The organism is Streptomyces sp. NPDC006365 (genome assembly GCF_042870755.1).
GTDB lineage: Bacteria > Actinomycetota > Actinomycetes > Streptomycetales > Streptomycetaceae > Streptomyces > Streptomyces xiangluensis.
Genome location: NZ_JBIAHS010000003.1, coordinates 219,928 through 674,891, shown reverse-complemented (window position 1 = coordinate 674,891; position 454,964 = coordinate 219,928). Strand labels below are relative to the sequence as shown.

Genomic DNA, 454,964 nt, shown 5'->3' with positions numbered 1-454,964 from the left:
GTAGGGGAGCAGGGTCACGCTCGTGCCCGGCTCGACGGCCTCGCGATCGATGCCCAGCAGAGTGGCGACGCGGTCCACGGCGAGCGTGCAGTTGAGGGTGCAGGCCAGCGGCAGCCAGTCGCCACGCGCGTCTGCGAAGCCCGCCACGGTCCCGCTCGGATCGGTGGGGCGGTGCGTCGAAACCGCGTACACCGTGCCGGACGTGCCGAGGCTGAGCACCGCGGTGCCCGGCCGCAGCCCGAGCCCGAGTGCGGCGGCGGCATTGTCCCCGGTGCCCGGAGCGACCAGCGTGCCCTTGGAGAAGGGCAGGTCACCGCTGTCGCGCACGGTCCCGACCACCTCGCCGGACCGGACCACCCGCGGTAGCAAAGCCGGGTCCAGGCCCACGTGGCGGAGGATCTCCTCGTCGTACGCCTCGGTCCCGGATGCCCACCAGCCCGTACCGGACGCATCGCCCCGGTCGGTCGTCCCCAGACCCGTGAGGCGCTCGGTGAGGTAGTCGTGGGGCAGCCGCACGGCCGCGGTCGCGCGGATCGCCTCGGGCTCGTTCTCGGCGAGCCACGCCCACTTCGTGATCGTGAAGGAAGCGCCCGGCACGCTGCCTGTGCGCTCGGCCCAGGTCTTCGGGCCGCCCAGTTCCTCCACCAGGCGCCGGGCCTGCGGGGCCGATCGCACGTCGTTCCACAACAGGGCCGGGCGCACCGGAACACCCTGGGCGTCCAGCGTGACGAGTCCGTGCTGCTGGCCGCCCACGGACACCGCCGCGGCCTCGTGGGCCGCGTCACCGCACTGGTGCAGCGCCTCGCACAGCGCGTCCCACCACTGCCGGGGGTCGCTCTCCCGGCCCGCCCCGGAGGAGACGGTGTGCGGCGCCTGTCCGCTCGCCACCACCTCTCCGGTGGCCGCGTCCACGACCAGAGCTTTGGTGGACTGGGTGGACGTGTCCACGCCGACGACGAGCGGACCCTGGGCTGCTGACATCGGGCTCTCTCCCTTTTTTCCGCGGCTCCGCGGGATACGGCCTGCTTCCGGGCGCCCGGACCGACACGGTCCGGCTTTCACACCTGGTCTCTTCCCAGAGATGCCTCCGCATACTAATTTGTTAAGCGCCATGACGAAATAGTCGGAGCGAGCTAGGAGCCGCGGCATGAACTACCAGCCCACCCCCGAGGACAGGTTCACCTTCGGCCTGTGGACCGTCGGCTGGCAGGGAAGGGACCCGTTCGGCGATGCCACCCGGCGTGCCCTTGACCCGGTCGAGACGGTGCAGCGCCTGTCGGAACTGGGTGCCCACGGTGTGACCTTTCACGACGACGACCTGATCCCCTTCGGGTCCTCGGACACCGAGCGCGAGTCGCACATCAAGCGCTTCCGCCAGGCGCTCGACGCGACCGGTATGACCGTGCCGATGGCCACCACGAACCTGTTCACGCACCCCGTCTTCAAGGACGGCGCGTTCACCGCCAACGACCGTGATGTGCGCCGCTACGCACTGCGCAAGACCATCCGCAACATCGACCTCGCGGTCGAGCTGGGCGCCACGACCTACGTCGCCTGGGGCGGCCGGGAAGGCGCCGAGTCCGGCGGCGCCAAGGACGTACGCCTCGCACTCGACCGCATGAAGGAGGCCTTCGATCTCCTCGGCGAGTACGTGATCTCCCAGGGATACGATCTGCGCTTCGCGATCGAGCCCAAGCCGAACGAGCCCCGCGGCGACATCCTCCTGCCGACGGTCGGCCACGCCCTGGCGTTTATCGAGCGTCTGGAGCGGCCGGAGATGTACGGCGTCAACCCCGAAGTGGGTCACGAGCAGATGGCCGGGCTGAACTTCCCGCACGGCATCGCCCAGGCCCTGTGGGCGGACAAGCTCTTCCACATCGACCTCAACGGCCAGTCCGGCATCAAGTACGACCAGGACCTCCGCTTCGGAGCAGGCGATCTGCGGGCGGCGTTCTGGCTGGTGGACCTCTTGGAGAGCGCCGGTTACGCGGGACCGAGGCACTTCGACTTCAAGCCCCCGCGCACCGAGGACCTCGACGGCGTGTGGGCATCGGCCGCGGGCTGCATGCGCAACTACCTCATCCTGAAGGAGCGTTCGGCCGCCTTCCGTGCCGACCCGGAGGTCCAGGAGGCTCTGCGCGCCTCACGTCTGGACGAACTGGCACAGCCCACCGCCGCGGACGGCCTTCAGACACTGCTCGCCGACCGCGCGGCCTTCGAGGAGTTCGACGTGGAGGCCGCTGCCGCGCGCGGGATGGCGTTCGAGCGCCTGGACCAGCTGGCCATGGACCATTTGCTGGGCGCCCGGGGCTGATGCGCCTCCGCGGGTGAGGCTCTGCGCGGAAGTTCTGCGGAATCGTGCGATCCATGCCATGAGTCCGTATCAAGTTCCGCGCAGGGCTCGCATGGTGACCGGTTCGAGGCGACTCTTGTCGGTATGGCCATGCCACCCTTGCCGCCCCAGCCGCCGGACGACACGCCGCCTCCGGGCAACGGCGGCTTCGGCCCGCTGCCCGAAGGCTTCGGTCCGCCGCCCGAGGGTTATGGCCCGCCTTCCGGGGGTTACGGCACGCCTTCCGGGGGTTATGGCCCGCCCCCCGGGGGCTACGGTCCGCCGCCCGGAGGCGGTGGCCCGCCATGGCAGGGCGGCGGGGACTGGCAGCAACCGCCGCCCCCTGGCCCACCTGGCGGTCCGAGGGGGCGCCGCAACGCGCTGTTCATCGTCCTCGCCGTGATCGTGGCGATCGGGGCCGTCGCCGCGGTGGTGCTGGTGGCCACCAGCGACGACGGCTCGTCGGGCAAGCAGTCACCTGCGGAGAGCAGCGACACCACAGGGAGTACGCCCAAGCCATCGCTGAGCATCCCGTCGGAGCTGCCCAGCGACCTGCCCTCCCTGCCCTCCGGAGTGCCCGATCTGCCGACCGACCTGCCCAGCGGCCTGCCCACCGACCTGGAGTCGCTGCTCCCGACTCCCGCGGGCAACGAAGTGCCGTACTACATGCTGAAGGCCGGTGACTGTTTCAACGTCGACAACAGCAAGCCGGGCCAGGCCGCGAAGCGGTCGTGCCGTACCGCGCATGACGCCGAAGTCGTGAAGGTGACCGAGCTGACAGGCACTTACTCGACCGATGCCGCGCTCAAGAAGGCGGCAACGGACCTGTGCGAGAAGCCCCTGCAGGCCAAGGCGGTCAAGCAGCCGGCCGGGACCGTGCGCGGCACCCTGGTGCAGTATCCGGACTCCACCGGCTTCAAGCTCGGCATCGACAACGTCGCGTGCAGTCTGGCCGCGGACCCGGGTGGGAACCGCAAACTCACCAGGCCGCTGACGTGAGCCACGCGCGCGTAGGGCATGAAAACGCGAGCCGGGCGTTCAGAGTCCGCTTCCGCGCGGCAGCCGCACATACGTCACCGTCGTCTCGACTCCGCTGTCCACCAGGCGTCCCTGGTCGTCGAACGCGCCCTCGCCGTCCGTCATCCCGAAGTCGTTGTCGTTGATCAGGGCGAGCGTGTCGTGATCCACGCGCGCGACGCCCTCGATCTTCCCGGGCAACCCCTCGACCTTGCCGAGGTCGACGACGAGGCGCTTGCGCAGCAGCGGAACACCGGAGGCGGCGGGATCGTCGAGCTGCTCCAGGGACGGGGACGTGGCGTCGTCGTCCCACGTGTCACCGAGGATGTCCGCGCCCCGGCTCAGCTCCACGACCTGCAACCTGGCGGCCTTGTCGGTGCGCTCCTCGACGAGCAGCCGGTCACGGCCGACGGCGACCAAGGAGGAGATCTTCAGCTCGGATGTGTCGTCCTCGCCCGGGTCGACCACGTTCACCGGGTCGAAGCGGTACGCGTACTCGGCGGTGACGGCCCGCTTCTTCGGTGAGAAGCGCAGCAGGCGCGTCGTGAGCGATGCCTCCCCCGAGTCCTTGTCCGGTACGGACAGCGGGCTCTGCACGGCCGCCACCAGGTCCCCGCCCGGGAGTTGGGCGAGCCCTTCGAAGCCCCGGTTGACCTTCCGGTGCAGCAGGATCGAGGGCAGTGCCTCGACGACCGGGTAGTCCGTGCCGGTCAGATTCAGCCCCTTCGGCACGTAGCGGGTGAGGACCTTCCCGCGCGCGGAGACATGGATCAGCGAGGGCCCGTACTCGTCCACGAGCCAGAAGCCGCCGTCCTTCGCGCGCACGATTCCCTCGGTGTCCACACCGTTCGGGTTGTACGAGAGCGGCGTCTTCGCGTCGTACGAGTACGGCGCCTCGTCGCGCCCCTTCTGGTTGGACAGACCTGTGACGGGCTTCCCGGAGGAAGTGGTGATCGGGATCGCGTCCAGCACCTTCACGGTGTCCCCGGACACGCGGATCTTCACGATGGCCGGGTCGAAGCCGGGCACGGGGAACGTACGGCGCTTCTTGCCGTCCACCGTGATCTGGCCGTTGGGGCCGCGATCGGTGACCGTCCAGAACTCGCCGTTGCGGCCCGTCGGGTAGATGTCGCTGCCGATGCCACCGAGGTCCACACCGCGGTCGTTGGCCACGCTGCCCGGCAGCAGAGCGTTGCTGAACGCGCCGAGCGGAATGTCGCCGAGCGTCGCGGTACGCGTGACCCGCGCGTCCCCCGAGGGGGTGCCGACAGCCGTGCCGGCCGCCACGAGGGTGGCCAGCAGGGCCAGCGGCACACCCGCAGCGACACAACGGTGGACGTGGCGCCGACCGACGGCGTGCGGGGACATCAGGCCTCCTGAGGCACAGGTGTGTGGACTGCGGCCAGATTCCGCCCCCGCATCGAACGCCGTACGGCCGACAGGTGAACGCCGAGCGTCAACCATTCATCCGCTGAGCGGTGTTGGGATCATTCGCGGCCTTCCGCCAGAGCGAGGGCCGTCGCCGGATCCTGTGCGGCCGGGCCCACGGGAGCCCACCGTCCCCGTTCCTTGCGATACGGCCACCAGCGGCCGTCGCGCCCCAGTCGCAGTTGCGCCTGCCCATCGACGACGGTCCAGCGATTGCGGGACGCCCGCAGTCGCGGCCGCTCGTCCTCCTCCCAGGCCGATGCGAGGGCGGCACGCGCTCGTGCGAGCGCTTCCGCCTCCACCGTCCACTCGGCCTCGAGCACGTCGAGCGCGGTCACACCCCCGTACTCCCAGGCGCGGACGCCGAGCTCCAGCCCCTCCCGGTCGCGGCCCGACCCTTCGCCGAGCCGAGCGGTCACCGGGAACTCCGGGGATTCCGCGGCGCCCGCGGCCAGCCGCACCGCATCCTGCGCGGTCGTCAACTCCGCCTCCACGAGATGCGCTTCGTGATCGGGCCGGAGAGCTTCGGCGAGCAGCCGGTGAGCCTCGCGAGCCGTCTGCGTCGCCAAGAACGCCAGCGCGGTCGGATCGACGCCGGCTGCGGGCCCTGCCTCCGTGTCCAGCGAAGGCGGCTGTCCGGGCTCTCCGGGGAGCACAGGCGTGGCAGGCAGCGGGGGCAGGATGTCCGCCGCTGCGTACGCCTCAGCGGCGCCCACGCCCTCGTAGGGCTCATCCCGCACGGGGGCCGCCTCGGCCCGTGGGACGCTGCGCTCCTGCAACTCGTCCAGCAGCTCACGCTCTGCCCGGCCGCGCATCAACAGCAGCACGAACGGGTCCTGGTCCAGCAGCCGCGCCATCTGGTAGCACAGCGCTGCCGTATGGCCACAGTGGTCCCAGGCACCGCAGTCGCACTCGGGCTCCAGATCGCCCAGCCCCGGCAGGAGTTCGACGCCTGCGGTCTCCGCGTCCTCGACCAGATGCGGCGGCATCTCACGGTCGAGCAGCGCCGCGATATGCCCGGCCCGCTCGACGGCCATGTCCAGGAAACGGTCCCACTGGTCCTCGGACAGTTGCTGAAGCAGGACATCGGCGCGATGCGCAGTACGGTCGCGGTCCTGGACCACCGCGGTGATGCGTCCAGGACGTACCGAAACGGCTCCCACGGCTCCCGCGCGCGCGAGCCTGCGGCCCGTCTTCACCTGCTCCGAATCCAGTGCCGTGTCCTCCAGCGCCTTCAGCCAGGCCTGCCCCCACCACGTCTGTGCGAAGCCCCGTCCGCGCGCGGGCGGCAGCGCGGCGAAGGTGCGCTCCGGGCTGTCTTCGTACGGATCGCTCATCGGGCGCCTCCTCGCAGCTCCACCAGGTCAGCCAGTTCCGTGTCGGTCAGCTCGGTGAGCGCCGACTCCCCGGAGCCGAGCACCGAGTCCGCCAGCTCCTGCTTGCGCGCCAGCATGTCCGCGATGCGGTCCTCGATCGTCCCTTCGGCGATCAGCCGGTGCACCTGTACGGGCTGGGTCTGGCCGATGCGGTACGCGCGGTCGGTGGCCTGTGCCTCGACGGCCGGGTTCCACCAGCGGTCGTAGTGCACGACATGCTCGGCCCGCGTCAGGTTCAGACCCGTGCCCGCGGCCTTCAACGACAACAAGAAGACCGGCACTTCGCCCTCCTGGAAGCGATGCACCATGGCCTCCCGCTCGGCGACGGGCGTGCCGCCGTGCAGGAACTGAGAGGACACCCCACGAGCCGCCAGGTGGCGCTCGATGAGCCGCGCCATCCGCACGTACTGGGTGAACACCAGAACGGCCGCTCCCTCGGAGAGGATGGTGTCGAGCAGTTCGTCCAGCAGTTCCAGCTTTCCGGAGCGACCCGCGATCTTCGGACTGTCCTCCTTGAGGAACTGCGCCGGGTGATTGCAGACCTGCTTCAACCCGGTCAGCAGCTTCACGATCAGGCCGCGCCGAGCCATGCTGTCGGCATCCGAAATCTCCGCCAGAGTCTCGCGGACCACCGCCTCGTACAGGCCTGCCTGCTCCTTGGTGAGCGACACAGCACGGTCGGTCTCGGTCTTCGGTGGCAGCTCGGGCGCGATACCCGGGTCCGACTTGCGACGGCGCAGCAGGAACGGCCGTACGAGCTGGGCGAGCCGATCCGCCGCGCCGGGATCCTGCCCGCCCTCGACGGCCTGCGCGTACCGGGTGCGGAACGTGCCGAGCCTGCCGAGCAGCCCCGGTGTCGTCCAGTCGAGAATCGCCCACAGCTCGGAGAGGTTGTTCTCCACCGGAGTCCCGGTGAGCGCCACGCGCGCGCGTGCGCCGATCGTCCGCAGCCGGCGTGCCGTGTCCGAGTACGGGTTCTTCACGTGCTGCGCCTCGTCCGCGACGACCATGCCCCACGACGCCCCGGCCAGCTGCTCGGCGTCGAGCCGCATCGTGCCGTACGTCGTGAGGACGAACTCACCGTCGCCCAGGTCCTCCAGGCTCCGTCGTGGCCCGTGAAAACGGCGCACAGGGGTGCCCGGAGCGAACTTCTCGATCTCGCGCTGCCAGTTGCCCATCAGGGACGTCGGGCAGACGACGAGAGTGGGACCCGCCGCCGACTCGTCGCTCTGCCGGTGCAGATGCAGGGCGATAAGAGTGATCGTCTTACCCAGGCCCATGTCGTCGGCCAGGCAGCCGCCCAGCCCCAACGAGGTCATCCGGGCCAGCCAGTTGAGGCCCCGCAGCTGGTAGTCCCGCAGGGTCGCGGCGAGCGCTGCGGGCTGACCGACCGGCTCCTGCCCCTCCGGGTCCGCGAGCCGCTCCCGCAGCGTCGCCAGCCACCCCGTGGGTTGTACGTCGACCGGGCGGCCGTCGAGCTCCGTGGAGCCCGTGAGAGCGGCGCTCAGCGCGTCGATGGGTGTGACCTTGTGGTCCTGCTGCGCACGGGCAAGGTGCACCTCCTGCGGGTCGACGAGCACCCACTGGTCGCGCAGCCGCACCATGGGACGGTTCGCCTCGGCGAGCCGGTCCAGCTCCTGTCGCGTCAACTGCTGATCACCCAGCGCGAACGACCAGTTGAAGGCCAGCAGCGCGTCGGCCGACAGGAACGACGGCACGTCCGACGACAGCCGCCCCGGGCCTTGCTCGTCATCCGGCGGTCCGATGACTGCGCGGGCCGTCAGCTTGCGCGCCAGCTCCTTGGGCCAGTGCACCTCGACCCCGGCAGCCGCTAGCGTCCGCGCACCTTCGCGGAGCAGTTCGCTGATCTCATCGTCGGCTAGTTCGATCGCGTCGGGCACGGCCGCCGACAACAGGGGCGTGAGCGGAGCCCAGGCCCGTGCGGCCCGGCGCAGGGCGAGCAGGGCGTCCAGACGCGCGCGTGGGCCGAAGGCCGGACCCGACGCGCCCGTTTGGGTCCACACCTCGGCGGCGTTCGCGATCAGAGCCGGGTCGCTCACACTGTGCAGCTGGAGCACCGCGCGGAAGGGCAGCCGTGGCTCGTCCGCCACGGCCGACTCCAGGCCTGGGACCTCGATGCGCAGCGAGATCCGTACGCCCGCGTCGTGTCCCGCGGCGACATCGGCGGCCCAGGCGCGTTGCTCGGGGATGTGCTGCGGTGCGGGCGCCGCGAAGGCCGCGCCGCCCGCTGCGAGTGGCGCCGCAGCGGACCGGGGGAGCGTGTCGGCGACCGCGTCGAGGAAGGCACGCACCAGCCGTTCCGGGTCGGGCAGACGCAGCGGTTCGGTCTCGTCGACCGGCACCGCATGCGCGTGCGGCGGCATCGCGGCGGCGAGTTCACGGATCCGTTCCACGTCCTCCGCCCGCAGCGGACCGACACGCCACGCGTCATGGTCTGCGGCGCTCAGGCCGGGCAAGAGCAGGCCGCGCGCTGCCAGTTGAAGCGCGAGCACGGCAGCCGCGCCCCAGAACGCGGCTGCCCTGTGCGCGTATGCGGCGGCACGCGCGCGCGTGAGGACCGGCAGCACGGTTCGTACCGGCAGCAGCACGGCAGGCACGGTGACCAGCTCGACGCCGTCCTCGCCGGGCAGGGCGACGGTCAGCTCCTCGACGGAGCCTGATGCGACAACAGGAGGACCGTCGCCGTCGGGGTGCCAGAAGGCGACGCTGCCGGTGCGGGCCGGTTCGGCGGGCACGAACACGGCGCAGCAGCGGGCCAGTTCGGAGATCTCGGAGGGGGTCGCCGCGGGATTCCTCTGCACAGGAATAGCTTATTCCTCAAATTTGACTACTGGAAGGCAAGGTCGCCTAGAATACAACATCGAAGGTGCTTGGTGGAAGGGTTAATTCTATGACGTGAGTCACTTTCTCGGGGGGTGTCGTCAGGTCCACCTGAAGGCGGGTGGATCCCCCAGGTCGAACACGGGTGGTGCCGTCATGGTCGCCCAAGGTCACTGATCCATACGTTTCTTCAGGTCAGCCCGTTCCCGGAGAGACCGGAGACCACCATGCCCCAGACCGCCGCAGCCGTCGCGGAACACCCTCCCGGAGCTACCGTCGGAAGCGAGTTCACGCCGCTCCTGCGCACCGTCAAGGGCCAGGGTCTCCTCGGCCGCAGGCACGGCTGGTACGCGCTGCGCATCACCGTCAACGCACTGGCCCTGGCCGCTGTCGCAGTCGGCATCGTCCTGATCGGCCACTCCTGGTGGGTGCTTCTCCTGGCCCCACTGCTCGCCCTCCTCTCCGCCCGGACGGCCTTCATAGGTCACGACGCGGGCCACTCCCAAATCACCGCCAACCGGTCCGTGAGCCGCCTGATCGGGCTCGTGCACGGCAACCTCCTGCTGGGCATGAGCTACTCGTGGTGGAACGAGAAGCACAACCGCCACCATGCCAACCCCAACCACATCGACAAGGACCCCGACGTCGCCGCCGACGTCCTCGTCTTCACCAGCGAGCAGGCGAGCAGCCGGTCCGGCTTCCGTCGCTGGCTCACCCGCAACCAGGCCTGGCTCTTCTTCCCGCTCACCCTCCTCGAAGGCATTGCCCTCAAGATCCACGGCTTCAGGGACCTGCGCCGGCAGACTTCGCGCGAGCGCAGGGTGGAGGGCTTGCTGCTGATCGTCCATGTCGCCGCCTACGCGACGCTGCTGCTCACCTCCATGCCGATCGGTCAGGCCCTCGCCTTCGCCGCACTCCATCAGGCACTCTTCGGCCTCCACCTGGGCCTGGCCTTCGCGCCGAACCACAAGGGCATGGAAATGCCCGACCCCGGAGGCGAGCGCTGGGGTCATCTCCGCCGCCAGGTGCTCACCTCCCGCAACATTCGCGGCGGTGCTCTGACCGACTGGTTCCTCGGCGGCCTCAACTACCAGATCGAGCACCACTTGTTCCCGAGCATGCCGCGCCCTCACCTGAGGGTGGCCCAGCCTCTGGTGCGCGCCCACTGCCGAGAGTTGGGTATCCCTTACGTGGAAACGGGCATCGTGGACTCCTACCGTGAGGCCCTGCGCCACATGTACGAGGTCGGGGAGCCCCTCAGGGGCGAGTAGGGGTCGCGACTCAGGGTCGTATCAGGGTCGCGTCCTGGAACCGCGAAGGGCATGGACCCGTTCTCAGGACAGAGAGCGGCAGTGGCCGCGAAGGAGGCGACACAAGATGTCGAAGAACGCGAAGATCGCCGCGGGAGGCGTGGCGGCCGGGCTCATCCTGTTGATCTGGCTGCCCTGGTGGGCCGCCTTTCTGATCATTGTGGGGGTTCCGGCGGCAGCGTATCTGACGCTGGACCCCTCACAGCGGCGCAGGCTGCGCCGCGTCACGCGCAAGGAACTCGGCCGCTGAGACTGCACCGACCGGGTCAGTTCCCTTCCAGTGGACAGGAGTTGACCACACCGCCGCTCGCGGACCTGCCGACGGCACGGTTCGCGAGCGGCGCTCCAATCCGGCTGTGAGTGCGTACGAGTCAGAGCGGGCGTACGGCCATTTTGTCCAGTGCCGCCAGCAGGCCGGGTAGCTCCGGTCCGCGACCCACGGGCAGGATCTCTCCCGGCTTCTCGTCGAGCAGTACGAACGCGATGTCGTCGGTCCTGGCCACCATCGACCAGCCCGGACCGTCGGCACGCAGTGTCCGGGCGCCACCCGGCGCGAAGGACGAACGCACGCGACCGAGGGGCGGTGGCGTGTCCACGTACGCGCGGACCTCCGCGAGGACCCGCCGGACACCGCTGCGCGGCTCGCTCCTGCTGTCGCCGCCCTCCTTGGTGCTGGCGTCGCTCTGCGTTGCCGCCTCGTCGGCAGTCTCGCCGCCCGGACGCACAAACTCCTCGTCGTCGATCTGCTCCCGCCAGGCCGCCCACTGGAGCGCTATCTCATCGGCCCCGAGGCGCCGTTGGGGCGGACCCCAGACCGAGGTATCCGGTGGGGACAGCGGTTCCTGTGCGGCGATTTCGGGCGCGGGGTCGTGCGGGGCGGGCACATGGGGTGCCGCGACGGCCACGGCCAGCGGCCAGCCGGGCAGCGCCGCGACCATCGAGCGCTCGTCGGGCGAGAGGTCGTACTCCATGCCGCAGTCCCACGACGCGATGGCGACGGCGACCAGCGACACGTCGTCCACGACGACCGTCCACCGCGCTCCGTCCCCGTCCTGCCCGAGCACCAGGCCGTATCCGTCGGCGAGGGGTGCCAGTCCGAGCGCCGCGCAGGCCTCCGGGTAGTCGTCCCCCAGCACGCTGGGGAACTGCGCGGGCGTCAAGAGCACCGCCGTCAGCACATACAGCGCGTCGTCGTCCACGGCGGCGACGGTGGTCTCATCCGTCCCGGCCATCCCAGCCTCCCCATTTGCTACGTCCGTCGGCGCACCTTAGTGCGACTGCTCAGCGGTTGTCACGGCTCCCGGGTGCGCGCGGAGCTGCAGGCGTCCGGCTGGACGGGGCGGAACGGCCGCTCGTCACGGATTGGGCCGGCCGTCCGCCACGCCCTCGCCCCTCTGGTACGAGCAGCCGGCGTCAGACGGCAGGCAGGCCGAGCAGAGTCCGCGCCACCGCCGTGGGCGACTCGTCGCGTTCCCGCGCGAGGGCGATGACCGCCCTGCACGCCAGCTCGTTCACTCCGAACGACAAAGCCTCCGGCGACACCCAGGCCGCGGCCTCGTCGATCCGGTCCTGGTCGTCGTCGGCGCACGCCGACACATAGGCCGCTGCCGCCTCGAACAGGTTGTGCGTGCGCTTCTCCGTACGCCGGTCCTCCTGAGACCCGGCCGCTTCCGGGCGCGAAAGGAACTTGCGGAGTCTGGCTGACATGCCGGACATGCGGGCCACCTTCCCCCTGTGCGAGTGCCATCGCTGATCGCTCACCTGCTGGTAATCAACGTAGAGTTGAAATCCCGGCACCAGAAGAGGCACGGTGCGGTGAACCGGCACGGCACCGCAACCCGGGGTTACCGGCGCAGCCTCGCCGGAGCGCCCTCAGGAGTCTCGTACAGCGAGCGCGAGGAACCGGGCGTCCTCGTCGACGTACAACGTCATACGCCAGCCGGAGCCGGACAGGAGCGGGCCGAGGTTGGCCTCCGCACGCAAGTCGGCCGGTGTGATCTGCCGTCCCTGGCGGGCCGCGAGGGCCGCCCGGCCGATGGGATGGAAGAGAGCCAGCTTCCCGCCGGGCCGTACGACGCGCGCCAACTCCCGCAGATTCTTCCCAGGGTCCTGCAGGTGCGCGACGAGGCCCGCCGCGAAGACGGCGTCGATCGAGGCCGTGCGCAGGGGAAGCGCGGCCACATCGGCCAGCAGAAGCCTTCCCGCACCGTCCCGTCCCGCACGTACCGCGGCCTCCAGCATCGCGGGAGTCAGGTCCGCGCCCAGAACCACTCCGGAGGGTCCCACGGCCTCCCTCAGCGGCGGCAGGGCCCGTCCTGTGCCGCAGCCCGCGTCCAGTACGTGGTCGCCCTTCCGCAGGCCCAGCTCTGCGACCGCCGCAGCGTATGCCGGACCGTCGTCGGGAAACCGGGCGTCCCACTCGGCCGCGCGGGCCGAGAAGAACTCCTGCACGTGTCCGTGGTCGTCGCTCATGCCTCGCATGATCTCGCACCGCCGTGAACCGCGAGGCGGTGTACACGTTCGAGCGTGATGCGATCGTTCAGGTACACCTTGGCGTCATATTCCAGCAGTTTTCGAAATGCGCCCTCTTCGTGCGCTCCGGAGGGGGCTAGCGTCCCGGAGCCATGGGACACCTGGACCACGCCACCTTCGGCTGGCTGACCCCCGTGCTGTCGTACGTGATGGCCTGCATAGGCGCCGCCCTGGGGCTGCGCTGCACGGTCCGCGCGCTGGGTGCCTCGGGGCGGTCGCGCCGCAACTGGCTGCTCACCGCGGCCTCCGCGATCGGTACGGGCATCTGGACCATGCACTTCGTGGCGATGCTCGGCTTCAGTGTCAGCGGCACCGAGATCCGCTACGACGTACCGCTGACCATCCTCAGTCTGATCGTCGCCATGGTCGTCGTCGGCGCGGGTGTCTTCGCCGTCGGCTACGGCCGTGACCGAGGCCGAGCACTGGTCCTCGGCGGCCTCACCACCGGCCTCGGCGTGGCGAGCATGCACTACCTGGGCATGGTCGCCCTGCGGCTGCACGGTGACGTGAACTACGACCCGGTGCTGGTGGGGATCTCCGTCGTGATCGCCGTGGTCGCGGCGACCGCGGCACTCTGGGCGGCACTGAACATCAAGTCGCCCGTCGCGGTCGCCGTCGCCTCCCTGGTCATGGGAGTGGCGGTGAGCAGCATGCACTACACCGGGATGATCGCGGTCAGCGTGCGTGTCTCCCCTTCGGGCGAGGCCCTGCCCGGGGCCACGGCGATGCAGTTCATCTTCCCCCTCGCCGTCGGCCTCGGGTCCTATCTCTTCCTGACATCGGCGTTCGTCGCGCTCTCCCCGACCGCTGGAGAACGCGAGGCCTCCGCATCGGCCCAGCGCCCCGTCGAGAGCGCTGCCCACTAGCGCAGAGGAACGCGACCTGCAGGCGCGCCCCGAACCACTCCGAGCGAGGAGGCCATGCGTACACCCCGTAGGACCCCAGCAGGCGGCTCCCAGCCGCCGCCCCCGACTCCCGCACGGGGCCGCCGCGCGCACGCCGGACCACCGGCCGACGAAGGCTCCGCCCTGGAAGAGCAGGCCGGCGCCGCGCCGGGTGAGATACCCACGCGCGCGGGACGCTGGAGTCCGCGCCCCCGCACCGTACGAGCGAAGATCGTCTGCCTGCTGATGGTGCCCGTTATCTCCTTGCTCGCGCTGTGGGCGTACGCCACCGTCACCACGGCCCAGGACGTCGCACGGCTGCGGCAGTTGCAGCGGGTGGACTCCCAGGTGCGTGCCCCGGTGGCCGCCGCCGTCGCCGCGCTCCAGGTCGAGCGCACAGCCGCCGTACGCCGTGCGACCGACCCCGCAGCCGAGACGGAGAACACCCTCAAGCAGATTGCGGCACGCACCGACCGGGCCGTGGCGAAGCTGCGGCTGGGGGAGCGCAACACCGTCGCCGACAGCCAAGAGCTGCCCTCCGGAGTGGCGCAGCGCCTCGAAACCTTCGTCACCCGGGCCGAGCAACTGCGTTCCCTGCGGACCGCGGTGCTCGAACGGCGGACGGGATGGAAAGAGACGTACGCGCAGTACACGCAGACCATTTCGACGGCCTTCTCGGTGGGCGGTGCGCTCACCGGCATCCAGGACGCCGATCTCGGCTCCGACGCGCGCGTGGTGCTCGAGTTCGCCCGCGCGGGGGAGGCCCTGGCCCAGGAGGACGCCGTGCTTGCCGGCGCCCGGCTCACCGGGACCCTCGACGGAGAGCGGCTGCGACTGTTCAACGGTGCCGTCCACACCCGCCGGTTGCTCACCGAATCCGCTGTCCCCGACCTGCGCGGGCCCGAGCAGGCCGCGTGGGGTGCCCTCGCCGAGGGCAGCGCGTACGCCGAACTGCGCGCTGCCGAGGACAAGGTTCTCGCGAGCCGACACGGCCGCAGGGCCGTCCAGGCCGCGCCCGAGGAGAACTGGAAAGCAGCGCACACGCGCGTGCAGGACGACATGCGGACGATCGAGGCGGGCGCGGGCCATGAGGTCGCGGACCGCGCCGACCCGTTCCGGCGGGGCCTGCTCTCACCGGCTGGTGCCGCGGTCCTCCTCGGCCTGATCGCTGTGGCGGCTTCCCTCGTCATCTCCGTACGTATCGGACGCGGCCTCGTTGTCGAGTTGGTGAGCCTGCGCAACAGCGCACTGGAAATCGCCCGCCGCAAACTCCCACACGCCATGCGCAGACTGCGGGCGGGGGAGGAGATCGACGTCCGTGCCGAGGCTCCTCCCGGCCCGCCCGCGGAGGACGAGGCAGGTCAGGTCGCGGAGGCCCTGGGCACCGTGCACCGCGCCGCCCTGCGCGCCGCGGTCGAACGCGCGGAACTCGCCAGCGGCATCTCCGGAGTCTTCGTCAATCTCGCCCGCCGCAGCCAGGTCCTCGTGCACCGCCAGCTGAACCTGCTGGACAGCATGGAGCGCCGGTCCGAGGACCCGGACGAACTGAGCGACCTGTTCCGGCTCGACCACCTGACCACGCGTATGCGTCGGCATGCGGAGAGCCTGATCATCCTCTCCGGAGCCGCTCCCGGCCGGGCCTGGCGGATGCCGGTGTCGCTCTCGAACGTCGTCCGTGCCGCCGTATCCGAAGTCGAGGACTACGCGCGCGTGGAGGTACGACACCTCCCGGAGACGTCGGTCGTCGGATCCGCGGTCGCCGACCTCACGCACCTCCTTGCCGAAATCGTCGAGAACGCCGCCCAGTTCTCGCCGCCCCACACCAAGGTGCGCATCACTGGCGAGCCGGTCGGCAACGGCTACGCGCTGGAGGTCGAGGACCGGGGCCTCGGCATGGGCAAGGAGGCCCTCGCCGAAGCGAACCGCCGCATCGAGCAGTCCGAGGCTCTCGACCTGTTCGACAGCGACCGGCTCGGGCTCTTCGTGGTGAGCAGGCTCGCCGCCCGGCACGGCATCAAGGTGCACCTGCGGACCTCGCCCTACGGCGGCACCACCGCGGTGGTCCTGCTGCCCACCGCACTGCTGCAGACAACCGCGGCGGAACGCTCCGGTGTTCACCGGGAGCAGACCGGACGGCCCGCGGAACGCGAGTACGCGCGCGTGCCCGCCGCCCCCCAACAGGACTCCGTAGAGCCCCTGAGCGAACGGCCCGCTCTGGTGGCCCCCACGCAGGCGGCCATGCAGGCTTCCGGGGACCGGCCGGGGGCCGACGGGAACGGCCCGCACGACGCCCCACCGCCCGGCGTCACGACCCTGCGGCTGCACCGCCCGGCCGAGGACACCCAGGAATCGGATGGGCTTCCACGGCGCGTACGACAGGCGAGCCTCGCCCCGCAACTGCGTGAGGAGCGCCCCGCCGAACCCACGGCAGGGGCGAACGCGCAGGGTGACGAGGAGCGCACCCCTGAGCTGGTACGGGACCGTATGGCGGCTTACCGCGCCGGCTGGGCCCGCGGCGGCGGTCGCTCGCCCGGCCGCGGCGCGACTCCCGACCCGGCGTCGGGCGGCGATGGCAGTGAAGGAGACCTCGCATGATCCACGATCAGGGTATGGGGACCACTCAGCGGACCGGTGAACTCGACTGGCTGCTGGACGACTTGGTGACGCGCGTCGGTGAGGTACGGCATGCCGTGGTGCTGTCCAACGACGGGCTCGCGATGGGCGCGTCCGGCGACCTCTCGCGCGAGGACGCCGAGCACCTCGCCGCGGTCGCCTCGGGCTTCAACAGCCTGGCCAAGGGCGCGGGCCGGCACTTCGGCGTCGGCGGCGTACGCCAGACCATGGTGGAGATGGACGACGGCTTCCTGTTCGTGGCCGCTGCCGGCGACGGCTCCTGCCTCGCCGTCCTCAGCGCCGTGACGGCCGACATCGGGCTGGTCGCCTACGAGATGGCGCTCCTGGTCAAGCGGGTGGGCGAGCACCTCTCCACGGCGCCGCGGGTCGCCGCGGGACCGGCCGCGTCCGGGTGAGCGAAGGGCGACGGACATGAGTGAGGACAGAGCCGGCCCCTCTGAGCAGCCGGGCAGCCAGTGGTACGACGACGAGGCCGGGCCGCTCGTCCGCCCGTACGCCATGACAGGCGGGCGCACCAAACCCGGAGTCACAGGGGTGCGCTTCGACCTGATCGCACTCGTCACGCTGGACACGGGCGCCCCGGACGTCGGCGACGACACCTCGCTCGGCCCGGAACACCTGGCTCTCATCGACCTCTGCCGGGCGGAGACCCAGTCCGTCGCCGAACTGGCCGCGGGCGCCGACCTGCCCGTCGGCGTGGTCCGGGTGCTCCTCGGAGACCTGCTGGATCTGGGCAGCGTCACCGTCAGCCGCCCGGTGCCACCCGCTCAGCTGCCCGACGAGCGCATCCTGCGCGAGGTCATCGAAGGACTGAGAGCGCTGTGATGACGGACCCGAACCCACACCGGCCGTGGCCGGCACTCCCGAGAGAAGTGATCGATGGTCTCCGAGCAGTCCGACGCCCCGAACGGCGAGACGGCCCCACTGGCCTTGAAGATCCTGGTCGCCGGCGGATTCGGCGTGGGCAAGACCACGCTCGTAGGAGCCGTCAGCGAGATCAGGCCGCTGCGCACCGAGGAACTGCTCAGTGAGGTGGGCCAGTCGGTCGACGACACCGACGGTGTGGACAAGAAGGTGACGACTACCGTCGCCATGGACTTCGGCCGCATCACCATCAGGTCCGGTCTGTCGCTCTATCTGTTCGGCACGCCGGGACAGGACCGGTTCTGGTTCCTGTGGGACGAACTGTCGCAGGGCGCCCTCGGTGCCGTCGTCCTCGCGGACACCCGGCGGCTCGGGGACTGCTTCCCCGCGGTCGACTACTTCGAGCACCGGCGCATCCCGTTCGTCGTGGCCGTCAACTGCTTCGCGGATGCGCGTACTTACGGCGCCCACGAGGTGTCCCGCGCCCTCGACCTCGACCGGGGCACACCTGTGGTGCTCTGCGACGCCCGTGACCGCGACTCGGGGAAGGAGGTGTTGATACGTCTCGTCGAGTACGCCGGGCGGATGCACACCGCCCGGCTGCTCGATTCCGTCGGCTGACGCTGCGGCTCGCTCAGTCCGAGACGGCGGCCTGGGCGAGGACCTTCTCGATGCTCACCCGCACGAGGAGTTCGCCCGGCACGCCGTTGCGGGCGGCGAACTCCTCGGCCCGGTCCTCACCCATGTAACGCGCCCCTATCCGACCGGCCCAGAGCCGGACCTCATCGAGATCCGCCGATATCCGGGCGCGCCCCCACAGGACCACGAAGGCGTACGGGGGCCGGTCGTCGTCCACGCACAGGGCGACCCGACCGTCCCGGGCAAGATTCCGCCCCTTGACGCTGCCCTTCCCGGTGTTGAAGACAAGGTCGTCTCCGTCGAGCACGAACCAGATCGGTGCCACATGCGGACTTCCGTCCGCTCGAACAGTCGACAGCTTGCCGGTGCGGGTGCCGTCCGAGACGAACGCCCGCCATTCCTCATCGGTCATGTTCTGTGCCATGCACCCATCCTGCTTGCCCGGACGGCGGCTGTGGGGAAGGCTGGCTCGTCAGATCCTCAGGCCAGAGGTGACTCACAACACGGGGAGACGGATCATGGAGCCGAACCAGGGACTCGGCTGGTTGCTGGACGACCTGACCGAGCGCGTCGAACACGTACGACATGCGCTGGTGCTGTCCAACGACGGGCTGGTCACGGCGGCCAGTACGGGACTCAGGCGGGAGGACGCCGAACACCTCGCCGCCGTCTCCTCGGGGCTGCACAGCCTGGCCAAGGGCTCGGGTCGGCACTTCGGCGCCGGCCAAGTCCGGCAGACAATGATCGAGTTCGATGACGCGGTCCTGTTCGTCACGGCGGCGGGCACCGGCAGTTGCCTGTGCGTGCTCAGCGCGGCCGAGGCGGACATCGGCCAGGTCGCCTACGAGATGACGCTGCTCGTCAACCGCGTCGGTGAACACCTCGACATCGATGCGCGACAGCCGGAAAACGCACCCGCCATAGACCTCTGACCTGCAAAGACGTTGACCTGCTCCAAGTTATCCACAGGTCAGGCAGGCGGGGCGGCAAACTGGCTACGGTTTTTCCCGAAGCGAGCGCACGCATACGGCGCAAGCGAGGCAAAGGCACGCAAGTGCACGTCGCTGCACGGGGGAGAACCACCATGTCCGGCAACACCATCACGCAGTCCGCCCTGCCCACCACCGCCTCGGCCGCCGCGGCGGTGGTCCGGCCGTCGCTCGCGCTGAGCCGCGCCGCGCGGGAACTGGGCCTCAAGCGAGGCGAGTTCGACCTCGCCGTCCGACTAGGGTGCATCAGGACCGTCCACGACGAAGGGGGCGGAGGCCGTCGCGTGGCCCGCACGGAGATCGACCGGGTGCGTTCCGACACCGGTTTTCCCGAGGCACTGCGCGAGCGCGTCAAAGCCGTGGGTACTGCGGAGGGCGCGGCCCTCATGGGGGTGTCGGCAGCCCGGTTCACGCGGTTCGCACGCCTCGGCCTGATCGCGCCCGTCAAGTGGTATTTGAACCGTTACCGGGCTGTGGTCTGGCTCTATCTGGCCGAGGAACTACGACAGTTCGCCGCGAGCGAGGACAACGCCCCGCTGCTGAGCGGCCGTACACCCGAAGGGCTGCGCGGCCAGTTGGATGCGGGTGTGGATCTGCGGGCCCGCAACTGGCGCGGACGGCACGTGGGTTTTCTGCTGCGGCAGACCGAGGATCCCTGGGCGCGCGCCGCGGCCGTGGCGTCCCTGCTGGATCCCGCGCAGGTCGCGGAGATCATCGAGGACCCGTACGAACGCGCCCATCTGAACCGCTTCCACCCCCAACAGAGGGCCCACGGTGCGCCCGATTCACCCGCCGCCCACGTCGCCGCACGGATCACAACGGCGCAGGACCCGGATGAGATCAGCTGGCTCCGCAGCGACTTGGCGAACGCGATCGAGGAGGCACGACAGGAGCGGCCCGCCCCACGTCCGACACCGAGGGGAGCCGAGACACTGCATGCGCGTCGGGAACCACCGCTGATCGAGGAGCGGCAGAGCGTCGAGCAACCGGAACGCTCCCGCGGCCTCTTCGGATGGCTGCGTCGCAGAAACCCCTGACCCGTCAGGCCTCGAGCTTGCGGAACAGCCCGGCGTTGGAGCCCGACCACTGCCGCCTGGCGTCGGCGAGCGACCGCCGTCAGCCCAGCTTCCTGAACAACCCCTCCTGCACGACGGACACGATCAGCTGTCCATCGAGGTTGTAGATCCGTCCGCGCGCCAGGCCCCGGCCACCCGTGGCGATCGGCGACTCCTGGTCGTACAGGAACCATTCGTCGGCGCGGAACGGCCGGTGGAACCACATGGCGTGGTCGAGAGAGGCCATGTCGAAGCCGCGGGGGCCCCAGAGCGGTTCCACCGGGATGCGGACGGCGTCCAGGAGGGTCATGTCGCTCGCGTACGTGAGCGCGCACGTGTGGATCAGCGGGTCGTCGCCCAGGGGGCCGACGGCGCGCATCCACACGGCGCTGCGCGGCTCGGCGTGCTCGACCTCCTCGGGGGTCCAGCGCATCCGGTCCACGTAGCGGATGTCGAACGGCTGGCGGCGGGCCATGCGCTCCAACGTCTCGGGGAGCTCGCCCAGATGCTCCTTGATCTCCTGTGTGACGGTCGGGAGCGACTCGGGATCCGGGACCTCGCGGGCCGGCGGCAACTGGTGCTCGAAGCCGCCCTCTTCAGGCTTGTGGAAGGAAGCGGTCAGATTGAAGATCGTGCGGCCCTGCTGCACGGCGGTGACGCGGCGCGTGGTGAACGACCGCCCGTCGCGGACCCGTTCGACCTGGTACACGATCGGCACACCCGGCCGGCCCGGGCGCAGGAAGTACGCGTGCAGCGAGTGCACAGGCCGTTCCCCGTCCGTGGTGCGGCCGGCGGCGACGAGGGCCTGGCCCGCGACCTGCCCGCCGAAGACCCGCTGCAGGGACTCCTGCGGGCTGCGTCCACGGAAGATGTTGACCTCGATCTGCTCCAGGTCGAGCAGGTCGACGAGTCGTTCCGCTGGGTTCGTCATGTGTCAGGTTTCTCCTGTGTTCACAGCTGGCCGACGTCGGTGACCTTGACGACGGCACGTCCCTCGGCATCAGAGGCGGCGAGGTCGATCTCCGCGCTGATGCCCCAGTCGTGATCGCCGTTCGGATCGGCGAAGGTCTGCCGGACGCGCCACAGGCCGTTCTGCGGCTCCTCCTCGATGAGCAGCAGCTTGGGGCCGCGTGCGTCGGGGCCGGTGCCGAGGTCGTCGTACTCGTCCCAGTACTTGTCCATGGCCTCGCCCCAGGCATCGGCGTCCCAGCCCGACTCGGCGTCCATCTCGCCGAGTTCCTCGACCTGGTCGAGGGCGGCGAGCTCGACACGGCGGAACATGGCGTTGCGGACGAGGACGCGGAAGGCACGCGCGTTCGCGGTGACCGGCCTGACCTGGTCGGCCTTCTCCTGGGCTTCCTCGGCCGTCATCTCCTCCGGGTTGGCGAGCTGCTCCCACTCGTCGAGGAGGCTGGAGTCGACCTGCCGCACCATCTCGCCGAGCCAGGCGATCAGGTCCTGAAGATCCTCGGACTTGAGGTCGTCCGGGACGGTGTGATCAAGCGCTTTGTAGGCACTGGCGAGATAGCGCAGCACGATGCCCTCGGTGCGGGCGAGTTCGTAGAAGGAGACGAACTCCGTGAAGGACAGGGCCCGTTCGTACATGTCGCGGATGACGGACTTCGGTGACAGCGGATGGTCGCCGACCCACGGGTGGCTCTTGCGGTAGGTGTTGTACGCGTGGAAGAGGAGTTCCTCCAGCGGCTTCGGGTACGTCACGTCCTGGAGCCGCTCCATCCGCTCCTCGTACTCGACGCCGTCCGACTTCATCGCCGCCACGGCCTCGCCACGGGCCTTGTTCTGCTGGGCGGCGAGGATCTGCCGGGGGTCGTCCAGGGTCGATTCGACGACGGAGACCATGTCCAGCGCGTAGGAAGGGGACTCCGGTTCCAGGAGCTCGAACGCGGCGAGGGCGAAGGTGGACAGCGGCTGGTTGAGCGCGAAGTCCTGCTGCAGATCGACCGTCAGGCGCACGATGCGGCCCTGGGAGTCCGGCTCGTCGAGCTTCTCGACGATGCCGCCGTCCAGGAGCGAACGGTAGATGGCGATCGCGCGCCGGATGTGCCGCAACTGCTGCTTGCGCGGCTCGTGGTTGTCCTCCAGAAGATTGCGCATCGCGTCGAAGGCGTTTCCGGGCCGGGCGATCACCGACAGGAGCATCGTGTGCGTGACCCGGAAGCGGGAGGTGAGCGGCTCCGGATCGGAGGCGATGAGCTTCTCGAAGGTGTTCTCCGTCCAGCCGACGAACCCCTCGGGAGCCTTCTTGCGGACCACCTTGCGACGCTTCTTCGGATCGTCGCCGGCCTTGGCGAGCGCCTTCTCGTTCTCGACGACGTGTTCGGGAGCCTGGGCGACGACGAAGCCCGCCGTGTCGAAGCCCGCCCGGCCGGCACGGCCCGCGATCTGGTGGAACTCACGCGCACGAAGCGTCCGCACACGGTTGCCGTCGTACTTCGCCAGCGCTGTGAACAGCACCGTGCGGATGGGGACGTTGACGCCGACACCGAGGGTGTCGGTGCCACAGATGACTTTCAGAAGACCGGCCTGCGCCAGCTTCTCCACCAGTCGCCGGTACTTGGGCAGCATGCCGGCGTGATGCACACCGATGCCATGCCGCACGTAACGGGAGAGATTGCGGCCGAACTTGGTGGTGAAGCGGAAGTTCCCGATCAGCTCGGCGATCTGGTCCTTCTCCGCACGCGTGCACATGTTGATGCTCATCAGCGCCTGGGCCCGCTCCACCGCCTGGGCCTGCGTGAAGTGCACGATGTAGACGGGGGCCTGCTTGGTCTCGAGGAGCTCGGTGAGCGTCTCCGTGAGCGGCGTGAGCCGGTACTCGTAGGACAGGGGCACGGGCCTCGTCGCCGAGCGGACGACCGCGGTGGGGCGGCCGGTCCGACGGGTGAGGTCCTTCTCGAACATCGAGACATCGCCGAGCGTGGCCGACATCAGGATGAACTGGGCCTGCGGCAGTTCGAGGATCGGGATCTGCCAGGCCCAGCCGCGGTCGCCCTCGGCGTAGAAGTGGAACTCGTCCATGACGACCTGGCCGACATCGGCCCGTTTGCCGTCGCGCAGCGCGATGGACGCCAGGACCTCGGCTGTGCAGCAGATGACGGGGGCGTCGGCGTTCACGGAGGCGTCGCCGGTCAGCATGCCGACGTTCTCGGTGCCGAAGAGCTTGCAGAGCTCGAAGAACTTCTCCGAGACGAGCGCCTTGATCGGCGCCGTGTAGAAGGTGACCTCGTCACGGGCGAGCGCCGCGAAGTGCGCACCGGCGGCGATCAGGCTCTTGCCCGATCCGGTGGGTGTCGACACGATCACGTTCGCACCCGACACCACCTCGATCAGCGCCTCCTCCTGGTGCGGGTAGAGCGCGATACCGCGTTCCCCGGTCCACGACTCGAAGGCTTCGTAGAGTGCGTCGGGATCTGCGGTCTGCGGTAGCTGATCGATAAGGGTCACGTCCCCATCTTGCCTGTGATCCCCGGCAATGAGGGAATCGGTTGCCGACCGGAAGATCACGAACGCTACGCTGTGGCGCCGACGAGGCATCAGCGCACATGGACAACTGGGCGCGAGTACATCGAGTACATGAGGAAATGGGGCGGGGCTCGGCCATGATGGGACCAGCACACTCACTTTCGGGGGCCGCGGCCTGGCTGGGCGTCGGAGCCGCGGCGGCCGCCGCCGGGCACACGATGCCCTGGCCGGTCCTCCTGGTCGGCGCACTGATCTGCGCCGGCGCCGCGCTCGCCCCGGACCTCGACCACAAGGCGGCCACCATCTCGCGGGCCTTCGGGCCCCTCTCACGGGGCCTGTGCGAGATCGTCGACAAACTCTCGTACGCCGTCTACAAGGGGACGAAGAAGCAGGGCGATCCACGTCGTTCGGGCGGGCACCGCACCCTGACGCACACCTGGCTGTGGGCGGCGTTGATCGGCGCGGGCACCTCCGTCATCGCGATCACAGGGGAGCGCTGGGCGGTCCTGGCGATCCTCTTCGTGCACATAGTGCTCGCCATCGAGGGGCTGTTGTGGCGGGCGACGCGTGGCTCCAGCGCCGACGTCCTGGTCTGGCTGCTGGCCGCGACCAGCGCCTGGATCCTCGCGGGAGTCCTGGACAAGCCGGGCAACGGCTCCGACTGGCTGTTCACGGCGCCGGGTCAGGAGTACCTGTGGCTGGGGCTGCCGGTCGTCCTCGGCGCGCTGGTGCACGACATCGGGGACGCGCTGACCGTGTCAGGCTGCCCGATCCTGTGGCCGATACCCATAGGCCGCAAGCGCTGGTACCCGGTGGGGCCGCCCAAGCCGATGCGGTTCCGAGCAGGCAGCTGGGTCGAGCTGAAGGTGCTGATGCCGGCCTTCATGCTGCTCGGCGGAGTCGGCTGCGCGGCGGCGCTCAACGTCATCTGAGCGACTCACGCCGCGTCGTCCCCGCCCGGGGCCGGGGCCCCGCCGCCGTACCGCTTCTCGAAGCGGGCGATCCGTCCCTCCGTGTCCACGGGGCGTGCCTTGCCGGTGTAGAAGGGGTGACTCTCCGAGGAGATCTCCACATCGACGACGGGGTACGTCCGGCCGTCGTCCCAGTCGATCGTCTGGTCGCTGTTCGCGGTTGACCGGGTGAGGAAGGCGTAGCCGGCGGCACGGTCGCGGAAGACGACCGGGTGGTAGTCGGGCTGCTTGTCCTGCATATGTGCTCCTCGCATGGGGAGTCGGTGCGCGGGCAGGGGCCCGGGACTTTGGATCAGCCGTACTGGGCGTCCTCGTCCACGATGTGCATGGCGGCCTCCTCCGCCGATGCGGCGGCGCCGTCGATGCCCACATCCGTGGCGATCAGCCTGCTCTCCTCGTCCTCGTGCGCACCTTCGTCCGGAGCCACGAGACGTCCGGAGCGGATAGTGCCCACCTCGTTGTCGAGGGCCTCGCCGTCCGAGTCCTGGCTGTCGCCGATACCGTCTCCGTCGAGAGGCGCCACCTCTGGCAGTTCTTCCGCGAGGCGTTCGTCCAGCGTCTCGCCGCGAAGCCGTTCGGCCGCGGTCACGTCCCTGCGCTCCACGGCCCACGGCCGCTCCGGCGGCGACCAGCCCCGGTCCAGGGGGCTGCTCACACCGTCTGATTCCAGGGTGTCCTCGGCGTCGAGGAGCCCCGAGTCGTCCTGCACCTCGGATTCGTCGGGCTGGTAGACGTCGTCTCCCCATCCGCCGGCGCTGTCCACGGGTACCTCCAGGTGATGCGGGCCGACCCGCTGCCACCGCGTTCGGCGGCAGGCGCGCGGGCCGCTGGGCTCAGGCCTCGCTCATACGGAACCGGGTGGTGCCTGTGCGCTTCCCGAGCCCGTGCCGATATCCAGACTTCCACCCCTTGTCGACACACCGCAACGCCACGGAGCCGACCACCGGCCGGGCCCGCCCGCACACGAGGGCACGAGCCCTTGCCCGGCCACCGGTACGGCTGGTGCCCGGCCCGCCCGAAGACAGGCGGACCGGGCACCGGAGAAGCGCCGCCTCACCCGTGCCAGGACCGCCACAGCGCGGCGTACGCGCCATCGGCAGCGACCAACTGGTCGTGGCTGCCGAGTTCGCTGATGCGGCCGTTCTCGACGACGGCGATGACGTCGGCGTCATGCGCGGTGTGCAGCCGGTGGGCGATGGCGACCACGGTGCGGCCGTCGAGGACGCGAGCCAGTGAACGTTCCAGGTGGCGGGCGGCGCGCGGGTCGAGGAGCGAGGTGGCCTCGTCCAGGACCAGCGTGTGCGGATCGGCGAGCACCAGCCGGGCCAGCGCGATCTGCTGGGCCTGGGCCGGGGTGAGGCCAAGCCCGCCCGAGCCGACCTCGGTGTCCAGACCGTCGTCCAGGGCCCGCGCCCAGTCATCGGCGTCGACCGCGCCGAGGGCTGCCCACAGCTCGGCGTCATCGGCATCCATGGAGGTCCCCCCGCTCGAGCGAAGCCGAGAGTGGGGGAGGGCGAGCAGCAGGTTGTCGCGCAGGGACCCCACGAAGACGTGGTGTTCCTGGTTGACCAGCGCCACATGGGAGCGGACGCGTTCGGCGGACATCCCCGACAGCTCGGTGCCGCCCAGGGTGATGTGGCCGACGCGGGGCGCATAGATGCCGGCGAGCAGCCTGCCCAGCGTGGACTTGCCCGCGCCGGACGGGCCGACCAGGGCCAGCCGGGTGCCCGGCGCGACCTCCAGGGAGACGTTGCGCAGGACGTCGACGCCTTCTCGGTAGCCGAAGTGGACGCGGTCCGCGCGCACCTCGCGCCCGTCCGGGTCCAGTGACCCGTCACCGGCGTCCGGCTCGATGTCGCGGACGCCGACCAGCCGGGCCAGCGAGACATGCGCCACCTGCAGTTCGTCGTACCAGCGCAGGATCAGGCCCACCGGGTCGACGAGCATCTGTGCGATGAGCGCGCCCGTCGTCAGCTGGCCGACGCCGATCCAGCCCTGGAGGACGAAGAACCCGCCGATCATCAGGACCGAACCGAGGACCGTGACATGCGTGATGTTGATGACCGGGAAGAGCACCGAGCGCAGCCACAGGGTGTACCGCTCCCAGGCGGTCCACTCCTTGACCCGTCGGTCCGACAGCTCGATGCGGCGCTCGCCCAGGCGATGGGCCTCGACGGTGCGCCCGGCATCCACGGTCTCGGCGAGGACGGCGGCCACGGCCGCGTACCCGGCGGCCTCCGAGCGGTAGGCCGACGGCGCGCGTTTGAAGTACCAGCGGCAGCCGGCCACAAGGAGCGGGACGGCGACCAGCACGGCGGGGGCGAGCGGCGGCGCGGTCACGGCGAGCCCGCCGAGCAGCAGCACCACCCACACCACACCGATGGCCAGTTGGGGTACGGCCTCGCGCATGGCGTTGGCGAGCCGGTCGATGTCCGTCGTGATCCGCGACAGCAGGTCGCCCGTCCCGGCCCGCTCCAGGACACCCGGCGGCAGCCCCACCGACCGTACGAGGAAGTCCTCGCGCAGGTCGGCCAGCATGCGCTCGCCGAGCATGGCGCCACGCAGCCGCACCTGGCGTACGAAGACGGCCTGGACGACCAGCGCGAGGACGAAGATCGCGGCGGTGCGTTCCAGATGCAGTTCGCGCGCCGCGTCGGCGCTGTCGGAGACGCGCTCGACGAGGGAGCCCAGCAGGTAGGGGCCCACCATCGAGGCGACGACGGCGACCGTGTTGACGGTGATGAGCAGCAGGAAGGCCCGGCGGTGCCGCTGGAACAGTTCGGTCACGTAGGCGCGTACGGTCGCGGGGGCGCCGACGGGCAGGGTGTTCGCCGTCGTCGGGGCAGCCGGGTCGTAGGCCGGTGGCGCCACGCCGATCATGCGGTCTCCTCGATTTCTTCGAGTGCTTCCAGGCGGTCCATGTCGACTACGGCGGCCTCGTCGTCCGTCTCACGGGTCACCACGGCGCGGTACCGGGATTCGCTGTGCACCAGTTCGCGGTGCAGGCCGACCGCGGCGACCTCGCCCTCATGGACGAGCAAGACCCGGTCCGCGTGATCCAGGAGCAGCGGGGACGAGGTGAAGACCACCGTCGTACGCCCCTGTCGCAGCGACCTGACGCCGTCGGCGATCCGCGCTTCGGTGTGCGAGTCGACGGCGGACGTCGGCTCGTCCAGGACGAGCACCTCCGGGTCCGTGACCAGGGACCGTGCCAGCGCGAGGCGCTGGCGCTGGCCGCCCGACAGCGAGCGCCCGCGTTCGGTGATCCGGACGTCCATCGGGTCCTCGGCGTCCAGCGATCCCTGGGCGAGCGCGTCCAGGACGTCACCGCACTGCGCGGCGGCCAGCGCGTCCTCGGCACTGACGCCGCCCGAGGCGGGCACGTCGAGCAGTTCGCGAAGGCTTCCGGACAGCAGTACCGGGTCCTTGTCCTGGACGAGGACAGCCGTGCGGGCGGAGTCGAGCGGCAGCTCGTCCAGCGGTACGCCACCGAGGAGCGCGGACGGCAGTTCCGAGGAGTCCGCGGCGTGCCCGCCGAGCCGCTCGGCCAGCACCCCCGCCGCGTCCGGGTCACCGCACACCACGGCGGTGAGCACTCCGGCCGGAGCGAGCAGTCCGGTCGCCGGGTCGTACAGATCCCCGGCGGGCGCGACCGCCTCGCGCGAGCCGTTGCTGTCCATGGCCCGCTTCAGCGCCAGCACTCGGGCCGCACGTTTCGCGGACGGCCGGGAGAAGGAGTACGCCATCGCGATCTCCACGAAGTGGTGCAGGGGATACGACATGATCATGACGGCGCTGTACACAGTGACCATCTCGCCCACGGTGATCCGGCCCTCGCGGGTCAGGTTCACGCCGTGCCAGACGACCGCGATCAGCAGCAGACCTGGCAGCAACACCTGGACCGCGGCGATCAGCGACCACATCCTGGCGCTTCGGACCGCGGCGTGGCGTACCTCCTGCGAGGCCCTGCGGTACCGGTCCAGGAACAGCTCCTCGCCGCCGATGCCGCGCAGCACGCGCAGACCCGCGACCGTGTCCGAGGCCAGCTCGGTGGCGCGGCCCGCCTTCTCACGCTGGAAGTCGGCACGTCTGGTGGCGCGTGGCAGCAGTGGCAGCACCGCGAGTGCCAGAACGGGCACGCCCACGGCGACGACGATCCCGAGCGCGGGCTCGTACACGACCAGGGCGACGCAGACGAGGACGATGGTCAGGGCGGCCGCGGTGAACCGCGACACGGCCTCCACGAACCAGCCGATCTTCTCCACGTCGCCCGTGGATACGGCGACCACCTCACCGGCCGCCACGCGCCGCGTCAGCGCGGAGCCCAACTGGGCGGTCCTGCGGGCCAGTAGCTGCTGGACGCGGGCCGCCGCGGTGATCCAGTTGGTGACCGCGGCCCGGTGCAGCATGGTGTCGCCCACCGCGATACCGAGCCCGCACAGCGCGATCAGGCCACCCGCCAGGGCCAGCCGTGCGCCGGAGCGGTCCACGACGGCCTGGATGGCGAAACCGACACAGAAGGGCAGCCCGCATACGGAGAGGAAGTGCAGCAGTCCCCAAGCCAGGGACTTCAGCTGTCCGCCGAGTTGATTCCGGCCGAGCCACACCAGGAATCGGGGACCCGAGCGGGCGTCGGGCACACCCGGGTCGGGATACGGAAGGTCTTGAATCTGCATGACGTCCCAGGGGGCTCGTAGAACGGGGTGGGGGGAGGCAACAAACCGTGCAAGGTTCGCGTCACAGCGTGTCCGCAGGCAAACGGTTTTCCGCCGCCCGGCAAAGATTCGGCCCTGACCGTCCGCATATGGCCGGGATACCCCGGTGTCGGGCGCAAGAGTCCGGAACACGGTGCGACGATGGATCGCATGCGATTCGGCGGTGCGATGCGTACGACAGTTGCGGCCGCGGCCTGTGGTGCCGTTCTCATGGCCCTGACCGCCTGCGGCGGTTCGGACGGCGAGAGCGGAGCGAAGTCGAGCGACCGGCCGCGGCAGGCGCAGGCGCGCACCGTCGACCTCAAGCGCATTCCCGACGTCGGGGACAGGCTGCGGAAGCAGATTCCGGCCAACTCCCGTCAGGTCGTGGCGGTCTACGGCGAGGGCAAGGACTCGGCGGACTCCAGGATCGCTCTCTACACCAAGTCCGGTGCCACCTGGGACCAGACGCGCAGCTGGCAGGGACACAACGGCAAGAAGGGCTGGACCACCGACCACCGCGAGGGCGACAACCGCAGCCCCGTCGGCGTGTTCACCCTCAGCGACGCGGGCGGCGTCCTCCCCGACCCGGGCGCGGGGCTCCCGTACACCCGGTCCGCGGGCTTCCAGGCCCCGCGCTACTGGGCCAAGTCGCACTGGCACGACTTCGATTACGTCATCGCCATCGATTACAACCGCGTCAAGGGCACCTCGCCCAACGACCCGACCCGCCCCCAGGGCCAGTCCAAGGGCGGCAGCATCTGGCTGCACATGGACCACGGCAGCGGTACGTCGGCCTGTGTGAGCCTGTCCAAGTCGGGCATGGAGTACCTGCTGCGCACCCTCGACCCGGCCAAGCACCCCGTCGTGGTGATGGGCGACAAGGCGAACCTCAAGGCCTGACAAGCCCTTCGTCGACTTCCCCGTCGGCACGGCCCCACCAGCTCACCAGCCACAAGTTCAAGCTTTCGTCCAAGCCCTCAGTAGTAGTGCCGGAGCGAGGGCCACAGCCCTGACCACGGCTGGGTCGTTCCCGAGCAGAGGACGATCGCCGCGTCCTGCTCCTCGTTCTCCACGCCGTGCCCGTTGTCGACCTGGGCGACCTGACGGCAGCCGGTGAAGTACCGCTCGATGTCGCGCGCGTCCTCCTGCCGGACGAGGAGCACAGGTCCGTCGGACGAGTCCGGCGGAGGACCCCAGTCGGCGTAGCTCATATGGCCGGAATAGGGCTTGGGCAGCCCGCGTGCGGCCCCGTAGCGGTCGAGGGCACCCGCCTCGCCGTAGTTCTGCGTGAAAATCACGGCGCGCGCCTGCTCACGCGCGGGTATCTCGGACCACCCTTCACTCGCCGCGTCGGCCAGCGCGGGCCAACCGACCTGTTCTCCCTGCTCCTTGTTGAGCGCCATGGGTACGGCGAGCGCGCTCTGCGGCAGCACGGGCAGCGTCACCATCGCGTTGATCGGTGCGCTCAGCACGACGGCGACCACGGGCCACGTACGGCCATGCCGACGCGTCCAGGCGAGGGCAGGCTCGCAGCCCGCCGCCAGCAGCACGATCAGCAGCGGCACGGCGTAATACCCCTTGCCGCCCAGCCCGAGGACAAGCACACACAGCAGCGGATACGCCACGGCCGTCGCCCGCGCCCAGCGCAGCGCCGGATCACGCCACAGCCGCAGCCAGCCCGCGATCCAGACGGGCACGAACAGCGGTGAGAGATAGATGAGTTGCTGGGGAACGAACAGGATCCGGTTCTCGGTCCCGTCGTCCGAGCTGATCCCCTCCGCGACGGTCCACTGCGGCCAGTCGTGGCCGGCCTGCCACCACAGGTTGGGCGCCGCCACCGCCAAGGCGACAGCGGCCCCGGCGAGCAGCCACGGACTGCGCAACACCCGCCGCGGCCCCACGGCGAACACAGCCGCGAGCAGCACCACGACCAGCAGCGCCACGAGGTACTTGTTCAGCAGACCGACCCCGACGCACAGACCGACCGGCAGCCACCACCGCCCGTCCCCGGTACGCAGCAGCCGCAGCACCAGCCAGCAGATCACCAGCCACACCAGCAGATCGAAGGTGGCAGTCGACACCATGTGCCCGACCGCCAGCGGCTGCCCGCCCAGACCCGCGAGCCCCGCGGCGAGCACTTGCGCCCCCCGGTCGGCGCCCAACTCCCTTGCAACGAGGGCGACCACGAAGACGACGGCGACGAGAGCAAGCGTCGCCGCGACCCGCAGCGCGACCGTCGAGTCCCCGAACAGCGCGGTGGCCGCCCGCGCGATGAGAGGAGTCAGCGGCGGCTGGTCGACGTACCCCCACGCCAAGTGATCGCCGGCCGCGAGGAAGTACAACTCGTCCCGGTGGTAGCCGTACCGGCCGGACAGCGCGGTCAGTACGGCGGCGAAACCGACTGCCAGAGAGGCGACCGGGATGGTGGCGAAACGAGGCAACTCGTGCGGTGCTTCATCGTCCCGTTCCCGATCCATAGCGCCCCCTCGCCAACCGGTCGCACCACCGTACTGACAGGGCAGAAACCCGTCGAGAGCACCGTCATACCCCGAGGGCTCATTGCGGGCAGCGTCAACTCCCCGTAGAACACCGGCCATGAGAAGACGGATCATCATGTCCATGCTCGTCGGAGTGACCCTCGCGGCGAGCACCCTCCTCGGCGCGCCCCCAGCCCCGGCTGCGCCATCCCCCACCTTCGCCGCCGATGCCGCCGCCCCGCCCGCCGAGTTCGGCACCGACTGGCACGACCCCCTGACTGCCGCCCCGCCCGTCCCCAGGCCCGACGCGGAGTCCTGCGAAGTGACGATCGCCGAAGCGCAGTTCCGCGACTTCACCCCGTACAAGGGCACGTACGCACCCCCGAGCGACTGTGGCGACCGATGGAGCAAGGTCGTGCTGCGGCTCGACGGCAAGGTGAAGGGACGGCAGTTCGACCGGCTCGGCCATCTGCACATCGGTGGAGTCGAGGTCTTCCGTACGTCCACCCCGCAGCCCTCGCCGGACGGCATCGAGTGGTCGGTGGAGAAGGACGTCACGCGCTACAGCGACACGTTCCGGCAGAGCCAGGACGTCGAGATGCTCATCGGGAACGTCGTCGACGACACGTACACGGGCATCATCGACGTCAAGGTGACGCTGACCTTCTACGAGGGCAGGCCCGCGGCCACCACCCCCGACCGCGTCCTCACCCTCCAGGACGGCACCCTCACCACGCCCCGCAACAGCGAACGCATCGTCGCCGAGGTCTATGCCACGGGATCGGGCGGCGGCTGCGAGGAGTACTGGTATCTGACGGTGCCCGATGCCGCGCCGTACTCCTGCAAGGCGGACGACGGCCCCTACCGCGAGGTGCAGATCAAGGTCGACGGCCAACTGGCGGGCATCGCCACGCCGTTCCCGACCGTGTGGACCGGCGGCTGGTCCAATCCCTTCCTCTGGTACGTGATCCCGGGGCCCCGCGCCTTCGACATCAAGCCCATCGAATACGACCTGACGCCCTTCGCGGGGCTGCTCAACGACGGCCGTCCGCACCGGATCGAGGTCTCCGTCGTCGGCGTTCCGGAGGGGCAGACCGGCTGGAGCAGCCCGGTGAACGTCCTCGTCCAGCAGGATGCCCACAGCAAGCAGGTGACCGGAGGGCTGACCGCACACAAGTCGGGTGATCTCGCCAACTCCTCGACGTACACACCTGGTTCGGAGCGCCGGCTGGCCACCGAGGCCGGCCACCGGCTGACCGTGTCGGGGTACGTCGACACCTCGCACGGCCGCGTCGAGACCACCGTCAAGCGATCGCTCGACCATGCCTCCGTACACCGCTGGACCGACGGTGAGAACACCGACGCCCTGAAGGCGACCTGGACCGACGACGAGACGGTCACCGTCGACGGTCGCGGACCGGCCGAGTCGACCCGCACGCAGCGCACTTACACGATGGACGGCACCACGACCCTCGGCGCCGGGGACCGGCTGCGGACCGTCATGTCGCTGGGGGACCGGGCTGCCGTCGTGGAGACCCGTGGCGGCCGACGCACCGCGTGGTCACGGCTCGACGACAGCTATGCGGGCGACGCGACGTATACGGCGAATGTGCCGCGTGACCAGCGGCACGCGGTCGGCACGACGAGCGAGCGCTACCGGCGGTGGGGGTCCCCCCGCTCGAGCGAAGCCGAGAGTGGGGGAGGGGCGGGCGGATGCTACGACCGTAGCGTGATCACCGTGCAGGGGACGCTCACCGAGGATCGCGAGCGCTGCTGAGGCGAGGCGTGTGTGACGTGTCACACAGCTCCATTGTTTACATGTACGTGACATGAGCGTTGTCGACGGTAGTAAACGCCCCCGATAGTGATCTGCGCGGAAGCGCTTTTCCGCATGCCAGAAGTCCCGTTCGGAGGAGTGCCCCCGTGCCGCCGTCTGTACCGTCCCCAACGCGACGCGTCGCACGCATATTGCGTACCTCATTGTTCGCGCAGGTCGCCGTCGCCCTTGTGCTCGGAATCGTCGTCGGAAGGTTGTGGCCGGACACGGCCACAACCTTCCAGCCGCTCGGCGACGGTTTCATCCGGCTCATCAAAACGGTGATCTCGCCGCTCGCGTTCTGCGTGGTCGTAGTCGGTATCGCCAAAGCCGGCAACCTCAAGGCCTTCGGGCGGATCGGGCTCAAGGCCCTGATCTGGTTCGAGGTCGCGTCCACGGCCGCTCTGCTCATCGGGCTGATCGCCGCCAATGTGGTCAGCCCCGGCTCCGGCATGAACGTCGACCCCTCGCAGCTCGACACCTCGGCGGTCGACGACAAGACCGCCGGCGGTTCACTGCCGTCGACCACCGAGTTCATCCTGGAAGCGCTGCCGCAGAGCGCGATCGGCGCGTTCGCCGAGAACTCGCTGCTCCAGGTGCTGGTGCTGGCCTGCCTGGTCGGCGCCGCCCTGCTCCACCTCGGCCACACCAAGGTGCCCAAGATCCTCCCGGCCATCGAGCAGGCCCAGGAGGTCATCTTCGCCATCGTCGGCTTCGTCATGAAGCTGGCACCGCTCGCCGTGTTCGGCGCGATGGTCCACCTGGTGGGGGAGTACGGCCTCGGGGTGATGAAGACCTACGGCAAACTCATCATCCTCTGCTACGCCGTTGCCGCGATCTTCCTCGTGCTGCTCGGCGTCGCGCTGAAGTTGGTCACCGGGCTCAGTCTGTGGAAGTTCGTGCGCTACACGCGCGAGGAGATGCTGCTCGCGCTCGGCACCGCCTCCAGCGAATCCGTCCTGCCGCGGATGATGCAGAAGCTGCGCCAGGCGGGCGCCCGCGACGACGCCGTGGGCCTGGTGCTGCCCACCGGCTACTCGTTCAACCTCGACGGCGCCTCCATCTACCTCTCCATCGGCACGCTGTTCATCGCGCAGGCCGTCGGCGTGGACCTCAGCCTGAGCCAGCAGATCACCGTGGTCCTGGTCCTCATGCTGACCAGCAAGGGCATGGCCGGCATCCCCGGTTCGGCCTTCCTCGCCCTTTCGGCCACCGCGTCCTCGCTCGGTGCCATCCCCGCCGGAGCCGTGGCCCTGCTGCTCGGCGTCGACCGCATCATGGACTCGATGCGCGTCGTCACCAACCTGCTCGGCAACTGCGTCGCCGTGTTCGCGGTGTCGAAGTGGGAGGGCGCACTCGACACGGATCGGGCCAAGAAGATGCTCGACGGTGAGATCGCGTTCGTGGAGGAAGACGAGGCCGACGAGGGCAAGCCGAAGACGGAGGTACCCGCTTCGGAGGGCACGTCGCAGACGGGGGAGCCCTCCTCTGAGGGCGCGGTTCCCGAGGGCGCCGCCGTGGAGAGTACCGCTCCCGAGGGCGCCGAGGTCAAGACACCGGCCAAGTAGCCAGCGGGCTACGTGAGTTGAGAGAGCGGAGCCCGGCGTTCACCGCACGCCGGGCCCCGCTCTGTTCAGTCCTCCACTGGGGGCATCCCGTCGACCAGTGTGTCCAGCAACCCGCCCAGCACCTTGCGCTGTTCGTCCGTCAGCGGGGCGAGGATGTCCTCCGCCGCGGCCCGGCGCGCGCCGCGCAGCTCGCGCAGTGCCCGGCGCCCGTCGTCCGTGAGCTCGATCCGTATCACCCGGCGATTGGTCGGGTCGGGTACCCGACGCACCTTGCCGCTGGCCTCCAGACCGTCGACCAGCGTCGTCACGGCCCGGGGCACCACCTCCAGACGCTCGGCCAGATCGGTCATGCGCGGTGGCGAAGCGTAGGGCGCGAGGGTGCGCAACAGCCGTGACTGGGCCGGAGTGATACCGAGCCCGCGCTGCTGAAGATGACGCTTCTGGATGCGGTGCACACGACGGGTCAACCGCAGCAGCTGCTCGGCGAGCACGCCGTCGGCGTCGGGGGTGTTCATGCGGGAACAATATCAGGACGTAGTGCATTGTGAGTATAGGTAACAATGAGCTATGCTCCCTCAGTCAATCTTCGTCCCACATCCCGTAGGAGCCCATGCCTCCCGACCAACTCACCTGGACACCGCCGCCCGCCGAGCCCGGACAGCCGCGGCAGGTGCGCCGCATCCTGAAGCTTTTCCATCCCTACCGCGGCCGGCTCGCCGTCGTCGGCCTGCTCGTCGGCGCCGCGTCGCTGGTCTCGGTCGCCACGCCCTTCCTGCTCAAGGAGATCCTCGACACCGCGATCCCGCAGGGCCGCACCGGTTTGCTGAGCCTGCTCGCGCTCGGGATGATCCTCAGCGCCGTACTCACCAGCGTCTTCGGCGTCCTGCAGACCCTCATCTCCACGACGGTCGGGCAGCGCGTCATGCACGACCTGCGCACCGCCGTCTACGACCGGCTGCAGCGCATGTCGCTCGCCTTCTTCACCAGAACGCGCACGGGCGAGGTCCAGTCGCGTATCGCGAACGACATCGGCGGCATGCAGGCCACGGTCACCTCGACGGCCACCTCACTGGTCTCCAATCTCACCAGCGTCATCGCCACGATCGTCGCGATGGTCGCCCTGGACTGGCGGCTGACCGTCGTCTCGCTGCTTCTGCTGCCCCTGTTCGTATGGATCAGCCGCAGAGTCGGCAACGAACGCAAGAAGATCACCACCCAGCGGCAGAAGCAGATGGCCGTGATGGCCGCCACCGTCACCGAATCGCTCTCCGTCGGCGGCATCCTGCTCGGCCGCACCATGGGCCGTTCCGACTCGCTCACCCGGTCCTTCGCGGACGAGTCCGAGGGTCTCGTCGACCTCGAAGTGCGGTCGAACATGGCGGGACGCTGGCGCATGGCCGTCATCTCGATCGTCATGGCCGCCATGCCCGCCGTCATCTACTGGACCGCGGGCCTGGCGTTCCAGTTCGGCGGACCCGCCGTCTCCATCGGCACGCTCGTCGCCTTCGTCTCGCTGCAGCAGGGCCTGTTCCGGCCGACCGTCAGCCTGCTGTCCACCGGTGTGCAGATCCAGACCTCGCTCGCCCTGTTCCAGCGCATCTTCGAGTACCTCGACCTGCCCATCGACATCACCGAGCCCGAGCGCCCGGTCCGCCTCGACCAGGTCAAGGGCGAAGTGCGCTTCGAGGACGTCGAGTTCCGTTACGACGACAAGAGCAGTCCGATACTCGACGGCATCGACATCACCGTCCCCGCGGGCGGCAGCCTCGCCGTCGTCGGCACCACCGGCGCCGGAAAGTCCACGCTCAGCTATCTCGTGCCACGGCTGTACGACGTCACCGGCGGCCGCGTCACACTCGACGGGGTCGACGTCCGGGACCTGGACTTCGACACCCTCGCGCGCGCGGTCGGCGTCGTCTCCCAGGAGACATACCTCTTCCACGCCTCCGTCGCCGACAACCTGCGCTTCGCCAAGCCGGACGCCACCGACGAGGAACTGCATGCCGCCGCGAAGGCCGCCCAGATCCACGACCACATCGCGTCCCTGCCAGAGGGGTACGACACGATGGTGGGCGAGCGGGGACACCGCTTCTCCGGTGGCGAGAAGCAGCGCCTCGCCATCGCCCGCACCATCCTGCGCGACCCGCCCGTACTGATCCTCGACGAGGCGACCAGCGCCCTGGACACCCGGACCGAGCGTGCCGTGCAGGAGGCCATCGACGCCCTCTCGGCCAACCGGACCACGCTCACCATCGCGCACCGGCTGTCCACCATTCGGGGCGCCGACCAGATCGTGGTCCTGGACGCCGGACGCGCGGTCGAGCGCGGCACGCACGAGGAGCTGCTGGAGCACGAGGGCCGTTACGCCGCACTGGTGCGGCGGGACGCCCAACTGGAGCCAACAAGATGAAGATATGCCGGGTTTATGTCCTTATGCGGGTTAGCGTGCCCGCATGCAGACCCACACTCCGCCACGGAGAACGATTCGACTGACGCGCCGAGGCCGGATCGCTCTCATCGCGACCGGAGCCGTCATGGCGGCCACCGCCGTGGCGGTGCCACTGCTGAGCACGGACGAAGCCCGGGGACCTGAGCGACTCGTTGTCCCGGAGGGCTGGCGCGCCCGCCAGGTGTACAAGGCCGTCGACACGGCTCTCGCCCTGCCCGCGGGCACGACCAAGAAGTCCCTGGACAAGGCCCGCCTCGAGCTTCCCGAGGACGCGAGCGGCAACCCCGAGGGCTACCTCTTCCCGGCCACATATCCGGTCGACGAGAAGTCGACTCCGGCTTCCCTGCTCGCGTACATGGTCCATACGGCGAACAAGAAGTTCAGCGGCGGCACGGTAACGGCCGGGGCCGAGCGGAACGCGATGAACGTCTATCAGACCGTCACCGTCGCGAGCATGGTCCAGGCCGAGGCGGACACCGAAGCGGACATGGGCAAGGTGGCGCGCGTCATCTACAACCGCCTCGCCCGCGGTATGCCGCTTCAGATGGACTCGACGATCAACTACGCGCTGAACCGCACCACGCTCCGCACCAGCGAGCGCGACACGAAGCTCAACAGCCCGTACAACACGTACCAGCGGATGGGCCTGCCGCCCACGCCGATCGCCAACCCCGGCGAGGACGCGATGCGTGCCGCGATCAGTCCGGCGCAGGGCGACTGGCTGTACTTCGTCACGGTCAAGCCGGGCGACACACGCTTCACGGCCGACTACGCGGAACACCAGAAGAACGTCGCGGAATTCAACCGGAACAGTCCGAGCGCGTCCGCGTCCCGCTGAGCCGCGGTGCAGCGGACCTCACGCGGCGACCGGCACCTGTGCCAGCAGTCGGCGGATGTCCCGTACCGCTGAGCGCCCGGCGCGGTTGGCGCCGATCGTGCTGGCCGACGGCCCGTACCCGACCAGATGGACGCGCGGATCAGCGACCGCACGTGTCCCCTCGACTCGGATGCCACCGCCCGGCTCACGCAGCCGCAGGGGTGCCAGATGGTCGATCGCCGCGCGGAAACCGGTCGCCCACAGAATGACGTCGGCGTCCACGCGACGGCCGTCGTTCCATTCCACGCCGTCCGGAGTGATCCGGTCGAACATCGGCAGACGGTCCAGGACCCTGTCGTCGATCGCCTGCCGGATTGTGCCGTTGAGCGGCAGCCCCGTGACCGAGACGACGCTCTGGGGCGGAAGCCCCCGCCGGACCCGCTCCTCCACCAGCGCGACCGCGGACCGCCCCGCGCCCTCGTCGAAGGGCCCCTCGTGGAAGACCGGCGGTCGCCGTGTCACCCACGTGGTCTCGGCCGCGTACGGCGCGATCTCCATCAGGTGCTGCGTGCCGGAGGTGCCGCCGCCCACGACGACGATCCGCTGCCCGGCGAACTCCTCGGGGCCGGGGTACTGAGCCGTGTGCAACTGCCGTCCCCGGAAGGTCTCCTGGCCTGGATAGTGAGGCCAGAACGGCCGGTCCCAGGTGCCCGTCGCGTTGATCAGCGCCCGCGTCGACCAGGTCCCCGTCGAGGTCTCCACGAGGAGGCGCCCGCCTGTGCCCTCGCGTACGGCCCGCACGTCGACGGGTCGCCGCACCCGAAGACCGAAGGCGCGCTCATAGGCGTCGAAGTACTCCGAGATGACCTCGGAGGACGGGCGGTCCGGGTCCGCGTCCGTCAGTTCCATGCCGGGCAGCGAGTGCATCCCGTGCACCTTGCCGTATGTGAGCGAGGGCCACCGGAACTGCCATGCGCCGCCCGGCTGCGGCGTATGGTCCAGAACCACGAAGTCCCGCTCCGGCTCGTGGCCGGTGCGCCTCAAGTGGTAGGCGCTGGACAGTCCGGCCTGCCCGGCGCCGATGACGACCACGTCGACTTCTCGTGCCGCTTCCTGTACCCCGGTTTCGTTCACGCTTCTACTAACTCGACGGGAGGTCCGGATCTTCCCGAGCCGGGCGACCGGCCGGGACACCGAAGCCGGCCGGTGCGCCAGGATTGACTCATGTCCGATGCCTTCAACACCCGCGTACTGAACGTCGCCACCGGCTCCTCGGAGACGGTCGTAGATCTCACCCACGAATGCGAGGCCTTCCTCGGTGAGGCGGCGGGCGACCGCGACGGCCTGCTGAACATTTTTGTGCCCCACGCCACCGCCGGAGTAGCGATCATCGAAACCGGAGCCGGCAGCGACGACGACCTCCTCGCCGCCCTCCACACCCTGCTCCCCGCCGACGACCGCTGGCAGCACCGCCACGGCAGCCCCGGTCACGGCCGTGACCACGTACTCCCCGCGCTCGTGCCTCCGCACGCCACGCTGCCGGTCCTGGGGGGCCGCCTCGAGTTGGGGACCTGGCAGTCGGTGTGCCTGGTCGATACAAATCGGGACAATTCAAACAGGATGGTTCGGTTGTCGTTCCTTGGCTGAGGGCCGGGGTGTGACGACCGTAGGTGTGAGGTCCGGCCGCTCCAAGCGTCCAGCGACATCCCGGCTTTGCGAGGGACCATCCGCGCCGGTGCGGGGATGGTCCCCTCCAGGACTGCCTCATGCGGCGCTGTTGGATGAAGGCCGTTGTCGATCGGTAGCTCTGCCGCCAGCCTCCACAGCACGTCCGTTGTCAGTGCGGTGCGCTTCACTGTCCGCCATGGAGCTCACGCAAGCGACCGTCAACGACCTGCTGGCCCAGCTCGGCCCGGGAGACGGCTACATGTACCTGCCCAGCGACCTGGACCCGCAGGACCTGACCGACCTGCTCGACAGCAGGTACGGCGCCCCGCGCACCCTTGTCCTCGACGGCTTCACCGATCCGACGGTCGACGAGTCCAGGGGCGCGGACCTCCTCGTCCCCTTCGAGGACCGGGCCGTGACGATAAGGGCGTGGGCGTACGGGGATCAGTGGGTCGGCACGGGTACGGCGCGGGACACCGAGGGGGCCGAGCGGCCGGTGTTGGTGGTCGCTCACAGGGAAGTGCCAGAACCCTTGACGGCCGCTCCGGACGAGGACGAGGACGTCGACTGGATGGAGCGGCTCAGACGGATCACCGGCTGGACACAGCCTGCCCAGCGGCCGGACGTGGACTGGACGGAGGTGGAGGCGCGCCTGGGCACCGCGCTGCCGAGCGACTACAAGCGCATGGTCGAGACGTTCGGCGAGGGCGCCTTTGACGGATATCTGGACCTGAGCCAGGAGCCGTGGACGAACCTCAGGACGGACGGTCTGCTCATCTGGGCGGGCACGGAGCACGAGGACCTGTACTGCTGGAGGGCCGACGGCCATGACCCCGACCGTTGGCCCGTCGTGGTCCGGTCCTTCGACGGCGAGTACGTCCCCTTCGACTGCCAGGCCGCGGAGTTCGTCTGCCGCATCCTCATCGACCGGCACCACCCGTTCACGATGGCCCGCTATTTCGACACCCACTGGTTCATGAACTACCGGGAAGGCGGCTGACCGAACCCCGCCGCCAACCGCATCCGCAGCCTGGTTGGCAGCGCCTGTCGTGAGTCGGCTGGAGTTCCGCTCGGGGGCGGTGGCGATGCGGTATGAGCCGAGAAGGTGGCGAACGCCCTCGTGGCACAGCAGTAGCCCGACGCCCTGAGGCCACACCGCGAGAACGAGGGGACGGTGGGCCGTCCCGGCCGACCAGCCATGCCGCCCCAACTCGTCCCTCGCGGCCGTCAATCCGGGTCTGCGCCTCGTCGGCGAGGCAGGCGCCGTCTGATCGAGTGCCGGGGTATGTCCTCCGGCCTGCTGTCCGCCCCCGCGCTTCCGGTCCTCCCCGTGAGACTGGGCCGGCCCCGCACGGCGCAGCTGGCCCTAGCGTGCGGTGCCCCGGGGGGAGAGGTATGACTGACAAGGAGCCCGGCGGAACGGGCCCAGGGATCGCGCTGCCGCCGGAAGGAGCGTCCGGTATGCCTGAGGAGCGAGAGACTCGGACCGGGAACGGCTGGCAGGACGGCGTCAGCGCTGCGCCTGGTGTGCTGCTCGATCTGCTGCGCGTGGCAGCCCTCGTCCTGGGGAGCGACGGCCGGATTGCGCTGTGGAGTCCCGAGGCCGAGTCGTTGCTCGGCTTCTCCGCCGCAGAAGCACTGGGCCGGGACGCGGGCGCGCTGCTGGTGGCCCCGGAGAACCGGTCCCGGGCTCGCGAGCTGTTCGAGCGCGTGCGCACCGGGACGCGCTGGGCGGGAGTCTTTCCGGTGCTCCACAAGGACGGCTCGTCGCGGTGGGTGGAGTTCCGCACCATGCAGCTGCGCGATGCACGCGGTGACATTCATGCCCTGGGCCTGGGCACTGACGCCGAGACCGTACGGAACGTGGAGCGGAACCTGGCCCTGTCCCACATTCTGGTCAACCAGTCGCCGGTGGGTATCGCGGTGTTCGACACCGATCTGAGGTGGGTGCGTGTCAATCCGTCACTGGAACGCATCAACGGCGTCCCCGAGGAGGCCGTGCTGGGCCGCCGCGTCGGCGAGGTGCTGCCGGCACTCGACGTTCAGGCCATCGAGTCGCGGATGCGGCAGGTCCTCGAGACCGGCGAGCCACTGCTGGATCAGCAGACGATCGGCCGGACGGTCGCGGACAGTGACGACCATGCCTACTCCGAGTCCTATCGCCGGATCGAGGACCCGAACGGGCGTGTGCTGGGCCTGGCGATGGCGGTACTCGATGTCTCCGAGCGGCAGCGGGCGGCGGCCGAGGTTGCCAAAGCGCGGGAGCGCCTGGCGGTCATAGCCGACGCCAGCGTCCGCATCGGCACCACGCTGGACCTTCGCCAGACGGCATCTGAACTCGCGGACGTGGCTGTTCCGGAGCTTGCCGACCTCGCGACCGTCGACGTACTCGACTCGGTGGTCAACCCTGGCGGCGCGGCCCCAGTGCGGGCGGACGGCTCCCTCGACTTCTGGGCGCTCGCCCTCAAGGCCGGCCATCCCACCGATGCGATCAAGGCCGCGGGTCCAGTCGGCGAGCCGGCGTCGTACAGCTCGTCACGGGTGATCACCCAGTGCGTACGAGAGGCGCGGCCGATCCTGTTGCAACACGTGAACAACACGGCGCTACGGCGTATCGCCAGGGACGACTCCGCCGCCGAGATCCTGCGGCAGGCCGGCGTCCACTCCTGTCTGGCCACTCCCCTGGTGGCCCGCGGCGAGGTACTGGGCACGCTCAGCCTGTGCCGCACAGTGAATCCCCGGCCGTTCGACGACCAGGACCTCACACTCGCCACCGAGCTGGCCACACGCGCCGCCATCTGTATCGACAACGCCCGGATGTACGAGCGCGAACGGACCACCGCGCTCACTCTTCAGCGCAGCCTGCTCTCCCAGGAGCCAGTGCACCACGGCGGCATCGAGGTCGCCTCCCGCTATCTGCCTGCGGTCAGCGAAGTGGGCGGGGACTGGTTCGACGTGCTGCCCCTCAAGGACGGCAAGGTCGGCCTGGTCGTCGGCGACGTGATGGGCAAGGGCGTGCACGCCGCAGCAATCATGGGACAGCTCCGCACGGCCACTCGCGCCCTCGCCCGACTCGACCTCCCTCCGGCCGAGCTGCTGCACCACCTGGACGACATCGCCGCCTCCCTCGGCGACTCCGACACGTTGGCCACCTGCCTCTATGTCGTCTGCGACCCGTGGCACGGCCGATGCGAGGTCTCCCGCGCGGGCCACCTGCCGCCAGTCCTGGTGGACCCGGACGGGAAAGCCGCATTCCTCGACATCGCCGGAGGAGTGCCACTCGGGGTGGGTGGAGTGCCGTTCAGCGCCGACGAGCGGGAACTCGCCGAAGGCACACTGCTCGCACTGTTCACGGACGGCCTGGTGGAAAGCCACGCAACGCCTATCGACGCAGGACTGCAGACCCTGCTACGCCTGCTGGACGACACCCGCCTCCCCCTGGAAGAGACCTGCGACATGCTGCTCGGCGCCCTGAGCCGAGAGCCGGACGACGATGTGGCGCTGCTCCTCGCCCGGCGCAGGAGTTGATGCACAGCGGCGGCGGTGGCTCTGGTCGCTGGGCCGGTGACCGGCATCGTCGCCGTGGACGGGGACGCCGAGGCGGATCCGGCAGCGATTCGAAGCGCGACGTGGGTCATGCGTCGGTAGCGCGGGCGTGTTCATCCGAATCAGGACCCCGCGGACGCGTTCGTCGAGCTCTGCGCGCGTCGCCGTAACGAGATCCCGGCAAACTGAATCCAATTCAAAACCTTGGAAGTCGTACCGTGCAGATGTGGTGACCATGTCCGGCACCTCGGTGATGCCGCCCAAGACAATGGCCTGTTCAGGCTGCATCTTTCGCGATCCCTGCTCGCGCGCATGGTCTCCACTTCGACTTTTCATCCCCGCTTCTCGGGAAAATCCGTGTACTAGGGCTAGCTGTACTGAGTTCAGTTCTGTACCGTCCCGGGCGTCGGCAGGGTACGGGACCGTGCCGTGGGAAGGAGAGTCGGAGGATGAGTGCCACGCAGCAGCCCGCCAAATCAGGGGCGGAGTCAGCGGCGTACGATCCGCCTACGGTGCGCCGCGCGATGCTCGCCGGGAGCCTGGGCACCCTGATCGAGTACTACGACTTCAGCGTCTATGGCTATCTCGCCGTAGTGATCGCTCCGCAATTCTTCCCGAGTGACGATCCGGCCGCCTCGCTCCTGGCGGCGCTCGCGGTGTTCGCCACCGGCCTCGTGGTACGGCCGGTCGGTGGCGTGTTCTTCGGGTGGCTGGGCGACCGATGGGGACGTCGCAAGGCGCTGGTCTCCTCGGTGCTGTGCATGGGAGTGGCCAGCAGCATCACGGGACTGCTGCCGACCTACAGTCAGATCGGTGTGGCCGCAGCTGTGCTGCTCCTCCTCACCCGGCTGGTGCAGGGCATCTCCACGGGTGGGGAGTCGGTCGGTGCCTACACGTACATCTACGAGTCGGCGCCGCCCCGGCGCAGGGCCTTCCTCGGTGCCGTCACGCCGATCGGGTCCAACCTCGGGTTCATGTTCGCGGCTGCCACGGCCGGCGTGATCTCCGCGCTCGCCACCAAGGATCAGATGGCCGACTGGGGCTGGCGGCTGCCCTTCCTGATGGCCGTGCCGCTCACGTTGTTCTGCCTGTGGGCCCGGCTGAGGATCGAGGACACCCCGGAATTCGAGGAGGCCGCACGGCGCGCCGACATCCCCGCGGCTCCGATCCGCGAGGTCCTGTCCACCCACCGCGCGGCGCTGCTGCAGTCCATCGGCCTGTCCATGGCACAGGGCGGCGCCATCTTCCTCGGCCTGACGTACATCGGCATCCATCTCTCGAACAACCTGGGGTACGACTCCACACAGGTGCTCTGGCTGAGTGCGGGCGTCGTCCTCGTCACCGTGCTGCTCATGGTGCCGGCCGGCTGGCTCGCCACCCGGTTCGGCTCCCGTCGCATCCTGCTGTTCGGGTTGCTGGGATTCCTGGTGACCGCCTACCCCGCGATGATGCTCATGGGTCGGCACAGCCTGGCTCTGGCCGGCCTGGCCTACCTGCTCTTCATGCTGAGCAGCGCGTTCGTGCAGGTTCCGGCGGCCAGTCTGTGGCCGCATCTGTTCGAACGCCGGGTCCGCTACACCGGGATGGCGATCGGGTACAACATCGGCACCGTCCTCGCGGGCGGTACGGCTCCGTACATCGCGACCTTCCTGGTCCAGCGGACCGGGAACCTGCTCTCCCCGGCGTTCTTCGTCATGCTGGTCTGCCTGATCGGAATCGGTGCCCTGCTCACCGTCCGCAAGGATGTATGACGCCGACCGTCCTGGGCGCCGCACCCTTGACACATACTGACGTCGACGCCGGCGACCGCGTATCGGTCCCGGCGCCGAAGTCGGCGTAGCTTGAGCTGTTCAGCGCGCGGTCCAGCCTCCGTCGACGTAGAGCTCCGAGCCGGTCATGAAGCCCGCGTCGTCCGAGGCGAGGAACGCCACGGCGCCCGCCACCTCCTCGGTCGTGCCCAGTCTCCCGAGCGGGGTGCCCTCGATCATCGCGGTGAGCCGTGGCGTGCCCTGCCACAGTTCCCGCGACAGGGGCGTCTCGATGAAACCGGGATGCAGCGAGTTGACCCGCACACCTCGCCCGCCCCAGTGCAGTGCGGCGTTCTTGGTCATCAGCCGTACGGCGCCCTTGGCCGCGTGGTACGAGAACTGGGCGCCGAAGCCGCCGACGGTACCGAAGATCGAGGCGATGTTGACGATGGAGCCGCCGCCGGAGCGCTCGATGGCCGGGCCGCCGTGCTTCATGCCGAGCCACACCCCGGTCTGCGTCACCCCGATCACCCGGTCCCAGGTCTCCCGGGTCTCGGTCTCCACCGTGCCCATCGCGGCGATCCCCGCGTTGTTGACCAGCACCGACAGGCTTCCCAGACGGTCGGTCACCCGGGCGACGACCGTTTCCCAGGCCGTCTCGTCGGTGACGTCCAGGCGCAACCCCAGGGCGCCGCCCGGCAGTTCCCCTGCGAGCTTCTCGCATTGGTCCTCGTCGAGATCGGTGACCACGACGGTCGCGCCATCGGCGGCCAGCCGCCGCGCGATCGCCTCGCCGATGCCTCCGGTGGCACCGGTCACCAGCGCCACCTTTCCCGAGAGCCGGTCTTCCCTCACCACTGCTCACACCCCTTCTCAGGTACGCGGCACATCAGTTGCCCGGTGCATCGATCGACAGACCGGAGCGCAGCAGCGCGGGCACCGCGGAGCCGACCCGGTCGAAGCCCGGGCCGACCGTCTGCCCGGCGAGATGGCGGGCGTGGATTCCCTCCGCGATGACCGCCAGCTTGAAGTACCCGAGGGCGCGGTGGAAGGGCAGCGCGGACACATCGCGGCCGGATCGCGCCGCGTACCGTTCCGCCAGCTCGGGTGCGGAGAGAAAGCCCGGATTGGCCGCCGGGACATGCCCGTCGCCGAGGACCGGCTCGCACGCCGGGTCCCAGTAGACGAGGAGCAGGCCGAGATCGGCGAGCGGATCGCCCAGGGCCGCCATCTCCCAGTCGACGATCGCGGCGATCCGACCCGGGGCGTCGGCGCTCAGGATGACGTTGTCCAGCCGGTAGTCCCCGTGCAGGACCGCCGCCGCGGCACCGTCGTCCCGCACCACGGGCAGTCCCCGTTCCAACTTTCGGTGCAGCGCGTCCAGTTCGGGCAGTTCACGGGTGGCGACCCGGTCCCACTGGCCGCGCCATCGCCGCACCTGCCGCTCCACATATCCGGCAGGGCGCCCGAATCCGCCCAGCCCGACGTCGTACGGATCGACCGCGTGCAGCGTGGCCAGTTGATCGACCAGCGCCTCGGAGCACCGCCGCGCATCTTCGGCGGACAGCCCGGCCGCCCGTTCGACGTCCCGCAGCACTTCGCCGTCGACGAAGGAGACGACGGTGAACGGCGCGCCGATCACCGACTCGTCGGCGCAGGAGAGCACGGTCCGCGGCACCGGGACCTCCGTGTCGGCGAGCGCGGCCATGACGCGGTACTCGCGGTCCATGTCGTGCGCGGTGGGCGTGAGCGTGCCCAGCGGTGGCCTGCGCAGCACCCAGCGGTGGATGCCGTCGGTCACGAGGTACGTGAGATTGGAGCGCCCACCGAGCAGCAGGCGGACGTCCAGAGGGCCGGCGCACTGCGGGACCTCGCGCTCCAAGAAGCGCTGCAGTGCGGCCAGGTCCACCCCGGCCAGAGTGGCGTCGCCGGTCGCCGTCACCGCACACCCCCTCGCTCCCGTGCGGCCCGGACCGCGCGCTTGGCGATGGCCCACCGGTGGGTCTCCGACGGCCCGTCATAGACGCGGAACGGCCGGACCTCCCGGTAGAGGGCGGCCAGCGGCGTGTCCTCCGAGATGCCGAGCGCCCCGCAGATCTGGACCGCGCGGTCCACGACCCGGCCCACGGCCTCGGACACGAAGGTCTTCGCGATGGAGGTGTGCTGGGCGCCGGGCCTGCCCTGGTCGAGTTCCCAGCAGGCACGCCAGAGCACCGCTCGGCTCGTCTCGATGTCGATCTCCGAGTCGGCCAACTGCTGCTGCACCATGCCGAGTTCGGCCAGTGGACCGCCGAAGGCCGTGCGCGTGGCGGCCCGGTCCAGGGCGATGTCCTGCGCCCGGCGGGCCACCCCGAGCCACCGCATGCAGTGCGTCAGCCGGGCCGGCCCGAGACGTACCTGTGCGTACTCGAATCCCTTGTCGGCCTCGCCGAGCACCGCGTTGTCGCTCACCTCGCAGTCGTCGAAGGCGAGTTCGCTGTGACCGGCGAACAGGCCCCGGTCCAGCGTGCCGATGTTCCTGACCACTTTCATGCCCGGGTTGTCGGCGCCGACCAGAAACATCGTCGCCCCGCCCGGATCACCGGGCTCACCGCTGGTGCGCGCCATACAGATGGCGAACGCCGCCCCGTCCGCCCCGCTGATGAACCACTTGCGGCCGTTGATCCGCCATCCGCCGGGGACGCGGACCGCCGTGGTGGCCAGCGCCCGTGGGTCGGAGCCGGCGCCGGGGGAGGGCTCGGTCATCGCGAAGCACGACCGCGCCTCACCGGCCGCCAGGGGAGCGAGAAAGCGAGCGTTCTGCTCCTCGGTGGCGACCGCTTCCAGCAGATGCATGTTGCCCTCGTCGGGCGCCGCGCAGTTCAGGGCCAGAGGGCCCAGCAGCGAATATCCCGCGGCCTCGAAGACGACCGCCTGACCACGCAGATCCAGACCGAGCCCTCCCCACCGCCGCGGGACATGGGGAGCGAACACCCCCGCTGCGCGGGCCGCCTCCTGTAGCCCGCGCCGCAGGGGTTCGGGGCCCGCGTGCACGTCCCCGTGGCAGTCCTCCTCCGCACGCAGAACGGTGTCCCGGACGAAGTCGGCGGTCCGCCGCGCGATGTCGGCGACGTCCCGGTCGATGTCGAACTCGATGGCCATACGGCCCCTCTCGATCCTGTACTTGGTGGTGTACGAGGTCACTCCCTGACCCCACGCCACGCGAGCGCCCCGCCGTCGATGACGTAAGAGGTGCCGGTGATGAACGCCGCGTCGTCGGAGGCCAGGAAGCAGGCCAGCTTCGCCACCTCCGCCGGCCGCCCGAGTCGCCGTACGAGCTGCGGCGCGGTCAACTCCCGCTCCATGGCGTCGCGGTCGTCGGCCGCCTCGAAGAAGTCCCGCGCCAGGGGCGTCTCGATGACGCCGGGGCAGAAGCAGTTGCAGCGCACCGGCGCCAGGTCGACAGCGGTGACCTTGGTGAGGTGGATGACACCCGCTTTGGTGGTGCCGTACGCAGGGGCCAGGGGGAAACCGGTGAGCCCGGACACCGAGGCCGTGTTGACGATCGCGGGTCCACGGGTGGAGCGCCGCAGGTGGGGCGCGGCGAACTTCGTCGTGAGCCAGACAGCCTTGAGGTTGACCTCGTAGACCGCGTCCCAGACCTCTTCGGGGAGCGTGTCGACCGCGCGGTCCTCCGGCCGGTCCACGAGCGTGGCCTCGACCACGCCGGCGTTGTTGACGAGGACGTCGAGCCCGCCGAACCGTTCCGCCGTGCGGGCCACCATCGCCTCGATGTGGTCGCGCTCGCGCAGGTCGCAGACGATTGCCTCCGCCTCGGCCCCGGCGGTGCGTACGAGGTCGGCCGTCTCGGCCGCGGTTGCCTCGTTCCGGTCGGCGACCGCGACCGCCGCCGCGCCCTGGTGCGCCATCTCCACGGCGATCGACTGTCCGATGCCCTGGCCCGCGCCTGTCACGAGGACTGTCTTGCCGTCGAGCGAGCCCATGCCCATGTCCCTGCCCCCTGCTCACAGCTTCTCGAAGATGTCGGAGCCCGCGACGGACATGGCGACGAAGACGCCCACAGATGTCACCAGTGTCATGACGAGCGCGATGGCCGCCACCAGCGGATAGGAACCGTTGGCCCAGTAGTCGAACAGGATGGTGCCCATGACCTGCGTCGTGGGTGCCCGTACCAGCAGCGACGCGGTGAACTCGTGGGTGAGCAGCACGAACATCAGCGCTCCGGCACCCGCGAGTGTCGGGCGCAACAGTGGCAGCACGATCTCGGTGTTGGTCCGCAGCGCGCCCGCGCCGCTGGTACGCGATGCCTCCAGGTACGTGTCGCCGAGCGCCACCATTCCGGACAGCTGCATCCTGGTGGCGAAGGGCAGCATCAGGGTCACGTAGACGAGGACGATCACCGTTCGGGTGCCGTACAGGATGAACGGCTCGCGGCTGTACGTCAGCAGGAAACCGGCGCCGAAGACCACTGCGGGGATTCCGAGGGGCATCGCCACGATGAAGTCGACCGCGGCCCGGATGATGCGGAACCGGCGCCCCTTGAGCAGCAGTGAGGCGGCGACGAAGCCGAGCGGCAGCGCGATGGCGACGGAGATGACCGAGGTGACGAGGCTGTTGACGATCGCGTCGGTGATCCCCGACTCCTGGAACACGCGCCGGAAGTTGTCGAGGGTGAACCCGCTCGGTTCGATCCTGCCGCTCCAGAAGGCGGAGAGCGATACGACGATGAGCGCGCCCAGCGGCAGCGCCAGCGCCACCAGGCCGTAGAGGAGGATGCCGGTGACCGCCACCCACGACGGCCGTCCGCCCGACCGGAACGCCTTGCCGCCGTGCGTGACGAAGCGGCTGTGGTCGCCGAGGATGACCTTCTGGAAGAGCACGACGGCGATGCCGAAGAGCAGCAGGGGTGAGCCGATCGCGGCGGCCCTGCCGTAGTCGACCGGGCTCTGCGACACGGCGACGTACATGTCCGTGGTGAGTACGTTGACGCCGTTGTTCCTGCCGAGCAGCAGTGGTCCCGTGAACTGGCCGAGTCCAAGGAGCAGAGCAACGAAACCCCCGTACACCAGGACCGGGCGCAGCAGCGGCAGTGTCACCCGGAAGAACACACCGGCCGGTGACGATCCGCTGACCTGTGCCGCCTCGATCAGCTCCGCGTTGATGTTGCCGAAGCCGGCGCTGACGAAGAGGTAGACGAAGGCGGTCAGGCCGAAGCCGGTGATGAGGACGATCCACGGCAGCGTGTAGATGTCGACGGGGCCTTCGTCGAGATGGTCCCACCAGGGCAGGTTGCGCAGCGCCGCGTTGAGGTAGCCGGGGCGCGGCGAGAACAAGAACGCCCAGCCGGTCACCGCGGCCACCGCCGGGACCACGATGGGCAGGACCGGCAGGACGCGCAGCAGCCGCAGGCGGGGTGGCAGGCGGGTCGCCGCCCAGGCAAGGAAGGTGCCGAGGACGAGTGCGATGACCAGCGAACCCAGCGCCATACCTGCCGTCGTGCGCAGCGTCTCGGCCATGTCCGGGCTGTCGAAGGCGGCGCTGTAGCCACGGGCGTCGTCCTCGAACGCCAGCCGTTGCAGGCCCACCAGTGGAGCGATCACCAGGTAGCCGATGGCAGCCAGGAAGGCGAGCGCGCCCAGCCGTGGCAGGTGGCGCCGCGCACGGGTCAGTGCCGTCTGATGCGGCGGGGCCGGGTGCGGTGGTGTCGTCGTGGGGGAGAGGGCGGGTACGGCGGGTGCGGCCACGACGTCACGCTCCCAATGCCGCGGCGGGGGCGTGCCCGGCTGTCCGTACCCCGTCGGCGTCGTAGTAGATGGCCGCGTCCTTGGCGAACCACGCGGTCACCTGCTGCCCGCGCGACAGACTTCGGGCCCATGGTTTGCCGGTCAACGGCGCCCGCGCGTGCAGGCGGCTGCCCGCGATGGTGACGACCACGTCCATGTGACGCCCGCCGAACTGCGCGTCGACGACCTCAGCCGGGAGGCCGACGCTGTGGGCCGGCGGTTTCTCCTCGGCGGGACAGAGCTGAAGCTCGTCGGGGCGCAGCCGCGCGGCGATCTCGCTGTGCGAGCGGGGCACCGGGAGCTCGTCCACCAAGGTCTGGCTTGCCGCACCCGCCTGGCCGTCGGCTCCCGATGGGGAGGCGAGGGCCCATCCCTCGCCCTGACGCCGGAGTGGAAGCCGGTTCGACATCCCGATGAAGCCGGCGACGTACTCGGTGGCCGGCTCCTCGAAGACCCGCTCCGGTGTGTCCAGTTGCTCGATCCGCCCCGCCTTCATGATCGCCAGACGGTCGCCGAGCGCCAGCGCCTCGCTCTGGTCGTGGGTGACGAACACGGCGGTGAAGCCCAGTCGTGCGTGCAACTCGTGCAGCTGGGCGCGTACCTGGTCGCGCAGCCGGGCGTCGAGGTTGCTCAGCGGCTCGTCGAAGAGCACCAGGTCAGGCTGGGCGGCCAGACCGCGGGCCAGGGCGACCCGCTGCTGCTGGCCGCCGCTGAGCTGCGCCGGATAGCGGTCGAGCAGGGCGGCACAGTCGACGAGCTCCGCCGCCTCCTCGATCCGCGTGCGCGCCTGCTCACGAGGCACCCGTCTGGTCCTCAGGGGATATCCGATGTTGCGGCGCACCGTCATGTGCGGCCACAGCGCGTACGACTGGAACACCATCCCGATCCGGCGCTTGTTCGGAGGGAGGTTGACCTTCCCTCGTACATCCAGCACTGTCTGGTCGCCCAGCGAGATACCTCCCTCGTCGGGCGTCTCCAGACCCGCCAGACAGCGCAGAGTCGTGGTTTTTCCGCAGCCGCTCGGGCCGAGCAGAACGATGAACTCGCCCGGTTCGATCTCCAGCGACAAGTCGTCCACCGCGACAGCCGGCGGCTTGCCGGCGAACCTTTTCGTCAGACCCTCGATGCGCACGTGGGACACGGGGGACTCCTCACATCCAAAGATCGAGTGAGTGGGCACCGTCGGCATGGGTGCCCACACTGCTGTGCACCGGCACCGGCCGACGCACCCACCGCCCCTACTGGAAGAGGGACTTCCACTTCTTCTGGTACGCGGCCACGGCCTCCGGCGTGAGCTTGGCCGGATCCTGCACCCGTACCTTGTCGTTGGTGATCACTGTGCCGGGAACCTTGGGCAGCACCGAGCCGGCGGACGGCGTGATCAGCTTCTGTCCCTCGGCGGTCACCATGAAGTTGGCGAACAACTGGCCGGCGTTGGGGTGCGGGGCGGTCGACAGCACCATGCCGTAGTACCGGGCACCCCACACGCCGTTCGGCGGCATGCGGTAGTCGACGGGTGCACCCTTTTTCTTGGCGGGATCGAGCGTGATAGGCGCTACGAAGCTGCCGGCGGCGATCTCGCCGGACTGCATCGCCTCACCCATGGGCAGGGCACTGGGGTAGATGCGGGGCTTCTGGGCGGCCAGCTTCTTCACGAAGTCGGCGCCGTACGTCTCCTCCAGCCACAGGTAGAAGTCGACGATCGAGGGCGCGGTCGGCTCGATGACGCCGATCTTTCCGCCGGCGAGGGACGGGTCGAGCAGGTCCGGGTAGTCGGTCAGCCCTTGGGAGTGGAGCTTGGTGTTCCAGCCGAACGTGAGCACGGCGGAGTTGGTCTCGAAGTAGTTGCCGTCGTGGACGTACTGCTTGGCGTCGTAGTCGCCCTTGCCGGTGAGTTCGGGGCCGGTCGGCGCCAGGAACCGCTTGGCCTCGGCCTGCGGCTTCACCCAGGACAGGCTCGCGCTGACGTACATGTCGGCGATGCCCTTGCCGGTGTTGAACTCCGTCTCGACCTTCACCCCGAGGTCACCGTCGACGCCCCGGACGGTCTTGACGTCGATGCCCGGGTATTTGGCCTCGAACGCCTTTGCGAGGTTGTTGAGGGCGGTCAGATCCTGGGCCGAGTAGACAGTGAGCTGTCCTTCTTTCTTCGCTGCTGCGACCAGCTCGTCGATGCCCGCCGAGGCGGGCACGACCTTGGACTCGGCATTGTTGGCGTTGCCGCCGCCGCACGCGGCGACCAGCAGTGTGGTGATCGACAGCGCGATGAGCAAAGCCCCGCGCCGTCGCGGATCTGATCTCATTCTCGGCTCCCTTAGGTGAACCGGCCCCCGGCCGAACCGGCGCACAACCGAGCGGACTTTGCGCTGAACGGTGGCCGGATGGCCAAGATTTCGTGGAAGTTACCAAACTGAACTCGGTTAGGCAATAGTATGCGCAGCCGTGCGACGGAAGGATTGGTGGAAGGTTCGGGGGAGTCGCGTGCCGTGGCTTTCGTGGCATCGGTTGCCGCAGGAGTAGGTGGGCGTTGCCCGGTCTGCGCGCGGGGTTGGGCGGGGGCGACTGGGGTGTCCGACCGGGCAACCCCATGGTGGCAGCTGTTGGGCTTACTTCAGTTCAGTTTGGCGGGCGACAGGGTGCTGGGCTCGGTATGCCGGGCGCCCCCGGGGGCAGCCCTCAGTCGACGGTGTTCTCACGATGCGTGCCGCCATCGATCCGCACAAGCGTCTTGCCGGTGTTGTCGCCTCGCAGTAGTCCCGCCAGTGCCAACGGCGCCTGCGGCAGCCCGTCGACGATCGTTTCGCGGCAGTGGAGGCGGCCTTCGCGGACCCATGCGCCCACTTGCCGGCTCATCTCGGGCAGCAAGTGGGTGTGGCCGCTGGCCCGGAAGCCGCGAATCGTCAGGCCCTTCGTCACCGCCAGCATGAGGTTTCCGGGGCCGTGCGGCGGCTCCTTGGCCGCATACTCCGAGATCATGCCGCAGATCGCGACGCGGCCCGACCTCCGCAGCGCCCCGAGGGCGGCCTGGAGATGGCCGCCGCCGACGTTGTCGAAGTACACGTCTATGCCGTCCGGGGCCGCCTCGCGCAGGAGGCCGGGGAGAGGGCCGCGCTTGTAGTTGAACGCGGCGTCCAGGCCGAGCTCCTCCAGGAGGTAGCGCACCTTCTCGTCGGAACCGGCGCTGCCGATGACGCGGTGCCCGCGGATCTTCGCCATCTGTGCGGCGAGGCTGCCTACCGCGCCGGCCGCGGCGGAGACCCAGACGACGTCGCCGTCGCGCAGGTCCGCGACGTGGAAGAGGCCGGCGTAGGCGGTGAGTCCATTGGCGCCGAGCGCGCCGAGGTGCGCCTGGGGAGGTGCAACGTCTACGTCGAGCTTCGTGAGCGTGCCGACGCCGCCGAGGGCCTGCCTCCCCGCCTCGACGACGGCGTAGTCGCGCCAGCCGGAGGCGTGCCACACCATGTCGCCGGGGGAGAACCCGTCAGCGCGGGACTCGACGACCTCCCCGACGGTCATGATCCCGTCCATCGGCTCTTCGAGGGGGAAAGCCGGAAAGTATCCCGGTGGCGCCGTCTCCCTGAGCCGCAGTCGGAGGGCGGCGTCGACGGATGTCCATGTGTTCCGGACCAGCACCTCGCCCGGCCGTGGGTGCCGCACCTCGACCTCGACGACGCGAAAGTCCGACGCGCGGACCTCGCCGCGGGGATAGGTGACCGGCCAGACCTCACGGCCGATCATTGCCGTGTCTGCACGGGGCGCTCGACCCGACTCGGCCAGGGAGTGCATCCGGTCATCCATGTCGGCCGCGACCCTCCTGCCCATGGGACGCGGCGCGAAGCGTCGCGGTGCCGGCCGCCGTGAGGCCGAACACGAGGGCTGACGCGATGCCGCCGGCGTAGGCCCGGTACCACAGGCCTCCGGTGTCCGAACCGGCCGCGAGGAGCCCTTCGATGGGCTCGCCGTCCTCTCCTCGAACCCGTGCCCGGTCGTCGATGCGTACTCCATGGAACGGGAAGGTGATGGCGGGCACCGCCTCGACGACGTAGTAGGGCGGTTCGTCGAGCGGCAGGCGGTCGAGCCGGCGGCCCGGCGCCGGATCCTCACCCGCCGCCGTCTGGGCGTTGAACCGCTCGACGGCCGCGCGGACGGCGGACCCGTCGTATCCCCACTCCTCGGGAAGGTGGACGAGTTCGTCGAGCTCCTCGGCGAAACCGACCCGACCGCCCCGTTTGCCGGCCAGCGCGAACTTGTCGACGGCGACCGCCCCTTCCACGTACGAACCCACCACCCAGTCGCGGAACACGCGGGCGTCGGCGATAAGGAGCCCGCGGTTCTCGGGCTGATCCATCAGTGCCATCGTCGTCAGGTGATCGCCCAGCGTTTCGTCGGTGAACCGCTCGCTCAGCAGGTTGAACAGTAGGGCGTGCTCGCTGTAGTACAGCGACAGGTCGACGAAGTCCGACGGGTCCGCGAACGGGATGCCGCTCGGGATCAGATGTCCGTAGAAGCCGGCCCCGGGCAGCCCGGCCGATGCCCCGGCGGCGGTCGCCAAGCGGTAGCCGGCCCCGCGGCTGTGGGGGTTGGAGCGCAGTTCCATGCGGTCGGCGTGGGGGTGGACGAGCGTGTTGCGGAGGTCCACGTCCCCCTGGAAGCCTCCCGTGGCCAGGAGTGTCGACGTGGCGCGTACCTGTCGTCGCGTGCCGTCGCTCGTGGCGAGTTCCGCTCCGGTCACGGCGCCGTTCTCCACGCGGAGACGCTCGGTATCGGTGGCGAGCAGTAGCTCACCACCCGCCTCGACGATGATGCGGCGGCAGGTGTCGACGTAGTGATTGGTATCGAACTGGTGCCCCTGGCCGAAGCTGAGGATGGGCTGAGCGTCCTTGGCCTCGACCCCCGTGCTCCGAATCCAGGCGATGCCGTCCTGGAAGCGGTCCACGAGGGCGCGCTTGAGCGAGGCGTCTCCGCCCGGGTTGTGCCGCTCCATCTCCTCGTGGCCCGGGGCGGTCCAGGCGTAACCGGCGTAGCGCGCGGACCCTCCGACGTCGTCGCCGATCTCGACGACCACGACGGACAATCCGTTGCGTACGGCTCTCGCGCCCGCGGTCAGCCCGGCCATTCCCGCCCCGATGACGAGCAGGTCGACCGTCTGGTGGTCCGGCATGCGCAATCAACCCCTTCTTGGCGTGCGCTGCGTGGTCAGTTGGGGACGAGCACGGCCCGCCCTCGCACCCGGCCCCGGCGAAGCCGGCCGATCGCCTCCGGTGCGGCGGACAGCGGGAACTGCTCCGTCTCGACGTGGATCGCCCCCGACTGGGCCAGCGCGACGACCTCGGCGAGCTCGGGGCGGGTTCCCCAGAAGGGGAGTGAGAGCCTGAAGCCCGGCGGGAGAACGCCCGGCTTGGAGACCGTCAGCCGGCCGCCTCCGCTGCCGACGACGGCGAGTTCACCCCCCGGACGCAGGATGCCGGCCGCGAGTTCCAGCGTCTGCGTGGTGCCGACGAAGTCGAGCACGGCGTCTGCCCCCGCGCCACCACTCCGTTTCCGCAGGACACCCGCGGTGTCCGCCCGCATCAGGGTGCCGAAGTCCGCGCCGGAGCGGTCCGCCAGAGCCAGCGCCTCTTCCCGGACGTCGACCGCCAGTACGCGGCCAGGGGTGGTCGCCCGAAGGATCTGCACAGCCAGGTGACCCAGCCCGCCGACACCGATGACGACGGTGGTGGTGCCCTCTGCGAGCGCGTGCCGGAGACCGGCCACGGCGTGATAGGACGTCAGGCCCGCGTCGGAGAGCGGAGCCGCCTGATCGGCCGGCAAGTCGCCGATCGGCACCAGATGGCGGGCGGACGGAACGAGTACGCACTCGGCCATTCCGCCGTCCCGGCCCAGTCCCGCGCCGTGCCAGGCGAGGGTGTCGCGCCGGTCGCAGTAGTTGTCCCGGCCCGCGGTACAACGGTCGCAGGCGCCGCAACCCCACGGTCCGTACAGCACCACGCGGTCACCGACCGCCACCCCGTCGGCGTCGGGCCCAAGGGCCAAGGTCCGCCCGGCGACCTCGTGGCCGAGAGTGAAGGGCAGCCGGTAGGGGAGTGCTCCCGCAGCCGCGTCGATGACGTGCAGGTCGGAGTGGCACAGCCCCGTGGCCTCGACGCGTACCAGCACCTCGGCGCCGTGGGGGACGGGTTGCTCGACCTCGGTCTGTGTCGGGAACTCGCCCCACGCCGTCAGCCGCAGTGCCCTCATCTTCACCGTCCCAGGTCTTGTCAGCCCCGCGACCGTCACGGTAACAGAGGTGAAGTCAGTTCAATAGAAGGTGGAAGGCAGTGAAGGAGGGATTGGCTTGACGCGCAGAGACGCCAGGACGGACAGGTTCGCGGGCAAGGTCGCGATGGTGACGGGCGCCGGCTCAGGCATGGGTGCGGCGGTCGCCCGGCAGCTGGCGGCGGAAGGGGCGCGGGCCGTCGTCCTGGCCGACGTGAACGGCGAGGGTGCCGCGGCCGTCGCCAAGGAACTGCCCGCCGCTGAGGCGGTCCCATGCGACGTTGCGGACGCGGCGGGCGTCGACGCCGCCGTCCAGGACCTACTGCGGCGGCACGGACGTCTCGACGTCCTGGTGCACGCGGCCGGAGTCGACGACCCCGAGGCCAAGCAGCGCATCGCGGACGCGCTGGTCGAGGGGCGGCCGGTCGAGCTGACCGATTCCCTCGACGAAGCGTCCTGGCGGCGCGTCATGCGGGTGAACCTGGACGGTACGTTCCATGTGCTGCGCGCGGCGGTGCGGGTCATGCGACCCTTCGGAGCCGGGGCGATCGTGGTGATCGGCTCGTCCTCGGCCTTCGACACCCCTGTCGGCTATCCCCATTACGCCGCCTCCAAAGCGGGTGTGCACGCACTGGCTCAGGCCGTGGCCAAGGAGGTCATCGCGTCCGGGATCCGTGTGAACGTGGTGGCTCCGGGGCCGACGGAGACTGGGATGGCGGCCCGCACGCCCGGGGCGCTGCGCGCCGGTTTCGCCGACCCGCGGGTGCGTCCGTACGCGACGCCCGAGGAGATCGCCGACATCGCTCTTTTCCTCGCGAGCGATGCCGCGGCGAACCTGGTCGGCGCGGTGCTGCTCGCCAACGGCGGCCGGTTCACCGCCTGAGCGGCGCCGCCCGCCTCCGCCTCGCCGTGAGCCGAAGGCGCCCCAATCAACTCGTGCACGGGTCTTGCCTGTCTCGCAGGTCTATGCCTAGGTTCTCGAATTGAGTTCAGTTTATATCTCTGTTTTTTCACGGCTCTGAGTTCTCGGCTCTCAGCTCTCCGGCACACGAGCACGAGGGAGACCCCATGCACCGTCGCCACCCCGAGATCGACCCCCAGCTGCTGTCCGAGACCGACGAACAGCGGCAACTGCGCACCGTTCTGCGGGACTTCTACACCGAGGCGAGCGGCCCCGAGGACGTCCGCAAGCATCTGGCCACTCCGCGCGGATACGACGACGCGCTCTGGACGCGGCTCGCGGGCGAGATCGGCATCCACGGGCTGGCCGTTCCCGAGGAGTACGGCGGCTCGGGTTTCACGTTCGCCGAACTGGCCGTGGCCCTGGAGGAATCAGGGCGCACTCTGTACTGCGCGCCGCTGCTGCCCACGGTGGCCCTCGCCGCCCCCGCACTGCTGCACAGCGGCGACCGCGCGGCATGCGAGCGCTATCTGCCGCGGATCGCCGACGGCACGCTCACGGCGACGGTGGCCGGGTCCGACGCCGACGGCCCCGACAGCATCAACGTCACCGCGGAGCAGGGAGGTTCGGGCTGGGTGCTGCGCGGCCGGGTGGACTTCGTACTCGACGGGGCCGGCGCTGACCTGATCCTGGTACGAGCTCGAACGCCCGCGGGGCCGCGGCTGTTCGCCTGTGAGCCCGCACCGGACTCCTGCCATCGGACTCCGCGACGCGTCCTGGACGAGACGCGCCGTCAGGCGCTGGTGGAGTTCCGAGGGGCACCGGCCATCACCGTGGGCACGGCGGAGGGCACCGAAGCCACCGTCTCGGCGACGCTCGACACCGGGCGGGCCGCGCTGGCGGCCGAACAGGTCGGCGGCAGCGCGCACGCGTTGGACGCCACGGTCGAATTCGCCGCGCAGCGCCACCAGTTCGGGCGGCCCATCGGTTCCTTCCAGGCCGTCAAGCACCGGCTGGCCGACGTGCTGGTCGCGCTGGAGGCGGCCCGCTCGGCGTCCGCGTACGCGACTGCCTGCGTCGCCGACGCCTCGCCGCAGCTGCCGGTGGCCGCCTGCGCCGCCGCCGTGGTCTGTTCCGAGACCTTTCGCCTGGCGTCGGCCGAATACGTCCAACTGCACGGCGGCATCGGCTTCACCTGGGAGCATCCGGCTCATCTGTACGTGCGCCGCGCACGCAGCGGCGAGGTCCTGTTCGGCACGACGGACCGGCACCGGGTCCGGCTCGCCGAACTCATCGGTCTCGGCACCCGTTCAGCCGCCTGACCAGGCGAAGAAGACAGACGAAGACCGGCGAAGAGCACAAACGAAGAGAGCCGCATGACGCCACGCACCCCACACACCCTCGCCGCACCATCGCTGGCCGCACCGTTCACGCTCGGCGGTCTCACCCTCCGCAACCGCCTTGTCGCCACCGCACACGCCACCGCCGCCGTCACCGACGGCGCCCCCACCGAGACCGACGCGGCCTACTGGCGGCGGCTGGCCGAGGGCGGCGCCGGCATGGTGATCACCGGAGGCACCGCCGTGGCCCTCGAGTCGACGCTGCCGCAGCGCTACCTGACCGAAGCGTGGCGCCCCGAGATCAAGGACGCGGTACGCCGCCGCGCCGAGGCCATCACCGACGGCGGCGCCGTGGCCGTCGCACAGCTCGTCCACCTCGGCCGGGAGACCCTGGGCGCCGGCACGTTCTACGCGCCGGTCTCGGCCGCGGCCGTCCGCTCGCCCCGCGAGGCGACCGCGCCGCACCCGCTGAGCACCGAAGAGGTACGTGGTGTCGCCGACGCCTTCCGTATCTCCGCGGCGAACAGTGTGCAGGCCGGTTTTCACGGCGTGGAACTGCACGCCGGCCACGGCTATCTGCTCGCCCAGTTTCTCTCCAGGGTCAACAACACCAGGGACGACGCGTATGGCGACCGCATCGCCCTGCCGGCCCAGGTGATCGACGCCATCCGGACCGAGATCGGTCAACTCCCCATCGGCTTACGGGTGTCGGTGGAGCCCGGCGAGGACTCCGGACTCGGCCTGGGCGACCTGATCGAGCTGCTGCCCCGCCTGTGCGCCGCCGCGCCCTTCACGTACGTCAACGTCACCACCGGCGTCCGCAACACCTACGTTCCCGGCATGGCCACCACCCGCCCGCCGCTGCTGGAGTCCGTGGCCCGCATACGCTCGGCAGTCGCGGTGCCGCTCCTGGTCAGCCAGGGCTTCCGGTCGGTCGCGGACATCGAGCGGGCGCTGGACTCGGGGGCCGATCTGGTCGGCATGGCCCGGCCGTTCATGGCCGACCCCGACTTCGCCCGCAAGGTGATCGCGGGCGACGAGCGATCCGTACGCCCCTGCACGGGCTGCAACGAGGGCTGTCGTACCTTCGAGCCCACCGGATCGTGCTCGGTGAACCCCGAACTGGGCCCGCCGGGAGCAGCCGCCCGCCCGGCCGTCCCGCTGTTGCTTACCCGGCGGGGCTCCCGCGGCGGCCCAGTCGCCGTGCTCGGAGCCGGCCCCGCCGGCATGGAGTGCGCGATGGCGCTCGCCCGTTCCGGCGCGGAGGTGACGCTCTTCGACGAGGCTCGGCGAGCCGGCGGCCAGGCACGCCTCGCCTCCCTCGCCCCCCACCGCTCCGGCTGGCAGAAGTTCGTCGACTACCAGCGCGATCAGCTCGCCGACCTCGGCGTGCGGGTGCGGCTGGGGACCTCCCCGGCGCCGAACGACCTGGCGGCGTACACCCAGATCGTGCTCGCCACCGGCGCGGCGGAAGAGTCCGTCCACGTGCCGGGCGAGCTTCGGACACTCACCAGTACGGACTTCCTGAGCCGGTACCCGGACGTCGTACCGGAAGCGTCCGGCGTCGCCGTCCTCGACGACGGCTTCGGGTGGTGGCAGGGCATCAGCGCCGTGGAGAGCGCGCTGGCGGCCCGCGCCCGCGAGGTCACCGTCATCACCCCCGGCACCGGTTTCGCGACGGGCCTGTCGCCGGAGAACCGCACCCAGTTGATGAACCGGTTCACCGGTGCGCCCCTGCGCGTCGTCGCGATGAGCACCGTGACCTCGACGACCACCGACGGTGTGCGCCTGCGCCATGTCCTGAACGGTCAACAGACGCACCTCGCCGCCGACGTCCTGGTCACCGTCGGCGAGCGTCGGCCCCGCCGTCCCGGCTTCGCCCCTGCCGTCCACCAGACCGTTCGCGCGATCGGCGACTGCGTCGTGCCGCGCCGTGTCGCGCACGCCGTCGCGGAAGGCCGCGCGGCGGCGGAGGCCGTCGCCGCGAGGCCGCTGTGACGATCCGCGCATGGGCGGCGATCCGGCAGTGGGCCGGGCGGCCGGTGGCGCTCCCGCCCGAGGCCTGCGCCTGCGCTGTCGGCCAGGCCGGTGTGACGCGCCTCGACGACATCGAATGCCTCGACGGCATCAACGGCCTCGACGGCCGGGGCCTCTTGGGGGCGCACCCGAGAGTGAGCCGGCGACGGAGACCGGACGGCGACCGCGGGAGGCCGGACGTCGCGCGTTGGAGTCCGGGCGTCGGCTGCCGGAGGCCGGACGTCGCGCGTTGGAGTCCGGGCGTTGGCTGCCGAAGGCTGGACGTCGCGCGTTGGAGTCCGGACGTTGGCTGCCGAAGACAGACGTCATCCATCGGAGCCGGTCGACTGATGTCCCGCACTGCTGACTGCACCGCATGAGTTCCCGGGCGATGCCTGTGCCCTCTCGTGCCGTCTGAGCCGAGCACACCTTCTTCTCCGCGATACATCCGCGCTTCCCCAGAGAGGCAGTCCCCACATGGCACACCAATACGACCGCATCCTCATCGGAGGCCGGCTCACGGCCCCCTCCACCGACCGCGTCGCGCAGGTCGTCTCACCCAGCACCGAGGAGGTCATCGGCCACGTCCCCCTGGCCTCGACGGCGGACATCGACGCCGCCGTGGCCGCGGCCCGGCAGGCGTTCGACACCGGCCCGTGGCCGAGGTGGAGCGTTCAACAGCGCGCCGCGGCCCTGCGCGACCTGGCTGACCGCCTCGACACGCGCGCGGCCGAACTCGCCGGTCTGGCCATGGCCGAGACCGGCTGCCCACGCGGCTTCGCCGAGGGGTACTTCGCCATCGCTCCCTCCAACTACCTCCGCTTCTACGCCGAGTTGGCCGAGGGATACGTCTTCGAGGAGGAGCGGGTCAACGGACCGACCCGCACCCTGGTCGTCCGCGAACCCGTCGGCGTCGTCGTGGCCATTCCCGCCTGGAACGGCCCGCTCCCGCTGACCAGCCAGAAGATCGCCGCCGCCCTCATGGCCGGCTGCACGGTCATCGTCAAGGTGCCGGTGCAGGACCCCCTCGCCTGCCATGTCTTCGCCGAGGCCGTGGCCGAATCGGCCGTTCCCGAAGGCGTCATCAGCGTGTTCGCCGCCGATGCCGTGGAGAGCGAGTACGTGGTCGCCCACCCTGGTGTGGACAAGGTCAGCTTCACGGGAAGCACCGCCGTCGGCTCCCGTATCGCCGAGGCCTGCGGCCGCGACATCCGCCGTGTGACATTGGAACTGGGCGGGAAATCGGCGGCGATCGTGCTGGACGACGCCGACATCGACGCCGTCGTCCCGGCTCTCGTGGGCTGCGGCGCCGCCTTCATGCAGGGCGAGATCTGCACCGCCCAGACCCGCATCCTGCTGCCACGCTCCCGCTACGCCGAGTTCACCGAGGCCTTGGCCCGTCACATGAGCTCCCTGCCCATCGGTGACCCGGCCGACCCCGCGACCGTGATCGGACCGATGATCACCGAAGCGCACCGGGCGCGTGTCGAGGAGTACATCGCTCTCGGCCGGAAGGAAGGCGCCACCGTCGCCTGCGGCGGCGGCCGCCCTGCGGTCCCGGCCACCGGTTGGTACCTGGAACCCACCCTGTTCACCGACGTCACCAACGACATGCGGATCGCGCAGGAGGAGATCTTCGGCCCGGTCGTCGTCGCCATCCCGCACGACGGCCCCGACCATGCCGTCGAGCTGGCCAACGACTCCCCGTACGGGCTCTCCGGAACCGTCTGGACCCAGGACGAGGAAGCCGCCCTCCGAATCGCTCGCCGCGTGCGCACCGGAACCTTCAGCATCAACAGCTACACCCTCGACATCAATGCCCCCTTCGGCGGCAGCAAGAAGTCCGGCATCGGCCGCGAGAACGGCCACGAAGGCCTGGACGACTACCTCGAGCCCAAGGCGATCGCCCTGTCGGGCGCGCCCCTGACCGACTGAGCCGCGACGCCCGCCTGTCGATTCCTCAGTCCAGGTCGCGTCCTGGATCTCGTACGTCTCCTGTGTCTCCACGTCTCACGTCTCGTACGTCCCCTTCGTTCAATCCTTCGGCTCAAAGAAGAGAAAGAGGTAAGCATGGCGCGTCGCGTAGTGGTGTGCGGCGGAGGTTCCGCCGGTGGTGTCCTGGCCGCCCGGCTCAGCGAGGACCCCGCGAACACCGTCACCTTGGTCGAGGCCGGCCCCGACTACCGCACCCCGGAGGAGACCGCCCCCGAGCTGCTCGACGCCGACCAGTTCGGGTTCACCACGCACGACTGGGGCTATGAGTCGGCCGACCACGTTGCCGATGCCGACAGCATTCCGATGTTCGGGATCGTCGAGCAGGGCATCCTGCCCGTCCTGCGCGGCAAGGTCATCGGCGGCTCCTCGTCCGTCAACGGCGCCAACGCCCTGCGGCCCACGCCCGAGGACTTCGCCCGCTGGACCGGACTGGGCAATGACCGCTGGTCCTGGGACCACGTCCTGCGGTATCTGAAGAAGCTGGAGGATGATCCGGTCGGCGGAGAACTGCACGGCACCGGTGGACCCGTGCACATCGAGCGCTTCACCGAAGGCAACGGGCTGCGCCCGGTCATGTCCGCGTTCCTGGAGGCCTGCGCGCAGGCCGGCCACCCCATCCACGAGGACATCAACGGCGTCCGCAGGCGTGGCGCGGGCCCGGTCCCCTTCAACCGCAAGAACGGCATCCGGCAGAGCTCGGCCATCGCCTACCTCGGCCCGGCCCGCCACCGCGAGAACCTGACCGTATTAGGCGAGCGGACCGTTGACCGCGTGGAGTTCACCGAGGACGGGACGGCCCGAGCGGTGATCCTCGCTGACGGCACCGCTCTCGAAGCCGACCTGGTCGTCCTGTCCGCCGGAGCCATCGGCAGCCCGGCGATCCTGATGCGCTCGGGCATCGGTCCGCGGCGGCTGCTCGACAGGCTGTCCATCCCCACGGTCCAGTGCCTGGAAGGCGTCGGCAGCAACCTCCGTGACCACCCCATGGTCTACCTGACCTACGCCGTGGACGAGGAGGCGGTCGGGGAGCTCATGCCGCCGTTGCAGACCGTCCTCGCGTTCTCCTCGGCAGGAGCGGGCAGCCCAGGCGAAGTCGACCTGCACGCGCTGCCGTTCACCATGGAGCCCGGGGTGATGCTGGTGCCTCTCGCGGTGGTCCGCCCGTACTCGTTGGGCAGCGTGGAGATCACCTCACGCACTCCTGAGGCCGACCCGAGGATCCGGTTGGGTCTGTTCGACCACCCCGACGATCTGCGGCGGATGGTGGCCGGTATCCGGCAGATCCGGGAGATCATGGGCTCGGGCCCACTGGAGAAGTACGTCCGTGCCGAGACGTGGCCGGGGCCCGAGGCGACCACGGACGCCGACCTCGCGCGAGCCGTCCTCCAGGGCAAGAACACCTACTGCCACGCGGTGGGCACCTGTGCGATGGGCGGGGAGGGCACCCCGGGCGCGGTGGTCGACCAGGCCGGCAAGGTGCACGGGGTCGACGCGCTGTACGTCGTCGACGCTTCCACCATGCCGGACATCCCGGCCGTGCCGACCAACACCACGGTCATGATGATGGCAGAGCGCTGGGCGGACCAACTGGACTGCGGCGAGTGACCGCCGACATGCCCATGCCCTACGACCGTACGGCGCGGCCACGCCCGTACGACCGCACCGTATGAGTGAGTCGGCCACCGGATGTCCGGCGGCCGACTTACCGGCATGAGAGGAAGTGGTCACATGAGAGGAGACGCGGTCAGGCGCCGTGGACGTAGAAGCCGCGCCCGCTCTTGCGGCCCAGGTGGCCCGCGGCGACCATGCGCCGCAGCAGCGGGGGAGCGGCGTACAGCGGCTCTTTGAACTCCTCGTACATCGAGTCGGCGACAGCAGGAGAGCAGGTACGGCACCAGCAGCGCGTTGACCACGAAACCCGAGCGATCGGGCGCCTGGACCACCGTTCTGCCCAGCTGCTCGCCGGCGAAGCCGCGGGCGCGGGCCAGGGTGTCGGCACCGGTGGTGAGCGCGGGGATCACCTCGACCAGCTTCTGTACCGGTACGGGCTTGAAGAAGTGGAGGCCCACCGACATTGGAGGCCCGGCCGGTAGCCACGGTGAGGTCGACGACGGGGATCGAGGAGATGCTGGTGGCGAGGACGGCCTCCGGGTCGGTGACCACCTTGTCCAGCTGACCGAAGACCTCATGTTTCACCTCCCGGTTCTCGGCGACGGCCACGACGACGAACTGCCGGTCGGCCAGTTCGTCAGCGTCGTGGGTGAAGGGGAGCCGGGCCAGGGCCCGGTCGCGGTCGGTCTCGGTGAGCTTCCCGCGCCGCAGACCGCGATCGGGGAGGCGGTGACGCGGCCGCGACCGGCGGCGGCCAGCTCGGGAGTCGATTCGGCCACGGTCACATCGAGACCGCGCAGTGCGGCGACCTCGGCGATGCCGGAGCCCATGAGGCCGCAGCCGACGCCGAGACGGGAGATGCCGGACATGAAGGTCCTTCCTGGGTGCGGTCGTTGAGGGGCGGACGGGGCACGGCGGGGTGACGAACCCTCAGCCGTAGTGAACCGAAGTAGGTATGCTCCTGGTCCGTCGGTTTGAATCAGGTTCGGTTCGATCAAGCGACAGAAGTCTTCGGGCTATGTTGCGAGCTGCCTTCACCTTCGGAACCTGTCTCGATCAAAGGGTTGACAGCGCACCTTCATCCTCGCAGACTCGTAGTGAATTCAGTTCAATTTGGAGGTTGAGATGGCAGTGGAAGACGAGATCCAGTTCGAGCGTGACGGCCACGTGGCCCGTGTGTGGCTCAACCGCCCGTGGAAGAAGAACTGCGTCACGGTGCCGATCCTGGACCGGCTCGACGAGATCATCACCGAGGTCGACGAGGACCCCGAGCTGCGGGTCCTGGTGGTCCGTGGGCGCGGCGGCACCTTCTGCTCGGGCTTCGACCTCGACAGCCTGAAGGCGGAGTACGTCGGCAAGTCGAACGCGATCGACGTGGCGGTGAAGTCCGCGAAGGTGTGCGACCGCCTCTACTCGATGAAGACCCCCTCGGTCGCGGTCCTGGAGGGCCACGTCACCGCCGGCGGCTTCGAAATCATGATCTCCTGCGACTTCGCCATCTCCGCGGACGACGCCAAGATCGGTGACTTCCACATCCGCCGCGCGCTGTTCGGAGGGGCCGGTCCGATCTACCGGGTGCCGCGCATGATCGGCATCCGCAAGACCAAGGAGCTCATGCTCACCGGCAAGCTCCTCTCCGGCGTCGAGGCCGTCGAGTTCGGGCTGATCAACAAGTCCGCCCCGGCCGACGAGCTGGACGCGACGGTCGAGGACTTCATCGGCGACCTCGTCGACAAGAGCCCCTTCACGATGTGGCTCACCAAGATGACGATCGACCGCAGCCTGGACGCCGACACCCAGTCGCTGATGGTGATGGAGCACCTCGCCGTAGGCGTGGCCCTCAACTCCGAGGACGCAAACGAAGGTGTGTCGGCGTTCCTGGAGAAGCGTGAACCCAAGTGGACGGGGCGCTGATCCGTATGACCGTGGATCCGCGGAGTCCGACCGTCGCCGTCGGGCTCCAGGGCGCGCGCTGCTCCGGCTGCGCGGTGACGGTCTACCCCGCGGAGGACGCGTGCCCGCGCTGCGGGGGACCGGCCGATCCGGCCGTCCTCCAGGGCACCGGCACGTTGTGGACCTGGACGGTGCAGCGGTACGCCCCCAAGTCGCCGCCCTATCAGGCCCCGCCCGGCGGCTTCGTGCCGTTCGCGCTCGGTTACGTCGAGCTGGTGGAAGGCGTGCGGGTGGCCGCCGTACTCGAGGTCGACGACCTCGACGACGTCCGCATCGGCATGCCCCTCACGCTGACCGCGGGCCACGGCGTCCCGCGGGCCAGGCCCACGACCCCCGGCGAGGAGGGCTCATGAGTACCGACGTACTGGTCTGCGGCGCCGGGCGCACCCCGTTCGGCCGGTCGGAGGCGAGCGGCCGGCAACTGGCCGTCGGTGCGGTGAACACCGCGCTGGCGGACGCCGGGATCGAGTGGTCGCGGGTGCGGGCCGCGTTCGGCGGCAGTGACAGCGCCGGTCTCGCCGACACACTGGTGGCCCAACTCGGCCTGACCGGCGTGCCGTTCATCAACGTCAAGAACGGCTGCGCCACCGGTGGCAGCGCGCTGATCTCCGCCGTGAACGCGATCCGCTCCGGCATGGCGGACGTCGTCCTCGCCGTCGGCTTCGACAAACACCCACGCGGCGCCTTCGACCCGCGGCCCGAGGACTGGGGGCTGGGAGCGGAGTACGGCAGCGACGGGCTGATGGTGACGACCCAGTTCTTCGGCATGAAGATCCAGCGCTATATGTACGATCACGGAATCACCCCGCGCACCCTGGCCCTGGTCGCCGAGAAGGCGTACCGCAACGGCGGTCTGACCCCTGAGGCATGGCGGCGCAAGCCGGTGTCGGCCGAGGAGATCCTCGAATCCGGCATGGTCAGCGATCCGCTGACCCGCTACATGTTCTGCTCACCAGGGGCCGGCGCGGCCGCGCTGGTGCTCTGCTCGCCCGAGGCCGCGCGCAGCCTGGACACCCTGGACGGCCCGCCGGTCGCCTTGCGCTCGGCGGTCGTACGCACCCGGCGTTTCGGCTCGTTCGAAGTCTTCAGCCCCTGGATCCCCGGCGGTCGGCTGACCAGCGTCAGCCGTGATGCCTCGGCCGCCGCCTTCGAGGAAGCCGGGATCGGCCCCGGCGACGTCGACGTCTGCCAGCTGCAGGACACCGAGAGCGGCGCCGAGGTCATGCACATGGCCGAGTGCGGGTTCTGCGAGCACGGCGAGCAGGAGCGGCTGATCACCTCCGGTTTCACCGAGATCGGCGGAACGCTGCCGGTCAACACCGACGGCGGTTGCATCGCCAACGGCGAACCCATCGGCGCCTCGGGGCTGCGCCAGGTGTACGAGATCGTCCAGCAGCTGCGCGGTCGGGCCGGCGAACGTCAGGTCCCGGGCCGGCCCAGAGTCGGCTTCACCCATGTGTACGGCGCCCCCGGCGTGAGCGCCTGCACGGTGCTGTCCCGCTGAACGTCCTATCGAACGTCCCGCCGATCGGAGGTGGAAGAAGACATGAGCGATATCCCGGAGGTCGGCGCTGTCCCGGAGCCAGAGAAGTTCCGCACCCAGGCCCGGCGGTGGCTCGCCACGGTCGCCAGGCCCCGCGCCGCCGACGAGGAATGGGGCAGCGGCTCCGACTCCGTCGCCGTGTTCGAGAACTGGACCGAGGAGCAGGAGCGCGAGCACACCGCCCGGATCCAGGAGTGGGAACGCACCCGCTACGACCAGGGGTGGGGCGCGCTCAACTGGCAGGAGGCGTACGGGGGACGTGGCCTGCCCGCGTACTACGAGCAGCTCTACCGCACCGAAGAGGCGGCCTTCGACGTGCCCCATCGCACCGAGGTCTTCCCCGTGACGCAGCAGCTCGTCGCCCCCGCGATCGGTATCTGGGGCACTGAGGAGCAGAAGGAGCGCTGGCTGCGGCCCATGCTGCGCACCGACGAGCTGGCCTGTCAGCTGTTCTCGGAGACCGAGGCGGGATCCGACCTCGCCGCGGTGCGGACCAGGGCCGTGCGCGACGGCGATAACTGGGTGCTGACCGGGCACAAGGTGTGGACCTCCGGGGCTCGCGTCGCGACCTGGGGCGTCGCGGTGTGCCGCACCGATCCGGACGTACGCAAGCACGCCGGCATCACCGTCTTCCTGGTGCGCATGGACGCGCCGGGCGTGACCGTACGGCCCATCCAGCAGATGACCGGCGGCACCAGCTTCAACGAGGTCTACCTCGACGGTGCAGTGGTGCCCGACACCGACCGGCTCGGGCCGGTCGGCGAGGGCTGGCGGGTCACGCTCAGTGTGCTGGCCGCCGAGCGGCTCGACTCCGGCAACCTCGGCCTGGACAACGCCGACCGGGCGCTGGAACTGGCCGGGAACCTGCCCCGTCCGCTCACCGGCAGCGAACAGCAGCGGGCCGCCGACCTCCACATCCGCACCCTCGTCCAGCGGCTCATGGGCCTGCGGGTGACCGCGGCCCTCGTCGCCGGACGCGAGCCCGGCGCGGAAGCCTCGGTCGGCAAGCTCTACGCCACCGAGACCATGCGGCGCACCAGCGATCTGGTCTCCGAGCTGCTGGGGCCCACCCTCGTCGCGGACACGGGGGAGTGGGGCACCTACGCCTGGACGGAGCACCTGCTCGGCGCCCCCGGCTACAGCATCGCGGGCGGCACCGACGAGATCCAGCACAACATCCTCGCCGAACGCGTGCTCGGCCTGCCCAAGGAGCCGGTCCGATGAGTAAGGAGCCCGTCCGATGAGCACGGCCACCCAGGTGCCGGAGCTGTCCGTCCGGGTCCGCGACCGGCTCGCCCGCCGCCACCCGGGCGCCCTGATCGGCGAGTTGACGGTGCTGCCGGGCGGCCACTCGGGGCTCACGTACTCCGTCACGGCCGGGGATCACAGGTATGTCGTCAAGGCAGTGCCTCCGGGGCAGCGGCCCGTCGGGCGCAACGACGTGCTGCGCCAGGCGCGCGTGCTGGGCGCGCTGGCCGGGGCCGTGGAGCAGGTTCCGGTGCCGGGGGTCGTGGCCGTCGACGAGACCCAGCCGGCGTGGTTCGCCATGGACTTCGCGGTCGGCGAGGCCGTCGAGCCCGTACTCGACGAGCCCGAGGTGCCGGCCGCCACGGCCCGTGCCCGCATGCTGGAGATCGCCTCCGTCCTGCGGCGGCTGCACGCCACCGACACCCGTACGCCCGGGCTCGACGCACCGGAACCTCTCGATGCGGCCGGTGAGTTGGAGCGGTGGAGCCGCACCCTGCATGCCGTACCACCGGAACTCCGGCCGGGCGGCGAGGAGTTGCTGGCTCGCCTCGCTGCCGACGTGCCCGGCGGCATGCCACCGGTTCTGCTGCACGGGGACTTCCGGCTCGGCAACGTGCTGTGTGACGGTGAGCGCGCGGTGGCCGTCGTCGACTGGGAAATCTGGAGCGTCGGCGACCCGCGCATCGACCTCGGCTGGTTCCTGCTCTTCGCCGACCACCGCAACTTTCCCCAGCTGGGGCACGCCGTGCCCGGTCTGCCCAGCGAGGCCGAACTGCTGGACGCCTACCTCGGCGACCGGCCCGCGCTGCCCGCGATGGACTGGTTCCGGGCGCTCGGCCGCATGAAGATGGCCGCGATCATGGGCCACAACCTGCGCCGGCACCGCGAGGGCAAGCACCACGACCCGGACCAGGAGCGACTGCCGCCGACCATCGCCGCGATGATCCGCACGGCACGCGACATCCTCGGCTGATCCGGACCGACCACACGAACCGCGGAACACCCGGACAGGAGCAATCGTGGATTTCGGATTCTCGCCACGGGCGAGTGAACTCCAGGACCGCATGCGGTCGTTCATGGAGCAGCACGTTTTCCCCGCCGAAACGGTCTACGACCGGCAGCTCGCCGAAGGGGACGATCCGCACGCGCTGCCGCCCGTGATGACCGAGCTGAAGGAGAAGGCGCGCGCCGAGGGTCTGTGGAACCTCTTCATGGCGCACGGCGACTGGGGCGCGGGGCTCACCAACCTCGAATACGCGCCGCTCGCCGAGTTGGCGGGCCGCTCCATCATCGGCCCCGAGGTGTTCAACTGCTCGGCGCCCGACACCGGCAACATGGAACTTCTCGCGCTGTACGGCACGCCCGAGCAGCAGGATCGCTGGCTGCGGCCCCTGCTGGACGCGGAGATCCGCTCGTGCTTCGCCATGACCGAGCCGGAGGTCGCCAGTTCCGACGCCCGCAACATCCGGACCCGCATCACCCGCGACGGCGACAGCTACGTCGTCAACGGCCGCAAGTGGTACACCTCCGGGATCCTCGACCCCGACTGCAAGCTGATCATCCTGATGGGCAAGACCGACCCGGACGCGCCGACCTACCGGCAGCAGAGCATGCTGCTCATCCCCCGGGACACCCCGGGCGTCACGGTCCTGCGCGACCTGCCGATGTTCGGCTACACCGACCGGCTCGGACACGGTGACGTGCTCTTCGAGAACGTCCGTGTGCCGGTGGAGAACATCCTCAGGGGCGAGGGGGAGGGCTTCGCGCTCGCCCAGGGACGGCTCGGTCCGGGGCGGATGCACTACGCGATGCGCGCCGTGGGCTTCGCCGAGCGCGCCCTGCAGCTGATGTGCGAGCGCGTCACCGAGCGCACCGCCTTCGGCGGACCGCTCGCCGACCAGGGCGTGGTGCGCGAGTGGATCGCCCGCAGCCGCATCGAGATCGAGCAACTGCGCCTCCTCGTCCTCAAGTCCGCCTGGCTGATGGACACCGTCGGCAACGCCGCCGCACGCATGGAGGTCGCCGCGATCAAGGTCGCGGCGCTGGAGGTGGCCCACAAGGTGGTCGACCGCGCGGTGCAGGCGCACGGCGCGGCGGGGGTCAGCGACGACACCGTACTGGCGCGGTTGTACGCCATCACGCGGGCGCTGCGCATCGCCGACGGCCCCGACGAGGTGCATCTGCGGACGGTGGCCCGACAGGAACTCGCCAAGTACCGCAAGACCGGCCCGAAGAGCGAGCCCCGGACGACCGACACGAAGGCAGGAGCAGCGTGAGCGCCAACACCCTCGACGGCAAGGTCGCCGTCATCACCGGTGGATCCCGCGGCATCGGCCTCGGCATCGCGACCGCCTACCGGGCGGCCGGCGCGCACGTGGTGATCGCGGCCCGCAAGGCGGCCGGACTCGCCGAGGCACGCGAGGAGTTGCTCCGCGTCAAGGGCGACGGCGACGTGCACACGGTGGTGGCCAACGCCGGCGAACCCGAGCAGGCCGAGGCCTGCGTCGACGACACCATGTCCCGCTTCGGCCGGGTCGACGTCCTCGTCAACAACGCGGCGACCAACCCGTACCACGGCGACCTGCTCGACCTGGACCTGCCGCGCGCCGAGAAGACCGTACGCGTCAACCAGTACGGCATGATCGCCTGGACCCGCTGCGCGTGGCGGGCCTGGATGGCCGAGCACGGGGGAGCGGTGGTCAACATCGCCTCCGTGGGCGGGCTGATCGTCGACCCGCACATCGGCTACTACAACGCCACCAAGGCCGCCATGCTGCACATGACCCGGCAGCTCGCCTACGAACTCGGCCCGCGTGCGCGGGTGAACGCCATCGCACCCGGGCTGATCAAGACCGAACTGGCGCGGGCGGTGTGGGAGGTGCGCGAGCCGATCCTCACCGCCAAGCTGCCGCTGCGGCGCCTCGGCACGGTGGAGGACGTGGCGAACGCGGCGCTGTTCCTGGCCTGTGACGCCTCCTCCTGGATGACCGGTCAGACTCTGGTGCTCGACGGCGGCGCGACCGCCCTGCCGATCGGGGTGGACGAGTGAGCGCGCCGCAGTCAGCCACCGAGCTGTTCTCGCTCCAGGGCAGGACGGCCCTCGTCACCGGTGCCTCCGCCGGGCTCGGCGCACGCTTCGCCGCCGTCCTGGCGCAGGCCGGCGCCACCGTGTTCGCCGCGGCCCGCCGCATCGACCGGCTGAAGGAACTCGCCGACTCCGACGCGCGTATCCACCCCGTCGCCTGCGACGTCTCGCTCGCCGCCGACCGTACGCGGCTGGTCGAGACCGCGCTGGCCGCCACCGGCCGTATCGACATCCTGGTCAACAACGCGGCCTCCTCCGGCGAGACCCGCGCGGAGGACGAATCGCCCGATGCCTTCGCCGACGTCCTCGGCGTCAACCTCACCGCGCCCTACCACCTCGCCCGCCTCACGGCCGAGGCACCCGGTGACACGGGCGCCAGGAGCATCATCAACGTCTCCTCCATCCTCGGTCTGGTGACCGCCGCCCCCCTCGGCGGCGCGAGTTACTCGGCGTCCAAGGCCGGACTGATCGGCCTGACCCGGGAGCTGGCCGGACAGTGGGGTCGTAGCGGCATACGTGTCAACGCGCTCGCCCCGGGCTGGTTCCGCACCGAGATGACCGCCGACCTCTTCGGCGACGAGCGCTCCAGCCGCTGGGTCGAGCGCAACACCCTGCTGGGACGCGGCGGCGACGGCCACGAACTCGACGGGGCACTGCTGTTCCTCGCCTCGGACGCCTCCTCGTACTGCACCGGACAGGTGCTGACCGTCGACGGCGGATGGACGGCGCGATGAGCGCCGGCGCGATGAGGGTCGGCATCGAGATCGACGACGACGGACTGGCCCGCGTCACCCTGTGCAGGGGCGAGGCGGGCAACGCCATCGATCTGGACATGGCACGCGGACTGCTGGACGCGGCACGGATCTGCGCGCGTGAAGCCGTACGGGCCGTGCTGCTGACCGGCCAAGGGAAGTCCTTCTGCGTCGGCGGTGACCTCAGGGAGTTCTCGCGCCTGTCCGGTGAGGCTCTGGAGAAGCACCTCACCGCGGTGACCGACGCGCTGCACGACGCCCTGCGTACGTTCGCCGCGGGCGATGCGCCCGTGGTGGCCGCCGTGCAGGGAGCCGTCGCGGGCGCGGGCATCGGTCTGGCCTCGGCCGCCGATATCACCCTCGCCGCCGACAACGCCTCGTTCACCGCCGCGTACACCGGTATCGGTTACTCACCGGACGCCGGAGTCAGCTGGTTCCTGCCCCGCCTGGTCGGTCACAAGCGAGCCTCGGACCTGCTGCTGACGAACCGTCGGATACCGGCGGCGGAAGCCGCGGACATCGGACTGGTGAGCCGCGTCGTCGCCCAAGACCGACTGGCCTCCGAGGCCGCCCGCACGGCAGAGGTCCTGCGCGGTGGACCCACCACCGCTTTCGGGGTCACCCGTCGCCTCGTCGCCGCCGGGCTGACCGCGGACCTCGGCCCACACCTGGACCGCGAGGCCCGTGCGCTCGCCGCCGCGGCCGCCTCCGACGAGGGCCGTGAGGGCGTAGCCGCCTTCCTCGGCAAGCGGGCGCCCGACTTCACACGCGTCCCGCCCAGCAGCTGAACTCGTACCCGAAACCCCCCTGGAGCCCACCGTGTCGGAAGCATTCATCGTCGGAGCCGTCCGCACCCCCGTCGGCCGCCGCAAGGGCACGCTCAGCGGCGTGCACCCCGCCGACCTCGGCGCCCATGTGCTGCGCGCCCTGCTGGAACGCACCGGCGCCGACCCGGGCGCCGTCGACGACGTGTACTTCGGGTGTGTCAGTCAGCTCGGCGCACAGACCGGGAACATCGCGCGCACCGCCTGGCTGTCGGCGGGGCTGCCGCAGCACGTTCCCGGCACCACCATCGACCGCCAGTGCGGTTCTTCCCAGCAGGCCGTTCACTTCGCCGCCCAGGCGGTCGCCTCCGGCGCCGCCGACCTGGTGGTCGCCGGTGGTGTGGAGGTGATGAGCCTGGTGCCCATCGCCAGCCCTATGTACGTCGGCGAACAGGCCGGCATGGGCAGCCCGTACGCGGGGAACGGCTGGCGCGAGCGCTTTGGGGACCAGGAGGTCTCGCAGTTCCGCGGCGCCGAGCTGATCGCCGAGAAGTGGGGCGTCTCCCGTACGGACATGGAGCGGTTCGCGCTCACCAGCCACCAGCGGGCCCTCGCCGCCCAGGCCGACGGCGCCTTCGACGACGAGATCACCCCGGCCTTCGGGCTCACCGCCGACGAGGGCCCGCGCACCGACACCACCCTCGAGAAAATGGCCGGCCTGAAGACCCTCACCGAGGACGGCCGGCTGACCGCCGCCGTCTCCAGCCAGATCTCCGACGGCGCAGCCGCCCTGCTGATCGCCTCCGAGGAGGCGATGCGCCGTCACGGTCTGACCCCGCTCGCGCGCGTGCACACCATGGCCGTGGTCGGCTCCGATCCGATCCACATGCTCACGGGTCCGATTCCCGCCACCGAGAAGGTCCTGGACAAGGCCGGGTTGTCGATCGGCGAGATCGACCTGGTCGAGATCAACGAGGCCTTCGCCTCCGTCGTCCTCGCCTGGCAGAAGGAGCTCGGCGCCGCCTCGGAGCGGGTCAACGCCTTCGGCGGGGCCATCGCGCTCGGGCATCCGCTCGGCGCCACCGGTGCCCGGCTCATGACCACGCTCGTCCATCAACTGCGCAGGACCGGCGGACGCCATGGTCTGCAGACGATGTGCGAGGGTGGCGGCATGGCCAACGCGACCGTGCTGGAGCGTGTGTGACCTGAAGTCGATTGGCAACTGAGTTCAGCTTGGGGCTACTCTCGGGTACGGACCAGGTGGGCGGCAGCCAGGAGACAGGCAGAACATGGCGACAAAGATCGTTGATCCGGAAGCGGGACCCAGGTCCAAGCGCGCCGCCATTCTGGCGGCCGCCGTCGACTGCTTCGGCGAGACCGGCTTCGAGGCCACCAAGTGGTCCACCGTGGCGGAGCGGGTCGGTATCGGGCAGACCGCGCTGTACCACTACTTCGAGTCCAAGACCCACTGTCTGCTCACCATCATGCGGCTCGAGTTGCAGCGTTCCCACGACAAGTTCACGGAGGCGACCGCGGACGCCACGGAGCCGGTCGAGGCGCTCCGGGCAGCCGTACGGGCGGCGTACGACGTCTCCGACCACGAAGTCCTGCAGATGCGCATCCTGCAGAACCACATGGACCTGCTCTCCGGCCCGCGCAAGTCCAAGCGGGAGGAGGCCGAGCGCGTCGCGGCCCGTCAGCTCGTCCAGCTCGTCGAGCGGGACTGGACGAACCTGCTGGTGCGGGGCATGTCCCAGGGCGCTTTCCCGCTGCGGGACGCGCAACTGCTGGGCGCGAGCGTGCTCGGCCTGATCGTGAGCGTCTGGCGGTGGTACCGGCCGTCGGGGCCGACGCCGCTGTCGGAGGTCAGCGAACTGATCGAGGGTGCCTGCGTGCGGATGGTCGCCACGTGATGCCCTGAGAGGCTGCTGTCGGCTTCCCGACAGGTTTTCCCGCCCCCTGGCGGACAATCGTCAGGGGGCTTCGTCGTGCCCGTTTCCGGTGCCGCGCTACCGCCGCGGAAGCTTCGTGGCGCACTATTGCCAGGCCTGTTTCCACGGGATTACCATCCAAACTGAATTGAACTTGGCTCAGGTTGATCTGAAGAGGGTTCCTATGGCGTTGCGTGCATACATGGCCAGCATGGACAGCCGGCATCCGGAGCGGACGCTGGACCTGCTCGAACCCGATTTCCGCTTCCTCATCGCCCTGCCGGGCAAGGAGGTCATCGGCAAGTCCAGGGAGGACTTCGCCGCGTACATCGCGGGCCGCAATCCCGTGGACCGGGCGCACGAGATCCTGCGTTACAGCCGGGACGGCGACGTCGAAACCGTCTACGGAGTGGTGACGGAGGGCGGGCGGTACTGCGGCTCCTTCCTCTCAGCCGCGGTCGTATCGCCCGACGGACTCCTGGCCCGCTACCAGTCCTTCTTCACCACTTCCTTCGAGCTCGTCGACTGGTCCGGGCAGGCCGCGAACGAAAGGAGCCGGACATGACCGACACCTCGACCGCGGCCCCCTTCCTCACCGCGTGGTTCGAGATCCTCGACGGGGACGAGCCGTCCCGGATCCTCGACCTGATCAGTGACGACTTCTCGCTGTCCATCCTGTTCTCCACCGGCGACGGCAACGCCACCGACTTCGCCGGTGACCGCGCCGCCCTCGTGGGCTACCTCGAACAGCGCGAGCGGGGCACCCGCACCCATCATCGGCTGTCGGCGACCACGCTCGGCCAGGACGAGCTCTTCCTGGGGGAGGTACGACGTGCAGGTGTCCCTGAGGCGACCTTCGTCGCCGCCGGGCGCGTGAACGGAGAGGGCCGGCTGCAGCGCCTGCTGATCGGCCGCTCGTCCGAGATCCGCTTCGACTGACCGCACATCTTCACCCGACCGCGTACGGAGGACCGTCATGTACAACCTCGTCCTGCTGGCAGCTCGGCCTCCGGAATGGACGCACGAGCAGTTCATCGAGTGGTGGCGCGGCGGCCACGCGGAGCTGACCTGCCGCCTGCCCGGACTGCGTGCCTGGCGGCACACCGAGATCGACGCCGCGCTGGAGCCGCGCTCCGAAGGCTGGGACGGGATCTCCGTGCTCAGCTTCGACTCCCCGGAGGACCTGAAGAAAGCCCTCGCGAGCCCCGAGTGGGCGGAGGCCGTCGCACAGGTCGGTGACATGAAGGGCCGCCGCATCGCGGTGATGGGGCACGAAGCGGAGATGTTCGCCGCCTGAGGCGCCTGGACCGACAGGTCCCGGTCCACCAGCAAAGCAGGCACCGCAGCGTTCAGTAGACGGAGTTCGGCACAGCGCAGCGAGGGACGAGATGCGACAGGTAGTGCGGGAGTTCCAAGAGAAGGCGGACGAGGCCGACTTCGTTGCCGTCATCGATGACACGGGCAGCCATACGGCCCGGCAGCTGCTCGACGAGGCCACACGGCTGGCCGGGGCCCTGTCCACCGGCACGGCCGGCCGAGCGGGCGGCACGGTCCTGGTCCAGGCGGACAACTCATGGCGTACGGTCGCCGCCACCCTCGCCGTGGGCCTGAGCGGCGGGGTGATCGCGGTGGTCAATCGGCACACCACCCACGCCGAGTTCACCGCGGCCTGGGAGGACATCCGCCCGGACGCCGTCGTCGCCGAGCCCTCGGCGATGGAGGAGTGGGCGGTGACCGAACGGCTGCCGGGCCCGGCACAGACGGTACTCGACGGCTGGACGTGCCTGTCCGCACCCCAGAAGCGCGAGGTGTCGCGCTGGTCCGGCGGCGCCCTGATCGGCCTCACCTCCGGGTCGACCGGGCGGCCCAAAGGCGTCGTGCAGTCCGAGCAGGCCCTGCGCTATGCCGCCACGAGCACCATGACCGTCAACGGCCTGTCGCCCGGCGACGCCGTCGCCGCGATCGTTCCGCTGTCGTCGACGGCGGCGTACTGCTTCGGCGTCTACCTCTCCCTCCTGCTGCGCGGGCCGCTCGTCATGACGGGAAAGTGGGACAGGGCCGTCGCAGTGCGGCGGATGGCCGACGCCGACGTCCGCTGGACCATGTGCGTACCGACCATGGCGCTGCAGATGGGTGCCGAGGCGGCCGGCTCCGGCATCCTCCGCGGGGTCCGGTCGATCACCGTCGGCGGCGGGCCCATGGACCGCGGCGCCCTGGCCCGTGCGGAACAGTCCTTGGGCACAAGGATCCTTCGCGTATTCGGCATGTCCGAGTGCCTCGGCCACACCTCGCCGAGCCCGGACGACCCCGAGGAGATCCGGCTCGGCCGAGACGGCCGGCCCTTCCCGGGCACGGACGTGCGCGCTCTCACCCCCGACGGGCAGGTAGCCGGACGGGGCGTGACCGGCCGGGCGCAGGTGCGCGGCCCTTCCCTCTTCCTCGGCTATGCCCGCGACGGCAAGGTCGATCCGCCGACGCTGACAGAGGACGGCTACCTGCCCACCGGCGACCTGCTGATGACCCACGAGGACGGCAGCATCAGCATCATGGGCCGCGAGAAGGACATCATCATCCGCGGCGGCCGCAACATCGACATCACGGAGATAGAGCGCGCGGTCGCCAGTTACCCGCGCGTGGCCAGGGCCTGTGTCGCGGCGGTTCCCGACGACGTCCTCGGCGAACGCGTGGCGCTGCTCGTCGTCACCGAGGACGGCGGCGGCATCGACCTGGCCGAGGTGACCGGTCACCTGGAGAGCGTCGGCCTGTCCAAGACGAAGTGGCCCGAATTCGTTTTCGGCATCGACGAACTGCCCCAGACCAAGGTCGGCAAGCTCGACCGGAGAGGGGCCCAGGACCTGGCCGAAAGACTGAATTCCCATATGGCCGACCGGACCTGACGAGGCAACACACTGCGAAATGTGCTGTCGCACGTGCCATCGGGCATGATCCACGGCAGTACATCAAAGAGGAGGAACATGACAGCGCGGTTCGACCAGGGCCCGTGGGCCGCCGCCGGGGTCCAGACCGTACAGCCCGGGGTGCACCGCGTTCCTCTGCCACTCCCCAACGACGGCCTGCACGCCGTCAATGTCTATCTGTTGGAGGACCTGGCCGACGACGGCGGCATTGTCATGATCGACGGCGGCTGGGCGATCCCCGAGGCCCGCAAGGCACTCGAGGAGGCCCTGGCCGCCATCGACCGCGACCTCGCCGACATCAGCCACATCCTGGTCACCCACATCCACCGCGACCACTACACGCATGCGGTGGAACTGCGCCGGCTGCTGGGCTCACGCGTCTACCTCGGCGCGGGCGAGCGCCCGGGCCTGGAGATGCTCGACCGACTGCGCAGCGACCAACCCGCCGGCTCACTGGAAACCCTGCGCAGGGGAGGAGCCGGCGAACTCGCCGACCGCATCGCGGCGATGGACCACGGCGGCTACGACCCGAGCGTGTGGGAGGCCCCCGACCGCTGGCTTGCCGCCGAGACACTCCGCTTCGGCGAGCGCGAACTGCATGTCGTACCAACTCCGGGACACACCAAGGGACATGTCGTCTTCCTGGACGAGCAGCGGGGGCTGCTGTTCTCCGGGGACCACGTCCTGCCGCACATCACCCCGTCCATCGGCTTCGAGCTGGCCGAGCCCGGCGGCCGTCCGCTCGCCGACTACCTGGACTCGCTGCGGCTGATGAACCGGTACGCCGACGCCCGCCTGCTGCCGGCGCACGGGCCGGTCTCCGACAGCGCGCACACCCGGGTCGCCGAACTCCTCGCCCACCACGACGACCGACTGGCCAAGAGCCTGGCGGCGCTGGGCGAGGACACGCTCGACGCCCACGCGGTGGCGCGCAAACTCGGATGGACGCGCCGGGCGGTGCCGTTCGGCGAACTCAGCGCCTTCAACCAGATGCTCGCGGTCAACGAGACGGCGGCGCACCTGGATGTCCTCGTGCTGCAGGGGTGGGCGACGGTGGCGTTCGTGGGCGGGGTGAACCAGTACACGCGCGTGCGGTGACACACGGGCCTGTGCGGTTCCGGCACCGAGGGCACCGGCGTGCCACGCCCTGGAGATCACCCAGGAAGATCACTCCTCCAGATCCGGCAGCCGCGCCCCGGCCGGGCTGATGCGGTCGCCGTGCTGGTCGAAGACGAAGAGGTGGGCGAGGTCGACGAGCAGCGGGATCTGCATGCCGAGGCGGAGTTCGATGTCGGGGGTGGTGCGGACAACCAGGTCACCGGGGAGGCGGCTCTCCTGCGTCGGTGGTGCCTGCTGGTCGGGCTGCGCGTCGTGCGGGTCGTCCAGGACCACGACCGGGCCGGCGCGCCGGGCGCCCGTGCGCTCCCGGATGCGGTCCAGGACCGTACCCTCACGGCGGCGGCGACGGATGGCCCGGGCGGGGTACGGGGCCTCGAGGTCCGGCACGAGGGCGGGCTGGGAGCCGGTGTTGAAGTGGACGAGGACCTCGTGCCCCTGGAACTCCATGTGCTCGACCAGGCCGCTGATCGGCACCTCTCCGGGACGTGCGGCGGCGGGCTTGGCGATGCGGATCGCTTCCGAGCGCAGCCCGACGATGACCTCCCGGCCCTGCTGGACGCGCAGCAACTGGTGGTCCAGGGACAGGGGTTCGGGCAGGCGTAGGCACTGGCGGCCCAGGTTGATGGACATCGCGCCGTCGATCGGGGCGCGGACCAGTCCGCGCAGCAGGTTGATGCGCGGCGTGCCGATGAAGGCGGCGACGAAGACGTTCCGGGGCAGCGCGTACACCGAGCGCGGGGAGTCCACCTGCTGGAGCACGCCGCCGCGCAGTACGGCGACCCGATCGCCGAGCGACATGGCCTCGGCCTGGTCGTGAGTGACGTACACGGTCGTGACGCCGAGCTGCCGGGTGAGCGTGGAGATCTCGGCCCGCAGGTGGTTGCGGAGCTTGGCGTCGAGGTTGGACAGCGGTTCGTCCATGAGGAAGGCGGTGGGCTGGCGCACGATGGCCCGGCCCATGGCCACGCGCTGGCGCTCGCCGCCGGAGAGCTGGCGGGGATAGCGGTCGAGGAGCTCCTCGATGCCGAGCATGCGGGCCGTCGCGTCCACGCGGGGGCCGCTGTCCTCACCGGGACTCTCGATGCGCAGCGGGAAGCCGATGTTGCCGCGGCTGGTCATGTTCGGGTAGAGGGCGAAGTTCTGGAACACCATCGCCATCTTCCGCTCCGATGGCTGCAGATCGTTGGCGTGCTCGCCGTCTAGCAGCAGATCGCCCTCGGTGATCTCTTCGAGGCCGGCGATCATCCTTAGCACGGTGGACTTGCCGCAGCCGGACGGACCGAGCAGCACGAGGAACTCGCCGGGCGCGATGTCGAGCGAGAGCCGGTCCACCACGCGGACGCCCCGCGTATAGGCCTTGCTCACGTGGTGCAGAGAGATGGCGCGTGTCATGGCAGATGCCCCCGAGGGCTTGCTGAGCGCTGTTGCTTCGCTGTCGGAGGTCCCGGGCGGGTCGCACGGGATCTTTGAGTCACGGGAATTACACGCGACTTGAGTCACGGAAATTAACGGACCGCACACGTCCGGGGGAAGACCCTGCCGGGATCGAATGGTCCCGTCCCGGCAGATGAGAAAGCGGATCGACTGCTTCAGTCGGCAGTCCGGGAGCCCGGGGGCATGGGCCGCGGCCGGGTGGGGCCGCCGGAGTCGCGGGCACGACCACGCCCGGGACGCCGGTGCCCCCGTATCCGCACCAGCACTCGTTGGATGCCTTGAACCGTCTCGCCGCCATCCCACGTCTGCTTGCACTCGCCGCGAGTTGAAGCGACCAGTCGGCTGTACGGTTCCCGAATTGGGAACGGATCCCCTGTCCCGTCTCAGTGAAAGGTTGATGATTCTCAGTGAAGTGTGGTGACCGGTAGGTTCGTCCAACTGAAGTTCTGACTGGCCGAACGTGCGGAGGCTGAGGTGGCCGAGACGATGGTGGGCGAGGTGATGACCGAGCTGGCCGAGCTCGAGGACCCGAAAATCCGCGAGGTGAATGAGCGACACGGTGACGACCATGGTGTGAACCTCAGCAAGTTGCGCGCGCTCGCGAAGCGGCTGAAGACGCAGCAGGAACTCGCGTGCCGCCTCTGGGAGACGGAGGACACCGCGGCGAGGCTGCTGGCGATCCTGATCTGCCGCCCGAAGGCGTTCGAGCGTGACGAGTTGGACGTCATGTTGCGCGAGGCGCGCACGCCCAAGGTGCACGACTGGCTTGTGAACTACGTGGTGAAGAAAAACCCGCACTCCGAAGAGCTGCGTCTGGCCTGGTCCGCCGATCCCGATCCAGTAGTCGGAAGTGCTGGCTGGGCGCTGACCACCGAACGCGTGGCGAAGAAGCCCGAGGGCCTCGACCTCGCAGGATTGCTCGACGTCATCGAGGCGGAGATGAACGAGGCCCCGGACCGCCTGCAGTGGGCGATGAACCACTGCCTGGCTCAGATCGGGATCGAGCACGCCGAGCAACGCACCCGTGCCATCGACATCGGTGAGCGCCTGGAAGTACTCAAGGACTACCCGACTCCCCCGGGCTGCACGTCCCCGTTCGCGCCTGTCTGGATCACCGAGATGGTGCGCCGACAGCACGACAAGTAGGAAAGCCGCACGCCCCGCTCAACCTTCAGTGAGACAGCTCAACCTTCCCTACGTTCGTCTCTGGGACCGGGCGAGCCCTTCGTACGGTTGGCCCACCCGGGGCGTCGGGTGTGGCTTTCAACCTTCTGCCGCTTGTGGCTTCCATCGATTGGCCGCCCGTCGCCCCACGACGGCCGCGTTGAAAGGCGTCGAGGCTGCCGTGCACCTGACGCAGTTCGGCCGCGATGGCCGAGAGCGGGAAGTGCGGATGCGCGGCCGAGCGGGCCGCGACACAGGCCAGGGTCAGGGGCAGGCCGGTGACGGTTGGGGCGGTACCTTCTGCACGCCGCCCCAACCGCCGAAGGCGCTGTCAGGCGGTGGTACGGAACGGGCCGGTCACCTCGTAGGTGATACCGCCGGAGGAGCTGCCGCTCGTACCGCGCTGGCTGGAGAAGTACAGCCGCTTTCCGTCGGGCGAGAAGGCCGGGCCGCAGATCTCCGAGCTGGACTGGCCGGTGATCCGCAGGAAGGGGGCCACGATGTCGTCGGGGGTGATGATGCAGATCTCCATGTTGCCGCCGTCCTCGGCGACGAACAGGTCGCCCGAGGAACTGCCGGTGACGTTGTCCACGCCCGTCAGCGGTGCGGTGCCGTTGGTGACCAGGCTGTCGTCGTAGGCCAGTTCGTAGGTGCTGTTGAGCAGGTTGAGCTGCCAGACGCGGTTGTCGCCCTTGGTGGTGAACCAGACGGTGTCGCTCGCGTAGTGGCAGCCTTCGCCGCCGTTGAAGATCTTGGCGCCAGAGACCTGGTCGCGGGTATAGGTGGGGGAGCCGTCCCGGTCGGGCACGTTCGTCCAGGTGAAGGAGCCGGAGCTGCCGGTGCCTGCGACCAGTACCTGAAGGGTGCCGGAGGACAGGTTGCCCCAGGTGGTGGGGGTGAACCGGTAGAAGCAGCCGTCCGACTCGTCCTCGGTCAGATAGATCACCTTGCGTACCGGGTCGGCGGCGGCAGCCTCATGCTTGAAGCGGCCCATCGCGTCGTGGCGTACGGCGGTCTTGACCCCCCACGGGTCGGTCTCATAGACGTAGCCGCGGCTCACTTCCTCACACGACAGCCAGGTGTTCCACGGGGTGGCGCCGCCCGCGCAGTTGTTCCGTGTGTTGGACAGGATGCGGTAGGCGCCTGTGATGGTGCCCGAGGAGTGGAACTTGACGGCGCTCGCGCCGCCACCGGTGGAGATCTCGGAGTTGGAGACGTAGATCCAGCCCGTGCCGTCGGCGAAGCAGGCGCCTCCATCGGGGGCGTTGTGCCAGGTGTACGAAGTGCCGGGGACGGTCTGGCTGGAGCGGGCGATGACTCTGCTGGTGAAGCCGCTTGGCAGCATGATCCCGTGGGCGTTGGCGGGCAGTAGACCGCCGTACGGGCTGGTGCCGTTCTGGGCGGGGGCCGCGTAAGCGGCGCCGCGCATGAGGGTGCCGCCGAAGACGGCGGCCGAGGTGCCGATCACGGTACCGCGCAGGAAGTTGCGACGTTCCACAGCTACTCCTTCGTCAAAGAAGAGCGAACGATGGGTCGTTGAGCGCCGTCGACTGGTCACCGGGACACTAGGGCCCCTGGCAGGGGACGGTAAGGATCCTTTGAACCAACTCTTCCTGGCCAACGGGTGGGCAGATCCCGCGCAGAAACGATCAGTCCGCCACCAAATGAACGAGCAGGGAATCCTCCCGGACCAACTGATGGAGACCTTTCCGGGGAAGAGCCCAAGGAGCCCTCGGCGGGCTCCGAAGAGGCGGACTACGATGAGCGGTTTTCGATCGACCGAAAACCGCTCGACGCGGCAGGAGAAGGGTGCCTACGATCCCTGGCGCGGTATCGCGTGTCGGTCACCGGCTGGGTGAGGCATGGAGGTGCCGCGGAGATGCCCGTGGAGGCATTGACCAGTGTCAGTCGAGTTCAACCACACCATCGTTCTTACCCGTGACCGGGAGAAGTCCGCTCAGTTCCTCGCCGAGATCCTGGGCCTTGAGGCCGGCGAGCCGGCCGGGATGTTCCTGCCGGTGACGACCGCCAACGGCGTCACGCTGGACTTCGCGACCGTCGACATCGACATCCCCATGCAGCACTACGCGTTCCTTGTCTCTGAGGAGGAGTTCGACCAGATGCTCGGGCGCCTCGTGGCGGCGGAGGTTCCGATCCAGGCCGACCCGCACGGCAAGCACCCCCGCCGGATCAACCGCAATGACGGCGGGCGGGGCGTGTACTTCCTGGATCCGGCCGGACATGGCCTGGAGGTCATCACCCGCCCGTACGGCAGTGATCCGTCCTCTGAACTGAACGGCGTCACGGAAGAGGTGCCGGGAGCCGTAGGCGGCTGACCGCCGCGCGGCTGGACGACATTGGCGGGCGCGGTCCGTGCCGGACCGCGCCCGCACGACGCGGCGCCGGCGTCCTCAGGACTGGGTGAAGGACGGGACGAAAGGCGTGCACACGGCATGGTGGCCCAGGTGGACCTTGCGGCTGGTGTTGACGAACGTGGTGTGGCCGCCCAGGAGTTCGCTGCCCTGCCCCTCTCGGGCGTAGATCGGGGTCAGGCGGATACGCGCCCTCGGCAGTAGGCACAGCTGCCTGCTCCGGGGGTGGAGGAACTCGACATCGAACCGGTCGCTTTCGACCAGGTCACTGATCACGAAACGGGAGCCGGTGGCCTCGGGGCGCCCCGGGATCTGGCCGGCGGCGGCCGCGTCCAGCGCGCTGCGCCAGCGGCCGACCGAGTGGTCGCCGAAGAAGACTCCCCGGCTTCCCCAGGTGAACTCCGAGGCTTCGGAGTCGATCACCTTCAGCACTTTCTCGCGGCCGCACGCCTTGAGCTGCTCGACAAGCGCCGGGTCGGGCCTGGCCGGCAGCACCTGCGACCGCGGGACGCATGTGCGGAGCACGGTCATGTTCTGTGCACCGAGCCGGTCGGCGATCGTGGACTCCAGGACAGGGTCCCAGATCAGCGAGAGCAGGGCCTTGGTGCCGAAGCCGTGGAACAGCGGGTTGATCAGCCGCTCCGCCGCCGCGAAGATCTCCCGGCGGATTCGCTCCCCGTACTGCCGCAGCTCCTTGACGTAGCAGAAACGCCAGCCCCTGCGCCCGTCGTCACGGAAGCGGGAGAAGAACTCCACATCCACCGGGCGGCAGAACTGCTCCCGCATGCGGCAGGCGGCGAGTTCGTTCTCAGGCCGGTACGTCGGGTACTGGTCGTCCATCCAGATTCGCTCGATCCCGCGCCGGTGGAAGGCCCGGAACAGCTCGCCGGCACCCACGCCGTACGCCCGCTCGAAGGCGTGCATCTTTCCGACGTTGCCGAAGGCCTCCTCGATCTCCGTCACCCGCGGCATGCCCTGGCTCACGACGACATCGAGCCGGAACAACTCGATGCGACGGTCCAGGTCGCGACCGCGGAGGTCCTCAGGCACACCGATGTCCAGAGCGGCCCGGACGTGTGGATCCCCCTCCGCGTACAGGTCCTGCGCCGTGTCGCACAGCGCGAAGACGGCCGCCCCGAGCCGTTCGATTCGGCGTGTCAGATCCGGCCCGAGCGGAAAAGGGTGCGCGGCAACGAGCCAGGGAGCCCGCTCCGGGTCGGATCCGCCGTACCGCACCTTCAGCGCGACGAGCGCGCCCTCGGCGTGCAGCGCCGCTCCGAGCCGGTCGGGGTCCTGCGCGGCAGGCACGTACACGACACCGGTCAGATCGCGCCGCAGCTCCGCCCGCGCGAAGGCCTTCACACAAGAACCCTAAGTCCATCGGTGTGACCGGGCCACGGCAGCAGGAGCCTCGGTCGGGCGGCAGTAAGCCGTATGGCGGCCCCGTCGGCGACGGAGGGCGCACCACGCGCAGAAGATGTGGAGGAAGCGCACTTAGCTGGATGTACTGGACCTGAGTGAAAGGCCGAGCCGATGTCGAAATACCTCTTCAAGGTCAAGTTGACCGTGGACGGACTGCAAGGACTGCTCAAGGAGGGCGGTACAGCGCGTCGCGAGGTCGTCGACCGCATGGTCCAGAGCCTTGGGGGGCGGGTCGAGTCGATGTACTGGGCCTTCGGCGACGAAGACGCCTACGTCACCGTGGACCTGCCCACCAACACCTCTGCCGCGGCCATGGGCCTGATCACGTCGGCGGCCGGTGGCGTACGCACGAGCACGGTCGTTCTGCTGTCGCCCGACGAGATCGACGAGGCGGTCCGTCAGAAAGTGGAGTACCGGGCGCCTGGTGCGTGACGCACCCTTCCTCGAAGCGATCATGGCCAATGAAGGCGGTGGCATACGGTGCCGCACGTTGTTGTGAGCGCGTTGAGCCATCCCGGGCTGATCCGCGTCCGGAACGAGGACAGCCTTGTCGTCGGCCCGTGGACGTTGCCCTGCACCGTGACCGAAAATCCGCAGACGCTGGTGTTCCCGCTCGGTACACCGCTGGTCGTCGCGGTCGCCGACGGCATGGGCGGGCATCCCGGAGGCGAGGTGGCGAGTGCTCTCGTCACCCACCGACTCGCGGTGACAGGCTCTGTCCTGAGCAGCGAGGACGCCGTCCGTGATGAGCTGCGTACGTGCAATCGTGAGATCTACGAAGCGGCAGGCGTCCACGGCGACGATCTCGCCACCATGGGCACAACCGTCGCAGGTGTGGTCGTGATGCCCGAATCGCTGCTGGCGTTCAACGTGGGCGACAGCCGGGTCTTCGCCGCCCCGCAGGACGGACTGCGACAGGTGAGCGTGGACGACAACCCGCCGCTCGAACCGGGGCAGCGCACCACCTCCCGGCTGACACAGTCGCTCGGTGGCGCCCTGAGATACCGCGAAGTCACCCCTCACCTGACGACCTCGCGCCTGGCGCCTGGCGACCGGTATCTCATCTGCACCGACGGACTGACCGACCCACTGCCGGACAACGTCCTCGACGGCCTTTTGCGGGAGTACGACGACGTCCGAGCCGTCTTCGAGCTGTGGAAGGCCGCCATCGAGGCAGGCGGCCCCGACAACATCACGCTCGCCCTCGTAGGCGTCTCGGACGATTAGCCGTTCCACGCATCACACTCGCGGAGACCCGACAGACCAACAGGGGAACCGGACCAGGCCACGCGCTGTCTTGAGATACACCATCCGATTTTCCGGTACGGGGGACTTCTGATGAGGCGTGCACGAGCATCGGTCTGGGCTGCGGCCCTGGCGCTGACCGCGGGAAGCCTTCTTGTGGGCTGTTCTCAGGAGTACGACGACAAGCGGGGCATGGGCGACGCCCCGGTGCAGGGCAGCAAGGGCGACGACAGCCCGGCCGAGGTGTACAACATGCCGGACGGCTTCGGGAATCTCGCCACCAAGTGCGTGGGGCACGGCTTCCGTGCGTATGTCACGACGAACTCCGGCGCTCCGTCGAACGTCCAGATCGTCGAGGACAAATCATGCGCGGGCTGAGCATGACGGCAGGGCCGCAGTCGGGGAAGCGCCGCCTGCGGCCTTGGCAGCGCCGCCGGCGGCCCGCGCAAGCGGGCGTCGCCACCTGCGGTGCGCTGCTGCTTGCCGTCCTGCTCACCGGCTGCTCCCAGGAGCACGACGACGAGCGGGGCATGGGCGACGCCCCGGTGAAGGGAAAGGCGGGCGAGGACACCGCGGCGGAGGTCTACAACTTCCCGGACGGCTTCGGAAACCTCGCCACGAAGTGTGTCGGAGACGGCAAGCGTGGCTACGCCACCACAAAGTCCGAGCAGGCGGAGGACAGCGAAGACGTCGTGATCATTCCGGCGAACGCGGTGATCGTCTACGACCCGGAATGCTCGGCACCGTGACCGAAACCGCTGACTCGCGGTAGCAAGCCGGACGGTTTGGATTCGCTGGTCGGCGTCGGCCCGGCCGCCGGCCGCGAAGGGCGCGTGTGACCTGTGCCGGTCCAGTGGCCTCAAGGCTTCTGAGCGCAAGCTCAGTTGGTTGCAGGGCGAGATGGCAGCCGACCTGAAACCCCTGGCCAGGGACGACGGTCAGCCGATCCCTGTCAGATGGACTCACCGGAGACTCACGTGGGCGGCCGTGCGGCCATGACGTTGATCGAGTGGTGACGCCCCCGCCACGGGCGTACCGTCGAACGGTGGAAGCAGGAGTGGACGGAACCGCTCGCTGATCCCTCGCGAGGGTTCGACCTCCGGGGGTGCGACACGCCATGACCAGCAGCCCGCAGCCGGCCCCTTCAGCGCAGGCCACCAAGGAACCGGGCGGTGGCGGAAACGCGATGGCTCTGCTGGTCATCGCCTCGTGTCAGCTGATGGTGGTCCTGGACATCACCATCGTGAACATCGCGCTGCCGCACATCCAGCGCTCTCTGGAGTTCTCCACCACCAGCCTGTCCTGGGTGGTCAACGCGTACACCCTCACCTTCGGTGGGCTGCTGCTGCTCGGCGGCCGGACCGGTGACATCCTCGGCAGGCGGCGCGTCTTCATCTTCGGCGTGCTGCTCTTCGTGCTCGCCTCGCTGCTCGGCGGGCTCGCGCAGAACGCCGGCCAACTCCTCGCCGCGCGCGCCCTCCAGGGCGTCGGCGGTGCCATCGCGTCCCCCACTGCCCTCTCCCTGGTCAGTACGACCTTCCGCGAAGGCCCCGAACGCAACCGGGCCTTCGGGGTGTTCGCCGCGGTCTCGGCGGGCGGCGGAGCCATCGGCCTGCTCGCGGGCGGAGTCCTCGTCGAGTGGCTGAACTGGCGGTGGGTGCTCTTCGTCAACGTCCCCATCGGGCTGCTCATCGCCCTCGCCACTCCCCGTTGGATCAGGGAGTCCGAACGGCACCCAGGCCACTTCGACATCGTCGGCGCGCTGACCTCCACCGCGGGCATGGTGCTGCTGGTCTACGGATTCATCAGGGCCGCGCAGGACGGCTGGCGGGACGGGCTCACGGTCGCCTCGTTCGCGGCGGCCGTCGTCATCCTGACGGTGTTCATCCTGATCGAGAGGCAGTCCAGACAGCCGATCACGCCCCTGCACATGTTCGCCGACCGTAACCGCGCGGGCACCTACGGAATGATGCTGAGCCTGGCCGCCGCGATCTTCGGCATGTTCTTCTTCCTCACGCTCTTCACGCAGAACGTGCTGGACTTCAGCCCGCTGCAGACCGGCCTCGCCTTCCTGCCGGTCAGCGTGGTCATCGCGATCGGCGCCGGGCTGGCCTCGCGGTTCCTGCCCAGATACGGCCCCAAGCCCTTCATGGTCGTGGGCGGGATCCTGGCGGCGACCGGCCTTGCGTGGCTGACCCTGACCGACGTCCACTCCACCTACGCGGGCAGCGTCCTCGGCCCGATCCTGGTCTTCAGCCTGGGGATGGGCATGGAGTTCGTCTCACTCACGCTCATGGCGCTCTCCAACGTCCCCACGCACGAGACGGGCGCCGCTTCCGGACTCCTCAACGCCACCCAGCAGGTCGGCGGCTCGCTCGGTCTGTCCATCCTGGTCACGGTGTTCGGCACGGCCAGCAGGAACGAGGCGGACGAGCAGGTTCCGCGCTTCCTGGAGCAGGCGACGCCGGCCGAGCGCGCGCGGTTCGAGCGCACCGGGGATCTCCCGCCGCCCTGGGCCGACGAGGTCCTCAGCTCCGGTGTCTCGGCCGCCTTCATCATGGCGGCGATCTTCGCCGTGCTCGCCGCACTGATCGCCGTCGTGGTCATCCAGGTCCGCCCCTCCGACCTGGAACGCCTGGGCGGGAAGGGCCTCGGCCCGGTCTGAGAGGGCGTTTTCCTCCAGTTCACCGAACCGGCGTAGGTGGGTTCGCACGTCCATGCGTCGATGAGCGCGCCGAAGGCCGCCAAATCGCAGACGGAGCACATCCCTCAAAGCGAGGTCTCTGTAACTCCCTGAACTCCAAGCTCTCGGCGCGGTCGATGACCACGAGGGGCCGAACACGGCCAGCGCGCGGGCCAGATCCACTGCGACCAGCCGTCCCACCGCGAGGGACTGGGCGGGGCCGACGCGGCGGACTCGGGCGGGGTCCGGGGCTGGGGAGGCGACGTCTCCTGCTGAGCTGACGCCTCTGGCGGTGGCTGCGTCTGTGTCATGCAGAGAATGTCGCGGTGCCGTCAGGCGGCGGACCGTCCGGCAGGCTTCGGTAACGGCCCGCAGGTCGGCGGGGCGGTACCCGCCGACCTGCGGGGTCTCGTTCTGCCCGGTCCGGCGCGACCGGGCGGCCGTCTTCTCCAGCCACTCAGCGGGGCTCGACCCGACGGTTGCCGGACGGGCGCGGGGCGGCCGGGCTTCCAGGCTGGAGGCATGACACACCGTGGGCGATGCAAGGAGCCCGACACTTCCCTCGGATCATCGACCGACGTACCGGGCCGGGACGTCATGCCTGGCAGGGCCGGCCCCGGGGACGGCGTCCCCGCCTACGATAGGGGGACCAACAGCCGCTTGTTCAAGCGACTTGCTCGTGAGACTAAGTCGGTAATATGAGCCCATGGCTCACGTCCCAGCGGCCGAGCGCCGCCCTCAACTGATCAAAGCAGCCATCGACCTCATGACGAGAGAAGGAGTCTCGGCCGGAAGCACACGTGCCATCGCCACCGAACTGGGCGTCGCTCAAGCCACCGTGCACTACACGTTCGGCACGAAGGAAGAGCTCTACCGCGCCGTCATGGAACAGCTCACGGCGGACCTGCTGGCGCAGGTCGAGCAGGCCGTTCCGGAGGATGCCGGATTCGAGGAGACGGTCGGCACATTGGCCTCAGCCCTCTGGAGGACGGTGCGCGAGAAGCCAGGCCACCACCTCCTCCTCTCGGAGCTGAGTATGTTCGCACTCCGCACGCCCGCGCTCGGCGAAGTCCTTGAGAGCCACTATCGTGGCGTGGTCGAAGTGACGGCGAGGCTCGTGACGCAGGCGGCCGAGCGCGCAGGTCAGCCCTTGGCCCAGCCCGCAGAAACAGTCTCGCGGTTCTTCCTCTCCGGTTTCGACGGGCTCGTTATGCAGCACCTGACCCACCCCGACGAAGAGGCTGAGGCAACTTGCCTGCAAGCCTTCATCGCCGCCGTTGTGGCGCTGGCACGCGGTCAGCTGAGTCCCGTGGCCGTCCCGGCGTTCTGACCGAGCTCGACGACGACCGGCGGTGGAGTCTGGTTCCGGGGCCCCTGAGCCTCATGAGTGCCGGCTCGTGCGGTACTGCCCCGGCGCCACGCCGTGCTCGCGCTTGACGCGGGCCGAATGCACGGGCGAAGTGGATCGTCAGCTCGTTGATTCGGCTGTTCCACCTTCTATGCCCCCCAACCCGCCCCCACAGGTTGACGCAACCCATAGGGGCACCCCCGAGCCCGGTGACATCGCCCCAGGCCGACCGATCGACAGGGGAGAACAGTCACACCGGGCCCGGAGGCCGGCGGCCTCTGGCGGGACCGCGAGGAACATGACGGGGGATCACGGATTCGAGTGAGTGAACTCGGGCTCCTTCTCCTGAGCGACCGAGGTCTTGATCCCTGCTCCAGCCTTGGCCGTATTCTCCGCCCCTGCTTGTGCACTACGGCCCTTGCCGGGGAGCAGGAAGGCGACGGACACCGCCCCCACTCCCAGGATCGCCGCGCCCACCAGGCTCGTGTGGGCCACCGCGTCCGCGAAGGACGAGCCGACCGCGTCCGCCATCTGGTGGGCGCCGTCGGTGAGTTGACCGGCCTGCTCCTGGAGTTGCGCGGCCTGCTGCGGGTCGGTCGCCCGCGCTGCTTGTTCGGCGACCTGCCGTGCCTGGTCGCCGATGCCCTCGGCCACCCCGTACCCGGCGGCGACCGAGTCCTGCGCCTGGCCCAGCGCGTCGGCCGGGAGCTTGCTGTCAGCGGTTGCGTCCGACAGGTTCGACGAGTACGAGGTCGACAGCAGCGAACCGAGGATGGCGATGCCGATCGCCCCGCCCAGTTCCTGCGAGGTGTCGTTGACCGCGCTGCCCACGCCCAGCTCCTCCTCAGGGAACGCACCCATGATCGCGTCCGTGCAGGGCGAGAGCGCCAGGCCGATCGCGAGCCCGAGTGCGATGAGGGGTGCCACGAAATCGGCGTACGACGACGACTTGTCGATCTGGGTGAGCAGCGCGAGTGCCAGCGTGCCGCCGGCCATGCCCGCGACGATCGTCGCTTTCATGCCGATGCGCGGGGTGAGGTAGCCGGTCAGCACGGAGCCGGCGAAGACCGCGCCGGCGAGCGGCAGCATGCGTATGCCGGTCTCCAACGCGTTGTATTGCAGGACGAACTGGAGGTGCTGGGTGAGGTAGTAGAAGGCGCCGAAGACCGCGAGGAGGAACAGTACGACGGCGATGTTGGCACCCGTGAACGCGCGGTTCGCGAATCGGCGCGGATCGAGGAGAGGGTGCGGGTGGTGCAGCTCCCAGAGGACGAACCCCACGAGTCCCACGACCGTGACGACCGTGCCCGTGAGGGCCTTGGCGTCCCAGCCGTGCGGGGCCTCGATGAGCGTGAAGACCAGCGCGGCGATCCACACCACCGACAGCAGTCCGCCAACGTAGTCGATCCGCGGCGCGTGCGTGGCCTTGGACGGCGGCACCAGGACGAAGGTGCCGGCGATGGCGAGGGCGACCACGGGAACGTTGATCAGGAAGGTGGACTGCCAGCTGAAGCTTTCCAACAGCATGCCCGCGATCAGCGGTCCGGCGGCGATGGCGAAACCGGCGGTGCCCGCCCACAAGGTGATGGCCTTGGTCCGCTCGGCGCGCGGGAAGGTCGCCGCGAGCAGAGAGAGCGTGGCCGGCATGATCAGCGCCGCACCGACACCCATCACCGCACGGGCCGCGATGGCCCCGGCCGCGCTGTCGACGAATGAACCCCATATTGCTCCGCCGCCGAACAGGACGAGCCCGAGGACGAGCGCGCCGCGTCGGCTGTACTTGTCGCCGATCGCGGCGAACAGCAGCATCAGGGCGGCGTAAGGGATGGTGTAGCCGTCAATGACCCACTGCAGGTCCGTGCTGGTCAGACCGAGGTCCTGGGTCATCGAGGGAGCCGCGACCGTGAGGGCGGTGTTGGCCATCACGATCATCAGCAGGCTCAGACAGAGCACGAGCAGCGCCCACCAGCGCCGGGCGTAGGGGCCGTTCATTCTCTCGACCGGTTCGTCCATGAACACACGCATGAGCTGGGGTCCTTTCTCAAAGGGGGTCCTCGCAATGCCACTGCGGGCAGGGGCAGGTGCACGGAACGGCAGGGAACGCCGCGAGCATCCGTTCGACAGACTTTATCATGCGACAAAGTCGGTAGACCGAATCCGGTGTCACGTAGCTCCTGTGAGATGCGGCGCCCAGCGGGGTGCTCGCTTGCTGCGCCCAGAGGTATTGCCCCGATCTGGTCGAGATCCGAAAGATCGCCGGGGACTGCACCGCCTGCAACCACGAACCGAACTGGCGCAAGGCAGACGGCATCCTCATGCCGGCCTTCTCCCTCGGTGCGATGCGCGGCTGTCAAGCGACGATGCTCCGGGTCGCCCGGGGGGCCGGCTGTCGTTGACAAGCTGCTGCGACGTCAGGGGTACCGCACTCGGCCTGGGTCGGCTTCGGCCGGATTCACCGGGCAACCGCAGAACGTGCGCCCGGGTTCGGCATGACGGTGCGTTGCACCGCACGCAGCGGCCCCGCGTGTCCCGAGCGGCTCGGACATCTCGTCGACAGGGTCCAGCACATCGAGTGGAATGAACTCGTGGGGACCAGCGACTTCGTGCCGCTCCATGTGCCCCTGACCGCGGCCACAGAGGCCGGAGTGCACTTCGAAGGAGGAGCCCCTCCGGCAACGTGCTGCCGGAGGGGCTCCTCCTGGAACGGGCGGGGCCGCGGAGTCAGGGCGTGAGTACGAGCCGGACCGGGTCGCCGATCTTCTTCTCCAGGCGTGCGACGGCGTCCGCCGCGTCGGCCAGGGGTACATGGGCGGTGATGGACGGGGCCAGGTCGATCCGTCCGGCGGAGGCCAGGCCGATGAGCTCTTCCACGTGCTTGGGCTCGGAGCCGTAGTGGCCGCGGATCTGGTTGCCCTGGAAGCAGAAGCCCACGCTGTCGCCGATGGTGAACGGCTCCGGCGTGAGCCCTGCCAGGACCAGGACCCCCTCGGCACCGAGCGCGGCGGTGGCCTGTGCGCGGGCCGCCGGGGCGCCTGCGAAATCGAACGCGACCTGGAGGCCCCGTCCGCCCGTGGCCTGGTCCACCGCCTCGGCGAAGTCCGCCGAGGCCGGGTCCAGCGCGACGTCCGCCCCGAAGGCGAGGGCGCGTTCACGGGCGGTGGGCAGCGGGTCGACGGCGATGATCGGGGCCGCGCCGACCATGCGGGCGAGCCGGATGCCGTGCGCGCCCAGGCCGCCCGCACCCCAGATGCCGACCGCCTGCGCGGGTCGGACCGCGCCCGTCCCCACGATGGCGGCGTACGGGGTGGAAACCGCGTCGGGAATGATCGCGGCCTGGTCGAAGGGCAGGCCGTCCGGGATCGGGAGCAGGGTGTCCTCGCGGGCGACGGCGTACTGGGCCCAGCCCCCGTCGTAGTCCACGCCGCGCGTCAGCGGCTGTCGGCATGACATGCGGCGCAGGCAGCCCCCGCACTCCCCGCACGCCTGCCCGGCCTGGAGTACCACCCGCTGACCTGGTTCCCACATGCCCTGCACGTCCGGGCCGAGGGTGTGGACGACGCCCGCGACCTCGTGGCCGAGGGTGACCGCCCGGCTGTTCGCGACCGCGTCGACCGGGAAGGCGGGGCTGAGACTGCCGTCGATCAGGTGGACGTCCGACAGGCACACCCCGGCGGCCCGCACCTCGACCAGGACCTCTCCCGGGCCCGGCACCGGCAGGGGAACCTCTTCGACCGCGAACGTATGTGTGTCCAGGTGAAGCCGTCCGGCGAGCATGGTGCTCATGGCGGGAACCTCTATTCGTTCGATGGTGAATGTGCGGATGTGACGGCGCACAAGCGCCCTGGTCGATCGACCACGTCGTGTAACCATGTCGATGGACGGAGTCGTGTGTCAAGTCGTCGGTCCGCCCGACGCCCAACGCCCCCCACTCGTTCTGTCGAACGACCATGTCACACAACCGATTCAGTCGACCTTGTCATCCGACAATGTCGCGTGTAGGTTGATCCCCAAGCGACTTACTGGTGCGGAACGAAAGGCAATCTCATGACTCACGAGGCCCTGCACGGAACCGAACCGATCCCCGAGCGTCCCGCCCTGCCCCTGGTCGGCCACGCGTTCGACATTCCCAGTGGCGCCGACGGCCTGCTCTACGTGATGAAGGAGGCCAGGGAGCTGGGACCGCTGTTCAAGCTCCGCGTCTTCGGCAACGAGATCAACTTCGCCTCCGGCCTCGACCTGGTCACCGAGCTGGCGGACGAGAGCCGGTTCCGCAAGAACGTGCACCCCGACCTCGTGATCCTCCGGGGGATCGGCGGCGACGGGCTGTTCACCGCGTACAACGACGAGCCCAACTGGCGCAAGGCGCACGACGTGCTGATGCCGGCGTTCTCCCTGGGCGCGATGCGCGGTTACCACGCGACGATGTTCCAGGTCGCCCGGGAGCTGATCGGCAAGTGGGACCAGGCCGCCGGTGCGGAGGCTGTGAACGTCGCCGACGACATGACGCGGCTGACGCTCGACACGATCGGCCTGTGCGGCTTCGGCTACGACTTCGAGTCCTTCAGCCGCGACGAGCCGCACCCCTTCATCACCGCCCTGTCCCGGGCGCTCGGCTTCGCCCAGGACAAGGGGGAGTCCATCCCCGGCACGGAGTTGTTCAAGTGGAAGCAGGCGGAGCAGTTCCGCGAGGACGTGGCCTTGATGGAGGGCCTGGTCGACGACGTGATCCGGCAGCGCCGGGCGTCCGGAGACCAGAGCACCGACGACCTGCTCGGGCGCATGCTGCACACCCGAGACGCGCTGACCGGCGAGCCCCTGGACGACGTCAACATCCGCTACCAGGCGATCACCTTCCTCATCGCCGGCCACGAGACCACCAGCGGCGCCCTGTCCTTCGCCCTGTACTACCTGACCAAGCACCCCGAGGTCCTGGCCCGCGCGCAGGCCGAGGTCGACGCCCTGTGGGGTGACTCGGACGCCCCCGAGCCGGACTACGGGGACATCGGCAAGCTGACGTACATCCGCCAGGTGCTCAACGAGAGTCTGCGGCTGTGGCCGACGGCTCCCGCCTTCGCGGTGGAGCCGCTTGAGGACACGGTCATCGGCGGGAAGTACGCCGTGCGCAAGGGCGAGTCGATCCAGATCCTCATCCAGCAGCTGCACCGCGACCCCGCCTGGGGCGAGAACGTCGAGCTGTTCGACCCCGACCGGTTCCTGCCCGAGCGGGAGGAGCAGCGCCCGGTCCACCTGTTCAAGCCGTTCGGCAGCGGTGAACGCGCCTGCATCGGCCGCCAGTTCGCGCTGCACGAGGCGACGCTGGTCCTCGCGCTGGTGATCCACCGCTACCGTCTGATCGACCACACCAACTACCAGCTGAAGATCAAGCAGTCCCTCACCATCAAGCCCGACGAGTTCACCCTGAACCTGGCCCGGCGCACCAGCGGCGAGCGGCGCCTGCCCACCGCCGCGGCCCTCGCGGCGGGCAACGCCCCCGCCGCCGCGGGCCGCCCCACCGCCCGGTGCGCCGCGGGGACTGCGCTGACCCTGCTGCACGGCTCCAACCTGGGGACCTGCGCGGGCATCGCCCGCGATCTGGCCGAGGACGGCGACGAGCGCGGTTTCACCCCATCCGTCGCGCCCCTCAACGACGCCGTGGGCAAGCTCTCGGGCACCGACGGGCCAGTGGTGATCGTGGCCGCCTCCTACAACGGCAGGCCCACCGACGACGCCGCGGAGCTCGTCGCCTGGCTGGAGGGACTCGAGCCCGGCGCGCTCGACGGCCTGGAGTACGCCGTACTCGGTGTCGGCGACCGCAACTGGGCCGCCACCTACCAGCGCGTCCCCGCGCTCATCGACGAGCGGCTGGCTGCGGCCGGTGCCACGTCACTGCTGGAGCGCGGCGCCGCCGACGCCTCCGGCGACTTCGCCGGCACGGTGGACCGGTGGACCGGCGACCTGTGGACCGCCCTGCTGGAGCGGTACGGGACCGCCGCAGAAGCGCAGGAGGCCGAGCCGGCCGCCGCACAGGAGACGGGCCTGTACGAGCTGGAGGACACGACCGACTCCGTCATCGGCGGCCTCGCGGCACGCCACGGCGTCCAGCCCATGGAGGTGCTCGACGCGTACGAACTGGTCGACATGAACCACGGACTGGGCCGCTCCAAGCGCTTCCTCAAACTCCGGCTGCCCGAGGGCGTCACCTACCGCACCGGCGACCACATCGCCGTGCTCCCGAGCAACCCGGCCGACCTCGTCCAGCGCGTGGCCGACCGCTTCGGCCTCGACCTGGACCGCACCGTCCGGCTCCGTGCCCGCCGCCGCAGCCGGGGCGCCCTGCCCGTCGACCGCCCGCTGACCCTGCGCCGCCTGCTCACCGACTTCGTCGAACTGCAGGATGCCGCCGCTCAGGAGCAGGTCGCCGTGCTCGCCGAGCTCACCGCCTGCCCGCCCGAGAAGCGCCCCCTGGCCGAACTCGCGACGGCGGATGCGGAGGCCTTCCGCGAGCAGGTGACCGCCTCCGGACACAGCGTCTTGGACCTGCTGGAGCGCTACCGGGCCTGCGAGCTGCCCTTCGAGGTCTTCCTGGAACTGCTGCCCGTGCTGCGCCCGCGCCACTACTCGATCTCCTCGTCCGCCGAGGCGGCACCCGGCGAGGCCGACCTGATGGTGTCGCTGCTCGACGCGCCCCACCGCTCCGGCGAGGGCACCTTCCGCGGCATCGGCTCGCACTACCTTCAGACCGTGACGGCCGGTGACACCGTCCAGGCCCGGGTGCTGCCCTGCAGCGAGGCCTTCCGCCTGCCCGGGGACGACTCCGTGCCGGTGATCCTGGTCAGCGCGGGCACCGGACTGGCGCCCTTCCGCGGGGCCGTCCTGGACCGTCACCACGTCAAGTCGACCGGCACGCTGCTGTGCTACTTCGGCTGCGACCACCCCGACGTCGACTACCTGCACCGGGCGGAGTTCGAGGCGGCCGAGGCCGCCGGAGCCGTCAGCATGCGACCCACCTTCGCCTGCGCCCCCGAAGACGGCGCCCGCTTCGTCCAGGACCGCATCGCGAAAGAGAGCGACGAGGTCTGGGCCGTGCTGGAGGCCGGCGGACGTGTCTACATCTGCGGGGACGGCCGCCGTATGGCGCCGGGAGTGCGGGAAACGTTCATGGCGATCTACCGCACGCACACCCGCGCGGGCGAGGAAGAGGCCACCGCCTGGCTGGCCGCCCTGACCGAGTCCGGTCACTACGTGGAGGACGTCTGGGCCGGCTGACCGCCCCCACGGCACGGCGGCAGCGTCCACCGCACCGGATCCCCGATCAAACCTGCCACGGACGTCCAACACGTCTGTGGCACGGGTCCCTGAGAAGCCATCTCATTTGGCGAGTCTGTGGTAGCAGATCAGGGGGCGAGGCTGGTGAAGGCCAGGAAGTGATTGGCCTTGCGTTCGTAGTGGCCGTGCAGACGTCGGCATCCGGCGAGCCAGACCATGGTGCGTTCAAGCAGCGTTCCGAGGACACCGACGATGACACCTATGAGTGCAGGCAGTTGGTACAAAAAGGCAGTCACCTTCGAAGCGTGCCCGCCTACCAGGGGCTTCACCGTCCTGTCAGCCCAACTCCCCAGCTCGCCCCTGCAGGTTGGAAGCGCCTCAGTGGGCGGACTGCACCCAGTTCCCGATGGTGCCGGCAAAGATCCGCTTCCGCGGGTCGGTCCGGGCCCGGCTTCTGTTCAAGGATCGCCCAGTCGCTTTGGGTGAGCTCGCAGCTGCCCAGGCTCATTGGTTGACGACGTCAACCAGCACCGGGTGCCTGTCATCGCGCCAGTAGGCCTTGACCGCCTTCCCGGCGTCAGCGACTGCAGAGTGACGTCGCCCCCGGGCTTGAGGTGCCCGGGGACGACCTCATGTGTCAGGCCCAGTAGACACCCTGCTGCACGATGTGGGTGCCGCTACACTTCCCGTCGTCGGAGTTGATCTTGATGTCGTCGGCTTCGTTAGCCCAGGTGGTGCCGTTGGGGTGGGCGTAGTCGCCGAGGTTGATGGCGGTGTTCCGCGGGATGCAGACACTGTGGAACCTGGACGACCCGGAGGAGCTCCTGGCCCGCCTGCTGGACCTCACCCTGCGGGTTTTCACCGAGCGGCGCTCGGGCTTCCGCGCCTTCATGGTCACCGCACGGGCCGACCCCGAGCCGTATGCCCGCGGTGCCAGGACCATGAAGGACATGGCACACCGCTTCACGTCCCACCTCAGCCGGCGCTTCCACCGCCCCCCGGAAACCGCCGACACCGCCTGCCGGATCATGTTCGCCCAGGCGGTGCTCCTCGTCCTTTTCGGCGAAGAGGAGACCGCGGCGGTCACCGTCGACTCCGAGGAACGCCGCCGCCATCTGGTCCGCGTCCTGCACGCGGTCCTGCGACGTGCCGAATGACGTGCGGCCTACGGCTTGCGGAAGTCATCGCAGCGGTCGCGGGTCCGTGCGAAGGGTGGGCTGGAGGCCGACTATCGCCTCAGCCGGAGGCGGTGTGACCCGCCCATCGCATGGCGCTGACAAGCCAGGGATCGCTCTCGGCTTGTCCCGTCGACGGACACCGTCCCCCGATCGGCTCGGCCGCTCCATTCAGGACCTCATCGTCATCGTCTCCGGCTTGCGCAAGCGCGGCATCGGCTTCACCGCACTCCAGGTCGGCCGAGCTAAGGTCTGGTCGGCGGGGCGACGACCAACTCGGTGTCCGGGTCGTGGTCGATCTGTGGAGGGCCGGCGACGATCATGGTGGCTCGGGCCCACGGCTTTTCTCGCAACATGAACGGCAGTTCCTCCAGCAGCCAGTTCGCCACGTGCTTCAGCTGCTCGGGGGAGTCGCCGTCGCGGGCGACCAACAAGCGCTCTTGCTCATCGAGGTCACCCTGCATCCACATCGAGGCGTCCAACCACGGGGCAAGCTCGTCGCGGATGACGCCGGTGCCCTCGACCCAGATGAAGTCGGCACCGCCGGGGATGGTGATCGATCCGGGCCGGTCGTGGGTGATCCAGGCACCAGGGCGGAAGTGGACCGCCTCGCCCCGATGCAGGGGTTGCAGGATGTTCTCGACGAGCACGGCACCCCAGTCGAAGTAGGCGTGGTTCCAGGCGATGTCGTCGGTGTGGACGATGGCGGAGTTGGGCACCACTTTGCGCAGCCGCTCGGCCAGGGTCGTCTTGCCGGCGCCGCCCCGGCCGTCGACCGCGATCACCCGCGGACGTCCGGTGACGTCGGGTGATGCATCGCGCAGCTGCCGAACGGCGTCGAGCAGGGTCACCACCCGCCAGCCAATCGCCTCGGTCTCGCCTGGATGCAGATGCATCGACAATCCGTCTCCGGAGGTGAGGGCACACGTCCGGCCTGCCGAACGGTCCACCGGTCGCCCGACCTTATCGAGGTCATGGCCGAGTGGCCATGTCGGAGTCGGGCGGCGACACTCGATCCGTTTCGCCGACCTCCGCGTCGGCCGCGGGAATCTTGAGACCATGAGCAGCCCATGGCAGGCTCATGCCGCATGATCGATGAATTCGCGAAAGGTAACCTGCACGAGAGACTGCGGCGGGACCGCAAGGCGCTGCTCTGGAAACTCGACGGCTTGTCCGAATACGACGCCCGCCGACCTTTGACAGCGACCGGGACCAACCTCCTCGGCCTGGTCAAACACGTGGCCACCGTCGAGGCCGGGTACTTCGGCGAGGTCTTCGACCGCCCTTCCCCGGAACCGCTGCCCCGGTGGCAGGACTCCAACGGCAGTGATCTGTGGGCGACCGAGGACGAGACCCGCGATCAGATCATCGGGTTCTACCGGCGCACGTGGGAACACTCGGACATGACGATCAACGAGCTTCCCCTCGACGCCCCCGGCCACGTGCCGTGGTGGCCGGAGCCTTATGCCGACACCAACCTGTTCGCCATCATGGTCCATGTCCTCGGCGAGTCCATCCGGCATGCCGGGCACGCCGATATCCTGCGCGAGGGTCTCGACGGCCGGACCGGGTTGCGCGCCGAACTCGAGAAGCAGATCGACGAGGAAGCCCGTGCAGCCTACTGCGCGAAGATCGAGCAGGCCGCCAGGTCGGCCGCACCAATCAAGGCTTAGAGGTGGCTTAGAGGGCGTTTGTGCCCCTTTCGGTGTGTTTGGGAATTTACTGTTCCGTGGAGCTTCGATGATGCTGGTGCAACGGAAGGGCCTGTGGGGATGGAAGAGTGACGGCCGGGCGGTCTTGGCTGCACTCCTCCTGTTTCATCCCAAGACGCGCCCCTCTGCTCCGTTCACTTCGCGCGCCCGGTGCACACGCCTGGGCCAGGCATGCGGACGCCCGGTACTCCCAGAGTCATGGTTGAGCGTCGTCGGTATCCCAGCGATCTGTCCGATGCCCGTTGGGGGTTGGCCGAGCCGATCCTGACTGCCTGGCGGGCTGAACGCCGCGGCCGGGGACTGGACATCGGTCGACCGCCGGACCATGACCTGCGCAGCCTCCTGGACGCGATCCTTTACGTGAACCGCACCGGGATCCCCTGGCGCTACCTCCCTCCCCCAACATCCCCGCGGCCGGCCCGGGCATCGACGCGGGCAAGGAGATCGTGGGCCGCAAGCGGAGCATCGTCATCGACACCGTCGGCCTGCTGCCGGCGGTGGTCACGGCCGTGAGCGTGCAAGACTCCGTTGCCGGCCAGGCCCTCATCGAGAAGGTGGCCGCCGAGCATCCCACCGTCCGCAAGACCTGGGGCGACGGCGGCTACCGCCAACACCTCGTCGAGCACGCCGCCACCCTCGGCATGGACATGCACATCGTCCGCCGCGCCCCGACCGCCATCGGCTTCACGGTCCTGCCCCGCCGCTGGACCGTCGAGCGCACGCTGGGGTGGCTGATGAACCATCGCCGCCTGGCCCGTGACTGCGAAGCCCACCCCCACCGCTCCGAAGTCATGGTCCACCTGGCAATGATCAACCTCATGACCCGCCGCCTCACAGCCGAATCCACCCCGAGCCGGCGCGGAACTCAGAACAACCTGAACCAGGACATGAAGGGACTGAACATTGGAGGAAAACGCCCTCTGAGACCGAGGCCCCTCGTCCCTCAGTCCTCCCTCAGCGGTAGGAGACGTTCAGGCCGCGAAGCCGTCCGATGTTGTCGAACGATCCGAAGCCCACCCTGCCGGAGGTGAGCGTGGTGTCGACGGCGGTCATCAGCGGACGTTTCGAGCCGTCGACGTAGACCGCGATCTCACCGCTGCTCGCGCAGCGCACCACCCGCACCTTGTGCCAGTCGGTGTCGGTGATGGCCGGTGGGGCGCCCGTCGTGCCGTTCCACTGGTCCTCGATCCGGAGCCGGTCGGCGTCGTTGACCACGAAGATGCCGTTGTGGGGATAGATGGTGTTGTCCATTGACAGATGGGCATAGGCGAACTTCGTGTCCGACTGGTAGTCGAAGACGATGATCACGTCCCGGTTGGTGATCTCGACGGGGGTGTCGATCCGCACCTCGGCATCGATCCGTACGGAGCCGAGAGCAGCGGGACCCGCGGTCAGTACGGCGTACTCGAAGGGGCGGCGCGGGCCGGGCCGCTGGACCCCGGGCTCGGCGAGGACGGCCTCGTGGCCCGGGAACCGCCACTTCGACGGGGTGACAGGAGCCCAGTTCCGTCCGGCCATGACATGGCGAAGCGTGGAGCCGCCCGTGTCGCAGGAGGCGAACATCCGGGTCCCGGTGACCTTCCAGATCTTGCCGTTGGCCTTCGAGAGCAGATACAGCTCGCCGTCCGCGTCCTGTCCGAAGCGCAGGTCCACCCGGGTGTCCCCGGCCAGGTCCTGCATGGTGACGCGCTTGCCGCTCGCGTCGTACAGCATGAGGTCGTAGAGCTGGGCCAGTTCCTTGCTGCCGCGCCGCATTTCCTTGGTGTCGGAGAAGAGCAGGCGGCCGTCGACGAGGTCTCCGAAGATGTACTTGCCGCGCAGCCCAGGCAGGTCGTGGCCACGGTAGACGAAGCCGCCGACGATGGCGCGGCCCACGTCGGAGGTGCAGTTCCAGTCGGCGGGCGGGTCGTGGTCGTAGGCGGCGACGGGGTATGTGTAGCCGTACTGCTCGTCGTCCTCTGGGAGCGGGAAGATCCGGTCGCAGGGGTTGGCGGGTGCCTTCTCGAAGACGAAGGGGCCTTCGCGTTCGCTCCAGCCGAAGTTGTCGCCCGCGCGCACCTCGTAGACGGCTTCGATGGCGTGCTCACCGATGTGGCCCAGGTACATGCGCCGGCTGCCGCCGGTGTCCCAGCTGAAGCGGTGCGGGTCGCGCATGCCGTACGCGTAGATCTCGCCCAGCGCACCGGGGGTGCCGGTGAACGGGTTGCGCGCCGGTATCCCGTACTCTCCGTTGGCGCTGTTGCTGCCGCGCGGGTCGATGCGCAGGATCTTGCCGTGTGGAAGCGAAAGGTTCTGCGGCTCGGTGTTCCTGGCGCCCTGGCCGCCGTCGCCCACGGCGACATAGAGCTTGCCGTAGTCGGGGCTGTAGGGCCGGGCGTTCGGGTTGAAGTCGATCTGCTGGATGCCGTGGATCCGGCCCGCGAAGCCGATGCGGAGGATCTCGCGGCGGGTGCCCCGGAAGGTGTCGGCCGAGGGGTCGTCGGCGGTCCATTCGGTGATGATGCCGTGGTAGTTGGTCGTCGCCTGCTGCCGATAGTCGGGTACGGCGGTGGTCGCGGAGGCCAGTTCGGTGTGGACGGTGTAGAAGCGGCCATTGCGCTTGAAGCCGGGGTCGAAGGTGACGAACCCGAAGCCCTGGCCGAGCCCTTGGCTGGCGAAGAACGCGGGAGCGAAGGTGTCGGCGATGTCGAGGTAGAGGCGCGGGGTGCCGTCCTCGACGAGATACAGCTTGCCGTTGAGGTCGGGGACGGCCATCCGGCCCGAGCCGTCGGGGAGTTCGCTCAAGTAGTTGATGCGGGCGTGCCGTACCAGCCGTGGATCGGTGACCGGTCCGGGCGGCGGCTCGGTCTTCGGGAAGGAGGCGTACTCCTCGACTGTCAGCCCGATACCGGAGGTGGCGGGCCGCTCGGGGATGGGGTCGGTGATGGGTTCGGCCGCGGCGTGCGCCGTGCCGGGTAGGAGGACGAGGGCCGACAGCAGTAGGGAGAGGACGAGGAGAGGGGCCAGTACGAGGGGTCTCGGTCTGACGCCGGGGGATGTGGTCATCGGTATCACTCCTTTTGTGCGCTCAGTTCCAGCCGTGGTTCGTCAGGCGGTACTGAGCCCTTATCCGGTCGCCGTCCACGGCCCGGTTGAGGAACATCAGGCTGTCCATGCGGCAGTCGCAGGCATTGCGTTCACCGGTGCTCTGCGGAAAGCTCCCGCCGATCTTGATGCCCCGGGGATCGGTCGGTGAGGCCCGGTGCGGCCCGGGTCCCGAGAGGCCCCAGGGGTCGCCGGGGACGGTGTAGAAACCGTCCAGCCGCTGCCCGTTGCGGTAGAGCGCCATGGCTCCGGTGTCGAAGTCGAAGGTCGCGGCGAGGAAGACCCACTCTCCGTCCGGCAGCAGGCGCCGCCAGTCCCCGGACGCGGCGAAGGTCTGGGAGCTCGCCCCGTCGATGCGGCGGCCGAGGGCGACCAGCCGCAGTTCGCCGTTCACCTCGATGATCTCCAGCAGGCCACGGACCGCGTGGCCGTCGGAGTCCCCGGACAGCACGCCTGCCAGGCCGACGGCGTTGTAGTGGTCGTCCGGGGCGGCCGTGTTGCTGTTCCGGCCCGGGTTCGGACCGGTCGTCTTGAACCAGCCCATGACGGTGATCCCCTTGGCGGCGTTGAAGGCCCGCAGACTCGGCACACCCGAGGCCCCGTACACGCCCGCCTTCCAGTCGTCGTTGCCGGCCGCCTCCGGGTTCACCTGCCGCACCTGGAGCGAGGTCCGGCTGCCCCGGTGCGCCCCGTCCCGCGTGCGCATCGCCGCACCGCCGCCCACCAGGTCGATGTCGGTGCGCGAGAAACCCTGGTCCCGCTCCCTCGACGGGTTGCCGCGCACCGGATGCTCGAAGTCGTAGTACGCCGCCAAGTGCGGGCGCAGAGAAGGGTGTACGGCATCGCGGTCCACCTGGGCTCCGGCAGGTGCCGCGGCCAGAGCGGTCAGGGCCGTCAGGAAAGCGGCGAGAGCCACCGCCGTGTTCCGCCTGCGTTGCGTGAACATCCACTCGCTCCTTTGCGAGGCGTGTCTACGAGGCGTGTCAGCGGCGTGCGGGCCGGCCTCCGAGATAGAGCTCGCCCAATTGCGGATCGGCGAGCAACTCCCGTGCAGGGCCCGAGACATGGACCCGGCCGAGGTCTAGTACGCAGCCGGTGTCGGCGGCCTCAAGGGCGCGCCGCGCATTCTGTTCCACGAGCAGGACAGCGGTGCCCGCGTCCCGCATCCGTACGATCTGCTCGAAGACCACGCCGGTCGCCTTGGGGTCGAGCCCCATCGACGGCTCGTCGAGCAGCACCACCCGGGGCTTGACCATCAGCGAACGCGCGAACTCCACCTGCTTCTGCTGGCCTCCGGAGAGCAGTCCGGCCAGACTCGTCCACCGTTCCCCGACGACGGGGAAGAGGTCCCGTACGAACCTCACCCGCTCGGCGATGAGTTGCTTGTCCCGGAGGGTGTAGCCGCCGAGCAGGACGTTCTCGGCGACCGTCATCTCCCGGAACACGCTGTGCCCTTGGAGGACATGGGCGACTCCGGCGGCCAGCATCCGCTGAGGTCCATGGCCGGTGAGGTCCTTGCCGTCGACGAGGACCCGGCCCGAGCGAGGGGCGAGGAGTCCGCTGGCGACCTTCAGAACGGTGGACTTTCCTGCTCCGTTCGGCCCGACCAGGCAGACGATCGCCCCGGCGGGGACCTGGACGGTCAGCCCGCGCAGTACGAGGGCCGCCCGGCCGTATCCGGCCTGTATGTCGTCGAGTTCGAGAAGGAAATCAGAGTCGGGGTGTGCAGATCGAGGGATTGCAGGGTCAGTGTCAGACGCCAAGGTATGCCCCGAGGACTCGTTCGTCGGACTGGATCACGGAGGGCGGGCCCTCGGCTATCGGACTGCCGCGGTCGAACACGACAACGTGGTCGCTCAGACTCATGACCAGGTCCATGTTGTGCTCGACGATCAGGAAGGTGCGTCCCTCCGCGTTGAGTTCGCGCACCAGGTCGCAGATGCGGTCGATGAGCGCCGGGTTGACCCCGCCGGCCGGCTCGTCCAGCAGGATCAGTTCGGGCTCGCTCATCAGCACACCCGCGAGTTCCAGCAACTTCTGCTGTCCCCAGGACAGTTGGCGTGCCTCGGCCTGCTCCAGATGCTCGATGCCCATCCGCGACAGCCAGCCACGAGCCCGCTCGGTCTCCTCCCTCCGGCCCGCGCGGGCGAGCTGCCCCGCGAGGGTGGACGGCTGTACGGCGGCGAGGAGGTTGTCGAGCACGGTCATCCGCGGGAAGACACGGCACAGCTGGAAGGAACGCCCGATGCCGGCGCGGGCGATCCTGTGCGGAGGCTTTCCGGTGATGTCGCGCCCGCGGTAGGTGGTACGGCCCGCGTCCGCGCGGATCATCCCGGTGACGCAGTTGAAGAAGGTCGTCTTGCCGGAGCCGTTGGGACCGATCAGGGCGTTGACCTTGCCGTGGTGGAAGGTCACGGTGGCCGAGTCGAGCGCGGTGACACCGCCGAAGGCCTTGCTGAGGCCGACGGTTGCCAGACTCGGACGAGTCCCGGGCTCAGCCGCTGCTTCCGCTTCGCTCACTGTCTCTCACCTCCGAACCGTCCGTTCCGTCGTTTCCGTCGTTTCGGTCGCGCTGTCCGTGCCGCTCCTTCAGTTCGGCGGCGGTCACCTCGCGAATGGAGGTCGCGTCGGCCTTGCGGAAGCGGCCAAGCAGCGCGGTGGCTGCCGGGATGACCCCGTCCGGCATGAACATCACGACGACGCCCAGCAGCAGCCCCGCCACGACCAGATGCAGGGGGGTGTCGCCGTACTCGACCTTGGAATACTCCAGGGCGTACCCGACGATCACGGCGCCGAGCAGCGGCCCGTACAGATGGCGTACGCCGCCCAGCAGCGCCATCAGCACCATGTACGCCCCGCTGAGGATGGAGAACTGGAACACGGGGTCGAGGTCGCCGAACCAGAGCGCGTAGAGCCCGCCGGCCAACGAGGTGAAGGCGGCGGAGACCACGAAGACCACGAGCTTGTACGCGAAGGTGGGCGTGCCCAGTGACTGGGCCTTGTCCTCGTCCTCCCGGATCGCCTTCAGGCCCATGCCGAACCGCGAGCGGTCGATGATCCACCAGGTCAGCAGGGCCACCGCGAGCAGCGCGGCGAACAGGAAGTAGAAGGTCCTGTGGTGCTCGGAGCGCAGCATGCCCGGGAACGGCCGCGGTACGACCAGTCCCCGGGAGCCGCCGGTGAAGGAGGCCCAGCTCTGGAAGACCAGCAGCAGGATGAGGACGAGGGCGATGGAGACGATGACGAAGGAGGCGCCGCGCACGCGCAGGGCGGCATAGCCGACCGGTACGGCGAGCACGGCCACCAGTGCGCCTGCTACGAAGAGCGCGGCGAACGGTGGGAGTTCGGCCTTGGTGACCAGCAGTCCCGTTCCGTAGGCGCCGAGTCCGGCGAAGGCACCGTGCCCGAGCGAGATGTAGCCGGTGAAGCCGCCGACGAAGTTCCAGGAGGTGGACAGCACCGCGTAGTTGAGGATGGCGATGCCCACGGTGATCTCGTACGGGCTCGGGGCCATCGACGGGAAGGACAGGGCGACCGCGACGGCGGCCAGCAGGGCGCCGACGTGCAGCAGTGCGCCCGTACGCAACCTGCCTGCCCGGAACGGGGTCTCAGAACCTCTGCGCAAGCCGCCCCCCGAAGAATCCCTGGGGCCGGAAGGCCAGGGTGGCGAAGAGCGCGACGTAGAAGACGGTCTGCGCCCAGGTGGTGGAGAGTTCCAGCTGAAGCAGGCTCTGCAGCAGGCCCAGCGTCATGGCGGCGATGGCGGCTCCCGGCACGCTGCCGAGTCCGCCGACGACGATGATCGCCATCAGTGGGCCGATCCAATGCCAGTGCAGTGACGGGTAGATGGTGGTGTCGAGGGCGAGCGCCGTGCCGCCGACGGCCGCTGTGGCGAGGCCGAGGCCGAAGCCGTAGCCGGCGATCCGGTCGGTGTCGATGCCGAGCAGCTGGGCGGCTTCCCGGTGCTGGATGGTGGCGCGCAGCGCCTGGCCGAACCGGCTGTGCTTCATCAGCACATAGAGCCCCAGCAGGGCGAGCGCGGCCATACCGAAGGCGATCAGCTTGACCGCCGCGATTCTCGCCCCCAGGAACTCGAAGCCGGCCGAACTGTAGCCGAGCCGGATCCGGCGCTGGGTACCGCTGAAGGCGTACCCGAGGAGTCCCTCGATGGTCAGGGCGACCGAGAAGGTGAGCAGCACCGACATCATGGTGAGGGTCGCGGGGCGGAGCCGGGTGAGCAGCAGCCGCTGCATGGCGACGCCGGCGGCGAAGAACAGCGGCACGGTGACGACCAGGGTGAGCAGCGGGTCGATGCCGGTCTCCCGGTGGGCGTACCAGGCAAGGTAGGCGGCGAGGATCAGGAAGGCGGAGTGGGCGATCATCACGACGCGCATGACGCCGAAGTAGAGGGTCAGGCCTGCCGCGAGGAGGGCGTAGAGCCCTCCCAGCAGCACGCCCAGGACGACGCTCTGGAAGACGAGGCTCGCGGAGGGCACGCCGGCCTCACCACGCCGGCTTGGGGTGGACCAGATCCGCTTCCTTCTGAGCCTCGGGGAGCACGATCTGGATCTCCCCGTCGATCCATTGCTGGATCATGTGCGCGCTCTGGGGGCGGCCCTTGTCGTCCCACTTCAGCGGTCCGACGACGGTCTCCACCTCGTTGCCGCGCAGCCAGTCGACCAACTTGCTCTGGCAGTCGGGGTCCTGGGATGCGCAGTCGGCGGCCTCGACGGCCGCCGCGACCACCTGGCCCGTGGTGTACGCGTTGGCCTCGTCCTCCTCCGGGGCCTTGCCGAACTGCTTCGTGTACTTCTCGACGAACTCCTTGTTGCTCGGATAGTCGGCCTTCTGCGTGTAGCCCGTGGGCGCGAGGATGCCCTCGGTCTTGTTGCCGATGGCCTTCGCGAACTCCGGTTCGGTGGGCGCGGTGGAGAAGGCGGCCATCTTCGGCTGGTAGTTGAGCTGTTGGAGGGCGACGATCAGATTGACGCCGTCCTGGTACTGCGAACCGCCCACCACCATGTCCGCCTTCGAATCGGCGATCTTGGCCGCGATGCTGCCGAAATCGGTGGTGTTGGGCGGATAGACCTCGTCGACGACGGTCTTGATGCCGCCCTTCTCCAGCTTCTCCTTGAGTCCGTACGCGGTTCCCTGGGCGAAGGGGTCGTCCATGGCGGCGTACGCGACGGTCTTGGGACGCTCGTTGGCCGGCTGGGTGAGGATGTATTCGGCCAGGTGGTTGTAGTGGTCGTTGGCGACGGCGGGTGCGGCGTAGAAGAGGTTCTTGAAGCCCTGGTCGAAGACCTCCGGCGCGGCTCCCGCCGGTTCGACGAAGAGCATGCCGTACTCCTCGGCCACGCGGGCGGAGGGGACGACCAGCCGGGTGGAGAAGGGGCCGAAGACCAGGTCGACTTCGTCCCGGCCGATCAGCTGCTCGTAGTCGGAGACCACGCGGTCGGCATTCGACTGGTCGTCCAGGATCTTCAACTCGACCTTGCGGCCGAGGAGTCCGCCCTTGTCGTTGACGATCTTGGCCCAGGCTTTGTAGCCGCGTTCGACGCCCTTACCGGGTTCGGAGAAGTCACCGGTGAGGGGTAAGGAGACACCGATCACGATGGAGTCATCGGGTGAATCTCCGGAACCGGAACCACCGGCACAGCCACTGGCGGCGAGCGCCAGAGTGAGCGTGCCTGCGGCGATTCTCCCTTGTAGACGGTGTGTTGGTCTCATCGCTTGACACCCCTCATCGGCTGGACACCCGCATGGGTCGGCCGGATTCCGTGGTGCGTGAAAGCGCTTTCGATGGCGCTTTCATACTATGTAAGCCGTGTCCCACCGGTCTGGACAACAGTCGTGCACGTATCAGTTGTCCTTCGTGTGGCCTGGGCGGGCGGGTCCGCGGGTGAGTCGAAGGGGGCGGCCCGGGAGAGAGATCATGCACGAGCCGTGCGTACGGCTTCAGGATCTCGATCAGCGGCCGCCCCACTGACTTCGGTGGGACGGCTGGGCCTGGGTGAGCGAGCGCGGTCCCTCCGACACGACTCCCGTGGTGGTCAGTGCCCTTGCCGCCGTGCCCCGTTCCGGTGGGTACTGGTCGGCCGGCACCACGTCGTCCTCGCCCTGCCCGCCTGCGCAGGTGCGCATCGAACGGTGACAGGACCGCGCGGGCAACAGCGTGCGGACGATCCTGTGAGCGCACGACAAGTGCGGCACTCCGATCCGAATCTCATACGCCGCGGTCTCGGCGGAGCCATCGGTCCCTTCGTGTGAGTCGGAGGCGTGGATTCGGCAGCTGTGCGTTCTCGTGCTTGCCATGGCCGCGCGCTTTTATTCTGGTGAGTGGTGTCCGGCTCGCTTTGGGCGAGGAGGGAAGCACCGTGTCCGAGGAGACCACCGGCAGCGAACAGGCGGCCCCGCAGGCGTTCTGCCACGAGATCGAGCAGGCGAGGGACGCGGTCGCCCGTGAGGCATGGGCCGAGGCGTATGCCGCCTTGCGTGACCTCGACCACGACCGGCTGACTCCTGACGACCTTGCCGCGCTCGCCGACGCCGCTTGGTGGACCAGCCGTGTTCCGGAATCGATCGAGGCACGGATGGCGGCCTACTCGGGTTATGCCGCGGCGGGAGCCGACCGCCGGGCCGGGTACTGCGCCTGGATGCTCTTCTACGAACATCAACTGGCGGGCCGTACGGCAGCGGCAGCGGGCTGGCTGCACCGGGCGCGCCGCCACCTGAGCGGTGAGCCCGAGTGTGTCGAACAGTGCTATCTCGCCTGGGTCGAGGCAGAGGAGGCGCAGCGGCGTGGCGCGTTCGGCGAGGCCATGAGCTGCGCGCGCCGGATGGCCGACATCGCGGAGCGCTGCGGCAGCGCCGATCTGCTGGCCATGAGCATCGAGGCGCAGGTGAGTGTCCTGCTGGCCCAGGGACGGATCGCCAGTGGGCTCGACCTGCTCGACGAGGTCATGTGCTCGGTGGTGGCGGGCGAGCTCAGTCCGTTCTTCACCGGGTGGATCTACTGCTTGGGCCTCCAGCAGTGCATGGCCTGCGCCGACCTGGAACGCGCCGTCGAGTGGACCGACGCCGCGATGGCCTGGTGCGCGTCGATGCCCGAGGAGAACAACTTCCGGGGACTGTGCCGCGTCCATCGGGTGGAAGTGCTCGAACTGCGCGGTGACTGGCCCGCCGCGGAGAGTGAGGCGACCGTGACCTGCCAGGAGCTGCTGCCGTACGAGGCCCGGATGGCCGCCGAGGTGTTCTATCTGGCCGGTGGCCTCCAGCGGCGGCGCGGCGACCTGGCCGCGGCCGAGGCCTCGTACGAGCGGGCCCACGAACTGGGCCGGGACCCGCAGCCGGGCCTTGCCCTGCTGCGGCTCGCCCAGGGCAAGGCCACCACCGCGTCCGCCGCCCTGCGGACCGCCCTCGCCGGGGAGGACGGCGGCGGACCCGGCCGCCTCGAGCGCTGTCGGCTGCTGGCGGCTCAGGTAGAGGTCTGTCTTGCCCTCCGTCAGATGGATGAGGCTCGTACGGCGGCGGGCGAACTGGCGTCGACCGCGCGCGAGTGGCAGCAGCGGCGTGAGTCGGGGACGACCGTGCTGCACGCGACCGCCGCGCAGGCGAGCGGGGCGGTGGCACTGGCCGAGCGCGACCTCGACCGCGCGCGGCCCCTGTTGCGGCGGGCGCTGTCCCTGTGGCAGGAACTCGGTGTCCCGTACGAGGCGGCTCAGGTCCGTATGACACTCGCCGCCGCCGCCCGAACGGCGGGGGACGACGAAGGCGAACGGCTGGAGCTCCAGGCAGCGCAGGCGGCCTTCGAGCGGCTGGGCGCGGAGCCAGATGCGCGGCGGGCGGCAGCCCTGCTCGGCGCAGTGCGGAATCAGCTCCCGGGCCGCCTCACCGAGCGGGAGGCCGAGGTGCTGCGCCTTGTCGCCGTCGGCCGGACCAACCGGTCCATCGCCTCCGAGTTGATGATCAGCGAGCACACCGTCGCGCGACACCTCAACAACATCTTCGCCAAGCTCGATGTGCCGTCGCGGGCAGCGGCCACGGCGTATGCCTACACGCACGGCCTCGCCTAGGCCAGGCCTCCGGGCCTGGCACCGCATCCGTCCGGCCGCATGGGCTGTTCTTGCCATGCCCGTCGGGGCGACATGGGCGGTTCGGGCGATGAGCGGAGACGAGCTCTGTGCCTACAACGGTGCCGTACTCCTTCCCGACCACACGGAAAGCCGGTGGCGACCAATGACCACCTACGCACCCGCCCTCGACGAGACGCTGACGCAGCGACTGAGGCAGGCCGTCCGGGGCGAGATCATCGAGCCCGGGGACCCGGACTACGACGAGGCCCGCGCCGTCTACAACGCGATGCACGACAAGCGGCCGGCGATCATCGTGCGGGCGGCCGACGCGGGCGACATCAGAGCCGCCGTGGACTTCGCCCGGGACCACGAACTGCTGCTGGCCGTGCGCGGTGGCAGCCACAGCGTCCCCGGCTACGGCACCTGCGACGAAGGTGTCGTACTCGACCTCGGCACCATGCGCGGAATCCGGGTCGATCCCGAGAAGCGCACGGCTCGGGCCGAGGGCGGCTGCACCTGGGCCGACTTCAACCACGCCACGCACGCCTTCGGCCTGGCCACCACGGGCGGAGTCGTCTCCACCACGGGAATCGGCGGGCTGACCACCGGAGGCGGCATGGGCCATCTGGCCCGGCGGTGCGGGCTGGCGTGTGACAACCTGATCTCCGTCGATCTGGTCACGGCCGATGGATCATTCGTGACCTGCACCGACGAGCACAACGCCGACCTGATGTGGGCCGTGCGCGGCGGAGGCGGCAACTTCGGGGTCGTCGCATCCTTCGAGTACCGGCTGCACCCGGTGGCCGACATTCTCGGCGGACCGACGTTCTATCCGCTCGACGGTGACGTGATACGGGCCTACCGCGAACTGGTCGCCGATTCCGCCGAGGAGTTCAACGCCCTGCTGGTCGTCGGGCTCGGTCCGCCGCTGCCGTTCCTGCCGGAGCGCTGGCACGGTCGGCCGATGTGCGGGATCGTCACGTGCTTCAGCGGCCCGGAGGACGAGGACGACCGGATCCTGGCCCGGCTCGCCGGCCTCGGCCCGGTCGTGGGACAGCACGTCGCGCGGATGCCGTACCCCGTGATCAACACGCTCTTCGACGAGCTGCTGCCCGCCGGCCTCTACCACTACTGGAAGGGCTCCTTCAGCAGAGGCCTCCCCGACGGCGCGATCGACGCCTACACCGAGTACGGCGCGACCACGCCCACCATCCAGAGCGCGACGGTCGTGTTCCCCATCGACGGTGCCTGCCATCGGGTGGGACCCGAGGAGACCGCGTTCGCCTACCGCGACGCCGACTTCTCCACCGCCCTCAGCCCCACCCTGCCGACCCGCGCCGAGTGCGAGGCGAACATCGACTGGGCGCGCGCCTTCGCTGCGGCACTGGAGCCGTACTCGGCGGGGGGCGGCTACGTGAACTTCATGGACGCCGACGACCAGGACCGGGTGCGGGCCAACTACCGCCAGAACTATGACCGCTTGGCGTCCGTCAAACGGCGCTACGACCCCGGCAACCTGTTCCGTCTGAACCACAACATCGCTCCCTGAGAGGGCGTTCGATGTCGCTCCCCAGGACGCGGTCGGGCCAGTGAGCAGGTGGACCTGTTCAGGATGACGCGCAGGAGCATGGCGGCCTCCTCGGAGGTGGCGGCGATGCCGTTCGCGCCGTTGAAGATCCGCGCCGCAGTTGAGGAAAGTGCCGGCTAGTCGCTCCCCGTCCCGACCCGGGTTTCCACCTCGGAACGCGAGTTGAGGTCGCGCAGCTGCTCGGCCGGGACCTCGGACGGATAGAACTGGGCGTACCAGCGTCGCAGCGCCCTGATGCCCTTCTCGTGGGGCAGCAGGACCGGGCGCGGCTGGTGGATCTTGTGGTCCCAGATCCGGACCTCCTCGCGCACCTCGCCCAAGGCTTCCGCCCGGAAGACGAGCTTGAGGAGGGGGACCAGCAACGGGAGCCGGTACGGCTTGCGGAGGTAGTACAGCATCCGCATCTCGCTCGTGCGGTCGTCGACGGGGGTGGTCAGGGCGACCGCGGTCACCGAGAGGACGGGGCCATGGGAGCGGACCACCATGACGCCGGGTCCGTACATGAACGCATCGAAGCTGTTGTTGATGTCCCAGCCGAGAACGCGCCGCCCGATCCGGCCGCGGACCTCGGCGAAGGGTCCGTCCGCCCGCAGGTCCTGCACGGGTGGTTCGCTCTGGCCGTGGATGAAGTGGAAGTGGGACTCGTCCACGATGTTCTCGCGCATCTCCTGGATGTGGATACGCGCCCGGCAGATGTCGTCGATCGGCTTGGCGAAGTCCCTGGACGCCGCCTCCGGGATCTCCGGCACCTCCCACGACGGCTCGCCCGGTCCTGTGAAGACGAAGACGAGCCCACTGTGCTCACGGACCGGGAAGCCGCCGATGGACACTTTCGGGGTCCGGACCGCGAACGGTGCCTCCACACACCGGCCGTCCGCACCGAATCGCCAACCGTGGAACGGGCACTCCACGGTGCCGTCCACGACCTTCCCGCCCACGCCCAGATGCGCCCCGTAGTGCGGGCAGTGCGCGTCCCGTACGGCCGGCTGTCCGTCCGCACCGCGGAAGGCGATGAGGGCACGTCCGAAGTAGTGCAGGCTGACGACCCTGCCCGGGCGCAGCTCGGCGCTGCGGAGAACGGCGTACCACCCGTAGGGCACGGGCGGCATCGGGTACTCGTCGGCGCGCGGATCGCGCGGCAGGGCGGGGTCGGGAAGGCTGTCATGGCTGCGACGAAAGAGCATGGACCGAGGCTAACTTGATCTCCTGTCCGAACCGATGGGTGGTCAGGCAAGGGCGATCTCCACGCGCAGCTTCTTGGTCCCATGCGGGGTCACCTGGTGTCTTGTGAGGGGGCCCCGGCGTTCACGCGGGGGAGGAATCGCATCCCGTGACAGCGACGCGGAGCGTCGTCGCATCGTGCTTCCCGGGTGCGGAGTGCCGCTGCGGTTGCCCGGCGGAGCCGGGCGCAGGCGAACGTGTGTTCCTGTGTTCGCTGATGGAGGTGATTGCGGTGGGAGTGGGGCGTTGGTGTGCGGATCTCGTACGTATGGTCGTCCGGCAGGGTTGGGGTGGCCGGAACTCGGGTGGCCAGATCGTGGACGGGGGCGAGGACGTGGCGGACGCGGCAGGGGTCGATGGGGCGGGGCTTACCCGGTTCACCTTCCGGCTTCGTGTGTCGTCCACCGCCCTCGCGTTGTTGATGGCGGAGTGGGACCGGTGCCGGTGGGTGTGGAACGAGTGCGTGGCCAAGTCGAAGCAGGTCCATGCCTGGAACAACAACCGTCCCGAGGGCGCCGACAAGCAAACGTGCGGCCCGGCGCAGCTCGACAAGATGCTGACCGAAGCCCGGGCGCGCACGCCGTGGCTGCGGGAGGGCTCCAGCGTTCCGCAGCAGCAGCTCATCCGGGATTTCGGCAAGTCCAAGGCCAAGGCCCAGAAAGACATCCGCGAGGGGGTTCCGCAGCACCGCCGGGCGGGGATGCCGACGTGGAAGACCAAGCGCGAGACGCTGCCCACGCTGAACTACACCCGGCGCGGCTTCCGTCTCAGGGACGGCAGGCTGCACCTGGCGGGCGGCATCGCCGTGACCGTGGTGTGGTCGCGCGGCCTTCCGGCCGACCCGTCCTCGGTGCGCATCTACCGGGACAGCATCGGCCACTGGTACGCCAGCTTCGTCGTCCCCGCCCAGGTGCAGCCGCTGCCCGCCACCGGCCGCGTGATCGGCATCGACTGGGGCGTGAAGGAAACCGCGACCACCACCAGCGACGCCCATGACCTCCCGCACGCCCAGCACGGGCGGAAGGCCAAGGAGAAGCTGACCCGGTACGACCGGATGATGGCCCGCCGCAAACCGAAGCAGGGCAAGGCCGGGTCGAAGGGCTACCGCACGGCGAAGAAACTGCGGGCGAAGGCGCACCAGAAGGTGGCCCGGCAGCGACAGGACACGGCCCGCAAGTGGGCCAAGAAGGTGGTCCGCGACCACGACGCCATCGCGGTGGAGGACTTCCGTCCGAAGTTCCTGGCCCAGACCACCATGGCCCGCAAGGCCGCGGACGCCGCCATCGGCACCACCAAGGCCGCTCTGACCGAGATGGCCCGCAAGCACGGGCGGGACATCCGCCTGGTACACCCCGCGCACACCACGATGGACTGCGCGCAGTGCGGAGCGAGAGCCAAGCACGTACTGCCGCTGGGTGAGCGCACGTACAACTGCACCGCGTGCGGAACCGTGTCCCCACGGGACAAGAACTCCGCACGCGTGATGCTCGTCCGGGCTGGTCTCAACCCGGCTGGTGCCGATGGCGGAAGACCACCTGGAGCGCTGCTCCAGGAGGCGGCCTGAGCCAGGAATCCCCTCCCTTCACGGAGGGGAGGACTCAATTCCAGCCGTACGCGTACGCGGCGACCCACGTGACCTCGAGTTGGGCGCTGCTGCCCGGAGCCGCACCCGGACCCTGCAGGGCGCTTTCGTTCTGGAGCACCCAGGACAGGGGGCGGTTCGGTACGCCTCGGGTGTCGTGTCCCGTCTGGCGGCCGTCCACGAAGAAGCGCACATGTCCCGGCGTCCACTCGGTCGAAACGGTGTGCCATTCGGTCCAGTCGTCGGCGCCCGGGAAGTAGCCCTGCTCGCCCCCGCCGCACGGATGGTGGAAGGCGGTGAGGTCGCCGGTCCACTCGCCTTCGGGGTGGTCCATTTCGCAGCCTCCGCCGTAGTGAAGCCAGGCGGACTTGTAGCCCGGAGCGAGCTTCGTCACCTTGATACGGGCGCTGTACTTGCCGTACTTCATCTGCATGACGGCACGCGGTACCACTGCCGCGGCGTGCACGGGACCTCCGTCGGCGGGCCGCCACATCCGGATGCGCATCCTGCCGTCGCCGTTCTCCGCGGGACCTACGCTCACGGTGTCCTCCGGGTGGTAGACACCCACGACGTCCCGGTTACGGTCGCGCGCGGTGTCGGGCCAACCGGTCGGATACGCCCACCAGTTGTCCCGGTACGTACCGCTCAGGCCGCCGCAGTACGCGGCTGAGGTGTCGACATGGTGATCGCAGTCGCTGAACGCGCCCAGCGGCACCCGGTCCCCGTTGAAGTCCTCCGCGAGGACCTGCCAGAACGGGCCGCAGTCGCCGCGCGGCAGTTCGGTGCCCGTGGTGCGGCAGGCGTCGGCAGGCGCGGGCGCCCCGTCGGCACGGGGCACGCCGAGGAGCACGGCCAGGAGCATGAGTCCGACGAGTGCCAACAGGGCGCGCTTACGGCGGCTCGGCGCTGCGTGTGAACCCATCGGAAGGCTCCTTTGGCTCCTCGGCCCGCATGCGGTGCGATGCGCTGCAAGGAGGAGCATCCTCGCGGTAGGGCGGGGGCAACGCCATCCCCGTAACGGGACGCGTACCGGACCGGCGGACTCCGCAGTCGACCGCGTACGGGGCCTGTCACCCCGCCCGGTAGCCTGGCGGGGTGACAGGCTCGGAAGCATCCCCTACGTTCCGCCTCGCGTACGTTCCGGGGGTGACGCCCGCCAAGTGGGTGCGGATCTGGAGCGAGCGACTGCCCGGCGTCCCGCTGACCCTCGTCGACGTGCCGGCTGCCGAGGCATCCGACGTGTTGCGGAGCGGTGGAGCCGACGTCGGGGTGGTACGGCTTCCGGTCGACCGTACGGTCTTCAGCGCCATCCCCCTCTACACCGAGTCGACGGTGGTCGTGGTCCCGAAGGATCACCTGGTGACGGCGGCGGACGAGGTCACCGTCGCGGATCTCGCCGACGACATCGTGTTCCACCCGCTTGACGACGTCCTCGACTGGGAGCGGCTGCCGGGACGCCCCGCCATCGAGCGCCCCGCCACGACGGAGGACGCCATCGAACTCGTGGCGGCGGGTGTGGGCCTCCTCGTCGTCCCCCAGTCGCTGGCCCGTCTCCACCATCGCAAGGACCTCACGTACCGACCGGTGGTCGACGCCCCTCAGTCGAGCGTCGCGCTGACGTGGCCCGAGGACGCGACCACCGACTTGGTCGAGGACTTCATCGGCATCGTCCGCGGCCGCACGGCCAACAGCACACGTGGACGCACCCCGCCTCCGGCACAGCCGAAGAGCAAGCGCCGCGAAGCGGCGGACGCCCGCCGGAAGCCCACATCGACCGGCAGGAGCTCCCGAAGCGGTGCGAAGGGCGGCAAGCGGGGGAAGCCTCGCCGCCGGTCGTAGGTCTGCGGCCACCGCCTCCATGGTCGGCTGCGGGTCCGTCGTGGCTGGTCGCGCTCCGCCGCGGGGCGCGACCAGCCACACTCGACTCGCGCCAAGAAATCGAACCGCACACCACTCACGAACCCACCCGCTCGACCGCCGGAGGCAACCCGCATGACCGCCCGTCCGCAGGCCCGAGACGGCGAGGGCCCGGCTGCCGCGGCGGCCCGGCTCACCGGACGCCCGGCGACCGGTGAGCGCCGGTTGTCCGGCGCGCTCGCCGAAGTCACCCTCGACAGCGGGCAGTTGGTGGTGGTCAAGCGCGGCGACGACCCGGGCGCGGTACGGGCCGAGGCGGCGGGGCTGAACTGGCTGGCGGACGCCGGCACGGTTCGTATCCCGGCGGTGCACGGCCATGACGAACGCTGGTTGGTGACCGACCGCGTCCCGTCCGGGCGCCCGAGTGCCCAGGCCGCGGTCCGGTTCGGCCGCGACCTGGCCGCCCTGCACACCACGGGCGCGCCCCACTTCGGGGCCTCACCACCCGGCGGCCCCGAGGACGCGTACATCGGGCTCGCCCCGATGCGCAACGTCCCCGGCACCGACTGGCCACGCTGGTACGCCGAACACCGGGTGCTGCCGTATCTGCGCCGGGCGGTCGACGACGGCACGATGCGCCAGGCCGAGGCGACCGTCGTGGAGCGCGTCTGTGAGCGCCTGCCCGAACTGGCCGGCCCCGCCGAGCCGCCCTCCCGGCTGCACGGCGACCTGTGGAACGGCAACGTGCTGTGGGGAGCCGACGGACACGCCTGGCTGATCGACCCGGCCGCGCACGGCGGCCACAGGGAAACCGACCTGGCCATGCTCCACCTGTTCGGCTGCCCGCACCTGGACCGGGTACTGGACGGCTACCAGGAAGCGGCGCCGCTCGCCGACGGCTGGACGGACCGCGTAGGCCTGCACCAGCTCTTCCCTCTGCTCGTACACGCCGTACTTTTCGGCCGCGGCTACGCCGAGCAGGCCCTGGCGGCGGCCCGGTCGGCGCCGGCCGGGTGACCCGCTGACGGGGCACCCCGCTCTCCGGGCGTGACCTGCGCGGACCGCACGTCATGGTGAATCGGTGTGGCCGAGCCGGTCAGACGGAAGGAGGCCGCCGCCGTACCGGTGCCGAGCAGCCACGGCCTGCGCACCGGCGCTCCGGGGCGCCGAGCGGGCGCCTTCGAGGGGCAATCCTCAGCCGGACGCCTGGCTGCTGTCCCGGAGGTCGCCCCAGCCGTGCCAGCGGTCGATCTCTATCCAGGCGCTGACCCGGCCGCGGTCCCGTTGCGGGTACGGGCGCCCGCCGTAGTGCCGGGACAACCGGTCGATGTCACCCAGGCCCTCGTCGTCGCGCAGCTCCACCACGCGACCGATGAGCGTGATGTGCGTGTACCAGTTGGCCTCGTCGAGCACCGTCAGCGTGATCCGGGGTTCGTTGCGCATGTGGTCGAGCCGCTTGCGGCCCTCGTCCATGTTGACCAGCACCCGCCCGTCGTCTTCCCAGAGGTACCAGGTGGCCGTGGATACCGGCTGCCCGTCGGACCGCACCGTGGCGATGACAGCCTGATTGGGCTTCTTCAGCATGGCGACGGCGGTCTCGGGGAGCGGCGGCTTCGACATAAGTCCTCCTGCTGGTCGTGATCTTCGCTTTCCTGATGGGGTGCACAGCCGCGTGGTGTTGATCCGCGGGCCACGGCTCAACGCTGCCACATTCGAGCCCGCACGCAGCCGGTTCGATCTCACCCGGATCCCCGCGCACGTTTGCCTCCCGCGCAGGGGGAACGCGTCACGGTGACGGAGCTCAGGAGAGGAGCCGATCATGAGCAGCGCAACCGGCTTGCGGGTCGTCGTCACCGGTGCCACCGGGAACGTGGGCACCAGCGTGATGCGTCTTCTGAGCGAGGATCCGCAGGTGGACTCCGTGTTCGGCATCGCGCGCAGGCTGCCCGACGAGCCGCCGGTGCCGTCGGCCGAGTGGGCCGCCGTGGATCTGACGGCCGAGTCCGAGTTGACCAAGCACTTCGAGGGAGCCGACGCCGTCGTCCATCTGGCCTGGAAGCTCCAGCCAGCCCGGGACCCGGCGGTCACCTGGCGCACCAACGTGCTCGGCAGCGTGAAGGTGTTCCACGCGGCGGCCACGGCCAAGGTGCCGGCACTGGTGTACGCCTCCTCGGTCGGCGCCTACTCGCCGGGCCCGAAGGAGCGTGCCGTGGACGAGTCCTGGCCGACGCACGGCTGGCCGGAAGCGGCGTACTGCCGTGAAAAGGCCTATGTGGAGCGCGTGTTGGACACCTTCGAGTACGAGCGGCCGGAGACGCGCGTGGTCCGTATGCGACCCGCCTTCCTCTTCAAGGAGGAGTCGGGGAGCCAGCAGCGCCGTCTGTTCGCCGGGCGCTTCAAGCCCGGTCCGCTGGCCCGGCCCGAGCTCCTTCCCGTGCTGCCCGACGTCCGTGGTCTGCGTGTACAGGCGCTGCACACGGAGGACGCGGCGGAGGCGTACCGGCTCGCCGTGACGAGCGACGTCCGTGGCGCGTTCAACCTGGCGGCCGAACCGCCTCTGGACGCCGAGGTGTTGGGCGAGCTGTTCCATTCCCGGCTGGTGCGGATGCCCCGCAAGGCGGCGCGTTCGGCCCTTGCCGCGGCCTGGGGCCTGCACCTGGTGCCCGCTTCGCCGCAGCTGTTCGACGCGGTGCTGCGACTGCCCCTCATGGACTGCACCCGGGCCCGCCACGAACTGGGCTGGCGGCCGCGGTACACGGCGATCGAGGCGGTCGAGGAAGTCCTGCAGGGCATGCGCGAGGGCGCCGGCGAGGAGACCGCCCCGCTGGCCGGTCAGAAGGTCGGCTGAGGAGCCCGCCCGCCTGCGGGTGGGTGAGGCGAACCCGGGTACTCGACGAGCGCCTCGATGACGTGCAGCTGACGGCCGAGGCAGCCGACGAGCAGCGGTGAAGGGAGCGCACGATGAGGGCCGTGACCTGGCAGGGGAAGCGCGAGGTGCGGGTGGAGACCGTACCCGCTCCGGAGATCGAGGAACCGACGGACGCGATCGTACGCGTCACTTCCAGCGGGCTCTGCGGTTCCGATCTGCATCTGTACGAAGTGCTCACCGCGTTCATGACACCGGGGGACATACTCGGGCACGAGCCCATCGGCGTCGTCGAGGAGGTGGGCTCCGAGGTGACGGGGCTGAAGCCCGGCGACCGAGTCGTCGTGCCCTTCCAGATCGCCTGTGGGCACTGCTGGATGTGCGGCGCCGGGCTGCCGACGCAGTGTGAGACCACCCAGGTGCACGACTCGGGCATGGGCGCGGCGCTGTTCGGCTACACCAGGCTGTACGGCGGCGTGCCGGGCGCCCAGGCCGAGTATCTGCGGGTCCCGCAGGCGCAGTTCGGGCCGATCAAGGTACCGGACGGACCGCCGGACGACCGCTATGTCTATCTCTCGGACGTCCTGCCGACGGCTTGGCAGGCCGTACAGTACGCCGACATCCCGCCCGGCGGATCCGTCGCCGTCCTCGGCCTCGGACCGATCGGCGACATGTGCTGCAGGATCGCCCGGCTCCAGCGGGCCGAGGTCGTCATGGGCGTCGACCTGGTGTCGGAGCGGCTGCGGCGGGCGCGCGAGCGGGGCGTGGAGACGTACGACCTGCGGCGGTACGAGGGACGCAAGGAACTCATCGAGGAGATCCGCGACCGGACCGACGGCCGCGGCCCCGACGCCGTGATCGACGCCGTGGGAACGGAAGCCCACGGCAGCCCCGTTGGCCGGACCGCCCAGCAGATGTCCTCGATGCTGCCCCGGGCCTGGGCCGCCCGGCTCGCCGAACGGGCGGGCACCGACCGGCTGGCCGCGCTCCACACCGCCATCGAGCTGGTGCGGCGTGGCGGCACGATCTCGCTGAGCGGTGTCTACGGCGGCATGGCCTCACCGCTGCCGCTGATGACGATGTTCGACAAGCAGATCCAGCTGCGAATGGGCCAGGCGAACGTACGGCGCTGGGTGGATGACATCCTGCCGCTGCTCACCGACGAGGACCCTCTCGGAGTCGACGGCTTCGCCAGCCACCGGCTCCCGTTGGAGGAGGCCCCGCACGCATACGAGATCTTCCAGCGCAAGCAGGAGGAAGCGGTGAAGATCCTCTTCCAGCCCTGAAGCACGGCGCCGGGGTCGGCAGATCAGGTCGGCAGGTCAGGACGCCGGGGCCGAGCGTACGAGCCAGTCGTACGCGGCCCGCGCCGTGAACTCGCTCTGGCCGTCGCGCAACAGCAACCCGGCCGTGGCGAACGCCGGGTCGTCGGCCTGCGCGGCCAGGTACGGGATCGCGATGCAGCGCATCCCGGCCGCGTGCGCCGCCGCCGCGCCCGGAGCGGCGTCCTCGAGGACCACGCAGTCCGCCGGTGCCGCTCCCAGCCGGCTTGCCGCCTCCAGGAAGACGTCCGGAGCGGGCTTGCCCCGGGCGACCTCCTCGGCCGAGACAACGGTGCGCAGCGAGGCGCCCAGGCCCGTGCCCGTCAGGATCGCCTCGATGGCCTCCCGCGAGGAACCCGAGGCCACGGCCATAGGTACGCCCTCGGCGGCCAGCAGCTCCACGAACTTCCGCATTTCCGGGTAGACATGCGTGGCGGTGCGGGCCAGCGCCAGATAGCGCCGGTTCTTCTCCGCGAGCAGCACGTCCCGCGGGGCTTCGATGGCGTACCGCTCCTTCCAGTGAGCGACCGTCTCCGCGGTGCTGATGCCGACGTATTGCTCGAAGTCGGTCCAGGTGAAGTCCGTGACGCCGTGCCCTGCGAGTGTCTGCCGTCCCGCCTCGTAGTAGTTGGGCTCGCTGTCCACGAGCGTGCCGTCGAGATCGAAGATGACCGCGGTGCCTCCGAGAGAGCTCATGGCCTCCAGGATGCCAAGGACCGGTTATCGGCCGTTGAACAGCTCTCGGCCGTCAGCCGGTCTTTCTGCGCCGGTCAGTTCTTGGCCGCGCGTCCGACCGCCTCCACGAGCGGCAGCAGCCGGTGCGGCACGCGTTCGCGCAGCGCCACCTCCGTACGCGTGCGGACGACGCCCGGCAGGCTGATCAGCGCCTGGATCAGGTCCTCCAGATGGGCGTTGTCGCGCGCGACGACCCGCGTGAGAAGGTCACCGCCGCCGGTGATCGAGAACACCTCGACGATCTCCGGTACGGCGGCCAGGCCATCGCCCACCTCGTCGAGATGTCCCTGCGTGACCTCGATGTGCACGAAGGCGAGCACGGGGTGGCCGAGCGCGGCGGGTGAGAGCGAGGGGCCCGTGCCCGTGATCACGCTGTCCCGTTCCATCCGGTCGAGCCGGGCCTGAAGCGTGCCGCGGGCGATACCGAGGGCGCGGGCGTATTCGCGGACGCTGGTGCGGGGTTGCTCCAGGAGCATTCGCAGGATGCGGGTGTCGAGTTCGTCCACGGCCATGGTCCGTTGGCCTCCCTGCGGTCGTGACTGATCGCTCCCGACTGTACCAATGGCCCAGCGGATCGGGAGCCTGTTGAGCCATTACCTGCCTCCTGCTTACCTTGACGGTATACATGGCGTCGCGAAGCGCCGGACGGCAAGGAAGCCGGATCCGGACCGGCGGCGCCATTGCCATGTGAACGATGCGAAGCGGGGGCGGGCTGCCGACGGTGAAGAAGATGTTCATGGCTCCGGATCCGGGCCTGGTACGGCTGCGGGTCTCGCTGCGGGCGGCGGTCGGCGTCAGCCTCGCGGTGACCACCTGCGAACTCGCCGGGCTCTCGCTGCCCGCCTCGATCACGGGCGGGCTCGCTGCGCTTCTCGCGCTGTTCACGGTCGGCGACCCGACCGTGCGCGGCCAGGCCACCACCACGGCTCTGCTGCCCGTCGTCGGCTTCCCCGTGCTCGCCCTCGCGACCGTGCTGCACTCGGTGCCGACCGTACGTGACGCGGTCTGGCTCGTCGTGGTGTTCTGCGGTGTGTACGCCCGCCGCTGGGGGCCGCGTGGGCAGGCGCTCGGCATCTTCGCGTTCATGACCTTCTTCATCACGCAGTTCCTGCACGCCGTACCCGGTCAACTGCCCCAGCTGTACGCCGCGGTGGCGCTGTCCCTGGCCGCCTCCTCGACGGTGCGCTTCGGCGTGTGGTGCATCGAGCGACAGACTCCGCCGCCTGCGGTTCCCGCCCCGCTAGGCGGTCGCGGGCTCGGCCGGCCGACCACCCGGCAGGCCTTCCAGGCCACCGCCGCCTGCGCCTTCGCGATGGCGGCGGGCCAGTTCCTGTCGCACGAGCGCTGGTATTGGGCCGTCGGCACCGCCTGGTGGATCTTCGTCAACACGGCCTCGCGCGGAGAGACGCTGGTACGCGGCTTCCGGCGCGTCGTCGGCACGGTCACCGGAATCGCGGCCGGGCTGCTGATCGCCGTACCCCTGCACGGCGCGCCGACGCCCACGGCAGTGATCGTCGCGGTGTGCGTGTGGGGCATCTTCTACACCGCGGCCCTCTCGTACAGCTGGATGATGTTCTTCGTCACCGTCATGGCGGGCCTGCTGTACGGGCTCCTCGGCGTGCTGCATCCGGGGCTGCTGGGTCTGCGTCTCGCGGAGACCGCGGCCGGTGCGCTCGGTGCCGTGCTCGCCGTCGCGCTGATCCTTCCGGTCACCACGCACGCGGTGACCGATCGCTGGGTGGCCCGGGCCGTGCACGCCGTACACGACTGCACGTCGGCGGCGGCCCGGCGCCTTGCCGGTGACCCGGGCGCCGATCCCGCGCCGCCGGCCGCGGAGCTGGAGGCGCTGCTCGCACGGGTGCGGTTCGCGCTCGCCCCGCTGGTCCACCCGCTCAACCCGATGCGGGCTCGCAAGGCCAGGGCCCGTCAGGTGCTCTCGCTCCTCGACGACTGCGCCCGCGAGCTGCGCGGTCTCGTGGCCGTCGCCGCCGACCCCGATGCCTCGCACGACGCCCGCCTCACCGCCGCCTGCGGACGCGTCGAGGCGGCCATCGAGGCGCTGAGCGCTCCGCCGGAAGGCCAGTGCGTCACCTGCGGGTCCGTCGTGGCTGGTCGCGCCCATGCGGCTGAGCCGTACGTGTCACAGCCCCGCGCCCCTTTGGGGCGCTGTCGAACCGCACCGGACTCCGCCGGACTCGGCGCGGTGTCGGAGCGTGCCGTGCCGTCGGCCGCGGGCGTGTCGGGTACGGGGGTTCCGGGCACTGGTGTGCCGGGTCATGACCCGGGAGCCGAGCAGGCCCTCGCCCACCTCCATGGCCTGGAGCGGGCGCTCGCCGCGCTGGCCGCACCACTGGGGGACTCCTCGACCGTGCGGGCGTGAAGACGAACCCCGCTGTCGCACAGGCGGCCATTTGGTCCAGACCTTTGATCGTCGGCTGCTACCGTCGCCTCGACAGCGCGGCACCGAGAGGGGACGGCAGTGGCAGACGGCGGCAGGCGGGAACGGCGGGCGTTCATCGGCTCGTTCACGGCGGCGGGAGGGCTCGGTGTGCTCACCGCGGCCCTCGACGAGGACAGCGGCGCGCTGACGGTCCTGAGCAGTGTGGACAGCGTCCCCGACCCCTCGTACCTTGCGCTTTCGCCCGCCGGGGACATGCTCTACGCGGTCAGCGAGACGGCAGAGGGCGCGGTGGCCGCGTACCGCGTCAAAGGTGACAAGCCGGAACTCGCGGGCCCGCCGGCCCCGGTCGACGGCAGCGGACCCACCCACCTCTGCGTGCACGCCGGACACGTACTGACCGCCAACTACGGCTCCGGCAGCGTCAGTGCCGTGCCCCTCCGCGCCGACGGCAGCCTGGAGGGCGCCGCGTCCGGCGTGCTCCAGCACTCCGGCTCGGGCCCGCACACCCTGCGTCAGCAAGGCCCGCACGCCCACCAGGTGCAGCCCGACCCGAGCGGTCGGTGGGCCGTGAGCGTCGACCTGGGCACGGACTCCGTACGGGTGTGCGCGCTGCGGGACGGGATGCTCGAGGTGCACCGCGAGATCGCCCTGCGTCCCGGGTCGGGGCCCCGCCACCTCGCGTTCCATCCGGACGGCGAGCACGCGTACGTGGTCAACGAACTCGCGCCCACCGTCACCGTCTGCCGCTGGGACGCCGCAGACGGCACCCTGCGGCCGGTCGGCGAGACGCCGGTGCTGCCGGTCGCCCCGGACGGCGACGCGTATCCCTCGGGCATCGTCGTGTCGCCCGACGGACGCTTCGTGTGGACCGCCACCCGGGGCCAGGACGTCCTCTCCGTGCTCGCGGCCGACGCGGACGAGCTTCGCCCCGTCATCACGGTGCCCTGCGGCGGCAATTGGCCGCGCGCACTCGCCCTCGACCCTTCGGGGCGTTTCCTGTACGTGGCGAACGAACGGTCCGGCGACGTGACCTGGTTCGCGCTCGACCCGGACACCGGCATCCCGCGCCGCGGCGGCTCGATCGAGGCGCCTGCGGCGTCGTGCGTGGTGTTCGACTAGCAGCCAGCCCATACGACGGCGGACACGACGAAGGGCCCGTTCCGGTGAGAGGAGCGGGCCCTCGTTCGTACGTGAGGATGTGTGCCGGCGTCAGCGAACCGGCGCGCCCTGCGGCTGCTGCGGGGCGATGCCCAGTGCCGTCGTGTACTTGGAGAGCGCGAGCTTGCCGATCGCCGGGTACGCACCGAGCCCCTCGGCGGCGGAGCAACCCGCCTCCTTCGCGGCCGCGTCGAGCAGCGTCGAGTCGAGCTCGGGGCCGATCAGGTACGGCGCGAGCGCCAGCTGCTGGGAGCCCGAAGAACGCAGCTGCTCGGCAGTGGACGCGATCGCGCCCTCCTCGTCGAGCGCCGCCGCCATCACCGGCACGGCGAGGCGGGCGGCCAGCAGCATGCCGGTGATCCCGGCCGCCTGCACGGCCTCCTCGCCGCCCACGGACGCCAGGATGATGCCGTCCGCAGCGGTCGCCACGGTGAACAGACGGGCGCGGTCGGCACGCGCCAGACCCGCCTCGGACAGACGTACATGCAGCGCCTCGGCGAGCAGCGGGTGCGGGCCGAGCGCATCGGTCAGCTCGGCCGCGACACGGCTCTCCATGACGGCCTGGCGGATACGGCGCAGCAGCGCGTTGTCCGGACCGGCGAGCAGCGGCACGACGACGGCGACGGGACCCTCCGGCTCCCTGACGTCGACACCGGCGGCGCGGGCCTGCTCGAAGCGGGCGGTGCGCTCCTCGGCGGCGTGCACCAGCACCGACTGAAGCGTGGGGAACTCCGAGTCGTCACCGTCGAGGTACCCGATCCGGGCGTCGAGGCCGGGCAGCTCGGAGCGTGCGATGCTCACGACTTCGTCGGCAAGGCTGCGCACGGCACCGCTGGGCGTGCCGGGCACCGCGAGGACGAGCGCGGGCGCGCCCTCGGGAGCCGCCAGCGGCTCCGGACGGCGGTGCCGCCCGGGCTGGCGGGGTCGCGGCATTCGTACTGGCAGGCCGGACGCGGGCCCAGTGGGGGAGCTCATGGCGCCGCATGTTACTGGTTTCTTGGGCTCCCCTGTTCGGGGAGGGTGCAGGTGAACGGTATACGTCCGCTTTTGTCTTATGAGTTGCGTACGGATTGATCTCTTTGCGTACGTGCGGATCAAGGTGTGGGGGTCTTGGGTGCGGTGGTCTCGAGCGCGGGGGGCTCCCCGATCACGTACAGCATGTCCTCCTCGCGCGGCAGCGTCAGCCGGTCCTCGGCCAGGTCGACGGCGATGCGGACGGCGCCGGCGAGCGGATCGCCCGCGGCCGGAACCTGCCGTGCGTACGGCAGCCGGTCCGTCAGCGCGGCGCGCAGGGGTACGAGCAGGGGGTCGCCCATCTTGAACAGTCCACCCGTAAGGGCGACTTGGACCTCGCCGGAGACCTCGCCGCTGGTGGGGCAGACCGCGCGGGCCGCGTCGGCGATGTGCCGGGCGGCCTCGGCCAGGATGTCCGCGGCCACCGGGTCCCCGTCGGCGCAGGCCGCCACCTCGGGTGCGAAGGACGCCAGCACGGCGGGGCGGTCGGTGCGTGGGTAGAGCTGCCCCGGCCAGGTGCCGGCCGGGCCGAACATCGCCTCGCCGCGCGCCAGGAGCGGGGCCGAGCCCCCGGACCGTCCGTCGTGCGCGCGCAGGGCCGCGTCGAGTCCGGCTCGCCCGATCCATGCTCCGCTGCCGTTGTCGCCCAGCAGATGGCCCCAGCCGTCCGCTCTGTGCCAGCTCGCCAGATCCGTGCCGATCGCGATCAGACCGGTGCCGGCCGCGACCACCGCACCCGGTTGCTGCCCCAGCGCGCCCACATACGCGGTGACCCCGTCGGCGGCCAACGCGAGCCTGCGCACACCGAGTTCGCGGGCCAGCGCGGACGGCAGGTCGGCGCGCAAGGAGTCACCCAGCGAGGTGTAACCCGCTGCCCCCACGGTGACGGTGCGAAGCGTGGCGATCCCCGCGTCCGCCATCAACTGCCGGGCCATCGGCACCAGTTGCGCCACCAAATGCCCGGCGTCGATGCCGCGCGGGCCCGTGCGCACAGGCTCCCCGGACTTCAGCGGAGCCGTGGCCCGGTCTTCGTCCTGGCCATCCTTGACCGCCAGTACGGCCCGCAGTCCCGAACCCCCGGAGTCCACACCCAGTACGCCCGACATCTCGCCGGGACCGGTCACGGCAGCCGCCAGTCCACGGGTTCCCCGCCCTGACGGACCAGCAGGTCGTTGGCCCGGCTGAACGGGCGCGAACCGAAGAAGCCCCGGTCCGCCGACATCGGCGAGGGATGCGCCGACTCCACCGACGGCAGGTCACCGAGCAGCGGCCGGAGGTTACGGGCATCGCGTCCCCACAGGACCGACACCAGCGGCCGGCCGCGCCCTGCCAGCGCCCGTATCGCCTGCTCCGTGACCTCCTCCCAGCCCTTGCCCCGGTGTGCGGCGGGACGGCGCGGGGCGGTGGTGAGCGCCCTGTTGAGCAGCAGCACGCCCTGCTCGGTCCAGGGCGTCAGGTCGCCGTTGGAGGGCTGCGGCAGCCCCAAGTCGCTGCTGAGCTCCCGGTAGATGTTGATGAGGCTGCCGGGCAGCGGCCGCACCTCGGGCGCTACCGAGAACGACAGCCCCACCGCATGTCCCGGTGTCGGATACGGGTCCTGGCCGACGATGAGGATCCGGACGTCGTCGAAGGGCTGCTGGAAGGCGCGGAGTACATTCGGCCCGGCCGGGAGATAGGTGCGTCCCGCGGCGATCTCCGCGCGCAGGAAGTCACCCATCTCGGCGATCCGTCCGGCCACGGGTTCCAGGGCCTTGGCCCAGCCCGCTTCGACGATTTCATGCAAGGGTCGTGGTGCCACGGCGTCACCCTACTGCCGTGCGGACGGACGAGATCAACCGGTGGCCGCGGAACGACCAAGAGTGACACGTCCGTTGACGGCGAGAGGGTGCTGCGGCTCTCCTGTGACTGCCAACTGCCAACTGCCAACTGCCAACTGCCAACTGCCAACTGCCAACTGCCAACTGCTGGGCCTCAATCGATCACCGCCGCGCGCACGCACAGCACATCCGGCAGATGCGACGCCAACTGCCGCCAGCTGTCCCCGTCGTCGGCCGATGCGAACACCTCTCCGTTGCGGTTGCCGAAGTACACGCCCGCCGGGTCTGCGCCGTCCGTGCACAACGCGTCGCGCAGCACCGTGCCGTAGTGGTCCTCCTGCGGCAGTCCCGCCGAGAGCGCCTCCCAGGTCTTGCCCGCGTCCGCCGTGCGGAAGACCCGGCATCGGCGCTCGGCCGGGACCCGGTCCGCGTCGGCGTTGATCGGGAACAGATACGCCGTGTCTCCGCGGTGCGGGTGGGTGGCCGCGGCGAAGCCGAACGTGGACGGAAGGCCCTCGCCGATGTCCGTCCAGTGGGCGCCCGCGTCGTCGCTGCGGTAGACACCCCAGTGATTCTGCAGATACAGCCGGTCAGGCGTCACCGCGTCCTGTGCGATCTTGTGCACGCACTGGCCGAACTCCGGGTTCGGATCAGGCAGGAACACCGCGGAGACACCGGAGTTGGAGGGCGCCCAGCTCTCCCCGCCGTCCTTCGTACGAAAGACACCGGCCGTGGAGACGGCGACTGTCACCGCCCTCGGGTCGCGCGCGTCCGTGAGGACCGTGTGCAGGCCCTCTCCGCCACCGCCGGGCACCCACTGCGAGCGCGTCGGGTGCTCCCACAGGGGGCGGACGAGTTCGAAGGTCTCGCCGCGGTCCTCGGAGCGGTACAACGCGGCCGGTTCCGTGCCCGCGTACACCACATCCGGCTCGGCCGCCGCCGGATGCAGCTGCCACACCCGCTCCAGCGAAGCCCCCGTGTCCTCGGGGAACTTGACCGCGGGCTTGGCCGGTTCGGTCCAGGTGCGGCCCAGGTCGTCGGAGTGGAACACGGACGGGCCCCAGTGCGCGCTGTCCCCGCCCGCGAGGAGCCGCGGCACGTCACCGCGGGTGTCGATGGCGACCGAGTACACGGCCTGCGCGTTGAAGTACGGACTGTCGTCGAACTCCCAGGCGCCGCCGCGCCGTCGCCCGATGAACAGGCCTTTCCGCGTGCCTACGGTGAGCAGGACGTCGGCCATGCCGACCACCTCCGGACGTCGTTGTCAGCAGACACGGGTCAGTCTGCACCCAGGCACTGACAATCACCTCTGGACGTGCCATCCGAGCAGGTCAGACTGCATTTCGGGGACCAACGGCGATGTGGGGAAAGTCTCCCCGTGAGCACGGGGGCGATCGCTCGCGTATGGGAGGGAGGGGGCTGGTGTGTCGGTGAGGAGATTGGGGCGTTCGATGGCGGCATTCCGTGGTCAGAGGGTGTGGCTGTGGCGATGGCGGCGCAACCCGCTGCGGCGCCGCAGCGACGAACTGGAGTCCTGGCTCCTGCTCGCCACCTGGACCCTGATGCTGGTCACCGGTCTGCTCGCCGGACTGGCGACGACACACGCGGTCGAGAGCAGTCTCGCCCAGCAGCGCGCCGAGTGGCGTCCGGTCCTCGCCCTGACCAGTGAGAAGACACCCGTCACAAGCACATCCGCGGCCAGCCACGAACGTGTCTGGGCCGAGGTGCGCTGGACCGCGGCCGACGGTTCGCCGCACACCGGCCAGGCGCGAGTCGAGCCGGGAAGCACGGCCGGTACCCCCGTCGTCGTGTGGACGGACCGCGACGGCCGCCTCGTCACCAAGCCCGCCAGCGCGTCCCAGGCCGGGCTGCGGGCCGGAATGTCCGGGGTGCTGGTGGGGGCGAGCGCCGCCGCCGTGCCCCTCGGCGGCGGACGGCTGTTGCGCAAGCGTCTGGACCGGCAGCGTATGGAGCAGTGGGACGCGGAGTGGGAGAAGTTCGGCCCTAAGCGGGGGTGGAAGACGGGCTGAACCGAGGGCCCGCGCCGAACCGGCTCGGTGCCGTACGGCCGGTGGTCGGCGACATTGCCGACCGTACGGCAGGTGGTCGGACAGGCCGGGGTGGTCAGACAGACCGGTGGTACTGATCCGGTACGTGCACCTCGCTCCCGAGTTCGCGCGCCGCGTGCCGGGCCCATGAAGGGTTGCGCAGCAGCTCCCGGCCCAGCAGCACCGCGTCCGCCTCGCCATTGGCCAGGATCTTCTCGGCCTGCTCGACATCGGTGATGAGGCCGACGGCGGCGACGGGCATGGACGTCTCGTTCTTCACTCGGGCGGCGAAGGGAACCTGGTAGCCCGGGCCGACGGGGATGCGGACACCGGAGGCGTTGCCGCCGCTGGAGACGTCGAGCAGATCGACGCCATGGGCGGTCAGTTCGGCGGCGAAGCGGACCGTGTCCTCGGCCGTCCAGCCGTTCTCCTCCAGCCAGTCGGTGGCCGAGATGCGGAAGAACAGGGGCTTGTCGTCCGGCCATACGGCCCGTACGGCGTCAACGACTTCGAGGGCCAGGCGCGTGCGGTTCTCGTACGAGCCGCCGTACGCGTCCGTCCGCCGGTTGGAGTGCGGGGACAGGAACTCACCGATCAAGTAGCCGTGCGCACCGTGGATTTCGACGATCTCGAAGTCGGCGTCGAGGGCGCGGCGTGCGGCGTCGGCGAACTGGCCGACGATCTTCTGGATCTCCTCGCCCGTGATCTCGGTCGGCACCGGGTGGTTCGCGTCGAAGGCGAGCGGGCTGGGCCCGAGCGGCTGCCAGCCGTGGGCCTCGGGACCGACCGGAGCACCGCCCTTCCAGGGGCGGTCGGTCGAGGCCTTGCGGCCGGCGTGCGCGAGTTGCACGGCCGGCACGGTGCCCTGCCCCTTGAGGAAGCGCGTGATCCGGCGGAAGGCCTCGGTCTGTGTGTCGTTCCAGATGCCGAGGTCGTACGGAGAGATCCGGCCCTCGGCGCTGACGGCCGTGGCCTCGACGACGATCAGGCCCGTGCCGCCGGTGGCGCGCGCCGCGTAGTGGGCGAAGTGCCAGTCGTTCGCGGCGCCCATGCCCGGGCCCTCGGGCGCTGCCGAGTACTGGCACATCGGGGGCATCCAGACCCGGTTCGGGATGGTCAGATCGCGCAGGGTGTAGGGCTCGAAGAGCGCGCTCACGGCGGACTCCAATCGTCGCGGGGCCGGGTTACGACTCGTACGATAGGCATCGTAGTACGGGGAATGTCAAACTACGAGAGTTCTCGTACAATGGAATCCTCCGGGGCGATGGAGCCCCCAGAAGCCTCGGAGACTGCCGGAATCTCCGGACCAGAAGGCCTGAGCACCCTGAGCGCAAGGACTGGAGCCGCCGTGACGACCGCCACCCCGAGCAGCAGCAGCCGTGAACTCCCGCACCCCACACGCGAGGAGATCCGGCTGGAACCCGTGCTGCACGCCCTCTCCGACCCGATGCGGCTCCAGGTCGTACGAGAGCTCGCCGCCGACTGCGGCGAGCTCTCCTGTTCGCATTTCGACCTGCCCGTCACCAAGTCCACGTCCACGCACCACTTCCGGGTGCTGCGCGAGAGCGGAGTGATCCGGCAGGTCTACCGGGGCACCGCGAAGATGAACGGGCTGCGCCGGGACGACCTAGACGATCTCTTCCCGGGGCTTCTCGACAGCGTCCTGACCGCCGCCGCTCGTCAGGCCGTCCGCCTCGGGGGCAGCTGAACCGCCCTTCGAGGGAAGGTGGTTGAAGAGCAGGTTCAGCACGATCGCCGTCAGGCAGCCCGCGCTGATCCCGCTGTTCATCACTGTCTGGAACCAGTCCGGGAACTTCTCGTAGACCGTCGGCACCCCGACGGGCAACATTCCCACAGCGACCGAGACGGCCACGACAGTCAGGTTGTCGTTGCCCTTGAAGTCCACTTGGGCCAGCGTCCGCAGACCGCTCGCGGCGACCGTCCCGAACATCACCAGGCCCGCGCCGCCGAGCACCGGCGCCGGGATCGCCGCGACCACCGCACCCAGCTTGGGCAGCAGGCCGAGCAGAACGAGCATGCCGCCGGCCGCCGCCACGACCCAGCGGCTACGGACCCGCGTCATGCCGACGAGGCCGACATTCTGCGCGTACGCCGTGTAGGGGAAGGTGTTGAAGACACCGCCGAGCACCGTGGACAGGCCGTCGGCGCGCAGACCGTCGGCGAGCGGGCGAGGCTCGACCTTCCGCCCGGTCATCTCGCCGACAGCGATGAAGTCACCCGTTGTCTCGGTCATGGTTACCAGAGCTACGACCAGCATCGACGCGATCGCCGACGCCTCGAAGGTGGGTGCGCCGAAGTGGAACGGCGTACTGATCCCCAGCCAGTCCGCGTCCCCGACCCCGCCGAAGTCCGTGAAACCGAAGGGCACCGCGACGGCGAGGCCCACGACGATGCCGATCAGTACCGCGATGCGGCGCAGGAACACCGGGGCGAACCGCTGCACGGTGAGCACCACCGCGAGCACGAAGGCCGCCAGCGCCACGTTCTTCGGCTCGCCGAAGTCCTCCGCGCCCACGCCGCCTGCCGCCCAGTTGCCCGCCACCGGCAGCAGTGAGAGTCCGATGATCAGGATCACTGTGCCGGTGACCAGCGGAGGGAAGAACCGCAGCAGTTTTCCGAAGACCGGTGCCAGCAGAATGATCGCGAGGCCGGCGACGATCACCGACCCGTAGATCGCGGGCAGTCCGCCGCCACCCGTGCCGATCAGCACCATCGGCGACACGGCCGCGAACGTGCAGCCCTGCATGATCGGCAGCCGCACCCCGAAGCGCCAGAAGCCGACGCACTGGATGAGCGTCGCGACACCGCACAACAGCAGGTCGGCCGTGATCAGGTATGCCATGTCCGCGGGCGACAGCTTCATCGCACTGCCCACGATCAGCGGGACGGCCACAGCGCCGGCGTACATCGCGAGCACGTGTTGCAGTCCGAAGGCGGCGAGTTGGCGGACGGGTGGGACCTCGTCCACGGGGTGCACTGGGCGTGCGGGGGTGGTGGATGGCATGGGTACTCCAGGAGCGGCGGGGAGCGGGGACTGTTCGTGACCGTAGAGGGCTTAAACAGTTTGTTGATTTCCTGCCTGTTGCCACCAGGTGTCATGCCCAGGCGAGAGTCAGTGACTCTGTTGAACCGATCGGGCCGCTTCCATCAGTGACTGCCAGTCGGGCAGCTTCACCACGCTCCGCCCGAGCGAGGCACCCAGCTCCGCCTCTGCCCGCTCGATCGCCAGCCAGCCCGACCACTCGACCGGCCGCAGGCCCTCCGCGCGGAGTACCGCCAGCGGATCGTCCGGCACCTCACGCTGTACGAGTTCGGGGGCGTCCTCCAGCAGTGAGGTCACCGTCTCCTTCGCGCAGGGACGGTTGGTGCCGATGACGCCCGTCGGGCCCCGCTTGATCCACCCGGCCACGTACTCGCCCGGCGCCACCGAGCCGTCGCGCAGGACCCGTCCCGCGAGATGCGGCACCGTGCCGTGCTCCCCGTCGAACGGCAGGCCTTCCAGCGGCACCCCGCGATAGCCGACCGAGCGCAGGACCAGCTGCGCCTCCACGTCTTCGTACTGGCCTGTGCCCACCACGCCGCCGTGCCCGTCAGGCGCCGTCCGCTCGAAGCGCACCGTGCCCACGCGTCCCCCATCGGGGAGCAGCTCGACCGGGCGCAGGAAGAAGCGCAGCCGGATCCGGCGGGAGCCGCCACGCGGTGACTGTGTGGCCCAGCCGCGCAGCACCTCCACGTTGCGGCGCTGGGCGGCGGGGAGCGCGGAGGGGTCTGCGTACGCCGGATCGAGCGCCAACTCCTCGGGGTCCACGATCACTTCGGTGTCGGGCAGCGCGCCCAGCTCCCGTAGCTCCTTGGTGGTGAAGCGGGCCTGCGACGGGCCGCGCCGCCCCACCATCTGGATGTCCTGCACCTGACTGTGGGCCAGCGCGGCGAGTGCTCCCTGCGGCATGTCGGTGGGGCTCAGCTCCGCGGCGCCGCGGGCCAGCATCCGGGTCACGTCCACCGCCACGTTCCCCACGCCGATGACGACGGCCGCACGCGCGCCGAGCACGAAGCCGTCTGCGACAGCATCCGGATGCGCGCTGTACCAGGACACGAACTCGGTCGCCGACCAGCTGCCCGGCAGCTCCTCGCCCGGCACTCCGAGGCGCCGGTCGGCGGCGGCTCCCACGCAGTACACGACCGCGTGGTACAGCTCCCGCAGCCGGGCGGCGGGCAGCCCGTGCGGGCCGACCTCGATACCGCCCAGGAATCGCACCCGTTCGTGCTCCAGGACCGTACGCAGATTGTTCTGCAGCGACTTGATCTTCTCGTGGTCGGGTGCCACGCCGTACCGCACCAGTCCGTACGGGCACGGCAGCCGGTCCAGGACGTCCACGCGGACCCCGGGCACCTGGCTCTGCTGGACGAGACTCTGCGCGGCGTAGACCCCACTCGGCCCCGAACCGACCACGGCGACGTGCAGCACGGCGGAACTCCTTCCCGGCAGGAGAACGAGGAGATCGCTGCTCCTTCCAGAATCGCACCGACCCGCTCCCCACGGGAGGCCAAGAACGCGTCACTACGCCACCGGAGTGCATCACCGCGTGGCCGGCACGACCCACTCCGAAGCCGCGCGCCACCGGCGCCCGCCACCACGCCGGGCGCCGCCCGCGCCGCGCCGAGCCGTCAGGGTCAGGGCATGTCCCTCATCTTGTTGATCTCTGTCGTCTGCTGGGCGATCACGTCATCGGCCATTTCGCCGATCTGGACGTTGTTGCCTTGCGCGAGCACATCCGTGGCCATGGTGATGGCGCCGTCGTGATGGGTGATCATCAACTTGAGGAACAGTTCGTCGAAGGCCTCGCCCTGAGCCGCGCGCAATTTTTTCAGCTGGGCCTCGGTCGCCATGCCCGGCATCACCTCATGGTCGTGCCCCTGGCTCTTCTTCTCGCCGCCGTGAGCCTGTTGCCAGCCCTTCATGACCTCGATCTCAGGCCCCTGCGCGGCCGCGATCCGCTCGGCGAGGCGCTTCACCTGGGTCGACTCGGCGCGTTTGGGGGCGAGTTCGGTCATGTCCAGGGCCTGGGTGTGATGCTCGATCATCATCCGCGCGTAGGCGAAGTCCGCCGAGTTGGGGGAGTCGTCAGGCCGCCGCTTCTCGGCGTCCTCGGCGGAGAGCGTCTCGGCCGCCTCGCCCGGTTTCCCCGGAGCGATCACCGAAGGACCCTTGCCCGACGCGGACTTGGGCTCGTCGTCCGAACCGGTGCAGCCGGCGAGCGTGAGCACGGCGACCGTCACGGAGGCGGTGACCACGTGACGGTACGTACGACGGATGAGCACAGTGGCCTCCTGTGGCACACGAAATGGCGGACACCTTGTGGGTGTTGAGAACCGTCCTACCCCGTTGCCGATCGTCAATGACGCGTTGCCGTTCGTAAATGATCAGACGAATTCGTTACGGCTGCATTGCGCCCTGTTGTTCTGAGCATGATGAAGACGATACTGCGGTGGTGCCTTAACCGTTCAACTGCGAACGGCTACAAGGGAGGACGCAGTGACCCTGTTGAACAACCACCGAACACGGCGCAGACGCCTGGGAGTTGTCGCCACCGCGGCCGGACTCCTGGCCGCGCTGCTCACGGCCGGTCCGGCGGTCGCCACCCCGGACCCGGGGGACACGCCGGCCACCCCGGACAAGGTCTCCAAGAGCACGGCGGCCGAGGTCAGGGAAGCGATCGAGAGCGGCGACATACCGGGCAAGGACGAGATCGTCCACTCGGACAACATCACCCACCTCGGCAACATCCCCAAGGACGCCCTGCCCGGCACCAACTCGGACCTGGCCTTCCAGGGCAAGTACGCGTACGCCGGCAACTACGACGGCTTCCGCGTCTTCGACATCAGCAACCCGAAGGCCCCGAAGACGGTCGCCCAGGTGCTCTGCCCCGGCTCGCAGAACGACATCTCCGTCTCCGGCAACCTGCTCTTCCTCTCCACGGACTCCTCGCGCAGCGATAACTCCTGCAACAGCACCTCGCAGCCCGCGACCGAGAAGTCCTCGTGGGAGGGCATGAAGATCTTCGACATCAGCGACAAGCGCAACCCCAAGTACGTCGCCGCCGTCGAGACCGCCTGCGGCTCGCACACGCACACGCTGGTGCCCGAGCGCCGGAACGTCTACGTGTACGTCTCCTCGTACTCTCCCAGCGCCACCTTCCCGGACTGCCAGCCGCCGCACGACGGCATCTCGGTCATCAAGGTGCCGCGCAAGGCGCCCCAGAAGGCGGCGGTCGTCGGCTTCCCGGTGATCTTCCCGGGTGAGGGTCCCGACGGCGGCGGCAACCCGGGCTCGCCCACCAACCCGGGCGTCTCCAAGACCACCGGCTGCCACGACATCACCGTGCTGCCCTCCAAGGACCTCGCCGCGGGCGCCTGCATGGGCGACGGCATCCTGTTCTCCATCAAGGACCCGGAGAACCCGAAGGTCATCGACCAGGTCCAGGACAACGTGAACTTCGCGTTCTGGCATTCGGCGACCTTCAACCAGAGGGCCAACAAGGTCGTCTTCACCGACGAGCTGGGCGGCGGCGGCGCGGCCACCTGCAACGCGGCCATCGGCCCGAACCGCGGCGCCGACGGCATCTACGACATCGTCGGCAAGGGCGACAAGCGCAAGCTCGTCTTCAAGAGCTACTACAAGATCCCGCGCCACCAGGCGGACACCGAGAACTGCGTGGCCCACAACGGCTCGCTGATCCCGGTCAAGGGCAAGGACCTCATGGTCCAGGCCTGGTACCAGGGCGGCGTCTCCGTCTGGGACTTCACCAACTCCTCGAAGCCCAGGGAAATCGCCTACTTCGAGCGCGGTCCGATCTCCACCGACACCCTCGTCGGCGGCGGCGCGTGGTCTGCGTACTACTACAACGGCTACATCTACTCGAACGACATGGTGAAGGGCTTCGACGTCCTGAAGATCAGCGACCGGCGCACGGACCCGGCGAAGTGGATCCGTATGTCCGAGCTGAACGTGCAGACGCAGCCGGACTACTTCGACTGGCGAGGCTGACCGGCCTGACCGGCCCGGCCTGCCGCGTCGGCTTCACGGCCCTGGGGCGAGAAGAACCGTGACAGGTCCTCGCCAGAAGTCCCGCCGGGCGCCTCGGCGCCCGGCGGGACACCCAGCTCCCAGTCGAGCCGGTAGCGCTTGAACAGCTCGGCCCGCAGGGCCGCCAGAGGCATCGGGACGCCCGGCACCAGAGCCGCGTACACCGAGCCCATCAGCAGTGCCCGCAGCATCGGATAGTCGGTGGCGGGATCCGGCGAACCGTACCGGCTGACGGTGTCCCTGAGCAGTTCCGCCAGGCGTTGCTGCTCCGGGCACTGTACGAATCCCTCGGCCTGCAGGATGCCCGCCATGTGCTGGCGCATCAGCACGGGATGGTCCCGGGTCAGGCCCAGGGTGGCGTCGATGGCGCGCGCCATGCGCTCCCGGCCGTCCTCGGCGCGCGGCTCGCGCTCCAGCGCCTCCTGGAGTGTGCAGGCCATCAGCCGGTGGACAGCCGACTGTACGAGCTGCCGCTTGCCCGGGAAGTAATACGAGACGAGTCCGCGTGCGGAGCCCGCGCGATCCGCGATGTCGCCAAGTGTTGTCGCCTCGTAACCATGCGCGCTGACCAGCTCAAGTGCCGCCTGCAGCAGCCTTTCCCGGGATCGCCGCCGCAACTCTTCATTGACCGAGCGGCTGCGCGGGGACATCCTGTAACTCCTGGGTTGACTGGCTGCCAGCCAACTATACTCAGCGCGTCCACGGCGGCCCCGTCCCAGGGGTCCCTTCGGACTGCCGTCCGCCTGGGCGACGCGGGGGATCGTCCAGGCGGACGGGAGATTCAGCCGACCAGCTCCAGGACCGGGCGGAGCCCGTCCGGACGCTGCGAAACCGGCAGATGGTCGACGAAGTGCACCCCGCAGCCCAGGGCCGCCGCGCCGCCGTCCGCATGGCGGTCGTCGCCCACCATCAGCGCCTCCCGTGGATCGACGCCGAGTGCGTCGCAGGCGGTCGCGAACAGGCGTGGGTCCGGCTTCTGGATGCCATGTTCGTACGACAGGATGAATGCGCCGACGTACTGGTCGAGGCCGTACTCACGGAAGACGGGCCGCAGATCCCAGCCGATGTTGCTGACCACACCGACCGCCACACCGCGCTCACGCAGCGCGCCCAGCACCTCGGCCGTGTCGGGGTACGGGCGCCAGGCGGCCGGTGTCATATGGCGGTCGTACAGCGCGTCGTGCAGGGCGGGATCAGGCAGCGGCACCTGACGTGAGAGGCCGGTGTACGCGGCCCGGTGCAGCTCGGCGCTCTTGTCGCGGATCTCCCACACGGGCGCGAGCTCGTCGGGGATCGGCCCCGACGGGAAGGATCCGCCCGGCAGCGCGCCCACCGCCTCCAGGTGCCGGGCCGCCCGGATCAACTCGGGCCCTGTAAGGGAGATTTCGGCCTCGGCCAGCACCGCGCGCAGCCAGGACTCGGTGGATTCGATACGGAAGAGTGTTCCGGAGAAGTCGAATAAGACAGTAGCCACGCGCTGGACCCTACCGGTGTTCCTGGTCCACGAGTGGCTGTGGCGCATCGGTCGAAGGCGTCCGAGACCGCTCGTACGACACCACCGTCAGCGCGACGGTCAGGGCGCCCAGCAGCCAGCCGCCGAGCACGTCCGTCGGCCAGTGCACGCCTGTCCACACGCGGGTCAGGCCCACGCCGATGACGGAGACCGCCGCGACGGTGGTGGCGATACGCCACAGGACGCGTCCGGCGCCGTACAGGTGCAGGAGCCAGAGCAGCAGGCCGCAGACCACCGCCGCCGTCATGGCATGGCCGGACGGGAAGGCGGCGTAATGGGCCGAGTCCACGGGGTCGCGCCACACGGGGCGCTCCCGGCCGACCGCGGCCTTCATGCCCTGCTGAAGCAGAGTGCCGAGCAGGGTGACAGCTCCCAGCCAGAGGGCGGGCCGCCAGGCCGAGCGCCGGATGATCAGCCAGAGCACGGTCGCGGTGGCCAGGGCACGCATGGTCCAGGGGTCCCACACCCAGTCCGTCAGGATACGGGCCGTCTGCGTGACGTCGGGTTCGTCGACCGCCCACTCGTGCGTCGTACGCGCGATATCGCCGTCCAGGTCCATGAGCGGGTCCCAGGACAGGGTGACCAGCGCGATCAGCAGCACGGAGGGAACGGCGAGGGCCACCGCGACGCGAACGGCGGCTGTGGGGGCCGCTGTGCGGGGTGGCGAGTCGAGGGTGGGGGAGTGCATGTATTGATCCTCGCTGACCGGTGGGGAGGAAGGCCAACTCCGTTGCGTACGTCCTCTTGAACGCTGGGTTACCCCAGCGCCCGCAGCCCCGGCACGAACGCCACCAGCAGTGGAATCACCGGCACCAGCGCCGCGGACGCCGTGAGCCGCAGCCGATGGACGGGCGGAAGGCGGTCCGGGGGAGTGAGCAGGCGGTTGACGCGCTGCGGGACGTGGGCCTGCGGTGTGGGGCAGGGGCCGAACACGCCCCGGTCCTCGTTCAGTTCCACCAGCGCCAGGGCGGTCGTCAGCCGGCCGAAGCGGCGGGACGCCATGTCGTCAGCAGCGAGCTCGACCAGTCGGTGCATCTCGTCGCGGAACGCCGCGAACACGGGTACCTGCGGAAACCCGTTGGCCAGCGCCGCCGAGGAGTGCAGCAGCCAGTCGTGCCGGGCCCGCGCGTGCCCCTGCTCATGGGCGAGCACGGCGTCCAGCTGGCTCCCCTTCAGACGGCGCAACGCGGCGGTGGTGATGACGAGTTGGGGCGCCGCCCCGGCCAGCCACCAGGCATCCGGACGCTCGCCCTCCAGCACGACGAGCCGGTCGCCGGCGGGCTCCTCGCCGGGCAACAGTGGGGCGCGTACGCGGAGTTCGGCCCGCTCGCGGCGGCGTCGCGCACGGGCCCGTACGATCTCGCGGACCAGCATCGCCGCGCTCCACAGGCCGCCGCAGGCGAGCGCCACGGCGGTCACCGCGGCCCAGGGGCTTGCTTCGGCGAGCGCGTAGGCGTCCACGACGTCGTGCGGGGCGGGAGCGAACACATGGCCGCGCACCGCCTGCCAGGCGGCAGCCGCGCTGAGGGTCATCGAGAGCACGCAGCACAGCAGGATCGCCACCACCACGCACTGCCACACCCACAGGGCGACCACCGGCTCGCGGTCCGCCCAGCCGGCTCGGGCGAGCAGCCGCGGAGCCAGGACGGCGGCCAGGGCGCCGAGCAGCAGCAGTGCCGCGGGGACCATCATGGGAGCAGCCTATTTGCGCGGTGCCGCGAGGGGATACGGGCTGCCGGGGCAAAGTGACACAGACCACGATCTCGTGCAGTCCCTGGCTGCCCGTCACATGGTGAGCAGCATCGCCAGCATCCCGATCCCCATCGAGAGCCGGCAGGCCTGAGCCAGTTCCGGGCGATCGGCCAGTCCGGCCGTGCGGGTGCCTCGGGTGCCCCCTTCGGGTCCGGCGACGGCGACGGGCACCAGCCGTGTCCCGGTCCACAGCACGTACCCGGTGAAGTACGCGAGGAGTGTCCCTGTCAGCGCGGGCGGCCCCGAGTGTGTCCCGCCTGCCATCACCGCCGCCATGTAGACCATCGCGGACGCTCCCACCAGGTGGTGAAGGTGATGCCGGTCGGCCCGCGCCGTCCACAGGGCCTGCAGCGCGGCCATACCGAACACGGCCGCAAAGGCGAGCCAGGCCCAGCGCGGGGGCGTCAGCACGGCGGCGGGCACGGCCATCGCGGCCATGCCGAATCCCATGAGGGCCTCACCGCCCGCCGTGCGCCGCTGCTCCTCGACGGAACTGCGCATCCGTAGCAGACAGTAGGCCCCGGTCGCCGCGCACAACGCGACGAGCAGCCAGAGCGCCGACACCGGTCCGTGCACCCCACACCTCCCCGATCAACGGTGTTTCGGACAGTCCGGTCGAAGGGATGCCCTGGCCTGCTCGCGTGCACGCGAGCGCAGGGGTGTACTCGGGGAGCGTGCGGGGGTGCACCTGCCCCGGGAGCGGCTGCTGCGCGCCGGGCAGGCCGGACGCCGTACGCTCGCAACGACGAATACGACGACAGGACTGCCAAGGACTGCGGGCACTCGGGGGCGCACAGGCATGACGACAGCGAACGGGCGGGCGATAGCGGGGGACACCGTCGCGGCGGTGGTACGGCAGTGGCGGACGGTCCGTCCCGACCTCGACACCGGACCCATAGAGATCATCGGCCGTATCAACCGTTGTGCCGCCCTACTTCAGCAGGCGGAGGACGCCCCGCTGCACCATGCCGGTCTCACCCGCCCCGAGTTCGAGCTGCTGGCCGCCCTGCGCCGCACCGGCCGTGAGCTGACCCCCAGTGAGCTGGCCCGTGAGACCTTCTCCTCGGGCGCCGCCGTCACCAAGCGGCTCAAGCAGCTGACCGGGCGCGGCCTCGTCGAGCGCCGCGGCGACAGCCGTGACCGGCGCGTCGCCCATCTGCGTCTCACGGACGCCGGACGCGAACTCGTCGACGAAGTCGTCCCCGAACAACTCGCGTACGAAACGGCCGTGCTGTCCGGGCTCGACGCCTCGACGCAAGGCGAACTCGGCACGCTTCTGGGGGAGTTGCTGGGCCGACTGGAAGAGCGACTGGGCGCGCCGCGGGTCTGAGCGCTTCCGTCGCGTCAGAAACTTTTTGGTTACCGACCGTTGACATGAGACCTATGTCACTCCTACGTTCGGCACGCCGGTTCGGAGAACCGGTTGACGTGCGAAATGTCGAACGACTCTGGGTGTGGGGGAGGTGTGTCCGCGATGTCGAACCGGTTCGACGAGATGGCCGAAAGCAGCCGCACCTCGGTGCAGGCAGGCAGCGGCACCCCCGCGCCCAAAGGCAGTCGCATTCCTGTGAACAGCGGCAGTCCCAGCCCCGTCAACATCGGCGAGATCGCCCGCCTCGCCGGTGTCTCGCGCAGCACGGTCTCGTACGCCCTGAGTGGCAAGCGGCCGATCTCGGAACGGACCCGGCTACGCATCCAGCAGGTCATCGACGAGCACGGCTTCCAGCCCAACGCCAGCGCCCGCGCCCTGGCCCACGGCCGCACGCAGACCATCGGCGTGGTGTTCCCGCCGGCCGGACGGCGCTACACCGACATGCAGCTCGACTTCCTCAGCGCGGTGATCGACGCCGCCGCCGCGCACGACCACGACGTACTGCTGTCCCGCAGCGGTGAGGGCTGGGACGAGGCCTTCGACCGGCTGGTGGGCCAACGCCGCGTGGACGGCGCGATCCTGATGGAGATACGCGTCCAGGACTCGCGGGTGGACCGGCTTCTCGGTACCGGGTTCCCCTTCGTCACCATGGGGCGGACCGCGGACCCCGACGCGCTGTCCTGGGTCGACATGGACTGGACGGAGCTCACCGCCCGCTGCGTACGGCATCTCGCCGAGCTCGGTCACCGGAGGCTCGCCCTGGTGAACCGGCCGCGGGAGTTGTTCGCCGTGGGGTACGAGGCCGCGCACCGAGCCGTCGACGGCTTCCGGACGGCCGTGGCCGAGCTCGGGCTGACCGGCGAGATCCATCACTGCGGGGACGACGCGGCCTCCGGCGAGGCGGTCGTCCGGGAACTCCTCGACCACGACCCGTTGACCACCGGGATCGTGGTCCTCAACGAGGCGGCGCTCGTGGGCCTGTACCGCGGGCTCGACCGGGCCGGACTGTCCGTGCCCGGCGATGTCTCGGTGACCGGCGTCGTCGGCGCCCGCTGGGCCGAGACGGTCACCCCGATGATGACCGGCTTCGACAACTCGTCGGACGTCATGGGCCGGCTCGCCGTGGACCTCCTGCTGGCACGACTGGAGGGCTCCTCGACGGCGAATCCCCGGCAGCACCTGCTCACCCCCGAACTCACGGTCCGCGCGAGCACCGGCCCCGCGCAGACGCGCAGTTGATCCACGCACCCTCTGGGAGACGCACATGTCGAACCGGTTCGACCGCCGCTCGTTCATGCGGATATCGGGCTCTGGAGTTCTCGCCGCGGGCCTGGCCGGCCCGCTCACCGCCTGCGGCGGCTCGGAGAGCGGCTCGTCCGGCTCGAACGAGCTCGTCTGGTGGGACTACCTCGTCGAGGAGGCCCGCCAGCCCGGGATGAAGGCTCTCATCGCCGACATCGAGAAGCAGGTCGGCGTGAAGATCACCCGACGGACCTTCCCCTTCGCCGAGCTGGAGCCCGCGATCATCAAGGGCGCCGCCTCCGGGGACCTGCCGGACATCGCGATCGTCGACAACACCTCGATGAACTCCTTCGTCCCGCAGGGACTCCTCACCGACCTCACCGACCGTGTGAAGGAGTGGGGCCAGTCGAAGGCGTACTACGAGGGCCCCTGGAACAGCGGCGTCATCGACGGCAAGACGTACTCCGTGCCCAACAACTCCAACTGCCTCTGCCTGTACTACAACACCGAGATGCTCGAGGCCGCGGGCGTCGAACCCCCGAAGACCTGGGACGAGCTCGCCGAGGCGGCGAAGAAGCTCACCAAGGGCGACACGTTCGGATTCGCCATGAGCGCGATCAAGACCGAGGAGGGCGTCTTCCAGTTCGAGCCCTTCCTGTGGTCCACCGGCGGTGACCTGGACACCTTCGGCACCGACGGCGCCAAGGCGCTCGGGTTCCTCAAGGAGTTGGTGGACGCGGGTTCGCTGTCGAAGCAGTGCGTGGGCTGGACTCAGCAGGACGCCAACAACCAGTTCGTGTCGGGCCGTGCGGCCATGCAGATCAACGGGCCCTGGCAACTGCCCGCCCTTCAGGACCAGACGAAGGTCAAGTGGGGTGTCGTCCCGATTCCCGTCGACAAGGAGCCGGCGAGCTGCCTCGGCGGTGAGAACTGGGTGATCCTCAAGACCAGCGGCAAGGCCGATCAGTGCTGGGAGGCCATCGTGCGCAGCCAGGAGAAGACGGTCCTCGCCAAGTACCTCGACGGACTCGGCCTGCTGCCCGCCCGCTCCGACATGGCCGACGCGGGCAAGTGGGCCACCGACCCCACCCTGAAGGTCTTCGTGCAGGAATTCGCCAACGCCCGCCCCCGCTCCTACGGCCCGAACTACCCGCAGCTGTCGCAGGCGATGGCCGAGGCCCTCCAGGCGTCCCTCACGGGCAGCTCCAGCCCGCAGGCCGCCGCGCGGAAGGCCGCGTCCGCCATCACGCCCAAGCTGCAGAAGTAAGGCAGGGAATGAGCCTTCAGGTGAAAGCTCGCGAGCCGCTGAAGGCGGTGGAGAAGACGGAGACCGTGCGGCGCGGCCGTTCACTGGCGGTGCGCCGCACGCGGGCCGGGTACGTCATGTCGGCGCCGGCCCTGCTGTTCCTCGGCGCGACCATGCTCTTCCCGCTGGCCTACAACTTCTGGACGTCCGTCCACGACGTCGCCATCGGCGATCTCCTCACCGGAGACTGGCAGTTCAGCGGCGCCGACAACTACGACAGCGTCGCCTCCGAAGGCGCCTTCTGGCACGCGGTGCGCATCTCGCTGGTGTTCACGGCCGGCTCGCTGTTCTTCCAGTTCACGATCGGCTTCGCGCTGGCGCTGCTGTTCGTGAAGACGTTCCCGCTCGCGGGTCTGTTCCGCTCGCTGATGCTGGTGGCCTGGCTGCTGCCGCCGATCGTCAGCGGCACCCTCTTCCGCTGGATGCTCGACGCCGACGCAGGCGCGTACAACGAACTCCTGCGCCTCGTCGGCCTCGACGCCCTCGCGCACAACTGGCTGACCGACCCCAGCACCGCCCTGCCCGGCGTCATCGCCGCCAACATCTGGGTGGGCGTGCCCTTCAACATGCTGCTGCTCCTGGTCGGCCTGCAGTCCATCGACCCGACGCTCTACGAGGCGGCCGAAATCGACGGCGCCGGACCGTGGCAGCGCCTGCGGCACATCACCGTCCCGATGATGAAGCCGGTCTCGGCGGCCGTGCTGCTGCTCGGCCTCATCTACACCTTCAAGGTCTTCGACCTGGTCTTCGTCCTCACCGGCGGCGGACCCGTCGACAGTACGAGAGTCCTGCCGCTGTACGTGTACGAGATCGCCTTCAAACTCTTCCAGCTCGGCCGGGGCGCGGCCGCGGGCACGCTCCTGCTGGTCATCCCACTGATCGTCGCCATCGTCTACGTACGGCGCCTGCGCAAGGAAGGAGCCGCCTCATGACCCGTACCAAACGGCCCTGGCTGCTCACGCTCGTCGCCGGCGTCATCACGGCCTTCTTCCTGCTGCCGCTGTACTGGATGATCGCCACCTCGCTGAAGAAGCCCGACCAAGTGCTCGTCTCGCCACCGCAGTGGATCCCCTCGCCGTTCACCGGCGACAGCTACTCGCGGGCCCTCGACAAGCCGATGCTCGGCCAGGCGCTGCTCAACAGCGTCGTCATCTCGCTGGGTGTGGTGGCGCTGACGCTGCTGCTCGCGGTGCCCCTGACGTACGCGGTCGCCCGGATCCGGATGCGGGGCTCCGGCGCGATGATCCTGTCGCTGCTGGTGGCGCAGCTGCTGCCGAGCATCGTGCTGGCCGCGCCGCTGTTCATCGTGCTGCGGCAGGTCGAGCTGACGAACACCCTCATCGGCCTGGTGATCGCCGATACGACGCTGACGTTGCCCTTCGCGGTCATCGTGCTGCGTCCACTGGTGCGGGCCATGCCCGTCGAGGTGGAGGAGGCGGCGCTGGTCGACGGCTGCGGCCTGCCGGGGGTGCTGTGGCGGGTCGTACTGCCCGTGATGCGACCGGGACTGATCGCGATCGGCGGCTTCTCGTTCCTGCTCGGCTGGGGCGAGTTCGTCTTCGGGATCACGCTGAACAGTGATCCGAAGGTGCAGCCGGTGACCGTCCTGCTCAACACCTTCGTCGGCCAGACGGGTACCGACTGGGGGCCGCTCATGGCGGTCGCCACGCTCGTCAGCATCCCCGTGGTATGCGTCTTCGCGATGCTCCAGCGCTACATCGTCGGCGGTCTGACCGCCGGCAGCGTCAAATCCTGAGACCACTCCTGAGACCCGTTCTGAGATCCACCACAACTCCCTCAGCGACTGAAATAGCACCGCCCGTACGCAAGGAGATCCATGCCCGTCTTCCGTGTGCTCGACGATGCCCTGGAGGTGCGGCACCGGCACGAGGTGCTGCGTGTCGAGGCCTGGGGTACGGACAGTGCCCGCGTCCGGGTCGCCCAGTACCGCATCCCCACCGACAGCGTCGGCGCCCTCGACACGGCGCCGGAGCGCGGCAGCACCGTGACCGTCGGCGCCGAGAAGACCACGGCCCAACTGGTCAACGGCGAGCTGACCGTCACGGTCGCCTTCCACGGCGCCGAGTCACGGCTGACCTTCACCCGCACCAGTACCGGCGAGGAACTGCTCGCCGAGCAGCCGGAGCACCCATGGGCCCCGGGCGCCCGGGAGTTCAAGGGCAACCGGTCCGGCGCCTACGAGATCCACCAGCGGTTCGCGGCGTACGAGGGCGAGCGGCTCTACGGTCTCGGCCAGCACACCCACGGCCGCCTCGACCACAAGGGCCTGCGGCTCGACCTCGTCCAGCGCAACGGCGAAGTGTCCATCCCCTTCGTGCTCTCCAGCCGGGGCTACGGCTTCCTCTGGAACCAACCGGCCCTCGGCCGGGTCGAGTTCGCCGAGAACGCCACCCGCTGGACCGCCGACCAGGCCCGCGGAATCGACTACTGGATCACGGCCGCGCCCACCCCGCGCGACATCCTCGCCCGGTACGCCGACGCCACCGGCCACGCACCCGAACTCCCCGACTGGGCCAGCGGCTTCTGGCAGTGCAAGCTCCGCTACCGCACCCAGGACGAACTCCTCACCGTGGCCCGCGAGCACAACAGACGCGGACTGCCCATGTCCGTCATCGTCACCGACTACTTCCACTGGTCGGCGATGGGCGACTACCGCTTCGACCCCGCCGAATGGCCCGACCCCCGGGCCATGGTCGACGAACTCGCCCAACTCGGCGTCGAGTTGATGGTCTCCATCTGGCCCACGGTGTCACCCCTGTCGGAGAACTTCGAGGACTTCCGGGACCTCGGTCTGCTCCTCGGCTCCGACCAGGGCGCCGAAGTGCACCACCTGGTCCAGGACAAGGGCATGGCGGCCCGGATGCAGGTCTCCGTCTACGACCCGACCAACCCCGAGACCCGCGCGTACGTCTGGGACCTGATCCGGCGCAACTACCTCGACCTGGGCATCCGCGTCTTCTGGCTGGACGCCTGCGAGCCCGAACTCGACCCGGCCCACCACGAGAACACGACGTTGTACGCGGGTCCCGGCGCCCAGACCGTCAACGTCTACCCCCGCGACAACGCCCGCCTCTTCGCCGAGGGCATGGCCGCCGCCGGACAGCCCGGTACCGTCCTGCTGTCCCGCTCGGCCTGGGCGGGCGCCCAGAAGTACGGAGCGGCCGTCTGGTCCGGCGACATTCCCGCGACCTGGGACTCGCTGCGCGCACAGGTGCAGGCGGGACTGTCCATCGCCGTCTCCGGCATCCCCTGGTGGACCACCGACATCGGCGGCTTCCACGGCGGCGACCCGGACGATCCGGCGTACCGCGAACTGATGATCCGCTGGTTCCAGTACGGCGTCTTCTGCCCCCTCTTCCGCCTGCACGGCGACCGCGAACCCCGTATGCCCTGGGGATACGCGCAGACCGGCGGCCCCAACGAGGTCTGGTCGTACGGCGAGGAGGCGTACGGGATTCTGAAGGAACAGCTCTTCCTGCGCGAGCGGCTGCGGCCCTACCTCCACGAGCAGATGCGGGTCGCGGCGGCCGACGGTGTGCCGCCCATGCGGCCGCTCTTCATCGACTTCCCACAGGACGAGGCGAGTTGGGCCGTAGAGGACCAGTTCCTCTTCGGCCCGGACATCCTCGTCGCACCGATCACGGAACCGGGCGCGCGTAGCCGCGAGGTGTACCTCCCCGCGGGCCGCACCTGGACCGACGCCTGGACGGGCGACGCGTACGACGGGGGCCGGACGCTCACCGTCGAGGCGCCGATCGAACGCATTCCTGTCTTCACGACTCGGGGAGCCGAGCTGCCCCTCAAGGAGAGCGAGTGATGCGCCGGTAGCGGCCGGGCCTATTCCTCGCCTGCGGTGTAGAGACCGAACATCGCCCCCTGCGGATCCCGTGGCACGGCGATGCGCCTGCCGTCCCCGACCGTGGTGGGTTCCATCAGGAGGGTGCCGCCGGCGTCGGTGCAGTCCTGCGCGGTCCTGTCGACATTCTCGACGGCGAAGTAGGGCAGCCAGTGGGATGGCACCTCGTGCGGGAACTTGTCGCCCATCTCCACCATGCCGCCGAAGTCGGATCCCTTGATGCCCCATTGCGTGTACGACTCCGAGGCGTGGACCGTCCAGCCGAACACCGAGGTGTAGAAGGCGGTCACCGCCACGGGGTCGCGCGTCATCAACTCGACCCAGCCGAGCGAGCCCGGCGCGTTGAACAGTCCCGCACCGGGGAAGGACCGCGCCTGCCACAGCTGCAGGGCCGCGCCGCCCGGATCGGTCACCACCGCGAAACGGCCCAGGTCGAACACGTCCATCGGCTCCAGGAGGACATCACCGCCCTCGGCCCGTACGGCCGCCGCGGCCACGTCCGCGTCGGGCACCCAGAACGACACGTTCCAGGCGACGGGCTGCGACTCCTGGTTCAGCGGGGTCAGCGCCGCGACCGGGGCGTCGTCGAGGTGCGCGATGGTGTAGCCGCCCGCCTCCTGACGCGGATCCGTCTCCGGGCGCCAGCCGAAGATGTTGGTGTAGAACCGCTTGGCCGCCTCCAGAGCACTGGTCCCCAGCTCGGTCCAGCAGGGCCCGCCGGGCACCGCCTTGTCCAACTTCATGGCTGTCCTTCCGCCGGAAGCGCTTCTCCCAGCACGCTAAACCCGGCCCCGCAGTCTCGGCCATCCGACGGAAACCCCATCGCGAGCGGGCCCCAGGCGGCGTACGCTCGGCGTCGTACCGCACCTCATGGCGGCCTCCTCACGCTCATCTCCCCGGAGGTCCCCGCATGTCCGCGCTCAAGGTGCGCCCCTTCCGCCGCGACGACCGCGATCAACTCACCGAGCTCGTAAATGCTCATGTCGCCGCCGTCGTCCCCGGTGTCTCCGTCTCCGTGAACACCGTGCTGAGCGAACTCCAGCGTCAGCCCGACGAGTTCATCACCGAACCCTGGGTTGCCGAGCGGGTCACCCTCGTCGCCGAGCAGCGCCAGTACGTGGTGGCCGGCGCGCATCTGCTGCGCTACCGCGCCGACGCCGAGGTCGGCGAGGACTACCGGGACGCCGGTGAGATCAACTGGTTCGTCTGCCATCCGACCGCCTCCTTCTGGCCGGACTCCGAGGACGCCGCCGAGCTGCTGATGGCTGCCTGCGTCGCCCAGCTCGCCCGCTGGAACGTCCGCGTGCGGTATGCCGACGGCGCCCTGCCCGCGCCCGCCGTGTACGGCGTGCCCCGGCCCTGGCCGCACATCCGCGCCGCATACGAACGGGCCGGCTTCCGGCACACGGGCGGAACGGAGGTCATCCTGATCGCAGAGGTGGCCGATCTGCCGTCACTGACGCCGCTTTCCGGTGTTTCCGTCGACCGCACCCTCGGCGAGTGCGGCACCCGCTTCACTGCACGGACAGTCCGGCACGCTGTCGGCTTCATCGAGATCGACACCGCCCTGAGCCGCCCTGAGCGCCACGCCAGAAGCGGCGGCCTCGCCGACATCGGCAACTTCCACATCGAGCAGCCGCTCGACGGCCTGGACTCCTGGCTCCTCGCCCAGGCCGCCCACTGGCTGCGCCTCTGTGGAGTGGAGCGGCTCCTCGCGTACGAGGCCTTCGAGGACACGGAGGCGATCGGACGCCTGACCGCCGCCGGGTTCCATGAGCTGACCCGCACGGATCGCGGCTGGGTGCACCGGCCGACCCGTACGGGCGACTATCCGGCCCCACCCGGGAGTTGAGCGCCCACTGTCGCGGCGTCGTCCCCGCCGACGGAGTGCAGCACCCGTGGCGGCACCGCCTCATGCTCGCGAAGGGAGGGAGCCGTGCCGTCCCACCAGTCGGCGTTGCCGTCCTCGATACAGCGGAGCAGGACGCCCTCTCGCAGCGCCCAGGGGCAGATGGTCACCTCTTCGATGCTCATCAGCTTCATGGTGGTGTGCGCGACGATCGCCCCGGCCAGGGACTGACCGGCGCGGGCGGCGGAGATGCCCGGCAGAGCGGCGCGTTCCGTGGCCGACAGCTCCGCGAGCCGGATTGTGGCCCGGCGCAGGTCGGCACGGGTCATGCCGCGCGGTGTGAAGGGCCCTGACCGGCCGGGCGGCGCCCCGCACAGCCGGCCCAGCTGCTGGAACGTACGCGAGGTGGCGACGGTCGTACGCGGCGCCTCCCAGCGTATGCGGGCCGCGACATCGCGCAGTTGGTGGCGCACATGGCGGCGCAGCGCCCTGATCCTGCGCTCCGACGGCGGATCCTGACCGCGGAAGTACTCGCGGGTGAGCCGGTTGGCGCCCAGCGGCAGCGAGATCGCGAAGTCCGGCAGCTTGCTGCGGCCGAACGCCACCTCCAGCGAGCCGCCCCCGATGTCCAGCATGGCCAGCGGACCCGCACGCCAGCCCATCCACCGCCGCGCGGCCAGGAACGTCAGCTCGGCCTCGACCTCGCCGGGCAGGACGTGCAGCGGCACCCCCGACTCCGCGGCGACCTGGCGCAGGATCTCCGCGCGGTTCGGCGCGTCCCGCACGATCGCGGTGGCGAAGGCGAAGGGCCGCCTGACACCCCACCGCCTGCCCTCGTCCCTGGCGGCCGTGACGGCATCGACGAGACGGGCCACCTGCTCGTTGGGCAGGTGGCCGCCACGCTCGACGTGTTCCGAGAGTCTCAGCCGCCGTTTCGCGGTGTGCACGGGCAGTGGAACGGCGCCGTCCGTCTCCGCGATGACCAGCCGTACCGTGTTCGAGCCGACATCAAGCACTCCCATACGCATCCCTTCCCAGTACCCGGGGCCACGTCCGCCATGCCGTGGGCCCGCGCGCGCCGGCGTGCGCGCCCCCAGAAGGGCCCTCGGGGAACCGTTTCAGCTGGTGCCCCGGGGTACACGAGGGGTATGGACACCTTCGGCAGAGGTTTGGCCATCCCTCACGAAATCTCGGCAGGGGCGATCCCCTTCGTGATGGGGGTGGTGATCGCGTCGATGCTGGTCCTCGCGGTGTGGTGGGGCATGCGCGTGCGTGACCGGGAACCCGGGCCGCCGAGTCCCGAGGACCAGCCCCATCTCCCCGAATCCGGTCCCGTCCACGAGATCCGCGAGATGCGCGAGCCCGACGAGGTGCCGCATGACGGCGGGGTGCTCCTCCCGCACGAGCTGCGGGGCTTCGGCAACATCCGCTCGCACACCGCGAAGGACCAGAGGCCGCCGCGGTGGAGCCCGAACAGCAGCGGCGGGTTCGGCAGCGGCAGCCCCGGACACCACTGAGGGTCGCCGGCCGGTCCACGAAGGGGCGGGGCTTGTGACGGAGCCCCGTCCCGTCGAGGGCTGCCCGCGCGACCCGGCCGGGTGGGGCTTTGGGCGCAGGCGTCAGCAGTAGGGAGTGGCCGTGACCGCCATGCAGTCGTTCGTCGACCGGCTCGACCACCCCGTATTCGTGGTGACCGTCGTCGCCGACGGGGAGCAAGCCGGCTGCCTGGTGACCTTCGCCTCGCCGTGCTCGATCAAGCCGGCCCGTTTCATGGTCTGGCTGTCGACACTGAACCGTACCTACCGGGTGGCACGGTCCGCCGAACAGCTCGCCGTACATCTGCTCGGGCGCGATCAGCACGCGCTCGCGGAACTGTTCGGCGGCGAGACCGGCGACCGCGTGGACAAGTTCGCCCGCACGGACTGGACGCCGGGCCCCGGCGGCCTTCCCGTACTGGACGACACACTCGCCTGGTTCGTCGGCCGGGTCGAAGGGCACGTCGACGGGGGCGATCACATCGGATTCCTCCTCAGCCCTGTCACGGGCGAGGCACAGGAGCCTGCGGAGCGGGAGCCGTTGTGCCTGAGCGATGTCGCCGACATCACCGCCGGGCACCCGGTCAGCTGAGCCCGGGTACTTCGCACACGCCGACCGCGTCCTCCAGGAGGCTGCCGAGGACCAGGCCTCCGTCGTGTGCGTACACGCTGGTCACCATCCGGTAGTCCGCCCTGAGCCGCCTGAGGTCGTGGCAGACGCCGCCGTCGGGGCCGATGCCCATGACGCGCGCGACCGGCAGCGGGCGGATACGCAGGGGGCGTGCGGCCCGCCAGACCGCCCGGCGAACCTGGACCGGCGCGTGTCGCAGCCAGTCGAGAGGTGCTTGCCGCGGACCGGCCAGGGCGACCCAGATCGTCCCGTCCGCGCCACGGGAGAGGTTGTCCGGGAAGCCCGGGAGGTTCTCGATCAGGGTGTCGCGGCGGCCGGCCCGCGGGCCGGACAGCCACAACCGGGTCAGGCGGTACGTGCCGGTCTCGGCCATCACGACACAGGACTCGTCCTGCGACAGGACGACTCCGTTGGCGAAGTCGAGGCCGTCCAGAAGGACTTCCGGCGCGCCGTCGTCGGGCCGTAGCCGGAACAGCCGGCCGGTCGCCGTGTGTTCCATCAGATCGCCGAGCCAGTCCTGAAGGCCGTATCGCGTGCTGGAGGCGGTGAAGTACACGGTGCCGTCAGCCGCCGCGGTCGCGTTGCTGCAGAACCGCAGCGGCCCTCCGGCCACGGAGTCCACGAGAACCTCGACCTTGCCCTCACCGGAGCCGCCGGGACCGCCGGAGCCGGGGGTGACGCGCAGCAGTCCGCGATCCGCGTCGCACACCAACAACCGTCCGTCCCGCAGGACTTCGAGCCCCAGAGGCCGCCCTCCGGTACGGGCGATCTGCTCCACCCGGGCGGGACCGTGGATGTGGACGCGCAGGATGCGACCGTCCTCGACGCCTGTGACCACACGGCCTTCGTGGTCGAGGACCACGTCCTCCGGGCCCGTACCACCGAGCAGGATCTGACGTGGTGACGGCAGTGGCCAAGGAGACATTCGGCGCGGTGTCATGAAGCGCGCGTTGCCCGGACGCAGCGCCTCAACTCCTCGGCGTAGGGCAGCGCGACACCGGCACCGATCACCACGCCCAGACCCAGCAGGTACGGGGCGGACAGCGGCCTCTCCTTGGGCAGCAGCTTCCAGTCGTCGCGGCCGGGCCCACCACGCAGCGTCGCGCGCACCTGGTCCGCATGCAGGCAGCCGATGAAGGCGAGCCCCGCCAGCGGCAGCACCTCCAGGAAACTGTGGATGTGCTGCTCGATGGGGCGGACTTCGCGCTTCTCGGTGGCCAGGGTCACGTCGTACAGGGCGGTGGCGCTGTGGGCCGCCGCGGCCCCGCCCATGACGGACAGGACTAGCGGGTTGATCCGGGCCAGCAGGCCCATGGCGACCGGGACCCCGGCCTCGGTCATCATGAGCGCGTGCACGACGGACTCCTTCGTGCCGGCCGTGTGCTCGATTCGGGTGCGCCGGTGCATCCACCAGTCGGCGACCGCGGGCACGACCCACAGGGGCAGCATCCCGAAGAGCAGAAACCTCCGGTTCGCATCCTCCACGTCGGTGGACGAGAGGGAAACCGGCAACCGGGCGCGTCCCCGCCGCCAGTGCCTCCAGGAGTCGGTCAGGGACTTGCCGGGCAGAGCCATGGAAACCTCCGTCGCAACACGAGGATGTGGCGTGCCCGGCTCCGGTACCCGGCAGCGGCCAGGGCACACTCGCCGTCCGGCCGATGCACCGGGCTTGCCCGGGGCTCGGTGTCAGCGGTTCCGCAGCGCCTTGATCAGCTCGTCCTTCGACATCGAGGAACGCCCCTTGATGCCGACCTTCTTGGCTTCCTCGTAGACGTCCGACTTCGACTGTTCCTCGTACTTGCCGCGCTTGCCGCCCTTGCGGGAGGAGGACGTCGGGCTGTTGGCGATCCGCGCCGCCTTCTCCTTGCCCGCACCCTCACGGCGCAGCGACTGATACGTCTTCTCGTCCTTGATCTGCGGCCTGGGCATGGAAATCCCTTCCTTCATCGAGGGCACGTTTCGGGTACCCCCGACCGGCCACCCGGAACGCATGGTGCGAATCGGATACACGATGATGACCGAGCAGGCAGGCCCTCGTGAACTCGTACGGCATGTGGTGGCCGCGGAGCAGGCCGGATTCGACTTCTCCGTCACCTCGGACCACTACTTTCCATGGCTCGAGGAACAGGGCCACGCCCCGTACGCGTGGAGCGTGCTCGGCGCCGCGGCGCATGCCACCTCCACGATTCCGCTCATGACGTACGTGACCTGCCGACGACCCGCTATCACCCGGCGGTCGTCGCGCAGAAGGCCGCCACGACGCAGCTGCTCGCCGAGGGCCGCTTCCGGCTCGGGCTGGGCTCCGGCGAGAACCTCAACGAGCATGTAATGGGCGGCGGTTGGCCCGCCGCGCACATCCGTCTGGACATGCTGGAAGAGGCCGTGGAGATCATCCGCGCACTGTTCGCCGGTGAGACCCTGAACCACCACGGCGAGCACTTCGACGTGGTGAACGCCAAGCTGTACGACCTCCCCGACGAACCGACCCCGATCGGCATCGCCGCCTCGGGCGAGCACTCCTGCGCACTCGCCGGCAGGCTGGCCGACCTGCTGATCGCCACCGAGCCCAAGTCCGAGCTGGTGGACTCCTTCGAGCGCCACGGCGGAACGGGCAAGCCCAGGGTGGGCCAACTCCCCGTCTGCTACGACCCCGACAAGGACGCCGCCGTCACCCGGGCCCACGAACAGTTCCGCTGGTCGCTCGGTGGCTGGCCGGTCAACGCCGAACTCCCCGGCCCCGCGAACTTCGACGCGGCCACCGGGAACGTACGCCCCGAGGACGTCGCCCAGACCATCCCGTGCGGCGACGACGTCGACACCTTCGTCGAGGCCGTACGCCCCTACGTCACCGCGGGCTTCACGGAAATAGCCCTCGTCCAGGTCGGCGGCGACCACCAGCAGCCGTTCCTGGACTGGGCGGAGAAAGAGCTGCTGCCGGCGCTGAAGGAGCTCTGAAGGAGACCCGCTCCGTGAGACCCCTGCGAGACCCGCGCGAAAGGATCTACCCACCATGGCCATCGCCGAGTACCGCCTCGTAGCCCTGGACTGCCCGGATCCCCCGGCCCTCGCCACCTTCTACGCGGATGTGCTCGGCGGTGACGTGAAGCAGTACGACGACGACTGGTACGACCTCTACGTGCCCGGCGGCCACCACATCTCGTTCCAGCGCGCTCCCGGCTACCGCCCGCCCGACTGGCCGCGCGCCGACGACAACTCCCAGCAGATGCATCTGGACTTCACCGTCCCGGACATCGACACCGCCGAGACCCAGGTACTGGCCCTCGGTGCCACCCCACTCGACCTGGACGACGAGAACGGCCGTCGACGCTTCCGCGTGTACGCGGATCCGGTGGGCCATCCGTTCTGCCTGTGCTGGGACTGATGAGGAAGCCTTACGGCCGATACCGCAGCGGATGGTCCGCGGGCACCTCCACCACCGCGATCTCGGTCCCGTCCGGGTCAGTGAGCCACATCTCGATCAGACCCCACGGTTCCTTGACCGGAGGCCGCACGATCTCGACGCCCCGAGCCGTCAGCTCCTCGTACGCGGCTGCCGCGTCCGCCACCTGGAGCCACAGCTTGACCGCGGGGGAGGGAGGTTCGGCGGAGCGGCCGGCGACCTCCAGAAAGCCGCCGCCGAGGAAGTAGACGGTGCCGCGTTCGGGGCCGGTGCCGAACTCGCGGTAGACGGCGAGGCCCAGTTGCTCGCCGTAGAAGGCGCGGGAGCGCTCGGGATCGGTCGGGCGGAGCAGGGTCCGGCTGCTCAGTACATGCACCATGGAGTCGCACCTTAGTGGGAGGGTTACGCTCGTCGGTGCCCGAGCCGCGCCGAGATCGGAGAATCCCTTCCATGGACACCGCCGCCTCCACCGGACTGACCTTCCGCGATGCCACGGACGCCGACGTCGACTCCCTTGTCGCGCTGATCGAGTCGGCCTACCGCGGGGACTCCAGCCGGACCGGCTGGACCACCGAGGCGGACATCCTGGAGGGGCAGCGGACGGACCCGGAGGGTGTGCGCGAGGTCATCAAGTCGCCCGACAGCCGGCTGCGCGTCGTCGAGCGCGCCGGCACCCTGATCGCCTGCTGTCAGCTCGAACACCGCGGTGATCACGCCTACTTCGGCATGTTCGCGGTCAGCCCGGCGCAGCAGGGCGGGGGCCTCGGCAAGGTGATCCTCGCCGAGGCCGAGCGGTACGCACACGAGATCTGGGACGCCTCGGAGATGCACATGACCGTGATCTCCGTACGAAACGACCTCATCGCCTGGTACGAGCGGCGCGGCTACCGCCGTACGGGACAGATGACGCCCTTCCCGTACGGCGACGAGCGGTTCGGCATCCCGCAGCGCGACGACCTGCAGTTCGAGCTGCTGGTGAAGCAGCTCGCACGAACGGCTAGGCCGTGAAGCGCCCTGTGCGCTTGATCTCCGGGTAGTCGGTGGTCGCGCCGTCCAGCTCCAGGGCGCGTACCAGCCGCAGATGGTCCTGTGTGTTCACCACCCAGCCGATGATCCGCAGATCCGCCTTGCGCGCGCACTCGACGATCTCCAGGGTGAGCCGCCGGATGTTCAGTACGACACTGGTGGCGCCGACCGCCGTGGCGCGCTCGACGACATCGGTGCCGTAGCGACTGGCGACCAGCCCGGTGCGTACGCCCGGGACGAGCCGGGCGATCTCGGCGATCGCTTCGTCGTGGAAGGACAGCACCTCGACCCGGCCGGACAGATCCCGCCGGTGCATGACCTCGGAGAGCGCCTGAGCCGCCGCGACGTCCTTGATCTCGGCCTGGAGCGGAGCCGTGACGGCGTCCAGGACCTCCTCGAAGACCGGGATGCGCTCACCGCGGCCCGCGTCCAGCGCGCGCAGCTCCGCGAGGGTCTGCTCGGCGATCGGCCCCGAACCGTCGGTCGTACGGTCCACGTCGGCGTCGTGCATGACGACCAGCGCGCCGTCCTTGCTCAGATGCAGATCGAGTTCGATCACGTCCAGGCCCGCTTGCTCGGCGGCGACGAAGGAACGAAGGGTGTTCTCGGGTTCGACACCCATGATTCCGCGGTGACCGATGGTGAGGAAGTTCAAGGCTGACTCCGCTTCCGTCGACGGCGGCTCGGCTGCCGCGCGCTGCGGTCCCGTGCTCACGCGGCCAGGCGGCAGCCTAATCGCCCGGCTCGGCGATGAACCCGGTCCGAACGCGAGGAATCACGCCTTCCAGCCGCCGGTCAGAACGCCGTGCAGTCGTCCGGACGCAGCCTGTCGCGGCACTCCGGCTCACCCCTGGGTGGGCGAGTCCCCAAGTGGGTTGACGGACCATGCGCCGATCACTCCGGCGGCTACCCAGGAAGTGGTAGAAGTAATCGCCGAAACGGTATCTGGCAGGAAAAAGAGCGGTATCAGTGGGGTGGCGCAGGACGATTTCCCGGACCTCCACTTGTGACAGGGAACCCCGCATGCATACGGTGTGGGTACGCGAGGTTCTCCCGTGGAGGATGGGGTCATGACGGAAATTCTTGTGCAGGTGGGTGCGGAGGAGCAGGTTCCTCCCGGCGGCAGGGTGGTGGAGCACCCGGCTTGGCCCGTGCTCAAGGATGCCGTGGAGCGGATCCGGCCATGGCAGTCCAAGGACGGCTCGATCGACTTCGAAGCCGAGGGCGCCCCCGATCCCGGCGATGCCCATCGCGCCGTACGTCGTGTCGTGGACGCCGTCGAGGCGCTCGCCCCGCTGCTGCCGCACGACGCCGCGTACCACAAGGCGCTGGCCGGCGACCTGCACCGCTGGGCCGACGACGGCTTCAAAGTGCCCGACTTCCTCGACTCACTGCTGGCCTTCCAGCCCGCAGCCGACCGCCGGGACGGCCTCCAGCACCTTGTCGTCTTCCCGATGTACACCCAGAACGGCAATCCGAACCGCAACCTCGAAGCCCTCGTGCTGCGCATGGTCTGGCCGGACTGGCTCGCCGAACTGGAGCGCACCCGCTACGACAACCCGCTGTTCTGCGGCATCACCTTCGAGGACTTCACCTCGGGCTACGACACCAACTCGGCCGTCCTCTTCCCGGAGACCATTGCCGTGCGCGAGGCTCCCGAGAGGTTCAGCTGGGGCGGCATCTTCTGTGACCGCGAGGCCGCCCGGTTCCGCCGGGTCACCGAGGCCGCCGTGGGCATCCTCGGGCTCGAGCTTCCCGACGACGTCCGCGACATGGTCGCCGACCAGGACCGCTGCCAGCAGGCCTTCGTCCTGTGGGACATGGTCCACGACCGTACCCACAGCCATGGCGACCTGCCCTTCGACCCATTCATGATCAAGCAGCGCCAGCCCTTCTGGATGTACGGCCTGGAGGAGCTGCGCTGCGACCTCACCGCCTTCAAGGAGGCCGTGCAGCTGGAGGCCGACGGTGTCCCGCAGGGCCGTGACGTCCAGTACGCGGTGTTGTTCGACCGGATGTTCCGCTTCCCGGTCACCGGAGAGCGCGTCCGCAACTACGACGGCCTCGGTGGCCAGCTGCTCTTCGCGTACCTGCACAAGCACGATGTCGTCCGCTGGACCGACAACAAGCTGTCCATCGACTGGCAGCGCGCCCCACAGGTCACCAACGAGCTGTGCGCCGAGATCGAGAAGCTGTACCGCGACGGCATCGACCGTCCGAAGCTGGTCCACTGGTTCGCCGGCTACGAACTGGTCTCCACCTACCTCGCCCCGCACCCGGGCTCCAAGTGGGCCAAGGGCCCGGACGCCCTCGATCTGAGTCAGCCGCCGCGAAAACTCGTCGATGACGTGCTTCCGGACGAGTTTCCGCTGAGCATGTTCTATGAAGCACTCTCCAAGAAGCTCAAGAACGTGATCGCCTCCACCAAGGGCATCACCGCGGAGAGCGCCGAGCGGGTCGCCGCGTGAGCGACGTCGCCATCAACATTGCTCAGGAGGCGAGGACCATGGGGAACGGGGCGCTCGAGGGCGCGGTGATCGCGGTGGCCGGTGCTGGTGGTCCGGCCGGCCGGGCCGCGTTGATGCGGCTCGCCGAGGCGGGAGCGGTCGTCATCGGATCCGACAACGATCCGGAGCGGCTCGCGGAGGCTGTGGACGCGGCGAGCTACGCGCATGGTGGCGCGACCGTCGTCGGGGACACGGTCGACCTGCTCGACCGGCAGTCCGCCCAGGAGTGGGCCACCCGCATCGAGAAGGACTTCGGCCGCGTCGACGGCCTGGTCCACCTCGTCGGCGGCTGGCGCGGCAGCGAGACCTTCACCAGGACGAGCCTCGACGACTGGGACTTCCTCGAGATGCTGCTCATCCGTACCGTGGCGCACACCTCCCTCGCCTTCCACGAGGCCTTGCAGCGCAGCGATCGCGGCCGGTACGTCCTGATCAGCGCCGCGGGGGCGAGCAAGCCCACCGCGGGCAACGCCGCCTACGCCGCCGCGAAGGCCGCCGCCGAGGCCTGGACACTGGCGCTGGCCGACTACTTCCGCAAGGCCGGGGGCGAGGCCGGCCCCACGTCGGCGGCTGCGATCCTGGTCGTGAAGGCGTTGGTGCACGACGCGATGCGCGCCGAGCGCCCCAACGCGAAGTTCGCGGGCTTCACGGACGTCAAGGACCTGGCCGATGCCATCGCCGACGTCTGGGAGCAGCCCGCCGCCGAAGTGAACGGACAGCGTCTGTGGCTGACAAAGAAGCCGTGAACCCTCCGAAGACCGACGCGCGACGTCATCACGACCCGGAGGTCCGTGGCTTCGCCAGCGACAACTACGCGGGGGTCCATCCCGAGGTGCTCGCTGCCCTGGCCATGGCCAACGGCGGTCACCAGGTCTCGTACGGCGAGGACGTGTACACCGAGCACCTCCAGCAGGTGATGCGCAGCCACTTCGGGGCGACGGCCGAGGCGTTCCCCGTCTTCAACGGGACGGGCGCCAACGTCGTGGCACTCCAGGCGCTCACGGACCGCTGGGGCGCGGTGATCTGCGCGGAAAGCGCGCACATCAACGTCGACGAGGGCGGCGCACCCGAGCGCATGGGCGGTCTCAAGCTGCTGACGGTGCCCACCCCCGACGGCAAGCTCACGCCGGAGCTGGTCGACCGGCAGGCGTACGGCTGGGAGGACGAGCACCGCGCGATGCCGCAGGTCGTCTCGATCACCCAGAACACCGAACTGGGCACCGTCTACACGCCCGAGGAGATCCGTGCGATCTGCGAGCACGCTCACGCCCGCGGCATGAAGGTGCACCTCGACGGGGCCCGGATCGCCAACGCCGCCGCCTCGCTGAACGTGCCGATGCGCGCGTTCACCAACGCGGTCGGCGTGGACGTCCTGTCCTTCGGCGGCACCAAGAACGGCGCGCTGTTCGGCGAGGCCGTCGTCGTCCTCAACCAGGACGCCGTCAGCCATATGAAGCACCTGCGCAAGATGTCGATGCAGCTCGCCTCCAAGATGCGCTTCGTTTCCGTGCAGTTGGAGGCGCTGCTCGCCAAGGACCTGTGGCTGCGCAACGCCCGCCACTCCAACGAGATGGCCCAGCGCCTCGCCGAGGGCGTTCGCGCGGTGCACGGCGTCGAGATCCTCCACCCCGTCCAGGCCAACGCGGTCTTCGCCCGGCTGCCCCACGACGTGAGCGAACGCCTCCAGAAGCGCTACCGCTTCTACTTCTGGGACGAGCCGGCGGGCGACGTCCGCTGGATGTGCTCCTTCGACACGACGGAGGACGACGTCGACGGATTCGTGGCGGCACTGAAGGAGGAGATGGCGCGCTAGGACGTCCGGGGGCCACCTTCACCGACGGCTGACCTCGCCCGTCCGGGCCTCCTCGGCGTCCTCCGCCTCCCAGCGCAGCAGGTCTCCCGGCTGGCACTCGAGCACCTCGCAGAGCGCCGCAAGGGTGGTGAAGCGCACCGCCTTGGCGCGGCCGTTCTTGAGTACCGCCAGGTTGGCGGGCGTGATCCCGACGCGGTCCGCGAGCTCGCCCACGGACATCTTCCGCCTGGCCAGCATCACATCGATGTCGACGGCGATCGGCATCAGATCACCTCCGCCAGCTCGGCCTGCATCCGCGTCGCCTCGACGTCGCGGGCGACGGCCTGGGCGAGCAGCATCCGCAGCACGAGCACGATGAACGCGACCCCCAGGATCGCCACGACGACTCCGCCGATCAGGAGGACGATGCCCGGCGCGACGGCTTCGCCCGGCGCCAGGAGGACCCCGAGCGCGAACACCAGGAGGGCGGCAGCCACGATCGCGCCGGTAACGACGTCCACGTACCGGAAGGCGGCGTGGGAGAACACGGTTCCGCGCTGCACCATCGTCACCAGCCGCCACACGCAGACCAGAACGACCTGGACCGTCACGATGCCCAGGACGATGATCACGAGGTACGCGGCGGGCGGGTACGCGAGGTCCGGGTCGACGCCCTCCAGATCACGGCCCAGCAGCGGCACCATCACTGCCTGAACGAACACCGAGCCGGCGAGCAGCGCCACGAGCACGGCACGCAGCGCAAGCACTGTCAGCTTTCCCATCGCTTCTCCCTCGATCGAACCACGATGGGAATCTATCGATATTCGATAGTGATGGCAAGGTGGGGTCCGGTGCAGTTCTTGCATAAATATGCGTACTTCAGAAAAACAATTGACTCCCTGCTCGTCACGTTCCTATGCTCTGCGGGCATGCAGCTGATCCAGGAAACGCCTGACCTGTCCGCCTACTTGGGCGCCGACGAGGTCATCGACCACCATCATCCGCTCGTACGGGAGACGGCCGCGCGCCTTGCGTCGACGGTTGCCGACTCGTATGCCTATGCGCGAGCGGCGTACGAGTTCATCCGGGACGCCATCCCGCACTCGGCCGACAGCGGTGACCCGCGCGTCACCTGGCGCGCCTCGGACGTCCTGGAGCAGGGAACCGGCATCTGCCACGCCAAGGCCCACGCACTTGCCGCGCTGCTGCGGGCCGAGGACATCCCTACGGCGCTGTGCTACCAGTCACTGATGCATGACGACGGCAGTGCGCTCTGCGTTCACGGTCTTGTCGCCGTGCGGTTCAACGGGGCATGGCACCGGCAGGACTGCCGCGGCAACAAGCCAGGGGTGGACGCACAGTTTTCGCTCAAGGGTGAACGCCTGGCCTGGGTGCCCGACCCCAAGTCCGGTGAGATGGACTACTCAGTTCTGTATGCCGAGCCTCACCCGGCCGTTCTGCACGCCCTCAAGGCCGCCCCCGACCGGGAGTGTCTGGGGAAGACGCTCCCCACCGCACTCTGAGGCAAGCGTCGAGACAGCCGGGAGTGCTCGAGAGCGGTGCGAACTTGTAGGAGCTCCGCGGGGTGTTCAGCCCTGGCTTGCGGAGTTAGCCCTGCATGCCCAGGTCGACGTGTGTCAGCGCGCCTCGGCGGCCTTGACCTCTTCGGGGGTGGGGGCCGTGCCGCCGAGATGGGCCGGCATCCACCAGGTGTCGTTCGGGTCCTTGGGGCGTACGGGGTAGGCGCGCTGGGCTGCTTCCAGGAGTTCCTGGACGCGCTCGCGCACTTGGCGAGTGATCGCGCCCGCGTACTTGTCACGGGAGGCTTCGATCGCCTCGCCCACCCGGATGGTGATCGGGATGTGGCTGCGTTTGAAGTTCTTCGGGTGGCCCTTCGTCCACAGCCGCTGCGTACCCCACAGGGCCATCGGGATCAGCGGGACGCCGGCCTCCTGGGCCATGCGCGCGGCACCCGACTTGAAGCTCTTCAGCGTGAACGACTGCGAGATGGTGGCCTCGGGGAAAACCCCGACGATTTCACCGGAACGCAGCGAGTCCAGCGCGTGCGCGTACGCCGCTTCACCGTTCTTGCGGTCCACCGGGATGTGCTTCATGTTGCGCATCAGCGGGCCGGAGATCTTGTGCCGGAACACCGACTCCTTCGCCATGAAGCGGACCAGACGCTTCTGCGGCAGGGCGGCGAGACCGTCGAAGATGAAGTCGAGGTAGCTGATGTGATTGCTCACCAGCACCGCACCGCCCGAGCGCGGGATGTTCTCCGAGCCCTTGCAGTCGATCTTCAGGTCCCAGGCCTTGAACAGCGTGCGGGCGAGACCGATGGCGGGACGGTAGGCAAGCTCAGCCATGAACGGAGTGGACCCTTCTCTCTGCCTGGGAAGGGGGGCTCCCGGCGGGAAGTTACGCAGCCGTAGGTTTACGGCATTGCGCAGATCGTGCCCGAAGAACGGACGAGTAGCCAGTCTTGGTTCCTTTGAACCGCGAGATTCTCGTCACTTCGGGGGACAGCCCGACTCCAGTGGGCCGGGAATCTTCAGGCTTTCATAAGTGCTGAAGGGATGTGGTGCTCGCGAGGGCGGGCGAGTGCAGATTCCCACATCGGCAGCGGAAGCAGGAGGGTGAACGTGCGCGGGCGCGACGGCGAAAGGCGGCTCGGCGCGGCCGAGTTGGGGGAGAACCTCGGTGAACGGGCCACGCTGGTCCAGTTCTCCAGCGCGTTCTGCGCGCCCTGCCGGGCGACCCGCAGGGTGCTTGCCGAAGTGGCCGGAATCGTCCCGGGCGTGACCCACGTCGAGATCGACGCCGAGGACCACCTGGATCTCGTACGCGAACTGGACATCCTCAAGACCCCGACCGTGCTGGTGCTCGACACGGCGGGGCGCATCGTCCGGCGCGCCGCCGGGCAGCCCCGTAAGGCGGACGTGATCGCAGCGCTGGGAGAGGCCGTTGGAACACCCTGACGGCAGGGGTGCCTGCCCCATGTCGATGTCGGTGATGCATCTCCCAGATGCTGGAACGCACTTGACTGCACGCACCACCCATCGTGAGCCTGACCCTGTGCCCCCGGAACTCCTTCTCTACGAGCGCATCCATGTGGACCTCGGCCGCACCGCGAGCGCGCGCTGTCCGAGCCGTTGAGCAGCAGCCCGCGCCCGGCTCGTGACGTCCCCCAGAAGGAAAACTCCATGACGGCCCTGCCCGGCCTCAGTACCCCTCAACTCGCCTCTCCCGCCCTGCTCCGCTCCATCTTCCGGCGGCACGCGGCCGGAGTGGCCGTGATCACGGCCCAGAGCGGCGGCAGCCCGGTCGGCTTCACCGCCACCTCGCTCGCCTCCGTCTCCGCCGAGCCCCCGATGATCTCCTTCGGCGTCGGCACGCGCGCCTCCAGCTGGCCGGTGATCTCCGAGACGGAGTACGTCGGTGTCCACATACTCGGCGAGCATCAGGGGGAGCTGGCCGCCACCTTCGCCCGCAGCGGCGCCGACCGTTTCGGCGCGCCCACCGGCTGGAGTGAGGGTCCCGAGGGTGTGCCCGTACTCGACGACGTGCTGGCCTGGCTCGTATGCCGGATCGTCGCGCGCGTACCCGCGGGGGACCACCGCCTGATCCTCGCCGAGGTCGTCCTCGGTGATCCCAGCGGCGCCGGGCGCCCACTGCTCTACCACCAGGGGCGCTTCAACGGTCTGCGTGAGTGAGGGGCCGGCTTGTGCGCAAGCGTCGGGTTCCGATTACGCTGCGTTGCAAAGGTCACAGTTCAGAGCGCTTGCTTAGCGGGCAAGAACTGGATGTACTGGCGAGTAATATTTGGTTCGGAGCGCAGGCCGCCCCAACAGGGACGGGCCGCTTGAGGCGCCTATGCTGCCTGAAAGAAGGCAGCTCGGAAATGACGATTGCAGTAGGAGAGCCGGCGTGAGCTTGAGGATCGTTGTCACTGTGAAGTACGTGCCCGACGCCACTGGCGACCGGCACTTCGCCGATGACCTGACCGTCGACCGCGACGACGTGGACGGTCTGCTCTCGGAGCTCGACGAGTACGCGGTCGAGCAGGCCCTGCAGATCGCCGAGGACGCCGACGACGCGGAGATCACCGTCCTGACCATCGGCCCCGAGGACGCCAAGGACGCGCTGCGCAAGGCGCTGTCCATGGGCGCCGACAAGGCCATCCACGTCGAGGACGACGACCTGCACGGCACGGACGCCATCGGCACCTCGCTGGTGCTGGCCAAGGCGATCGAGAAGGCCGGCTACGACCTGGTCATCTCCGGCATGGCCTCCACCGACGGCACCATGGGCGTCGTTCCCGCACTGCTCGCCGAGCGCCTGGGCGTCCCGCAGGTCACCCTGCTCTCCGAGGTCTCCGTCGAGGACGGCACGGTCACGGGCCGCCGCGACGGCGACTCCGCCTCCGAGAAGCTGGAGGCCTCCCTCCCGGCGGTCGTGTCGGTCACCGACCAGTCGGGCGAGGCGCGCTACCCGTCCTTCAAGGGCATCATGGCCGCCAAGAAGAAGCCGGTGACCTCCTGGGACCTGTCCGACCTCGACATCGAGGCCGAGGAGGTCGGTCTGGAGGGCGCCTACACGGTTGTCGACTCCGCCGCGGAGCGCCCGGCGCGCACGGCCGGCACGATCGTCAAGGACGAGGGCGAGGGCGGCAAGCAGCTCGCTGAGTTCCTCGCGGGCCAGAAGTTCATCTAAGGCCAACCCGCTTACCGCCCCTCATCTTTCGCAAGCAGGAGAGAAGAAGTCCCATGGCTGAAGTTCTCGTCTACGTCGACCACGTGGACGGTGCCGTCCGCAAGCCCACCCTGGAGCTGCTGACGCTTGCCCGCCGTATCGGCGAGCCGGTCGCCGTCGCCCTCGGCGCGGGTGCCGCCGACACCGCCGCCGCGCTCGCCGAGCACGGCGCGACCCGTGTCCTGACCGCCGACGCCCCAGAGTTCGCCGACTACCTGGTCGTCCCGAAGGTGGACGCGCTGCAGGCCGCGTACGAGTCCGTCTCCCCGGCCGCCGTCCTCGTTCCCTCCTCGGCCGAGGGCAAGGAGATCGCCGCTCGCCTTGCAGTCCGTATCGGCTCGGGCATCATCACCGACGCCATCGACCTGGAGGCCGGCGACGAGGGCCCGGTGGCCACGCAGTCGGTTTTCGCCGCCGCCTTCTCCACCAAGTCCCGTGTCTCCAAGGGCACTCCGGTCATCACGGTCAAGCCGAACAGCGCGGCCGTGGAGGCGGCCCCGGCCGCCGGCGCGGTCGAGGCCCTGTCCGTGAGCTTCTCCGACCAGGCGACCGGCACCAAGATCACGTCCCGTACGCCGCGTGAGTCGACGGGGCGTCCGGAGCTGACCGAGGCCGCGATCGTCGTCTCCGGCGGCCGTGGCGTCAATGGCGCCGAGAACTTCGCGATCATCGAGGCGCTGGCCGACTCCCTCGGCGCTGCTGTCGGTGCCTCGCGGGCCGCGGTGGACGCCGGTTGGTACCCGCATTCCAACCAGGTCGGCCAGACCGGCAAGTCGGTCTCGCCGCAGCTGTACATCGCCTCCGGCATCTCCGGCGCGATCCAGCACCGGGCCGGTATGCAGACCTCGAAGACCATCGTGGCGGTCAACAAGGACGCCGAGGCCCCGATCTTCGACCTCGTCGACTACGGCGTGGTCGGCGACCTCTTCGAGGTCGTCCCGCAGCTCACCGATGAGATCAAGACCCGCAAGGGCTGAGCTTCTCCGAACGTACGAGGCCCCGGTGACCGTCGGTACGGTCACCGGGGCCTCGCCTCATCCCGTGCTCATGCCCGTGCTCAGCCCAGAGTCAGCGACGCCTGGACGGGCAGGTGGTCGCTCGGGAACTGGCCTTTCACGGAGAAGGTGTTGATCGAGGCACGGTGCGCGGTCACGCCGGGAGTCGTGAGGACCCAGTCGATGCGGTCGCCGTCCGGGACCAGTGGCCGGTAACCGTGGAAGGTCGCGTAGAGCTTGCTCCGCTCGGCCGCTGTGGCCCAGGTGTCCACGAGGCCGGCGCCCAGCATCGTGTCGTAGACGGGGTTCTGATGTGCGGCGACGTTGAAGTCGCCGGTCACGATGAGCGGCAGTGACCGGTCGAGGCCCGCGATGCGCTGGGTGATCAGCTGGGCGGCACGCGCGCGTGCGTTCTGGCTCGCGTTGTCGAGATGGGTGTTGAGGAAGTAGAACTCCCGCCCCCCGTCGCGCAGATCGCGGAAGCGGACCCAGGTCACCATGCGGATGGAGCCGCCGCCCCAGGTGTTCGAGCCGATCACGTTGGGCGTGTCGGAAAGCCAGAAGTGGTCGTACTCCACGGGAGTGAGGCGGCGGGTGTCGTAGAAGACCGCCATGAACTCGTCGCGGCTGCCGCCGGCGCGGCCCGTGCCGATCCAGTCGTAGTTCGGTGCGAGGTCGGCCTCGATGTCGCGCACCTGCTGGTAGAGGCCTTCCTGAGTGCCGATGACGTGGAGGCTTTCACGGCGCAGCAGTTCGCGGGTCACGGGGCGGCGGGCGGCCCAGCTGTTGGGTTCGCTGGTGCTCGCGTACCGCAGATTGAACGACATGACCTCCAGGCGGTGGCCGGATCTGTCGGGCGCCGCGGCGGTCGCGGTGAGAGGTGTTGTACTGGTCAGAGGCAGGGCGACCGCGGCGGCGATGGCGGTCTTCAGGCCCAGACGACGCGTGACTCGACTGTGCTTGATGGGCACGGGAGGGCTCCTTCGGTGACGGATGCCGGGCGAGTCGTGCGCACCGCAGTGTCGGAGGTGGGCGTGAACATGTCGAGAGCCCGCGGTGGCCACAGAGGGAAGTCCCGGGGTGGACCTGGGCGGAAGTGGGTGTTGACCAGCGGGAAGGTCCGCGGATAACTTCGCTCTACGGATTGTTGATTCCGGCCAGCGGAAACTGGAGAGGGTGTCGGGATGGGCCAGGGCGCGCAGGAGAAGGTGGCGACGAGTCTCGCGGGCGCTGTCAGCGAGGAGATCAGCGCCTCCCTCGCCCCGGTCGACGCCGAACTGGAGCGCCGCTACCCCGGAGACCCCGCCACCCGCCAGCCCGTCCACACCGTCTACGTCCCCGGCGACGTGTTCGCCGCCGACACCATCCGCTCCTGGGGCGACCAGGCCCTCGCCGCCCTCGACGAACACGCTCCGGACGCCGCTACGTTCGCCGCCGCCCTCGGTCTCGCCGACGAGCTGGCCGAGCCCGTCCACGCCCGCGTACGCGCCAAACTGGAGCACGAGCCCATCGAAGACCTGCGCGTCGACTTCGAGGACGGCTACGGCCCGCACCCCGACGCGGAGGAGGACGAGGCCGCCGCCCGTGCGGCACGGCTGGTCTCGGAGGCGTGCGGAAAGGGCACGGCAGCCCCGTACATGGGCATCCGTATGAAGTGCATGGAGGCGCCGGTACGCGACCGGGGCATCCGGACCCTCGACATCTTCCTGACCGGGCTGATGGAGGCGGGCGGACTTCCGGACGGGCTGGTCCTGACGCTGCCGAAGGTGACGTACGCCGAGCAGGTCACCGCCATGGTGCGGCTGCTGGAGGCATTCGAGAAGGCGCATGAACTCGAGCCGGGGCGGATCGGGTTCGAGATCCAGATCGAGACCAGCCAGGCCATCCTCGCCACCGACGGCACCGCGACCGTCGCGAGGATGATCCAGGCCGCCGAGGGCCGCGCCACGGGCCTGCACTACGGAACCTTCGACTACAGCGCCTGCCTCGGCGTCAGCGCCGCCCACCAGGCGAGCGACCATCCGGCAGCCGATCACGCGAAGGCGATCATGCAGGTCGCGGCGGCGGGCACCGGCGTACGCGTCTCGGACGGTTCCACCAACGTCCTTCCCGTCGGCCCGACTTCGCAGGTCCACGACGCCTGGCGGCTGCACTACGGCCTCACCCGCCGCGCCCTTGCCCGCGCCTACTACCAGGGCTGGGACATGCACCCGCGCCACCTCCCGACCCGGTACGCCGCCGTGTTCGCCTACTATCGCGAGGGCTTCGAGCAGGCCGCCGGGCGCCTCGCCCGGTACGTCAACCGCACGGGCGGCAACGTGATGGACGAACCCGCGACCGCCAAGGCGCTCAGCGGCTACCTGCTGCGCGGCCTGGACTGCGGCGCCCTCGACATCGCGGAGGTGGCGCGTGTGACGGGCCTGACCCGCACGGACCTGGAGGGTTACGCGGCGCCGAGGCGGGGCGATCTGACGGTTTCCGCCAAGTGACCGAGAACATCCTCGTCAAGTAGCGGACCTGTCACAGGAGTTGCCACTGGCGCGTGCTGTCACCCCTGGCACCTAGGCTGTACGGGAGTTGATGGGTGTGTCACAGGAACGGGGCAGCGGTGTCTTCGGGGGAGAACGAACACACGGACGGGATCGGCCGGCTGCTCGCCGGTCGCTATCGGGTCGTGGCCCAGCTCGGACGCGGCGGTATGGGTGTCGTCTGGCGGGCCCTTGACGAGGTCCTGGGCCGTGAGGTCGCGGTCAAGGAACTGCGGACGTACACCGACGCCGCAGCGCCCGAACTGGCCGACCTGGGGCGCAGGATGCAGCGCGAGGCGCGCGCGGCAGCCCGCGTGCGCCACCCCGGAGTCGTCGCCGTGCACGACGTGGCCGAGGTCGACGGGCGTCCGTTGATCGTCATGGAGCTGGTCGACGGGCCCTCCCTGGACGACGTCCTCCGTGAGCAGGGCCCCCGCGAACCGCGCGAGGCCGCCGAGATCGGCGCAAAGGTCATGGACGCGCTGGCTGCGGCCCACCGTGCGGGAGTCCTGCACCGCGACGTGAAGCCCGGCAACATCCTGCTCGACCGCTCCGGCCGCGTGGTCCTCACCGACTTCGGTATCGCGACGATGGAGGACCCCGGCGACGGATCCACCACGCATCTCACCCGTAGCGGTGAACTGGTCGGCTCCCTGGACTACTTGGCGCCCGAGCGTGCCCAGGGCCACGACTTCGGGCCCGCCTCCGACGTGTGGGCCCTGGGCGCCACGCTGTACGCGGCCCTCGAGGGCGCCTCACCGTTCCGCCGTACGTCGACCTGGTCCACGCTCACCGCGATCGTGGCCGACCCGCTGCCGGAGCCAAGGGCCTCCGGGCCGCTGGGCCCCGTACTGCGGGAGCTAATGCAGAAGCAGCCGCAGGACCGGCCGGACGCCGACCGGGCACGCGAGCTGCTGGAAGCGGCGGCGCAGGCGGACGGCCAGGACTCCCCGACCACCAGCCTGCGCGGACCCGCACCGAAGCAACGCGAGGCCACCGGTCGGAGCGTCCCGGCGGTACCGCCCGGCTTCGGGGCTCCGGACCCGGCCGGACCTGGCTTCGGAGCGCCACAGCCGGAAGACCGGGCCACCGCCTCCGACGGCGGCCCCCGGCGTCGTAAGACCCGAGCCCTTCTCGCCGCCGCCGCCGTCACCGCCGTCCTGGCCGCGACCGGCGCCACCGTGGCCCTGCTGACCAACTCCGGCGACTCCAAGACGGCCTCCGGGCCTTCGGCCACCCGGGAAGCCGGCGACTCCCGGTCCTCGGCGGGCGCCAGTCGTGGCACGGTGGACGCGCCGGGCGCCCCCGAGTCCGACCCCACCCAGCAGGGCGATGAGCAGTCCACGCCCACGCCCGAGAAGCCGGGAGGCACGGAGGCCGCCAAGCCGACGAAGGACCCCGCCCCCTCGCCGAGCCCCACCGATGACGTCGGAGCCACAGGCGGCGGCAATTCGGGCGGCACGAGTGGAGGCGGCGCCGACCCCGCTCCCGTCTGCAATTCCATCGGCGACGGCAAGTACAACTGCGAGGTCTGGCGCACCGCCACGTCCTACACCACGGACGGAGCCGCGGTCGGCAACCTCAACGCGGGCACCAACTACTTCTACTGCCAGCAGAACCTCGGCCGCCGCGAGACACACGGCGAGTGGACGAACATCTGGTGGGCGAAGACGGACGACGACAGCGGCAACACGGACGTCTTCATCAGCGACGTCTACATCAAGGGCGGCGACAACGACGCAGCGGTGCCGGGACTACCCGTCTGCTGAGCGTACGTACTTCTCCAGGCCGGAGGCCGTCGTCCACCCCTCCTCGGCGAACAGCCGGGTGCCGCGCATGCACAGTGCCTGGTCGCCCCGCGCCCGGACGCAGAACTCCTCGGGTGTGGAGCCGAACAGCTCCCTCAACCTCGGTGAACCGGCGAGGAGTTCGGTGAGCAGCGCATGCTCGCCGGGATGCCTGCGCGGGGTACCGGAGCCGTTGTGGAGGACGCCCCGCCGGTTGACGTAGAGATGGGCGCCGTCGAGCAGCTCGCCCGACTCCAGCTCGACCGGAACGTCGGCAGCGGGCAGCAGCACACGGTCGTACGCACCCGACGTCGCGGTGACGCCCTCGCTCCGGTCGATGGCGTCGAGCTGCGCCGGGTTCAGCCAGATGAGGAACAACTCCCGGGTGAGTCCGGGAGCGCGGAAGGGCGAGGCGGACACGTAACCGAGCCCGGTGATATGCGCGGAGACACCGATCTCGATACCCGTGACCTTCGCCTTCACCAGGGGGATGGGGGCGGTGACCCCGTACTCCCGCATCTTGTGCCGGAGTTGGGCGGGGCAGGCGTTGGAGCCGACCGAGAGGACCGGGACGCGGTCCTCGAAGGTGAGGCGGGTCAGCGGCAACAGCAGGTCGCCGTCCAGGAGTCCGGACTCCTCGGGCCAGGCGCCCGGGTATGTCAGGGGGTGGTCGCGCGGGGCCTCGGCGAGACCGAGCGCCGCGAGGGTGCGGTGATCCGGATACGTCATCCGTCAGCCCGCCGGCGGCAGTTCGCCGGAGCCGCGGGTGATGAGCCTGGTCGGGAGTTCGAAGCGCTCCGGGAGGGCGAGCGTGCCGTCGAGCCGGCGGAAAAGGCGCTCGGCGGCGGTGCGGCCGAGCTGGGCGGAGTCCTGGGCGACGACGGTGACGCCGGGCTGGAGGAGATCGGCGAGCTCGATGTCGTCGAAACCGACGAGGGCGACGGGCCCGGAGTGTTCGGCGAGGACGCGGATGACGGTGACCGTCACGCGGTTGTTGCCCGTGAAGATCGCGGTGACGGGAGAGGGTCCTGCCAGCATGGCCTCGGCAGCCCGCCGGACTCGCTGCGGATCGGTGACGCCCAGGGACGTCCAGGCCTCGTCGACCGGAATGCCCGCGGCCTCCATCGCCGTGTGGTAGCCGCGCAGCCGCTCGGCGGCGGTGTGGATGCGGGGCATGTCGCCGATGAAGCCGATCCGGCGATGCCCGTGGGCGATGAGATGGGCGACGCCGTCGCGCGCACCGCCGAAGTTGTCGGACAGGACGACGTCCGCGTCGATCTGACCGGCGGGGCGGTCCACGAAGACCGTGGCGACGCCCGCTTTTATCTCCGGCTCCAAGTAGCGGTGGTCGTCACCGGCCGGGATGACGACGAGCCCGTCCACGCGGCGCGCGCACAGCGCCAGGACCAACTCCTGCTCGCGGTCGGGGTCCTCGGCGCTGGAGCCGTTGATCAACAGGGCGCCGTGGGCGCGGGCCACCTCCTCGACCGCGCGGCTGAGCGGGCCGTAGAAGGGGTCGGAGAGATCCTCCAGGACCAGGCCGATGCTCGCGGTGCGCCCCTTGCGGAGCACCCGCGCGCTGTCGTTACGGCGGAAGCCCAGCGCGTCGATCGCCTCCTGCACCCGGCGCTCGGTGTCCGGGGTGACCCCCGGCTCACCGTTGACTACGCGCGACACCGTCTTGAGGCCGACTCCGGCACGCGCCGCGACGTCCTTCATGGTCGGACGGTTGCCGTAGCGGTTGTCGGTTCGGCGGGCGGTCTCGGCCACGATGCGCTGTCCTGTCCTGTTGTCCACGGGATGGGTTGGTCCTGACGTGCTCACTGCGTGCTCAACACGTGCTGAATGCGGGTGTGGCGTCGAGCATAGGGCCTGGACAACGTTGTCAGATGCGGGAGACACTATCCCCCGCATTCTCCGGCCTGCCCTGCTACGGGACCAGTCGTGCTGCCTGACTTCGAGGCCAGTCGTGCTGCCTGTTTGGTCTGGCCGGTGGGCCGGGGGCATCCCTGGTAAGACTTCGGGGGCGGCGCCGCCGCGGGCCGCCGCAGGAAAGACACCGCACCGGGAGACTCAGACACAGATGCACACCGACCTCGTGGCCGCGCTCGACATCGGCGGCACCAAGATCGCCGGAGCGCTGGTGGACGGCCATGGCCGGATCCTCCTGCGCGCGCAGTGCGCCACGCCCGCGCAGGAGGACGGCGACACCATCATGCGGGCCGTCGAGGCCGTGCTCGGCGAGCTGACCGGCTCGCCGCTGTGGAGCCGCGCCACCGCCCTCGGCATCGGCAGCGCGGGCCCGGTGGACGCCTCGACCGGCACGGTGAGCCCCGTGAACATCCCGGGCTGGCGCGACTACCCGCTGGTCGGGCGGGTCCGCGCCGCCACCGGAGGGCTGCCCGTGGAGCTGATCGGCGACGGCGTGGCGATCACGGCCGCCGAGCACTGGCAGGGCGCGGCCCGCGGACACGACAACGCACTGTGCATGGTCGTCTCTACAGGCGTCGGCGGCGGTCTGGTCCTGGGCGGCCGGCTGCATTCCGGGCCCACGGGCAACGCCGGCCACATCGGTCACATCAGCGTGGACCTCGACGGCGACCTCTGCCCATGCGGATCCCGCGGCTGCGTCGAGCGCATCGCGAGCGGGCCGAACATCGCGCGCCGTGCCATCGAGGGCGGCTGGCAGCCCGGCCCCGACGGCGACACCTCGGCCGCCGCGGTGGCCGCCGCCGCCCGCGCGGGCGACCCCGTCGCTCTGGCGTCCTTCGAGCGCGCCGCCCAGGCCCTGGCTGCGGGCATCGCGGCGACGGCGACCCTGGTGGAGATCGACATCGCGGTGATCGGCGGGGGAGTGGGCAAGGCAGGTGACCTCCTGTTCACCCCCCTGCGCGCCGCCCTCCGCGACTACGCGACGCTGTCGTTCGTCCAGCGCCTCACCGTGGCACCCGCCCAGATGGGGACGGACGCGGGGCTGGTCGGCGCGGCGGCGGCCGCGCTCAGCGGGAAGCAGAGCGCGACAGCGGCGGGGGTGGGGGGCTGACGCCGCGCCGTGCGGGGTCGTCGGCGACGCCCTGGACCATGGCTTCGTTGAACTCGGCCCGGCGGTGCGTGGCGTTCCAGTTGTCGAAGCCCATCGGCGGGGTGCGGGCCTGCCCGTCGCCGAGAAGGGGGCCGGTGACGCCCGTCGGGTTGCCCGGGACCTGTGCCGCGACGGAGCCGTGAGCTCGGTGGCGCACAGTGCGGCTGTGGCGAGCGCTCCGACACGCGGAACGTCGGGTGTCCGGGCGTACGCCCGGCTTTGCGAAGGGCTGACCGTGACTCATGCCCGGTTTCGGAGTTGAGCCAGGCATGAAGAAGCGAAGCATGCTCGCCGTCGCGTCCCTCGCCGCCGGATTCGTGGTGGCGGCCGTCACCCCGTCCCACTCACTGGAAGGCGACACCCTCGGCAAGCTCGACGTACAGGACACGCTCGGCATGCTGGACAAGTCGGTCGGCGACGGCGAGGCGGCCGTCAACCCCCTGGTCGAGAACGCTCAGCGGCAGACCAGCTGAGTCAACCCCGGCGCGCGGGGCTGTAGCTCGACATCCGGACAGCTCTGTACCCCCACATTTCTGTAGCTCGACATCTCGACATCTCGGTGTCCCGAACAGAGGCCCGGCCCGCCCACGGCCGGGCTTCCGCATGTGTACGACCCTGTGTCCGCCCGTGTGTCCGGCCCCCTGTCTCCGGGCGGCGGAAGGCGCCCTCATCAGGACCTGGTTTCCGTGGCAAGGTGGAGGGCAAGCCTCAGGGGGTCAACAGAAGAGGGGGAACCGTGACCGTCGTTTGGATCAACGGCGCGTTCGGTGCGGGGAAGACCACCACCGCACGGGAACTGATCGACCTGATCCCGAACAGCACACTCTTCGACCCCGAGCTCCTCGGAGCCGGGCTGACGCACCTGCTGCCGCCCAAGCACCTCGCCGAGGTCGGTGACTACCAGGACCTGCCCATCTGGCGCCGGCTTGTGGTCGACACCGCGGCCGCGCTGCTTGCCGAACTCGGCGGCGTCCTGGTGATTCCCATGACCCTGCTCCGCCAGGAATACCGCGACGAGATCTTCGGCGGGCTCGCCTCCCGCAGGATTCCGGTACGGCATGTGCTCCTCGCCCCGGCGGAAACGATCCTGCGGGAACGAATAGCGGACCGGGAGGTGCCACCCGACCTGCCCGACGGGGAGATACGGGTGCGCCAGTGGTCGTACGACCACATCGAGCCCTACCGTGGCGCCCTGGCCGGCTGGCTCACCGCCGACGCCCACCTCGTGGACACCAGCGCGCTCACCCCGTACGAGTCCGCGGAGCGCATCGCCGACGCCGTGCGCACCGGCGCCGTCCCCGTCTGCGACATCGTGCAGACTCCGGAGCCCACCGCGGAGACCGTAGCCGCCGGGGTGCTCCTCTTCGACGAGCAGAATCGCGTACTCCTCGTCGATCCCACGTACAAGGCCGGCTGGGAGTTCCCCGGCGGTGTCGTCGAACGCGGCGAGGCGCCCGCGCGCGCGGGCATGCGCGAGGTCGCCGAGGAGACCGGCATCCAACTCGACGACGTACCAAGTCTGTTGGTCGTCGACTGGGAGCCGCCCGCGCCGCCCGGTTACGGCGGACTGCGCCTCCTCTTCGACGGCGGACGGCTCGATGGCGCCGAGGCCCGACGGATGCTGCTGCCGGGCCCCGAACTGCGCGACTGGCGCTTCGTCAGCGAGGAGGAGGCCGCCACCCTGCTGCCCCCGGTCCGCTACGAGCGGCTGCGCTGGGCACTGCGGGCGCGGGAACGGGGAGCGGCGCTCTATCTGGAGGCCGGCGTGCCCGTGGGATAGGCGCCCCGGCTCACTCGTCCGTCGAGGGCTGACCGAACTCGCTCAGCCCGCCGCGTAGTTGCGCAGGAACAGCGCTTCGGCGACCGACAGTCGCTCCAGCTCCTCAGGAGACACGCTCTCGTTCACCGCGTGAATCTGCGCCTCCGGCTCGCTCAGGCCGATCAGGAGGATCTCCGCGCGCGGGTAGAGGGACGCGAGGGTGTTGCAGAGCGGGATGGAGCCACCCTGCCCGGCGTACTGCATCTCCTCCCCGTCGTACGCGAGGCGCATCGCCTCGGCCATCGCCGCGTACGCCGGGCTTGTGGTGTCGGCGCGGAACGCCTGGCCCTGGCCGATCTGTTCGGTGCTCACCCGCGCGCCCCACGGCGTGTTCGCCTCCAGGTGGGCCTGGAGCAGCTTGGTCGCCTCGGCCGCGTCCACGCCCGGCGGCACGCGCAGGCTGACCAGGGCGCGGGCGCTCGCCTGCACCGACGGGGTGGCGCCGACCACCGGCGGGCAGTCGATGCCGAGCACGGTCACGGCAGGACGCGCCCAGATTCGATCGGCGACCGTGCCGGAGCCGATCAGCTCCACACCGTCGAGCACCTTGGCGTCCTCGCGGAACTGGCCTTCCTCGTACTGCAGTCCGTCCCAGCGCGCTTCGCCAGTCAGCCCGTCGACCGTGGTCGAACCGTCTTCGGCGCGCAGCGAGTCCAGTACCCGGATCAACGCGGCCAGCGCGTCGGGCGCCGCGCCGCCGAACTGCCCCGAGTGCAGGTTGCCGCCGAGGGTGTCGATCCGGACGCGTACGAGGGTCATGCCGCGCAGCGCCGTGGTGACGGTCGGTACACCGACCCGGAAGTTGCCGGCGTCACCGATGACGATCGTGTCGGCGGTGAGCAGCTCCGGGTGGTCCTCGGCGTACCGCTCCAGACCGCCTGTGCCCTGCTCCTCCGAACCCTCCGCGATCACCTTGACGTTGACCGGGACGCCGCCGTTCGCCTTGAGCGCGCGCAGTGCGAGGAGGTGCATGATGACGCCGCCCTTGCAGTCGGCGGCGCCCCGTCCGTACCAGCGGCCGTCGCGCTCCGTCAGCGCGAACGGCGGTGTCGCCCACGCCGTTTCGTCGAGCGGCGGCTGTACGTCGTAGTGCGCGTACAGCAGCACCGTCTTCGCGCCCTCGGGGCCGGGCAGGAAGCCGTACACCGACTGGGTGCCGTCCGGGGTGTCGAGCAGCGCCACGTCCTGGAAGCCCTCGGTGCGCAGCGCCCGGGCCACCCAGTTCGCGGCGCCCTCGCTCTCGCTGCGGGGGAACTGGTCGAAGTCCGCCACCGACTTGAAGGCCACCAGCTCGGTGAGCTCCGCCTTCGCCCTGGGCATCAGCGAGGCGACGGTCTCGGCGACCGGGTTCGACGACATGGGCACGCTCCTCGTGGGTGCGACGTTGTACGGATGGGTTCGCGCGAGGATGCACGCGCGTACGGGTGCGCATCGTGCATACGCTGCCGATACTCCCACAGCGGAGTCCGCCGAGGTCCGCCGTAGGATGCGTGAGGCAGGAGCGGCAGGCGGCTGGATCGGAGCAGCAGACCATCGTGAGCGGCGAGAACTCTTCGGACGACGCACAGCGGGTATGGGACGTCGTCGTGGTCGGTGCGGGGCCCGCGGGCGCCTCGGCGGCCTATGCGGCAGCGGTCGCGGGGCGCCGCGTGCTCTTGCTCGAGAAGGCGGAGCTGCCCCGCTACAAGACGTGCGGCGGCGGCATCATCGGCCCCTCGCGCGACGCCCTGCCGCCCGGCTTCGAGCTGCCGCTGCGGGACCGGGTCCACGCGGTCACGTTCTCGCTCGACGGCAGGTTCACGCGTACCCGGCGCTCCAAGCAGATGCTCTTCGGGCTCATCAACCGGCCCGAGTTCGACCAACGGCTCGTCGAGCACGCGCAGAAGGCGGGCGCCGAACTCCGCACCGGCGTCACCGTCGCGCGCGTGGAACAGCACGGCTCCGCCGTACCGGACCGGCGCACCGTGGCCGTCGTACTGCAGGACGGCGAGACGGTGCTGGCGCGGGCGGTGGTCGGCGCGGACGGCAGCGCCAGCCGGATAGGAGCCCACGTCGGGGTGAAGCTCGACCAGGTCGACCTCGGCCTGGAGGCGGAGATCCCCGTCCCGGAGACCGTCGCCGAGGACTGGAAGGGGCGCGTCCTCATCGACTGGGGCCCCATGCCCGGCAGTTACGGATGGGTGTTCCCCAAGGGCGACACCCTCACCGTCGGCGTGATCTCGGCGCGTGGTGAAGGAGCCGCCACGAAGCGGTACTTGGAGGACTTCATCGCCCGGCTCGGGCTCGCCGGCTTCGAGCCGAGCATCTCGTCGGGGCATCTGACGCGCTGCCGCGCCGACGACTCGCCGCTCTCGCGGGGGCGGGTTCTGGTGTGCGGGGACGCGGCGGGGCTGCTCGAGCCGTGGACCCGCGAGGGAATCTCGTTCGCGCTGCGGTCGGGGCGGCTCGCGGGGGAGTGGGCGGTACGGATTGCCGAGGCGAACGACGCCGTGGACACCCGGCGCCAGGCCCTGAACTACGCCTTCGCCATCAAGGCGGGCCTGGGCGTCGAAATGAGCGTGGGAAAGAGCCTGCTCATGGTCTTCGCACGCCGTCCCGGCATGTTCCACGCGGCGCTCACGGGCTTCAGGCCCGCCTGGAAGGCGTTCACGGGGATCACCCGCGGGGCGACCTCCCTGGGCGAGATCGTCCGTACGCATCCCCTGGCCGGGCGCGCCCTGACCGCGCTCGACCGCTGACCCGCGGGGCGTGTTCAGCTCTTGACGGTGATCCGGAAGACGGGGTGGTTGTGCGCCGCGGCGAGCAATTCCTCGTCGCTGGACTTGGCCGTGACGTCGCCGAAGAAGCGGCCGACCTCCCAGCCCCACTTCTTGAGGTAGGTGCGCAGGACGACGGGCTTCTCCTCGTCGGGCAGCTCCACGGCCGTGAACTCCTGTGCCTTGCGGCCCACTTGGAGCCGCCCGCCGCCGGCCGCCCGCAGATTGCGGACCCACTCGGAGTGGCCGCGCGCCGAGACGAGGTACGGGCCGCCTTCGTAGGGGAGCGGGTTGACCGGCACGCGCCGCCACTCCCCGCTCTTGCGGCCGCGGACGGAGAGCTCGGCGTTGCCGACGAGACTGAGGCCGCGGCGGGCGAGCCAGCCGATGAAGCGGTTCATGCCGGCCTCGAAGCCGCCGGGCTTGATGTAACGCTGCTGTGCCATCGCGGGACCCCACTTGTGATGTCGGTTGCGAGAGCACTGCTCTCACTTGAGAGCAGTGTGCACGAGATCAGTGATCCAAAGCAAGAGCAGTGCTCTCGAATGTGTGCACTGATCTCGAGAGGGAGCGTTGATCTCGAGGGTGAGCGTTGTGCCGGTGCAAGAGCGTCGATCCAAATCCGGAGCACCGCTCACGTTTGTGTGCAGTGCTCCGACTTCATGGGACACTGCCTGACATGAGTAGCGCCCGAGGAGCCCGCGCCCGCGCCAGGACCGAAGTCACCGCGGCCATCAAGGACGCGGCGCGCAGACAGCTCGCGAAGGAAGGCGCCGCCAAGCTCTCGTTGCGGGCCGTGGCCCGCGAACTCGGCATGGTCTCCTCCGCGTTGTACCGCTACTTCCCCAGCCGCGACGACCTGCTGACCGCCCTCATCATCGACGCCTACGACTCGCTTGGCGAGAGTGCGGAGGCCGCGTACGAGAAGGTCGCCGACGCCGGCCCGATCCGGCGCTGGGCCGCGGTGTGCGAGGCGGTACGCGGCTGGGCGCTCGCGCATCCGCACGAGTACGCGCTGATCTACGGGTCGCCCGTGCCCGGATACGCCGCGCCGGACTCGACCGTGCCCGCGGCGTCCCGGGTCGCGCTGCTGCTCATCGGCATCGTTCGCGACGCACACCAGGGCGTGGGCGTTGCCCTGCCCCGCCTGCCCGCCGAACTCAAGCCGGAGGCACGGCGGCTGGCCCAGGACCTCGCGCCGGACCTGCCGCCGGAGGTGGTGACGGCCCTCGTCGCGGCCTGGGCCCAGCTGTCCGGGCTGATCGGCTTCGAGCTGTTCGGCCAGTTCAACCGCGTGGTGGAGGACCGCGAAGCCTTCTTCCGGCACGCCGCCGCCCAACTCGGCCATGACGTGGGCCTGGTGTTCCCTCAGGACACCGGCACGGGAGGAGCGGGAGGCGGCGGCAGCCGGTCAGGATCCTGAGGCAGGGTCGGCGCGAGCAGCCGCACACACGGGAGGTACTTCCCTGGGAGTACGTCTGATCACCACGCTCGGCGGACGCCCGGACGGCCCGTGGCGTCTAGCGTGGCTCACATGGAAGAGCAGCGCACACGCCTCAGCGGCTGTCCGCCGTGGGCGCGGGGCGGGCCACCGTGGGCACGGGGCGGACCTCCATGGCTCTGGCGGCACAGGCCGCCGTGGTGGAGCGGGGGCGACGACGAGGCGGAGGAGGGGTGTCCTCGCTGGCCCTGGCGTTCGACGCTGCCGTTCACCTTGGTCGTGCTGATCGGCAGCACCTTCGCCGCCCAGGCACAGCCTGCTCGTGAGCCGCTCGATCCCTTTGCCTTTGTCCTGCTGTTTGTGGGCTCCTTGGTACTCCTGTGGCGGCAGCGGCATCCGGTGTTCGTGGTGTTCGGCACCTCCGCCGCGGCGACGGTCTACTTCGTCGCCGGATATCCGTACGGGCCGGTCTTCCTGACCGTCGCTCTCGGCTGCTTCAGCGCTGTCGTCGCCGGGCACCGCCGGGCGGCCTGGGCGGCGCTGGCGATGCTGTGGACGGTGCACCTCCTGGTGGGCCATTGGCTCTACCGGTGGCTGCCGCCGAACGACGACACCGTGGGCTCCTGGGGCGAGGACGTCTCGGTGGCCACCTGGATGGTCGCCATCGCCGCGCTCTCCGAACTCGTCCGCGTTCGCCGTGAGCAGTGGGACCGGGACCGGGTGGAGCGTCGTCAGGCGGTCCGGCGGCGCGCCGACGAGGAGCGGCTGCGGATCGCCCGCGATCTGCACGACGTGCTGGCGCACAGCATCTCGGTCATCAACGTCCAGGCGGGCGTGGGGCTCGCGCTGCTCGACTCCGACCCGGATCAGGCCCGTACCGCCCTCACCACCATCAAGTCGGCTAGCAAGGAGGCCCTCGGGGAAGTCCGCCAGGTGCTCGACACGCTCCGTCCGCCCGTCTCCCACCACCGCCCTGCCAGTGGTGCGCTGCGCGCAGCCCCCTTTGATTCCGGCGACGCGCCGCGTGCACCGGCGCCCGGTCTCGAGCGGCTGCCCGAACTCGTCGAGCAGGCGGCGAGTGCCGGGCTGACGGTCGGCGTCGAGACCGAGGGGAAGCGCAGGGCGCTGCCACCGGGCGCCGATCTCGCCGCCTTCCGCATCGTCCAGGAGGCTCTGACCAATGTCGTACGGCACTCCGGTTCGCGGCACGCGCGCGTACTGGTCGGCTACCAGGACGACGCCCTGAAGCTCCGTATCGACGACGACGGACCGGCGACCGGCGCCGACGCGGGCGGCAGCGGCAACGGACTGGCCGGAATGCGGGAACGGGCCGCGGCCCTCGGTGGCACGATCGAGGCCGGGCCGCGCGAGGACGGCGGTTTCCGGGTACTGGCCGTACTGCCGCTGGAGAGCAGGGCCAAGCTCGTCAGGTTCAAGGAGGACCGGTGATCCGCGTACTGCTCGCCGACGACCAGTCACTGGTCCGCGCAGGCTTCAAGGCGCTCCTCGACGCACAGAGGGACATCGAGGTCGCCGGGGAGGCCGCCGACGGCGAGGAGGCGCTGCGCAAGGCGCGTGACCTGCGCCCCGACGTCGTCCTGATGGACATCCGTATGCCCCTGCTCGACGGTCTCGAAGCGACCCGCCGCATCACTGAGGACGCCGGCATGCAGGACGTCAAGGTGGTCATGCTCACCACCTTCGAGCTCGACGAGTACGTCTTCGAGGCCATCCGTTCCGGGGCCTCCGGCTTCCTCGTCAAGGACACCGAACCGGACGAACTGCTGCGCGCGGTCAGGGCGGTGGTCGAGGGCGACGCGCTGCTGTCGCCCGGCGTGACGCGGCGGCTGATCGCCGAGTTCGCGGCCCGGTCCAAGGAGCCGGCCGTCGCTCGGTCGCTCGCCGGTCTCACGGAGCGGGAGCGGGAGGTGATGGCCCTGGTGGGCATCGGGCTCTCCAACGACGAGATCGCCCGCCGCCTGGTCGTCAGCCCGCTCACGGCGAAGACCCATGTGAGCCGCACGATGGTGAAGCTGGGCGCGCGCGACCGGGCCCAACTGGTCGTACTGGCCTACGAGTCGGGCTTGGTGCGGCCGGGCTGGCTGGGCTGAGGGCCACGCTGGAAACGGACCAGCACACTGACCACCCGTACGAAGAAGACCACGACCGCGAGCCCGCACCCGGCCATGACCAGCAGGTCTTCGGCGCCGGCAGGCAGGTCGAAGAGCAGCGCCGGACCGGACACGGCCCCGAAGACCAGGACAGCCACGACCGCCGCACTGCACAGCGCGTATCCGATCTCGACGGTCATCGCGTCCCGCTCGGCCTGAGTCCGCCGTACCCCGCTGTTCCCCATGCGCCGAAGTCTCACAGCAGCGCGCCCGGCGGGCAAGAACTGCCCGCCGGGCGCGCGTAGTTGCGTAGAGGGATGCGAGAGAGGGATCAGTCGCGGACCGGTACCCGCTCCTCGCGCTCCTTCTGCCCCTCCTGGACGGACTCGGACTTGGCGACCAGGACCGTCTGCTGAGGAGCACGCCGCGTCCGCAGCCCCGTGGCCGTGATCAGCAGCCCGAGGACCGCGATCCCCGTCACCACGATCAGCCCCGTGCGGTAGCTGTCGAGGATGGCCTGCGGAGAGGCGTCGTCGGAGGCGCTCGCGGTCACGACGGCCGTCACGACCGCCAGGAAGATCGCGCCGCCCACCTGCACCGAGGTGTTGAGCAGACCCGAGACCATGCCCTGCTCATGGTCGTCCACGCCGTTGGTGGCCTGGATGTTCAGCGAGGGGAAGACCAGCGCGCAGGCGGCGCCGATGAACAGCATCGTCGGCAGGATCACCGCCGCGTACACCGGCTCGAGGTCGATGCGCAGGAAAAGCGCGTACCCGAGGACCATCAGCGCGAAGCCCACCGGGATCAGCCGCCGGGTGCCGAACCGGTCGACGACGGCTCCCATCTTCGTGGCGGACAGCGCCACCAGGGCGCCCGCGGGCAGGAAGGCCAGCGCCGTCTCCAGGGCCGACCAGCCGAGCAGCGTCTGCAGGTACAGGGTGGCCAGGAACTGGTAGCCGATGTACGAGCCGAAGAACGTCATCGCACCGAGCTGGGCCCGGATCTGGTTGCCGGAGCGCAGCACACCGAGCCGGACCAGCGGACCCGCCGAGCGCTGCTCGATCCGGACGAAGACCGCGAGCAGGACGGCGACGGCGAGGAACGAAAGCAGCGTACGGGCCGAGGCCCAGCCGACCTCCGGGGCCTGGACGACGGTGAAGACGAGCAGCAGCATCGAGACCGTGCCGATGATGGCACCGGGGATGTCGTAGCCGTTGTGGTCCTTCTCCCGCTCGCTGCGCGGGAGCAGCTTGAGACCGGCGATCAGGGCGATGATCGCGATGGGTGCGGGCAGCAGCATGGTCAGGCGCCAGCTGGCCTCGGTGAGCAGACCGGACAGGACGAGGCCCATGGAGAAGCCGGTGGCGGCGCAGGTGGTGTAGATGGAGAGAGCGCGGTTGCGCAGCGGGCCCTCGGCGAAGGTCGTGGTGATGATCGACAGGCCCGCGGGTGCGGTGAACGCCGCGCTCAGGCCCTTGATGAAGCGGCTGGCGATCAGCAGCGGGCCGGAGTCGACGAGTCCGCCGAGCAGCGAGGCGAGCGCGAAGACGGCCAGCGCGACCAGGAAGACCTGGCGGCGGCCGAGCAGGTCGGCGGTCCGTCCGCCGAGGAGCAACAGGCCGCCGTAGCCCAGGATGTAGCCGCTGACGACCCATTGCAGGGCCGAGGTGGAGAGGTCGAGTTCGGAGCCGATGGACGGCAGGGCGACGCCGACCATCGATACGTCCAGCGCGTCCAGGAACATCGCGGCGCAGAGCACCAGGAGGGTGCCCCACAGGCGAGGTGTCCAGCGTTCCTGGGCCGCGGAGTTGGTGAGCGGAGAGGTCATGTGCCTCACGCTACATGCGTATGCATTCAATGCAAGCGCATTTAATTCGGATGCAACAATTCTGATTCTCTGCTACGTTGCGACCTCATGGCGGCTATGGAGAACGCCGAGCAGGGGCTCGTCGACCAGTGGCGCGACCTCCTCGCGGTGCACGCGCGCACCGTGTCCGAGCTCGACCGCGCACTGCATCAACACGGCCTGTGTGCCAGCGACTTCGAGGTGCTCGACGTGCTGGCAGGATGCGCCGCCTCCGATGATGCCGGTGCGTACCGCGTCCAGGAGATCGCCGATCGGGTCCACCTCAGCCAGAGCGCACTGTCCCGGCTGATCGGCAGGCTCGAGAAGGACGGCCTGGTGGAACGCTGCATGTGCCCCCAGGACCGGCGGGGTGTACGCGTCTCGCTCACGCCGCAGGGGCGCATGCTGCACGGCGACGTGCTGCCGGTGCAGCGCGCGGTGCTGGGGCGGATGCTGGCGGACGGTCCGGGTGGCTGATCACCGGCGCGCGGGGCCGCTCCAGGTGATCGCCGACTTCTCGCGCCACAGCGTCGCGAGGGAGGAGTCTCCGGTCACGCTCGGGAACGGCCGACGGTTCCACAGCGACAGGTAGAGCTCGCCCGCCGGACCGGCCAACTCGCAGCCGGCGTCGGCCAGTTCGCCCCGTTCGCTGACCGGCGGCCCAGCTGACAGCCGTACGGTCCATACCGCTTCGGTGTCCTCGGCCCGCACTCTCAGCACGTGCGGCACCTCCGTGCGCACTGCGCTCTTCTTGCGTGCCTGGAAGCCGAAGAGCAGCTCGTCGATGCCGTCGACCGCGAAGTCGACCGCCATCGCGCCCGCGGTCCCGCCGAGCGCGGACTCCGCGTCGTACCGATGCACCGTCGTCTCGTGCGCCTGTCTCCGTGCCCAGAAGGCGAGCGGTGAGGGGGCGGGCAGGAAGCTCCAACAGTCCACGTCGGCCGGGGCGTTGGCGAGCGTGTCGACGAGCCGCCGGTGGCCCTCGCGGAACCAGGCCATCAATTCCGTACCGTCCAGATCCGGCAGCCCCTCGTCGGGGTGGTACGAGGTGTGTCTCTCGGCGACGAACGCCGTGGCCCACCGGTGCACCATGCCCGTGTGCCGCACCAGGTCCCGCACCTGCCAGCCGGGGCAGGTGGGCACCTTCGCGGAGGTCCCGGCCTCCTCTGCTGCTGTCGCCAGCAACTGGCCCTCGATGTCCAGGGTTCCGATGAGCTGCGCAGTCTCCATGTGGTGAGTCTGCCGGATGGAGTGCGGTCGAGGGGAAGGGAAGTGCCCTGGTCTCGCGGGCGCGGCTCGGCCAGTAATCGGCTGTGCCCGGCCCCACATGATCAATAGCCTTGAACGGTCTGCCGGTTGACGCTTCAAGGAGTCCCCCCACGTGACCACCGCACCGGACCTGCCCGACATCCTGTCGACCGAATTCGCCGAGGATCCCTATCCCGCCTACCGGGTCATGCGCGAGCGCGCCCCGCTGATCTGGCACGAGGCCACCCAGAGCTACATCGTGTCGCGCTACGAAGACGTCGAACGGATCTTCAAGGACCGCGACGGACAGTTCACCACCGACAACTACGTATGGCAGATCGAGCCGGTACACGGCCGGACGATCCTGACGCTCAGCGGGCGCGAGCACGCGGTGCGACGGGCCCTGGTGGCCCCGGCCTTCCGCGGCCGTGACCTGCAGGAGAAGTTCCTGCCTGTCATCGAGGCCAACGCCCGGGCACTCATCGACCGTTTCCGCCACGCCGGAAGTGCCGACCTCGTCGCGGACTTCGCGACACGCTTTCCCGTCAACGTCATCGCCGACATGCTCGGCCTGGACAAGGCCGACCACGACCGCTTCCACCGCTGGTACACATCGGTGATCGCCTTCCTCGGCAATCTCGCGGGCGATCCGGAGGTCGCCGCGGCCGGTGAGCGCACCCGCGTGGAGTTCGCCGAGTACATGATCCCGATCATCCGGCACCGCCGTGACCACCTCGGCGACGACCTGCTGTCCACGCTGTGCGCCGCCGAAGTGGAAGGCGTGCGCATGAGCGACGAGGACATCAAGGCGTTCTGCAGCCTGCTCCTCGCGGCGGGCGGGGAGACCACGGACAAGGCGCTGGCGGGCATCTTCGCCAACCTGCTGGCGCATCCCGAACAGCTACAGGCCGTACGGGAGGACCGCTCACTGATCGACCGAGCCTTCGCGGAGACTCTGCGGTACTCCCCGCCGGTCCACATGATCATGCGTCAGTCGGCCGTGGAGGTGGAGCTGAGCGGCGGCACCGTTCCGCCGGGAGCCACGGTGACCTGCCTGATCGGGGCGGCGAACCGGGACCCCGCCCGCTACCGGGAGCCGGACCGCTTCGATATCTTCCGCGACGATCTGACGACCACGAAGGCCTTCTCCGCCGCGGCAGACCATCTCGCCTTCGCCCTGGGCCGCCACTTCTGCGTGGGAGCCCTGCTGGCCCGCGCCGAGGTCGAGGTCGGGGTGAGCCAACTCCTCGACGCCATGCCGGACATACGGCTCGCCGATGGTTTCCAGCCAGCCGAGCAGGGCGTGTTCACGCGGGGACCGCAGGCGCTGCCGGTGCGCTTCACACCGGCCACGCCCTGATCCCTTCCGGCCACGACATGCCCGTACGACATGCCCGTACGACATGCTCGTAAGGGCACGGGCGGGTCTCACCGCAGAGTGGGCGTGAACTCCACCGGCAGTGAGGTCAGCCCCCGCATCCAGATGGACGGTCGCCATACGAGCTCCTCCGGCTCGACCGACAGGACGACGTCGGGCAGACGCTCCAGCAGCGTCTCGACGGCCGTACGCGCGATGACGTCGGCGAGCAGCGGAGCCGGGTAGGGGCAGCGGTGCTCGCCGTTGGAGAAGGACAGATGGGCGCCGTTCCCCTCGGCGCCGACATGGCCCTCGGGCCAGATCTGCGGGTCGGTGTTCGCTGCCGCGAGCCCGAGGACCAGGCAGTCGCCCGCCTTGATCCGGCGCCCGCCGAGCAGGGTGTCGCGCACTGCCCAGCGGCCGATGAAGTTCTGGGTGGGCGTGTCCAGCCACAGCACCTCGGTGAGGGCCTCTCCGACGCTGACCCGGCCGCCGGAGACGTTGAGCGCGAAGCGGTCGTCGGTGAGCAGCAGCCGCAGCGTGTTGCAGATCCAGTTGGCGGTGGGCTGCTGGGCCGCCGCGACGATCGAGATCAGGTCCTGGACGATCGCGTCGTCGCTCAGTCCCTCGGGGTGGGCCAGCATGCGGGAGACCACGTCCGCGCCGGGCTCCGCGCGCTTGTCCTTCACCAGTTGCTGGATACGTTCCTGTACGCGGACGTAGGCGGCGACCGGATCCTCGCCCTCTCCCGTGTCCAGGGAGATCCGCAAGTCCCGTACGAGGTCGTCGGTGTCCGTGCTGTGGGCCGCCATACCGCACATCTCCACCGCGGCCCGCATCGCCAAGGGGTGTGCGTACATGCTCATCAGCTCGGTCTCGCCACTGCCCGCGAAGGCGTCGATGAGCTGGTCGGCGATCCGCGCGCAGTTGACGCCGAGCTCGAACTGGTCGACGCCTTCCAGGGCCTCGGTGATGACACCGGCCCGCCGCTGGTGCTCGGCGCCCTCGGTGAACAGCACCGAGGGCTGGTAGCCGACGAAAGGCAGCAGGGGCCAGTCCGCGGGGATGCTCTCCCACTGATTCCAGCGCCGCGAGTCGCGCGCGAAGAGTTCGTCGTGGGCGGTGACGAACGAGACCTCCGGGTAGCCGAGCACCAGCCAGGCGGGCACGTCCCCGTCCAGTAGTACGGGCGCCACGGAGCCGTGGGAGCGGCGCAGTTCCTGATACAGCGTGGCGGGCGTCTGCTGGTACTCCAGGCCGCTCAGCGGAACGGCGTCCGCGTGCACCGGGCAGCCCGAGGTGCTCTGCTTCGGGTCGGCGGGGCGCGGGTCGGAGCCGGTCGCGTCGTCGTTCATGGGGTCATCTCCCGGGCCATGGCCAGTTCGTAGAGGTGGTCGACAAGAGTGATCAGGACGTTCTTGCCGGACGAGCGGACCCGTGCGTCGCAGTCGATCAGCGGTATGTGCTCGGGCAGCGTGAGCGCCTGACGGATCTCGCTCAGGGAGAAGGCGTCGGTGTCGCCCTCGAACCGGTTGACCGCGACGACAAAGGGCGTCCTGTGGTGCTCCAGGCGGTCGATGGCGTACCAGCAGTCGCTCATCCGCCGGGTGTCCACCAGGACGACCGCACCCAGGGTCCCCGCGAAGAGCCGGTCCCACAGGAACCAGAAGCGCTCCTGGCCCGGGGCACCGAACAGATACAGGACCGTGCGCTCGGTCAGGCTGATCCGGCCGAAGTCGAAGGCGACCGTCGTCGTGGACTTGTCGGCCAGACCCGCCGTCCGGTCGATGCCGACACCGGCCTTGGTCATGACCTCTTCGGTGTTCAGCGGCCGGATCTCGCTGACCGAGCGGACCAGAGTGGTCTTGCCGACACCGAAGCCGCCCACCACGACGATCTTGAGCCCGGTCTCGGCCGTGGCGCTGAGCGGCGTACGGGCGGAGTGCTCGGAGCTTGTGGAGGGCTCAAAGCTTACGGAGTCCATCGAGAACCTCCAGCAGGAGAGCGGATTCGGGCAGGGCGGCCACCGCCGGGGCGGACCGGGGATGGCGAGCGGTGACCCTCGCCATCGCCAGCAGGTCGCCCACCAGGATCCGGACCACCGTCACCGGGAGCCGGAGTTCGGCGGCGATCTCGACCACGGCGGCCGGGCGACGGCACAGCTCCAGGATCCGGACGTGCTCGGACTGCATGCCACGAGCAGGCTCGCACTCGCTGACGATCAGTGAGACGAGGTCGAGATCGTCGGGAGCCTCGCTGCGGCCCCCGGTGATGGTGTACAGCCGGTCCGGGTCCCCGGTGTCGACCGGACGTCGGCTCATGGGATCAGCTCTCCTCTATCGGGGCGCGGGCCTCGGCACGCAGGTGTTCGCCGATCCGCTCCACCAGGTCGGTCATGTGGTGCCCCACCACACCCGGGTCGGCCCCGTCGTCCGCGACGACCGCGAGGTGCGCCCCCTCACCGGCCTCGACGATGAACAGCAGTCCGCCGTAGAACTCCGTCATCGAGTGGCGTACACCGCCGCTGCCGTCCCCGAACTCGACCGAGGCGCCCTGTGCCAGGGCCTGCATCCCGGAGGCGATGGCCGAGAGCTGATCCGCCTGGTCGACGCCCAACTGCTCGGTCCAGCACAGCTTCAGCCCGTCGCGGGAGAGCACGAGGGCGTGCCGGGTACCGGGGGCGCGCTCGAGAAGACCTTCCAGGAGCCAGGTCAGTGTGGTGTCAGTGGTCTGCATGCGTGGGTGAAGAGCTGGTGATCCGTTCAAGCCCGGCCACCGGCCCTTTCCTCCAATCTCCGGTCTGTGGCGGGTCGGGGCGCCCGGTCGAGGCGTCCCGCGAGAAGAAGGGCCGGGCTCAGTCGGCGTCGTGCGGGTCCGGGTCGGCCGGTTCGGCGGCTGGGGCCGCTTCCGCGGCTGCCGCGGCTTCGCCGGCCGCCGCGGCGAGGCGCGCGCGGTGGAAGGCGCCGAAGCTCTTCCCCGCGTCACGGGCGGCGGGACACCTTGGTGAACTCTCCGCCGGCGTACGGACGCGGTCGGCGGCCGCCATCGTGCGGCCTGGGGGACGTACCGGCAGGCCGTTGGCGGTCACCGAAGCGCTGTCGCCGGCCGGGGCGGAAGACGTAGGCGAGGAGGCGGTAGGTGCCGGGGCCGGTGTGTCCGGCATCCGCGAACTGGCCGGTGCGGCCGGGGTGTCGGGCATCCGCGAACCGGCGGCCGGGGCGTCCGGTGTTCGCGAACCGGCGACCGGTGCCGCCCGCCTCCCGTCGGCCGCACGCACCTCGGGGCGCTCGGTGGCGGCCGCTGTTCGCTCGCTCGGTCGCGCCGACGGGTCGTGCAGCGGGGTCTGAGCAAGCGCCGTGCGCTGCTGGGCAAGCAGTTGGGCCGGCAGGTGTACGACGACTCCGGTGCCTCCGCGGGAGGAGGGGCGGTAGCTGACGGAGATGCCGTACTTGACGGCGAGCCGTCCCACGACCGCGAGCCCCAGCCGGGTCCCCTGGAGGGAGGCGAGGTCGCTCATCGCGCCCGACACCGCCTCCTCGGCGCGCCGCAGGGCGGCGTCGGCCATCTTCAGACCGCTGTCCTCGATGGTGACGACGATGCCGGCGGAGCGTTCCTCCACATAGACATGGACCTGGTCGATCGGCGCGGAGAAGCTGGTCGCGTTGTCCATCAGTTCGGCGAGGAGGTGCATCACGCCCTCGGCCGCGAACCCGGCCACCGCCGCCTTGCTGGCGCAGTTGAGGCTGACCCTGCGGTACGCGGAGATCCGTCCCACGGCTCCGCGCAGGATGCTCTCCATGGGGATCGGCTTGTTCCAGGACCGGCTCGCGCGCCCGCCCATGAGCAACGCCAACCGGTCGGTGAGGAGGCCGAGTTGGGAGGTGCTGTGGTCCAGCTCGAGCAGGTCGCCGAGGACCGCCTCGCCGTGCCGGTCCTGCATCTCCCGCAGATCCGCCAGGATGCCCACGGCCTGGGCCTGCACCCGGCTCAGCGCCTTCGCGCTGGCGGCCCGGGCCGCTGCGGAACGCCGCTCGCTGACCGCGAGTTCGCGTACGCCGACCTCCACCAGGTCGCGCACGACGGTGCTGGAGAACTCGGACAGCCTCAGCTCCGCGCGGACCGTGTCCAGCGAGGCTCCCTCGCCCAGTCTCCGTACTGCTGTGGGCAGGATCTGCGACCTCGCCTTGAGCAGAGCGTCGGTGATGCTCTCCAGGGCCCGCACCGCCTGCTCGCGTTCGCCGTCCGCCGTGACCGCGCGCCGCTGCGCAGCGCCCAGCGCCTCCTCCACCGCGCTCTGCACCGCCCTGAGTTGAGGCTCCGTCGGATGCCAGGCACTGCCCGGTCCCATCGCGGCGGATACGGGACCTCCCGCGGGGTCCTTCATCGCCGTGGACAGCTCCGGGAGCACCGCGCCGGCGAGATACTCCGCCTCTGAGCGATGCCGCGCCGACTCCGCCACCGACCTGTCCACCTGAGTACTGAGCTTGCGGTGCAGCCGGGCGGCCGCCGAGGCGAGCAGCACGAGACAGCCTCCCGCCCCCACGACGGTGCCCGCGACCCAGGCGCGTGCGGCGTCCGGTGCGGCGAGCACGAGAGGAGTGCCGACAGCCGCGGTCACCACCAGTGAGGCGACCGGCAGAAGCCGCCATGCCGACCTCTGGCGTGGGCTGGACGCGTCGGGATGTGCCATGCCGCGATCCTCGATGGTTGTGGGGGTGTGGTGTGCTTGCCGCGCAGGCGTGGAACGCCAAGTCACCTATGTGCAACGGCGGTTGATGTGAAACATGCTAACCACGCGTTCCCGGCCGGAACTCGGACCTCCACACCGCCCACACATGTCGAAAACAGGTCGACGCATAGTGAGCCACGGTAGCCGTGCCTGTGATACGCCCCAACGGACGCCACATCGCCTTCGAATCCCGCCTAACACCCCCAGCCAGGGGTGGAGCAGACGTTTTCGGCATGCCTCGATACGCGCGACAATTACCCGGAATTCCCGGCGGGAGAATGCCCCCCGGAGGACTGAATTCACATGAAGGCAATCGAACTTCAGCCATTTTGGCCGATGGGGAAGGAGCCGTCGGGCATGCGGATGGGCATGTGGACAGGCGCGCGTACGCCAATGCTCCGCCGTATGCCGCGTCATTACGCCGATGAGGGCGGCGACCGCTGCCATCGCGGCCACGCTGATGAGGGCGGTGGGCAGGGAGAACCAGTCCGCCATGAACCCCATGGCAGGTGGTCCCAGGAGCATGCCGCCGGCGGCCAGGGCGCCGCCGGCCCCACCACCGTCCGGGTGCGGACGAGCCGTTCCAGGAACGTCGTCCCGCTGAGCGGGCCGATCGTCACGGCGAGCGCGAAGGCTGCCCTTCGTCGACCCGGGCCGGCCCCCGCTGCCCGCGAGAACCGCGTGGCGAACGCGTTGGGGCGTCTCACATGACGCGCTGGAGAGCTTCTGGAGCGAGGTGGCCGAGGGTGGGATAGCCGTCGACGGCCATGATCAGGTCGGCTTCGGCGAGCAGCGAGCGCAGCACGTGGACGATGCCGTCGGTGCCGCCTAGGGCGAGGCCGTAGGCGTAGGGCCGGCCGATGCCGACGGCGGTGGCACCGAGGGCGATGGCCTTGACGATGTCGGCTCCGCTGCGGATGCCGGAGTCGAACAGGACCGGCAACCCGTCAGCGGCCTCGACGACAGCGGGCAGTGCCTGAAGGGCGGGGAGGCCGCCGTTGGATTGCCGGCCGCCGTGGTTGGAGCAGTAGATGCCGTCCACACCGCCGTCCTTGGCGCGCCGGGCGTCCTCGGGGTGACAGATGCCCTTGACGATCAGTGGCAGGTCGGTGAGTGAGCGAAGCCACGGAAGGTCGTCCCAGGTGAGGGGGTTGCCGAAGACCTGGACCCACTGCACGACGGCCGCTTGGGGATCCTCCTCCGGTGTGCGCGACAACCGGGACCGGAAGACCGGGTCGGTGGTGTAGTTGGACAGGCAGTGCCCACGCAGCTGGGGGAAGTTGCCGCTGGCGAGATCGCGCGGACGCCAGCCGGGGATCCATGTGTCGAGGGTGACGACGATGCCCTTGAACCCGGCCGCCTCGGCTCTGTGGACGAGGCTTTCCGCCAAGTCCCGATCCTTCGGCGTGTACAGCTGGAAGAAGCCTGGTGTGTCGCCGAGTTCGGGGGTGACCTGCTCCATCGGGTCGGCGGAAAGGGTGGAGGCGACCATAGGCACTCCGGTGCGGGCAGCGGCCCGTGCGGTGGCCAGGTCACCGTGCCCGTCCTGGGCGCACAACCCGATGACCCCGACAGGGGCCATGAACACCGGTGACGGCCACGTCATTCCGAAGAGCTCCACTGACAGGTCGCGCTCGGCAGCACCGACGAACATCCTCGGGATGAGCCCCCAGCGGTCGAAAGCCGTGACGTTGGCCCGCTGAGTTCGCTCGTCCCCGGCGCCTCCGGCGACGTACGACCACACAGAGGGCGACAGCGCCGCTTGAGCCTTGGCTTCCAACTCCCCATGGCTCATCGGGAAGGACGGCAGCACCCCCGCCAGCCCGTTGAGGTAGATCTCGTCCTCGAAGGAGCCGAACGTCTGCTTCATGTGATGTCCTTCCCATCGCGTAGGCCGGCAGAGTGCCGCGCCCCTGCCAGGATGGAAGACTGAAAGCCGAAGGACAGGAAATCGCAGGAATTCCGCACTCGGGTGGGCCCGCGTGCAGGATGACGTCAGGTTGCTGAGCGAGGAGGACCTGGCGCTCATCCACGCACTCCAACTGCAGCCACGGGCATCGTGGAGCGTTCTGGGCCAGGCTCTCGACTCTGGCCGCCGCGCACCCCAACGGCTGTAGGGGCATGCGCTCGACTCGTGGTCGATCGGTCATGCCGCAATCCGGGGTTGCCCGAGCAGAAGGCGAGACGAAGACAGGTCGCCCAGTCCAGTGCTGGTGGTGATGCCCAGCAGGGTGTTCAGAAGGCGGTGTACCCGCCGTCGACGGGGAGGACCGCTCCCGTGACGTACGACGACTCGGGCGATGCGAAGAAGAGCACCGCGTCGGCGACCTCTTCGGGGGTGGCGAGGCGCTGGGGCGGGATCTGCATCTCGCGCTCGCGGCGGTAGGCCTCGGGGTCGGGGTTGCGCTGGATCGACGCTTCGATGATCGGCGTGGCGGTCAGGCCCGGGGCGACGACGTTGACACGGATGTTGCGCGGCGCCCATTCGATCGCCGCGCCCTTGGCGAGCATGATGAGACCTCCCTTGGCGGCGGAGTACAGGACTTCCCCGGGCTTGCCGACCATGCCGAGCCGTGAACTGACGCAGACGAAGGCCGACTACCGGGAGCGTGAGGGCCGACGAGTCGCCGAAGATCCTTTCCGGCGTCCCCGACCTGCCCGATCCCCGAGATCAGGCGACTCGGCGAGACCCTGAAGCAGTGCCGCGAGGCGTTCCTGCCCCACCGCGAGACAGGCCGCGCCGACACCGAGGTCGCCGTCAACGGTTTCATCGAGCTTCACCGACGCGTCGTCCGCGGCTTCAGGAACCGTGCCGACCAAAGGTTACGCATGCTCCTCGCCGACGGCGGCTGACCGAACCGGTGATGACGGTGACCTGCGTGGACGGCACCAGCCGCACCGAGCTGTACTGCTTCGCGTCCACCCCGCTGAATGAGTTTGCCTTTCCCGCACGGGAGACGGCGATCTGGTACGCGCGCATGTGGGAGATTGAATTGACGTACACGGCCTTGAAGGTCACCCAGCGCTGTGTGGGCCGGTTACTGCGCTCACGCGGCCCGCGCGGCATGGAGCAGGAGGTCCACGCCTGCCGGACAACACGCCAGCTGCTGGGGATTTTCCAGGGGCAGGCCGCGGCCGAGGGCGACGTCGAACCCCGGCGCGTGCCCTTCACCGAGGTCCTGCCCGTGGTCGCCACTCACTTCACACAGGCTGCATGACCTCATGCATGCCGGGGCGCGCGTTCCCCTTGATCTCCCGCCTGGCCTCGCAGCGCCGTTTGGAAATGGGCAGCCAGTTCCTGGCGGAATGCGTCGTTGTCGCCTTCCAGGGCAACCGCAGCCAACCTCTCGTGCTCGACGACCAGTTGATGCGGATCGTCGCTGTACGTGCGGTGGTCGACGCTGAGGTAGAGGCGCAGCTTGGTCTCCCAGCCATTCCAAAGACTCTGCAGGATGCTGTGTTCCGAGAGGTCGTAGAAGAGCCCGTGGAAGCGAAGGTGTGCGTCGATGCCGGCAGCGATGTCGTTCTTCTCCGTTGCTCGGTGGAGATCCTCGACGGTTTGCAGCAACCGTGGCCGCTCAGGACCGCGTAGTGCTGCGGCCGAGAGCTCAGCGGCGTACGGCTCGACACGTAGGCGGACCGAGGCGATTTCGGCGACGTCACGAGCGCTCACCTCTACGACGAACGCCCCACGGAAGGGGATCTTCACAACGAGCCCTTCCTCCTCCAGCTTGGTCAGCGCCTCGCGCAGCGGGGACCGGCTGATCCCGAGGTCCGCGGCGATGTGCGCCTCGCGCAGCTGTCCACCAGGAGGTACGGTCCCGTCGAGGATGGCGGCACGCAGTGTCCGGTAGACGCCGTCCGGCGTCGTCGTCCGCTGCTCCAGCCACTCGAACTTGTGGTCCACCCCGTCGCCCTCCCTTGGTAGTTGTCGACCACTTGGTCGTTTGTCGACTATACCTCCGGGATGAACTGAGCACTGGAACAGTGGGTTCTGGTGCCCAAGCTGAGCCGGCGTGGTTTACCGCGCCGCGGTGGAAGCGGAGCCGGTGGAACTCGCGCAGCACGGTGTCTTGGAACCGTTCACACACTGCGTCGCGCCGTGGAGGCCGGCGCAGCACCTGGCAGATCGGTGACGTTTCCGATCCTGACGGGTGCTCGACGAGCCGCAGCCGGCGGCCGTACAGCCTGTCCTCGTGGGTCACGGGATGGCCTTCTTCTCTGTGTCTCGGCAATGCAGAGAATGCCTCTGTGACCCACACCCGCACGGAGATCGGTCCGGCCTGGTGTCACTCCAAGACGTGATCCCGCAGCAGACAAGGTGTTGTCGCGCGACAGACGGTTGATGGAGCGGTACTCGCTCTTCGTGTCACGGGCGCGGCAGGCCGAGAAGGACGGGGAGGTCGGCGATGTCGGTGATCCGCTTGTAGCCGAGCCAGTGCTCGTCGTGCTCGAAGCCGCGGTCCACGTACACCTTGTTCTTGATCCCCATGTGGGCCGCGGAGCGGAGGTCGTACTTCGGGCTGGCCGAGACGTGGACGATCTCGTCGGGTGCCACGCCGAGCTTGTCCAGCGTGTATTCAAACGCACGGAGCCGGGGCTTGTAGACGCCCATCTCCTCGGCACTGATCACGACCTCGAACGGGGCCTGGAGGTTCTCCGAGAGGCGCTTGGCGTGCACGTCGTCGGAGTTCGTGACGATCACCAGCGGGTACTCCTCGGCCAAGCGCCGCAGCGCCTCGCTGACGCCGGGGTACGGGCCCCACGTGGGGATCTCCTCGTACACCGCCGGACCGTCGCCCTCACGGTACTCAAGGCCGAACCTGCACATGGTCCGTTCCAGCGAGTGAGCGACGACCTGGTGGAACGGCTTGTACTCGCCCAGGCACTCGTCGATCCGGTACTGGTTGCCGGTCCGCAGGAACTCGTCGGCGATCTCAGCCGGGAGCCGGTCGCCCAGGATCCGGCGGATCACCTCGTTGATGCGGAAGTGGATCAACGTTCCATTCATGTCGAACGTGACGAACTTCGGCTTGCTCTCGAATTCCACGGTTCCTCCAGGTGTCGATCGAAGGCAGTCAGTCAGTGTCGCTTGTCGATTGTCGACCATATGAGTATGGTCGACAACTGTCAACAGGCCCGAACCGTCCCTCAGGCCCGCTCTGCCGGACGTCAAGAGGCTTTTTGCATGGGAACTGGAATGAACGGTGTCGGAGTGGCAGCGAGCACACTTCCGACGGCGGACCCTCGAAGGGCCTGACGCACGTGCCTTCACAGCGGACGGCACAAGCAGGAGAGAGAGCAGCGACATGAAGTTCACCCCCTACTGGCTCGACACCGCTCCCCAGGGTCCGGACCGGTCCCGGACCGAGATCGCTGGGCATGTCGACGTGGCGATCATCGGGGCCGGCCTGACCGGCCTCTCCGCGGCACTGCACCTGGCGCGCAAAGGTGCGAACGTGCACGTCTTCGAGAAGGAGACGGTGGGATTCGGCGCTTCGGGCCGCAACGGCGGCATGGCCACCACGGGCCTGTCGATCGGGTTCGGGCAGGCAGTCTCCCGCTACGGGTTCGACACCGCGAAGGCGTATCTGATGTCCTACCACGACGCGGTCGACACCCTCGAGAAGCTCGTCAACGAAGAAGGTATCGACTGCCACTTCGCCCGCACGGGCAAGCTGAACCTGGCCTCCAAGCCGGCCCACGTCGAGGGTCTGCGCAAGACCCACGAGGTCATGTCCGGCCGTCTCGGGATCGAGACCCGGCTCATACCCAAGAGCGAGATCCGCTCGGAGATCGGCTCCGACCGCTTCCACGGCGGGCTGGTCGACTCCAAGAGCGCGGGGCTGCATGTCGGCAAGTTCACCAAGGGTCTCGCCGAGGCCGCCGCGCGGATCGGCGTCACCATTCACGAGAAGGCACCGATCGAGAAGGTCAGTCGACTGGACGGCACGCGGCACGAGCTGGTCACTCCGCGCGGGACCGTCCGGGCCGACCAGGTGCTTGTCGCGACCAGCGGGTACACCGGCAGGCCGTTCCGCTGGCACCAGGTCAGGATCGCGCCCGTCGGCAGCTTCATCATCGTGACCGAACCGCTGGGCAAGGACGTCTGCGACGCGCTTCTGCCGAATCGGCGGGTGGCATCGAACACCTTGAACCTGCTGAACTATTTCCGGATCACCCCGGACCACCGGCTGCTGTGGGGTGGCCGCGCCCGGTTCGCCATGTCCAACCGGCAGTCGGACGCGAAGAGCGGGCGCATCCTGCAAAAGACAATGACCGAGGTCTTCCCGCAGCTGACGAACGCGCGCGTCGACTACTGCTGGGGCGGTCTGGTCGACATGAGCATGGACCGAATGGTGCACGCCGGCGAGCAGAACGGATTGTTCTACTCGCTCGGCTACTCCGGCCACGGCGTCCAGATGGCCACGCACATGGGCAAGCAGATGGCCGACTACATGAACGGCACGCCGACCGCCAACCCTTGGCGCGACCTGCCCTTCAGGCGGATCCCGGGACACTTCGGCCCGCCCTGGTTCCTGCCCTTCGCGGGCGGCTACTACAAGTTCAAGGACCTCATCAAGTAGGCGCGAGACGGAGATGCTGAGCAGAGGGGCGGTGGACGTATGACGCCCCCTCGCATCACTGGTCGTACGTCTCGCCGGATCGCACCCGGTCTGCGGGTGGAGACCGGCCCGGGGATCGACGGGCCCTTACGCTACGACGCCTCCCGCTACCGTCTGCTGCCACGAGCCGTGGCCTTCCCACCACCACCGACCACGTGGTCGCGGTGCTGCGGGCATGCCGTGAGCGTGGTCTGCCGGTCACGGCCCCGGGCGGTGGCACGAGCATGGCGGGCAACGCGGTCGGGCCGAGTGTGGTCCTGGATTGCTTCTGGTACATGAAGCGGGTCCTGGACATCGACGCCGAGGCACGTGGTGGGTGGAACCAGCCTGCACGGGGGACTGGCCGCCCTCGGCGCACTTATCGGCGACGATCCAGGCCTACGGGTGGAAGCCTGCAGACCTCGTCATCCTGCTCATGGCCAACGCCGGCGTCATCGCCGCCACCGGCGACGCCGCCCCCGACGCCTGGCGCCGCCTCGTCGGCCACATGCTCCGCTCCTACACCCCCTCGGCACCGAAATCCCACCTCTGCCCGAGGCCCCCACCCCCACCGCCCTCTACCGCGCCATGATCCGACTCACACGAACCGGCCCGGGCACCGCCCAGGACGTCTCACTCACATGACCAGCCCTCCCAACCGTCGCCGCCTGCTCACCACCGGAGCGGGTGCCGCTCTCGGCCTCGGAGCGTCAGCCGCCACCCCTTCCCCGGCCACGGTTCCTCGACCAGCTCAACGGCGACGGAGGTAAGGAGGAGAAGAGGGCGCTCGACGAGTTCTACCAGGCGGCCCTCGCAAGTCTGTGCGCCTGTATGGGTGAGGCGGCTGGAGGTGGTGTCAGCTCGCTGCCGCATGCCGCGTCATTACGCCGATGAGGGCGGCGACCGCTGCCATCGCGGCCACGCTGATGAGGGCGGTGGGCAGGGAGAACCAGTCCGCCATGAACCCGATGGCGGGTGGTCCCAGGAGCATGCCGCCGTAGCCGAGTGTGGAGGCGATCGCGACTCCGTCGGCGCCGGCCAGCGAGCCGGCGCGTTCGATGGCGACGGGAAAGAGGTTGGCGAGGCCGAGCCCGGTGATCACGAAGCCGAGGAGCGCTGCCCACAGGGAGGGAGCGAGCGCGCCGAGCAGCATGCCGGCGGCGGCGGTCGTGCCGCCGTATGCCAAGGTGCGGGTCTGGCCCAGGCGTTCGAGCATCTTTGTGCCGGTCAGCCGGCCGATGGTCATGGCGAGTGCGAAGCAGGAGTAGCCGACTGCCGCGACTCCCGGTGTGGCCTCCAGGTCCTGCTCCAGGTGCAGCGCGCTCCAGTCGGCCAGGGCTCCCTCGCCGTAAGCCGTGCACAGGGCGATCAGGCCGAAGGTGATCACAAGACAGCGGGTGCGGGTGTCCAGGCGGCGTGGTGCGGCCTCCTCGTGCGCTGCGCTCTCCGGCGGTGTCGGGGGACGGAGGCGCAGCAAGGTGGGGCCCGCCAGGGCGGTGACGAGCAGACCGACCGCTGTGAGACCGAGCAGATGATGCGTCGGGGACAGCGTCCCTGCGACCAGCGCGCCGAGCCCGGCGCCGATCATCCCACCGAGGCTGAAAGCGGCGTGGAAGCTGGGCATGATGGGCCGTCGTAGCGCACGCACCAAGTCGACTGCGGCGCTGTTGAATGCGACATTTATCCCGCCGTATGAGGCGCCGAACGCGAGGAGTACGGCGCCGAGGGCGGGTGCCGAGTGGGTGAGCGGCGGCAGGGCGACGCTGAGCGAGAGCAGGACGCCGCAGATCACGGTCACCGGGTGGCTGCCGTAGCGGCGGCAGAGTCGGCCGGTGAGCGTCATCGTGACGACGGCGCCTGCCGAGACGCCTAAGAGCGCGAGTCCGAGAGCACTGGCGGAGGCGTTGGTCTGCTCCTTGATGGCGGGGATGCGGACGACCCAGCCGGCGAAGATGAAGCCGTCGAGGGCGAAGAAGGCGGTGAGGGCGATGCGGAGTCGGGTGAGGTCGTTGCGGTTGCCCGGCACGGCGTTGTGCGTTCGGGATTTGTTTATTTGCGGCACAAAATCAGGCTAGGTGGGGTGGGTGGCCGGGGCAAGGGTGTCGGCGACCGTCTGGTCGCCAGGGGCTTCGGGCTCTGCAAGGTGTCCATGGCTCGTCGAGGGCGGGGGCGGGCCCGGTACGCGCAGGACTGGACTGGTGTCGCACCGTCAGCCATGATGACGCCGCCATGACAAGACTGTCTCCTGGATGGTGACCGTGCGCGGATCCTTGGGCAGGGCCACGTTGGCCGCCGTATTCCTGCTGGTGCCCCTGACGCCTGTCCCCGCGGCGGCGGCCGCACAGGATCAAGCTCCCGAGACCGCCACTCCATCCGAAACCGCCGAAACCGCGCTGACCGCCGAAACCGCCGTGACCGCCGCGGACTGGACGGCACCGCTCAGCACGCGGGGCCGCTGGATCGTCGACGCGGACGGAGACCGCTTCAAGCTGCGGTCCGGCAACTGGCATGGAGCCAGCGGCACTTGGAACGGTTCAGGAAGCGTGGACGAGGACGCCAACCACCACGCGGGCGAGAACTCCGGCCGGATACCGCTCGGCCTGGACCGCGTCCCCGTGGCCGAGATCATCGCCGGTTTCCGGGAGATCGGGATCAACAGCATCCGACTGCCCTTCTCCAACGAGATGATCCACGACAGCGTCCCCGTCACGGACGACGCCGTCGCCGCCAACCCCTCCCTGCGCGGCAGGACCCCACTCCAGGTGTACGACGCCGTCGTCCGCGAACTCACCGCCGCGGGACTCGCCGTGATCCTCAACAACCACACCAACACCACCCGCTGGTGCTGCGGAGTCGACGGCAACGAACGCTGGAACGCGAGCCGGTCCACCGAGACCTGGGAGAACGACTGGCTCTTCATGGCCCGCCGCTACAAGGGCAACGAGCGCGTCGTCGGCGCCGACCTCTACAACGAAGTGCGCCGCGACATCTGGGACGACCCCAACTGGGGCCTTGATGACAACCATGACTGGTTCACCGCCTCGCAGCGCGTGGGCGACCGCATCCTGATGGAGGCCAACCCCGATCTGCTGATCATCGTCGAGGGCATCAACTGGACCGGCATCCCCGTCGACGGCCTCGCGCACGAACGCCCCACCCTGGAACCCGTACGCCGCCTCTCGCACGCGCTCGTCGACTCCGGCAAGCTCGTGTACTCCGCCCACTTCTACGACTACACCGGTCCCAACCACAGCGGCGCCACTGGAACGGGCGAGACCACGGACCCCCGCTACCGCGACCTGACCCCCGCCGAACTCATCGACGTATTGAACCGCCAGGCGTTCTTCGTCAACGGCGAACAGGACCAGCACTTCACCGCTCCCGTCTGGATCAGTGAGTTCGGCATCGGGGGCCGTGAGGAGACCGGAGCAAGGCAGCGCGCCTGGTTCGAGAACTTCGTCGACCACCTGATCCGTACCGACGCCGACTTCGCGTACTGGCCGCTCGTCGGCTGGCACGAGAACCGCACCGGCAACGGCTGGGCCCTGCTGCACTGGGACGCGGCCGGCAACCGCATGGGCCTGTACGACGGTGACGACTGGCGTGCTACCGCCTGGACCCGGCTCATCGGGGCCCAGGGCCGCACCGGCCGCGTGAACCCGGTGACCAACTGGTCGATGCTCAGCCCCGACCACGGCGACTTCGTCCAGTCGCGGCGGATACGCGTCCTGCCCGACTGGGACCCCGGAGCCCGCAAGGCGGTCTGCCCCGACGGCCAGCGCCTCCTCGGCCTCAGCCACACCGGCAACCGGGGCCTGTGCTCCGACGTCTCCGCCGGCCCTGTGTGGGACCCGGCCGCCGGACACAAGGTGATCGTCGACGAGCGGTACGTCACGCCGGGCCGGGACTGGGCGACCGGATACACCAAACTCCAGTGCCCCGGCGGCCACTTCCTGACCGGATACAGCGTCCGTGGCGCCGCCGTCTCCGCTGTCCTGTGCGTCGCCGCCCCGCCCGGCTCGATCGGTGGCACGAGCGGCCGCACCGTCTGGTTCGACCGCGGCGACAACAGGGGCTCGACCCCCAAGGGCGGCGACTTCGCTCAAGGCCACTACAAGGGCCAGTGCGCGGACGGCGAGTACGCGGCCGGGATCGCCTACACGGGCCGGGTGGGTTCGTCGCGCACCCCCGACGCGCTGTACTGCCGTCGGCTGAGCTGATCCGCTGCGCACCTCGCCTCTCTCGACCCGTCGGCACACAGCCCGGCGGAACAGGAACAGGCAACCCCCGAATGGGGTGAGATTCGGACCGAATCCGGGAGTGGTGCGCCAGGCGTTCCGTATGGAGGCGCGTCCGAGCCGTGCACTACAGGCCTTGCGCAGCGAGGGTGCGGCGACGCAGATCAGGGATCTGCAGTCTGCAGACTCTTAGAGCAACCATTGGTTGCGCATGCTGGAAGAAAGCTCTACAGTCAAGTGCAATTAAAGGTTGCGATAGAGCGGGAGGAGCGGGATGGAGTACGGCAGCATCGAGCGGGAGATCCACATCGAAGCCACACCCGAGGTGGTCTACGAGGTCATCAGCAGGCCCGAACACCTGCGGGAGTGGTGGCCGGACGAAGCAGAGCTCGAACCGGTGCCCGGCGCCACCGGGGTCATCTCGTTCGGGACCGCGCCGGAGGCGAAGGTCGCACCACTCACGGTGATCGAGGCCGACCCGCCCCGGCGGTTCTCCTTCCGGTGGGTGTACGACGAGGATGAGGCCGCGACATCGGCCAACTCGCTCCTGGTGACCTTCGAGCTGGTCCCGTCGGGTGCCGGCACGCTGCTTCGCTTCACCGAGGCGGGGTTCCGGGAGAAGGGATGGGAGGCGGCCGTGCTCGAGGAGCAGTACCGCGAGCACGTCACCGGCTGGGACTACTTCCTGCCCCGCCTCGTCACGTACGTGGCTCGGCTCGTGTCGACGCCATGAGCGCCACCATCGACGACGAGCTCTGGTCGGCGGTGGGGGAACCGACCCGGCGGCGGATGCTCGACCTGCTGCTGACCGACGGCGGCGGGACGGCGACCACGCTGAGTGAGCAGCTGCCGGTCACGCGGCAGGCGGTCGCCAAACACCTCGGCGTACTCCACCGGGTCGGGCTGGTCAACGTCACGCCGTCCGGACGCGAGCGCCTCTACGAGGTGGACGAGGCCCAGCTCGCCCGCGCGGTCGCGCAGCTGTCGTCGGTCGGGGCCAGCTGGGATGCCCGGCTGCATCGCATCAAGCGGATCGCCGAAGCAATCCAGCGCAGCCAAGAGGGCTGACCCTCACGAACGAACGTCGCCACATCCGAGGCGCGCTGATGAGCCGCGCCCGAATGCGGGCGCCTACACGAGAAAGAGGTATCGAGATGGTGGACATCCTGCACAGGATCGGAATCACGTCGCCTCCCGACGCTGTCTACGCAGCCTTGACCACGGTCGATGGGCTGGCGAGCTGGTGGACGCAGGACACGGACGGCGACGGCGATGTCGGGGGAGTAATCCGGTTCCGCTTCGAGCCCGGCGGGTTCGACATGAAGGTTCTGGAGGCTCAGCCCGCCGAGCGCGTGGTCTGGGAGGTCGTCGACGGCCCTGAGGAGTGGATCGGCACGCAGATCCGCTTCGAACTCAAGCAGGAGGACGGCTTCACGATCGTGTTGTTCCGGCACGAAGGCTGGAAGGAGCCAGTGGAGTTCATGTACCACTGCAGCACCAAGTGGGCGACTTTCCTGATGAGCCTCAAGAAGCTGGTGGAAACCGGCAAGGGCGAGCCCGCGCCGCACGACGTCAAGATCAGCAACTGGCACTAGACCTTGCCCGTCATGTCCTGGCGGAAGCGAGCTTCCCGCACGGGAAGCTCGCTTCCGCCAGGACATCGGGCGTTCCAGGGTGCCGTCCAGCAAGAGCGTGCCCCCACCCCTGCAGCCAGGGTCGCAGGCGTGCCAATGGAGCCGTGGTGCCGTGGCCGCTCCTTCAGCGCAGTGGATGCAACGGGGTGAGTTCGGCGGCAGGTCGGCCTGTGACAATCGATTCGGCGAGGAGTCTGCCGCTCAGCGGTCCCAGGGCGATGCCCCACATCCCGTGGCCGCCGCAGACGTGGACGCGCGGTGAGCGGGTGGGGCCGACGAGGGGGAGGCCGTCGGCGGTGCAGGGGCGTGGTCCCACCCATGCGTCGGTGCGGCGGCCGAAGTCGGCGGCGGGCAGCAGGGGGCGTGCGGCGTCGACGATCGCCCGCACCCGGCGGGGGTCCGCGGGACGGTCGGGCCCGGTGAACTCCATCATTCCGGCGACCCGTACGCGGTCGCCCGCCGGAGTGCAGACCACGCGCTGCGCGGCGAAGTAGGTGGGCCGTGAAGGAAGACCCTCGCGCGGCAGGAGGAAGCTGTAGCCCCGGCCGGACTGAACCGGGGCGCGCACGCCGAAGGGTGCCGCCAGCCGGTCGAGCCAGGCTCCCGCGGCCAGGACGGCCACATCGGCGCGCACCTCGGTTCCGTCGGCGCTCCGCGCGGCGATCCCGGTACCGATGTCCCGGATCCGGGTGACCTCCCGCCCCGTGACGATCTTTCCGCCCCGGTCGCGGACCGAGTCGGCGAGGGCCGCGACATAGGCCCCGGGGTTGAGGTGGCGCTGGCCGTGCAGCCGCACCGCCGCGTCGATCCGTTCAGACAGCGTCGGCTCCAGATCCCGCGCCTCGGTGCCGGTGAGCAGGTCGTAGTCGACGCGCTGGCCCGCGGCGCCCACGGCCTCCAGTTCCTCGACGAACGGCGTGCGACCGGCCTCCGTGGTGAAGGCGATGAGGCACGGGTCGCTCGCCCGGGTCGGTTCGGCGACTCCGCCCCGGGCGAGCTCGTCGTACGCGGCGAGGGCACCGCGGTTGAGTGCGGCGAAGGCGCTCATCGCGACCTGCCAGCGCCGGCTCGTGCAGTTCCGGCCGAAAGACAGCAGGAAACGGGCCAGACGGGCGTCGGCGCGGGGCGGAACGTAGAGCGGCGAGGTGGGTGAGAACAGCGTCCGCAGTCCCAGCCGTAGGGCGCCCGGCTCGGGCAGAGGCACGGTGAGGGCAGGGGACAGCCAGCCGGCGTTCCCCCAGGAGGCCCCTGCCGCCACGCCCCGGCGGTCGACGACGGTGACCTCCACACCTGCTTCCTGGAGGTACCAGGCCGTGGCCAGTCCCGCCATGCCCGCGCCGACGACGAGCGCGCTGCGCGGCGCCGTCATGTTCCACCCTTTCCCGCCGAAGCGACGGCCGGCCTGCGCTCCCCTGTACGTGTCGCCCTTTCGAAGGCGTATCCGGCGTCGAGGACCGCCCGGTCCTGTCGGTGCGGACCGACTATCTGCAGTCCGACCGGCAGACCCGCCGGGGTGAAACCGGCCGGCACCGACAGCGCCGGACAGCCGGTGACGGAGATCAGATAGGCCGAGCGCATCCAGTCCAGGTAGGTCTCCATCGGCGTGCCGTCCACGGAGGTCGGGTAGGGCAGCCGGATGTCGAACGGGGCGACCTGGCTCACCGGCAGCAGCAGGAGGTCGTACGACTCGAAGAACTCCCGGACTCGGTGGAAGAGGGCGGCCTGCAGCATCTGCGCACGCCCGAGGTCCGGACCCGTGAGCTTGCGGCCTTCCTCGATGTTCCACACCACGTCCGTCGCCATCCGGTGGCGGTGCTCGTCCAGCAGGGAGCCGTAGGCGAGTTCCATCTGCCAGGCACGCTGGACGAGGAACACCTCGTCGGCCCCGGACAGGTCCGGGCAGGTCTCCTCGACCTCGCAGCCGAGCGAGGCGAAGACGTCGACGGCCGGGCGCAGCGCGTCCCGTACCTCCGCGTCGACGGGGACGGTCCCGCCGAGATCGGGGGACCAGGCGACCCGCAGACCGCGTACGTCCCCGGCCAGCGGCTCGGCGAAGGCGGAACCCGGTGTCTCCAGGGCGAGGGGGCTGCGCGGGTCGGGGCCCGCGAGCACGGAAAGGGCCAGCGCCACGTCCGTCACCGTCCGGGCCATCGGGCCCTTCACCGAGAGCTGTCCCCACGGCGCCTTGTCAGGCCACGAGGGAACCCGCCCGGGGGAGGGGCGCAGTCCGACGACGTTGTTGAAGGAGGCGGGATTGCGCAGCGAGCCGCCGGTGTCGCTGCCGTCGGCCAGCGGCTGCATCCCGCAGGCCAGGGCCGCGCCGGCACCACCGCTGCTGCCGCCCGCGCTGCGGAAGGGGTCGTACGGGTTGCGGGTGGCCCCAAAGACGGGGTTGACGGTGTGCGAACCCATGCCGAGTTCGGGCACATTGGTCTTGCCGACGGTGATCGCTCCGGCCCTCCTCAGGCGCTCGACGACCAGGTGGTCCCGGTCGGGAACGCGGTCGGCGAAGAGCGGTGAGCCGTACGTCGTGCGGATGCCCGCGGTGTCGTGGAGGTCCTTGTGCGCCACGGGCAGCCCGTGCAGCGGGCCGACGTCCGCCCCCGCCGCCAGCCGCGCGTCGGCCTCGGCCGCCTGCTCCAGCGCCCGCTCGGGGACGAGGGTGACGATGGCGTTCACCGCCGGATTGACGCGCTCGATCTGTTCGAGGTGGGCGGTGACGACCTCCCGGGCGGACACGTCACGGCGCCTGATGGCGGCGGCGAGTTCGGTGGCGGTCCATTGGCAGAGATCCGTGGTGGTCACGGTGTGGTTCACAACCCTCCGATCGTTTCCTTGACTTGTACGACGGCCAGCACTCCGAAGAGGACGAAGGAGCCGGCCAGCAGCACGTTCGAGGCGGCCTTGTTCCGGTACGGCCGCTGGACGCCCCGGCGGTTGAGCAGGACCAGCAGTGCCCCGGACAGCAGAGGCAGGATCAGTGAGCCGACGGCGGCGTACGTCAGGACCAGAGGCACCGGCCGTCCCAGGAACGTGACGGCGACGGCGGCGACCGCGGCGTAGAGAAGAAAGGCGCGGAACGGGCGGCTGTGCTGGGCGATGTGAGGCTCGGCCGCGTCGTCCGGGACGCCGCGCAGGGTCCGCAGGGAATCGGCCAGCAGATAGCACAGGGCGTTGAACCCGCCGACCAGCGCGCTCAGCGTCACCAGGAAGAACGTCCCGAGGAACAACACACGGGCCACCGATCCCAGATCGGCGCCGAGTGGGTCGGCGAGCGCGGCCAGCCCTTCGTTGCCCGTGATGGTCCGACCGCTGCCGTGGAGCAGGCCTGTTCCCACCACCGTGGTGCACAGCACGAACAGGAAGGTGACGGCGTAACTCACCGCGGAATCCGCGCGCATGACGGGCAGTCGGCTGCGGTCCCGCCAGCCCTTCTCCCGCACCCAGTAGCTGTACGAGGCGATCCCGGCCGTGCCGCCCACGCCGCCGATGAGGGCGAGCACCGTCACCACGTCCCCCTCCGGCAGCCTCGGGCGCACCGAGGAGAGCAAGTCCGGCAGGTCGTCGGCGGTGGCAAGGGTGGCGACCGCCAGGACGACCATGCCGAGGAACTTGGCCAGCATGAAGACGCTCATCACCCGCTCGAACACCGCGTACCGGCCGACGTACACGATGGCGGCGGAGGCCAGCGCGATTCCGACGGCCACCGGCCGCAGCGGCAGAGCGGGGAACAGCGTGGACAGCGCCAAGGACGCCACCGAACTCAGCGCCGCCCCGTAGAGCAGCGCGATGACCAGGACGAACACGAAGAACGCCACCGGCAGCCAGCGGCCGGCCGAGCGCAGGCTCGCGATCACGGTCTGCCCGGACGCCATGTACAGGCGTCCCACCGCCTCGGTGAGCGCGAACTTCAGGACGACGCCGATGAGGATCGCCCACAGCAGGGCCATCCCGTAGCCGGCGGCGCCCGCGAGCGAGGTCACCATGTCGCCCGCGCCCACGCTCGCAGCCGCCAGCACCAATCCGGGGCCCAGAAGCGCGAGCCGCCCGCGCAGGGAGCCGGGCGCGGGTTCGGCGGATTCGGCCGCTTGGTGTCGAAGGGAACTTCCAGGCGTCGCAGTCACGTCGACCATCTCCGTACGTGGCGTGAGTTACGGGGTCACGGGTTCGTGCGGCTCATGAGGTCCTGTCGGTCCCCATGGCAGATTCAGGCATGCTGACGGAAGGGAACAAGAATCTCGGCCGAAATGACGGAATCGGCCATATGCTTGGTCCGATGGACGCACCACAGACCGGTCAGGTGGCGGATTCGCTGGACCGGCGCATCGTCAGCGCGCTGCAGATCGACGGCCGGGCCTCCTGGCACCGCATCGCGGCGGCGCTCGGCGAACCCGAACGCACCGTGGTCCGCCGGGGCGCCCGGCTGCTGGAGTCCGGACTGGTGCGCATCGGTGCCATGGAGGTGCGCGGCCGCAGCACGGTGGTCGGCGTGCGCTGCTCCCCCGGACAGGCACGGGTGGCCGCGACGGCACTGGCCCGGCGCCCCGACTGCGTCTTCGCCCACGTGCTGACCGGAACCCCGGACTGCGTCGCGGAGCTGCTCTGCACGCGAGACCGTCTCGCCGGCCTGGTGATGGACGAGTTGCCAGGGCTGCCGGGCGTTGTGGAGACCTTCACGTACCCGGTGCTGCGCCATGTCCGGACGATCCGCGAATGGCACGCGGGCCTGCTCACCGATACCGAGATCGACGGACTGAGGGGCGCGTCGTCCAATGCCTCCGCGCCCCCACTCACCGGTGATGTGCTGTCGACCGGCGACACGACACAGGAACTCTCCCGCCAGGACCGGCTGTTGCTGCACGCCTTGGCCGAGGACGGGCGCTGCACGTACGACGAACTCGCCCGTATCGCCGGGGTGTCGGAGGCCACCGCCAGACGGCGGCTGGGTGCGCTGAGGCGGGAGGGCAGGGTGCGCATCCGGGCCGTGATCGAGCCGACGCTCCTCGGACTGCCCGTGGAGGCGGTGTTGTGGGTGCGCACCGCGCCGTCCAGGGTCGAGGTGGTCACGGCGGCACTGACTCAGTCCGTCCACGTCCGGTACGTCAGCTTCATCGCCGGTGAACGTCAGATCCTGGTCCTGGGGGCGTTTCCCGACGAGTCGGCCCTCTACGACTTCGTGACGGGGTCCGGCTGGCTGGGGGACGTGATGTCGTTGGGAGTGTCGATGGTCCTGACCTCGCTGAAGCGCGGCGGGATGCTCGCCCCGTGGCTGTGAGACGGGTGCGCTGCCCGGGCATCGGCCCGACGAGGACGGTGACTGGTACTGGCTCAGGGTATGACCGCGTCGACGTTGATGCGCTCGCCAGTGACGAACGCCGCCGCCGGGCAGGCGAGAAGGCTGCCGCGGCGGCGATGTCCTGGGGCCGGCCCCTACGGCACAGCGGCACGTCGGCGACGTACGCCGTCAGTGAATCGGGACTCGCTTCGGCATGCCGCTCGACCGGGATCCAGCGTGGGGCGATCCGTGCGACCGCGCTCGTCGTATCCGCCGAGAAGGACCCTACTTCCCCGCCGGAGGACGAGTCATGGACCGTCAGCCGCGGGGCTGTTGACCGTCCGTACCCTTGCACTGCGGGACACGGCGACCGCGTACCGTGGAGGCATCACAACCGGAGGTCACGCACATGTCCGTGCTACCGCACGAGCCGAGCCCGCAGGCCGATTCGGATCCGCAGCGACTGGAACAGGCCGAGGGCCCGCAGACGCTCGGCGAGTTGCGCGCGGCGCTCGCGGTGATCGGTCCCGAGGTGTTGACGGCTTTCAATGCCCGGCTCGACGCCGCGACGTTCGGTGAGGAGCACGCCGAGGTCATCGCCAAGGCCCGCCGCACCGTGGCGTTCTCGAACCGCGCCGAGGTGACGGCCCCCGTAGCGGACCCCATCGACGAAACGTCCGCGGCACAGCCGGCCAAGGATCTGTGGGCCCACCTTGACGTGCGGGACAGTGACTGACCAGGGCCTGTCCGGCGGATCTTGCCGGACGGGCCCCTGGTCCCGAGGAGTGCTCAGCGTTTGAGCGTGAAGGTGAAGTCGCCGGAGAGCTTGCCGCTCAGCCGGACTGCCGAAACGAGCTTCCCCTCCGTGATCAGTCTCTCGACCTCGGCCCGCGAAAGACGGCAACCTTCAGCGATCAGTCGCACCGGCCGGACAGGGATCCGCGCCGCAAAGCGGACCGATACATCGAGCACATCGCTCACCTCGCGGTCCAGTTGATCCGATCCGCCGGTGTCGAGGCGCCAGGCGCCCGCCCAGTCGAGGGCGATGCGATTACGGCGCCGAACGACCGGATCCTGGAGCAGTTCAGCTGCCAGACCAGAGTCGTTGTCATGCATCCGGTCCAGCAGCTCAGCTCGTACGGAGCGCACGTTCATCCGCTCCAGGACCGTGAGCTTTGCCGTGTCCCCGCAAGCGGTACAGAGCACGAGGAGCCAGGCGTCGAGGAGCTTGTGGTTTGCGTTGACGCGGAATTTGCCGTTTGCCCGGAAGCGTTCGGACGCGCAGGCGTGGCAACGGCGGAGAACGGTCGGCAGGCAGGTGGGCATGACCACCCAGCTATTGAGCACAGAAGTACACCGGTTTCAGTGAGAAGTCCGCAGCAAAAAGGAGCGCGGCGCACATTGCGCGACGCGCGACGATTCAGCGCTCGGGAGGTCTCACAGGGTGTACAACGGCACGTCCTTGCCTGGACGACTTGGTTCGGCAGCACGGTAATGGCGCACAGCGGCGCTGCTCCACTGGTTTTCGAGCGCCTCACCGCCAGGTTCCATCCGGCGGATCACGGCGCGGACCAGCAGCTCGTACGCGGTGAGGATGAGGACGATCGCCACGAGCAGGGCGTACTCAACGCGCGAGGCCGTGCCCCGGCCCCGCCGTGGGTGGTGAATGCCATGCCCGAAGAGATCCAGGCGACCGTCAAGGTCGGGGCGATGCGCACAAGGCCGAACGCCCTCTGAGCACCGTCGCGAACGATCCGTGACTTCCGTGGTGCACCTGGGAACCTTGTCAGCCGAATCCGTGCGTCCCGCCCGCCCCAATTCGAATGGGTCGCGCCTCTGCTCGGGGTGTGGAACGCCACTCCTCGCGCCGCGCCTCTGTCCCCATCGTGAAACGCCAACCGCGAACGCTTCTCATGGACTTATGACGATTCGCGTACCACGAGTTCGGTGGGCAGAACGACGCGCTGACGCGGCTCCTCGGGATTGCCGATTTCCTTGAGGAGGATGTGGGCGATCATGCTGCCGATCTCCTCGACGGGCTGACGCACGCTGGTGAGGGGCGGGTTGGTGTGCCGGGCGATAATGGAGTCGTCGAATCCGACCACCGCCACTTCGTCCGGGACGCTGCGCTCTTGCCTGCGCAACTCCGCAAGCGCCCCCGCCGCCATGACGTCCGAGGCGACGAACACGGCGTCGAGCCCGGGAACTTGTTCAAGGAGTGAACGCATCGCGGCCTCGCCGCCCTCCTCGGTGAAGTCCGCCGCGGCCACGAGCCGCTCCGAGGCATCCCGGCCCGCCTTCTCGAGGGCCTCCCGCCAGCCCTGGAGCCGGCTGCGCGCCACGTCCATGTCGAGGGGACCGCTGATGGTGGCGACGGTCCGCCGCCCCCGTGCGAGCAGGTGACTGACGGCCGTCGCGGCTCCGCCCGCGTTGTCGGAGTGCACGTGGCTGAGCGACTCGGCGGGGGAGCGGCGACCGGCGAGCACCGTGGGCAGTCCCATGTCCTCCAGCATGCCCGGCAGCGGGTCCTGCTCGTGCACCGAGACCAGGAGCACCCCGTCGACGCGCCGCTCCGCCACCGACTCGGTGAGCTGGTCACGCTCCGCCTGGTCGCGTACGAGCACCAGTTGGAGCTGTGTCCGGGTTTCCGCGAGGGCGGTGCTGACCCCTCGGATGACGGCCGAGAAGTAGGGCTCGGAGCCCAGTCTGCTCTCCGACTCGGGGATCACCAGGGCCACGGAATTCGTCCTGCTCGTCACCAGCCCCCGGGCCACCGAGTTGGGGACGTAGTTCAGCTCGGCGATGGCGGCGAGCACGGCGGCCCTGGCCTGCTCGCTGACGAGCTCCGAGCCGTTGATGACTCGTGAAACCGTGGTGCGTCCGACGCCGGCGCGCGCGGCCACGGTCTTGATGGTCGGGCGTTGCCTGCCCTCCATGAGACCTCCCTCGCTTGCGCGTTGCCCCGACGGCGTTCACCTGCGCATTGTGCCAGACCCGCGGAGAGCGCCCGCAGGGCCCGAGCGCAGCGGTACGACATCCTGCGGCAACAAAGTGGATTCAACTTCTTGACAGACGCCTTTCGTGACGGCCAGGCTTCGGGCTTCCGGGTGGGCACGTTCCCACCACCGTTTGGGAACGTACCCACCGGACAAATCGTGCCTGCGGAGCGGACCGTGAGGCTCGAACTCCGGTGCGTCAGCGCCGCCGCTAGGAGGACGAATGGACAAGTTCCGAAGGAAGTTGCGTACGAGGGTCGTGGCCACCGTGTCGGCTGTGTCGGCTCTCGGTCTGGTCGTGGGCTGCGGGGGCAGCAGTGACGGGGGGACCGGTGGGGGAAAGAAGGACGGCAAGGTCACCATCACCATGGGCCTGTTCGGCGTCATGGGCTTCAAGGAGACCGGTCTGCTCGACAAGTACATGAAGGAAAACCCGAACGTCGTCATCAAGGCGGACGTCGCGGGCGACGAACAGACCTACTACACCGCCCTGCAGACCCACTTGGCCGCCGGCAGCGGGCTGAAGGACATCCAGGGCATAGAGATTGGTCGGGCCAAGGAGTTGTCCGACACGCAGAAGGACAAGTTCGTCGATCTGGCCGGCGTGGCCGGGACGGACCACTTCCTTCCGTGGAAGCAGAGCCAGGTCACCACCTCGGACAAGAAGGTCATCGGCCTCGGCACCGACATCGGCCCCATGGCGGTCTGCTACCGCAAGGACCTCTTCGAGCAGGCCGGCCTGCCCACCGACCGCGACGAGGTCGCCAAGCTGTGGGAGGGCGACTGGTCGAAGTACGTCGACGCGGGCAAGCGGTTCAAGGCGGAGTCCAAGAACGACAAGGTCGCCTTCATGGACAGCTCCAGCGGGCTGTTCAACGCCATGATCTACGGCAACTCCCAGCAGTTCTACGACAAGAAGGGCGAGCTGATCTACGCCACCAACCCTGTCGTGAAGGACGCGTGGAAGCTGGCCTCCGAGGCGGCCACGTCCGATCTGACCGCGAAGCTCCGCCAGTTCCAGCCCGGTTGGGACCCCGGTCTGGCCAACAGCACCTTCGCCAGCACGGTCTGCCCGGCGTGGATGCTCGCGCACATCAGCGAGAAGGCGGGCCCGAAGAACAAGGGCAAGTGGGACGTCGCCAAGGCACCCAAGGGCGCCAACTGGGGCGGAGCGTTCCTCGGAGTGATGGAGAAGAGCCCCGTCAAGAAGGAGGCGCAGGAGCTCGTAGCCTGGCTCACCGCCCCTGAGCAGCAGGCCTACATCTTCAAGAAGCTCGGCAACCTCCCCTCGTCGCAGACCGCGTTGGAGATGCCCGAAGTGGTCAATGCCAAGTCGGACTACTTCAGCGGCGCGCCCATCGGGCAGATCTTCGGCGCCGCGGCCCAGGAGATCCCCGATGAGCAGGTGCTCGGCCGCAAGGACGGCACCATCAAGGACATCTTCTCGCAGGGTCTGACCTTGATCGAGGCGCAGAACAAGAGCCCGAACGAGGCGTGGGAGACCAGCGACAAGCGCATCGAGAAGGCTGCCGGCTGACCTCGGGCCCCGTTGCCCGTCCCCGTAGCCGCCCGGCGCCCCACGCACGGCCCGTGTGGGCCGCCGGGCCCCTGCTCGCCTCCCTCATCCTCCAGGAAGGACGCCTTCCGGTGGCCATCTCCACCTCGACACCCCCAGACGGTGCGCCCGGCACCGCCCCGCCGGCCGGGACCGGCACCGGCGGGGACCGTCAGCGTCGCCGTACGCTGCTGCACCGCCTCGACGTCCGGGGCGCGCCGTACGCCTTCGTCGCCCCGTTCTTCATCGTCTTCGCCGCCTTCAGTTTCTACCCGCTCATCTACACCTCGTGGATCTCGCTGCACCGCGTCGAACTGTCGACCCTGAACCTGATGGAGTGGGTCGGCTTCGACAACTACACGGCCCTGTGGGACGACGACCGCTTCTGGAACGCGCTGCTCAACACCTTCACCATCGGCGTCCTGTCGACCGTGCCGCAACTGCTGATGGCGCTCGGACTGGCGCATCTGCTCAACTACCGGCTGCGCGGCTCGACGTTCTTCCGCGTCGCCGCCCTCACGCCGTACGCCACGTCGGTGGGTGCCGCAGCCCTCGTGTTCACGATGCTCTTCGAACGCGACTTCGGCATGATCAACTGGATGTTGAGCCTGGTCGGTGTCGACAACGTCGACTGGGAGAACAACAAGTGGGCCGCGCAGACGGCCATTTCCACGATCGTCATCTGGCGCTGGACCGGCTACAACGCCCTGCTCTACCTCGCGGCGATGCAGGCGATCCCGCGCGACCGGTACGAAGCCGCGGCCATCGACGGCGCATCGCGGTGGCAGCAGTTCCTCAAGGTCACCGTCCCCGGCATCCGCTCCACCATCGTCTTCACCATCGTCCTGTCCACGATCGGCGCCACCCAGCTCTTCGGTGAGCCCCTGATCTTCGGCCAGGGCCCGAACGGCATCACCGGGGGAGCCGACAACCAGTACCAGACGCTGGGTCTGCTGCTCTACGAGGAGGGCTGGAAGAACTACCAGATGGGGCGGGCCGCCACGGTCGCCTGGGCGATGTTCCTGCTGCTCATCGTCGTGTTCATCGTCCAACGAGTCGTCAAGCGCGTCATGGCGCGCAAGGCCTGACCGGGAGATTTCCATGACCACAGACAGCATCCCGGTCCAGGCGACGGACGCGCGCCCCGGGGTCGCGAAGAAGGCACGGAAGGACACGCCGTCCGGCGGCCGGCGCCGCCAACTGTTCCGGCACCCGGGTGCCGGACGCCAGCACCATGCGGGTCCCGTCGCCTACATCCTCCTGGGAATCGCGGCGCTGTTCTCGCTCTTCCCGCTCTACTGGACGATGGTGGCGGCGTCGACCGACAACACGCGCGTCACCCAGACGCCTCCGCCGTTCCTGCCGGGGCCCCACCTTCTGGAAAACCTCGGCAAGGCCTGGCAGGACGCCGCACTGGGCAAGGCCATGCTCAACAGCCTGATCGTGGCCGGCGTGATCGCCCTGTCCACGGTGCTGTTCGCCACCCTCGCCGGCTTCGCGTTCGCCAAACTGCGCTTCAAGGGCCGCAACGTCCTGCTGATGCTCGTGATCGGCACGATGATGGTGCCGCCTCAACTCGGCGTCGTACCGCTGTTCATGATGATGACGGAACTGGGCTGGGGTCAGAAGCTGCCCGCCGTCATCTTCCCCACGCTCGTCAGCGCCGTCGGGGTGTTCTTCATGCGGCAGTACCTGTCCGAGGCGCTGCCCGACGAACTCGTCGAGGCCGGGCGGGTGGACGGTGCGCACTCCCTGCGCATCTTCTGGAGCATCGTGCTGCCGATCGCCCGGCCTCCCATGGCCGTCCTGTTCATGATCACGTTCGTGCACGCCTGGAACGATTTCTTCTGGCCGTTCATCGTGCTCGACATGAGCAATCCGACGGTCCCCGTCGCGCTCACCCAGCTCAGCGCGGGATACGTGCGCGACCAGTCGTTGATCATGGCGGGCGCCCTGCTCGGCACGCTGCCCCTGCTCGCCCTGTTCATCGTCTTCGGCCGTCAGATCGTCGGCGGAATCATGCAGGGAGCGGTCAAGGGATGAACACCCTGCCGTCCCCTCGTTGCCGCGGCCCTACGACGCCCGCCACCCCGCTTCGCCTCTCCCACCCCGCAGTCATCTGGAAGGACCCACGTGACCACCGCAACCCGAAGTGTCGCGCCCGCCTCGGAGAACACCACCGTCACCAGGTTCCCGCAGGGATTCACCTGGGGCACGGCGACCGCCGCCTATCAGATCGAGGGTGCAGCCTCCGCGGACGGACGCACCCCTTCGATCTGGGACACCTATTCGCACACACCTGGCAGGGTGCGCAACGGCGACACCGGTGACGTGGCCACCGACCACTACCACCGCTGGCGCGAGGACGTCGAGATCATGGCCGACCTCGGCGTCAGCGCCTACCGGTTCTCCCTGTCGTGGCCGCGTGTGCAGCCGACCGGCCGCGGCCCGGCCGTCGAGAAAGGGCTCGACTTCTACCGTGCCCTGACCGACGCGCTGCTGGAGAAGGGCATCGAGCCGGTCGTCACGCTCTATCACTGGGACCTGCCACAGGAGTTGGAGGACGCGGGCGGCTGGCCGGAGCGCGTCATCGCCGACCGGTTCGCCGACTACGCGGCCCTGGCGGCCCGTGCGCTGGGGGACCGGGTGAACACCTGGACCACCCTCAACGAGCCCTGGTGCAGTGCCTTCCTGGGATACGGCTCAGGCGTCCACGCGCCCGGGCGCACCGACCCGGTCGCGGCCCTGCGCGCGGCACACCACCTCAACCTCGCCCACGGCAAGGCCGTTCAGGCGCTGCGTGCCGAACTGCCCGCCCGTGCACAGGCGTCCATCACACTCAACATTCACCACGTCCGCGCGCTGACCGAGGCAGCCGAGGACGTCGACGCGGCCCGCAGGATCGATGCGCTGGCCAACCGCGTCTTCACCGGCCCTCTGCTGGAAGGCCAGTACCCACAGGATCTCCTCCAGGACACGGCGAGCCTGACCGACTGGTCCTTCGTACGGGACGGCGACACCGCCACGATCCACCAGCCGCTCGACTTCCTGGGCGTCAACTACTACACACCCACCGTCGTTTCCGCCGCCACCGGCGAGGCCAGCCACGGCTCCGACGGACACGGGATGAGCGAGCACAGCCCCTGGCCGGGCGCCGACAACGTCGCGTTCCACCGGCCTCCGGGAAGTACCACGGCGATGGGCTGGGCGGTCGACCCCAGCGGTCTGTACGACCTGCTGATGAGACTCAAGGCAGACTTCCCCGCGATGCCTTTGTTGATCACTGAGAACGGGGCCGCGTTCGACGACTACGTCAACCCGGAGGGCGAGGTGGCCGACCCGGAACGCATCGCCTACCTCCACGGCCACCTGTCGGCCGTGCACCGGGCGCTTGTGGCCGGCGTCGACATCCGGGGCTACTTCCTGTGGTCCCTGCTGGACAACTTCGAGTGGGGCTACGGCTACAGCAAGCGCTTCGGTGCCGTCTACGTCGACTACCCGACCGGCAAGCGCATCCCCAAGGCCAGCGCACGGTGGTACGCCGACGTGGCCCGCACCGGCACCTTGCCGGACGGAGACGGCGGGAACGGGCGAGATCGGGTGTGACATCCCGGCACAGCCGCGGTATCGGCGGAGCGCTGACCGGCGATGCCGCAGGTTGATGGCGACTGTCGTCGAGGTGGTGCCGGGTCTGGCGGCCGCCGGCAATGACGGGTGCCTGGGACCGGCTGCGTGTGCCCCACCGTCGGCCCGTGAACGCGGCTGCGGTGGGCAGGACGAGGGCGATACGGGGCGACCGCGGGGGAGTGCTGAGGGACAGACGCCGGCTCGTCGCGGCGGCTTGGCACCCCGCATCGTGTCAACGGCTGGTTGATCATTCGCTCGAGTCGGCGGACTGCCCCCGCCGCGTGGATGAGTCGGCGGACTTGAGGGCGGGCATGGCGGGACATTGGCTCATTCACCTGAACAACCGTCATATCGGGCTGCCATGCTGTCAGTTCCGCATTGCCCTAGGAGGCCCTCATGTCCGAGCCGTCCGTCCTCACTTCGCTGGTGTCCGGGTTGCGGGGTGGGTCGATCGAGGTCGTCGACCTCACATCGCCGTTGTCGTCGTCGACACCGGTGATCCAGCTGCCGGCCGAGTTCGGCCAGACCGCGGTGTTCGAACTGGAGGAGATCAGCAGGTACGACGACCGGGGGCCGGCCTGGTACTGGAACAACTTCCGCAGCGGCGAGCACACCGGCACCCACTTCGACGCCCCCAACCACTGGGTGACCGGGAGGGACCTCGACGACGTCGCGTCCGTGCCGGCGCGTCGGCTGGTCGCACCGGCCGCCGTGCTGGACTTCACCGCCGAAGCGGAGGAGGACCCGGACTTCCTCGTCGAGGTCGATCACGTGAAGGCGTGGGAGACGGAGAACGGCCCGCTGCCGGACGGTGGTTGGTTGTTGCTGCGTACCGGCTGGGACGCCCGCGCGCACTCGCAGGAGGCGTTCGTCAACGCCGACGAGAACGGCCCGCACACTCCCGGCCTGTCGCCGGAATGCGCCCGGTGGGTGGCTCAGGAGTCGCCGGTGATCGGCCTCGGCGTCGAGACGGTGGGTACCGACGCCGGACGCGGGCACGCGTTCGACCCGGCCTTCCCGTGTCACTCCCATCTCATGGGCAGTGACAAATACGGGCTGACCCAGCTGCGGAACCTGGCGCTGCTGCCGGCGACCGGCTGCGTCGTCATCGCGGGACCGTTGCCCATCGTCACGGGGTCCGGGGCTCCTGCTCGCGTGCTGGCGCTGGTGGAGCGCTCGTGAAGGTCGCGGAGGCAGTCGGGCGGGCGTTGTCCGCGTCCGGCGTCGGCCATGTCTTCGGGGTGGTCGGATCGGGCAACTTCCATCTGACCAACGCCATGGTGGCGGCGGGTTCGCGGTTCGTGGCCGCACGCCACGAAGGCGGCGCGGCGACGATGGCCGACGCGTACGCGCGCATGAGCGGCACGGTGGCCGCCCTGAGCATCCATCAGGGGCCCGGTCTGACGAACGCCCTCACCGGTGTCGCCGAGGCGGCCAAGAGCCGTACACCCCTCCTCGTGCTGGCAGCCGAGGTGACCGAGCCGAGGTCCAACTTCTACGTCGACCAAGAGGCGCTGGCGCGTTCGGTGGGCGCGGTGCCGGTGCGAGTCACGTCGGCGGAGGGTGCGGTGGGGGAGGCCTGCACCGCGGTGCGACGAGCCTTGCACGAACGGCGCACCGTGCTGCTCAACCTCCCCTTGAGGGTGCAGGCACTGGACGTGCCTGACGATGCCCGGACGTGGAGCGCGCCGCCGCCGAAACGGGTGGCGGTCGAACCGGCGGCGGCGGACGTGGCAGCGCTGGCGCAGGTGCTCGAGCGGGCTCGACGGCCGGTCTTCGTGGCCGGCCGGGGATCACGCGCGCCTGGTGGCCGGGATGTCCTCGAAGCAGTGGCGGAACGCTACGGTGCACTGCTGGCGACGTCGGCCGTGGCCCGAGGCCTGTTCCACGGCAATCCGTGGTCGCTCGACGTGTCCGGAGGTTTCTCGTCGCCCCTGACGGCGGAGCTGATCGGGGCTGCGGACACCATCGTGGGCTGGGGCTGCGCGCTGAACATGTGGACAATGCGGCACGGCCGCCTGATCGGTGCCGACACGACCGTGGTGCAGGTGGACGACGACGCGTCGGCGCTCGGTGCGCATCGCGAGGTGAATCTCGGGGTCACCGGCGATGTGGAACTCACGGCGCGGCGTGTGCTGGAGACGGGCGGCGGGAAACGGCAGGGCTACCGGACCGCCGACATCGCCGCGGCCATCGCCGCACGCGTGCGCTGGCGGGATGTGCCGTACGAGGACACGAGCAGCCGCGAGCGGATCGACCCGCGAACACTGAGCATCGCGCTCGACGACATCCTCCCCGCGGAGCGGGTGATCGGCGTGGACTCCGGCAACTTCATGGGATACCCGAGCATGTACCTGTCGGTGCCGGACGAGAACGGCCTGTGCTTCACCCAGGCGTTCCAGTCGATCGGCCTGGGACTGGCGACCGCGATCGGCGCGGCACTGGCGCAGCCGGACCGGCTTCCGGTGGCCGCGCTCGGGGACGGCGGCGCGATGATGGGCGCCGCAGAACTCGACACAGTACGCCGGCTCGGGCTGCCGATGGTGGTCGTCGTGTACAACGACGACGCCTACGGAGCCGAGGTGCACCACTTCGGGCCCGGCGGATATCCGCTCGAGACAGTCGAGTTCCCGCCGACGGACATCGCCGCAGTGGCGCGAGGGTACGGCTTCGAGGCGGTGACCGTGCGCACGCGGGGGGATCTGAAGGCCGTCGAGGACTGGATCGCCGGACCACGATCCGCGCCTTTGCTCATCGACACCAAGGTGGTCAGAGACCAAGGAGCCTGGTGGCTTGAGGAGGCGTTCCGCGGACATTGAGCGCCGACGGGCTGCGCCGCGACGGCCGGCGCCCGCCCGGTGAACCCGCGGTGGGGTAGGCCGGGTATCGTCTCGGTCGCTTGGATGTCGGCCATACCGTCAGGGGAACGGTCGTGCGCGGGGGCTGTTGATCGTCCGTACCCTTGCACTGCGGGGCACGGCGACCGCGTACCGTGGAGGCATCGCAACCGGAGGTCACGCACATGTCCGTGCTACCGCACGAGCCGAGCCCGCAGGCCGATTCGGATCCGCAGCGACTGGAACAGGCCGAGGGCCCGCAGACGCTCGGCGAGTTGCGCGCGGCGCTCGCGGTGATCGGTCCCGAGGTGTTGACGGCTTTCAATGCCCGGCTCGACGCCGCGACGTTCGGTGAGGAGCACGCCGAGGTCATCGCCAAGGCCCGCCGCACCGTGGCGTTCTCGAACCGCGCCGAGGTGACGGCCCCCGTAGCGGACCCCATCGACGAAACGTCCGCGGCACAGCCGGCGAAGGATCTGTGGGCCCACCTTGACGTGCGGGACAGTGAGCCTTTTCCAACCTCGTCCTGAGGTTGTTCAGCCCCGCTCGTCAGCTCACTCCGTGCGAAACGAGACAGCCAGATACAGGAGCTCTCCGCGCTCGTCCGCACGTGCGTACTGCATCACCATGCCGAGGCGGGCGGCGATCTGCAGCGAGGCTGCATTAGCCGGTCGGATCGTGGCCCACACTCGGTGAATTCCGGCCGAGAAGCACTCCTCTAGAACCGCTTGGGCAGCTTCACCAGCCAACCCACGTCCCTGATGGCTGGCGCGGACCTCGTAGCCGATCTCCGGCTCAACGGCACCCGTTCGTCCCGCAAAGACCCCGCAGGTACCCACCAGCAGATCGCTATCGCGCAGGCGCAGCCCATACCAGGCCAACCCGCCCTGCATCGCACGCATCCTGCGCTCGATCCAGTCTGCAGTCTGCGCAACTGCAGTTAAGGGCCCGCTGCCGATGGTGTGCGTCTGGGGGTCACTGAAGATTTCGTGAAGCTCAGCTGTGTCCTCCGGTCGGAAGCACCGCAACTGCAGTCGCGACGTCTCGATCAGAGCCCGCACGCACTCCCCCTCCAAGCTCCGCCGAGGTTCGATACTCCCCGCACCGTGAACCAGTCCGGCTCGTCAACTTGCCCGCCCAGCAATCCGCTTCCCACTTGAAATCTCAATACGCGGACTGTGAGCCCTTTCCTCGGCTTGAGGTGTTGAGGTGAAGCGCGAGGACCGCCTGGACGAGGCTGGTGATGCGGGTGGTGCTGCATCGCAGCTTGCGCAGAATCCGCCAGGTCTTGAGAGTGGCCACGGTCCGTTCACCGAGTGCGCGTATCCGCGCATGCGAGACGTGACGGCGCGCTGTCCTGCGAGGGTGTCCGGCCGTCGGCGTGGTCTTCCGACCCCGCCCGCTCAGTCAGCCGGTGTCGTGATGTCCGCGGAGCCAGTTGCTCCGAAATGGCCGCATGCCAGTACCGAGCCCCGCTCAGTGCTGGGCGAGAACCTGCGCCGCGATCTGGGCGCACCGGGACGGGTCAGTTCCCGGAAGGCACGCTGTACAGCTGCGCAGGGTCGCCGGAGAGGGCGGCCTTGACGAAGCGGCTAGGGTCGTCGACCAGCACCTCGATGGCCCCGGCCTGCACGCCGTCGAGGCTGGCGCGTGCGACATCGGCCGGGTCGATCTTGAGGGCGTCGCGTCCCGCCATCATGTCGGTGTCCGCGGCCCCAAGATGCACGCCCTGGACGAGGATCTTCTGATCGGCGAGTTCAACGCGCACTCCGTTGGTCATGTTCCACTCCGCGGCCTTGGCCACGGAGTAGGACGCCGATCCTTGGGGGGTGGCGACCCACGACAGCACGGACAGAATGTTCACGATCGCTCCTCCGCCGTTGGAAGCGAGGTGTGGAGCGAAAGCACGAATGACCCGGAGCGTACCGAAGAGGTGAGTTTCCAGATCCTGCCGGATCCTGTCCAAGTCATCGGTCAGGAGCTGCGCCCCGGTCGCGATGCCGGCGTTGTTGACCAGTACCGCAACGTCCTGCGCTGCTGCGGCTGCATCCGCGATCGATTTCTCGTCCAGCAAGTCCAGGTACAGCGGCGTGATCCGCGAGTCGGACGTATCGATGCGCTCCGGGCGGCGAGCAGTGGCGTAGACCTTCTTGGCTCCCCGGGCCAGCAGCTCGTCGACGAAGCGCCGACCGATCCCGCGGTTGGCTCCGGTCACGAGTGCGGTGGAACCGGCAATATCCATGATCATTCCTTTCGGCGGGCGGAGGGAGATTCGTTTCCGCCCTGGACCGCCTACGCTAAAACTTGACGTTGACGTCAAGGGCAAGTCCCGACAGGCGACATGCGGGCAAGGGGAGTCACGATGCGTATCGGCGAACTGGCCAGCAAGGCTGGGGTCAGCACGCGCGCCCTGCGCTACTACGAGGAACAGGGCCTGCTGCAGCCCCAGCGCACGACCAGCGGTCAGCGCGTCTACCCGGAGTCGGCCGTGGACCGTGTGGGGCTCATCCAGCAGCTCTACACAGCTGGTCTCGGCAGCCGCCTGATCGCGACCCTCCTGCCCGCCATCGACGCCCGCCATGTCGACCCCGAGCTGCTGGAACGCTTGCTCGACGAGAGCTCCCGTATCAAAGCGAAGGTCGCCGCATTGCAGGACGCGGGCCGCCGACTCGACCTGCTGATCAGTCTCGCCACACACCCGGGTATGGAGTCGTGCCCCACCTCGCTCGACCATGCGCTGACTCGGGAATCCCCCTCAGCCTGACGCCGCGTGGCACCAACTTCACGCTCCTCGACGCCAAGGAGCAGGCCGACCTGGTGGTCGACAAGCAGGATCGCGGCGCGCGGCATGCCCTCGAGGAGGTGGCGGCTCGGCACTCCGTCGCCGCAGACGCCGTACAGCGAGCCGGAGGCGCCGCCGTGAAAGGGGCCGGTGTCGGTCGCGAGGTCCACGGCGAGCCGTTCCGGCTCCGCCGCCGTTCGTGCCGGCGGCGGTCGCGGCGAGCGCGGTGGAGAGGACGCCACCGCCACGGCACCTCCTCCTGTCGTTCGTCTGCTGCTTGTTCGTCTTCTGCGTCGCACCGAAGTCTCCGTGTTGTCCCTGAGGGCGCAAAGAAGGGGGCTGGGGGCAGCGGTCGGCTCCGCTGCGGCCATCGCTTCGAACCGGTTCGACAGATGACCGTGATTGCATCGCTCGCTGTCATGGGGAGGTGTCTTCGACGGCGGAGTGGTGCTTCGCGCACTTGTCGAACCGGTTCGCCGGAAGCTAGCACCGGCGAACCGGGCCAGCAATACTCCCGACGCGATCTCTCCACCTCGGTGCGGGCGGACGTCAGGCGCTGTGAGAACCCCACGGAAGGGCAATATGCCTGGTGAAGGCGATGGCGCTGGGTGCGTCCGGTCCCCGTGTTCTCCATGCATGGGATTTCCGGGCTGTTTCCAAAGTGCGCCCAAGGCATTGACACCCGCCCGGTCGGCTCCTTACCTTCCCTTCACGCGAACCGGTTCGACAAAAGCGAACCGCCGCCCCTTCGATCCCTCAGCACCTGCGACCCGTACGATCCTCCCTCTCAGGGAGCAGCGAACCGGTTCGATGAAGGAGTCCCGTGAACATCGGTGAGATTGCCAAGCGGGCCGGTGTCTCGCGGAGCACCGTGTCGTACGCACTGAGCGGCAAGCGTGCCGTGTCGGACCGCACCCGAGAGAAGATCCAGCGGGTCATCGACGAGTTGGGCTACCGGCCCAACGCGAGCGCACGCGCCCTGGCCAACGGCCGGACCCGCACCATCGGTCTGGTCTTCCCGCCGGCCGGTGACCACTACACCGGAATGCAGCTCGATTTCATCGGCAGTGTGGTGGAGGCCGCGGCTGCCAACGACTACGACGTGCTGCTTTCCCCTAGTGGTGTGGACAGTGACCGCTCGTTCCAGCGGCTGCTCGGTGAACGACGCGTCGACGGCGCCATCCTGATGGAGATCAGGCTCCAGGATGACCGCGTCGACCACCTCCTCGCCGAGAACTTCCCCTCCGTCTGCATCGGCCGCACCGCGCAGCCGGAAGGCGACTGGTGGGTCAGTCTGGACCACACCGGGCTGGCGGCGGCCTGTGTCCACCACCTCGCGGACCTTGGCCACCGCAGGATCGCCTTCGTCAACCGGCCCGAGCGGCTCCTGCGTGCCGGGTACGAGTCTGCGCACCGAGGGCTCGACGGCTTCACAAAGGCCGCGGCGGAGCGCGGGCTGACCGTCCGCACGTACAACTGCGGGGACGACGCTCCTTCCGGGCAGGCCTGCCTGGAGCGGATCCTGCACGACGAGCCCGCCACCACGGCCCTCGTCACCCTGAACGAGGCCGCACTGGGCGGCCTCTACCGGGGCCTGGCCGAGGCCGGTCGCCATGTGCCGCGCGACTTCTCCGTCACCGGCGTCGTTGCCACACGATGGGCCGAAACGGTGACCCCGCAACTCACGGCGGCCGACGTGCCGGCAGCGCAGATGGGGCGCCTGGCCGTCGAACTGCTCGCCGAGCGCCTCGACCGCCCCGACGCGCCGCCTCGCCACCACCTGCTCGCCCCGCCGATCTCGCTCCGCGCCAGCACCGGGCCCGCCGGCACCGTTGCTCCCGCGCCGCCCGGCGCCGACTTGACCGCCTGACCTGCTGCCCCCTGTCGGGGCCGCGACTGTCCGCGTCGGAGGCGTTCTTCGCCCCCGCCGTCCCAACCCGTCCTGTCCCCAGGGGCTGCGCCCCTTCGACCTGCCGCGGGGCTCCGCCCCCGACCCGATGTCCGGGGCCAACCCCGGGCCCCCTGCTCCTCAAAAGCCGGATGGACTGAAGTCCCTCCACCACCATCCCTGGCATGCCCATGCCTAAAACCGTGAACCGGAACCCCGAGGAACACCCATGAACAGATCCACCAGACGCCGTCTCACCGCCACCGCCATGACCGTCGTCGCCCTCACCGCCGGCGCCACCGCCTGCTCCTCCGGCGACGGTACCCAGTCCGCGAAGGCGGAGGACGGCGGCAGCTACACCATCTGGGACCCCTATCCGCAGTTCGCCAAGGACTCGGACTGGGCCAAGCTGCTGGACGGATGCGGCAACAAGGCCGGGGTCAAGATCAAGCGGACGGCCTTCGACACCAGCGACCTGACGAACAAGGCGCTGCTGGCCGCCCAGCAGGACAACGCACCGGACGTCCTCATCCTCGACAACCCGGTGGTCTCGACCCTCGCCGAGGCAGGGGCGCTCACCACGACCGACGAGAACAAGGTGGACACCTCGAAGGTGGATCCCAACCTCCTCGCGGCCGGTCAGGCGGGCGGCAAGACCTATGGCACGCCCATAGGCGCCAACACCCTCGCCCTGTACTACAACAAGGACGTTCTCAAGGCCGCGGGTGTGGACATCACCTCGGTCAAGGACTGGAAGTCGCTGACGGCGGCGCTGGCGAAGGTCGAGAAGGCGGGGAAGAAGGGCATCACCTTCTCCGCGATCGGCACGGAGGAGGGCAGCTTCCAGTTCCTGCCGTGGTTCTGGGGCTCGGGTGCGCAACTCACCGAACTCGACTCCGCCCAGGGCGCTTCGGCGCTGTCCCTGTGGAGCGACTGGCTGAAGAAGGGCTACGCCCCCAACTCGGTCATCAACAACACCCAGACCACCAGCTGGCAGGAGTTCGCGAGCGGCGACTACGCCTTCGCCGAGAACGGCACCTGGCAGCTCGCCAACGCCGAGAAGGCCGGCTTCGACTACGGCGTCCTGCCGATCCCCGGCGTCGACGGGGGTAACGCGGCGGCCCCGACGGGCGGCGAGTTCGTCACCGTGCCGGTCCAGGGCGACACCGGCCGATACGCCACCACACAGAAGCTGGTGTCCTGCCTGACCAGCACCGCGAACCTCTACGACACCGACACCACCCTGTCGTACGTGGCTCCCACCAGTGAGGTGCAGGACAAGCAGGTGACGGCCGACGCCAAGCTGCAGCCCTGGGTCGACGCGGTCAAGGCGGCCAAGGGACGCACCAGCGGCGACCTCGGCACCAAGTACCCCAAGATCTCGGAGCAGTTGTGGAAGGCGGTCCAGTCCGCCCTCAGCGGATCGCAGTCGCCGAAGGACGCGCTCACCGCGGCACAGGACGCCGTCAAGTAAACCGTCAAGCAACCGCAACCCGGGGCTCCTTGATGAACCGCACGACACACCTGCCGGACCGCCGTCCGGTGCGTGACCGGAGCGGGGCGGCCACCACCGCCCCGCCCCCGGCCCGCACCGTCACCCGGCGCCGTCCCACCTCCCAGCAGTGGGCCGCCTGGGCGTTCCTCGCCCCGGTGACCCTCTACCTCGCTCTCTTCTACGCCTATCCGCTCTACCGCAACCTCGACCTGAGCCTGCGTCACTACACGGTCCGCTCCTTCGTCCAGGGCGACGCACCCTTCACCGGCCTCGCCAACTTCCGGACCGTCTTCGACGACCCGACGTTCGGCCCCGCGCTCATGCACACCGTGGTGTTCACCACCGTCTGCCTGGTCTTCCAGTACGTCATCGGCCTGGCACTCGCGGTCTTCTTCAACCAGCACTTCCGGCTCTCCGCGACCCTGCGGGCCCTGTTCCTCGTGCCCTGGCTGCTGCCGCTCATCGTGTCCGCATCCACGTGGTCGTGGATGCTCAACAGTGAATCCGGCATCGTCAACGCCGGCCTGCACGCCGTCGGCATCGGTCCGGTGAACTGGCTGACCTCACCGTCGTGGTCGCTGACCTCGGTGATCATCGCCAACGTCTGGATCGGCGTGCCGTTCAACCTGGTCGTGCTCCACAGCGGTCTCCAGTCGATCCCCCGCAGCCTCTACGAGGCGGCCGCCCTCGACGGCGCAGGCGTCTGGCATCGCTTTTGGCACATCACCTTCCCGCTGCTGCGCCCGGTGTCCGCCATCACCCTCCTGCTGGGCCTGGTCTACACGCTCAAGGTCTTCGACATCATCTGGATCATGACCAAGGGCGGCCCGGCGGACTCGTCCACCACCTTCGCCACCTGGTCCTACCAGCTCGGCTTCGGCAACCTGCTGCCCGCCTTCGGCCCCGGAGCGGCCGTCGGCAACCTGCTCGTCGTCGCGGCCCTGGTCTTCGGCCTGGTGTACCTGAGGATCCAGCGAAAGCAGTACGCCTCATGACCACCGCCACCACACCACGCACGCACCGGCGACCGCGCCGGGCAGGGACCACCTGGTGGAAGACGGCCACGGGCCTCCTGCTCACCGCCGTCATGCTGTTCCCGGTCTACTGGATGCTCAACGTGTCCTTCACCCGCGACCAGGACATGCGCAAGTCGCCGCCCGACTGGTTCCCCGTCCACGGCACCCTGGACGGCTACCGCGCCGTACTCGACCAGCAGCTGCCCTACCTGGCCACGAGCCTGGTCATCGGTCTGGGCACGGTCGTGCTGACCGTGGTGCTGGCCGCGCCCGCCGGCTACGCACTGGCCAAACTGCGGCCCCGCGGCGGCGGCATGCTCAGTTTCCTCTTCCTGGTCGCCCAGATGATCCCCGGCATCATCATGGCGATGGGCTTCTACGCCATCTACCTGAGCCTCGGTCTGCTCCAGTCGGTCCCCGGCCTCATCGTCGCGGACTCCACGCTGGCCGTCCCCTTCGCCGTCCTGATCTTCACCGCGTTCATGTCCGGCATCCCCGGCGAACTCCTCCAGGCCGCACAGATGGACGGAGCCGGGGCCCTGCGGACCTTCCGGTCGGTCGTGCTGCCGATGAGCCGCAATGCCGTCGTCACGGTGTCGCTGTTCGCGTTCCTGTGGTCGTGGTCCGACTTCGTCTTCGCCAGCACGCTCGCGAACGGCGGGGCCCACGAGCCGATCACCCTCGGCATCTACCAGTACATCGGCAACAACAACCAGGAGTGGAACGCCATCATGGCCACCGCCGTCGTGGCCTCGCTGCCCGCCACGGTGATCCTCGTCCTCGCCCAGCGCTACGTCGCCGCCGGAGTGACGGCCGGAGCTGTCAAGGACTGAGCCCCGGGTCGGTCCTCACCGGTGACCATCCCTGGTTCAGAACACTGCTGAAGAGCCGCAGACCACTGCTGAAGAAACGAGTGACGCTTGATGACCGCCGCCCGGCCCGGCCCGGCCTTCTCCATCCATGACATCCCGTTCAGCATGCACGGCTCCTGGTTCGGCATCTCTCCCGTGCTCGCGGAGAGGACGCGCGCCGAAGACCTCCACCTGGTCTCCCATCAGAACGGCATGCACGCCGTCCTGCGTTTCGTGCCTCTCGACACGATGACGGGTGACCGGGCCGAGACCCGCGTCGAGACGAGACCGAGCCTGCTCGCGTGGGTCCATGACGGCGGACGTATCGGCCTCGCCTACGCATCACCGGACACGGTCCGTCTGCGCGGTGAAGGACTGGGCCTGCGCATCACCGCGGCGGCTGAGACCCTGACCCCCTTCACCGGTGCCTACTTCTACCGTGACCCGGTGGACGGCGCGCACGTGTTCACCTCGTACGAGACCGGGCGCCGCTACCGGATCACCGTGCTGTCCGGTGCCGTCGCCGAGGTGTCCGGCAGCCAAGCCCTCGGCGGCGGCGATCGCGGCCTCACGATCACCGCGGACGTCGGCGGGGTCTGGGAAGCGGCCATCGAGGAACTGGACAGCGCGCGCCGCCCCTACGCCTCCTCGGAGACGTTCGGCCAGGTCGTGGCGGCCGTGGAGCACGCCTTTGCAGCCTTCGCCGACACGGTGGCCCCCTGGCGCTCGTCGGGCACCCCGGCCGCCGAACTCGCCGCGTACGTCCTGTGGTCGGCGACGGTCCGCCCGGCAGCCCTTGTCACCCGGCCCGCGGTGCTCATGTCCAAGCACTGGATGGACAAGGTCTGGAGCTGGGACCACTGCTTCAACGCCCTCGCCCTGGCGCCCGGAGCACCCGCGCTGGCCTGGGACCAGTTCTCGCTGCCGTTCGACCACCAGGACGAGAGCGGGGCCCTGCCCGACTCGGTGACCCACTCGGAGGTCCTCCACAACTTCGTCAAACCACCCATCCACGGCTGGGCCCTGGCCCACCTGCGCCGACGGTTCCCCGACCCCATCGGCCGGACGGAACTCACCGACACCTACCGCAGGTTGCGACGCTGGACGGACTTCTGGCTCACTGCGCGCCGCGTACCGGGCGCCGCCCTGCCCCACTACCAGCACGGCAACGACAGCGGCTGGGACAACGCCACGACCTTCGACCCCGAACGCGTGGTCGTCACCGCCGACCTGGCCGCGTTCCTCGCCCTCCAGCTCCACGAACTCGCCGCCCTGGCAATGGAACTCGGTCTCGCCGACGAGGCCCGCAGCTGGACGCGCACCGCGGAGGAGACCCAGGCGGCCGTGCTCGACCAGCTGTGGACGGGGGAGCGGTTCGTGGCGCGGGGAGCCGACAGCGGCGACACCTGGAGCAGCTCCAGCCTGCTCGACCTGATGCCGATCGCCCTGGGCGAGCACCTGCCCGAGAACGTCGCCGCCGTGCTGGCGGCCCGTATCGAGACCCACCTGACCCCGTACGGACTGGCCACCGAACTGCCCACCTCGCCCCACTACCGCCCCGACGGCTACTGGCGCGGCCCGATCTGGGCGCCCGCCACCGTCCTCATCGAGGACGGACTGCGCCGGGCCGGCCACCACCGCCTCGCGGACGAGATCAGCGCCCGCTTCCGGGCCCTGTGCGAAACCCACGGATTCGCGGAGAACTTCGACGCCCTCACCGGCACGGGCCTGCGCGACCGCGCCTACACCTGGACCGCCAGCAGCTACCTCCTCCTTGCCGAAGCCCACGAACTCCGGCGCACGGCACCCGCATCCGCCGCACACACCGGCGGCTGAGAGACCCCCTGGACGCCCCGCCCAGGCAGCACCCACCCCTCCGGGAGAACACATGCACATGTCCCGCTTCCTCCCACCGCCCAGACGCACCACGGAGCCCGGCTCCGCAGGAGGCCGCCGTCTCCGCAGGACCACCGCGCTCGCCGCGCTGTTCGCGTCGGTCGCGGCCGTCGTCCTGCCCGGCACGTCGGCCCAGGCCGCCGACACCAGCGTCGCCGTCGACTTCGCCACCGCCGGGGGCGCCCCCACGTACCGTGCCTCGGGCACGATCTACGGGATGTCCGAGAACGGCTCGCTGCCCCAGGACCACTTCTACAAGGACATCAAGTGGCAGTTCATGCGGGCCGGCGGCGCCCAGCTCGACAACCCCGGCGGCTGGGTCGCCGGCAAGTACGACCGCCGCTGGAACTCCACCCTGGCCCAGTACAAGCGCACCAAGGCGCTCGGCGGCACCTTCGCCATCCTGCCGCACGACCTGTGGGGCGCGGACGGGACCACCAGCCCCACGTTCCCCGGTGACAACGGCGACTGGACCCTCTTCGACTCCTTCTACGACCGCCTCCTCGCCGACGCGAAGGCGGCCGGCATGACCGACATCCAGTGGGACATCTGGAACGAACCCGACTGGCATCCCTTCTGGGACCGGCCGCAGGCCCAGTACCTGGAGATGTGGAAGCGTGCCTACCAGAAGATCCGTGCGGTCTTCCCGAACGCGGTCGTCGTCGGCCCCAGCAGCGCCTTCAAGCCCGCGTCGAACGGCTCGTCCTGGTGGAACACGTACCTGGACTACGTCAAGGCCAACAACGTCGAGCCGGACATCTACAGCTGGCACAACCTGCCCGGTGACCCCGTCGTGGACGCGGGCGCGGTCAGGTCGAAACTGGCGGCGCGGTCGATGACCACAAGTCGGCCGTTCCAGGTCAACGAGTACGCCAGCCCGACCGAACAGACCCCGGGACGTGGCGGCTGGTACATCTCCCGCCTCGAGCGGGCCGGGGCCGACGGCCTGCGCGCCAACTGGGCGTCCGCGAACAACCTGCACGACTTCCAGGCGAACCTGCTCACCAAGAACAGCGCCGGCCAGTACCTGCCGCTGGGCGAGTGGTTCCTCTACCGGTACTACGGCTCGCAGACCGGGAACGTCGTGAAGGTTACGCCCGGTACGAACACCGACGGGCTGGCGACGAAGGACAACACGGCTCGCAACGCGAAGATCCTGCTGGGCAGCAACGGCAACACCGGCACGGTCACCGTCGACCTCGACCGTCTGGACACCACCTCGGTGGTGGAGAACGGCCGGGTCCGCGCGATAGTCCAGCGCATACCGAACAACGGCGGCGGCGCGGTGACGGGTCCGGTGACGGTCTCCGACCAGACCCTGACCGTGAGCGGCAACTCGGCTTCGGTGAGCGTGCCGTGGACGAATGCCGCTGACGGCTACACCGTCATCCTGCTCCCGCCGTCCAACACCGCCATCTCCACGGTCGCCGTCGCCCAGCACAGCGGCCAGTGCCTGGACGACACCAACCTCAGCACCGCCAACGGCACGCAGTACCAGCAGTACGACTGCGAGGGCGGCTACCAGCAGATGTTCGACTTCAAGCCGGTCGCGGGCCGGGCGAACACCTACACGGTGGTCAACCAGCACAGCGGCAAGTGCCTGGACGTCTCGGGACGCTCCACGGCCGACGGTGCCGCCGTCATTCAGTACACCTGCAACGGCGCCACCAACCAGATGTTCACCCTCAACCCCGTCACCGCGCTCGGCAACAGCAAGGACTACCAGCTGGCCGCCGTCCACAGCGGCAAGTGCGTCGACGTCAGCCAGGTCTCGACCGCACCCGGAGCGAAGATCCACCAGTGGACCTGCGACCCGGCGAGCGCGCTGAACAACAAGAGGAACCAGGTCTGGCGCCTCCAGGGCATGGGCTGAACCGCGTCCTTTCCCCATGGGGGCTCCCGGCCACGGCAGGGAGCCCTCATGGGTTGAGGGAACTCCTATGGGCTGGGCCTATCGCGTCGGCAGCAAGCCAGACTGCGGGCGGCAGTCACCGCGCCGCACCGGTACGCTCCCGCCGCCTTGAGAGTCTCCGGCGTGGCGCTCTCCCGTGGTCGGGAGAGCGCCCGTGACGCCGAGGGCCCACTACTCCGCGGTGGCGTCCTTGCGCACCAGCCGGTTGTAGGCCTCGTCGAGCCTGTTCTCGATCTGCTCGGCGCCGAGGACGTCGAGGCCCTTCTGCCCGGTCACGGCGGTCTTCCCGGCCGAGAGCGCGGAGTCGAACAGAGCCCACGAGTCGGCGGTGTAGTCAGCCTGTGTCGGGCTTCCGATCTTGTCCAGGGTGCTCCGGATCGGGGTCGTGTCCACAGGGCCGTCCACGTCACCGGGAATGGCGTTGAACGCGTCCAGAACGATCTTTCCGGACTTGAGGACGAACTTCGCCGTGTGTTTGCCATCACGCAGGCCGCGCAGCGTGTACGTCGCGAGCCGCTTGTCGACCGCAGCGGTCTTCGCGTCCTTGGCGATCGGCTTGCCGTCGACGTAGACATCGAGAACGGCGCTGCCGTCGTTGCCGCCGATGATGTCGATGCCCGTACCGGTGAACGGGACCGTGAAGGACGCGCCGGCACCTGTGCTCGTCGACGTCGACCGGTACCAGTCCATCGCGTCGCCGAATGCGTTCTTCCTGCTCCAGGCACCCTCGTAGGCGACCGAGCCGGCCATGTTGTCGATCTGTGCGCCGGCGTAGGGCGTGTACCCGTCGATCTTCTCGACCTTCAGGTTGTCGAACGCCGTCTTGTAGAAGTCGCTGCCGAGCTTGACGCGGCCTTCGGTCTGCGGAGTCGCATCCTGGTACGTGGAGACGGCTTTCCCGTCGATGAAGGTCGTGATCGTCGCGCCCTTCGCCTCGATGGCGAGGCGGTACGTGCCGGACGCCGCGACGGTTCCCGTCTTGATCGCGGTGCCGTACTCGTAGAACGTCCAGGCGCCGTTCGGGCGAATGCGCACGTTGTAGGCGGCGTCGCTGATCGCCATGCCCTTCTGCTGGCGGACGCCCAGGGCGGCGAGTCCGCCGGCCGGGTCCGGGAAGGAGACGTCGACCGTAGCCCTGTAGTTCTCCCAGCGGAAGTCGCCGACCGTCGTGTTCGGCGTGTGCCGGTTCCATGCGCCGGTGTCCTTCATGGACTGGTCCATGTACTGGTACAGCACGTTGTCGCCGCGCGCGTCCTTCCCGACCTCCCAGGCGCCGGTCTGGTCGACCATGTAACGCGGCTGGTTGCCACGGGACATCAGGTAGGGCCGGGACACCTTGCGCGCGCCGTCGGCCGTGCCGACCTGGACCCGACCCTCCTCCTCGTACCCGAAGTCGTCGGCGTACAGGACGTCGTCGCGGGTGTTGCGCTTCTTGCCGGTGGCGTCGGTGTCGAGCACCGTGCGGTCCCAGGACTTGGGCAGACGTTGCTTCGTCGCCTTGTCGTGGCTCTTGTCCAGGGTCGTCAGGGTCACGATCGACCGCGGCTTGACCGAATAGGTGTAGAAGCCGTCGCCGCCGGGCCGGATTTCGTCGGCGAGGTGCTTGAAGTTCGCGTCGTAGGCCTGCCCCGCGTCCGCTCCACGGGTCTCCCAGATCTCCATGGTCGAATCGGAGCCGAGTCGCATGTTCTCGGCCTTGATGCGGTAAGTCCTTGGCTGGTCGCTGTCGTTGACCACGACCGTGGAGAAGTCCTTCTTACGGGGATCCGCGAGCGTCATGTAACTCGGGGCCCCGTTCGAGCCGTCGACGTTCTCGGTGCCGCTCACGCCGCTGTAACTGGCCTCGGGCACGGTGCGCCAGATGCCCGCCGTGTTCGTGTCGTTCTCCCAGCCGGTCTTCGCGAACTGGGTGAAGTGCTGCATCACATACAGGGCCGCGTCGTAGTGGAGATAGCCCGACCACGGGTCGCGGGCACTGACGAGCTCCTTGTGGCTGTATTGCGCGCCTTCGTAGAAGGACCCGATCGCCGGCTGGAATATGTAGTGCGTCCTCTTCGAGTTCGCGTAGCTCTTGACGGAGCGGTTCGCGAGGTCGAGGGCGCTTTGGACGCCGCCGATGCCAGTGCTCGCTCCATTCGCGCCTTCGGTGTTGTTGACCCGGTACTCGGTATGGCCGAACGAGGCGGTGCCTTCGCTGTACCAGACTTCCTTGTCCTCGTTGTACTTGTTCTTGCCGGTCGCCAGCTTGGTGTACGGCTGATAGGTGTCGCTGTCAGCGTTCCCCTCGAGCCGGTCGTCGGTGTTGTAGTGGTAGCCCACCGCGTCGACGATTCCGAAGAGTTCCGCATCGCTGAGCACTGATGGCCCGATGTGGTGTGTGTTGTTCTCGTCGGAGGCGATGATCTTGATGTTGTGGTAAGCCTTCTTGGCCTTCCGCTGCTTGCCTGCCGGGATGCCGTACCGCGGGTTCGCGAAGTCCGTGTCGGTGACGATCGCGTTCTTGTACCACTTGATGAAGGCCTCGTCCGGATTCCGCGTCTCGTTCTTGTCCGGGTCGACGTAGTCGACCATGTACCCGTACTTCTCGTAGGCGTCGAGGATCGTCTCCTTGTACCACTTGTACATCTCGTCGGTGCCTGTGCCCTTGTCCCATTCGTTCTGGACCCATTCGGGCATTTCCCAGCGGAGAATCGAGACCTTGAGCTTCGGGTTGACCGTCTTGGCGTCGGCGGCCAGCTGAAAGCCCGGGGAACGGGACGCGTCAGCGAGTTCGTCCGGTGTGCGCATCGTCGCCGGATCGGAACCGGTCGACGTGTTCGTGTCCGATCCCATCTCGACCTTGACGTGGTTGATCAGGGGGTTCTTTCCGCCGAACAGAACTCTGATGAGCTGCCAGTACCGGCCGGGGTTCTCCGCCTTGTAGTCCATCAGCAGGTTGCTCGTGCTGTTGCAGCTGAGCAGGCCGAGGCCTTTATAGGCTAAGCCGTTCCTGTTGTCGCTGCGAACGTCGTTTCCGTTGACTATGACCTCTACGGGATCATCCGCGGTGTAGGCGGCGGGGGCAGTGATCACTCCTGCCGCCAGGGCCATGGCGGCTGCCGCAGCAAGCGACACCCATCCGAGTCTTCTCTGTTTGCCCATCCGGCTTCGACTCCTTCTTCTTGTCGTACGTCTTGTGGGCGGTTCCGACTGGTGTGCCCGGTGCACAGTGCCGTGCTGTCGACGCCACTGGTGTCGTGTGCCTGAACCAGGAACTTGGTTTCCAGGGGGATTGCGATGCAGGGCTCAGGTCCTTGTCCTTTGGGGCCGCCGATGTCCGGCCCATCGGCGGCAGTCCTCCCAGGGGTGACGACGGCCCGCGAACGGGCGGCCGGAGGCAGGAGTTGGGTCTTCTCGATGCAGGGGTCGCGATGCCGTGGCCGCGGTCATGCCGCCGGCATCGGAACCTCTGCCATGACTCCCTTGTGCCAGCTGATCGGCACCAGACGTCTGCGGCTGCCGTCCGGCACCTTTCACGGCGGGGGGTGGGTCTGCGTCCGTGCCACGGGTGAGCGTCACCGCGCCACGCGGCAGGGTGTCCGGAGAGGGTATGTCTGCGGCGAGCCAGGCAGTCGCGGTCCCCAGCCCCCGAGCGGGCTGGTGTCCCGCGTGCCGTCGGATCCGCTCCGCGCAGTGCTCCGTGCTGGTGGCGCGGTTCACCGGCTGGGGAACGCGGCGCGCGCCCGGGCCGGTTCATCGGCGAGGACGGGCAACACCGTCCACGTCCCCGGTACACCGCCACACCGATGGCGAGCAGAAGCAACACGGGGCCGGGGCTGCGCCGTGGCGGGCGGCGGATAGCCGGGCACGGAAGGCATGGGCGGCTCGTCCTTTCGCCTTCGGAATGGGGCGTTCCTCGCGGCACGCCAGAGTTCGATATTCCGAACTGTGTTCGGCTCGCCGGTGGAACCGTAGGAGGGGACCGGTTTCACAGTCAATCCCCGTGCAGCCGCTGCATCATGCGGACGCGGCCCCGGTGCCTCGGGTGCGTCGGGCAGTGACGTGGAGCATCGACGACGTGCTCCACAAGGGCGTGGCTGTCGACTCCGCGAGGGCCCAACTCCCATGGCAGGAAACCGTCTTGTCCGCGGTTGACAGCGAAGGCGGTGGCGTGGCCGAATGCAACCCGCGCCCTCACGGTCAGCTTTCGCACGTCGTTTTCCAGGGCCCACGACGTGACACCCGAGCGTCACGTGAGCACGTGATCTCCCTTCTCGGTGGCTGTCTGACGTGGGACAACGCAGAACAACCGGTTGGTGCTCCGATCGCCCGAACGCTCGTCGGCCCAGGTGGTTGAGACGGTCGCCGAAGCCGCGGAGCGGGTGGCGCGCGGACTGGTTCCCCAGGGAGCCGGACAAGGGGAGGGCGCATACACCTCCGGACCCTCCGAAGCTGACACGCCCTACGTCGGAGCGGGCCCCACTGGCTTGATTGGCCCCACCGTCAGCAACGTCCTGACTCGCAACAGCGAGACGCTGGAGGTGCACAGGAGGCCACGGCTACCGTCGCGGCACTCGCGCCTTCGGTGTACGGATCCGACGATGTAACCCTTGAATGCCAGAGCCTCAACCGGGCCGTATGCGAGGGGAACGTACGGCGATTGAGACAGAGGATCTTCAAGGTGAGCTCACCAGGGCGGACCGATACGGGGCGTTCCACCCGCGGGGGAAGGGGACGCCGGCGGGGACGATCAGGTTGGTGCGCTCGTCGCACGCCAGGATGGCCCTGAGCCAGGTGCGTACCGCATGGTGGAAGTCGTACGTGAGCGGCGCGGGTGCGAGCAGCCAGTCGCGGCACGGACTGCCCACGTGCGGGCGGTAGTCGCCGCGGTTTCTGCCGGGCCACGGGCTCTCCGGCTGGAGGAGATGCAGTCCGTACCCCAGCTCGGTGAGCACATCCAACGCCCGGCCCAAGGCGTCATGGTCGGAGCTGGGCAGGATCTCCAGCACGATCCAGGGCCGGTGCCGGCGCACCGTCTCCAGCGCACCCGCCAGCACCTGGCCCTCCAGCGTCTCCACATCGATCTTGATGAGGTGGGGCCGGACCGACCGTTCCTCGGTGAACGCGTCCAGCGTGGTGACCGGCACGCTCACCGTCTCGGTGTGCTTGCGATGTGCGGCGTTGAGGGAGTTGGAGGATTCGGCCTTCAGGGACAGACAGAGCTCGGCGGTGCCCGGCGTGTCGGAGACCGCCGAGGTGATCAGCTCGAAGCCGAGGCCGTTGTGCCGGCGGATGTCCCCACAGATGCGTGCCGTGTCCGGTGTCGGTTCGAAGGCGTGCACCGACAGCCGGTGGCCGTACACCGCGTCGATCAGTGCGGCGTAGAGCCCGATGTGCGCGCCGACGTCGTACACCGCGCTGCCCGGCGGCGCCTGTTGCGCCAGGGCCAGCAGTGTCGCCTGGGTCACGGGTTCGTACCCCGCCAGGCCCGATCGGCGCAGCTGCCGCTGTACGGCGGTCTGCTTGCGGCTCAGGACGTTGAGCGCGCGTGGATAGGATCTGTCGGCCTCGAGGATGCCGGAATGGTGAGGGAGCCTGATGGCGAGGGGCATGGCAGGGTGAGCGCTTCCTTGTGGTCGGGCTGGTGCTCGAAGGGACTGGGGGCGGGGAAGTAGCTGTCCAGGAAGCGCTGTACGAGTGCCACATCGGTGTGGTTCTCGGCGTCGCAGGTCACCGTGTCGTTGAGGCAGAAGGCGATATTCGACCGGGTGGCCAGCAGACGGCGCAGCCGTGGGGCGTTGCTGGGCTGGGAGATGTCGATGTAGTCGTAGCGGATGCCGCCGGGCACGGCCCGGCCCGTGTGGAACGCGTAGTAGTGGTGCAGCGAGTTGGTGATCGAGATGTCGTCCGGGCTGCGGAAGGCGTGGGCGGCGGTGCGCTGGTGGTCCTCCGCGAAGACCTGCTCGATCTCGGCCAGCACACTGCGCCGCAGCGCGGACGGTGTGTGCTTCATCTTCTGGGTGATGCTGCTGCCGAAGCGGGCCTGAAGGAGCCGGCGGTTGGTGACGCCCGCGGCGGAGACCGGTACGTCGTCCGCACCCGCACTTCCGACGGGCGGCAGCAACGCCTTCGAGACGAAGAACTTGCTGATGCCGTTGGCCAGGAAGAAGTGCTGCGGCACCGTGGGGCGCCCGAGGAAGACGTCGTCGTTGAAGTAGAGGAAATGCTCGGCGAGCCCCTCGATGTGGTGCAGCTGGCTCTCGATGGCGTGCGAGTTGAACGTCGGGAGCACGGCGGGGTCCGTGAAGATCTCCCGGTGGTCCACGACCGTGAGCCGAGGGTGTCCGGTCTCCAGCCAAGAGGGAACCTGCTGGTCGGTGACCAGGTAGACATGCCTGATCCAGGGGGCGTACATGTGCAGCGAGCGCAGCGAATAGCGCAGCTCGTCACGGCTGAGATAGCGGGCCGCGTTGGCGGCCTGCGGGTGGTACGGCTCTCCCACGACCCTCGCGCGGCGCCGCTGCCATTCGGGGTCGGAGCCGTCGACCCAGGTGTACACGGCGTCGACGGGGAATTGGATGTCGTCGGGCACCGGCTCGGCGAACTCGCGCCGGGTGCGTACGGTGGCGGGCTGCGGCAGGGTGTGCTCGGACGCGAGCCGGGTGAAGCGGCGGCCAGGGACCTCTACCGCCGGCGCCTCCCGGCAGACGTGCTCGCAGGTACGGTTGCGGCGCGGCGCCACGAGTTCGGCGCCCTCCTCGGACGGTCGCCAGAACTCGATGTCGCAGCCGTAGCCCGCGCCCAGCACCATTCCGGGCGCGGCGGCGTCGACCAGATAGCAGAAGACGCGGATGACCTGCCGGCCGGCGGCCCGGTCCCAGGAACGCCGGGAGCCGGCCGGTTCTGCACGCTGGTCCCGGGCCCGTTCGGATCCACCCGTCCGCGTGAGGTAGGCCGGCACGTCCGCGCCCATGGCGACCAGTGCGCTTTCGGCTGCCGCCCGGTCTTCGGAGCTGATCCCCACGGCGGAGGAGGTGCTCGCGGCATTGCGTACGACGAAGTGCTCAACGCCCGCCTTCTCCAGCGTGCTCAGCACCAGTCGCAGATTGTGCTCCCGGGCCAGAAGGGGTGTCACGCCCGCTTGCAGCAGGGCGATACGGGTCCCTCCGGCGGTCTGTACGGGCACCCGTTCGCCGCCCCGAAGCAGCCCTCGGCGCTTCAGGCGCGCGCATAGCCGACGGTGCCGTGCCTCGCGCGCCAGGGCCGCCGGTCTCTCCAGCCGCTGCCGCAGCCTCTCCCACTGCTCCGCACCGAACCGGGCCCGGACGACCCTGCGCATCCGCAGGGGCAGCAGCCTCCGGTAGGTCCTGAGCATCAGGGACGGTGGTGGAGCCTGAAGCTGTGCGGCGCGGCGCGCATCGGCCTGCGCCGGGAGGTTGATGGTCATGGCACACCCCTGGTCTGTCTAGTCCAGGTGTCTATGCACTTGCCCGCCGGGCGAATATCGGATACGAGCAGAAACAGCCCGATTGTCCTAATGCCTCACCGCACGTGGTGGGTCGGTCGGCGCACAAGAGCCGCGACCAGGTGGGTGGCGTAGGCGGGCAAGGGGATGTCAGAGGCCCGCCGGCCCTGTGGCCGCAAGTCGAAGAGGGCTGATGCCGGACAGGTCGTGGGCGGTCATGCTGTTGCGGTCGGTGACCGAGCGGCCGAGGGCGTGGTGCGGCCACAGGCCACCGGCCACCCGGCGGCTGCGTTCGCCCCATGCGCGGGCCGCCGCGCTGCTGGTCTTGTAGTGGTTGAGGGCATAGCCGCCGGAGTGGATCCGCAGGAGGCAGAAGCCGCCGGGGTAGTCCTTGGCGGCGCTGACCTCCTGCAGGGTGACGTGCGGGGCCTGCGGCAGGACGGTGCGCTTGTTGCGGTGGGTGTGGCCCGCGTGGTGGAGGAAGACACCGGGCGCGGCGGCGTAGGCCTCGAGGATGGAGCGGGCCTGACGGCGGCCCAGGCGCTGACCGCGGGCCACGGGGAAGACGGAGTCCCGTACGGTCAGCGGATGGTGGCCGAACACGATGGTGGGCTGGTCCCTGTGCTCCTTCAACCGGGCCCGGAACCAGGCCAGTTGCTCGGCGCCGAGCCCGCCGGCGTCGGCGCCGTTGCCGTCCTTCTCGTACGTGTCGAGCCCGACGATCCGCAGCCCGCCGAGGTCGCGGGCGAAGTACGCGGGCCCTTCGCCGCCGAGAAACCCTTCGCGGAATGCGTCACCGCCGCTGTCGCGGCGGGGCCGGTCGTGGTTTCCGCGTACGACGAAGTAGTCCTGTCCGTGGCTGCCGAAGCCGTCCAGGATCCGCTTGGCCTCGGCCAGGTCTCGCAGCGCACCGCCGGCCGAGATGTCCCCCGCGGCCAGCAGCACGTCCGCTCCGCGCCGCCTGGCCTCCTCCACCAGGGCGCGGCTCATGATCTCCGGATACGGTGCGAGCCCCGGCTCCTGCGCCACTCCGCGCAGCAGGGGTACGCCGGTCATGAGGCCGGCGGTGGTCTCCCCGATGTGGAGGTCGTTGCAGAGCGCGATCGACATCAGGTGCCGTCCCGGCGGGGGCTGCGGTGTGGTGAAGGAGTACGGACCTCCGCTCGTGCCGAGACCGTAGAGGTTGGTGCCGACGGCGTTGCCGCGGACGAGGTGCAGCGGGGTGGGCGTGGCGACCGCGCCCCGCGAGCGGGCCTGGTAGTAGTACGTCTGCCCCGGCTCCAGGCCCGTGAGCTCCACATGGTGGTGCGCTGTGGGCCGGTCCTCCGCCGCACTGCGGTCCAGCCGGGCGGGGTGAGTGCCGTAGACGACCTCGCCCTCCGTGACGGCGGGGAGCATGTGGCCCAGCCCGTCGTCGGTGCCGGGTATCCCGGTGTACCAGGTGATGACGGCGCGGTCCTCGGTCAGGGTGACCAGTTCCAGGTGGACGGCTGCCAGGGTGTCGGGGTGACGGCGGCTTTTGCGTGCGGAGCCATGGAGTGCACCGGCAGCGGCCCGCAGTAAAGAGGGGGCGAAGAGGGCACCGGATCGTAGGACTTCACAGGGAGAGGGCAGGGCCGACAGGGCCGCGAGGGGAGCGGAGAAACAGCAGCGCATGTCTGAGTATGTGCCCGCGCGCAGTGAACGCCGACGGTGATGTCGGCGGCGGTGCCGGGTATGGAATGCGACATCTCCGCCCGGTTGCCGACTTATTCGATCTTTCTCCACGCTTTGCGCTCTCGCGCAGGCGGTCCAACAGCGTTGCAACGCAAGGGGTTTGGCAAGACCCGGAGAGGGCGCGCCGCACGCCGAGTCGAATCGGCGTACGGCGAGTTCGGCACGCCTCGCGCCCCGGACGTGTTTTTCGCCACGCGGTTGCATCGGGCCATGGCTGGGCGTGGGCAGCCGCATGACGCGGTCGGCCATGATCTGCCGTACGCGATTGGGTGGTTGGTGATGACGCCGTAGGTTCCCAGAGCCCCGGCAGTCGCCGGAGCCGGCCCGGTCACGAGCCGGCAGCGGCCTCCGGGCGTGGTTGCCGGTAGGGCTTCACCGCGCGGCGTGCGATCGCGAAGCGGTGCGTCTCCGACGGGCCGTCGTAGATCCGGAACGGCCGCACCTCCCTGAGCAGGCGCGCCAGCGGGGCGTCGTCGGCCGAGATGCCGAGTGCTCCGCAGATCTGCACCGCCCGGTCGACGACCCGGTTCACGGCCTCCGCCACGAAGGTCTTGGACACCGACGTGAGCTGCGAGGCGGCGGCCGAGCCGGTGTCCAGCTCCCAGGCGGTGCGCAGGATCAGGGCGCGGCTGGCCTCGATGTCGATCTCGGAGTCGGCCACCATCTGCTGCACCATGCCGAGGTCTCCCAGTACGGAGCCGAACGCCGTCCGGGTGCCCGCCCGCTCCAGTGCGACGTCCTGGGCGCGACGGGCTGCTCCCAGCCAGCGCATGCAGTGGGTCATTCGGGCGGGGCCGAGCCGGACCTGGGCGTTCTCGAAGCCGCGGTCCACGGCTCCGAGCACTCGGTCCTCGCTCACCACGCACTCCTCGAAGGCGAGTTCGCTGTGCCCGGCGAAGAGCCCCTCGTCCAGGGTCTCGATGTCCCGGACGATGCGCATGCCCGGCGTGTCGGCGTCGACCAGGAACATGGTCGCGCCGCCCGGGTCGCCGGGGCTGCCGGAGGTACGGGCCATGACGATCGCGAAGCCTGCACCGTGGGCCCCGCTGATGAACCACTTGCGGCCGTCGATGCGCCACCCGCCGGGGACCCGTGTCGCGGTGGTCCGCAGGGAGCGGGGGTCGGCGCCCGCCCCCGGAGCCGGTTCGGTCATCGCGAAGCAGGACCGCACCTCGCCCGCGGCGAGCGGCCGCAGGAAGCGGTCCTTCTGCTCCTCCGTGGCCACCTTCTCCAGCAGATGCATATTGCCCTCGTCCGGAGCCGCGCAGTTCAGCGCCAGCGGGCCCAGCAGCGAGTACCCGGCGGCCTCGAACACCACCGCCTGTCCGCGCAGGTCGAGCCCGTGCCCGCCCCACCGCGCCGGCACGTGCGGTGCGAACACGCCTGCCTCGCGGGCGCCTTTCTGAAGGGTGTCGCGCAGGGCCTCCGGAGCGTCGTGCACCGACCCTCCGCACTCGCGCTCGGCCGGGATGACCACGTCGCGTACGAACTCCGCGGTGGCGGCGGCGAGTCGGGCGACAAGTGGATCGACATCGAACTGGATAGGCACGGTTCCTCCTGCCGACGGGCTACGGGCACCGATGCCCGTCGCGTCCTAGAAACTGTACAGCGTCTTCAGTATCTTGCTGGGTGGCGCTCGACTTGAGGAGCGTGCGATCTGAGGAGCGTTTGATCTGGGAGCACTCGGCCCGGCGGTCCTCGACGACGGAAGAAGACCCTATGAGCACCCAGCCGGTCCGTGTCGTCCGTCATCCCGGCGGAGTCGTCGAGTTGAGGCTGGAGGACCCCGGGAGAGGCAACGCCCTGGACCTCCCGACGGCCGAGGCGCTGCGGGACGCAGCCGTCGAGGTGGCTGCCGATCCGGGCGGCGCGGTTCTGCTGCGGGCGGCCGGCGCCACCTTCTGTGTGGGCGGTGACCTGCGCGCCTTCGCCGGCCGGGGTGAGGAGACGGGTGCCTATGTGCATGCCGTGGCGACCGCCGCACACGTGGCGGTGCGAACTCTGTACGAGCTGCCCGTCCCCGTGGTGACCGCGGTGCGCGGCGCCGCCGCGGGCGGCGGAATCGGTCTCGCCCTGGTCGGCGACATGGTCCTGGCCGCACGGTCGGCACGCTTCCGGCTGGCCTACACGGCGATGGGGCTCACCCCGGACTGCGGGGCCACCTGGCTCCTGCCGCGCCTGGTGGGTCCCCGTCTGGCGGCCGACCTGGTCCTCACCAACCGAGTCCTCACAGGCCACGAGGCCGAGCGGCTCGGTCTGGTCTCCCGGGCCGTCGAGGACGACGAAGTGGACGAGGCTGCGTACCGGACCGCCGCCGAACTGGCAGGTGGGGCGGGTGAGGCGCTGCGCGCCGCGAAGCGCCTGCTGCGTGACGGTGCCGAGGGCGGGTTGAGCCGTCACCTCGACGAGGAGGCGCGGCTGATCGCCGACCTGGCCGGGAGCGGTGAGGCGCAGGCGCGGATGACGTCGTTCCTCACCGCCCGGGTGCGTTCGGGGGCGAGCAGCGGCCGGTCTCTGCCGAACGCTCCGGAAAGTGTTTCTTGATTAGCTCTTCACTAACACCTCCGTCGGAGCGTAACCTCCGGGCAACACAGATCTGAGGACCGGGCGACAGCACCGGGGAAATGGTGTGGCGATGCAATCTGCTGCCGTGGGCCGGACAGACGCTCTCGACGAGAACCTCACCGAAGCCGTTGTCGACCTCGTTCTGCGTGGGATGTGGCGCGGCAGGCCCGAGTCGGACCACCGCCCCCTGGTCGACGCCGGGCTGGCCATGGTGAAGGGCCCCATGGTGCTGCCGACGGAGCCCGCCAAGGCCGCCGCGGCGCGGATCCTCCGGATTCCGGTCGGTTCCCCGCAGGAGGAGCAGATCACCGCGGCGTACGAGGCCTTCCTGCCCGTCAACCGGAAGCTGCGCGAGGTGTGCACGGCCTGGCAGTGCCGGCCCGACGGCACGGTCAACGACCACAGCGACAGTGTCTACGACGCCGGGGTGCGCGAGTCGCTGGAAGACGTGCACGAGGCCATCCAGCCCGTACTGCGCAGGCTGGACGGGCTGCCGTCGGGCAGCGGGCAGTATGTCACGGCCCTGGAGGAAGCCCTCGACCGCTTCGACGACGGCGCGGTGGAGTGGCTGGCCTCGCCCCTGTGCGACTCGTACCACACCGTGTGGATGCGGCTCCACCAGGAGCTGCTGCTGGTTCTGGGGATCAGCCGGGCGAAGGACGAGGCGCTCGAAGAGGAACTCGTCACCAGGAGCCGGGGTTGAGCATCACCGACCGCCACTCCGGCGCACTCGCACAGACGCACACCCCCAGCCACGCCCTGGTGCCCTACGGCCAGGGACGGATCCGAGGGCTGGACGCCGGTGAACTGGGCACGCACGGCACTGCCATGGACCGGCTGGTGGCCCTCGGGCTTCCAGTGGTGCCCGGACTGACGGTGTCGGCGGGCTCGGCCGCGTCGCTGTACGAGCCGGGTACCGCCCGCGCCGCCCTGGAGCTCGTGGAGCAGCTGTCGGGACGGCGGATCGGCGACCGGAGCAGGCCGCTGCTGCTGCGTCTGTCGGCGAGCGCGTCGACCGAGGTCGCCGGGCTGCCGCCGGAACTCGCCTGCATCGGTATCACCCCGGCCGACGCCGATGGCATCCGTGCCGTCATCGGCCGCGACGAGGTGCTGTACGAGGTATGGGCGGCCACCGTCCGGATGATCGCGGAGTACGCCCTTGACGTGCCCGCACCGGAGCTCGACGACGCATCGCTCGACGCCCCTGATCCCAGGGCCCGCGTCGACGCACTGCTCTCGACGGTCACCAGGCATGCCGAGCGGCCGTACCCCGACGACCCGGCCGAGCAGCTCGCGCTGGCCGCTCGGGCGGTGCTGGGGAGGTGGGCCTCACCCCGGGCCAGGCGATCCCGCAAAGCCCAGCGGCTCCCCGCAGAGCTGGGCATCGCACTGCATGTCCAGGCCGTGCGCATCGGGCCATGGGACCACTCCGGCTTCGGCACGGCGGTCAGCCGGCACCCCGACAGCGGCCGCTTCTCGCCGCAGGGCTCCTTCTTCCGGGGCGTACGCCGCAGCGCGCCGCCCCCGCGCATGGGCGAGCCGCTGGAGAAGCTGGGCGGGAGTTCCGCGCTGCTTGAGCACTCGCTGCTCACCCTCGAACGTCATCTGCACGCCCCGGTCACCGTCGACTTCGAGGTGCGCGACGGCGAGATTTCGCTGTTGGCCGCCTCGGCGCAGAGCCGCCCGCCGCTACGTGCGGCGGTGTGCCTCGCCGCGGACCTGGCCGGGGACGGAGCACTCGACCGGGAAGAAGCCGTACGCCGGATCAGCCCCGCGCAGGTACAGGAACTGCTGCACCCCCAACTCCGGCTGACCGGCGGCGAGCAGCTCTTGGTGAAGGGACTGCCCGCCTCCCCGGGGGCGGCGACCGGTGCGATCGTCCTGTCGAGCGAACGCGCCCTCGAACTGGCCGCGGACGGCACGCAGGTCGTGCTCGTGGCCCATGAGACGACTCCGGCCGACGTCCCCGGGATGCTGGCCGCCGTCGCCGTGCTCACCGGCAGCGGCGGTATCGCCTCGCACGCCGCCGTGGTGGCGCGCGGTGCGGGCAAACCCGCCGTGTGCGGCGCTGAGGGACTGCGCGCCGACCGGGCCGCCGGCACCGTACAGATCGGGGACCGGGTACTGCGCGAAGGCGATCCCGTCTCGCTGGACGGCCGTACCGGAGCCGTCTACGAGGGGACGCTGAGCGTCAGTGTCGCCGGACCGCCGCCCGAACTGTCCACCCTGCTGGAGTGGGCGGACGGGATGCGCCGACTGGGCGTGCGCGCCAACGCCGACACCGCGGCGGAGGTGAGCACCGCCGTCGCCCTGGGCGCGGAGGGTGTGGGGCTGTGCCGTACGGAGCACCAGTTCCTCGGCGACCGGCTGCCGCTGATCCGCCGGGTGATCCTGGCGGCCGACGCCGCGGCCCGCGACGAGGCGCTGTCGGCACTGGAACAGGCCCAGCACGAGGACTTCAAGGCCCTGCTGACCGCGGTCGGGGACCGGCCGGTGACCGTGCGCCTGCTGGACGCTCCGCTGCACGAGTTCCTGCCCGCCGCCGGGGAGGCGCAGGACGCCGCCGAGGAGCAGCGGGCCGCCGCACTGCGTGAGGCGAATCCGATGCTCGGTCTGCGCGGCGTGCGCCTGGCCCTGCTGCACGAGAGGCTCTACCCGGCGCAGGCCGAGGCGCTCTTCACCGCCTGGGCCGATGTCGCCGCCACCGGAGTGCGGCCCGAGCTGGAGGTGATGATCCCGCTCGTCAGCCTGCCGGAGGAACTGGCCGCCGCGGCCGCGTACGTACGCGGTGCCGCCGACGCGGTTGCCGCCCGCACCGGGGTGGAGGTCCCGTACCGGCTCGGCACGATGATCGAGACACCGCGCGCCGCGCTGCTGGCCGGCGAACTCGCCGAACACGCCGAGTTCTTCTCCTTCGGCACCAACGACCTCACCCAGCTCACCTACGGGTTCTCCCGGGACGACGTCGAGCGCCAGGTGCTCGCCTCGTACCAGGAGCGCGGGTTCCTGACGGCCAGTCCGTTCGCCCGGCTCGATCCGCACGGGGTGGGCGCGCTGATCGCCCTGGCGGTGGAGCGGGCACGGAGCGTACGCCCGGACATCAAGCTGGGCGTGTGCGGTGAGCACGGCGGAGACCCGGAGTCCATCGCCTTCTGCGACGGCCTGGGCCTCGACTACGTGTCCTGTTCCGCGCACCGCGTGCCGGTCGCCCGGATGGCCGCGGCACACAGTGCCGTGCTGGAGCAGCGCGACGAGAGCGGGAGCGCACGATGACGAGCACCGTGACCGACGGCACGGCCCTGTCCGACGCCGAACTGGACGACCTGCGCGAGACCGTACGGTCTGTGTGCGCCGACGCCGGCGGCACCGCCGCCGTGCGCCGGCTGTCCGAGCATTCCCCGGGCATCGACGCCAAGTTGTGGGACACCCTCGGCCGGCAGGTCGGACTCGCGGCCCTGGGTCTGCCCGAGGCGGCCGGCGGTATCGGCGGCCTCGCGGAGATCGCCGCGGTCTGCGAGGAGCTGGGCAGGACCCTGGCGCCGGTGCCCCTGCTGTCCTCCACCGTTCTCGCCGGGCAGGTGCTGGCCGGCTGCGGCACAGCCGACCGGGCGCTGGTGGACCTGGCCGAGGGCAAGGTGCACGCCCTGGCGGTGGCGGCGCCCGACGGGGTGTGGCGGCCGGACGCCGTGCCGGTGGCCGTCACCTGGCGGGGCGGCGTCCCGCTCCTCGACGGCACCGCTCCCTTCGTACTGGACGGTGCCGACGCGGAACGCCTGGTCGTCGCCGCCTGCGGCGCCGACGGCCTGGACCTCTTCCTCGCCGACCCCGGGGAGCCCGGGGTGACGGTCCGCCGAGTGCCCACCCTGGACCTCAGCCGCGGACAGGCGGTGGTCTCCTTCTCCGGCGCCCGTGCCCGGCCCCTGACCGCCGGGGGAGAGGGGGCGGACATCGTGAGCCGTGCCCTGGATGTGGCCCTGGTGGCCCTGGCCGCCGAGCAACTCGGGGGCGCGCAGGCCGCGTTGGACATGACGGTGGCCCATGTACGCGACCGCACGCAGTTCGGCAGGGCCATCGGCGGCTTCCAGGCGATCAAGCACACCTGTGCCGACATGCTGCTCCAGGTCGAAGCCGGGCGGTCGGCGGTGGTGCGCGCCGTCCGCGCGGCCGATTCGCCCGAGTCGCTGGCCGAAGCGGCGGCGGTGGCGCAGGCATGGTGCGGCGAGGCGTTCGTGTCCGTCGCCGCCGAGTGCGTCCAACTGCACGGCGGCATGGGCTTCACCTGGGAGCACGACGCGCACCTGTACTTCCGGCGCGCCCAGTCCGACGCCGTCCTGCTGGGCGGCGCCGCACACCACCGGGAACGGCTGGCCGGACTGCTGGGCTGGTGACTTCACCCGCGGTCACAGCACCACCGCACGACGACCGTGCAGAAAAGGGCAGGACGGCATGATCAGCAGACTCATCGACGAGGGACTGTTCGAGAGCGCGAATCCACCGCGCCTTTCGGGCGCGCGCTGCTCCGGCTGCGCCACCGTGGTCTTCCCCCGGCAGGACTCGTGCCCCAAGTGCTCGGACGGAGACATGTCCGCGCACGTGCTGCCGGTGACCGGGCGGGTGTGGTCGTGGACGCTGCAGGCGTTCCAGCCCAAGCCGCCGTACCGGCCGCCGACCGGGGGCTACCGGCCGTACCACGTGGGCTATGTCGACCTCGGTGAGGTGCTGATCGAGGCGCGGCTGGAGGTTCCCCGTACCGAGATACGGATCGGGCTGCCGGTCCGGCTCACCATGGTGACCGCGTACCACGACGAGGACGGGACCGAGGTTCTGACCTTCGCGTTCCGCACGGACAGGGACGGGGAGCGATGAGCTGGAGCGACGAGGTCTATGTCGTCGGCTGTGGCATGCATCCCTTCGGCCGCGACGAGACCGTCACCGGGATGGACATGGCGGAGCGTGCGGTACGCGAGGCCCTGGCCGACGCCGGTGTCGCCTGGGAGGACATCGGTTACGCGGTGGGCGGCTCCGACGTGTCCGGCAAGCCCGACACCCTGGTCGGCCGTCTGGGGCTGACCGGTGTGCCGTTCGCCAATGTGCAGAACGGCTGCGCCACCGGTGCCTCGACGGTGCTCGCGGTGGCCAACGCGCTGCGCGCCGGCGAGGCCTCACTGGGGCTGGCCGTGGGTTTCGACAAGCACGAGCGGGGCGCCTTCCACGTCTCCGCGGCACGCTACGGACTGCCCGACTGGTACGCCGAGACCGGCATGATGCTGACCACCCAGTTCTTCGCCCTGAAGACCCAGCGGTACCTGCACGAGCACGGGATCGCGGAGCGGTCGCTGGCGACGGTGGCCGCGCGGGCCTTCCGCAACGGCTCCCAGCACCCCCTGGCCTGGCGGCGCAAGGAGCTGACGGAGGAGGAGATCCTCAACTCCGCCGAGGTCAGTCCGCCCCTCACCCAGTACATGTTCTGCTCGCCGGGGCAGGGCGCGGCGGCTCTGGTGCTGGCGCTCGGCGACCGCGCCTTCGACCTGTGCGAACGGCCGGTCAAACTGGCGTCGTTGGCCTTCAGGACCAGACGGTTCGGCTCGTTCGAGGTGTTCTCGCCCTGGTTGCCGCCCGGACCGCACCGCAGCCCGAGCGTCGACGCTGCGGAGGCGGCTTTCCGCACCGCGGGTCTACGCCCCGCGGACGTACAAGTCGCCCAGTTGCAGGACACCGACAGCGGATCGGAACTGATCCACCTGGCGGAAACCGGACTGTGCGGCCACGGCGAGCAGGAGGAACTCCTCGCCGGCGGGGACACCGATCCCACGGGCCGTATCCCGGTCAACACCGACGGCGGCTGCCTGGCCGGTGGCGAGCCCGTCGGTGCCTCCGGGCTGCGTCAGTTCCACGAGGTCGTACGACAGTTGCAGGGCCGGGCTCCAGGTGTGCAGGTGCCGGGTGCTCCCCGGGTGGGCTTCACCCATGTGTACGGCGCGCCCGGGATCAGCGCCTGCTCGGTGCTGACCGTCTGAGAGGGCAGGCACACCATGGGGCACGGCGACAGAACCGCACTGGTCACCGGCGGAGCGCGCGGCATCGGCCTGGAGGTATGCCGACAGCTCGCGGACCGAGGGCTGCGGGTCCTGGTCGGGGCGCGAAGATGGGAGGCGGCCGAGGAGGCGTGCCGCGCCATCGGTCCGGCAGCACTGCCACTGGCCCTGGACGTGGCCTCGGCGAAGGGCGTCGCCGAAGCGGTCCGGGAAGCCGGGGAGTTGACTGGCGGGATCGACGTCCTGGTGAACAATGCGGGAGTGTCCCTGGACGGAGATCTACGGCCCCCGTACCTCGACGAGGAGATCCTGCGCACGACCCTGGAGACGAATCTCGCAGGTGCCTGGCGCATGGCGGAAGCCGTCGTGCCAGGCATGGTGGAGGCCGGCTACGGACGGGTCGTCAACGTCACCAGCTCGTACGGCTCGCTGGCGCTGATGGACTCCGGCCGCCACCCGGCCTACCGGATCTCCAAGACCGCCCTCAACGCCCTGACCCGTATGCTCGCGGCCGAACTGGCGGGCACAGGCGTCCTGGTCAACGCCGCCGACCCCGGCTGGACCCGCAGCGGCATGGGCGGTTCCGCTGCCCCGCGTGGTCCGGAGGAGGGGGCGGACACCCCGGTCTGGCTGGCCACCCTCCCCGAGGGCGACGGGACGACGGGCGGGCTGTTCGCCGAACGCAAGCCCCTGCCCTGGTGAACTGGCCCTGGTGAACCGCCTCAGGCGGATGCGGAGGCCGGCTTCTCCTCGGCGGTGACGATCCGCAGCGCCAGCGACCTGACCGCCTCCTGTACGGAACGGGAGGGCAGCTGGGACAACGGCCCGCCTTCCGCTCGCAGCGCGGTGACCAGCATGGTCGTACTGATCAGCGTGCGGACCGCGAGCGCCTGCGCCGCGTGCCGTGACTTGGCCGCCCGGGGACTGCGCGTGGTGCCCTCCGGCAGATAGTCGTACGCCCGCTGGATGTGCCGCTGCTCGAACTCGTCCCGCAACACCTTGACGTTGCCGTTGGCGGAGGCGATCTGCACCTGGTACAGCCGGGCCTCCTCGGGGTTCTGCTCCACCCAGTCCCATACCGCGTCGATGACCCGCAGCAGACCCTCCGCACTACCGGGCTCGGACTCCGGGCGGGCCGCCTCCACCACCGCGTTCAGCTGGTCGAAGACTCGCCGCATGGCGAGTTCGAGCAGCTCTTCCTTGCCGTCGAAGTGGTAGTAGACGGCCGTGGGCACCACCTGGGCCTCGTCCGCGATGTCCTGGATGCTGGTCTCCGCGACTCCGTTGCGGCCGAACACGCGCACGGCGGCGGTGATGATGTGCTGTCGTCGCGAGGGTCGGTGGGCGGGCTGCTTGCCGTTCTGCGTGGTGGCCATCATGCTCCCTGGCGGCTGCCGCGAACCCGCGTCTGTGGGCCCTGTCCACTGACCATGCTATCCAGTAACTCCGCCAGGTCGATGGCGTAATTCCTGCTACGCGTGTGCCGTCGGAGTACGAAGATCGCGGCATACTTGACACCATGACGACATCCGGAGCCCGCGCCGCGCACCGTCCCTCGCGCAAGCAGTGGGTGATCGAAGCGGCCACGGAGCTGTTCGCCACCCAGTCGCCGGACGAGGTCACGGTGGCCGACATCGCCGCTCGTGCGGAGATGACCTCGGCAGCGGTCTACTACCACTTCTCCTCCAAGGACAAGGTTCTTGTGGAAGGGATGCGGGTGTTCGCCAGTGCGCTGCGCGAAGAGCTGCATGCGCTCACGGAGGCCCACACGCCCGGCTCGCCCCTCGGACCGGCCCTCACCGCGCTGGTGGCCTGGCTGGGCGAACACCGGTCCGCCGCCACCGTGTTCTTCACGTCCTCGGCCGGCATGAGCCAGGAGGCGGAGGCGCTGCGCCACGAGAGCCGGACGCAGTTGCTGGAGGAACTGGTACGGCTGACCCGCAAGGCCCGCGAATCGGTGTCCGACGCGGAGGCCGCCGTCATCGCCCTGGGCCTGCTGTCGCTGCTGGAGACCTCGGCGATCTCGCAGGTCCGCGGGGACGACGTCTACCGCTCGCTCGGACACCGCTCCTTCGTCCGCGAGGTCGGCCGCCTCGCCGAGCGGATCGCCGACCCGGCGGCGGCTGAATAGCCCGCGGACCAGGATCAGCTCTGAGCCCAGGATCAGACCAGCAGCCGGAGCGGCTTGCGCAGCAACTCACCGACCGTGCGCAGATACTCGGCTGCCGGTGCCCCGTCGACGGCGCGGTGGTCGAAGGTGAGGCTCAGTGTGAGCACCTGCGTCCGCAGCGGCCGGTCGTCCACCCACTCGACACCGTCCCTGAGCCTGCCCACGCCGAGAATGGCGACATTGCCGGGGTTGATCACAGGGGTGAAGAAGTCGACGCCGTATCCGCCCAGCGAGGTGACGGTGAAGGTGGCGCCTTCCAGCTGAGCCGGGGAGATCCGCCCCTCACGCGCGGCCTCGGCCAGGGTTCTCGACCGGCGGGCGATCTCGGGCAAGGGCATCAGCACCGCGTTCTCGATCACGGGGACCATCAGTCCGCCCGGAACGGCCACCGCGAAGCCGAGGTGGATGTCGCCGAGCAGATGGATGCCGTCTTCCCGCACCGTCGCGTTGAGCAGCGGGTGCTCGCGCAGGGCCAGTGCGGCGGCCTTGAGCAGGAAGTCGTTGAGGCTGGGGACGGGCAAATCGCTGTCGGCCCATTCGTCCTTGAGCCGGGCCCGCAAGGACACGACGGCGTCCATCCGCACCTCATAGCCGTGCGTCAGCTGTGCCATCTCCTGGAGGCTGGCATGCATCCGGCGGGCGATGGTGCCGCGCATTCCGGTCAGGGGGAGGACGTCTCCCGGTTGGGGTACGGCACTGCGGCGGGCGGCCGCTGTTGTGGGCGCCGGTTCGGTCGCCGTGGTGACGGCATCGAGGTCGGACCTGCGGATCCGGCCGCCGAGCCCGGTGCCGCTCACCTCGGACAGGTCGATGCCCCGCTCCTTCGCCAGCCGGCGTACCAGCGGCGAGACAGGGGTGACCGTGTCGCCGTGCAAGGCGGCGGCGGACGGCACGCGGGCCGCGGGTGAGGCGGCAGCGGCGGCGAGAAAGTCCTCCACGTCCTCGGAGACGATCCGGCCGCCGGGTCCCGTGCCGCGTATGGCGGTGAGGTCGACGTCGGCCTCGGCCGCCACCCTGCGGGCGTTCGGTGAGGCGAGGAGTCGGCCCCCGTGACCGAAGGAGGCCGCGCTGCCGTTGAGGGAGGGCGCCGCGAAGCCATTACCGCCGTGACCGGACGGTGCCGCGCCCGCGGCGTTGCCATTGAGTGCCGGGGGCGCGGAAGTCCCGTCGGCGTCGAACGCCGACGCTGCGGAGACAGCACCCACGGCCACGGACTGCGCAGCCGTACCGCTGGACCCGGATCGGGAAGGCATCGGCGCACCTCCCGGCTCCGGCAGTTGCTCTCCCTCGGCCAGCAGCCAGCCGATGAGAGCCCCGGCGGGGACCGTGGTCCCGGCCGGGACCACCGGGTGGAACATTCCGCCGGCCTCCGCCTCGACCTCCACGTCGACCTTGTCGGTGGCCAGCCGGAGCAGGGCTTCGCCCTCCGAGACGGCCGTTCCCGTGGGAACGAGCCACTCGTCGATCGTGCCTTCCTGCATGGTCAGGCCGATCTTCGGCAGCAGAACCTCGACCGCCACTTCGTCACGACCTTTCGAGGAGACGGCGGCACCCTTGCGCGATGCGGGCGCCATCGGGGACGTACGCCTTCTCCAGAACCGGGGAGAACGGCACGGGGGAGAAGGGGGCGCCGATGCGCAGGACCGGCGCGTCCAGGTAGTCGAAGGCCGCGTCCTGGATCTGAGCGGCGATCTCGCCGCCGAGCCCGCCGAAGGTGACGGCCTCGTGCACCACGAGGACCCGGTTGGTGCGGCGTACGGAGGCGATCATGGTCTCGGTGTCCAGGGGCTGGACGGTGCGGGGGTCGATCACCTCCACCTCGATGCCCTCGGAGGCCAGTTCCTCGGCCGCCGCGAGGGCCTCGCCCACCATGCGGCCCAGGGCGATGACGGTGACGTCGGAGCCCTGCCGCGCGGTGTGCGCCTGGCCGAGCGGGATGCCGTAGATCTGCTCGGGCACCTCGGTCTTGCTGCCCAGCAGGACCTTGTTGAGCATGACGACGACCGGGTTGTTGTCCCGGATCGCGGAGACGGTCAGGCCCTTGGCGGTGTACGCGTCGGACGGCATCACGACCTTGAGGCCGGGCACGTGCGCGAGCCAGGCCTCCAGGCTCTGACTGTGCTGGGCGGCGGCGCCAAGGCCCGCGCCCGAGGCGGTGGTGATGGTGAGCGGCACCGACACGGAGCCGCCGAACATGTACTTCATCTTGGCGGCCTGGTTGACGATCTGGTCCAGGCAGACGCCGATGAAGTCCATGAACATCAGGTCGACGACGGGGCGCAGGCCCCGGGCGGCGGCGCCCACGCCCAGGCCGACGAGCGCGGCCTCGGAGATCGGGGTGTCGATCATGCGGCGGGGGCCGAACTCGTGGAGCAGGTTGTCGAACATACGGAAGACACCGCCGTACCCGGCGACGTCCTCCCCGGCGACGAAGACGTTCTCGTCCTCGCGCATGACCTGCGCCAGGCCCTCATTGAACGCCTTGACGTAGGTGAGCTTGCGGCCCGTGCCGTCCGGGGCAAGGGCCGGAGCTTCGGTGATGGTGGTCATGGCGGTCATCCCGAGTAGACGTTGAGGAGGAGGTCTGCCGTGTCGGGCAGCGGGCTGGCCTCGGCGTAGGCGATGGCCTCGGCGATCTCGTCGCGGGTGCGCTGCCAGGTGTCGTCCAGCTCGGCGCGGGTGGCGGTGCCGTCGGCGATTGCCCGGGCTTCGAGCAGGTCGATCGCGTCGCGGGCCTTCCACTCCTCGACCTCGGCGTCCGAGCGGTAGGGGTGACGCAGTCCCTTGACGCCCTGGTGGTCGTAGTAGCGGTAGGTCTTGGCCTCGATGAACATGGGGCCCTCGCCGGCCCGGGCGCGTGCGACGGCCTCGACGGTGGCCTGGTGGACGGCGGTCGCGTCCATGCCGTCGACGATCACGCTGGGCATGCCGTAGGACGCGGCCCGGTCGGCGACGTCGGTGATCAGCATGTGCTTCGACTGCGGGGTGAATTCGGCGTAGCCGTTGTTCTCGCAGATGAAGAGGACCGGCAGGCGCAGTATGGCGGCCATGTTGGCAGCCTCGTGGAAGCTGCCGATGTTGGTGGCGCCGTCGCCGAAGAAGGTGACGGCGATGTTGTCCTCGCCCCTGTACTGGGCGGCGAAGGCGGCGCCGACGGCGATCGGGATGCCGGCGCCGACGATGCCGTTGGCTCCGAGCATGCCGAGCGTGACGTCGTTGATGTGCATGCTTCCGCCGCGGCCGAGGCAGGCGCCGGTGACGCGGCCGTACAGCTCGGAGTACATGTGCTTGAAGCTGACGCCCTTGGCCACGGCATGCCCGTGTCCGCGGTGGGTGGAGGTGATCTGGTCGTCGTCGCGCAGTGCCGCCATCACCCCGGCGGCCACGGCTTCCTGGCCGACGTACAGGTGCAGGAAGCCGGGCAGTTTGCCGGCCTCCATGAGCTTGCCCGCCTCGGTCTCGAACAGCCGGATGCGCACCATGCGCTCGTGCAGGTCGCTGATGACCTGCGCGGATGCCTGATTCGCGGCCGGATCGGCCGACTTCTTCTGTGCCCTTGACGACCTGGATGTGCTTGATGCCCTTTGAGCCATCGTCCGCCCCTTCGCCCGAGGGAGGTGTGCCACGCAATCGGACTTTGTTATGTCGGTCTACAGTAAGTAGCAGTGGGCACCTTACTGAACAGGCTCTCTAATTACTACGCCTCTGTCCGATCCGGCCCCGGATCGCCGCCATGCCCGTCCACGAGCTCGACGACGTTGCCCTCCGGGTCCGCCCAGAAGCTGATCCGCCGGCCCCGCGCCGCCAGGACGACCGGGGACGACAGCGGGCGAGCACCGGCGGCCGGGAGTGCGGCGACCACCGGCGCGATGTCCTCCAGGTGGAAGGTGAGATAGGACAAGCCGCGGCGTGCGGTGAGGGGCACGGCCGGCGGGGCGGCTGCGGGTCCGGCACTCACCCGCGGCCGCACCAGCTTGATCCGCCCCCCGGAGGACGTCCCGGATGCCGCCCCGACGGGCACCTGAAGCCATACGACCAGAAGCGGCCCGCCCAGCCCGGCGGGGCCACCGATCGACTGTGGGATGTGTGACCGGTGCACCGGAACGCAGCCGAGCGCCTCACGATAGAAGCGCTCCATCAGTTCCAGGTCGCGCACCACGAGACCGGCCTCGAAGGGTTGCGTCATCGCTGCCCCCGGAGCAGCCCTCGCCGGATCAGGTGCCTCATGGGTCACCGGACCACCTTCCGTCGGGCCATCGTCCACCGTACTCCCACAGCTGGAGCCGATCCCTAGAAAGATCGAGTCGGGCCAGGATTATCCTCGCAGCAGATAGCGAAGGTGACCTGCGGAATCTCGTGCAGCCGACTTCGGCACTTTCTATTGACACACAACACTAACTCCTGTTGTTGTGGCGATCGCAGCGGAGCTGTAGCACCAGAACCCTTCACCAGCTCGCGGCTGGGAGGATTGAGGACATCGTGGTCCAGATCAATTCACCGGAGACCGGAGCGGCAGGCGACGAGCGTCCCCTGCCGCCGCCCGCCCCGGAATACCACTCATGGATCGGCCAGAACGACGCCACCGATGCCGCGAGCGCGGCCATGCGGCAGGACGCGGCCGAGCTCGCCGAGCGTGTCATCGAGCACTACCGCAACAACACGACCCATGAGGTCGAGGAGCAGTGGACGGAACCCGTCGACAACTACCTCGACGCCGACCGCTGGCTGCGGGAGATGGACGCCGTCCACCGGAGTGTTCCGCTCCCCCTCGCCATGTCGTGCGAGCTTCCCGGACCGGGCACCTACAAGGCGCTGGACGTGCTCGGCATCCCGATCCTGATCACCCGGGACCGCAAGGGCGTCGTGCACGCCATGATCAACGCCTGCCGGCACCGTGGCGCCGAACTCGTCGAGCCGGGCTGCGGCGTGGCGAAGCGCATCACCTGCCCCTACCACGCCTGGTCGTACGACCTTTCGGGCGAACTGCGCGGCGTGTACGCCGAGAAGACCTTCGGCGACGTACCGCGCGAGAAGCGCAGCCTGGTACAGCTCCCCGTGGGTGAGCGCGCCGGCATCGTCTTCGTATCACTGGACCCCTCCGCCGAACACGACCTGGACGCCTGGCTCGGCGACCTGCAGCCACTGCTGGAGGGGCTCCGCTTCGCGGACTGCCACCACTACGCCACGCGCGAGCTGACCAGCCCCAACTGGAAGGTCACCCTCGACGGGTACCTGGAGACCTACCACTTCGCCTCGCTGCACACGAAGACGGTCTTCGAGACGAACTTCTCCAACATGATGGCCCACGACACCTGGGGCCCTCACCAGCGCCTCGGCGCCGCCCTGCGGCCCGTCGCCGACGTGGTGGACCTGCCGCCGGACAAGCGTGACCCCGGCGACGTGGTCGGAGCCATCTACTGGCTCTTCCCCGGCCTGGCCATCGCCGGCACCTGGCGCAACAAGATCGCCGTCTCCATCGTGATCCCCCGGACGGCCACCGAATCGGTGACGCAGCAGATCATCCTGCTGCGCGAGCCGGCCGTCACCGAGGAGGAGCGGCACGCCGCCGACCAGTTCGGCGAGTGGTTCTACGAGGTGGTCCGCGACGAGGACTACGCGACCACCTACGGAGTGCAGCGGGGACTCAAGGCCCTCGCCGGGACCGACTTCGTCTTCGGACGCAACGAGCCCGGACTCCAGCACTTCCACCGCACCATCCACGGCCTCCTGGACGAAGCGTCCAGATGACGAACCCTCAGAACTCGCAGGAGAACAGCATGGTGGCTACGGGCAGCCTCGACGGACGTGTCGCGGTGATCACAGGCAGCACGCGCAGTATCGGACGCGCCATCGCCGAGGCCTTCCTGGCCGACGGGGCCACGGTCGTACTCAGCGGCCGCTCCGAGATCAAGGGCAAGCAGGCGCTGGAAGAACTCCAGGCCGGCGACAAGGCCGTCTTCCACGCCTGTGACTCGAGCCGCCAGGCGGACATCGAGGCGCTGGTCGACTGGACGGTCGAGCGGTTCGGCCGACTCGACATCATGGTCAACAACGTCGGCGGCACCGAGGGGTTCGCCCCGGTCCACCAACTGAGCGACGAGGCGTGGCACAAGGCGCTCGACCTGAACCTCAACGCCTACTTCTACGGCACCCGCCGCGCACTGGGCCCCATGCTGGAGGGTGGCTGGGGCCGTGTCATCAACATCTCCTCGGTCGAGGGCAAGCAGGCCAACAAGCCGGCGATCAGCCACTACATCACCAACAAGCACGCCATCCACGGTCTGACCAAGGCGACCGCCTTCGAGTACGGCACCCAGGGCATCACCTGCAACGCGATCTGCCCCGGTGCCGTCGACACGGACCTGATGCGGGCCGCCGGTCCGGCCGCGGCCGAGGCCGAGGGCATCTCGTACGAGGAGTGGCTGGGCCGGTTCGCCGAGCACGCCGCCACCAAGAAGATCACCACCGTGGAGCAGATCGCGGGCGTCGCCTCACTGCTCGCGAGCGACGCCGGCGCCGGCATCACGGGCACGCTGATCAGCGTCGACGGCGGAACGTCGCAGTGGTGAGCGAGAGAACGGACAGCGGGAGACCCATCGCCATGAAGCACTGGATCACCGACTGGCAGCGCAGCGAGCGGCTGCCCCACTACACCCGGGCCAACGCGGGCGAGACCCTGCCGGAGCCGGCCAGTCCGCTGGGCTGGTCCCTGATCTGGGGGCGCGGTCTGCAGGGCTGGCGCCGCGGCTTCGTCGAATTCGGCATCTACCGCGGTGACGAGATCACCGGCGACCGGCCTCCGTTCGTGGGAATCTTCGGCGGTTACTTCTACCTCAACCTGTCGCACCTGAGGCTGTTCGGCATCCGCATGGGGCAGACCGCGGACGACATCGACTCGGCCTTCGTCGGCCAGCGCTCCGACACACCGGTGTACGTGCCGCATCCCGAGGACCAGGACCCGGAACTGACGGCCAAGGCCGGGGGAACGCTCCAGCGGATGCTCGGCCAGGCCGACTACCCGGAGGGCGACGCCGACCGGGAGCGGCTGCGCCGGATCCGCCGCGAGCGACCCGGACTGGCGTCCCTGTCCGACGTCGAGCTGGTGGCGTACGCCCGCTCTTTGCTGGACGAAGTGGAGACGACCTTCCAACGGCACGTCGAAACCTCGCTGCCCGCGTCGGTCGGACCGGCGATCCTCGGCCCGCTGTGTGCGAGCGTGGACCGTCCGGGAACCATGCTGGACCTCATCAGCGGTCTCGGTAATGTCGATTCGGCCTCCCCCTCGACCGGGCTGTGGACGCTGTCCCGGCAGGTGGTGGCCTCGGCCGAGCTGACCGCGCTGTTCGACCAGGGGCCGGCCGCCGTGGAGCGGGCGCTCGACGGGGCGAGCGGGGACGTGAAGGCGTTCCGCGACTCCTTCGAGGAGTTCCTGGACGCCTCCGGCGACCGCGGGCCCAACGAGTGGGACATCCACGCGCTGTCCTGGGAGGCCTCGCCCGTCCAGGCGCTGGCCCTGGTCGACCGGATCCGGCACAGCGCGGACGACGACTCACCCGCCGAACGTCACCGCCGGCTGACGGAGCGGCGCGAGCAGCTCGCCTCGGAGATCCGGGCCCTGCTCCCGGAGGACGCGCAGCCGATGTTCGACGCCGGAATGCACGCCTCCCAGGTGTGGATCCCGGCCCGCGAGCGGACCAAGGCGAACTGTGTGACCGTCATCAACGAGATCCGGATGGCGGTACGTGAACTCGGCCGCCGTGGCGTCGAGGCGGGGCGCTTCGCCCGGCCGGAGGACGTGATGATGCTGCTGGACACCGAACTCGACGACTATGTCGCCGACCCGGAGCCCTTCGGCCCCGTCATCGCCCAGCGCCTCGAGGAGTACGCGGGGCTGCACGAGCTGGAACCGCCGTTCTTCGTCGCGGCGGACGCGCAGACCGAGATCGACACCTGGCCGCGGCGCACCGAGGAACGCACCGAGGCCGCGATCGAGGGCGATGTGCTCAGCGGAGTGGGCGGCAGCCAGGGGACCTACACCGGAAAGGTCCGCGTCGTCACCGACCCGGCGTCCTGCGAGGCGCTGGAGCCGGGCGAGGTACTGGTGGCGCCGATCACCGACGCGGCCTGGACCCCGCTGTTCCTCGTCGCCGGAGCCGCCGTCGTGGACGTGGGCGCGCTCAACAGCCACGCCGTCGTGGTCTGCCGCGAGCTCGGTATTCCAGCCGTGATCTCCGTCGAGGGCGGAACGCGGCGGCTACGGGACGGCATGGTGATCACGATCGACGGCGACAAGGGAACGGTCACCGTGGACAGCGTCCCGGCCGCGCTCGTCATCTGAACCGCCGCGGGCCCGTCGCTTCCCCTGACAGGGGCGACGGGCCCGCGTGCATGACCCGAGGAAGGAACACCGTGTCAGAGGAAGTCATCGTCGCCGGCTGGATGGACTACGAGCCCGGCGACCGCGACACGATGCTGGGGCATCTGGTCGAACTGGGGCACCGGACCCTCGAAGAAGAGCCCGGTTGTCTGGACTACGCCATGACCGCGGACCCGAGCGACGAGCGGCGGATCCGCGTGTACGAGCGCTGGGCCTCTCAGTGTGCCCTCGACGACCACTTCACCACCCCGCACATCAAGGACTTCCGGGCGGCCGTGGCCGGGCTGACCCGCGTGGGCGTCTCCTTGCAGGTCCACGTGGTCGAAGCATCCCGCCCCATGCGCTGACGGCGAATTCCGTGCGGTTTACGCGGAATCGCCCAGCCGGACCAGCATCTTGCCGATGTTGCCACCGTCCAGCAGGGACAGCAGCGCCCCGGGAGCGTTCTCCAGGCCGTCAACAACCGTCTCGCGCACGGTGATCCGGCCCGAACGAAGCCAGTCCGCGACCCGCTCCTCGAACTCCGGCCGCAGGTCCTCGTGGTCGCGGACGATGAAACCGCGCAGGGTCAGCCGCTTGAGCACCGCCTGGATCAACTGGTTGATGTCAGCCGACCGTCGGCTGGTGTCGGCGGACCGCCGCTCCTCGCCGAACTGCGACATCATGCCGCACAGGGCGACCCGGCCACCGGTCCGCAACGCGTGCAGGGCGGCGGCCAGTTGCTCCCCGCCCACGTTGTCGAAGTAGACGTCGACGCCGTCGGGTGCCATCCGGGCCAGCGCTTCGCGCACCGGCTCGGCGCGGTAGTCCGCGGCGGCGTCGTAGCCGAACTCCTTCACCAGCAGGGCGCACTTGTCCGGCCCACCGGCGGTCCCGACGACCCGCTCCGCGCCCAGCAGCCGGGCGAACTGTCCGGCGGCACTGCCCACGGCACCGGCCGCCGCCGACACGAAGACGGCGTCGCCGGGCCGCAGCCCGGCGATCCGGGCCAGCCCGACGTACGCGGTGAAGCCGGTCTGCCCGAGCAGCCCCAACCAGGTGGGCAGTGGCGCGAGTTGGGGGTCGATACGACCGGCGCCATCGGTGTCCGCGGCGTCGAGAACAGCGCGCTCCCGCCAGCCCAGCTGGTGGCGCACATACGCACCCGCCGGCACGGAGGCGCAGCGGCTCTCCTCCACGACGCCCAGCGCCCGGCCGTCGAGCGGCGATCCGGGCGTGAAGTTGTGCGTGTAGTGCTTCTCGGTGCTCTCCAGCCGCCCGCGCATGGACGGGTCGACGCTCATATAGAGGTTGCGGACGAGCAGTTGTCCCTCGCCGAGGGACGGCAGCGGGCGCTCCTCGACGGCGAAGTCGCCGGGGACCGGTTCTCCGTCGGGGCGGCGCAAGAGACAGACCACCCGGGTCGTACGGGGTGTCACGGGGTCACTCCTCCGGCTGCTCGGCGACGCGCCGCCGGGCGAGGCGGCCTACCCAGCCGGCCATCTGAAGATCGGCATGGCGCAGCTCGCCCGACTGCCAACGGGCCTGGAAGTCGAAGATGCCCCGTGCTCCGGACTTCGGGTCGGTCACCTCGACCAGACCGTCCTCGGTGAGCCGGTACACATGCCCGGTCAGCGGATGGATCACTTGCTTGGACATGGGGCTCACTCCTGCACTCGGCGGCGTACGCCGCGCTTGGTCACGGTCACCGGGCCCTCGACCCGGAGCCGGCAGGCGAGCCGGGTCAGGCCGTCCACGGGTCTGCGCAGGGCCTCGATGCCCTCGCGTTCCAATGGGTCCACGGGTGAACAGTTCTCGGTGCCTTCCTCGACCGCCAGGAAGCACGTACGGCAGGTGCCCTTGCCGCCGCAGACGGTGGGCCAGCGGTATCCGAGCCGCTGTGCCGCGCTGAGCAGGTCTTCCCCGTCGAGCACTTCGAGTTCGACGCCGGAGGGCCGGACGGCCACGCGGTGGGTCACGTGTTCATCCACCGGTCGAGCGTCTGGTTGAAGTGACGGATGCGGCTCTCCTGGTAGTTGGCCAGGGTGATGCCCGGCTTGCGCATCGCCTTCAGCCCCTGCTGGACGTAGGGGAGGTTCTCGCAGTCCTGGTCGAAGACGGGCCCGAGGACACCGAGTTCGGGGATGTCCGCGAAGAGCATGTCCTCGGGCACCCAGCGGATCTTGGCCGGGGGCGGCATCTCGCCGGGCTTCTTCGGGGCCGACATGAAGATGATCTCGGCGGTGCAGGAGTCGGGGTCGAGACCGTTGGGCCTGAACCGGTAGATGATGTTGGACTTGGCGCCGCCCCAGGGGTTGAAGTTGGGGAACAGCAAGTAGTTGATGGCGTCCAGCAGTTCGGTGTCGGCGGTCCCTGAGAAGTCCTGGTGCGAGGTGGCCGCCAGTTGTTCGCGCATCCGCTGGGCGAGGATCTGGCGTGCGGTGCCGCCGGCCGGGATCGCGGGCAGTTCGTCCCCGTCCTGGATCACCAGGTCACGACCCTGGGCCGCGGCGTAGAACGCACGCGAGTCGTAGAACGTCTCCAGTACGTCCTCCTCCGTGACGGAGTCCGCCACATGGGGACTGGGAGCACCCTGGATGTTGATCATCCGGTTCCAGTTGGGCTGGTCCGCCATGACGTCGTACTGGGAGTTGGCGTCCGCCAGCCACGGCAGCATCTGCGGGTGGGTGGCGATCACATGGAAGGACTCGATGAACGCGTCCTGTGCCACCTTCCAGTTGCAGGGCAGCACCTTCGCGATGTGCAGCGACTTGTAGCGGTCCTCCAGCGGCCAGATGTAGTACTCGTCGAAGGTGCCGCGATAGCTCTCGAACGACTCCGCGTACGGGTCCATGTTGATGAAGACGAAGCCGCGCCAGGTGGCCACCTGGGCCTCGGGGAGCGAGAACTTCTCCGGGGTGACATGCGGGAAGTCCCAGGCGCAGGGCGGAGTCTGCATGGTTCCGTCGAGGTTCCAGGCGAAACCGTGGAACGAGCAGCGGAACTCGCCGACGTTGCCGCCACTGGTGCGCAGCTTGCGGCCGCGGTGCAGACACACGTTGACGTACGCGCGGATCTTGTCTGGGGCCGTCCGTACGACGATCAGCGAGTCGTCGCCGATCTCGTAGACCTCGTGGTCGCCGACCTCCGGAATCTCGCTCTCCAGGCAGGCGAACTGCCATACGCGCCGCCACACCTGCCGCATCTCGCGCTCCGCCCATTCGCGAGAGACGAAGCGCGCGGAGTCGATGTCCTCGCTGCCGATGTAGTCGTTCCTGTCATGCCTCAGGGCGGCGGGAACGGGGCGGCTGTCCTGGTCGAGGTAGTCCTGGACGCTGGGCCCGGGGCACCGCGCGGTGACCGACTCCGACGTTTCGTCCATCATCTCTCCTCTGGCAGAAACTTTAGAGTGAGTGTAGTTAGCGAGTGTGGCCGGGAGCAACACTCGCGACGCTGTCCGGATCCCGCATCGGCCGAGGTTGTCGAGGAAAAGTGCCGCATTGGCTTGAATTTGTGGTGACGAACCTCTCCCCAAGGCCGCCGGGGCGTGTCACACTCCGACGCACTTGAGGCTGTAGTGCCTCATAAGTTTCTTGGCCTTGGCGGAGTTGCGCCGCCCTGGCCGCAGTGCCGCTCGGTCACCCCGGCGGCCCGCGCCGTACCCCACGACGGCGGTTCACGCAGCTTTCTCGACCCTTCATGCGTGGGAGCACTCAACGATGAGTTCCAGACCCCGTAGCGCGGTCCGCCGCGCCCTCACCGCGATCGTCCCCGTCATCACGCTGCTGACGCTCTCCGCGTGCGGCGGCGGTGCCACTCCGGCCGCCGAATCGAAGCCGGAGGCGGCGTCCGACTCCCCCGGCCTGGCCGCAGCCTCGAAGGCCATGGAGCAGTACATCCAGCGCCCGGCCAAGATCCCCGTCACCGAGCCGGTGGGCAAGGAGATCCCCAAGGGCAAGAAGATCGATTTCATCCTGTGCGGCGTCCAGTCCTGCAAGGACCTGGCCGACTACTTCACCGCCGGAGCGAAGGAACTCGGCTGGGAGGTCAAGCAGATCGCCACCCAGGGCACTCCGGAGTCCGTGCAGGCCGCCTACGAACAGGCGGTGCGTGACAAGCCGGACGCCGTCGTCGCCTCCGGGTTCCCGCGCGCGGTGTACGCCAAGCAGTTGGCGCAACTGAAGAAGGCCGGCATCCCTGTCTTCCAGTCGAACGCCGACGACGTGGTGGGCGACGGCATCTCCCTGCTGAAGAACGGGCCGGCGGACGTGGACGTCCAGGGCACGATGATCGCCTCGTGGGTCGTGTCGAACAGCGGCGCGAAGGCCAACACCGTCTACTTCGACCTGCCCGCGTACACGATCCTCAAGCCCGTCAGGGACGGGTTCGAGACGAAGTACCGCGAGTGGTGCGAGGGCTGCGAGCTGGACACCGTCGACGTGCCGATCACCGCGATAGGCAAGGACATGCCGGACCGGGTGGTGTCGTACCTCCGCTCGCACCCGAAGGTGACCCACGTCGTCTTCTCGCTGGGCCTGCTCAACGTGGGCGTCCCGGCCGCGCTGAAGACCGCCGGAATCAACGGCAAGCGCATCGTCGTCAACGTCGGCGACGCACAGAGCTACCAGTACATCGAGGGCGGTCTCACCGACGCTGCCATGGCCCTGAACCAGTACGAGACCGCCTGGATCCAGGTCGACGCGCTGGCCCGCCACTTCACCGGCCAGTCCATGAAGGTGGATCAGAACGCGGATCTGCCCAACATGCTGGTCACCAAGGAGAACCTGCCGTCCGCCGACGGCGACTTCCCGCTCGTCGAGGACTACAAGGAGCAGTTCAAGGCGCTCTGGGGCCTGAGTTGACCGGCACGGCCCGCCGTCGGCCCCGTGCCGGCGGCGGCGCCATCCACGGATGGAGGAGCGGTGCACGCTGACACCTCGACGCAGACGTCGCACGGGCGGCACGCGGGGACGGCGGAGGTGGACCGCCCGGTACTACGGGTGGAGGGGCTGTCGAAGCGATTCGGCGGAACCCAGGCATTGAAGGACGTGGACCTCGAGATCGCCCACGGCGAGATCCACGCACTGATCGGGCCCAACGGTTCCGGCAAGTCCACCCTCATCAAGATCCTCGCCGGCTATCACCACGCCGAGCCCGGTGCGGTCGCCGAACTCGACGGCGAGCCGTTCGACCTGGGCCATGTCACCGGTTCGCGGCACGACCGGCTCCGCTTCGTCCACCAGGAACTGGGACTGGTGGAGGAGCTGAGTGCCACGGACAATCTCGCGCTCAGCCGCGGCTTCGCCCGTACGGCGTTCGGCAACATCCGCTGGCCGGAGATGGAACGGCGGACGACCGCACTGGTCGAGCGATTCGGCCTCGGCATCGACGTACGCCGGCCGCTGGCCACGGCCACCCCTGTCCAGCGCGCGGTGGTGGCCATCGCCGCCGCGCTGCAGGGCTGGGAGGGCCGGCGCGGCGTGCTGGTGCTCGACGAGCCGACCGCCGTGCTGCCGCCGGGCGAGGTGACCCGCCTCTTCCAGATCGTGCGGGAGATCCGCGACGCGGGTGCCGGCGTGCTGTACGTCTCGCACCGCATGGACGAGATCTTCGCGCTCGCCGACCGGGTCACCGTGATCCGTGGCGGACGCCGGATCGCCACCCGCCGGGTCGCTGAGCTCACTCCCCGGTCACTGGCGGAGCTGATGGCAGGTCAGGAGGTGGAGACCGCCCACCGGCCGCAGCCGCCCTCCGGCGCCGTCGGCGGGGTCGGGGAGACGGGCGAGGCCGCGCTGGAGGTCAGAGATCTATGGGTCGGCCCGCTGCGCGGCGTCGGCTTCGACCTGGCCAGGGGCGAGCGGCTGGGCATCACGGGCCTGGTCGGCTCCGGCCACGAGGCAGTGCCGTACGCGGTGTGCGGGGCCTGGACCGGGCCGGTGCGCGGCCGGGTGCGGATACCGGAACGCTCCCCACGGTGGGTCGACGCGCGGGACGCCGGCGGACTCGGCATCCCTTTGGTGCCCGCCGACCGGGCGACCGAGGGGGTGGTCGGCGACTTCTCGGTCGCGGAGAACCTGACCCTCCCCCTGCTCGACCGGCTCCGCGCCCGCTTGGGCCGACTGCACCGGGGGCGGGAGAGCGCCCTCGTCGAGGAGTGGATCCGGCGCGTGGAAGTGCGTACGGCCGGACGCGGGGCCCCGATCACCACGCTCAGCGGCGGCAACCAGCAGAAGGTCGTCATGGCCCGCTGCCTGGCCCAGCGGCCGCCGGTGCTGGTGCTGTGCGAACCGACGGCGGGCGTCGACGTCGCGACCCGGCAGCAGCTGTACGAGCTGATCGAACGTCAGGCGGGCGACGGCATGGGGGTGATCGTGTCCTCGTCCGACACGGAGGACCTGCTCACGCTGTGCACCCGCGTCCTGGTGGTGCGGGACGGCCGGATCGTGCGGGAGATCAGCGGCCGGGACATCACCGAGCCCGCGCTCGTCCACGCCATGGAAGGAACCGAGTGAGAAGGAACCGAGTGACATGACATCCACCCCGACCCGGCAGGCGGAACACCGGCCGGTCACCGACCCGGACGCCCCCGCGGTGTTCACCGCGGGGACGCCCGTCGCGCTGGGCCGGCGGGCGGCGGCCGCCCTGTCGTTCCGGAACATCGGCGCCGTCTACGTGTGGCTGCTCATCGCCGTGATCTTCTCCGTGTGGGCGCCGGAGACGTTCCCGACCGCCACCACGGTCAAGCAGGTACTGAACGGCAACGCCGTGGCCGGTCTGGTGGCGCTCAGCGTTGTCGCTCCGCTGGCCGCACGCGTCTTCGACCTCTCCGTCGCCTTCACCATGTCGCTGACCAGCGTGCTGACCGCCCGTTTCCTGGTCTCCGCGGGCCTCGGCCCCGGCACCGCGATCACCCTGGCGATGACGGCTGCTCTGCTGGTCGGGGTGATCAATGGAATCGTGGTGGTGGTGCTGCGGGTCGACTCGTTCATCGCCACGCTCGCCACCGGCGCGCTGATCCAGTCCCTGATCACCATGGTGACCAACGACAGCTCGATCACCGGCCTCCAACTGCTGGCCAAGCCGTTCTCGAGCATCGCCCAGCTGGACGCCGGCGGCATCACGCTGCCCGTGCTGTATCTGCTCCTCGCCGCGATGGCCATCTGGTTCCTGCTGGAACACACCGCCACCGGCCGCCGGCTGTACGCGACCGGCTTCAACGAGAACGCGGCACGTCTGCAAGGAGTACGCACCGGCCGACTGCGCTTCATGACGCTGGTTACGTCCGCGCTGCTCTCCGGTTTCGCCGGGGTCGTGTTCGCGGCCTCCGTCGGATCCGGATCGCCGACCGCCGGCACGCCGTACCTGCTGTCGGCCTACGCCGCGGCCTTTGTCGGAGCGACCCAGCTGCGTGCGGGGCGCTTCAACGCCTGGGGCACGGTGATCGCCGTACTCCTGCTTGGCACCGGAATCACCGGGCTCGGCCTCGCCACCAGCGCGCAGTGGGCCACGAGCCTGTTCACCGGCTCGGTCCTCATCGTCGCGCTGGTCCTCACGGGTGGGCGGATCGCCCTGCCGGCGGTTCTGCGCCGCCGGAAGTCGCCGCCCGCCGAGCCTGTAACCACCCCTGACAAGGAGTTCTGATGATGAAAGCGGTTCAGTACCGGACGGCGGGTGCCGGGCCCGAGGTGGTCGAGGTTCCGGTGCCCGAACCGGGCCCGGGCCAGGTGCTGCTGAAGGTGACGGCCGCCGGGCTGTGTCACTCCGACCTGGCCGTTATGAGCTGGCCCGAGGAACAGTTCCCCTACCCGCTGCCGATGACGCTCGGCCATGAGGGCGTCGGTACCGTCGCGGCTCTGGGCAGCGGTGTCACCGCGGTCGCGGAGGGCGACGAGGTGGCGGTGTACGGACCGTGGGGCTGCGGACGCTGCCGTACCTGCGCCGAGGGCAGGGAGAACTACTGCCCACACGCCGCCGGGCTCGGCATCATGCCGCCCGGCCTGGGCTCTCCCGGTGCCCTCGCCGAGTACATGGTGGTGGACTCGCCACGCCACCTGGTGCCGTTGGGCGGACTGGACCCGGTGCAGGCGGCACCGCTCACCGACGCCGGGCTGACGCCGTATCACGCGATCAGGCAGGCACTGCCGAAGCTGGTGCCCGGCAGTACGGCGGTGGTGATCGGTGTCGGTGGGCTGGGGCATCTCGCCGTGCAGCTGCTGCGCGCCCTGACGTCGGCCCGGGTGGTCGCTCTCGATGTGAGCAAGGAGAAGCTGGAGTTGGCGCGAGTGGTGGGCGCTCACGAGACGCTGCTCTCCGATGGTGAGGCGGCGACACGGGTACGGGAGCTGACCGGCGGCACCGGGGCGGAGGTCGTGCTGGACTTCGTGGGGGCCGAGGCGACCTTGGCGGTGGCCGCCGCGTCGGTGGCGGTGGCGGGTGACGTTACCGTCGTAGGCATCGGGGGTGGGACTCTGGCGGTCGGCTTCGGTGGTGGGCTGCCGTTCGGGGTGTCCGCGTCGGCGCCCTACTGGGGGAGCCGGGTGGAGCTGATCGACGTTGTCGGGCTTGCGCGGGAGGGGCTGGTCTCCTCCCATGTGGAGACGTTCTCGATCGAGGAGGCTCCGTCGGCGTACGAGCGCCTGCATGCCGGGGAGATCAACGGCCGTGCGGTGGTGCTGCCGCACGGGTGAGGTGGGGCGCGTGGGGTGGGGCGGGGTGGGGCGGGCGTTTTTCGCCCCCGCCGCCCCTACTCATTTCCCATCCTCTGGGGCTTCGTCCCGGACCCACCAGGGGCTTCGCCTCGGACCCCGTCTCGGGGGCCGGCCCCCGGAAACCCCGCTCCTCAAACGCCGGAGGGGCTGATCTCAGCCCCTCCGGCGTCCGAGGACGAGGCCGTTCAGGCCGAAAGCGGAGGTCTGGGGGCGGCAGCCCCCCGGGATGGGACGGGTAGGGGCGGCGGGGGCGAAACCACCCTCTCCACACACCGCCGCAACACCGTCACGAACTCCGTCGTCTCCCAGGGCCCGCGGTCCACCCGTCCGGTGTCATCCACACCAAGGTCCTGCACGTCGTAGCGCCCGCGGCAGTGCCCGAGCGTGAAACAGCACACCTCACCGAGACCGTGTCGCTTCAGATACAGCACAGGCCGGGGCGCGTCGTCGAGCGCCGCCGTGTCGCCCTCGGCGAAACCGCGGCACGGCCCCGTGTACTCGGCGTGCAGCAGCACTTCCAGCTCGCCGTGCAGCTCACATACGTACAGCTCGTCGGTGACCGTGAACGGCTCGATCCCCGCGACCAGCGGATGGTCGGGCCGGGTGACCTGGACCTCGTACGGTTCGATCGGCGGATGGGCGACAAACTGGCTGCCGAGTACCTCGGCGAGCTCTCCGAGGAGCCGCGGAGTGGTGAACACCCGCGGCATGCCGGGCGTCGGCGCCTCGATCACCGCGTTGGTGCCGTGCAGGGCGAGCCAGCGCCCGCCCCGCTCGACGAAGCGGGCCAGCGCGGCCCGTTGGGCCGGGCGGGGCCGGACGTCGCAGGTGTACGTGATCAGCAGGTCGGCCTGCTCCAGCTCGGCCACGCAGTCGTAGTCCTGGTGGACCGTCGTACGCACCTGGGGATGCTCGCCGAGCAGTTCCAGCAGCCGCAGCCGCGCATAGTCGAAGTCGTGCCACTTGCCGCCGCAGACCAGTACGGCGTCCAGCCGGCCGGCCGGGCCCGCCACGGCTAGTACTGGACGCGGGTCAGCAGCCCGCCGTCCACCACGAGGTTGACGCCGACGCAGAAGGAGCCGGTCCTCCCGAGCAGGAACGCCACCGCCGCGGCCACGTCCTCGGCGGTGCCGTAGCGGCCGATGGGCAGCTTGGCGAGCACCTCCTCGTAGACCTCCGGACGGCTGGTGCGGATGGTCTCCCAGGCGCCACCGGGGAAGTCGATCGGACCGGGAGAGACCGTGTTGACGCGGATGCCCTTGGGAGCGAGGGAGTGCGCCAGAGCCGAAGCGTGCTGGACGACCGCGGCCTTCATGGCGGAGTAGGAGTTGGCTCCGGCGGGGCGGGCGGTGTCGGAGGCGTTGGTGGTGCCGATGGCGACGACGGCGGCGCGGTCGGAGGCTTCCAGGTAGGGCATGGCTGCCTCGACGAGTCCGGCGAACGGGACCAGGTCACCGCGCAGGCTGGCCTCCCACGACTCGGGTCCCTTCACGTTGCCCGCCGACACGTTGGACACCAGCAGGTCCAGGCCGCCGAGTTCTCCGGCCGCCCGCTCCACGAAGCCCGCGAGCGCGGCCGGGTCGGTGACGTCGACCGGCTCGGCGAACACCGTCGCTCCCTCGCCGCGCAACTCGGCGGCGGCCTTGGCCAGAGCCTCCTCACCCCGGGCGCACAGCGCCAGCGCACAGCCCTCGGCGGCCAGGGTTCCCGCGATCGCCCGCCCGATACCCCGGCTCGCACCGGTCACCAGTGCCTTCGTACCTGTCAGTCCAAGATCCATGGAGTCACTCCTTTGTGATGACGAGATGGCGTGATGGCCATAGCGGCCGGTGTGTCAGTTGCCGGGGAGCTGGGAGAACGGCATCCGGTCCACCCGCGGTTCCGGCGGCAGTTTCAGTACGCGCTCGCCGATGAGGTTGCGCTGGATCTGGTCGGTGCCACCGGCCAGCCGGTAGCCGGGGGCGCCGAGCAGGTGCTGGGTCCAGGCGAACGTGCCAGGTTCCCCGGTGTCTGCGCTGATCCGGGCGCCCATCAGCTCGGCGGCGACCTGACCGGTGCGGCTCAGCAGGTCGGAGGCCATGAGTTTGGTCAGGGACGCCTCCGGGCCCGGCCGGTCACCGGCGGCACTCGCCCTGGCGACGCGGTCCACGGTGGCGGCACGGAGCGCGGTACGCACGTACAAGTCGGCGAGCTGCTGGCGAACCAGCGGATCTCCCGTGCGGTCGAGCGAGCGCGCGAGGGCGAGCACGTCCGGGAAAGTGCCGCCCTTGCGCCGGTTGCCGCTGCCGGAGGCGGTCCGTTCGAAGGCGAGGGTGGTACTGGCGACCTCCCAGCCCTGCCCCGGACGCCCGATCCGCAGCCGGTCCGGAACGCGTACGCCGCTGAGGAACACCTCGTTGAACGAGGTACCGCCGCTCATCTGGCGGATGGGGCGCACCTCCACGCCGGGCGCGTCCATCGGGACCAGGAACGCGGTGATGCCGGCCTGCTTCACGACGTCCGGATCGGTGCGGGCGAGCAGCAGCCCGAAGTCGGCGAACTGGGCTCCCGAGGTCCACACCTTCTGACCGTCGATCACCCAGTCCTCGCCCTCCCGCCGGGCGCGGGTGCGCAGCGCGGCGAGGTCGGATCCGGCACCGGGCTCGCTGAAGAGCTGGCAGGCCAGCAGGTCCGTTCGCAGGAACGACCGTGCGTACTCGTCGCGATGCTCGGCCGTCCCGAACAGGGAGACCGCCATCGCGACCAGGCGCACGGTGACGCTGATCAGCTCGGTGGAGGGCGGCACATCGAAGGCCGACTCCTCCTGGGCGAAGGCCGCCACGTGGGCGGCGGTCAGGCCCGCGCCGCCCTTGTCCCCGGGGAGGGTCAGGGCCTGGTACCCGGCGTCGAAGCGGGCGCGCTGGTAGACGCGGCAGCGTTCCAGCAGCAGGCGTTCCTCGTCCTCGGGGAGGTTGTGGAAGACGGCGAGGTCACCGGTGGCCTCGGTTTCCCGGGCCGGTTCGAGCACGGTGGCCAGCCACTGCCGGACCTGTGTGCGCCATGCGTCCAGATCGGGCTGGGACATGGCTCCTCCTCAAGAGCAGTTACCAGATGGCGGGTTCAGTAACGGGGAGAGTAGATGCGGCCCCTTGCCCGCCGGAGCCATGGGCGGATGCTTCTGGCTCGGGTCAGAGTGTTCCGTACTTTCTTGATAAACGCTACAGTCTCGGCATTGACTCTCCCACGCACCGGGAGGGGCCCGAGGAGCCGCCGGAGGAGCCATGTCTGTGCTACCACTCGACCGTCGCGCCCAGGAGACGCCCCACGAGCCCGCTCTCGTCGACGATCAGGGCGTGCTGACCTGGTCGGAGCTCGCCGACCAGGTCGCGCGGGCGGCGGTACGGCTTCTGGAGATCGCGCCCGGCCCCGACGACCGGGTCGCCGTCCTCGGCGACAACGCGATCCCCACCCTGGTGGCCCATCTGGCCGGCTTGCGCGCCGGAGTGGGAACCGTCGCCACCTCCCGGCACCTGATGGTGGGCGAACTCGTCGACCAGATCACCGACGCGGGCGCCACCGGGATCATCTCCGGACCCGCCGGTGCGGTCGCCGCCCTGGAGGCGGCCCGCGAACTCGGCCTGCCGCTCGTGACGCACGGAACCCCGGCCATCGGGCACTCCTTCGAGTGGGACCTGTGGCTGGCAGCGGCGCCCAGTGGGCAGAACCTGCCCACAGGCCGGGCCGCCCGGCCGCCCCTCGTCTACACATCCGGAACCACCGGCCGGGCACGCGGCACCGAGGTGCGCTGGGTGGGCGGTCCGGTCGCCGACAGCTCCGCGTACCTGGTGGCGATGGCGGCCCGCCCCGGATTCCCGCCGGGACCGCACCTCGTGTGCGGCCCGCTGCAGCACAACGCGCCACTGACGTCCCTGCGGCACCTGGCGGCCGGTCAGCAGGTGGTCGTACTCGGCGGATATGACGCGGAGGCGTTCCTGCGCCGTGTCGAGGAGTGGCGGGTCACGTCCACGGTCATGGTGCCCACCCATTTCCAACGCCTGCTCGCCCTGCCGGAAGAGGTGCGCAGCCGGTACGACGTCTCCAGCCTGCTGCAGGTCTCCCACACGGGGTCCGCCTGTCCACCGGACGTGAAGCGGACCATGATCGAGTGGTTCGGGCCGGTGCTGACCGAGTCGTACGGCGCCAGCGAGGCGGGCACCGTGGCACGCATCAGCAGCACCGAGTGGCTGGCGCATCCCGGTTCGGTCGGGCGAGCCCAGCCCCCGTATGAGGTCCTGGTGACCGACGACGACGGCCATCCGCTGCCGCCCGGCGAGCTCGGACTACTCGCGTTCCAGGCACCGGAGGGCAGGGGGGTGCGCTACCACGCGGACCCGGACAAGACCAAGGCCGCCTATCTCGCGCCGGGCGTCTTCACGCTCGGTGACATCGGCTACGTCGACGCGAGTGGCTACATCTTCATCACCGACCGGGCCGCCGACGTCGTGGTCTCCGGCGGGGTCAATCTGTACCCGGCCGAGAGCGAGGCGGTACTTCGCCGCCACCCTGCGGTCGCCGAGATCGCGGTCATCGGTGTGCCCCACCCGGACTTCGGCGAGTCGCTGCGTGCCCTGGTTGTGGCCGCCGGGGACGAGCCGTCGGCCGAGGAGCTGGACCGGTTCTGCCGCGACCAGCTGGCCGCCTACAAGTGCCCCAAGTCGTACGAGTTCGTACCGCGACTCCTGCGCAACGCGATGGGAAAGCTCGACAAACGCGCGATGCGCCGCCCCTACTGGCGCTCCGAGCGCACCATCGCCGGCTGAGCCACGACAAGCATCTGCGCCCGCCCCACGTACGTACGAAGGATCCCCATGACTGAACTCCTGCTCATCCGGCACGGCCTTCCCCTGGCGGGCGTCTACGACCCGGGCCTTTCGCCGGAGGGCACCGCCCAGGCCGAACGTCTCGCGGCCTGGCTCGTGCACGAGGACGTCGACGCCCTCTACACCAGCCCCTTCCAGCGGGCCCGCGAAACGGTGGCCCCGCTGGAGCGGCTCACCGGCATGACCGCCGCCGTCCTCGACGACCTGCGCGAGTGGGACACCGACGTCTCGCACCCCTACACGCCGCCGGAGCAGATCCGCGCCGACGACCCCCGTTCGGTGGCGCTCTCCGAGGGACGGTACGAGGACTTCGTGCCCGACCTGGACTGGGACGCCTTCCGGGAGCGGGCGGCGCGGGCCATGGACACCATCCTGGACGCCCACCCCGGCGGGCGGGTCGCGGTCGTGTGCCACGGCGGCATCACCAACACCTACCTGGCGACGGTGCTCGGCCTCTCCCGCATGTTCTGGTTCCACCCCGGCTACACCTCGGTCAGCCGGGTGCGACGACTGCCGGGCGGACGCATCGTTCTGCACTCGGTGAACGAGACGGCCCACATGGTCGCCGAGCGCGCCGTCGACGCCGTCGCCTGACCTGTCCACATCCCACCTGGAGGTCCCGGCCGTGCCCGGATCCGTCATAGTCGCCGGCGCCAGAACACCCATCGGCAAGCTGATGGGTGCCCTGAGCCCGCTGTCCGCCGCCGACCTCGGCGCACACGCCGTCAGCGCCGCTCTGGCCGCCGTACACCTGGACCCTGCCACGGTGGAAGCCGTCTTGATGGGCCATGTCGTCCAGGCCGGGGCCGGTCCCAATCCGGCACGGCAGGCCGCCGTCGGCGCCGGCATTCCGTTCGCCGTACCGGCGAGCACCGTCAACAAGCTCTGCCTGTCCGGTCTGCACGCCATCGCCCTGGCCGACCTCATGATCGCCTCCGGCCGTCACGAGGTGGTCGTCGCGGGCGGGATGGAGTCCATGTCGGGGGCCCCGCACCTGCTGCGCGGAGCCCGTACCGGCTGGAAGTACGGCCCGGCCGCGGTCGAGGACGCACTCGACAGGGATGCCCTCGTCTGCGCCTTCGACGGGGTTTCCATGGGTGCGGCCACCGAGCGGTACCAGCAGCCGCTCGGCTTCACCCGTGAGGAGCAGGACGAGTACAGCGCACGGTCGCATCAACGGGCCCTGCGCGCCCAGGAGTCCGGCGCGTTGGCTGAGGAGATCGCCCCGGTCACGGTGGCCGGGCGCCGGGGCGAGGAGACGGTGGTGGCGGCCGACGAGGGGATACGGCCGGGGAGCACCGCGGAGAGCCTGGGGCGCCTGAGGCCCGCGTTCTCCGCCGGGGGCACCGTCACCGCGGGCAACTCCTCACAGCTCTCCGACGGCGCCGCGGCCGTCATCGTCATGAGCGCGGAACGCGCCCGGCGGGACGGACTGACCCCGCTCGCGGAGATCGGCGCCTACGGCACCGTCGCGGGCCCCGACCCCTCCCTGCTCGTCCAGCCGGCCGGCGCGATCCGCGACGCCCTGTCCCGGGACGGCAGGCTCAAGACCGCTGACCTGGACCTGTTCGAGATCAACGAGGCGTTCGCCGGTGTGGCCCTGGCCTCCGTACGGGAGCTGGACATCCCGCTGGAGCAGGTGAACGTCAACGGCGGCGCCATCGCCCTGGGACACCCGGTCGGCATGACCGGCACCCGGCTGGTGCTGGCCCTCGCGACAGAACTCGGGCGGCGCGGAGGCGGTACCGGAGCGGCGGCCCTGTGCGGGGGCGGCGGCCAGGGCGACGCGCTGCTGCTGCACGTACCACCGCGAGCCTGACCCCGCACCTCTCACCCGCGTCCATCCCCACATCCGTACGAGACCAGGTTGACCCACCATGACCGACCAGCTGCCCCTGGACGAGGAGACCCTCGTCGTGGCGACCCGCACCCACGTCGCCGACGGCGTCGTCTCCCTCACCCTGCGCCGCCCGGACGGCGGGCCGCTCCCGTCCTGGACGCCGGGAGCGCACATCGATCTACTCCTGGACGGCGGCCTGATCCGCCAGTACTCGCTGTGCGGGGACCCCGCCGAACCGGAGGCGTGGCGCATCGCCGTCCTGCGTGAGCCACAGGGCCGCGGCGGCTCCGCGTACGTCCACGACCACCTGCCGGAAGGCACCGCCGTGCGCGTCCGCGGGCCGCGGAACAACTTCCCGCTGCGGCCGGCCCCACGCCATCTGTTCATCGCCGGCGGCGTCGGCATCACACCGATCCTGCCGATGGTCGAGGCCGCCGAGGCTGCCGGAGCCGACTGGCGTCTGCTCTACGGCGGCCGCACCCGCACCTCCATGGCTTTCCTGGACCGCCTCACGCCCAACCGGGACCGTGTGCTCGTCCGGCCACAGGACGAGTACGGCCTGCTGGACCTCGGGGCCTTCCTCGGCTCACCCGAGGAGGGCACCCTGGTGCACGCCTGCGGCCCCGAACCCCTGCTGCGGGCGGTGCAGGAGCAGTGCGCCGACTGGCCGGCCGGCACTTTGGGCGTCGAGCGGTTTGCCCCGGTGCAGGCAGCCGAAGCCCGCCCCGCCGCGGCCTTCGAGGTGGTGCTCGCCCGCGCCGGGCTCACCCTCACCGTGCCTCCCGACCGCTCGGTGCTCGAATCCCTGGAGGAGGCAGGCGTCGACGTGGACTTCTCCTGCCGCGAAGGCACCTGTGGCACGTGCGAGACCGACGTGCTCGACGGCACGCCCGACCACCGGGACTCCCTGCTCAGCGAGGACGAGCGAGCCGCCGGCGACACCATGCTCATCTGCGTCTCGCGCTCATGCGGGCCTCGCCTCGTCCTCGACCTGTGACCGGCCCGACAGGCACCGCCGGCTCATTCGGTACCTACGGGATCGCGACTGTCCGCTGACTGTCCGGATTCCGCCGCAAGTGCGACGCTGGGGGCACGAGAGGTATCCGCCGAGGGGACTCGGGAGGGCCACGATGGGACGCGACGTGCCGGCCCTGGTGTTCACGCGGGAAGACCGCCGTCGGTACCGGGACAAGATGCACACCTGCCTCGATGTGCTGGCGCAGATGTTGCGCGAGTCGGCCTTCGAGAGCGAGCGTCCCCAGGTCGGGCTGGAGATCGAACTCAATCTGGTGGACGCCGACGGGCTGCCGGTGATGCGGAACACCGAGGTTCTCCAGGCGATCGCCGACCCGGCCTGGGCGAGCGAGCTGGGCCGCTTCAACCTGGAGATCAACATCCCGCCCCGGCAGCTGACCGCCGGCGGTCCCGGCGACTGGGAGCAGGAGATCCGTGACGCGCTCAACCACGCCGAGGAACGCGCCTCGGCCGTGGGCGCGCATCTGATCATGATCGGCATTCTGCCGACCCTGGGCGAGACGGACGTGGGCGAGGCCGCCCTGTCCGGTGATCCCCGGTACCGGCTGCTCAACGAGCAGATCTTCGCGGCGCGGGGTGAGGACCTGCGGATCAGGGTGGACGGAGTGGAACGCCTGTCGATGTACGCCGACGCCATCACCCCCGAGGCCGCCTGCACCAGCACCCAGTTCCACCTGCAGGTTGATCCGAAGGAGTTCGCGGCCTACTGGAACGCGGCCCAGGCCATCGCGGGCGTACAGATCGCCCTGGCGGCGAACTCGCCGTTCCTGTTCGGCAGGGAGCTGTGGCGCGAGACCCGCATCCCCCTGTTCGAGCAGGCCACCGACACCCGCCCCGAGGAGATCAAGGCCCAGGGCGTACGACCGCGGGTGTGGTTCGGAGAGCGGTGGATCACCAGCGTCTTCGACCTCTTCGAGGAGAACGTGCGTTACTACCCGGCGCTGCTGCCCCTGTGCGACGACGAGGACCCGCAGCAGGCGCTCGACCAAGGCGGCGTTCCGCAACTGGGGGAGCTGACGCTGCACAACGGCACCATCTACCGGTGGAACCGGCCCGTCTACGCCGTCACCGACGGCCGGCCACATCTGCGCATCGAGAACCGTGTTCTGCCCGCGGGCCCCACCGTGGCCGACATCATCGCCAACGGCGCCTTCTACTACGGCCTGACCCGTGCCCTGGTCGACGAGGACCGGCCGGTGTGGACGCGGATGTCCTTCGCGGTCGCCGAGGAGAACCTGCAGACCGCGGCCCGCGACGGCATCGACGCCCGCCTCTACTGGCCCGGCGCGGGCGAAGTACCCGTCACGGAACTGGTGTTGCGGCGCCTGCTGCCACTGGCCCACCGGGGCCTTGAGCTGACCGGCATGGACACGGCGTGGCGCGAACCCCTGCTGGGGATCATCGAGCAGCGCTGCGTCACCGCCCGCAACGGCGCCCTGTGGCAGGCGGAGATGGTCCACCACCTCGAGAAGGCCGACACCTCCGACCGACGGGAGGCGCTCAGGCGGATGACCACGACGTACATGGACTACATGCACATGAACGCGCCCGCGCACACGTGGCCCGTGGACTGACGCCCGCCGGCTTCACCAGGCGGCGTTTCCTCTCCACTCCTCGGCAGCCGTCAGCGGAACGGGAACGGGTGGCTCTGCCGACGTCGCCAGCTCGATCCGTCGCCCCTCGGCCGACGAGCGCAGGAGGGCACTCATCGTCTCCAGCACGTGCAGGGCGAGTTCGCCGTTCGCGCGAGGCGCCCGCCGCCCGTCGGCGGCGATGAAGTCGAGCAGTCCGACGCCCCGTGCGCCGCCGACGTAGCCCGCCGACGCCTCAAGCGTGCGCCACCGCGTGTCACCGAGTTCGAAGAGCCGCACCTCGCCGTCGAAACCATTCGGATCCGGAACCGTGAGGGTCCCCGTCTCGCCGTGGACCTCGATCGGCGCGGCCGTGGTGGCCACGCCGTCGAAGCTCGTCGTGATCGTCGTCAGGGTCCCGCCCACGTGCTCGAGCACGCCGGAGACATGACTGTCCACCTCGACCGGTATCCACTCGCCCGCCCGCGGGCCGGAACCGATGACGCGCTCGGCGCGGAGCCGGCCGGCCGCCCCGATCACGGCACGCACCGGACCCAGCAGGTGGACGAGCGATGCCAAGTAGTACGGGCCCATGTCCAGCAGGGGGCCGCCCCCGGCGGTGTAGTAGAAGTCGGGGTGGGGGTGCCAGCGTTCGTGTCCCGGGGTGACCATGACGGCCGAGGCGAACAGAGGGCGTCCGATGCTTCCCGCCGTCACGGCCGCCCGTGCTGTCTGGATTCCGGTGCCCAGGACGGTGTCCGGAGCGCACCCGACACCGACGCCCGCCTTCGCGGCGGCCTCCATGACGGCGTGGGCGTCTGGGAGAGTCGCGGCCAGCGGCTTCTCTCCGTAGACGTTCTTGCCGTGGCCGATGGCGCCGAGGGCGATCTGGGCATGGGCCGCGGGAACGGTGAGGTTCAGCACCGTGTCCACGTCCGGGCTGCTCAGCAACTCCTCGACGGTCGGCGCCTCGGCGCCGGGCAGTTCGGCGGCGACCGCGGCCGACCGGGAGGCGTCGAGGTCGGCGACCGCGGTGACGCGTACGGCGGGATGGCCGATGAGCGTGTCCAGATACGCGCGGGAGATGACCCCGAGACCTACGACGCCTATGCGGTGCGCGTCGCCCACAGCATGCCCCTTTCGATGATGGTGCGGACGTTGGGGTTCTCCAGTACGTCCAGGCTGTGCCCCGGTGTCGTCACCACGATGCGCCCGGCGCCCCACCGGCGGGTCCAGACCGCAGGCGAGCAGGCCGGCCGGTGCCAGGGCTGCCACGGCCGGGTGAGATGGGTGGTGGTGGCCAGGACATCGATCAGGTCGTCGTGGAGCACCCAGTACTGCTCGGTGTGCAGTTCGAAGTCCTCGATGCCCGCGGTGATGGGGTGATCGCGGCCGGGCTCGGTGATGTTGATGGTGTGCGGCAGGTAGTTGTCCTCCGCTTCACCCCGGCGCTCACACGGCTCCTTGCCCGGGTGGGTCGCGAACTGGCCTCCCACCAGGTGGAGATAGTCGGAGGAGGCGCGGAACGAGTCGGCGATGCCGCCGTGCCAGCCGGTGAACCCGGTGCCCGCCACGACCGCCGCACTCAGTCCCGCGAGCTGCTCGGGGGCGATCTCCGACATCGTGATGCACTGCAGGACGAGATCGGTGCCGGCCATCTCGGCGGTGTCGGCGTAGACGTCGGTCGACTCCTCGACCCGGACGGTGTATCCGTTGCTCTGCAGGAAGGGCAGGAAAAGCTCCGTGGCCTCGACCGGCCGGTGCCCCTCCCACCCGCCTCTGACGACCAGGGCCTTCTTCCGCGTCATCTTGTCCCTTCATGGGGGCCGAAGAACAGCGCCATCACTATGCGTCAGCCGCCCGCGCCTCCGAAAGGGTTGCCGGACATCACGAAAGTTTCGCGGACCGGACGGGCCGGCAGAGTCCACCCGCCCGATCACGCCACGTGCCTGTGGCGGGGTTCCGCACCCGGATCCGTTGACATGCTCAAAACACCTGATTAGCATTCAGGAAATCTTGGAAAGCGCTTTCTCCCTGCTCGTGCCTCTGCATTCACACCTCCGCGCATCCGACGCGCCGGGGTGCATCTCCTGACGGGAGAGTGCCGACATGCACTCGAGGAACCGCAAGACGGCGTCGTTCCCGAAGGCGTCTGCAAGGAAGCGTCCGTTACGCACCTCGCGCGGCGTTCCCGCTCTCGCGCTCGCCCTGTTGCTCGGCGCGACGATGGTGCCCGCAGGCACCGGCAGTGCCACCGCGCAGACATCGACGCCACGGGCCGAGACGTCGCCCACCGGCTTCGCCGCGGTCAACGCGCTCGGCCAGAACGGCACCACCGGCGGCGCCGGCGGCCCCACCGTCACCGCCACCAACACCGAGCAGTTCCTGGAGTACATCGACATGACCGGTCCGCTGGTCATCCGGGTTCAGGGCACCATCGACATCACCAGCAAGCAGGGCGTGCGCCCGAACAAGACCATCGTCGGAGCCGGTTCCTCGGCCGTCATCAACGGCGGTGGCCTGGACTTCTATCGCTCGTACAACGTCATCGTGCGGAACATCAAGTTCACAGGCGCCGAGGACGACGCCGTCAACGTCGGCCAGGAATCGCACCACATCTGGATCGACCACAACGAGTTCGTCGGGGCCGTCGACGGGGCGATCGACATCGTCCGCGGCTCCGAGTACGTCACCGTGTCGTGGAACTGGTTCAACAAGACCGACAAGAGCATGCTGCTCGGCCACTCCGACAGCAACAGCGGCCAGGACACCGGCAAGTTGAAGGTGTCCATCCACCACAACTTCTTCGACGGCTCGCGGCAGCGTCACCCGCGCGTACGGTTCGGCGAACCGGTGCACGTCTACAACAACTACTACAAGGGAAACGCCCTGTACGGCGTCGCGTCGACCATGAACGCGGGGGTGCTCGTCGAGGGCAACCACTTCGAAGGCGTTGAGTACCCCTGCCACTCGGCGAGCGGGTACGACGAGTCGGGGCCGGGCCGGCTGGTGCAGCGGGGCAACGTCCTCACCGGGTCCGGTACGTGCGAGACCAACGGCACCGTGACCGAGCCGCGCACCTACTACTCGTACACGCTGGACCCGGCTGCCGACGTTCCCTCTCTCGTCCGGGCCGGGGCGGGCGTCGGAAAGACAGTTGGCTGAGCGTCCGAGCCCGGCATACGACATTCCGCCCGCAGCAAGACAGACGGACCGGACTGACCTGCCGTCATCCCCACACCCGACGGCCGACCCCCACAGGAGGACCCTTCCATGAGCCGCAGACGGACGCCGATGCCCACCGAGCGCGCATCCATACCCTGGCGTAACACGGTGGCCGTGGCCGTGCTGGCAGCCGCCATGCTGGCCGGGCCCGGCGTTGCCCAGGCCACTTCGCAAGCAGCTCCGCAGGCAGCACCGGCAGCGCGGGAACGGGTGGCGGCGGCCAGCATCACCTGGAGCCTCGAGCGGGCGAGCAATCCGACGCAGGACCAGCTGGCGGCGTACGACCTCATCACGAGGGCGATGAACGCGGCCGTGGCCCGGTACAACAACCTCAGCGACCTCGGTAAGAACATCACCGTCCGCTACGACCCGGGCGTGCCCACCGCCGACGGCAACATCAACGGAACCATCCGCTTCGGCAACCGCGCCTACATGACCGAGCGGACCGCTCTGCACGAGATCGCCCACACCATCGGCGTGGGGACGAGCGCGGGCTGGTCCCGCCTCGGCGGCAGCGGCACCTGGACCGGTGCTCAGGCCACGGCACTGGTCAGGCAGTTCGACGGTTCGGGAGCCAAACTGTCCACCGGCGGTGGCCACTTCTGGCCGTACGGCTTGAACTACGAGAACGAGTTCTCGAACACGGCGGCCGATCGTCACGTCCAGATCGTCGCCGCCATGGTCCGCGACGGTATGTGACCCGAAGGGCCGGTGCTCGGGAGTGGCCTCCGCTCCCGAGCACGTCGGCGGGAGAACGGTCAGTCGGACTTCGGTTCCGCCTGCTGCAGGACTTCCATGGTCCACACGGTCGAACCGCTGGCAGCCGGCTTGGGCCGGTCGCTCCCGCCCTGATGTGCTTCCTTCATCGAACCCTCCATCCAGGCCTGGAACGACTCCTCGTCGCGCCACCGGGTGTAGACGAGGTAGTTGTCCGTGCCGTCGACCGGGCGGAGGAGTTCGAACCACTCGAAGCCGTCGGCACTCTCGACGAGTCCGGCTCGCGAGGCGAAGCGCTTCTCCAGCGTCTCGCGCTGCTCGGCCGGCACGGTGAGGACGTTGATCTTGACGATGCTCATGGGTTCATCCTGCCGCACAGAACGTCAGCGGTGGCCGCCGACCCCGCCCCCTCGACCCGTGTCACCGGATCAGTCGCCCAGCACCCGGCGCAGGTACGCGTTGCCGAAGCGCCGGTCGGGATCGAGGCGGTCGCGCAGGGCGGTGAACTCGGCAAAGCGCGGGTACGCCTTGGCGAAGTCGTCGGCGCCCCGTGTATGCAGCTTGCCCCAGTGCGGGCGGCCGTCGTGGGCGGTGAAGATGCGTTCCGCGGCAGAGAAGTACTGGTGGTACGGCGTGCCGCGGTACACATGGACGGCGATGTAGGCGCTCTCGCGGGCCGACGCCGTGGAGAGCGTGATGTCGTCGGCGGGCGCCGTGCGGACCTCCACAGGGAAGCTGATCCGCAGGTCCGAGCGGTCGACCATGGCCTTCAGCTCGCGCAGGGTCTCCACCAGGGCCTCGCGCGGGACTGCGTACTCCATCTCCGTGAAGCGCACCCGGCGCGGCGAAGTGAACACCTTGTAGGGAATGTCCGTGTACGTACGGGCGGACAGGGCCCGGCTGGAGATCCCCGCGATCGTCGGGATGGTCGCGGGCACGGCACGGCCCAGCGAATTGGCCACCTGAAACAGGCCGTTGGAGAGGAACTCGTCCTCGAACCAGCCGCTCAACCGGCCCACCGGGGCGAGCGGACCCGCGCTTCGGTTGTTGCGCTTGGTGTTGCAGTTCCCGGTGTGCGGGAACCAGTAGAACTCGAAGTGCTCGTTCTCCGCGTGGAGTTCTTCGAAGGTGGCGGTGACCTGGTCGAAGGTCATCGGTTCTTCGTGCGCCCTGAGGTGGAAGAGCGGTTCCACGGCGAAGGTGATCGCGGTGACGACTCCCAGTGCGCCCAGTCCGATGCGGGCCGCCGCGAAAGCCGCGCGTTCTTCGTCGGTCCCCTTCTCCGAGCAGGTGAGCAAGGAGCCGTCCGCAGTGACCAGTTCGAGGCCGCGGACCTGTGCCGCGATCGAAGCCGAATCACGGCCCGTGCCATGGGTGCCCGTACTGATCGCGCCCGAGACGGTCTGCTCCATGATGTCGCCCATGTTCGTGAGCGACAGGCCTTCCCGGGCCAGGGCCAGGTTCAGTGCCTTGAGCCGCGTGCCCGCACCCACGGTCACCGTGCCGGCCGTGCGGTCGATGGAGCGGATGCCGGCGAGGTGGTCGGGCCGTATCAGGACGCCGTCGGTCGCGGCAGCCGGGGTGAAGGAGTGGCCGCTGCCGACGGGTTTCACCGTCAGGTCGTCCTCGGCTGCCTGGCGTACGACTGCCCGGAGTTCCTCCACCGAGGCGGGAGCGATGTCGCGTGCCGGGCGGGCAGTGACGTTCCCGTCCCAGTTCTGCCACACCCTCCTGCGCTCGTGCGCCTTGCCCCGGGGCGTACGGTAGCGGGTTGTCTCCACGACCTTCCTTCCTGATAGCTGTGGAACTGGCAGCGAAACCTGATGAGTTGGTGGGTCAGAGGAAGGCGTGTCCCTCACCGCGGTACGTCGGGACCTGGTCGACGATCTGTCCGCCCGCCACCAGATGGAGCGTGTTCACGCGCTCGCACAACTCGCCCGCCTTGGCGTGCCGGAACCACACATGGTCACCGAGCCGCAGTCCATGCGCCGCCCTGCCGAGCACCGGTGTCTGGACCTCGCCGGCTCCCTCCAGGGGATTCATCCGCAGGCCTCGGGGCCAACTCAGGGTGGGCAGACGGTCCTTGCCGTGCGGGCCGGAAGCGACCCAGCCGCCGCCGAGGACGGTGGCGATCCGGTCGGAGGGGCGGCGTACGACCGACATCACGAAGAAGGCGGCGGGCCGCGGACGGAAGTGCCGGTAGAAGTCGAACAGTCCGGGCCCGTAGAGACCTGATCCCGCACCGACCTCGGTGATCACGTGCTCGGAGGCGGTCTGCTCGATGGAGCCGGTGCCGCCGCCGTTGACGAACTCCAGTGGCTGCACGGCCTCGACGGCTGCGATGGCCGCGGCGCGCCTCTCGGCCAGCTCCCGGGCCGAGAAGCGCTGCATGGCGCGGAGCGCGGCACGCTTGAGGGGTGACCCCGGCTGGTTGTCTCCGAGTCCGGCGATCTGGCCTTCGTACGACATGACCCCGGCAAGGTGGAACCCGGGCCGGGCGACGATCGCCCGGGCGAGTGCCGCGGCCTGCCCCGGAGTGTGCACGGGGGAGCGGTACGGGCCCAGATGGAGGCGTCCACCGGCCAGTTCCAGCGAGGCGTCCAGGTCGATGCAGACGCGGAGGTCAGGTCGGCCCCCGCCCACCACGGCATCCATGAAGTCGAGTTGGCCGATGGAGTCGACCATGAGCGTGATACGTGAGGCCGCGCGCTCGTCCTTCGCCAGTTGCCGCAACGCGGTGCGGTCCGTGGTCGGATAGCCGATGACTATGTCTTCGTGGTATTCGTGCTCCCGGGCCAGCCACAGGGCTTCGGGCAGCGTGAACGCGAGAATGCCGCGGTAGCCCTCCCGGTCGAGCGCACGCCGGATCAGGTGGCGGCTGCGGACCGACTTGCTGGCCAGCCGGATGGTGGCGCGTGAGCCGGTCCGGCGTGCCAGATCGGCGGCGTTGGCGTCGAAGGCGTCCAGGTCCACCACGGCGAACGGCGGATCCAAGTGCTCGGTGGCCCGATCGAGTTGGGCCATCCGAACCTCGTTCAGAGGGACGAGGGCGGAGGCGGCCGATGCCGTCTGCTGCATTCCAGAGGCTCCCTGCGGATGCGGGGCTTACGTCGCCCGGGCTGAGTTGGTCACTCGTGCAAGACGCTTGACTCGTACGAGTGACCGTCTCATTCCGAACGAACCGAAGTCAACGTTTCCGGGCGGGAAACGGGGAGGCGAGAGAAGGTGAGCGGAGAGACGCGGCGGCGGGCATGACGAAGTTCGTCGCCTCCGCGGCGGAGTATGAGCACGGGAGTGTCAGTCGTCCTCGCCGACGAGGGTCATCAGGTGCTCGCCCGCCAGACGAAGCACCTCGCGGCTGTGCTCGCTGTTGCGGTCCACCAGCCAGCACAAGGTCACGCCGTCCAGCACCGCGTTGAGGTAGCGGGCCAGGACGGGAAGGGGCACCGTCCACCGGATTCCCGCGCTCTCGGCGGCTTTCACGAGGAACTCCTGATGGACTTCCATGTAGTGGTCGTACTGCCGGCGGGCCAGTTCCTCGAATCCGGCCTGGCGCAGGGCGTAGTGGGTGAGTTCGTACCCCGCCTGGTGCTCTCCCGGGCTGAGTTCCACGCCCTCCCAGAAGGTGAACAGGGTCCTGGTGACGCGCGTGCCGAGGTCGTCGGCCTCCGCCGCGAACACGTCCCTGGCCTTGGCGACACTGCTGTCCGTGAGCCGGGTGATGACCTCTTGCAGAAGTTCTTCGCGCGAGTTGAAGCAGTAGTGGAAGACGCCGAGCGGCATGTCCGCCTCGCCCACGATGGCGCGTGTCGTGGCCTTGGCGACGCCGTCGCGGACCATGACGCGGATCGCCGCGGCGATCAGCTCTTCCCGTCGGTCCTTCGCTGTCATGCGAGCCATTCGGCCGCCGCTCCTTCAAGCCTTCAAGAGTGGATGCGTACGAACATGCTATCGCGGTGTCTTGGACGCTCGACCAATATGTGGCGCCGGTGCGCTCGCACAGCAGCCGGTCGACCGCGGTCTCTCTCGCAAGAACACTCAGCCAGCCCATCCCCGAGCGATGCGCGACGATGGAGCCAAGTAAGCCACCAGTCGGCCATCCGGGGAGAGCACGGCATGAGCCATGTCGAGAACGAGCTGAACAGCCAGCCCGAGTGCTGGATCCGGGCCGTCGAGCAGGCCTCGCGGCACACGGCCGTACTGCCCGCCGCGGGGGAGCGAGTCGCGATCGTGGGATGCGGTACCTCGTGGTTCATGGCGCAGGCTGCCGCCGCGCTGCGCGAGCAGGCGGGCCAGGGCGAGACGGACGCCTTCGCCGCTTCCGAGTTCCCGCACGGGCGGACGTACGACCGCGTCCTCGCTCTCACCCGCTCCGGTACCACCACCGAGGTGCTCGGACTCCTCGGCCGGCTGAAGGGGCGTACGCGCACCGTCGCGATCACCGGGGATCGGCGAACTCCCGTGATGGAGGCGGTGGAAGACGTGATCGTGCTCGACTTCGCCGACGAACGGTCCGTGGTGCAGACCCGGTTCGCCACTACCGCGCTCACGCTGCTGCGGGCTCACTTCGGCCTGCACACCGAGGCTGTCGTCGCCGATGCCCGCACCGCACTGTCGGTGCCGCTGCCTGACGGGCTGGTCGACTGCGCGCAGTTCACGTTCCTGGGCCGCGGCTGGAGCGTGGGGCTCGCGAACGAGGCCGGGCTCAAGATGCGTGAGGCCTCGCTGGCCTGGGCCGAGGCCTATCCGGCGATGGAGTACCGGCACGGCCCGATCAGCATCACCTCCGCCGGAACCGCAACCTGGATGCTCGGTGACGCGCCGGACGGGCTGGCCGAACAGGTGCGGGCCACGGGCGGGTTGTGGGTCGAGGGCGGCCTCGACCCGCTCGCCGAACTCGTCCGCGCCCAGCGACTCGCCGTGGCCGTCGCCGCGGCCCGCGGCCTCGACCCCGACCGGCCGCGCCACCTCACCCGTTCGGTCATCCTCACCACGCCCTGACCGGCGAACCCGCCACGGACCGCCGTCCTGGGCGCATGACCGAGGGCTGTGGATCGAGGCCGAGTTGGGAGAGGTCGGCGGCAAGAACGGCCGGCCACCGCTGGACGCCCACGCCCCGCCGCCCGGACGGATCCCGCCGAGGCACGCGCCTTCGTCGCCGACTCCGGCGTGGACGCCCTCGCTGCGGCGATCGGCAGCGTCCATGCCACGACCACCCGCACCGCCGCCCTCGATCGCGACCTCCTCAAACGCCTCACCGCCGCCCTCGACGCACCGCTCGTCCTGCACGGCTCCTCCGGCCTCCCGGACTGCGAGCTGACGGCGGCCGTCACCGGCGGCATCACCAAGGTCAACTTCGGAACAGCCCCGAATCTCGCGATGACTGGCGCGATCCCGACTTCCTCACCGCACACCCCGACGCGGTCGACTCACGCGCGTACCTGACAGTGGCGCGTGAGGCATGACGGAGGCGGTGGCGCGGATCACGAGGGTCGTACGAGCCCGCTGAGCTTCGCACAGAAGCACCACGAAGGCCCGTCGAGTAGCTGGTAGTGCCCGGTATCGCTGGTAGTTTTTCACCATGTGGGAGACGCAGGTCCACCTCGGGGAGCCGCCCGTCGTGGTGAACGCCGGAGTGGGCGTGCACGGCGTCGCGAGCCGTACCGATGTGTTCCGGCTGCCCGAGCTGTGGCAGCTGCACCTGTACCAGTACGACGCCGAGTTGATCGTCGACGGCACACCGCACGCCGTCCGCCCCGGCCGGGTCAGTCTCGTACCGCCCGGCACGACGGTCCGTTTCCGCTACCAGGGCCGTTCCGAACACCTCTACGCGCATCTGCGCGTCGCCCCTGCCGGACCGCCGCGCACCATCCCTGTCATGCAGGACGCAGGGCCCGAACTCCCCACGCTCACCGGCCTGTTGCTCCAAGCGATCGCCTCCGTTCCCGGCGCGCCCGAACGCACCAGGGCCGAGATCTGGACAGCCCTGTGGCGCATCGCCCACCTCACGCCCGACGCCGGGCGCCCGGGGCCGCACCCCGCCGTCACCGCCGCCATCGCGTACATCGAGGCGAACCTGGCCGCCCCGCTCACCGTGCCCGCCGTCGCACGCGCCGCGGGCGTCTCGCACAACCACCTCACCCGGCTCTTCCGCACCACGACGGGCGGCACGGTCGTCGCGTACGTCCGACGCCGCAGACTGGACCGCGCACACCACCTGCTGCGCGCCTCGACCCTCTCCATCCCGGCCGTCGCCGCGTCCGTCGGCATCCCCGACCTGCAGGCCTTCAACAAGGCGTGCCGACGCGAACTGGGAGCCTCTCCACGCGCCCTGCGCGGCGAGACCGCCCCCGCGGGCTTGCCTACCTCTTGACGGCCTTCAGGATCACGAACTTCGCGTCGCTGGCCACGACTTGGCTGTTGCCGAAGAGGCGGCGCAGCTTCACGTGGTAGCCGAGGTGCCGGTTGCCGACCACCCACAGCTCGCCGCCCGGTCGCAGCGACCGGCGCGCTCCCGTGAACATCCGCCAGGCCGTGGCGTCGGTCGTCGCCTGGTGCGAGTGGAAGGGCGGGTTGCTGAGCACGAGGTCGACGCTCGCGGGCGGGACGCCGGTCAGCCCGTCGCCGACGCAGAACTCCGCCTTGCCGACGCTCTTGGAGTTTGCCTGGTACGTCGCCTCCGCCGAGGCCACCGCCTGGTACGACTCGTCCACGAACAGCACCTCGGCCTCCGGGTCGGCCAGCGCCATGGCCGTACCGACCACACCGTTGCCGCAGCCCAGGTCCACCACCTGCCCGGCCCCGGGCCCGTACGGCAGATGCTGGAGGAAGAATCGTGTGCCGATGTCGAGACGCTCGGCACAGAAGACGCCCGCGTGGTTGACGACGGTGCGGCCGGAGACGGGACCGATGCCGTCGGGCAGTGCGTAGGTGTGCGGCCAGGGGTTCTTCGGCCGGGTGAGCGCGGGGTCCGGCTCGCAGAAGATCAGCCGGGCCTTCTTCTCGGCCAGGGAGGTCCTTGTAGGGCCGAGGATCCGCTCGAACAGCTTCAGCGTCGAGGTGTGGATCTCCTTGACCATGCCGGTACCGACGACGACCGTCCCCTCGTGCACGCCGGGCGCCAGACGCAGCAGCTGGTCCTCCAGGAGCGCCAGGCTCTTGGGCACGCGGATCAGGAGCACGTCGATGCGTGCGGGCGGCGGGTCCTGGGTGGTGAGCAGGCGCACCGAGTCCGCGTCGACTCCGCCCCGTGCCAGATTCGAGCGGGTCGCCTCCCGGGCGAGGAACGAGTCCGTGATCTGCACCGGCCGCAGTGTGTGGAGGGCGGTGACGAGGGCGCCCCAGCGGTCGCCCACCACGACGACGGTTCCGTCCAGCGGCTGTCCCCGCCCCGCGAGTTCCGCGAGATGCCGCAGCAGATACGTGTCGGAGGCGTCCCAGGCGCGCAGCCGCTCACGGGGGTCCTCGGGGAAGCGGGCCAGCTCGTGCTCGCCCCATGGTGTCGCCATACGCTCGGTCATCGTGCGCCCAGGCTAGCCGAGCGGCAGCTCATGGGGTTTCTCGGCGTTACATCCCTGAGCTGTGCGCGAGGATGGAGCCATGGACACGGAGCTGTTTCCCCGGAGTCTCACGGAGGTCGCGCCGGGCGCGGTGCATGTGCCGGACTGGCTGGACGCCGGGCGCCAGCGCGAACTGCTCGAAGCCTGCCGCGACTGGGCGCGCCCACCCGCCGGCCTGCGCACGGTCCACACACCCGGCGGCGGCACGATGACGTCGCAGCAGGTCTGCCTCGGCTGGCACTGGTATCCGTACGGGTACGCGCGCACGGTCGTCGACGGTGACGGCGCGCCCGTGAAGCCGTTCCCGGAATGGCTGGGCGAGCTCGGCCGTCGCGCGGTGGCCGATGCCTTCGGGGGCGACGACGCCTTCGAGGGCGAGCCGACAGCCCCGTACGACATCGCCCTGATCAACTTCTACGACGCCGACGCCCGCATGGGCATGCACCGCGACAGTGACGAGAAGTCCGACGCCCCCGTCGTGTCCCTGAGCCTCGGCGACACATGCGTCTTCCGCTTCGGCAACACCGCGTCGCGCGCACGCCCTTACACGGACGTGGAACTGCGTAGCGGCGACCTTTTCGTCTTCGGCGGCCCCGCCCGCCTCGCGTACCACGGCGTACCGCGCGTGAACGCGGGCACCGCACCCCCGGAACTCGGCCTGACAGGCAGGCTCAACATCACGCTGCGGGCCAGCGGTTTCTAGGCGAGGACCTCAACCGTCCGGATCATGGGAGACTCCCACTCATGAACGGCAAGCCGACCACCCGAGCAGCGGGAGAAGGAACCACGCGGACCCGGCTGGACCGCGGACGCGGCGCGCTCGGGCCCGCTTTGGAGCTCGTGCACACGGGACGCGCGCCGACGCGGGCCGTGCTCACCGCCGAACTAGGGGTGACGCGGGCGACGGCCGGCGCGGTGGCCGCGGAGCTCGAAGCGCTCGGGCTGATCCGGGTCGACGCCCGCCCCGGCGCCGCCGCCGGCTCGCAGGGCCGGCCCTCGCACCGGCTCCGGCTCGCCGAGGACGGCCCCGTCGCCCTCGCCGCCCAGGTGCACGCCGACGGCTTCCGTGCGGCGCTGGTCGGGCTCGGCGGCCGTATCGTCGCGACCGCCCCCGGCTGCGAGATCGTCGACGCCGACCCGGCGAAGGTGCTCGGCTCGGTCGTCGACGCGGGCGCCCAGCTCCTCCAGCAGACGGGACGGCACTGCGTGGGCGCCGGACTCGCCGTGCCCTCCGCCGTCGCCGAACCCGAGGGCACGGCCCTCAACCCGCTCCATCTGGCCTGGCCGGCGGGCGCACCCGTACGGGAGATCTTCGCGGAGCGGATCCACGCGGCCGGGATCATCGGCCCGGCGTTCGCCGCCAACGACGTGAACCTCGCCGCGCTCGCCGAGCATCGTCACGGCGCGGGCCGTGGCGCGCGCGACCTGCTGTGCGTGGCCACGGGACACCGCGGCGTCGGCGGCGCGCTCGTGCTCGACGGCCGTCTGCACACAGGCAGTTCTGGCCTGGCACTCGAAGTCGGCCACCTCACGGTCAACCCCGAGGGACGCCCCTGCCACTGCGGCAGCCGAGGCTGCCTGGACGTCGAGGCGGACCCGCTCGCCTTCCTCACCGCGGTGGGCCGCGACCCCGGCCCCGAGGTCTCGCTGCTTCAGGAGGCGAACGAACTGATCCGCGACCAGTACGCCGACCCGGCCGTCCGTGCGGCCGCCGAGGCACTGATCGACCGACTGGGCCTGGGACTTGCGGGACTGGTCAACATCCTCAACCCGGACCGCATCATCCTCGGCGGACTTCACCGCACCCTCCTCGACGCCGACCCGGAGCGCCTGCGCGCCGTCGTCGCCGACCGCAGTCTGTGGGGGCAGAGCGGCGGCGTACCGATCCTCGCCTGCACGCTCGACCACAACAGCCTGGTGGGAGCAGCCGAGTTGGCCTGGCAGCCGGTGCTCGACGACCCGCTCGCCGCGCTCACGGCCCGGTAAGGCTCCACAGCGCCGACACCAACGGCCGCCGCAGATCGGCACGTCGTACGCACAGGCCGATCGGGAACGGCTCCGGTGGGGGAGAGGCGGGGAGCACGGCCAGACGGTCGCGCACCGCGCTGCTCTCAAGCACGAGACGGGGCACGACACCCGTACCGCAGCCGAGCGCGACCAGCGTCAACAGCCCCTCGTGGCCGTCGGGTTCGGCCGACACCTCAGGTGTGACACCCCGCGCGCGGAACCATCGGTCGGCCGCCTCGCGCACCAGTCCACGCTGCGGCAGCACGAACGGCCCGCCGAGACCGTCGTCCGCGCCGTCGCGGGCCGTCACAAGGACCAGCTCGGTCACCGCCACCGTCCGGCTCACCAGCGCCCCGGCAGCCGCGCCGGAATGCCCGCGACCGCCGCGTCCACCTCGCCCTCGTCGAGCCGGGCGAGTGCGGCAGCCGCGTCGCCGGTGCGCAGGTCGAGGCGTACCTGCGGATGTGCGGCGCGAAAGCGTGCGAGGAGGTCGGGCAGGAGCGCCTGACAGGCCGTCACGGTCGCGAACACCGCCAGCCTGCCGGTGAGTTCGGCCGGGTCCGGGTGCTCCTCGCGGTAAGTGCGCCACAACTCCAGCGCCTCCATCGCGTACGCACGGAAGCGATGCCCTTCCGCAGTCAGCGACACCCCGCGCGGGCCACGGTCGAAGAGCCGGTGGCCGAGCTCCGCCTCGAGGCGCTGCACGGTGCGGGTGAGCGTCGCGGGGCTGACATGGCAGTCCAGACTTGTCCGGCCGAAGTTCAGCAGCCTCTTGCGAGGAACCCCGGGCGTTCAGACCCGGGAGGAATTGCCCGGCCGGGGAGTAGCCGGGTCTCTCGTCCGGTCATGGCCTCGGCGCACGGCCCTGTGTGTCACTCGTTCAGGTGATCGACTCCGGACGTGCGGTGCCATGTCGCGCGGGTGTGTACGTTCGGTGCTTGTGAAGCTGGTGGTGCAGGTCAAGCTGCTGCCGACGCCCGTGCAGGCGGCGGCGCTCGAGGCGACCCTGCACGCCTGCAACGAGGCCGCCGCCTGGGTGAGCGAGGTGGCCTTCGAGCGCGGGGAGTTCAAGAACTTCACCGTGCGCAGGCGGGTCTACGGGGAGGTCAAGTCCCGCTGGGGCCTGGGCGCGCAGGCCGCCCAGCACGTGATCAAGAAGACGTGCGACGCGTACACCACGCTCAGGGCGAACCTGAAGGCCGGAAACCTGGGCCGGCCCGGCTCGAAGCGCTACCGCCGGGCGACCGAGAAGCCCATCGCCTTCCGCCCGCAGGGCGCGCAGCCCTACGACGACCGGATGCTGTCCTGGCAGATCGCCGAGCGGCGGGTGTCGATCTGGACGGTCTCCGGGCGGGTCAAGGACGTGGCCTTCACCGCCTCCCCGGAGCAGCTGGCCACCCTGACGCTGTACCGCAGGGGCGAGTCCGACCTGGTCTGCCGGGACGGCATGTGGTTCCTGAACGCCACCTGCGAGGTCCCCGAGGCCGAACCGAACACGGATCCGGTGGACTTCCTCGGCATCGACCTGGGCATCGTCAACATCGCCACCACCTCGGACGGCGAGATCATGGCCGGACGCGAGCTGAACCGCATCCGGGTCCGTGAGCGCGGCCTGCGCACCAAGCTGCAGAAGAAGAACACCCCGTCCGCCAGGCGTCGGCTGAGGAAGCGGCGCCGCAAGGAGGCGCGGCGGGCGAAGGACATCAACCACAAGATCGCGAAGCATGTGGTGGCCGAGGCGGAACGCACCGGTCGCGGGATCGCCCTGGAAGACCTCACGGGCATCCGCGAACGGGTACGGCTTCGCAAGCCCCAACGGGCCACCCACTCCAGCTGGTCCTTCGCCCAGCTGGGACAGTTCATCGCGTACAAGGCCCGCCGCGCGGGGGTGCCGGTGGTGCACGTCGATCCGGCGTACACCTCCCGCACCTGCGCCGAATGCGGCCACATCGACAGGGCGAACCGGGTCTCACAGGCCTGGTTCGCGTGCCGGTCCTGCGGATTCGTTGATCACGCGGACCGATGGGGGCACCTCCCGCTCGAGCGAAGCCGAGAGCGGGGGAGGCTCCCGCAACATCCGCGCACGCGCGTGGGAGTTGTGGCGACGCGGGGCCCCGTCAACGGCCCCTGCCCCACCCCCGAAACGTCGGGGTGGGGCTGGACGCAAACGCAGCATCACCGCCAGTGATGCCCGTTGTGCAAGCCCGTCGCTTTAGCGACGGGTAGTTGACCGTCTGCGCCAGATGAAGAAACAGCCGCAGCTCGCGATTGTCATTGAGCATGCCTTCACCTGTGTCTTTCATCTACGGCAACACCCGGCTCCACAGGTTGCGCTCGCCGCAACACGCGGGCGGAGCCTACAACTCGACCATGACCTCGACTGGGGCCTCGACGTATGTCTCCACCGTCTTCCCCCTCGAAACCATGACCGTCCCTGGCGACACCGAGACGATCCTGCGTGGCGGCCAGTATCTCTTCCCCCTGCTGCCGAAGGCCCTCGCGGGTATGCAGCGCATCGGCGTCATCGGCTGTGGCCCTCAAGGTCGTGCCCAGGCAAGTAACTTGAGGGACTTCCCTGGCCGGTACGGACATCCGTGTCGCCGTCGGACTGCGTCCCGATTCCGCCTCGGCCGCCGACGCCCGCGCGCACGGGTTCACCGAGGTGGACGGCACACTCGGCGACTGGCTCGCTGTCACCGCCGAGAGGGTGACCGACAGGCCTTGCGGCAGCCGGTCCCGCCCCGGCGCCGACATATGCAGCACCTCGTACAGGTCGCCGTCGGCCTTGGGAGTGTCGTGCTCCCAGAGGGAGAAGTGGACAAGCTCCCAGCGGCTGGTGTCCACGGCCGCCGCCGCGATCAGCGCACCGCCCTCGCGGACCAGCCGACCGGTCTCGCGTACGGCCTCCTCCGCGATCTCGGTCAACGGCACGCCGTCCGCCGCAGGTTGGCACCGCAGCACCGCGACGCGCGCGGGGGAGCGGGCGGTGCCACCCTCCTCGTACGCCAGCCCGGTCCACTGCCGGACCGACGGCCGCCCGAAGTCGTCGGCGATGCCCTGGAAGGGGCCTCCCCAGAGGAAGGAGTTCATGCCGGCCACGGTGTTCCACAGATAGAACGGGGCGTACTGGTTGACCGGCGACCCGTGTACGCCGCGCTCGCGCATCAGGTACGTCTTGAAGCCGAGGCCTTCCCAGCCGTCCAGCAGGTGCCCCTTGAGGGCGACCCGGTCGCGGATGACGGCCATGTCGTAGTCGGCGGGGAGGGTGAGCGCGTACTGCATGGCGTGCAACGAGTGCCTCCTCAGGCGGGACGGTCTTTCGGGGCGGCGGTCGCGAGCAGGGACAGCAGCCCCCGTACACCCGCGTCGAACGCCGTGGGTGAACCGGATGCGCGGGCCAGGACATAACCACCCTGGACGATCGCGACGACGGCTGCCGCGATCTCCTCGCCGTCCAGCGAGGGCGCGAACTGGCCCTGTTCCTGGCCCTCTTCGACGATCCCGGCGAGCCGTTCACGCAGCCAGTCGAGCGTCTCGTCGACGGGCGCCCGCAGTTCTTCGTCGGCGATCACGTCCGGGTCCATCGTCAGCCGCCCGATCGGACAGCCGCGCAGCACATCGCGCTCGCGCCGCAGATACGCCTCGATGCGCTCGTACGGCGTTCCCGGACCGTCGAGTACTCCCGCGGCGGTAGCCCGCATCTCCTCGGCGGTCCGCCGGATCGCGGCCAGGGCGAGGTCAGGCTTCCCCTTGAAATGGTGGTACATGCTGCCCTGTCCGGCGCCCGCGCGCTCCAGGATTGCCTTGGGGCTGGTGCCCACGTAGCCGCGTTCCCACAGCAGCTCACGGGTGGACTGGATCAGACGCTCCGACGTGCTCATGCAGGCACTGTACATACTAGTAGTTACAGAAGTCGAGCCCTCAAGGAGCAGCGGTGAGCAGCTCGCGTACTCCCGCGGAGGTACGCGCACTGCCGCTGGCCGTACGACGACCCGGGACCCCCTGCGGGACGACTCTCGGAAGCGACACGCAAGGACATCGCAGAGCGCATCGCTACCGAGGAGTTGACCGATCATGCAGACCCTGGCGCACTTCGGCGACGGCGGGCCCGGCCCGTGGATCCTGTTCTTCCCGGTGATCTGGGCACTGGTCATCGGCGGCGGCATCGCGCTGCTGCGCCGCACGATATGGCGCGGACGCCGCGGCCCCTGGCGAACGGCCGCCGAGGACAACTCACCCATCACCGTGCTCGGCCACCGCTTCGCCTCCGGCGATATCGACGAGGACGAATACTGGCGGCGGCTCTCCGTCCTGGACGAGCAGTTCGGCCGGACCGGAAAGGGCGGTGCGGCATGACCACCACGACGACCACCACGCGCACCGCCGCCCGCGTCGTCGACGCTGTGAAGGTGTACGGCAACGGCGACACCAGCGTGCGGGCCCTGGACGGGGTGAGCGTCGACTTTCCGGTCGGCCGCTTCACCGCGATCATGGGGCCCTCGGGCTCCGGAAAGTCCACCTTGATGCACTGCGCGGCCGGACTCGACACGCTCACCTCGGGCGCAGCCCACATCGGCGACACCGAGCTGAGCACGCTCGACGACCGCCGCCTCACCCTGCTGCGTCGCGACCGCGTCGGCTTCGTGTTCCAGACGTACAACCTGGTGCCGACGCTGACCGTCGCGGAGAACATCACGCTGCCCCTGGACCTGGCGGGCGGCAAGGGCGACATCCGTGACAAGGAATGGATCGACGCGCTGATCGATGTCGTCGGCCTGCGCGGCCGGCTGCACCACCGGCCCTCCGAGCTCTCCGGCGGCCAGCAGCAACGCGTCGCCGTGGCACGGGCGTTCGCCGGCCGGCCGGACGTCGTCTTCGCCGACGAGCCGACCGGCAACCTGGACTCCCGCTCCGGCGAGGAAGTCCTCGGCCTTCTCGGCCGCACGGTGCGTCAGACGGCCCGCACGGTCGTCATGGTCACCCACGACCCCGTGGCCGCCGCCCACGCCGACGAGGTCGTGTTCCTCGCGGACGGGCGCCTGGTCGACCGTATGACCTCCCCGACCGCCGACAAGGTCCTAGACCGCATGAAAGCCTTCGAGGTGCCGTCATGAACGCGTCCCTGCGCATCAGCGTGTCGTCCCTGCGCGCCCACAAACGGCGCTTCGCCGGTACGTTCCTGGCGGTGCTCCTCGGAGTCGCGTTCCTCACCGGCACCCTCGTCATGGGCGACACCCTGCGCGCCGGCTTCGACACGATGTTCGGCAACGCGACGAGCGGCACCGACGCCGTCGTCCGCAGCGCCGACACCATCACCACGCCGGGTGAGAGCCAGGGCGTACGACAGCCTGTCGACACCGGCCTGGTGAAGAGGATCGAGAACACGCCCGGCGTCGCCGCCGCCGTCCCCAGCATCGAGGGCGCGGGCCAGCTCATCGGCGCCGACGGCGACCCCATCGGCGGCGCGGGACCGCCCACGCTCGCGGGCAACTGGATCGACGACCAGAAGCTCAATCCGTACCAACTCGCCGAAGGGCGCGCCCCATTGAAGTCCGGCGAGGTCGTCGTCAACCGCGGCACCGCCGAGCGGGGCGACCTGAGGATCGGCGACACCACGACCTTGCGTACGCCCGACCCGGTCAAGGTGACGATCGTCGGTCTCGCGACCTTCGGCGGCGAGGACGGCATGGCGCAGGTGACGTTCACCGGTATGACGCAGGCCGACGCCGAGAAATACCTGACCGCGAAGCCCGGAGAGGCTGCGAGCATCCAGGTGCGGGCCGGTCCCGGCGCCAGCCAGCAGGAGCTGGTGGACGCCCTGACTCCCGTACTGCCCAAGGGAATCGAGGCGATCACCGGTCAGGAGTCGGCCGCGGAGAACACGGATATGATCTCCGGCCAGTTCCTGAGCCTGTTCACCACCTTCCTGCTGGTGTTCTCGGGCGTAGCGCTACTGGTCGCGACGTTCTCCATCCACAACACCTTCGCGATCGTCTTGGCCCAACGCACCCGGGAGAACGCCCTGTTGCGTGCACTTGGTGCCTCGCGCAGGCAGGTCACCGTCTCGACGCTCGTCGAGGCGAGCGCAGTCGCCATCGTGGCGTCCGCGGCGGGTCTCGCGGGCGGTGTCGGCATCGCGGCCGGGCTGCAGGCGCTGTTCCCGGCGATCGGATTCCCGTTCCCCGACGGCGACTTGGTGATCGGCGGCCTGTCCATGCTGCTGCCGCTGGTGGTCGGCATCGTGGTCTGCCTCGGCTCCGCGCTGCTGCCCGCCGTCCGCGCCGGACGCACCGCACCGCTCGCTGCGCTGCGGGAGACGGCCCTCGACCAGTCAGGCGCTTCCCGCACCCGCGCCGTCGTGGGTGGCGGACTCGGCGCGCTGGCCGTGGCGGTCACCCTGACCGGGGTGTTCGTGAACCCGTCCCTGTGGCTCGCGGGCTCCGGCGCCCTCCTGGCGCTCGCGGCCTTCGTGGTCCTCGGCCCGGTCGCCTCGACCACGGCCGTACGCGCCCTCGGCGGCCCGCTCGACCGGCTGCGCGGTGTCACCGGCGGGCTGGCCAGGCGCAACGCCCTGCGCAGCCCGAAGCGGACCGCCGCCACCGCGAGCGCGCTGATGATCGGTGTCGCCGTCGTCTCGCTGTTCACGGTGTTCGGTGCCTCGCTGAAGGCCACCATGGACCAGACGGTGTCGCGGTCCTTCGCGGGCGACGTGGCCGTCAGCACCCCGTCGTTCGGAGCGGGCGGCAGCGGACTGAGCCCGCGGCTCGTCGGCGCCATCGGGGAGCGGCCCGAGGTGGACACGGCCGTCGGTCTCGGCCGCGGTGTCGCCGAAGTCGACGGCAAAGGGCGCGCGTTGACGGTCACCGACCCGGCCGCGCTGGAGCGCACCTTCGACCTCGGCACGGTCCAGGGCTCGATGCGGAACCTCGGCGCGGACGGTATCGCCATCACCGAGAACGAGGCCGGAGAGCAGGGCCTCAAGACCGGCGACACGGCCCAACTCACCTTCACCGACGGCAAGAAGGGGACCTTCACGGTCCGCGCGCTCTACGGTCAGTCGGAACTCGCGGGCGAGTACGTCATCACCCGCGAGGCCTGGGCCCCGCACCGCACCCAGGACTCCGACACCCTCGTCGCCGTCTCCTTCAAGAACGGCGTGAGCACGGCCGACGGCAAGGCGGCGGTCGAGAAGGTCGCTGCGGCCTACGGCAACCCCGAGGTGCAGACGCGCGACGAGTACGCACAGTCCTCGGCGGGAGGCATCGACATGATGCTCACCCTGGTCTACGCACTGCTCGCGCTCGCCGTGCTGATCGCGCTGCTGGGCATCGCCAACACGCTGACGCTCGCGATCCACGAACGCACCCGCGAACTGGGCCTGTTGAGGGCGGTCGGGCAGACCCGGGCGCAGCTGCGCGCCATGGTCCGCTGGGAGTCGGTCCTGGTCGCCGCGTTCGGCACGGTCGGCGGACTCGTCCTGGGCGGTTTCCTGGGCTGGGTGCTCGTCAAGGCGTCCGACGGCGCCAGCGACAGTGCTTTCGCCTTCTCCCTGCCGTCCACCCAGCTCGCGCTGGTGGCGCTCGTGGGCATCGCGGCCGGAGCGCTCGCGGGCCTGCGGCCCGCCCGGCGGGCCGCACGACTGGATGTGCTGCGGGCCATCGCCTCCGGCGGTTGAGCGGAGGGCGCCTGCGGGGGTGGTGGGTTCGGTCCTTGGGCACTGCGGGTCTGTCGTGGCTGGTCGCGCAGTTCCCCGCGCCCCTGAAGGGGCGCTCCCGGCGGAGTCCGCCATCACGCTCGCCAGCCACCATGCTCACCAGCCGCAACGAACCCCGCAGTTTCCCACCAGCGGAAGGGGACGTGGGCCGGTGCGTCGTATGCCCGTCGCGTAGGTTCTGTCTCGGCCCACCTACGCCCGGTATCGGCAAAGGGCCGTTTGCCCTGTTGGCGACGGGCTGACGCACCGGCCCACGGCCCCGACCCACCACCCACCCCAGGGGCGCGGGGCGTTGACATTGGCGGCTCCGCCGCGGGGCGCGACAAGCCACAGCGAACCGGCAGTCGCCAACAAACCGACCCCCTTCCCGACAGGCGCCCTGCGCCACCGCCGGAGGCACGGCGCGAGCAACCACTGCGAACCCGCAGCCTCTAACCAACCGCGCCCAGCGGAGCGCGTCGCGCCGGCGCCTCCGTAACCGCGCCGTACGGCGGACAGGGCGGCAGTGTCACCGCAGGGGACGGCGCCGCGAGCGTGAACCACACGACCTTGCCGGACTCGCCGTCCGGCCGAACCCCCCAGCTCTCGCTCATCGCGGCGACCATCGCAAGGCCGCGACCGCAGGTGGCGGAGGCGTCGGCGTCCTGGACCTCGGGAAGCCGGGGATCGTGGTCATGCACCGAGACCGTGAGCCGGTCGAGCAGCAGCTCGATCTCCACGGTGCAGACCTTGTCGGGCTCGGCGTGCTGGTGAACGTTGGTCAACAGCTCGGTCACACCGAGCGCGGCCCGGTCTATCAAGGGGTCGAGATGCCAGTAGCGCAATTGCGCCGAGACGATCCTGCGGACCTGGCCGATCCGCGACGGCAGGGCTTGGAGCTCCACCGTGCAGTGCCTGCTTGGCTGGCTGATCACGGCTGCGACTCCCCGAAATGAGGTCCGGAAGAAGACGAGTACGGATCCAGCAGGGTGCCTGAGTACAACGACCGCCTGCTGTTCGTGACCGGCGCACGCTGCTTCACAGCGTTATCACCGGTGAACCCAGAGTGACGTGGGATCAGCGTGACTCAGGGGATGGGGTCCTGCAACTCGTGGCACTCTCAGTGACCGCGCCCCGCCGCCTTGCGTACCGCCTCGATGAACCGGCGGGCGGCAGGCGGTCCGGGCTCCCCCGGAGCGGGGTCGTGTTCGCCCAGGGTGAGTGTGTAGCGGGTGCCGTTGACCTCCGCCAATGCGCGGTCCTCATGAGCGAACCACGGCTTCGACGCGCGGACCGCCCGCACGGGTGCGCTGTCGATCTCGCTGCCGTAACTGGTGAGCAACTCCAGCCTGCCGTCGCTGATCCGGACCTGTCCGGCCCGGGTGAGCGAACGCAGCCTCTTTCCGATCCGTACGCCGGTGGCCGTGAACTCCGGCTCCGCCATGATGCCCCGCCCCCTTGTGCGCTACGACTGTGCTCCGGTCCTGATCCAGTGTGCGTCGCGCCCGGGATCGCCGTCTCGTGTCGGGTTCGCCGTCCCCTGCGGTGCAGTCTGCACGTCCCTCGCGTCGAGCACCAGTGCGCGCGCGGGTGTCAGGCGCACGGTTCGGCGCACTCGGGCGGATGCGCCCCCCGCCGCTGTGTGCCAGTGGTTCCTTTGAGGTGCTCAAAGGTACGTTTATGCAGGTGAGAAGCGTGCGGAAGCTGTCTATGATCGAGACGCCCGACCCGCCGAACCGGTGTCGGCCCATCCCTAAGGAGCCCGGCCGTGACAACCCCAGAGCAGGCCCGCACCCACGAGCCGATGGCCACCCTCGATGTCGACCACAGCGACACGGAGTACCGGCACTGGCTCAAGGAAGCCGTACGCAAGGTCCAGGCCGACGCCAACCGCTCCGCCGACACCCACCTGCTGCGCTTCCCGCTGCCCGAGGCCTGGGGTATCGACCTGTACCTCAAGGACGAGTCCACCCACATCACGGGCAGCCTCAAGCACCGCCTCGCCCGCTCGCTGTTCCTGTATGGCCTGTGCAACGGCTGGATCCGGCGCGGCCGACCCGTCATTGAGGCGTCCAGCGGCTCCACGGCCGTCTCCGAGGCGTACTTCGCGAAGCTGATCGGGGTGCCTTTCATTGCGGTCATGCCCCGCACGACCAGCGCCGAGAAGTGCCGACTGATCGAATTCCACGGCGGGCAGTGCCACTTCGTGGACGACCCGCGCAAGATGTACGAGGAGTCCGCCGCCCTCGCGGCCGAGACCGGCGGCCACTACATGGACCAGTTCACCTACGCGGAACGGGCCACGGACTGGCGCGGCAACAACAACATCGCCGAATCGATCTACCGTCAGCTGAAGTTGGAGCGCTATCCCGAGCCCGCTTGGATCGTCGCCACGGCCGGCACCGGTGGCACGTCGGCGACCATCGCCCGCTATGTGCACTACATGCAGCACGACACCCGTATCTGCGTGGCCGACCCGGAGAATTCCTGCTTCTTCGAGGGCTGGACGACGGGCAACGCGGACGTCACCACCGACTGCGGTTCACGCATCGAGGGCATCGGCCGGCCACGCATGGAGCCGAGCTTCGTACCGGGCGCCGTCGACCGGATGATGAAGGTGCCGGACGCGGCGAGCGTGGCCGCCGTACGCGCACTGGAACAGTCCATCGGCCGCAAGGCGGGCGGCTCGACCGGCACCGGGCTGTGGAGCGCGCTGAAGATCGTCGCCGAAATGGTGGCCATGCGCCGCACGGGAAGCGTCGTCACGCTGCTGTGCGACCCCGGGGACCGCTACCTGGACAAGTACTACTCGGACGAGTGGCTGGCCGCACAGGGGCTGGACATCGCGCCGTACGCGAAGGCGATCGAGTCATTGCTGGCTACGGGGGTGTGGCCGGACTAGGCGTGATCGGGGTGCACGCACGCGTACGGCTCATGCCCGTGCTGAGGCGAGCCGCCGGTCCAGCCTCGTCACCGCGTCCCGGAACGCGCGCCCCAGCCCCGGCCGCCCCAGCTTCACAGTGAAGCGGAACGCCGCGGTCCCGTCGGCGGCCCAGGTCCACTGCACCCGCGTACCCGTGCCGTGCGGGGTCAGCCGCCACTCCTCGACGAGGGCACGGACCCCGGGGGCGTTCGTCTCGTCCACGCGATACGTGTACACCTCGGCGGTCTCGGACGCGATCACCGTCTCCTGGAAGCGCGTACCGCCCTTGAGCCGGATCTGCCGCCCCGCGCCGCCCTCGGTCGGCCGGGCCAGCGTCACCGCCGAGAACCATTCCGGCCAGCCGGCCACGTCCTCGGCCAGCGCACGGAAGACCGCCTCCGGAGACGCGCTCACCACTCTCGCGAACACCAGGCGCACAGGAGCGGAACGGACGAAGTCGAGCCCCACCGGGCGCAGTTGGCGAGTCACGTGCGAATACCCCCTCGCGGGAACGGAATCCGGACCGTGTCAGACCCGAGGTGAAGCGGTGAAACACGGGCGCACGGTCACGATAACTGGCGGTCCGTCAGATGTCTGTATCTTCCTCGCGCTCGCCCGCCACCACCAGGCGCCGCAGATGCTCGGAGACCTCAGCGCGTGCCTCGGCGGGCAGCCCGCCGTCCGTGACCAGCGTGTCGACCTGTTCCAGAGCGGCGAACGAACTCAGCCCCACCGTGCCCCACTTGGTGTGGTCCGCGACCACGACGACACGCCGCGCGGACTGCACGAGCCGCCGGTTCGTCTCGGCCTCCGCCAGGTTCGGCGTCGACAGGCCCGCCTCGACCGAGATGCCGTGCACACCGAGGAACAGCACATCGAAGTGCAGTGCCCCGATCGCCTGGTCGGCGACCGGTCCCACGAGCGAGTCCGAAGGCGTACGCACACCACCCGTCAGTACGACCGTGGCCGCACCCTGCCGCTGTCCGGAGGTGCGCTGCGCCGCATGGAAGACATCGGCCACCCGCACCGAGTTGGTCACCACCGTCAGGTCCGGCACATCGAGGAGCTGATGCGCGAGCGCGTACGTCGTCGTACCGCCCGACAGGGCGATCGCCGTGCCCGGCGCGACCAGGCTCGCCGCGGCCCGCGCGATGTCCTCCTTGGCGGTCAGCTCCAGTCCCGACTTGGCCTCGAAGCCCGGCTCATGAGTGCTCGCCTCGACCACCGGGACCGCGCCGCCGTGCACCTTCTCCACCATGCCCTGTCGGGACAGCGCATCCAGATCGCGGCGGACGGTCATGTCGGAGACGCCGAGCTTCCTGGTGAGCTCGTTGACGCGGACGCCGCCGCGCCGCCGGACCTCGTCGAGGATCAGAGCGCGGCGCTGCTCCGCGAGGAGGTTCTGATTCTCACTCACGTCCGCTCCGGTCCCTTCGACTCGTTCTGCCCGACACTGCCTCGAACCCCCTCCGACTCGTCCGACCCCCTTCGACGAGGACATTCTCCCCGCCGGAGGTCCCAAGGGCGTCCCATACTCGCACGGGTGACCTCCCCTCGCGCCACTGCGTGTGCCCACGCGCACACGTCACGCGGGCAACGCGGGTCCGTCACAGTCACACGGATCGGGGAGATTCCGTGCCCAGGGGTGCGCACCTGGCCCGCAGCCGGGATTCTTGTACCTGCACATGACACATGCCACCAGGCATCACGGGGGAAGCGAAGACAGTGGAGCGTTCACAGGAGCGTGCCTCGGCGGGGCAGGCGACCAGCCCCGAGCGGCGGCCCGAAACGGCCGACACCGCACTTGAACTTCTGGTCCACGGCGTGGGCGGCACCACGCCCGAGGAGATGCTGAACGATCCGCGTACCGTGCGGATCACCGGCGACGAGACGGCCGCCGTCTTCCGCCGCGTCGACGACGCCGATGCGGAGAAGCGGCCCGACGACTACCGCGGCAAGCCGGTGCCCGAGGCGTACGTATGGTGCAACCTCACCTCCGGGAACGGCGCCCGCGCTCTGTGGCTGCTGCTCCTTCCGTTCATGGTGATCAATCTCGCCCACTGGATGCGACCCACGGTGAGCGACAACCGGACGAGGAAGGTACGCCTCTACGGCCTGCTCGTCCGGCTGGTGAGTCTCACTCTCACGGTGCTGCTGGTCGCCGCCGCCTGCGAGGTGGCCCTCGACCTCGCGGCCTGGCAGTGCGCGGGCACGCGCGCGTGCGCCGCGGATCACTCCTGGCTGGGCTTTCTGGCACCGGACGAGTCCGGTGCCGGCTGGTGGAGCCAGCCCGGCCGCCGCCTCGCCCTCGCCGCCGTGGTGCCGGCCGCTCTCACCGGTCTCCTGTGGTACCTCTCCCACCGCACCTGGAGCGCGTACGAGTCCCAGCAGCCGATGACCGACGGGGCCGACCTGGACGAAGACACCGGCCGTCTGGGCCTGGGCCGCCCCGGCTTTTGGTACGGGCGCCGCCTGGTGGCCCGGCTGCGCGCCGCCCACACCGCCGCAGGGCTGGTGACGGTCACCGCCGGCGTCGGCACCTCCGCCGCCCGCCACGACCGTGGGGACGGCGGGCCGGTCGTCCTGGAGGCGCTGGGCTGGCTCCTGAACGCAACACTCGTCGTGGGCACGGTCGTTGTGGTGTGGGTCGTCTGCCGCAGGGGCCGCAGCGAGAGGCGACTCGACCGGCAACTCGACGAGGCCCTGGTGCGCTGGCTGCCCATCGGCTCGCTGATCCTGCTCACCCTCACCATCGTGTACGCGGGCTGGTCGCGTCCGGAGTGGCGGTCGGTCCATCGGCTGCCGGGTGACGCGACCTTCGGCGGCATCGTCCTCGTCCAGGGCCTTCTCGTGATCGCGATCGGCGTGGTCGCCCACCTCCTCTACCGCTCCCACCCCGGCCCCCGCACCGCGATGCGCGGACTGGCCGGGCCCTCCGTCGCCATGCTGGCCTGCGCGCTCGGCGGCGTGTTCTCCGGCGGCGTGGCCCAGCGCGTCGCCGACTGGCTCGACGGCACCGGAGGCTCGATCAAGGGCCCGCCGGTGTTCCTGACCTGGCAGGCGTCCGTCATCCCGCCCCTCCTCGTCGTCCTCCTGGCGCTCTTCGCCTGGCTGGCCCGGCGCACGGTGCAACTGCGCCGCACCGCGATGAGCGAGGTGGATCAGGACTATCCCTCGGAACCCAAGGACACCGAGCGCACCCGACGCATCGCGCGCACGCGCGCGATGGCCTCGCTCACCGACCGGGCTCCCCGCATCATCGGCATCACCTCCACCGTGACGCTCCTGCTGGGCATCGTGGCCCTGGCGGGCGCCATGACGGCCGACGAGGTGCCGGGCGAGGCCGCGCAAGGGACGTACGCCTTTGTGGAGGGCGCGGCCGAGACCGCGCAGGCGCTCGGCTCCTGGCTGATCGGCGTCGGCTTCATACTGTTCGTCACCTGGGGCCGCCGTGCCTACAAGGACCCCTCGGCCCGGCGGACCATCGGCATCCTGTGGGACGTCGGTACGTTCTGGCCGCGCGCGGCACATCCCTTCGCACCCCCTTGCTACGCCGAGCGCGCCGTGCCCGACCTGACCTGGCGCATGGCCACCTGGACGCGCACGACAGGCGGACGTCTGGTCATTTCCGGGCACTCCCAGGGCAGCGTCCTCGCCGCCGCAGCGGCCTGGCAGCTCACCCCGTCGGTCCGCAAGCGAGTCGCGCTGCTGACCTACGGCTCACCCCTGGAGCGGCTCTACGGGCGCTGGTTCCCGGCCCACTTCGGTCCCGACGCGCTCAGCGGCCTGCACCGCGAGGTCGACTGCTGGCGCAATCTCCACCGGGCCACCGACCCCATCGGCGGCCCCGTCAGGCTGCCCGGCGACTGCGGCCCGAAGGTCGACCGCGAGCCTCTCAAGGACCCTCTCGCCTACGGCCGGACCGCCGAACACCCACTGCCCGCGCCGATCCTCGGGCACTCCGACTACCAGGCGGACCCTGCGTTCGCCGAGGAGCGGCAGCGGCTGCTCACCCGGCTCAGGCCGGATGTGCCGGGACCGCGCCCGGAAGGCGGGGCCCTTGGACCTCATGAGTGTGATCCGGGCACGCCGCCCGGTGGCGATTCTCGGCCCGGTCCGGGCGCGGACGGCAAGCCTCAGGGCAACTCGGGCAAGTCCTCGGCGTAGAGCAGGGTGAGGTCGTCCGTGCTCGGCTCGGTGAACTGGGCGACCCGGCCCGCGTGCCGCTCCACCATCGCCTCGAACGTCTGCCGCGCGGTGCGGCCGTTGCCGAACGCGGGCCCCTTCGGGATGGCCGTGAAGTACTTCAGCAGCGCCTCACCCGCGCCCGGCGCCAGCCGGTACTCGTGCTCCTCGGCCTGCTGCTCCACGATCCGCAGCAGCTCCTCGGGAACGTAGTCGCTGAAAGTGATGGTCCGTGAGAAGCGGGACGCCACCCCGGGGTTGACGCGAAGGAAGCGCTCCATCTCGGCCGTGTATCCAGCGACGATGACGACCACCGCCTCCCGGTGGTCCTCCATCAACTTCACGAGCGTGTCGATGGCCTCGCGCCCGAAGTCGCGTCCCGAGTCCTCCGGCGACAGCGCGTACGCCTCGTCGATGAACAGCACGCCTCCGCGCGCCTTGTCGAAGGCCTCCTGCGTACGGATGGCCGTGGAGCCGATGTGCTCGCCGACCAGATCGACCCGGGACACCTCGACGAGATGGCCCTTCTCCAGGACGCCGAGCGAGGCCAGGATCTCGCCGTACAGCCGGGCGACGGTCGTCTTTCCGGTGCCGGGGGAGCCCGTGAATACCAGATGGCGCCGTACGGAGGCCGCCTTGAGGCCCGCCTGCTGGCGGCGGCGGCCCACCTCGATCATGTCGGTGAGGGCACGCACCTCGCGCTTGACGCTGTCGAGGCCCACCAGCGCGTCGAGTTCACCGAGCACGGCCTTCGACGAGCGTGCGGGCCGCTCCGGCTGCCCGGGCGGCTGAGCCGTGACGAACGGCTCCTGCTCGGTCGTGCGCTGCCCCGGGATGGCGCCCAGCAGGCCGGTGGAGTGGCTCGTCGTCTCCACGGCCGTCTGAGCTGCCGGAGGCCGCACCCCGGCGCTCTCGTCGCTTGTGCAGTCCTCGACGATGGGCCCGCTGCCGGACGCCTGGTCGCCGCCCGCGTCCGCGAACTCGTAACCCCCGCGCGCGCAACGCTCCGTACGGCATTTCCTGAGCGTCGTACGGCAGCCGTCGATCACATGGAAGCCGTAGCCCCCGCTGCCCGTGACCCTGCAGCCGTGGAAGCTGCCGCGGCCCCCGGCCGACACATAGAAACCGGCCTCCGCGGGCGAGTCGACCGTGCACCGCTCGACGGTGGGGTCGGCGCCCTTGGTCACGATCACACCCGTCTGCGCACTGTCGATGGTGCAGCCGGACAGGGTGCCACCGCTGCCGTGATCCCGGAACCAGGCGCCCGTCGCGGCGTCCCGGATCCGGCAGTCGTCGAGCTGCGCGGTGGCGCCGTCGCTCACCGACACCGCGGTGTTGCGCACCTGCCACAGATCGCTGTCGACGACATCGGCACGCGAGCCGCGGTCGAGCACGAAGAGGGCGTCCGGCACGTCGTGCACCCGGCACGAGTCGAGTACCACGGTCGCGCCGTCGCTGACCCAGACCGCGGGGTAGTCGCCCGTACTGTCATGGATCTCGCACTGGTTGGCGTCCACGCGCGTGCCCGGATCCCACACCGACAGCCCATTGCGCCCGAACTGCCGCACCGTGGAACGGGTCATCGTGAGGACCGAGCGGGAGCGAAGATCGACCGCGTTCTCCGGGATGTCGTGGATCCGGCAGTCGGCGAGCGTCAGAACGGCGTCCGTGTCGAGCGTGACACCGTCCGCCGTGGTCCGGTGGACGACGCAGTCGGTGAGATGCGCCGTCGCCCGCGCCGTGACCTGGACGCCGCTGCCCCTGACCTCGTACACCTCGCAGCCGACGGCCTCCAGCGCGGAAGCTTCACCGGTCACCGACAGGCCCGCCCCCGAGGCGTGGTGCACCCGGCAGCGTTCCAGTCGCGGATGGGCGGCGTCGCGCACGGCGATGCCCGACTGGCCGGCCGCCACGACCTCGCAGTCCTCGAACACCCCGCCCCCGCCGTCCAGTACGGCGATGCCGACACCTGCCGGATTGTCGACCGTGCAGCGCCGCACGGTCGGACGCGCACCGCCGCGCACCTCGATCCCCGCTGCGGAACGCGTGACGATCCGGATGTCCATGAGCTCCGGAGCGCCCTCCTCGACGAGCAGCGCGGGCGCCGCCGCGTCCTGGCCCTCCACGAGCAGGTCCTGGACGACGGCGGACGCGCGCACCGTGAGCGGCACACCGTCGACGGGTGCGATCCGTACGGAACCGGGGGAGCCCTCCGGGCCACGCAGGGTCACCGTCCGCTGGACGACGAGGTTCTCCCGGTACGTACCGGGCGCGACGGTGAGCACATCACCGTCGCCCGCGGCCTCCAGGGCGGCGGCGAGCGATGCGTACTCACCCGTGCGGCGTCGCCACCGAGACGTGCCGGTGTGCGTCACCTGGACCGTGCCCTGTGCCATGGCGCTGTTGTGCCCCCACCTCGTCGTACGCGGGTCCTGAGAGGCTCCTCGTCGCTCCCCCTCGCCCCCGACCGGTCAGCTCACGGGGGTTCGGAAACAGCCTCTCACGACGGTGCCGAACAGTTCGGCCGGTCCACCGTAGCGTGCGCGGGCAGGGGGAGTTGACCGGAGCGGGAGGCTGTCAGCTTCCCGTGCCGGTCCTGCCCCAGTCCGGTCCGGCCTGCGACCACGCCCGGTCCAGGCGGGCGTACCGACGCCGCACCATGCGCCACACGACCAATCGCCGGGAGCCCTCGACGAGTCCGGCGCAGATCGCTGCCGCGCCGAATCCGGCGAGCACGGCGTGAGTCGTCGCGGTGGCGGTGTCCAGGGGGCGGCCGATTATCCGGCCCTGCTCGTCGGTCCACAGCTTGAAACGGTCGCCCGGCTGCGGGGACTTGAGGGCGGCCATCACCGTGCCGTGCTGCTCGGAGCCGTCCGGGCCCCTCCAGTCGGCGAGCACACGGTTGTGCGAGTCGCGTGCCGAGGACGTCTCGGGGTCCGGGTCGAACGGGCGGCTGTCCGCCTTCTTGACGACGGTCGCCTCCACCAGGTGGCGGTCCAGCCGCTGCTGCCGTACGGACTCCTGCAGGGTGTCCTGTGCGAGTGAGCCGACCCATGCGCCGGCCACGGGGGCGGCGACCAGGATGAGCAGCAGCGCCGCAAGTGCCAGCCAGGCCTCGACGAGATCGGTCGTACGCCGCAGCGGATTGCGCCGCCAGCGCCAGAGTCCTCTGATGGCCCGCAATGTCGCACCCCCTTCCCCATCCGTGATAACCCGTCGGCGGAGCCGTCCACGCACGGGGCCGGGGAAGAGAGAGCGAAATCACCCCACATACCGGCCTTTCATGAACTTCTCACAAGACCCCAACGGGCGTGCCCGGCGCCGTGGTTCCCCACGCGAGGACCTATTTGAGGATTCTGACCGGGTCCCCGACCCGCACGGTGCCGAGGGACTCCGGCACCAGGTTCTGCCCGAAGACCAGCTTGCCGCCGAAGCGGCGGTGGCGGCCGAGTGTGCGCAGCGGTTCCCCGCCGCGCTCGGCGGTGTCCTGGTCGGTAGTGGTCACGACACAGCGCCCGCACGGCTTGGCTATCCGGAAGGCGGCCTCGCCGATGGCGATCCTCGGCCAGGCGTCCTCGGCCCAGGCTTCGGTGCCGTCGACGACCACGTTCGGCCGGAAGCGGTTCATGGGGAGCGGGCCCTCGCCGGGCCGGTCGCCGCGCGCGATCAGGGAGTTGAGGGCGTCGAGGGAGGCGACGGTGGTGAGCAGCAGGGGATAGGCGTCGGCGAAGCTGACGGTCTCGCCCGGACGCGCGTACTCCGGATCGAGGGGGCGACGGGTGGCCGGGTCGTCGAGATGCATAAGACGCACGTTGACGCCGAGATACTCGCTGAACCAGGCGTGCGCCGCGGCGTCGGCGGGAACCCCCTCCACCTTGTCGCGCGGCATCTCGACCGTCGTCGTGCCGATCGGCTCGGGCACTGCAACGGCCAGCGGTTCACAGCCGGGCCCGGACAGCAGAAGACCGCCGCCGGGCTGTGGCTCGGCGGCGGCAAGCGCAATGCGCGGATGTGAGCGCTGGGTGATGACCTTGCCCGTCTCGTCGATCAGAACCCAACGCCGGTCGCCCGCCAGGCCCCAGGGCTCCACGACGGCCTGGCGCGCGGCATGGCCCCTGGCCGCCTTGAGCGGATAGACGTGGATCGAGCGCAGCACCGAGATCGACATGAGGTCATCCTGCCAGCCGGCACTGACAACCTCCTCCGAGGGAGCCGGCCGATTGGAGCTTGACCTCAGTATCCGCCGCGGTATTGCTGCTGCTGCCCGTTGTACGGGTCCTGATACGGCGCCGGAGCCGGACGGGGAGTCGCGGGGCGCATCGCCTCGTAGCCCGTACCGCCCGCTACTGGACGCTGCGGCTGTACCGGACGCTGCGGCTGCTGGGTATGAGAGCCCGGGTAGCCACGCGGACCGGCTGTCTGCTGTTGCGGGATGTACGGCGCGGCTGCCTGCTGCAGCGGCTGGGGCTGCTGAGCCTGCGGGTAGCCGTACGACGGCGCCTGCGGCGACGGTGCGGCCGGCAGGGCGGGCAGCGCTGACGGGAGCGCGGGCAGGTGGCTGCCCGTGTCGTACGCCGAGGGGACCCGGATCGGCGCGATCTGCGGGGTACCCCGCTCAGCGACGAGCGAGTCGTAGATCGGAGTGTCCGGGAAGGAGGCGGAGTAGTAACCGCCGCCATAGGTGGAGCGGGGGGAGGTCATGGCACATAAGTTAAGCCCACGATGTGCTGGTTGGGGAGACCGATAAGAGGGTTGTTTTTCGTGTCGGCAGTGACGCGCCATCCCTAATGTGAGCGAACTTGTAAAAAAGGGACGCCGGTTGAAGTTGAGATCGTGTAAAGGCCGAGTTCCGGAAGGGTTACCGGTGAGTCGGGTGACCTTCCCGCGAACCGGGTCATGGGCGATCGCCGTTCGCTGGAATAGGTTGGCGAAGAACGACTTCATGTACTGAACTGAAGCGCGGTCCGGCGCGGAGACACCCGATGGGGGCGGACATGTCAATGCCTAAAGGTTCGAATGTTCCGGTGCCGACAGCCGGACTTCGCGTCGAATTGGGGTGGAGTTCGGGCCCCGGCGTCCCCGACGCGGATGCCTCGGCGCTGTTGCTGGTCTCCGGAAAGGTCCGGTCCGACGACGACTTCGTCTTCTTCAACCAGCCGACGCACGCGTCCGGCGCGGTGCGGCGCGAGGGCAAGAAGGATGCCGGCGGTCAGGTGACCGACACACTGATCGTCGACCTCGCGCGCGTGGAGCCCGCGATTGAGACGGTGGTGGTCGTCGCCTCCACGGACGGGGGCGCCTTCGGGCAGGTGCCCGGCCTGTACATCCGGGTCCTCGACGTCCAACAGGGCACGGAGGTCGCGCGCTTCGACAGCGAGGGCGCGACTTCCGAGACGGCCTTCGTGCTCGGGGAGTTCTACCGCCGGCAGGGCGCCTGGAAGTTCCGCGCCGTCGGCCAGGGCTACAGCAGCGGACTGGAGGGCCTGGCCACGGACTTCGGGATCACGGTGGACGAACCGCAGCAGGCGGCGCCGCCCTCATCCACGACACCGTCGCCTGCGCCTGTGACGCCACCGCCGCCCGCGCCCGTCGCCCCACCGGTCACGGCCGCGCCGCCGGCGGCACCACCGGCTGCGCCGCCCGCCCAGCCCGCCGCGCCGGTACGCCTGACCAAGGTCACGCTCACCAAGGAAACCCCGTCGGTCTCGCTCACCAAGCAGGGCGGCACCTCCGGTGCCATGCGCGTGAACCTCAACTGGCAGGTGCGCAAGCAGTTCTCGGGGTGGCGAAGCAAGCTGGGCCAAGCCGTCGCCATGCACTCCGACCTCGACCTCGACCTGTGCGCCTTGTACGAGCTCTCCGACGGAAGCAAGGGCGTCGTCCAGGCACTGGGCAACGCGTTCGGAGCGCTGCACCAGCCTCCGTTCATCCATCTCGACGGCGACGACCGCACCGGAGCCTCGGCGAGTGGCGAGAACATGAGCATCAACCTCGACCACCAGCAGTACTTCCGCCGCATCCTCATCTTCGTCACCATCTACGAAGGAGCCCGATCCTTCGCCGACCTGGACGCCACGGTGACCCTCCAGCCGCTGCACGGCGCGCCCGTCGACTTCTCGCTCGGCGAGTGCACCGTTCCCTCGACGGTGTGCGCGCTGGCGCTCATCACCAACACCGGCAGCGATCTCGTCGTCCAGCGCGAGGCCCGATTCCTGGTTCCCGAGCGCGGTGTGAGCCCACAGCGCACCGTCGACTACACCTACGGGTGGGGCATGAACTGGACCCCCGGCAGGAAGTGACCTGGCCCGGAGTGATCATTCACCGCTGCTCGGGCGCCGCGTCGGGACGGGCGTAGGTGCGGCCCTTCCAGGCCGCACCGCGCCCCCTGTGGTGCTGCACTGCGGAATCCACCGTCATCAGGAGGTACAGGAATGCGGTGAACGGGAGCAGTGGGGCGAGCAGGAGCGGCTGACGGTAGTACCGGAGCATCGGCAGGTACGTCACCGTCATCAGCAGCCACGCGAGCCCCCCGGCCACCGCCGCTCCGGAACTGCCGGCCGCCAGGCCCGCGACGAGCGCCACGGGCGGTACCAGGTAGACCACGGCGAGGCCGGCCACCGTTCCGGCCAGCAGCAGGAGACTGTGCCGCAGTTGGGCATACGCGCTGCGCGACACCATCCGCCACAGATCGTGCAGTCGCGGATACGGACGCACGCTGTCGACGTGTTCGGAAAGCCCCAGCCAGATGTGCCCACCGGAGCCCTTCACCGCCCTCGCCAGCGCCACGTCGTCGATGACCGCGTGCCGGATGGCGTCAGGGATGCGGGCCCGCTCGGCGGCGTCCGTGCGCAACAGGACGCAGCCGCCCGCCGCGGCGCCTGTCCGCGACCCCTTCACGGCGATCCGGCGGAACGGATACAGCTGCGCGAAGAAGTACACAAAGGCGGGTACCACCAGCCGCTCCCAGGCACTCTCGACCCGCAGCCGCGCCATCTGTGAGACGAGGTCGAATCCTCCGGTGCGGGCCGCGGACACCAACTCACGCAGGCTGTCCGGCGCGTGGGCGATGTCGGCGTCCGTCAGCAGCAGATATTCGGGTGTACGCGCGCGTGCCAGGCCGATTCCGTGCCGTACGGCCCAGAGCTTGCCCGTCCAGCCCGCGGGCGGCTCCCCGGGCGAGCCGACGGTCAGCGGCAGCCCGCCATGCCGCTCGGCAAGCTCGCGGGCCAGTTCCCCGGTGCCGTCCGAACTCCCGTCGTCGACCAGGAACACCTCGGCCCGCCCCGGATAGTCCTGCGCGAGGAGCGAGGGCAGACTGCGTGGCAGTACGGCGGCTTCGTCCCGCGCCGGTACGACGACGCAGACGGACGGCCAGTCCTCCGGCTCCCGGCGAGGCGGCAACCGCACATCTGTACGCCAGAAGAAACCCTGTCCCAGCAGCAGCCACAGCCAGGCGGCCAGTGATCCGGTGGCGGTCCACACAAGGGCGTTCACGGGCCGCAGTCTGCCCCACCACGAGGGGCCGTTGAGGCGGATCGTCTATGGTGACCGGGTGAAGATCGCGCTCATGGACTCCGGAATCGGACTGCTCGCGGCAGCCGCCGCGGTACGGCACCTGCGGCCCGACGCCGACGTCGTTCTGTCCTCCGCCCCGGAGAGCATGCCCTGGGGGCCGCGTACTCCCGAGGACGTGACCGAGCGCGCCCTCGCCGTCGCCGAGGCGGCGGCGGCCCACCGGCCCGACGCACTGATCGTCGCGTGCAACACCGCCTCCGTGCACGCCCTGCCCGCCCTGCGTGCCCGCCTCGAACCGGAACTGCCGGTCATCGGCACGGTTCCGGCGATCAAGCCGGCCGCAGCGGGTGGCGGACCTGTGGCGATCTGGGCCACGCCCGCCACCACGGGTAGCCCATACCAGCGCGGTCTCATCCGGGAGTTCGCCGCCGGAGTGACCGTCACCGAAGTGCCGTGTCCGGGACTCGCCGACGCGGTGGAGCAGGCCGACGAGGCCGCCGTCGACCGGGCGATCGCCGCCGCCGCGGAGCTCACCCCTCACGAGGTAAGGGCCGTCGTCCTGGGCTGCACCCATTACGAGCTGGTCGCCGAGCGCATCCGCGAGGCCGTGCAGCAGCCCGGAGGCGCCCCGCTCGTCCTGCACGGCTCGGCCGGCGCCGTGGCCGCCCAGGCGCTGCGCCGCATCGGCGAACGCCCTGCACCGGAAGCACCCGCGCGGGGCACCCTCACGGTGTTGCTCAGCGGACGGGAGGCAACCCTGCCCGCGGCCGCGCTGACGTACGACGAGGGCAGGCTGCTGCAAGCCGTCAGCCCCGCCCGCTGAACGCCTCGCAACGAACCGGACACCTGACGTCCACCCGGACCACTAACTGCCCGCAACCCGGTGCCCGCACGGCGGAACCTGAGTAGTCTCAAGGCCATGAGGCACCCCCACGGCGAAAAGGACGCTGCCGAAACTCCGCATTCCGACGTCTGGCACGGCCGCGCGACCAACCGCGTGCAGTGGCTGCTCGCCCTGGGCGGCGCCGGCTGCATGGCCCTGGGGATCGAGCTGGCCGTCGACTCGGCCTGGACGTCGGGCATCGTGCCGCTCGTCATGTCCGTGATCGGCTGCATCGCCGGAGGGCTCCTGGTCCTCTTCGGCACACTCGCGTTCGTGCATGTCGCCGTGAAGGTCGACAAGGAGTGCCTCGAAGTGCGCTGCGGTCACATTGGCCTGCCGCGCCGTCGGATTCCCCTGTCCCACATCATCGGCGCGGACTTCCTGCCCCGGGTCACCCCGCGCCACTGGGGCGGCTGGGGCTATCGCTGGCGGCCCGAGAAGGGGACCGCCGTAGTCGTCCGGCGTGGTGAGGGCTTGGTACTCCGACTCGGCGACGGCCATTCGTTCACGATCACGGTGGACAACGCCGAGGCGGCCGTACGGGTCATCCGGGCCCGCCTGGCGTCGACGACATCGCCTACGTCGACGAATCGGCGCACCGCGCTCTGACGCCGCCGCAGGTCAGGGCCCCAGCCGCCCGCTGCCGGTGAGCCCGTCCGCGTCCACCGACCTCCCCGGAACGTCGGGCCCCTCGGCCAGGGGACGGGCTGTGGCGAGCCCCGCGAGCAGTCCCGCCCCCGCCGTCACCGTAGGGAAGCTCAGCGCGTTGCCCACCGCGGCGATCGCGGCCAGAGCGGTGAGCGCGGCACCCGCGGTGAGGGCGACCGGCGTTCGGCGCGGCGTGCGCCACAGCGCGTACAGGACCCAGCCGAACACCGCCGCGAGGAGCACTGCACCGACGAGTCCCTGCTCAGCCGCCTGCTGAAAGGGCGCGGAGTACGGCTTGCCGTCCGTCGTCGGCGACTGCGTGATCGTCGGGCTCAGCTCCGGGAACCGTCCCGGTCCGACGCCCAGCCCCGGCTCCCGGTGTGCCAGATCGAGCGCGTCGCGCCACAGCTGGACGCGCTGCTGGGTGAGCTGTCCCTCCAAGGAGGAGGTCAGGCCGTCCGGCAGCACGTTCTCGGCGACGGCCCACGTCGCGCCGGTCACCAGGCCCGCGGTGAGGGCGAGGCCGGCGAGCCCCGGGCCGCGGCGCATGCGGTCGGCGGCGAGAGAGAACAGCAGTACGCCCGCACAGGCGACACAGCCCGCCGTCGAGCCCAGGAAGGCCGAGGCCACCCCGATCCCGGCGGCCAGCAGCCGCAGCCCGAGCCGCAGCGCCGGCGGGCGCGCCGCCCAGGCCGCACAGCACGCGGCCCCCGCGGACAAGGTCAGCAGAGCCGCGGTGGAGCCGGTCTGCCCGAGCGGCGAGATGACTTGCGGCCCCGGTACCGTGTTCGGGGCGGCAATCGCGAGGCCAAGACCGGCCAGCGCACCCGCGGCAGGGGCGGCGACCGGCAGGAACGACCCGCACATCCGCCCCGAGGCATAACCGGCGGCCACAGCGAGCACCGCGAGCAGCACTCCCTCGGGCCGGCCACCGTGCACCGACGCGGTGATCACGGACCAGGTCGCGCAGACCCCGAGCACTATCACGCCCGCCACGTCCGAAACGGTACGTCTGCCGTACGCCGGCACCGGCTCGGCCGACGCCATTCCCATGGACCCCACCCGTCGCCCCCCGACCCATGACGGACCCCGACCGATTGGCCGGATACGGCCGTACGTGAGGGGCTTCGGCACACCGTAACGGGTGGTGCGCCGCTTTGTGGACAAGTTGCGCAGGAACGATGCAGCTGTCAGGTGGAGCCGCCTGGCCAGGGGTGGACGGACCGCGCTGTCGGTGACCAGGTCACGCGCCGTACACTCCCCGAGTGACCGCCACAGCAACATCCGTAGACCAGCCGGAACAGCTCGGACCGCAGGCCCGGCCCGCATCGCGCGGGGCACGGCTGGCCCAGCGGTTCGGTCCGGCCGCCGTCGCGGCGCTCTCCGGAGTGCTCCTCTACGTCAGCTTCCCGCCGCGCACCCTGTGGTGGCTCGCCCTGCCGGCCTTCGCGGCCTTCGGCTGGTGCCTGCGCGGGCGCAACTGGAAGGCGGGCCTACGGCTCGGCTATCTCTTCGGCCTCGGCTTCCTGCTGCCCCTGCTCGTGTGGACCGGTGTGGAGGTCGGTCCGGGGCCGTGGCTGGCCCTCGTCGTCATCGAGGCGGTTTTCGTCGCGCTCGTCGGCGCCGGCGTCGCGGCGGTGTCGAAACTGCCCGGCTGGCCGGTGTGGGCGGCTGCGCTGTGGACCGTCGGCGAGGCGGCACGCGCACGCGTGCCGTTCGAGGGTTTCCCCTGGGGCAAGATCGCCTTCGGCCAGGCGGACGGGATCTTTCTGCCGCTCGCGGCGGTGGGCGGCACTCCGGTGCTCGGCTTCGCGGTCGTCCTGTGCGGCTTCGGGCTGTACGAGATCGTCCGTCTGGTCGTCGAAGCGCGGCGCACCCGGGTCGTACGACGTGGGGCCGCCGCCGCGGCACTGCTCAGCTTCGTACTCCCCGTAGCGGGCGCATTCGCCGCCCGCACCCTGGTCAGCGACAAGGCGGATGACGGCACCGCGACCGTCGCCGTCATCCAGGGCAACGTCCCGCGCGCGGGCCTCGACTTCAACTCCCAGCGGCGCGCCGTGCTCGACTACCACGCCCGGGAGACCGAGCGCCTGGCCGCGCAGGTCAGGGCGGGCAAGGTCGCCCAGCCGGACTTCGTGCTGTGGCCGGAGAACTCCTCCGACATCGACCCCTTCAGCAACCCCGACGCGCACGCCGTGATCGAAGCGGCCGTCAAGGCGATCGGCGCGCCCGTCTCGGTCGGCGGCGTCGTCGAGAAGGACGGCAGGCTCTACAACGAGCAGATTCTGTGGGACCCGGACAAGGGGCCCGGCGACTCCTACGACAAGCGGCAGATCCAGCCGTTCGGCGAGTACCTCCCTCTGCGCTCGCTCATCGGCGCCATCAACGAGGACTGGACCTCGATGGTGCGCCAGAACTTCAGCCGGGGCAGCGAGCCGGGCGTGTTCACCATGGCGGGCACCAAGGTCGGACTCGCGACCTGCTACGAGGCCGCCTTCGACTGGGCGGTGCGCGACACGGTCACCGACGGCGCCCGCATGATCTCCGTACCGAGCAACAACGCCACATTCGACCGCAGCGAGATGACCTACCAACAGCTCGCCATGTCCCGGGTACGCGCCGTCGAGCACAGTCGCACCGTCACCGTCCCGGTCACCAGCGGAGTCAGCGCTGTGATCATGCCCGACGGGAAGATCACACAGCGCACCGGAATGTTCGTGGCGGACTCGCTGGTCCAGGAGGTGCCGCTGCGCTCCTCGCAGACTCCCGCCACGCGTCTCGGTGAGCTTCCCGAGCTGGCGCTCGTGCTGGTCGCCGCCGCCGGTCTCGGGTGGGCTGTGACGGCGGGGGTCCGCGCCCGACGCGCCGGTGACGTGTAAGCCGTACGCCGGTCGTACGCTCCCTGGTCTCGCCGGTGTGCCGGAGCCGGGCCGTTAGGGTCGCTCCATGGCTACTCCTGACTTCATCACCGCCATCCGGGCCACCGCCGGCCGGCAACTGCTCTGGCTCCCCGGAGTCACCGCGATCGTCCTCGACGACGAGGAGAGAGTGCTTTTGGGACGTCGCTCCGACACCCGCACATGGTCGGTGATCGGCGGCATCCCGGACCCGGGCGAGCAGCCGGCGGCCTGTGCGGTACGGGAGGTCTACGAGGAGACGGCGGTGCGCTGCGTCGCCGAGCGGGTCGTCCTGGTGCAGGCCCTTGAGCCGGTCACCTACGCGAACGGTGACCTCTGCCAGTACATGGACATCACCTTCCGCTGCCGTGCCGTGGGCGGCGAGGCACGCGTCAACGACGACGAGTCGCTGGAGGTCGGCTGGTTCCCGGTCGACGCCCTGCCGGAGCTGAACGAGCACGGACTGTTCCGGATCAAGCAGGCACTGTCCGACGTGCCCACGTGGTTCGACTCCATGACCTGAGAGCAAAGTGTGGTTGAGGACCACATCGGTCGGGGCTGGGCTGCTGCCTAGATGATCTATTCCAAGGGGTTAGTGGTCGTAGGCGGTCAGTGAGCGTAGGACGGGCTGTCCGGTGTGGTCGTTGTGCCAGATCGCGGCGGTAAGCGCGAGGATGCGCTGCATGACGCGGGCGATGACACCGCCGGGTGTGCGCCCTCGGTGCTGTTCGAGATCGAGTTGGCCCTTGAAGGTCTCGTTGACCGACTCGATGACCTGTCGCAACGGCCTGAACAGGGGTGCTTCGGGCCGTTCCGGCTCGCCTTTGCGGGCGGGCCGCAGCAGCCGGATGTCCTGCTCGGCCAGTTCGTGTTCGAAGCCCCGGCCGAAGTAGTTCTTGTCTCCGATCAGCGTCTGGCCGGGCCGCGCGGTGACAAGCTCCGGTTCGGCGGCGAGGAGGTCCAGCAGGGTCTCGCGCTCGTCGGCCTTGGCCCCGGTCAGGGAGAAGGCGACGGGCAGGCCCTGGAGGGTGCATACCAGGTGCAGTCGCAGGCCCCAGAAGAAGCGGCTGTGGCTGGCGCAGTAGCCCTACTCGGCCCATCCGGCCAGGTCGGAACGTTTGACGGTCTCGCGGGAGCGGCCGCATTCCACCGGCGTGGAGTCCACGATCCACACGTCGTCGCTCCATACGGAGGTGTCGGCGGCCAGCAGTCGGATGACGCGCCGCAGCAGACCGGCGGCCTTTCGCAGCCGCTTGTTGTAGCCGGGTTGCTTGGGCAGGTACGGGAACTGTCGCAGGTGGGAGCGGGCGTGCCGGAGCCACCTGGCCTCGGAGGTGAAGCCGAGCATGGCCTGCATCATCGCCAGGGTCACCAGCTCGGCGTCGCTGAGCTGCGGCGCAATGCCCACGGCCGGCCGTCATGGCCCGAACTGCGGCGAACCCTTCAGCAGATCATCGGTCTTCACGTAGAGCGCGGTCGCGAGGGAGTCCAACTCTGTCTTCACGCACCGACATTGGACTCCCTCGCGTCGACTGAGCAGGGGGCGTGGCAACGTGGCAATCCCGGCGTGGGATACCTTCGACTACGGTGTCAGCACGATCCTGCCGAAGACCTCGCCCGCGTCCATTTTCTGGTGCGCCAGCACGGCTGCGTCCAGCGGCAGCACCTCGTGCACCACTGTTTCGATCTCGCCCCGGCTCGCTGCGGCGAACTGCTCGCTCCGCACGGCACGCCGTTCGGCTGCGGTGACGGTGGCTGCGCTGAAAGCGGCGAAGGACATCGACTTCTGGAACGCCGCCATGATCTTCGTGCCGAAGTCCGCCGGTGGCTGGCCTGCGACAGCGCCCACGGCCACCATGCGGCCGTTCGGGTTGAGCCGGTCGAAGAACGACGGCATGTCCTTGCCGGCCACCACGTCGATGATGACGTCATAACCCGCGGGAGATGGTTCCCCTCCATCGCCGGAGCGGTCCAGCACGTGGGTCGCGCCGAGGCGTCGCAGTTGCTCGCCGCGCTCGGCCGAGGAGGTGGTGACCGCCACTGCGGCGGCGGCGCCGTGAGCAGCGAGTTGCACTGTCATGATCCCGATGCTGCCGGCCGCACCACGCACCAGAACCGTCTCCCCGGGAGCGAAGTGGGCGTGGCGGAGCCCGAAGTGGGCCACCACGCCGGAGCTGCCGAGTGTCACCGCATCGACGGCGGACAGGTTCACGGGCAGGGGAACGATCTCCTCGACCGGCGCGAGGGCCTGTTCGACGTAGCCTCCGCCGGTGCCGGTGAAGGCCCACACCCGCCCGCCGATCCACGACGCGTCGACGCCGTCACCGACCGCGGTCACGGTACCCGCCACCTCGCTGCCCGGGATGTGGCCCTCCTTGAAGCCGTAGGCGGCCAGAGCCCCGCTTCTGATCACGGTGTCGACACCACCGACGCCCACCGCCTCGGTGGCTATCAGTACCTGCCCGGCAGCAGGTGCGGGTACCGGCAGGCCGACAACAGCCAGACCGTCAGGACTTCCGAACGTCTGGATCGAGATTGCCTTCAATGTGGTCTCCAGGTTCTCGGACAGCTCAAGCACGAGAGCTTCTGCGTCTGGGACGGTAATGGACGCCCCCGTCCGTTTAGCTAAAGTGAGAGTGGTGACCGACCGTTTGCCTCATACGTTGCGTTCCGACGCGCTGGACAACCGCGAACGCATCCTCGACGCGGCCCGAGCGCTGTTCTCCACCGATGGCCTGGACGTGCCGATGCGGGAGGTCGCGCGGCGTGCCGGGGTGGGACCTGCCACCTTGTACCGTCGCTTCCCGGCCAAGCAGATGCTGGTCGCCGAGGCCTTCGCGGACCAGCTGAATGCATGTCGCGCCATTGTCGACGAGGGGTGCGCCGATCCTGATCCGTGGCGTGGCCTGTGCCTGGTGATCGAGAGGATCTGTGAGCTGCACGCACGCGATCGGGGATTCACCGAAGCCTTCCTGTCGACCTACCCAGAGGTGAAGGATGTCGCCGCAGGCCGTGAGTACACGGTGAAAGCAGTCGCCGAACTGGCTCAGCGAGCCAAGGAGGCGGGGCACCTGCGGTCCGACTTCGTCCTGGACGACCTGATTCTCATACTCATGGCTAACAAGGGGATCCACGCCACATCGACCGCCAGCCAGGTCAGGGCCTCCCGACGCTTCGCAGGGTTGGCGATCCAGGCGTTCGAAGCCTGCCCTCAGCACGCACCACTACCACCAGCGGCACGGCTGGCATCCGCAGCACCGGACAGCACCTGACCGTGGGCGAGCGGTATTTACGCTCGACGCACGAACCACTGAACCCCTTGGAATAGATCATCTAGTTGTCGGGGCATGACCGCGCCCAGTGCCCTCGCAGGCCCCCACGCCCCGTCCCTCGACCTCGGCGGCTGTACCGCCCTCGTCACCGGCGCCGCGGGCGGCATCGGCCGCGCGTGCGCACTGCGGCTCGCCGCGGCCGGGGCCAAGGTGCGGGCGGTCGATCGGGAGGCCGGGGGCCTGGAAACGCTCAGCGACCAGGCCCGGGGCCTCGCCGGCACCGTCGAACCGCACGTCCTCGACCTCACCGACCTGGACGCCGCGGAGTCCGCCGCCGGGGGCACCGACGTCCTCGTCAACAACGCCGGGCTGCAACTGGTCCGCCCACTCGAGGAGTTCCCGCCCGACACCTTCCACACCGTGCTGACCGTGATGCTCGAGGCCCCGTTCCGGCTGATCCGCGGGGCACTGCCCCACATGTACGGTCAGGGGTGGGGCCGCATCGTCAATGTGTCGTCCGTCCATGGGCTACGCGCCTCCGCCTTCAAGTCGGCGTACGTAGCGGCAAAACATGGACTGGAGGGCCTCTCCAAAACCGCCGCCCTGGAAGGCGCCCTGCATATGGCGTCACCTCGAACTGTGTGAACCCCGCCTACGTGCGCACCCCACTGGTCGAGAAGTGGCTCGCCGACCAGGCCGCGGCCCACGGGATCCCCGAGGAGCAGGTGCTGACCGAGATTATGTTGCGGGACAGCGCCGTCAAGCGGCTCCTCGAACCGGAGGAGGTCGCCGAGGCCGTCGCGTACCTGTGCAGCCCGTCCGCGTCCTTCGTCTCCGGCACCTCGCTGGTCCTCGACGGTGGCTGGACCGCGCACTGACGAGAGTTGGCCGAGGGAGGTGTGGCAGGAGGACGTCCGGCTCATGCGAGCCGCGGGCGTTCGGCTCGTGAGCCTGGGCGTCTTCTCCTGGGCCATGCTGGAGCCGGCCGACGGCGAGTTCGACTTCTCATGGCTCGACGAGATCATGGACCTGCTGTGGGCGAACGGCATCCATGTCAACCTCGCGACCCCGAACGCCGCACCGCCGCCGTGGCTTGCCACGGACTTCCCCGAGATCCCGTCAGCCGACCGGCAGAGGCTGCGGCACGGCATCGGGAGCCGGGGGCACTTCTGCCCGTCCTCCCCGGTCTACCGGGACCGCGCTCGCCTGTCTGGACGCGGCCGCAACGGGCTGGGTGGCCTGGGGGGACCGTTCCCCTGGCCGTACTGCTCGACCGGGCGATGGGCACGCTGACGGAAACAGCCCCACCCCAAGAGGGCAACGGGGCTTGTCTCTGGCGGAGTTGGCCCGGCAGGCGGGGCTGGCGAAGCAGACGCTCTCGAATCTGGAGCAGGGCGCACGCAATCCCACGGGGGGACACACTGTTTCCGATCGCCATGGTCCTCGGCGTACCCGTTGCCCGGCTGGTGGCCGATTCCTCGGCGGCGAACCCCGGACCGCGCTCGGCCACTTCCGAGCGGATCCCGGCGATGCGTTGACCGACGGTCGCGGAGTGTAGGAGAGGTGTTCTCGAAGTTCCCGATGAACGCTTGGCGTTCTGTGCGGGGCGTGAACAACGACCGCCCCGCGGGGGGCGGCCCCGGCCACGTGGTTCAGGAAGCGGTGTCGTGCGCCTCGCCGAGACCGAGGAGTGCGGTGAAGCGGGCTTCGGCCCGGTCGATCTCACTGAGCTGAGTGAGGATCGAGCTGGGGGTGGAGTCACCGACCACCTTCTGCATCAGTGGGGTGCGGTCCAGGATCGCGTCCCGGACCGGTTGCAGAGCGCGCGGCGCGTGATGGAAGACCTGCCCGAGGACGTAGGCGTGCTGGGACTGCCGGGCGGTGTGCGGCTTGCGGGGGGCTTCGAAAGCGTCGAGTGCGTGGCGGACAGCGTCGTAGTCGCTCAGGTCCACCCCTGCCAGGCGGCGGCCGATGAAATAGCCGTCCTCGGTGGCCATACCGGCGCCGTACCCCGCGTACGGGGAGGTGGGATGCGCGGCGTCGCCGACGAGAGTGGCGCGGCCCTTGGACCACTGCTTCAGCGGCTTGCGGTCGCGGATCACCCAGCGCTGAACGTGCGCGGGGTCGGTCGCGGCGATCAGCTGGGGGAGCGGACGGGCGAAGGCCTGACCGAGGCTGGTCGCGTTCGAGTGCAGGTCCCCCGAGAACTCCCGCCTTGCGTCGAACGCCTCGAGTATCCACCACTGGTGGCCGTCACGTCCCTTGTCGCGGATGGCGGTCCAACTGCCCTGTACGGTGCGGGTGTGGGAGAGGACGCACATCCCGGGCTCGGTCTCGACGCTCTCGTCGAAGGTGTAGCCGCCGAAGATGTGCAGGTTGTGCTCGCGCTTGGGGCTGTCGCCCCACAGAGTGCGGCGGACCAGGGAATCGATGCCGTCCGCGCCGATCACGAGGTCCGCCTCGTGGACTCGTCCGTCCGCGAGGTGCAGTCGAACACCGCTCTCGTCCTGCTCGACGCGCTCCACCGTGTGGTTGACCCGCAGGACTCCCTTGGGCAGCGCGTCGAGCAGCCGCTCGTACAGCTCGGGGCGCAGCAGGCCGACAAAGCCACCGCCGTAGTCGCGGACAACCTGCTCCGGAAGGGCCGCGCGGACCCGGCGGCGCCCGCGGGCGTTGCGGAACTCGGACGTACAGGGCGCACCCAGGTCCTCGGTGTTCACTCCGAGCAGCCCGAGTGCCTTGATGGGTGGCGGCCACAGGTTGAGGATGTTGCCGGCGGGTCTGGCGTGCGGGTAGCGCTCGAACAGCACGACCTCGTGGCCGGCCTGGTGGACGGAGAGTGCGGCGGCCATGCCGCCGGGCCCGGCGCCGATGACGGCGACGCGGCCGCGCTGGGCGGGAAGCTTCTTCATGGTGGATTTCCTCAGCCTTGGTCGTCGTTGACCTGGTAGTTGGTGAGGGCGGGCTGCTCACATACAGGGTCGGTGCCCGGCCAGGAAGCCCTGGGTGTGCGCGTGGCCCGTGCTCGTCGAGGGGTTTTTGGGCTGTCCCAGCCCTGGTTCGGGGCCTTGGTGATCTTGAGTGTCGCCATGATCAGTGCGCGGTTCACGGGCGCGCTCGCGGGCGCCTACGGGCGCGAGGGACGGCCACCGGCTCGGCCCCGGGTACCACGGTGTTGGAGACGGTGCCGATGCCCTCGACGGTGAGGGTGACGGTGTCGCCGGGCTTGAGCGGCCGCGAGGCGGTTGGAGCGGCGGCAGCAGTCGCACCTGGGCGACGTGCGGGCCGCGCGGCACGTCCAGGCTTGCGTTGCCCGCCTCGCGCAGTGCCTCGGGACCGGCCTGGATCAGGTCGAGCAGCGTCCCCGTGCCTGGGCAGGGGTAGAGGGTGTCGTCGTCCTCGACTGTGGCGAGACGGCTGCGGCCGTGCTGTTCGTACATGGCGAAGCGCATGGCAGTCCTAGGGTGCTGGGTGGGTTGACACAGGCCGGGGGCGCGGCGGCATGGCAGGGCGGGGGAAGTGCGCCGAGCCCCCCGGGGCCAAGGGGTCAGACCGGCGGAGCGACGAAGACGCCGCGGTCGACGTCGTTGTGCATCTCCTTGGCGATCATCTCGTTCATCGGGTTGGACGTGCCCCACTGGTCGGCGTTCTCGGGCTTCGTCAGGTCGTAGATGTGCGGGTGCCAGGTGTCCTCGTCCAGCTTTTCGAGCTCGGTGGTGTACTCCACGGTGTTGCCGTGCGGGTCGAGGAAGTACGTGAAGGTGTTGTCGCCCGCCATGTGCCGCCCGGGGCCCCAGATCTTGCGGGCGCCGGAGCGCATCACGCGGCCGGAGCCGCGCATGTACTCGTCGATGCCGCGCATCTCGAAGGAGAGGTGTTGCAGGGAGGTGTGCGGGCCGCTGGCGATGGCCATGGAGTGGTGCTGGTTGCTGATCCGCATGAAGTGCATGACCTCGCCCATGTGCGGAATGCTCATCGTGTCGGACAGTCGGAAGTCGAGGTGCTGCTCGTACCAGGCGCGGGTGGCGTTGATGTCGGGGGAGTTCAGGACGACGTGCGAGAGACGGACGGGGATGGACTCCTTCTCCTCGACACGACGGTGCCGGCGCGCCTCGACGTCGGCCGAGACCTCGATGGTGCGGCCGTCGATGTCGAAGAAGCGGAAGCCGTAGCCGCCGCCGGGGGTGTCGACCTTGCCCGGCTGGGAGATCAACTGCACTCCACCCGCGAGGAGTTGCTCGGCGAGCGTGTCCACGTCGGCGGGGTTCGCCGCGCCGTAGGAGATGAGGTCGAGGCGCTTCTCCTCGGCCTTGCGGAGCCGGACGATGTACTGCTCGGGGGAGCCCTCGGCGGCCAGGAAGGAGATGCCGGAGTCCTCGGCGACCTTGGTCAGGCCCCAGACGCCGGCGTAGAAGTCGAGCTGCTTGTCGTAGTCCGGCACGGCCAGGTCGACGTGCCGCAGGTGGGTGAGCAGACGGTTGGTCATGTCGGGCTCCTCAGGTGAGACGCAGCAGCGCTGCCGCGTTGCCGCCGCGTACGGCGTGGAAGTGGGGGGCGGGCAGGTCCGTGACGTCGCGCAGACCACCGAGCGGGTCGTCGGTGCCCATGTCGAAGGGGAAGTCTGAGCCGAGCAGCACCCGGTCGGGGCCGGCCACCCGGATCAGCTCGCGCAGGACGTCCCGGTCATGGACAAGGGAGTCGAAGTACAGCCGCTTGAGGTAGCTGCTGGGCGGGTGCGCGCAGCCGCGGGTGTCGGTGCGGGCGAGCCAGGCGTGGTCGGAGCGGCCGATGTGGGTGGGCAGATAGCCGCCGCCGTGGGCGGCGACGATGCGCAACCCCGGGTGCCGGTCCAGGACTCCGGAGAAGATCAGATGGGACAGGGCGACGGCGTTCTCGGTCGGTTGGCCGACGGTGTTGGACAGGTACCACCGGTTGAGGCGCTCGTCGAGCGTGCAGCCGAAGGGGTGCAGGAAGAGGATCGCGCCGGTTTCCTCGGCCCGTGTCCAGAACGGTTCGTACGCGGGGTCGGACAGTTCGCGTCCCGGCGCGTGGCTCGAGATCTCGACACCGCGCAGGCCCAGGCCGAGGGCGTGCTCGAGGGCTTCGACGGCGAGGCCCGGGTGCTGGAGCGGGACGAGGCCGAGGCCGTGCAGCCGCTGCGGGGCCTGGGCGACGTGCTCGGCGGTGCCCTCGTTGGCCAGAGCCCACACTGTATGGGCCAGGTCCTCGTCGGCCCAGTAGTGGTAGTGCGACGGAGACGGCGAGACCAGCTGGACGTCGATCCCGGAGGCGTCCATCGCGGCGAGCCGGGCCTTGACGTCGGTCAGCCTCGGGAAGCGGTCCCGGAACATCGGGCCGCTGACGGCGATGGCCTCGGGGCCGTTGCGGCGGGCGTCGAGATCGCGGGCGGCGGCCAGCCCGGGGTGTCCGGCGACGGCCTCCTCGACCTGAGGGAGCAGGACGTGCGCGTGGACGTCGATCGTGGGTGCGCTGTTCTGGGAACTCACGGGGTTCACGGAGTTCACGGGGTCTCCTTCAGGACGGACATCGTGCGGCCCATCAGACCGGGTGCGTCGGCGTCGCGGACGCCGTCCAGCTGCCACTGACCGAGTTGCACGGATGCTTCGACCACCATGCGGACACGGTCGATCCGGCGTTCGTAGAAGCCGGTCAGCAGGGCGTCGAGGGAACTCCAGTCCTGCTCCTCACTCAGCATCTCGGCCAGTACGGAGGCGTCCTCCAGCGACATGGCCGCGCCCTGGGCGAGCGTGGGAGGACAGACGTGGGCCGCATCACCGATCAGGACGACCCGGCCGCGGTGCCAGGAGCCCTCGACGAGCAGCCGCTCGAACCAGGTGTAGTTGACCTCGGCCGGGTCGGTGATGCTCGCGGCGATCTCCGGCCACGCACCCCCGTAGGGCGCGGCCAGCCGCCGCATCTCGTCCGCGTACGAGGCCGGGTCGATGGAGGCGCGGTCGCGGTTGGCCTCGACGAGGTAGGCGTAGAGGGTGTTCTTGCTGGTGGGGCAGTAGCCGGCGATGTAGCAGGTTCCGCCGTAGGACAGGTTCATGCGCTCCACGCCCTCGGGGCGGGGCCCGGGGACGCGCCAGATGGCCATGCCGGTCGGTTCGGGTTTGTCGCTGATGCCGATCATCGCGCGCGTGCGGGAGCTGACGCCGTCGGCGGCGATGACAAGGTCGTAGCGGCCCTCGGTGCCGTCGCTGAACCGGGCGGTGACGCCGGACGCGTCCTGGATCAGTTCCTCGGCGGTGGTGCCAAGACGTATCGTCGCGCCGCTCTCGAGAACGGCCTCACACAGAATCTCCTGGAGCCGGGGCCGCTGCATGCCGAAGATCGGGGGCAGGTCGTCCCCACCGGTGCGGATGTCCTGCTGGACATGGAACACGGTCCCGTCGGGCGCGGCCAGGCCGACGGCGTCGACGGCGTAGCCGCTCTCCCGGACCTTGTCCCATACGCCCACTGCGCGCAGTACGCGCAGCGCGTTGCCCTGGAGGGTGATGCCGGAGCCGAGCACGTTCCAGTTGGGCTTGGCCTCGATGAGTTCCACGGCGATGCCCGCCCGCTGCAGCAGCACGGTCGCGGCGTTGCCGGACGCGCCGCCGCCTATGACGAGGACGGTGCTGGGGCGGGTGTCGTTCATGGGTTCTCCCTGAGATGGTGCCGCGCGACTTCGAGCGGCAAGGGGGTGTTGCGGGTCGGGCGGGCGAGGGTGGCGTAGCCGTCCGGGCGCGGCCCGCCCGGCAGTCCAGGGCGTTACTTGACGGCGATGGGATTCACCGGTGAGCCGACGGAGCCGGTGATGGGCAGTGGCGCGGCGGTGAGCCAGAACGCGTACCGGCCGTCGGCGGCGCAATGTGTGGCGAGGGCGTCGAGGTCCCACATCTCCCCGATGAGCAGACCGATGTGGGGGATGGCGACCTGGTGCAGCGGCTGGAAGGCGTGGTCGAACTCGTTGGGCCGAACCTCGAAGCCCCAGGTGTCGGTGGCGATCCCGGCGATCTCGCTCCGGTGCAGCCAGCCGGCCGTACTGAAGCTCAGCCCCGGCGCCGGTCCGCCCGCGTAGTCGCCCCAGCCTTCGTGACGGGCGCGGGCCAGCCGCCCGGTACGCACGAGGACCAGGTCGCCACGACCGACGGTCACGCCGTGCGAGGCGGCGGTTGCGGTCAGGTGCTCCTCGGTGATGGCGAAGCCGTCGGGCAGTTCGCCGTCCTGGCCGATGACCAGGCCCACGTCGAGGAGGACGCCCCGCCCGGCGACGTGCGGTGCCATGTGCTCGATGCCGGTGACCAGGTCGCCTTCGGAGGTGACGACCTTCTCCGCCGGGCGTCCGTTCCACGCCTTGCCGTGATCGAAGATGTGCCCGAGCCCGTCCCATTGGGTGGAGCACTGCAAGGGCATGGCGATCACGTCATCGGCGCCACCGAAACCGTGCGGAAAGCCCTGACCGCCCAGAGCGGCGTCGGTGCCGGTGGCGAGCATCGTGTGCACCGGGTTGGTACGCCGCCGCCAGCCTTTCTGCGGGCCGTCCATGTCGAAGGCCTGTGACAAGGAGAAACTGACGCCGTCGCGGATTTGGGCTGCGCCCTCGCGGCGCTTGGCCTCGTCGAGGAAGTTGAGCGTGCCGAGCACGTCGTCCTCGCCCCAGCGGCCCCAGTTCGAGTACGCCTTGGCGGCCTCGGCGATCGCCCCCTCGGGATCCGTACGGTCGATACGACCGGCGCTCATCTGGCTCATCTGGCGCATCGGGCCTCCTCCGCGACACAGCGGGTGCGCTGGGCGCCGAGCCCCGTGACCGAGCCGTCCATCACGTCGCCGTCGCGCAGCAGCCGGCCCCAGTGGATGCCGTTGCCGGCCGGGCTGCCGGTAAGGACGAGGTCGCCGGGGAGCAGTCGGGCGGTCTGGGAGATGTATGAGATCAACCGTGCGACGTCGAAGATCATGTCCTTGGTGGACTCGTCCTGCATGGTCTCCCCGTTGAGTTTCAGGGTGACCTGTAGATCGGACGGGTCGGTGATGGAGTCGGCCGGGACGATCCACGGGCCGAGCGGGGTGAAGCCGGGGGCGTTCTTGCTGCGCAGCCAGTCGGTGCCGATCGGGGGCATGTCCCGGCGGAAGACGGTCGCGCGGTCGGTCAGGTCGTTGGCGATGGTGTAGCCCGCGACGTGATCCAGGGCTTCGTCCACGGTGACCCGGTAGGCGGGGCGGGAGATCACCGCGGCCAGTTCCAGTTCCCAGTCGGGCTTCTGGGCACAGGCGGGCAGTACCACGTCGTCGTAGGGGCCGCTGATCGTGGTCGGCAGGCCGATGAAGACGTACGGGAGGTCCTCGGCGGCCCGCTTGTCCATGACCGCCGCGACCTCGGCGCGGGCCTCCTCGACGGTGCGCGGGTCGTCCGGGGCGCGGTGTGCGACCGCCAGGTCGATCACGTGCTGCCGGTAGTTGGCGCCGGACTGGAAGATCTGCCGGGGCTCGACGGGCGCGTGCACCGTCATCTCCGTCAGCGGCCGCCAGTCGCGCGCCGGGTCCCCGGCAAGGGTGTGCAGCCGCGGCAGCTCCTCGTCCCAGCGCTCCAGAAGCGTGAGCGTGGTCAATGCGGGTTCGTCCAGCGCCGTACGCAGGTCGAGCGCTCGGCCGTCCGGCGTCACGAGGCTCGGGAACCTGGTCTCGCCCGGTGCCGAGAGGGTGCCGATGGCGAACGGTCCGGAGAAGGGGGTGAAGGGTGCCGACGTGGCTGCGGATGTCACGGAGATTTCCTCCCGATTGCGGTGCCACTAATCTGGCCCGTAGATTGCAATCAGGGAAATCGATTTCCTGTATATAAGAATCCAGCCGGTGAATACCGATGGTGCCGGCTCCGGAATTGGGATGCTTCGTGAACTTGGCCAGCCTGGACCTCAACCTGGTCGTTGCCCTGCGCGCCCTCCTGCAGGAGCGCAACGTCACCAGGGCCGGCCGGCGCATCGGGCTCAGTCAACCAGCGATGAGCGCGGCCCTGGCCCGGCTGCGCCGCCACTTCGACGACGACCTGCTCGCCCGGGTGGGCGGAGGGTACGAACTGACCGCCCTCGGGCAGGCCCTCCTCGACCGAACCACCACCGCATGCGACCTGCTGGAGCGCGTCTTCGCCAGTCAGGCCGAATTCGACCCCTCCCGCGAGGAACACGAGTTCACGCTGATCGCCTCGGACTATGCGGTTGCCGTATTCGGCACCGAACTCGCCCGCACCATCCAAGCCGAGGCACCAGGCATCCGGCTCAGGTTCAAACAGGTACCGAACGAATTCATCGACAGCACCGGGTCGCTGCTCAGCACCGTGGACGGGCTACTGCTGCCACACGGCATCATTCGCGGCTTCCCCACGGTCGAGCTCTACCAGGACAGCTGGGTCTTCCTAGTCGCGGACGACAACCCGGAGGTCGGCGAGCAGCTCACCCTCGACGACCTGGCCCGGCTCCCGTGGGTGACGTACCAACGAGCCTACGACGCCCCCGCCGCCCGCCAGATCGCCATGCTCGGCATCGAGCCGCGCGTGGCGGTCTCCGTCGACAGTTTCCAGCTGATGCCACTCCTGGTCGCAGGCACCCGCCGGGTAGCTCTCCTTCAAAGGCGTCTCGCCGACGAGCTGGACGGACTCGCATCCGTCCGCATCATGGAACCGCCCTATGACGCCGTGCCGATCCAGCAGGCCTTGTGGTGGCATCCGGTCCACATGCACGACGCGGCGCACATGTGGCTGCGGGAGACGACGGCCCGGGTCGCCGAGGCCGTGGAGGCAGGGCGGCCCACGGTCTCCAGTCCGCCGAGTTGAGGAGGGGCTGGGCCTTGCGAGGGCGAAGACGCTGCCGCGCTCCGGCCCTGCCCTCCCGTCGTGGTGACGTGGGAGCCGCGTACCAGACCGGGTTGCACCGACGTCGCTCCCTTGGTGCCGCGCTTCGACGGGGCCAGGTTCGACGACAGCACCTGTGGGCGCCGGCCGAGTCATGCGCTCGCAACGGCCCAGCACTCGGCACGGCGGGTGGTCCGTCGTACGGGGCGACTCAACGCGGGAGGATCGTCACCTCGGCCCGGTTGAAGCGGGAGCCGTTGCCCCTGGCGTGGAACGGCACGTCGTCAGGGCTGGGGCCCGTACTCGCCGTGTCGGCCTGCGGCGAGTACTGCTGGTGCGGGTTGCCGGGGCCCACGTGACGTCCCGCCGCATCCGTGCGGTCCAGCCGTAGGCGCTGTACCGCGGCCTGATCGACGAGAAGGTGAACGACTGGGGAGTGGTGGCGCGGTGTTGCGCGTGGCGGGCGAAGCGGGCCTTCAGGTGCGGTATCCAGGCCCGGAGGTCTGCCTGCCAGTAGGGCCATGTGTGGCTGCCGGGCCCGTAGTCGTGCCACCGGTGCCGGATACCGAGGTCCAGCAGGCGCTCGTGGAAGGCCACGTTCTCTCCTGCCGGATTCGTTGCTCGGTGCGGTCCACGGCTTCGCCGTCCTGTCGAGTCTGGCCGTTGCCCGTGTACAGCGAAACGTCCGTGTGGGCGAGATTGGCCGCCAGGTCCCAGGGGTTGTCCCCGCGCCAGCGGACTTCTTGCCTCGCCCACGGGCCCCAGAGGGAGGGATGGAGCTGCTCGATGGTGGTACGCATCTCGACATTTTGGTGGTCGACGTCTCCGGAGAACGAGCCGACGGCACCGAAGAGGTCGGCGTGCCGGGCGGCGTACGAGGCCTGTTGATGTGGCAGGTCTCCCACATCGGCCGGCCGCGGTGGCCGTTGTTCCACCAGTCGGCATACCACTCCGTGGAGCCGGCGTCCGGCATCACCACGATCGCGGGCAGGCCGGTCCCCGGGCCGCCGGGCGAGTCGCCCAACTGGGCTTCCCACCTGGTGTTGGGCCCGGACGCGTCGGCCGGGAGGCGGTCCCGTGCGGCGGTGTCGCCGTACATGGTCCAGCGGGCCCAGTCGACGACGGTCCTCGGGAAGCGCTGGTCGCTCCAGAAGCTGGTGTGGCTGCCGCCGACGAAGGTGAGGAACGCCTTGGCCACGTGATCTCCGAGTACGCCTGCCACGTCAAGGGCATCGACCATCCCGGGGCCGGCCCGCTGACCGTCTCGTACGAGATCACTCATTTCCCGGACACGGAGCTGAGCCTCCTCGTCTACAGCGCACAGCCGGGCTCGCCCGAAGAGGAATCACTGCGCGTGATGGCGAAGGCCTGAGGGCTGAGACCCCGGAGTGTGGCGCGGCCATGGCTCACTTGTACGGGCCCCTGTCAGGGGAGGCCCGATCACGAGATATCTTGATGTCGAGCAATGTTGCAGACGTGGAGCGGAGCACCCGGTGACTGACTCGACCATCATCTATACGCACACTGACGAGGCCCCGGCCCTGGCGACGCATTCGTTCCTGCCGGTGATCCAGGCCTACGCCTCGACGGCCGGGGTCACCGTGGAGACGCGGGACATCTCCCTGGCGGGGCGGATCATCGCTCTCTTCCCGGAGTACCTCGAAGAGGGGCAGCGCATCCCGGACGCCCTGGCCGAGCTGGGCGATCTCGCCAAGACGCCCGAGGCGAACATCATCAAGCTGCCGAACATCTCGGCGTCCATTCCGCAGCTCAAGGCCGCGATCGCCGAGCTGCAGGAGCAGGGCTACGCGCTGCCGGCGTACCCGGACGACCCGAAGACCGACGAGGAGCGCGACATCCGCGCCCGCTACGACAAGGTCAAGGGCTCCGCCGTCAACCCGGTCCTGCGCGAGGGCAACTCCGACCGTCGTGCCCCCGCCTCGGTGAAGAACTACGCCAAGGCCCACCCGCACCGAATGGGCGCCTGGACCTCCGAGTCGAAGACCAACGTCTCGACCATGGGCGTGGACGACTTCCGTTCCACGGAGAAGTCCGCGGTGATCTCCGAGGCCGGCGCGCTGCGCATCGAGCTGAAGGGCGACGACGGCTCCACCACCGTGCTGCGCGAGTCCGTACCCGTACTTGCCGGTGAGGTCGTCGACGCCTCCGTGATGCGGGTCGCCGCGCTGCGCGAGTTCCTGACCGCGCAGATCAACCGTGCCAAGTCCGAGGGCGTGCTGTTCTCCGTGCACCTGAAGGCCACGATGATGAAGGTCTCCGACCCGATCATCTTCGGTCACGTGGTGCGCGCCTTCTTCCCGAAGACGTTCGCGAAGTACGGCGAGAAGCTCGCCGCGGCCGGACTCACCCCGAACGACGGCCTCGGCGGCATCTACAAGGGCCTCGAGTCCCTGCCCGAGGGCGCCGAGATCAAGGCCTCCTTCGACGCCGAGCTCGCCGAGGGTCCCGAGCTGGCGATGGTCGACTCCGACCGCGGCATCACCAACCTGCACGTCCCCTCCGACGTCATCGTCGATGCCTCCATGCCGGCCATGATCCGTACCTCCGGCCACATGTGGGGCCCGGACGGCGAGGAGGCCGACACGCTCGCCGTCCTGCCGGACAGCAGCTACTCGGGCGTCTACCAGGTCGTCGTCGACGACTGCCGCGCGAACGGCGCCTTCGACCCGTCGACCATGGGCTCGGTCCCGAACGTCGGCCTGATGGCGCAGAAGGCCGAGGAGTACGGCAGCCACGACAAGACCTTCGAGATCCCCACCACGGGTACGGTCCGTCTTGTCGACCAGGCCGGAAACGTCGTCATCGAGCAGACCGTCTCCGCCGGCGACATCTTCCGCGCCTGCCAGACCAAGGACGCACCGATCAAGGACTGGGTGAAGCTGGCCGTCACCCGTGCCCGCGCCACCGGCGACCCGGCCGTGTTCTGGCTGGACGAGACCCGCGCGCACGACGCGCAGCTGATCACGAAGGTCAAGCAGTACCTGCCCGAGCACGACACCGAGGGCCTGGACATCCGCATCCTGAACCCGGTCGAGGCGACCAAGCTCTCCGTGGAGCGCATCCGTCGTGGCGAGAACACCATCTCGGTCACCGGCAACGTACTGCGTGACTACCTGACCGACCTGTTCCCGATCCTGGAGCTGGGCACCAGCGCCAAGATGCTCTCCGTCGTCCCGCTGATGAACGGCGGCGGCCTCTTCGAGACGGGCGCCGGCGGTTCCGCGCCGAAGCACGTCCAGCAGCTGGTCAAGGAGAACTACCTGCGCTGGGACAGCCTGGGTGAGTTCCTCGCCCTCGCGGTCAGCTTCGAGCACCTCGCCCAGACGACCGGCAACGCGCGCGCCCAGGTGCTCGCCGACACCCTCGACCGCGCTACGGCGACGTTCCTGGAGAACGACAAGTCGCCGAGCCGTCGCGTCGGCGGCATCGACAACCGCGGCAGCCACTTCTACCTGGCCCTCTACTGGGCCCAGGAGCTGGCCAGGCAGACCGACGACGCGGCGCTCGCCAAGGCCTTTGCCTCGGTGGCGGAGACGCTGACCACGCAGGAGCAGGCCATCGTCGACGAGCTGCTCGCTGTGCAGGGCTCGCCGGCCGACATCGGCGGCTACTTCCGGCCCGACCCCGCCAAGGCGTCGGACGTGATGCGCCCGTCGGCGACCTTCAACCAGGCGCTCGCTTCGCTGGCCTGACGTTCGGTTCGGCTCGCGAGAGACGAACACGCCAGAAGGAACCCGTTCCGCCCCGGTCGGCAGTCCGCCGACCGGGGCGGTCCCGTCTGCGCCCGACGGGCCGGGGGAGCGACGGCGTAGAGTACCGGGTGGGGTATACGACGAGGGAGCGCTCCGTATGGAACTGCAGTTGGCGGCCGATGAGCTGAAGTCCGTGATCAACCGGCTCAAGCGAGCACAGGGGCAGATAGCGGGTGTGATCAACATGATCGAGCAGGGCCGCTCCTGCGATGAGGTGGTCACCCAACTGGCCGCGGCTTCAAGGGCGTTGGACCGCGCCGGGTTCGCGATCATCGCGACCGGTCTGGAGCACTGCATGGCCCCCGAGAACGGCGAGCCGGAAGTGGACCGTGACCAGATGCGGGCCCGACTGGAGAAACTCTTCCTCTCACTCGCCTGACCCGGAGTACTCAGGGCATACGAGTGTTACCGCGGCGGCGCCTCAGTCCCGCCCCGCTCCCCGGTACAGATCCAGCTCCCCTTCCAGCTCGAGGGCCAGCACCGTGGCCTGGTCGTCCAGGTCGGCCGCAGCGGGGGCGTCGATCCAGGTCACGCCCGGTACCGCGTCCAGGCCGCCGGTGACATGGTGGCCCAGTTCGGTGCCCGTACCCAGGACCGTGGCCCGAAGCACGCGGTTGCGCAGCCCGCGTACGGAGACGGACTCGCGCGGCGTGTCGAAGCACACCAGGTACAGCGTGCGCCGGTCGGCGGACAGCGTGCTGGGCCCGTAGTGGTGCCCGGCGGGCAGCCCGGCGACCGTCCCGTACACGGCGTCGGCATGGCGGGCGATCCACGCGCCGAGGCCCTCCAGACGTTGGACCTGCTCCTCGGGAATCGTGCCGTCCTCCCGGGGCCCTGCGCCGAGCAGCAGATTGCCGCCCATGCCGATTGTCTCCGCGAAGTAACGCACCAGCTGGCGCACCGACTTGAAGTCGCGGTCCTGCGGCCGGTGGCTCCACGAGTCGTTGATCGTGAGGCACAGCTCCCATGGACCCTCCGGGGCCCGGAGCGGGGCACCCTGTTCCGGAGTGGCGTAGTCGCCGTAGCCGAGCATGCGGCCGTTGAGGATGGTGTCCGGATTGCCCGCGAGGATGAGATCGGCCAGTTCGCGCATCCGCCACTGCTCCTCCGTGCGCTCCCACTCGCCGTCGAACCAGAGGATGTCCGGGCGGAAGCGGTCGACGAGCTCGCGGACCTGGCCGTCGCGGTAGGTGAGGTAGCGCGTCCAGGCCTCCGGGTCCTCCTTGCCGGGCTCGGCGTGCGAGTAGGCGTTGGGCTCCACGAGGTGCGGTCCGGGGTGCCGCTCGCTCGGGTAGTCCGGGTGGTTCCAGTCGGAGTGCGAGTAGTAGAGGCCGACCTTCAGGTCCCGCGCGCGCAGCGCGTCGACGAACCCGGTGACGAGGTCGCGCCCGGCCGGTGTGTCGCGGACGACGTCGAAATTGCGGTGGTCGGTGTCCCACAGAGCCACGCCGTCGTGGTGCCGGGTGGTGAGCACCGCGTACTTCGCGCCGACGCGGGCGAACAGCTCGGCCCAGGCGTCCGGGTCGTAGCGCGACGCGGTGAAGCCGTCGAGCTGTTTCATGTACTGCTCGTGCGTCATCTCGCCCGTGTAGAAGGACCAGGACTCGGCAGCGCCGCCCACGGCATAGATGCCGTAGTGGATGAAGACGCCCAGCTTGGCGTCGGGGAACCAGGGTTGCATCGGCATACGCCCACGCTATGCGCGGCGTCGTGGGCGGCGCGTGGGCGGCGGTCACCACTACTGGTCCGTTTTCACCATGCGCGGGCCAAGCGGCACGACTCGGAATCGACGGGCGTCGGTCCCAGGCCCGGAAGGTGACCGGGACCGATGCCCATTGCCGTGTTCAGATGCGGTCGGCCGCGATCAGCAGGTAGTGGAAGCTGCCCTCCTTGTACGCGGTCAGGAACGGCTCCTCGATGCCTGTGGCGACCGAGGACCTGGCGCGCAGCTCCCAGTACGGGATGGTCTGCGCGGTCAGGTCCACCACGTTGATCGGCACGAGGCCGCTGGCGGCCATGGCCTTGAAGTACTCACTCCTGGGGTGGATGTTGCATGTGTAGTGCTCGTCGATGCGGCTGACGGCCTTGGACCGCAGACCGGTGACATCGTTCGAACAGCCGGTGATGCACACGTAGCGGCCGCCGTACTCGAGCAGCCGGGCGAACTCCCCGTACAGCTCGAAGAGATCGACGTACATCGTGGTCTCGTTGGTCCAGATGCCGCGCCGTGAACCGGTGGGGAAGCCCGTGTCCAGCATGTTCCGGAAGTGGAAGCGGACCCGGTCGGTCACGCCTCGCTCCTCTGACTGCTGATTGGCGAAGGCCACCTGCTCCTCGGAAATCGAGACGCCGTCCACGGCGCAACCGAAGCGCTGGTTGGCCATGAAGCTGGTGCCCCCGCGCCCCGAACCGGCGTCCAGGAGCCGGCTGTCGCGTCCGATCGGGCCGAGGTGGTCGAGCAGCACCTCGGCCTGGGCGGTCTCCAGCCGGTGCAGCTCCTCGATGATCCGCTGGTCGCGGGTTTCCGCCGGACCCTCCAGGACCGACGGGTCGTAGTCGCCGAGACCGTAGTGGTGGTGGTAGAGGCCGTCGACCTCGCCGAGACGGATGTTGACCGGGTCCCTCTCGGTGTTCCAGTAGTCGGCCACCGACTTCTGGTAGGCGGTGCGCAGGACGTTGCTGACGGACGTGGTCATGGGCTTACTCCTTGATCAGTTCTGGTGATAGCGGGCGCTGCCCGCGTGCCATTCGCGGCTGCCGCCGAGCCAGGCCCAGACGCCGGCCAGGAAGCGGCTCAACTGCGGTGATCCGGTGGCCGCGAGGGCGGCGGCCTCGGCCTCGTACGTGTGCATCAGCTCGTCGTGGATGAGGACGGTGCGCTCGACGGCCTCCCGCAACGAGCACTTCTCCTCGGCGGCGATCACCCTGGGCAGACTGAGGTCCGTGGGGTCTTCTTTGCCCATCGAGTAGAGGTCGTTGACGATCACGCTCGCCGACCCGGCCATGGTGAACGCGCGGCGCACGCGCGGGTCGGCGAACTCGGCCGTCGGCAGCTCGTAGCCGCCGATCGCGTCGATCAGTACCATGCACGGCACGAAGCTGTTCTCGTGCCGGTGCATCAGGAACTCCCAGACCGGCGGGGTCTGTTCGGCCGTGTGCCAGACGGCCTCCTGGTTGTACGCGACGAACATGATCGCCAACTCGTGCCTCAGCCGCCGCACCTGGGCAGCCGTGGCGTACCGGGTCAGGTTGTCCAGGGCGGAGCGGAGGGCGACCGTGACGGGATCCTTCCGTACGACCCCCTCCAGCTCGGGTGCGTAGCGCAGCGGGAGATGGGCCTGGTCGATCACCGAGTGGGCGATCGCCAGACGCTGGCCGAGCAGTTCGTGCCGGGCCTCCTCCGCCTCGCCGTCGACGTAGTGGTCGTCGACCCCCCACTCCGAAAGCGCGCACTTCGCCGCCGCGAGCAGTCGGTCCGGGTCGTCCGACTCGGGGTGCGCGAGCATGATCAGCCGGCCGAAGTCGGCCGACCTGACCCGGTCGAGCTGGCCGGGGTAGATCCCGCACTCCTCGGCCCACTCCACCAGCCGCTCGTTGACCTCCGCGCCGAGCACGGGATCGTCCCGGACTGCGGGCGGGCAGTAGATCACCGGGCCCTTCGCGGCGGCGGGCTGCGGGCGTTCGGGCCGCGGACGGATCCCCGAAGTGCCCAGGCCGGTCGGGCCCGAGGGGAGACGGGGGAACGTGTCCGGGGCGAGGGCCCTCCGGTCGACGGGGGGCGCCGTCGGCTGTGCGCTTGGCACGGGGATCCGTACTCCCGAAGTGCCGAGCCCGGTCGGCCCGCTGGGGAGCCGTAGTGCCCCGGGCGAGGTACCTCCGGCCACGGGCTTGACCCGTGCCAGTACGTCTCGTTTGCCGGGGCGTCTCGGATCCTGCAGCAGTCCGACCACCATGCCCGCCACGTCATGGGCGGCCGCGGGCGCCAGGGCCCGCGAGATCAACGACACTGCCGTCAGCCCCCGTTCGTACGGGCGACCTCGACGTTCTCCAGGATGCCCAGCGCGTCCGGCACGAGCACCGCGGCCGAGTAGTAGGTGCTGACGAGATAGGAGATGATCGCTTTCTCGTCGATCCCCATGAACCGCACGTTCAGACCCGGCTCGACCTCGTCCGGAATCCCCGTCTGGTAGAGGCCGATGACACCCTGGTCGCTCTCTCCCGTACGCATGGCGATGATCGACGAGGTCTGGGTCCTGCTGACCGGGATCTTGCCGCAGGGCAGCAGCGGAACACCCCGCCACGCGGGCAGGTGATGGCCGTTCAGCTCCACCCCGCCGAAGTAGATGCCGCGCTTGTTGCACTCCCGGCCGAAGGCGGCGATTGCGCGCGGGTGGGCGAACATGCAGCGGGTGCCGCGCCGCATGCTGAGCAGTTCGTCGAGATCGTCCGGAGCCGGCGGCCCGGAGAATGTGGAGATCCGCTGGTCGTAGTCGGCGTTGTGGAGCATCCCGAAGTCCTGGTTGTTGACCAGCTCGTGCTCCTGGCGCTCACGCAGGGCCTCGATGGTCAGGCGCAACTGCTGCTGCGTCTGGTTCATCGGCTCGTTGTACAGGTCGGCGACCCTGCTGTGCACGCGCAGTACGGTCTGGGCCACGCTCAACTCGTACTCGCGCGGCGAGAGTTCGTAGTCCGCGAAGGCGCCCGGCAGGACGGCCTCGCCCGCATGACCCGAGCTCATCGCGATGTCGGCCTCACCGGACTTGTTGCGCGGTTTGTGTCCGTCGGAACTGAGCGCGTCCACATGCTGACGCAGCTTGTCGTGCCGTTCCGCCACCGCCTTGTACGCCGAGTGCGGCAGCGCGAGCACCGTGGTGGCCGTCGCCGCGCGGGCCGTGAACTCCCACTTGCCGTCGGCGCCGGCCAGCACCTGTCCGCCGAAGGTGTCTCCGTCGGCCATGAGGCCGATGACCGCCTCGTCGCCGTACTTGCCCTCGCCGATCTTCTCGACCTTGCCGTGCGCGATCAGATAGACGTGGTCGGCCTTGCGGCCCGCCTGCACGATCACCTGGCCCGGCTCCAACTCCTTCTGCACGAACTTCTCCGCGAGAGCGCCCAGCGCGTCGCCGTCCGAGAAACCCTGCAGCAGCGGCAGTTCACCCAGCTCGGCCGGGACGACCCTGACCTTCGCGCCGGTCTTCACGAAGGTCACGCGGCCGTCGCCCACCGTGTACGAGAGGCGCCGGTTGACCCGGTAGGTGGCACCAGGCACGTTCACCCACGGCAGCATGCGGGTCAGCCAGCGTGAGCTGATGCCCTGCATCTGGGGTTCGGACTTGGTGGTCGTGGCAAGGGTCCGCGCGGCAGCGGTGCCGAGGCTCTGCTGCTCCTGCTCCTGCTCCTGCTCCTGCTCATCGGCGCTCGCGGCCGGGTCCGTACTCGTCTGGACCGACATCGTCTCCTCTTCCCGTTCTTCTACAGCACTGCTGACTGCGTGACGCATCTGATCCATCACGCTCCGTGTATAGATCTAGGGCATATCGATCTCTGTTAGTCGCCGGTGGAGAGGGCGTGCGGCAGCACGTCGCGAGATCGTTCGCTCCTCTCGCGCCCCGGATCAGCCTCGGTTCGACATCCGTGATGCGTGGGGCAGGAATGCCGGAGCCCCGGGTGGGTACGCGAGCCAAGCGCCCGGGGCGAATGGTGTCCCGGGTGGCCGAGAACGCCACTACGTCGGGATGTGCCATGGAAATACCCTCGAACGACAGCGTCACGTCGGAGGCGGAGCGGGCGCTGAGTGTGCTGGCCGAGAACACCGAGGACGACGCGGCCCTGGACACGCTGGCCGGCACGGACGTGCTGGTTCCGGTGCCCGATGACACCGACGACGAGGCGGCGGCCGATCCCACGGTCGTGGCGCTGCCCGTCCTGGAGCAGGACGGCGAGGAACCGCTCGTGCCGGTGTTCACCTCGGAGCTGCGGATGGCCGAACTGCTGCCGTACGTCTCCCGGTACCGGCTGGTGCCGTTGGGCGCACTGGCCTCCCAGTGGCCCTCCGGGGACCTGTCGCTGACGATCGACGCCAGTTCTCCGCACGGTCTGACGCTTGACTCGGAGGGTGTGCGCACCCTCCTGGTGCGCTAGCGCTCCGCTGGGTGCGATGTGAACGCTGCGGGTTCGTTGTGGCTTGTCGCGCCCCGCGGCGGAGCCGCATGTGTCACAGCCCCCGCGCCCTTAAAGAGGCGCTCCCGAAGCCGCAAGGCCGCAACGCACCAGCACCTGCCTACGGCCCCGCACCCGCCACGAACCCAGGGGTGCGGGGCTGTATCAATGCGCGGCTCCGCCGCGACGGGAGTCCCCCGCTCGAGCGAAGCCGAGAGTGGGGCAGCGACCAGCCGCAATGCACCCCCAGCCGCGACACGACGTGTCATCCCATCCCCTTGCGGGGACTGGGGCGGAGCCCCGGAGGTTCAGTCACCCTTCAGCATGCGCGCGAGCGCCGCCCGCTGAAGGGGCCGCACCTCCGTGTACAGGTCGCGGCCCTTCTGGGTGAGCGCGACCCACACCCCGCGGCGGTCCTCCTGGCAGACGGAGCGCGTCACAAGGCCCTCCTTCTCCAGGCGGCCGATGAGGCGCGACAGGGCGCTCTGGCTCAGGTGGACGCGGTCGGCGATGTCCTGCACGCGGCACTTCTCGCCCGGATGCGTGGCCGCGGCCTCCACGAGGAGGTCGAGGACCTCGAAATCGCTGGCGCCCAAGCCATGCGGATGCAATTCGCGGTCGATCTCGCAGATCGTGCGCGCATGCACCGTCAGGATCTCCCGCCACTGCTCCTCGAGCCGGGAATCGGCCTTCTCCGCTGCCATATATGCACGGTAACAGAAAATGGGACTTTGTTGACTGTGCAACTAGTGCGGGTGCATGCGCATGTAAGCGGGTCAGGGGACTTGGCTCCAGAAGGGCCTCGGATCAGCCGGTGAAGATCTCGACCGCCGACCACACGGCGAGGCCGAGCATGCACAGCCCGCCGATGCGCTGGACGGTCTTCAGAGGTACGCGCTTGGCGATGAAGCGGCCAGCCAGTAACGCGAGGGCGGAGACCGACATGAGGGCCGCCGCGGAGCCGACGGCCACGGACGCGATTCCGTTCGTGGCCGCGAGATTGGCGGTCGTGATCTGCGTCAGATCGCCCCACTCGCTGATGAAGACGGCCGTGAAGGCGGTCGTGCAGACCGGCCAGAACCCGGTCACCGTCCGGCTGCCGCCCGAGTCCGCCTCTTCGTCGGCGCCTTCGCCGCGCAGCAGCATGAAGGCGCCGAAGGCGAAGAGCGCGGCCGAGACGGCCTTGACGGTCCAGTCGGGCAGCAGGCCGATGAGGCTGCCGGCGCCCACGGCGATCCCGACATGCACGACGAACGCGGTCGACGTGCCGAACCACACGTACAAGGGCCGCATACGGGTGCCCATGGCCAGCGACGCGAACATCGTCTTGTCGGGCAGTTCGGCGAGGAAGATCAGCCCGAAGGCGGTGATGATCGCCAGGGGGTCGAAAGACGCCAGAGGGGCGAGAGACATCCGGGTGGCTTTCTGTACGGGCCGGGCCTTCCGGATCTTCGCGAAGCGCCCTCGGCTGGGGCGACGGGAGAACCGATCGGCCCGGCATGACGGGTGCACCGCACGGCGTGCGAGCACATCAATGCCTGGCCGAAGGTCTCGCCCACCCGCCTGTTCACGCGGGCCCGGCCACCGGGAACTCTCGGGCTCCAGTGTGTCGACGACCGGTTCGCAGGGCTACTCCCCTTCGCGATCACCCAGTCTACCGGTCGTTCGCGCGAGCTTCGCATGAGCGTGCGGACGGAGGGTAGGCGGGAGTTGTCCCACAAGGACGGTCCCACGCGGACGGAACACCTCGCCCGCGGGACACGAACGAAACGCCACCCCCATGACCAGCCCTCCCGACGAAGACACGTCCACCTGCATCCTGCGCGCCCTGGGTGTCCTGGCATACGACGGACAAGACAGCGCGGCGCGGGCCCTGTTGGCCGGGAGCAGAGTGCTGGTGCCGATCGACCCTCTCGACGACGCGGACGCCCCGGAACTTGCCTTGACGGGCCGTGCTGTGGAGGTCTTCACCTCGGAGGAGCGGATGGCCCAGGCACTGCCGGACGTACAGACCTACCACCTCGTACCCCTCGGCCTGCTCCCGGCCCACTGGCCCGAGGGGGGCCGCTCGCTCATCATCGATCCCGGTTCGCCGGACAGCCTCACGCTGTCGGCTGACGGCGTACGGTTACTGCTCGGCGAACCCTGAAAGCTCCCTGTGCCTCAGGTCGACCGGCGCTTCACCAGCTCCGTCGGCAGGATCACCGCCGCCGGGTCCTCGCCGCCGATCTGGGCGAGCAGTACGCGCACCATCTCGGCGCTGATGCGATCCCAGGGCTGACGGATCGTGGTCAGCTCCGGGCTCGCGGCCGTGGCGGCGGGGGAGTCGTCGAAGCCGCCGACCGCGACATCTTCCGGAACGCGGCGTCCGGCCCGCCGGAGCACCGCCAGTACGCCCTGTGCCATCAGGTCGGAGGCGACGAACACGGCGTCCATGTCGGGCACTTGGGTGAGGAGGCGCTCGGCGCCCGCCTCACCGCTGGAGCGGCTGTAGTCGCCGGAGACGATGAGCCGCTCGTCGATCTCCATGCCCGCCTCGGCGAGCACCTCCCGGTAGCCCGCGAGCCGTTCGACACCGCCTGGTGTGTCCAGCGGACCGGTCACCACGCCGATGCGATGGCGGCCGAGCGCCAGCAGATGGCGCACCATGTCCCGGGCGCCGTCCCGGTCGTCCGCGGCCACGTAACTCACCTTGGAACCCATGCCGATGGGCTTGCCGCAGGCGACCAGCGGCACCCCGGCCTCCCGCAGCTGCTCGGCGACCGGGTCGCCGGAGTGGCTGGAGACCAGCAGCACTCCGTCGACGTGGCCCGCGGTGATGTACCGCGTGATGCGCCGCCGTTCGTCCTCGGTGCCGGCCAGCATCAGGAGCAGCGGAATGTCGTGGGCGGCCAGCGCCTGAGTGCAACCCCGCAGCAGGACGTTGAAGTTGGGGTCCTCGAAGAACCTCTCCTGCGGTTCGGTGAGCAGGAAACCGATCGAGTCCGAGCGTCCGGTGATCAGCGAGCGGGCATGCCGGTTCACGACGTAGCCCGTCCTGCGGATGGCCGCGTTGACCGCCTCCTGCGCCGCCGGGCTCACATAGTGGCCGCCGTTGAGTACGCGTGAGACGGTGCCGCGCGAGACACCGGCCTCGCGCGCCACGTCATGGATCGTCGGCGGCTTGCGCCGGCCCCCCATCGAGTGCATGGTCATGACTTTACGGCTCCGGACAGCAGGTCGAGGCTCCAGAACCGCTGGATGACCAGGAACAGCGCGATCAGCGGGATCACCGCGAGCAGAGCTCCCGTGATCACGAGCGTGTACAACGCCGGGGTGTTGGCGCCTTGTTCGAGGAGCGTGAACAGCCCGAGGGTGATCGGGAACTTCTCGTCGTCGCTGAGCATGATGTACGGCAGCAGGAAGTTGTTCCACACCGCCACGAACTGGAACAGGAAGACGGTCACCAGACCCGGCACCATCATCGGCAGTGCGACCCGTGTGAAGATCCGCCACTCGCTCGCCCCGTCCATCCGCCCGGCCTCGACCACATCACTCGGCACGGCCGCCGTCGCGTAGATGCGAGCGAGGTAGACGCCGTACGGCGAGAGGATCAGCGGCAGCAGCACCGACGCGTACGAATCCGTGAGGTCGGCCTTGGCCAGCAGCAGATACTGCGGGATCGCCAGGATCACCGGCGGCATCAGCACACCGGCCAGGACGATGTTGAACACGGTCTCGCGGCCACGAAAGCGGTAGATCGCGAGGGCGTAGCCGCTGAGTGCCGAGACCGCTGTCGACAGGAGGGCGCCCAGGCCCGCGTAGAGGGCGGAGTTGCCCATCCACTTCCAGTAGACGCCGTCACGATAGGCGTTGAGGTCGGACAGGTTCTCCGCGAAGCCGGTGCCCGGCAGGAACGTGAACGTCGAGAACAGCTCACGGCCCGACTTGGTCGCCGCGATCAACACCCAGGCCACGGGCAGCAGACAGTAGATCGCGCCGAGCAGCAGGGTGAGCGTCGGGGCGAAGGCGATCCGGCGGCGGAGCGGCGGCCCCTGCGCGGTGCCGGGCGCCGTGCCTGCGGTAGGGGCGGCCTTGCGGACGGCAAGGGAACTCATCGTGCTTCCTCCTGCTTGGTACGGGAGTTCGCGGCGCGGAGGAAACCGAAGGACAGGACGAGCGTGACGAGTGCGATGATCACCGCCGCGGCGGCCGCCGAGTAGATGTCGCCCTTGCCGAAGGCGTCCTGGTGCACCTTCATCAGCGGACTCCAGGTCGTGGAAACGGAGTTGGTGAGCGGCTTGAGGATCGTCGGTTCGCTGAACACCTGGAGCGTCGCGATGATCGAGAAGAAGAAGGTCAGCACCAGCGAGGGCGCCACCATCGGGATCTTGATGCGCAGCGCGATCTGCAGCGGGGTCGCACCGTCCAGCTTCGCCGCCTCGTACACCTCGGCCGGGATGGCCTGCAACGAGGTGTAGATGACGATCATGTTGAAGCCGGTGCCGCCCCAGACCGCGATGTTCGACAGCGCGGCGTACAGCCCTCCGCCGTCCAGCAGGTCAGGCTGCGGCATCCCCAGCTGGTCGAGGACGAAGTAGAAGGGGCTGACGTCCGGCAGGTACAGGAAGCCCCACAGCATCGCCGCGACGACGCCGGGAATGGCGTACGGCAGGAAGATCGCGAGCCGGGTGAACGGCGCGAGCCGGACCTGGTCGGAGTCGAGCATCAACGCGAAGAGCAGGGCCAGGCCGAGCATGACCGGGATCACGATGGCGCCATAGCCGAGCACGCGCAGCGCGCCGTCCAGCAGCTCGGAGTCGGTGAGGGCGTCGGTGTAGTTCTCCAGGCCCGCCCAGACCTCGCTGCGGGCGCCCGAGCCCAGGCCCAGCCCCTTGACCTGGACCTTGTGGAGGCTGAGCCAGACCGCGTAGCCGATGGGCAGCGCGAAGAAGAGGGCGAACAGGATCGCTGCGGGGAGGAGGAAAAGATAGGGAGCGCTCCGCGCTCGTTTGAGGGTGGTGGTGGGAGACGGGAGGGCGTACGGGGCCCCCTTGACCCCGTACGACTTCCGGCGTGCCGTCGTCACTCCGCGACCTCGAAGCCCTGCTTCTTCATGTCGGCGACCGTGTCGTCCTGCATCGTCTTCAGGGCGGCACCGAAGTCCGACTTGTCCTTGGCGGCCTTGCCGAACGCGTCCTTGAAGGTGGTGTACGCGACGTTCACGTTCGGGCCCCATGCGGAGGGTGCGGTGGTCTTCGCGATCTCGGAGGCCTGGGTGTAGAAGTCCGGCTGGTTGGAGAAGAAGGCCGGCGGCTCGGCGAACGCGTCGCTGGTCTGCGCGGTCGTGGCGGCCGGGTAGATGCCGCCCTCCTTCGCGAGCGCGGTCAGCGCCGCGGGGTCCGTGTTCAGCCAGGCGGCGAACTTCGCGGCGGCCGACTTGTTCTTGGAGTCCGTGGTGACGGCCGTGGAGGAGCCGCCCCAGCTGCCCGTCACGTTCTCGCCGGCCGACCACTGCGGCAGCGGGGCCATGGCCCACTTGCCCTTGGTGTCGGGCGCGGCGGTCGTCAGGGTGCCGGGCGCCCAGACCGCGCTCACCCAAGCGATCTGCTTGCCGGTGTTGAGCGCCTTGTTCCAGGCCGGTGTGTACATCGGCTGGTTGTCGATCGCGCCCTCCTTGACGAGACCGCCCCAGAAGTCGGCGACCTTCTGGGTCGCCGAGTCGTCGATGCCGACCTTCCACTGCTCGCCCTCGGTGGTCCACCACTTGGCGCCCGCCTGCTGCGCCAGACCCGCGAACTGTCCGGAGTCGTTGGCGGAGAACGTGGTGAGGTCCGTGTCCGCGGACTTCTTCTTCAGCGCACGGGCGGTTTCCGCGAACTCCTCCCAGGTCCCCGGGACTTCGAGTTCGTACTGCTTGAAGAGGTCCTCGCGGTAGTAGAACATCATCGGCCCGGAGTCCTGCGGGATCGCGTACACCGCGTCCGAGCCCAGCGTCGTCTGCTGCCAGACACCCTCGGCGAACTTGTCCTTCACGCCGTCCACCTCACCGGCTATGTCGGCAAGCGCGTCATTGCTGACCAGCGTCGGCAGGGCCTGGTACTCGGCCTGCACCAGGTCCGGGGCCTTCTTGGCCTTGTGCGCCGTGAGGATCTTGGTGACGAGGGTGTCGCCGGACGCCTGCTTCTTCACCGTGACGGTGATCTGCTCGTCCTTGCCCGGGCCCTTGTTCCACAGGTCGGCGACCTTGTCCATGCCCGGCGTCCAGGACCAGTACGTCAGCGAGACCGGCCCCGAGTCGGCCTCGCTGTCGTCGTCCGAAGAGCCGCAGGCGGCAAGAGCGGTGGCACCGAGCGTGACGGCGACCGAGATGGTCACGAGGCGACGCGGCTTCGTGTGTGGCATGGATGTATCTCCCTGACCGTGGTCTCCGCCTGCTGCGGAGGCCTGCCATGCTTCTGTGAGCGTTCACAGTAGAGAAACATCCAGGACACTTGTCAATGGTTGTTGCTGTGCGGTTATGTTGGGCTCACGCCGACAACATTGTGTGTGCACGTTCCCAAATGATCGATAAATCGGGAGAGATCCATGCCGGAGACCACCCCCAAGGGCCTCACCAGGCTCGCCTTCGGTGGGGACTACAACCCCGAGCAGTGGCCGGAAAGCATCTGGCACGAGGATGTCCGGCTGATGCGGGAGGCGGGCGTCACGGTGGTGAGCGTCGGGATCTTCTCCTGGGCCCTGCTGGAGCCCTCGCCCTGGGTGTACGAATTCGGCTGGCTCGACCGACTTCTTGATCTTTTGCACGAGAACGGGATACGCGCCGACCTCGGTACGCCGACGGTCGCGCCGCCGGCCTGGTTCTACCGGGCGCATCCCGAGGCGCTGCCGATGACCGCCGACGGGACGCGCTACGAGTTCGGCTCGCGCGGCGCCATCTGCCACAGCAACCCGCACTACCGCGAGGCCGCCGCCGCCATCACCACCCGGCTCGCCAAGCGGTACGCGGACCATCCCGCGCTCGCGCTGTGGCACGTCCACAACGAGTACGGCGTCCCCGTCTCGGCCTGCTACTGCGAGTTCTGCGCCGCGCACTTCCGCCGCTGGCTGGCCGCGACGTACGACACCGTCGGCGCGGTCAACGAGGCCTGGGGAACCGCCTTCTGGGGTCAGCGGTACGCGGACCTCGATCAGATCAACCCGCCCCGGGTGACCCCCACGGTCGGCAACCCGGCCCAGGCGCTCGACTACAAGCGCTTCGCCGACGCCACCATGCGCGAGAACTTCGTGACCGAGCGTGACATCCTGCACCGCCTCTCGCCCGGCATCCCGGTCACCACGAACTTCATGACCGCCCTCAGCCAGTGCGACTCCGTCGACTACTGGGCCTGGGGCCGCGAGGTCGACCTCGTCAGCAACGACCACTACCTGATCACCGACGGCCGCCGTACCCACGTGAACCTCGCGATGGCCGCCGACCTCACCCGCTCCGTCGCAGGGGGCGCCCCCTGGCTGCTCCTCGAACACTCCACATCGGGCATCAACTGGCAGCCCCGCAACCCCGCCAAGGCTCCCGGCGAGATGGCCCGCAACTCCTTCGCACACGTGGCCCGCGGCTCCGACGGCGCCCTGTTCTTCCAGTGGCGGCAGTCCCGGCGCGGCGCGGAGAAGTTCCACTCGGCGATGCTGCCGCACGCGGGCACGGACTCGCGGGTGTGGCGCGAAGTGGTCGAACTCGGTGCATCCGTTGGCGCGTTGGCGCCGATCCAGGGCAGCCGCACCGTGGCCGACGTCGCAGTCGTCTGGGACTGGCAGTCCTGGTGGGCGCAGACCCTCCAGTGGCGCCCCAGCGAGGATCACGACCCGCGCGAACGCGCCGACGCCTTCTACGAAGCCCTTTACGACCGCCACCTCACCGTCGACTTCGCCCACCCCGAAGCCGACTTGTCGGCCTATCCACTTGTCGTCGTGCCCGCCCTGTATCTGATGACGGAGACAGCGGGGCGGAACCTGAAGGCGTACGTCGAGAACGGCGGGACCCTCGTCGTCTCGTACTTCTCCGGCATCGTCGACGAGCACGACGCCGTGCACGACGGCGCCTATCCGGGCCCGCTGCGGGACGTACTCGGCCTGACCGTCGAGGAGTTCTCGCCGCTGCTCCCCGGTGACCAGGTCCGCATCACCGGACCCGAGGGCTCCGAACTCGCCGCCGACGTATGGACAGAGTTCGTCGTGCCGCGCGGCGCCGACACCGTCTGGACGTATGACGACGGGCTCGCCGCGGGCCACCCGGCCATCACCCGGCACCGGCTCGGCGAGGGCACCGCCTGGTACGTCTCCACCCGCCTGGCGCACGACGGCCTCGACGCCCTCCTGGGCTGGGCCGCCGAGGACGCCCGCATCGCGCCGCGCGCCGACCTGCCGCACGATGTCGAAGTGGTGCGCCGCAGTGGCGAGTCCGGCACCTACCTCTTCGCGATCAACCACACCTCGTCGGACGCCAAGGTGCCGCTGGAGGCGCACGGCACCGAGCTGCTGACGGGCGAACGCGCCGCGGGCCGCCTCGCGGTTCCCGCGGGAGCCGTCCGGGTCGTACGACTGGACGGCTGAGCCGACTCCCCGCCGCCCGTGCGAGCATCCGAGCCGCGGGCGAAGGGGCACCCCCCAACCCAACACGTCGAAGGGACGACGGACGACGATGTTCCATCCCAGACGCACACTCAGGGTCCTGCTGCCGCCGCTCGCGGCCACTCTCGCCCTCGCCGCCCTGCCCGCACCTTCGGCGCAGGCGGCGAGCACGCTCCAGAACACCGGCTTCGAGGCCGACGGCGCCGGTGTCGCCACGCCCGGCGGCTGGTCGGAATACGGCTCCACCGGCGCCTCCTTCGTGGAGTCCGGTGGCCGCAGCGGCAGTTACCGCCTGACGCACTACGCGTCCTCCGCGTACAAGGTGGAGACGTACCAGTACCTCTCCGGGCTGACCAACGGGAACTACACCCTCAGGGCCTGGGTGCGCTCGGGCGGCGGGCATAAGTCCGCCTACATGGCGCAGAAGAACTGCGGAAGCGCCGAGCAGCGCACCGATCTGCCGGTCTCCAGCAGCGGGTGGATCCGCGTCGTCGTCCCCATCAGGGTGACGAACAGTCAGTGCACGATCAGCGTCAACTCCGATGCGAACGCGGGCAACTGGATCAATGTCGACGACCTGACCTTCACCGCGGGCACGACAAACGGCCTGGCCGTCAAGGGCTCTGACGTTTCGTCGCTCGCCAAGAGCGAGGCCAAGGGCGGCGTCTACCGGACCAGCTCCGGCAGCACGGGGGACGCCCTCGCCATCCTCAAGTCCAACGGGCAGAACTACGCCCGCCTCAAGGTGTGGGTCAACCCGGCAGACGGCTACAACAACAAGGCCCGTGTCCTCGCGATGGCCAAGCGTGTCAAGGCGCAGGGCATGAAGCTCCTGCTCGACTTCCACTACTCGGACACCTGGGCCGATCCGGGCGCCCAGTCCAAGCCCGCCGCCTGGGCCGGACACTCGTACAGCCAGTTGAAGACGGACGTCTACAACCACACGTACGACGTCCTGCACGCCCTGAAGGCGCAGGGCACCACGGCCGACATGGTGCAGGTCGGCAACGAGATCAACGGCGGCATGCTCTGGAACGAGGGCTCCACCGACAACTGGGGCCAGCTCGCCGGACTGCTCAACTCCGGCTACGACGCGGTCAAGGCGGTCAACTCGTCCACGACCGTCGCACTGCACCTCGCCGAGGGCGGCGACCTGGCGGGCACCCGCTGGTGGTTCGACAGCGCACGCTCGAACGGTGTGAAGTTCGACGTCATCGGCCTGTCGTACTACGGCTACTGGCACGGTTCGCTCACCGACTTCCAGACCACCCTGGACGACGCGGCGACCCGCTACGGCAAACCGGTCTACGTCGCCGAGACGGCCTACCCCTTCCGGCTGGGCAGCAAGGACGCGCACGAGGACATCATCAACACGACCGGTGAGCTGGTGGCCGGATACCCGGCCACGACGGCCGGGCAGACGGCCTGGTTCCGGGACATCATGAACATCGTGGAGGCCGTCCCGAACAACCGCGGCCTCGGTGTCTTCTACTGGGAGTCCACCTGGACCGCGGTCAACGGCAACGGCTGGGACCCGACCGACCCCGCGTCGGGCAACGCCTGGGAGAACCAGGCCCTGTTCGGCTACGACGACCGGCCGCTTCCGGCGATGTCACTGTTCAACCGCCGGTGACTCACTGACGGACACCGGCTGACCGAGAGCCCGCCCACGCGCGAAGCGTGGGCGGGCTCTTTCGTCACGTACCGCCGCTGCCGATACCGCCATCGTCGGCGCCGGACGTCCAGAACGGCTCGCGCAGCTTGAACTTCTGCAGTTTCCCGGTCGCCGTACGCGGCAGTGTCTCGACGAAGTCGACCCGCTTGGGCGTCTTGAAACCGGCGAGCCGCGTACGGCAGTGGGCGATCAACTCCTCGGCGGTGACGCCCGATCCGTCCGTCACGACGAGCGCGGTGACCAGCTCGCCCCACGTGGCGTCCGGAATCCCGATGACCGCCACCTCGCGCACGGCCGGATGCGAGGTGATCACGTCCTCCACCTCGATCGACGAGACGTTCTCGCCGTGGCTGTTCCGGTTCGTCGACGACGGCGACGCGGTCCCGATACACATGCGCCGCGCGGTCGAGGAAGTCACGGACGCTCGGCGGGTAGTACACAACAGCACCTCCGGGTCGGTGGTTCCTCCGTACGTGCCCCGGCTGTCACCGCGACTCGCGCGCCGTCGCCCGCCGCTGAAGGATCGCCAGCACCTGCTCGCCCCAGTGGACGGTGGCCTCCTCGAACTCGATGCCGCCCAACAGCGTGAGATACGGGCCCACACGCTCGGACCTGGTCAGATGCTCCTCCTCGGTGCGGCCGTCGAGCAACCGCAGCCGGAGTCGTTCGTACCGGGCCAGTTTCGCCCGGGCCCATTCGATGCGCTCCTCGACGGCAGTGCGTACGGCAGGGCCGTCACCCTCGTCCACCGCCTGCAGCTTGACCAGTAGCTCGTCACGGATCGCGGTGGGCCGGGGCGGGGCGGCCGTGAAGTCGTACAGTGCACGCCGGCCCGCCTCCGTCAGTGCGAAGAGTCGCTTGTCCGGCCGGCGTTCCTGGCGTACGACCCTGGCCTCGATCAGCCCCTCGGACGCCATGCGGTCCAGCTCGCGGTACAGCTGCTGGGGTGTGGCCATCCAGAAGTTGGCGACCGACGCGTCGAAGGTCTTCGCCAGGTCGTAGCCGGAGGCTTCGCCGTCCAGAAGCGTGGCCAGCAGAGCGTTGCGCAGTGCCATGCGAGGAGCGTACTGTCCGACACACCTAATCAACAAATTGACTATGAGGTGGGCCATGAACCCCTTCCGTAAGGCCGTCGAGGACGGCGACCACGAAGCCGTCGTCGCTCTGCTCGCCGAGGACGTCGTGTTCACGAGCCCCGTGGTGTTCAAGCCGTACGCCGGAAAGGCGATCACCGCGGCGATCCTGGGCGGCGTTCAGCGCGTCTTCGAGGACCTCCGCTACGTCCGCGAGATCGCGAACCCGGACGGCCGCGACCTCGCCCTGGTCTTCGAGGCACGCGTGGGCGACCGGCAGATCCAGGGCTGCGACCTGCTGCACTTCGACGAGGACGGCCGGATCGACGACCTCACGGTCATGGTCCGCCCGCTGTCCGGTGCCCAGGCGCTCCAGCAGGCGATGGCGGTCCAGTTCGAGAGCATCGAACGAGAGGCGGCGGGCGCGTGAGAACCCCGGAGCGTTAGCCTGATCTCCTGCCACGACCAGGAGATCTACGTTCATGACAGCGCCCCGATCCGAAAAGGTGGACGGCCCCGGGGATCTCCGTGTGCCCGCCGGGCGGCCGTCGTCGTGGCACGGACAGGGGCCGATCGTGGCGGTGGTCGCGGCCGGCGGCGCGCTGGGCGCGAGTGCCCGCCACGGGGCCTCGCTGATCTGGCCCACGCAGACCGCCGCCTTCCCCTGGGCCACGTTCTGGGTCAACGTCATCGGGTGTGCCGTGATCGGCGTCTTCATGGTCGTGATCAGCGACGTGTGGGCGGCGCACCGGCTGGTCCGCCCCTTCCTCGGCACCGGCGTCCTCGGCGGTTTCACCACCTTCTCGACGTATGCCGTCGACATCCAGAAACTGGTCGACGAGGGCCGCCCCCGGACCGGCCTCGCCTACCTCGCCGCCACCCTGGTCGCGGCGCTCGTGGCGGTGTGGCTCGCGGTGACGGCGGCCCGCCGGGTACTGGCATGGAGGCGGCGATGACAAGGCTGACCGGCGACGCCCTACGGTTGACGATCTTCATCGGCGAGAACGACACCTGGCACCACAAACCGCTGTACTCGCAGATCGTGCACCGGGCGCGCGCGGCGGGACTCGCGGGCGCGAGCGTCTTCCGGGGCATCGAGGGATTCGGCGCGTCCTCGCTGATCCACACCTCGCGGCTGCTGTCGCTGAGCGAGGACCTGCCGGTGGCCATCGTCATCGTGGACACCGAGGAGCGCGTACGCGGCTTTCTGCCGGAGCTCGACGAGCTGGTGGGGGAGGGGCTTGTGATCCTCGACGACTGCCAGGTCATCCTCCCCCAGTCTCGGCTTCGCTCGACCGGGGGCACCCCCATCGCAGGTCGCGACGAGGACCCCGCTGCCACTGAGGGGAAAGGCAAGAAGCCGTCGTGAACTGGCTGTTGGTGATCGCCGGTGGCATGGTCGGCGCACCCCTGCGCTACCTCACCGACCGCGCGGTGCAGTCCCGTCACGACACGGTCGTCCCCTGGGGAACCTTCACCGTGAACGTCGTCGGCTGTCTGGTCCTCGGCACACTCACAGGCGCGGCTGCGGCCGGCGCGGCCTCCTCACACGTCCAGCTGCTGCTCGGTACCGGCCTGTGCGGGGCGCTCACCACGTACTCGACGTTCTCGTACGAGACCCTGCGGCTGGCCGAGGACGGGGCCCGTTTCTACGCTGCGGTCAATGTGATCGCGAGCGTGGTCGCGGGGCTAGGCGCGGCATTTGTGGGGGTTTCGGTCGCTCAGGTTCTGTGGGGGTAGGCGGCTTCACTGATCCTGGACCCGCGCTTACCGGGGCGGCTTGAATCGGCCTGTTGCTGATCGGGCTGTTGGGTTGGGGTGTGATCGGGTAAGCGTCCGTTACACAACGGAGGCCGCTCGACACGAAGTTGATGGCCTCAGGCCGCTCCTACACTGATGAGGGCGGGTGAGGGCACGTGTGACGTTCGGGGGAGACGATCACTGTGGGGCCGGAACAGGGACAAGTGCGGGTGCTGTCCGAGGACGGCGTCCTGTACGGCGCGGGAGTGCTCGTAGCGCCCGCCGGGAACGGAGTCCACGTACTGACGTGCGCGCATGTCGTCGCCGCTGCGCTGGGACTTCCCGGCGGGGGACGGCTGACCGGTACGGAAGGTCCCGGGGGCGTTCTCCCGGACGGCGGACTGCTCGTCGATCTGCCGGGGCGAGCCTGGTCCGCCGTCGTACGCCTCGTTCCCGGCGGCTGGTTCCCGCCACCACCGCTGGACCGCGTCGTCCCCGGCCAGGAACTGGCGGACCGCGGCGACCTCGCCGTACTGGCCCCGCACGGTGACGGCCCGCGGCTGCCACCCCATGAGGCACCGCTCCCGCTGGCCGAGTGCGGCCCGGCGGACGAGCGGCGGGTCGCCATCATCGGCTATCCGCGCGGATCACCCGCTGGACTCATCGCGACGGCCCGGGTGACCGGGCGCGGCGGGCCGTGCCCGGAGTGGGTCCAGCTCGACGGTGTCCGGATGACCGGCGCGGTAGTCGAGCGCGGATTCAGCGGGGCCGCCGTCTGGGACCCGGCGATCCGGCGGGTCATCGGTCTGGTCACCGCGGCCGCAAAGGACCGTACGGTCAAGGTCGCCTGGATGCTGCCCATGGAGGCCGCGGCGCGCTTGTGGCCGCCCCTGTCCGGCGCCCTGCGCGCACCTGCTCCACGCCCCTGTTCACCACCATCGATGGAGGAGTCCTACGAACTGGCCGAAGCGTTGCTGGACGTCCCGCAGATCGGACACGACAGCGGGCGACTCCTGCGCCGGCAGCTCCCCGCAGCGGTCCGGCGCAACGTTCCGGACCACCCCTGGCCGCGACAGCAACTCCAGGCAGTCGTACAGGCGTGCGCGGAGCAGCCCGGCGGATGCGCGGCGTTACGCGCGGCGGTGGGCAGCCTCGGTGGGGGCTCGGCACCGGCAGCGGCGGCGCTGGCGGTACTCGCCAGGGTCTGCTGCTCGGACGGTGAGGCATCGGGAGAGCCTCGATGACGGATACGGAGGCCCTGGTGGGCGGCGCGCGGAGCAACCTGCCGAGACGTGAACTGCCCAGGTACCTGGTGGACGAGGTGGAGAACGTCAGCCGGCTCACCGACCTCGCCGCCCTGCACGACCTGGTCCACCGGTTCGGCCACCGCGTGCGGACGGCCGCCGAGAGCACCGTGCCCACGTCCCGCCGAGGTCTGCTCGTCCAGCTCATGGAGGAGCTGTGCGCCCAGCCCACCGGACTCGCGCCCCTCGTACGCCATCTGGAGGTACGCGAGGGCAACACGCCCGGCATCCAGCGGCTCAAGGCCGCGGTCGCCGCCTGGCAGGTCGAGCTGTTCTCCACTGAGGAATGGGACGAGATCTTCGATCTGCTGGATGGTGTGCAGGTGCCTGACCTGCGGCGCTGGTACTCGGAATTCCTGCACGGTCGTGGCAGGCCGGCCGCTCCCGCCCACTGCACCGAACCGTGGGTCGTGTTTCTGCACGCGGCGTCCCTGAACGCGCGCCCGGGGGAGACGCTGCCGTGTTTCCAGCTCCTGCGCCAGCTCGTGCTGGTCGCCGACAGCGACCAGCACTTCGGGCTCGTGGACTGGGCGGACGCACACGACCCGTACCGACCCGAGAGCGACGGCGACGGCGCCCGGCCCTCGGCGGACAAGACACCGGCCCAGCAGCGAACGGACGTGTGGAGCCCCACGAGTTACCTCGTCATCCGTCTGCGGCCGCTCCTCGACGCCGACCGTGACAGCCGCGCCCTGCTCTCGCACTGGTGGCGCGCGCACCCCGGTGATCAGCAACGCGGCAAGGACAGCCGGATAGACCTGCGGCACGCCGAGAAGGCCGTACGAGAGCTGATCCACCGGGCCGAGAGCGAGTGGGCCTATCTCAAGACCGACGTGGCTGTCGAATTCGTTCTTCCGCACACGCTGCTCGATCTGCACGTGGAACGATGGCGGAAGACTTCCTTCCAAGGAGTGGGTGGGGTGTTGGGGGAGGACCATCACGTCGTGGTGCGGAGCCTGGACCGTCACAACCGGCGTGATCTGCACGGTCGTTGGGGCAGCCGCTGGCGGGCGTTCACGGAGGGCCGGGCCGGTCGCGTCCACTGGTTTCCCGAGGACGGACGCGCCCATCTGCTCTCCGAGCCGCTGCCCGCCGTGGTCGTGCTCAGCGGGGCACCGGAGAGCGCACGGCGTGAAGACGGGGTGTACGGAGGTTCGGACGAGTTGGGAGAAGCGCTGCGTGCCGGTGTGCCTGTCGTCCTCTGGGACCGGAGAGGAAGCTCCGACCCGGCCTTTCGTACCGCACTGCGTGATCTGCTGGACCGTCACGATCCACGCGGATTACCTGGTGTCGTCAGGGCGTTGCGTATAGCGTCCAGTGACCGCGATGCTGAAGCGGAAACTGTTGTCGGCCGCCATGTCGCTCTGCTGTGGGACGACCCGGACCGGATGCCTGTCGCGCCCGCGGTCTCTCCCATGGTCGTGGAGGAGGGTCCGTGACACTTCCTGACGACGCTCCCAAACAGCAACCCGCGAACTCCTCTGCCCCACCCGACGGCGCACGGCCCCGCTGGTGGATCTACCGCGGAACCGGCGAACCCCTTCGCGACACCACCTTGGGTGAGCTCCTCCCTCCACCGCCCCCCTGGCGTGTGTTCCACGGCGAGCCCGTACTCGGCGCGCCCCCGGACGACGAGGCGGAAACCGTCCGGCGGCTCGGCACACACCAACCCGCCGGTTACACCTCGGCGTTCGCCCACCGCGAGGCGGAGATGGTGAATGCCGCGCTGATGCTGCGCCGCCCCCTGCTCGTGAGCGGACGCCCCGGCACCGGGAAGTCCAGCCTGGCCTACCGCATCAGCAGGGAGTTGAGGCTCGGCCGCGTGCTGCGCTGGCACATCACGAGCCGCACCACACTGCAGCGAGGGCTTTACGAGTACGACGCGATCGGCAGGGTCCAGGACACCGCGGCCCTGCGCGCGGCCGCAGGTGACTCGGTGTCGGAAGACAAGGCACCCACCACCCCGCCCGGTGTTGGCGACTACATCCAGATCGGGCCGCTCGGAACAGCCCTCCTGCCGCACAGCGAACCACGTGTTTTGCTGATCGACGAGCTGGACAAGAGTGATCTTGATTTGGCCAACGATCTGCTGAGTGTCTTCGAGGAAGGGTCGTACACGATTCCGGAGTTGAGGCGTGCGCGGCGTCGGCATCCCCTCGTGCGGGTGACGACGGACGATCCCGACGGAGAGGCGGAGATCTCCGGAGGAATCGTCAACTGCCGTGCCTTTCCGGTGGTCATCATGACCTCGAACAGTGAGCGCGAGTTCCCTCCGGCTTTCCTGCGCCGGTGTCTGCTGCTTCACATGCCGGAACCGAGTGAGGACGACCTGGTGGGCATGATGGCTGCCCATTTCGGCGAGGACATGGCCGAGGAATGGGGAGGGCCGCTGATCGCCCGGTTCCTGGAGCGCAGTCGCGGACTCGGTGGTCTCGCGATCGATCAGCTCCTCAACTCCGTCTATCTGGCCACGTCCGGCCGAAGCGAGGTTGAGGACGGCGACCTGCGGAGCCTGGTCGAGTCGGTATGGCACCGGCTCGACGGAACCTCACCCGGGCTGAGGCAGGAATGACCGGCGATCCGGAGCGGCAGTCCCCACCAGGGCTGTCCTACCTCGAGTTCATGGATGCCGTGTACCTGGCGGCATGCCAGCACGCGGCCGCACCGTACCGGGACTGGCGACCGTCGAGACCGCGCCCGCCGACGGACACGTCGCCTTACCGCGGCGGGCCGAGTGCCGGGAACGGCGCGCCCGGTGCTCACCACCAAGCTCCTTCCGAGGAACGGCCGAACGAGCCCGAGACGGATGCCCGCGGCTCCGATGAGGACCTGGAAGACCTGACACAACAGCGCTCGGCTGGGACCGACCCGACGACCGCGGCAACGGTCACGGCGCCGGAGGACATCACGAGGCGGCACGAAGGGCAGGACCAGTACAGCCCGTATTCAGGCCCCCAGTGGGAGCCGTCCGGGCCGGCCCCGGCCAACGGCGAAGGCTGGACCGAAGCGAGCGCTGAGGGGCACTGGGCCACGCAACTCCCGGGCGGTGGTCTCGCCCTGGGGCACGCGTTGCGGCCACTGAGACTGCGACGGCCGGCCACCGAAGCCTGGGTACTCGACGAGGAGGCCACCGCGGAACGCGTCGCGGCCGAGGACCTGTGGCTGCCGGTGTGCGGACATCCCGACGAGCGACGCCTTCAACTGGTCCTGCTCATCGACACGGCTCCCTCGATGGAGCTGTGGAGCGAGACGGTCCGGGACTTACGCAATCTGATGGAGCACACGGCGGCCTTCAGGACCATCACCACCGTGCCGCTCGACATCTCCGCGGCGGGAACCGCGCTGCGCCGTCGCGGCATGGGACGTGCGGCGTCCGAGACCTATGGGCCGGACGATGTGGTGCTCGTGCTCACGGACGGATTCAGCAAGGCGTGGCGCAACGGCGACGCGGCCGCGTTCCTCTGTGCCACCGCTCGGTCCTCACCCACCGCCGTCCTGAGTCTGATGCCCCAGGAGGTATGGGAGTTCACTCTGCCCACCGCGGTCAGGGCCCAGCTGGCCGCCGAACGCGCCGCCGTGCCGAACGGGTTGTTGCGGTTGCTGCGTACGAGTGGTTCCGGAGCGGGGCTCGACATCCCCGACACCCCGGCTGCCCCCCGGACCTCCGAAGCCGTACCCGTGCCCTTGCTGGAGCTGGCCCCCGGGTCCCTGGCGCGTTGGGCGCGGCTCGTCGCCGCATCCGGCGGCACGCACGACGTGGCCGTGCTGCTCACCGGCCCGCGCGGCGACCTCGGAGCGTCACGGCATTCCTCCGGAGCCCTGCTGGGCCCCCTGCCGGGCCGTGCCCGGGATGCCGTACGACGCTTCATCGCGAAGGCGTCACCCGCTGCGTTCGCCTTGGCTCGCAGGCTGGCCGCCGCCCCTCTGAACCTGCCGGTCATGCGTCTCATCCAGAGATCACTGCCGGGAACGGAGGCGTGGAACCTCGCCGAGATCCTGCTGTTCGGGCTCGTGCAGCGCACGGACAGCCGTATCGACTCGGAAGACGCCCAGCAGGTGTCCTTCGACTTCGGAGAGGGAGTGCGAGAGGAACTGCTGGGGCTCGGCACACGAGGGGAGACCATGGACGTACTCCGGCAGGTCTCCGCCCATCTCGGCCCTCGACTGGCCACTTCGGTGGCCGGGGGTGATGCTCTGTTGCAGTGGCGCGTCGACGCCGTCGACCCACCCGTCACCGAGCGCACCAGGCCGTTCGTGCGCCCCCTGCACACCGCCCTCTGCGCCCTCTCAGGGCCCTATCTGACCCGGGCCACCCGGTTGAAAAGGCTCCTCCACGAGGCCGGAGAGCCCGCTTCGCCGGTTGAAATGACACAGCGTTACGGGTCCACTACGGTTGGGGATTCGCCCCCCGTGGCACCACCCTCCGCGTCTCACCGGCAGGAGTCGCCCCGATCGCAAGAAGCCTCAGGAGGTTCCGTGTCCACCGCGTCGCAGTCCGTTCCATCCCTCGCGCATACGGAACCGCCGCCGCGGTTGTGGGGCAGTGTCCCGCAGCGGAATCGCAATTTCACCGGCCGCGAGGATCTGCTCGAACAACTGAACAGGCGGCTGACCGAGGGAGTCACTGCCGTACTGCCCGAAGCACTGCACGGCATGGGGGGAGTCGGTAAGTCCCAGATAGCCATCGAGCATGTATACAGGCGGAGCAGGGACTACCGATTGATCTGGTGGATTCCATCCGAACAGACCAACCTGATTGTGCAGTCCCTGATTGAGCTCGGGGAACAAATGGGCCTGCGGGCCGGCGCCGACCGAAGCGCCGTACCTGCGGTCTTGGAGGCCTTGCGGGTCGGAGAACCCTACTCGAATTGGCTCCTGGTTTTCGACAACGCGGAGAATCCGCAGGAAGTCAGGCAGTTTTTCCCCAACGACGGCCCCGGACGAGTTCTGGTGACGTCCCGCAATTCTCAGTGGTCGAGCTTGGCCAATTCACTAGAGGTCGATGTGTTTGCACGTGAGGAAAGCGTCGCGCTGATCAAGCGGCGTAGTCCACAGATCCCCGAGGACGCCGCCAGCAGGCTGGCCGACTCACTCGGCGACTTGCCGCTCGCTGTCGAACAGGCCGCGGTCTGGCTCGCCGAGACGGGGATGCCGGTACACCAGTATCTTGATCTGTTCGAGACGAAGTACGCGGAACTGCTCCAGGTCGATCCGCCCGCGGACTACGACCTTCCCGTGGCCGCGGCCTGGAACGTCTCGCTGGACCGCCTCAGGGAGGACCATCCGGCGGCCCTCCAACTGCTTCAGGTCTGCGCGTACTTCGCTCCTGAGCCGGTCGACTGGGACTTCTTCTCCGCGGTCCGGGGTGTCTCTGCGCCTCCGGGGCTACGCGCGGCGCTCGACGATCCGATCAAGCTGGCACGTGCGGTACGGGAGATCGGCCGCTACGCCCTCGCACGCATCGACCACCGCAAGTCGACCATTCAGGTACACCGTCTCGTGCAGCGCGTCCTCATCGAGCAGATGAACAGCGCGGAGCGGGCGGAGATGCGTCACTGCGCGCACCAGATCCTCGCCCACGCCGACCCCAGGAACCCTCAGCGGTCCTCCGACTGGCCCCGCTACTCGGCACTCCTGCCTCATGTGCGCGCCTCCGGCATGGTCGACTGCGAGGACCCATGGGTGCGCGAACTGGTGCTCAACGAGGCCCGGTTCCTGCAGGCCCGCAGTGACTACGCCGCGGCGCTGGAGGCCGCCGAGGAGGCGGTGGGTGCCTGGCGGCGCCTTCTCGGCGACGAGCACGAGCATGTGATCTCGGCGGACCAGGTGCGTGCCCAGGCATTGCGCTGGCTGGATCGCTACGCGGAAGCGTACGAGCTCCAGTCGGAGCTGGTGGACCGCTGCCGGCGGGTGCTCGGCGAGCGCGACGAGGCCACCCAGCGCGCGCTGAGCGCGCTGGCGGGCCTGCTGCGCCTGCGCGGAGACTTCTACGGGGCGCGCGAAATGGATCAGCAGGTCTACGAGGTCACGCTGCGGGAGCAGGGCCCCGATGACCCGGGCACGCTGCTGGCGGCGCACAACTACGCGGTGAGCCTGAGACTGGCGGGGGACTTCGAGGAGGCGCACAGGCTGCACGTGGACACCTACGAACGGCGCGTGGAGGTGATGGGGGACGACCATATGCAGACCCTCAACACCCTGCACTCCGTCTACATCGACCTTGCGGAGCTGGGACACTTCCGCGAGGCGCTGGAAGGTCAGGAAGCGCTCTGGAACCGGACGCTTCAGTTGCTCGGAGAGGAGCACTCCCTCACGATCTGGGTGGTGCGCGAACTGTCCGTGGCGCGCCGCAAGGCCGGTGACCACAGCGGCGCGCTGGAACTCTCCGCCAAGGTGCTCGACCTGGTGCGGCGCAAGCGCGGCGAGAAGTCCCTGGACGCCCTGCGGGCCGCACTCAACCACGCGACCGACCTGCGGCAGACGGGCGACCTCGTCGCGGCGGCCGAACTCGGCCGCCAGACGATGCTCCAGGGCCGTGAGCTCCTCGGCGAGGAGCATCCGCACGCGTACGCCACCGCCACGAACCTCGCGGTCACACTGCGGCTGCTGGGACAGATCGAGGAGGCGCACGAGTTGGACGAGGCGGCGGTGAGAGGCCTCAGCAGGGTCCTTGACAGGAACCATCCGCGCACGCTCCTGGTGCGGACGAATCTGGCCAGTGACCTCTTCGCGAGGGGCGAGTTCCAGCAGGCTCGCGACCTGGACCGGGAACTGCTGGCGCACAGTGCCGAGTCCCGGGGCGACACCCACCCCGCGACCCTGGCGATCATGCTCAATCTGTCCTACGACCTCAAGGCGCTGGGGGAGGCCGCCGAGGCGAAGGAAGTGTACGACCGGGCGCTCGCGTCGTTCCGTCAGGTGCTCGCGCCCGATCACCAGGCCACCAGGGACGCGGTCAACGGGATCCGGGCCAACTGCGACATCGACCTGCTGAGTATCTGACCGCGGGTCGCTCGCGACCGGGCCGTCGTGAGCTCAGCCAGGTGGCGAGTTCGTCCGGCCCGGGGGCGGTCACACCGCGGTCGGTGAGGGCCTTACGGAGCGCCAGGACCAGTTCCGGGCGCTCCAGGAAGGACGAGCCCGCAGCGTCGGGGGCGCTGAGCGCGCTCCCGATCCAGGAGGTGAGGGACGGAGGTTCACGTCGGTACGCGGCGTGGGCGGCGTCGGTTTCGCCACACGCCAGCAGCGCGTCCGCGACCGTCGCGTCCCTGATGCCCAGCGGGTGTGCTTCTCCGGCGACGAGCTCGGTGCGCACCCTGTGGAAGGTCGCGCGGTCCGTGAACCAGAGGCGCGCGAGCCAGGTCCGGGCCGCTCCCGGCCCGGACGCGCGGGGTGGGCCGGAACGCGCGGTTCGTAATCGGGCCGCCGGGAGGACAGTCGACGGCGGACGCCCGGACAGCCAGAGATCGGCGAGCGTGGCGGCCGCCTCGGTATCCACGACGAGATGAGTCGCCCGCCAGGCCGCCCACACATCGCGGCAGCACAGATCGGCCAGCCGCCCCGGACTCCCGGGCACCGGCTCCGCCCCGACGCCGGCAGTCTCCTTCAGCACCCCGGCGACGATCAACCCGCCGGCCCGCGTCAGTCCCGTGGCGTTGCTCAGGGCCGCCAGCGCGGTCCGCACCTGCCACCGGTGAAGGGCGAACTCGAAGTCCGCGCGTTCCTTGTCGTGTGCCCGCCGCGCGTTCCAGAAGGACATGACCCCGGCGAAGGCGTGCGCCCCGTACAGCAGACCTCGCAGCGGACGGGGATCCCTGCGCCAGGGTGCGAAGTAGACGGGCTGAGGGCCTTCCCGGACGGAGACGGACAGCGGTGTCAGTTCGGCCAGTGCGCTCACGAGTTGGTGCCGCGCCTCATGGATCAGGATGGCGGCCATGGCCTGCGCGTCGCAGGGCAACGACATGGTGACCGCCTCGTAGGCGTCCGGTGCCGTGGCGCTGACGGCCAGTAACTCGCTCGGCCCGTCGACCGGCACAACCGTCCGCACGGTTCCGGTCACCAGGCGATGAGCCGTGGGGTGGTCCCGGCGGAGCAGCGCGTCGCTCGCGCCGAGGAGGGCCTGCCAGCGGTCGAGCGCATGCCGTGAGAGCTGTGCGGGATCCTTCACGGCGCGGAAGTCCCGGTAGGGGCTGAGGTGGTCGAGCGTCAGGGGCGCGGGTCCCGTGGGACCGCTTCTGTCGAGGAGCGGCAGGGGGAACCAGCCTTCGGCGGCGTGGGTCAGATCGTCGGGAAGGCGGATGGATCCGCTGTCCCCGAAGACCGCCGCTCCCCGAGGCCCGCACTCCATGGTCACCACGGGCCAGGCGCCCCGGCTCACCGTCCCGGTGACCCCCAGGGACGGCAGCCACAACTGCCCTTTGCGCGCGGGGATACGCAGCCTGGCGCGGGTCCTGGCACGCAGGGCGGCTGCACCCGCGAGCGCCCCGAGCAGGGTGACCCCCGCCCACCGCGGAGCGTCCCCGGGCGAGGGCGCGGCGCCAAGGTGCAGGTGCCGCAGCAGCTGGAAGACCCAGGCGCCGACTGCCGGATCCGCCAGAACGGCCTCCACCGCAGCGGGTGCGGAACGCTGCGTGTGGGCGAGGAGGTCCCATGCGGCCGAGGGCCGGGTCGGTGCGTCGCTGCCCTGAGGGCCGCCGTCGTCCGGCTGCTTGTGCCCGGCGAGGACCGTCAGGAGAGCCAGCAGCAGTCGGCTGCGCTGAGCCGACCGCAGGAGAGCGAGATCGGTGTCGCCCACGTCGCCCGTGGCGATGGCTGCGAACGTCCGTGGCGGCAGCCGGAACGGCTCAGCGTCGGTCAACTGTCATGGGTCGCACCGGTCGGCGCCGAGGACGTGGTGCCGCACAGGGCCGCCATTTCGCCGTCGCACAGTGGAGCCGAGTCGCCGGCCAGCCTGTGATGAAGGGCGGCGAGCGCTGTGGGTAAGTGGCTCGCCCTGCCGAGTTCGTACAAGGGGATGTTCGACAGATCGATCAGATCCGAGCGAAGGATCCCCGCGTTTTCCGCCTTGTCCGCCATGTCTTCCATGGTGGACGAAGGTTCCCCTCGCGGGAAGACCCACAAGTAGCCCTTGACAGTACCTCCCTGCGCCCCCCAGGATCACCCCCGTGAACCTGTCAGACAGCCAGACAGGTGGCTCGGTGCCGCGGCGCGTCAGCGCGATGGAAGCGGTGCTCAGTCATCTGCGGAGTGCGATCGAACGCGGCGAGTACGCCGTGGGGGACAAGCTGCCGTCCGAGGCGGAGCTGTGCCGGAGCCTCGAGGTCAGCCGACCGGTGCTGCGCGAGGCGCTGCGGGCCCTGCAGACGATGGGCCTCACCGTGTCCCGTACCGGCAAGGGCACGTTCGTCGTCTCGAACGGTCCGGTCGTCGACCCCACGTTCGGCGACTACGCGGCCAGCGACCTGATAGAGGTCCGGCGCCACGTCGAGATCCCCGTCGCGGGCTACGCCGCCGCCCGCCGCACGCCCGAGGACCTCGACCATCTCGCCCACCTGCTCGACCGGATGGAGAGCGAGACCGACACCACCGCCTGGGTGGCCATGGACACGCTCTTCCATCTCGCCGTCGCGCAGGCCGCGCAGAACCCGGTCTTCCGCCGTGTGATCGAGGAGATCCGCGACGCACTGGCCCGCCAGTCCGCGTTCCTCAACGAACTCGGCGGCCGGCGCGAGCAGTCCAACCGCGAACACCGGGCGATCGTCGAGGCGTTGATCGACGGCAGCGAGCACGACGCCACCGAAGCCATGGCCCATCACCTCGACCGCGTCGAGACGACCCTCACCGCGATCGTGCGACCCGAGGGCGCCGAAAGCCCCGACGGCCCCGAGAGCCCCGACACCCCCACAGAAGGCGAGACCCCGGAGTGAGCGAGCAGTCCCTTGAAAAGGACATACGGAAACCGGCGAGTCACGTCGACGCAGGCGACGCGGGGTACAGCAAGTCCCTGAAGTCCCGGCACGTCAACATGATCGCCATCGGCGGCGCCATCGGCACCGGCCTCTTCCTCGGCGCCGGCGGACGGCTCGCCGACGCCGGGCCCTCGCTCTTCATCGCGTACGCCGTCTGCGGTGTCTTCGCCTTCCTGGTGGTGCGGGCGCTCGGCGAACTCGTTCTGTACCGGCCCTCCTCCGGCGCCTTCGTGTCGTACGCGCGGGAGTTCCTCGGCGAGAAGGGCGCGTACACCGCGGGCTGGATGTACTTCCTGAACTGGGCGACCACCGGCATCGCCGACATCACCGCGGTCGCCACCTACACCCACTACTGGGGCATGTTCTCCGACATCCCGCAGTGGGTGATCGCGCTCATCGCGCTCGCCGTCGTCCTCACCGTGAACCTCATCTCGGTGAAGATCTTCGGTGAGCTGGAGTTCTGGTTCGCGATCATCAAGGTCGGCGCACTGGTCGCCTTCATGCTCATCGGTATCTTCCTGCTGGTCACCCAGCAGCCCGTGGACGGCACCACCCCCGGCCCCTCCCTGATCACCGACAACGGCGGCCTCTTCCCCAACGGCCTGCTGCCGATGCTGCTGATCGTCCAGGGCGTCGTCTTCGCCTACGCCTCCGTCGAACTCGTCGGCGTCGCGGCGGGCGAGACGGAGAACCCGGAAAAGATCATGCCCAAGGCGATCAACTCCATCATGTGGCGCGTCGGCCTCTTCTACGTCGGCTCAGTGGTGCTCCTCTCGATGCTGCTGCCGTGGTCGTCGTACAGCGCCGGCGAGAGTCCCTTCGTCACCGTGCTGTCCAATATCGGCATCCCGGCCGCGGGCGGCGTGATGAACCTGGTCGTGATGACTGCCGCCATGTCCTCGCTGAACTCCGGCCTGTACTCCACCGGCCGCATCCTGCGCTCCATGTCGATGTCCGGCTCGGCCCCGAAATTCACCTCGGTGATGAGCCGCAGCCAGGTCCCGTACGGCGGGATCATGCTCACCAGCGCTATCTGTGTACTCGGCGTCGGGCTCAACTTCGTCGTCCCCGCCGACGCGTTCGAGATCGTGCTGAACTTCGCGGCCATCGGCATCCTCGCCACCTGGGGCATGATCATGATCTGTCACCTGATGTTCTGGCGGAAGACCCAGGACGGCGAGCTGGAGCGCCCGAGCTACCGGCTGCCGGGCTCGCCCTGGACCGAGCTCGTCACGCTGTTCTTCCTCGCCTCCGTGCTGGTGCTCATGTACGCCGACGGGGGAGCGGGACGTACGACTGTGCTGTGTCTGCCGCTGATCGTGGCGGCTCTGGTGGCGGGATGGTTCGCCGTACGGGGCCGGGTAGCGGACGTACGGAAGTCCGGAGTCGACGCGTGAGCTGCCTCAACACCTTTGCCGAACAGGGCAGTTCACTCGCCGTGGCGCCCACGATCCGGGAGCCGCTGCACGCGCCCGTCGCCCACCTCGTACGCGGCGGTGTCATCGAGGGCATCCACTACGGCTCGGTCGTCGTGCTCGGCGCCGACGGGACGGTGGAACTGCAGATCGGCGACATCGAGGCGGCCTTCTACCCGCGCTCGGCGCTCAAGCCCGTACAGGCGGTGGCGCTGCTGCGGGCCGGGCTGCCGCTCGACGGGGAACTGCTCGCGCTGACCGCGGCCAGCCACTCCGGTGAGGAGCGGCATCTCGACGGAACCCGGCGGATCCTGGAACAGGCCGGGCTCCCCGAGGACGCTCTCCGCAATGTGCCGGACCTGCCGTACGACCCGGTCGTACGGGAGGCCTGGGTGCGTGAGGGGCGGCTGCCGTCGCAGCTCGCGCAGAACTGCTCGGGCAAGCACGCGGCGATGCTCTACACGGCACATCTGAACGGCTGGTCGCTCGAGGACTACCTCGACCCCGCGCATCCGCTCCAGCAGGCGATCGCGGAGATCGTCGAGGATCTCACCGGGCAGGCCATCGCGGCGGTGACGGTGGACGGTTGCGGTGCGCCCCTGTTCTCCATATCGCTGCACGGGCTCGCGCGCGCCGCGGCCCGGATCACCACCGCACCGCCCGGCACCCCCGAGGCGCGGGTCGCCGACGCGATGCGGAAGCACGCCGAGATGACCTCCGGCTCCGGCCGCGATGTCGCCTCGCTGATGCGGGCCGTGCCGGGGCTTCTCACCAAGGACGGCTTCGAGGGCGTACACGTCGCGGCGCTGCCCGACGGGCGGGCGGTCGCCGTGAAGATCGCGGACGGGGCGGACCGGGCCCGGCTGCCCGTGGTCGCCGCCGCCCTCGCACGCTGCGGCGTCGACCCGGCCGTGCTCGCCGAGTTCGCCCAGGCGCCTCTGTTCGGGGGCGGGGAGGTGGTCGGGAGCATCCGGCCGGCCCGCGCACTGGAACCGCTGACCGAGGCCTAGGGGGTTTCTGATGGGCCTCCGCTGAGATCCATCAGAAACCCCTCCACCCCTTCTCCTGAAAGTAGAGCCGCACCGACATGACCGCCGCCGCAGCCCATCGCAGCGAGCACGACCTGCTCGGCGACCGTGACGTCCCCGCCGAGGCGTACTGGGGCATCCACTCCCTGCGCGCCAAGGAGAATTTCCCCATCACGGGCACGCCGATCTCCGCCTACCCGCACCTGATCGACGCACTGGCCGCCGTCAAGGAGGCCGCCGCCCGCGCCAACGAAGAGCTTGGCCTGCTGGAGCCCGGTAAGGCAGCGGCCATCGTGGAGGCCTGCCAGGAGATCCGCGACGGGAAGCTGCACGACCAGTTCGTCGTGGACGTCATCCAGGGCGGTGCCGGGACCTCGACGAACATGAACGCCAACGAGGTAGTCGCCAACCGGGCGTTGGAGCTGCTCGGGCACCCGAAGGGCGCGTACGAGTTCCTGCACCCGAACGAGGACGTCAACCTCGGCCAGTCGACCAACGACGTCTATCCGACCGCCGTCAACATCGCCACCGTCTTCGCGGTGCGCGGGCTGCTCCAGGCCATGGCGGTCCTGCAGGACGCCTTCGCCGCCAAGGCCGTCGAGTTCCGTGACGTACTGAAGATGGGGCGTACGCAGCTGCAGGACGCGGTGCCGATGACGCTCGGTCAGGAGTTCTCGGCGTACGCGGTGATGCTGGACGAGGACCGGTCCCGGCTTGCCGAGGCGGTCGAGCTGATCCACGAGATCAACCTGGGCGCTACGGCCATCGGCACCGGGCTCAACGCGCCCGCCGGGTACGCCGAGGCCGCGCGCCGGCAGCTCGCGGAGATCACGGGGCTGCCGCTGGTCACCGCCGCCAACCTCGTCGAGGCCACGCAGGACTGTGGGGCCTTCGTACAGATGTCCGGGGTCCTGAAGCGGATCGCGGTGAAGCTCTCGAAGAGCTGCAACGATCTGCGGCTGCTGTCGTCCGGGCCGCGCGCGGGCCTGAACGAGATCAACCTGCCGCCGGTGCAGGCCGGTTCGAGCATCATGCCCGGCAAGGTGAACCCGGTGATTCCCGAGGTCGTCAACCAGGTCGCCTTCGAGGTCATCGGCAACGACGTCACCATCACCATGGCCGCCGAGGCGGGACAGCTCCAGCTCAACGCCTTCGAGCCGGTCATCCTGCACTCCCTGTCGGAGAGCATCACGCACCTGCGCGCCGCCTGCCTGACGCTCGCCGAGCGTTGCGTCGCCGGGATCACGGCCAACGAGGACGTGCTGCGCAAGGCCGTCGAGAACTCCATCGGCCTGGTCACCGCCCTCAACCCGTACATCGGCTACGAGGCGGCCACCGGCATCGCGAAGGAGGCCCTCGCCACGGGGCGCGGAGTTGCCGAACTCGTCCTGGAAAAGGGCCTGTTGCCTGCGGACCGCCTGGCGGCGCTGCTGCGTCCGGAGGTGCTGGCGGGGTCTCAGGCGGGCTGAACGGCGTGTGTGGTCGGGTGCGGGAGGGTTTCTTTCCCCCGCCCCGTCCCTTCCCGAAACTGGGGGCTGCGCCCCAGACCCCCACAAGGGGTGCGCGGGACACTGCGCGACCAGCCACACACAACCGGCAGAATGGTGATCATGGCAATGTCCACGTCGTCCCCGGTCTTCCAGCCGGTCCTGGACCGTATCGCCGCCGAGATCGAGCACACCCCGGAACGTGGCCGCCCCGCCGACTACATCCCGGCCCTCGCGGCCTGCGACCCGCGTCGATTCGGCATGGCCGTCGCGGAACTCGACGGTACGGTCTACGGCGTGGGGGACTGGCGGCAGCCGTTCTCCGCGCAGTCCCTCACCAAGGTCTTCACCCTCGCGCTCGTCCTGGCGCGCGAGGGCGACGCCCTGTGGGAGCACGTCGGACGCGAGCCCTCCGGCAACCCGTTCAACTCGCTGGTGCAGCTGGAGTACGAGAACGGCATCCCGCGCAATCCCTTCATCAACGCGGGCGCCCTCGTCGTCACCGACCGGCTGCACACCCAGACCGGAGACACGGTCGGCACCCTCCTCGATTTCCTGCGCGCGGAGAGCGGCAACGCGCGGCTCGCCATCAACAAGGACGTCGCGGCCTCCGAGTCCGCCCACGGCGACCGCAACGCCGCGCTCGGCCACTTCATGGCGTCGTACGGGAACATCGGCAATCCGGTCCCGGTGCTCCTGGACCAGTACTTCCGGCAGTGCTCCATCGAGGCGTCCTGCGCCGACCTCGCCGTCGCCACCGGATTCCTCGCCCGCCACGGCATACGGGCCGACGGCACGCGCCTTCTGACCCGCAGTCAGGCCAAGCAGGTCAACGCGGTCATGCTCACCTGCGGCACCTATGACGCCGCGGGCGAGTTCGCCTACCGGGTCGGCCTGCCCGGCAAGAGCGGCGTCGGCGGCGGCATCATCGCCGTCGTTCCCGGCCGCTGCACGCTGTGCGTGTGGAGCCCGGGCCTGGACGAACGGGGTAACTCGGTGGCGGGCGTCGCGGCCCTTGAGCGTTTCACGACACTGACGGGATTGTCCGTGTTCTGAGGCGGTTGCTTCCAGGTGGATTTGAGGGATGGTCGCCGTTCGGTCAGACGGCGGTCACACGGACGCTGCCGATCAGAGGGACATGCGTTGCTTTCTCGCCACCCGGCATTGACAGGCTGCCCGAGTGTTGGCCATGGGTTTCTCCGTCGATCTGCGTCGCTGTCAGGTGCTCGGACTTGTGGGTTCGGGCTTTCTCGCGGCGGGGGGTGAGACGGCCGGGGCCCTGCCGGTGCGGGAGCTGCTGGCCCCGGCCTCGGCGCGGGCGGCGCTCGGCCTGGTCGGTGTGTACTTCGGGGTGGTGCTGCTGATCGCCGCCTGGGCCCTGCTGGGGCGGGTGATCCGAGGGCCCGAACCGCCAACTCCGCGCGCCCTGTTGGTAGTTCTCGGCGTGTGGGCCGTGCCGTTGCTGCTCGCACCGCCGCTGTTCAGCCGGGACGTGTACAGCTACCTCGCACAGGGCGCCATGGTCGACGCGCACATGGACGTCTACACCCACGGCCCCGCACGGCTCGGCGGGCCGCTCGCCGACGAGGTGGCGCCCGTGTGGCAGCACACCGCGACGCCGTACGGTCCCGCCTTTCTCGCCGTCGCCTCCGCGCTCTCCGGGCTGACGCGGGGCGAAGTGCCGGCCGGGCTGTTCGGGATGCGGGTGGTCGCGGTGCTCGGGGTGGCGCTGATGGCCGCCGCCCTGCCGAGGCTCGCCCGGCACAGCGGCGCCGACCCGGCCGCGGCGCTGTGGCTCGGCGCGCTGAACCCGCTCGTTCTGCTGCACCTCGTCGCCGGCGCGCACAACGACGCCATCATGCTCGGGCTCCTCGGCATCGGACTGGTGGCCGCGCTCGGCCGCCGGCCCGTCCTCGGCACCGTACTCGTCACGCTCGCCGCCCTGGTCAAGGTCCCCGCCCTACTGGGACTCGCGGCCGTCGTGGCACTCCAAGTGCGCGCAGAGCGCGGCCTGTTGAAGGCCACAGTGACCACCGCGGCCGCCGCCCTCGCCACCACCGTCGCCGCAACCGCCGTCGCCGGTACGGGATACGGCTGGATCAGCGCCCTCAAGACACCCATCTCACCGCACAACTGGTCGCCCACCAGCGTCCTCGGCCGCGCCACCGGCTCCCTCCTTGAGGACCTGGGCAGCGATCTCGCGCCTCTCGCCCTGCCTGCCTGGCATGCCCTCGGGCTCGTGGTGACCGTCGTCGTCATACTCGCCATATGGCTGCGCCGGCCGCGGCTCAGCCCCGTCTACGCACTCGGCCTCAGCCTGGCGACAGTGGCGGTCCTCGGCCCGGCCATCCGGCCCTGGTACGCCCTGTGGGGTCTGTTCCTCATCGCCGCCGCGGCACCCAGCACTTCCGTACGCCACCGGGTCGCCGCCGTGACCGGAGTGCTCGCCCTCGGCGTCCTGCCCAGCGGCAGCCCACCGGACCTGGAGCAGCTGGTCCTGGCCGTGTCGGGCGGCGTGCTCGCGGTGGTCGTGCTCTGGCAGGCCCACCAGACGTCGAACGCGCCGGTCCTGGAGCGGACCGCATGAGGCTTCCGCGTTCGGAGCGGGGGCGGCTCGCCTTCGTGCTGGTCCTCGTCGCCGCCGTGACGGTCTTCACCGCGACCGTGCCGCTGCTGCGCGGCTGGTTCGACCTGCGGGTGTACCACGGGGCCGTGGACGCCTGGATCCATCACGGCGGCCGTATCTACGACTACCACGTACCGGGGACGACGTACGGCTTCACCTACCCGCCCTTCGCGGCGGTCAGCATGGTGCCGATGGCGCTTCTCGGACTGCATGCCGCGATCGCCGTCGGACTGCTCCTCAACCTCGCGGCGACAGCCGTGGTCCTCGGCATTCTGGTCCCGCGCGAGCTGCGTCGGCACGGCTGGTTCGCCTTCGCCCTGGTCGTCTGCATGCTGGCCATGTTCGAGCCCGCCCGTGACACCTTCACCTTCGGCCAGGTCAACCTTCTCCTGCTGGCCCTGGTCCTCGGCGACGCCTGGCTGCTGTCCACGGGGCGGGGCCGATGGGCGGGCGTGGGCATCGGACTCGCTGCCGCGATCAAGCTCACGCCCGCGATCTTCATCGCTCTGCTGCTGCTCGCACGGCGCCCCCGCGCCGCCTCGGTCGCGGCGGCCGTCGCCGCGAGCGCCACCGCCCTCGCGGCCTGGGCGGCACCGGAGCCCTCCCGCTTCTACTGGACCGAGGCCGTCTGGGACACGACCCGCATCGGCCGCCTCGCCTATGTGTCCAACCAGTCACTGCAAGGCGTACTGGCCCGGCTCGCCGACCCTGCCGAACCGAGTCGTATCGCCTGGGCCCTGGTCGCCCTCGTCGTCCTGGGTGTGTGGGCCTGGCGCGCCCACCGGGCCATCGCCGCCGGCGACCTGATGGGGGCCTTCGCGCTGACCGGGCTCGTCGCCTGCCTGGTCAGCCCGATCACCTGGGTGCACCATCTCGTGTGGCTGCTGCCGTCCTTCGCGATCCTCGTCGAGGAGGGGCTGTGGCGCCGGCGGCTGCTGTGGGCCGCGGGCGTCTCGTACGTGCTGCTGTGCAGCAGTGTGGTGTGGCTGTGGTTCGACGACGCGTCCGGCATCGACGGCTTCCTCGGCAGCAATATCTACGTGTGGATCACCTTCGGCCTGCTGTTCGCGCTGCCCGTTGGTCAGACACGCGTGAACCATCTGCCGCGCAGCACCACGGCCACGACACCCGCGCCCAGACAGGCCGCCCCCGAGATCGCCCCCGCCGCCGCCCACCGGTCGGGGCCGCTGCCGACCACCATGGCCGCGGGCACCGGGGCCGGGCCCGCCCGTGGCACGACACGCGGGGGCACCAGCGAGCCCACCGGCTCGACACGCCCGGCGGCCCCGAACCCCCAGTCGAGCAGCGAGCGCGCCTCGTCGTAGACGGCGAAACGGTCGCCCGACCGAGGGTTCATCACCGTGACGACCAGGGTGCGCCCGCCCCGGCGCGCGGCGGCGACGAGTGTGTTGCCCGCCTTGGAGGTGTAACCGTTCTTGACGCCGACCAGCCCTCGGTAGGGCTTGACTCCGTCGGCTCCGGTCAGCAGCCGGTTGGTGTTCTGGATGTCGTACGACCTGCCCTTGGCCGGGAATCTGGCCGTCACCGTGGCGCAGTACCGCGCGAAGTCCGCGTTGCGCAGCCCGGCCCTCCCGAAGACCGCCAGGTCGTACGCGGACGACACCTGGCCCGGCGTGTCGTACCCGTCGGGCGAGACGACCCGCGTGTCGCGGGCGCCGAGCGCGCGGGCCTTGGCCTGCATCTGGGCGGCCGTGGCACGCCAGCCGCCGTTCATCGCGGCCAGGACGCGCACGGCGTCGTTGCCCGAGTTGAGGAAGACGCCCCGCCACAGGTCGGAGGCGCGGTAGGTGCGTCCCGGCTCGACGCCGACCCGGCTGCTGCCGTCTCCGACCCCCTTCAACTCTCGCTCCGTGACGGTGTGTTGGACTGCCGCAGGCAGCACCGGCAGCACGGTCACCGCGAACAGAGCCTTCAAGGTGCTCGCGGGCGGCAGCTTGCGGTGCGCGTTGTGCGCGGCCAGCACCTCACCGGTGCCCGCGTCGGCAACCAGCCACGACCGGGCGGAGAGTCCGCCGGGCACCTTGCGCACCCCGGACCTGAGCCGTACCTGCGTCCCGGACCTGTACAGCCCCGTCGGCCGCGAAGCCGCCGGGCTCGGCGCGAGCGGCTCGGCTCCCGCGGGCGCAGTGGAGGCGTCGGCTCCGGTACCTGCCACGGCAGGGCTCGGCGCGAAGGCCAGCACGCCGGCCACACCGGCGGCGGAACAACAGGCGGCGACACGGCAAGAGAATCCGATAGTCATACCGCAAACGTAGGAACGCCCCGACCGCATCCTCGGGTACCAGGGCCGAGCCGCGGCATCGAGCACCCGGATGCCGCAGCGGCCCAAGCCGAGAACTGGGGGGAGGCTCACCGGCCTCCGGGCACGGTCGGCTGGACCTGTCGTAGAAACGTGGCATTGTCCGGCGTGTCCTGCATCCTCTCCAGCAGGGTTTCGATCCCCGCCTGAGTGTCGCCGCGGGAGTGCAGGGCGCGCCGCAGCCCTCGTACCGCCGTCAACTCGCTTGCGGGAACCAGGAGTTCCTCGCGGCGGGTGCCGGACGGGGTGATGTCGACGGCCGGATAGATCCGCCTGGACGCCAGAGCGCGGTCCAGACGCAGCTCCATGTTGCCGGTGCTCTTCAGCTCCTCGAAATAGAAGTCGTCGGCACGCGAGCCGGTCTCCACCAGCGCTGTGGCGAGCATCGTGAGGGAACCGCCCTCCTCGGCGAGGCGCGCGGCACCGAAGAGCCGCTTGGGTCCGGCGAGCGCGGCGGCGTCGACACCGCCGCTGAGGGTGCGGCCACCGGCGGCGGCAGCGTTGTTGTGCGCCCTGCACAACCGGGTCAGCGAGTCCAGGAGGATCACGACGTCCTGGCCTGCCTCGACGAGCCGCTTGGCGCGCTCCACAGCGAGCTCGGCGAGCGCGATGTGCTGCTTCGGCGCCCGGTCGAAGGTCGAGGCCAGCACCTCACCGCGCACGGAACGCCGCATGTCGGTGACCTCTTCGGGGCGCTCGTCGAGCAGCACCACCATCAGATGGCACTCTGGGTGGTTGCCGGCCACGGCGGCGGCGAGCTGCTGGAGCAGCACCGTCTTGCCGGTCTTCGGCGGGGCGACGATCAGCCCGCGCTGGCCTTTGCCGATGGGCGCCACCAGGTCGATGACCCGAGTCGTCAGGCCGCCCGCCGGGTGCTCGAGCCGCAGCCGCTCACGCGGGTGCAGCGGGGTGAGGTCACGGAAGTGCGGGCGGGAGCGCAGCTCTTCGGGCCTGCGGCCGTTGACGCGCTCGATCCCGGTGAGGGCGCGCGACTTGCCGCCTCCGCCTCCGCCCACGCCTTCGACGAGGTCGCCCTTGCGCAGGCCGTACCGGCGGATCAGCGCGGGGGAGACCTGATGGTCGGTGGGCTCGGGCAGGCAGCCTGTGGCACGCAGGTGGCCCTGCCCGTTGGAGGTGATGTCGAGTACGCCGGTGGCCTGCTCCTGCGTGTGCGAAGTAGGTGGGCGTTCCAGTGTGGTGGTCATGTGGGTGGGTCCTTTCGCGGACGAATCCATGAAGTCATGGGTCATGAAGGGGGAGAGGCCGAATGGCAGGGCGGCATGGTCACGCCCAGCACGGCGGGGACATCACCTCTCGTGCGGCGGGCGAGAACGCCCATGGCCGTACGTGAAGAGAGGTGGTGCGAAGAAGCTGCTTCGCCGGTCGGAAAGGGACGGGCGGATCAGCTGACTGAGATGAGACTGGCACCGCCGCCCGAGAAGGGGCGTACGCGAGTGCTGGAACAACCGTAGCACGGGAGGATTTTGATCACCGGCGGGCGAGGAGTCCGTACAGGAGCGGGATGCGCGGGGAGCTGTCCGGCAGGCGCCACCAGCCGGAGGGGGCGCGGTTCATCTCGGGCCAGCGGGGCCACGGCAGTTCGTCGCTCTCGCGCAGCCGCTCGATCCGCAGGCCCGCACCGACAAGAGCGCCCACGACCTCGCCGAGACCGTGCATCCATTCATAGCTGTCGGTCGCGCCCTGAACCGGCGGGCCGTCCGTGTACGTGTACCTGCCGCTGCGGTGCACGGCCGTCCCTCGCCCCAAGTAGTCGTGACGCAGCAGGAGTTCGGAACCCTCGCCCTCAGCGGGTTTCGGGCCCAGGGAGTTGAGGAGGGGATGGAACTCGGCGATGTACAACCGGCCGTTGGGACGCAGGAGTTGAGTGGCCGTAGCCGCCCAGTGGTCCAGGTCGGGCAGGTAGCACAGGGCGCCCTTGCCGGTGTAGACGACGTCGAACCGCCGCCCGCCGAGGGCTTCGACGGCGTCGTACACATTGGCCCGTACGTACTCGACATCGGCGCCCGCACGCCCGGCGATGTCGGCCGCGGCCTTGACCGACGCCTCGGAGATGTCGAGGCCCACCGCCCGGGCGCCGCGATGGGCGAAGGCGATCGTCTCCGTGCCGAGGTGACACTGAAGGTGGAGCACGTCACGGCCGGCCAGTTCGCCGAGGTCCTCCCACTCCCAGGCGGCGAACCAGCGCTCCGGGTCGAGGGAGGTGTCAAGGCCGTAGAACCGGCTGGCGAGGTGGACGGGGGTGCGGGCGTCCCAGTTGGCCTGGTTGGCCCTCATCATCCGCTCGTGCTCGTCGGTCATGGTCGTATCCAACCGTGGACGGGCGCCGGGTGGGAAGGACTCCCGGATGTGCCTGCCGTCCGGCAGGACAATCATGGGGAGTGTCGATTCGGCGCCGGCCCGTTCGTCGGTGGAGTGTCAGGACCTCATGAGCACCAGGAGAGATCATGAAATACATGCTGCTGGTCTGCGGTGACGACACTGCCGACGCCTCCGGCGTGGCACCCGTCGAACCATGGGTCGAGGAGCTGGGCGTCCAGAAGGGCGTTCGGCTGCACGGCCACCGGCTGCGGCTCCCCGCCGAGGCGGTCACGGTACGGGTGCGCGGCGGCGAAGTGCTGCGCACGGACGGGCCGTTCGCGGAGACGAAGGAGTACGTCGCCGGGTACGACATTCTTGAGTGTGATGGTATGGAGGAGGCCATCGAGGCGGCCGCGAAGCATCCAGTGGCGACCATCGGAGCCCTGGAGGTGCGCCCGTTCCGGGAGGACGAGGACGCCGAAGGAGAGATCCGCCGCCTGGACGACGAGCTGACGCGGGCCACGCGCGAGCGGGACATCAACGCGATGGTGGCCTGTTACGCGCCCGATGTCGAGGTCTTCCACCCCATGAGCGGTCTGGAGGAGCGCGGGATCGACGCCTTCCGCAAGGCCCAGGAGTGGTGGTTCTCCACCGTCACCGGACCGGTGAGCCGTGATGTGCTGGAGTTCCGCGTCCGGGTGGACGAGAGCGTCGCGTTCAGCCACGCCCTCGTCCGCATGCGCGCCACGCTCACCACCGGCGAACCGCTGGACAGCACGGTGCGGGTGACCACCGGCTACCGAGCCGCGGGCGACTGCTGGCAGATCGTCCACCAGCACCTTTCGGTTCCGTTCGACGCAGGTGTGGAGGAGACCCGGTCATGAAGTACGCACTGTTCATCTGCACGCCCGTCGGCGGCGAGGAACTCAGCCCCGAGCAGATCGCCGACGACCCCCGCTTCGCCTCGTACATCGACGAGGTTGTCAGCCGCGACATCGTCAAGGGCGGGGCACGGCTGAGGCCGGCCACCGACGCCACCACCGTGCGCGTCCAGGGCGACGAAGTGCTGCTCAGCGACGGGCCGTTCGTGGAGTCCAAGGAGTACGTCGCCGGTATCGACATCATCGAGGTCGCCGACCTCGACGAGGCCATCTCGCTCGCCTCGAGGCATCCGGCCGCGCTGGGCGGCGGCTCCATCGAGGTGCGGCCGGTCTGGGAGTGAACGGTTGGGAGTGAACGACGTCGAGGAGGCGGTGGCCGCCGCCTTCCGCGAGGAATGGGGCCAGGTCGTCGCCACCCTGATCCGGGTGACCGGCGACTGGGACCTCGCTGAGGAGTGCGCGCAGGACGCCTTCGCGCAGGCTCTGGACCGATGGCGGCGCGACGGAGTCCCGCGCCGCCCCGGCGCGTGGCTGACCACGACCGCACGCAACCGCGCCCTGGATGTGCTGCGCCGGGAGGCGGTGGGGGCGGCGAAACTGCGGGAGGCGGCGGTGCTGGCACGGGACGGCGGACCGTACGACCCGGACTACGACGAGGGGGCCGACAGCGGAGTGACGGACGACCGGCTGCGGCTGATCTTCACCTGCTGCCATCCGGCGCTGCCCATGGAGGCGCGGGTCGCCCTGACCCTGCGTACGCTCGCGGGCCTGACCACGCCCGAGATCGCCCGGGCCTTCCTCGTACCCGAGGCGACGATGGCGCAACGCCTGGTGCGGGCCAAGCGGAAGATCCGCAACGCCGGAATCCCATACCGAGTACCGCCCGCCCATCTGCTGCCCGAGCGCACGACGGGTGTGCTGGGCGTCGTGTACCTGCTGTTCAACGAGGGGTACGCCGCCACGTCCGGTGCCGATCTGCTGCGGACGAACCTGTGCGCGGAGGCCATCCGCCTCGCCCGCGTGCTGGCCCGGCTCATGCCCGACGAGCCTGAGACGCTCGGCCTGCTGGCGCTGCTGCTCCTGCATGACGCCCGGCGCGGCACGCGGGTGGACGCGGCGGGCGAGCTGGTGACCCTGGAGGACCAGGACCGCACGGCATGGGACCGCGCCGCGATCGACGAGGGTGCCGCCCTGCTGGAGACCGCCCTGCGCCGCGGCCGGCCAGGGCCGTACCAGATCCAGGCCGCCATCTCCGCCTGCCACACCACCGCCGCCACGGCCGAGGACACCGACTGGGCGGATATCGCCGCGCTGTACGGGGAGTTGAGGCGCTTCGTGCCCTCCGCGGTGGTGGAACTCAACCGCGCGGTGGCGGTCGGCATGGCCGAGGGACCGGATGCCGGGCTGGCCCTCCTGGCCGAGTTGGAGAAGGCGGGCGACCTGACCGGTTACCACCTGCTGCCCGCCACCCGCGCGGATCTCCTGCGGCGCATGGGGCGACCAGCGGAGGCGGTCGAGGCGTACGCGCGGGCGCTTGAGCTGGTGGAGAACGACGCCGAGCGGCGATTTCTCGAGAAGCGGCTCGCGGAGTGTCGATCGGCTTAGGCGGCGTTCGTCGTGGGGGTGAAAGCACCCCACACGACACTGGAGGAAACCATGACCGCCACTGTGCCCACCCGCCGTACCAAGAAGCTACCCTCGCTCCTCCGCCTGCGCCGTCGCCCCCTGCCACCCGGCGCAACCGGTGGCAGGGGGCCGGTCGAGCCCGACATCTGGCTCGCGGGCCTTCGCCTGGCGAGCTGAGGACTTCAGCCGAGCGCGCTGTGCTTCACAGGGGCGAAGCTCCCCTTGTCAACCACAGCGCGCTCGTGCCTGGCTAAGCTGACCTCGATGTTCACCCCGCAGGGCCCCACGTTCCGCGAGCTCGCCGTTCAGGCGCTGTCGTCCGTCGAGCACGGATACGACCTGCTCGCGCCGAAGTTCGACCACACACCGTTCCGTACGCCGGAACCCGTACTGCGCTCCGTCGCGCGGGAGCTGGAGCGGATCGGACCGTTCGACAGCGGTCTGGATCTGTGCTGCGGCACCGGCGCGGGCATCGACGTGCTGCGCACCGTGTGCCGGGAGCGGATCACCGGCGTCGACATCAGCGCGGGCATGCTCGCCGTCGCCCGCGAACGGACGCGTCCCGCCGGGCCGCCGGTGGCGTGGGTACGCGGCGACGCCCGGTCCCTGCCGTTCCGTCCGGCCTTCGACCTCGTGGTGAGCTTCGGGGCGTTCGGCCACTTTCTGCCGCGTGAACTGCCGGGCCTGTTCGCCCAGGTGCACTCGGTGCTGCGGCCCGGCGGACGGTTCGCCTTCCCCGTCGTGGCCCCGGCCCGCCCCGGCTCACCCGGCTACTGGGCGCTGCTCGCCTTCGACACGGCGATGCGGGTACGCAACGCGGTGTGGCGTCCTCCGTTCGTCATGTACTACCGCGCCTTCCGCCTCAGCGACGTACGCCGCGAACTGATCCGCGCCGGCTTCTTCGTGGACCTGCACACACTCCCCGAGTTCGGCCGCAGGGACGACGGCAGCCCACGCTGCCGGATGGTGGTTGCGACGCGCCAGGGGTAGCCGAAGCCTGGAGGATCAGTGCTTCCCACCGAGGGCGACTGAGGTGACAGAGCAGCTTTCCCAGCGCAGGCCCAGCGGCCGGATGTCCACCGCGACAGCACTTGTGGGCGCCGTCGTGCTGCTGGTGCTCACAAACCTGGTCAACAACCGGTGGGCGCCGTCCTGGATCGTGCTCACCTCCGCGATCGCCTCCGCCGCGCTGATCGCGATCACGTTCCGTGCCGGTGGCGGCTGGGCCGACCTCGGACTGTCCCGGGACACGCTGCGCCGCGGTCTCGGCTGGGCGCTCGCCCTTGTCGGCATCGTCGCGGCGGTGTACCTGTGTGCGGCGGCGATGCCTGTCACACGCGGGCTGTTCGAGGACGAGAGGGCGAGCGGACTGAGCGGCGCGGAGGTCGTCGGCCGGGTGCTGATCAAAGTGCCGATCGGCACGGTGCTGCTGGAAGAGGTCGCCTTCCGCGGGGCGCTCTACGGACTGGTGCTGCGCGCTCGCGGCGCGGTCGCGGCCACGGTGTTCTCCTCCGTGCTGTTCGGCCTTTGGCACATCCTGCCGTCGCTCCATCTCACCGACTCCAACCAGGCCGTGGGCTCGCTCTTCGGGGATTCGGCCCTCGGCGCCGTCCTGGCCACTCTGGGCGCCGTGCTCCTCACCGCCGCGGCGGGCGGCCTGCTCTGCTGGCTGCGACACCGCACCGGCAGCCTGCTCGCCCCCATGGGACTCCACTGGGCGACCAACGCACTCGGGTACGTGTTCAGCTCCGGGCTGGCGTGAACTGGCCTGAACACAGAACCGGAGCGGCGGGGTCCTCGCCCTCGGGCGAGGACCCCGAACTCTTCGACCACGACGGAACCGCTCCTTCTACAGGCGCTGCGGCAGCCACGCCAGCTGGGCCGCCTCCTGGTAGGCGCCGCCGCCCTCATGGTCGTTGAAGTCGTACACCTCGATCGTCTTGTCCTCGTGGGCCCAGGCGTTGAAGGCGGCGAACACCGTCGACGGCGGGCAGGTCTGGTCCTCCAGAGCAGCCGAGAACAGGGCGGGCGCCCGGCCGCGCGCCGCGAAGTGCACGCCGTCGAAGTAGGACAGCGTGCGCCGCACCTGCTCGGTGCGGCCGCGGTGTGTCTTGAGGTAGTTGCCGATCTCCCGGTACGGATCGCGGTCCGTCAGCGTCGTCGCGCGCGGGAAGTCGCACAGGAACGGAACGTCCGGGGCGATCGCCGCCAGGTCCGGTACGAGTCCGGCGACCGCGATCGTGATGCCGCCGCCCTGGCTGCCACCGACCGCCGCGGTGCGCGAGGCGTCGATCAGCGGATGCGAGCGGGCCGCTTCCACGGCCCGTACCCCATCGGTGAACACCCGCCGGTAGTAATAGCTTTCGGGATCCTCGACCCCCCGCGTCATGAAGCCGGGATACGCGGGCCCGCTGCCCACCGGGTCGGGTGTGTCACCGCCGCCCCAGCCACTGCCCTGCCCCCGGGTGTCCATCACGAAGTGCGCGAAGCCCGCGGAGGCCCACAGCAGATGCGTGTGCGGAAGGCCGCGCCCGCCGCCGTATCCGATGAACTGGACGACCGCCGGCCGTGGCGTGTCCGCCCAGGCGGGAAGCGTCAGCCAGCCCTTCACCGGGTGACCTCCGAACCCGGCGAACGTGACGTCGTACACCTTCACGGTCTTGAGATGCGTCTCGACCGGCTCGAAGGAGGCGTCCAGGTCGTACTCTCGCGCCTCCTGAAGCGTCTTGGCCCAGAAGGCGTCGAAGTCCTCGGGCTCGACGGAGGCGCTGCGGTAGTTCCGGAGCTGGTCGAGGGGCAGGTCGAACAAGGCCATGGATGACCGCCTTTACGGGATCACGGGTCAGGGTGCGGATGATCACACCGTACGGGGGCCGTCAGCGGGTCACCAGACCCTTTTCGCGCACCGGTCGGGCCCGGTCATGCCCAGCGTCGGCCCCACTCCGGTCCCGTACGGGCCCACTCGCGTTCCCACTCGGCCATGCGGTGGCGCAGGGCGACCCGGCGTACGACGAAGCGCCCGGCCAGGACGACGGTCGCGGCGCCGCCCGTGGCGCAGCCTCCCACCGCGAGCGCTTGCTGCCAGAACGCTGTGCTGTCCGCCGGGGCGGCGACGATCCGGCCGGCGTCGTCCAGCCATACATGGGTGTGGTCGCCGGCCCGGGTGCCGGCCGGGACGCGGGCCTTGCCTGTGCGCTCTCGCTCGCCGGGCTCGGTCCAGCGCACGCCGACCCAGTAATCGGGCTGCTTGGCGCCCGTGGCGTTGGGTATCGCGGCGGGTGCCTGCTCGGTGACCTCCGCGCGCACCCGATGGCGTTCGGCCCGTTGCTCGGCGGCCGCGCCCCGCGCCGCGTCGTACGCCTGCCGGCCCATGACGAGCCCGGTCAGCGGGGCACCGACGCACAGCAGGACGGCGACGACCAGGGCTGTCCACGCCTCGACCACGTCGCAGCGGCGGCGCAGGGGATTGGGCCGCCAACGCCAGCCGCGCACCCGAGTGCCCATGTCCACACCTCCTCATCGCTCGCGTCCGGCTGTCCCCGTCTCCGTCCGGTCCCGGAGCGGCTGGTCAGCGTCGTACGCCACCCGAGTTCCCCGTCGGCGCCGAACGGACCCTCTGAGTTGTCATCCTGTGGCGGTCAGTGCACAAGCCCGCCGGATCCGCCCGCCCACGACTGATCCGCGCCCCACGTGGAACCCGCGGAAGGGCGAGAGGAGAGGCGGCGCGAGCCATGAGCAAGGAGACCCGGGCCATCACCGTCGGCATCGACGGTTCCCGCGCCAGCCTGGACGCCGCCGACTGGGCGGCCCGCGAGGCTCACCGCCGTCACCTCGCGCTGCGCCTGCTGCAGGCCGGCCCCGACCCCGTATCGCCGTCGGACGGCGGGCCGTCCCGCGTGACGCTCGACCGGGCCGCCGTCCAACTCGCGTACGCCCACCCGGCTTTGGACATCATGGCCTGCCGCACCGAAACGCCCGCGGTCCCGGCGCTGCTGGCCGCAGCCGCGGAGTCGGAGGCACTGGCCCTCGGCTCCCGCGGCTTCAGCGACTTCGCCGGTTTCCAGGTCGGTTCGGTCGCCCTCGCCGTCGCCTCCCACGCCGAGCGCCCAGTGGTGCTGGTGCGCGCGGGCGAACTCCCCGAGGACGAGCGCGTGCCCGTCGGCGAGGGGGCACCTCCGGCAAAGGCCCCGTACCTGCCGGTGGTCCTCGGCCTGGACCTGGCGCGCCCGGCCGACGGCCTCCTCGGCTACGCCTTCGACGCGGCGGCCTTCCGCGCGGCACCCCTGCACGTCGTGCACGCCTGGACGCTGCCCCCGCCGCCCGGCTATGCCGTCGGCGCGCGAACGCGGGACGACACGGCCGGGCAGGAGGACGCCAACCGCCGCTCCCTGGCAGTGATTCTGCAGCCGTGGCGGCACAAGTTCCCGGAGACGACTGTCGTGGAGCAGGTGGTGTACGGCCCGGCGGGACACCACCTTCTGAAGGCGTCGATCCAGGCGGGGCAGCTGGTCATGGGCCGCCGCGCCACGGTCGGAGGGGGCCTCGGCCGCGTGGCCCACTTCGTGATCCACCACTGCACCTGCCCGGTCGCGATGGTCCCTCACGACTAGCGCTCTGCTGGAAGGGCGGTTCGAAGCTGCGGGTTCGGCGTGGCCGGTCGCTCCCTCACTCCCGGCGCGCCGAGCAACGTCAGCCGAAGCGCTCGATCCGGATACGGTCCACCGGCTGTCCCGCCTCGACGAGGAGCCGCGAGGCATGTTCGGCGAACCCGTTGGACCCGCACACGTAGGCCTCCCACCCGCCGTCCGGCCGGTCGGCCAGGAGCGCCGCCACGTGCGCGGCCGACAGGCGCCCCACGGGCACGCCGGGCGCCGCGCTGCGCGTGAACACGGGTGTGGTCTCGGCGCCGTACTCCGACGCGTAGATCAACTCCGCTGGGCCGCGGGCCGAGACGAGCAGGCGCAGCGGTACGGACAGTGCGCGCGATCGGTGGTGGCGGACCATCGACATCAGCGGTACGACGCCGGAGCCCGCGCCGACGAGCAGGGCGGGCCGGTCGCCGGTCCAGGCGAAGAAACCGCTGTTCGGGCCGCGGACTTCGACCTGGTCGCCCGGTTCGGCGACGGTGTGGAACCAGCCCGACACCTCGCCGCCCTCGACATGGTCGAGTGTGAGCTCGATGTGCCCCAAGTCGTCGGGTGGCGACGCGATCGAGTAGTGCCGCTGGGCGGTGTAGCCGTCCTCCGCCGTGAGCCGCAGCATCACGTGCTGGCCGGGCACATGGCCGCGCCAGCCGGGCACGGCGAACCGGAAGGTGGCCGCGCGTGGGGTCTCGCGGCGGATCTCGGTGAGCGTGGCGCGCTGCCACGTGGTCGCCGTGTCGTTGTTCACGGCGATGCGGCCGGGCACGGCGAACCGGGTCGGGGGCGTGAACGTCCCGGTCATGTGAAGGTCTTCGGTCGTCGGAGTCTCAGTCACCGGAGTAGCGCTGCTCTTCCCAGGGGTTGCCGCGGTGGTGGTAGCCGTTCTGCTCCCAGAAGCCCGGCTCGTCGTGGTCCAGGAGCCTGAGGCCCGCGATCCACTTGGCGCTCTTCCAGAAGTACAGATGCGGTACGAGCAGCCGCGCCGGACCACCGTGTTCCGCGGGCAGCGGCTCGTCGCCGTACTCCCAGACGATCCAGGCGCGCCCGCCGGTCAGATCGGCCAGCGGGAGGTTGGTGGTGTACCCGGTGTGGGAGTACGCGACCGCGTGCGTCGCCGCCGTGGCCGGGCGTACGAGGTCCAGGAACGCGTCCACCGACACGCCCCCGAAGCGCACGCCGAACTTCGACCAGCCCGTCACGCAGTGGATGTCGCCCTTGTACGCCGACGCCGGCAGCGCGTGGGCCTCGTCCCAGGACCAGGTGCGCGGCTCGGCCACCAGCCCGTCGACGGTGAACGTCCAGTCCGCGGGCGCCAGTTCGGGCGTGACCTCGGCGGACAGGACCGGCCAGTCGTCGCCCGCGTCGTACTGACCGGGCGGCAGCCCCGCGTCGGGGACGCGCGGGCGTCCGGTGAAGCCTCGGGTGACATGCATCGATCCACGGTACCCGGCGCCTGCGCGGGGAGTGGCTTCGGGGAATAGCCGCCCGGCGATCTTCCCGGCATGCTGAGCCGAGCAGGCGCAGCCCGGTGGAGAATCCCCGTGGAGAAAGTCCGGTGGAGAAAGCCCGGTGGAGAAAGAGGGAGCACATGCCCAAGGCGTACGTCTTCACGCGGTTCGGCGGTCCGGAGACCGAGGCCCTCGTCGACCAGGACCGGCCGAGCCCCGGCCCCGGTCAACTCATGGTCTCCGTACGGGCGGCGGGCGTGAACCCCGTCGACTGCAAGCAGCGCAACGGCTACGCCCGCCCCGGCGAGGCCGCGCGCGAGCTGCCCGCGGTGTTCGGTAACGAGGCCGCGGGAGTGGTCGAGGAGATCGGTGAGGGAGTCACCGGCTTCGCGGTGGGCGACGCGGTGTTCGGCAACCCGGTCGGCGGTGGCTATGCCGAGTACACCCTGCTGCCCGTCGCGGTGACCGCGCACAAGCCCGACTCGGTCTCTTTCACGGACGCGGCGGCCCTGTCGGTCGCGGGGGCGACGGCGTACGACGGCATCCGCCAGCTCGACCTGCCCGCCGATTCGACCCTGCTGATCACGGGTGCCGGCGGTGGCGTGGGCGTGGCGGCCACCCAGATCGCGCGCGCATTCGGGGTGAAGGTCATCGGCACGGCCAGCGCGGGCAAGAAGGACTTCGTCGAGTCGCTCGGCGCCGTGCATGTGCCCTCGGGCCCGGACTTCGCGGCCGATGTACGGGCCGCCGCCCCGGACGGCGTGGACGCGGTCTACGACCTCATCGGCGGCGAGGTCCTCGAAGCCGCGGCCGAACTCCTCACCGACCGCGCGAAGTTGATCACCGCGGGCGGCAAGGACATAGTGGGCCGCCTCGGTGGCGCCCCCGTCGCCCGGGCCCGCACCGCCGCGATCCTCGACGAGGTCGCCCACCTCGTGGCCGACGGCAAGCTGAACCCCTTCGTGACGCAGACCTTCCCCCTGAGCCGCGCCGCGGAGGCACTGCGAATGGTGGAGGATGGCCACGCACTCGGAAAGATCGTCATCGAGGTCACAGGCTGAGCACTGCGTGTGGAAGGGCGGTTGACCGCCTCGTGGCAGCAGCCGGGGGCCGTGTAATGTTGCCGTCCGGCTGCGGAACGCCCCAGCCGTGCAGGGACCGAGGAGGTGAGCACCATTACCGCTGTGTCAGCTCGGGTGCTCTCGCCTCAGGGGTTCACCGCCGCCAGGTGAGCGGGAGAGCGCCCTTCGGGTTCCCGAAAGGCTCTCGGCTTCCATGCCCTTCTCCTCCATCCCTTCCGTTTCGTACGCAGCTGTCGTCACTGCGCTCCGGTCCGCGGGCTGTGTCTTCGCCGAGGACGAGGCGCGGCTGATCGTCTCCACCGCCGGCACTCCGGCCGAACTCACCGACATGGTGGACCGCCGCTCCGCGGGCCTGCCCCTCGAACACGTCCTGGGCTGGGCCGAGTTCTGCGGTCTGCGCATCGCCGTCGAGCCGGGCGTCTTCGTGCCGCGCCGACGTACCGAGTTCCTGGTCCGGCAGGCACTCGCGTCGGCCCCGGAAGCACCGGCCCTCGTCGTCGTGGACCTGTGCTGCGGCTCGGGCGCGGTGGGCGCCGCGCTCGCCGCGTCCCTCCCCGGTGCCGAGCTGCACGCCGCCGACATCGACCCGGCGGCGGTGCGCTGCGCCCGCCGAAACGTCGGCGAGCGCGGCCACGTCCACGAGGGCGACCTCTTCGAGCCGCTGCCGCGCACCCTCCGTGGTCGCGTCGACATCCTGGCCGCCAATGTGCCGTACGTCCCCACCGAAGAGGTCGGCCTCCTGCCGCCGGAGGCCCGTGACCACGAACCCCGCGTGGCGCTCGACGGCGGAGGCGACGGGCTCGACATCCTGCGCCGGGTGACAGCCGAGGCCTCGCAATGGCTGTCCCCCGGCGGCTCCCTCCTGGTCGAGACGAGCGAACGCCAGGCATCCGTCGCCGTCGGAACCTTCGCCGACAGCGGGCTGGTTCCACGCCTGGCCGTGTCGGAGGAGCTGTACAGCACGGTCGTGATCGGAACGAGGTCCTAGTCACACGACGCCTACGCGGTTGTGCAACTAGTTGCATAAAGGCCGGCCCCTCGTCTACAACAGACGGCAAGACACCGCGCACGGAGGGGCCCATGAGCCGTTACCCGCACCTGCTGACCCCGCTCGACCTGGGTTTCACGACCCTGCCCAACCGCGTACTCATGGGCTCCATGCACGTGGGCCTGGAGGAGGCGGAGCGCGGCTTCGAGCGCATGGCGGAGTTCTATGCGGCCCGGGCCCGCGGGGGCGTGGGACTCATCGCCACGGGCGGCATCGCGCCCAACGAGGCGGGACGGCCGTACGAGGGCGGAGCCAAGCTCACGACCGAGGCGGAGGCCGGGCAGCACACCGTCATCACCGAGGCCGTGCACCGCGAGGGCGGCAGGATCGCGATGCAGATCCTGCACTTCGGGCGGTACGCCTATCACCAGGACCTCGTCGCGCCCAGCGCCCTCCAGGCCCCGATCAGCCCCCATGTCCCGCACGCGCTCACCGACGACGAGGTCGAGCGGACGATCGACGACTACGCCCGCGCCGCCCGCCTCGCGCGGCAGGCCGGCTACGACGGCGTCGAGATCATGGGCTCCGAGGGCTATCTCATCAACGAGTTCATCGCCACGCAGACCAATCACCGCGAGGACCGCTGGGGCGGCTCGTACGAGAACCGTATGCGCTTCCCCGTCGAGATCGTCCGCCGCGTACGCGAGGCGGTGGGCGAGGACTTCGTCATCATCTACCGGCTGTCGATGCTGGACCTGGTGCCCGGCGGATCGACGCTGGACGAGGTGATCATGCTCGCCCGTGCCGTCGAGGCCGCCGGAGCGACGATCATCAACACCGGTATCGGCTGGCACGAGGCGCGGATCCCCACCATCGCGACCTCGGTGCCGCGTGGCGCGTACGCCTGGGTGACCAAGAAGGTCATGGGCGCCGTCTCGATCCCGCTGGTGACGACCAACCGCATCAACACCCCTGACCTCGCCGAGCAGTTGCTCGCCGACGGCTACGCCGACATGGTGTCCCTGGCCCGCCCGATGCTCGCCGACCCCGACTTCGTGAACAAGGCGCGGGACGGGCGCCCCGAGGCCATCAACACCTGCATCGGCTGCAACCAGGCCTGCCTCGACCACACCTTCAGCGGCAAGATCACCTCCTGCCTGGTCAACCCACGCGCCTGCCACGAGACCGAGCTGGTCCTCGCACCGACCCGGCGGCGCAAGCGCGTAGCCGTCGTCGGGTCGGGCCCCGCCGGACTCGCCTGTGCCGTCTCCGCCGCCGAACGCGGCCACGACGTCACGCTGTACGACGCCGCGGGGGAGATCGGCGGTCAGCTGAACGTGGCCCGCAAGGTCCCCGGCAAGCAGGAGTTCGACGAGACGCTGCGCTACTTCCGTACGCAGCTCGAACTGCGGGGCGTGGACGTGCGGTTGGGCAGGTACGTGACCGCGGGCGACCTCGTCGGCTACGACGAGACGGTGATCGCCACCGGGGTCACGCCCCGTACCCCGGAGATCCCCGGCGTCGACCACCGGAGCGTCGTCGGCTACCTCGACGTGCTGCGCGACAGCGTGCCCGTGGGCGACCGTGTCGCGATCCTCGGCGCGGGCGGCATCGGCTTCGACGTCGCCGAGTACCTGACCGACGGCGGCGGCAAGGCGAGCGAGGACCCGGCGACGTATTTCCGGCAGTGGGGCGTCGACATGGACCACCGGACGCCCGGCGGCCTCGCCGCGCCCGAGCGGCCCACGTCGCCGCGCTCCGTCCACCTCCTGCAGCGGAAGGCCTCCAAGGTCGGCGCCGGGCTCGGCAAGACCACCGGCTGGATTCACCGTACGGAGCTCAGGCACCGCGGGGTCACGATGATCCCGGGTGTCCAGTACGACCGGATCGACGACGAAGGTCTGCACGTCACCGTCGGCGGGCAGAGCACCGTCCTGCCGGTCGACACGATCGTGCTCTGCACCGGGCAGGAGCCGTGCCGCGACCTGTACGACGAGTTGCGTGCCGACGGTCGCAGTGTGCACCTCATCGGCGGCGCCGACGTGGCCGCCGAACTGGACGCCAAGCGCGCGATCAAGCAGGGCACGGAGCTGGCGGCGGCCCTGTAGGCGATGGATCGCCTCTCGGCGGCGTACCGCTGCCTACCTAGGATGAGTTCATGTCACTGCCGCACGCCATCCTCACGGCCCTGCTGGAGAAGCCGTCGTCGGGCCTTGAACTGACCCGGCGTTTCGACAGGTCGATCGGCTACTTCTGGTCGGCGTCGCATCAGCAGATCTATCGCGAGCTGGGCAAACTGGAAGCCGAGGGCTACATCCGGGCCCTCCCGGCCGAGCAGCCGGCCCGCGGGCAGAAGAAGAGCTACGAGGTCCTGCCCGCGGGCCGTGCCGAACTCACCCGCTGGACCGCCGCCTCCCAGGACCCGAAGCCCCTGCGCGACCCGCTGCTGCTGCGTCTGCGCGCCGCGGCCGTGGTCGGCACCGCGGGCGTCGAGGCGGATCTGCGCCACCATCTCGAACTGCACCGGCGGCAGTTGGCGGACTACGAGGAGATCCAGCAGCGGGACTTCCCGCCCGGCAGACACACGCCCCAGGACCGGCTCCAGCACCTCATCCTGCGCGCCGGGATCGACCTGGAGACGTTCTGGACCCGCTGGCTGATGGATGCGCTGGAGGAGTTCGAACGACTGCCTGCGCAGGACCCGCCTTCCCGGGATTCGACGGTGTGATCAGAGCCGGTTGGGCTTGGCGCGACGACGCAGGACCCAGGCCGTCGCCCCGACGCCCGTCGCCACCAGGACCCCGCCCGCCGTGTAGGTGACGGTGCTGTAGTCCTTCGCGGTGCCGCCCGTACCGCCCATGACCCCGCGCGTCGCCGTCGTCGTGGGCGAGGGCGACCGCGTCGGAGACGGCGAAGGGGTGGCCGTCGCGGAGATCGTGGGACTCGTGCCCGTGGTCACGGTGATGGACTGGGTGCCCGCCGTCGTGCCGTTCTCGCAGACCACGATGACGGTGTACGTGCCCGAGCTGACGCCCGACCAGGAGGCGCTCTGGGTGCCGTTGCCGGACAGCGCCACCTGGCGTCCCTGGGCGAAGTTCGTCTGGCTGCTGGAGAGCAGCGAGGCGTTGCCGCCGCTCGGGCACGAGGTGGTGTTGACCTGGACCGTGGACCCGCTGGAGGTCACGGTGATCTGGGTGTTCACCGCGGCAGCGGGCCCAGCGGTGAGGGCCAGTGGCAGCGCGGCGGTGGCCGCCACGGTCAGACCGGCGCGGACGAACGTCTGAGTAGTACGCATTGGACTGCCCTCCGGCGGCACGGTTGGCGGTACATCCCATGCGCCGCCGAGGGTTGGGAAACGCCCGTGCTGCCCTGGGACGAGCCAACGTGCCCTTCACGGCCTCCGCACGCGGGGCGGGCCCGGTCAGGTGACAGAGTCCTCCGGACGGCGCACCGCGGACGGCGCGCCACGCAGTGTCACCGGACCGGCGACCCGACCCAACCGCATGCCCTCGCTACCGCCCGGCCGCCCCCCCGTGGTCACCGTCCGCTCCGCCGAGAAGCCGGCCACTCGGCCCCCGAGCACGGCCCGTGCCGTAGCCGGGTCACACCTTGCGGTACGTGTACGCCTCCGAAGCCGCCGCTTCCACCGCCGCGAGGTCCGCTCCCGACGATGCGGTGACGACCGCGGCGACCGCGCCCTCTACGAAGGGGGCGTCCACGAGGCGTGTGTGGGCCGGGAGCTCGTCGCCTTCGGCGAGGAGGGTCTTTACGGTGAGGACCGCGCTGCCGAGGTCGGTGAGCACGGCGACACCGGCGCCGCGGTCCACGGAGGCCGCCGCGGCGGAGATCAGCTCGGCGCTGGTGCCGAGGCCGCCGCCCTCCACCCCGCCCGCCGGAGCCACCGGCGCGGTCGTGCCGCCACCCGCGAGCCCTGCCGCCAGTTCGGCGACCGAGGCGGCCACCGCGGCACTGTGCGACACGAGCACGATGCCCACCAGCTTCTCGTCACTCACCGGCCGCCTCCTCGAGAGCCGCGATCAGCAGGGCGGAGGAGGTGGCACCGGGATCCTGGTGCCCGATGCTCCGCTCGCCCAGATAACTCGCCCTGCCCTTGCGGGCCTGCAAGGGCGTGGTGGCCAGGGCGCCCTCCTCGGCGGCGGCCCGAGCCGCCGCGAAGGACTCTCCGAGCGCATCGACCGCGGGCACCAGCGCGTCGATCATGGTCTTGTCGCCCGGCGCCGCCCCGCCGAGCTGCATCACCGCGTCCACCCCGGTGCGCAACGCGTCCGTGAGCTGCTCCTCGCTGACCTCGGCCGTGTCCCCGAGCGCTTTCCCGGTGCGGCGCAGCAGCGTGCCGTACAGCGGACCCGACGCACCGCCCACCGTCGAGATCAACTGACGCCCGGCGAGCATGAGGACGGCGCCCGGCGTGCCCGGCGCCTCCTTCTCCAGCGTGGTCGTCACGGCCGTGAAGCCGCGCTGCAGATTGCTGCCGTGGTCGGCGTCGCCGATCGGCGAGTCGAGGGCGGTGAGCCGCGCCGCCTCGCGGTCGACGGACGCGGCGGTCGCCGTCATCCAACGGCGGAAGAAGTCGGCGTCGAGCACAGGATCTCCTCGCAGGGTGCTTGCGTAGTCGTAATGCTTGTCCAGGCGCTTGCCTGGTAAGGGAGTTGACCGGTCTCATGTGCCCCAGCGCAGGCCCGCCGTACGCACTGGAGCGTCCCACAGCCGCAGCAGCTCCTCGTCGACCTGACACAGCGTCACCGAGGCTCCTGCCATGTCGAGCGAGGTGACGTAGTTGCCGACGAGTGTGCGCGCCACGGCGACGCCACGCTCGGTCAGCACGCGCTGCACCTCCGCGTTGAAGCCGTACAGCTCCAGAAGCGGCGTCGCACCCATGCCATTGACCAGGACCAGCACGGGATTCCTGGGGCTCAGGTCCTCCAGAATCGCGTTCACGGAGAAGTCGGCGATCTCCCGCGACGTCATCATCGCGCGCCGCTCACGGCCGGGCTCGCCGTGGATGCCGACGCCCAACTCAAGCTCGCCGGGCGGGAGATCGAAGGTGGGGCTGCCCTTGGCCGGAGTGGTGCAGGCACTCAGGGCGACACCGAAGCTGCGGGAACTCTCGTTGACCTGACGGGCCACCGCCTCGACCCGCTCCAGCGACTGCCCCTCCTGCGCCGCGGCGCCCGCGATCTTCTCCACGAACAGTGTCGCGCCGGTGCCGCGCCGCCCCGCCGTGTAGAGGCTGTCGGTCACCGCCACGTCATCGTTGACGAGCACCTTCGCCACCTGGATGCCCTCATCCTCGGCGAGCTCCGCCGCCATGTCGAAGTTGAGGACGTCCCCGGTGTAGTTCTTCACGATGAACAGCACTCCGGCGCCGCTGTCCACGGCGGCAGCCGCCCGCACCATCTGGTCCGGCACCGGGCTGGTGAACACCTCGCCCGGACAGGCCGCCGACAGCATCCCCGGACCCACGAACCCGCCGTGCAGCGGCTCGTGCCCCGAACCACCACCGGAGACCAGGCCCACTTGCCCGGCGACCGGAGCGTCCCGCCGTACGATCACCCGGTTCTCGACATCCACGGTCAGCTCGGGATGCGCGGCGGCCATGCCCCGCAGCGCGTCCGCGACAACCGTCTCCGCGACGTTGATGAGCATCTTCATTCCGTACCTCCGGGTGAGGTGAGCAGCCGTGGCCGCGTCCTGGATCTCTCAAGGCCTGCGGGTCAAGTATCGATCGCCGAGTGCGGTTGGGCACCGGTGGGAACGACAGATCTCGTGCCCGCCTGGTGACGCCATCGGGTTTGGCGAGGCTGCGTCCGGCTACCCGGACAGCGTGTCAGCGACAGATCAGCAGGAACTCGTCCGTTTCCTCGAGGACCGGTTCGCCTGTGCGCAGGCGTGTACCGATTGCGCGCGAGTGTGTGCGCTGCGCGCGAGTCTGGCCGATCTCGACGGTCCGGAAGATCAGCAGCAGTTGCGGCGCAAGAGCATCCTGTGCGCGGAGGTCTGCGACGCTACCTGCCGCGTGCTGGCCGAACAGACCTGGCAGGACGAGGCCGGAACGCGCGCCCAGGTCGAGTGGTGCCGCGCCGTCTGCCTGGAGACCGCGCATGTCCTCGACCGGAACCCCGACGCCGAGGAGGGTGCGCTGGCCTGCCGGGACTGTGCGCGCGCATGCACGGACTTCCTCGCCCTGCTGAGGTGACGAGTTTGCTGGAGTGGCGGCCGGCCCGCGGTGACGGGCCGCCGCCTGCCCCTCGGCCAGTCAGTCGCCGAGCGTCCGGCCCACCCGTACGTTCCAGCGCCCGGCCCGCCCGCTGAGCTCCGTCGCGGTCAGCGGCGGCACGTCGATGCGCCAGAACGCCGGCTCAGGAGCACCGAGCGCCCGTACCACCATGGCACGTACGATCTCCGGCTCGACGACTGCGAGGGTCCAGCCCTCGAACTGCCCAGCCGCATCGAGCCACTTGGCGACCCGGTCACACAATCCGCGTACGGATTCACCGCCGTGCGGTGCGTACGACGGATCCGCCAGCCAGCGTGCGACCGCCTCCGGCTCCTCGGCGCCCACCTCGGCCAGGCTCGCGCCGCGCCAGCGACCCACGTCCAGTCCCGCCAAACCGGGCTCGTCCGCGACTTCGAGGCCGAGCCCGGCGGCCGTCTCGCGGCAGCGCACGCCGGGGGAGACCAAGGCCCGGTCCGCAGCGGGCAGCGAACCCGCGGCCGCCTGCGCGAGCCGTAGCCCGGAGGCGTCGAGGGCGCATCCGTCGTCGAAACGCGCCTCCCGCAACGCGGCACTGATCGCTGGTGAGATCAACATCACTCGGCTGGTCATCGGCCCACTCTCGTACTCAACACCCGCTCAAAGCCCTTGCTGGCACCGGGAATTGGCGCATGACCAGGACAACGGCGCATGCTCCGGCACCCCGTGCGCCCTTGGCCACCTCTCCGCTTCGCGGTACGGTCTCGTCGATATTGACGACGGTTCGACGGAAGCCGGTGAGAATCCGGCACGGTCGCGCCACTGTAAACCCGTACCGATCGCCACCCACCAGGGGCTGTTCGGGCCGGGCAAGTCAGACCCGTGGCCGTCGTCCTGTGCACCACCAAGACGGGACGCGAGTTCCCCAGGAGGTCCTGCCACATGGCGCAGTCCATCGCTCAGCCGAGCGCAACCAACCCCGCCGCACCGGCCGCCGTGCCGGCCAAGCTGCCGATCGGCGCGATCGCCCCCTGGGCGGTCTTCTTCGGCATCCTGATGCTGGTCCTGCTCTACTTCGTCGGCGCCGAACAGGGCGCCACCTCGCTCGTCTCCGGTGAAGGCGTGCACGAGTGGGTGCACGACGCCCGCCATCTGCTCGGCTTCCCCTGCCACTGACGGCGACGAGGAAGCGTACGAGCACATGGACTCAGCAACCGTCAGAAACCTCCTGGTGCGTGGCATGCTCGCGGGACTCGCCGCGGGCATGCTCGCCCTGGTCGTCGCCTACTTCCTCGGCGAACCACGCGTCGACGAGGCCATCGCATTCGAGGAGGCCCACGCCCACGAGCACGGCGGCGAGGAACTCGTCAGCCGCACCATGCAGTCCACCGCAGGCCTGAGCACCGGCGTCCTCGTCTACGGCGTCGCGTTCGGCGGCATCGCAGCCCTCGCGTACTGCTTCGCACTCGGCAGGATCGGCCGCTTCGGGCCGCGTGCGAGCGCGCTGCTGCTGTCGACCGCGGGCCTGCTCGCGGTCTACGTCGTGCCGTTCCTGAAGTACCCCGCCAACCCGCCCGCCGTCGGCAACCCCGACACCCTCAACCAGCGGACCACGCTGTACTTCCTGATGGTCGTGCTCAGCGTGCTACTGGCCGTCGGCACGGTAATCCTCGGCAAGCGCCTCGCACCACGCCTGGGCAACTGGAACGCCACCCTCTCCGCGGGAGCCTTCTTCGTCCTCGTCGTCGGCCTGGCCTACGCGCTCCTGCCGTCCTTCAACGACGTCCCGGAGGGCTTCCCGGGCACCTTGCTGTGGCAGTACCGGCTGGCTGCCCTCGCCATCCAGGTGACGCTGTGGACGGCGTACGGCCTGGTATTCGGGTACCTCGCGGAGCGCGTACTGGCTCCGCGTACGGCTGCCGCCCGGCCCAAGGGGGCCACGGCTGTGGCGCACTGAGCCGTTGCACACAGGAGGGCCCCCGGAGCGAAGCTGCCCGGGGGCCTTTCCCGTGTACGCGGCCGCTCTCGTGTGTTCCCAATTTCTGAAACAAGTTCTACGGTGTGCGCCGTCAGGACCGGGCCACCGCCACGCCTCACGGCTGGAGCGGCAGGCCAGTGGGAGCCAGGAGGCGCCGTGCATCTCGAATACACGCCGGAGCAGCAGGAGTTGCGCACAGAACTGCGCGCCTACTTCACCGAGTTGGTACCGGAGAACGTGCACGCCCGGTACGCCGACCCGGCCGCGCAGAAGCGGTTCTACCGCGAGACCATCCGCCGGCTCGGCTCCGACCGCTGGCTCGGGGTGGGCTGGCCGAAGGAGTACGGCGGGCGCGGGCTGAGCCCGATGGAGCAGTTCATCTTCTTCGACGAGGCCGCCCAGGCGGGCGTACCCCTGCCGCTGATGGCGCTGAACACGGTCGGACCGACGATCATGCAGTTCGGCACCGAGGAGCAGAAGGCGTACTTCCTGCCGAAGATCCTCTCCGGCGAGATCGACTTCGCGATCGGCTACAGCGAGCCCGACGCGGGCACGGACCTGGCCGCTCTCAAGACCAGGGCTGTTCGGGATGGCGACGAGTACATCGTCAACGGGCAGAAGATCTGGACGACGAACGGTGATACGGCGGACTGGGTGTGGCTGGCCGTCCGCACCGACCCCGATGCGCCCCCGCACAAGGGCATCACCATCCTCCTCGTGCCGACCTCCGCCCCCGGCTACTCCTGCACCCTCATCAACACCCTGGCCTCGCACGACACCACGGCCAGCTACTACGAGAACATCCGCGTCCCCGTCTCCCGCCGCGTCGGCGAGGAGAACAAGGGCTGGCGGCTGATCACCAACCAGCTCAACCATGAACGCGTCACCCTCGCCGCCCACGGCACCATGGCCATCCGCGCCCTGCACGACGTGCAGCGCTGGGCCATGGAGACCAAACTCGCCGACGGCCGCCGCGTCGTCGACCTGCCCTGGGTGCGCCGCCGCCTCGCCCAGACCCACACCAAGCTGGACGCGATGAAACTCCTCAACTGGCAGATGGTGAACGCCGTCCAAGAGGGCACCCTCACCCCGCAGGACGCCTCCGCAGTGAAGGTGTACGGCTCCGAGGCGCGCCGGGACGCGTACGCCTGGCTCATGGAGATCGTCGCCGCGGCCGGAGCCCTGAAGGAGGGCTCCGCGGGCTCGGTACTCCACGGGGAGCTGGAGCGCGGCTACCGCTCGGCCGTGATCTTCACCTTCGGCGGCGGGAACAACGAGATCCAGCGCGAAATCATCTCGTGGATCGGCCTGGGGATGCCGCGGGTACGGCGTTAGCTTGCTTGTGACGAGGATTTATAGTCACAAAAGCGGGATAGGCGCCATACCGAGGGCGCGGACCGGAGGGTAGCGGGCCTGGCTTGCAGACTGACTGAGGCAGCTGACTTGCTGCTTCCTCAGCGTTGGTGAGGTTCGGGCGTGCTGCGCTCTCGAACTTTGCCGATTCGGGCGGGCCGGTGATGGCCGGGGATGTCGCGATCGCGCTGGGCCGGGACACGACGCCGGCGATGGTGGAGCCGGTTTGCGGGCAGCTGCGCAAGCTCGCCGGCAGGGGCTGGATCTCCCGGACCGGCGCGGGCCGTTATCTTCCGCGCTGACAGGCCAGGACGGCGGCGGAGCGGCCACTTCCGGTCGTAACAGGAGGGCCCACGGCGGGAGTTGGTGCGTGTGTAAAGCCCCACTGCCTCGCCCGCGTCCGGACCGGGCACTGAAGAAGAACGCCCGCAGCGGCGGAGTCGTGTTCCTGCTGGACGGCACCCTCGTCCGTACACGCCGCCGCACCGGGGGCGGACAACCGGAAGAACTTATCCGGCAAGCACAAGGTTCATGGCCTGCTGTGTTTCGCGCTCACCGACGAGAAGGGCAACCTGATCTGGATCTCCGCGGCCAAGCCGGGCCGCTTCAGCGAGATCACCGCCGCCCGCCACAACAAGATCACCGGACCTCTGCGTGCGGCAGGACTCGGCGCCCTGGCCCCTGCTCACCGCGAACGCGCCGCCGTCGAGCACGGTTTCGCGAACCTGAAGTCCTGGCGCTTTCTCACCAACATCCGCATGAACGCCCGGCACGCGACCACCCTCTTGCGGGCCCTGCTCGTCCTCGCGAACACCGAAATCCACCAGTGACAGACGATCTCCCATGGAAGATCACGCCCCTGACCGGCGTGAATACATCACCGCAGGCACACACCAGCCCCGTGACCTGCGAAGTCAGGACGAAAACTTCTCACTGCGCCGAGGCGGCGGAAGTGGGTGGCTACCTGGTCTTGAACCGGTCCGGACGCACGAAGTCCAGGCCTTCGACGGTCTCTTTGCCGAGCGCTTCGTGTGCGGCGATGTGGCCATAGCCGGTGGCCATCTTGAAGCCCTTTCCGGAGAATCCGGTGGCGCAGTAGACCCTGCTGTTCTCATCCAGCCAGCCGAGGAGGGGATGCCTGTCCTCGGTGAAGAGGTCGGGGAAGGCGTCGGAGCGCACGATGGTGGGGGTCAGGCCGGGGAAGAATTCGGTGACGGTCTCGGTGACCTTTTCGATTTCTTCCGGGGTGAGTTCTCTGGGCACGGAATCCGGGTCGGGGGTTGTCCTTCCGCGCCCGTCCAGCGTTCCGTCCACCGAAGCCTTGACCGTCACACCGTCGACGGCGGGTGCGCCGTACAGGGAGCGGTCGTCGTACTGCCGGCTGAAGACGGGGAATTTCTCTGGCGAGAACTGCGTGCCGTCCTGGGCGATGAACCATGTCAGGACGATCCGATGGGTTTCCGTGACGGCCTTGAGATGGTCGGGCATGAGCCTTCGGGACCAGCCGCCCGAGGTGACGATGACCTTCTCGAACGTCCAGGTTCTGTCGCCCGAGGTGACGACCACGCCGTGTTCGGTTTCGGTGATGCTGTCCACGGGGGTGTTCTGAAGGACGGTGGCGCCGCCTGCCTGGGCTGCCGCGACGGCGGCGCTGACGGCGCGGTCGGTGCGCAGAACGCCGGCGCGGGGGTCATAGATGGCGCAGTCGTCGGGGCGGAGGTTGTGCTGGGGGTAGCGTTCCGCTATCTCCTCCTGGTTGAGGACGTAGTGCTCGGCTCCGGTGATGCGCGCTGTCTCGAGGATGCTGTTGATGAAACTGCTGTTCGCCGTCCCAATGGTCAGGCCCCCGGTAGGTGTGAAAATCTCCTGCCCGGTTTCCGCTTCGAGCTCGGCCCAGAGGCTGCGGGAGCGTTCCATGATGGGGTAGTAGTCGGGCTTCCCGAGGTAGATCATGCGGAGCAGGCGCGTGTCGCCGCCCACGGCACTGCGGCCGTGGGCCGGGGTGGCGGCCTCGAAGCCCACGACCGAGTCGGACAGCCGGGAGGCCTGCCACAGGGCCATGCTTCCGATACTGCCCAGGCCGATGACTGCGAGTCGTGCGTCCATGAGAGCAGTTCCTTTTCGTTTACTCGTGAAGTCCGGCGAGTCTGCTGCCGAATCTCGCCAGGAGTGAGGTCCTGCTGGAATCCCTGCGTTCTTCCCAGTGGTCGGCGATACCGAAGAGCCGGTACATGGCGTGAACGCCCAGCCAGCGGATGGGTTCCGGTTCCCACTTCCGTGCCCGGTAGCCCACCCAGGGAAGGGTGGTCCGCTCGGTTTCCTTCTCGAAGGCGAGCTCCACGAGAGTCCTGCCGCCGACGTAGGCCGACGTGACGCCGTGTCCGGCGTAGCCGGTGGACGATCCGATCCCCGATGCCGGGCCCCAGCGCACGCCGCCGTTCCAGTCACGCGTGACGCCCAGGACTCCCGACCAGGCGTGGTCCACCTCGAAGGGAATGCCCGGGAAGAAGGTACTGAGCTTCTGCGAGATCAGGTCGATGGTGGACTGGGCGGTCGCACCGGCCCCCCCTGTGCCGGACCCGAAGCGGTAGGGGACACCGCGGCCCCCCATGGCGATACGGCCGTCCGATGTCCGTTGGGCGTAGATGAAGGTGTGCGCGGAGTCGCTGAGGCACTGGAGTCCGTCCCAGCCGATCTCCTGCCATGCCTCCTCCGGCAGGGGCTTGGTCACGATCAACGAGGAGTTGACAGGGATAAGGGTCCGGCGGCCGAGCAACCGTCCCGAATAGCCCTCGGTGCAGATGAACGTCCTGGCCGCGGTGACGCGTCCGTCGGCCAGGGTGAGGGTCCTGTCCGCGACACTGTCCACTTGGCTGCCCTCGTAGATCCTGACCCCCATGGAGGTCAGGGTGTCGGCGAGGCCGTAGACGAGTTTCGCGGGGTGGAATCGCGCGCAGTGCTTGTAGAAGAGCCCGCCGTGGACGGTGGAGATGTCGATCCGGCTCCGGAACTCGTCCCGGTCGAGCAGGTGGACTTCGTCGTCGGTCAGCCCGTACTTCAGGTCGGCATCACGCCTGGTGACAAGCCGGCCCAGCCCTGCCCGAGTGTGGGCGGCGACGAGCGCGCCGCCCTTGTGCTGATCGGCATCGATGCCTTCGGCCTGGAGGATGTCCAGGACCGCGTCGACGCCGGCGACGAATTCCTGCTGCAGTGCCCGGCTCGCTTCCAGCCCGCCCCCGGCGCGGGCGAAGGTGGCACGGTTCCCTGGGGGCATCGCCGAGAGCCAGCCACCGTTGCGTCCTGACGCGCCGTAGCCCACCTGTTCGGCCTCGAAGACGGCGACCGAGAGCGACGGTTCGAGCTTCTTGGCGAAGTACGCCGCCCAGAGGCCGGTGTAGCCGCCGCCGACAATGGCCACGTCCACGGAGCCCTGGCCGGTGAAGCGGGGGAACGACGGCCTCTTGTCGGCCAGCCCGGCCACCCAGAAGCCGAGCTCTCCGTTTCGCGGTGGTGCCGCATGGGCGTTCATGGTGCGTCCTTCTTCTGTGTCTGGGACCGGGGGGCGGGGCTGGAAGGCGGTGCAGCTTCCGTCGACGGGGAGGGTTGCCCCGTTGAGGTAGGAGGACTCCGACGACGCGATGCGGAGGACGGCGTCGGCGATCTCCTCGGCGGTGGCGGCGCGTCGGACCGGAATCCGCCCCTCACGCCGTGCCTGTGGAAGCCGGTTCACCGCCGCCGCTCACGATCGGCTCGTCGCTAGACCGCGGTGCAGATCATCTGGATCTCGACCGGACTGTTGAGCGGCAGCCCGGCGACACCGATCGCGGTGCGGGCGTGCCGGCCGTTCTCGCCCAGTACCTCGATGAGCAGTTCACTGGCCGCGTTGGCGACCTGTGACTGCAGACCGAAGTCCGGCGTGCTGGCCACGAAGACCAGCATCTGCACGATCCGGACCCGGTCCAGACCCCCACCGCCTGCACAGCGGCGGCGAGCGCGTTGAGCGCGGCATGGCGCGCGAGCTCCTGCACGGTCTCCAGCTCCACGTCCCGGCCGACGACGCCCTGGCCCAGCAGCTCGCCGTCCTTGAAAGGAAGTTGGCCGGAGAGGTGGATGCTGGACCCCACCGTCCGGTGGGGTACGAGGTACGTGCTGTCGGCGAGGACGGGGAGCCTCAGCCCCAGGGCTCGGAGCCTTTCCGCAGCCGAGTCGCCCTTGACGGTTTGTCGGCAGGGGCAGACTCATACCGCCACCGCCTTGCTGCGGATCATTCTTCGGTTCTCCACTCGGGTGTCAGGGGCGCGGCAGGCCGAAGAGGACGGGGAGGTCGGCGATGTCGGTGATCCGCTCGTAGCCGAGCCAGTGCTCGTCGTGCTCCCAGCCGCGGTCGACGTACACCTTGTTCTTGATGCCCATGATCGCCGCGGAGCGATGGTCGTACATCGGGCTGGCGGAGACGTGCACGAGTTCGTCGGGTGTGACGCCGAGCTTGTCGAACATGTAGTCGAAGGCGCCGAGTCGCGGCTTGTAGACGCCCATCTCCTCGGCGCTGATGACGACCTCGAACGGGGCCTTGAGGTTCTCCGCGAGGCGCACGGCATGCGCGGTGTCGCTGTTCGTGATGATGACCAGCGGGACCGCCTCGGCCAGGCGGTTCAGTGCCTCGGTGACGCCCGGGTACGGGCCCCAGGTGGGGATGGTCTCGTACACCGCCCGCGCGTCTTCCTCGCGGTACTCGAGACCGACCTTGCGCGAGGCGCGTTCCATGGAGCGGGCGACGACCTGGTGGAACGGCTGGTACGCGCCCGTGCACTCGTCGATCCGGTACGCCTTGCAGATCCGCAGGAACTCATCGGCGACCTCGGGCGGCAGCCGGTCGCCCAGAACCTCACGCATCGTGTCGTTGATGCTGAACTTGATCAGCGTTCCGTTCATGTCGAACGTCACGAACTTGGGCTTGACGTCGAATCCCACTGGTCCTCCTAGTGTTTCGGTGGGGCAGTCCGAATACATCTGGTCGATTGTCGACCATCGGGTCGGTCGATTGTCGACCAAGTACCTCTCGACTGTCAACAGCGTCTGAGGAGTGCCTTGGTGGACCCGGCGTCGGCCGTCTGACGGCCCAGGGAGTTTCCGCGCCGGGGAAGCGACTTGAGGTGTGGGCGCAAAACCCCACAGAGGTATAGTCGACAAACGACCAAGTGGTCGACAAGCACCGAGGGAAGGTGACGGGGTGGACCACAAGTTCGAGTGGCAGGAGCAGCGGACGACGACGCCGGACGGCGTCTACCGCACACTGCGGGCGGCCATCCTCGACGGGACCGTACCTCCTGGTGGCCAGCTACGAGAGGCGCACATCGCCTCGGACCTCGGGATCAGCCGGTCCCCGCTGCGCGAGGCGCTGACCAAGCTGGAGGAGGAAGGGCTTGTCGTAAAGATCCCCTACCGTGGGGCGTTCGTCGTAGAGGTGAGCCCTCGTGAGGTCGCCGAGATCGACTCGGTCCGGCTGCATATCGAACCCTACGCCGCCGAGCTCTCGGCCGAAGTGCTGCGTGGTCCTGAGCGGCCGCAGTTGCTGCAGACTGTCGAGGATCTCCGTCGGGCGATGGAGAAGGACGACATCCCGGCCAGCATCGACGCCCACCTTCGTTTCCACAGGCTCTTCTACGATTTCTCGGGGCACGGCATCCTGCAGGGCCTTTGGAACGGCTGGGAGACCAAGCTGCGCCTCTACCTCAGCGTCGACCACCGCACGTACAGCGACGATCCGCATCAACTGGTCGTCGAGCACGAGAGGTTGGCCGCGGTTGCCCTGGAAGGCGACAACGACGCATTCCGCCAGGAACTGGCTGCCCATTTCCCCATGGGGCTGCGAGCCCAGACGGGAGATGCGGGAGCACCGACGCACCGGCACGTATGAGGCCATGCCGCGTGTGTGCAGTGTCCGGGCCAGCTCCTCACCGTGACGTTGCAGACGCATGTCGAAAGGTCAGGATCAAGCTCGCACCGTCGGCGCGATCTTGTAGCGGATCTTGTATCAAGGGTGCCGGCCGCCGGTGTGGTGGGACGGGTCGGGGCAACGGGGCGTTCACGGCTGCGGGGTAGTTGCGCGGAGTCCTGGGTGCCTCCCGTGTTTGTCAGGTTCGGTCGGACTCCGTCCGGGTCGGTGCCCCCGCGCGCTCTGACGGACTCGATCGCGGCATCGTGACCCGGCCGGTGCGCCGATGCCGCCGAGTTCGTCGAAGATGCCCCAGTGCGGCCGGGCCGGGCCCTGGCTTCGGTCCCCTGGACGAAAGCGCGGATATGCGGTCGGCGGGGCCGGCCCGAGCCCGGAGGCAACTGACCGCCCTGTACGGCGGGGCGAGTCGTGGCATGAGGATCTCGTGGGGCGTGAGGTCGACCGTCGGCGCGTTGTTCGGTGATCCGGTCGGCGCTCCGTGTCAATCGCCCTGGGATCCGCCGCCGTCGGCGACCGTCATGTGGACAGGTGCGCTGCACACTCTCGCCCACGCCGAACCGGACGGACCGGCGAGCGCGGTCGCGGTGTCGGCCGTCGTTTCCGCACCAGCGGATGGGTCCGCACGCGGCGCTCCCAGCTTGTGCTCGGCGCCGAAGTTTGTGTTGACAGTGCTCAACAGGCAGCCATATGGTCGACAAACGACAATGAGGGTGGCGGATTTAAGCCATCATGCAGCGCTTTGTCGCCACAGGTGCTCAAGAGAAGGACCGAGTGCAGATGGTCAAAATTCACAACATGCGGGTTCTCGCGGCGAACTGCGAGGGTCTGTGCCCTACGCCGTCCAAGGCGGTGGCACGGTGAGCGGGCGCGTGGCTTCGGTAGCGCACACCGGCTCGGCTTCCGATCGGCTCCAGGCCTTGGGGCTGGCCCTTCCCGAGCTCCGTGAGAACCCGTACTACGTGCACCACCGGAGTGTGGATTCGAGCATCTGCATTTCGGGCCAACTTCCTTACAAGGACGGCGAACTGCTGGGCCAGGGCGTCGTCGGCCGGGACGTGGAGCTGGAGACCGCGCAGGAGCTCGCGCGCCATGCCGCGCTCAACTGCCTTGCCGCCGCTGTGCAGGCGGTCGGCGACCTGGACCGGGTCCGGATCGTGCAGATGCTGGTCTTCGTGGCCAGCACGCCGGACTTCGGTGAGCAGTCGCGCGTCGCCAACGCGGCCAGTGAACTGCTCATCGAGGTACTGGGCGAGAACGGACGGCACGCCCGCACCGCGATCGGTGTCGCCGGGCTGCCGCTCAACAGTCCGGTCGAGATCCAGATGGTCTGCACCGCGGTGTAGAGCAGGCGCAACGGTGGTGTGGCGCGAGCGCTCGCGATGTCGCGAACCGCGCGCTCGGCATCCGCGGCCCCGATCATTCCCCGTCAGAACCACAAGGAGGGCAGCGTGAACCGACTGCAACAAGCACTCGACGCTCTGGTCGAGCGGATCGACACCCCCGCGCCGATCGTGCTGGTCGACGTCATGCAGGGCAACATCGACCGCATCCAGGGCTTCGCCGACCAGCGCAACCTCAAGGTCAGGCCGCACGTCAAGACACACAAGTGCGTGGAGATCGGGCGACGCCAGATCCAGGCCGGCGCGGTCGGGATCACCGCGGGAAACGTCGGCGAGGCCGAGGTCTTCGCCGCGGCCGGCTTCGACGACATCTTTCTCGCCTACCCGGTCTGGGCCGCTGGAACGAAACGAGCCCGGATCCGTCGGCTCGCCGAGTCCGCCCGGCTGCGGGTCGGCGTCGACAACGTCGCGGCGGTCGAGGCCCTCGCCGATGCGATGGGAGACGAACCGGACCGGCTGCAGGTCGTGGTCGAGGTCGACTGCGGCGCGCGTCGTTCCGGGGCGCCGCCCGAGGCTGCGGGCGATCTCGCGCTCGCCGCCCGCAAGCGCGGTCTGGTGCCGGTGGGCGTCTTCACCTATCCCGGTCACGGTGGCGCAGGTCGGGACGCTCGCCAGCGCGCCGCGCAGGATCAGGAAGCCGCGCTCATCACCGCCGTACGCAGCCTTACCGGTGTCGGGGTCACCCCTGAGGTGGTCAGCGCCGGCTCCACCCCCACCCTCGAGTTCTCCACCAGCAGCGTGATCACCGAAATCCGTCCCGGCGAGTACGTCTTCGGTGATCTGAACAACGCCCGGCTGGGCGCCTGCGCGGACGACCAGATCGCGCTGTTCGTCGCGGGCACCGTGGTCAGCGACTGGGTCCCCGGCCAGGTCATCCTCGATGTGGGCACCAAAGCACTCAGTCGCGAAGGCAGCCCCGAGATCGGCTACGGCGGCATCGCCGGCACGAAAGCGGTCCTGGGCAAGCTCAACGAGTACCACGGATTCCTCCCGCTGCCGGAAGGGGAGTTCCGCCCCAGCGTCGGCACCGTCGTACCGGTCGTGCCGAACCACGTCTGTCCGGTTGTCCTCGGCTTCGAGGAACTGATCGTCACCGACAGCACGGGCACGTCGCTGCAGCGCTGGCCGGTCGACGCCCGCGGATTCCTCAACTGACCGGCACGGGACGAGACCCTCGCCCTGCCCAAGCTCGCAACCCGACGACCGACCTCCCCCGCAATAGGAGTGCCTGACATGAGACTCAACAACGTCACGGCCCTGGTGACAGGCGCCAGCAGTGGCATCGGGCAGGCGGTGAGTTCCCACTTCCGCCGTGAGGGCGGGCGGCTGCTGCTCACCGGCCGCAAGGAGCGGCTCGACAGCGCTCAGCCCGACGACCTGTACGTTCCCGGAGACCTCAACGACGAGGCGTTCGTCGAGCACCTGGCCAAGCAGGCAGCGGAGTCCTTCGGCACCGTCGACGTCGTCGTCCTCAACCACGGCCTGCAGGCCGCCAGTCCGCTCACCGAGATGGCCTGCGACGACGCGAGGAACGTGCTGGAGAGCAACTTGCTCAGCGCGTTCGTGGTGATGAAGCACTTCGCGCCGCTGATGCCCCAGGCAGGAGGCTCCTTCGTCTGCGTCAGTTCACGGCTGGGCATGGTTGGCATGTCCGGGCAGGTCCTGTATTCCGCCGCAAAGGGGGGCCTCATCATGCTCGCCAAGGGTGCGGCGATCGAGTGGGCCCCGCGCAACATCCGTGTCAACGTCGTCGCTCCTGGCCTGACCGCCACCCCGATCATCGAAGCGGCGTTCCAGCGCAGGCCCGACCCCGAGGCCTACCGCCGCGAGCGCGAGAGCACGATCCCGCTCCAGCGCCTCGCCACCCCCGAAGAGGTCGCCGACGCGGTGCTCTTCTTCGCATCGTCGGAGTCGTCGTACGTGACCGGGTCCGTCCTGACCGTCGACGGCGGGTACACCGCCTTCTGAGCCGTGCCGGGTATCTGCACCGGCATGGGACTGAACCACCAGTTCTCCGTCTCGCCTTCTGCCTCCGGCAACCACCGATCGCGGCCTGACCGCACGACCACGAGTCTCGCGCGTGGCCCCGATCCCGCGCTCGGATCGCGCACCAGTCCTGTGACCCACCGGGCGCCCGTGCCGAGGAACGCACCGTAGGCGTAATCCACGTAACCGTGCTGTGTCTGCGGCTTTGGTGATGACCGCTGTCGCCCCGCTGGTCACCGCCTGCCACCGCCTGCCACGGCTCCAGCCTCCCCACCCCGTTCACCTGGCCTTCTGGCCGGCGTCGCCCCGACGACAAGGCTGTCGGGGACTTCGATCCACGGCGACGACGCGCACACAGAAGCGCCGACCGGCGACGCATGCGGGCGATGCACTCCGTCCGCTCTCCGCCGCCCCCGCACCCCCCCCCGCACCCGCGAGGTAAAGCCCCGCATAGCTGGTCCCACCGCGTCCCCAGATGAGGAGTATTGCCATGAGTGATGCCCAGATCGGTCGTAGAGCGCTCCTGCGCGGAGCAGGCGGCCTCGCCGCGCTCGCTGCACTTCCTTCCCTCGCCGCCTGCGGCACCGGCTCCAGCCGGACGGCCGACGGCGGCGGTGGGAAGGGCGGCAAGACGGTCGTCGTCCGTGACAGTGGCGGTTCCTACGGCGCGGCCCTGCAGAAGGCGATCTACACGCCGTTCACCCAGGAGACCGGCATCCAGGTGAAGGTGCTGAACCTGGACGACGCTCCGCTGCTGGCGCAGATCAAGCAGGGCCGGCCGCAGTGCGACCTCATCAACAACTCGATGATGTCTCACCACAAGTACGTGGCGCAGGATGCTCTGGAGACGCTGGACCTGGACCGGGTCAAGAGCGCGAAGAGCGCGAAGATCCCCGAGAACCAGATCACCGAACACGCAGTCGGCTTCAGTTTCTACGGTCAGTGCATGGCGTACCGCACGGATGCCTTCGGGGGTAAGAAGCCGGAGTCATGGGCGGACTTCTGGGACACCAAGGCGTTCAAGGGCTCCCGTGCGATGGTCCATCCGGACGGTGACCTGCCGGAGCTGGAGTTCGCGCTGCTGGCCGACGGTGTGCCGATGGACAAGCTGTATCCGCTGGATGTGGACCGCGCTTTCAAGGTGTTGACCCGGCTGCAGGGCGACATCAAGAAGTTCTGGGACAGCGGCCCGCTGCCCGGTGTGCTGCTGAGCCGCGAGGAAGTGACGCTGACCACCGTCTGGGACGGGCGGATCGCCGATCTGGAGAAGCAGGGCGTGCCGGTCACCCGGCAGCTCAACGGTATGCGCCGCCAGTTCCAGGGCTATGCCATCGCCAAGGGCGCGGCCAACGCGGACAACGCCTACAAGCTCATGGACTTCTCGCTGCGGGCCGAGATCCAGGCCGCTCTGGCCAAGGCCTTCCCCTCGAACCCGACTTCTCCGCTGGCCTACGAAAAGCTCACCGAGGACGAGCGCAACGCGCTCTCCGGTGCGCCGAAGTACTACGACAAGGGTTTCGATGCCGACATCGACTGGTGGCTGAAGAACGAAGCGGCCGTCACCGAGCGCTGGCTGGAGTGGGCTCGTGGCTGAATTCGGTGTCGCCACACCGTCCGTCAAGGTGGCCGGCGTCACGCCGGCCGCCGCGACCGGCAAAGCGCTGTCGGTGGTGGGCCTGCGCAAGACATACGGGGATGTCGTCGCGGTCGACGAGGCGTCCATGGAGATCGCGGCGGGGGAGTTCGTCACCTTCCTCGGCGCCTCGGGGTCGGGCAAGACCACGACCCTGATGATGATCGCCGGGTTCTGCGAACCCGACTCCGGCACCATCACCGTCGGCGGGCGTGATGTCACGCGGCTCGCCCCGCAGAAGCGAAACCTCGGCTTCGTCTTCCAGCAGTACCTGCTCTTCCCGCACATGACCGTCAGTGAGAACGTCGCGTTCCCGCTCACCCTGCGCGGAGTGCCGAAGGACGAGATCCGCCGACGGGTCGGGGAAACCCTGGAGATCGCCGGTCTGTCGGGGTTCGGCGGCCGCAAGCCGCGCGAGCTGTCCGGTGGTCAGCAGCAGCGTGTGGCCCTGTGCCGGGCGCTGGTCTACCGCCCGCCGGTGATCCTCATGGACGAGCCGCTGGGCGCGCTGGACAAGAAGCTGCGTGACCAGCTGCAGGTCGAGATCAAGTCCATCCAGCAGGAACTGGGCCTGACGGTCATCTATGTGACGCACGATCAGGAAGAAGCGCTGGTGATGTCCGATCGCATCGCGGTGATGCGCAACGGCCTGATCGAGCAGTTCGACAGTCCCCGTGAGCTGTTCGAGCGGCCGAAGACGCCCTTCGTCGCGGACTTCCTCGGCGCGGCCAACTTCCTGCCCGGCCGGGTGGAGAAGCACGACGGCGAGCACACCCTGGTCCGTCTGGAGCACAGTGGCGGTCTGATCAAGGCGCGCCGCCACGAGCTGGCCTCCGGTACCCAAGTCAATGTCGCCGTGCAGCCGGGCCGGCTGCGGGCCTGCGCCGCCGACGACGGCTTCTGTTCCGGCACGGTGGAGAGCGCCACCTACGTGGGCACCCTGGTCCGCGCGGGCGTACGCATCGACGGCGCTGACGCGCCGCCGCTGCGCCTGGAAGTACCGGCCGGCCGCGGCCCGGTCGGCGGCGAGCGGGTCGGCATCAGCGCCGACCCCGAGGACGTCAACCTCTTCGTCACCGAACAGGGCGGGTGAGCCATGGTCGCCACCCTCACCGCGGGGGCTCCCGCCCGCCCGCGCAAGCTCCTGGCCTCGCGCAAGACACGAGTCGGGATTCTCTACGCGCTCCCGGTCGTCGTGTATCTGCTGGTGCTGTTCGTCTACCCGATCTTCAGCACGCTGCTGCTCAGCCTGCAGAATCCCGACGGATCGCTGACGCTGCACTGGTATGCCGACGCGCTGACCGGGGTCAATCTCTCCGTCCTGATCACCACGCTGCGGATCTCCGCGGAGACGGCGGTCCTCAGCCTGGTCTTCGGATTTGTCCTGGCCCAGGCGATTTCCCGGCTCAAGCCCCTGTGGGCGGGCCTGGCGATGCTGGTCGTCGTCGTCCCGCACTTCGTCAGCGCCCTGGTGCGCACCTACGGCTGGATCATCATGCTCGGCGACAAGGGCCTGGTGAACGAGTCGATACCGGGCGGGCCGTTCAAGCTGCTCTACAACGAGCTCGGTGTGGTCATCGGCACCACCTCGATGATGCTGCCCTACACCGTGCTGCTGCTGTACGGCGTGATGCGCGGCGTGGACCGCCGCCTGCTGGCGGCCGCGGCCAGCATGGGCGCCGGACGCGTGACGATCTTCAGCCGCATCTACCTGCCGCTGGTCGCCCCCGGCCTGGCCAGCGCCGGACTGCTCAGCTTCATCCTCTCGCTGGGCTACTACATCACCCCGGCCCTGATGGGCGGACCCAACCAGACGATGATCGCCACCCTGATCAACCAGCAGGTGACCAAGGAAAACCAGTGGAACGGGGCCGCCGCACAGGGCGTCATCCTGCTGGTCCTCACCCTGGCCGGACTGCTGCTGGTCAAGCTCGTCAGCTCCCTCGGCGCCAGCCGTAAGAAGAGGAGCGGATCATGATGGAGCTGCGCAAGACCATCGCCGGGCGGATCGCCCTGACCGCCATCGCCACCGTGATCCTGCTGTTCCTGGCGCTGCCGATCGTCGTCATCCTCGTCACCTCCTTCAGCAACAACGCCTTCGCGGCGTTCCCGCCGGAGGCGTGGACGCTGAACTGGTACAAGGCACTGTTCGCCGACGGCAGCAAATGGCCCGCCGCACTGTCCCTGAGCGCCCTGGTCGCCGCCCTGAGCACCGTGTTCTCCCTCATCATCGGGGTGACCGCGGCCACCGCCCTGACCCGCAGCGAACTCCCGCTGCGCTCAGCGGTCTACGCCCTGGTCCTGGGACCGCTGGTCATCCCGCAGATCGTCACCGCACTCGGGCTGTTCCTGCTCTTCGAGCCCGCCGCGATGCTCGGCAGCCCCATCGCCATCGCCCTCGGGCACACCGTGCTCGCCTCGCCGATCGCGGTACTGATCCTGATCGCGACCCTGCGCGGGATCGACGAACGCCTCGAGGACGCCGCGGCCAGCATGGGCGCCGGCCGCCTCACCATCGCCCGGCGGATCACCTTCCCCCTCGCCGCACCGGGGATGATCGCGGCAGCGATCTTCTCCTTCATCACCAGCTTCGACGAGTTCTACATCTCCCAGTTCCTGTCCTCCGTCGACACCGTCACCCTGCCGGTGCGGGTCTACAACTCCCTCACCTTCGAGATCGACCCCAGCGTGACCGCGGTCAGCGCGCTCCTGACCGCCTTCGCCATCCTCGCCCTCGGCCTGGTGGCCCTGGTGCGCTGGCTCGGCACCGGACGCCAGAACTCCCTCCTCTCGGTCGAGAACACCGTCGGGGTCGCCAACCCCGGAGGCGAGACCGTATGACCACCCAGCGCTCCTGCTCCCGTAACACACCATCCTGCGACCAGCGAAAGAGCCACGCGCATGACTGACACGCTCACCGCTCCCTCATGGCAGTCGGCAGTCCTGGAATCCGTCCCCCGTGGCTTCCTCGCCCACGACTGGCAACCGGCCACCGGAGGTCGCACCTTTGAGGTGCGCAACCCCGCAACCGAGGAAGTCATAGCCACCGTCGCCGACTGCGGCCCGCAAGACGCACTCAAAGCACTGGACGCGGCGGCCGAGGCCGCCGACCAGTGGGCCCTCACCAGCCCACGGGACCGGGCGATCGTCCTGCACCGGCTCACCGACGCCCTGACCGAACACCGTGAGCGTCTGGCTCGGATCATCACCCTGGAGATCGGCAAGACGATCACCGAAGCCCGGGGTGAGGTCGCCTACGCCGCGGCCTATTTCCGCTGGTACGCCGAGGAGGCGGTCCGCCCGCACGCGCGCAGCACACCCTCCCCGGACGGCAAGAGTCACATCGTCACCGTCGCCGAACCGGTCGGGCCCTGCCTGCTGATCACTCCGTGGAACGTGCCGCTGGCCATGGCCGCCCGCAAGGCCGCAGCCGCCCTCGCCGCAGGCTGCACCGCCGTGCTCAAACCGGCCGCGCTCACCCCGCTGTCCTCCCTGGCGCTGGGCGAACTGGCGCGCGAGGCCGGCGCGCCCGCAGGTGTCCTGACCGTGATCACCAGCAGCGACGCGGCAGCGGTCACCACGGCGCTGCTGGCCGACCCCCGGCTGCGCAAGCTGTCCTTCACCGGGTCCACCCCGGTCGGCAGGCTGCTGCTTCAGCAGAGCGGTGCCCGGGTGCTGCGCACCTCGATGGAGCTGGGCGGCAACGCGCCGTTCCTGGTCTTCGACGACGCCGACCTCGACCTCGCGGTCCGCGAAGCGATGATCGCGAAGATGCGGCTGGGAGGCCAGTCCTGTGTCGGCGCCAACCGGTTCCTGGTTCAGGAGTCAATAGCCGACGCGTTCGCCGCCGCGATGGCCGAGCGGATGGCCGCCCTTCGGGTGGGCTCACCGGACCTGGAGGACACCGAGCTCGGCCCGCTGGCCGACCACCGTGCGGTGGACAAGGTCCGCCACCTCGTCGAGGACGCCGTGGCCCGTGGCGCCGTCGTCATCGGCAAGGCGGACATCCCTGATGGGCCGGGCCACTACGCGGCCCCGACCGTGCTGGACCACGTCCCCGCCGACGCCACGATCATGCACGAGGAAGTCTTCGGACCTGTCGCCGCCATCCACCGGTTCTCCACCGAGGCCGAGGCCATAGCGGTGGCCAACAACACCGAGCACGGCCTCGCGTCGTACGTGATGACGTCCCACATCGACCGCGCCCGCCGGGTCGCCGCCCGTCTGCAGGCCGGAATGGTCGGCATCAACCGCGGCCTGGTCTCCGAGGTCGCGGCGCCCTTCGGCGGGATCAAGCAGTCGGGCCTGGGCCGCGAGGGCGGACCCGAAGGTCTTCACGAGTACCAGCAGCTCAAGTACCTGTCCATGCCCGGCTTCCACACCTGAGCAAGGCGGACTCCAGCGCAGGGCTACGTGCCGGCCGGGCAACGGAGTGACCAGGATGATGACCCGTTGGGCTACGTCCGCTGGCGCGCGGCCAAATCCGCCCCGGGTGGCCAGTCTTAGGCGGCGGCCTTGACGTCGCCGGCCTGGCTGCCCGGACGGATCTTCGGCAGGACGGCGCTTCCACCACAGCGTGCTGGCCGACTTCCGCAAGCGCCTCGCCCAAGACGACCGCGCCGACCGTCTCCTCGATCTGGCGCTCGCCCGCCTGAAGAAGCCGGATCGTGCGCGAGCGCACCACGCAGCGCACCGACTCCACCCTTGTACTGGCCGCCATGCGCGACCTGACCCGGCTGGAACTGGTCACCGAGAATATCCGCGCCGCCCTGGAGGAAGTGGCCCGCACCGCTGACCACCCACTGACCGGCCTGGTCGACGACGACTGGGGACGCCGCTACGTCCGTCCGGTCCGGCTGGGCAAGAACCCCACCCGGCCCAAGACCAGGACTCTCGCCGCCCGCGAGGCCCTGTTCAGGGCCCGAGCTGGTTCTGCTGCACGTCGAAACAGACCGGCCCAATCGAGTTCGCCAGGTCTGTCGCGTAGGTCAACGCTTCCTCGACCATGCTCCAGCTCATCCCGAAGTAGACAGCTTCTCGCCTCGCAGGAACACGGCGATGTGGCTGCCGCGTTCATATCAAGGCTGTCGCTGCCGAAGATCCCTGGCCCCGCTATTGGCGACACACGCCTCATGACCCGCGCTGTACCAAAGTGCCAACTGTTTCGCTGATTCTGCGGCTCCGGCCGCTGAAGATACTTGGCATCAGCGCAGGTCGTGAACGTGGCCCTGGTGTCAACTAGCGAGCCCGGTCACATGCTTTGTGACGAGGATTTTTAGCTGGCGCAAAAGAGGGATGGTTGGCACTGGCGATGGCAGCTCGGTCCGAGTTTCTCTGAGCACGCCTACCGACTCTGACCTGCTGCTTTCGGTGGACTCGGAATCAACGCTCCCTGGGACGGGGGAAATCCACCGTCCTCGGCCTCCTGCATGAAGAGCTGGACCAGGAATCCGGATACCGCGTGAGCCGGTTCGATCCGTGGGAGTTCGACGTGCGCGGCCCTGGCATCGGTGAAGTAACGCAAGAGCGAGACGGCCATCGCCGCCTCCAAGATCTGGCAGATCGACGGCGTGGTCGCCGTCGTCGACAACTGGCTGACGGAGCCCAGAAACAAACCGGCGAAACCACCACGCCCCCGCGCACCGATGAAGCCGGCCACCCAGGGATGGCGGTCGCCAAGCACTCTTCAGTGACAGGGCGAGCAGCATGGTCAGGTCCACTCCGGCGGCGGAACGCTGAGTGAGCTCTCTGCCGCCGTGGCCAGTTCGGTCAGTGCGCCGGGCCGTGAGATACCCACGCCGCATGGACGTCTCAGACTAATGCCGAGCAGCCCACCGCCGCCGGACGCTGTCCTCGTGCTCGGCCTGTTCCAAGGCGAGGTCGCTCCGGTCCAGGGCCTCCCGCAGGCGGGGGATCCAGTGGCGTCGCAGGGCGCGGACCCGGTGACGGGTGCTGCTGACCTCCGCGCCCACCAACTCTGCGGCGGTGTGGGCCGCCGCGTACTCGGCTGCGGCGCGCACGGCACGGCCATAGGCCGCCTCGGCGTGTGCGAGGGCCGTGTTGGTGGGGGCGGCGGCTGTGGGCGGACGGGCCGGTACGGACAGGGAGACCGCGGCCGGGTGGCGTACGCCCATCGAGGTGGCCCAGCGCACAGTGACCTCGGCGGCGCCGATGCCCGCGGCGGCCGCGTCCAGGGCCTGCTCCCCGCCCAGGAGCAGTCCCCGCAGCAGCCAGCTCTCGGCCTCCGCCAGGAGGTCCCGCCAGGCGCCGGCGGCTTCCTGCTCCGCGCGCAGCAGCCGCTGGTGCTCGGAGCGCAGGATGCGCAGCTTCTGCTCCAGCAGGTCGGCTCCGCGCTCGGCGACATCGAGGCTGTGCCGCAGCCGCAGGCGTCCCGCACGGCCGGGCGGCGTACGGCGGGCGCCAGTCATCGGGACGCCTCCGCGCCCGGGGCGTCCTTCGCTCCATGGGCGTCGAGGAGGGAGGCGGGGAGCATGGACAGCTGGCTGCGGGGGAGGGTGAGCAGAGCCCGCCAGCCGCGTTCCAGCGAGCTGTCGAGGTCGCGCGGTTCGTCGCTTCGCTGGTCGGCGAAGTCCCGCAGGAACGCCTCGTCGAAGTCCAGGTAGCGGCGGTCGGTGGGGCTCAGCGCCGCCTGGCCGACCAGGTCCGCGAGATCGCGCACCTGCCGCGCGCGGGCCAGGGCGGCCAGCAACTGGGCCGCGACGTCGAGGTGGTCGTCGCGGGTACGGTCGGGCCCCGCGCCCTTGCGCATCAGCCGGGAGAGGGAGGACAGCGCGTCCAGCGGCGGGTAGACGCCTCGCGCGTGTGTCTCGGGCGAGAGGACGATCTGGCCCTCGGTGATGTAGCCGGTGAGGTCGGGCACAGGGTGGGTGATGTCGCCCGCGGGCATGGTGAGCACCGGCAGCACGGTGACCGAGCCGGGCCGCTCGCGAATGCGTCCGCAGCGTTCGTACAGGGAGGCCAGGTCGCTGTAGAGGTAGCCGGGGTAGGCACGGCGTGCGGGGATCTCCCCGCGGGCTGCAGAGACCTCGCGCAGAGCCTCGGCATACGTCGTCATGTCGGTCATCACCACCAGGACGTGCCGCTCCTCATCGAAGGCGAGGTGCTCGGCGACGGTGAGCGCGATGCGCGGCGTGAGGATACGTTCGATCACCGGGTCGTCGGCGGTGTTCAGCAGCAGGACCAGTTCTCCTGCCGCGGACCGTTCCTCCAGGGCGTCGCGCACGAAGGAGGCGTCGGCGTGGGTGAGCCCCATGCCCGCGAAGACGACGCTGAACGCCTCACCGGCGGCAGTGGCCTGCGCGGCGATCTGGGCGGCCAGTTCCAGATGCGGCAGTCCGGCCACGGAGAACACCGGGAGTTTCTGCCCGCGTACCAGCGTGGTCAGGGCATCGACGACCCCGACGCCGGTGAGCACCGGCTCGGACGGCGGCTCGCGCCGCACCGGGTTGATGGGGGCGCCGCCCACCTCGGCGTCGTGGGCGCCGAGGACGGGTGGGCCGCCGTCGAGGGGCTCGCCCCGGCCGTTGCAGACCCGGCCGAGCCAGTCCGTGCCGACCGGGACGCGCAGTGGGCTGCCCGAGAAGGCCGCCCGGACACCCTCCGGGTCCATACCCGCGGTGCCCTCCAGTACCTGGACGACCGCCAGGTCGCGGTCGGCGTCCAGGACGACGCCGTGGCGGAGTTCGCCTGAGGCGAGGGTGATGCGTACGTACTCGTCCCAGCCGATCCCGGTCACGCCTCCGACGATCGCGAGCGGTCCCCGCAGTTCACGTACCGACGTGTACTCGATCCCACCGGTCAGGCTCATGGCTGCACGTCCCCCAACCTGGCGAGCATGGCGTCCCGCCGCGCCGCCACTCCGGCGGCGTCCTGCGGGCCGGTGTCCTCGCGGGCGCGCAGCAGCGGGCCGAAGTCGACCTCCTCGACCGAGGCCGCCGGAACGCCGGAGTCCACCAGCTCGCGGCAGCGGTCGGCGACCGCGAGGACGGCGTCGGCCAGGGCAGCCGTCTTCTCCGGCCCGCAGAACGCGTCCCGCTCCGACAGCGCGCTCTGCTGCAGCACGCCCTCGCGGACCAGCCTCCCCGCCAGCACGCTGATCCGCTCCCGCGCGGGCAGGGCGGCGATGCCGATCAAATCCACCAGGTCGGCCAGCCGGTCGGCCTCCGCCAGCACCGCTCCGACCCGGTCGCGGCGCCGGGGCCATGCCGGATCGCCGGCTGCCCGGCGTCCGGCGGCGAGGACCGGTACGTCCCGGGAGAAGGACCCCGCCCAGGAGACCGCCGGATAGTGGCGCGCGTAGGCGAGGTCGCGGTCGAGGGTCCACAGGCAGCGGACGAAGCGTTCGGTGTGCGCGGTCACCGGTTCCGTCATGTCGCCGCCGGGCGGGGACACCGCGCCGATCACCGTCACCGATCCTCGGTCGCCTCCGAGAGTGGTCACGGCCGCGGCCCGTTCGTAGAAGGCCGCGATGGCGGAGGCCAGCCCGGCCGGGTAGCCCTCCTCGGCGGGCAGCGCGCCGGTGCGGGAGGCGAACTCGCGCAGCGCCTCGGCCCACCGGGAGGTCGAGTCGGCGATGACCACCACGTCGAGGCCCATGTCCCGGAAGTACTCGGCGACCGTCATCCCCGTGTAGACGCTCGCCTCGCGGGCCATCATCGGCATGTTGGAGGTGTTGGCGATCGTCACGGTGCGGTCCGCGAGGTGCCCGCCCGTGCGCGGGTCCTGGAGCTCCGACAGTTCGGTGATGACGTCGGCCATCTCGTTGCCGCGCTCCCCGCAGCCGACGTAGACGATGACGTCCGCGTCGCACCACTTGGCGATCTGCTGCAGGAGCATCGTCTTGCCGGTGCCGAAGCCGCCGGGCACCGCCACCGTGCTGCCCCGGACCACGGGGAAGAGCAGGTCGATCACCCGCTGGCCGGTGTTCAGGGCCTCGTGGCTGTCGACGCGCTCCCGCACCGGGAGCGGCCGGCGCACCGGCCACACGGTGCCGACGGTCACCTCGGTACCGCTCACCACACCCACCACGGCGTCCTGCGGGTGGTCTCCAGCCCCGGCGATCTCCTCGACCGTGCCCCCGCAGCCCGGCGGCAGGAGGACCTTCACCCGCAGGGGCCCCGCGTCGAGGATCTCTCCGAGCACCTGCCCCTCCGCCACCTGATCGCCCCGCGCCACGCATGGGCGGAAAGACCAGGTCCGCTCCTCAGCCGTGTTTCGTTGCGCGCCGGGCAACAGCCAGTCTCCGGCACCGGACAGGGGGCGCAGCAGACCGTCGAAGATTCCGCCGAGCAGTTCGGGACCGAGCCGGACCGACAGCGGACGGCCCTGGGGCAGCGCCGTCTGTCCCGGAGCGAGGCCGCCGGTGTACTCGTACGCCTGGACGGTGACCACGTCACCGCTGATGGCCACGACCTCGCCAGGCAGCCTGGCGGGCCCGATGGAGACCAGGTCGTACATCGCGGTGCCCCCCACGTACTCCATCTCGACCAGCGGCCCGGTCACGCGCAGAATTCGCGAGGCTGACCGCCGGTCCGTCGGCCGTCGGTGCGTCTCAGCGGCTTCCGTCACAGCTCCCACAGGCTCAGCACCTCCGCTCCCATGCGGTCCACCGCGAGGTCGGCCAGCGCGTCCAGCGAGAGGTCGACCCGCCTCCCCGGGGCCCGGGCCACCACGCCCCCGTCGGCGTGCTCGCCGACTTCGGCCGTGGTGCCGAGGAGGTCGCGAGCCCGCTGCTCCAGCCACGCCCGCAGGGAGGCGTAGCCATCGGTCCCGCGCAGGGCGCGGACCCGCTCGGCGGCCTCGCGGCGCAACTCCTGGTACGCCTCCCGGCGAGCGGCGAGCGTGCGGGACCTGGCGTCCCGCCGGGCCCTGACGAGAAGGTCCCGGGCGGCGTCCGAGCCGTCGGCCTCGCCCTGCCGCCGGGCCTCGTCGAGGATGGCCCGAGCCTCGGCGCGGGCCTGGTCGAGCAGTGCTGTGGCCTCCCGCTCGGCGTGGATCAGGAGTGCCTCCGCATCGGCGTGAGCTGCTCGCAGCAGCGCCGCCCGGACCGGCGAGAGTGCGTCCGTCGCCCGCTCGGGGGCCGGGGTCGTCATGGCGGCAGCACGGCGGTCAGCGGACGTCGGCCACCGGGCGTCGCGGGGTCCGACTCCAGTGCCTCGGCCGCGGCGGGTGTGAGGATCACCAAGTCGATGCCGTCCGGCAGGCCGCGCCAGATCCGGCGGACGGTCTCGGCGTCGTCGGCGACCAGGACGACAGCCCCGGCCAGGGCCAGACCAGTGACCCTGGACCGCTCTCCGAGGGCGGCGACGCGGCCCATGGTCATGCCTTCCCGATGAGGATGACCGCGACGACCAGCCCGTAGATGGCGATGCCCTCGGCCAGGCCGACGATGACCATGGCCCGGCCGAAGAGTTCGGGCCGTTCGCTGAGTGCCGCGAGGGCCGCCGCGCCGGTGTAGGCGACGGCGATGCCCGCGCCGATCGTCGCCCCGGCCACCGCGATTGCGGCTCCGATCAGGGCGGCGGATCCGGAGCCGGAGTCCTGCGCCGCCGTGGTCGCGGCCTGCGCGGATCCGCCGCCGAGTGCCAGGGTCAGCACCACGGTGGCCGCCACCAGCAGCACGGCGTCCGCTGCGACCATCCACCACAGGGCCGTCCGGCCCGAGCGCCGCAGCACGAGGCGTACGGCCACGAATCCCGCCACGATGACGGGCAGGGCCAAGAACCAGGTGATCACGATGACTCCTCCCTCGCCGGGCCTGGTCGGACGGCCTCCTCCGGTGCGGGCCGCCCGGCGTCGGCGGCCGACCCGGTGACGTGCTGCACGGGCAGATGCCATGGCCTGAACGGGCGGCCCTCGCCCTCGAAGAGCCGGGAGAACAGTTCGTAGAATTCCAGCCGGAGCGCCTGGACACCCGCCACCAGCGCCTCCAGCGAGAAGGCGACGGCGTTGCCCACGAGGAACACCAGCAGCGCGGCGGCGACGCCGACCGGGCCCCGGCCCGCCAGAGCCGTCGTGCCGTCCCAGACGATCGCGCCGAGCGCCGCATGGGTGAGGCCGAAGGCCGCGAGCCGCGCGAAGGACACGACGTTGGAGCCGATCCGGACCACCGCGTCGAAGAGCTGAATGCCGGTCTGCACAGCACCGCCCGGCCCGCCCGCCGTGGCCGCGTACAGTCCCGTCCCTGCCAGAGCCAGTCCCACCACGGCGATCACGGCACCCACGACGCCGTACGCCACCTGGCCGAGCCACACATACCCCGCGCCGACGGCCAGACCGAGATAGAGCGCAGCGCCGGCGATTCCGGTCGTCGCGTACAGGGCAGACGCAGGTCCGCCCTCTCGCCATCTGTTCACGATCCCCGCAGCGTAGGCACCGGCGAGCAGTACGGCGCCGAGCCCGACGGCGACGGTCAGCAGCCGCATGGGCTCCTCCAGCGGTTCCAGCCACAGCACGGGGAGCACCCCGGTCGGGCCGAAGAACTCGCCGTATGCCACCCCGGCCACGGTGGCGGCCAGCCCGGCACCGGCGACGAAGGGCCACAGCGGGCGCAGCGCCGCCAACCGGCGCGGCCGTCCCGCCCGCAGCAGGAGCGCGAGGGCGACCAGCAGCAGCCCGTGCCCGGCATCACCGAACATCAGGCCGAACATCACCACGTAGACGATTCCGGCCGCCATGGTGGGGTCGAGGTCGGCGTAGGGCACGGTTCCGTACGTGGTGACGAGAGGCGTGAAGGAACGGCGCACGGGCGTCGCCGTGTACGCCGGAGGTGCGGTGTCCGCACCGGCCAGCAAGGTCGGCGGATCGACACCGCGCGGAGCCCGCAGGGGCACCAGCGCGCCCCCGGCACCGGCGATGCGCGCCGCCGTGGCGCCCACCTCCGTCTCGGGACACCAGCCGGCCAGTGCCGCGACCGCGCCATGCCGGACCGCGCTGCCGAGCCGTTCCTCCAACTGAGCCTCGCCTGCCAGCAGGTCGGTCCGGCCCTCGCGCTCCAGGACGTCCAGATCGGGGGGAGCCTCACAGAGCACGGGTTGTGCCGACTCGGCACGCAGCCGCTGCAGGCGCGTCGCCGCCGGGCCGCGGACCTCCGGCCCGCCGTCCCCGGCCAGGTCGACCTCGACGCAGCCCGACTCGGCGATCCGCACCAGACTTTCCCGCAGCGCCTGCTCGGGGGCCATGATGGCCACCCTGCGCATCCGTACCGGGACCGCCGCCTCAGCGCGGAGCATCGAGCACCTCCGCCGGCCAGTCCCCGGGGCCACCGCCCCGGGCGGCCAGTTCCAGCGCCCCGCGGGTGCGCCAGGCATCGACGGACAGCGTCGCCACGGCCCCGACCACCGGCTGGGGACCGAAGTGGGACCGGCGCAGCAGTTCCCGGCCGTCCCGCTCGACCGCATTCCACCACCGTGCCTCCGCCTGCCACAGGTCCGCGGCCTCGTCGACGTCGTCCAGCAGCCATCTCGCGGTGGCCGGCAGCGCCTGCCGGAAATCGGCGTACGACCTCGCCTCCACTGCGCGCGGGCCGAGTAGGCGAGCTGCCCGGTGGACGGACACGTCCGGCAGCCGGCGGCCGACGACGAACACCTCGCGGCCGAACAGCAGGGCGAGTCGGGCCGCCGCCCAGCGCGCCGCGTCGGGGACGGCGGTGGCGAGCCGTAGGGCGGCGGAGACGCGCATACCCGTGGCGACCGCGGCCGGGGAGTCGTCCCCGGGGTCGCCCCAGACGGAGGCCGCCAGCGCGGCACGCAGCTCCGACGGCGTACGGGTGTGCGCGAGCCTTGTCCAGGCGGTCGCCAGTGCGCCAAGGCGGTAGGGCGGCAGGCGTCCTGTGTCCGAGGCTGGTGCGCCGGCCGAGGCGGGGCGCGGGTCCTCGGCAGAGATGAACCGCAGATGGTGTTGTGCGTTGGAGATCTCGAACCCGGCGGCGAGCGTCCGGATGGCGTCGGCACCGGTGGCCGGCTGCCAGCCGGCGAGAACCCGGAGATGCCACAGCAGCGTCGCCGAGACCGCGCGCTGGGCCTCGGCCGGCGTTGCGTCCGGGCTGACATCGTGCCGGTACGGAGTGGCCGCCATGTAGCGCAGGGCATCCTCGAGGGTGCGGCACGCGGCCACGTCCCTGATGCCCTCTCCGCCCAGGCACCTGGTCCGCAGAGCCCGTGCCCGGGTCACGCCGGCCACCCATCCGGCGCTCATCAGAGATCACCCTCCTGCTGATGCCCCCGTTCGGGAGCCTGGCGTCCCTGCTCCGCTTCGAGGTCCTCCAGCACCAGCGCGAGCACTAGGTCGGCGAGCGCGGGCGTACGGCTCCTGGCACGGTCGCGTACGGCGACGGCCTCACGTTCCGCTTCGGCGAGCAGTGCCGCTGCCTCGCCCTCGGCCGCACGCAGCACCTGCTCGGCGGTGCGTGCCTGTACCCGGCGGGCCTCCGCACGCGCGGCGGCCACCATCGCCTCGGCCTGCCGTTCGGCTTCCCGACGGCGCGAGGCGGCGGCGTCGTCGGCCTGTTCGCGTACGACCCGGGCTTCCGCCTCCGCCTGTTCGAGCAAGGCCAGAGGCGGTGCGAGTTCCGCACGGAGTTCGGCGGAGCGGTCCGCCGGGACACCGCTCGGTGCGGCCCGGCCAGGCGAGGCCGCCGGCCGGAACCGTGTCAGAAAGTCCCGGAAACCCGTCACCAACTCTCCTCGCGTCGGCCCAAGCCCCCGCTTCCAGTCTCCCCGCCCGGCGGTGACATGTCGTGCCGCACGGGGCCGCCCGTCCCGCCGCAGGGCCACTCGGCCCGCAGGCCACGCCCCTCGATCGATGCGAAACTGGCCCCATAGGTGGACGGCGTCCCCGGGAGGCAGCCGTGAGCGACTTGGAAGGCAGCTCCGCGGAGAAAGAAGCCCGCCGCAGCACGCCGGGCCGCCCCTGGACACCCCAGGAGGAACCCCGCCAGGACGCACTGGGCCGCTACCTGGCAGCAGTCGCCGCCGCAGCATCGGCAAGGAGCGCCGAGGAGCCCGAGACCCTTCCCGGCACGGCGAAGTCCGAACCGCCGCAGGCCGCTTCCGCGCGCGGGCCCTCGGAACGGGAACCGGTCACCCTTCATGTACGGGACGTCATGCAGGTCCCGGCGGTCGCCGTTGACGGCGACATGCCGTTCGTGGACGTGGCGCACACACTCGCCCGCGAGCAGTTGAGCGCCGTACCGGTGGTCGACGCCGACGACCATGTGATCGGTGTCGTCTCGGAGTCGGACCTGCTGGCCAAGGCCGCCGTCATGGCGAAACCGCGCCGGCACGGAGCAGTCGGCAGGCTGTGGCAGCACCGCCTCTACGAGAAGGGCCACGGCGACACGGCGGCCACGTTGATGACCTTCCCGCCGGTCACCGTCCACCCGGCGGAACGAGTCGCGGACGCCGCGTGGACCGCCGCGCACGCGCGGTTGAAGCGGCTGCCCGTGACCGATTATCGCGGCCGGCTCGTCGGTGTGGTGACCCGGCGCGACCTGCTGCGGGCCCTGATCCGTGACGACGCCGAGATCCGGGCCGAGGTCGAGTCCCTGGTCGGCCAGCACCTGCTGGATCCGCGCGCTGTCGAGATCACGGTGGAGAACGGCGTGGTCACCGTGACGGGGAGACTGGACAAGGCTGTTGTCACCGAACTGATCGGATCGGTGCGGGACATCGACGACGTGGTCGGTGTCGTCGACGACACTGAAGCGGTCTGAGTCGTGGTCGTCCACGGGGCGCGCGTCACTGCGTGTGGGCGACCAGGAAGTCGGCGCTGCCGGACAGCGTGGACAGCTGGGGCGTGTCCTCGTCCTCGATGCGCACGCCGGACCGTTCGCTGAGCACCTCGACGAAACTCAGGAAGTCCAGCGAGTCCATCTCGATAGCGTCGCGGAACGCGTTGTCGGGCCCCAGCGCGGCGACATCGGCGTCGGGGATGACGTTTGTGATCGATTCCTTGACCATGTCCAGTGCTTCGGTTCGGTTCACAGCTGCTCCGGGTTCTGCAGAAGGCGGGTGACCGCCGTGAGGTAGCGGGCACCGACGGCACCGTTCGTCGCCCGGTGGTCGGCCGAGAGGGTCGCTGTGACCACGGGGCGCACGCCCAGCAGGCCGTCGACGGCGCACGGCTGGTCGACCACCCGCCCGAAGCCGACCAGCGCCACCTGCGGTGGGTAGATCACGCCGAAGACCGTCTCCACGCCCTGATCGCCGAGATTGGTGACCGTGATCGTGGCGTCGGACACCTCGGAGCCGCGCAGCCTGCCCGTGCGGGCCCGGGTGACCAGGTCCTTCAGGGCGGCCATCAGTCGGGGGAGCATCATGGCGTCGGCGTCGTGCAGGGCGGGCGCGACGAGCCCGCCGCCGCGCAGGGACACGGCCACGCCGAGATGCACGCCTTCGCCTCCCGTGAAGTGGTCATCGGTCCAGAAGCCGTTGAGCTCGGGCACCTCCCGGGCCGCCAAGGCCGCCGCCTTGAGCAGCAGGGCTGCGGGGACCAGCCTTTCACCGACCGGGGTGCGCCGGTTGTGTTCGTGCAGCCAGTCCGTCGCGGCGGCCAGGTCCACGGTGGTGGAGAGGTAGTAGTGGGGGATGTCGCGGTTGGCGCGGCTCATCAGGCCGGCGATCGCCTGGCGCATGGCCGTCGTCCGGTCCTCGGACGGGCGTGCGGCAGAAGGGCGTACAGGTGAAGGACGTACGGGTGCGGCGGCCGTGTGCGCGGGCAGGGCCGGGGCTGATGGGCCGGGCGCTGCCTGACGTACGTCCGATGCACGGACGGCCGACTGCCTGCCCGTCCCTCTTACGGTGGCGAGGTCGACGCCCAGTTCGGCGGCGAGCCGCCGGGCGAGCGGGGTGACCCGCGAACGCGGTGACTTGGTATGGGCTCGGGCGGCCGCCGCGTGTTCGACGTCGATTCGGGTGACGCGTCCACCGGGTCCGGAGCCGTGCAGCGCCTCCAGGTCGACGCCGCTCTGCTCCGCGAGGTGCCGGACCAAGGGGCCGGCCTCGATATGGTCGGGCAGCCGAGCGGCGGAGGGTGGCGAGACCGGGACCGGGACGGGCTCAGGCTGTGGGGAGGGGCGCTCTGGGGGCTCGGGGACCTCGGCGGGCTCGGAAGGCTCGGCGGGCTTGGAAGGTTTGCCCTTCTTCGGTGCGTGACGGGCGGGTCGTCGCTCCTTGGCCGGTCCGATCAGCGCGAGCGGCGTGCCCACCGGCACCGTTGCTCCGGGCTCGACGAGCAGCTTCGTCATGGTCCCGGTTTCGAAGCACTCCACCTCGATGGTCGACTTGGCGGTTTCGACGACCGCGACCGGGTCTCCCTTGTGGACGAGGTCACCGGGCCCCACGAGCCATTCCAGGAGCGTGCCCTCGTCCATGTCCGCGCCGAGGGACGGCATGGTGAACTCGGCCATGATCAGTCCACCGCCCGGTGGGCGGCCGCGACGATGTCGGCGACCTGGGGCAGGGCGGCCTCCTCCAGCCGCCGGGCGTACGGCATGGGTACCTCCGCGCTGCACACCCGCTCGACGGGTGCGTCCAGGTCGTAGAACGACTCTTCCGCGATGCGGGCGGACACTTCGGCGGCGAGGCTTCCCGTCCGCCATGCCTCGTCGATGACCACCGCACGGTGCGTTCGGACCACCGAATCGGTGATGGCCGCGCCGTCGAGGGGACGGAGCGTGCGCAGGTCGATCACCTCGGCGTTGATGCCCTCGGCGGCCAGTTCGTCCGCCGCCGCGAGAGCCTTGGGTAGCGAACCGCCGTACGTGATCAGGGAGATGTCGGTGCCCGGGCGGCGGATCGCGGAGTGGTCGAGGTCCACGGGGGCGGTGGGCGGGAGGAGTTCGCCGGAGACGTTGTAGAGGCTTCCGTGCTCGAAGATCAGTACGGGGTCGGGGTCGGCGAGCGCCGGGGCCAGCATGTGCCGCGCGTCCTCCAGAGTGGCAGGGGCCAGGACGCGGATGCCGGGGATGTGCGCGTACCAGCCTTCGAGGCTGTGCGAGTGCTGGGCGGCGAGTTGCCGTCCGGCGCCCGTGGTCATACGGATGACGAGCGGTACGGGCAGCTGGCCGCCCGACATGTGCAGCAGGGTGGCGGCGTTGTTGAGGATCTGGTCGAGTGCGAGCAGGCTGAAGTTGACGGTCATGATCTCGACGATGGGTCGCATCCCGGACAGGGCGGCGCCGATGCCGGCGCCCACGAACGCGGACTCCGAGAGCGGGGTGTCGCGGACGCGTTCGGGGCCGAACTCCTCCAGCAGACCGAGGCTGACGCCGAAGCATCCGCCGTAGCGGCCCACGTCCTCGCCCATGAGGAAGACACGGTCGTCGGAGCGCAGGGCCTCCCGGAGGGCCTCGCGCATCGCCTCCCGGTAGGTCGTCTTCGCCTCGTCCGTTCCGCCGGCGCCCATGGTCAACTCACCGCCTCCGCCGAGGAACTGGTGACGTGGCGGAGTAGATGGTCCACCGGTTCCTCGGGTGCCTGTTCCGCCGATTCGACGGCGTGGTCGATCTCGTCGGTGATGCCCTGCTCGATCCGGGCCAGTTCCTTGTCGCCCAGCTCACCGTTCTCGCGCAAGCGGTCGGTGAGCAGGCTGATGGGGTCCCGCTCCTTCCACCGCTCGACCTCCGCCTTGTGGCGGTACCGGTCCGGGTCGTACATCGAATGGGCGCGGAAGCGGTACGTGCGCAGCTCCAGGAAATGCGGCCCCGTGCCGGTCCGGATGCCTTCGACGGCCCGTCGGGCGGCCTGCTCGACGGCCTCGACGTCCATGCCGTCCACGGCCCAGGCGACCATGCCGTAGGACGCGGCCCGCATGGCCAGATCGGTCTGCGCCTCGTGCCGCTCCAGGGCCGTGCCCATGGCGTAGAGGTTGTTCTCGCAGACCAGCAGCAGGGGCAGCTTCCACAAGGCCGCCAGATTCGCGGTCTCGTGGAACTCGCCCTCGGCGAAGGCCCCGTCGCCGAAGAAGCAGCAGGTGACATTCGGCTGTCCGCGCATCTGGTCGGCGAGCGCGAGGCCGGCGGCCAGGGGGAGCCCGCCGGCGACGATCGCGTTGCCGCCGTAGAAGCGGCGGCTCGCGTCGAACAGGTGCATCGATCCGCCCCTGCCACCGCTGCATCCCGTCGTCCTGCCGTACATCTCCGCCATGACGGCCTCGGCCGTGATCCCGCGAGCCAGGGCGTGACCGTGTTCGCGGTACGTGGAGACGACTGCGTCCTCGGGTGTCAGGGCTTCGTTGATGCCGACGGCGACGGCCTCCTCGCCGATGTAGAGGTGGACGAACCCGCGGATCTTCGCGGCGCTGTACAGCTCGACGCACCGCTCCTCGAAGCGCCGGATGCGCAGCATCGACTCCAGCAGATCCGTCCGGTGCCCGGTGGCCCCGCGCCCGGACGGAGGTCCGGCACTCGTCTTCCCCTTGGCCGTCTTGGTCTTTGTGCCGGACTTCGGGGGCGCCGAGTCCTTCCGCGTAGGGGTGGGGCGGGCCACGCTCATGCCGTTCCCTCCAAGGTCGACAAGTCGCCCGTGGGCAGACCGAGTTCACGCGCACGCAGCACACGGCGCATGACTTTCCCGCTACGGGTCTTCGGCAGGTTCTGGTCGAACGTGATCTCCCTCGGCGCGACGGCGGGGCCCAGTTTGCGGCGGCCGAACGCCAGCAGCTCCCGCTCCAGATCAGGGGTCGGCTCGACACCGGGACGCAGCGACACGAACGCCTTGACGACGTTCCCGGCGACCGGATCCGGCCGTCCGATTACCCCGGACTCGGCCACCGCCGGGTGCTCCATCAGCGCGCTCTCCACCTCGAAGGGGCCGATCAGATGTCCCGCCGACTTGATGACGTCGTCGGCGCGCCCCACGAACCAGTACCAGCCGTCCGCGTCGCGGCGGACCAGGTCACCCGTCAGGTACCAGCCGTCCGCGAACGCGGCGTCGTAGCGCTCCTTGTCGTGCAGATAGCCGCGGAACATCGACGGCCAGCCTGGACGCAGCGCCAACTCACCCTCGATGTCAGGGCGTTGAACCTCGGTAACCCGACCTCCGATGACCAGCGCCCGGCCGTCCTCGCCCTGCTCCAATACAGTCGCGTCGACGCCGGGCAGCGGCCTTCCCATCGAGCCGGGACGGATCTCGCCGGCGGCGAAGTTCGCAATCATGATGCAGCCGGTCTCCGTCTGCCACCAGTTGTCGTGAACCGGCAGGCCCAGGACGTCCCGGCCCCACACCACAGCCTCCGGATTGAGGGGCTCGCCGACAGAGGCGATGAACCGCAGCGCCGAGAGGTCGTAGGAACGCGGCAGGTCGTACGGGCCCTGGCGGGGTGTGGCGCGCATGAGCATGCGCAGGGCCGTGGGGGCGGTGTACCAGACGGTGACCCGCTGTTCGCCGAGGATCCGGTACCAGCGCCGGGCGTCGTAGTCGCCCTCGTCGACGACCACCGTCACGCCGTGGACGAGCGGGGCGATGATCCCGTACGACATGCCGGTGACCCAGCCGGGGTCGGCAGTGCACCAGTACACGTCCTCGGGGTGCAGGTCGAGGGCGAACGCGGCCGTGGCGTAGTGCGCGACCACGGCCTCGTGGACATGGACCGCGCCTTTGGGGGTGCCGGTGGTGCCGCTGGTGAAGTGCAGCAGGGCCATGTCCTCGGGTGAGGTAGGCGGGATGGTGAAGGTCGCCGGTGCGGCGGTCATGAGGTCGTCGAAGGAGGCGGTGCCGGGCAGGTCCTCCGCGCCGGGCCCGACGATCAGGACGTGCTTCAGCCCAGGAATCGACGCACGACGCTCGGCGACCTTGCGCCGGTACAGGGCCGCAGTGGTGACCAGGACCTGGGCGTCGCCGAGGCGCAGCCGCTGTTCCACCGGGTCGGGGCCGAAGGCGGAGAAGAGCGGGCAGAGCACGCTGGTGTTCTTCAGCGTGCCCAGCACCGTGGTGTAAAGCTCGGGGCAGCGGCCCAGCAGCGTGAACACCCGGTCCCCGTGGCCGACGCCGAGCGACCGGAGGACGTTCGCGAAGCGGGCCGTACGGCGGGCCAGTTCCGCGTACGTGATGGTCGAGACGGAGTCGTCCCGGGCGATGCATTGCAGTGCGCCCTTGTCCGCGAGGTCGGAGGCCGCGTGGCGGTCGACCGCGACGTGAGCCATGTTGAGCCCACCGCCGGGCAGCCCTGCCAGTGCGCTGCGCGCCTGCGACCATGTGAAGGCGGAGCAGGCCCGGTCGTAGTCGATGAGACGGGGGAGGACGGCCGGTGCGGTGTCCTTGCGGATCGTTTCCCAGCGCATGGGTCGCTCCTCCCGGCACTGCCCCTGAATCTCCAGAGTCGCCGAGTCCGGTTCTGGCCGCACCTCGGCCGGAGAACAGGGCCCGATGGGGCGGCGGCCGCTGCCGGCGTTCATGGAGCCGAGGGCCGCCCGCTTCTTGCGGGCCCGAATTGCACGGTGCGCGGTTTCGCTCCGCTTCGCCGTGTCTCCTGTGGCCCTCGGCTCAATTCCATAGCACCACCGCTCGTCGGCGGGTTCCAGGGCCGGACGGCCCAGGAAAGGGGGCCGGACGGCCTTTTCGGACTCCTTTCGACCGGGCCCCCTTCACTCACGGCGCAGTACGACCTTGAGCGCGCCGGAAGTCGTGCCATGGGAGAACACCTCGTAGGCGTCCTCCACCCGATCGAGGCCGAATGTGTGGGTGACCAGCTGTGAGACGTGCAGACGACCGAACCTCACCAGCTCGATCAGCCACGGTGTGGAGTACGTGTCCACCTGGCCGGTGCTGATCGTCACGTTCTTGCGCCACAGGGATTCGAGATGCAGCGTGACCGGTTTGCCGTGGGTGCCGATGTTGGCGATGTGCCCTCCCGCGCGGACGGCGCGGGTGCACAGGACGAAGCCCTCCGGTTCACCCGACGCCTCGATGACCACGTCGGCACCCGGTCCCTCGGACAGCTCGGCGATCATCGTCCCCGGTAGTTCGGCGGCATCGGCCCGCACGCGGGCGGCGGCTTCCAGCCGGGCAAGAGACAGGTCCACCACGATGATCCGGCGGGGCGAGTAGAGCCGTGCGACGACGACGCAGGCGAGACCGACGGGACCCGCGCCCACCACGACGACGGTGTCTCCCGGGCCCACCTCTCCGTTCCGCACGCCGACTTCGTAGGCGGTGGGGAGGACTTCGGCGAGCAGGACCGCGTCATCGAGTGGGAGGGCGGAGGGCCGTCGGTTGGTGGAGTGGTCAGCGAAGGGGACCCGTACGAACTCCGCCTGGGTCCCGTTGATCAGGTTCCCAAGGATCCATCCACCGCCCCCGCGGCACTGTCCGCGCAGGGTGTCATGGCACGCCGGACAGCGGCCGCAGGCCGAGACGGACGACACGATCACCTGGTCGCCAGGGCGCAGGTCGTGGACGTCGCTGCCCACCTCCATGACCTCTCCGACGGCCTCGTGGCCGAGGATCGTCCCCGGCTTCACCTCGGGCAGGTCTCCGCGCAGGATGTGCAGATCGGTGCCGCAGATGGTCGTGGCCTCGATGCGCACGACGGTGTCGGCAGGGTCCTCGATCGCCGGATCGGGGACGCTGTCCCAGGAGATCTGTCCGGGACCGTGGTAGACGAGGGCTCGCATGGTCATCCACTCCCTGGCCGACTCGGCCCGTTCTCTCCACCGTCGCTCTGGAAGGACGCCCGGGCAACCGGGCCCATCAGCCCGTTGACTCCTCAGGACCATCGGACTCTTGCCGGGAGGTGGGGCTGCGTCGCCCGGTGTTCATGGCCGGACGGGTGGAGATGCCGCTGCGCCGATCAGGGAGAGCCAGCCGGTCAGCCCGGCGGGGTCGGCGGCCCCGCAGCGGAAGCCGACATGCCCGTCCGGGCGGACGGCCACCAGACCGCGACCCGGGCTGTTCATCAGCCGCAGGACGGTCACCCGAGGTGCGGCCAGCGCGTCCGGCGGTAGGGCGGCATCGCGTTGCAGCAGCAGGTGCACACCCGGTCGGGCCAGCAGTCCGTGCAGCCGCTCGGCAGGTCCTCTGACGCTGACGGCCGCGTCGGGCAGGCGGTCTCCTGGACGAGGAGCACCACGCAGGGGCGGTATTCCCTCCACCGACAGGGGACTGCGCCGGTAGTTCACGCGCAGCTGGGAGACGAGTCGGATGGCCTCCGCGACCAGCCGTCGCCGACCGAGGAGGGCGGGGATGGCGGGGGCTGCTCGCGGAGCGGCCGTCGCGCGCAGCCATGAGGGGATCCAGCTGGTCGACGCCTCCGCCCAGAACGCCGTGTGAGTGAGGATCAGCCGTCGGTGGGCAGCCGCTCTGCGCTCCCTGTCGTAGGAATCGAGCAGCACTTCGGTATCGAGCCCGTCCACGGACTCACCCCTGGAACCGCTCGCCACGAAGCCGAGCTTCCAGCCGAGGTTCACAGCGTCCTGGATACCGGCGTTCATGCCCTGGCCGGTGGCCGGTGAGTAGTTGTGAGCCGCGTCCCCCGCGAGGAAGAGCCGCCCGCGGCGGAACCGCCGGGCAAGGCTGCACTGCAACGGCACTCGGGCGGACCATGCGAGACGCTCGATCCGTGCCTTCATCCCCGCGTCGTTGAGGAGGCGCTGGAGTTCGGCTTGCGGGACGGCGGTCCCGGGTTGGCCGAAGTTCCGCCCGGGTCCGCTGGCGGACGCCCGCGTGGCCAGCAGCCGCCAGGTGGCCTGCTCTCCGAGCGGGAAGAGGAACAGCAGCCCTCGGCGCCCCGCGAACACCTGAGCGTCGGCACGAGTGGCGATACCGCCGAGGTCGAGGTCGGCAAGGACCACCTCTTCGGCGTAGGGCCTGCCGTGCCACCCGATGCCGGCGCAGGCCCGCACGGTACTGGCCGGGCCGTCGCAGCCGACGACGAAGGGACAGCGGATCTCCTCGGTACCGTGCCGCGATCGCAGCACGGCAACCGCGCTGTCCGCGTCATCGCGGGCAGCGATCAGTTCGGTGTCCCGTTCGACGGTCACACCGCGGTCGGCGAGCGCCCGCGCCAGCACCGTTTCGACATCCATCTGCCGCATGAGTGACAGATGGGGGAACGCCGTGTCAGGCAGCGCGAGGTCCGCCAGCCTGGTTTCGACGACGCGGGAGCCGAGATGCAGGTGCGCTGTGGGGGCCGTGTCCGCTCGCTCCAGCAGGGCGTCCGTGACGCCGAGCGGGCGCAGGACCTCCAGGGTGCGGGGGTGCAGGATGAGGGCGCGGGAGGGCCGGAACGGCTCGCGACGCCGCTCGACGACGCGGATCCGTGCTCCGTGGTCATGAGCCTGCAGCGCCAGGCTGAGTCCGGTCGTGCCGGCCCCGACGACCAGGATGTCCACCGCCGTCGTCACCTCCCGGCCGCGGTGCGCCACCATGCGGCGTCGTCCCGCTCCAGGCCCTCGATCAGTCGCGGGTCCGCGATCACGTCGTCGCGGCGCAGCCCCGGCACCACGGCATATCGGATCGAACCAGGCACGCTGACGAGCGCCAGAACCCGCCACAGGGAACACGCGTAGTGCTCGGCGCGCTGTGGTCCGTCCCACTCGTACACGCCGCGGTAGCGGTCGTGCTCGTCGTGGGTCAGCCACAGCTTCGAGGTGAAACCGGGGAAGCCGACGAACAGCGGGGTGTTCAGCAGGCTCTCCCGGCGGAACAGTGCGTGCCCGGGCCCGCGTACCAGGCGCAGCCGGAAAGTGATCACCAGCGTGCACGGGTCCCTCGCCAAGCCGCTGCCGAGGCGGGTCTCCCGGTAGCACCGGGCCGTGGTGTCGTCGGCGAAGCGGAGTCGCATTCCCACGCGCTCTTTCGGCAGATGGACCCAGTGCCGCGCGAGCAGCACGAAGGTGGTGAGGAAACATGCGGCCACGGCTCGCCATGCCTCGCCGGGGGCGAGTGGTCTCTGTTCACCCATGGTGGCCTCCTCCCGAAGAGCCCCAACGGCGCACGATGCCGGGTTCTGCCACGCCTGCCAGGCCGGGGGGGTCCCGTACAACCCACCATGAGGCAATGCGCCACTACCCGCGAAACCTGATGGCGCGGCCGGCAACCAGGGGCGGGCCCGAACACCAGCGGGGATACCCGCTCGTCCAAGAGGTCCGTCAACGCCGCTCCGGCCGAAAGGCTGGTGTTTGCCCTGAGGGGCGCGCCGCAGTGCGGTGTGCGTAAGTGGGTCGGCACACTGCTGGCATGCTCGAGGACGAGGCGCAGACCCCTCCAGGCTCACTGCTACAGGTGATCGACAACCTGGCGAAGTTCCATAGAGAGCATGAGAAGTACTACTCACAGGCCCCGCTACGGCAGGCCGCGGAGCTCCAGGCGAGGTCTCGGGCGCTGAAGTCACTGGCCGACCGGTGGAGCGACGTGGAAGCTGGTGAGCAGACGTCGGCGATTGCGTTCGCCGGCGCGGAGGACCTGAACGCTCCAGGCCTCGTGGCGGAGTCGGGGATCCTCTTCATGGAAGGGGAGGACGAGCCCGCCGAACTCAGGAGACTGAAGAGGGAAGTCGGCATGCTTGCCGAAGAGACCGAGCAGGGCAGCGCCTGGTTGACCCAGGCGATGGAGCAGGCCTGGGAGATCGCCGGAAGCCTGGCCGCTCACTCGGCGCTTGCCGACCTGCTGGGGGATCGGCACCGAATCATCGCCAATGACTGGCAGTCGGCGGGCCTGCAGGCTCTGGTCGCGCGGCTGCTGCGCCGTGCCCTTGACCTTCTGGCCCGGGTCGACTTCTCTCCGGCGGCGCTCCGAGCCGATCTGCGAGGTGAGCGGCAGGTACCCGCCTACCTCTATTCGGCTTCTGAACTGTTCGACAGGGCAGCTGACCTGTTGGCGGAGTCAGCGACGCTTGTCCATGAGAACGAGAGGCGCTGGCGCATGTTCCGTGCCCGGGTTCGCCTATTGCAATCGGAATAGGCCAGTGGCCACGACGTGACCCCATCGCGCGAGATGATCCTCGTATGGCAGGTGTGCTTCGATGCCGTCCTGGACAACCCCGTGCGACTGCCGCCTGAAAGGCGACGGCGTCCGCCATCGCCCTTGAACGGCCCCGCGCCCCTTGTCATGCTCGTCGCCGGCCTGCACAACCCCACCCTCACAGGGCGACGGGCGGACCCCCCTCGTCAACCAGCATGCCGTAGATCATTTGTGGGACAACTCTTCAGTCCGGCTCCATGTAGGGGCGGCGGAAGACCGGTGCCTGGCCCGTGCCCCACGGTCGTATGGCAGCCAGTGCCTGGGAGACCGCGGAGTCCAACGTGCCACTGGTGTCGACCGCGACGGCCTCGGGCCACGGGTGTTCCCTGGCCGCCATGGTGGTGGCGATGTCGAGGTCGGCGTCGGATGTTCCGGGGGCGCGCGTGGTCAGGCGGGCCGCTGCCACGTCGCCCGGCACGTGGCAGTGCAGGGCCACCAGGTCGGCGCTGGTGCGTTCGGCCATGTGCAGGGCCGCTTCGCGCTGTGCCGCATCGGACCAGGTGGCGTCCAGGACGACGGACTCGCCGGAGGACAGCAGGGCTGACGCGCGGTCGAGCAGGGTGGAGTAGGTCCTGGCCGTCCACTCCGGCGTGTACAGGCCCTTGCCGTAGTCGGCCGCCGCGGACTGCTCAACCGGGATCCCCGCCAGCTCCTTGCGGAGGCGGTCGCTGCTGAGCAGCGTGACCCCCAGCCGGTCGGCCAGCGCTCCGGAGAGGGTGGACTTCCCGCTGCCGGGCAGTCCGCCGACGAGCGTCAGGCCGACGGCGGAGGTACGCAGGTGGCGTAGCGCCGTCGAGACCAGCCGCCGCGATGCCGACTCCGCGCCAGGCGCGCCCTGGCGTGCCTGGATCAGGGAGACCTTGGCACGGACGAACGCGCGGTAGGCGACGTAGTGGTGCCTGAGGGACGGGGGTGCGGGGTCACCGGAGTACTCGCTGTACCGGGCGAGGAAGTACGCCGCGGCCTGAGGGACGCCGAGCTGTTCCAGGTCCATGGCGAGGAAGGCGGCGTCGTCGAGGCCGTCGACGTAGCGCAGGTGGTCGTCGAATTCCAGACAGTCCAGGACGCGAGGGCCGTCGTCGAGGCAGAAGATGTCCTCGGTGAGCAGGTCGCCGTGGCCGTCGACCACCCGTCCCTGCTCGATGCGGGAGTCGAACAAACGCTTGCGGCCGGCGAGATAGCGACGTACCAGCCGCTCCACCTCCGCCACCCCGTCGGGTACGACGCCGTCGTCGGCCAACGCGCGGACCTGCTGGAAGCTGGCCTCCCAGCGTGAGGACAGCGCGTCCCGCGTGCCTTGCTCGTCCACCTCCCGGCTCCGGGGCGCGTCCGCGTGCCACGCCGCGAGATGCCGGGCGACGGCCCGCAGGACGTCGTCGACGGCGACCCCTTCCCGTATCAGATGGGAAAGGCGGCGGTCCGCAGGCATCCGTCGCATCACCACGAGCGGTTCGGGGGTGTCCGCGTCAGGGCTGCGGACTTCGCCCAGACCCAGATAGACGTCGGGGGCGAAGCGCCGGTTGAGAGCGACTTCGCGTTCGCACGCGCCTCGGCGGGCCGTCACCGTCGTGTAGTCCAGGAATCCCAGATCCACCGGCTTCTTGAGCTTGTAGGCGCGGTCGCCGGCGAAGAACACGATCGCGGTGTGGGTCTCGCACACCTCCGCGCGCGGCAGTGGCTCGCCGTCGTGACGGTCACCGGACCGGAGCACGGACGCGTCGGCCCGAGGCACCGAACCCACTGACCTCCCGCGGAGGCCGGGCTCAGTCATGAGGAACCACAGCGACGGGGCAGCGCCCGTGATGAATGGCCGCCTGCGCCACGGGTCCCAGGTGGGGCGCCAGACCAGGACGGTGTTCGCGTCGGCCGACGACCAGCAGCGCGGCGCCTTCGGCGGCTCGTACGACGGCTTTGGCAGGGCTTTCGAGACGGATGCCGTCGGCCACGTCCACCTGCGGGTACTTCGCGCGCCAGGGGCGGAGCGCCTTGCCCAGCTCCTTCAGCGTGTCCCGCCTGATCTCATCGGTGACGTCATGGTCCACACCCCAGGGCACGCGTGCATGGAGTGGCACGCTTCGGCCGTGGACGGCTTGGAGGGGAACGCCTCTGGCGGCAGCGGTGTGGAAGGCGAAGTCGAGCAGGTCGTCGGAGGAACCGTGCAGTTTCAGGGCCACGACCACGCGATCTGCGGATGCCGGGGCTGCCCCTTCCCCGCCGGTTTGAGCGCGGACCAGTACGACCGGCCGCTCCGCCCGTGCCACGACGGGCATGCTTACGTCGCCGAGGAAATAGCTCTCGACAGGCTCCAGCCCCCGTGAACCGAGCACGAGCATGTCGGACTCGGACGCCGCTTGGAGCAGGGCGTTCTGGGCATCGTCGGCGACCAGGTTCCCGACGATGGACAGGCCCGGGTGACGTGCCTGAAGTTCGGCCTGCGCGGTGTGGACGAGACGCTTCGCCCAATAGTTCTGATCGACTTCAGCGGGGACGTGCGTCGGTTCCGGTGCCAGCAGTGGCCAGGCGTGCAGCAGGCGGAGGGTGAGCTTGCGCTTCTCGGCCTCGTCGGCGGCCCAGCGGGCCGCGGCAAGACTCTCCGGTGAGCCGTCCAGGCCCACGGTGACGACTGGTTGCATGGCGGCGGCCTCCGTCTCGTACGAAGCTGGAGATGACGGGTGGATGACGGTGAACGAGTCCGACGGTGTGGATGGTCCGGACGTCGCCGGCATGCCGGGCACGGCGGGTTCTCTCATTCGAGGAGTACCCCAATCCCCTCCGCGGCGCATGTGGACCGGAGGGGGCCGGAGACACGGAATCCGGCCGAGAGGAGATAGGGGCGGTGACGATTCCCCTGGTGGTTGGCATCGACGGGTCCGCGGCGAGCCTGGAGGCGGCGGACTGGGCCGCAGAGGAAGCCGTCCGGCATGGCGTGCCGCTCCACCTCCTGCACGCGGCGGCGCGGGGCCAAGAAGCGTCCGACGTGATCGACGCCGCCTCGGAACGTGTCAGGGAGGGCGCTCCCACGGTACGGCTGTCGAGCGAAGTGCTGCACGAGGACGCGACCGCCGCCCTGGTCGACAAGGGGCGTAACGCCTTTGCGCTGGTGCTGGGATCCAGAGGGTTCGGAGACCTCGCCGGAATGCTCCTGGGGTCGGTCAGCCTCGCCGTGTCGGCGCGAGCGGACTGCCCGGTCGTCGTGGTGCGCGGCGCGGCAGAGCACCGGGATGCGCGGTTCGGCAGCGTCGTCGTCGGTGTCGAGGAGGGAGAGGGCAGCGGCACGGCCGTGCAGTTCGCGTTCCGTGAGGCCCATGTGCGGCACTGCCGACTGGTGGCGGTGCACGCCTGGAGCGCACCGTTCGCTGCTTTCACCACACCTCAAGCCTCGTCGGGGTACGCCCTGGAGGCCCACAGGCGGCGCCCGCCGGCGCAGGTACTGGACGACGCCCTGCACGGTGCGTCGGAGCGGTACCGCGACGCCCCCGTGAGCCGACGGGTGATCGAGGGACCGGCACGCCAGGCCCTACTGGAGGCGGCCTCCGAGGCGGACTTGCTGGTCGTCGGGGCCCGCAGACGACAGGGGCACCTGGGCCTGCAACTGGGATTGATCAACCATGCGGTACTGCATCACGCGCCATGTCCGATCGCGGTTGTTCCACGGATATGAACGGACCGGCGGAGACGGAACACGTCGACGGTCGGCCCCTGAGGGGCCGGAAGTCGTCCCCGCAGGGACTTTCGGCCCTGTGACCGGAGCCAGGTCCCGTCCGAGGATGGGACAAAATGGTGGGGGCAACGGACCAGCGACTTGCTGGAGGCCGAGTCATGAGTGCACAGAATTCGCCGCACGCGTCCGGTCCGCCTCCGCCGCGCCAGGAGCATGTGTCAAAGGGGGCGAACCCTCTGCGACGTACGTCCGACAGGTTCGAGTCCTGGTTCCGAGGCTTGCTGTTGCTGGTCCTCGTCCTCGGCCTGCCGGTGGCCGCGCTCAGCGCGGGGCTGACGGCGTACGAGTCTTCGATGCGCACCGTGCAAGCCCAGTCGGCGCAGCGGCAGGAGGTCACCGCCCGACTGACGTCGAACGTCAAGGGCGTCACCACAGATGGGAAGCAACAGGCGCAGGTCCGCTGGACCGACGACAACGGCACGGTGCGGACGGGGACGACCCTCGTGAAGTCGGGAACGCCGAAGGGCGCCACCGTGCAGGTGTGGGTGGACCGGGACGGCGGCCTCACGAGACCGCCGATGAGCGAGCTCAACGCGACGACCACCGGCTGGTTCGTGGGCGGTTTGGCCGCGATCGGCGTGGGCGCCGGGTTCTACGCGGCGCGGGCAGGCATGCGCCATGTGCTGGACCGGAGAAGGTACGCACAGTGGGACGCCGAGTGGGATCTGGTCGAGCCCCTGTGGTCCGCGCGCTTCCGCCGGTGACGGGCAGGAAACCCCGGACGGGGGACGAGGAGGCGGCGCCGATGTCCGACGCGACGACCACCGACCTGTACGAAGTGACGATGGCCATGTCCTACGTCCGGGAGGGAATGACCGGCCCCGCGACGTTCAGCCTCTTCGTCCGCGACCTGCCTCCTGAGCGCGGCTTCCTGGTCGCCGCCGGTCTGGAGTCGGTCCTGGACTACCTGTCCGGCCTTCAAATCGGCCCAGAGGACGTCGACGCCTTCGCGTCCGCGGTGCGTCGACCGCGGCGGGATCTTCAGCCTCTGCTCGGCCTGGAGTTCACCGGTGACGTGCGGGCGGTGCCGGAGGGACGGATCGTGCTGGCGGGGGAGCCCCTGCTGGAGGTGACCGCGGCGCTGCCGCAGGCGCAGCTGGCCGAAACGTACGTGCTCAACCAGCTCAGCCACCAGACCGCCATCGCCTCGAAGGCCGCGCGGTGCGTCCTCGCGGCGGCAGGGCATCCGGTCGTGGACTTCTCCCTGCGGCGGACCCACGGCCCGCAGGCCGGATTCCAGGCCGCCCGCCTCGGCGCGATGGTCGGCTTCGCCGGAACCAGCAACGTGGCCGCGGCCACCGCCCTGGGCATCACTGCCGTCGGCACGATGGCTCACTCCTTCGTGGAAGCGTTCGAGGCGGAGGAAGACGCTTTTCGCGCTTTCGCGCGGTCGCACCCGGGGCCGGTGACCTTGCTGGTGGACACCTACGACACCGAGGAGGGCGTCCGCGTCGCCGCGCGCGTCCTGCGAGACCTCGACCACCTGGCCCGCGGGGCCGGCTCGGCCGTGCGGCTGGACAGCGGCGACCTCGGGGCCCTGGCGGTACGGGCACGGTCCCTCCTCGACGAGGCGGGCCTGCCGGGGGTGCGGATCGTCGCCAGCGGTGGTCTCGACGAGTACGCGCTGGACGACCTGATCCGCTCCGGAGCGCCGATCGACACCTACGCCGTCGGCACCCGCGTCGGGGTTTCGGCCGACGCACCGTATCTGGACTCGGCGTACAAGATGGTGGAGTACGACGGACGGCCGGTGATGAAGCTGTCGTCGGCGAAAGTGACGGCACCCGGCCCCAAGCAGGTGTTCCGCTGCCCCGGATACGCCGACGTGATCGGTCTGGCCGACGAGCAGCCCCCCGACGGTGGCAGGCCGTTGCTGGAGACGGTGATGCGGGGCGGGCAGCGCACCGGAACCAGGCCCACGCTCGACGAGAGCCGGGAGAGATTTACGGCGGACCTGGGCGGGCTGCCGTCGGCAGCCCGACGGATCCGAGCGCCGGTCGCGCCTCGGGCGACGGCCTCCGAGCGGCTGAGTGCACTCGCCGCCCGCGTCCGGCGCCGCATCGAGGAACAGACGGCGGCGGCTTCCGCACGGTCCTCGGTCCCAGAACGAACCTTGTCCGGACCTCATGGGTCCGTATCGAAGTGAGGAGCAAGCGATGCCGCACACGGCGGAGTGGAAGGTTCGACTCCACCTCTTCGAGGACGATGACGGAACCACGAAGGCACACGTGGTGCTGGACACCGGCACCACGGCGCTCACCGGCCATGGGACCGCGCATTGCCATCCGGCGGACGCCGACGTGCCCGAGATCGGCGACGAGCTGGCGGCGGGCCGGGCCATGGAGGACCTTGCCCGGCAGCTGCTGAACATCGCTGAGCGCGACATCGAGGGCATGGGGACGCCGCGGCCCAGCACGCGACAGGTCACCGGATGGCTCACGTGACCGACGGTTGGCACAGCAAGTCAAGGAGGAACAGCCATGACACATCCCGTACGACACAGCAGAGGTGGGCTCTCGGCAGCCATGCATGAGCTGGACGATCTCCGTACCCGGATGGACCAGCTCATGCACGCTGTCTTTCCCGTCGGCGGTTACCCCGAGTTCGGCACGGCCGAGCCGTGGGCGCCGCTGGCCGACGTCGTGGACTCCGAGGACGCCTACCTGGTGGAACTGGAGCTTCCCGGCGTGGACAAGGACCAGATCACCGTGGAGGTCGCCGAGGGCGAGCTCGACATCCACGGTGAGATCAGGGAGAAGGAACAAACCGGGGTGGTCCGCAGGCATACCCGCCGCATAGGGCAGTTCGACTACCGCACGACTCTGCCGCCGAACTCCGACACCGAGCACATCAGCGCGGACCTGACGAGCGGAGTCCTCACGGTGCGCGTCCCGAAAACCGAGACGGGGAAGGCACACCGCATCGAGATCACCGGCTGAGCCGGGGTGGGGCCGTCCGCCGGGCCACGTACCAGGTTCGGCAGGTGAGTGCCCGTTCCCTCCGCGCGAGGCCTACGGCTCCGCCGGTGGCCTCGCGCGGTCACGGTCCCGTGTGTGTCTCCCCAGCCGCCGGCTCCGACGGCCCCCTCAGGTGGCAGTGGTGGGGGACCGTCGGGCGTCGTCGGTCCGGTACGCGAGGTGCTCGGAGACCGAGACGACCCCGTCGACGCTCCGGCAGAGCCGCTCGATGACGGGGATCAGACTCCTGAACTCGACCGAGCCCCTGAGGTCGACCCGCCCGTCGCGCACCTCGACCGTCACCTCCGAGGCAGCAAACCTCATCGTGCGTCGCAGCACATCCTCGGCGATCTCGTCGCGGATGGCGTCGTCACGGCGCAGGAAGATCCGCAGCAGGTCGCCACGGCTGACGATGCCCAGGAGCCGGTCCGTCTCGTCCACGACGGGCAGCCGTTTGACGTGCTGGGTCTCCATCAGGCGGGCGGCCTCCACCACGCTCCACTCCGGACGTGCGCACACGGCGGGAGCCGACATCAGTTCCTCGGCGCGGGAGCCCTCGGCCTTGGCCCGCTCCCATGCCTCAAGGTGTGGAACAGGGACCTGGCCCGACGGATCGGCCTGGTCGGCGCTCTTGCGCAGCAGGTCCGCCTCGGACACCACACCCATGGGGCGGTCCAGATCGTCCACCACGGGCACAGCGGTGACGTCGTTGTCCGCCAGCAGCCTGACGATCTCCTTGAACGGCAGGTCACGCCGCGCCTTGACGACGTCTCTGGTCATGAGCTCCGCGACCGTTCGGTGGTGCATGTCGCCTCTCCCGTCCGGGTTGTGACCGCTTGACATCCAGTCGGCTCAGCCCGCCCCTGCGGATACGGGCCGGTCGTCCCATGCGATGGCGTGTCGCGCGTGGCACGTTGGATACAACACCATTCTGAGGAGAGGGCGGCGATCATGCGAGCTCACCTCGGCGACCAACTCGTCATCGAAAGTCCGGCGACCGGCGTCACCAGGCGCGACGGCGAGATCGTCGGACTCCACCACGAGGACGGAACGCCTCCCTACGACGTGCGCTGGTCGGACACGGATGAAGTGACGCTCGTGTTCCCCGGGCCCGACGCGCACATCCGGCATGTGGAGCACGGGCAGCCCAGGACCACCCGCGGGTCTTCCCGGCGGGACACGGGTGAGGCGGAGGCCGTGTCCGCGGTCGCTCCGCCGGCCGGGACACCCAATCCCGGCGACATCGGTCGGCGCGTGGCCGTCGAACGCCGGAGGCACGGGCTCAGCCGGGAGGAAACGGCCCGTCGCGCCCGCATCTCGCCGGGCTATCTGGCGTACCTGGAGGAACAGCCGGCTGACCCGACCGTGGCGACTCTCCTCAGTCTGGCCGCCGCGCTGGGCACCACCGCCACGGCCCTGCGCGGGGCAGGCGTCGACCTGCCACCCGGCCAGGGCCACGCACTGCTGCATCCGCAGCTGCGGGACCTCAGCCCGGAGGAATGCCGCCGCCTGCTGTCCACGCACGGCGTGGGGCGCATCGCCGTGTCGACGCCCGACGGCCGCCCCGCGGTCGTCCCGGTCAACTACGAGGTCGTGGATGACGCGATCGTCTTCCGGACCGCACCCGACTCCGTGCCCGCGGCGGCTGTCGCAACGGAGGTCGCCTTCGAAGTCGACCACGTGGACGAGGCCATGAGCCAGGGCTGGAGTGTGCTCGCAGTCGGCCCCGCGAACGCCGTCACGGACCCCGACGCCGTACGTGGGCTCACCCAGCGCGCACACACCGAGCCATGGGCGGGCGGTGCACGAGAGATGTGGGTGTCGATCCGGCCCACGCGCCTCACGGGTCGGCGCATCACTCCGGCCGATCAGTAGGCGCCCACGGGCCGCCGAGAGCGGCCCCATCTCAGCGGGCCGCCGGCTCGCGAGGCGACGCTCCGGTGAGCCGACAAGCACCGGCCGACGAGCAGGCGACGGCCCTGGCCCACGCCGCTGCCGCCGGCCCGTCGATGCACAACGCGCTGCCCTGGCTTTTCCGCTACTTCCGGCGCATCCGCACGTTCGAAATCCGCGCCGACTTCGAGCGCACCATGCCGCACTCCGACCCGGACACCCGCGGCCTGCACATCGGCTGCGGCGCCGCCCTGCTGAACCTGAGGGTCGCCGTGGTCCACGAGGGTTGGTATCCGGAAACTCTCCTGCTGCCCGACCCACGGATCGGGCGCTGCTCGCGAGCGTGCGGCTGACCCGCAACTGACGAGAGCGAACTCGGCGCGCTGTATACCGCGATTCACCAGCGGCACAGCAGCCGTTACCCGTTCGAGGAGAGGGAGATCCCCGATCCCGTGCGGGAGGCTCTCAGCGCAGCCGCCCGCGTCGAGGGAGCAGCGCTGAACTTCCCGACCTCATGGCATCTGCGGGAGGTGCTGGAACTGGTCCAGGAAGCCGAGGCACGCAACATCACCGACCTCGGCAGCGACCAGGATCTGGCGCGATGGACTCGTATCGACGCCCCGTCAGTGGGCACCGCCGACGACGGAGTCCCGCACTACGCCTTCGGGCCGCGCAAACGCGGGGGCAAGGTCCCCATGCGCGATTTTGCGGGCCCCCGGAAGGTGGCGGGCCGTGACGCCGCGGACTTCGAACGCACTCCTCGGCTGGCCCTCCTCAGTACGAGCCACGACCACCCGGAAGACTGGCTCCGCGCCGGTCAGGGCATGGAACGCGTCCTGCTGCTGGCCACTCTTGAGGGCCTGTCCAGTTCCTTCGCCACCCAACCCTTCGAGTGGACCGACCTGCGCCGGCTGTTGCGCGACCCGGTGTCCGGGACGGGCCACACCCGGATGCTCCTGCGCCTGGGGTACGGCCCCAAAGGACCCGGCACACCGCGCCGCCCGGTGTCGGACGTGCTCGACGTCCAGCCCTGACCCGCCATCCAGCCCTGACCCGCCGGAGGGACCGCAGCCGGCCAGCCGCCGGCCCCGCACACGGTCACTGACCTGTCGCGGGCCCGTCCCGACCGGCTGACTCGCCGGTGAGCTGTGGCTCGACGTCCACGACGCCCTCCACGGCGCGCACGAGGCGCACGGCGACCGAGATGAGCGAGGCATCACGGATGTGCCCGCGGAGCGTGACGACTCCCTCGTGCACGTTCACGTGGATCGCGTGGCTGAAGGCCGGGAAGAGGTAGGACACCACGGTGCGGCGGACCTCCTCCTCGATCTCCTCGTCCGGCCGCAGGAAGACCTTCAGCAGGTCGGCGCGGCTGACGATGCCCTGGAGCATGTCGATGTCGTCGACCACGGGCAGCCGCTTGACGTGCCGGACGGCCATGATCCTGGCCGCCTGCGCCAGGGTGGCGTCGGGGTGGACCGTGATCGCGGGCGTGCTCATGAGCTCCTCCGCCGTCACCGCCCCGGCCTTGGCGACGTCGGACAGGCGCCGGCGTTGCTCGAAGAGGCTCGGGTCGCTGTCGCGGAACTCCTCCTTGGGCAGCAGGTCGGCCTCGGAGACGACGCCGATGACACGCCCTTCTCCCTCCAGGACCGGCATGGCACTGACCTTCCACTGCTCCATGGTCTGCACGATCTCCTTGAAGGGCGCGTCGCGTCCGACGGCCACGACCGTCTGGGTCATCACATCGCTGACGATGTGCGGGGTCTCAGGCACCGCGATCCTCCTCGTCTCGCCTCGTCAGGGCACCTCGCCGGCGCCGTGGGGTGCGTACAGGTCGAGCAGCCGCACCCGGGCGGACCTGAGCCGGCCCGCGATCGCGCCGGCGACGTAGGTCAGCAGCGCGTGATCCAGTTCCGGGTCGTTCACGCACAGCTCACGGACCGCCGCAGCGTCGAACTCGTAGGCCCGCACCGGGCTGGCAGCTTGGGCCCCCAGGTGCCAGTGGTTGGGAGGGACCAGCCAGGACCAGCCCAGCAGTTCCCCGGCACCGATGGTTTCGATGACCGCCGCGCGGCGACCGGGCACGTGTACGTCGAGGGCGACGGTGCCCGTGTGGATGATCCAGAAGCGGTCGGCTTTTCCGCCCTCGTTGAAGATGCGCTCGTCGGTCGCGAACGACACCTCACGAGCGAGGGACATGAGCTGCTCGCGATGGTCCTTGGTCAGGGCTCCGAAGACGCCGGTCCTGGCAACCACGATCGCTTTCCCTTCACCATGACCTCGAAGCGGAAGCGGGCTCTTATCAGGCCGACGCGACGGCCGTGGCGGCGATGCGGGGAATGGAACCCCTTCCTTCTCCAGCCGCATGACTCCACGATCGTCGCAAATCGCCGCAGTGCAACCTGGGCCGCCCTCCTTCGAGAGCCGGTCCATGTGTCGCGACGGAACCCATGCGGTGCGACGGTATTGGCAGGGGCTTCCGGCAGTGGCCGGGCAAAAGGTGGTGGTGACCATGGAGCTCCCGCTGGTCGTGGGTGTCGACGGATCGGATTCCAGCCTGCAGGCCGTGGACTGGGCGGTGGACGAGGCGGCACGCCTCGGGCTGTCTCTGCGGCTCGTCTACGCCTCTTTGTGGCAGCGGTACGAGGCAGGCCGCCCGTCCATCAGTACTGACCGCCCGGCTGAAGAGGTCATGGCCCAGCACATCGCCGCGTCCTGCGCGGAACGCGCCCGGCTGCGCAACCCAGAGGTGAAGGTCTCCAGCGATGTACTGCCCGACGATGCCGTGTCGGCGCTACTGCACGCGGCTCATGAATCCGTCGCCCTGGTCACGGGCTCTCGCGGCCGCGGTGAGATCGCGGGGGTCCTGCTGGGGTCGGTCAGCCTCGCGGTGGCCGCCCGTGCCGTGTGCCCGGTGATAGTGGTGCGCGGCGGGGAGGGGAACCGGCAGGGCTCCTTCGGCCGCGTGGTGGTCGGCCTCGGCGACCCCACGGGGGGCCCGGCGGCCGTGCGATTCGCCTTACGCGAGGCGGAGGCGCGCGGCTGCGCCCTGCACGCCGTACGGGCCTGGCGCCGCCCCGCCCATGAACACGTGGACCATCCCCTGATCGCGGACGATGCCGGCGGTGCCCATGAAGAGCGCGCCTCCGCCCTCCTCACCGACGCGCTGCGCGACGCCGTACGGAAACACCCGCAGGTGGAAGTGCATCGTCAGGCGGTCGAAGGCCCCGCCCACAAGGTCCTCCTGGATGCCTCGGCAGAAGCCGACCTGGTGGTCGTGGGTGCGCGCAGGCGCCGCGGCCATGCCGGTCTGCAGCTCGGCAGGGTCGCCCACGCCCTGCTGCATCACGCTGAGTGCCCGGTGGCCGTCGTCCCGCAACGGGCCTGACCCGACGCGGTCTCATGCTCCTTCACATCTCGCGTGAGGGGATAAGGAGAGGGCGGCGGATGTCGGAGTGGACCTGGGAGTACGAGGGCTACGACCCGGCCGGTGAGCGGCTGCGCGAGTCGTTGTGCACGCTAGGCAACGGCTACTTCGCCACCCGTGGCGCCGTACCCGAGAGCAAGGCGGGCCTGGTGCACTACCCGGCCACCTACGCAGCGGGCGTCTACAACCGTCTGGAGTCCACCGTGGCGGGGCGGCAGGTGGTGAACGAGGACCTGGTGAATCTCCCGAACTGGCTGCTTCTGCGGTTTCGTCTCCGCTTCGCCGACGGATCGGTGGGCCCGTGGTTCTCTCCCGACAAGCGGCAGCCGCTCGACCACCGGCACAGTCTGGATCTGCGCCGGGCCACGCTGACACGCACGTTCCGGTTTCGGGACGACGAGGCAGGCGTGCTGAGTGTGGAGCAGGTCCGGCTGGTGCACATGGCGGATCCTCACCTGGCCGCGCTGCGGACCGTTGTCACAGCCGAGGAGTGGTCCGGAGAGCTTGAGGTGGAGTCCGTCCTCGACGGCGACGTGAGCAACGGCAACGTGCACCGTTACCGGTCTCTCAACCGGCACCACCTGGTCCGTGTGCGGACCGGCGCGTCCGAGACCGACATGATGTGGCTGAGCTGCCGCACCAGCACCTCCGACATCGGCATCGGCATGGCGGCCCGTACGGTCGCCGTCGGGCAGCCGCCCACGTCGTCGAAGCTTCGTCCGACTCACCGCCGTGCCGTACACCGGCTGGTGATACCGGTCGCCCCAGGCCGACCCGCCGTCGTGGACAAGACCGTGGCCCTGCACACCTCCCGTGACCCGGCGATCAGTGACCCGCTCGGCGCGGCGCTCGACCGGGTGGCCACGGCTGCGGGCTTCCCGGCGCTTGTGGACTCCCATATCGCTGCCTGGGCGCGGTTGTGGCGGGGCGCGGACGTCCAAGTGCCCGGGGAGGCGGGCCGTGTCCTGCGCCTGCATCTGTTCCATGTGCTGCAGACGTTGTCGCCGCACACCGCGGAGCTGGACGTGGGGGTGCCGGCCCGTGGGCTGCACGGCGAGGCGTACCGGGGCCATGTCTTCTGGGACGAGCTGTTCGTGTTGCCGTACCTGAACCTGCGTTTCCCAGAGGTCTCGCGGGCCCTGCTCAACTACCGCCACCGGCGCCTGCCGCAGGCATGCCGCGCGGCTCACGCGGCGGGCCGGGCCGGGGCGATGTACCCGTGGCAGTCCGGTAGCGATGGCCGTGAAGAGACCCAGGAGCTGCACCTCAACCCCCGTTCGGGCAGGTGGCTGCCGGACAACTCCCGGCTCCAGCACCACGTCGGCTCGGCGATCGCCTACAACGTGTGGCAGTACTGCGAAGCGAGCGGTGACACCGAGTACCTGCACACCAAGGGCGCGGAGATGCTGTTGCAGATCGCCCGCTTCTGGGCGGACAGCACGGAGTTCGCCCCTGGCCTCGGTCGATACCGAATCCGTGGCGTGGTCGGCCCCGACGAGTACCACGACAGCTACCCCGACGCCGCCCAGCCGGGCCTGGACGACAACGCGTACACCAACGTCACCGCCGTCTGGGTCCTCAGCCGCGCCCTGGACCTGGTGCGGCGCCTCCCGGCATGGCGCCGGCAGGAGCTGTTCGAACGCATCGAGCTGGACAGCGGCGAACTCCCGAAGTGGGAGGAGGTCTCCCGGCGGCTGCGGGTGCCGTTCCACCAGGGCGTCATCAGCCAGTTCGACGGCTACGGCGATCTCACCGAGCTGGACTGGGGCGCATACCGCACCCGCTACAACAGCATCCGGCGGCTGGACCGCATCCTCGAGGCCGAAGGCGACTCCGTGAACCGCTACCAGGCCTCCAAACAGGCCGATGTCCTGATGCTCGGCTACCTCTTCTCGCCCGCCGAGCTGCGAGCCCTTTTCCACCGTCTCGGGTACGACGTGGACGACGAGGTCTGGCGCAGGACGGTCGACTACTACCTGCGGCGCACCAGCCACGGCTCCACCCTCAGCGGACTCGTTCACGGCCTCGTCCTCGCCCGGGCCAGACGAGCCGAGGCGTGGAGTTACGTCCAGGAGGCCCTGGAGGCGGACATCGCCGATATCCAGGGCGGCACGACCGGCGAAGGCATCCACCTCGGTGCCATGGCCGGGACTCTGGATCTGGTGCAACGCGGCCTGACGGGACTGGAGACGCGTGAGGAAGCCCTCTGCCTGGACCCGGTGCCCCTGCCTGCACTGTCGGAGTACGGGTTCTCCCTGCGCTACCGCGGCCACTGGGGTGTCGGCATACGGCGCCGGAGCGGACAGCTGGAGATCAGGGTGCCCGACTCGGAGGAGTCACCGATCCGCGTGGTGCTGGCCGACCGGGCTGTGACCGTCGCGCCCGGGGAGACCTGCACGCTCGTGCTGCCTCAGAGCTGATCGGCGCAGACGGGCGTGCCGACCTCGGCGTCTGCGGCAGGATCCTCCGGAACAGGCCATAGGCTCCGAAAAGCGGGGTTCCGCTTCAGGCGACAGTGCCGTGGGAGACGTGGATGAAGTGGTTGGTCTCGCTGGTCGGTGCCGGGCTCGTCATGCTCACCCTGCGGGACGTCTTCCATACCCTCTGGCACCCCACCCGCCACGGCGGTCTGAGCCGTCTCGTCATGACGGCGCTGTGGCGACTGGCCCTGCGCTTTCGCGCGCGCAGGCGGGTGGTCGGGCTCGTCGGACCGCTCGCCATGGTCACGGTGGTGGGCATGTGGGCCTTCACCGTCGTCCTCGGCTGGGCCATCGTCTACTGGCCCCACATGCCCGAGGCGTTCGCCTTCTCACCCGGTTCCAAGGCGGCGCAGGAGCCCGCGCTGCTCGACTCCGTGTACCTGTCGCTCGTCACGGTGGCCACCTTGGGCCTGGGAGACATCGCACCCGGTGAGGGCTGGCTCCGCCTGGTCTCCCCGCTGGAAGCCCTCGTCGGCTTCGCCCTCCTGACGGCCATGGTCTCCTGGGTGCTGGAGATCTACCCGGCCCTGACCCGCAGGAGGGTCTTGGCCATCCGGCTGGCACTGCTGCGCGACTCGGCCCCGACACCGCAGCAGATCGACTGCACGGCCGGGGCGCTGCTGCTGGACAGCCTGGCCACCGAAGTCGTACGCGTGCGTATCGACTTCACCCAGTACGCCGAGGCGTACTACTTCCATGACGGGGAGGACCACTCGTCGCTGGCGGCCACGGTCGGCTACGCCGCCACCCTCGCCCAGCGAGGACAGGCAGCCCAGCGGCCGGATGTGCGCCTGGCAGGTGACTTGCTCGCCGGTGCGCTCAAGGACCTTGCCGCCATCCTCGACCAGCGCTTTCTCCACACCGGTGGCACGGCGACGGAGGTCTTCGCCGCGTACGCCGCAGACCACGGGCGCAGCCTCGCACAGCCCTGACCAACAGACCCAAGCCCGGCCTTGCATCGCAGGATCGCCCACACGACGAGTGGCCGGCCATGCCGGTCGGCGTCAGCGGTGGCACCCTGACAAGCGGACACCGGTATTCGGGGACGGTGGTTCCCTGCATGACGGGAGTTTGGTGGATGGCACGCAGCGAACAAGCCGGTCCTGACGCCGCCGCTCCGGCACGCCCCGGCGTCCTCGCGGTGCGCGACAGCGACCTTCGAGCAGGCCGTGGCGCACGCGCGTACAGAACTCCGTCGGGCGTGTGAGCGAGCAGCGGGGCGACCGGGGTTTTGATGCGGGCACCGCCGCACCCCGTACGACATCGTCCGCATCTTCGGCGGCGGGTCTGTCGTCGCCCGAGGCCGCGCGCCGGCTGACGCGTCATGGGCCCAACGCGATCCCGGCGGAGCCGCGCGCCCCCGTATGGCGGCGGGTGCTGCAGCAGCTGCGCGACCCGCTGATCCTGGTGCTGTTGGTGGCCGCCGCCTTGACGATCGCCACCGGTGATCTCTCCGATGCCGCCGTGATTCTGCTCGTCATCACGGTGAACACGACGGTCGGCGTCGTTCAGGAGGTACGAGCCGAGCAGGCGGTGATGGCCCTGTCGGGCATGAGTGCCCCCACCGCCAGAGTCATACGGGACGGCGAGGAACGCTCCCTCCCGGCTGCCGAGGTGGTGCCCGGCGATCTGGTCCTGGTGGCCGAGGGCGACATCGTGCCCGCCGACGGGGACGTACTGTCCGCGGCGCTGCTGCTGGCGGACGAGTCCTCGCTGACGGGGGAGTCCGTTCCGGTGGAGAAGGCCCCCGACAGCGACCCGTCGCACGGCGCGGTGTCGGCGGGCACGGTTGTCGTGCGCGGCCACGGACGCGTCATGATCACCACCACGGGAGCCGACAGCGCGCTCGGCCGGATCGCAACCCTGATGGGTGCCGCGCCCGGTCCGACCCCGCTGCAGCGCCGACTGGCGGGATTCGGCCGGGTTCTGGCAGCCGCGATCGTGGCACTGTGCGCCTTGGTTCTGGCCCTCGGGCTGGTGCGCGGACAGCCCGTGGAACTGATGATCGTGGCGGCGATCAGCCTTGCCGTCGCCGCCGTACCGGAGTCCCTGCCCGCCGTCGTCACGCTCGCCCTCGCCCTGGGGGCACGGCGGATGGCGGACCGGCACGCCATCGTCCGCAGGCTGCCCGCGGTGGAGACGCTGGGCTCCGTAACGGTGATCGCCACCGACAAGACCGGCACCCTGACCGAGGGCCGAATGGCCGCCGAACGGCTGTGGACGCCGCGCGGCGAGGCCACGGTCCTGGGCACCGGATACGAGCCCCAGGGCCGGGTCGTCCGCGACGGGCAGGCGGTCACGGCGAACGGTGCCCCCGACCTGGCGGCATTGCTGCGCGTCGCGATGCTGTGCAACGACGCCGCGCTGGAGCCGCCGCCGGACGGCTCGGCGGAGTGGCGCGCGCTGGGTGACCCCACCGAGGCCGCGCTGCTCGTGGCAGGAACCCGGCTCGGGCTGGACCGGGGGGCGCTGGACCGCGAACTGCCGCGCGTGGAGGAGATTCCGTTCGACAGCGGCCGCAAGCGCATGACGACCGTCCACCGCCGACCGGAAGGAGCAGTGCGGGTCGCGTGCAAGGGAGCGCCGGAGTCCCTGCTCCGGCCGCAGGTCTTGGCCGATGGCCCGGACCTGCTCGCCCGGGCGGCGGCTCAGGCGGAGGCACTGGCGCGTGACGGGTACCGAGTGCTCGCCGTGGCGTCGGCCGACCACGAGGAACCGCTGGAACCGCCTGGGACATGGGAGTCGGGCCTGTCGCTGCTCGGCCTCGTCGGCATCCTGGACCCGCCCCGCAGCGCGTCCGAGCCGACGATCGCCGCCTGCAAACGCGCCGGCATCGTCCCTGTACTCATCACCGGCGACCATCCGCTGACCGCCCGGGCCGTGGCCGACCGCCTCGGCATCGCCTCCCGGGAGGAGGAGGTCACCACCGGGCAACGGATCCGGGAAGGCGCGGCGGGCGAGCTGACCGGCGTACGCGTCTACGCGCGGACCACTCCCGAGCAGAAGCTGGACATCGTCGAGGCGTGGCGCGGGGCTGGGCAGGTGGTGGCGATGACGGGGGACGGGGTCAACGACGGCCCGGCCCTGCGCCGTGCCGACATCGGTGTCGCGATGGGGCGGCGCGGCACCGAAGTGGCCCGCCAGGCGGCCGACTTGGTGCTCGCCGACGACAACCCCGCCACCATCGTGGCGGCCGTCGAAGAGGGGCGCCGAGTCTATGCAAACGTGCGCCGGTTCCTGCTCTACGGGCTCGCGGGCGGCACCGCGGAGATCCTCGTGATGCTCCTCGGCCCTTTCCTGGGGATGCCGCTGCCGCTGCTGCCCGCACAGATCCTGTGGATCAACCTGCTCACACACGGCCTGCCCGGTGTCGCGCTCGGCGCGGAACCCGTCGAACTTGACGCCATGCGCCACTCACCCCGGCCTCCCGAGGAGAGCGTGCTGGGCGCCGGCCTCTGGCCGCGCATCCTGCTCATGGGGACCTTCGTCGCCACCGTCACCCTGGTGGCCGGCGTGTGGGCCAAGGAGACGGGCCGCCCCTGGCAGTCCATGATCTTCCTGGTCCTCGGCGCGACCCAGCTGGGCGTTGCCCTGGGCTCCCGCGCCCGTCCGGGAAGCCTGGCCAACCCGTTCCTGCTGGTTGCCGTGGGCGCGGCCTTGGGCCTCCAGGCGGCCGGAGTCTATCTGCCTCCCCTCCGGGACCTGCTGGGCACAGAGCCGCTGTCACTCGGGGACTTGGCGATCGCCTGCGCGTTGTCCGGTCTCGGCCATGTGGTCATGCGTGTGCAGGCACGGCTGTGGCCGGAGCGGCAGCCGCGCGCCGTCATGGCGGAAGGCGGTGGTCCGGGTGGTCGGCGTTTCCGCTCCGCTCGGGCAAAGGGGCTCCGCTGAGTCTGGTCTTCGCGCGCTGAGGTGGACAACCACGTCTTCGGTTGCGACTTCCCAAGTGCTGTCGGAAGGAGTCATGCGCCTCCACCGCGTACCTCCGGGCGCAGGGCATGGCGCCGGACCACGGTCGCGGTGAAAGCGCAGGTGGCGGCCGCGGTGAGGGCCAGGAGCAGGTATCCCCAGGTGTAGTCGTCGGCGACGCTGTAGACCGCGCCCATGACCAGGGGTGGGAAGAAGCCGCCAAGTCCGCCGGCGGCGCCGACGATACCGGTGACCGATCCGACCTGGCCGGCGGGTACGAGGCGGGCCACGAGGGCGAACACGGCGCCCGATCCGGTTCCCAGGGCTGCGGCC

413 protein-coding genes, 18 pseudogenes and 1 riboswitch (2 of these 432 only partly in view) are annotated in these 454,964 nt (G+C 69.9%); of the genes and pseudogenes, 226 read left to right on the top strand and 205 right to left on the bottom strand.

Annotated features, from left to right (window positions below):
* Nucleotides 1-981 carry the 5' portion of a xylulokinase gene (gene xylB, locus ACFYO0_RS12325; protein ID WP_388673935.1) on the bottom strand. It extends 465 nt beyond the left edge of the window, so 981 of the gene's 1,446 nt are visible here — the first part of the coding sequence; it begins with the start codon at nt 979-981; the stop codon falls past the left edge of the window.
* A 166-nt stretch (nt 982-1,147) separates the two neighbouring features.
* On the opposite strand from xylB, the gene xylA reads away from it, so the two are divergent.
* Nucleotides 1,148-2,314, top strand: a complete 1,167-nt coding sequence (xylA, locus tag ACFYO0_RS12320) for a xylose isomerase (protein ID WP_388673933.1) — start codon at nt 1,148-1,150, stop codon at nt 2,312-2,314.
* 123 nt (nt 2,315-2,437) lie between these two features.
* A complete protein-coding gene (locus tag ACFYO0_RS12315) occupies nt 2,438-3,331 on the top strand; it encodes a hypothetical protein (RefSeq protein ID WP_388673931.1) in 894 nt (297 codons plus the stop codon).
* A gap of 39 nt (nt 3,332-3,370) precedes the next feature.
* Here ACFYO0_RS12315 and ACFYO0_RS12310 read toward each other — a convergent pair whose 3' ends face one another.
* From ACFYO0_RS12310 to ACFYO0_RS12300, 3 genes are all read right to left on the bottom strand, one after another.
* Nucleotides 3,371-4,717: an esterase-like activity of phytase family protein gene (locus ACFYO0_RS12310; RefSeq protein ID WP_388673929.1), complete on the bottom strand. Its 1,347-nt coding sequence runs from the start codon at nt 4,715-4,717 to the stop codon at nt 3,371-3,373.
* A 119-nt stretch (nt 4,718-4,836) separates the two neighbouring features.
* Nucleotides 4,837-6,114 carry an SWF or SNF family helicase gene (locus tag ACFYO0_RS12305; protein ID WP_388673927.1) on the bottom strand — a complete coding sequence of 426 codons (1,278 nt, stop codon included), beginning with the start codon at nt 6,112-6,114 and terminating at the stop codon, nt 4,837-4,839.
* Complete coding sequence (locus ACFYO0_RS12300) at nt 6,111-8,975, bottom strand: DEAD/DEAH box helicase (RefSeq protein ID WP_388673925.1); 2,865 nt, start codon at nt 8,973-8,975, stop codon at nt 6,111-6,113. The genes ACFYO0_RS12305 and ACFYO0_RS12300 overlap by 4 nt, the downstream gene beginning before the upstream one ends.
* A 246-nt stretch (nt 8,976-9,221) precedes the next feature.
* Between ACFYO0_RS12300 and ACFYO0_RS12295 the strand changes: the two genes are divergently transcribed.
* Both ACFYO0_RS12295 and ACFYO0_RS12290 read left to right on the top strand, forming a co-directional pair.
* Entirely contained in the window at nt 9,222-10,265 is a 1,044-nt protein-coding gene (locus ACFYO0_RS12295; RefSeq protein WP_388673923.1) for an acyl-CoA desaturase, read from the top strand.
* 106 nt (nt 10,266-10,371) lie between these two features.
* Complete coding sequence (locus tag ACFYO0_RS12290) at nt 10,372-10,554, top strand: hypothetical protein (protein WP_033322903.1); 183 nt, start codon at nt 10,372-10,374, stop codon at nt 10,552-10,554.
* A gap of 121 nt (nt 10,555-10,675) precedes the next feature.
* Here ACFYO0_RS12290 and ACFYO0_RS12285 read toward each other — a convergent pair whose 3' ends face one another.
* From ACFYO0_RS12285 to ACFYO0_RS12275, 3 genes are all read right to left on the bottom strand, one after another.
* Nucleotides 10,676-11,536, bottom strand: coding sequence for a hypothetical protein (locus ACFYO0_RS12285; RefSeq protein WP_388673921.1), 861 nt, complete (start codon nt 11,534-11,536; stop codon nt 10,676-10,678).
* Between the two features lie 181 nt (nt 11,537-11,717).
* A complete protein-coding gene (locus tag ACFYO0_RS12280; RefSeq protein ID WP_388674256.1) occupies nt 11,718-12,011 on the bottom strand; it encodes a hypothetical protein in 294 nt (97 codons plus the stop codon).
* Between the two features lie 165 nt (nt 12,012-12,176).
* A complete protein-coding gene (locus ACFYO0_RS12275) occupies nt 12,177-12,785 on the bottom strand; it encodes a class I SAM-dependent methyltransferase (protein WP_388673919.1) in 609 nt (202 codons plus the stop codon).
* Between the two features lie 143 nt (nt 12,786-12,928).
* Between ACFYO0_RS12275 and ACFYO0_RS12270 the strand changes: the two genes are divergently transcribed.
* Genes ACFYO0_RS12270 through ACFYO0_RS12250 form a run of 5 tightly spaced genes read left to right on the top strand, consistent with a single transcriptional unit; the run spans nt 12,929 to nt 17,839 of the window.
* Nucleotides 12,929-13,702, top strand: a complete 774-nt coding sequence (locus tag ACFYO0_RS12270; protein WP_386336335.1) for an MHYT domain-containing protein — start codon at nt 12,929-12,931, stop codon at nt 13,700-13,702.
* A gap of 54 nt (nt 13,703-13,756) precedes the next feature.
* Nucleotides 13,757-16,315, top strand: coding sequence for a nitrate- and nitrite sensing domain-containing protein (locus ACFYO0_RS12265; protein WP_388673916.1), 2,559 nt, complete (start codon nt 13,757-13,759; stop codon nt 16,313-16,315).
* Nucleotides 16,312-16,749 carry a roadblock/LC7 domain-containing protein gene (locus ACFYO0_RS12260; RefSeq protein WP_388673914.1) on the top strand — a complete coding sequence of 146 codons (438 nt, stop codon included), beginning with the start codon at nt 16,312-16,314 and terminating at the stop codon, nt 16,747-16,749. Before ACFYO0_RS12265 ends, ACFYO0_RS12260 begins: the two co-directional genes overlap by 4 nt.
* A 16-nt stretch (nt 16,750-16,765) precedes the next feature.
* Nucleotides 16,766-17,179 (top strand): DUF742 domain-containing protein, encoded by a 414-nt coding sequence (locus ACFYO0_RS12255; protein WP_388673912.1) that lies wholly within the window; start codon nt 16,766-16,768, stop codon nt 17,177-17,179.
* A gap of 54 nt (nt 17,180-17,233) precedes the next feature.
* A complete protein-coding gene (locus ACFYO0_RS12250; RefSeq protein WP_344389421.1) occupies nt 17,234-17,839 on the top strand; it encodes an ATP/GTP-binding protein in 606 nt (201 codons plus the stop codon).
* 13 nt (nt 17,840-17,852) lie between these two features.
* On the opposite strand, the gene ACFYO0_RS12245 is transcribed toward ACFYO0_RS12250, so the two are convergent.
* On the bottom strand, nt 17,853-18,281 hold the full coding sequence (locus tag ACFYO0_RS12245) for a PPOX class F420-dependent oxidoreductase (protein ID WP_388673910.1): 429 nt from the start codon (nt 18,279-18,281) through the stop codon (nt 17,853-17,855).
* Between the two features lie 94 nt (nt 18,282-18,375).
* Between ACFYO0_RS12245 and ACFYO0_RS12240 the strand changes: the two genes are divergently transcribed.
* Nucleotides 18,376-18,789 (top strand): roadblock/LC7 domain-containing protein, encoded by a 414-nt coding sequence (locus ACFYO0_RS12240; RefSeq protein WP_388673908.1) that lies wholly within the window; start codon nt 18,376-18,378, stop codon nt 18,787-18,789.
* A gap of 152 nt (nt 18,790-18,941) precedes the next feature.
* On the top strand, nt 18,942-19,883 hold the full coding sequence (locus tag ACFYO0_RS12235; RefSeq protein WP_388673906.1) for a DUF6397 family protein: 942 nt from the start codon (nt 18,942-18,944) through the stop codon (nt 19,881-19,883).
* A 79-nt stretch (nt 19,884-19,962) separates the two neighbouring features.
* Here ACFYO0_RS12235 and ACFYO0_RS12230 read toward each other — a convergent pair whose 3' ends face one another.
* Both ACFYO0_RS12230 and ACFYO0_RS12225 read right to left on the bottom strand, forming a co-directional pair.
* Nucleotides 19,963-20,832, bottom strand: coding sequence for an acyl-CoA thioesterase (locus ACFYO0_RS12230; RefSeq protein WP_388673904.1), 870 nt, complete (start codon nt 20,830-20,832; stop codon nt 19,963-19,965).
* 20 nt (nt 20,833-20,852) lie between these two features.
* Nucleotides 20,853-23,366, bottom strand: a complete 2,514-nt coding sequence (locus tag ACFYO0_RS12225; RefSeq protein WP_388673902.1) for a DUF3516 domain-containing protein — start codon at nt 23,364-23,366, stop codon at nt 20,853-20,855.
* A gap of 155 nt (nt 23,367-23,521) precedes the next feature.
* Between ACFYO0_RS12225 and ACFYO0_RS12220 the strand changes: the two genes are divergently transcribed.
* Nucleotides 23,522-24,316, top strand: coding sequence for a metal-dependent hydrolase (locus ACFYO0_RS12220; RefSeq protein WP_388673900.1), 795 nt, complete (start codon nt 23,522-23,524; stop codon nt 24,314-24,316).
* A gap of 5 nt (nt 24,317-24,321) precedes the next feature.
* Here ACFYO0_RS12220 and ACFYO0_RS12215 read toward each other — a convergent pair whose 3' ends face one another.
* The 4 genes from ACFYO0_RS12215 to ACFYO0_RS12200 all read right to left on the bottom strand — a co-directional run bounded on the left by ACFYO0_RS12215 (nt 24,322) and on the right by ACFYO0_RS12200 (nt 29,031).
* Complete coding sequence (locus ACFYO0_RS12215) at nt 24,322-24,594, bottom strand: type B 50S ribosomal protein L31 (RefSeq protein ID WP_388673898.1); 273 nt, start codon at nt 24,592-24,594, stop codon at nt 24,322-24,324.
* A gap of 53 nt (nt 24,595-24,647) precedes the next feature.
* Nucleotides 24,648-25,118, bottom strand: coding sequence for a DUF5709 domain-containing protein (locus tag ACFYO0_RS12210; protein WP_388673896.1), 471 nt, complete (start codon nt 25,116-25,118; stop codon nt 24,648-24,650).
* A 290-nt stretch (nt 25,119-25,408) separates the two neighbouring features.
* Nucleotides 25,409-27,235, bottom strand: coding sequence for an ABC transporter ATP-binding protein (locus tag ACFYO0_RS12205; protein WP_388673894.1), 1,827 nt, complete (start codon nt 27,233-27,235; stop codon nt 25,409-25,411).
* Nucleotides 27,232-29,031 carry an ABC transporter transmembrane domain-containing protein gene (locus tag ACFYO0_RS12200; RefSeq protein ID WP_388673892.1) on the bottom strand — a complete coding sequence of 600 codons (1,800 nt, stop codon included), beginning with the start codon at nt 29,029-29,031 and terminating at the stop codon, nt 27,232-27,234. The genes ACFYO0_RS12205 and ACFYO0_RS12200 overlap by 4 nt, the downstream gene beginning before the upstream one ends.
* A 189-nt stretch (nt 29,032-29,220) precedes the next feature.
* On the opposite strand from ACFYO0_RS12200, the gene ACFYO0_RS12195 reads away from it, so the two are divergent.
* Nucleotides 29,221-29,952, top strand: coding sequence for a hypothetical protein (locus tag ACFYO0_RS12195; RefSeq protein WP_388674254.1), 732 nt, complete (start codon nt 29,221-29,223; stop codon nt 29,950-29,952).
* Between the two features lie 77 nt (nt 29,953-30,029).
* On the opposite strand, the gene ACFYO0_RS12190 is transcribed toward ACFYO0_RS12195, so the two are convergent.
* On the bottom strand, nt 30,030-31,529 hold the full coding sequence (locus tag ACFYO0_RS12190; RefSeq protein WP_388673890.1) for a glycosyltransferase family 39 protein: 1,500 nt from the start codon (nt 31,527-31,529) through the stop codon (nt 30,030-30,032).
* Between the two features lie 118 nt (nt 31,530-31,647).
* On the opposite strand from ACFYO0_RS12190, the gene ACFYO0_RS12185 reads away from it, so the two are divergent.
* Together ACFYO0_RS12185 and ACFYO0_RS12180 are read left to right on the top strand one after the other, a co-directional pair.
* Nucleotides 31,648-33,306 (top strand): peptide-N4-asparagine amidase, encoded by a 1,659-nt coding sequence (locus ACFYO0_RS12185; protein ID WP_388673888.1) that lies wholly within the window; start codon nt 31,648-31,650, stop codon nt 33,304-33,306.
* Between the two features lie 146 nt (nt 33,307-33,452).
* Nucleotides 33,453-34,913, top strand: a complete 1,461-nt coding sequence (locus tag ACFYO0_RS12180) for a cation:dicarboxylate symporter family transporter (protein ID WP_388673886.1) — start codon at nt 33,453-33,455, stop codon at nt 34,911-34,913.
* Between the two features lie 65 nt (nt 34,914-34,978).
* Here ACFYO0_RS12180 and ACFYO0_RS12175 read toward each other — a convergent pair whose 3' ends face one another.
* Nucleotides 34,979-35,428, bottom strand: coding sequence for a MarR family winged helix-turn-helix transcriptional regulator (locus ACFYO0_RS12175; protein ID WP_388673884.1), 450 nt, complete (start codon nt 35,426-35,428; stop codon nt 34,979-34,981).
* 95 nt (nt 35,429-35,523) lie between these two features.
* Here ACFYO0_RS12175 and ACFYO0_RS12170 point away from each other — a divergent pair, with 95 nt between their 5' ends.
* Together ACFYO0_RS12170 and mltG are read left to right on the top strand one after the other, a co-directional pair.
* On the top strand, nt 35,524-37,323 hold the full coding sequence (locus ACFYO0_RS12170) for an ABC transporter ATP-binding protein (protein WP_388673882.1): 1,800 nt from the start codon (nt 35,524-35,526) through the stop codon (nt 37,321-37,323).
* A 43-nt stretch (nt 37,324-37,366) separates the two neighbouring features.
* Nucleotides 37,367-38,200, top strand: coding sequence for an endolytic transglycosylase MltG (gene mltG / locus ACFYO0_RS12165; protein ID WP_388673880.1), 834 nt, complete (start codon nt 37,367-37,369; stop codon nt 38,198-38,200).
* Nucleotides 38,201-38,218: 18 nt separating this feature from the next.
* On the opposite strand, the gene ACFYO0_RS12160 is transcribed toward mltG, so the two are convergent.
* A complete protein-coding gene (locus ACFYO0_RS12160) occupies nt 38,219-39,313 on the bottom strand; it encodes an NAD(P)-binding domain-containing protein (RefSeq protein WP_388673878.1) in 1,095 nt (364 codons plus the stop codon).
* 90 nt (nt 39,314-39,403) lie between these two features.
* On the opposite strand from ACFYO0_RS12160, the gene ACFYO0_RS12155 reads away from it, so the two are divergent.
* The 4 genes from ACFYO0_RS12155 to ACFYO0_RS12140 all read left to right on the top strand — a co-directional run bounded on the left by ACFYO0_RS12155 (nt 39,404) and on the right by ACFYO0_RS12140 (nt 45,144).
* Nucleotides 39,404-39,826, top strand: a complete 423-nt coding sequence (locus ACFYO0_RS12155) for a secondary thiamine-phosphate synthase enzyme YjbQ (RefSeq protein ID WP_388673876.1) — start codon at nt 39,404-39,406, stop codon at nt 39,824-39,826.
* Nucleotides 39,827-40,043: 217 nt separating this feature from the next.
* Nucleotides 40,044-40,847, top strand: coding sequence for an SMI1/KNR4 family protein (locus ACFYO0_RS12150; RefSeq protein ID WP_388673874.1), 804 nt, complete (start codon nt 40,044-40,046; stop codon nt 40,845-40,847).
* A 461-nt stretch (nt 40,848-41,308) separates the two neighbouring features.
* Nucleotides 41,309-43,375, top strand: coding sequence for a SpoIIE family protein phosphatase (locus ACFYO0_RS12145; RefSeq protein WP_388673872.1), 2,067 nt, complete (start codon nt 41,309-41,311; stop codon nt 43,373-43,375).
* A 467-nt stretch (nt 43,376-43,842) separates the two neighbouring features.
* Nucleotides 43,843-45,144: an MFS transporter gene (locus tag ACFYO0_RS12140; protein WP_388673870.1), complete on the top strand. Its 1,302-nt coding sequence runs from the start codon at nt 43,843-43,845 to the stop codon at nt 45,142-45,144.
* A 99-nt stretch (nt 45,145-45,243) separates the two neighbouring features.
* Here ACFYO0_RS12140 and ACFYO0_RS12135 read toward each other — a convergent pair whose 3' ends face one another.
* From ACFYO0_RS12135 to ACFYO0_RS12090, 10 genes are all read right to left on the bottom strand, one after another.
* A complete protein-coding gene (locus ACFYO0_RS12135) occupies nt 45,244-45,996 on the bottom strand; it encodes an SDR family NAD(P)-dependent oxidoreductase (RefSeq protein ID WP_388674252.1) in 753 nt (250 codons plus the stop codon).
* Between the two features lie 34 nt (nt 45,997-46,030).
* Nucleotides 46,031-47,083 carry a phosphotransferase family protein gene (locus ACFYO0_RS12130; RefSeq protein WP_388673868.1) on the bottom strand — a complete coding sequence of 351 codons (1,053 nt, stop codon included), beginning with the start codon at nt 47,081-47,083 and terminating at the stop codon, nt 46,031-46,033.
* On the bottom strand, nt 47,080-48,282 hold the full coding sequence (locus tag ACFYO0_RS12125) for an acyl-CoA dehydrogenase family protein (protein ID WP_388674250.1): 1,203 nt from the start codon (nt 48,280-48,282) through the stop codon (nt 47,080-47,082). The genes ACFYO0_RS12130 and ACFYO0_RS12125 overlap by 4 nt, the downstream gene beginning before the upstream one ends.
* A gap of 38 nt (nt 48,283-48,320) precedes the next feature.
* Entirely contained in the window at nt 48,321-49,124 is an 804-nt protein-coding gene (locus ACFYO0_RS12120; RefSeq protein WP_388673866.1) for an SDR family NAD(P)-dependent oxidoreductase, read from the bottom strand.
* Nucleotides 49,125-49,145: 21 nt separating this feature from the next.
* Nucleotides 49,146-50,885: an ABC transporter permease gene (locus ACFYO0_RS12115; RefSeq protein WP_388673864.1), complete on the bottom strand. Its 1,740-nt coding sequence runs from the start codon at nt 50,883-50,885 to the stop codon at nt 49,146-49,148.
* Between the two features lie 4 nt (nt 50,886-50,889).
* Nucleotides 50,890-52,065, bottom strand: coding sequence for an ABC transporter ATP-binding protein (locus ACFYO0_RS12110; RefSeq protein WP_388673862.1), 1,176 nt, complete (start codon nt 52,063-52,065; stop codon nt 50,890-50,892).
* 97 nt (nt 52,066-52,162) lie between these two features.
* Nucleotides 52,163-53,227, bottom strand: coding sequence for an ABC transporter substrate-binding protein (locus ACFYO0_RS12105; RefSeq protein WP_388673860.1), 1,065 nt, complete (start codon nt 53,225-53,227; stop codon nt 52,163-52,165).
* 373 nt (nt 53,228-53,600) lie between these two features.
* The gene (locus ACFYO0_RS12100) at nt 53,601-54,722 is read right to left on the bottom strand and encodes an NADP-dependent oxidoreductase (RefSeq protein WP_388673858.1); all 1,122 of its coding nucleotides are present in this window, start codon (nt 54,720-54,722) and stop codon (nt 53,601-53,603) included.
* The gene (locus ACFYO0_RS12095; RefSeq protein WP_388673856.1) at nt 54,715-56,085 is read right to left on the bottom strand and encodes an FAD-binding protein; all 1,371 of its coding nucleotides are present in this window, start codon (nt 56,083-56,085) and stop codon (nt 54,715-54,717) included. Before ACFYO0_RS12095 ends, ACFYO0_RS12100 begins: the two co-directional genes overlap by 8 nt.
* A gap of 35 nt (nt 56,086-56,120) precedes the next feature.
* Nucleotides 56,121-57,161 carry an NAD(P)-dependent alcohol dehydrogenase gene (locus tag ACFYO0_RS12090; protein ID WP_388673854.1) on the bottom strand — a complete coding sequence of 347 codons (1,041 nt, stop codon included), beginning with the start codon at nt 57,159-57,161 and terminating at the stop codon, nt 56,121-56,123.
* Between the two features lie 97 nt (nt 57,162-57,258).
* Here ACFYO0_RS12090 and ACFYO0_RS12085 point away from each other — a divergent pair, with 97 nt between their 5' ends.
* From ACFYO0_RS12085 to ACFYO0_RS12065, 5 genes are all read left to right on the top strand, one after another.
* A complete protein-coding gene (locus ACFYO0_RS12085; protein WP_388673852.1) occupies nt 57,259-58,062 on the top strand; it encodes an SDR family NAD(P)-dependent oxidoreductase in 804 nt (267 codons plus the stop codon).
* Nucleotides 58,063-58,247: 185 nt separating this feature from the next.
* Nucleotides 58,248-59,402, top strand: coding sequence for an acyl-CoA dehydrogenase family protein (locus tag ACFYO0_RS12080; protein ID WP_388673850.1), 1,155 nt, complete (start codon nt 58,248-58,250; stop codon nt 59,400-59,402).
* Nucleotides 59,403-59,456: 54 nt separating this feature from the next.
* Nucleotides 59,457-61,418: an FAD-dependent oxidoreductase gene (locus tag ACFYO0_RS12075; protein ID WP_388673848.1), complete on the top strand. Its 1,962-nt coding sequence runs from the start codon at nt 59,457-59,459 to the stop codon at nt 61,416-61,418.
* A 495-nt stretch (nt 61,419-61,913) separates the two neighbouring features.
* A complete protein-coding gene (locus ACFYO0_RS12070) occupies nt 61,914-63,371 on the top strand; it encodes an aldehyde dehydrogenase (protein ID WP_388673846.1) in 1,458 nt (485 codons plus the stop codon).
* Between the two features lie 135 nt (nt 63,372-63,506).
* Nucleotides 63,507-65,036 (top strand): GMC family oxidoreductase, encoded by a 1,530-nt coding sequence (locus ACFYO0_RS12065; protein WP_388673844.1) that lies wholly within the window; start codon nt 63,507-63,509, stop codon nt 65,034-65,036.
* Between the two features lie 139 nt (nt 65,037-65,175).
* On the opposite strand, the pseudogene ACFYO0_RS12060 reads toward ACFYO0_RS12065, so the two are convergent.
* Nucleotides 65,176-65,911: pseudogene (locus ACFYO0_RS12060) on the bottom strand (3-hydroxyacyl-CoA dehydrogenase NAD-binding domain-containing protein).
* 256 nt (nt 65,912-66,167) lie between these two features.
* On the opposite strand from ACFYO0_RS12060, the gene ACFYO0_RS12055 reads away from it, so the two are divergent.
* The 16 genes from ACFYO0_RS12055 to ACFYO0_RS11980 all read left to right on the top strand — a co-directional run bounded on the left by ACFYO0_RS12055 (nt 66,168) and on the right by ACFYO0_RS11980 (nt 80,334).
* On the top strand, nt 66,168-66,956 hold the full coding sequence (locus ACFYO0_RS12055; RefSeq protein WP_388673842.1) for an enoyl-CoA hydratase/isomerase family protein: 789 nt from the start codon (nt 66,168-66,170) through the stop codon (nt 66,954-66,956).
* 5 nt (nt 66,957-66,961) lie between these two features.
* Nucleotides 66,962-67,348, top strand: coding sequence for a Zn-ribbon domain-containing OB-fold protein (locus tag ACFYO0_RS12050; protein ID WP_388673840.1), 387 nt, complete (start codon nt 66,962-66,964; stop codon nt 67,346-67,348).
* Nucleotides 67,345-68,499 (top strand): thiolase family protein, encoded by a 1,155-nt coding sequence (locus ACFYO0_RS12045; RefSeq protein WP_388673838.1) that lies wholly within the window; start codon nt 67,345-67,347, stop codon nt 68,497-68,499. The genes ACFYO0_RS12050 and ACFYO0_RS12045 overlap by 4 nt, the downstream gene beginning before the upstream one ends.
* Nucleotides 68,500-68,541: 42 nt before the next feature.
* A complete protein-coding gene (locus ACFYO0_RS12040) occupies nt 68,542-69,762 on the top strand; it encodes an acyl-CoA dehydrogenase family protein (RefSeq protein ID WP_388673836.1) in 1,221 nt (406 codons plus the stop codon).
* 16 nt (nt 69,763-69,778) lie between these two features.
* Nucleotides 69,779-70,759 carry a phosphotransferase family protein gene (locus ACFYO0_RS12035; RefSeq protein ID WP_388673834.1) on the top strand — a complete coding sequence of 327 codons (981 nt, stop codon included), beginning with the start codon at nt 69,779-69,781 and terminating at the stop codon, nt 70,757-70,759.
* A 46-nt stretch (nt 70,760-70,805) separates the two neighbouring features.
* Nucleotides 70,806-72,062: an acyl-CoA dehydrogenase family protein gene (locus ACFYO0_RS12030; protein ID WP_388673832.1), complete on the top strand. Its 1,257-nt coding sequence runs from the start codon at nt 70,806-70,808 to the stop codon at nt 72,060-72,062.
* On the top strand, nt 72,059-72,835 hold the full coding sequence (locus ACFYO0_RS12025) for an SDR family oxidoreductase (RefSeq protein ID WP_388673830.1): 777 nt from the start codon (nt 72,059-72,061) through the stop codon (nt 72,833-72,835). Before ACFYO0_RS12030 ends, ACFYO0_RS12025 begins: the two co-directional genes overlap by 4 nt.
* Complete coding sequence (locus ACFYO0_RS12020; protein ID WP_388673828.1) at nt 72,832-73,605, top strand: SDR family NAD(P)-dependent oxidoreductase; 774 nt, start codon at nt 72,832-72,834, stop codon at nt 73,603-73,605. The genes ACFYO0_RS12025 and ACFYO0_RS12020 overlap by 4 nt, the downstream gene beginning before the upstream one ends.
* A complete protein-coding gene (locus ACFYO0_RS12015) occupies nt 73,602-74,411 on the top strand; it encodes an enoyl-CoA hydratase/isomerase family protein (protein ID WP_388673826.1) in 810 nt (269 codons plus the stop codon). Before ACFYO0_RS12020 ends, ACFYO0_RS12015 begins: the two co-directional genes overlap by 4 nt.
* A 31-nt stretch (nt 74,412-74,442) precedes the next feature.
* On the top strand, nt 74,443-75,591 hold the full coding sequence (locus tag ACFYO0_RS12010; protein WP_388673824.1) for an acetyl-CoA C-acetyltransferase: 1,149 nt from the start codon (nt 74,443-74,445) through the stop codon (nt 75,589-75,591).
* Between the two features lie 85 nt (nt 75,592-75,676).
* The gene (locus ACFYO0_RS12005) at nt 75,677-76,300 is read left to right on the top strand and encodes a TetR/AcrR family transcriptional regulator (protein ID WP_388673822.1); all 624 of its coding nucleotides are present in this window, start codon (nt 75,677-75,679) and stop codon (nt 76,298-76,300) included.
* 202 nt (nt 76,301-76,502) lie between these two features.
* Nucleotides 76,503-76,883 carry a nuclear transport factor 2 family protein gene (locus ACFYO0_RS12000; protein ID WP_388673820.1) on the top strand — a complete coding sequence of 127 codons (381 nt, stop codon included), beginning with the start codon at nt 76,503-76,505 and terminating at the stop codon, nt 76,881-76,883.
* Entirely contained in the window at nt 76,880-77,257 is a 378-nt protein-coding gene (locus tag ACFYO0_RS11995; RefSeq protein WP_388673818.1) for a hypothetical protein, read from the top strand. Before ACFYO0_RS12000 ends, ACFYO0_RS11995 begins: the two co-directional genes overlap by 4 nt.
* 37 nt (nt 77,258-77,294) lie before the next feature.
* On the top strand, nt 77,295-77,615 hold the full coding sequence (locus ACFYO0_RS11990) for an EthD domain-containing protein (RefSeq protein WP_388673816.1): 321 nt from the start codon (nt 77,295-77,297) through the stop codon (nt 77,613-77,615).
* Between the two features lie 91 nt (nt 77,616-77,706).
* The gene (locus tag ACFYO0_RS11985; protein WP_388673814.1) at nt 77,707-79,215 is read left to right on the top strand and encodes a class I adenylate-forming enzyme family protein; all 1,509 of its coding nucleotides are present in this window, start codon (nt 77,707-77,709) and stop codon (nt 79,213-79,215) included.
* A 78-nt stretch (nt 79,216-79,293) separates the two neighbouring features.
* Nucleotides 79,294-80,334 (top strand): MBL fold metallo-hydrolase, encoded by a 1,041-nt coding sequence (locus ACFYO0_RS11980; RefSeq protein ID WP_388673812.1) that lies wholly within the window; start codon nt 79,294-79,296, stop codon nt 80,332-80,334.
* Between the two features lie 69 nt (nt 80,335-80,403).
* Here the strand turns inward: ACFYO0_RS11980 and ACFYO0_RS11975 are convergent, their stop codons facing one another.
* Complete coding sequence (locus tag ACFYO0_RS11975) at nt 80,404-81,747, bottom strand: ABC transporter ATP-binding protein (RefSeq protein WP_388673810.1); 1,344 nt, start codon at nt 81,745-81,747, stop codon at nt 80,404-80,406.
* A gap of 528 nt (nt 81,748-82,275) precedes the next feature.
* On the opposite strand from ACFYO0_RS11975, the gene ACFYO0_RS11970 reads away from it, so the two are divergent.
* Nucleotides 82,276-82,935 carry a DNA alkylation repair protein gene (locus ACFYO0_RS11970; protein ID WP_388674248.1) on the top strand — a complete coding sequence of 220 codons (660 nt, stop codon included), beginning with the start codon at nt 82,276-82,278 and terminating at the stop codon, nt 82,933-82,935.
* A gap of 349 nt (nt 82,936-83,284) precedes the next feature.
* On the opposite strand, the gene ACFYO0_RS11965 is transcribed toward ACFYO0_RS11970, so the two are convergent.
* Nucleotides 83,285-84,451: an alkaline phosphatase PhoX gene (locus ACFYO0_RS11965; RefSeq protein WP_388673808.1), complete on the bottom strand. Its 1,167-nt coding sequence runs from the start codon at nt 84,449-84,451 to the stop codon at nt 83,285-83,287.
* 403 nt (nt 84,452-84,854) lie between these two features.
* On the opposite strand from ACFYO0_RS11965, the gene ACFYO0_RS11960 reads away from it, so the two are divergent.
* A complete protein-coding gene (locus tag ACFYO0_RS11960) occupies nt 84,855-85,289 on the top strand; it encodes a VOC family protein (RefSeq protein ID WP_388673806.1) in 435 nt (144 codons plus the stop codon).
* A gap of 75 nt (nt 85,290-85,364) precedes the next feature.
* Here the strand turns inward: ACFYO0_RS11960 and ACFYO0_RS11955 are convergent, their stop codons facing one another.
* Nucleotides 85,365-86,687 carry a hypothetical protein gene (locus ACFYO0_RS11955; protein ID WP_388673804.1) on the bottom strand — a complete coding sequence of 441 codons (1,323 nt, stop codon included), beginning with the start codon at nt 86,685-86,687 and terminating at the stop codon, nt 85,365-85,367.
* Nucleotides 86,688-86,858: 171 nt separating this feature from the next.
* Between ACFYO0_RS11955 and ACFYO0_RS11950 the strand changes: the two genes are divergently transcribed.
* From ACFYO0_RS11950 to ACFYO0_RS11925, 6 genes are all read left to right on the top strand, one after another.
* Nucleotides 86,859-87,179, top strand: a complete 321-nt coding sequence (locus ACFYO0_RS11950) for a GYD domain-containing protein (protein WP_388673802.1) — start codon at nt 86,859-86,861, stop codon at nt 87,177-87,179.
* A gap of 48 nt (nt 87,180-87,227) precedes the next feature.
* On the top strand, nt 87,228-87,974 hold the full coding sequence (locus tag ACFYO0_RS11945) for a PP2C family protein-serine/threonine phosphatase (RefSeq protein ID WP_388673800.1): 747 nt from the start codon (nt 87,228-87,230) through the stop codon (nt 87,972-87,974).
* Nucleotides 87,975-88,085: 111 nt separating this feature from the next.
* Nucleotides 88,086-88,370 carry a hypothetical protein gene (locus tag ACFYO0_RS11940; RefSeq protein WP_388673798.1) on the top strand — a complete coding sequence of 95 codons (285 nt, stop codon included), beginning with the start codon at nt 88,086-88,088 and terminating at the stop codon, nt 88,368-88,370.
* Entirely contained in the window at nt 88,358-88,741 is a 384-nt protein-coding gene (locus ACFYO0_RS11935) for a hypothetical protein (protein ID WP_388673796.1), read from the top strand. The genes ACFYO0_RS11940 and ACFYO0_RS11935 overlap by 13 nt, the downstream gene beginning before the upstream one ends.
* A 368-nt stretch (nt 88,742-89,109) precedes the next feature.
* Nucleotides 89,110-90,657, top strand: a complete 1,548-nt coding sequence (locus ACFYO0_RS11930; protein WP_388673794.1) for an MFS transporter — start codon at nt 89,110-89,112, stop codon at nt 90,655-90,657.
* 724 nt (nt 90,658-91,381) lie between these two features.
* Complete coding sequence (locus ACFYO0_RS11925; RefSeq protein ID WP_388673792.1) at nt 91,382-92,005, top strand: TetR/AcrR family transcriptional regulator; 624 nt, start codon at nt 91,382-91,384, stop codon at nt 92,003-92,005.
* Nucleotides 92,006-92,332: 327 nt separating this feature from the next.
* On the opposite strand, the gene ACFYO0_RS11920 is transcribed toward ACFYO0_RS11925, so the two are convergent.
* Nucleotides 92,333-94,048, bottom strand: a complete 1,716-nt coding sequence (locus tag ACFYO0_RS11920; RefSeq protein ID WP_388673790.1) for an MFS transporter — start codon at nt 94,046-94,048, stop codon at nt 92,333-92,335.
* A gap of 422 nt (nt 94,049-94,470) precedes the next feature.
* Here ACFYO0_RS11920 and ACFYO0_RS11915 point away from each other — a divergent pair.
* Nucleotides 94,471-94,755, top strand: a pseudogene (locus tag ACFYO0_RS11915) (NAD(P)-dependent oxidoreductase); the annotation flags it as partial.
* Here ACFYO0_RS11915 and ACFYO0_RS11910 read toward each other — a convergent pair.
* Complete coding sequence (locus ACFYO0_RS11910) at nt 94,745-95,806, bottom strand: zinc-binding dehydrogenase (protein WP_388673788.1); 1,062 nt, start codon at nt 95,804-95,806, stop codon at nt 94,745-94,747. The pseudogene ACFYO0_RS11915 and the gene ACFYO0_RS11910 sit on opposite strands and share 11 nt — an antisense overlap.
* 261 nt (nt 95,807-96,067) lie before the next feature.
* On the opposite strand from ACFYO0_RS11910, the gene ACFYO0_RS11905 reads away from it, so the two are divergent.
* The gene (locus ACFYO0_RS11905) at nt 96,068-99,289 is read left to right on the top strand and encodes a bifunctional cytochrome P450/NADPH--P450 reductase (RefSeq protein ID WP_388673786.1); all 3,222 of its coding nucleotides are present in this window, start codon (nt 96,068-96,070) and stop codon (nt 99,287-99,289) included.
* A gap of 128 nt (nt 99,290-99,417) precedes the next feature.
* On the opposite strand, the gene ACFYO0_RS11900 is transcribed toward ACFYO0_RS11905, so the two are convergent.
* Nucleotides 99,418-99,585 carry a hypothetical protein gene (locus ACFYO0_RS11900; protein WP_388673784.1) on the bottom strand — a complete coding sequence of 56 codons (168 nt, stop codon included), beginning with the start codon at nt 99,583-99,585 and terminating at the stop codon, nt 99,418-99,420.
* A gap of 489 nt (nt 99,586-100,074) precedes the next feature.
* On the opposite strand from ACFYO0_RS11900, the gene ACFYO0_RS11895 reads away from it, so the two are divergent.
* Entirely contained in the window at nt 100,075-100,446 is a 372-nt protein-coding gene (locus ACFYO0_RS11895; protein ID WP_388673782.1) for a hypothetical protein, read from the top strand.
* Nucleotides 100,447-100,709: 263 nt separating this feature from the next.
* Here the strand turns inward: ACFYO0_RS11895 and ACFYO0_RS11890 are convergent, their stop codons facing one another.
* Nucleotides 100,710-101,360: a uridine kinase gene (locus ACFYO0_RS11890; protein WP_388673780.1), complete on the bottom strand. Its 651-nt coding sequence runs from the start codon at nt 101,358-101,360 to the stop codon at nt 100,710-100,712.
* A 192-nt stretch (nt 101,361-101,552) separates the two neighbouring features.
* Here ACFYO0_RS11890 and ACFYO0_RS11885 point away from each other — a divergent pair, with 192 nt between their 5' ends.
* The gene (locus ACFYO0_RS11885; protein WP_388673778.1) at nt 101,553-102,137 is read left to right on the top strand and encodes a DinB family protein; all 585 of its coding nucleotides are present in this window, start codon (nt 101,553-101,555) and stop codon (nt 102,135-102,137) included.
* A 237-nt stretch (nt 102,138-102,374) separates the two neighbouring features.
* A pseudogene (locus tag ACFYO0_RS11880) lies at nt 102,375-103,036 on the top strand (transposase); the annotation flags it as partial.
* A gap of 94 nt (nt 103,037-103,130) precedes the next feature.
* On the opposite strand, the gene ACFYO0_RS11875 reads toward ACFYO0_RS11880, so the two are convergent.
* From ACFYO0_RS11875 to ACFYO0_RS11840, 8 genes are all read right to left on the bottom strand, one after another.
* Nucleotides 103,131-105,221 (bottom strand): PQQ-dependent sugar dehydrogenase, encoded by a 2,091-nt coding sequence (locus ACFYO0_RS11875; RefSeq protein WP_388673776.1) that lies wholly within the window; start codon nt 105,219-105,221, stop codon nt 103,131-103,133.
* 22 nt (nt 105,222-105,243) lie between these two features.
* The gene (locus tag ACFYO0_RS11870; protein ID WP_388673774.1) at nt 105,244-106,206 is read right to left on the bottom strand and encodes a hypothetical protein; all 963 of its coding nucleotides are present in this window, start codon (nt 106,204-106,206) and stop codon (nt 105,244-105,246) included.
* 37 nt (nt 106,207-106,243) lie between these two features.
* Complete coding sequence (locus ACFYO0_RS11865; RefSeq protein ID WP_388673772.1) at nt 106,244-107,023, bottom strand: ABC transporter ATP-binding protein; 780 nt, start codon at nt 107,021-107,023, stop codon at nt 106,244-106,246.
* On the bottom strand, nt 107,013-107,780 hold the full coding sequence (locus tag ACFYO0_RS11860) for an ABC transporter ATP-binding protein (RefSeq protein WP_388673770.1): 768 nt from the start codon (nt 107,778-107,780) through the stop codon (nt 107,013-107,015). Before ACFYO0_RS11860 ends, ACFYO0_RS11865 begins: the two co-directional genes overlap by 11 nt.
* Nucleotides 107,755-108,885 (bottom strand): branched-chain amino acid ABC transporter permease, encoded by a 1,131-nt coding sequence (locus tag ACFYO0_RS11855; protein WP_388673768.1) that lies wholly within the window; start codon nt 108,883-108,885, stop codon nt 107,755-107,757. The genes ACFYO0_RS11860 and ACFYO0_RS11855 overlap by 26 nt, the downstream gene beginning before the upstream one ends.
* Nucleotides 108,869-109,756: a branched-chain amino acid ABC transporter permease gene (locus ACFYO0_RS11850; protein ID WP_388673766.1), complete on the bottom strand. Its 888-nt coding sequence runs from the start codon at nt 109,754-109,756 to the stop codon at nt 108,869-108,871. Before ACFYO0_RS11850 ends, ACFYO0_RS11855 begins: the two co-directional genes overlap by 17 nt.
* Nucleotides 109,757-109,763: 7 nt before the next feature.
* Nucleotides 109,764-110,873 carry an amino acid ABC transporter substrate-binding protein gene (locus ACFYO0_RS11845; protein ID WP_388673764.1) on the bottom strand — a complete coding sequence of 370 codons (1,110 nt, stop codon included), beginning with the start codon at nt 110,871-110,873 and terminating at the stop codon, nt 109,764-109,766.
* A gap of 357 nt (nt 110,874-111,230) precedes the next feature.
* The gene (locus tag ACFYO0_RS11840) at nt 111,231-111,404 is read right to left on the bottom strand and encodes a hypothetical protein (RefSeq protein WP_388673762.1); all 174 of its coding nucleotides are present in this window, start codon (nt 111,402-111,404) and stop codon (nt 111,231-111,233) included.
* Nucleotides 111,405-111,637: 233 nt separating this feature from the next.
* Here ACFYO0_RS11840 and ACFYO0_RS11835 point away from each other — a divergent pair, with 233 nt between their 5' ends.
* Together ACFYO0_RS11835 and ACFYO0_RS11830 are read left to right on the top strand one after the other, a co-directional pair.
* A complete protein-coding gene (locus tag ACFYO0_RS11835; protein ID WP_388673760.1) occupies nt 111,638-113,335 on the top strand; it encodes a LuxR C-terminal-related transcriptional regulator in 1,698 nt (565 codons plus the stop codon).
* Nucleotides 113,336-113,498: 163 nt separating this feature from the next.
* Nucleotides 113,499-114,884 carry an FAD-binding oxidoreductase gene (locus tag ACFYO0_RS11830; protein WP_388673758.1) on the top strand — a complete coding sequence of 462 codons (1,386 nt, stop codon included), beginning with the start codon at nt 113,499-113,501 and terminating at the stop codon, nt 114,882-114,884.
* Between the two features lie 155 nt (nt 114,885-115,039).
* On the opposite strand, the gene ACFYO0_RS11825 is transcribed toward ACFYO0_RS11830, so the two are convergent.
* Nucleotides 115,040-116,107 (bottom strand): Rieske 2Fe-2S domain-containing protein, encoded by a 1,068-nt coding sequence (locus tag ACFYO0_RS11825; RefSeq protein WP_388673756.1) that lies wholly within the window; start codon nt 116,105-116,107, stop codon nt 115,040-115,042.
* Between the two features lie 305 nt (nt 116,108-116,412).
* On the opposite strand from ACFYO0_RS11825, the gene ACFYO0_RS11820 reads away from it, so the two are divergent.
* On the top strand, nt 116,413-117,708 hold the full coding sequence (locus ACFYO0_RS11820; protein WP_388673754.1) for an RNA-guided endonuclease InsQ/TnpB family protein: 1,296 nt from the start codon (nt 116,413-116,415) through the stop codon (nt 117,706-117,708).
* 34 nt (nt 117,709-117,742) lie between these two features.
* On the opposite strand, the gene ACFYO0_RS11815 is transcribed toward ACFYO0_RS11820, so the two are convergent.
* Nucleotides 117,743-118,648 (bottom strand): glycoside hydrolase family 16 protein, encoded by a 906-nt coding sequence (locus ACFYO0_RS11815; RefSeq protein WP_388673752.1) that lies wholly within the window; start codon nt 118,646-118,648, stop codon nt 117,743-117,745.
* Nucleotides 118,649-118,821: 173 nt separating this feature from the next.
* Here ACFYO0_RS11815 and ACFYO0_RS11810 point away from each other — a divergent pair, with 173 nt between their 5' ends.
* On the top strand, nt 118,822-119,565 hold the full coding sequence (locus ACFYO0_RS11810; protein ID WP_388673750.1) for a LysR family transcriptional regulator substrate-binding protein: 744 nt from the start codon (nt 118,822-118,824) through the stop codon (nt 119,563-119,565).
* Between the two features lie 153 nt (nt 119,566-119,718).
* Nucleotides 119,719-120,600 carry a fructosamine kinase family protein gene (locus tag ACFYO0_RS11805; protein WP_388673748.1) on the top strand — a complete coding sequence of 294 codons (882 nt, stop codon included), beginning with the start codon at nt 119,719-119,721 and terminating at the stop codon, nt 120,598-120,600.
* A 177-nt stretch (nt 120,601-120,777) separates the two neighbouring features.
* On the opposite strand, the gene ACFYO0_RS11800 is transcribed toward ACFYO0_RS11805, so the two are convergent.
* Complete coding sequence (locus ACFYO0_RS11800) at nt 120,778-121,203, bottom strand: PPOX class F420-dependent oxidoreductase (RefSeq protein ID WP_388673746.1); 426 nt, start codon at nt 121,201-121,203, stop codon at nt 120,778-120,780.
* Nucleotides 121,204-121,402: 199 nt separating this feature from the next.
* Here ACFYO0_RS11800 and ACFYO0_RS11795 point away from each other — a divergent pair, with 199 nt between their 5' ends.
* Both ACFYO0_RS11795 and ACFYO0_RS11790 read left to right on the top strand, forming a co-directional pair.
* Complete coding sequence (locus ACFYO0_RS11795; protein ID WP_388673744.1) at nt 121,403-122,431, top strand: NAD-dependent epimerase/dehydratase family protein; 1,029 nt, start codon at nt 121,403-121,405, stop codon at nt 122,429-122,431.
* Between the two features lie 113 nt (nt 122,432-122,544).
* The gene (locus ACFYO0_RS11790; protein ID WP_388673742.1) at nt 122,545-123,735 is read left to right on the top strand and encodes a zinc-dependent alcohol dehydrogenase; all 1,191 of its coding nucleotides are present in this window, start codon (nt 122,545-122,547) and stop codon (nt 123,733-123,735) included.
* 36 nt (nt 123,736-123,771) lie between these two features.
* Here ACFYO0_RS11790 and ACFYO0_RS11785 read toward each other — a convergent pair whose 3' ends face one another.
* Together ACFYO0_RS11785 and ACFYO0_RS11780 are read right to left on the bottom strand one after the other, a co-directional pair.
* Nucleotides 123,772-124,467: an HAD family hydrolase gene (locus tag ACFYO0_RS11785; protein ID WP_388673740.1), complete on the bottom strand. Its 696-nt coding sequence runs from the start codon at nt 124,465-124,467 to the stop codon at nt 123,772-123,774.
* Nucleotides 124,468-124,541: 74 nt separating this feature from the next.
* A complete protein-coding gene (locus tag ACFYO0_RS11780; protein ID WP_388673738.1) occupies nt 124,542-125,018 on the bottom strand; it encodes an Lrp/AsnC family transcriptional regulator in 477 nt (158 codons plus the stop codon).
* Between the two features lie 218 nt (nt 125,019-125,236).
* Here ACFYO0_RS11780 and ACFYO0_RS11775 point away from each other — a divergent pair, with 218 nt between their 5' ends.
* Nucleotides 125,237-126,886, top strand: coding sequence for an FUSC family protein (locus ACFYO0_RS11775; RefSeq protein ID WP_388674246.1), 1,650 nt, complete (start codon nt 125,237-125,239; stop codon nt 126,884-126,886).
* 99 nt (nt 126,887-126,985) lie between these two features.
* Nucleotides 126,986-128,026 carry a lactonase family protein gene (locus ACFYO0_RS11770; RefSeq protein WP_388673736.1) on the top strand — a complete coding sequence of 347 codons (1,041 nt, stop codon included), beginning with the start codon at nt 126,986-126,988 and terminating at the stop codon, nt 128,024-128,026.
* A gap of 90 nt (nt 128,027-128,116) precedes the next feature.
* Here the strand turns inward: ACFYO0_RS11770 and ACFYO0_RS11765 are convergent, their stop codons facing one another.
* The 4 genes from ACFYO0_RS11765 to ACFYO0_RS11750 all read right to left on the bottom strand — a co-directional run bounded on the left by ACFYO0_RS11765 (nt 128,117) and on the right by ACFYO0_RS11750 (nt 132,136).
* Complete coding sequence (locus ACFYO0_RS11765) at nt 128,117-129,040, bottom strand: sirohydrochlorin chelatase (RefSeq protein WP_388673734.1); 924 nt, start codon at nt 129,038-129,040, stop codon at nt 128,117-128,119.
* A gap of 119 nt (nt 129,041-129,159) precedes the next feature.
* Nucleotides 129,160-130,185, bottom strand: coding sequence for an N-acetylglucosamine kinase (locus tag ACFYO0_RS11760; protein WP_388674244.1), 1,026 nt, complete (start codon nt 130,183-130,185; stop codon nt 129,160-129,162).
* Nucleotides 130,186-130,199: 14 nt separating this feature from the next.
* Complete coding sequence (locus ACFYO0_RS11755; protein ID WP_388673732.1) at nt 130,200-130,877, bottom strand: uracil-DNA glycosylase; 678 nt, start codon at nt 130,875-130,877, stop codon at nt 130,200-130,202.
* Nucleotides 130,878-131,050: 173 nt separating this feature from the next.
* A complete protein-coding gene (locus ACFYO0_RS11750) occupies nt 131,051-132,136 on the bottom strand; it encodes a WD40/YVTN/BNR-like repeat-containing protein (protein ID WP_388673730.1) in 1,086 nt (361 codons plus the stop codon).
* Nucleotides 132,137-132,347: 211 nt separating this feature from the next.
* On the opposite strand from ACFYO0_RS11750, the gene ACFYO0_RS11745 reads away from it, so the two are divergent.
* Nucleotides 132,348-132,926 carry a hypothetical protein gene (locus ACFYO0_RS11745; protein WP_388673728.1) on the top strand — a complete coding sequence of 193 codons (579 nt, stop codon included), beginning with the start codon at nt 132,348-132,350 and terminating at the stop codon, nt 132,924-132,926.
* 94 nt (nt 132,927-133,020) lie between these two features.
* Here the strand turns inward: ACFYO0_RS11745 and ACFYO0_RS11740 are convergent, their stop codons facing one another.
* Nucleotides 133,021-134,100 carry an NADH:flavin oxidoreductase/NADH oxidase gene (locus ACFYO0_RS11740; RefSeq protein WP_388673726.1) on the bottom strand — a complete coding sequence of 360 codons (1,080 nt, stop codon included), beginning with the start codon at nt 134,098-134,100 and terminating at the stop codon, nt 133,021-133,023.
* A gap of 192 nt (nt 134,101-134,292) precedes the next feature.
* Here ACFYO0_RS11740 and ACFYO0_RS11735 point away from each other — a divergent pair, with 192 nt between their 5' ends.
* Entirely contained in the window at nt 134,293-134,652 is a 360-nt protein-coding gene (locus tag ACFYO0_RS11735) for an ArsR/SmtB family transcription factor (RefSeq protein WP_388673724.1), read from the top strand.
* Here ACFYO0_RS11735 and ACFYO0_RS11730 read toward each other — a convergent pair.
* From ACFYO0_RS11730 to ACFYO0_RS11720, 3 genes are all read right to left on the bottom strand, one after another.
* Nucleotides 134,572-135,969, bottom strand: coding sequence for a nucleobase:cation symporter-2 family protein (locus tag ACFYO0_RS11730; RefSeq protein ID WP_388673722.1), 1,398 nt, complete (start codon nt 135,967-135,969; stop codon nt 134,572-134,574). The two genes, ACFYO0_RS11735 and ACFYO0_RS11730, sit on opposite strands and share 81 nt — an antisense overlap.
* A gap of 108 nt (nt 135,970-136,077) precedes the next feature.
* Entirely contained in the window at nt 136,078-137,433 is a 1,356-nt protein-coding gene (locus tag ACFYO0_RS11725) for an FAD-dependent oxidoreductase (protein WP_388673720.1), read from the bottom strand.
* Between the two features lie 206 nt (nt 137,434-137,639).
* Nucleotides 137,640-138,287, bottom strand: a complete 648-nt coding sequence (locus ACFYO0_RS11720; RefSeq protein ID WP_388673718.1) for a DUF305 domain-containing protein — start codon at nt 138,285-138,287, stop codon at nt 137,640-137,642.
* A 214-nt stretch (nt 138,288-138,501) separates the two neighbouring features.
* On the opposite strand from ACFYO0_RS11720, the gene ACFYO0_RS11715 reads away from it, so the two are divergent.
* Nucleotides 138,502-140,013, top strand: a complete 1,512-nt coding sequence (locus ACFYO0_RS11715; RefSeq protein WP_388673716.1) for an LVIVD repeat-containing protein — start codon at nt 138,502-138,504, stop codon at nt 140,011-140,013.
* Here the strand turns inward: ACFYO0_RS11715 and ACFYO0_RS11710 are convergent.
* The 5 genes from ACFYO0_RS11710 to ACFYO0_RS11690 all read right to left on the bottom strand — a co-directional run bounded on the left by ACFYO0_RS11710 (nt 139,992) and on the right by ACFYO0_RS11690 (nt 143,893).
* Nucleotides 139,992-140,702 carry a TetR/AcrR family transcriptional regulator gene (locus ACFYO0_RS11710; protein ID WP_388673714.1) on the bottom strand — a complete coding sequence of 237 codons (711 nt, stop codon included), beginning with the start codon at nt 140,700-140,702 and terminating at the stop codon, nt 139,992-139,994. The two genes, ACFYO0_RS11715 and ACFYO0_RS11710, sit on opposite strands and share 22 nt — an antisense overlap.
* Nucleotides 140,703-140,833: 131 nt before the next feature.
* Nucleotides 140,834-141,526 carry an HAD family hydrolase gene (locus ACFYO0_RS11705; RefSeq protein ID WP_388673712.1) on the bottom strand — a complete coding sequence of 231 codons (693 nt, stop codon included), beginning with the start codon at nt 141,524-141,526 and terminating at the stop codon, nt 140,834-140,836.
* Between the two features lie 10 nt (nt 141,527-141,536).
* A complete protein-coding gene (locus ACFYO0_RS11700) occupies nt 141,537-142,253 on the bottom strand; it encodes a phosphatase PAP2 family protein (RefSeq protein WP_388673710.1) in 717 nt (238 codons plus the stop codon).
* 68 nt (nt 142,254-142,321) lie between these two features.
* Nucleotides 142,322-143,257 carry a M56 family metallopeptidase gene (locus tag ACFYO0_RS11695; RefSeq protein ID WP_388673708.1) on the bottom strand — a complete coding sequence of 312 codons (936 nt, stop codon included), beginning with the start codon at nt 143,255-143,257 and terminating at the stop codon, nt 142,322-142,324.
* Nucleotides 143,258-143,350: 93 nt separating this feature from the next.
* On the bottom strand, nt 143,351-143,893 hold the full coding sequence (locus tag ACFYO0_RS11690) for a DUF5134 domain-containing protein (protein ID WP_388673706.1): 543 nt from the start codon (nt 143,891-143,893) through the stop codon (nt 143,351-143,353).
* Nucleotides 143,894-144,116: 223 nt separating this feature from the next.
* On the opposite strand from ACFYO0_RS11690, the gene ACFYO0_RS11685 reads away from it, so the two are divergent.
* The 6 genes from ACFYO0_RS11685 to ACFYO0_RS11660 all read left to right on the top strand — a co-directional run bounded on the left by ACFYO0_RS11685 (nt 144,117) and on the right by ACFYO0_RS11660 (nt 151,075).
* On the top strand, nt 144,117-144,647 hold the full coding sequence (locus ACFYO0_RS11685) for a MarR family winged helix-turn-helix transcriptional regulator (RefSeq protein ID WP_388673704.1): 531 nt from the start codon (nt 144,117-144,119) through the stop codon (nt 144,645-144,647).
* Nucleotides 144,648-144,791: 144 nt separating this feature from the next.
* A complete protein-coding gene (locus tag ACFYO0_RS11680) occupies nt 144,792-145,928 on the top strand; it encodes a LacI family DNA-binding transcriptional regulator (RefSeq protein ID WP_388673702.1) in 1,137 nt (378 codons plus the stop codon).
* 25 nt (nt 145,929-145,953) lie between these two features.
* Nucleotides 145,954-147,198 carry an extracellular solute-binding protein gene (locus ACFYO0_RS11675; RefSeq protein ID WP_388673700.1) on the top strand — a complete coding sequence of 415 codons (1,245 nt, stop codon included), beginning with the start codon at nt 145,954-145,956 and terminating at the stop codon, nt 147,196-147,198.
* Nucleotides 147,199-147,218: 20 nt separating this feature from the next.
* Nucleotides 147,219-148,169 (top strand): carbohydrate ABC transporter permease, encoded by a 951-nt coding sequence (locus tag ACFYO0_RS11670; RefSeq protein ID WP_388673698.1) that lies wholly within the window; start codon nt 147,219-147,221, stop codon nt 148,167-148,169.
* Nucleotides 148,166-148,993 carry a carbohydrate ABC transporter permease gene (locus ACFYO0_RS11665; RefSeq protein WP_386336535.1) on the top strand — a complete coding sequence of 276 codons (828 nt, stop codon included), beginning with the start codon at nt 148,166-148,168 and terminating at the stop codon, nt 148,991-148,993. Before ACFYO0_RS11670 ends, ACFYO0_RS11665 begins: the two co-directional genes overlap by 4 nt.
* Before the next feature lie 81 nt (nt 148,994-149,074).
* Nucleotides 149,075-151,075 (top strand): TIM-barrel domain-containing protein, encoded by a 2,001-nt coding sequence (locus tag ACFYO0_RS11660; RefSeq protein WP_388673695.1) that lies wholly within the window; start codon nt 149,075-149,077, stop codon nt 151,073-151,075.
* Nucleotides 151,076-151,095: 20 nt separating this feature from the next.
* On the opposite strand, the gene ACFYO0_RS11655 is transcribed toward ACFYO0_RS11660, so the two are convergent.
* Nucleotides 151,096-151,857 (bottom strand): VOC family protein, encoded by a 762-nt coding sequence (locus tag ACFYO0_RS11655; RefSeq protein ID WP_388673693.1) that lies wholly within the window; start codon nt 151,855-151,857, stop codon nt 151,096-151,098.
* A 167-nt stretch (nt 151,858-152,024) separates the two neighbouring features.
* On the opposite strand from ACFYO0_RS11655, the gene ACFYO0_RS11650 reads away from it, so the two are divergent.
* Nucleotides 152,025-152,966, top strand: coding sequence for a GNAT family N-acetyltransferase (locus tag ACFYO0_RS11650; RefSeq protein WP_388673691.1), 942 nt, complete (start codon nt 152,025-152,027; stop codon nt 152,964-152,966).
* Here the strand turns inward: ACFYO0_RS11650 and ACFYO0_RS11645 are convergent.
* Entirely contained in the window at nt 152,942-153,991 is a 1,050-nt protein-coding gene (locus ACFYO0_RS11645) for a Ppx/GppA family phosphatase (RefSeq protein ID WP_388673689.1), read from the bottom strand. The genes ACFYO0_RS11650 and ACFYO0_RS11645 overlap by 25 nt on opposite strands.
* Nucleotides 153,992-154,132: 141 nt before the next feature.
* Here ACFYO0_RS11645 and ACFYO0_RS11640 point away from each other — a divergent pair, with 141 nt between their 5' ends.
* Both ACFYO0_RS11640 and ACFYO0_RS11635 read left to right on the top strand, forming a co-directional pair.
* Nucleotides 154,133-154,480: a DUF6479 family protein gene (locus ACFYO0_RS11640; protein WP_388673687.1), complete on the top strand. Its 348-nt coding sequence runs from the start codon at nt 154,133-154,135 to the stop codon at nt 154,478-154,480.
* A 121-nt stretch (nt 154,481-154,601) separates the two neighbouring features.
* Nucleotides 154,602-155,090, top strand: a complete 489-nt coding sequence (locus tag ACFYO0_RS11635; protein ID WP_388673685.1) for a flavin reductase family protein — start codon at nt 154,602-154,604, stop codon at nt 155,088-155,090.
* Here ACFYO0_RS11635 and ACFYO0_RS11630 read toward each other — a convergent pair.
* The 3 genes from ACFYO0_RS11630 to ACFYO0_RS11620 all read right to left on the bottom strand — a co-directional run bounded on the left by ACFYO0_RS11630 (nt 155,083) and on the right by ACFYO0_RS11620 (nt 157,058).
* A complete protein-coding gene (locus tag ACFYO0_RS11630) occupies nt 155,083-156,054 on the bottom strand; it encodes an SMP-30/gluconolactonase/LRE family protein (protein WP_388673683.1) in 972 nt (323 codons plus the stop codon). The two genes, ACFYO0_RS11635 and ACFYO0_RS11630, sit on opposite strands and share 8 nt — an antisense overlap.
* Nucleotides 156,055-156,065: 11 nt before the next feature.
* The gene (locus ACFYO0_RS11625) at nt 156,066-156,704 is read right to left on the bottom strand and encodes a diguanylate cyclase (protein ID WP_388673681.1); all 639 of its coding nucleotides are present in this window, start codon (nt 156,702-156,704) and stop codon (nt 156,066-156,068) included.
* Nucleotides 156,705-156,815: 111 nt separating this feature from the next.
* Nucleotides 156,816-157,058, bottom strand: coding sequence for a Rho termination factor (locus ACFYO0_RS11620; RefSeq protein WP_344388458.1), 243 nt, complete (start codon nt 157,056-157,058; stop codon nt 156,816-156,818).
* Between the two features lie 61 nt (nt 157,059-157,119).
* Between ACFYO0_RS11620 and ACFYO0_RS11615 the strand changes: the two are divergent.
* A pseudogene (locus ACFYO0_RS11615) lies at nt 157,120-158,084 on the top strand (LLM class F420-dependent oxidoreductase).
* A gap of 55 nt (nt 158,085-158,139) precedes the next feature.
* On the top strand, nt 158,140-158,511 hold the full coding sequence (locus ACFYO0_RS11610) for a VOC family protein (RefSeq protein ID WP_388673679.1): 372 nt from the start codon (nt 158,140-158,142) through the stop codon (nt 158,509-158,511).
* Nucleotides 158,512-158,521: 10 nt separating this feature from the next.
* On the opposite strand, the gene ACFYO0_RS11605 is transcribed toward ACFYO0_RS11610, so the two are convergent.
* Nucleotides 158,522-158,908, bottom strand: coding sequence for a VOC family protein (locus tag ACFYO0_RS11605; protein WP_388673677.1), 387 nt, complete (start codon nt 158,906-158,908; stop codon nt 158,522-158,524).
* A gap of 71 nt (nt 158,909-158,979) precedes the next feature.
* On the opposite strand from ACFYO0_RS11605, the gene ACFYO0_RS11600 reads away from it, so the two are divergent.
* Nucleotides 158,980-159,537, top strand: a complete 558-nt coding sequence (locus tag ACFYO0_RS11600) for a GNAT family N-acetyltransferase (protein WP_388673675.1) — start codon at nt 158,980-158,982, stop codon at nt 159,535-159,537.
* Here the strand turns inward: ACFYO0_RS11600 and ACFYO0_RS11595 are convergent.
* On the bottom strand, nt 159,527-160,210 hold the full coding sequence (locus ACFYO0_RS11595) for a glycerophosphodiester phosphodiesterase (RefSeq protein WP_388673673.1): 684 nt from the start codon (nt 160,208-160,210) through the stop codon (nt 159,527-159,529). The two genes, ACFYO0_RS11600 and ACFYO0_RS11595, sit on opposite strands and share 11 nt — an antisense overlap.
* A gap of 415 nt (nt 160,211-160,625) precedes the next feature.
* Here ACFYO0_RS11595 and ACFYO0_RS11590 point away from each other — a divergent pair, with 415 nt between their 5' ends.
* Genes ACFYO0_RS11590 through ACFYO0_RS11580 form a run of 3 tightly spaced genes read left to right on the top strand, consistent with a single transcriptional unit; the run spans nt 160,626 to nt 163,875 of the window.
* Nucleotides 160,626-162,023 (top strand): DUF6421 family protein, encoded by a 1,398-nt coding sequence (locus ACFYO0_RS11590; protein WP_388673671.1) that lies wholly within the window; start codon nt 160,626-160,628, stop codon nt 162,021-162,023.
* A gap of 38 nt (nt 162,024-162,061) precedes the next feature.
* Nucleotides 162,062-162,808 (top strand): SDR family oxidoreductase, encoded by a 747-nt coding sequence (locus ACFYO0_RS11585; protein ID WP_388674242.1) that lies wholly within the window; start codon nt 162,062-162,064, stop codon nt 162,806-162,808.
* The gene (locus tag ACFYO0_RS11580; RefSeq protein ID WP_388673669.1) at nt 162,805-163,875 is read left to right on the top strand and encodes a threonine aldolase family protein; all 1,071 of its coding nucleotides are present in this window, start codon (nt 162,805-162,807) and stop codon (nt 163,873-163,875) included. The genes ACFYO0_RS11585 and ACFYO0_RS11580 overlap by 4 nt, the downstream gene beginning before the upstream one ends.
* Nucleotides 163,876-163,893: 18 nt before the next feature.
* Here ACFYO0_RS11580 and ACFYO0_RS11575 read toward each other — a convergent pair whose 3' ends face one another.
* Together ACFYO0_RS11575 and ACFYO0_RS11570 are read right to left on the bottom strand one after the other, a co-directional pair.
* Nucleotides 163,894-164,139, bottom strand: a complete 246-nt coding sequence (locus tag ACFYO0_RS11575) for a helix-turn-helix transcriptional regulator (RefSeq protein ID WP_165338154.1) — start codon at nt 164,137-164,139, stop codon at nt 163,894-163,896.
* Complete coding sequence (locus ACFYO0_RS11570) at nt 164,139-164,636, bottom strand: DUF2975 domain-containing protein (protein ID WP_388673667.1); 498 nt, start codon at nt 164,634-164,636, stop codon at nt 164,139-164,141. The genes ACFYO0_RS11575 and ACFYO0_RS11570 overlap by 1 nt, the downstream gene beginning before the upstream one ends.
* Before the next feature lie 147 nt (nt 164,637-164,783).
* On the opposite strand from ACFYO0_RS11570, the gene ACFYO0_RS11565 reads away from it, so the two are divergent.
* The gene (locus tag ACFYO0_RS11565; protein ID WP_388673665.1) at nt 164,784-165,377 is read left to right on the top strand and encodes a transglutaminase domain-containing protein; all 594 of its coding nucleotides are present in this window, start codon (nt 164,784-164,786) and stop codon (nt 165,375-165,377) included.
* A gap of 114 nt (nt 165,378-165,491) precedes the next feature.
* Here the strand turns inward: ACFYO0_RS11565 and ACFYO0_RS11560 are convergent, their stop codons facing one another.
* Nucleotides 165,492-166,220 (bottom strand): lysophospholipid acyltransferase family protein, encoded by a 729-nt coding sequence (locus tag ACFYO0_RS11560; protein WP_344388440.1) that lies wholly within the window; start codon nt 166,218-166,220, stop codon nt 165,492-165,494.
* 210 nt (nt 166,221-166,430) lie between these two features.
* Between ACFYO0_RS11560 and ACFYO0_RS11555 the strand changes: the two genes are divergently transcribed.
* From ACFYO0_RS11555 to ACFYO0_RS11540, 4 genes are all read left to right on the top strand, one after another.
* Entirely contained in the window at nt 166,431-166,832 is a 402-nt protein-coding gene (locus tag ACFYO0_RS11555) for a thioredoxin family protein (RefSeq protein ID WP_388673663.1), read from the top strand.
* A gap of 225 nt (nt 166,833-167,057) precedes the next feature.
* Nucleotides 167,058-167,567: a flavin reductase family protein gene (locus ACFYO0_RS11550; protein ID WP_388673661.1), complete on the top strand. Its 510-nt coding sequence runs from the start codon at nt 167,058-167,060 to the stop codon at nt 167,565-167,567.
* 214 nt (nt 167,568-167,781) lie between these two features.
* Nucleotides 167,782-168,567 (top strand): electron transfer flavoprotein subunit beta/FixA family protein, encoded by a 786-nt coding sequence (locus tag ACFYO0_RS11545; RefSeq protein ID WP_388673659.1) that lies wholly within the window; start codon nt 167,782-167,784, stop codon nt 168,565-168,567.
* A 53-nt stretch (nt 168,568-168,620) separates the two neighbouring features.
* Entirely contained in the window at nt 168,621-169,583 is a 963-nt protein-coding gene (locus ACFYO0_RS11540; RefSeq protein ID WP_388673657.1) for an electron transfer flavoprotein subunit alpha/FixB family protein, read from the top strand.
* Nucleotides 169,584-169,663: 80 nt separating this feature from the next.
* On the opposite strand, the gene ACFYO0_RS11535 is transcribed toward ACFYO0_RS11540, so the two are convergent.
* Entirely contained in the window at nt 169,664-170,572 is a 909-nt protein-coding gene (locus ACFYO0_RS11535) for an endonuclease/exonuclease/phosphatase family protein (protein ID WP_388673655.1), read from the bottom strand.
* 213 nt (nt 170,573-170,785) lie between these two features.
* Between ACFYO0_RS11535 and ACFYO0_RS11530 the strand changes: the two genes are divergently transcribed.
* Together ACFYO0_RS11530 and ACFYO0_RS11525 are read left to right on the top strand one after the other, a co-directional pair.
* On the top strand, nt 170,786-172,090 hold the full coding sequence (locus tag ACFYO0_RS11530; RefSeq protein ID WP_388673653.1) for a DUF6986 family protein: 1,305 nt from the start codon (nt 170,786-170,788) through the stop codon (nt 172,088-172,090).
* A gap of 119 nt (nt 172,091-172,209) precedes the next feature.
* Nucleotides 172,210-173,898 carry a protein kinase gene (locus ACFYO0_RS11525; RefSeq protein WP_388673651.1) on the top strand — a complete coding sequence of 563 codons (1,689 nt, stop codon included), beginning with the start codon at nt 172,210-172,212 and terminating at the stop codon, nt 173,896-173,898.
* On the opposite strand, the gene ACFYO0_RS11520 is transcribed toward ACFYO0_RS11525, so the two are convergent.
* Together ACFYO0_RS11520 and ACFYO0_RS11515 are read right to left on the bottom strand one after the other, a co-directional pair.
* Nucleotides 173,884-174,645, bottom strand: a complete 762-nt coding sequence (locus ACFYO0_RS11520; RefSeq protein WP_388673649.1) for a hypothetical protein — start codon at nt 174,643-174,645, stop codon at nt 173,884-173,886. The two genes, ACFYO0_RS11525 and ACFYO0_RS11520, sit on opposite strands and share 15 nt — an antisense overlap.
* 3 nt (nt 174,646-174,648) lie before the next feature.
* Nucleotides 174,649-175,713 carry a LacI family DNA-binding transcriptional regulator gene (locus ACFYO0_RS11515; RefSeq protein ID WP_388673647.1) on the bottom strand — a complete coding sequence of 355 codons (1,065 nt, stop codon included), beginning with the start codon at nt 175,711-175,713 and terminating at the stop codon, nt 174,649-174,651.
* Between the two features lie 286 nt (nt 175,714-175,999).
* On the opposite strand from ACFYO0_RS11515, the gene ACFYO0_RS11510 reads away from it, so the two are divergent.
* Nucleotides 176,000-176,959 (top strand): ROK family protein, encoded by a 960-nt coding sequence (locus ACFYO0_RS11510; protein WP_388673645.1) that lies wholly within the window; start codon nt 176,000-176,002, stop codon nt 176,957-176,959.
* On the opposite strand, the gene ACFYO0_RS11505 is transcribed toward ACFYO0_RS11510, so the two are convergent.
* A complete protein-coding gene (locus tag ACFYO0_RS11505; protein ID WP_388673643.1) occupies nt 176,916-177,155 on the bottom strand; it encodes a hypothetical protein in 240 nt (79 codons plus the stop codon). The two genes, ACFYO0_RS11510 and ACFYO0_RS11505, sit on opposite strands and share 44 nt — an antisense overlap.
* A gap of 112 nt (nt 177,156-177,267) precedes the next feature.
* Between ACFYO0_RS11505 and ACFYO0_RS11500 the strand changes: the two genes are divergently transcribed.
* Nucleotides 177,268-177,471, top strand: a complete 204-nt coding sequence (locus ACFYO0_RS11500) for a hypothetical protein (protein ID WP_388673641.1) — start codon at nt 177,268-177,270, stop codon at nt 177,469-177,471.
* A 263-nt stretch (nt 177,472-177,734) separates the two neighbouring features.
* Complete coding sequence (locus tag ACFYO0_RS11495; RefSeq protein ID WP_388673639.1) at nt 177,735-178,778, top strand: NUDIX domain-containing protein; 1,044 nt, start codon at nt 177,735-177,737, stop codon at nt 178,776-178,778.
* A 42-nt stretch (nt 178,779-178,820) separates the two neighbouring features.
* Here ACFYO0_RS11495 and ACFYO0_RS11490 read toward each other — a convergent pair whose 3' ends face one another.
* Nucleotides 178,821-180,176, bottom strand: a complete 1,356-nt coding sequence (locus ACFYO0_RS11490; protein WP_388673637.1) for a dipeptidase — start codon at nt 180,174-180,176, stop codon at nt 178,821-178,823.
* Nucleotides 180,177-180,352: 176 nt separating this feature from the next.
* Here ACFYO0_RS11490 and ACFYO0_RS11485 point away from each other — a divergent pair, with 176 nt between their 5' ends.
* Nucleotides 180,353-181,555, top strand: coding sequence for a geranylgeranyl reductase family protein (locus ACFYO0_RS11485; RefSeq protein WP_388674240.1), 1,203 nt, complete (start codon nt 180,353-180,355; stop codon nt 181,553-181,555).
* Nucleotides 181,556-181,569: 14 nt separating this feature from the next.
* On the opposite strand, the gene ACFYO0_RS11480 is transcribed toward ACFYO0_RS11485, so the two are convergent.
* Nucleotides 181,570-182,019 (bottom strand): nitroreductase family deazaflavin-dependent oxidoreductase, encoded by a 450-nt coding sequence (locus ACFYO0_RS11480; RefSeq protein ID WP_388673635.1) that lies wholly within the window; start codon nt 182,017-182,019, stop codon nt 181,570-181,572.
* Between the two features lie 233 nt (nt 182,020-182,252).
* On the opposite strand from ACFYO0_RS11480, the gene ACFYO0_RS11475 reads away from it, so the two are divergent.
* The 3 genes from ACFYO0_RS11475 to ACFYO0_RS11465 all read left to right on the top strand — a co-directional run bounded on the left by ACFYO0_RS11475 (nt 182,253) and on the right by ACFYO0_RS11465 (nt 185,125).
* Complete coding sequence (locus ACFYO0_RS11475; RefSeq protein WP_388673633.1) at nt 182,253-182,996, top strand: TetR/AcrR family transcriptional regulator; 744 nt, start codon at nt 182,253-182,255, stop codon at nt 182,994-182,996.
* 102 nt (nt 182,997-183,098) lie between these two features.
* Nucleotides 183,099-184,463, top strand: coding sequence for a sensor histidine kinase (locus ACFYO0_RS11470; protein WP_388673631.1), 1,365 nt, complete (start codon nt 183,099-183,101; stop codon nt 184,461-184,463).
* On the top strand, nt 184,460-185,125 hold the full coding sequence (locus tag ACFYO0_RS11465; RefSeq protein ID WP_388673629.1) for a response regulator: 666 nt from the start codon (nt 184,460-184,462) through the stop codon (nt 185,123-185,125). The genes ACFYO0_RS11470 and ACFYO0_RS11465 overlap by 4 nt, the downstream gene beginning before the upstream one ends.
* Here ACFYO0_RS11465 and ACFYO0_RS11460 read toward each other — a convergent pair.
* Both ACFYO0_RS11460 and ACFYO0_RS11455 read right to left on the bottom strand, forming a co-directional pair.
* Nucleotides 185,086-185,370 (bottom strand): DUF6332 family protein, encoded by a 285-nt coding sequence (locus ACFYO0_RS11460; RefSeq protein ID WP_388673627.1) that lies wholly within the window; start codon nt 185,368-185,370, stop codon nt 185,086-185,088. The two genes, ACFYO0_RS11465 and ACFYO0_RS11460, sit on opposite strands and share 40 nt — an antisense overlap.
* A gap of 86 nt (nt 185,371-185,456) precedes the next feature.
* Nucleotides 185,457-186,953 carry an MFS transporter gene (locus ACFYO0_RS11455; RefSeq protein ID WP_388673625.1) on the bottom strand — a complete coding sequence of 499 codons (1,497 nt, stop codon included), beginning with the start codon at nt 186,951-186,953 and terminating at the stop codon, nt 185,457-185,459.
* A gap of 87 nt (nt 186,954-187,040) precedes the next feature.
* Here ACFYO0_RS11455 and ACFYO0_RS11450 point away from each other — a divergent pair, with 87 nt between their 5' ends.
* Entirely contained in the window at nt 187,041-187,448 is a 408-nt protein-coding gene (locus tag ACFYO0_RS11450; protein ID WP_388673623.1) for a MarR family winged helix-turn-helix transcriptional regulator, read from the top strand.
* Here ACFYO0_RS11450 and ACFYO0_RS11445 read toward each other — a convergent pair whose 3' ends face one another.
* Nucleotides 187,449-188,201: a maleylpyruvate isomerase family mycothiol-dependent enzyme gene (locus tag ACFYO0_RS11445; RefSeq protein WP_388673621.1), complete on the bottom strand. Its 753-nt coding sequence runs from the start codon at nt 188,199-188,201 to the stop codon at nt 187,449-187,451.
* Between the two features lie 151 nt (nt 188,202-188,352).
* On the opposite strand from ACFYO0_RS11445, the gene ACFYO0_RS11440 reads away from it, so the two are divergent.
* Nucleotides 188,353-189,579, top strand: coding sequence for a cytochrome P450 (locus tag ACFYO0_RS11440; protein WP_388673619.1), 1,227 nt, complete (start codon nt 188,353-188,355; stop codon nt 189,577-189,579).
* 68 nt (nt 189,580-189,647) lie between these two features.
* On the opposite strand, the gene ACFYO0_RS11435 is transcribed toward ACFYO0_RS11440, so the two are convergent.
* The 8 genes and pseudogenes from ACFYO0_RS11435 to ACFYO0_RS11400 all read right to left on the bottom strand — a co-directional run bounded on the left by ACFYO0_RS11435 (nt 189,648) and on the right by ACFYO0_RS11400 (nt 196,870).
* Entirely contained in the window at nt 189,648-190,931 is a 1,284-nt protein-coding gene (locus ACFYO0_RS11435) for a cytochrome P450 (protein ID WP_388673617.1), read from the bottom strand.
* A complete protein-coding gene (locus tag ACFYO0_RS11430; RefSeq protein WP_388673615.1) occupies nt 190,928-191,560 on the bottom strand; it encodes an ATP/GTP-binding protein in 633 nt (210 codons plus the stop codon). The genes ACFYO0_RS11435 and ACFYO0_RS11430 overlap by 4 nt, the downstream gene beginning before the upstream one ends.
* Nucleotides 191,541-191,897, bottom strand: a complete 357-nt coding sequence (locus ACFYO0_RS11425; protein WP_388673613.1) for a DUF742 domain-containing protein — start codon at nt 191,895-191,897, stop codon at nt 191,541-191,543. The genes ACFYO0_RS11430 and ACFYO0_RS11425 overlap by 20 nt, the downstream gene beginning before the upstream one ends.
* 4 nt (nt 191,898-191,901) lie before the next feature.
* Nucleotides 191,902-192,312, bottom strand: coding sequence for a roadblock/LC7 domain-containing protein (locus tag ACFYO0_RS11420; protein ID WP_386336645.1), 411 nt, complete (start codon nt 192,310-192,312; stop codon nt 191,902-191,904).
* 118 nt (nt 192,313-192,430) lie between these two features.
* Nucleotides 192,431-194,266, bottom strand: coding sequence for an ATP-binding protein (locus ACFYO0_RS11415; RefSeq protein WP_388673611.1), 1,836 nt, complete (start codon nt 194,264-194,266; stop codon nt 192,431-192,433).
* 441 nt (nt 194,267-194,707) lie between these two features.
* Nucleotides 194,708-194,943 (bottom strand): annotated as a pseudogene (locus ACFYO0_RS11410) (MFS transporter); the annotation flags it as partial.
* A 65-nt stretch (nt 194,944-195,008) separates the two neighbouring features.
* Nucleotides 195,009-196,175: an alpha-hydroxy-acid oxidizing protein gene (locus ACFYO0_RS11405; protein WP_388673609.1), complete on the bottom strand. Its 1,167-nt coding sequence runs from the start codon at nt 196,173-196,175 to the stop codon at nt 195,009-195,011.
* 365 nt (nt 196,176-196,540) lie between these two features.
* Complete coding sequence (locus ACFYO0_RS11400; RefSeq protein ID WP_388673607.1) at nt 196,541-196,870, bottom strand: SDR family NAD(P)-dependent oxidoreductase; 330 nt, start codon at nt 196,868-196,870, stop codon at nt 196,541-196,543.
* A gap of 314 nt (nt 196,871-197,184) precedes the next feature.
* Here ACFYO0_RS11400 and ACFYO0_RS11395 point away from each other — a divergent pair, with 314 nt between their 5' ends.
* Nucleotides 197,185-197,523, top strand: a complete 339-nt coding sequence (locus ACFYO0_RS11395; RefSeq protein ID WP_388673605.1) for a hypothetical protein — start codon at nt 197,185-197,187, stop codon at nt 197,521-197,523.
* Between the two features lie 2 nt (nt 197,524-197,525).
* Here the strand turns inward: ACFYO0_RS11395 and ACFYO0_RS11390 are convergent, their stop codons facing one another.
* Complete coding sequence (locus ACFYO0_RS11390; protein ID WP_388673603.1) at nt 197,526-198,212, bottom strand: GntR family transcriptional regulator; 687 nt, start codon at nt 198,210-198,212, stop codon at nt 197,526-197,528.
* Between the two features lie 462 nt (nt 198,213-198,674).
* Nucleotides 198,675-199,355, bottom strand: coding sequence for a haloacid dehalogenase type II (locus ACFYO0_RS11385; RefSeq protein WP_388673601.1), 681 nt, complete (start codon nt 199,353-199,355; stop codon nt 198,675-198,677).
* Between the two features lie 259 nt (nt 199,356-199,614).
* On the opposite strand from ACFYO0_RS11385, the gene ACFYO0_RS11380 reads away from it, so the two are divergent.
* Nucleotides 199,615-200,892: an NAD(P)/FAD-dependent oxidoreductase gene (locus tag ACFYO0_RS11380; protein ID WP_388673599.1), complete on the top strand. Its 1,278-nt coding sequence runs from the start codon at nt 199,615-199,617 to the stop codon at nt 200,890-200,892.
* A 194-nt stretch (nt 200,893-201,086) separates the two neighbouring features.
* Nucleotides 201,087-201,680 (top strand): FAD-binding protein, encoded by a 594-nt coding sequence (locus tag ACFYO0_RS11375; RefSeq protein WP_388673597.1) that lies wholly within the window; start codon nt 201,087-201,089, stop codon nt 201,678-201,680.
* An 86-nt stretch (nt 201,681-201,766) separates the two neighbouring features.
* Here ACFYO0_RS11375 and ACFYO0_RS11370 read toward each other — a convergent pair whose 3' ends face one another.
* Nucleotides 201,767-202,936, bottom strand: a complete 1,170-nt coding sequence (locus ACFYO0_RS11370) for an MFS transporter (protein WP_388673595.1) — start codon at nt 202,934-202,936, stop codon at nt 201,767-201,769.
* Nucleotides 202,937-203,159: 223 nt separating this feature from the next.
* Here ACFYO0_RS11370 and ACFYO0_RS11365 point away from each other — a divergent pair, with 223 nt between their 5' ends.
* From ACFYO0_RS11365 to ACFYO0_RS11350, 4 genes are all read left to right on the top strand, one after another.
* Nucleotides 203,160-205,130: a glycoside hydrolase family 5 protein gene (locus ACFYO0_RS11365; protein ID WP_388673593.1), complete on the top strand. Its 1,971-nt coding sequence runs from the start codon at nt 203,160-203,162 to the stop codon at nt 205,128-205,130.
* A 292-nt stretch (nt 205,131-205,422) separates the two neighbouring features.
* Nucleotides 205,423-205,881: an SRPBCC family protein gene (locus tag ACFYO0_RS11360; RefSeq protein WP_388673591.1), complete on the top strand. Its 459-nt coding sequence runs from the start codon at nt 205,423-205,425 to the stop codon at nt 205,879-205,881.
* Nucleotides 205,878-206,216, top strand: a complete 339-nt coding sequence (locus ACFYO0_RS11355; protein ID WP_388673589.1) for an ArsR/SmtB family transcription factor — start codon at nt 205,878-205,880, stop codon at nt 206,214-206,216. Before ACFYO0_RS11360 ends, ACFYO0_RS11355 begins: the two co-directional genes overlap by 4 nt.
* Before the next feature lie 38 nt (nt 206,217-206,254).
* The gene (locus tag ACFYO0_RS11350) at nt 206,255-206,743 is read left to right on the top strand and encodes an SRPBCC domain-containing protein (RefSeq protein ID WP_388673587.1); all 489 of its coding nucleotides are present in this window, start codon (nt 206,255-206,257) and stop codon (nt 206,741-206,743) included.
* A 163-nt stretch (nt 206,744-206,906) separates the two neighbouring features.
* On the opposite strand, the gene ACFYO0_RS11345 is transcribed toward ACFYO0_RS11350, so the two are convergent.
* From ACFYO0_RS11345 to ACFYO0_RS11335, 3 genes are read right to left on the bottom strand one after another with little or no spacing between them, the layout of a single operon-like run.
* Nucleotides 206,907-208,151 (bottom strand): NAD(P)/FAD-dependent oxidoreductase, encoded by a 1,245-nt coding sequence (locus ACFYO0_RS11345; RefSeq protein WP_388673585.1) that lies wholly within the window; start codon nt 208,149-208,151, stop codon nt 206,907-206,909.
* The gene (locus ACFYO0_RS11340) at nt 208,148-209,599 is read right to left on the bottom strand and encodes an amidase (RefSeq protein ID WP_388673583.1); all 1,452 of its coding nucleotides are present in this window, start codon (nt 209,597-209,599) and stop codon (nt 208,148-208,150) included. The genes ACFYO0_RS11345 and ACFYO0_RS11340 overlap by 4 nt, the downstream gene beginning before the upstream one ends.
* Nucleotides 209,596-210,915: an Nramp family divalent metal transporter gene (locus tag ACFYO0_RS11335; protein ID WP_388673581.1), complete on the bottom strand. Its 1,320-nt coding sequence runs from the start codon at nt 210,913-210,915 to the stop codon at nt 209,596-209,598. The genes ACFYO0_RS11340 and ACFYO0_RS11335 overlap by 4 nt, the downstream gene beginning before the upstream one ends.
* Before the next feature lie 143 nt (nt 210,916-211,058).
* Between ACFYO0_RS11335 and ACFYO0_RS11330 the strand changes: the two genes are divergently transcribed.
* Complete coding sequence (locus ACFYO0_RS11330) at nt 211,059-212,057, top strand: Lrp/AsnC family transcriptional regulator (RefSeq protein WP_388673579.1); 999 nt, start codon at nt 211,059-211,061, stop codon at nt 212,055-212,057.
* A 409-nt stretch (nt 212,058-212,466) separates the two neighbouring features.
* Nucleotides 212,467-212,793, top strand: a complete 327-nt coding sequence (locus tag ACFYO0_RS11325; protein WP_388673577.1) for a hypothetical protein — start codon at nt 212,467-212,469, stop codon at nt 212,791-212,793.
* Nucleotides 212,794-212,846: 53 nt separating this feature from the next.
* Here ACFYO0_RS11325 and ACFYO0_RS11320 read toward each other — a convergent pair whose 3' ends face one another.
* The 3 genes from ACFYO0_RS11320 to ACFYO0_RS11310 form a co-directional block, all read right to left on the bottom strand.
* The gene (locus tag ACFYO0_RS11320) at nt 212,847-213,383 is read right to left on the bottom strand and encodes a DUF1062 domain-containing protein (protein ID WP_388673575.1); all 537 of its coding nucleotides are present in this window, start codon (nt 213,381-213,383) and stop codon (nt 212,847-212,849) included.
* A gap of 111 nt (nt 213,384-213,494) precedes the next feature.
* Nucleotides 213,495-213,668 carry a hypothetical protein gene (locus tag ACFYO0_RS11315; protein WP_388673573.1) on the bottom strand — a complete coding sequence of 58 codons (174 nt, stop codon included), beginning with the start codon at nt 213,666-213,668 and terminating at the stop codon, nt 213,495-213,497.
* A gap of 308 nt (nt 213,669-213,976) precedes the next feature.
* Nucleotides 213,977-214,993 (bottom strand): LacI family DNA-binding transcriptional regulator, encoded by a 1,017-nt coding sequence (locus ACFYO0_RS11310; protein WP_388673571.1) that lies wholly within the window; start codon nt 214,991-214,993, stop codon nt 213,977-213,979.
* Nucleotides 214,994-215,276: 283 nt separating this feature from the next.
* On the opposite strand from ACFYO0_RS11310, the gene ACFYO0_RS11305 reads away from it, so the two are divergent.
* From ACFYO0_RS11305 to ACFYO0_RS11275, 7 genes are all read left to right on the top strand, one after another.
* Nucleotides 215,277-216,590, top strand: a complete 1,314-nt coding sequence (locus ACFYO0_RS11305) for an extracellular solute-binding protein (protein WP_388673569.1) — start codon at nt 215,277-215,279, stop codon at nt 216,588-216,590.
* Nucleotides 216,591-216,700: 110 nt separating this feature from the next.
* On the top strand, nt 216,701-217,696 hold the full coding sequence (locus ACFYO0_RS11300) for a carbohydrate ABC transporter permease (RefSeq protein WP_388673567.1): 996 nt from the start codon (nt 216,701-216,703) through the stop codon (nt 217,694-217,696).
* A 13-nt stretch (nt 217,697-217,709) separates the two neighbouring features.
* The gene (locus ACFYO0_RS11295) at nt 217,710-218,651 is read left to right on the top strand and encodes a carbohydrate ABC transporter permease (RefSeq protein WP_388673565.1); all 942 of its coding nucleotides are present in this window, start codon (nt 217,710-217,712) and stop codon (nt 218,649-218,651) included.
* Nucleotides 218,652-218,741: 90 nt separating this feature from the next.
* Complete coding sequence (locus ACFYO0_RS11290) at nt 218,742-220,214, top strand: GH1 family beta-glucosidase (protein WP_388673563.1); 1,473 nt, start codon at nt 218,742-218,744, stop codon at nt 220,212-220,214.
* Nucleotides 220,215-220,631: 417 nt separating this feature from the next.
* Nucleotides 220,632-221,417 (top strand): cyclase family protein, encoded by a 786-nt coding sequence (locus ACFYO0_RS11285; protein ID WP_388673561.1) that lies wholly within the window; start codon nt 220,632-220,634, stop codon nt 221,415-221,417.
* Entirely contained in the window at nt 221,414-223,054 is a 1,641-nt protein-coding gene (locus ACFYO0_RS11280; protein ID WP_388673559.1) for a thiamine pyrophosphate-binding protein, read from the top strand. The genes ACFYO0_RS11285 and ACFYO0_RS11280 overlap by 4 nt, the downstream gene beginning before the upstream one ends.
* Nucleotides 223,055-223,257: 203 nt before the next feature.
* On the top strand, nt 223,258-223,602 hold the full coding sequence (locus ACFYO0_RS11275) for a hypothetical protein (protein ID WP_388673557.1): 345 nt from the start codon (nt 223,258-223,260) through the stop codon (nt 223,600-223,602).
* Between the two features lie 24 nt (nt 223,603-223,626).
* Here the strand turns inward: ACFYO0_RS11275 and ACFYO0_RS11270 are convergent, their stop codons facing one another.
* The 3 genes and pseudogenes from ACFYO0_RS11270 to ACFYO0_RS11260 all read right to left on the bottom strand — a co-directional run bounded on the left by ACFYO0_RS11270 (nt 223,627) and on the right by ACFYO0_RS11260 (nt 225,314).
* The gene (locus tag ACFYO0_RS11270) at nt 223,627-224,133 is read right to left on the bottom strand and encodes a GNAT family N-acetyltransferase (protein WP_388673555.1); all 507 of its coding nucleotides are present in this window, start codon (nt 224,131-224,133) and stop codon (nt 223,627-223,629) included.
* A 103-nt stretch (nt 224,134-224,236) separates the two neighbouring features.
* Nucleotides 224,237-224,448: pseudogene (locus ACFYO0_RS11265) on the bottom strand (transposase family protein); the annotation flags it as partial.
* Between the two features lie 149 nt (nt 224,449-224,597).
* Complete coding sequence (locus ACFYO0_RS11260; protein ID WP_388673554.1) at nt 224,598-225,314, bottom strand: SDR family oxidoreductase; 717 nt, start codon at nt 225,312-225,314, stop codon at nt 224,598-224,600.
* A 120-nt stretch (nt 225,315-225,434) separates the two neighbouring features.
* Between ACFYO0_RS11260 and ACFYO0_RS11255 the strand changes: the two genes are divergently transcribed.
* A complete protein-coding gene (locus ACFYO0_RS11255; RefSeq protein ID WP_388673552.1) occupies nt 225,435-225,836 on the top strand; it encodes a MerR family transcriptional regulator in 402 nt (133 codons plus the stop codon).
* Nucleotides 225,837-225,919: 83 nt separating this feature from the next.
* On the opposite strand, the pseudogene ACFYO0_RS11250 reads toward ACFYO0_RS11255, so the two are convergent.
* Nucleotides 225,920-226,225, bottom strand: a pseudogene (locus ACFYO0_RS11250) (hypothetical protein); the annotation flags it as partial.
* A gap of 452 nt (nt 226,226-226,677) precedes the next feature.
* Between ACFYO0_RS11250 and ACFYO0_RS11245 the strand changes: the two are divergent.
* The 6 genes from ACFYO0_RS11245 (at nt 226,678) to ACFYO0_RS11220 (ending at nt 234,873) form a co-directional block, all read left to right on the top strand.
* The gene (locus ACFYO0_RS11245; RefSeq protein ID WP_388673550.1) at nt 226,678-227,724 is read left to right on the top strand and encodes a LacI family DNA-binding transcriptional regulator; all 1,047 of its coding nucleotides are present in this window, start codon (nt 226,678-226,680) and stop codon (nt 227,722-227,724) included.
* Nucleotides 227,725-227,971: 247 nt separating this feature from the next.
* Complete coding sequence (locus tag ACFYO0_RS11240; RefSeq protein ID WP_388673548.1) at nt 227,972-229,216, top strand: extracellular solute-binding protein; 1,245 nt, start codon at nt 227,972-227,974, stop codon at nt 229,214-229,216.
* A gap of 32 nt (nt 229,217-229,248) precedes the next feature.
* Nucleotides 229,249-230,232 carry a carbohydrate ABC transporter permease gene (locus tag ACFYO0_RS11235; RefSeq protein ID WP_388673546.1) on the top strand — a complete coding sequence of 328 codons (984 nt, stop codon included), beginning with the start codon at nt 229,249-229,251 and terminating at the stop codon, nt 230,230-230,232.
* Nucleotides 230,229-231,086 carry a carbohydrate ABC transporter permease gene (locus tag ACFYO0_RS11230; RefSeq protein WP_388673544.1) on the top strand — a complete coding sequence of 286 codons (858 nt, stop codon included), beginning with the start codon at nt 230,229-230,231 and terminating at the stop codon, nt 231,084-231,086. The genes ACFYO0_RS11235 and ACFYO0_RS11230 overlap by 4 nt, the downstream gene beginning before the upstream one ends.
* 90 nt (nt 231,087-231,176) lie before the next feature.
* Nucleotides 231,177-232,940 (top strand): amylo-alpha-1,6-glucosidase, encoded by a 1,764-nt coding sequence (locus ACFYO0_RS11225; RefSeq protein ID WP_388673542.1) that lies wholly within the window; start codon nt 231,177-231,179, stop codon nt 232,938-232,940.
* A gap of 52 nt (nt 232,941-232,992) precedes the next feature.
* Entirely contained in the window at nt 232,993-234,873 is a 1,881-nt protein-coding gene (locus ACFYO0_RS11220; RefSeq protein ID WP_388673540.1) for an RICIN domain-containing protein, read from the top strand.
* Between the two features lie 210 nt (nt 234,874-235,083).
* Here ACFYO0_RS11220 and ACFYO0_RS11215 read toward each other — a convergent pair whose 3' ends face one another.
* The 5 genes from ACFYO0_RS11215 to ACFYO0_RS11195 all read right to left on the bottom strand — a co-directional run bounded on the left by ACFYO0_RS11215 (nt 235,084) and on the right by ACFYO0_RS11195 (nt 245,621).
* A complete protein-coding gene (locus ACFYO0_RS11215) occupies nt 235,084-238,053 on the bottom strand; it encodes a GH59 galactosidase (RefSeq protein ID WP_388673538.1) in 2,970 nt (989 codons plus the stop codon).
* A 1,514-nt stretch (nt 238,054-239,567) separates the two neighbouring features.
* Nucleotides 239,568-240,359, bottom strand: a complete 792-nt coding sequence (locus ACFYO0_RS11210; protein WP_388673536.1) for an FkbM family methyltransferase — start codon at nt 240,357-240,359, stop codon at nt 239,568-239,570.
* A 62-nt stretch (nt 240,360-240,421) separates the two neighbouring features.
* Nucleotides 240,422-242,338, bottom strand: a complete 1,917-nt coding sequence (locus ACFYO0_RS11205; RefSeq protein WP_388673534.1) for a stealth family protein — start codon at nt 242,336-242,338, stop codon at nt 240,422-240,424.
* A gap of 168 nt (nt 242,339-242,506) precedes the next feature.
* Nucleotides 242,507-244,012, bottom strand: a complete 1,506-nt coding sequence (locus ACFYO0_RS11200) for a metallophosphoesterase (RefSeq protein WP_388673532.1) — start codon at nt 244,010-244,012, stop codon at nt 242,507-242,509.
* A gap of 388 nt (nt 244,013-244,400) precedes the next feature.
* Nucleotides 244,401-245,621 (bottom strand): acyl-CoA dehydrogenase family protein, encoded by a 1,221-nt coding sequence (locus ACFYO0_RS11195; protein ID WP_388673530.1) that lies wholly within the window; start codon nt 245,619-245,621, stop codon nt 244,401-244,403.
* Between the two features lie 170 nt (nt 245,622-245,791).
* On the opposite strand from ACFYO0_RS11195, the gene ACFYO0_RS11190 reads away from it, so the two are divergent.
* From ACFYO0_RS11190 to ACFYO0_RS11160, 7 genes are all read left to right on the top strand, one after another.
* Entirely contained in the window at nt 245,792-246,616 is an 825-nt protein-coding gene (locus ACFYO0_RS11190) for an enoyl-CoA hydratase/isomerase family protein (protein ID WP_388673528.1), read from the top strand.
* Between the two features lie 91 nt (nt 246,617-246,707).
* On the top strand, nt 246,708-247,340 hold the full coding sequence (locus tag ACFYO0_RS11185) for a hypothetical protein (RefSeq protein WP_388673526.1): 633 nt from the start codon (nt 246,708-246,710) through the stop codon (nt 247,338-247,340).
* Complete coding sequence (locus ACFYO0_RS11180; RefSeq protein WP_388673524.1) at nt 247,337-249,910, top strand: putative PEP-binding protein; 2,574 nt, start codon at nt 247,337-247,339, stop codon at nt 249,908-249,910. The genes ACFYO0_RS11185 and ACFYO0_RS11180 overlap by 4 nt, the downstream gene beginning before the upstream one ends.
* Nucleotides 249,907-251,025 (top strand): acyl-CoA dehydrogenase family protein, encoded by a 1,119-nt coding sequence (locus tag ACFYO0_RS11175; protein WP_388673522.1) that lies wholly within the window; start codon nt 249,907-249,909, stop codon nt 251,023-251,025. The genes ACFYO0_RS11180 and ACFYO0_RS11175 overlap by 4 nt, the downstream gene beginning before the upstream one ends.
* 58 nt (nt 251,026-251,083) lie before the next feature.
* A complete protein-coding gene (locus ACFYO0_RS11170) occupies nt 251,084-251,503 on the top strand; it encodes a Zn-ribbon domain-containing OB-fold protein (RefSeq protein ID WP_388673520.1) in 420 nt (139 codons plus the stop codon).
* Complete coding sequence (locus tag ACFYO0_RS11165) at nt 251,500-252,654, top strand: thiolase family protein (protein ID WP_388673518.1); 1,155 nt, start codon at nt 251,500-251,502, stop codon at nt 252,652-252,654. The genes ACFYO0_RS11170 and ACFYO0_RS11165 overlap by 4 nt, the downstream gene beginning before the upstream one ends.
* A gap of 15 nt (nt 252,655-252,669) precedes the next feature.
* Complete coding sequence (locus ACFYO0_RS11160; RefSeq protein ID WP_388673516.1) at nt 252,670-253,374, top strand: SDR family NAD(P)-dependent oxidoreductase; 705 nt, start codon at nt 252,670-252,672, stop codon at nt 253,372-253,374.
* A gap of 20 nt (nt 253,375-253,394) precedes the next feature.
* Here ACFYO0_RS11160 and ACFYO0_RS11155 read toward each other — a convergent pair whose 3' ends face one another.
* Nucleotides 253,395-254,051, bottom strand: a complete 657-nt coding sequence (locus tag ACFYO0_RS11155; RefSeq protein ID WP_388673514.1) for a TetR/AcrR family transcriptional regulator — start codon at nt 254,049-254,051, stop codon at nt 253,395-253,397.
* A 140-nt stretch (nt 254,052-254,191) separates the two neighbouring features.
* Between ACFYO0_RS11155 and ACFYO0_RS11150 the strand changes: the two genes are divergently transcribed.
* Nucleotides 254,192-254,803 (top strand): TetR/AcrR family transcriptional regulator, encoded by a 612-nt coding sequence (locus tag ACFYO0_RS11150; RefSeq protein WP_388673512.1) that lies wholly within the window; start codon nt 254,192-254,194, stop codon nt 254,801-254,803.
* 32 nt (nt 254,804-254,835) lie between these two features.
* On the opposite strand, the gene ACFYO0_RS11145 is transcribed toward ACFYO0_RS11150, so the two are convergent.
* The 4 genes from ACFYO0_RS11145 to ACFYO0_RS11130 form a co-directional block, all read right to left on the bottom strand.
* Nucleotides 254,836-256,416: a 2-oxo acid dehydrogenase subunit E2 gene (locus ACFYO0_RS11145; protein ID WP_388673510.1), complete on the bottom strand. Its 1,581-nt coding sequence runs from the start codon at nt 256,414-256,416 to the stop codon at nt 254,836-254,838.
* Nucleotides 256,367-257,392, bottom strand: a complete 1,026-nt coding sequence (locus tag ACFYO0_RS11140) for an alpha-ketoacid dehydrogenase subunit beta (RefSeq protein ID WP_388673508.1) — start codon at nt 257,390-257,392, stop codon at nt 256,367-256,369. Before ACFYO0_RS11140 ends, ACFYO0_RS11145 begins: the two co-directional genes overlap by 50 nt.
* A gap of 5 nt (nt 257,393-257,397) precedes the next feature.
* Complete coding sequence (locus tag ACFYO0_RS11135; RefSeq protein WP_388673506.1) at nt 257,398-258,435, bottom strand: thiamine pyrophosphate-dependent dehydrogenase E1 component subunit alpha; 1,038 nt, start codon at nt 258,433-258,435, stop codon at nt 257,398-257,400.
* 104 nt (nt 258,436-258,539) lie between these two features.
* Nucleotides 258,540-259,028: a VOC family protein gene (locus ACFYO0_RS11130; protein ID WP_388673504.1), complete on the bottom strand. Its 489-nt coding sequence runs from the start codon at nt 259,026-259,028 to the stop codon at nt 258,540-258,542.
* 293 nt (nt 259,029-259,321) lie between these two features.
* Here ACFYO0_RS11130 and ACFYO0_RS11125 point away from each other — a divergent pair, with 293 nt between their 5' ends.
* From ACFYO0_RS11125 to ACFYO0_RS11110, 4 genes are all read left to right on the top strand, one after another.
* Complete coding sequence (locus ACFYO0_RS11125) at nt 259,322-260,590, top strand: aromatic ring-hydroxylating dioxygenase subunit alpha (RefSeq protein ID WP_388673502.1); 1,269 nt, start codon at nt 259,322-259,324, stop codon at nt 260,588-260,590.
* Nucleotides 260,587-261,411, top strand: a complete 825-nt coding sequence (locus ACFYO0_RS11120) for an SDR family NAD(P)-dependent oxidoreductase (protein ID WP_388673500.1) — start codon at nt 260,587-260,589, stop codon at nt 261,409-261,411. The genes ACFYO0_RS11125 and ACFYO0_RS11120 overlap by 4 nt, the downstream gene beginning before the upstream one ends.
* A complete protein-coding gene (locus ACFYO0_RS11115; protein WP_388673498.1) occupies nt 261,408-263,180 on the top strand; it encodes a PEP-utilizing enzyme in 1,773 nt (590 codons plus the stop codon). The genes ACFYO0_RS11120 and ACFYO0_RS11115 overlap by 4 nt, the downstream gene beginning before the upstream one ends.
* Before the next feature lie 71 nt (nt 263,181-263,251).
* The gene (locus tag ACFYO0_RS11110; protein WP_388673496.1) at nt 263,252-263,566 is read left to right on the top strand and encodes a putative quinol monooxygenase; all 315 of its coding nucleotides are present in this window, start codon (nt 263,252-263,254) and stop codon (nt 263,564-263,566) included.
* An 18-nt stretch (nt 263,567-263,584) separates the two neighbouring features.
* Here the strand turns inward: ACFYO0_RS11110 and ACFYO0_RS11105 are convergent, their stop codons facing one another.
* The 4 genes from ACFYO0_RS11105 to ACFYO0_RS11090 are packed head-to-tail and all read right to left on the bottom strand — an operon-like array spanning nt 263,585 to nt 266,583.
* The gene (locus ACFYO0_RS11105) at nt 263,585-264,637 is read right to left on the bottom strand and encodes an NADP-dependent oxidoreductase (RefSeq protein WP_388673494.1); all 1,053 of its coding nucleotides are present in this window, start codon (nt 264,635-264,637) and stop codon (nt 263,585-263,587) included.
* 4 nt (nt 264,638-264,641) lie between these two features.
* A complete protein-coding gene (locus tag ACFYO0_RS11100) occupies nt 264,642-264,857 on the bottom strand; it encodes a transposase (protein WP_388673492.1) in 216 nt (71 codons plus the stop codon).
* Between the two features lie 5 nt (nt 264,858-264,862).
* A complete protein-coding gene (locus tag ACFYO0_RS11095) occupies nt 264,863-265,189 on the bottom strand; it encodes a 2Fe-2S iron-sulfur cluster-binding protein (protein WP_388673490.1) in 327 nt (108 codons plus the stop codon).
* Entirely contained in the window at nt 265,174-266,583 is a 1,410-nt protein-coding gene (locus ACFYO0_RS11090; RefSeq protein ID WP_388673488.1) for an SRPBCC family protein, read from the bottom strand. Before ACFYO0_RS11090 ends, ACFYO0_RS11095 begins: the two co-directional genes overlap by 16 nt.
* A gap of 334 nt (nt 266,584-266,917) precedes the next feature.
* Between ACFYO0_RS11090 and ACFYO0_RS11085 the strand changes: the two genes are divergently transcribed.
* Genes ACFYO0_RS11085 through ACFYO0_RS11070 form a run of 4 tightly spaced genes read left to right on the top strand, consistent with a single transcriptional unit; the run spans nt 266,918 to nt 271,885 of the window.
* The gene (locus tag ACFYO0_RS11085; protein WP_388673486.1) at nt 266,918-268,060 is read left to right on the top strand and encodes a sugar ABC transporter substrate-binding protein; all 1,143 of its coding nucleotides are present in this window, start codon (nt 266,918-266,920) and stop codon (nt 268,058-268,060) included.
* Nucleotides 268,061-268,120: 60 nt separating this feature from the next.
* On the top strand, nt 268,121-269,710 hold the full coding sequence (locus tag ACFYO0_RS11080) for a sugar ABC transporter ATP-binding protein (RefSeq protein WP_388673484.1): 1,590 nt from the start codon (nt 268,121-268,123) through the stop codon (nt 269,708-269,710).
* A 16-nt stretch (nt 269,711-269,726) separates the two neighbouring features.
* Entirely contained in the window at nt 269,727-270,839 is a 1,113-nt protein-coding gene (locus ACFYO0_RS11075; RefSeq protein ID WP_388673482.1) for an ABC transporter permease, read from the top strand.
* 2 nt (nt 270,840-270,841) lie between these two features.
* On the top strand, nt 270,842-271,885 hold the full coding sequence (locus tag ACFYO0_RS11070; RefSeq protein WP_388674238.1) for an NAD(P)-dependent alcohol dehydrogenase: 1,044 nt from the start codon (nt 270,842-270,844) through the stop codon (nt 271,883-271,885).
* 206 nt (nt 271,886-272,091) lie between these two features.
* On the opposite strand, the gene ACFYO0_RS11065 is transcribed toward ACFYO0_RS11070, so the two are convergent.
* From ACFYO0_RS11065 to ACFYO0_RS11055, 3 genes are read right to left on the bottom strand one after another with little or no spacing between them, the layout of a single operon-like run.
* Nucleotides 272,092-272,919: a ThuA domain-containing protein gene (locus tag ACFYO0_RS11065; RefSeq protein ID WP_388673480.1), complete on the bottom strand. Its 828-nt coding sequence runs from the start codon at nt 272,917-272,919 to the stop codon at nt 272,092-272,094.
* A 2-nt stretch (nt 272,920-272,921) separates the two neighbouring features.
* Complete coding sequence (locus ACFYO0_RS11060; RefSeq protein WP_388673478.1) at nt 272,922-273,686, bottom strand: SDR family NAD(P)-dependent oxidoreductase; 765 nt, start codon at nt 273,684-273,686, stop codon at nt 272,922-272,924.
* 54 nt (nt 273,687-273,740) lie between these two features.
* Nucleotides 273,741-274,970 (bottom strand): acyl-CoA dehydrogenase family protein, encoded by a 1,230-nt coding sequence (locus ACFYO0_RS11055; protein ID WP_388673476.1) that lies wholly within the window; start codon nt 274,968-274,970, stop codon nt 273,741-273,743.
* Nucleotides 274,971-275,166: 196 nt separating this feature from the next.
* Between ACFYO0_RS11055 and ACFYO0_RS11050 the strand changes: the two genes are divergently transcribed.
* From ACFYO0_RS11050 to ACFYO0_RS11030, 5 genes are all read left to right on the top strand, one after another.
* Nucleotides 275,167-276,705: an AMP-binding protein gene (locus tag ACFYO0_RS11050; protein WP_388673474.1), complete on the top strand. Its 1,539-nt coding sequence runs from the start codon at nt 275,167-275,169 to the stop codon at nt 276,703-276,705.
* A 48-nt stretch (nt 276,706-276,753) separates the two neighbouring features.
* Nucleotides 276,754-277,359, top strand: a complete 606-nt coding sequence (locus tag ACFYO0_RS11045) for a histidine phosphatase family protein (RefSeq protein WP_388673472.1) — start codon at nt 276,754-276,756, stop codon at nt 277,357-277,359.
* A 31-nt stretch (nt 277,360-277,390) separates the two neighbouring features.
* Nucleotides 277,391-278,584, top strand: coding sequence for an acetyl-CoA C-acyltransferase (locus ACFYO0_RS11040; protein WP_388673470.1), 1,194 nt, complete (start codon nt 277,391-277,393; stop codon nt 278,582-278,584).
* Nucleotides 278,585-278,642: 58 nt separating this feature from the next.
* Complete coding sequence (locus tag ACFYO0_RS11035) at nt 278,643-279,602, top strand: PDR/VanB family oxidoreductase (RefSeq protein ID WP_388673468.1); 960 nt, start codon at nt 278,643-278,645, stop codon at nt 279,600-279,602.
* A gap of 133 nt (nt 279,603-279,735) precedes the next feature.
* A complete protein-coding gene (locus ACFYO0_RS11030; RefSeq protein ID WP_388673466.1) occupies nt 279,736-281,214 on the top strand; it encodes a glutamate-cysteine ligase family protein in 1,479 nt (492 codons plus the stop codon).
* A 12-nt stretch (nt 281,215-281,226) separates the two neighbouring features.
* Here the strand turns inward: ACFYO0_RS11030 and ACFYO0_RS11025 are convergent, their stop codons facing one another.
* Together ACFYO0_RS11025 and ACFYO0_RS11020 are read right to left on the bottom strand one after the other, a co-directional pair.
* Nucleotides 281,227-282,339 (bottom strand): Gfo/Idh/MocA family protein, encoded by a 1,113-nt coding sequence (locus tag ACFYO0_RS11025; protein WP_388673464.1) that lies wholly within the window; start codon nt 282,337-282,339, stop codon nt 281,227-281,229.
* Nucleotides 282,318-283,019 (bottom strand): ThuA domain-containing protein, encoded by a 702-nt coding sequence (locus ACFYO0_RS11020; RefSeq protein ID WP_388673462.1) that lies wholly within the window; start codon nt 283,017-283,019, stop codon nt 282,318-282,320. The genes ACFYO0_RS11025 and ACFYO0_RS11020 overlap by 22 nt, the downstream gene beginning before the upstream one ends.
* 301 nt (nt 283,020-283,320) lie before the next feature.
* On the opposite strand from ACFYO0_RS11020, the gene ACFYO0_RS11015 reads away from it, so the two are divergent.
* Both ACFYO0_RS11015 and ACFYO0_RS11010 read left to right on the top strand, forming a co-directional pair.
* Entirely contained in the window at nt 283,321-284,376 is a 1,056-nt protein-coding gene (locus ACFYO0_RS11015) for a polysaccharide lyase family 1 protein (RefSeq protein WP_388673460.1), read from the top strand.
* A 129-nt stretch (nt 284,377-284,505) separates the two neighbouring features.
* Complete coding sequence (locus ACFYO0_RS11010) at nt 284,506-285,135, top strand: hypothetical protein (protein WP_388674236.1); 630 nt, start codon at nt 284,506-284,508, stop codon at nt 285,133-285,135.
* Nucleotides 285,136-285,194: 59 nt separating this feature from the next.
* On the opposite strand, the gene ACFYO0_RS11005 is transcribed toward ACFYO0_RS11010, so the two are convergent.
* From ACFYO0_RS11005 to ACFYO0_RS10990, 4 genes are all read right to left on the bottom strand, one after another.
* A complete protein-coding gene (locus tag ACFYO0_RS11005) occupies nt 285,195-285,512 on the bottom strand; it encodes an antibiotic biosynthesis monooxygenase (RefSeq protein ID WP_344390390.1) in 318 nt (105 codons plus the stop codon).
* A 69-nt stretch (nt 285,513-285,581) separates the two neighbouring features.
* Nucleotides 285,582-286,934: a D-arabinono-1,4-lactone oxidase gene (locus tag ACFYO0_RS11000; RefSeq protein WP_388673458.1), complete on the bottom strand. Its 1,353-nt coding sequence runs from the start codon at nt 286,932-286,934 to the stop codon at nt 285,582-285,584.
* 55 nt (nt 286,935-286,989) lie between these two features.
* Nucleotides 286,990-288,231, bottom strand: a complete 1,242-nt coding sequence (locus ACFYO0_RS10995) for an amino acid deaminase/aldolase (RefSeq protein ID WP_388673456.1) — start codon at nt 288,229-288,231, stop codon at nt 286,990-286,992.
* A gap of 219 nt (nt 288,232-288,450) precedes the next feature.
* Complete coding sequence (locus ACFYO0_RS10990) at nt 288,451-289,053, bottom strand: TetR/AcrR family transcriptional regulator (RefSeq protein WP_388673454.1); 603 nt, start codon at nt 289,051-289,053, stop codon at nt 288,451-288,453.
* Between the two features lie 216 nt (nt 289,054-289,269).
* Here ACFYO0_RS10990 and ACFYO0_RS10985 point away from each other — a divergent pair, with 216 nt between their 5' ends.
* From ACFYO0_RS10985 to ACFYO0_RS10975, 3 genes and pseudogenes are all read left to right on the top strand, one after another.
* On the top strand, nt 289,270-290,154 hold the full coding sequence (locus ACFYO0_RS10985; RefSeq protein WP_388673452.1) for an SIS domain-containing protein: 885 nt from the start codon (nt 289,270-289,272) through the stop codon (nt 290,152-290,154).
* Between the two features lie 28 nt (nt 290,155-290,182).
* Nucleotides 290,183-290,618, top strand: a pseudogene (locus ACFYO0_RS10980) (class II fructose-bisphosphate aldolase); the annotation flags it as partial.
* A 116-nt stretch (nt 290,619-290,734) separates the two neighbouring features.
* On the top strand, nt 290,735-291,526 hold the full coding sequence (locus ACFYO0_RS10975; RefSeq protein WP_388673450.1) for a helix-turn-helix domain-containing protein: 792 nt from the start codon (nt 290,735-290,737) through the stop codon (nt 291,524-291,526).
* On the opposite strand, the gene ACFYO0_RS10970 is transcribed toward ACFYO0_RS10975, so the two are convergent.
* Nucleotides 291,516-292,661: a methyltransferase gene (locus tag ACFYO0_RS10970; RefSeq protein ID WP_388673448.1), complete on the bottom strand. Its 1,146-nt coding sequence runs from the start codon at nt 292,659-292,661 to the stop codon at nt 291,516-291,518. The two genes, ACFYO0_RS10975 and ACFYO0_RS10970, sit on opposite strands and share 11 nt — an antisense overlap.
* Nucleotides 292,662-292,752: 91 nt before the next feature.
* On the opposite strand from ACFYO0_RS10970, the gene ACFYO0_RS10965 reads away from it, so the two are divergent.
* Together ACFYO0_RS10965 and ACFYO0_RS10960 are read left to right on the top strand one after the other, a co-directional pair.
* The gene (locus ACFYO0_RS10965) at nt 292,753-293,415 is read left to right on the top strand and encodes an alpha-ketoglutarate-dependent dioxygenase AlkB family protein (protein ID WP_388673446.1); all 663 of its coding nucleotides are present in this window, start codon (nt 292,753-292,755) and stop codon (nt 293,413-293,415) included.
* A gap of 41 nt (nt 293,416-293,456) precedes the next feature.
* Complete coding sequence (locus ACFYO0_RS10960) at nt 293,457-294,698, top strand: ROK family protein (RefSeq protein WP_388673444.1); 1,242 nt, start codon at nt 293,457-293,459, stop codon at nt 294,696-294,698.
* Here the strand turns inward: ACFYO0_RS10960 and ilvY are convergent.
* Nucleotides 294,685-295,487 (bottom strand): annotated as a pseudogene (gene ilvY, locus ACFYO0_RS10955) (HTH-type transcriptional activator IlvY). The gene ACFYO0_RS10960 and the pseudogene ilvY sit on opposite strands and share 14 nt — an antisense overlap.
* 172 nt (nt 295,488-295,659) lie before the next feature.
* Between ilvY and ACFYO0_RS10950 the strand changes: the two are divergent.
* A pseudogene (locus ACFYO0_RS10950) lies at nt 295,660-296,935 on the top strand (RNA-guided endonuclease InsQ/TnpB family protein).
* A 502-nt stretch (nt 296,936-297,437) separates the two neighbouring features.
* Here ACFYO0_RS10950 and ACFYO0_RS10945 read toward each other — a convergent pair.
* Nucleotides 297,438-298,010, bottom strand: a pseudogene (locus ACFYO0_RS10945) (DUF4865 family protein); the annotation flags it as partial.
* 11 nt (nt 298,011-298,021) lie between these two features.
* Complete coding sequence (locus tag ACFYO0_RS10940; RefSeq protein WP_388673442.1) at nt 298,022-298,600, bottom strand: TetR/AcrR family transcriptional regulator; 579 nt, start codon at nt 298,598-298,600, stop codon at nt 298,022-298,024.
* Nucleotides 298,601-298,793: 193 nt separating this feature from the next.
* Here ACFYO0_RS10940 and ACFYO0_RS10935 point away from each other — a divergent pair, with 193 nt between their 5' ends.
* The 3 genes from ACFYO0_RS10935 to ACFYO0_RS10925 are packed head-to-tail and all read left to right on the top strand — an operon-like array spanning nt 298,794 to nt 302,394.
* Nucleotides 298,794-299,075, top strand: coding sequence for an SHOCT domain-containing protein (locus tag ACFYO0_RS10935; protein ID WP_388673440.1), 282 nt, complete (start codon nt 298,794-298,796; stop codon nt 299,073-299,075).
* Nucleotides 299,072-299,833 (top strand): ABC transporter ATP-binding protein, encoded by a 762-nt coding sequence (locus ACFYO0_RS10930; RefSeq protein WP_388673438.1) that lies wholly within the window; start codon nt 299,072-299,074, stop codon nt 299,831-299,833. The genes ACFYO0_RS10935 and ACFYO0_RS10930 overlap by 4 nt, the downstream gene beginning before the upstream one ends.
* Nucleotides 299,830-302,394, top strand: a complete 2,565-nt coding sequence (locus ACFYO0_RS10925; RefSeq protein WP_388673436.1) for an ABC transporter permease — start codon at nt 299,830-299,832, stop codon at nt 302,392-302,394. The genes ACFYO0_RS10930 and ACFYO0_RS10925 overlap by 4 nt, the downstream gene beginning before the upstream one ends.
* Nucleotides 302,395-302,864: 470 nt before the next feature.
* Here ACFYO0_RS10925 and ACFYO0_RS10920 read toward each other — a convergent pair whose 3' ends face one another.
* Complete coding sequence (locus tag ACFYO0_RS10920; RefSeq protein ID WP_388673434.1) at nt 302,865-303,347, bottom strand: ATP-binding protein; 483 nt, start codon at nt 303,345-303,347, stop codon at nt 302,865-302,867.
* Nucleotides 303,348-303,532: 185 nt separating this feature from the next.
* Entirely contained in the window at nt 303,533-303,856 is a 324-nt protein-coding gene (locus ACFYO0_RS10915; protein ID WP_388673432.1) for a hypothetical protein, read from the bottom strand.
* Between the two features lie 360 nt (nt 303,857-304,216).
* Between ACFYO0_RS10915 and ACFYO0_RS10910 the strand changes: the two genes are divergently transcribed.
* A complete protein-coding gene (locus ACFYO0_RS10910) occupies nt 304,217-305,314 on the top strand; it encodes a PLP-dependent cysteine synthase family protein (protein WP_388674234.1) in 1,098 nt (365 codons plus the stop codon).
* Between the two features lie 30 nt (nt 305,315-305,344).
* Here the strand turns inward: ACFYO0_RS10910 and ACFYO0_RS10905 are convergent, their stop codons facing one another.
* Entirely contained in the window at nt 305,345-305,824 is a 480-nt protein-coding gene (locus tag ACFYO0_RS10905) for an SRPBCC family protein (protein ID WP_388673430.1), read from the bottom strand.
* Between the two features lie 97 nt (nt 305,825-305,921).
* Nucleotides 305,922-306,752: a DeoR/GlpR family DNA-binding transcription regulator gene (locus ACFYO0_RS10900; protein ID WP_388673428.1), complete on the bottom strand. Its 831-nt coding sequence runs from the start codon at nt 306,750-306,752 to the stop codon at nt 305,922-305,924.
* A 308-nt stretch (nt 306,753-307,060) separates the two neighbouring features.
* Here ACFYO0_RS10900 and ACFYO0_RS10895 point away from each other — a divergent pair, with 308 nt between their 5' ends.
* Nucleotides 307,061-309,502, top strand: coding sequence for a hypothetical protein (locus tag ACFYO0_RS10895; protein WP_388674232.1), 2,442 nt, complete (start codon nt 307,061-307,063; stop codon nt 309,500-309,502).
* Here ACFYO0_RS10895 and ACFYO0_RS10890 read toward each other — a convergent pair.
* From ACFYO0_RS10890 to ACFYO0_RS10875, 4 genes are all read right to left on the bottom strand, one after another.
* Nucleotides 309,472-311,916, bottom strand: a complete 2,445-nt coding sequence (locus ACFYO0_RS10890) for a right-handed parallel beta-helix repeat-containing protein (RefSeq protein WP_388673427.1) — start codon at nt 311,914-311,916, stop codon at nt 309,472-309,474. The genes ACFYO0_RS10895 and ACFYO0_RS10890 overlap by 31 nt on opposite strands.
* Before the next feature lie 181 nt (nt 311,917-312,097).
* Entirely contained in the window at nt 312,098-312,703 is a 606-nt protein-coding gene (locus ACFYO0_RS10885) for a hypothetical protein (protein ID WP_388673426.1), read from the bottom strand.
* Between the two features lie 160 nt (nt 312,704-312,863).
* A complete protein-coding gene (locus ACFYO0_RS10880) occupies nt 312,864-313,688 on the bottom strand; it encodes an MOSC domain-containing protein (RefSeq protein ID WP_388673425.1) in 825 nt (274 codons plus the stop codon).
* Between the two features lie 65 nt (nt 313,689-313,753).
* Nucleotides 313,754-314,221 (bottom strand): DUF6643 family protein, encoded by a 468-nt coding sequence (locus ACFYO0_RS10875; protein WP_388673423.1) that lies wholly within the window; start codon nt 314,219-314,221, stop codon nt 313,754-313,756.
* Between the two features lie 299 nt (nt 314,222-314,520).
* On the opposite strand from ACFYO0_RS10875, the gene ACFYO0_RS10870 reads away from it, so the two are divergent.
* Nucleotides 314,521-315,819: a TerD family protein gene (locus ACFYO0_RS10870; RefSeq protein WP_388673421.1), complete on the top strand. Its 1,299-nt coding sequence runs from the start codon at nt 314,521-314,523 to the stop codon at nt 315,817-315,819.
* A gap of 19 nt (nt 315,820-315,838) precedes the next feature.
* On the opposite strand, the gene ACFYO0_RS10865 is transcribed toward ACFYO0_RS10870, so the two are convergent.
* Nucleotides 315,839-317,014 (bottom strand): glycosyltransferase, encoded by a 1,176-nt coding sequence (locus tag ACFYO0_RS10865; protein WP_388673419.1) that lies wholly within the window; start codon nt 317,012-317,014, stop codon nt 315,839-315,841.
* Between the two features lie 58 nt (nt 317,015-317,072).
* Here ACFYO0_RS10865 and ACFYO0_RS10860 point away from each other — a divergent pair, with 58 nt between their 5' ends.
* Nucleotides 317,073-317,858: a glutamate racemase gene (locus tag ACFYO0_RS10860; RefSeq protein ID WP_388673417.1), complete on the top strand. Its 786-nt coding sequence runs from the start codon at nt 317,073-317,075 to the stop codon at nt 317,856-317,858.
* Nucleotides 317,859-317,954: 96 nt separating this feature from the next.
* Nucleotides 317,955-318,527 carry a hypothetical protein gene (locus ACFYO0_RS10855; RefSeq protein ID WP_388673415.1) on the top strand — a complete coding sequence of 191 codons (573 nt, stop codon included), beginning with the start codon at nt 317,955-317,957 and terminating at the stop codon, nt 318,525-318,527.
* A 12-nt stretch (nt 318,528-318,539) separates the two neighbouring features.
* Here the strand turns inward: ACFYO0_RS10855 and ACFYO0_RS10850 are convergent, their stop codons facing one another.
* Entirely contained in the window at nt 318,540-319,613 is a 1,074-nt protein-coding gene (locus tag ACFYO0_RS10850) for an O-antigen ligase family protein (protein ID WP_388674230.1), read from the bottom strand.
* A gap of 218 nt (nt 319,614-319,831) precedes the next feature.
* On the opposite strand from ACFYO0_RS10850, the gene lnt reads away from it, so the two are divergent.
* Together lnt and ACFYO0_RS10840 are read left to right on the top strand one after the other, a co-directional pair.
* Nucleotides 319,832-321,445, top strand: a complete 1,614-nt coding sequence (gene lnt / locus ACFYO0_RS10845; RefSeq protein ID WP_388673413.1) for an apolipoprotein N-acyltransferase — start codon at nt 319,832-319,834, stop codon at nt 321,443-321,445.
* Between the two features lie 67 nt (nt 321,446-321,512).
* Complete coding sequence (locus ACFYO0_RS10840; protein ID WP_388673411.1) at nt 321,513-321,986, top strand: NUDIX domain-containing protein; 474 nt, start codon at nt 321,513-321,515, stop codon at nt 321,984-321,986.
* 69 nt (nt 321,987-322,055) lie between these two features.
* Here ACFYO0_RS10840 and ACFYO0_RS10835 read toward each other — a convergent pair.
* Both ACFYO0_RS10835 and ACFYO0_RS10830 read right to left on the bottom strand, forming a co-directional pair.
* Nucleotides 322,056-322,967 (bottom strand): annotated as a pseudogene (locus tag ACFYO0_RS10835) (IS982 family transposase).
* A 78-nt stretch (nt 322,968-323,045) separates the two neighbouring features.
* Complete coding sequence (locus ACFYO0_RS10830; protein WP_388674228.1) at nt 323,046-324,008, bottom strand: zinc-binding dehydrogenase; 963 nt, start codon at nt 324,006-324,008, stop codon at nt 323,046-323,048.
* Nucleotides 324,009-324,102: 94 nt separating this feature from the next.
* Here ACFYO0_RS10830 and ACFYO0_RS10825 point away from each other — a divergent pair, with 94 nt between their 5' ends.
* The 4 genes and pseudogenes from ACFYO0_RS10825 to ACFYO0_RS10810 all read left to right on the top strand — a co-directional run bounded on the left by ACFYO0_RS10825 (nt 324,103) and on the right by ACFYO0_RS10810 (nt 326,293).
* Nucleotides 324,103-324,735, top strand: a complete 633-nt coding sequence (locus tag ACFYO0_RS10825) for a TetR/AcrR family transcriptional regulator (RefSeq protein ID WP_388673409.1) — start codon at nt 324,103-324,105, stop codon at nt 324,733-324,735.
* Between the two features lie 75 nt (nt 324,736-324,810).
* Nucleotides 324,811-325,613 (top strand): annotated as a pseudogene (locus ACFYO0_RS10820) (3-hydroxybutyrate dehydrogenase).
* Entirely contained in the window at nt 325,594-326,028 is a 435-nt protein-coding gene (locus tag ACFYO0_RS10815; RefSeq protein ID WP_388673407.1) for a beta-galactosidase, read from the top strand. The pseudogene ACFYO0_RS10820 and the gene ACFYO0_RS10815 overlap by 20 nt, the downstream one beginning before the upstream one ends.
* Nucleotides 325,970-326,293, top strand: coding sequence for a helix-turn-helix domain-containing protein (locus ACFYO0_RS10810; protein WP_388673405.1), 324 nt, complete (start codon nt 325,970-325,972; stop codon nt 326,291-326,293). Before ACFYO0_RS10815 ends, ACFYO0_RS10810 begins: the two co-directional genes overlap by 59 nt.
* A 94-nt stretch (nt 326,294-326,387) precedes the next feature.
* Here ACFYO0_RS10810 and ACFYO0_RS10805 read toward each other — a convergent pair whose 3' ends face one another.
* From ACFYO0_RS10805 to ACFYO0_RS10770, 8 genes and pseudogenes are all read right to left on the bottom strand, one after another.
* A complete protein-coding gene (locus ACFYO0_RS10805; RefSeq protein WP_388673403.1) occupies nt 326,388-327,647 on the bottom strand; it encodes an FAD-dependent oxidoreductase in 1,260 nt (419 codons plus the stop codon).
* 11 nt (nt 327,648-327,658) lie between these two features.
* On the bottom strand, nt 327,659-327,844 hold the full coding sequence (locus ACFYO0_RS10800) for a hypothetical protein (protein WP_388673401.1): 186 nt from the start codon (nt 327,842-327,844) through the stop codon (nt 327,659-327,661).
* Nucleotides 327,841-327,969 (bottom strand): annotated as a pseudogene (locus ACFYO0_RS10795) (hydroxylase); the annotation flags it as partial. The pseudogene ACFYO0_RS10795 and the gene ACFYO0_RS10800, both read right to left, overlap by 4 nt.
* Nucleotides 327,970-328,282: 313 nt before the next feature.
* The gene (locus ACFYO0_RS10790; protein ID WP_388673399.1) at nt 328,283-329,221 is read right to left on the bottom strand and encodes a VOC family protein; all 939 of its coding nucleotides are present in this window, start codon (nt 329,219-329,221) and stop codon (nt 328,283-328,285) included.
* 10 nt (nt 329,222-329,231) lie between these two features.
* Nucleotides 329,232-330,260 (bottom strand): amidohydrolase family protein, encoded by a 1,029-nt coding sequence (locus ACFYO0_RS10785; protein ID WP_388673397.1) that lies wholly within the window; start codon nt 330,258-330,260, stop codon nt 329,232-329,234.
* Nucleotides 330,257-331,396, bottom strand: a complete 1,140-nt coding sequence (locus ACFYO0_RS10780) for an FAD-dependent oxidoreductase (protein WP_388673395.1) — start codon at nt 331,394-331,396, stop codon at nt 330,257-330,259. The genes ACFYO0_RS10785 and ACFYO0_RS10780 overlap by 4 nt, the downstream gene beginning before the upstream one ends.
* Before the next feature lie 113 nt (nt 331,397-331,509).
* Entirely contained in the window at nt 331,510-332,490 is a 981-nt protein-coding gene (locus tag ACFYO0_RS10775; RefSeq protein WP_388674226.1) for a cyclase family protein, read from the bottom strand.
* Nucleotides 332,487-333,500 carry a fumarylacetoacetate hydrolase family protein gene (locus tag ACFYO0_RS10770; protein WP_388673393.1) on the bottom strand — a complete coding sequence of 338 codons (1,014 nt, stop codon included), beginning with the start codon at nt 333,498-333,500 and terminating at the stop codon, nt 332,487-332,489. Before ACFYO0_RS10770 ends, ACFYO0_RS10775 begins: the two co-directional genes overlap by 4 nt.
* 128 nt (nt 333,501-333,628) lie before the next feature.
* Between ACFYO0_RS10770 and ACFYO0_RS10765 the strand changes: the two genes are divergently transcribed.
* Nucleotides 333,629-334,564, top strand: a complete 936-nt coding sequence (locus tag ACFYO0_RS10765; RefSeq protein WP_388673391.1) for a LysR family transcriptional regulator — start codon at nt 333,629-333,631, stop codon at nt 334,562-334,564.
* Nucleotides 334,565-334,793: 229 nt separating this feature from the next.
* Here the strand turns inward: ACFYO0_RS10765 and ACFYO0_RS10760 are convergent, their stop codons facing one another.
* Nucleotides 334,794-334,937, bottom strand: coding sequence for a hypothetical protein (locus tag ACFYO0_RS10760; RefSeq protein ID WP_388673389.1), 144 nt, complete (start codon nt 334,935-334,937; stop codon nt 334,794-334,796).
* A gap of 121 nt (nt 334,938-335,058) precedes the next feature.
* Complete coding sequence (locus tag ACFYO0_RS10755; RefSeq protein ID WP_388674224.1) at nt 335,059-335,478, bottom strand: alpha/beta hydrolase-fold protein; 420 nt, start codon at nt 335,476-335,478, stop codon at nt 335,059-335,061.
* Here ACFYO0_RS10755 and ACFYO0_RS10750 point away from each other — a divergent pair.
* The 4 genes from ACFYO0_RS10750 (at nt 335,470) to ACFYO0_RS10735 (ending at nt 338,734) form a co-directional block, all read left to right on the top strand.
* A complete protein-coding gene (locus ACFYO0_RS10750; RefSeq protein ID WP_388673387.1) occupies nt 335,470-335,784 on the top strand; it encodes a hypothetical protein in 315 nt (104 codons plus the stop codon). The two genes, ACFYO0_RS10755 and ACFYO0_RS10750, sit on opposite strands and share 9 nt — an antisense overlap.
* A complete protein-coding gene (locus ACFYO0_RS10745; RefSeq protein ID WP_388673385.1) occupies nt 335,781-335,954 on the top strand; it encodes a hypothetical protein in 174 nt (57 codons plus the stop codon). The genes ACFYO0_RS10750 and ACFYO0_RS10745 overlap by 4 nt, the downstream gene beginning before the upstream one ends.
* Before the next feature lie 121 nt (nt 335,955-336,075).
* Nucleotides 336,076-338,295, top strand: coding sequence for an NADP-dependent isocitrate dehydrogenase (locus tag ACFYO0_RS10740; RefSeq protein ID WP_388673383.1), 2,220 nt, complete (start codon nt 336,076-336,078; stop codon nt 338,293-338,295).
* 157 nt (nt 338,296-338,452) lie between these two features.
* Complete coding sequence (locus ACFYO0_RS10735; protein WP_386348655.1) at nt 338,453-338,734, top strand: metal-sensitive transcriptional regulator; 282 nt, start codon at nt 338,453-338,455, stop codon at nt 338,732-338,734.
* Nucleotides 338,735-338,776: 42 nt separating this feature from the next.
* On the opposite strand, the gene ACFYO0_RS10730 is transcribed toward ACFYO0_RS10735, so the two are convergent.
* The 4 genes from ACFYO0_RS10730 to ACFYO0_RS10715 form a co-directional block, all read right to left on the bottom strand.
* Nucleotides 338,777-340,042: an alpha-L-fucosidase gene (locus ACFYO0_RS10730; RefSeq protein ID WP_388673381.1), complete on the bottom strand. Its 1,266-nt coding sequence runs from the start codon at nt 340,040-340,042 to the stop codon at nt 338,777-338,779.
* A 157-nt stretch (nt 340,043-340,199) separates the two neighbouring features.
* The gene (locus tag ACFYO0_RS10725; protein ID WP_388673379.1) at nt 340,200-341,051 is read right to left on the bottom strand and encodes a geranyl diphosphate 2-C-methyltransferase; all 852 of its coding nucleotides are present in this window, start codon (nt 341,049-341,051) and stop codon (nt 340,200-340,202) included.
* 15 nt (nt 341,052-341,066) lie between these two features.
* Nucleotides 341,067-342,362 carry a family 2 encapsulin nanocompartment cargo protein terpene cyclase gene (locus tag ACFYO0_RS10720; RefSeq protein WP_388673377.1) on the bottom strand — a complete coding sequence of 432 codons (1,296 nt, stop codon included), beginning with the start codon at nt 342,360-342,362 and terminating at the stop codon, nt 341,067-341,069.
* Between the two features lie 5 nt (nt 342,363-342,367).
* Nucleotides 342,368-343,807 carry a family 2B encapsulin nanocompartment shell protein gene (locus ACFYO0_RS10715; RefSeq protein ID WP_388673375.1) on the bottom strand — a complete coding sequence of 480 codons (1,440 nt, stop codon included), beginning with the start codon at nt 343,805-343,807 and terminating at the stop codon, nt 342,368-342,370.
* 290 nt (nt 343,808-344,097) lie between these two features.
* Between ACFYO0_RS10715 and ACFYO0_RS10710 the strand changes: the two genes are divergently transcribed.
* The gene (locus tag ACFYO0_RS10710) at nt 344,098-344,496 is read left to right on the top strand and encodes an SseB family protein (protein WP_388673373.1); all 399 of its coding nucleotides are present in this window, start codon (nt 344,098-344,100) and stop codon (nt 344,494-344,496) included.
* Nucleotides 344,497-344,822: 326 nt separating this feature from the next.
* Here ACFYO0_RS10710 and ACFYO0_RS10705 read toward each other — a convergent pair whose 3' ends face one another.
* Entirely contained in the window at nt 344,823-345,218 is a 396-nt protein-coding gene (locus tag ACFYO0_RS10705; RefSeq protein ID WP_388673371.1) for a MarR family winged helix-turn-helix transcriptional regulator, read from the bottom strand.
* Nucleotides 345,219-345,321: 103 nt separating this feature from the next.
* Nucleotides 345,322-345,927 (bottom strand): TMEM165/GDT1 family protein, encoded by a 606-nt coding sequence (locus ACFYO0_RS10700; protein WP_388673369.1) that lies wholly within the window; start codon nt 345,925-345,927, stop codon nt 345,322-345,324.
* Between the two features lie 367 nt (nt 345,928-346,294).
* Here ACFYO0_RS10700 and ACFYO0_RS10695 point away from each other — a divergent pair, with 367 nt between their 5' ends.
* Nucleotides 346,295-346,663 (top strand): SseB family protein, encoded by a 369-nt coding sequence (locus tag ACFYO0_RS10695; RefSeq protein ID WP_388673367.1) that lies wholly within the window; start codon nt 346,295-346,297, stop codon nt 346,661-346,663.
* Between the two features lie 14 nt (nt 346,664-346,677).
* Here the strand turns inward: ACFYO0_RS10695 and ACFYO0_RS10690 are convergent, their stop codons facing one another.
* The 4 genes from ACFYO0_RS10690 to ACFYO0_RS10675 are packed head-to-tail and all read right to left on the bottom strand — an operon-like array spanning nt 346,678 to nt 350,898.
* Entirely contained in the window at nt 346,678-347,709 is a 1,032-nt protein-coding gene (locus tag ACFYO0_RS10690; RefSeq protein WP_388673365.1) for a LacI family DNA-binding transcriptional regulator, read from the bottom strand.
* A complete protein-coding gene (locus ACFYO0_RS10685) occupies nt 347,706-348,611 on the bottom strand; it encodes a carbohydrate ABC transporter permease (protein ID WP_388673363.1) in 906 nt (301 codons plus the stop codon). Before ACFYO0_RS10685 ends, ACFYO0_RS10690 begins: the two co-directional genes overlap by 4 nt.
* Nucleotides 348,608-349,582, bottom strand: coding sequence for a carbohydrate ABC transporter permease (locus ACFYO0_RS10680; RefSeq protein WP_388673361.1), 975 nt, complete (start codon nt 349,580-349,582; stop codon nt 348,608-348,610). The genes ACFYO0_RS10685 and ACFYO0_RS10680 overlap by 4 nt, the downstream gene beginning before the upstream one ends.
* Entirely contained in the window at nt 349,579-350,898 is a 1,320-nt protein-coding gene (locus ACFYO0_RS10675; RefSeq protein ID WP_388673359.1) for an ABC transporter substrate-binding protein, read from the bottom strand. The genes ACFYO0_RS10680 and ACFYO0_RS10675 overlap by 4 nt, the downstream gene beginning before the upstream one ends.
* Before the next feature lie 183 nt (nt 350,899-351,081).
* On the opposite strand from ACFYO0_RS10675, the gene ACFYO0_RS10670 reads away from it, so the two are divergent.
* Both ACFYO0_RS10670 and ACFYO0_RS10665 read left to right on the top strand, forming a co-directional pair.
* On the top strand, nt 351,082-353,103 hold the full coding sequence (locus tag ACFYO0_RS10670; protein WP_388673357.1) for a beta-galactosidase: 2,022 nt from the start codon (nt 351,082-351,084) through the stop codon (nt 353,101-353,103).
* 88 nt (nt 353,104-353,191) lie between these two features.
* A complete protein-coding gene (locus tag ACFYO0_RS10665) occupies nt 353,192-354,754 on the top strand; it encodes an arabinogalactan endo-beta-1,4-galactanase (protein ID WP_388673355.1) in 1,563 nt (520 codons plus the stop codon).
* A 64-nt stretch (nt 354,755-354,818) separates the two neighbouring features.
* Here the strand turns inward: ACFYO0_RS10665 and ACFYO0_RS10660 are convergent.
* Both ACFYO0_RS10660 and ACFYO0_RS10655 read right to left on the bottom strand, forming a co-directional pair.
* Nucleotides 354,819-355,142, bottom strand: a pseudogene (locus ACFYO0_RS10660) (AMP-dependent synthetase); the annotation flags it as partial.
* Nucleotides 355,143-355,281: 139 nt separating this feature from the next.
* Nucleotides 355,282-355,851: a PadR family transcriptional regulator gene (locus tag ACFYO0_RS10655; protein WP_388673353.1), complete on the bottom strand. Its 570-nt coding sequence runs from the start codon at nt 355,849-355,851 to the stop codon at nt 355,282-355,284.
* 55 nt (nt 355,852-355,906) lie between these two features.
* Here ACFYO0_RS10655 and ACFYO0_RS10650 point away from each other — a divergent pair, with 55 nt between their 5' ends.
* The 8 genes from ACFYO0_RS10650 to fxsT all read left to right on the top strand — a co-directional run bounded on the left by ACFYO0_RS10650 (nt 355,907) and on the right by fxsT (nt 365,915).
* On the top strand, nt 355,907-356,299 hold the full coding sequence (locus tag ACFYO0_RS10650) for a nuclear transport factor 2 family protein (RefSeq protein WP_388673351.1): 393 nt from the start codon (nt 355,907-355,909) through the stop codon (nt 356,297-356,299).
* 52 nt (nt 356,300-356,351) lie between these two features.
* Nucleotides 356,352-356,825 carry a fluoride efflux transporter CrcB gene (gene crcB / locus ACFYO0_RS10645; protein WP_388673349.1) on the top strand — a complete coding sequence of 158 codons (474 nt, stop codon included), beginning with the start codon at nt 356,352-356,354 and terminating at the stop codon, nt 356,823-356,825.
* Nucleotides 356,822-357,238, top strand: a complete 417-nt coding sequence (locus ACFYO0_RS10640) for a DUF190 domain-containing protein (protein ID WP_388673347.1) — start codon at nt 356,822-356,824, stop codon at nt 357,236-357,238. The genes crcB (ACFYO0_RS10645) and ACFYO0_RS10640 overlap by 4 nt, the downstream gene beginning before the upstream one ends.
* A complete protein-coding gene (gene crcB, locus ACFYO0_RS10635; RefSeq protein WP_388673345.1) occupies nt 357,235-357,609 on the top strand; it encodes a fluoride efflux transporter CrcB in 375 nt (124 codons plus the stop codon). Before ACFYO0_RS10640 ends, crcB (ACFYO0_RS10635) begins: the two co-directional genes overlap by 4 nt.
* Nucleotides 357,610-357,812: 203 nt before the next feature.
* A complete protein-coding gene (locus ACFYO0_RS10630) occupies nt 357,813-358,853 on the top strand; it encodes a trypsin-like peptidase domain-containing protein (RefSeq protein WP_388673343.1) in 1,041 nt (346 codons plus the stop codon).
* Nucleotides 358,850-360,352 (top strand): hypothetical protein, encoded by a 1,503-nt coding sequence (locus tag ACFYO0_RS10625; RefSeq protein WP_388673341.1) that lies wholly within the window; start codon nt 358,850-358,852, stop codon nt 360,350-360,352. Before ACFYO0_RS10630 ends, ACFYO0_RS10625 begins: the two co-directional genes overlap by 4 nt.
* The gene (locus tag ACFYO0_RS10620; RefSeq protein WP_388673339.1) at nt 360,349-361,485 is read left to right on the top strand and encodes an AAA family ATPase; all 1,137 of its coding nucleotides are present in this window, start codon (nt 360,349-360,351) and stop codon (nt 361,483-361,485) included. Before ACFYO0_RS10625 ends, ACFYO0_RS10620 begins: the two co-directional genes overlap by 4 nt.
* On the top strand, nt 361,482-365,915 hold the full coding sequence (gene fxsT / locus ACFYO0_RS10615) for an FxSxx-COOH system tetratricopeptide repeat protein (protein ID WP_388673337.1): 4,434 nt from the start codon (nt 361,482-361,484) through the stop codon (nt 365,913-365,915). The genes ACFYO0_RS10620 and fxsT overlap by 4 nt, the downstream gene beginning before the upstream one ends.
* On the opposite strand, the gene ACFYO0_RS10610 is transcribed toward fxsT, so the two are convergent.
* Nucleotides 365,869-367,770, bottom strand: a complete 1,902-nt coding sequence (locus ACFYO0_RS10610) for an aKG-HExxH-type peptide beta-hydroxylase (protein WP_388673335.1) — start codon at nt 367,768-367,770, stop codon at nt 365,869-365,871. The two genes, fxsT and ACFYO0_RS10610, sit on opposite strands and share 47 nt — an antisense overlap.
* Nucleotides 367,767-367,988: a hypothetical protein gene (locus ACFYO0_RS10605; protein WP_388673333.1), complete on the bottom strand. Its 222-nt coding sequence runs from the start codon at nt 367,986-367,988 to the stop codon at nt 367,767-367,769. The genes ACFYO0_RS10610 and ACFYO0_RS10605 overlap by 4 nt, the downstream gene beginning before the upstream one ends.
* Before the next feature lie 89 nt (nt 367,989-368,077).
* Here ACFYO0_RS10605 and ACFYO0_RS10600 point away from each other — a divergent pair, with 89 nt between their 5' ends.
* The 7 genes from ACFYO0_RS10600 (at nt 368,078) to ACFYO0_RS10570 (ending at nt 376,762) form a co-directional block, all read left to right on the top strand.
* The gene (locus tag ACFYO0_RS10600; RefSeq protein WP_386348686.1) at nt 368,078-368,839 is read left to right on the top strand and encodes a FadR/GntR family transcriptional regulator; all 762 of its coding nucleotides are present in this window, start codon (nt 368,078-368,080) and stop codon (nt 368,837-368,839) included.
* Nucleotides 368,836-370,278 carry an amino acid permease gene (locus ACFYO0_RS10595; protein ID WP_388673330.1) on the top strand — a complete coding sequence of 481 codons (1,443 nt, stop codon included), beginning with the start codon at nt 368,836-368,838 and terminating at the stop codon, nt 370,276-370,278. Before ACFYO0_RS10600 ends, ACFYO0_RS10595 begins: the two co-directional genes overlap by 4 nt.
* Nucleotides 370,275-371,306 carry an asparaginase gene (locus tag ACFYO0_RS10590; RefSeq protein ID WP_388673328.1) on the top strand — a complete coding sequence of 344 codons (1,032 nt, stop codon included), beginning with the start codon at nt 370,275-370,277 and terminating at the stop codon, nt 371,304-371,306. Before ACFYO0_RS10595 ends, ACFYO0_RS10590 begins: the two co-directional genes overlap by 4 nt.
* 77 nt (nt 371,307-371,383) lie before the next feature.
* A complete protein-coding gene (gene aspA / locus ACFYO0_RS10585; protein ID WP_388673326.1) occupies nt 371,384-372,793 on the top strand; it encodes an aspartate ammonia-lyase in 1,410 nt (469 codons plus the stop codon).
* A 132-nt stretch (nt 372,794-372,925) separates the two neighbouring features.
* On the top strand, nt 372,926-373,867 hold the full coding sequence (locus ACFYO0_RS10580; RefSeq protein ID WP_388673324.1) for a glutaminase: 942 nt from the start codon (nt 372,926-372,928) through the stop codon (nt 373,865-373,867).
* Between the two features lie 133 nt (nt 373,868-374,000).
* Nucleotides 374,001-375,398, top strand: a complete 1,398-nt coding sequence (mptB, locus tag ACFYO0_RS10575; RefSeq protein WP_388673322.1) for a polyprenol phosphomannose-dependent alpha 1,6 mannosyltransferase MptB — start codon at nt 374,001-374,003, stop codon at nt 375,396-375,398.
* Complete coding sequence (locus ACFYO0_RS10570; RefSeq protein WP_388673320.1) at nt 375,395-376,762, top strand: glycosyltransferase 87 family protein; 1,368 nt, start codon at nt 375,395-375,397, stop codon at nt 376,760-376,762. Before mptB ends, ACFYO0_RS10570 begins: the two co-directional genes overlap by 4 nt.
* Before the next feature lie 35 nt (nt 376,763-376,797).
* Here ACFYO0_RS10570 and ACFYO0_RS10565 read toward each other — a convergent pair.
* The 3 genes and pseudogenes from ACFYO0_RS10565 to ACFYO0_RS10555 all read right to left on the bottom strand — a co-directional run.
* A pseudogene (locus ACFYO0_RS10565) lies at nt 376,798-377,700 on the bottom strand (D-alanyl-D-alanine carboxypeptidase family protein); the annotation flags it as partial.
* Nucleotides 377,701-377,807: 107 nt separating this feature from the next.
* Entirely contained in the window at nt 377,808-378,962 is a 1,155-nt protein-coding gene (rho, locus tag ACFYO0_RS10560; protein ID WP_388673318.1) for a transcription termination factor Rho, read from the bottom strand.
* A gap of 283 nt (nt 378,963-379,245) precedes the next feature.
* A complete protein-coding gene (locus ACFYO0_RS10555) occupies nt 379,246-380,076 on the bottom strand; it encodes a class I SAM-dependent methyltransferase (RefSeq protein ID WP_388673316.1) in 831 nt (276 codons plus the stop codon).
* A 146-nt stretch (nt 380,077-380,222) separates the two neighbouring features.
* Between ACFYO0_RS10555 and ACFYO0_RS10550 the strand changes: the two genes are divergently transcribed.
* From ACFYO0_RS10550 to ACFYO0_RS10530, 5 genes are all read left to right on the top strand, one after another.
* A complete protein-coding gene (locus tag ACFYO0_RS10550) occupies nt 380,223-380,960 on the top strand; it encodes a nuclear transport factor 2 family protein (protein ID WP_388673314.1) in 738 nt (245 codons plus the stop codon).
* Nucleotides 380,957-381,298: a YciI family protein gene (locus ACFYO0_RS10545; protein ID WP_388673312.1), complete on the top strand. Its 342-nt coding sequence runs from the start codon at nt 380,957-380,959 to the stop codon at nt 381,296-381,298. The genes ACFYO0_RS10550 and ACFYO0_RS10545 overlap by 4 nt, the downstream gene beginning before the upstream one ends.
* Before the next feature lie 4 nt (nt 381,299-381,302).
* Nucleotides 381,303-382,562 carry an RNA polymerase sigma factor gene (locus tag ACFYO0_RS10540; RefSeq protein WP_388673310.1) on the top strand — a complete coding sequence of 420 codons (1,260 nt, stop codon included), beginning with the start codon at nt 381,303-381,305 and terminating at the stop codon, nt 382,560-382,562.
* A gap of 285 nt (nt 382,563-382,847) precedes the next feature.
* A complete protein-coding gene (locus ACFYO0_RS10535; RefSeq protein WP_388673308.1) occupies nt 382,848-383,573 on the top strand; it encodes a class I SAM-dependent methyltransferase in 726 nt (241 codons plus the stop codon).
* A 43-nt stretch (nt 383,574-383,616) separates the two neighbouring features.
* On the top strand, nt 383,617-384,345 hold the full coding sequence (locus ACFYO0_RS10530; protein WP_388673306.1) for a CPBP family intramembrane glutamic endopeptidase: 729 nt from the start codon (nt 383,617-383,619) through the stop codon (nt 384,343-384,345).
* 87 nt (nt 384,346-384,432) lie between these two features.
* Here ACFYO0_RS10530 and ACFYO0_RS10525 read toward each other — a convergent pair whose 3' ends face one another.
* Both ACFYO0_RS10525 and ACFYO0_RS10520 read right to left on the bottom strand, forming a co-directional pair.
* Nucleotides 384,433-385,398: an acetylxylan esterase gene (locus ACFYO0_RS10525; RefSeq protein ID WP_388673304.1), complete on the bottom strand. Its 966-nt coding sequence runs from the start codon at nt 385,396-385,398 to the stop codon at nt 384,433-384,435.
* Between the two features lie 104 nt (nt 385,399-385,502).
* A complete protein-coding gene (locus tag ACFYO0_RS10520) occupies nt 385,503-386,087 on the bottom strand; it encodes a hypothetical protein (RefSeq protein ID WP_388673302.1) in 585 nt (194 codons plus the stop codon).
* Between the two features lie 227 nt (nt 386,088-386,314).
* Between ACFYO0_RS10520 and ACFYO0_RS10515 the strand changes: the two genes are divergently transcribed.
* Nucleotides 386,315-387,193, top strand: coding sequence for a universal stress protein (locus tag ACFYO0_RS10515; protein ID WP_388673300.1), 879 nt, complete (start codon nt 386,315-386,317; stop codon nt 387,191-387,193).
* A 79-nt stretch (nt 387,194-387,272) separates the two neighbouring features.
* Here the strand turns inward: ACFYO0_RS10515 and ACFYO0_RS10510 are convergent, their stop codons facing one another.
* Together ACFYO0_RS10510 and ACFYO0_RS10505 are read right to left on the bottom strand one after the other, a co-directional pair.
* A complete protein-coding gene (locus tag ACFYO0_RS10510) occupies nt 387,273-388,028 on the bottom strand; it encodes a ferredoxin reductase (protein WP_388673298.1) in 756 nt (251 codons plus the stop codon).
* A gap of 25 nt (nt 388,029-388,053) precedes the next feature.
* Entirely contained in the window at nt 388,054-388,659 is a 606-nt protein-coding gene (locus tag ACFYO0_RS10505; protein ID WP_388673296.1) for a sulfite oxidase-like oxidoreductase, read from the bottom strand.
* A gap of 155 nt (nt 388,660-388,814) precedes the next feature.
* Here ACFYO0_RS10505 and ACFYO0_RS10500 point away from each other — a divergent pair, with 155 nt between their 5' ends.
* The 4 genes from ACFYO0_RS10500 to ACFYO0_RS10485 all read left to right on the top strand — a co-directional run bounded on the left by ACFYO0_RS10500 (nt 388,815) and on the right by ACFYO0_RS10485 (nt 393,472).
* Entirely contained in the window at nt 388,815-389,735 is a 921-nt protein-coding gene (locus tag ACFYO0_RS10500; protein WP_388673294.1) for a zinc-binding alcohol dehydrogenase family protein, read from the top strand.
* Between the two features lie 214 nt (nt 389,736-389,949).
* Complete coding sequence (locus tag ACFYO0_RS10495) at nt 389,950-390,744, top strand: putative protein N(5)-glutamine methyltransferase (protein ID WP_388673292.1); 795 nt, start codon at nt 389,950-389,952, stop codon at nt 390,742-390,744.
* Nucleotides 390,745-390,836: 92 nt separating this feature from the next.
* The gene (locus ACFYO0_RS10490) at nt 390,837-392,852 is read left to right on the top strand and encodes an FAD-dependent oxidoreductase (RefSeq protein WP_388673290.1); all 2,016 of its coding nucleotides are present in this window, start codon (nt 390,837-390,839) and stop codon (nt 392,850-392,852) included.
* 50 nt (nt 392,853-392,902) lie between these two features.
* Entirely contained in the window at nt 392,903-393,472 is a 570-nt protein-coding gene (locus ACFYO0_RS10485; RefSeq protein WP_388673288.1) for a PadR family transcriptional regulator, read from the top strand.
* Here ACFYO0_RS10485 and ACFYO0_RS10480 read toward each other — a convergent pair whose 3' ends face one another.
* From ACFYO0_RS10480 to dhaK, 4 genes are all read right to left on the bottom strand, one after another.
* Entirely contained in the window at nt 393,473-394,039 is a 567-nt protein-coding gene (locus ACFYO0_RS10480) for a hypothetical protein (protein ID WP_388673286.1), read from the bottom strand.
* 307 nt (nt 394,040-394,346) lie between these two features.
* Nucleotides 394,347-394,757: a PTS-dependent dihydroxyacetone kinase phosphotransferase subunit DhaM gene (locus ACFYO0_RS10475; RefSeq protein WP_386348771.1), complete on the bottom strand. Its 411-nt coding sequence runs from the start codon at nt 394,755-394,757 to the stop codon at nt 394,347-394,349.
* The gene (gene dhaL / locus ACFYO0_RS10470; RefSeq protein WP_388673284.1) at nt 394,750-395,349 is read right to left on the bottom strand and encodes a dihydroxyacetone kinase subunit DhaL; all 600 of its coding nucleotides are present in this window, start codon (nt 395,347-395,349) and stop codon (nt 394,750-394,752) included. Before dhaL ends, ACFYO0_RS10475 begins: the two co-directional genes overlap by 8 nt.
* 75 nt (nt 395,350-395,424) lie before the next feature.
* Nucleotides 395,425-396,417, bottom strand: a complete 993-nt coding sequence (gene dhaK, locus ACFYO0_RS10465; protein ID WP_386348774.1) for a dihydroxyacetone kinase subunit DhaK — start codon at nt 396,415-396,417, stop codon at nt 395,425-395,427.
* Nucleotides 396,418-396,589: 172 nt separating this feature from the next.
* On the opposite strand from dhaK, the gene ACFYO0_RS10460 reads away from it, so the two are divergent.
* On the top strand, nt 396,590-396,961 hold the full coding sequence (locus tag ACFYO0_RS10460) for a ferredoxin (RefSeq protein ID WP_388673282.1): 372 nt from the start codon (nt 396,590-396,592) through the stop codon (nt 396,959-396,961).
* 60 nt (nt 396,962-397,021) lie between these two features.
* Here ACFYO0_RS10460 and ACFYO0_RS10455 read toward each other — a convergent pair whose 3' ends face one another.
* Entirely contained in the window at nt 397,022-397,591 is a 570-nt protein-coding gene (locus ACFYO0_RS10455) for a histidine phosphatase family protein (protein WP_388673280.1), read from the bottom strand.
* Nucleotides 397,592-397,701: 110 nt separating this feature from the next.
* Nucleotides 397,702-397,863, top strand: a riboswitch (cobalamin riboswitch).
* A gap of 37 nt (nt 397,864-397,900) precedes the next feature.
* On the opposite strand from ACFYO0_RS10455, the gene ACFYO0_RS10450 reads away from it, so the two are divergent.
* From ACFYO0_RS10450 to ACFYO0_RS10440, 3 genes are all read left to right on the top strand, one after another.
* Entirely contained in the window at nt 397,901-398,134 is a 234-nt protein-coding gene (locus tag ACFYO0_RS10450; RefSeq protein WP_386348783.1) for a CbtB-domain containing protein, read from the top strand.
* A gap of 25 nt (nt 398,135-398,159) precedes the next feature.
* The gene (locus tag ACFYO0_RS10445; RefSeq protein WP_388673277.1) at nt 398,160-398,915 is read left to right on the top strand and encodes a CbtA family protein; all 756 of its coding nucleotides are present in this window, start codon (nt 398,160-398,162) and stop codon (nt 398,913-398,915) included.
* A 177-nt stretch (nt 398,916-399,092) separates the two neighbouring features.
* A complete protein-coding gene (locus tag ACFYO0_RS10440) occupies nt 399,093-400,271 on the top strand; it encodes an acyl-CoA dehydrogenase family protein (RefSeq protein WP_388673275.1) in 1,179 nt (392 codons plus the stop codon).
* Nucleotides 400,272-400,798: 527 nt separating this feature from the next.
* Here ACFYO0_RS10440 and ACFYO0_RS10435 read toward each other — a convergent pair.
* The 5 genes and pseudogenes from ACFYO0_RS10435 to ACFYO0_RS10415 all read right to left on the bottom strand — a co-directional run bounded on the left by ACFYO0_RS10435 (nt 400,799) and on the right by ACFYO0_RS10415 (nt 405,260).
* Nucleotides 400,799-401,134 (bottom strand): hypothetical protein, encoded by a 336-nt coding sequence (locus tag ACFYO0_RS10435; RefSeq protein WP_388673274.1) that lies wholly within the window; start codon nt 401,132-401,134, stop codon nt 400,799-400,801.
* Nucleotides 401,135-401,249: 115 nt separating this feature from the next.
* The gene (solA, locus tag ACFYO0_RS10430; RefSeq protein ID WP_388673272.1) at nt 401,250-402,395 is read right to left on the bottom strand and encodes an N-methyl-L-tryptophan oxidase; all 1,146 of its coding nucleotides are present in this window, start codon (nt 402,393-402,395) and stop codon (nt 401,250-401,252) included.
* A 19-nt stretch (nt 402,396-402,414) separates the two neighbouring features.
* Entirely contained in the window at nt 402,415-404,019 is a 1,605-nt protein-coding gene (locus ACFYO0_RS10425) for an FAD-dependent oxidoreductase (RefSeq protein ID WP_388673270.1), read from the bottom strand.
* A 26-nt stretch (nt 404,020-404,045) separates the two neighbouring features.
* Nucleotides 404,046-404,470, bottom strand: a pseudogene (locus tag ACFYO0_RS10420) (RidA family protein).
* Between the two features lie 109 nt (nt 404,471-404,579).
* Nucleotides 404,580-405,260 carry a haloacid dehalogenase type II gene (locus ACFYO0_RS10415; RefSeq protein WP_388673268.1) on the bottom strand — a complete coding sequence of 227 codons (681 nt, stop codon included), beginning with the start codon at nt 405,258-405,260 and terminating at the stop codon, nt 404,580-404,582.
* A 259-nt stretch (nt 405,261-405,519) separates the two neighbouring features.
* On the opposite strand from ACFYO0_RS10415, the gene ACFYO0_RS10410 reads away from it, so the two are divergent.
* From ACFYO0_RS10410 to ACFYO0_RS10365, 10 genes are all read left to right on the top strand, one after another.
* Nucleotides 405,520-406,206: a GntR family transcriptional regulator gene (locus ACFYO0_RS10410; protein WP_388673266.1), complete on the top strand. Its 687-nt coding sequence runs from the start codon at nt 405,520-405,522 to the stop codon at nt 406,204-406,206.
* A 908-nt stretch (nt 406,207-407,114) separates the two neighbouring features.
* Entirely contained in the window at nt 407,115-407,588 is a 474-nt protein-coding gene (locus ACFYO0_RS10405) for a RidA family protein (protein ID WP_388673264.1), read from the top strand.
* A 105-nt stretch (nt 407,589-407,693) separates the two neighbouring features.
* Nucleotides 407,694-408,800 (top strand): alanine racemase, encoded by a 1,107-nt coding sequence (locus ACFYO0_RS10400; protein ID WP_388673262.1) that lies wholly within the window; start codon nt 407,694-407,696, stop codon nt 408,798-408,800.
* 78 nt (nt 408,801-408,878) lie between these two features.
* Nucleotides 408,879-409,613, top strand: a complete 735-nt coding sequence (locus ACFYO0_RS10395; protein WP_388673260.1) for an SDR family NAD(P)-dependent oxidoreductase — start codon at nt 408,879-408,881, stop codon at nt 409,611-409,613.
* Nucleotides 409,614-410,121: 508 nt separating this feature from the next.
* Nucleotides 410,122-411,225 carry an ABC transporter substrate-binding protein gene (locus ACFYO0_RS10390; protein ID WP_388673258.1) on the top strand — a complete coding sequence of 368 codons (1,104 nt, stop codon included), beginning with the start codon at nt 410,122-410,124 and terminating at the stop codon, nt 411,223-411,225.
* A complete protein-coding gene (locus ACFYO0_RS10385) occupies nt 411,218-412,357 on the top strand; it encodes an ABC transporter ATP-binding protein (protein WP_388673256.1) in 1,140 nt (379 codons plus the stop codon). Before ACFYO0_RS10390 ends, ACFYO0_RS10385 begins: the two co-directional genes overlap by 8 nt.
* Before the next feature lie 3 nt (nt 412,358-412,360).
* Nucleotides 412,361-413,242, top strand: a complete 882-nt coding sequence (locus ACFYO0_RS10380; RefSeq protein ID WP_388673254.1) for an ABC transporter permease — start codon at nt 412,361-412,363, stop codon at nt 413,240-413,242.
* Nucleotides 413,239-414,105 carry an ABC transporter permease gene (locus tag ACFYO0_RS10375; RefSeq protein ID WP_388673252.1) on the top strand — a complete coding sequence of 289 codons (867 nt, stop codon included), beginning with the start codon at nt 413,239-413,241 and terminating at the stop codon, nt 414,103-414,105. Before ACFYO0_RS10380 ends, ACFYO0_RS10375 begins: the two co-directional genes overlap by 4 nt.
* A gap of 60 nt (nt 414,106-414,165) precedes the next feature.
* Nucleotides 414,166-415,650 (top strand): NAD-dependent succinate-semialdehyde dehydrogenase, encoded by a 1,485-nt coding sequence (locus tag ACFYO0_RS10370; protein ID WP_388673250.1) that lies wholly within the window; start codon nt 414,166-414,168, stop codon nt 415,648-415,650.
* Nucleotides 415,651-415,931: 281 nt separating this feature from the next.
* The gene (locus ACFYO0_RS10365; protein WP_388673248.1) at nt 415,932-416,435 is read left to right on the top strand and encodes a hypothetical protein; all 504 of its coding nucleotides are present in this window, start codon (nt 415,932-415,934) and stop codon (nt 416,433-416,435) included.
* A 173-nt stretch (nt 416,436-416,608) separates the two neighbouring features.
* Here ACFYO0_RS10365 and ACFYO0_RS10360 read toward each other — a convergent pair whose 3' ends face one another.
* The 10 genes from ACFYO0_RS10360 to ACFYO0_RS10315 form a co-directional block, all read right to left on the bottom strand.
* The gene (locus tag ACFYO0_RS10360) at nt 416,609-416,923 is read right to left on the bottom strand and encodes a hypothetical protein (protein ID WP_388673246.1); all 315 of its coding nucleotides are present in this window, start codon (nt 416,921-416,923) and stop codon (nt 416,609-416,611) included.
* Nucleotides 416,924-417,080: 157 nt separating this feature from the next.
* Complete coding sequence (locus tag ACFYO0_RS10355; RefSeq protein ID WP_388673244.1) at nt 417,081-417,692, bottom strand: V-type ATP synthase subunit D; 612 nt, start codon at nt 417,690-417,692, stop codon at nt 417,081-417,083.
* A complete protein-coding gene (locus ACFYO0_RS10350; RefSeq protein ID WP_388673242.1) occupies nt 417,689-419,092 on the bottom strand; it encodes a V-type ATP synthase subunit B in 1,404 nt (467 codons plus the stop codon). The genes ACFYO0_RS10355 and ACFYO0_RS10350 overlap by 4 nt, the downstream gene beginning before the upstream one ends.
* The gene (locus tag ACFYO0_RS10345) at nt 419,089-420,852 is read right to left on the bottom strand and encodes a V-type ATP synthase subunit A (RefSeq protein WP_388673240.1); all 1,764 of its coding nucleotides are present in this window, start codon (nt 420,850-420,852) and stop codon (nt 419,089-419,091) included. Before ACFYO0_RS10345 ends, ACFYO0_RS10350 begins: the two co-directional genes overlap by 4 nt.
* Nucleotides 420,849-421,376, bottom strand: a complete 528-nt coding sequence (locus ACFYO0_RS10340; protein WP_388673238.1) for a hypothetical protein — start codon at nt 421,374-421,376, stop codon at nt 420,849-420,851. Before ACFYO0_RS10340 ends, ACFYO0_RS10345 begins: the two co-directional genes overlap by 4 nt.
* On the bottom strand, nt 421,373-421,606 hold the full coding sequence (locus ACFYO0_RS10335) for a hypothetical protein (RefSeq protein WP_388673236.1): 234 nt from the start codon (nt 421,604-421,606) through the stop codon (nt 421,373-421,375). The genes ACFYO0_RS10340 and ACFYO0_RS10335 overlap by 4 nt, the downstream gene beginning before the upstream one ends.
* Nucleotides 421,603-422,019 carry an ATP synthase subunit C gene (locus tag ACFYO0_RS10330; RefSeq protein WP_358960085.1) on the bottom strand — a complete coding sequence of 139 codons (417 nt, stop codon included), beginning with the start codon at nt 422,017-422,019 and terminating at the stop codon, nt 421,603-421,605. The genes ACFYO0_RS10335 and ACFYO0_RS10330 overlap by 4 nt, the downstream gene beginning before the upstream one ends.
* Nucleotides 422,016-423,515 (bottom strand): V-type ATPase 116kDa subunit family protein, encoded by a 1,500-nt coding sequence (locus ACFYO0_RS10325; RefSeq protein ID WP_388673234.1) that lies wholly within the window; start codon nt 423,513-423,515, stop codon nt 422,016-422,018. The genes ACFYO0_RS10330 and ACFYO0_RS10325 overlap by 4 nt, the downstream gene beginning before the upstream one ends.
* Entirely contained in the window at nt 423,502-424,479 is a 978-nt protein-coding gene (locus ACFYO0_RS10320) for a V-type ATPase subunit (RefSeq protein ID WP_388673232.1), read from the bottom strand. Before ACFYO0_RS10320 ends, ACFYO0_RS10325 begins: the two co-directional genes overlap by 14 nt.
* The gene (locus ACFYO0_RS10315; protein ID WP_388673230.1) at nt 424,479-424,958 is read right to left on the bottom strand and encodes a hypothetical protein; all 480 of its coding nucleotides are present in this window, start codon (nt 424,956-424,958) and stop codon (nt 424,479-424,481) included. Before ACFYO0_RS10315 ends, ACFYO0_RS10320 begins: the two co-directional genes overlap by 1 nt.
* A gap of 173 nt (nt 424,959-425,131) precedes the next feature.
* Here ACFYO0_RS10315 and ACFYO0_RS10310 point away from each other — a divergent pair, with 173 nt between their 5' ends.
* Nucleotides 425,132-425,995: a CBS domain-containing protein gene (locus ACFYO0_RS10310; RefSeq protein ID WP_388673228.1), complete on the top strand. Its 864-nt coding sequence runs from the start codon at nt 425,132-425,134 to the stop codon at nt 425,993-425,995.
* Nucleotides 425,996-426,020: 25 nt separating this feature from the next.
* On the opposite strand, the gene ACFYO0_RS10305 is transcribed toward ACFYO0_RS10310, so the two are convergent.
* From ACFYO0_RS10305 to ACFYO0_RS10270, 8 genes are all read right to left on the bottom strand, one after another.
* Nucleotides 426,021-426,266: an acyl carrier protein gene (locus ACFYO0_RS10305; RefSeq protein ID WP_388673226.1), complete on the bottom strand. Its 246-nt coding sequence runs from the start codon at nt 426,264-426,266 to the stop codon at nt 426,021-426,023.
* Nucleotides 426,263-427,690: a 2-oxo acid dehydrogenase subunit E2 gene (locus tag ACFYO0_RS10300; RefSeq protein ID WP_388673224.1), complete on the bottom strand. Its 1,428-nt coding sequence runs from the start codon at nt 427,688-427,690 to the stop codon at nt 426,263-426,265. Before ACFYO0_RS10300 ends, ACFYO0_RS10305 begins: the two co-directional genes overlap by 4 nt.
* 2 nt (nt 427,691-427,692) lie before the next feature.
* Nucleotides 427,693-428,688 carry an alpha-ketoacid dehydrogenase subunit beta gene (locus ACFYO0_RS10295; protein ID WP_388673222.1) on the bottom strand — a complete coding sequence of 332 codons (996 nt, stop codon included), beginning with the start codon at nt 428,686-428,688 and terminating at the stop codon, nt 427,693-427,695.
* A 2-nt stretch (nt 428,689-428,690) separates the two neighbouring features.
* Complete coding sequence (pdhA, locus tag ACFYO0_RS10290) at nt 428,691-429,776, bottom strand: pyruvate dehydrogenase (acetyl-transferring) E1 component subunit alpha (RefSeq protein WP_388673220.1); 1,086 nt, start codon at nt 429,774-429,776, stop codon at nt 428,691-428,693.
* Entirely contained in the window at nt 429,773-431,563 is a 1,791-nt protein-coding gene (acsA, locus tag ACFYO0_RS10285; protein WP_388673218.1) for an acetate--CoA ligase, read from the bottom strand. The genes pdhA and acsA overlap by 4 nt, the downstream gene beginning before the upstream one ends.
* A 303-nt stretch (nt 431,564-431,866) precedes the next feature.
* Nucleotides 431,867-432,895 (bottom strand): alcohol dehydrogenase catalytic domain-containing protein, encoded by a 1,029-nt coding sequence (locus ACFYO0_RS10280; RefSeq protein WP_388674222.1) that lies wholly within the window; start codon nt 432,893-432,895, stop codon nt 431,867-431,869.
* A 141-nt stretch (nt 432,896-433,036) separates the two neighbouring features.
* Nucleotides 433,037-434,647, bottom strand: coding sequence for an FAD-dependent monooxygenase (locus tag ACFYO0_RS10275; protein WP_388673216.1), 1,611 nt, complete (start codon nt 434,645-434,647; stop codon nt 433,037-433,039).
* Nucleotides 434,620-435,183 (bottom strand): hypothetical protein, encoded by a 564-nt coding sequence (locus ACFYO0_RS10270; RefSeq protein ID WP_388673214.1) that lies wholly within the window; start codon nt 435,181-435,183, stop codon nt 434,620-434,622. The genes ACFYO0_RS10275 and ACFYO0_RS10270 overlap by 28 nt, the downstream gene beginning before the upstream one ends.
* 275 nt (nt 435,184-435,458) lie before the next feature.
* Between ACFYO0_RS10270 and ACFYO0_RS10265 the strand changes: the two genes are divergently transcribed.
* Nucleotides 435,459-436,181 (top strand): hypothetical protein, encoded by a 723-nt coding sequence (locus ACFYO0_RS10265; RefSeq protein ID WP_388673212.1) that lies wholly within the window; start codon nt 435,459-435,461, stop codon nt 436,179-436,181.
* 244 nt (nt 436,182-436,425) lie between these two features.
* On the opposite strand, the gene ACFYO0_RS10260 is transcribed toward ACFYO0_RS10265, so the two are convergent.
* Both ACFYO0_RS10260 and ACFYO0_RS10255 read right to left on the bottom strand, forming a co-directional pair.
* A complete protein-coding gene (locus ACFYO0_RS10260; protein ID WP_388674220.1) occupies nt 436,426-437,901 on the bottom strand; it encodes an AAA family ATPase in 1,476 nt (491 codons plus the stop codon).
* Between the two features lie 103 nt (nt 437,902-438,004).
* Nucleotides 438,005-438,874, bottom strand: coding sequence for a universal stress protein (locus ACFYO0_RS10255; protein ID WP_388673210.1), 870 nt, complete (start codon nt 438,872-438,874; stop codon nt 438,005-438,007).
* Nucleotides 438,875-439,077: 203 nt separating this feature from the next.
* Between ACFYO0_RS10255 and ACFYO0_RS10250 the strand changes: the two genes are divergently transcribed.
* The 5 genes from ACFYO0_RS10250 (at nt 439,078) to ACFYO0_RS10230 (ending at nt 442,901) form a co-directional block, all read left to right on the top strand.
* A complete protein-coding gene (locus tag ACFYO0_RS10250) occupies nt 439,078-439,902 on the top strand; it encodes a universal stress protein (RefSeq protein WP_388673208.1) in 825 nt (274 codons plus the stop codon).
* Nucleotides 439,903-440,060: 158 nt separating this feature from the next.
* Entirely contained in the window at nt 440,061-440,666 is a 606-nt protein-coding gene (locus ACFYO0_RS10245; protein ID WP_388673206.1) for a hypothetical protein, read from the top strand.
* A gap of 41 nt (nt 440,667-440,707) precedes the next feature.
* Complete coding sequence (locus ACFYO0_RS10240; protein WP_388673204.1) at nt 440,708-442,108, top strand: nicotinate phosphoribosyltransferase; 1,401 nt, start codon at nt 440,708-440,710, stop codon at nt 442,106-442,108.
* 10 nt (nt 442,109-442,118) lie between these two features.
* Complete coding sequence (locus ACFYO0_RS10235; RefSeq protein ID WP_388673202.1) at nt 442,119-442,406, top strand: DUF1876 domain-containing protein; 288 nt, start codon at nt 442,119-442,121, stop codon at nt 442,404-442,406.
* A 36-nt stretch (nt 442,407-442,442) separates the two neighbouring features.
* On the top strand, nt 442,443-442,901 hold the full coding sequence (locus ACFYO0_RS10230) for an Hsp20/alpha crystallin family protein (protein WP_388673200.1): 459 nt from the start codon (nt 442,443-442,445) through the stop codon (nt 442,899-442,901).
* 147 nt (nt 442,902-443,048) lie between these two features.
* Here the strand turns inward: ACFYO0_RS10230 and ACFYO0_RS10225 are convergent, their stop codons facing one another.
* Entirely contained in the window at nt 443,049-443,726 is a 678-nt protein-coding gene (locus ACFYO0_RS10225; RefSeq protein ID WP_388673198.1) for a CBS domain-containing protein, read from the bottom strand.
* A gap of 144 nt (nt 443,727-443,870) precedes the next feature.
* Here ACFYO0_RS10225 and ACFYO0_RS10220 point away from each other — a divergent pair, with 144 nt between their 5' ends.
* The 3 genes and pseudogenes from ACFYO0_RS10220 to ACFYO0_RS10210 all read left to right on the top strand — a co-directional run.
* A complete protein-coding gene (locus tag ACFYO0_RS10220; protein WP_388673196.1) occupies nt 443,871-444,794 on the top strand; it encodes a pyridoxamine 5'-phosphate oxidase family protein in 924 nt (307 codons plus the stop codon).
* A gap of 65 nt (nt 444,795-444,859) precedes the next feature.
* Complete coding sequence (locus ACFYO0_RS10215; RefSeq protein WP_388673194.1) at nt 444,860-445,165, top strand: hypothetical protein; 306 nt, start codon at nt 444,860-444,862, stop codon at nt 445,163-445,165.
* Between the two features lie 24 nt (nt 445,166-445,189).
* A pseudogene (locus tag ACFYO0_RS10210) lies at nt 445,190-445,846 on the top strand (nitroreductase family protein); the annotation flags it as partial.
* Between the two features lie 64 nt (nt 445,847-445,910).
* Here the strand turns inward: ACFYO0_RS10210 and ACFYO0_RS10205 are convergent.
* The gene (locus tag ACFYO0_RS10205) at nt 445,911-446,588 is read right to left on the bottom strand and encodes a CBS domain-containing protein (protein WP_388673192.1); all 678 of its coding nucleotides are present in this window, start codon (nt 446,586-446,588) and stop codon (nt 445,911-445,913) included.
* A 24-nt stretch (nt 446,589-446,612) separates the two neighbouring features.
* Entirely contained in the window at nt 446,613-447,014 is a 402-nt protein-coding gene (locus tag ACFYO0_RS10200; protein ID WP_388674218.1) for a Crp/Fnr family transcriptional regulator, read from the bottom strand.
* A 313-nt stretch (nt 447,015-447,327) separates the two neighbouring features.
* Between ACFYO0_RS10200 and ACFYO0_RS10195 the strand changes: the two genes are divergently transcribed.
* From ACFYO0_RS10195 to ACFYO0_RS10180, 4 genes are all read left to right on the top strand, one after another.
* Nucleotides 447,328-448,203 (top strand): universal stress protein, encoded by an 876-nt coding sequence (locus ACFYO0_RS10195; protein WP_388673190.1) that lies wholly within the window; start codon nt 447,328-447,330, stop codon nt 448,201-448,203.
* Nucleotides 448,204-448,262: 59 nt separating this feature from the next.
* On the top strand, nt 448,263-450,662 hold the full coding sequence (locus ACFYO0_RS10190; protein ID WP_388673188.1) for a glycoside hydrolase family 65 protein: 2,400 nt from the start codon (nt 448,263-448,265) through the stop codon (nt 450,660-450,662).
* A gap of 113 nt (nt 450,663-450,775) precedes the next feature.
* On the top strand, nt 450,776-451,654 hold the full coding sequence (locus ACFYO0_RS10185) for a potassium channel family protein (protein ID WP_388673186.1): 879 nt from the start codon (nt 450,776-450,778) through the stop codon (nt 451,652-451,654).
* A 271-nt stretch (nt 451,655-451,925) separates the two neighbouring features.
* Nucleotides 451,926-454,613 (top strand): cation-translocating P-type ATPase, encoded by a 2,688-nt coding sequence (locus tag ACFYO0_RS10180; RefSeq protein WP_388673184.1) that lies wholly within the window; start codon nt 451,926-451,928, stop codon nt 454,611-454,613.
* Nucleotides 454,614-454,684: 71 nt separating this feature from the next.
* Here ACFYO0_RS10180 and ACFYO0_RS10175 read toward each other — a convergent pair whose 3' ends face one another.
* Nucleotides 454,685-454,964 carry the end of an MFS transporter gene (locus tag ACFYO0_RS10175; protein ID WP_388673182.1) on the bottom strand. It continues 893 nt past the right edge of the window, so the window shows 280 of its 1,173 coding nt (coding positions 894-1,173); its start codon lies beyond the right edge, outside the window — the gene reads right to left on this strand; it ends in the stop codon at nt 454,685-454,687.

Coding starts and splice junctions, on each gene's coding strand:
- xylA (WP_388673933.1), top strand. CDS start 1,148: ATGAACTACCAGCCCACCCCCGAGGACAGGTTCACCTTCGGCCTGTGG.
- ACFYO0_RS12315 (WP_388673931.1), top strand. CDS start 2,438: ATGGCCATGCCACCCTTGCCGCCCCAGCCGCCGGACGACACGCCGCCT.
- ACFYO0_RS12310 (WP_388673929.1), bottom strand. CDS start 4,717: ATGTCCCCGCACGCCGTCGGTCGGCGCCACGTCCACCGTTGTGTCGCT.
- ACFYO0_RS12305 (WP_388673927.1), bottom strand. CDS start 6,114: ATGAGCGATCCGTACGAAGACAGCCCGGAGCGCACCTTCGCCGCGCTG.
- ACFYO0_RS12295 (WP_388673923.1), top strand. CDS start 9,222: ATGCCCCAGACCGCCGCAGCCGTCGCGGAACACCCTCCCGGAGCTACC.
- ACFYO0_RS12290 (WP_033322903.1), top strand. CDS start 10,372: ATGTCGAAGAACGCGAAGATCGCCGCGGGAGGCGTGGCGGCCGGGCTC.
- ACFYO0_RS12285 (WP_388673921.1), bottom strand. CDS start 11,536: ATGGCCGGGACGGATGAGACCACCGTCGCCGCCGTGGACGACGACGCG.
- ACFYO0_RS12280 (WP_388674256.1), bottom strand. CDS start 12,011: ATGTCAGCCAGACTCCGCAAGTTCCTTTCGCGCCCGGAAGCGGCCGGG.
- ACFYO0_RS12275 (WP_388673919.1), bottom strand. CDS start 12,785: ATGCGAGGCATGAGCGACGACCACGGACACGTGCAGGAGTTCTTCTCG.
- ACFYO0_RS12270 (WP_386336335.1), top strand. CDS start 12,929: ATGGGACACCTGGACCACGCCACCTTCGGCTGGCTGACCCCCGTGCTG.
- ACFYO0_RS12265 (WP_388673916.1), top strand. CDS start 13,757: ATGCGTACACCCCGTAGGACCCCAGCAGGCGGCTCCCAGCCGCCGCCC.
- ACFYO0_RS12260 (WP_388673914.1), top strand. CDS start 16,312: ATGATCCACGATCAGGGTATGGGGACCACTCAGCGGACCGGTGAACTC.
- ACFYO0_RS12255 (WP_388673912.1), top strand. CDS start 16,766: ATGAGTGAGGACAGAGCCGGCCCCTCTGAGCAGCCGGGCAGCCAGTGG.
- ACFYO0_RS12250 (WP_344389421.1), top strand. CDS start 17,234: ATGGTCTCCGAGCAGTCCGACGCCCCGAACGGCGAGACGGCCCCACTG.
- ACFYO0_RS12245 (WP_388673910.1), bottom strand. CDS start 18,281: ATGGCACAGAACATGACCGATGAGGAATGGCGGGCGTTCGTCTCGGAC.
- ACFYO0_RS12240 (WP_388673908.1), top strand. CDS start 18,376: ATGGAGCCGAACCAGGGACTCGGCTGGTTGCTGGACGACCTGACCGAG.
- ACFYO0_RS12235 (WP_388673906.1), top strand. CDS start 18,942: ATGTCCGGCAACACCATCACGCAGTCCGCCCTGCCCACCACCGCCTCG.
- ACFYO0_RS12230 (WP_388673904.1), bottom strand. CDS start 20,832: ATGACGAACCCAGCGGAACGACTCGTCGACCTGCTCGACCTGGAGCAG.
- ACFYO0_RS12220 (WP_388673900.1), top strand. CDS start 23,522: ATGATGGGACCAGCACACTCACTTTCGGGGGCCGCGGCCTGGCTGGGC.
- ACFYO0_RS12215 (WP_388673898.1), bottom strand. CDS start 24,594: ATGCAGGACAAGCAGCCCGACTACCACCCGGTCGTCTTCCGCGACCGT.
- ACFYO0_RS12205 (WP_388673894.1), bottom strand. CDS start 27,235: ATGATCGGCGTGGCGCCACCGGCCTACGACCCGGCTGCCCCGACGACG.
- ACFYO0_RS12200 (WP_388673892.1), bottom strand. CDS start 29,031: ATGCAGATTCAAGACCTTCCGTATCCCGACCCGGGTGTGCCCGACGCC.
- ACFYO0_RS12195 (WP_388674254.1), top strand. CDS start 29,221: ATGCGATTCGGCGGTGCGATGCGTACGACAGTTGCGGCCGCGGCCTGT.
- ACFYO0_RS12190 (WP_388673890.1), bottom strand. CDS start 31,529: ATGGATCGGGAACGGGACGATGAAGCACCGCACGAGTTGCCTCGTTTC.
- ACFYO0_RS12185 (WP_388673888.1), top strand. CDS start 31,648: ATGAGAAGACGGATCATCATGTCCATGCTCGTCGGAGTGACCCTCGCG.
- ACFYO0_RS12175 (WP_388673884.1), bottom strand. CDS start 35,428: ATGAACACCCCCGACGCCGACGGCGTGCTCGCCGAGCAGCTGCTGCGG.
- ACFYO0_RS12170 (WP_388673882.1), top strand. CDS start 35,524: ATGCCTCCCGACCAACTCACCTGGACACCGCCGCCCGCCGAGCCCGGA.
- mltG (WP_388673880.1), top strand. CDS start 37,367: ATGCAGACCCACACTCCGCCACGGAGAACGATTCGACTGACGCGCCGA.
- ACFYO0_RS12155 (WP_388673876.1), top strand. CDS start 39,404: ATGTCCGATGCCTTCAACACCCGCGTACTGAACGTCGCCACCGGCTCC.
- ACFYO0_RS12150 (WP_388673874.1), top strand. CDS start 40,044: ATGGAGCTCACGCAAGCGACCGTCAACGACCTGCTGGCCCAGCTCGGC.
- ACFYO0_RS12145 (WP_388673872.1), top strand. CDS start 41,309: ATGCCTGAGGAGCGAGAGACTCGGACCGGGAACGGCTGGCAGGACGGC.
- ACFYO0_RS12140 (WP_388673870.1), top strand. CDS start 43,843: ATGAGTGCCACGCAGCAGCCCGCCAAATCAGGGGCGGAGTCAGCGGCG.
- ACFYO0_RS12125 (WP_388674250.1), bottom strand. CDS start 48,282: ATGGCCATCGAGTTCGACATCGACCGGGACGTCGCCGACATCGCGCGG.
- ACFYO0_RS12120 (WP_388673866.1), bottom strand. CDS start 49,124: ATGGGCTCGCTCGACGGCAAGACAGTCCTCGTGACAGGCGCGGGCCAG.
- ACFYO0_RS12105 (WP_388673860.1), bottom strand. CDS start 53,227: ATGAGATCAGATCCGCGACGGCGCGGGGCTTTGCTCATCGCGCTGTCG.
- ACFYO0_RS12100 (WP_388673858.1), bottom strand. CDS start 54,722: ATGGATGACCGGATGCACTCCCTGGCCGAGTCGGGTCGAGCGCCCCGT.
- ACFYO0_RS12095 (WP_388673856.1), bottom strand. CDS start 56,085: ATGCCGGACCACCAGACGGTCGACCTGCTCGTCATCGGGGCGGGAATG.
- ACFYO0_RS12090 (WP_388673854.1), bottom strand. CDS start 57,161: ATGAGGGCACTGCGGCTGACGGCGTGGGGCGAGTTCCCGACACAGACC.
- ACFYO0_RS12080 (WP_388673850.1), top strand. CDS start 58,248: ATGCACCGTCGCCACCCCGAGATCGACCCCCAGCTGCTGTCCGAGACC.
- ACFYO0_RS12075 (WP_388673848.1), top strand. CDS start 59,457: ATGACGCCACGCACCCCACACACCCTCGCCGCACCATCGCTGGCCGCA.
- ACFYO0_RS12070 (WP_388673846.1), top strand. CDS start 61,914: ATGGCACACCAATACGACCGCATCCTCATCGGAGGCCGGCTCACGGCC.
- ACFYO0_RS12065 (WP_388673844.1), top strand. CDS start 63,507: ATGGCGCGTCGCGTAGTGGTGTGCGGCGGAGGTTCCGCCGGTGGTGTC.
- ACFYO0_RS12055 (WP_388673842.1), top strand. CDS start 66,168: ATGGCAGTGGAAGACGAGATCCAGTTCGAGCGTGACGGCCACGTGGCC.
- ACFYO0_RS12050 (WP_388673840.1), top strand. CDS start 66,962: ATGACCGTGGATCCGCGGAGTCCGACCGTCGCCGTCGGGCTCCAGGGC.
- ACFYO0_RS12045 (WP_388673838.1), top strand. CDS start 67,345: ATGAGTACCGACGTACTGGTCTGCGGCGCCGGGCGCACCCCGTTCGGC.
- ACFYO0_RS12040 (WP_388673836.1), top strand. CDS start 68,542: ATGAGCGATATCCCGGAGGTCGGCGCTGTCCCGGAGCCAGAGAAGTTC.
- ACFYO0_RS12035 (WP_388673834.1), top strand. CDS start 69,779: ATGAGCACGGCCACCCAGGTGCCGGAGCTGTCCGTCCGGGTCCGCGAC.
- ACFYO0_RS12015 (WP_388673826.1), top strand. CDS start 73,602: ATGAGCGCCGGCGCGATGAGGGTCGGCATCGAGATCGACGACGACGGA.
- ACFYO0_RS12005 (WP_388673822.1), top strand. CDS start 75,677: ATGGCGACAAAGATCGTTGATCCGGAAGCGGGACCCAGGTCCAAGCGC.
- ACFYO0_RS12000 (WP_388673820.1), top strand. CDS start 76,503: ATGGCGTTGCGTGCATACATGGCCAGCATGGACAGCCGGCATCCGGAG.
- ACFYO0_RS11995 (WP_388673818.1), top strand. CDS start 76,880: ATGACCGACACCTCGACCGCGGCCCCCTTCCTCACCGCGTGGTTCGAG.
- ACFYO0_RS11990 (WP_388673816.1), top strand. CDS start 77,295: ATGTACAACCTCGTCCTGCTGGCAGCTCGGCCTCCGGAATGGACGCAC.
- ACFYO0_RS11985 (WP_388673814.1), top strand. CDS start 77,707: ATGCGACAGGTAGTGCGGGAGTTCCAAGAGAAGGCGGACGAGGCCGAC.
- ACFYO0_RS11980 (WP_388673812.1), top strand. CDS start 79,294: ATGACAGCGCGGTTCGACCAGGGCCCGTGGGCCGCCGCCGGGGTCCAG.
- ACFYO0_RS11975 (WP_388673810.1), bottom strand. CDS start 81,747: ATGACACGCGCCATCTCTCTGCACCACGTGAGCAAGGCCTATACGCGG.
- ACFYO0_RS11970 (WP_388674248.1), top strand. CDS start 82,276: ATGGTGGGCGAGGTGATGACCGAGCTGGCCGAGCTCGAGGACCCGAAA.
- ACFYO0_RS11950 (WP_388673802.1), top strand. CDS start 86,859: ATGTCGAAATACCTCTTCAAGGTCAAGTTGACCGTGGACGGACTGCAA.
- ACFYO0_RS11940 (WP_388673798.1), top strand. CDS start 88,086: ATGAGGCGTGCACGAGCATCGGTCTGGGCTGCGGCCCTGGCGCTGACC.
- ACFYO0_RS11935 (WP_388673796.1), top strand. CDS start 88,358: ATGCGCGGGCTGAGCATGACGGCAGGGCCGCAGTCGGGGAAGCGCCGC.
- ACFYO0_RS11930 (WP_388673794.1), top strand. CDS start 89,110: ATGACCAGCAGCCCGCAGCCGGCCCCTTCAGCGCAGGCCACCAAGGAA.
- ACFYO0_RS11925 (WP_388673792.1), top strand. CDS start 91,382: ATGGCTCACGTCCCAGCGGCCGAGCGCCGCCCTCAACTGATCAAAGCA.
- ACFYO0_RS11920 (WP_388673790.1), bottom strand. CDS start 94,048: ATGCGTGTGTTCATGGACGAACCGGTCGAGAGAATGAACGGCCCCTAC.
- ACFYO0_RS11910 (WP_388673788.1), bottom strand. CDS start 95,806: ATGAGCACCATGCTCGCCGGACGGCTTCACCTGGACACACATACGTTC.
- ACFYO0_RS11905 (WP_388673786.1), top strand. CDS start 96,068: ATGACTCACGAGGCCCTGCACGGAACCGAACCGATCCCCGAGCGTCCC.
- ACFYO0_RS11895 (WP_388673782.1), top strand. CDS start 100,075: ATGCAGACACTGTGGAACCTGGACGACCCGGAGGAGCTCCTGGCCCGC.
- ACFYO0_RS11890 (WP_388673780.1), bottom strand. CDS start 101,360: ATGCATCTGCATCCAGGCGAGACCGAGGCGATTGGCTGGCGGGTGGTG.
- ACFYO0_RS11885 (WP_388673778.1), top strand. CDS start 101,553: ATGATCGATGAATTCGCGAAAGGTAACCTGCACGAGAGACTGCGGCGG.
- ACFYO0_RS11875 (WP_388673776.1), bottom strand. CDS start 105,221: ATGACCACATCCCCCGGCGTCAGACCGAGACCCCTCGTACTGGCCCCT.
- ACFYO0_RS11870 (WP_388673774.1), bottom strand. CDS start 106,206: ATGTTCACGCAACGCAGGCGGAACACGGCGGTGGCTCTCGCCGCTTTC.
- ACFYO0_RS11840 (WP_388673762.1), bottom strand. CDS start 111,404: ATGCGCACCTGCGCAGGCGGGCAGGGCGAGGACGACGTGGTGCCGGCC.
- ACFYO0_RS11830 (WP_388673758.1), top strand. CDS start 113,499: ATGACCACCTACGCACCCGCCCTCGACGAGACGCTGACGCAGCGACTG.
- ACFYO0_RS11825 (WP_388673756.1), bottom strand. CDS start 116,107: ATGCTCTTTCGTCGCAGCCATGACAGCCTTCCCGACCCCGCCCTGCCG.
- ACFYO0_RS11820 (WP_388673754.1), top strand. CDS start 116,413: ATGGTCGTCCGGCAGGGTTGGGGTGGCCGGAACTCGGGTGGCCAGATC.
- ACFYO0_RS11815 (WP_388673752.1), bottom strand. CDS start 118,648: ATGGGTTCACACGCAGCGCCGAGCCGCCGTAAGCGCGCCCTGTTGGCA.
- ACFYO0_RS11805 (WP_388673748.1), top strand. CDS start 119,719: ATGACCGCCCGTCCGCAGGCCCGAGACGGCGAGGGCCCGGCTGCCGCG.
- ACFYO0_RS11800 (WP_388673746.1), bottom strand. CDS start 121,203: ATGTCGAAGCCGCCGCTCCCCGAGACCGCCGTCGCCATGCTGAAGAAG.
- ACFYO0_RS11795 (WP_388673744.1), top strand. CDS start 121,403: ATGAGCAGCGCAACCGGCTTGCGGGTCGTCGTCACCGGTGCCACCGGG.
- ACFYO0_RS11790 (WP_388673742.1), top strand. CDS start 122,545: ATGAGGGCCGTGACCTGGCAGGGGAAGCGCGAGGTGCGGGTGGAGACC.
- ACFYO0_RS11785 (WP_388673740.1), bottom strand. CDS start 124,467: ATGAGCTCTCTCGGAGGCACCGCGGTCATCTTCGATCTCGACGGCACG.
- ACFYO0_RS11780 (WP_388673738.1), bottom strand. CDS start 125,018: ATGGCCGTGGACGAACTCGACACCCGCATCCTGCGAATGCTCCTGGAG.
- ACFYO0_RS11775 (WP_388674246.1), top strand. CDS start 125,237: ATGTTCATGGCTCCGGATCCGGGCCTGGTACGGCTGCGGGTCTCGCTG.
- ACFYO0_RS11765 (WP_388673734.1), bottom strand. CDS start 129,040: ATGAGCTCCCCCACTGGGCCCGCGTCCGGCCTGCCAGTACGAATGCCG.
- ACFYO0_RS11760 (WP_388674244.1), bottom strand. CDS start 130,185: ATGTCGGGCGTACTGGGTGTGGACTCCGGGGGTTCGGGACTGCGGGCC.
- ACFYO0_RS11750 (WP_388673730.1), bottom strand. CDS start 132,136: ATGGCCGACGTCCTGCTCACCGTAGGCACGCGGAAAGGCCTGTTCATC.
- ACFYO0_RS11745 (WP_388673728.1), top strand. CDS start 132,348: ATGGCGGCATTCCGTGGTCAGAGGGTGTGGCTGTGGCGATGGCGGCGC.
- ACFYO0_RS11730 (WP_388673722.1), bottom strand. CDS start 135,969: ATGCCATCCACCACCCCCGCACGCCCAGTGCACCCCGTGGACGAGGTC.
- ACFYO0_RS11710 (WP_388673714.1), bottom strand. CDS start 140,702: ATGTCCCCGCGCAGCCGCTCGGTCAATGAAGAGTTGCGGCGGCGATCC.
- ACFYO0_RS11700 (WP_388673710.1), bottom strand. CDS start 142,253: ATGCACTCCCCCACCCTCGACTCGCCACCCCGCACAGCGGCCCCCACA.
- ACFYO0_RS11695 (WP_388673708.1), bottom strand. CDS start 143,257: ATGATGGTCCCCGCGGCACTGCTGCTGCTCGGCGCCCTGGCCGCCGTC.
- ACFYO0_RS11685 (WP_388673704.1), top strand. CDS start 144,117: ATGACGACAGCGAACGGGCGGGCGATAGCGGGGGACACCGTCGCGGCG.
- ACFYO0_RS11680 (WP_388673702.1), top strand. CDS start 144,792: ATGTCGAACCGGTTCGACGAGATGGCCGAAAGCAGCCGCACCTCGGTG.
- ACFYO0_RS11675 (WP_388673700.1), top strand. CDS start 145,954: ATGTCGAACCGGTTCGACCGCCGCTCGTTCATGCGGATATCGGGCTCT.
- ACFYO0_RS11665 (WP_386336535.1), top strand. CDS start 148,166: ATGACCCGTACCAAACGGCCCTGGCTGCTCACGCTCGTCGCCGGCGTC.
- ACFYO0_RS11660 (WP_388673695.1), top strand. CDS start 149,075: ATGCCCGTCTTCCGTGTGCTCGACGATGCCCTGGAGGTGCGGCACCGG.
- ACFYO0_RS11655 (WP_388673693.1), bottom strand. CDS start 151,857: ATGAAGTTGGACAAGGCGGTGCCCGGCGGGCCCTGCTGGACCGAGCTG.
- ACFYO0_RS11650 (WP_388673691.1), top strand. CDS start 152,025: ATGTCCGCGCTCAAGGTGCGCCCCTTCCGCCGCGACGACCGCGATCAA.
- ACFYO0_RS11645 (WP_388673689.1), bottom strand. CDS start 153,991: ATGCGTATGGGAGTGCTTGATGTCGGCTCGAACACGGTACGGCTGGTC.
- ACFYO0_RS11630 (WP_388673683.1), bottom strand. CDS start 156,054: ATGTCTCCTTGGCCACTGCCGTCACCACGTCAGATCCTGCTCGGTGGT.
- ACFYO0_RS11625 (WP_388673681.1), bottom strand. CDS start 156,704: ATGGCTCTGCCCGGCAAGTCCCTGACCGACTCCTGGAGGCACTGGCGG.
- ACFYO0_RS11620 (WP_344388458.1), bottom strand. CDS start 157,058: ATGCCCAGGCCGCAGATCAAGGACGAGAAGACGTATCAGTCGCTGCGC.
- ACFYO0_RS11610 (WP_388673679.1), top strand. CDS start 158,140: ATGGCCATCGCCGAGTACCGCCTCGTAGCCCTGGACTGCCCGGATCCC.
- ACFYO0_RS11605 (WP_388673677.1), bottom strand. CDS start 158,908: ATGGTGCATGTACTGAGCAGCCGGACCCTGCTCCGCCCGACCGATCCC.
- ACFYO0_RS11600 (WP_388673675.1), top strand. CDS start 158,980: ATGGACACCGCCGCCTCCACCGGACTGACCTTCCGCGATGCCACGGAC.
- ACFYO0_RS11590 (WP_388673671.1), top strand. CDS start 160,626: ATGACGGAAATTCTTGTGCAGGTGGGTGCGGAGGAGCAGGTTCCTCCC.
- ACFYO0_RS11585 (WP_388674242.1), top strand. CDS start 162,062: ATGGGGAACGGGGCGCTCGAGGGCGCGGTGATCGCGGTGGCCGGTGCT.
- ACFYO0_RS11575 (WP_165338154.1), bottom strand. CDS start 164,139: ATGCCGATCGCCGTCGACATCGATGTGATGCTGGCCAGGCGGAAGATG.
- ACFYO0_RS11570 (WP_388673667.1), bottom strand. CDS start 164,636: ATGGGAAAGCTGACAGTGCTTGCGCTGCGTGCCGTGCTCGTGGCGCTG.
- ACFYO0_RS11565 (WP_388673665.1), top strand. CDS start 164,784: ATGCAGCTGATCCAGGAAACGCCTGACCTGTCCGCCTACTTGGGCGCC.
- ACFYO0_RS11560 (WP_344388440.1), bottom strand. CDS start 166,220: ATGGCTGAGCTTGCCTACCGTCCCGCCATCGGTCTCGCCCGCACGCTG.
- ACFYO0_RS11555 (WP_388673663.1), top strand. CDS start 166,431: ATGTGGTGCTCGCGAGGGCGGGCGAGTGCAGATTCCCACATCGGCAGC.
- ACFYO0_RS11550 (WP_388673661.1), top strand. CDS start 167,058: ATGACGGCCCTGCCCGGCCTCAGTACCCCTCAACTCGCCTCTCCCGCC.
- ACFYO0_RS11540 (WP_388673657.1), top strand. CDS start 168,621: ATGGCTGAAGTTCTCGTCTACGTCGACCACGTGGACGGTGCCGTCCGC.
- ACFYO0_RS11530 (WP_388673653.1), top strand. CDS start 170,786: ATGGGCCAGGGCGCGCAGGAGAAGGTGGCGACGAGTCTCGCGGGCGCT.
- ACFYO0_RS11520 (WP_388673649.1), bottom strand. CDS start 174,645: ATGACGTATCCGGATCACCGCACCCTCGCGGCGCTCGGTCTCGCCGAG.
- ACFYO0_RS11510 (WP_388673645.1), top strand. CDS start 176,000: ATGCACACCGACCTCGTGGCCGCGCTCGACATCGGCGGCACCAAGATC.
- ACFYO0_RS11500 (WP_388673641.1), top strand. CDS start 177,268: ATGAAGAAGCGAAGCATGCTCGCCGTCGCGTCCCTCGCCGCCGGATTC.
- ACFYO0_RS11490 (WP_388673637.1), bottom strand. CDS start 180,176: ATGTCGTCGAACCCGGTCGCCGAGACCGTCGCCTCGCTGATGCCCAGG.
- ACFYO0_RS11480 (WP_388673635.1), bottom strand. CDS start 182,019: ATGGCACAGCAGCGTTACATCAAGCCCGGCGGCTTCGAGGCCGGCATG.
- ACFYO0_RS11475 (WP_388673633.1), top strand. CDS start 182,253: ATGAGTAGCGCCCGAGGAGCCCGCGCCCGCGCCAGGACCGAAGTCACC.
- ACFYO0_RS11460 (WP_388673627.1), bottom strand. CDS start 185,370: ATGGGGAACAGCGGGGTACGGCGGACTCAGGCCGAGCGGGACGCGATG.
- ACFYO0_RS11455 (WP_388673625.1), bottom strand. CDS start 186,953: ATGACCTCTCCGCTCACCAACTCCGCGGCCCAGGAACGCTGGACACCT.
- ACFYO0_RS11450 (WP_388673623.1), top strand. CDS start 187,041: ATGGCGGCTATGGAGAACGCCGAGCAGGGGCTCGTCGACCAGTGGCGC.
- ACFYO0_RS11445 (WP_388673621.1), bottom strand. CDS start 188,201: ATGGAGACTGCGCAGCTCATCGGAACCCTGGACATCGAGGGCCAGTTG.
- ACFYO0_RS11435 (WP_388673617.1), bottom strand. CDS start 190,931: ATGAACGACGACGCGACCGGCTCCGACCCGCGCCCCGCCGACCCGAAG.
- ACFYO0_RS11430 (WP_388673615.1), bottom strand. CDS start 191,560: ATGGACTCCGTAAGCTTTGAGCCCTCCACAAGCTCCGAGCACTCCGCC.
- ACFYO0_RS11425 (WP_388673613.1), bottom strand. CDS start 191,897: ATGAGCCGACGTCCGGTCGACACCGGGGACCCGGACCGGCTGTACACC.
- ACFYO0_RS11420 (WP_386336645.1), bottom strand. CDS start 192,312: ATGCAGACCACTGACACCACACTGACCTGGCTCCTGGAAGGTCTTCTC.
- ACFYO0_RS11415 (WP_388673611.1), bottom strand. CDS start 194,266: ATGGCACATCCCGACGCGTCCAGCCCACGCCAGAGGTCGGCATGGCGG.
- ACFYO0_RS11405 (WP_388673609.1), bottom strand. CDS start 196,175: ATGAAGCAGACGTTCGGCTCCTTCGAGGACGAGATCTACCTCAACGGG.
- ACFYO0_RS11400 (WP_388673607.1), bottom strand. CDS start 196,870: ATGGTCGGCAAGCCCGGGGAAGTCCTGTACTCCGCCGCCAAGGGAGGT.
- ACFYO0_RS11380 (WP_388673599.1), top strand. CDS start 199,615: ATGAAGTTCACCCCCTACTGGCTCGACACCGCTCCCCAGGGTCCGGAC.
- ACFYO0_RS11365 (WP_388673593.1), top strand. CDS start 203,160: ATGGTGACCGTGCGCGGATCCTTGGGCAGGGCCACGTTGGCCGCCGTA.
- ACFYO0_RS11360 (WP_388673591.1), top strand. CDS start 205,423: ATGGAGTACGGCAGCATCGAGCGGGAGATCCACATCGAAGCCACACCC.
- ACFYO0_RS11355 (WP_388673589.1), top strand. CDS start 205,878: ATGAGCGCCACCATCGACGACGAGCTCTGGTCGGCGGTGGGGGAACCG.
- ACFYO0_RS11350 (WP_388673587.1), top strand. CDS start 206,255: ATGAGCCGCGCCCGAATGCGGGCGCCTACACGAGAAAGAGGTATCGAG.
- ACFYO0_RS11345 (WP_388673585.1), bottom strand. CDS start 208,151: ATGACGGCGCCGCGCAGCGCGCTCGTCGTCGGCGCGGGCATGGCGGGA.
- ACFYO0_RS11335 (WP_388673581.1), bottom strand. CDS start 210,915: ATGGTCGACGTGACTGCGACGCCTGGAAGTTCCCTTCGACACCAAGCG.
- ACFYO0_RS11330 (WP_388673579.1), top strand. CDS start 211,059: ATGGACGCACCACAGACCGGTCAGGTGGCGGATTCGCTGGACCGGCGC.
- ACFYO0_RS11325 (WP_388673577.1), top strand. CDS start 212,467: ATGTCCGTGCTACCGCACGAGCCGAGCCCGCAGGCCGATTCGGATCCG.
- ACFYO0_RS11320 (WP_388673575.1), bottom strand. CDS start 213,383: ATGCCCACCTGCCTGCCGACCGTTCTCCGCCGTTGCCACGCCTGCGCG.
- ACFYO0_RS11310 (WP_388673571.1), bottom strand. CDS start 214,993: ATGGAGGGCAGGCAACGCCCGACCATCAAGACCGTGGCCGCGCGCGCC.
- ACFYO0_RS11305 (WP_388673569.1), top strand. CDS start 215,277: ATGGACAAGTTCCGAAGGAAGTTGCGTACGAGGGTCGTGGCCACCGTG.
- ACFYO0_RS11295 (WP_388673565.1), top strand. CDS start 217,710: ATGACCACAGACAGCATCCCGGTCCAGGCGACGGACGCGCGCCCCGGG.
- ACFYO0_RS11285 (WP_388673561.1), top strand. CDS start 220,632: ATGTCCGAGCCGTCCGTCCTCACTTCGCTGGTGTCCGGGTTGCGGGGT.
- ACFYO0_RS11275 (WP_388673557.1), top strand. CDS start 223,258: ATGTCCGTGCTACCGCACGAGCCGAGCCCGCAGGCCGATTCGGATCCG.
- ACFYO0_RS11260 (WP_388673554.1), bottom strand. CDS start 225,314: ATGGATATTGCCGGTTCCACCGCACTCGTGACCGGAGCCAACCGCGGG.
- ACFYO0_RS11255 (WP_388673552.1), top strand. CDS start 225,435: ATGCGTATCGGCGAACTGGCCAGCAAGGCTGGGGTCAGCACGCGCGCC.
- ACFYO0_RS11240 (WP_388673548.1), top strand. CDS start 227,972: ATGAACAGATCCACCAGACGCCGTCTCACCGCCACCGCCATGACCGTC.
- ACFYO0_RS11235 (WP_388673546.1), top strand. CDS start 229,249: ATGAACCGCACGACACACCTGCCGGACCGCCGTCCGGTGCGTGACCGG.
- ACFYO0_RS11230 (WP_388673544.1), top strand. CDS start 230,229: ATGACCACCGCCACCACACCACGCACGCACCGGCGACCGCGCCGGGCA.
- ACFYO0_RS11225 (WP_388673542.1), top strand. CDS start 231,177: ATGACCGCCGCCCGGCCCGGCCCGGCCTTCTCCATCCATGACATCCCG.
- ACFYO0_RS11220 (WP_388673540.1), top strand. CDS start 232,993: ATGCACATGTCCCGCTTCCTCCCACCGCCCAGACGCACCACGGAGCCC.
- ACFYO0_RS11215 (WP_388673538.1), bottom strand. CDS start 238,053: ATGGGCAAACAGAGAAGACTCGGATGGGTGTCGCTTGCTGCGGCAGCC.
- ACFYO0_RS11205 (WP_388673534.1), bottom strand. CDS start 242,338: ATGACCATCAACCTCCCGGCGCAGGCCGATGCGCGCCGCGCCGCACAG.
- ACFYO0_RS11200 (WP_388673532.1), bottom strand. CDS start 244,012: ATGCGCTGCTGTTTCTCCGCTCCCCTCGCGGCCCTGTCGGCCCTGCCC.
- ACFYO0_RS11190 (WP_388673528.1), top strand. CDS start 245,792: ATGAGCACCCAGCCGGTCCGTGTCGTCCGTCATCCCGGCGGAGTCGTC.
- ACFYO0_RS11185 (WP_388673526.1), top strand. CDS start 246,708: ATGCAATCTGCTGCCGTGGGCCGGACAGACGCTCTCGACGAGAACCTC.
- ACFYO0_RS11175 (WP_388673522.1), top strand. CDS start 249,907: ATGACGAGCACCGTGACCGACGGCACGGCCCTGTCCGACGCCGAACTG.
- ACFYO0_RS11170 (WP_388673520.1), top strand. CDS start 251,084: ATGATCAGCAGACTCATCGACGAGGGACTGTTCGAGAGCGCGAATCCA.
- ACFYO0_RS11165 (WP_388673518.1), top strand. CDS start 251,500: ATGAGCTGGAGCGACGAGGTCTATGTCGTCGGCTGTGGCATGCATCCC.
- ACFYO0_RS11160 (WP_388673516.1), top strand. CDS start 252,670: ATGGGGCACGGCGACAGAACCGCACTGGTCACCGGCGGAGCGCGCGGC.
- ACFYO0_RS11155 (WP_388673514.1), bottom strand. CDS start 254,051: ATGATGGCCACCACGCAGAACGGCAAGCAGCCCGCCCACCGACCCTCG.
- ACFYO0_RS11150 (WP_388673512.1), top strand. CDS start 254,192: ATGACGACATCCGGAGCCCGCGCCGCGCACCGTCCCTCGCGCAAGCAG.
- ACFYO0_RS11145 (WP_388673510.1), bottom strand. CDS start 256,416: ATGGCGCCCGCATCGCGCAAGGGTGCCGCCGTCTCCTCGAAAGGTCGT.
- ACFYO0_RS11140 (WP_388673508.1), bottom strand. CDS start 257,392: ATGACCACCATCACCGAAGCTCCGGCCCTTGCCCCGGACGGCACGGGC.
- ACFYO0_RS11135 (WP_388673506.1), bottom strand. CDS start 258,435: ATGGCTCAAAGGGCATCAAGCACATCCAGGTCGTCAAGGGCACAGAAG.
- ACFYO0_RS11130 (WP_388673504.1), bottom strand. CDS start 259,028: ATGACGCAACCCTTCGAGGCCGGTCTCGTGGTGCGCGACCTGGAACTG.
- ACFYO0_RS11120 (WP_388673500.1), top strand. CDS start 260,587: ATGACGAACCCTCAGAACTCGCAGGAGAACAGCATGGTGGCTACGGGC.
- ACFYO0_RS11100 (WP_388673492.1), bottom strand. CDS start 264,857: ATGTCCAAGCAAGTGATCCATCCGCTGACCGGGCATGTGTACCGGCTC.
- ACFYO0_RS11090 (WP_388673488.1), bottom strand. CDS start 266,583: ATGATGGACGAAACGTCGGAGTCGGTCACCGCGCGGTGCCCCGGGCCC.
- ACFYO0_RS11085 (WP_388673486.1), top strand. CDS start 266,918: ATGAGTTCCAGACCCCGTAGCGCGGTCCGCCGCGCCCTCACCGCGATC.
- ACFYO0_RS11075 (WP_388673482.1), top strand. CDS start 269,727: ATGACATCCACCCCGACCCGGCAGGCGGAACACCGGCCGGTCACCGAC.
- ACFYO0_RS11070 (WP_388674238.1), top strand. CDS start 270,842: ATGAAAGCGGTTCAGTACCGGACGGCGGGTGCCGGGCCCGAGGTGGTC.
- ACFYO0_RS11060 (WP_388673478.1), bottom strand. CDS start 273,686: ATGGATCTTGGACTGACAGGTACGAAGGCACTGGTGACCGGTGCGAGC.
- ACFYO0_RS11055 (WP_388673476.1), bottom strand. CDS start 274,970: ATGTCCCAGCCCGATCTGGACGCATGGCGCACACAGGTCCGGCAGTGG.
- ACFYO0_RS11050 (WP_388673474.1), top strand. CDS start 275,167: ATGTCTGTGCTACCACTCGACCGTCGCGCCCAGGAGACGCCCCACGAG.
- ACFYO0_RS11045 (WP_388673472.1), top strand. CDS start 276,754: ATGACTGAACTCCTGCTCATCCGGCACGGCCTTCCCCTGGCGGGCGTC.
- ACFYO0_RS11035 (WP_388673468.1), top strand. CDS start 278,643: ATGACCGACCAGCTGCCCCTGGACGAGGAGACCCTCGTCGTGGCGACC.
- ACFYO0_RS11030 (WP_388673466.1), top strand. CDS start 279,736: ATGGGACGCGACGTGCCGGCCCTGGTGTTCACGCGGGAAGACCGCCGT.
- ACFYO0_RS11020 (WP_388673462.1), bottom strand. CDS start 283,019: ATGACGCGGAAGAAGGCCCTGGTCGTCAGAGGCGGGTGGGAGGGGCAC.
- ACFYO0_RS11015 (WP_388673460.1), top strand. CDS start 283,321: ATGCACTCGAGGAACCGCAAGACGGCGTCGTTCCCGAAGGCGTCTGCA.
- ACFYO0_RS11010 (WP_388674236.1), top strand. CDS start 284,506: ATGCCCACCGAGCGCGCATCCATACCCTGGCGTAACACGGTGGCCGTG.
- ACFYO0_RS11005 (WP_344390390.1), bottom strand. CDS start 285,512: ATGAGCATCGTCAAGATCAACGTCCTCACCGTGCCGGCCGAGCAGCGC.
- ACFYO0_RS10995 (WP_388673456.1), bottom strand. CDS start 288,231: ATGCAGCAGACGGCATCGGCCGCCTCCGCCCTCGTCCCTCTGAACGAG.
- ACFYO0_RS10990 (WP_388673454.1), bottom strand. CDS start 289,053: ATGGCTCGCATGACAGCGAAGGACCGACGGGAAGAGCTGATCGCCGCG.
- ACFYO0_RS10985 (WP_388673452.1), top strand. CDS start 289,270: ATGAGCCATGTCGAGAACGAGCTGAACAGCCAGCCCGAGTGCTGGATC.
- ACFYO0_RS10975 (WP_388673450.1), top strand. CDS start 290,735: ATGTGGGAGACGCAGGTCCACCTCGGGGAGCCGCCCGTCGTGGTGAAC.
- ACFYO0_RS10970 (WP_388673448.1), bottom strand. CDS start 292,661: ATGGCGACACCATGGGGCGAGCACGAGCTGGCCCGCTTCCCCGAGGAC.
- ACFYO0_RS10965 (WP_388673446.1), top strand. CDS start 292,753: ATGGACACGGAGCTGTTTCCCCGGAGTCTCACGGAGGTCGCGCCGGGC.
- ACFYO0_RS10960 (WP_388673444.1), top strand. CDS start 293,457: ATGAACGGCAAGCCGACCACCCGAGCAGCGGGAGAAGGAACCACGCGG.
- ACFYO0_RS10940 (WP_388673442.1), bottom strand. CDS start 298,600: ATGAGCACGTCGGAGCGTCTGATCCAGTCCACCCGTGAGCTGCTGTGG.
- ACFYO0_RS10935 (WP_388673440.1), top strand. CDS start 298,794: ATGCAGACCCTGGCGCACTTCGGCGACGGCGGGCCCGGCCCGTGGATC.
- ACFYO0_RS10930 (WP_388673438.1), top strand. CDS start 299,072: ATGACCACCACGACGACCACCACGCGCACCGCCGCCCGCGTCGTCGAC.
- ACFYO0_RS10925 (WP_388673436.1), top strand. CDS start 299,830: ATGAACGCGTCCCTGCGCATCAGCGTGTCGTCCCTGCGCGCCCACAAA.
- ACFYO0_RS10915 (WP_388673432.1), bottom strand. CDS start 303,856: ATGGCGGAGCCGGAGTTCACGGCCACCGGCGTACGGATCGGAAAGAGG.
- ACFYO0_RS10910 (WP_388674234.1), top strand. CDS start 304,217: ATGGCCACCCTCGATGTCGACCACAGCGACACGGAGTACCGGCACTGG.
- ACFYO0_RS10890 (WP_388673427.1), bottom strand. CDS start 311,916: ATGGCACAGGGCACGGTCCAGGTGACGCACACCGGCACGTCTCGGTGG.
- ACFYO0_RS10880 (WP_388673425.1), bottom strand. CDS start 313,688: ATGTCGATCTCGGTGCTGCGCTCGATCCACGTCTATCCGCTCAAGGCG.
- ACFYO0_RS10875 (WP_388673423.1), bottom strand. CDS start 314,221: ATGACCTCCCCCCGCTCCACCTATGGCGGCGGTTACTACTCCGCCTCC.
- ACFYO0_RS10870 (WP_388673421.1), top strand. CDS start 314,521: ATGCCTAAAGGTTCGAATGTTCCGGTGCCGACAGCCGGACTTCGCGTC.
- ACFYO0_RS10855 (WP_388673415.1), top strand. CDS start 317,955: ATGAGGCACCCCCACGGCGAAAAGGACGCTGCCGAAACTCCGCATTCC.
- ACFYO0_RS10850 (WP_388674230.1), bottom strand. CDS start 319,613: ATGGCGTCGGCCGAGCCGGTGCCGGCGTACGGCAGACGTACCGTTTCG.
- ACFYO0_RS10840 (WP_388673411.1), top strand. CDS start 321,513: ATGGCTACTCCTGACTTCATCACCGCCATCCGGGCCACCGCCGGCCGG.
- ACFYO0_RS10805 (WP_388673403.1), bottom strand. CDS start 327,647: ATGAAGAAGCTTCCCGCCCAGCGCGGCCGCGTCGCCGTCATCGGCGCC.
- ACFYO0_RS10790 (WP_388673399.1), bottom strand. CDS start 329,221: ATGACCAACCGTCTGCTCACCCACCTGCGGCACGTCGACCTGGCCGTG.
- ACFYO0_RS10780 (WP_388673395.1), bottom strand. CDS start 331,396: ATGAACGACACCCGCCCCAGCACCGTCCTCGTCATAGGCGGCGGCGCG.
- ACFYO0_RS10775 (WP_388674226.1), bottom strand. CDS start 332,490: ATGAGCCAGATGAGCGCCGGTCGTATCGACCGTACGGATCCCGAGGGG.
- ACFYO0_RS10750 (WP_388673387.1), top strand. CDS start 335,470: ATGTGGCAGGTCTCCCACATCGGCCGGCCGCGGTGGCCGTTGTTCCAC.
- ACFYO0_RS10735 (WP_386348655.1), top strand. CDS start 338,453: ATGGAACTGCAGTTGGCGGCCGATGAGCTGAAGTCCGTGATCAACCGG.
- ACFYO0_RS10730 (WP_388673381.1), bottom strand. CDS start 340,042: ATGCCGATGCAACCCTGGTTCCCCGACGCCAAGCTGGGCGTCTTCATC.
- ACFYO0_RS10725 (WP_388673379.1), bottom strand. CDS start 341,051: ATGACCACGTCCGTCAGCAACGTCCTGCGCACCGCCTACCAGAAGTCG.
- ACFYO0_RS10715 (WP_388673375.1), bottom strand. CDS start 343,807: ATGTCGGTCCAGACGAGTACGGACCCGGCCGCGAGCGCCGATGAGCAG.
- ACFYO0_RS10710 (WP_388673373.1), top strand. CDS start 344,098: ATGGAAATACCCTCGAACGACAGCGTCACGTCGGAGGCGGAGCGGGCG.
- ACFYO0_RS10705 (WP_388673371.1), bottom strand. CDS start 345,218: ATGGCAGCGGAGAAGGCCGATTCCCGGCTCGAGGAGCAGTGGCGGGAG.
- ACFYO0_RS10700 (WP_388673369.1), bottom strand. CDS start 345,927: ATGTCTCTCGCCCCTCTGGCGTCTTTCGACCCCCTGGCGATCATCACC.
- ACFYO0_RS10695 (WP_388673367.1), top strand. CDS start 346,295: ATGACCAGCCCTCCCGACGAAGACACGTCCACCTGCATCCTGCGCGCC.
- ACFYO0_RS10690 (WP_388673365.1), bottom strand. CDS start 347,709: ATGACCATGCACTCGATGGGGGGCCGGCGCAAGCCGCCGACGATCCAT.
- ACFYO0_RS10685 (WP_388673363.1), bottom strand. CDS start 348,611: ATGAGTTCCCTTGCCGTCCGCAAGGCCGCCCCTACCGCAGGCACGGCG.
- ACFYO0_RS10675 (WP_388673359.1), bottom strand. CDS start 350,898: ATGCCACACACGAAGCCGCGTCGCCTCGTGACCATCTCGGTCGCCGTC.
- ACFYO0_RS10670 (WP_388673357.1), top strand. CDS start 351,082: ATGCCGGAGACCACCCCCAAGGGCCTCACCAGGCTCGCCTTCGGTGGG.
- ACFYO0_RS10665 (WP_388673355.1), top strand. CDS start 353,192: ATGTTCCATCCCAGACGCACACTCAGGGTCCTGCTGCCGCCGCTCGCG.
- ACFYO0_RS10655 (WP_388673353.1), bottom strand. CDS start 355,851: ATGGCACTGCGCAACGCTCTGCTGGCCACGCTTCTGGACGGCGAAGCC.
- ACFYO0_RS10650 (WP_388673351.1), top strand. CDS start 355,907: ATGAACCCCTTCCGTAAGGCCGTCGAGGACGGCGACCACGAAGCCGTC.
- crcB (WP_388673349.1), top strand. CDS start 356,352: ATGACAGCGCCCCGATCCGAAAAGGTGGACGGCCCCGGGGATCTCCGT.
- ACFYO0_RS10640 (WP_388673347.1), top strand. CDS start 356,822: ATGACAAGGCTGACCGGCGACGCCCTACGGTTGACGATCTTCATCGGC.
- ACFYO0_RS10625 (WP_388673341.1), top strand. CDS start 358,850: ATGACGGATACGGAGGCCCTGGTGGGCGGCGCGCGGAGCAACCTGCCG.
- fxsT (WP_388673337.1), top strand. CDS start 361,482: ATGACCGGCGATCCGGAGCGGCAGTCCCCACCAGGGCTGTCCTACCTC.
- ACFYO0_RS10605 (WP_388673333.1), bottom strand. CDS start 367,988: ATGGCGGACAAGGCGGAAAACGCGGGGATCCTTCGCTCGGATCTGATC.
- aspA (WP_388673326.1), top strand. CDS start 371,384: ATGACCGCCGCCGCAGCCCATCGCAGCGAGCACGACCTGCTCGGCGAC.
- ACFYO0_RS10580 (WP_388673324.1), top strand. CDS start 372,926: ATGGTGATCATGGCAATGTCCACGTCGTCCCCGGTCTTCCAGCCGGTC.
- mptB (WP_388673322.1), top strand. CDS start 374,001: ATGGGTTTCTCCGTCGATCTGCGTCGCTGTCAGGTGCTCGGACTTGTG.
- ACFYO0_RS10570 (WP_388673320.1), top strand. CDS start 375,395: ATGAGGCTTCCGCGTTCGGAGCGGGGGCGGCTCGCCTTCGTGCTGGTC.
- rho (WP_388673318.1), bottom strand. CDS start 378,962: ATGACCACCACACTGGAACGCCCACCTACTTCGCACACGCAGGAGCAG.
- ACFYO0_RS10555 (WP_388673316.1), bottom strand. CDS start 380,076: ATGACCGACGAGCACGAGCGGATGATGAGGGCCAACCAGGCCAACTGG.
- ACFYO0_RS10550 (WP_388673314.1), top strand. CDS start 380,223: ATGAAATACATGCTGCTGGTCTGCGGTGACGACACTGCCGACGCCTCC.
- ACFYO0_RS10545 (WP_388673312.1), top strand. CDS start 380,957: ATGAAGTACGCACTGTTCATCTGCACGCCCGTCGGCGGCGAGGAACTC.
- ACFYO0_RS10535 (WP_388673308.1), top strand. CDS start 382,848: ATGTTCACCCCGCAGGGCCCCACGTTCCGCGAGCTCGCCGTTCAGGCG.
- ACFYO0_RS10525 (WP_388673304.1), bottom strand. CDS start 385,398: ATGGCCTTGTTCGACCTGCCCCTCGACCAGCTCCGGAACTACCGCAGC.
- ACFYO0_RS10520 (WP_388673302.1), bottom strand. CDS start 386,087: ATGGGCACTCGGGTGCGCGGCTGGCGTTGGCGGCCCAATCCCCTGCGC.
- ACFYO0_RS10515 (WP_388673300.1), top strand. CDS start 386,315: ATGAGCAAGGAGACCCGGGCCATCACCGTCGGCATCGACGGTTCCCGC.
- ACFYO0_RS10510 (WP_388673298.1), bottom strand. CDS start 388,028: ATGACCGGGACGTTCACGCCCCCGACCCGGTTCGCCGTGCCCGGCCGC.
- ACFYO0_RS10505 (WP_388673296.1), bottom strand. CDS start 388,659: ATGCATGTCACCCGAGGCTTCACCGGACGCCCGCGCGTCCCCGACGCG.
- ACFYO0_RS10500 (WP_388673294.1), top strand. CDS start 388,815: ATGCCCAAGGCGTACGTCTTCACGCGGTTCGGCGGTCCGGAGACCGAG.
- ACFYO0_RS10495 (WP_388673292.1), top strand. CDS start 389,950: ATGCCCTTCTCCTCCATCCCTTCCGTTTCGTACGCAGCTGTCGTCACT.
- ACFYO0_RS10490 (WP_388673290.1), top strand. CDS start 390,837: ATGAGCCGTTACCCGCACCTGCTGACCCCGCTCGACCTGGGTTTCACG.
- ACFYO0_RS10485 (WP_388673288.1), top strand. CDS start 392,903: ATGTCACTGCCGCACGCCATCCTCACGGCCCTGCTGGAGAAGCCGTCG.
- ACFYO0_RS10480 (WP_388673286.1), bottom strand. CDS start 394,039: ATGCGTACTACTCAGACGTTCGTCCGCGCCGGTCTGACCGTGGCGGCC.
- dhaK (WP_386348774.1), bottom strand. CDS start 396,417: ATGAAGATGCTCATCAACGTCGCGGAGACGGTTGTCGCGGACGCGCTG.
- ACFYO0_RS10455 (WP_388673280.1), bottom strand. CDS start 397,591: ATGACCAGCCGAGTGATGTTGATCTCACCAGCGATCAGTGCCGCGTTG.
- ACFYO0_RS10450 (WP_386348783.1), top strand. CDS start 397,901: ATGGCGCAGTCCATCGCTCAGCCGAGCGCAACCAACCCCGCCGCACCG.
- ACFYO0_RS10445 (WP_388673277.1), top strand. CDS start 398,160: ATGGACTCAGCAACCGTCAGAAACCTCCTGGTGCGTGGCATGCTCGCG.
- ACFYO0_RS10435 (WP_388673274.1), bottom strand. CDS start 401,134: ATGGGAGATCGTCTGTCACTGGTGGATTTCGGTGTTCGCGAGGACGAG.
- solA (WP_388673272.1), bottom strand. CDS start 402,395: ATGGACGCACGACTCGCAGTCATCGGCCTGGGCAGTATCGGAAGCATG.
- ACFYO0_RS10395 (WP_388673260.1), top strand. CDS start 408,879: ATGAGACTCAACAACGTCACGGCCCTGGTGACAGGCGCCAGCAGTGGC.
- ACFYO0_RS10390 (WP_388673258.1), top strand. CDS start 410,122: ATGAGTGATGCCCAGATCGGTCGTAGAGCGCTCCTGCGCGGAGCAGGC.
- ACFYO0_RS10380 (WP_388673254.1), top strand. CDS start 412,361: ATGGTCGCCACCCTCACCGCGGGGGCTCCCGCCCGCCCGCGCAAGCTC.
- ACFYO0_RS10375 (WP_388673252.1), top strand. CDS start 413,239: ATGATGGAGCTGCGCAAGACCATCGCCGGGCGGATCGCCCTGACCGCC.
- ACFYO0_RS10370 (WP_388673250.1), top strand. CDS start 414,166: ATGACTGACACGCTCACCGCTCCCTCATGGCAGTCGGCAGTCCTGGAA.
- ACFYO0_RS10355 (WP_388673244.1), bottom strand. CDS start 417,692: ATGACTGGCGCCCGCCGTACGCCGCCCGGCCGTGCGGGACGCCTGCGG.
- ACFYO0_RS10350 (WP_388673242.1), bottom strand. CDS start 419,092: ATGAGCCTGACCGGTGGGATCGAGTACACGTCGGTACGTGAACTGCGG.
- ACFYO0_RS10340 (WP_388673238.1), bottom strand. CDS start 421,376: ATGACGACCCCGGCCCCCGAGCGGGCGACGGACGCACTCTCGCCGGTC.
- ACFYO0_RS10335 (WP_388673236.1), bottom strand. CDS start 421,606: ATGACCATGGGCCGCGTCGCCGCCCTCGGAGAGCGGTCCAGGGTCACT.
- ACFYO0_RS10325 (WP_388673234.1), bottom strand. CDS start 423,515: ATGCTCCGCGCTGAGGCGGCGGTCCCGGTACGGATGCGCAGGGTGGCC.
- ACFYO0_RS10320 (WP_388673232.1), bottom strand. CDS start 424,479: ATGAGCGCCGGATGGGTGGCCGGCGTGACCCGGGCACGGGCTCTGCGG.
- ACFYO0_RS10300 (WP_388673224.1), bottom strand. CDS start 427,690: ATGGCCGAGTTCACCATGCCGTCCCTCGGCGCGGACATGGACGAGGGC.
- ACFYO0_RS10295 (WP_388673222.1), bottom strand. CDS start 428,688: ATGGGCGCCGGCGGAACGGACGAGGCGAAGACGACCTACCGGGAGGCG.
- pdhA (WP_388673220.1), bottom strand. CDS start 429,776: ATGAGCGTGGCCCGCCCCACCCCTACGCGGAAGGACTCGGCGCCCCCG.
- acsA (WP_388673218.1), bottom strand. CDS start 431,563: ATGCGCTGGGAAACGATCCGCAAGGACACCGCACCGGCCGTCCTCCCC.
- ACFYO0_RS10280 (WP_388674222.1), bottom strand. CDS start 432,895: ATGCGAGCCCTCGTCTACCACGGTCCCGGACAGATCTCCTGGGACAGC.
- ACFYO0_RS10275 (WP_388673216.1), bottom strand. CDS start 434,647: ATGGTGGCGCACCGCGGCCGGGAGGTGACGACGGCGGTGGACATCCTG.
- ACFYO0_RS10270 (WP_388673214.1), bottom strand. CDS start 435,183: ATGGGTGAACAGAGACCACTCGCCCCCGGCGAGGCATGGCGAGCCGTG.
- ACFYO0_RS10265 (WP_388673212.1), top strand. CDS start 435,459: ATGCTCGAGGACGAGGCGCAGACCCCTCCAGGCTCACTGCTACAGGTG.
- ACFYO0_RS10255 (WP_388673210.1), bottom strand. CDS start 438,874: ATGCAACCAGTCGTCACCGTGGGCCTGGACGGCTCACCGGAGAGTCTT.
- ACFYO0_RS10245 (WP_388673206.1), top strand. CDS start 440,061: ATGAGTGCACAGAATTCGCCGCACGCGTCCGGTCCGCCTCCGCCGCGC.
- ACFYO0_RS10240 (WP_388673204.1), top strand. CDS start 440,708: ATGTCCGACGCGACGACCACCGACCTGTACGAAGTGACGATGGCCATG.
- ACFYO0_RS10235 (WP_388673202.1), top strand. CDS start 442,119: ATGCCGCACACGGCGGAGTGGAAGGTTCGACTCCACCTCTTCGAGGAC.
- ACFYO0_RS10230 (WP_388673200.1), top strand. CDS start 442,443: ATGACACATCCCGTACGACACAGCAGAGGTGGGCTCTCGGCAGCCATG.
- ACFYO0_RS10225 (WP_388673198.1), bottom strand. CDS start 443,726: ATGCACCACCGAACGGTCGCGGAGCTCATGACCAGAGACGTCGTCAAG.
- ACFYO0_RS10220 (WP_388673196.1), top strand. CDS start 443,871: ATGCGAGCTCACCTCGGCGACCAACTCGTCATCGAAAGTCCGGCGACC.
- ACFYO0_RS10200 (WP_388674218.1), bottom strand. CDS start 447,014: ATGTCCCTCGCTCGTGAGGTGTCGTTCGCGACCGACGAGCGCATCTTC.
- ACFYO0_RS10195 (WP_388673190.1), top strand. CDS start 447,328: ATGGAGCTCCCGCTGGTCGTGGGTGTCGACGGATCGGATTCCAGCCTG.
- ACFYO0_RS10190 (WP_388673188.1), top strand. CDS start 448,263: ATGTCGGAGTGGACCTGGGAGTACGAGGGCTACGACCCGGCCGGTGAG.
- ACFYO0_RS10185 (WP_388673186.1), top strand. CDS start 450,776: ATGAAGTGGTTGGTCTCGCTGGTCGGTGCCGGGCTCGTCATGCTCACC.